At 63.3% G+C, this 440293-nt stretch carries 458 protein-coding genes, 6 tRNA genes, 1 other RNA gene and 1 pseudogene (1 of these 466 only partly in view); 247 read left to right on the plus strand and 219 right to left on the minus strand.

Going from position 1 to position 440293, the window contains the following annotated elements:
• Positions 1-130, minus strand: partial view of a carbohydrate ABC transporter permease gene (locus tag AC04PH_RS14175; RefSeq protein WP_483066469.1) — the start only. The gene continues 758 nt to the left of window position 1, outside the view; 130 of the gene's 888 nt are visible here — the first part of the coding sequence; it begins with the start codon at positions 128-130; its stop codon lies off the left edge, out of view.
• A gap of 79 nt (positions 131-209) precedes the next feature.
• Positions 210-1469 (minus strand): extracellular solute-binding protein, encoded by a 1260-nt coding sequence (locus tag AC04PH_RS14180; protein ID WP_483066470.1) that lies wholly within the window; start codon positions 1467-1469, stop codon positions 210-212.
• Positions 1470-1568: 99 nt separating this feature from the next.
• On the opposite strand from AC04PH_RS14180, the gene AC04PH_RS14185 reads away from it, so the two are divergent.
• Genes AC04PH_RS14185 through AC04PH_RS14195 form a run of 3 tightly spaced genes read left to right on the plus strand, consistent with a single transcriptional unit; the run spans position 1569 to position 5963 of the window.
• Positions 1569-2735, plus strand: coding sequence for an ROK family protein (locus tag AC04PH_RS14185; protein ID WP_483066471.1), 1167 nt, complete (start codon positions 1569-1571; stop codon positions 2733-2735).
• An 11-nt stretch (positions 2736-2746) separates the two neighbouring features.
• Positions 2747-5086, plus strand: coding sequence for a PIG-L family deacetylase (locus AC04PH_RS14190; RefSeq protein ID WP_483066472.1), 2340 nt, complete (start codon positions 2747-2749; stop codon positions 5084-5086).
• The gene (locus tag AC04PH_RS14195) at positions 5070-5963 is read left to right on the plus strand and encodes a DMT family transporter (RefSeq protein ID WP_483066473.1); all 894 of its coding nucleotides are present in this window, start codon (positions 5070-5072) and stop codon (positions 5961-5963) included. The genes AC04PH_RS14190 and AC04PH_RS14195 overlap by 17 nt, the downstream gene beginning before the upstream one ends.
• Here the strand turns inward: AC04PH_RS14195 and AC04PH_RS14200 are convergent, their stop codons facing one another.
• The gene (locus tag AC04PH_RS14200; RefSeq protein WP_483066474.1) at positions 5964-8399 is read right to left on the minus strand and encodes a GcvT family protein; all 2436 of its coding nucleotides are present in this window, start codon (positions 8397-8399) and stop codon (positions 5964-5966) included.
• A gap of 141 nt (positions 8400-8540) precedes the next feature.
• Here AC04PH_RS14200 and AC04PH_RS14205 point away from each other — a divergent pair, with 141 nt between their 5' ends.
• Complete coding sequence (locus tag AC04PH_RS14205) at positions 8541-10061, plus strand: trimethylamine methyltransferase family protein (protein WP_483066475.1); 1521 nt, start codon at positions 8541-8543, stop codon at positions 10059-10061.
• Here AC04PH_RS14205 and AC04PH_RS14210 read toward each other — a convergent pair.
• Positions 10052-10792 (minus strand): maleate cis-trans isomerase family protein, encoded by a 741-nt coding sequence (locus tag AC04PH_RS14210; protein ID WP_483066476.1) that lies wholly within the window; start codon positions 10790-10792, stop codon positions 10052-10054. The two genes, AC04PH_RS14205 and AC04PH_RS14210, sit on opposite strands and share 10 nt — an antisense overlap.
• Positions 10789-11832, minus strand: coding sequence for a pyridoxal-phosphate dependent enzyme (locus AC04PH_RS14215; protein WP_483066477.1), 1044 nt, complete (start codon positions 11830-11832; stop codon positions 10789-10791). The genes AC04PH_RS14210 and AC04PH_RS14215 overlap by 4 nt, the downstream gene beginning before the upstream one ends.
• Positions 11833-11911: 79 nt before the next feature.
• Here AC04PH_RS14215 and AC04PH_RS14220 point away from each other — a divergent pair, with 79 nt between their 5' ends.
• The gene (locus AC04PH_RS14220) at positions 11912-12655 is read left to right on the plus strand and encodes an SDR family oxidoreductase (protein ID WP_483066478.1); all 744 of its coding nucleotides are present in this window, start codon (positions 11912-11914) and stop codon (positions 12653-12655) included.
• Here AC04PH_RS14220 and AC04PH_RS14225 read toward each other — a convergent pair.
• The 4 genes from AC04PH_RS14225 to AC04PH_RS14240 all read right to left on the minus strand — a co-directional run bounded on the left by AC04PH_RS14225 (position 12652) and on the right by AC04PH_RS14240 (position 14437).
• The gene (locus AC04PH_RS14225) at positions 12652-13032 is read right to left on the minus strand and encodes a carboxymuconolactone decarboxylase family protein (RefSeq protein ID WP_483066479.1); all 381 of its coding nucleotides are present in this window, start codon (positions 13030-13032) and stop codon (positions 12652-12654) included. The genes AC04PH_RS14220 and AC04PH_RS14225 overlap by 4 nt on opposite strands.
• A gap of 181 nt (positions 13033-13213) precedes the next feature.
• A complete protein-coding gene (locus tag AC04PH_RS14230) occupies positions 13214-13627 on the minus strand; it encodes a hypothetical protein (RefSeq protein ID WP_483066480.1) in 414 nt (137 codons plus the stop codon).
• Positions 13628-13925: 298 nt separating this feature from the next.
• Positions 13926-14001 (minus strand) — tRNA-Ala (locus AC04PH_RS14235).
• A gap of 109 nt (positions 14002-14110) precedes the next feature.
• Positions 14111-14437 carry a TIGR02300 family protein gene (locus AC04PH_RS14240; protein WP_483066481.1) on the minus strand — a complete coding sequence of 109 codons (327 nt, stop codon included), beginning with the start codon at positions 14435-14437 and terminating at the stop codon, positions 14111-14113.
• Between the two features lie 123 nt (positions 14438-14560).
• Between AC04PH_RS14240 and AC04PH_RS14245 the strand changes: the two genes are divergently transcribed.
• Both AC04PH_RS14245 and AC04PH_RS14250 read left to right on the plus strand, forming a co-directional pair.
• Positions 14561-15250: a M48 family metallopeptidase gene (locus AC04PH_RS14245; RefSeq protein ID WP_483066482.1), complete on the plus strand. Its 690-nt coding sequence runs from the start codon at positions 14561-14563 to the stop codon at positions 15248-15250.
• A gap of 31 nt (positions 15251-15281) precedes the next feature.
• On the plus strand, positions 15282-15929 hold the full coding sequence (locus AC04PH_RS14250; protein ID WP_483066483.1) for a GntR family transcriptional regulator: 648 nt from the start codon (positions 15282-15284) through the stop codon (positions 15927-15929).
• On the opposite strand, the gene AC04PH_RS14255 is transcribed toward AC04PH_RS14250, so the two are convergent.
• The 19 genes from AC04PH_RS14255 to mdh all read right to left on the minus strand — a co-directional run bounded on the left by AC04PH_RS14255 (position 15926) and on the right by mdh (position 30916).
• Entirely contained in the window at positions 15926-16216 is a 291-nt protein-coding gene (locus tag AC04PH_RS14255; RefSeq protein WP_483066484.1) for a hypothetical protein, read from the minus strand. The two genes, AC04PH_RS14250 and AC04PH_RS14255, sit on opposite strands and share 4 nt — an antisense overlap.
• 7 nt (positions 16217-16223) lie before the next feature.
• Entirely contained in the window at positions 16224-17612 is a 1389-nt protein-coding gene (lpdA, locus tag AC04PH_RS14260) for a dihydrolipoyl dehydrogenase (RefSeq protein WP_483066485.1), read from the minus strand.
• Between the two features lie 71 nt (positions 17613-17683).
• On the minus strand, positions 17684-18100 hold the full coding sequence (locus AC04PH_RS14265; RefSeq protein WP_483066486.1) for an MAPEG family protein: 417 nt from the start codon (positions 18098-18100) through the stop codon (positions 17684-17686).
• On the minus strand, positions 18097-18333 hold the full coding sequence (locus AC04PH_RS14270) for a hypothetical protein (RefSeq protein WP_483066487.1): 237 nt from the start codon (positions 18331-18333) through the stop codon (positions 18097-18099). The genes AC04PH_RS14265 and AC04PH_RS14270 overlap by 4 nt, the downstream gene beginning before the upstream one ends.
• Before the next feature lies 1 nt (position 18334).
• Complete coding sequence (locus AC04PH_RS14275) at positions 18335-18721, minus strand: MAPEG family protein (protein WP_483066488.1); 387 nt, start codon at positions 18719-18721, stop codon at positions 18335-18337.
• Between the two features lie 219 nt (positions 18722-18940).
• Positions 18941-19231, minus strand: a complete 291-nt coding sequence (locus AC04PH_RS14280) for a GIY-YIG nuclease family protein (RefSeq protein WP_483066489.1) — start codon at positions 19229-19231, stop codon at positions 18941-18943.
• A gap of 75 nt (positions 19232-19306) precedes the next feature.
• On the minus strand, positions 19307-20557 hold the full coding sequence (odhB, locus tag AC04PH_RS14285; RefSeq protein WP_483066490.1) for a 2-oxoglutarate dehydrogenase complex dihydrolipoyllysine-residue succinyltransferase: 1251 nt from the start codon (positions 20555-20557) through the stop codon (positions 19307-19309).
• Positions 20554-23517, minus strand: a complete 2964-nt coding sequence (locus AC04PH_RS14290) for a 2-oxoglutarate dehydrogenase E1 component (RefSeq protein ID WP_483066491.1) — start codon at positions 23515-23517, stop codon at positions 20554-20556. The genes odhB and AC04PH_RS14290 overlap by 4 nt, the downstream gene beginning before the upstream one ends.
• 31 nt (positions 23518-23548) lie before the next feature.
• Complete coding sequence (locus AC04PH_RS14295) at positions 23549-24157, minus strand: hypothetical protein (RefSeq protein WP_483066492.1); 609 nt, start codon at positions 24155-24157, stop codon at positions 23549-23551.
• A gap of 81 nt (positions 24158-24238) precedes the next feature.
• Positions 24239-24871 carry a hypothetical protein gene (locus AC04PH_RS14300; protein WP_483066493.1) on the minus strand — a complete coding sequence of 211 codons (633 nt, stop codon included), beginning with the start codon at positions 24869-24871 and terminating at the stop codon, positions 24239-24241.
• Positions 24868-25536: a hypothetical protein gene (locus AC04PH_RS14305; RefSeq protein ID WP_483066494.1), complete on the minus strand. Its 669-nt coding sequence runs from the start codon at positions 25534-25536 to the stop codon at positions 24868-24870. Before AC04PH_RS14305 ends, AC04PH_RS14300 begins: the two co-directional genes overlap by 4 nt.
• A 59-nt stretch (positions 25537-25595) precedes the next feature.
• Positions 25596-26483, minus strand: a complete 888-nt coding sequence (sucD, locus tag AC04PH_RS14310; protein ID WP_483066495.1) for a succinate--CoA ligase subunit alpha — start codon at positions 26481-26483, stop codon at positions 25596-25598.
• Positions 26484-26495: 12 nt separating this feature from the next.
• Positions 26496-26753, minus strand: a complete 258-nt coding sequence (locus tag AC04PH_RS14315) for a hypothetical protein (protein ID WP_483066496.1) — start codon at positions 26751-26753, stop codon at positions 26496-26498.
• A 235-nt stretch (positions 26754-26988) separates the two neighbouring features.
• The gene (locus AC04PH_RS14320) at positions 26989-27192 is read right to left on the minus strand and encodes a hypothetical protein (protein WP_483066497.1); all 204 of its coding nucleotides are present in this window, start codon (positions 27190-27192) and stop codon (positions 26989-26991) included.
• Positions 27193-27337: 145 nt separating this feature from the next.
• Positions 27338-27535, minus strand: a complete 198-nt coding sequence (locus tag AC04PH_RS14325; RefSeq protein WP_483066498.1) for a hypothetical protein — start codon at positions 27533-27535, stop codon at positions 27338-27340.
• Between the two features lie 291 nt (positions 27536-27826).
• Positions 27827-28033: a hypothetical protein gene (locus AC04PH_RS14330; RefSeq protein ID WP_483066499.1), complete on the minus strand. Its 207-nt coding sequence runs from the start codon at positions 28031-28033 to the stop codon at positions 27827-27829.
• Positions 28034-28174: 141 nt separating this feature from the next.
• Positions 28175-28372: a hypothetical protein gene (locus tag AC04PH_RS14335; protein ID WP_483066500.1), complete on the minus strand. Its 198-nt coding sequence runs from the start codon at positions 28370-28372 to the stop codon at positions 28175-28177.
• A 102-nt stretch (positions 28373-28474) separates the two neighbouring features.
• Positions 28475-29668 (minus strand): ADP-forming succinate--CoA ligase subunit beta, encoded by a 1194-nt coding sequence (gene sucC, locus AC04PH_RS14340; RefSeq protein ID WP_483066501.1) that lies wholly within the window; start codon positions 29666-29668, stop codon positions 28475-28477.
• Positions 29669-29947: 279 nt separating this feature from the next.
• Positions 29948-30916 carry a malate dehydrogenase gene (gene mdh / locus AC04PH_RS14345; protein WP_483066502.1) on the minus strand — a complete coding sequence of 323 codons (969 nt, stop codon included), beginning with the start codon at positions 30914-30916 and terminating at the stop codon, positions 29948-29950.
• Between the two features lie 104 nt (positions 30917-31020).
• Here mdh and AC04PH_RS14350 point away from each other — a divergent pair, with 104 nt between their 5' ends.
• Positions 31021-31776 (plus strand): sulfite exporter TauE/SafE family protein, encoded by a 756-nt coding sequence (locus tag AC04PH_RS14350; protein ID WP_483066919.1) that lies wholly within the window; start codon positions 31021-31023, stop codon positions 31774-31776.
• Between the two features lie 4 nt (positions 31777-31780).
• Here the strand turns inward: AC04PH_RS14350 and AC04PH_RS14355 are convergent, their stop codons facing one another.
• Positions 31781-32095 (minus strand): hypothetical protein, encoded by a 315-nt coding sequence (locus AC04PH_RS14355; RefSeq protein WP_483066503.1) that lies wholly within the window; start codon positions 32093-32095, stop codon positions 31781-31783.
• Positions 32096-32298: 203 nt separating this feature from the next.
• On the opposite strand from AC04PH_RS14355, the gene AC04PH_RS14360 reads away from it, so the two are divergent.
• The 10 genes from AC04PH_RS14360 to AC04PH_RS14405 all read left to right on the plus strand — a co-directional run bounded on the left by AC04PH_RS14360 (position 32299) and on the right by AC04PH_RS14405 (position 39098).
• Positions 32299-33141 (plus strand): HpcH/HpaI aldolase/citrate lyase family protein, encoded by an 843-nt coding sequence (locus tag AC04PH_RS14360; RefSeq protein ID WP_483066504.1) that lies wholly within the window; start codon positions 32299-32301, stop codon positions 33139-33141.
• Positions 33138-33683 (plus strand): NnrU family protein, encoded by a 546-nt coding sequence (locus AC04PH_RS14365; RefSeq protein WP_483066505.1) that lies wholly within the window; start codon positions 33138-33140, stop codon positions 33681-33683. Before AC04PH_RS14360 ends, AC04PH_RS14365 begins: the two co-directional genes overlap by 4 nt.
• 3 nt (positions 33684-33686) lie before the next feature.
• Positions 33687-33890, plus strand: a complete 204-nt coding sequence (locus AC04PH_RS14370) for a DUF1737 domain-containing protein (RefSeq protein ID WP_483066506.1) — start codon at positions 33687-33689, stop codon at positions 33888-33890.
• Positions 33887-34912, plus strand: a complete 1026-nt coding sequence (locus AC04PH_RS14375) for a MaoC family dehydratase (RefSeq protein ID WP_483066507.1) — start codon at positions 33887-33889, stop codon at positions 34910-34912. Before AC04PH_RS14370 ends, AC04PH_RS14375 begins: the two co-directional genes overlap by 4 nt.
• A gap of 177 nt (positions 34913-35089) precedes the next feature.
• Entirely contained in the window at positions 35090-35473 is a 384-nt protein-coding gene (sdhC, locus tag AC04PH_RS14380) for a succinate dehydrogenase, cytochrome b556 subunit (protein WP_483066508.1), read from the plus strand.
• A 13-nt stretch (positions 35474-35486) separates the two neighbouring features.
• The gene (gene sdhD / locus AC04PH_RS14385) at positions 35487-35858 is read left to right on the plus strand and encodes a succinate dehydrogenase, hydrophobic membrane anchor protein (protein WP_483066509.1); all 372 of its coding nucleotides are present in this window, start codon (positions 35487-35489) and stop codon (positions 35856-35858) included.
• 33 nt (positions 35859-35891) lie between these two features.
• Positions 35892-37697 carry a succinate dehydrogenase flavoprotein subunit gene (gene sdhA, locus AC04PH_RS14390; RefSeq protein WP_483066510.1) on the plus strand — a complete coding sequence of 602 codons (1806 nt, stop codon included), beginning with the start codon at positions 35892-35894 and terminating at the stop codon, positions 37695-37697.
• Entirely contained in the window at positions 37697-37999 is a 303-nt protein-coding gene (locus AC04PH_RS14395) for a hypothetical protein (protein WP_483066511.1), read from the plus strand. The genes sdhA and AC04PH_RS14395 overlap by 1 nt, the downstream gene beginning before the upstream one ends.
• 17 nt (positions 38000-38016) lie before the next feature.
• A complete protein-coding gene (locus AC04PH_RS14400) occupies positions 38017-38289 on the plus strand; it encodes a hypothetical protein (RefSeq protein WP_483066920.1) in 273 nt (90 codons plus the stop codon).
• Between the two features lie 29 nt (positions 38290-38318).
• Entirely contained in the window at positions 38319-39098 is a 780-nt protein-coding gene (locus AC04PH_RS14405) for a succinate dehydrogenase iron-sulfur subunit (protein WP_483066512.1), read from the plus strand.
• Between the two features lie 100 nt (positions 39099-39198).
• On the opposite strand, the gene AC04PH_RS14410 is transcribed toward AC04PH_RS14405, so the two are convergent.
• The 3 genes from AC04PH_RS14410 to AC04PH_RS14420 form a co-directional block, all read right to left on the minus strand.
• Entirely contained in the window at positions 39199-39825 is a 627-nt protein-coding gene (locus tag AC04PH_RS14410) for a hypothetical protein (RefSeq protein ID WP_483066513.1), read from the minus strand.
• A 146-nt stretch (positions 39826-39971) separates the two neighbouring features.
• Entirely contained in the window at positions 39972-40655 is a 684-nt protein-coding gene (locus AC04PH_RS14415) for a hypothetical protein (RefSeq protein ID WP_483066514.1), read from the minus strand.
• Between the two features lie 82 nt (positions 40656-40737).
• On the minus strand, positions 40738-41370 hold the full coding sequence (locus AC04PH_RS14420; protein WP_483066515.1) for a hypothetical protein: 633 nt from the start codon (positions 41368-41370) through the stop codon (positions 40738-40740).
• 141 nt (positions 41371-41511) lie between these two features.
• On the opposite strand from AC04PH_RS14420, the gene AC04PH_RS14425 reads away from it, so the two are divergent.
• Positions 41512-42363, plus strand: coding sequence for an urea carboxylase-associated family protein (locus AC04PH_RS14425; RefSeq protein ID WP_483066516.1), 852 nt, complete (start codon positions 41512-41514; stop codon positions 42361-42363).
• Here AC04PH_RS14425 and deoD read toward each other — a convergent pair.
• From deoD to AC04PH_RS14440, 3 genes are all read right to left on the minus strand, one after another.
• Positions 42360-43064 carry a purine-nucleoside phosphorylase gene (gene deoD, locus AC04PH_RS14430; protein ID WP_483066517.1) on the minus strand — a complete coding sequence of 235 codons (705 nt, stop codon included), beginning with the start codon at positions 43062-43064 and terminating at the stop codon, positions 42360-42362. The genes AC04PH_RS14425 and deoD overlap by 4 nt on opposite strands.
• A gap of 101 nt (positions 43065-43165) precedes the next feature.
• Positions 43166-43486, minus strand: a complete 321-nt coding sequence (locus AC04PH_RS14435) for an H-NS histone family protein (RefSeq protein WP_483066518.1) — start codon at positions 43484-43486, stop codon at positions 43166-43168.
• 99 nt (positions 43487-43585) lie between these two features.
• Complete coding sequence (locus tag AC04PH_RS14440) at positions 43586-45556, minus strand: methylmalonyl-CoA mutase family protein (RefSeq protein ID WP_483066519.1); 1971 nt, start codon at positions 45554-45556, stop codon at positions 43586-43588.
• A gap of 136 nt (positions 45557-45692) precedes the next feature.
• On the opposite strand from AC04PH_RS14440, the gene AC04PH_RS14445 reads away from it, so the two are divergent.
• The 4 genes from AC04PH_RS14445 to AC04PH_RS14460 all read left to right on the plus strand — a co-directional run bounded on the left by AC04PH_RS14445 (position 45693) and on the right by AC04PH_RS14460 (position 50911).
• Positions 45693-47042, plus strand: coding sequence for a 1-acyl-sn-glycerol-3-phosphate acyltransferase (locus AC04PH_RS14445; protein WP_483066520.1), 1350 nt, complete (start codon positions 45693-45695; stop codon positions 47040-47042).
• A 263-nt stretch (positions 47043-47305) separates the two neighbouring features.
• Positions 47306-48595, plus strand: coding sequence for a crotonyl-CoA carboxylase/reductase (gene ccrA, locus AC04PH_RS14450; RefSeq protein ID WP_483066521.1), 1290 nt, complete (start codon positions 47306-47308; stop codon positions 48593-48595).
• 70 nt (positions 48596-48665) lie between these two features.
• On the plus strand, positions 48666-50198 hold the full coding sequence (locus AC04PH_RS14455) for an ATP-dependent DNA helicase (protein ID WP_483066522.1): 1533 nt from the start codon (positions 48666-48668) through the stop codon (positions 50196-50198).
• Positions 50195-50911 carry an SDR family oxidoreductase gene (locus AC04PH_RS14460; protein WP_483066523.1) on the plus strand — a complete coding sequence of 239 codons (717 nt, stop codon included), beginning with the start codon at positions 50195-50197 and terminating at the stop codon, positions 50909-50911. Before AC04PH_RS14455 ends, AC04PH_RS14460 begins: the two co-directional genes overlap by 4 nt.
• Here AC04PH_RS14460 and AC04PH_RS14465 read toward each other — a convergent pair.
• From AC04PH_RS14465 to AC04PH_RS14545, 17 genes are all read right to left on the minus strand, one after another.
• Positions 50908-51657 (minus strand): TIGR02186 family protein, encoded by a 750-nt coding sequence (locus AC04PH_RS14465; protein WP_483066524.1) that lies wholly within the window; start codon positions 51655-51657, stop codon positions 50908-50910. The genes AC04PH_RS14460 and AC04PH_RS14465 overlap by 4 nt on opposite strands.
• Positions 51657-52574, minus strand: a complete 918-nt coding sequence (locus tag AC04PH_RS14470; protein ID WP_483066525.1) for a sulfite exporter TauE/SafE family protein — start codon at positions 52572-52574, stop codon at positions 51657-51659. The genes AC04PH_RS14465 and AC04PH_RS14470 overlap by 1 nt, the downstream gene beginning before the upstream one ends.
• Before the next feature lie 126 nt (positions 52575-52700).
• Positions 52701-53510, minus strand: coding sequence for a purine-nucleoside phosphorylase (locus tag AC04PH_RS14475; protein WP_483066526.1), 810 nt, complete (start codon positions 53508-53510; stop codon positions 52701-52703).
• Positions 53494-54471 carry an ABC transporter permease gene (locus AC04PH_RS14480; RefSeq protein ID WP_483066527.1) on the minus strand — a complete coding sequence of 326 codons (978 nt, stop codon included), beginning with the start codon at positions 54469-54471 and terminating at the stop codon, positions 53494-53496. Before AC04PH_RS14480 ends, AC04PH_RS14475 begins: the two co-directional genes overlap by 17 nt.
• The gene (locus AC04PH_RS14485) at positions 54471-55586 is read right to left on the minus strand and encodes an ABC transporter permease (protein WP_483066528.1); all 1116 of its coding nucleotides are present in this window, start codon (positions 55584-55586) and stop codon (positions 54471-54473) included. The genes AC04PH_RS14480 and AC04PH_RS14485 overlap by 1 nt, the downstream gene beginning before the upstream one ends.
• Positions 55586-57136, minus strand: coding sequence for an ABC transporter ATP-binding protein (locus AC04PH_RS14490; protein WP_483066529.1), 1551 nt, complete (start codon positions 57134-57136; stop codon positions 55586-55588). Before AC04PH_RS14490 ends, AC04PH_RS14485 begins: the two co-directional genes overlap by 1 nt.
• Before the next feature lie 93 nt (positions 57137-57229).
• Positions 57230-58225 carry a BMP family lipoprotein gene (locus AC04PH_RS14495; protein ID WP_483066530.1) on the minus strand — a complete coding sequence of 332 codons (996 nt, stop codon included), beginning with the start codon at positions 58223-58225 and terminating at the stop codon, positions 57230-57232.
• Positions 58226-58416: 191 nt separating this feature from the next.
• On the minus strand, positions 58417-58839 hold the full coding sequence (locus AC04PH_RS14500; protein ID WP_483066531.1) for a GNAT family N-acetyltransferase: 423 nt from the start codon (positions 58837-58839) through the stop codon (positions 58417-58419).
• Positions 58840-58846: 7 nt separating this feature from the next.
• Positions 58847-59503: a tRNA (adenosine(37)-N6)-threonylcarbamoyltransferase complex dimerization subunit type 1 TsaB gene (gene tsaB, locus AC04PH_RS14505; protein WP_483066532.1), complete on the minus strand. Its 657-nt coding sequence runs from the start codon at positions 59501-59503 to the stop codon at positions 58847-58849.
• Positions 59500-59784, minus strand: a complete 285-nt coding sequence (locus AC04PH_RS14510) for a DUF6958 family protein (protein WP_483066533.1) — start codon at positions 59782-59784, stop codon at positions 59500-59502. The genes tsaB and AC04PH_RS14510 overlap by 4 nt, the downstream gene beginning before the upstream one ends.
• A complete protein-coding gene (locus tag AC04PH_RS14515) occupies positions 59777-60223 on the minus strand; it encodes a GFA family protein (RefSeq protein WP_483066534.1) in 447 nt (148 codons plus the stop codon). The genes AC04PH_RS14510 and AC04PH_RS14515 overlap by 8 nt, the downstream gene beginning before the upstream one ends.
• Positions 60224-60226: 3 nt before the next feature.
• Positions 60227-60790, minus strand: a complete 564-nt coding sequence (locus AC04PH_RS14520; RefSeq protein WP_483066535.1) for a NifU family protein — start codon at positions 60788-60790, stop codon at positions 60227-60229.
• 141 nt (positions 60791-60931) lie between these two features.
• Entirely contained in the window at positions 60932-61264 is a 333-nt protein-coding gene (locus AC04PH_RS14525; protein ID WP_483066536.1) for a hypothetical protein, read from the minus strand.
• A gap of 479 nt (positions 61265-61743) precedes the next feature.
• Positions 61744-62199 carry a universal stress protein gene (locus AC04PH_RS14530; protein ID WP_483066537.1) on the minus strand — a complete coding sequence of 152 codons (456 nt, stop codon included), beginning with the start codon at positions 62197-62199 and terminating at the stop codon, positions 61744-61746.
• Positions 62200-62274: 75 nt separating this feature from the next.
• Positions 62275-63861, minus strand: coding sequence for a murein biosynthesis integral membrane protein MurJ (murJ, locus tag AC04PH_RS14535; protein ID WP_483066538.1), 1587 nt, complete (start codon positions 63859-63861; stop codon positions 62275-62277).
• 51 nt (positions 63862-63912) lie between these two features.
• Complete coding sequence (locus tag AC04PH_RS14540; protein ID WP_483066921.1) at positions 63913-66708, minus strand: [protein-PII] uridylyltransferase; 2796 nt, start codon at positions 66706-66708, stop codon at positions 63913-63915.
• Complete coding sequence (locus AC04PH_RS14545) at positions 66689-67876, minus strand: penicillin-binding protein activator (RefSeq protein WP_483066539.1); 1188 nt, start codon at positions 67874-67876, stop codon at positions 66689-66691. Before AC04PH_RS14545 ends, AC04PH_RS14540 begins: the two co-directional genes overlap by 20 nt.
• 106 nt (positions 67877-67982) lie before the next feature.
• Between AC04PH_RS14545 and rsmI the strand changes: the two genes are divergently transcribed.
• The 3 genes from rsmI (at position 67983) to gshB (ending at position 70278) form a co-directional block, all read left to right on the plus strand.
• On the plus strand, positions 67983-68852 hold the full coding sequence (rsmI, locus tag AC04PH_RS14550) for a 16S rRNA (cytidine(1402)-2'-O)-methyltransferase (RefSeq protein ID WP_483066540.1): 870 nt from the start codon (positions 67983-67985) through the stop codon (positions 68850-68852).
• Between the two features lie 55 nt (positions 68853-68907).
• Positions 68908-69267: a YraN family protein gene (locus AC04PH_RS14555; RefSeq protein WP_483066541.1), complete on the plus strand. Its 360-nt coding sequence runs from the start codon at positions 68908-68910 to the stop codon at positions 69265-69267.
• A 69-nt stretch (positions 69268-69336) separates the two neighbouring features.
• Positions 69337-70278: a glutathione synthase gene (gene gshB, locus AC04PH_RS14560; protein ID WP_483066542.1), complete on the plus strand. Its 942-nt coding sequence runs from the start codon at positions 69337-69339 to the stop codon at positions 70276-70278.
• A gap of 9 nt (positions 70279-70287) precedes the next feature.
• Here the strand turns inward: gshB and AC04PH_RS14565 are convergent, their stop codons facing one another.
• The 4 genes from AC04PH_RS14565 to cobU are packed head-to-tail and all read right to left on the minus strand — an operon-like array spanning position 70288 to position 73876.
• Entirely contained in the window at positions 70288-71802 is a 1515-nt protein-coding gene (locus tag AC04PH_RS14565) for a YifB family Mg chelatase-like AAA ATPase (protein WP_483066543.1), read from the minus strand.
• A 50-nt stretch (positions 71803-71852) separates the two neighbouring features.
• Positions 71853-72722: a glutathione S-transferase gene (locus AC04PH_RS14570; protein WP_483066544.1), complete on the minus strand. Its 870-nt coding sequence runs from the start codon at positions 72720-72722 to the stop codon at positions 71853-71855.
• A gap of 58 nt (positions 72723-72780) precedes the next feature.
• The gene (locus AC04PH_RS14575) at positions 72781-73356 is read right to left on the minus strand and encodes a histidine phosphatase family protein (protein ID WP_483066545.1); all 576 of its coding nucleotides are present in this window, start codon (positions 73354-73356) and stop codon (positions 72781-72783) included.
• A 4-nt stretch (positions 73357-73360) separates the two neighbouring features.
• Positions 73361-73876, minus strand: a complete 516-nt coding sequence (gene cobU, locus AC04PH_RS14580; protein WP_483066546.1) for a bifunctional adenosylcobinamide kinase/adenosylcobinamide-phosphate guanylyltransferase — start codon at positions 73874-73876, stop codon at positions 73361-73363.
• Positions 73877-73967: 91 nt separating this feature from the next.
• Between cobU and AC04PH_RS14585 the strand changes: the two genes are divergently transcribed.
• The 8 genes from AC04PH_RS14585 to AC04PH_RS14620 all read left to right on the plus strand — a co-directional run bounded on the left by AC04PH_RS14585 (position 73968) and on the right by AC04PH_RS14620 (position 81892).
• Complete coding sequence (locus AC04PH_RS14585; protein WP_483066547.1) at positions 73968-74846, plus strand: RNA polymerase factor sigma-32; 879 nt, start codon at positions 73968-73970, stop codon at positions 74844-74846.
• Between the two features lie 81 nt (positions 74847-74927).
• Positions 74928-76133 carry a bifunctional phosphopantothenoylcysteine decarboxylase/phosphopantothenate--cysteine ligase CoaBC gene (gene coaBC / locus AC04PH_RS14590; protein ID WP_483066922.1) on the plus strand — a complete coding sequence of 402 codons (1206 nt, stop codon included), beginning with the start codon at positions 74928-74930 and terminating at the stop codon, positions 76131-76133.
• A gap of 32 nt (positions 76134-76165) precedes the next feature.
• Positions 76166-76621, plus strand: a complete 456-nt coding sequence (gene dut / locus AC04PH_RS14595) for a dUTP diphosphatase (RefSeq protein WP_483066924.1) — start codon at positions 76166-76168, stop codon at positions 76619-76621.
• On the plus strand, positions 76618-77670 hold the full coding sequence (locus tag AC04PH_RS14600) for a HesA/MoeB/ThiF family protein (RefSeq protein WP_483066548.1): 1053 nt from the start codon (positions 76618-76620) through the stop codon (positions 77668-77670). The genes dut and AC04PH_RS14600 overlap by 4 nt, the downstream gene beginning before the upstream one ends.
• A gap of 56 nt (positions 77671-77726) precedes the next feature.
• Positions 77727-78512 carry a transporter substrate-binding domain-containing protein gene (locus AC04PH_RS14605; protein WP_483066549.1) on the plus strand — a complete coding sequence of 262 codons (786 nt, stop codon included), beginning with the start codon at positions 77727-77729 and terminating at the stop codon, positions 78510-78512.
• A 29-nt stretch (positions 78513-78541) separates the two neighbouring features.
• A complete protein-coding gene (locus tag AC04PH_RS14610; RefSeq protein ID WP_483066550.1) occupies positions 78542-79351 on the plus strand; it encodes an amino acid ABC transporter permease in 810 nt (269 codons plus the stop codon).
• A gap of 80 nt (positions 79352-79431) precedes the next feature.
• Positions 79432-81459: a M3 family metallopeptidase gene (locus AC04PH_RS14615; protein WP_483066551.1), complete on the plus strand. Its 2028-nt coding sequence runs from the start codon at positions 79432-79434 to the stop codon at positions 81457-81459.
• Positions 81443-81892, plus strand: a complete 450-nt coding sequence (locus tag AC04PH_RS14620; protein WP_483066552.1) for a hypothetical protein — start codon at positions 81443-81445, stop codon at positions 81890-81892. Before AC04PH_RS14615 ends, AC04PH_RS14620 begins: the two co-directional genes overlap by 17 nt.
• Here the strand turns inward: AC04PH_RS14620 and AC04PH_RS14625 are convergent.
• A complete protein-coding gene (locus AC04PH_RS14625) occupies positions 81889-82395 on the minus strand; it encodes an SH3 domain-containing protein (protein ID WP_483066925.1) in 507 nt (168 codons plus the stop codon). The two genes, AC04PH_RS14620 and AC04PH_RS14625, sit on opposite strands and share 4 nt — an antisense overlap.
• 158 nt (positions 82396-82553) lie before the next feature.
• Between AC04PH_RS14625 and AC04PH_RS14630 the strand changes: the two genes are divergently transcribed.
• Together AC04PH_RS14630 and AC04PH_RS14635 are read left to right on the plus strand one after the other, a co-directional pair.
• Positions 82554-83540 carry a 2-hydroxyacid dehydrogenase gene (locus AC04PH_RS14630; protein WP_483066553.1) on the plus strand — a complete coding sequence of 329 codons (987 nt, stop codon included), beginning with the start codon at positions 82554-82556 and terminating at the stop codon, positions 83538-83540.
• Between the two features lie 88 nt (positions 83541-83628).
• Positions 83629-83823 carry a CsbD family protein gene (locus tag AC04PH_RS14635; protein WP_483066554.1) on the plus strand — a complete coding sequence of 65 codons (195 nt, stop codon included), beginning with the start codon at positions 83629-83631 and terminating at the stop codon, positions 83821-83823.
• Positions 83824-83889: 66 nt separating this feature from the next.
• Here the strand turns inward: AC04PH_RS14635 and AC04PH_RS14640 are convergent, their stop codons facing one another.
• The gene (locus AC04PH_RS14640; RefSeq protein ID WP_483066555.1) at positions 83890-84042 is read right to left on the minus strand and encodes a hypothetical protein; all 153 of its coding nucleotides are present in this window, start codon (positions 84040-84042) and stop codon (positions 83890-83892) included.
• Positions 84043-84284: 242 nt separating this feature from the next.
• Between AC04PH_RS14640 and AC04PH_RS14645 the strand changes: the two genes are divergently transcribed.
• A complete protein-coding gene (locus tag AC04PH_RS14645) occupies positions 84285-86789 on the plus strand; it encodes a GcvT family protein (RefSeq protein ID WP_483066556.1) in 2505 nt (834 codons plus the stop codon).
• Positions 86790-86843: 54 nt separating this feature from the next.
• Here the strand turns inward: AC04PH_RS14645 and AC04PH_RS14650 are convergent, their stop codons facing one another.
• On the minus strand, positions 86844-87305 hold the full coding sequence (locus AC04PH_RS14650) for a hypothetical protein (RefSeq protein ID WP_483066557.1): 462 nt from the start codon (positions 87303-87305) through the stop codon (positions 86844-86846).
• 170 nt (positions 87306-87475) lie between these two features.
• Here AC04PH_RS14650 and AC04PH_RS14655 point away from each other — a divergent pair, with 170 nt between their 5' ends.
• Positions 87476-88534 (plus strand): Hint domain-containing protein, encoded by a 1059-nt coding sequence (locus AC04PH_RS14655; RefSeq protein WP_483066558.1) that lies wholly within the window; start codon positions 87476-87478, stop codon positions 88532-88534.
• On the opposite strand, the gene AC04PH_RS14660 is transcribed toward AC04PH_RS14655, so the two are convergent.
• The 12 genes from AC04PH_RS14660 to AC04PH_RS14715 form a co-directional block, all read right to left on the minus strand.
• Positions 88531-89463, minus strand: a complete 933-nt coding sequence (locus AC04PH_RS14660) for an aldo/keto reductase (RefSeq protein ID WP_483066559.1) — start codon at positions 89461-89463, stop codon at positions 88531-88533. The two genes, AC04PH_RS14655 and AC04PH_RS14660, sit on opposite strands and share 4 nt — an antisense overlap.
• A gap of 156 nt (positions 89464-89619) precedes the next feature.
• Entirely contained in the window at positions 89620-90702 is a 1083-nt protein-coding gene (locus AC04PH_RS14665; RefSeq protein ID WP_483066560.1) for a BMP family ABC transporter substrate-binding protein, read from the minus strand.
• Between the two features lie 46 nt (positions 90703-90748).
• Positions 90749-91663 carry an ABC transporter permease gene (locus tag AC04PH_RS14670; protein ID WP_483066561.1) on the minus strand — a complete coding sequence of 305 codons (915 nt, stop codon included), beginning with the start codon at positions 91661-91663 and terminating at the stop codon, positions 90749-90751.
• 10 nt (positions 91664-91673) lie between these two features.
• Positions 91674-91970: a hypothetical protein gene (locus tag AC04PH_RS14675; protein ID WP_483066562.1), complete on the minus strand. Its 297-nt coding sequence runs from the start codon at positions 91968-91970 to the stop codon at positions 91674-91676.
• Positions 91967-93049, minus strand: a complete 1083-nt coding sequence (locus AC04PH_RS14680; protein WP_483066563.1) for an ABC transporter permease — start codon at positions 93047-93049, stop codon at positions 91967-91969. The genes AC04PH_RS14675 and AC04PH_RS14680 overlap by 4 nt, the downstream gene beginning before the upstream one ends.
• Before the next feature lie 6 nt (positions 93050-93055).
• Positions 93056-94591 carry an ABC transporter ATP-binding protein gene (locus tag AC04PH_RS14685; RefSeq protein ID WP_483066564.1) on the minus strand — a complete coding sequence of 512 codons (1536 nt, stop codon included), beginning with the start codon at positions 94589-94591 and terminating at the stop codon, positions 93056-93058.
• Positions 94588-95385 (minus strand): xanthine dehydrogenase accessory protein XdhC, encoded by a 798-nt coding sequence (xdhC, locus tag AC04PH_RS14690; RefSeq protein WP_483066565.1) that lies wholly within the window; start codon positions 95383-95385, stop codon positions 94588-94590. Before xdhC ends, AC04PH_RS14685 begins: the two co-directional genes overlap by 4 nt.
• Positions 95378-97756: a xanthine dehydrogenase molybdopterin binding subunit gene (gene xdhB, locus AC04PH_RS14695; RefSeq protein WP_483066566.1), complete on the minus strand. Its 2379-nt coding sequence runs from the start codon at positions 97754-97756 to the stop codon at positions 95378-95380. Before xdhB ends, xdhC begins: the two co-directional genes overlap by 8 nt.
• Positions 97753-99117, minus strand: coding sequence for a xanthine dehydrogenase small subunit (xdhA, locus tag AC04PH_RS14700; RefSeq protein WP_483066567.1), 1365 nt, complete (start codon positions 99115-99117; stop codon positions 97753-97755). The genes xdhB and xdhA overlap by 4 nt, the downstream gene beginning before the upstream one ends.
• Before the next feature lie 132 nt (positions 99118-99249).
• Positions 99250-99762, minus strand: a complete 513-nt coding sequence (locus tag AC04PH_RS14705; protein WP_483066568.1) for an SRPBCC family protein — start codon at positions 99760-99762, stop codon at positions 99250-99252.
• Entirely contained in the window at positions 99755-100213 is a 459-nt protein-coding gene (locus AC04PH_RS14710; protein ID WP_483066569.1) for an SRPBCC domain-containing protein, read from the minus strand. Before AC04PH_RS14710 ends, AC04PH_RS14705 begins: the two co-directional genes overlap by 8 nt.
• Entirely contained in the window at positions 100203-100550 is a 348-nt protein-coding gene (locus tag AC04PH_RS14715) for an ArsR/SmtB family transcription factor (protein WP_483066570.1), read from the minus strand. The genes AC04PH_RS14710 and AC04PH_RS14715 overlap by 11 nt, the downstream gene beginning before the upstream one ends.
• A 167-nt stretch (positions 100551-100717) precedes the next feature.
• On the opposite strand from AC04PH_RS14715, the gene dnaE reads away from it, so the two are divergent.
• Both dnaE and AC04PH_RS14725 read left to right on the plus strand, forming a co-directional pair.
• A complete protein-coding gene (dnaE, locus tag AC04PH_RS14720) occupies positions 100718-104344 on the plus strand; it encodes a DNA polymerase III subunit alpha (RefSeq protein WP_483066571.1) in 3627 nt (1208 codons plus the stop codon).
• Between the two features lie 101 nt (positions 104345-104445).
• Positions 104446-105189, plus strand: a complete 744-nt coding sequence (locus AC04PH_RS14725) for a hypothetical protein (protein ID WP_483066572.1) — start codon at positions 104446-104448, stop codon at positions 105187-105189.
• 4 nt (positions 105190-105193) lie between these two features.
• Here the strand turns inward: AC04PH_RS14725 and AC04PH_RS14730 are convergent, their stop codons facing one another.
• Both AC04PH_RS14730 and AC04PH_RS14735 read right to left on the minus strand, forming a co-directional pair.
• Positions 105194-105397 (minus strand): SlyX family protein, encoded by a 204-nt coding sequence (locus AC04PH_RS14730; protein ID WP_483066573.1) that lies wholly within the window; start codon positions 105395-105397, stop codon positions 105194-105196.
• 19 nt (positions 105398-105416) lie between these two features.
• Complete coding sequence (locus AC04PH_RS14735) at positions 105417-106199, minus strand: phenylalanine 4-monooxygenase (RefSeq protein WP_483066574.1); 783 nt, start codon at positions 106197-106199, stop codon at positions 105417-105419.
• 108 nt (positions 106200-106307) lie between these two features.
• On the opposite strand from AC04PH_RS14735, the gene AC04PH_RS14740 reads away from it, so the two are divergent.
• Genes AC04PH_RS14740 through hisG form a run of 4 tightly spaced genes read left to right on the plus strand, consistent with a single transcriptional unit; the run spans position 106308 to position 110141 of the window.
• Entirely contained in the window at positions 106308-106766 is a 459-nt protein-coding gene (locus AC04PH_RS14740) for an Lrp/AsnC family transcriptional regulator (protein ID WP_483066575.1), read from the plus strand.
• 47 nt (positions 106767-106813) lie between these two features.
• Positions 106814-108376: a histidine--tRNA ligase gene (hisS, locus tag AC04PH_RS14745; protein ID WP_483066576.1), complete on the plus strand. Its 1563-nt coding sequence runs from the start codon at positions 106814-106816 to the stop codon at positions 108374-108376.
• A complete protein-coding gene (locus AC04PH_RS14750; protein WP_483066577.1) occupies positions 108376-109458 on the plus strand; it encodes an ATP phosphoribosyltransferase regulatory subunit in 1083 nt (360 codons plus the stop codon). Before hisS ends, AC04PH_RS14750 begins: the two co-directional genes overlap by 1 nt.
• On the plus strand, positions 109452-110141 hold the full coding sequence (gene hisG, locus AC04PH_RS14755; protein ID WP_483066578.1) for an ATP phosphoribosyltransferase: 690 nt from the start codon (positions 109452-109454) through the stop codon (positions 110139-110141). Before AC04PH_RS14750 ends, hisG begins: the two co-directional genes overlap by 7 nt.
• Before the next feature lie 102 nt (positions 110142-110243).
• Here hisG and AC04PH_RS14760 read toward each other — a convergent pair whose 3' ends face one another.
• Positions 110244-110675: a DUF1489 family protein gene (locus tag AC04PH_RS14760; RefSeq protein WP_483066579.1), complete on the minus strand. Its 432-nt coding sequence runs from the start codon at positions 110673-110675 to the stop codon at positions 110244-110246.
• 159 nt (positions 110676-110834) lie between these two features.
• On the opposite strand from AC04PH_RS14760, the gene AC04PH_RS14765 reads away from it, so the two are divergent.
• From AC04PH_RS14765 to AC04PH_RS14780, 4 genes are all read left to right on the plus strand, one after another.
• Entirely contained in the window at positions 110835-113111 is a 2277-nt protein-coding gene (locus AC04PH_RS14765; RefSeq protein WP_483066580.1) for an adenosylcobalamin-dependent ribonucleoside-diphosphate reductase, read from the plus strand.
• Positions 113112-113185: 74 nt separating this feature from the next.
• Complete coding sequence (locus tag AC04PH_RS14770) at positions 113186-114391, plus strand: NAD(P)/FAD-dependent oxidoreductase (protein ID WP_483066581.1); 1206 nt, start codon at positions 113186-113188, stop codon at positions 114389-114391.
• A complete protein-coding gene (locus AC04PH_RS14775) occupies positions 114388-115161 on the plus strand; it encodes an HpcH/HpaI aldolase family protein (RefSeq protein WP_483066582.1) in 774 nt (257 codons plus the stop codon). Before AC04PH_RS14770 ends, AC04PH_RS14775 begins: the two co-directional genes overlap by 4 nt.
• Positions 115162-115172: 11 nt before the next feature.
• Positions 115173-116006, plus strand: coding sequence for an NAD-dependent epimerase/dehydratase family protein (locus tag AC04PH_RS14780; RefSeq protein WP_483066583.1), 834 nt, complete (start codon positions 115173-115175; stop codon positions 116004-116006).
• A 146-nt stretch (positions 116007-116152) separates the two neighbouring features.
• Here AC04PH_RS14780 and AC04PH_RS14785 read toward each other — a convergent pair whose 3' ends face one another.
• Entirely contained in the window at positions 116153-116587 is a 435-nt protein-coding gene (locus AC04PH_RS14785) for a DMT family transporter (RefSeq protein ID WP_483066584.1), read from the minus strand.
• Positions 116587-117039 carry a DMT family transporter gene (locus tag AC04PH_RS14790; protein WP_483066585.1) on the minus strand — a complete coding sequence of 151 codons (453 nt, stop codon included), beginning with the start codon at positions 117037-117039 and terminating at the stop codon, positions 116587-116589. Before AC04PH_RS14790 ends, AC04PH_RS14785 begins: the two co-directional genes overlap by 1 nt.
• 256 nt (positions 117040-117295) lie before the next feature.
• Here AC04PH_RS14790 and rpsD point away from each other — a divergent pair, with 256 nt between their 5' ends.
• The 6 genes from rpsD (at position 117296) to AC04PH_RS14820 (ending at position 123714) form a co-directional block, all read left to right on the plus strand.
• Entirely contained in the window at positions 117296-117916 is a 621-nt protein-coding gene (gene rpsD / locus AC04PH_RS14795) for a 30S ribosomal protein S4 (RefSeq protein ID WP_483066586.1), read from the plus strand.
• A 188-nt stretch (positions 117917-118104) separates the two neighbouring features.
• The gene (locus tag AC04PH_RS14800) at positions 118105-118863 is read left to right on the plus strand and encodes a hypothetical protein (protein ID WP_483066587.1); all 759 of its coding nucleotides are present in this window, start codon (positions 118105-118107) and stop codon (positions 118861-118863) included.
• A gap of 62 nt (positions 118864-118925) precedes the next feature.
• The gene (locus AC04PH_RS14805; RefSeq protein ID WP_483066588.1) at positions 118926-120347 is read left to right on the plus strand and encodes a homospermidine synthase; all 1422 of its coding nucleotides are present in this window, start codon (positions 118926-118928) and stop codon (positions 120345-120347) included.
• A gap of 78 nt (positions 120348-120425) precedes the next feature.
• Positions 120426-121511 carry a histidinol-phosphate transaminase gene (gene hisC / locus AC04PH_RS14810; RefSeq protein ID WP_483066589.1) on the plus strand — a complete coding sequence of 362 codons (1086 nt, stop codon included), beginning with the start codon at positions 120426-120428 and terminating at the stop codon, positions 121509-121511.
• Complete coding sequence (locus AC04PH_RS14815; RefSeq protein ID WP_483066590.1) at positions 121511-122428, plus strand: prephenate/arogenate dehydrogenase family protein; 918 nt, start codon at positions 121511-121513, stop codon at positions 122426-122428. Before hisC ends, AC04PH_RS14815 begins: the two co-directional genes overlap by 1 nt.
• Positions 122428-123714, plus strand: coding sequence for an extensin-like domain-containing protein (locus tag AC04PH_RS14820; RefSeq protein WP_483066591.1), 1287 nt, complete (start codon positions 122428-122430; stop codon positions 123712-123714). Before AC04PH_RS14815 ends, AC04PH_RS14820 begins: the two co-directional genes overlap by 1 nt.
• Here the strand turns inward: AC04PH_RS14820 and AC04PH_RS14825 are convergent, their stop codons facing one another.
• Positions 123715-124947, minus strand: a complete 1233-nt coding sequence (locus AC04PH_RS14825; protein ID WP_483066592.1) for an FAD-dependent oxidoreductase — start codon at positions 124945-124947, stop codon at positions 123715-123717. It abuts the gene before it with no gap.
• Between the two features lie 245 nt (positions 124948-125192).
• On the opposite strand from AC04PH_RS14825, the gene ileS reads away from it, so the two are divergent.
• From ileS to AC04PH_RS14845, 4 genes are read left to right on the plus strand one after another with little or no spacing between them, the layout of a single operon-like run.
• On the plus strand, positions 125193-128162 hold the full coding sequence (gene ileS, locus AC04PH_RS14830; protein ID WP_483066593.1) for an isoleucine--tRNA ligase: 2970 nt from the start codon (positions 125193-125195) through the stop codon (positions 128160-128162).
• Between the two features lie 5 nt (positions 128163-128167).
• Positions 128168-128614: a PaaI family thioesterase gene (locus tag AC04PH_RS14835; protein WP_483066594.1), complete on the plus strand. Its 447-nt coding sequence runs from the start codon at positions 128168-128170 to the stop codon at positions 128612-128614.
• A complete protein-coding gene (locus tag AC04PH_RS14840; protein ID WP_483066595.1) occupies positions 128611-129060 on the plus strand; it encodes a methylated-DNA--[protein]-cysteine S-methyltransferase in 450 nt (149 codons plus the stop codon). The genes AC04PH_RS14835 and AC04PH_RS14840 overlap by 4 nt, the downstream gene beginning before the upstream one ends.
• Positions 129057-129893, plus strand: coding sequence for a DMT family transporter (locus AC04PH_RS14845; RefSeq protein ID WP_483066596.1), 837 nt, complete (start codon positions 129057-129059; stop codon positions 129891-129893). The genes AC04PH_RS14840 and AC04PH_RS14845 overlap by 4 nt, the downstream gene beginning before the upstream one ends.
• Here AC04PH_RS14845 and AC04PH_RS14850 read toward each other — a convergent pair.
• From AC04PH_RS14850 to fsa, 4 genes are all read right to left on the minus strand, one after another.
• Complete coding sequence (locus AC04PH_RS14850) at positions 129890-130585, minus strand: CDP-alcohol phosphatidyltransferase family protein (RefSeq protein WP_483066597.1); 696 nt, start codon at positions 130583-130585, stop codon at positions 129890-129892. The two genes, AC04PH_RS14845 and AC04PH_RS14850, sit on opposite strands and share 4 nt — an antisense overlap.
• Before the next feature lie 54 nt (positions 130586-130639).
• Positions 130640-131554 carry a tyrosine recombinase XerC gene (locus AC04PH_RS14855; protein WP_483066598.1) on the minus strand — a complete coding sequence of 305 codons (915 nt, stop codon included), beginning with the start codon at positions 131552-131554 and terminating at the stop codon, positions 130640-130642.
• Entirely contained in the window at positions 131551-132261 is a 711-nt protein-coding gene (locus tag AC04PH_RS14860; protein WP_483066599.1) for a DUF484 family protein, read from the minus strand. The genes AC04PH_RS14855 and AC04PH_RS14860 overlap by 4 nt, the downstream gene beginning before the upstream one ends.
• Before the next feature lie 154 nt (positions 132262-132415).
• Positions 132416-133069: a fructose-6-phosphate aldolase gene (gene fsa / locus AC04PH_RS14865; protein ID WP_483066600.1), complete on the minus strand. Its 654-nt coding sequence runs from the start codon at positions 133067-133069 to the stop codon at positions 132416-132418.
• A gap of 104 nt (positions 133070-133173) precedes the next feature.
• Here fsa and AC04PH_RS14870 point away from each other — a divergent pair, with 104 nt between their 5' ends.
• Entirely contained in the window at positions 133174-135366 is a 2193-nt protein-coding gene (locus AC04PH_RS14870) for a primosomal protein N' (protein WP_483066601.1), read from the plus strand.
• Here the strand turns inward: AC04PH_RS14870 and AC04PH_RS14875 are convergent.
• Together AC04PH_RS14875 and AC04PH_RS14880 are read right to left on the minus strand one after the other, a co-directional pair.
• Positions 135360-135758 carry a type II toxin-antitoxin system death-on-curing family toxin gene (locus AC04PH_RS14875; protein ID WP_483066602.1) on the minus strand — a complete coding sequence of 133 codons (399 nt, stop codon included), beginning with the start codon at positions 135756-135758 and terminating at the stop codon, positions 135360-135362. The two genes, AC04PH_RS14870 and AC04PH_RS14875, sit on opposite strands and share 7 nt — an antisense overlap.
• Complete coding sequence (locus AC04PH_RS14880; protein WP_483066603.1) at positions 135755-135991, minus strand: type II toxin-antitoxin system prevent-host-death family antitoxin; 237 nt, start codon at positions 135989-135991, stop codon at positions 135755-135757. Before AC04PH_RS14880 ends, AC04PH_RS14875 begins: the two co-directional genes overlap by 4 nt.
• Before the next feature lie 103 nt (positions 135992-136094).
• On the opposite strand from AC04PH_RS14880, the gene AC04PH_RS14885 reads away from it, so the two are divergent.
• The 5 genes from AC04PH_RS14885 (at position 136095) to AC04PH_RS14905 (ending at position 140187) form a co-directional block, all read left to right on the plus strand.
• Positions 136095-137324 (plus strand): MFS transporter, encoded by a 1230-nt coding sequence (locus AC04PH_RS14885; protein ID WP_483066604.1) that lies wholly within the window; start codon positions 136095-136097, stop codon positions 137322-137324.
• A 69-nt stretch (positions 137325-137393) separates the two neighbouring features.
• Positions 137394-138044: a peptide-methionine (S)-S-oxide reductase MsrA gene (gene msrA / locus AC04PH_RS14890; RefSeq protein WP_483066605.1), complete on the plus strand. Its 651-nt coding sequence runs from the start codon at positions 137394-137396 to the stop codon at positions 138042-138044.
• Positions 138045-138099: 55 nt separating this feature from the next.
• Complete coding sequence (locus AC04PH_RS14895; protein ID WP_483066606.1) at positions 138100-138831, plus strand: SGNH/GDSL hydrolase family protein; 732 nt, start codon at positions 138100-138102, stop codon at positions 138829-138831.
• Between the two features lie 31 nt (positions 138832-138862).
• The gene (locus tag AC04PH_RS14900; protein WP_483066607.1) at positions 138863-139729 is read left to right on the plus strand and encodes a 50S ribosomal protein L11 methyltransferase; all 867 of its coding nucleotides are present in this window, start codon (positions 138863-138865) and stop codon (positions 139727-139729) included.
• Positions 139730-139839: 110 nt separating this feature from the next.
• Complete coding sequence (locus AC04PH_RS14905) at positions 139840-140187, plus strand: hypothetical protein (RefSeq protein WP_483066608.1); 348 nt, start codon at positions 139840-139842, stop codon at positions 140185-140187.
• A gap of 152 nt (positions 140188-140339) precedes the next feature.
• Here the strand turns inward: AC04PH_RS14905 and AC04PH_RS14910 are convergent, their stop codons facing one another.
• A complete protein-coding gene (locus AC04PH_RS14910; RefSeq protein ID WP_483066609.1) occupies positions 140340-140549 on the minus strand; it encodes a DUF1127 domain-containing protein in 210 nt (69 codons plus the stop codon).
• 323 nt (positions 140550-140872) lie between these two features.
• Here AC04PH_RS14910 and ruvC point away from each other — a divergent pair, with 323 nt between their 5' ends.
• From ruvC to AC04PH_RS15000, 18 genes are all read left to right on the plus strand, one after another.
• On the plus strand, positions 140873-141379 hold the full coding sequence (gene ruvC / locus AC04PH_RS14915) for a crossover junction endodeoxyribonuclease RuvC (protein ID WP_483066610.1): 507 nt from the start codon (positions 140873-140875) through the stop codon (positions 141377-141379).
• Complete coding sequence (gene ruvA / locus AC04PH_RS14920; protein WP_483066611.1) at positions 141376-142032, plus strand: Holliday junction branch migration protein RuvA; 657 nt, start codon at positions 141376-141378, stop codon at positions 142030-142032. The genes ruvC and ruvA overlap by 4 nt, the downstream gene beginning before the upstream one ends.
• A 9-nt stretch (positions 142033-142041) precedes the next feature.
• Entirely contained in the window at positions 142042-143061 is a 1020-nt protein-coding gene (gene ruvB, locus AC04PH_RS14925; protein WP_483066612.1) for a Holliday junction branch migration DNA helicase RuvB, read from the plus strand.
• A 40-nt stretch (positions 143062-143101) separates the two neighbouring features.
• Positions 143102-143725, plus strand: a complete 624-nt coding sequence (locus AC04PH_RS14930) for a hypothetical protein (RefSeq protein WP_483066613.1) — start codon at positions 143102-143104, stop codon at positions 143723-143725.
• Entirely contained in the window at positions 143722-144108 is a 387-nt protein-coding gene (gene ybgC / locus AC04PH_RS14935) for a tol-pal system-associated acyl-CoA thioesterase (protein WP_483066614.1), read from the plus strand. The genes AC04PH_RS14930 and ybgC overlap by 4 nt, the downstream gene beginning before the upstream one ends.
• 104 nt (positions 144109-144212) lie before the next feature.
• On the plus strand, positions 144213-144887 hold the full coding sequence (gene tolQ / locus AC04PH_RS14940) for a protein TolQ (RefSeq protein WP_483066615.1): 675 nt from the start codon (positions 144213-144215) through the stop codon (positions 144885-144887).
• 2 nt (positions 144888-144889) lie between these two features.
• On the plus strand, positions 144890-145363 hold the full coding sequence (locus AC04PH_RS14945; RefSeq protein ID WP_483066616.1) for an ExbD/TolR family protein: 474 nt from the start codon (positions 144890-144892) through the stop codon (positions 145361-145363).
• A gap of 4 nt (positions 145364-145367) precedes the next feature.
• The gene (locus tag AC04PH_RS14950; RefSeq protein WP_483066617.1) at positions 145368-146477 is read left to right on the plus strand and encodes an energy transducer TonB; all 1110 of its coding nucleotides are present in this window, start codon (positions 145368-145370) and stop codon (positions 146475-146477) included.
• Positions 146471-146848 (plus strand): hypothetical protein, encoded by a 378-nt coding sequence (locus AC04PH_RS14955; protein WP_483066618.1) that lies wholly within the window; start codon positions 146471-146473, stop codon positions 146846-146848. Before AC04PH_RS14950 ends, AC04PH_RS14955 begins: the two co-directional genes overlap by 7 nt.
• A 115-nt stretch (positions 146849-146963) precedes the next feature.
• Positions 146964-148283, plus strand: a complete 1320-nt coding sequence (gene tolB / locus AC04PH_RS14960) for a Tol-Pal system beta propeller repeat protein TolB (protein WP_483066619.1) — start codon at positions 146964-146966, stop codon at positions 148281-148283.
• Positions 148284-148361: 78 nt separating this feature from the next.
• The gene (gene pal / locus AC04PH_RS14965; RefSeq protein WP_483066620.1) at positions 148362-148883 is read left to right on the plus strand and encodes a peptidoglycan-associated lipoprotein Pal; all 522 of its coding nucleotides are present in this window, start codon (positions 148362-148364) and stop codon (positions 148881-148883) included.
• Between the two features lie 10 nt (positions 148884-148893).
• A complete protein-coding gene (ybgF, locus tag AC04PH_RS14970; RefSeq protein WP_483066621.1) occupies positions 148894-149724 on the plus strand; it encodes a tol-pal system protein YbgF in 831 nt (276 codons plus the stop codon).
• Positions 149715-150983: a tRNA lysidine(34) synthetase TilS gene (gene tilS / locus AC04PH_RS14975; protein WP_483066622.1), complete on the plus strand. Its 1269-nt coding sequence runs from the start codon at positions 149715-149717 to the stop codon at positions 150981-150983. Before ybgF ends, tilS begins: the two co-directional genes overlap by 10 nt.
• 83 nt (positions 150984-151066) lie before the next feature.
• Positions 151067-152989, plus strand: coding sequence for an ATP-dependent zinc metalloprotease FtsH (ftsH, locus tag AC04PH_RS14980; protein WP_483066623.1), 1923 nt, complete (start codon positions 151067-151069; stop codon positions 152987-152989).
• A 121-nt stretch (positions 152990-153110) separates the two neighbouring features.
• The gene (locus tag AC04PH_RS14985) at positions 153111-153698 is read left to right on the plus strand and encodes an MOSC domain-containing protein (RefSeq protein WP_483066624.1); all 588 of its coding nucleotides are present in this window, start codon (positions 153111-153113) and stop codon (positions 153696-153698) included.
• Between the two features lie 144 nt (positions 153699-153842).
• Positions 153843-155519: a formate--tetrahydrofolate ligase gene (locus AC04PH_RS14990; RefSeq protein WP_483066625.1), complete on the plus strand. Its 1677-nt coding sequence runs from the start codon at positions 153843-153845 to the stop codon at positions 155517-155519.
• 78 nt (positions 155520-155597) lie between these two features.
• The gene (folD, locus tag AC04PH_RS14995; protein ID WP_483066626.1) at positions 155598-156506 is read left to right on the plus strand and encodes a bifunctional methylenetetrahydrofolate dehydrogenase/methenyltetrahydrofolate cyclohydrolase FolD; all 909 of its coding nucleotides are present in this window, start codon (positions 155598-155600) and stop codon (positions 156504-156506) included.
• A gap of 120 nt (positions 156507-156626) precedes the next feature.
• Positions 156627-157418 carry a LytTR family DNA-binding domain-containing protein gene (locus AC04PH_RS15000; protein WP_483066627.1) on the plus strand — a complete coding sequence of 264 codons (792 nt, stop codon included), beginning with the start codon at positions 156627-156629 and terminating at the stop codon, positions 157416-157418.
• On the opposite strand, the gene pdeM is transcribed toward AC04PH_RS15000, so the two are convergent.
• The 17 genes from pdeM to AC04PH_RS15085 all read right to left on the minus strand — a co-directional run bounded on the left by pdeM (position 157369) and on the right by AC04PH_RS15085 (position 174136).
• Positions 157369-158046: a ligase-associated DNA damage response endonuclease PdeM gene (gene pdeM / locus AC04PH_RS15005; protein ID WP_483066628.1), complete on the minus strand. Its 678-nt coding sequence runs from the start codon at positions 158044-158046 to the stop codon at positions 157369-157371. The two genes, AC04PH_RS15000 and pdeM, sit on opposite strands and share 50 nt — an antisense overlap.
• 38 nt (positions 158047-158084) lie before the next feature.
• Positions 158085-160490, minus strand: a complete 2406-nt coding sequence (locus AC04PH_RS15010) for a ligase-associated DNA damage response DEXH box helicase (protein WP_483066629.1) — start codon at positions 160488-160490, stop codon at positions 158085-158087.
• Between the two features lie 88 nt (positions 160491-160578).
• Entirely contained in the window at positions 160579-161367 is a 789-nt protein-coding gene (locus tag AC04PH_RS15015) for an NAD(P)-dependent oxidoreductase (RefSeq protein ID WP_483066630.1), read from the minus strand.
• A gap of 62 nt (positions 161368-161429) precedes the next feature.
• Positions 161430-162740 carry an ATPase gene (locus AC04PH_RS15020; protein ID WP_483066631.1) on the minus strand — a complete coding sequence of 437 codons (1311 nt, stop codon included), beginning with the start codon at positions 162738-162740 and terminating at the stop codon, positions 161430-161432.
• Between the two features lie 133 nt (positions 162741-162873).
• Positions 162874-163365, minus strand: a complete 492-nt coding sequence (locus AC04PH_RS15025) for a prepilin peptidase (RefSeq protein WP_483066632.1) — start codon at positions 163363-163365, stop codon at positions 162874-162876.
• A gap of 3 nt (positions 163366-163368) precedes the next feature.
• Positions 163369-164223, minus strand: coding sequence for a tetratricopeptide repeat protein (locus tag AC04PH_RS15030; RefSeq protein ID WP_483066633.1), 855 nt, complete (start codon positions 164221-164223; stop codon positions 163369-163371).
• Between the two features lie 31 nt (positions 164224-164254).
• A complete protein-coding gene (locus tag AC04PH_RS15035) occupies positions 164255-164827 on the minus strand; it encodes a tetratricopeptide repeat protein (protein ID WP_483066634.1) in 573 nt (190 codons plus the stop codon).
• A 10-nt stretch (positions 164828-164837) separates the two neighbouring features.
• Positions 164838-165812, minus strand: a complete 975-nt coding sequence (locus AC04PH_RS15040) for a type II secretion system F family protein (protein WP_483066635.1) — start codon at positions 165810-165812, stop codon at positions 164838-164840.
• A gap of 8 nt (positions 165813-165820) precedes the next feature.
• Positions 165821-166786 (minus strand): type II secretion system F family protein, encoded by a 966-nt coding sequence (locus AC04PH_RS15045; protein WP_483066636.1) that lies wholly within the window; start codon positions 166784-166786, stop codon positions 165821-165823.
• Between the two features lie 5 nt (positions 166787-166791).
• Positions 166792-168252 (minus strand): TadA family conjugal transfer-associated ATPase, encoded by a 1461-nt coding sequence (locus AC04PH_RS15050; protein WP_483066637.1) that lies wholly within the window; start codon positions 168250-168252, stop codon positions 166792-166794.
• 11 nt (positions 168253-168263) lie between these two features.
• A complete protein-coding gene (locus tag AC04PH_RS15055; protein WP_483066638.1) occupies positions 168264-169511 on the minus strand; it encodes a CpaE/TadZ family protein in 1248 nt (415 codons plus the stop codon).
• Between the two features lie 246 nt (positions 169512-169757).
• A complete protein-coding gene (locus AC04PH_RS15060) occupies positions 169758-170417 on the minus strand; it encodes an OmpA family protein (RefSeq protein ID WP_483066639.1) in 660 nt (219 codons plus the stop codon).
• Positions 170418-170433: 16 nt separating this feature from the next.
• Positions 170434-171861 carry a type II and III secretion system protein family protein gene (locus AC04PH_RS15065; RefSeq protein ID WP_483066640.1) on the minus strand — a complete coding sequence of 476 codons (1428 nt, stop codon included), beginning with the start codon at positions 171859-171861 and terminating at the stop codon, positions 170434-170436.
• A gap of 220 nt (positions 171862-172081) precedes the next feature.
• A complete protein-coding gene (gene cpaB, locus AC04PH_RS15070; RefSeq protein ID WP_483066641.1) occupies positions 172082-172951 on the minus strand; it encodes a Flp pilus assembly protein CpaB in 870 nt (289 codons plus the stop codon).
• Positions 172952-173052: 101 nt separating this feature from the next.
• Complete coding sequence (locus tag AC04PH_RS15075; RefSeq protein WP_483066642.1) at positions 173053-173226, minus strand: hypothetical protein; 174 nt, start codon at positions 173224-173226, stop codon at positions 173053-173055.
• 178 nt (positions 173227-173404) lie between these two features.
• The gene (locus tag AC04PH_RS15080; RefSeq protein WP_483066643.1) at positions 173405-173581 is read right to left on the minus strand and encodes a Flp family type IVb pilin; all 177 of its coding nucleotides are present in this window, start codon (positions 173579-173581) and stop codon (positions 173405-173407) included.
• Between the two features lie 378 nt (positions 173582-173959).
• The gene (locus tag AC04PH_RS15085; RefSeq protein ID WP_483066644.1) at positions 173960-174136 is read right to left on the minus strand and encodes a Flp family type IVb pilin; all 177 of its coding nucleotides are present in this window, start codon (positions 174134-174136) and stop codon (positions 173960-173962) included.
• A 366-nt stretch (positions 174137-174502) separates the two neighbouring features.
• Between AC04PH_RS15085 and AC04PH_RS15090 the strand changes: the two genes are divergently transcribed.
• Both AC04PH_RS15090 and AC04PH_RS15095 read left to right on the plus strand, forming a co-directional pair.
• Positions 174503-175366 carry a lytic transglycosylase domain-containing protein gene (locus AC04PH_RS15090; RefSeq protein ID WP_483066645.1) on the plus strand — a complete coding sequence of 288 codons (864 nt, stop codon included), beginning with the start codon at positions 174503-174505 and terminating at the stop codon, positions 175364-175366.
• A 52-nt stretch (positions 175367-175418) separates the two neighbouring features.
• A complete protein-coding gene (locus tag AC04PH_RS15095) occupies positions 175419-176525 on the plus strand; it encodes a hypothetical protein (protein WP_483066646.1) in 1107 nt (368 codons plus the stop codon).
• A 10-nt stretch (positions 176526-176535) separates the two neighbouring features.
• Here the strand turns inward: AC04PH_RS15095 and AC04PH_RS15100 are convergent, their stop codons facing one another.
• The 5 genes from AC04PH_RS15100 to topA all read right to left on the minus strand — a co-directional run bounded on the left by AC04PH_RS15100 (position 176536) and on the right by topA (position 181265).
• Positions 176536-176829 (minus strand): GNAT family N-acetyltransferase, encoded by a 294-nt coding sequence (locus AC04PH_RS15100; RefSeq protein WP_483066647.1) that lies wholly within the window; start codon positions 176827-176829, stop codon positions 176536-176538.
• Complete coding sequence (locus AC04PH_RS15105; RefSeq protein ID WP_483066648.1) at positions 176819-177445, minus strand: 3-oxoacid CoA-transferase subunit B; 627 nt, start codon at positions 177443-177445, stop codon at positions 176819-176821. Before AC04PH_RS15105 ends, AC04PH_RS15100 begins: the two co-directional genes overlap by 11 nt.
• Positions 177446-177456: 11 nt before the next feature.
• Positions 177457-177861, minus strand: a complete 405-nt coding sequence (locus AC04PH_RS15110; RefSeq protein WP_483066649.1) for a VOC family protein — start codon at positions 177859-177861, stop codon at positions 177457-177459.
• Entirely contained in the window at positions 177858-178571 is a 714-nt protein-coding gene (locus tag AC04PH_RS15115) for a CoA transferase subunit A (RefSeq protein WP_483066650.1), read from the minus strand. The genes AC04PH_RS15110 and AC04PH_RS15115 overlap by 4 nt, the downstream gene beginning before the upstream one ends.
• A gap of 81 nt (positions 178572-178652) precedes the next feature.
• A complete protein-coding gene (gene topA, locus AC04PH_RS15120) occupies positions 178653-181265 on the minus strand; it encodes a type I DNA topoisomerase (protein WP_483066651.1) in 2613 nt (870 codons plus the stop codon).
• Positions 181266-181385: 120 nt separating this feature from the next.
• On the opposite strand from topA, the gene AC04PH_RS15125 reads away from it, so the two are divergent.
• On the plus strand, positions 181386-181826 hold the full coding sequence (locus tag AC04PH_RS15125; RefSeq protein ID WP_483066652.1) for a hypothetical protein: 441 nt from the start codon (positions 181386-181388) through the stop codon (positions 181824-181826).
• A 390-nt stretch (positions 181827-182216) separates the two neighbouring features.
• Here the strand turns inward: AC04PH_RS15125 and dprA are convergent, their stop codons facing one another.
• From dprA to tldD, 4 genes are all read right to left on the minus strand, one after another.
• A complete protein-coding gene (dprA, locus tag AC04PH_RS15130) occupies positions 182217-183272 on the minus strand; it encodes a DNA-processing protein DprA (protein WP_483066653.1) in 1056 nt (351 codons plus the stop codon).
• 187 nt (positions 183273-183459) lie between these two features.
• Positions 183460-183918 (minus strand): hypothetical protein, encoded by a 459-nt coding sequence (locus AC04PH_RS15135; protein WP_483066654.1) that lies wholly within the window; start codon positions 183916-183918, stop codon positions 183460-183462.
• A complete protein-coding gene (locus AC04PH_RS15140; RefSeq protein WP_483066655.1) occupies positions 183915-184352 on the minus strand; it encodes a hypothetical protein in 438 nt (145 codons plus the stop codon). Before AC04PH_RS15140 ends, AC04PH_RS15135 begins: the two co-directional genes overlap by 4 nt.
• Positions 184349-185782 (minus strand): metalloprotease TldD, encoded by a 1434-nt coding sequence (gene tldD / locus AC04PH_RS15145; RefSeq protein ID WP_483066656.1) that lies wholly within the window; start codon positions 185780-185782, stop codon positions 184349-184351. Before tldD ends, AC04PH_RS15140 begins: the two co-directional genes overlap by 4 nt.
• 187 nt (positions 185783-185969) lie before the next feature.
• On the opposite strand from tldD, the gene coxB reads away from it, so the two are divergent.
• The 10 genes from coxB (at position 185970) to AC04PH_RS15195 (ending at position 194446) form a co-directional block, all read left to right on the plus strand.
• Positions 185970-186800 carry a cytochrome c oxidase subunit II gene (gene coxB / locus AC04PH_RS15150; protein ID WP_483066657.1) on the plus strand — a complete coding sequence of 277 codons (831 nt, stop codon included), beginning with the start codon at positions 185970-185972 and terminating at the stop codon, positions 186798-186800.
• Between the two features lie 95 nt (positions 186801-186895).
• Positions 186896-187837 carry a heme o synthase gene (gene cyoE / locus AC04PH_RS15155; RefSeq protein WP_483066658.1) on the plus strand — a complete coding sequence of 314 codons (942 nt, stop codon included), beginning with the start codon at positions 186896-186898 and terminating at the stop codon, positions 187835-187837.
• Positions 187828-188034, plus strand: coding sequence for a hypothetical protein (locus AC04PH_RS15160; protein WP_483066659.1), 207 nt, complete (start codon positions 187828-187830; stop codon positions 188032-188034). Before cyoE ends, AC04PH_RS15160 begins: the two co-directional genes overlap by 10 nt.
• The gene (locus AC04PH_RS15165) at positions 188031-188648 is read left to right on the plus strand and encodes a cytochrome c oxidase assembly protein (protein ID WP_483066660.1); all 618 of its coding nucleotides are present in this window, start codon (positions 188031-188033) and stop codon (positions 188646-188648) included. Before AC04PH_RS15160 ends, AC04PH_RS15165 begins: the two co-directional genes overlap by 4 nt.
• A gap of 25 nt (positions 188649-188673) precedes the next feature.
• Complete coding sequence (locus AC04PH_RS15170; protein WP_483066661.1) at positions 188674-189483, plus strand: cytochrome c oxidase subunit 3; 810 nt, start codon at positions 188674-188676, stop codon at positions 189481-189483.
• A gap of 93 nt (positions 189484-189576) precedes the next feature.
• Positions 189577-190269: an SURF1 family protein gene (locus AC04PH_RS15175; RefSeq protein WP_483066662.1), complete on the plus strand. Its 693-nt coding sequence runs from the start codon at positions 189577-189579 to the stop codon at positions 190267-190269.
• Position 190270: 1 nt separating this feature from the next.
• Positions 190271-191656, plus strand: coding sequence for a threonine synthase (gene thrC, locus AC04PH_RS15180; protein WP_483066663.1), 1386 nt, complete (start codon positions 190271-190273; stop codon positions 191654-191656).
• A complete protein-coding gene (locus AC04PH_RS15185) occupies positions 191653-192921 on the plus strand; it encodes a M16 family metallopeptidase (RefSeq protein ID WP_483066664.1) in 1269 nt (422 codons plus the stop codon). Before thrC ends, AC04PH_RS15185 begins: the two co-directional genes overlap by 4 nt.
• Positions 192921-193505 carry a GNAT family N-acetyltransferase gene (locus tag AC04PH_RS15190; protein WP_483066665.1) on the plus strand — a complete coding sequence of 195 codons (585 nt, stop codon included), beginning with the start codon at positions 192921-192923 and terminating at the stop codon, positions 193503-193505. Before AC04PH_RS15185 ends, AC04PH_RS15190 begins: the two co-directional genes overlap by 1 nt.
• A 44-nt stretch (positions 193506-193549) precedes the next feature.
• Positions 193550-194446 carry an alpha/beta fold hydrolase gene (locus tag AC04PH_RS15195; RefSeq protein ID WP_483066666.1) on the plus strand — a complete coding sequence of 299 codons (897 nt, stop codon included), beginning with the start codon at positions 193550-193552 and terminating at the stop codon, positions 194444-194446.
• Here the strand turns inward: AC04PH_RS15195 and AC04PH_RS15200 are convergent.
• On the minus strand, positions 194439-195452 hold the full coding sequence (locus AC04PH_RS15200; protein ID WP_483066667.1) for a nuclear transport factor 2 family protein: 1014 nt from the start codon (positions 195450-195452) through the stop codon (positions 194439-194441). The two genes, AC04PH_RS15195 and AC04PH_RS15200, sit on opposite strands and share 8 nt — an antisense overlap.
• Before the next feature lie 764 nt (positions 195453-196216).
• Here AC04PH_RS15200 and AC04PH_RS15205 point away from each other — a divergent pair.
• The 11 genes from AC04PH_RS15205 (at position 196217) to AC04PH_RS15255 (ending at position 207311) form a co-directional block, all read left to right on the plus strand.
• Positions 196217-196720, plus strand: a complete 504-nt coding sequence (locus AC04PH_RS15205; RefSeq protein WP_483066668.1) for a hypothetical protein — start codon at positions 196217-196219, stop codon at positions 196718-196720.
• Positions 196721-196884: 164 nt separating this feature from the next.
• On the plus strand, positions 196885-197865 hold the full coding sequence (locus AC04PH_RS15210; RefSeq protein WP_483066669.1) for a cupin domain-containing protein: 981 nt from the start codon (positions 196885-196887) through the stop codon (positions 197863-197865).
• Positions 197853-198479 carry a class I SAM-dependent DNA methyltransferase gene (locus AC04PH_RS15215; protein WP_483066670.1) on the plus strand — a complete coding sequence of 209 codons (627 nt, stop codon included), beginning with the start codon at positions 197853-197855 and terminating at the stop codon, positions 198477-198479. The genes AC04PH_RS15210 and AC04PH_RS15215 overlap by 13 nt, the downstream gene beginning before the upstream one ends.
• A complete protein-coding gene (locus AC04PH_RS15220) occupies positions 198476-199597 on the plus strand; it encodes a cobalamin-independent methionine synthase II family protein (RefSeq protein ID WP_483066671.1) in 1122 nt (373 codons plus the stop codon). The genes AC04PH_RS15215 and AC04PH_RS15220 overlap by 4 nt, the downstream gene beginning before the upstream one ends.
• A 115-nt stretch (positions 199598-199712) precedes the next feature.
• Entirely contained in the window at positions 199713-200405 is a 693-nt protein-coding gene (locus AC04PH_RS15225) for an alpha/beta fold hydrolase (protein ID WP_483066672.1), read from the plus strand.
• The gene (locus AC04PH_RS15230) at positions 200402-201094 is read left to right on the plus strand and encodes an RraA family protein (protein WP_483066673.1); all 693 of its coding nucleotides are present in this window, start codon (positions 200402-200404) and stop codon (positions 201092-201094) included. Before AC04PH_RS15225 ends, AC04PH_RS15230 begins: the two co-directional genes overlap by 4 nt.
• A gap of 120 nt (positions 201095-201214) precedes the next feature.
• Positions 201215-202621: an FAD-binding oxidoreductase gene (locus tag AC04PH_RS15235; RefSeq protein WP_483066674.1), complete on the plus strand. Its 1407-nt coding sequence runs from the start codon at positions 201215-201217 to the stop codon at positions 202619-202621.
• Between the two features lie 94 nt (positions 202622-202715).
• Entirely contained in the window at positions 202716-203912 is a 1197-nt protein-coding gene (locus AC04PH_RS15240; protein WP_483066675.1) for a hypothetical protein, read from the plus strand.
• Positions 203912-204322, plus strand: a complete 411-nt coding sequence (locus tag AC04PH_RS15245) for a hypothetical protein (protein WP_483066676.1) — start codon at positions 203912-203914, stop codon at positions 204320-204322. Before AC04PH_RS15240 ends, AC04PH_RS15245 begins: the two co-directional genes overlap by 1 nt.
• A 111-nt stretch (positions 204323-204433) precedes the next feature.
• Positions 204434-206248 (plus strand): translation elongation factor 4, encoded by a 1815-nt coding sequence (gene lepA / locus AC04PH_RS15250; protein ID WP_483066677.1) that lies wholly within the window; start codon positions 204434-204436, stop codon positions 206246-206248.
• 217 nt (positions 206249-206465) lie between these two features.
• On the plus strand, positions 206466-207311 hold the full coding sequence (locus AC04PH_RS15255) for a hypothetical protein (RefSeq protein WP_483066678.1): 846 nt from the start codon (positions 206466-206468) through the stop codon (positions 207309-207311).
• A 107-nt stretch (positions 207312-207418) separates the two neighbouring features.
• Here the strand turns inward: AC04PH_RS15255 and AC04PH_RS15260 are convergent, their stop codons facing one another.
• Positions 207419-207832 carry a BrnA antitoxin family protein gene (locus AC04PH_RS15260; RefSeq protein WP_483066679.1) on the minus strand — a complete coding sequence of 138 codons (414 nt, stop codon included), beginning with the start codon at positions 207830-207832 and terminating at the stop codon, positions 207419-207421.
• 100 nt (positions 207833-207932) lie between these two features.
• On the minus strand, positions 207933-208673 hold the full coding sequence (locus tag AC04PH_RS15265; protein ID WP_483066680.1) for an alpha/beta fold hydrolase: 741 nt from the start codon (positions 208671-208673) through the stop codon (positions 207933-207935).
• 77 nt (positions 208674-208750) lie between these two features.
• On the opposite strand from AC04PH_RS15265, the gene AC04PH_RS15270 reads away from it, so the two are divergent.
• Positions 208751-209122 carry a hypothetical protein gene (locus tag AC04PH_RS15270; protein WP_483066681.1) on the plus strand — a complete coding sequence of 124 codons (372 nt, stop codon included), beginning with the start codon at positions 208751-208753 and terminating at the stop codon, positions 209120-209122.
• Here AC04PH_RS15270 and AC04PH_RS15275 read toward each other — a convergent pair.
• Both AC04PH_RS15275 and glyA read right to left on the minus strand, forming a co-directional pair.
• A complete protein-coding gene (locus tag AC04PH_RS15275) occupies positions 209113-209943 on the minus strand; it encodes a DUF817 domain-containing protein (protein ID WP_483066682.1) in 831 nt (276 codons plus the stop codon). The two genes, AC04PH_RS15270 and AC04PH_RS15275, sit on opposite strands and share 10 nt — an antisense overlap.
• Positions 209944-210012: 69 nt before the next feature.
• The gene (gene glyA, locus AC04PH_RS15280) at positions 210013-211308 is read right to left on the minus strand and encodes a serine hydroxymethyltransferase (protein ID WP_483066683.1); all 1296 of its coding nucleotides are present in this window, start codon (positions 211306-211308) and stop codon (positions 210013-210015) included.
• Between the two features lie 186 nt (positions 211309-211494).
• Here glyA and AC04PH_RS15285 point away from each other — a divergent pair, with 186 nt between their 5' ends.
• A complete protein-coding gene (locus AC04PH_RS15285) occupies positions 211495-212259 on the plus strand; it encodes an NAD kinase (RefSeq protein WP_483066684.1) in 765 nt (254 codons plus the stop codon).
• 108 nt (positions 212260-212367) lie between these two features.
• Positions 212368-212844, plus strand: a complete 477-nt coding sequence (locus AC04PH_RS15290) for a hypothetical protein (protein ID WP_483066685.1) — start codon at positions 212368-212370, stop codon at positions 212842-212844.
• Positions 212845-212884: 40 nt separating this feature from the next.
• Here the strand turns inward: AC04PH_RS15290 and AC04PH_RS15295 are convergent, their stop codons facing one another.
• The 3 genes from AC04PH_RS15295 to AC04PH_RS15305 form a co-directional block, all read right to left on the minus strand.
• The gene (locus AC04PH_RS15295; RefSeq protein ID WP_483066686.1) at positions 212885-214777 is read right to left on the minus strand and encodes a propionyl-CoA synthetase; all 1893 of its coding nucleotides are present in this window, start codon (positions 214775-214777) and stop codon (positions 212885-212887) included.
• 123 nt (positions 214778-214900) lie between these two features.
• Positions 214901-215686 carry a hypothetical protein gene (locus AC04PH_RS15300; protein ID WP_483066687.1) on the minus strand — a complete coding sequence of 262 codons (786 nt, stop codon included), beginning with the start codon at positions 215684-215686 and terminating at the stop codon, positions 214901-214903.
• Positions 215679-217958 carry an NADP-dependent malic enzyme gene (locus AC04PH_RS15305; protein WP_483066688.1) on the minus strand — a complete coding sequence of 760 codons (2280 nt, stop codon included), beginning with the start codon at positions 217956-217958 and terminating at the stop codon, positions 215679-215681. The genes AC04PH_RS15300 and AC04PH_RS15305 overlap by 8 nt, the downstream gene beginning before the upstream one ends.
• Positions 217959-218087: 129 nt before the next feature.
• Between AC04PH_RS15305 and AC04PH_RS15310 the strand changes: the two genes are divergently transcribed.
• Positions 218088-219182 carry a cupin domain-containing protein gene (locus AC04PH_RS15310; protein ID WP_483066689.1) on the plus strand — a complete coding sequence of 365 codons (1095 nt, stop codon included), beginning with the start codon at positions 218088-218090 and terminating at the stop codon, positions 219180-219182.
• A gap of 76 nt (positions 219183-219258) precedes the next feature.
• Here AC04PH_RS15310 and AC04PH_RS15315 read toward each other — a convergent pair whose 3' ends face one another.
• Positions 219259-219471 (minus strand): DUF3072 domain-containing protein, encoded by a 213-nt coding sequence (locus AC04PH_RS15315; protein WP_483066690.1) that lies wholly within the window; start codon positions 219469-219471, stop codon positions 219259-219261.
• Positions 219472-219602: 131 nt separating this feature from the next.
• Here AC04PH_RS15315 and AC04PH_RS15320 point away from each other — a divergent pair, with 131 nt between their 5' ends.
• The 6 genes from AC04PH_RS15320 (at position 219603) to AC04PH_RS15345 (ending at position 225943) form a co-directional block, all read left to right on the plus strand.
• Positions 219603-219995 carry a cytidine deaminase gene (locus AC04PH_RS15320; protein WP_483066926.1) on the plus strand — a complete coding sequence of 131 codons (393 nt, stop codon included), beginning with the start codon at positions 219603-219605 and terminating at the stop codon, positions 219993-219995.
• Between the two features lie 5 nt (positions 219996-220000).
• A complete protein-coding gene (locus AC04PH_RS15325; protein ID WP_483066691.1) occupies positions 220001-221302 on the plus strand; it encodes a thymidine phosphorylase in 1302 nt (433 codons plus the stop codon).
• Positions 221302-222513, plus strand: a complete 1212-nt coding sequence (locus AC04PH_RS15330; protein WP_483066692.1) for a phosphopentomutase — start codon at positions 221302-221304, stop codon at positions 222511-222513. Before AC04PH_RS15325 ends, AC04PH_RS15330 begins: the two co-directional genes overlap by 1 nt.
• The gene (locus AC04PH_RS15335) at positions 222510-223499 is read left to right on the plus strand and encodes an adenosine deaminase (protein ID WP_483066693.1); all 990 of its coding nucleotides are present in this window, start codon (positions 222510-222512) and stop codon (positions 223497-223499) included. Before AC04PH_RS15330 ends, AC04PH_RS15335 begins: the two co-directional genes overlap by 4 nt.
• Positions 223496-224131: a uracil phosphoribosyltransferase gene (upp, locus tag AC04PH_RS15340; protein ID WP_483066694.1), complete on the plus strand. Its 636-nt coding sequence runs from the start codon at positions 223496-223498 to the stop codon at positions 224129-224131. Before AC04PH_RS15335 ends, upp begins: the two co-directional genes overlap by 4 nt.
• Positions 224132-224197: 66 nt before the next feature.
• Entirely contained in the window at positions 224198-225943 is a 1746-nt protein-coding gene (locus AC04PH_RS15345) for an SPOR domain-containing protein (RefSeq protein WP_483066695.1), read from the plus strand.
• Between the two features lie 66 nt (positions 225944-226009).
• Here AC04PH_RS15345 and AC04PH_RS15350 read toward each other — a convergent pair whose 3' ends face one another.
• Together AC04PH_RS15350 and AC04PH_RS15355 are read right to left on the minus strand one after the other, a co-directional pair.
• On the minus strand, positions 226010-227029 hold the full coding sequence (locus tag AC04PH_RS15350) for a hypothetical protein (protein WP_483066696.1): 1020 nt from the start codon (positions 227027-227029) through the stop codon (positions 226010-226012).
• A gap of 60 nt (positions 227030-227089) precedes the next feature.
• Positions 227090-228715: an AMP-binding protein gene (locus AC04PH_RS15355; protein WP_483066697.1), complete on the minus strand. Its 1626-nt coding sequence runs from the start codon at positions 228713-228715 to the stop codon at positions 227090-227092.
• 89 nt (positions 228716-228804) lie between these two features.
• On the opposite strand from AC04PH_RS15355, the gene AC04PH_RS15360 reads away from it, so the two are divergent.
• From AC04PH_RS15360 to AC04PH_RS15375, 4 genes are all read left to right on the plus strand, one after another.
• On the plus strand, positions 228805-229746 hold the full coding sequence (locus AC04PH_RS15360; protein WP_483066698.1) for a DMT family transporter: 942 nt from the start codon (positions 228805-228807) through the stop codon (positions 229744-229746).
• 7 nt (positions 229747-229753) lie between these two features.
• Complete coding sequence (locus AC04PH_RS15365) at positions 229754-230410, plus strand: sulfotransferase family 2 domain-containing protein (protein WP_483066699.1); 657 nt, start codon at positions 229754-229756, stop codon at positions 230408-230410.
• Positions 230411-230610: 200 nt separating this feature from the next.
• Positions 230611-231276, plus strand: a complete 666-nt coding sequence (locus AC04PH_RS15370) for a Hint domain-containing protein (protein ID WP_483066700.1) — start codon at positions 230611-230613, stop codon at positions 231274-231276.
• Positions 231277-231367: 91 nt separating this feature from the next.
• Entirely contained in the window at positions 231368-232177 is an 810-nt protein-coding gene (locus tag AC04PH_RS15375) for a class I SAM-dependent methyltransferase (protein ID WP_483066701.1), read from the plus strand.
• A gap of 108 nt (positions 232178-232285) precedes the next feature.
• On the opposite strand, the gene AC04PH_RS15380 is transcribed toward AC04PH_RS15375, so the two are convergent.
• The 8 genes from AC04PH_RS15380 to AC04PH_RS15415 form a co-directional block, all read right to left on the minus strand.
• Positions 232286-234478, minus strand: coding sequence for a 3-hydroxyacyl-CoA dehydrogenase NAD-binding domain-containing protein (locus AC04PH_RS15380; RefSeq protein WP_483066702.1), 2193 nt, complete (start codon positions 234476-234478; stop codon positions 232286-232288).
• A 12-nt stretch (positions 234479-234490) separates the two neighbouring features.
• Positions 234491-235702 (minus strand): acetyl-CoA C-acetyltransferase, encoded by a 1212-nt coding sequence (locus AC04PH_RS15385; protein ID WP_483066703.1) that lies wholly within the window; start codon positions 235700-235702, stop codon positions 234491-234493.
• Positions 235703-235721: 19 nt separating this feature from the next.
• A complete protein-coding gene (locus AC04PH_RS15390; protein WP_483066704.1) occupies positions 235722-236357 on the minus strand; it encodes a glutathione S-transferase family protein in 636 nt (211 codons plus the stop codon).
• Complete coding sequence (locus AC04PH_RS15395; RefSeq protein WP_483066705.1) at positions 236354-237040, minus strand: hypothetical protein; 687 nt, start codon at positions 237038-237040, stop codon at positions 236354-236356. The genes AC04PH_RS15390 and AC04PH_RS15395 overlap by 4 nt, the downstream gene beginning before the upstream one ends.
• Positions 237037-237249 carry a hypothetical protein gene (locus AC04PH_RS15400; protein WP_483066706.1) on the minus strand — a complete coding sequence of 71 codons (213 nt, stop codon included), beginning with the start codon at positions 237247-237249 and terminating at the stop codon, positions 237037-237039. Before AC04PH_RS15400 ends, AC04PH_RS15395 begins: the two co-directional genes overlap by 4 nt.
• A gap of 46 nt (positions 237250-237295) precedes the next feature.
• Positions 237296-239074: an acyl-CoA dehydrogenase C-terminal domain-containing protein gene (locus AC04PH_RS15405; RefSeq protein WP_483066707.1), complete on the minus strand. Its 1779-nt coding sequence runs from the start codon at positions 239072-239074 to the stop codon at positions 237296-237298.
• 36 nt (positions 239075-239110) lie between these two features.
• A complete protein-coding gene (locus AC04PH_RS15410; RefSeq protein WP_483066708.1) occupies positions 239111-239512 on the minus strand; it encodes a MerR family transcriptional regulator in 402 nt (133 codons plus the stop codon).
• 308 nt (positions 239513-239820) lie between these two features.
• Positions 239821-240189, minus strand: a complete 369-nt coding sequence (locus AC04PH_RS15415; RefSeq protein ID WP_483066709.1) for a MerR family transcriptional regulator — start codon at positions 240187-240189, stop codon at positions 239821-239823.
• Between the two features lie 139 nt (positions 240190-240328).
• On the opposite strand from AC04PH_RS15415, the gene AC04PH_RS15420 reads away from it, so the two are divergent.
• The 3 genes from AC04PH_RS15420 to AC04PH_RS15430 are packed head-to-tail and all read left to right on the plus strand — an operon-like array spanning position 240329 to position 242563.
• Positions 240329-240763, plus strand: coding sequence for a PaaI family thioesterase (locus tag AC04PH_RS15420; RefSeq protein WP_483066710.1), 435 nt, complete (start codon positions 240329-240331; stop codon positions 240761-240763).
• Positions 240760-241245, plus strand: a complete 486-nt coding sequence (locus AC04PH_RS15425; protein WP_483066711.1) for a PaaI family thioesterase — start codon at positions 240760-240762, stop codon at positions 241243-241245. The genes AC04PH_RS15420 and AC04PH_RS15425 overlap by 4 nt, the downstream gene beginning before the upstream one ends.
• Positions 241238-242563 carry an MATE family efflux transporter gene (locus AC04PH_RS15430; protein ID WP_483066712.1) on the plus strand — a complete coding sequence of 442 codons (1326 nt, stop codon included), beginning with the start codon at positions 241238-241240 and terminating at the stop codon, positions 242561-242563. The genes AC04PH_RS15425 and AC04PH_RS15430 overlap by 8 nt, the downstream gene beginning before the upstream one ends.
• Here AC04PH_RS15430 and AC04PH_RS15435 read toward each other — a convergent pair.
• Both AC04PH_RS15435 and AC04PH_RS15440 read right to left on the minus strand, forming a co-directional pair.
• Positions 242560-243600 carry a quinone-dependent dihydroorotate dehydrogenase gene (locus AC04PH_RS15435; protein WP_483066713.1) on the minus strand — a complete coding sequence of 347 codons (1041 nt, stop codon included), beginning with the start codon at positions 243598-243600 and terminating at the stop codon, positions 242560-242562. The two genes, AC04PH_RS15430 and AC04PH_RS15435, sit on opposite strands and share 4 nt — an antisense overlap.
• Positions 243600-243929, minus strand: coding sequence for a DUF952 domain-containing protein (locus AC04PH_RS15440; protein ID WP_483066714.1), 330 nt, complete (start codon positions 243927-243929; stop codon positions 243600-243602). Before AC04PH_RS15440 ends, AC04PH_RS15435 begins: the two co-directional genes overlap by 1 nt.
• Before the next feature lie 158 nt (positions 243930-244087).
• On the opposite strand from AC04PH_RS15440, the gene AC04PH_RS15445 reads away from it, so the two are divergent.
• Positions 244088-245650, plus strand: a complete 1563-nt coding sequence (locus AC04PH_RS15445; protein WP_483066715.1) for a bifunctional metallophosphatase/5'-nucleotidase — start codon at positions 244088-244090, stop codon at positions 245648-245650.
• A 210-nt stretch (positions 245651-245860) separates the two neighbouring features.
• Here AC04PH_RS15445 and AC04PH_RS15450 read toward each other — a convergent pair whose 3' ends face one another.
• Positions 245861-246244 (minus strand): hypothetical protein, encoded by a 384-nt coding sequence (locus tag AC04PH_RS15450; RefSeq protein WP_483066716.1) that lies wholly within the window; start codon positions 246242-246244, stop codon positions 245861-245863.
• Between the two features lie 190 nt (positions 246245-246434).
• Between AC04PH_RS15450 and AC04PH_RS15455 the strand changes: the two genes are divergently transcribed.
• The 4 genes from AC04PH_RS15455 to AC04PH_RS15470 all read left to right on the plus strand — a co-directional run bounded on the left by AC04PH_RS15455 (position 246435) and on the right by AC04PH_RS15470 (position 251000).
• Positions 246435-246508: transfer RNA gene (locus tag AC04PH_RS15455), tRNA-Gly, on the plus strand.
• 101 nt (positions 246509-246609) lie between these two features.
• The gene (locus tag AC04PH_RS15460) at positions 246610-248403 is read left to right on the plus strand and encodes an ABC transporter transmembrane domain-containing protein (protein WP_483066717.1); all 1794 of its coding nucleotides are present in this window, start codon (positions 246610-246612) and stop codon (positions 248401-248403) included.
• A gap of 253 nt (positions 248404-248656) precedes the next feature.
• Positions 248657-250552 carry an acyl-CoA synthetase gene (locus AC04PH_RS15465; protein WP_483066718.1) on the plus strand — a complete coding sequence of 632 codons (1896 nt, stop codon included), beginning with the start codon at positions 248657-248659 and terminating at the stop codon, positions 250550-250552.
• 7 nt (positions 250553-250559) lie between these two features.
• Positions 250560-251000, plus strand: coding sequence for a hypothetical protein (locus tag AC04PH_RS15470; protein WP_483066719.1), 441 nt, complete (start codon positions 250560-250562; stop codon positions 250998-251000).
• Between the two features lie 136 nt (positions 251001-251136).
• Here the strand turns inward: AC04PH_RS15470 and AC04PH_RS15475 are convergent.
• Positions 251137-251211 (minus strand) — tRNA-Thr (locus AC04PH_RS15475).
• An 86-nt stretch (positions 251212-251297) separates the two neighbouring features.
• Between AC04PH_RS15475 and AC04PH_RS15480 the strand changes: the two genes are divergently transcribed.
• The 7 genes from AC04PH_RS15480 (at position 251298) to AC04PH_RS15510 (ending at position 255998) form a co-directional block, all read left to right on the plus strand.
• Entirely contained in the window at positions 251298-251450 is a 153-nt protein-coding gene (locus AC04PH_RS15480) for a hypothetical protein (protein WP_483066720.1), read from the plus strand.
• A gap of 6 nt (positions 251451-251456) precedes the next feature.
• On the plus strand, positions 251457-252728 hold the full coding sequence (gene murA / locus AC04PH_RS15485; RefSeq protein ID WP_483066721.1) for a UDP-N-acetylglucosamine 1-carboxyvinyltransferase: 1272 nt from the start codon (positions 251457-251459) through the stop codon (positions 252726-252728).
• Positions 252725-253204 carry a DUF2948 family protein gene (locus tag AC04PH_RS15490; protein WP_483066722.1) on the plus strand — a complete coding sequence of 160 codons (480 nt, stop codon included), beginning with the start codon at positions 252725-252727 and terminating at the stop codon, positions 253202-253204. The genes murA and AC04PH_RS15490 overlap by 4 nt, the downstream gene beginning before the upstream one ends.
• A gap of 70 nt (positions 253205-253274) precedes the next feature.
• A complete protein-coding gene (gene hisD / locus AC04PH_RS15495) occupies positions 253275-254588 on the plus strand; it encodes a histidinol dehydrogenase (RefSeq protein ID WP_483066723.1) in 1314 nt (437 codons plus the stop codon).
• On the plus strand, positions 254585-255064 hold the full coding sequence (locus tag AC04PH_RS15500; RefSeq protein WP_483066724.1) for a UPF0262 family protein: 480 nt from the start codon (positions 254585-254587) through the stop codon (positions 255062-255064). The genes hisD and AC04PH_RS15500 overlap by 4 nt, the downstream gene beginning before the upstream one ends.
• A 22-nt stretch (positions 255065-255086) precedes the next feature.
• Positions 255087-255542 (plus strand): arsenate-mycothiol transferase ArsC, encoded by a 456-nt coding sequence (locus AC04PH_RS15505; protein WP_483066927.1) that lies wholly within the window; start codon positions 255087-255089, stop codon positions 255540-255542.
• 12 nt (positions 255543-255554) lie between these two features.
• Positions 255555-255998: a hypothetical protein gene (locus AC04PH_RS15510; protein WP_483066725.1), complete on the plus strand. Its 444-nt coding sequence runs from the start codon at positions 255555-255557 to the stop codon at positions 255996-255998.
• Here AC04PH_RS15510 and AC04PH_RS15515 read toward each other — a convergent pair.
• A complete protein-coding gene (locus AC04PH_RS15515; protein ID WP_483066726.1) occupies positions 255988-256758 on the minus strand; it encodes a DUF5765 domain-containing protein in 771 nt (256 codons plus the stop codon). The genes AC04PH_RS15510 and AC04PH_RS15515 overlap by 11 nt on opposite strands.
• Before the next feature lie 151 nt (positions 256759-256909).
• Between AC04PH_RS15515 and infA the strand changes: the two genes are divergently transcribed.
• From infA to AC04PH_RS15540, 5 genes are all read left to right on the plus strand, one after another.
• Positions 256910-257128 carry a translation initiation factor IF-1 gene (gene infA, locus AC04PH_RS15520; RefSeq protein WP_007205486.1) on the plus strand — a complete coding sequence of 73 codons (219 nt, stop codon included), beginning with the start codon at positions 256910-256912 and terminating at the stop codon, positions 257126-257128.
• A 33-nt stretch (positions 257129-257161) separates the two neighbouring features.
• Entirely contained in the window at positions 257162-257767 is a 606-nt protein-coding gene (locus AC04PH_RS15525; protein WP_483066727.1) for a Maf family protein, read from the plus strand.
• Positions 257764-258795 (plus strand): ribonuclease E/G, encoded by a 1032-nt coding sequence (locus tag AC04PH_RS15530; protein ID WP_483066728.1) that lies wholly within the window; start codon positions 257764-257766, stop codon positions 258793-258795. Before AC04PH_RS15525 ends, AC04PH_RS15530 begins: the two co-directional genes overlap by 4 nt.
• Positions 258795-258977, plus strand: coding sequence for a DNA gyrase inhibitor YacG (locus AC04PH_RS15535; protein ID WP_483066729.1), 183 nt, complete (start codon positions 258795-258797; stop codon positions 258975-258977). Before AC04PH_RS15530 ends, AC04PH_RS15535 begins: the two co-directional genes overlap by 1 nt.
• 80 nt (positions 258978-259057) lie before the next feature.
• Positions 259058-259132 (plus strand) — tRNA-Phe (locus AC04PH_RS15540).
• Between the two features lie 31 nt (positions 259133-259163).
• On the opposite strand, the gene AC04PH_RS15545 is transcribed toward AC04PH_RS15540, so the two are convergent.
• From AC04PH_RS15545 to AC04PH_RS15555, 3 genes are read right to left on the minus strand one after another with little or no spacing between them, the layout of a single operon-like run.
• Complete coding sequence (locus tag AC04PH_RS15545) at positions 259164-260276, minus strand: tyrosine-type recombinase/integrase (protein WP_483066730.1); 1113 nt, start codon at positions 260274-260276, stop codon at positions 259164-259166.
• The gene (locus tag AC04PH_RS15550) at positions 260276-260512 is read right to left on the minus strand and encodes a hypothetical protein (protein WP_483066731.1); all 237 of its coding nucleotides are present in this window, start codon (positions 260510-260512) and stop codon (positions 260276-260278) included. Before AC04PH_RS15550 ends, AC04PH_RS15545 begins: the two co-directional genes overlap by 1 nt.
• Before the next feature lie 15 nt (positions 260513-260527).
• Positions 260528-260734, minus strand: coding sequence for a hypothetical protein (locus AC04PH_RS15555; protein ID WP_483066732.1), 207 nt, complete (start codon positions 260732-260734; stop codon positions 260528-260530).
• 142 nt (positions 260735-260876) lie between these two features.
• Here AC04PH_RS15555 and AC04PH_RS15560 point away from each other — a divergent pair, with 142 nt between their 5' ends.
• The 9 genes from AC04PH_RS15560 (at position 260877) to AC04PH_RS15600 (ending at position 269478) form a co-directional block, all read left to right on the plus strand.
• Complete coding sequence (locus tag AC04PH_RS15560; RefSeq protein ID WP_483066733.1) at positions 260877-261299, plus strand: helix-turn-helix domain-containing protein; 423 nt, start codon at positions 260877-260879, stop codon at positions 261297-261299.
• 588 nt (positions 261300-261887) lie between these two features.
• On the plus strand, positions 261888-262781 hold the full coding sequence (locus AC04PH_RS15565) for a DNA-methyltransferase (protein ID WP_483066734.1): 894 nt from the start codon (positions 261888-261890) through the stop codon (positions 262779-262781).
• A 5-nt stretch (positions 262782-262786) separates the two neighbouring features.
• Positions 262787-263251 (plus strand): BglII/BstYI family type II restriction endonuclease, encoded by a 465-nt coding sequence (locus tag AC04PH_RS15570; RefSeq protein ID WP_483066735.1) that lies wholly within the window; start codon positions 262787-262789, stop codon positions 263249-263251.
• Positions 263252-263265: 14 nt separating this feature from the next.
• Positions 263266-264597, plus strand: a complete 1332-nt coding sequence (locus AC04PH_RS15575) for a hypothetical protein (protein ID WP_483066736.1) — start codon at positions 263266-263268, stop codon at positions 264595-264597.
• A 6-nt stretch (positions 264598-264603) separates the two neighbouring features.
• Positions 264604-266514 carry an SNF2-related protein gene (locus AC04PH_RS15580; protein WP_483066737.1) on the plus strand — a complete coding sequence of 637 codons (1911 nt, stop codon included), beginning with the start codon at positions 264604-264606 and terminating at the stop codon, positions 266512-266514.
• Complete coding sequence (locus tag AC04PH_RS15585; RefSeq protein ID WP_483066738.1) at positions 266511-267344, plus strand: protein NO VEIN domain-containing protein; 834 nt, start codon at positions 266511-266513, stop codon at positions 267342-267344. The genes AC04PH_RS15580 and AC04PH_RS15585 overlap by 4 nt, the downstream gene beginning before the upstream one ends.
• A gap of 194 nt (positions 267345-267538) precedes the next feature.
• The gene (locus AC04PH_RS15590) at positions 267539-268138 is read left to right on the plus strand and encodes a DGQHR domain-containing protein (protein WP_483066739.1); all 600 of its coding nucleotides are present in this window, start codon (positions 267539-267541) and stop codon (positions 268136-268138) included.
• A gap of 57 nt (positions 268139-268195) precedes the next feature.
• The gene (locus AC04PH_RS15595) at positions 268196-268615 is read left to right on the plus strand and encodes a hypothetical protein (RefSeq protein WP_483066740.1); all 420 of its coding nucleotides are present in this window, start codon (positions 268196-268198) and stop codon (positions 268613-268615) included.
• Complete coding sequence (locus tag AC04PH_RS15600; protein WP_483066741.1) at positions 268615-269478, plus strand: hypothetical protein; 864 nt, start codon at positions 268615-268617, stop codon at positions 269476-269478. The genes AC04PH_RS15595 and AC04PH_RS15600 overlap by 1 nt, the downstream gene beginning before the upstream one ends.
• Before the next feature lie 132 nt (positions 269479-269610).
• Here AC04PH_RS15600 and AC04PH_RS15605 read toward each other — a convergent pair whose 3' ends face one another.
• The 5 genes from AC04PH_RS15605 to AC04PH_RS15625 form a co-directional block, all read right to left on the minus strand.
• Positions 269611-271095: a relaxase family protein gene (locus tag AC04PH_RS15605; protein WP_483066742.1), complete on the minus strand. Its 1485-nt coding sequence runs from the start codon at positions 271093-271095 to the stop codon at positions 269611-269613.
• On the minus strand, positions 271089-271562 hold the full coding sequence (locus tag AC04PH_RS15610) for a plasmid mobilization protein (RefSeq protein ID WP_483066743.1): 474 nt from the start codon (positions 271560-271562) through the stop codon (positions 271089-271091). Before AC04PH_RS15610 ends, AC04PH_RS15605 begins: the two co-directional genes overlap by 7 nt.
• On the minus strand, positions 271559-272344 hold the full coding sequence (locus AC04PH_RS15615; RefSeq protein ID WP_483066744.1) for a hypothetical protein: 786 nt from the start codon (positions 272342-272344) through the stop codon (positions 271559-271561). Before AC04PH_RS15615 ends, AC04PH_RS15610 begins: the two co-directional genes overlap by 4 nt.
• A 470-nt stretch (positions 272345-272814) precedes the next feature.
• Positions 272815-274098, minus strand: coding sequence for a recombinase family protein (locus AC04PH_RS15620; RefSeq protein ID WP_483066745.1), 1284 nt, complete (start codon positions 274096-274098; stop codon positions 272815-272817).
• Positions 274099-274121: 23 nt separating this feature from the next.
• A complete protein-coding gene (locus tag AC04PH_RS15625) occupies positions 274122-274457 on the minus strand; it encodes a hypothetical protein (RefSeq protein ID WP_483066746.1) in 336 nt (111 codons plus the stop codon).
• Positions 274458-274874: 417 nt separating this feature from the next.
• On the opposite strand from AC04PH_RS15625, the gene AC04PH_RS15630 reads away from it, so the two are divergent.
• Positions 274875-275879 carry a HindIII family type II restriction endonuclease gene (locus AC04PH_RS15630; RefSeq protein ID WP_483066747.1) on the plus strand — a complete coding sequence of 335 codons (1005 nt, stop codon included), beginning with the start codon at positions 274875-274877 and terminating at the stop codon, positions 275877-275879.
• On the opposite strand, the gene AC04PH_RS15635 is transcribed toward AC04PH_RS15630, so the two are convergent.
• Positions 275876-276814, minus strand: a complete 939-nt coding sequence (locus tag AC04PH_RS15635; protein WP_483066748.1) for a DNA-methyltransferase — start codon at positions 276812-276814, stop codon at positions 275876-275878. The genes AC04PH_RS15630 and AC04PH_RS15635 overlap by 4 nt on opposite strands.
• Before the next feature lie 792 nt (positions 276815-277606).
• On the opposite strand from AC04PH_RS15635, the gene AC04PH_RS15640 reads away from it, so the two are divergent.
• Entirely contained in the window at positions 277607-279052 is a 1446-nt protein-coding gene (locus AC04PH_RS15640; protein WP_483066749.1) for an aldehyde dehydrogenase family protein, read from the plus strand.
• Positions 279052-280023, plus strand: coding sequence for a membrane dipeptidase (locus AC04PH_RS15645; RefSeq protein ID WP_483066750.1), 972 nt, complete (start codon positions 279052-279054; stop codon positions 280021-280023). Before AC04PH_RS15640 ends, AC04PH_RS15645 begins: the two co-directional genes overlap by 1 nt.
• 3 nt (positions 280024-280026) lie before the next feature.
• On the opposite strand, the gene AC04PH_RS15650 is transcribed toward AC04PH_RS15645, so the two are convergent.
• Positions 280027-280395, minus strand: coding sequence for a hypothetical protein (locus tag AC04PH_RS15650; RefSeq protein WP_483066751.1), 369 nt, complete (start codon positions 280393-280395; stop codon positions 280027-280029).
• A complete protein-coding gene (locus AC04PH_RS15655; RefSeq protein ID WP_483066752.1) occupies positions 280392-280979 on the minus strand; it encodes a thymidine kinase in 588 nt (195 codons plus the stop codon). Before AC04PH_RS15655 ends, AC04PH_RS15650 begins: the two co-directional genes overlap by 4 nt.
• 335 nt (positions 280980-281314) lie before the next feature.
• Here AC04PH_RS15655 and AC04PH_RS15660 point away from each other — a divergent pair, with 335 nt between their 5' ends.
• Together AC04PH_RS15660 and arsH are read left to right on the plus strand one after the other, a co-directional pair.
• Entirely contained in the window at positions 281315-281773 is a 459-nt protein-coding gene (locus AC04PH_RS15660) for a hypothetical protein (RefSeq protein ID WP_483066753.1), read from the plus strand.
• Positions 281774-282481, plus strand: coding sequence for an arsenical resistance protein ArsH (arsH, locus tag AC04PH_RS15665; protein WP_483066754.1), 708 nt, complete (start codon positions 281774-281776; stop codon positions 282479-282481).
• A gap of 49 nt (positions 282482-282530) precedes the next feature.
• On the opposite strand, the gene AC04PH_RS15670 is transcribed toward arsH, so the two are convergent.
• The 3 genes from AC04PH_RS15670 to AC04PH_RS15680 form a co-directional block, all read right to left on the minus strand.
• Positions 282531-283649 (minus strand): beta-ketoacyl-ACP synthase III, encoded by a 1119-nt coding sequence (locus tag AC04PH_RS15670; RefSeq protein WP_483066755.1) that lies wholly within the window; start codon positions 283647-283649, stop codon positions 282531-282533.
• A 77-nt stretch (positions 283650-283726) separates the two neighbouring features.
• Positions 283727-287056, minus strand: coding sequence for a carbamoyl-phosphate synthase large subunit (gene carB, locus AC04PH_RS15675; protein WP_483066756.1), 3330 nt, complete (start codon positions 287054-287056; stop codon positions 283727-283729).
• A 72-nt stretch (positions 287057-287128) separates the two neighbouring features.
• Positions 287129-288358, minus strand: a complete 1230-nt coding sequence (locus AC04PH_RS15680) for a class I SAM-dependent methyltransferase (protein ID WP_483066757.1) — start codon at positions 288356-288358, stop codon at positions 287129-287131.
• A 160-nt stretch (positions 288359-288518) separates the two neighbouring features.
• Between AC04PH_RS15680 and aspS the strand changes: the two genes are divergently transcribed.
• Together aspS and AC04PH_RS15690 are read left to right on the plus strand one after the other, a co-directional pair.
• Positions 288519-290378 (plus strand): aspartate--tRNA ligase, encoded by a 1860-nt coding sequence (gene aspS, locus AC04PH_RS15685; RefSeq protein ID WP_483066758.1) that lies wholly within the window; start codon positions 288519-288521, stop codon positions 290376-290378.
• Positions 290378-290896: a DUF1993 family protein gene (locus AC04PH_RS15690; RefSeq protein ID WP_483066759.1), complete on the plus strand. Its 519-nt coding sequence runs from the start codon at positions 290378-290380 to the stop codon at positions 290894-290896. The genes aspS and AC04PH_RS15690 overlap by 1 nt, the downstream gene beginning before the upstream one ends.
• On the opposite strand, the gene AC04PH_RS15695 is transcribed toward AC04PH_RS15690, so the two are convergent.
• Entirely contained in the window at positions 290893-291369 is a 477-nt protein-coding gene (locus AC04PH_RS15695; protein WP_483066760.1) for a hemerythrin domain-containing protein, read from the minus strand. The genes AC04PH_RS15690 and AC04PH_RS15695 overlap by 4 nt on opposite strands.
• Positions 291370-291520: 151 nt before the next feature.
• Here AC04PH_RS15695 and AC04PH_RS15700 point away from each other — a divergent pair, with 151 nt between their 5' ends.
• From AC04PH_RS15700 to AC04PH_RS15710, 3 genes are read left to right on the plus strand one after another with little or no spacing between them, the layout of a single operon-like run.
• Positions 291521-292897 (plus strand): DUF1800 domain-containing protein, encoded by a 1377-nt coding sequence (locus tag AC04PH_RS15700; protein WP_483066761.1) that lies wholly within the window; start codon positions 291521-291523, stop codon positions 292895-292897.
• Between the two features lie 2 nt (positions 292898-292899).
• Positions 292900-294102 carry a DUF1501 domain-containing protein gene (locus AC04PH_RS15705; protein WP_483066762.1) on the plus strand — a complete coding sequence of 401 codons (1203 nt, stop codon included), beginning with the start codon at positions 292900-292902 and terminating at the stop codon, positions 294100-294102.
• A gap of 25 nt (positions 294103-294127) precedes the next feature.
• Positions 294128-294853: a GNAT family N-acetyltransferase gene (locus tag AC04PH_RS15710; protein WP_483066763.1), complete on the plus strand. Its 726-nt coding sequence runs from the start codon at positions 294128-294130 to the stop codon at positions 294851-294853.
• Here AC04PH_RS15710 and AC04PH_RS15715 read toward each other — a convergent pair.
• A complete protein-coding gene (locus tag AC04PH_RS15715; protein ID WP_483066764.1) occupies positions 294786-295556 on the minus strand; it encodes a response regulator in 771 nt (256 codons plus the stop codon). The genes AC04PH_RS15710 and AC04PH_RS15715 overlap by 68 nt on opposite strands.
• 151 nt (positions 295557-295707) lie before the next feature.
• On the opposite strand from AC04PH_RS15715, the gene mce reads away from it, so the two are divergent.
• Both mce and AC04PH_RS15725 read left to right on the plus strand, forming a co-directional pair.
• Positions 295708-296112 (plus strand): methylmalonyl-CoA epimerase, encoded by a 405-nt coding sequence (gene mce / locus AC04PH_RS15720; RefSeq protein ID WP_483066765.1) that lies wholly within the window; start codon positions 295708-295710, stop codon positions 296110-296112.
• A gap of 66 nt (positions 296113-296178) precedes the next feature.
• Positions 296179-296466, plus strand: coding sequence for a DUF1467 family protein (locus tag AC04PH_RS15725; RefSeq protein WP_483066766.1), 288 nt, complete (start codon positions 296179-296181; stop codon positions 296464-296466).
• On the opposite strand, the gene AC04PH_RS15730 is transcribed toward AC04PH_RS15725, so the two are convergent.
• From AC04PH_RS15730 to AC04PH_RS15740, 3 genes are read right to left on the minus strand one after another with little or no spacing between them, the layout of a single operon-like run.
• Positions 296453-297142, minus strand: coding sequence for an EI24 domain-containing protein (locus AC04PH_RS15730; protein WP_483066767.1), 690 nt, complete (start codon positions 297140-297142; stop codon positions 296453-296455). The two genes, AC04PH_RS15725 and AC04PH_RS15730, sit on opposite strands and share 14 nt — an antisense overlap.
• Positions 297139-297717, minus strand: coding sequence for a nitroreductase family protein (locus AC04PH_RS15735; RefSeq protein WP_483066928.1), 579 nt, complete (start codon positions 297715-297717; stop codon positions 297139-297141). Before AC04PH_RS15735 ends, AC04PH_RS15730 begins: the two co-directional genes overlap by 4 nt.
• 38 nt (positions 297718-297755) lie before the next feature.
• Complete coding sequence (locus tag AC04PH_RS15740; protein ID WP_483066768.1) at positions 297756-298856, minus strand: class II histone deacetylase; 1101 nt, start codon at positions 298854-298856, stop codon at positions 297756-297758.
• Between the two features lie 142 nt (positions 298857-298998).
• On the opposite strand from AC04PH_RS15740, the gene AC04PH_RS15745 reads away from it, so the two are divergent.
• Positions 298999-299688: a hypothetical protein gene (locus AC04PH_RS15745; RefSeq protein ID WP_483066769.1), complete on the plus strand. Its 690-nt coding sequence runs from the start codon at positions 298999-299001 to the stop codon at positions 299686-299688.
• Here AC04PH_RS15745 and AC04PH_RS15750 read toward each other — a convergent pair.
• Entirely contained in the window at positions 299685-299933 is a 249-nt protein-coding gene (locus AC04PH_RS15750; RefSeq protein WP_483066770.1) for a hypothetical protein, read from the minus strand. The two genes, AC04PH_RS15745 and AC04PH_RS15750, sit on opposite strands and share 4 nt — an antisense overlap.
• Before the next feature lie 160 nt (positions 299934-300093).
• Between AC04PH_RS15750 and AC04PH_RS15755 the strand changes: the two genes are divergently transcribed.
• On the plus strand, positions 300094-300843 hold the full coding sequence (locus AC04PH_RS15755) for a M48 family metallopeptidase (protein ID WP_483066771.1): 750 nt from the start codon (positions 300094-300096) through the stop codon (positions 300841-300843).
• A gap of 22 nt (positions 300844-300865) precedes the next feature.
• Here AC04PH_RS15755 and trhA read toward each other — a convergent pair whose 3' ends face one another.
• Positions 300866-301501: a PAQR family membrane homeostasis protein TrhA gene (gene trhA / locus AC04PH_RS15760; RefSeq protein ID WP_483066772.1), complete on the minus strand. Its 636-nt coding sequence runs from the start codon at positions 301499-301501 to the stop codon at positions 300866-300868.
• Between the two features lie 147 nt (positions 301502-301648).
• On the opposite strand from trhA, the gene AC04PH_RS15765 reads away from it, so the two are divergent.
• The 4 genes from AC04PH_RS15765 to AC04PH_RS15780 all read left to right on the plus strand — a co-directional run bounded on the left by AC04PH_RS15765 (position 301649) and on the right by AC04PH_RS15780 (position 304437).
• Positions 301649-302008 (plus strand): diacylglycerol kinase, encoded by a 360-nt coding sequence (locus tag AC04PH_RS15765; protein WP_483066773.1) that lies wholly within the window; start codon positions 301649-301651, stop codon positions 302006-302008.
• Positions 302009-302072: 64 nt separating this feature from the next.
• Positions 302073-302609, plus strand: a complete 537-nt coding sequence (locus tag AC04PH_RS15770; RefSeq protein ID WP_483066774.1) for a tetratricopeptide repeat protein — start codon at positions 302073-302075, stop codon at positions 302607-302609.
• 67 nt (positions 302610-302676) lie between these two features.
• On the plus strand, positions 302677-303024 hold the full coding sequence (locus AC04PH_RS15775) for a YigZ family protein (RefSeq protein WP_483066775.1): 348 nt from the start codon (positions 302677-302679) through the stop codon (positions 303022-303024).
• Between the two features lie 57 nt (positions 303025-303081).
• Entirely contained in the window at positions 303082-304437 is a 1356-nt protein-coding gene (locus AC04PH_RS15780) for a hypothetical protein (protein WP_483066776.1), read from the plus strand.
• Here AC04PH_RS15780 and rimO read toward each other — a convergent pair.
• The gene (gene rimO, locus AC04PH_RS15785; RefSeq protein WP_483066777.1) at positions 304423-305817 is read right to left on the minus strand and encodes a 30S ribosomal protein S12 methylthiotransferase RimO; all 1395 of its coding nucleotides are present in this window, start codon (positions 305815-305817) and stop codon (positions 304423-304425) included. The two genes, AC04PH_RS15780 and rimO, sit on opposite strands and share 15 nt — an antisense overlap.
• A gap of 236 nt (positions 305818-306053) precedes the next feature.
• Between rimO and AC04PH_RS15790 the strand changes: the two genes are divergently transcribed.
• Positions 306054-307061, plus strand: coding sequence for an SRPBCC family protein (locus AC04PH_RS15790; protein ID WP_483066778.1), 1008 nt, complete (start codon positions 306054-306056; stop codon positions 307059-307061).
• 3 nt (positions 307062-307064) lie between these two features.
• Positions 307065-307961, plus strand: coding sequence for an acyl-CoA desaturase (locus AC04PH_RS15795; RefSeq protein WP_483066779.1), 897 nt, complete (start codon positions 307065-307067; stop codon positions 307959-307961).
• A gap of 126 nt (positions 307962-308087) precedes the next feature.
• On the opposite strand, the gene AC04PH_RS15800 is transcribed toward AC04PH_RS15795, so the two are convergent.
• Both AC04PH_RS15800 and AC04PH_RS15805 read right to left on the minus strand, forming a co-directional pair.
• Entirely contained in the window at positions 308088-308861 is a 774-nt protein-coding gene (locus tag AC04PH_RS15800) for an SDR family NAD(P)-dependent oxidoreductase (protein ID WP_483066780.1), read from the minus strand.
• Between the two features lie 73 nt (positions 308862-308934).
• Positions 308935-309228: a YciI family protein gene (locus tag AC04PH_RS15805; RefSeq protein ID WP_483066781.1), complete on the minus strand. Its 294-nt coding sequence runs from the start codon at positions 309226-309228 to the stop codon at positions 308935-308937.
• 155 nt (positions 309229-309383) lie between these two features.
• On the opposite strand from AC04PH_RS15805, the gene AC04PH_RS15810 reads away from it, so the two are divergent.
• Both AC04PH_RS15810 and AC04PH_RS15815 read left to right on the plus strand, forming a co-directional pair.
• Entirely contained in the window at positions 309384-310121 is a 738-nt protein-coding gene (locus AC04PH_RS15810) for a lysozyme family protein (protein ID WP_483066782.1), read from the plus strand.
• A 227-nt stretch (positions 310122-310348) separates the two neighbouring features.
• A complete protein-coding gene (locus AC04PH_RS15815; RefSeq protein ID WP_483066783.1) occupies positions 310349-310984 on the plus strand; it encodes a hypothetical protein in 636 nt (211 codons plus the stop codon).
• A gap of 75 nt (positions 310985-311059) precedes the next feature.
• Here the strand turns inward: AC04PH_RS15815 and AC04PH_RS15820 are convergent, their stop codons facing one another.
• A complete protein-coding gene (locus AC04PH_RS15820; protein ID WP_483066784.1) occupies positions 311060-311653 on the minus strand; it encodes a GcrA family cell cycle regulator in 594 nt (197 codons plus the stop codon).
• Positions 311654-311792: 139 nt separating this feature from the next.
• Here AC04PH_RS15820 and AC04PH_RS15825 point away from each other — a divergent pair, with 139 nt between their 5' ends.
• Complete coding sequence (locus tag AC04PH_RS15825; RefSeq protein ID WP_483066785.1) at positions 311793-312596, plus strand: ABC transporter permease; 804 nt, start codon at positions 311793-311795, stop codon at positions 312594-312596.
• On the opposite strand, the gene AC04PH_RS15830 is transcribed toward AC04PH_RS15825, so the two are convergent.
• Positions 312593-313498 (minus strand): DMT family transporter, encoded by a 906-nt coding sequence (locus AC04PH_RS15830; RefSeq protein ID WP_483066786.1) that lies wholly within the window; start codon positions 313496-313498, stop codon positions 312593-312595. The genes AC04PH_RS15825 and AC04PH_RS15830 overlap by 4 nt on opposite strands.
• A gap of 262 nt (positions 313499-313760) precedes the next feature.
• Here AC04PH_RS15830 and AC04PH_RS15835 point away from each other — a divergent pair, with 262 nt between their 5' ends.
• The 4 genes from AC04PH_RS15835 to AC04PH_RS15850 are packed head-to-tail and all read left to right on the plus strand — an operon-like array spanning position 313761 to position 317327.
• Positions 313761-314939: an acetylornithine transaminase gene (locus AC04PH_RS15835; protein ID WP_483066787.1), complete on the plus strand. Its 1179-nt coding sequence runs from the start codon at positions 313761-313763 to the stop codon at positions 314937-314939.
• Positions 314932-315414 (plus strand): GNAT family N-acetyltransferase, encoded by a 483-nt coding sequence (locus AC04PH_RS15840; protein WP_483066788.1) that lies wholly within the window; start codon positions 314932-314934, stop codon positions 315412-315414. The genes AC04PH_RS15835 and AC04PH_RS15840 overlap by 8 nt, the downstream gene beginning before the upstream one ends.
• A gap of 37 nt (positions 315415-315451) precedes the next feature.
• Entirely contained in the window at positions 315452-316357 is a 906-nt protein-coding gene (argF, locus tag AC04PH_RS15845; RefSeq protein ID WP_483066789.1) for an ornithine carbamoyltransferase, read from the plus strand.
• A 4-nt stretch (positions 316358-316361) separates the two neighbouring features.
• Positions 316362-317327: a hypothetical protein gene (locus AC04PH_RS15850; RefSeq protein ID WP_483066790.1), complete on the plus strand. Its 966-nt coding sequence runs from the start codon at positions 316362-316364 to the stop codon at positions 317325-317327.
• A 193-nt stretch (positions 317328-317520) separates the two neighbouring features.
• On the opposite strand, the gene AC04PH_RS15855 is transcribed toward AC04PH_RS15850, so the two are convergent.
• The 3 genes from AC04PH_RS15855 to AC04PH_RS15865 form a co-directional block, all read right to left on the minus strand.
• Entirely contained in the window at positions 317521-317979 is a 459-nt protein-coding gene (locus tag AC04PH_RS15855) for an NUDIX hydrolase (protein WP_483066791.1), read from the minus strand.
• Positions 317980-318071: 92 nt separating this feature from the next.
• Positions 318072-320483 (minus strand): ATP-dependent helicase HrpB, encoded by a 2412-nt coding sequence (gene hrpB, locus AC04PH_RS15860; RefSeq protein WP_483066792.1) that lies wholly within the window; start codon positions 320481-320483, stop codon positions 318072-318074.
• A gap of 190 nt (positions 320484-320673) precedes the next feature.
• Positions 320674-321849 carry an acetyl-CoA C-acyltransferase family protein gene (locus AC04PH_RS15865; RefSeq protein WP_483066793.1) on the minus strand — a complete coding sequence of 392 codons (1176 nt, stop codon included), beginning with the start codon at positions 321847-321849 and terminating at the stop codon, positions 320674-320676.
• Positions 321850-321979: 130 nt separating this feature from the next.
• On the opposite strand from AC04PH_RS15865, the gene AC04PH_RS15870 reads away from it, so the two are divergent.
• From AC04PH_RS15870 to selD, 6 genes are all read left to right on the plus strand, one after another.
• Positions 321980-322336, plus strand: coding sequence for a VOC family protein (locus AC04PH_RS15870; protein ID WP_483066794.1), 357 nt, complete (start codon positions 321980-321982; stop codon positions 322334-322336).
• A gap of 91 nt (positions 322337-322427) precedes the next feature.
• The gene (locus AC04PH_RS15875; protein ID WP_483066795.1) at positions 322428-323084 is read left to right on the plus strand and encodes an ABC transporter ATP-binding protein; all 657 of its coding nucleotides are present in this window, start codon (positions 322428-322430) and stop codon (positions 323082-323084) included.
• Positions 323081-325474 carry an ABC transporter permease gene (locus AC04PH_RS15880; protein ID WP_483066796.1) on the plus strand — a complete coding sequence of 798 codons (2394 nt, stop codon included), beginning with the start codon at positions 323081-323083 and terminating at the stop codon, positions 325472-325474. The genes AC04PH_RS15875 and AC04PH_RS15880 overlap by 4 nt, the downstream gene beginning before the upstream one ends.
• The gene (locus AC04PH_RS15885) at positions 325464-326504 is read left to right on the plus strand and encodes a lipocalin-like domain-containing protein (RefSeq protein WP_483066797.1); all 1041 of its coding nucleotides are present in this window, start codon (positions 325464-325466) and stop codon (positions 326502-326504) included. The genes AC04PH_RS15880 and AC04PH_RS15885 overlap by 11 nt, the downstream gene beginning before the upstream one ends.
• Positions 326497-327054, plus strand: a complete 558-nt coding sequence (locus tag AC04PH_RS15890) for a pyridoxamine 5'-phosphate oxidase family protein (protein ID WP_483066798.1) — start codon at positions 326497-326499, stop codon at positions 327052-327054. The genes AC04PH_RS15885 and AC04PH_RS15890 overlap by 8 nt, the downstream gene beginning before the upstream one ends.
• Before the next feature lie 24 nt (positions 327055-327078).
• Complete coding sequence (selD, locus tag AC04PH_RS15895) at positions 327079-329247, plus strand: selenide, water dikinase SelD (protein ID WP_483066799.1); 2169 nt, start codon at positions 327079-327081, stop codon at positions 329245-329247.
• On the opposite strand, the gene mnmH is transcribed toward selD, so the two are convergent.
• The 5 genes from mnmH to AC04PH_RS15920 form a co-directional block, all read right to left on the minus strand.
• The gene (gene mnmH, locus AC04PH_RS15900; protein WP_483066800.1) at positions 329231-330286 is read right to left on the minus strand and encodes a tRNA 2-selenouridine(34) synthase MnmH; all 1056 of its coding nucleotides are present in this window, start codon (positions 330284-330286) and stop codon (positions 329231-329233) included. The genes selD and mnmH overlap by 17 nt on opposite strands.
• Before the next feature lie 41 nt (positions 330287-330327).
• On the minus strand, positions 330328-331110 hold the full coding sequence (locus AC04PH_RS15905) for a metallophosphoesterase (protein WP_483066801.1): 783 nt from the start codon (positions 331108-331110) through the stop codon (positions 330328-330330).
• A gap of 82 nt (positions 331111-331192) precedes the next feature.
• On the minus strand, positions 331193-332782 hold the full coding sequence (gene serA, locus AC04PH_RS15910; protein ID WP_483066802.1) for a phosphoglycerate dehydrogenase: 1590 nt from the start codon (positions 332780-332782) through the stop codon (positions 331193-331195).
• 72 nt (positions 332783-332854) lie between these two features.
• The gene (locus tag AC04PH_RS15915) at positions 332855-334021 is read right to left on the minus strand and encodes a phosphoserine transaminase (RefSeq protein WP_483066803.1); all 1167 of its coding nucleotides are present in this window, start codon (positions 334019-334021) and stop codon (positions 332855-332857) included.
• 132 nt (positions 334022-334153) lie between these two features.
• Positions 334154-334426 (minus strand): metal-sensitive transcriptional regulator, encoded by a 273-nt coding sequence (locus AC04PH_RS15920; protein ID WP_483066804.1) that lies wholly within the window; start codon positions 334424-334426, stop codon positions 334154-334156.
• A gap of 210 nt (positions 334427-334636) precedes the next feature.
• On the opposite strand from AC04PH_RS15920, the gene AC04PH_RS15925 reads away from it, so the two are divergent.
• Positions 334637-335452 carry a MauE/DoxX family redox-associated membrane protein gene (locus tag AC04PH_RS15925; RefSeq protein ID WP_483066805.1) on the plus strand — a complete coding sequence of 272 codons (816 nt, stop codon included), beginning with the start codon at positions 334637-334639 and terminating at the stop codon, positions 335450-335452.
• A gap of 98 nt (positions 335453-335550) precedes the next feature.
• On the plus strand, positions 335551-336414 hold the full coding sequence (gene serB / locus AC04PH_RS15930; RefSeq protein WP_483066806.1) for a phosphoserine phosphatase SerB: 864 nt from the start codon (positions 335551-335553) through the stop codon (positions 336412-336414).
• Positions 336415-336467: 53 nt separating this feature from the next.
• On the opposite strand, the gene AC04PH_RS15935 is transcribed toward serB, so the two are convergent.
• From AC04PH_RS15935 to AC04PH_RS15945, 3 genes are all read right to left on the minus strand, one after another.
• Positions 336468-336791 (minus strand): hypothetical protein, encoded by a 324-nt coding sequence (locus AC04PH_RS15935; protein ID WP_483066807.1) that lies wholly within the window; start codon positions 336789-336791, stop codon positions 336468-336470.
• 83 nt (positions 336792-336874) lie between these two features.
• A complete protein-coding gene (locus AC04PH_RS15940) occupies positions 336875-337258 on the minus strand; it encodes a rhodanese-like domain-containing protein (protein WP_483066808.1) in 384 nt (127 codons plus the stop codon).
• Between the two features lie 205 nt (positions 337259-337463).
• Positions 337464-338150 (minus strand): response regulator transcription factor, encoded by a 687-nt coding sequence (locus AC04PH_RS15945; protein ID WP_483066809.1) that lies wholly within the window; start codon positions 338148-338150, stop codon positions 337464-337466.
• Between the two features lie 158 nt (positions 338151-338308).
• Here AC04PH_RS15945 and ribA point away from each other — a divergent pair, with 158 nt between their 5' ends.
• The 3 genes from ribA (at position 338309) to AC04PH_RS15960 (ending at position 340529) form a co-directional block, all read left to right on the plus strand.
• Complete coding sequence (gene ribA / locus AC04PH_RS15950) at positions 338309-339394, plus strand: GTP cyclohydrolase II (RefSeq protein ID WP_483066810.1); 1086 nt, start codon at positions 338309-338311, stop codon at positions 339392-339394.
• A gap of 83 nt (positions 339395-339477) precedes the next feature.
• On the plus strand, positions 339478-339978 hold the full coding sequence (locus AC04PH_RS15955; protein WP_483066811.1) for a L,D-transpeptidase family protein: 501 nt from the start codon (positions 339478-339480) through the stop codon (positions 339976-339978).
• Positions 339979-340046: 68 nt separating this feature from the next.
• On the plus strand, positions 340047-340529 hold the full coding sequence (locus tag AC04PH_RS15960) for an RNA pyrophosphohydrolase (RefSeq protein WP_483066929.1): 483 nt from the start codon (positions 340047-340049) through the stop codon (positions 340527-340529).
• Here AC04PH_RS15960 and AC04PH_RS15965 read toward each other — a convergent pair.
• Positions 340524-342191: a saccharopine dehydrogenase family protein gene (locus AC04PH_RS15965; RefSeq protein WP_483066812.1), complete on the minus strand. Its 1668-nt coding sequence runs from the start codon at positions 342189-342191 to the stop codon at positions 340524-340526. The genes AC04PH_RS15960 and AC04PH_RS15965 overlap by 6 nt on opposite strands.
• Positions 342192-342279: 88 nt before the next feature.
• Positions 342280-343002, minus strand: a complete 723-nt coding sequence (locus AC04PH_RS15970; RefSeq protein ID WP_483066813.1) for a helix-turn-helix transcriptional regulator — start codon at positions 343000-343002, stop codon at positions 342280-342282.
• Between the two features lie 77 nt (positions 343003-343079).
• Between AC04PH_RS15970 and AC04PH_RS15975 the strand changes: the two genes are divergently transcribed.
• Both AC04PH_RS15975 and AC04PH_RS15980 read left to right on the plus strand, forming a co-directional pair.
• A complete protein-coding gene (locus AC04PH_RS15975; protein ID WP_483066814.1) occupies positions 343080-343787 on the plus strand; it encodes a glutathione S-transferase family protein in 708 nt (235 codons plus the stop codon).
• The gene (locus AC04PH_RS15980) at positions 343777-344169 is read left to right on the plus strand and encodes a DUF1801 domain-containing protein (RefSeq protein WP_483066815.1); all 393 of its coding nucleotides are present in this window, start codon (positions 343777-343779) and stop codon (positions 344167-344169) included. Before AC04PH_RS15975 ends, AC04PH_RS15980 begins: the two co-directional genes overlap by 11 nt.
• A gap of 5 nt (positions 344170-344174) precedes the next feature.
• Here AC04PH_RS15980 and AC04PH_RS15985 read toward each other — a convergent pair whose 3' ends face one another.
• The 12 genes and pseudogenes from AC04PH_RS15985 to AC04PH_RS16040 all read right to left on the minus strand — a co-directional run bounded on the left by AC04PH_RS15985 (position 344175) and on the right by AC04PH_RS16040 (position 354573).
• Positions 344175-345209, minus strand: coding sequence for a M42 family metallopeptidase (locus tag AC04PH_RS15985; RefSeq protein ID WP_483066816.1), 1035 nt, complete (start codon positions 345207-345209; stop codon positions 344175-344177).
• A 33-nt stretch (positions 345210-345242) separates the two neighbouring features.
• Positions 345243-346196: a 2-hydroxyacid dehydrogenase gene (locus tag AC04PH_RS15990; RefSeq protein ID WP_483066817.1), complete on the minus strand. Its 954-nt coding sequence runs from the start codon at positions 346194-346196 to the stop codon at positions 345243-345245.
• Positions 346193-346531: a tRNA-binding protein gene (locus tag AC04PH_RS15995; protein ID WP_483066818.1), complete on the minus strand. Its 339-nt coding sequence runs from the start codon at positions 346529-346531 to the stop codon at positions 346193-346195. The genes AC04PH_RS15990 and AC04PH_RS15995 overlap by 4 nt, the downstream gene beginning before the upstream one ends.
• Positions 346524-347339 carry a pyrroline-5-carboxylate reductase gene (proC, locus tag AC04PH_RS16000; RefSeq protein ID WP_483066819.1) on the minus strand — a complete coding sequence of 272 codons (816 nt, stop codon included), beginning with the start codon at positions 347337-347339 and terminating at the stop codon, positions 346524-346526. The genes AC04PH_RS15995 and proC overlap by 8 nt, the downstream gene beginning before the upstream one ends.
• A gap of 173 nt (positions 347340-347512) precedes the next feature.
• On the minus strand, positions 347513-348016 hold the full coding sequence (locus tag AC04PH_RS16005) for a type III secretion system chaperone family protein (protein WP_483066820.1): 504 nt from the start codon (positions 348014-348016) through the stop codon (positions 347513-347515).
• A 271-nt stretch (positions 348017-348287) separates the two neighbouring features.
• A complete protein-coding gene (gene otnC, locus AC04PH_RS16010; RefSeq protein WP_483066821.1) occupies positions 348288-348926 on the minus strand; it encodes a 3-oxo-tetronate 4-phosphate decarboxylase in 639 nt (212 codons plus the stop codon).
• Positions 348923-350143 carry a 3-oxo-tetronate kinase gene (otnK, locus tag AC04PH_RS16015; protein WP_483066822.1) on the minus strand — a complete coding sequence of 407 codons (1221 nt, stop codon included), beginning with the start codon at positions 350141-350143 and terminating at the stop codon, positions 348923-348925. Before otnK ends, otnC begins: the two co-directional genes overlap by 4 nt.
• On the minus strand, positions 350140-350922 hold the full coding sequence (locus AC04PH_RS16020; RefSeq protein ID WP_483066823.1) for an N-acyl homoserine lactonase family protein: 783 nt from the start codon (positions 350920-350922) through the stop codon (positions 350140-350142). The genes otnK and AC04PH_RS16020 overlap by 4 nt, the downstream gene beginning before the upstream one ends.
• 89 nt (positions 350923-351011) lie before the next feature.
• Positions 351012-351227 (minus strand): annotated as a pseudogene (locus AC04PH_RS16025) (putative quinol monooxygenase); the annotation flags it as partial.
• Positions 351227-352738, minus strand: coding sequence for a tripartite tricarboxylate transporter permease (locus tag AC04PH_RS16030; RefSeq protein ID WP_483066824.1), 1512 nt, complete (start codon positions 352736-352738; stop codon positions 351227-351229). The gene AC04PH_RS16030 and the pseudogene AC04PH_RS16025, both read right to left, overlap by 1 nt.
• Entirely contained in the window at positions 352738-353487 is a 750-nt protein-coding gene (locus AC04PH_RS16035) for a hypothetical protein (RefSeq protein WP_483066825.1), read from the minus strand. The genes AC04PH_RS16030 and AC04PH_RS16035 overlap by 1 nt, the downstream gene beginning before the upstream one ends.
• Positions 353488-353565: 78 nt before the next feature.
• Entirely contained in the window at positions 353566-354573 is a 1008-nt protein-coding gene (locus AC04PH_RS16040) for a Bug family tripartite tricarboxylate transporter substrate binding protein (RefSeq protein ID WP_483066826.1), read from the minus strand.
• 138 nt (positions 354574-354711) lie between these two features.
• Here AC04PH_RS16040 and AC04PH_RS16045 point away from each other — a divergent pair, with 138 nt between their 5' ends.
• The 3 genes from AC04PH_RS16045 to AC04PH_RS16055 are packed head-to-tail and all read left to right on the plus strand — an operon-like array spanning position 354712 to position 357489.
• Positions 354712-355797, plus strand: a complete 1086-nt coding sequence (locus AC04PH_RS16045) for an isocitrate/isopropylmalate dehydrogenase family protein (RefSeq protein WP_483066827.1) — start codon at positions 354712-354714, stop codon at positions 355795-355797.
• Positions 355794-356804: a Gfo/Idh/MocA family protein gene (locus AC04PH_RS16050; protein ID WP_483066828.1), complete on the plus strand. Its 1011-nt coding sequence runs from the start codon at positions 355794-355796 to the stop codon at positions 356802-356804. The genes AC04PH_RS16045 and AC04PH_RS16050 overlap by 4 nt, the downstream gene beginning before the upstream one ends.
• A gap of 4 nt (positions 356805-356808) precedes the next feature.
• Complete coding sequence (locus AC04PH_RS16055) at positions 356809-357489, plus strand: GntR family transcriptional regulator (protein WP_483066829.1); 681 nt, start codon at positions 356809-356811, stop codon at positions 357487-357489.
• 111 nt (positions 357490-357600) lie between these two features.
• On the opposite strand, the gene AC04PH_RS16060 is transcribed toward AC04PH_RS16055, so the two are convergent.
• The 8 genes from AC04PH_RS16060 to AC04PH_RS16095 form a co-directional block, all read right to left on the minus strand.
• Positions 357601-358548: an ABC transporter substrate-binding protein gene (locus AC04PH_RS16060; protein WP_483066830.1), complete on the minus strand. Its 948-nt coding sequence runs from the start codon at positions 358546-358548 to the stop codon at positions 357601-357603.
• Between the two features lie 42 nt (positions 358549-358590).
• Positions 358591-359571: an ABC transporter permease gene (locus AC04PH_RS16065; RefSeq protein WP_483066930.1), complete on the minus strand. Its 981-nt coding sequence runs from the start codon at positions 359569-359571 to the stop codon at positions 358591-358593.
• 14 nt (positions 359572-359585) lie between these two features.
• Positions 359586-361094: a sugar ABC transporter ATP-binding protein gene (locus AC04PH_RS16070; protein WP_483066831.1), complete on the minus strand. Its 1509-nt coding sequence runs from the start codon at positions 361092-361094 to the stop codon at positions 359586-359588.
• Positions 361091-362224 carry a Gfo/Idh/MocA family protein gene (locus AC04PH_RS16075; RefSeq protein ID WP_483066832.1) on the minus strand — a complete coding sequence of 378 codons (1134 nt, stop codon included), beginning with the start codon at positions 362222-362224 and terminating at the stop codon, positions 361091-361093. The genes AC04PH_RS16070 and AC04PH_RS16075 overlap by 4 nt, the downstream gene beginning before the upstream one ends.
• A complete protein-coding gene (locus AC04PH_RS16080; protein WP_483066833.1) occupies positions 362224-363279 on the minus strand; it encodes a sugar phosphate isomerase/epimerase family protein in 1056 nt (351 codons plus the stop codon). The genes AC04PH_RS16075 and AC04PH_RS16080 overlap by 1 nt, the downstream gene beginning before the upstream one ends.
• A gap of 18 nt (positions 363280-363297) precedes the next feature.
• The gene (xylA, locus tag AC04PH_RS16085) at positions 363298-364608 is read right to left on the minus strand and encodes a xylose isomerase (protein WP_483066834.1); all 1311 of its coding nucleotides are present in this window, start codon (positions 364606-364608) and stop codon (positions 363298-363300) included.
• On the minus strand, positions 364605-365612 hold the full coding sequence (locus AC04PH_RS16090; protein WP_483066835.1) for a LacI family DNA-binding transcriptional regulator: 1008 nt from the start codon (positions 365610-365612) through the stop codon (positions 364605-364607). The genes xylA and AC04PH_RS16090 overlap by 4 nt, the downstream gene beginning before the upstream one ends.
• Before the next feature lie 301 nt (positions 365613-365913).
• Positions 365914-365987: transfer RNA gene (locus AC04PH_RS16095), tRNA-Cys, on the minus strand.
• Between the two features lie 136 nt (positions 365988-366123).
• Here AC04PH_RS16095 and AC04PH_RS16100 point away from each other — a divergent pair.
• From AC04PH_RS16100 to AC04PH_RS16110, 3 genes are all read left to right on the plus strand, one after another.
• The gene (locus AC04PH_RS16100) at positions 366124-366777 is read left to right on the plus strand and encodes a protein-L-isoaspartate O-methyltransferase family protein (protein WP_483066836.1); all 654 of its coding nucleotides are present in this window, start codon (positions 366124-366126) and stop codon (positions 366775-366777) included.
• A gap of 33 nt (positions 366778-366810) precedes the next feature.
• A complete protein-coding gene (locus AC04PH_RS16105) occupies positions 366811-368178 on the plus strand; it encodes a TolC family outer membrane protein (protein ID WP_483066837.1) in 1368 nt (455 codons plus the stop codon).
• 93 nt (positions 368179-368271) lie between these two features.
• Complete coding sequence (locus tag AC04PH_RS16110) at positions 368272-369138, plus strand: hypothetical protein (RefSeq protein WP_483066838.1); 867 nt, start codon at positions 368272-368274, stop codon at positions 369136-369138.
• On the opposite strand, the gene AC04PH_RS16115 is transcribed toward AC04PH_RS16110, so the two are convergent.
• Positions 369135-370601 (minus strand): cobyric acid synthase, encoded by a 1467-nt coding sequence (locus tag AC04PH_RS16115; protein WP_483066839.1) that lies wholly within the window; start codon positions 370599-370601, stop codon positions 369135-369137. The two genes, AC04PH_RS16110 and AC04PH_RS16115, sit on opposite strands and share 4 nt — an antisense overlap.
• Before the next feature lie 53 nt (positions 370602-370654).
• On the opposite strand from AC04PH_RS16115, the gene AC04PH_RS16120 reads away from it, so the two are divergent.
• Positions 370655-371233: a cobalamin biosynthesis protein CobQ gene (locus AC04PH_RS16120; RefSeq protein ID WP_483066840.1), complete on the plus strand. Its 579-nt coding sequence runs from the start codon at positions 370655-370657 to the stop codon at positions 371231-371233.
• 79 nt (positions 371234-371312) lie between these two features.
• On the opposite strand, the gene AC04PH_RS16125 is transcribed toward AC04PH_RS16120, so the two are convergent.
• The gene (locus tag AC04PH_RS16125; RefSeq protein WP_483066841.1) at positions 371313-371636 is read right to left on the minus strand and encodes a DUF6280 family protein; all 324 of its coding nucleotides are present in this window, start codon (positions 371634-371636) and stop codon (positions 371313-371315) included.
• 227 nt (positions 371637-371863) lie between these two features.
• Here AC04PH_RS16125 and efp point away from each other — a divergent pair, with 227 nt between their 5' ends.
• Entirely contained in the window at positions 371864-372427 is a 564-nt protein-coding gene (efp, locus tag AC04PH_RS16130) for an elongation factor P (protein WP_483066842.1), read from the plus strand.
• 54 nt (positions 372428-372481) lie between these two features.
• Here the strand turns inward: efp and ygfZ are convergent, their stop codons facing one another.
• Both ygfZ and AC04PH_RS16140 read right to left on the minus strand, forming a co-directional pair.
• Positions 372482-373213, minus strand: coding sequence for a CAF17-like 4Fe-4S cluster assembly/insertion protein YgfZ (ygfZ, locus tag AC04PH_RS16135; RefSeq protein WP_483066843.1), 732 nt, complete (start codon positions 373211-373213; stop codon positions 372482-372484).
• Positions 373206-374987, minus strand: coding sequence for an ABC transporter ATP-binding protein (locus AC04PH_RS16140; protein ID WP_483066844.1), 1782 nt, complete (start codon positions 374985-374987; stop codon positions 373206-373208). Before AC04PH_RS16140 ends, ygfZ begins: the two co-directional genes overlap by 8 nt.
• Before the next feature lie 153 nt (positions 374988-375140).
• Here AC04PH_RS16140 and AC04PH_RS16145 point away from each other — a divergent pair, with 153 nt between their 5' ends.
• Positions 375141-376319 (plus strand): pyridoxal-phosphate-dependent aminotransferase family protein, encoded by a 1179-nt coding sequence (locus AC04PH_RS16145; RefSeq protein WP_483066845.1) that lies wholly within the window; start codon positions 375141-375143, stop codon positions 376317-376319.
• A gap of 10 nt (positions 376320-376329) precedes the next feature.
• Here AC04PH_RS16145 and AC04PH_RS16150 read toward each other — a convergent pair whose 3' ends face one another.
• Both AC04PH_RS16150 and AC04PH_RS16155 read right to left on the minus strand, forming a co-directional pair.
• Positions 376330-376515 carry a hypothetical protein gene (locus AC04PH_RS16150; protein WP_483066846.1) on the minus strand — a complete coding sequence of 62 codons (186 nt, stop codon included), beginning with the start codon at positions 376513-376515 and terminating at the stop codon, positions 376330-376332.
• Positions 376516-376520: 5 nt separating this feature from the next.
• A complete protein-coding gene (locus AC04PH_RS16155) occupies positions 376521-377630 on the minus strand; it encodes a pyridoxal phosphate-dependent aminotransferase (protein ID WP_483066847.1) in 1110 nt (369 codons plus the stop codon).
• A gap of 86 nt (positions 377631-377716) precedes the next feature.
• Between AC04PH_RS16155 and AC04PH_RS16160 the strand changes: the two genes are divergently transcribed.
• Positions 377717-377875 carry a Tat pathway signal protein gene (locus tag AC04PH_RS16160; RefSeq protein ID WP_483066848.1) on the plus strand — a complete coding sequence of 53 codons (159 nt, stop codon included), beginning with the start codon at positions 377717-377719 and terminating at the stop codon, positions 377873-377875.
• A 96-nt stretch (positions 377876-377971) separates the two neighbouring features.
• On the opposite strand, the gene AC04PH_RS16165 is transcribed toward AC04PH_RS16160, so the two are convergent.
• A complete protein-coding gene (locus tag AC04PH_RS16165; protein ID WP_483066849.1) occupies positions 377972-381073 on the minus strand; it encodes a valine--tRNA ligase in 3102 nt (1033 codons plus the stop codon).
• Positions 381074-381223: 150 nt separating this feature from the next.
• On the opposite strand from AC04PH_RS16165, the gene AC04PH_RS16170 reads away from it, so the two are divergent.
• Positions 381224-381907, plus strand: coding sequence for a hypothetical protein (locus tag AC04PH_RS16170; protein ID WP_483066850.1), 684 nt, complete (start codon positions 381224-381226; stop codon positions 381905-381907).
• Here the strand turns inward: AC04PH_RS16170 and AC04PH_RS16175 are convergent.
• The gene (locus AC04PH_RS16175; protein ID WP_483066851.1) at positions 381904-382356 is read right to left on the minus strand and encodes an Lrp/AsnC family transcriptional regulator; all 453 of its coding nucleotides are present in this window, start codon (positions 382354-382356) and stop codon (positions 381904-381906) included. The two genes, AC04PH_RS16170 and AC04PH_RS16175, sit on opposite strands and share 4 nt — an antisense overlap.
• 252 nt (positions 382357-382608) lie before the next feature.
• Here AC04PH_RS16175 and AC04PH_RS16180 point away from each other — a divergent pair, with 252 nt between their 5' ends.
• Together AC04PH_RS16180 and AC04PH_RS16185 are read left to right on the plus strand one after the other, a co-directional pair.
• Positions 382609-384909: a xanthine dehydrogenase family protein molybdopterin-binding subunit gene (locus tag AC04PH_RS16180; RefSeq protein ID WP_483066852.1), complete on the plus strand. Its 2301-nt coding sequence runs from the start codon at positions 382609-382611 to the stop codon at positions 384907-384909.
• Positions 384896-385963 carry a DUF2235 domain-containing protein gene (locus AC04PH_RS16185; protein WP_483066853.1) on the plus strand — a complete coding sequence of 356 codons (1068 nt, stop codon included), beginning with the start codon at positions 384896-384898 and terminating at the stop codon, positions 385961-385963. Before AC04PH_RS16180 ends, AC04PH_RS16185 begins: the two co-directional genes overlap by 14 nt.
• On the opposite strand, the gene AC04PH_RS16190 is transcribed toward AC04PH_RS16185, so the two are convergent.
• Positions 385958-386449 carry a PaaI family thioesterase gene (locus AC04PH_RS16190; protein ID WP_483066854.1) on the minus strand — a complete coding sequence of 164 codons (492 nt, stop codon included), beginning with the start codon at positions 386447-386449 and terminating at the stop codon, positions 385958-385960. The two genes, AC04PH_RS16185 and AC04PH_RS16190, sit on opposite strands and share 6 nt — an antisense overlap.
• 40 nt (positions 386450-386489) lie before the next feature.
• Positions 386490-387356, minus strand: a complete 867-nt coding sequence (gene metF / locus AC04PH_RS16195; protein ID WP_483066855.1) for a methylenetetrahydrofolate reductase [NAD(P)H] — start codon at positions 387354-387356, stop codon at positions 386490-386492.
• A gap of 94 nt (positions 387357-387450) precedes the next feature.
• Between metF and AC04PH_RS16200 the strand changes: the two genes are divergently transcribed.
• Both AC04PH_RS16200 and AC04PH_RS16205 read left to right on the plus strand, forming a co-directional pair.
• Positions 387451-388356 (plus strand): LysR family transcriptional regulator, encoded by a 906-nt coding sequence (locus AC04PH_RS16200; protein WP_483066856.1) that lies wholly within the window; start codon positions 387451-387453, stop codon positions 388354-388356.
• Between the two features lie 77 nt (positions 388357-388433).
• Complete coding sequence (locus tag AC04PH_RS16205) at positions 388434-389225, plus strand: inositol monophosphatase family protein (protein WP_483066857.1); 792 nt, start codon at positions 388434-388436, stop codon at positions 389223-389225.
• A gap of 87 nt (positions 389226-389312) precedes the next feature.
• Here the strand turns inward: AC04PH_RS16205 and AC04PH_RS16210 are convergent, their stop codons facing one another.
• Together AC04PH_RS16210 and putA are read right to left on the minus strand one after the other, a co-directional pair.
• Entirely contained in the window at positions 389313-390056 is a 744-nt protein-coding gene (locus AC04PH_RS16210; RefSeq protein ID WP_483066858.1) for a rhomboid family intramembrane serine protease, read from the minus strand.
• 55 nt (positions 390057-390111) lie between these two features.
• Positions 390112-393564, minus strand: coding sequence for a bifunctional proline dehydrogenase/L-glutamate gamma-semialdehyde dehydrogenase PutA (putA, locus tag AC04PH_RS16215; RefSeq protein WP_483066859.1), 3453 nt, complete (start codon positions 393562-393564; stop codon positions 390112-390114).
• 101 nt (positions 393565-393665) lie between these two features.
• Between putA and AC04PH_RS16220 the strand changes: the two genes are divergently transcribed.
• The 3 genes from AC04PH_RS16220 to AC04PH_RS16230 all read left to right on the plus strand — a co-directional run bounded on the left by AC04PH_RS16220 (position 393666) and on the right by AC04PH_RS16230 (position 394848).
• A complete protein-coding gene (locus AC04PH_RS16220) occupies positions 393666-394148 on the plus strand; it encodes an Lrp/AsnC family transcriptional regulator (protein ID WP_483066860.1) in 483 nt (160 codons plus the stop codon).
• A gap of 36 nt (positions 394149-394184) precedes the next feature.
• Entirely contained in the window at positions 394185-394724 is a 540-nt protein-coding gene (locus AC04PH_RS16225; protein WP_483066861.1) for a tetratricopeptide repeat protein, read from the plus strand.
• 38 nt (positions 394725-394762) lie between these two features.
• Positions 394763-394848, plus strand: a tRNA-Leu gene (locus AC04PH_RS16230).
• A gap of 5 nt (positions 394849-394853) precedes the next feature.
• Here AC04PH_RS16230 and AC04PH_RS16235 read toward each other — a convergent pair.
• From AC04PH_RS16235 to AC04PH_RS16265, 7 genes are all read right to left on the minus strand, one after another.
• Positions 394854-395786, minus strand: a complete 933-nt coding sequence (locus tag AC04PH_RS16235) for a glutaminase (RefSeq protein ID WP_483066862.1) — start codon at positions 395784-395786, stop codon at positions 394854-394856.
• A gap of 78 nt (positions 395787-395864) precedes the next feature.
• Complete coding sequence (locus AC04PH_RS16240; protein ID WP_483066863.1) at positions 395865-396665, minus strand: lytic murein transglycosylase; 801 nt, start codon at positions 396663-396665, stop codon at positions 395865-395867.
• Between the two features lie 64 nt (positions 396666-396729).
• Positions 396730-397320, minus strand: a complete 591-nt coding sequence (locus tag AC04PH_RS16245; protein WP_483066864.1) for a YdeI/OmpD-associated family protein — start codon at positions 397318-397320, stop codon at positions 396730-396732.
• Complete coding sequence (gene metG, locus AC04PH_RS16250; RefSeq protein ID WP_483066865.1) at positions 397320-399032, minus strand: methionine--tRNA ligase; 1713 nt, start codon at positions 399030-399032, stop codon at positions 397320-397322. The genes AC04PH_RS16245 and metG overlap by 1 nt, the downstream gene beginning before the upstream one ends.
• Before the next feature lie 66 nt (positions 399033-399098).
• The gene (locus AC04PH_RS16255; protein WP_483066866.1) at positions 399099-400328 is read right to left on the minus strand and encodes an MFS transporter; all 1230 of its coding nucleotides are present in this window, start codon (positions 400326-400328) and stop codon (positions 399099-399101) included.
• Positions 400329-400377: 49 nt separating this feature from the next.
• A complete protein-coding gene (locus AC04PH_RS16260) occupies positions 400378-401388 on the minus strand; it encodes a serine hydrolase domain-containing protein (protein WP_483066867.1) in 1011 nt (336 codons plus the stop codon).
• A gap of 28 nt (positions 401389-401416) precedes the next feature.
• The gene (locus tag AC04PH_RS16265) at positions 401417-402010 is read right to left on the minus strand and encodes a YceI family protein (RefSeq protein WP_483066868.1); all 594 of its coding nucleotides are present in this window, start codon (positions 402008-402010) and stop codon (positions 401417-401419) included.
• 116 nt (positions 402011-402126) lie between these two features.
• Between AC04PH_RS16265 and AC04PH_RS16270 the strand changes: the two genes are divergently transcribed.
• Positions 402127-403170 carry an aldo/keto reductase gene (locus AC04PH_RS16270; protein WP_483066869.1) on the plus strand — a complete coding sequence of 348 codons (1044 nt, stop codon included), beginning with the start codon at positions 402127-402129 and terminating at the stop codon, positions 403168-403170.
• Here the strand turns inward: AC04PH_RS16270 and AC04PH_RS16275 are convergent.
• Positions 403164-403613, minus strand: a complete 450-nt coding sequence (locus AC04PH_RS16275) for a GNAT family N-acetyltransferase (protein WP_483066870.1) — start codon at positions 403611-403613, stop codon at positions 403164-403166. The two genes, AC04PH_RS16270 and AC04PH_RS16275, sit on opposite strands and share 7 nt — an antisense overlap.
• Before the next feature lie 263 nt (positions 403614-403876).
• On the opposite strand from AC04PH_RS16275, the gene bcoG reads away from it, so the two are divergent.
• The 6 genes from bcoG to AC04PH_RS16305 all read left to right on the plus strand — a co-directional run bounded on the left by bcoG (position 403877) and on the right by AC04PH_RS16305 (position 409626).
• Positions 403877-404785, plus strand: a complete 909-nt coding sequence (gene bcoG / locus AC04PH_RS16280) for a 3-dehydrocarnitine:acetyl-CoA trimethylamine transferase BcoG (RefSeq protein ID WP_483066871.1) — start codon at positions 403877-403879, stop codon at positions 404783-404785.
• Between the two features lie 925 nt (positions 404786-405710).
• Positions 405711-406277 carry a lipocalin family protein gene (locus AC04PH_RS16285; RefSeq protein WP_483066872.1) on the plus strand — a complete coding sequence of 189 codons (567 nt, stop codon included), beginning with the start codon at positions 405711-405713 and terminating at the stop codon, positions 406275-406277.
• The gene (locus AC04PH_RS16290) at positions 406274-406462 is read left to right on the plus strand and encodes a hypothetical protein (protein ID WP_483066873.1); all 189 of its coding nucleotides are present in this window, start codon (positions 406274-406276) and stop codon (positions 406460-406462) included. Before AC04PH_RS16285 ends, AC04PH_RS16290 begins: the two co-directional genes overlap by 4 nt.
• Positions 406462-407928, plus strand: a complete 1467-nt coding sequence (locus AC04PH_RS16295; protein ID WP_483066931.1) for a carnitine 3-dehydrogenase — start codon at positions 406462-406464, stop codon at positions 407926-407928. Before AC04PH_RS16290 ends, AC04PH_RS16295 begins: the two co-directional genes overlap by 1 nt.
• On the plus strand, positions 407925-408683 hold the full coding sequence (locus tag AC04PH_RS16300) for an SDR family oxidoreductase (protein WP_483066874.1): 759 nt from the start codon (positions 407925-407927) through the stop codon (positions 408681-408683). The genes AC04PH_RS16295 and AC04PH_RS16300 overlap by 4 nt, the downstream gene beginning before the upstream one ends.
• A 40-nt stretch (positions 408684-408723) precedes the next feature.
• Entirely contained in the window at positions 408724-409626 is a 903-nt protein-coding gene (locus AC04PH_RS16305; RefSeq protein WP_483066875.1) for a DMT family transporter, read from the plus strand.
• 6 nt (positions 409627-409632) lie between these two features.
• Here the strand turns inward: AC04PH_RS16305 and AC04PH_RS16310 are convergent, their stop codons facing one another.
• Entirely contained in the window at positions 409633-410298 is a 666-nt protein-coding gene (locus AC04PH_RS16310; RefSeq protein ID WP_483066876.1) for an NUDIX hydrolase, read from the minus strand.
• 14 nt (positions 410299-410312) lie between these two features.
• Positions 410313-410708 carry a DUF983 domain-containing protein gene (locus AC04PH_RS16315; protein ID WP_483066877.1) on the minus strand — a complete coding sequence of 132 codons (396 nt, stop codon included), beginning with the start codon at positions 410706-410708 and terminating at the stop codon, positions 410313-410315.
• 197 nt (positions 410709-410905) lie between these two features.
• Between AC04PH_RS16315 and AC04PH_RS16320 the strand changes: the two genes are divergently transcribed.
• From AC04PH_RS16320 to AC04PH_RS16335, 4 genes are all read left to right on the plus strand, one after another.
• Positions 410906-411355: an EF-hand domain-containing protein gene (locus tag AC04PH_RS16320; RefSeq protein WP_483066878.1), complete on the plus strand. Its 450-nt coding sequence runs from the start codon at positions 410906-410908 to the stop codon at positions 411353-411355.
• 91 nt (positions 411356-411446) lie between these two features.
• Positions 411447-412040, plus strand: a complete 594-nt coding sequence (locus AC04PH_RS16325) for an RNA polymerase sigma factor (protein ID WP_483066879.1) — start codon at positions 411447-411449, stop codon at positions 412038-412040.
• Positions 412027-412383, plus strand: a complete 357-nt coding sequence (locus AC04PH_RS16330; RefSeq protein WP_483066880.1) for a hypothetical protein — start codon at positions 412027-412029, stop codon at positions 412381-412383. Before AC04PH_RS16325 ends, AC04PH_RS16330 begins: the two co-directional genes overlap by 14 nt.
• Positions 412376-412858, plus strand: a complete 483-nt coding sequence (locus AC04PH_RS16335; RefSeq protein ID WP_483066881.1) for a periplasmic heavy metal sensor — start codon at positions 412376-412378, stop codon at positions 412856-412858. Before AC04PH_RS16330 ends, AC04PH_RS16335 begins: the two co-directional genes overlap by 8 nt.
• A gap of 395 nt (positions 412859-413253) precedes the next feature.
• Here the strand turns inward: AC04PH_RS16335 and AC04PH_RS16340 are convergent, their stop codons facing one another.
• A complete protein-coding gene (locus AC04PH_RS16340) occupies positions 413254-414645 on the minus strand; it encodes a diguanylate cyclase (protein ID WP_483066882.1) in 1392 nt (463 codons plus the stop codon).
• Between the two features lie 95 nt (positions 414646-414740).
• On the opposite strand from AC04PH_RS16340, the gene AC04PH_RS16345 reads away from it, so the two are divergent.
• The 4 genes from AC04PH_RS16345 (at position 414741) to AC04PH_RS16360 (ending at position 418548) form a co-directional block, all read left to right on the plus strand.
• Entirely contained in the window at positions 414741-415019 is a 279-nt protein-coding gene (locus tag AC04PH_RS16345; RefSeq protein WP_483066883.1) for a DUF3572 domain-containing protein, read from the plus strand.
• The gene (locus tag AC04PH_RS16350) at positions 415010-415708 is read left to right on the plus strand and encodes an HAD family hydrolase (RefSeq protein WP_483066884.1); all 699 of its coding nucleotides are present in this window, start codon (positions 415010-415012) and stop codon (positions 415706-415708) included. Before AC04PH_RS16345 ends, AC04PH_RS16350 begins: the two co-directional genes overlap by 10 nt.
• Before the next feature lie 82 nt (positions 415709-415790).
• Positions 415791-417347, plus strand: a complete 1557-nt coding sequence (locus AC04PH_RS16355) for a trimethylamine methyltransferase family protein (protein ID WP_483066885.1) — start codon at positions 415791-415793, stop codon at positions 417345-417347.
• A 97-nt stretch (positions 417348-417444) separates the two neighbouring features.
• Complete coding sequence (locus AC04PH_RS16360; RefSeq protein ID WP_483066886.1) at positions 417445-418548, plus strand: GNAT family N-acetyltransferase; 1104 nt, start codon at positions 417445-417447, stop codon at positions 418546-418548.
• A 3-nt stretch (positions 418549-418551) separates the two neighbouring features.
• Here AC04PH_RS16360 and AC04PH_RS16365 read toward each other — a convergent pair whose 3' ends face one another.
• Positions 418552-419643, minus strand: coding sequence for a zinc ABC transporter substrate-binding protein (locus AC04PH_RS16365; protein WP_483066887.1), 1092 nt, complete (start codon positions 419641-419643; stop codon positions 418552-418554).
• Positions 419644-419714: 71 nt separating this feature from the next.
• Here AC04PH_RS16365 and AC04PH_RS16370 point away from each other — a divergent pair, with 71 nt between their 5' ends.
• From AC04PH_RS16370 to AC04PH_RS16385, 4 genes are all read left to right on the plus strand, one after another.
• The gene (locus AC04PH_RS16370) at positions 419715-420197 is read left to right on the plus strand and encodes a transcriptional repressor (RefSeq protein ID WP_483066888.1); all 483 of its coding nucleotides are present in this window, start codon (positions 419715-419717) and stop codon (positions 420195-420197) included.
• Entirely contained in the window at positions 420194-420931 is a 738-nt protein-coding gene (locus AC04PH_RS16375) for an ATP-binding cassette domain-containing protein (RefSeq protein ID WP_483066889.1), read from the plus strand. Before AC04PH_RS16370 ends, AC04PH_RS16375 begins: the two co-directional genes overlap by 4 nt.
• Positions 420931-421719: a metal ABC transporter permease gene (locus AC04PH_RS16380; RefSeq protein ID WP_483066890.1), complete on the plus strand. Its 789-nt coding sequence runs from the start codon at positions 420931-420933 to the stop codon at positions 421717-421719. The genes AC04PH_RS16375 and AC04PH_RS16380 overlap by 1 nt, the downstream gene beginning before the upstream one ends.
• A 95-nt stretch (positions 421720-421814) precedes the next feature.
• The gene (locus tag AC04PH_RS16385; RefSeq protein ID WP_483066891.1) at positions 421815-422294 is read left to right on the plus strand and encodes a CAP domain-containing protein; all 480 of its coding nucleotides are present in this window, start codon (positions 421815-421817) and stop codon (positions 422292-422294) included.
• Here AC04PH_RS16385 and AC04PH_RS16390 read toward each other — a convergent pair whose 3' ends face one another.
• Positions 422295-422741: a nucleoside deaminase gene (locus AC04PH_RS16390; protein ID WP_483066892.1), complete on the minus strand. Its 447-nt coding sequence runs from the start codon at positions 422739-422741 to the stop codon at positions 422295-422297. It lies immediately after the preceding gene.
• A 103-nt stretch (positions 422742-422844) separates the two neighbouring features.
• Here AC04PH_RS16390 and AC04PH_RS16395 point away from each other — a divergent pair, with 103 nt between their 5' ends.
• From AC04PH_RS16395 to dtd, 14 genes are all read left to right on the plus strand, one after another.
• Positions 422845-423618 (plus strand): class I SAM-dependent methyltransferase, encoded by a 774-nt coding sequence (locus AC04PH_RS16395; protein ID WP_483066893.1) that lies wholly within the window; start codon positions 422845-422847, stop codon positions 423616-423618.
• A gap of 10 nt (positions 423619-423628) precedes the next feature.
• On the plus strand, positions 423629-424465 hold the full coding sequence (locus AC04PH_RS16400) for a pseudouridine synthase (RefSeq protein WP_483066894.1): 837 nt from the start codon (positions 423629-423631) through the stop codon (positions 424463-424465).
• Between the two features lie 61 nt (positions 424466-424526).
• Positions 424527-425372 (plus strand): TerC family protein, encoded by an 846-nt coding sequence (locus AC04PH_RS16405; protein ID WP_483066895.1) that lies wholly within the window; start codon positions 424527-424529, stop codon positions 425370-425372.
• A gap of 55 nt (positions 425373-425427) precedes the next feature.
• Positions 425428-425637, plus strand: a complete 210-nt coding sequence (locus tag AC04PH_RS16410; protein ID WP_483066896.1) for a hypothetical protein — start codon at positions 425428-425430, stop codon at positions 425635-425637.
• Entirely contained in the window at positions 425637-426524 is an 888-nt protein-coding gene (locus AC04PH_RS16415; RefSeq protein ID WP_483066897.1) for a 5-bromo-4-chloroindolyl phosphate hydrolysis family protein, read from the plus strand. Before AC04PH_RS16410 ends, AC04PH_RS16415 begins: the two co-directional genes overlap by 1 nt.
• A 15-nt stretch (positions 426525-426539) precedes the next feature.
• On the plus strand, positions 426540-427730 hold the full coding sequence (locus tag AC04PH_RS16420) for a toxic anion resistance protein (RefSeq protein ID WP_483066898.1): 1191 nt from the start codon (positions 426540-426542) through the stop codon (positions 427728-427730).
• A 5-nt stretch (positions 427731-427735) separates the two neighbouring features.
• Positions 427736-428698 (plus strand): DUF2927 domain-containing protein, encoded by a 963-nt coding sequence (locus tag AC04PH_RS16425; RefSeq protein WP_483066899.1) that lies wholly within the window; start codon positions 427736-427738, stop codon positions 428696-428698.
• Positions 428698-429381, plus strand: a complete 684-nt coding sequence (locus AC04PH_RS16430; RefSeq protein WP_483066900.1) for a DUF4241 domain-containing protein — start codon at positions 428698-428700, stop codon at positions 429379-429381. Before AC04PH_RS16425 ends, AC04PH_RS16430 begins: the two co-directional genes overlap by 1 nt.
• Positions 429382-429469: 88 nt before the next feature.
• The gene (locus AC04PH_RS16435) at positions 429470-430585 is read left to right on the plus strand and encodes an SPFH domain-containing protein (RefSeq protein ID WP_483066901.1); all 1116 of its coding nucleotides are present in this window, start codon (positions 429470-429472) and stop codon (positions 430583-430585) included.
• Positions 430586-430615: 30 nt separating this feature from the next.
• Positions 430616-431047 carry a hypothetical protein gene (locus AC04PH_RS16440; protein WP_483066902.1) on the plus strand — a complete coding sequence of 144 codons (432 nt, stop codon included), beginning with the start codon at positions 430616-430618 and terminating at the stop codon, positions 431045-431047.
• 51 nt (positions 431048-431098) lie between these two features.
• On the plus strand, positions 431099-431662 hold the full coding sequence (locus AC04PH_RS16445; protein WP_483066903.1) for a cytochrome b/b6 domain-containing protein: 564 nt from the start codon (positions 431099-431101) through the stop codon (positions 431660-431662).
• Positions 431663-431763: 101 nt separating this feature from the next.
• Positions 431764-432882 carry a primosomal protein N' (replication factor Y) - superfamily II helicase gene (locus AC04PH_RS16450; protein ID WP_483066904.1) on the plus strand — a complete coding sequence of 373 codons (1119 nt, stop codon included), beginning with the start codon at positions 431764-431766 and terminating at the stop codon, positions 432880-432882.
• Positions 432883-432898: 16 nt separating this feature from the next.
• Positions 432899-433807, plus strand: coding sequence for a carbohydrate kinase family protein (locus AC04PH_RS16455; protein WP_483066905.1), 909 nt, complete (start codon positions 432899-432901; stop codon positions 433805-433807).
• Positions 433804-434241: a D-aminoacyl-tRNA deacylase gene (gene dtd, locus AC04PH_RS16460; RefSeq protein WP_483066906.1), complete on the plus strand. Its 438-nt coding sequence runs from the start codon at positions 433804-433806 to the stop codon at positions 434239-434241. The genes AC04PH_RS16455 and dtd overlap by 4 nt, the downstream gene beginning before the upstream one ends.
• Positions 434242-434248: 7 nt before the next feature.
• On the opposite strand, the gene AC04PH_RS16465 is transcribed toward dtd, so the two are convergent.
• Positions 434249-434935 carry a metal-dependent hydrolase gene (locus AC04PH_RS16465; RefSeq protein WP_483066907.1) on the minus strand — a complete coding sequence of 229 codons (687 nt, stop codon included), beginning with the start codon at positions 434933-434935 and terminating at the stop codon, positions 434249-434251.
• 168 nt (positions 434936-435103) lie between these two features.
• Between AC04PH_RS16465 and gatC the strand changes: the two genes are divergently transcribed.
• From gatC to AC04PH_RS16500, 7 genes are all read left to right on the plus strand, one after another.
• Complete coding sequence (gene gatC, locus AC04PH_RS16470) at positions 435104-435391, plus strand: Asp-tRNA(Asn)/Glu-tRNA(Gln) amidotransferase subunit GatC (protein WP_483066932.1); 288 nt, start codon at positions 435104-435106, stop codon at positions 435389-435391.
• Positions 435391-436863 (plus strand): Asp-tRNA(Asn)/Glu-tRNA(Gln) amidotransferase subunit GatA, encoded by a 1473-nt coding sequence (gatA, locus tag AC04PH_RS16475; protein ID WP_483066933.1) that lies wholly within the window; start codon positions 435391-435393, stop codon positions 436861-436863. Before gatC ends, gatA begins: the two co-directional genes overlap by 1 nt.
• 40 nt (positions 436864-436903) lie before the next feature.
• Complete coding sequence (locus AC04PH_RS16480; RefSeq protein WP_483066908.1) at positions 436904-437659, plus strand: hypothetical protein; 756 nt, start codon at positions 436904-436906, stop codon at positions 437657-437659.
• On the plus strand, positions 437620-438339 hold the full coding sequence (locus tag AC04PH_RS16485; protein ID WP_483066909.1) for an N-acetylmuramoyl-L-alanine amidase: 720 nt from the start codon (positions 437620-437622) through the stop codon (positions 438337-438339). The genes AC04PH_RS16480 and AC04PH_RS16485 overlap by 40 nt, the downstream gene beginning before the upstream one ends.
• An 11-nt stretch (positions 438340-438350) precedes the next feature.
• Positions 438351-438727, plus strand: an RNA gene (gene rnpB, locus AC04PH_RS16490) — RNase P RNA component class A.
• Positions 438728-439167: 440 nt separating this feature from the next.
• Positions 439168-439335, plus strand: coding sequence for a 50S ribosomal protein L33 (rpmG, locus tag AC04PH_RS16495; protein ID WP_483066910.1), 168 nt, complete (start codon positions 439168-439170; stop codon positions 439333-439335).
• A gap of 329 nt (positions 439336-439664) precedes the next feature.
• The gene (locus AC04PH_RS16500; protein ID WP_483066911.1) at positions 439665-439922 is read left to right on the plus strand and encodes a GNAT family N-acetyltransferase; all 258 of its coding nucleotides are present in this window, start codon (positions 439665-439667) and stop codon (positions 439920-439922) included.
• The last annotated feature ends 371 nt before the right edge of the window (positions 439923-440293 follow it).

Raw genomic sequence — 440293 nt, forward strand, 5'->3', positions numbered from 1 at the left:
TCTGGAAGCTGATCAGCACCGCGTTCCCCGTCGGGTAAAAGCGGATCACCGAATAAAATAGCACGGGGATGGCCAGAAAGGCCCAGGCCCAGACGATCTGTTTCTGGCGGATGGTCAGGTTGCGATACATGCGGATGCCTTGTTGCGGGCGGCGCGTGGCGGAAAAAAACCGCCCCGGCGGGAGAAAACCGGGGCGGGGAAGAGGACGATTATTCAGCGTAATAATCGTCGAGGATCGCCTGTTCGGCCTCTGCCGCGATGGCGAGGCTTTCTGCCGGATCCATTCCTTCAAGCTGGATACGCTCGACCATTTCCACCATCAGCTGACGCTGACCGCTTTCATTGGCGAACTTGGTGGTATTGGCATATTCCAGCCCGCGGATGAACGGCCCGAAGGTTTCGTCATTCGCGTTTTCTTCGGTCATGCCCACGGATGGCTTCGCGGGCAGCTCACCCACCGTATCAAGCCAGATCTGCATCGCCTCGTCCGAGGTGATGTATTCCATGAACTTGACGGCGGCATCGTACTTCTCGCCCTCGGCTTTTGTCGTGATCGCGTTCACCCAGTAGGACGAGTAGTTGGAGCGCGTGCCGTCCGCCGTGGCGGGCAGTTCGGTGACGCCCCATTCCAGACCACGTGTGCCGTTGAGGCTGCCGATGCGGAACGAGCCGTCGATATGCATACCTGCGCGGCCCGCTTTGAAGGCGGCCTGCGGCTCGTCCATGAACCCGATGGCGGTCACGGGATTTTCGCCCATGAACATATTGGTATAGAAATCGAGAGCGGCCATGCCGGCCTCGGTGTTGTAGTTCACCGTTTGGTAGTCATCGAGATAAGGCTCCCCGCCGAATTGCCGGATCAGCCCTTCGCGCCACCAGTGGTGGTCCTGCGCGGTCATCCCGGCGGTGATGCCGACCTGGGTCAGGTTGCCGGCCGAATCGGTTTTCGTCATGGCGGCGGCGGCGGCCATCATCTCGTCCAGGGTTTCAGGCGGGCTGTCGATGCCGGCCTCTTCCATCAGGCGCGTGTTATAGAAGAGTGCGAGCGAACGAACCGCGGTGGGCAGGGCCCAGTAGTTGTCGCCGTCCTTCATGGCCTGCACCATCGGGAAAAAATTCTCGTCGATATCGGCGGCGGCGAAGGTATCGGCGGGCAGCGGCTGGATCAGCTCTGCCTCGACGTAGTCGTTCAGCCAGCCGTAAAAGAGTTGCACGACATCAGGGCCTTCGCCCGCGGGGATCGCGGCGGCGACCTTCGTGCGGTAATCGGCATATGGAAAATGCGTCATCGTGACTGTGATGTCCGGGTTCGCGGCTTCGAAATTCTCGATCAGGATTTCCATCGCCTCGACCCGGGCGTCGAAGAAATACTGCCAGTATTCGATTTCGACCGCACTGGCCGTCGTGCCGAACAGGGCTGCAGACGATGTCAGGCCCGCAAAGACCAGACTTTTCAAACGTGATGTCATTGTGAATCTCCCATGGGTGGCTGTCCGATTTGCGGACTTATCCCTTATGGGTAGCGTAAGTCGATTGATAATTCAAATGAATTGAGTTAATCCGGTTCCATGTCGCTTTTCCCGCTTCAGCAAGGCACCAACGCAGAGCGGTCCCGGCACCGCAACAGGCAGGCCGTGCTGGATCAGGTCCACAAGGCGGGCACCATCGGACGTGCGGAAATCGCGCGCGCCATTTCGCTGACCACACAGACCGTCAGCAATATCATCGCAGAGCTTTGCGACGACGATATGCTGATCGAACAGGGCCGGGCGAGCGCGGGGCGCGGTCAGCCGGCCATTCAATATGCGCTGAACCCCAAAGGCGGATATGCACTGGGCATCGAGGTACGGCCCGATGCGGTATTCGCGGCCATGCTCGATCTGACCGGGGCGGCGGTGACGACCGAACGTGTCAGTCTTGCGCGGACGGAACCCGAAACCGTGCTGGCGCAGGTTTCCGGACTTCAGGCCCGCGCGATGGAGCGGGTGCCGGTGGCACACAATCGCGTTCTGGGCGCCGGGGTCGTCATGCCCGGTCCGTTCGGATTGACCGGTATCGCGGGCCTCGGCTCTGACCTGACCGGCTGGCAGGAAGTGGCCGCCGAAACGCTGTTTGCGGAAACGCTTGACTTGCCCGTGGTTCTCAGCAACGACGCCAACGCCGCCGCCATGGCGGAGCGGATCAACGGCGTGGCGCAGGATCTGGCGAGTTTTGCCTATCTTTATTTCGGCGCCGGTCTGGGGTTGGGCCTGATCCACGCGGGTCAACTGTTGCGCGGCGCCCACGGCAATGCAGGTGAAATCGGCCATATCCGTTTGCCCGATGCAGGGGTCAAGCTGGAGGACGCGGTCAGCCGCCTGTCCGTCCAGCGCCATATGCAGGCGGCGGGCAAACCCGTGCAGGACATCGACGCGATCGACCGTATGTTCGCGGCTGGTGATCCCGATCTGATGGCTTGGCTCGACGCGGCCGCGGTGGCGATGGGTCATGCGGTGGCGATGGTCGAAAACATATTCGACCCGCAGACCATCGTGCTTGGCGGGGCCATGCCCGATGCGATGCTGGACTATCTTGTCACGCACACACCTTTGCCGGACCTGTCGGTGTCGAACCGCCCTGACACGGCGCATCCGCGGCTGATGCGCGGTGCATCGGGCCGGCTGACCGCCACGCTGGGTGCAGCGGCCCTGATCCTGAACCGGGCGTTGAGCCCCCCCCTTTCGCACGCGCAATAAGGACCGAACCGATGCCACTTTCAGATCCGGCACGCATCGCCGCAGAGCGTGGCTCTCCGCGCATCGTGGCGCTGTGGCAAGCGCTTGTGGCGCTGAAATCCACGGTGTCGTTCATGAACACCGGCGCGCATCCCGACGACGAGATGTCGGAGATGTTGGCCGCGCTGCGGTTCCGCGATGGGATCGATATTTCCTATGCCTGTTCGACGCGGGGCGAGGGTGGCCAGAACGATATCGGAACCGAATCCGGGGCCGCGCTGGGTGTGCTTCGCACAGCCGAAATGGAGGCAGCCTGCGACCGGCTGGACTTGCGGATGTACTGGCTGTCGGACAGTCCGGCGGATACGATCTTCGACTTCGGGTTTTCGAAATCGGGGCAGGAAACGCTGGCAAAATGGGGCCGTGACCGGACGCTGGCGCGTTTTGTCCAGATCATCCGCACGGAACGCCCGGATATCATCTGCCCCACGTTCCTTGACGTGCCGGGACAGCATGGCCACCACCGCGCGATGACGGAAGCGGCGCACGAGGTCATGACACTGGCCGCAGACCCGGCGTATGGCGCTTGCGATTTGCCGGTCTGGCAGGTGAAGAAGATGTATTTGCCCGCGTGGTCAGGCGCGGGGCAGGCCTATGACGACGACCTGCCACCGCCACCCGCCACGCTCACGGTGCCCTGCAAAGGGCGCGACCCTGTGACAGGCTGGCCATGGGCCCGGATCGGCCAGCAAAGCCGCGCGATGCACGCGACCCAGGCGATGGGACGCTGGGTGTCGAAGGAGGATGAACGCGATTTTCCGTTGCATCTCACGCAATCGCACACGGACGCGCCGGACACGGGCCTTGCATCCGGTCTCGCGGCGACGTTGCGCGACCTGGATGTCGCGGGCGCGGATACCGTGCAGGACGATTGCGATACGGCGCTTGCCACTTTTCCCGACGTCACGGCGGTGCTGCATCATGCGACCGCTGCCTTGCAGGGTTTGCGCGCGCTGGACGAAACACTTGATGCGGAGCAGCGCGCGGATTTCGGCCACAAGCTGACGCGCAAGGCGCAGCAGTTGACGCAGGTGATCCATCTGGCGGCCGGTGTAGACGCGCGGGCGTGGTTGTCGGACGACATGCTGCATCCTGGTGATGCCGTAACCGTTCACCTCGAGGCCACAGCGGCCGATGGGACCGTCGCCATGGTCCTGGATTTGCCGGACGGCTGGACCAAGGACGGGGACGGCGTGTCACTGCCGTCCGACGCCGCGATCAGCGATCCGTATCCCGACACCTATCTGCCGGGAGAACCGCGCGCGCCCTGTGTCGCCGTGACCCTGACCGCCGAAGGTGTGACCAGCACGCGCGCGCAGTCGTTCGAGGTGCCGCCGGTCGTCGTGCCCGCACGCTCTGCCCGACTGTCGCCCGGTGCCGATGTCATCAATCTGTCCGTTCTGCGACGGACGGTCGTCGTTTCGGTCGATGACATCGCCCCATCAGGTGCCCGCCCGGCGTTGCGCCTGCCGGATGGCTGGACCGCGACGCGCGAGGGGGACCTGTTTCAGGTGACGTTGCCCGACGACGTTGCTGCCGGGCTTTATGAGATCGGGATGACGCTCGATGGCGCGGAGGCACGACAGGTCCGTCATATCGGACGGGCGCATACGGCGCATCGCGCCCTTGTGGAACCTGCCACGGCGCGTATCCGTGTCCTCAATGCAGCGCTGCCGGACGTGCGCGCCGCCTATATCGGCGGTGGGCATGACCGGGTGGGGCATTGGCTGTCGCAGCTTGGCCTTGACGTGACGGACCTGTCCGGCGCTGCGCTGAGCGCAGCGACCTTGGCGGCGTACGATACGCTGGTGATCGGTATCTTTGCGATGAAGTTCCGTGCTGGGCTGGCCGAGGCGATGCCGCGCATTCACGACTGGTTGCGGGCAGGGGGAACGCTGGTGACGCTATATCATCGCCCATGGGACAATTGGGACCCGGACACCGTGCCACCGCACAGGCTAGAGATCGGGCAACCTTCGTTGCGTTGGCGCGTGACAAATGAGGCGGCGGAGGTCGAGATGCATGTCCCAGACCATCCGCTGCTCAACACGCCCAACCGGATCGGCCCAGATGATTGGGAAGGGTGGCACAAGGAACGCGGGCTCTACTTCGCCATGGAATGGGATACCGCCTATGTGCCGCTTGTGTCGATGCACGACACCGGTGAGGCCCCGTTGAAGGGAGCGTTGCTGGCCGCGGATGTAGGCAAGGGACGGCATGTGCATACGTCGCTGATCCTGCATCATCAGATGGAGAAACTGACCCCCGGTGCATTCCGGATCATGGCGAACCTGCTTGCCAATCGCGGCTGAATCTTCGGACCACGGCCCGCGCAACGGGCTGGCGGCAGGTTGGCTGTTGACGGATATGGCGCTCAACATCTGGGCGCTGTCCATCGTGAAGGCGCTTGGGCTGGGATATCCCGCATTCCAGCTTGTGTTCCTGCGTGCGGGTGTCGGTCTGCTGCTGATGCTGCCGTTCATCTGGCGCTATCGGCGCGATTTCGTCGGGTTGACCGACCTGCATCTGCACGCGCTGCGGGTGGGGTTTTCGGCGATTGCGCTCACGGCGAGTTTCTTTGCCATCGCGCGCCTGCCGCTGGCGCTGTTCACGGCGATCAGTTTCACCCGCCCGATCCTGACGATGATCGCGGCTGCCTGGTTGCTGCGCGAGTTCATCACTCGCGACCGCTGGGCTGCGGCGGGTGTCGGGCTGATCGGCGTGATCATCGCGGTGGACCCGCAGGGGATCACCGGCAACTGGGGCTTGGCGGCACAGGTGCTGGTGGTATTGGCCGCGACCGGGGCGGTCATTACGACGCGGCGGCTGGTGGCGGCGCCAACGGTGGTGATGATGACGTTCTACACCGCCGGTTTGACGCTGATCACCGCGCCCTTTGCGCTGACCGGCTGGGTCGCGGTGCCGTCCGGACAATGGCCGTTGCTGCTCGCGATCGGGGTCTTCGCACAATCGGCACAGTTCTGCTTTCTGCGGGCGCACCGGCATGGGCAGGCGGGCTACCTGTCGGTGCTGTCCTACATGAGCCTCGTGTTCTCGACTGTCGTGGGCTACGCGGTGTTTGACGAGTTGCCGAAACCGGGGTTCTGGATCGGGGCGGCGCTGATCGTCGTGGCGTCGCTCTGGATCACGCTGTTGCGACGCGGGCGCGCGGGCGACCGGATCAGGTGATCAGCCGCGCACGCGGGTCATGTCGGGGTCATAGGGCGCGGGCGGAATCACGGAGGCCGCGACCATGTCACCGCACATGTCGATCATGACTTCGGTGCCGGTTGCCGCGAACTTGGGATCAACGAACGCATAGGCGAGATTCATTCCCACCCGATGCCCCCATTCACCTGAGGTGACGTTGCCGATGACCGTGTCACTGTCCATAACGGAAGCCCCACCATGTGCGGGGGCGGTATCGGTGTGGACGTGAAGTGTAACGAGGCGTTTTTCCGGGCCGCGCTTTTTGCGTGCGAGCAATGCATCGCGCCCTACAAAATCGCCCTTATCCAGTTTGACGAAGCGGTCCAGCCCCGTCTCGAACGGGTCGAATTCCGTGATGAGGTCGGCCTTCCAGTGCAGAAACCCTTTCTCCATCCGCATGGACTCGACCGCACGCGCGCCGAATAGCTGCAGCCCATGGTCGGCCCCGGCCTCGCGCAGGGCGAGATAGGCCGCATAAAGATGGGCATTCGGCACATGGATTTCGTATGCCAGTTCGCCGGAAAAGCTGACGGCCATGACCGTGGTCGGAACAAAGCCGATGTGGCATTCACGCACGGAAAGCCACGGGAAGGCCGCGGCTGACCAATCGCCGCGTGCGCAGGCCGACAGAACCGTGCGCGCCTTGGGTCCGGCCAGCACGAGGATCGTGAGGTCGTTGGTCAGGCTACGGATCTGCACGTCCTCATTCTCGCGCAGATGCGCGGTCAGCCAGTCCATGTCGTGGTATTCCGACGCGGCGGCGGAGCCATACCAGACCCGCGCCGGTCCACGATCCGACGCGGGGATGTTGGCGACCGTCGCTTCCGACTTGATGCAGCCGTGGTGGTTGAGCAGATAGCCCAGCCCCACGCGCCCGTCCTTGCGTGTCACCGCGCCGCAGATCATCCGGTCGAGGAAAGCATGGCGGTCTTCACCGGTGATCTCGAACCGGTTGAAGCCGTTGACCTCGCACAGGCCGACGTTGGTTTGTAAGTTGTCGATCTCGGCGGCGACAATCGGGAAGGTTTCGTCAAATCCAAAGCCCAAGGTCGGGTGGAAGTCCGCCGTTGGCTTGATGTAATCCACACGCTCCCATCCGTTCACGACAGTAAAGGCGGCACCCTCTGCCGCGAGCACCGGTGTCAGGGGGGTCGTCTTGGCGTTGCGCCCGGCGGGGCGGTGTTCGTGCGGGAAGTGGAAGCGAAATTCGTTCTGGTAATCCTCGATCGCTTTCAGCGCAGTCAGTTCGACCGATGCATGTCCGGTGAAGCGGCGCGGGTCGACGCACCATGTGTCATATTGCGCCTCCCCGTGCACGATCTGCTGGGCGAGCAGCCAGCCGTGGCCGCCTCCTTCACCGACACCGGCGCGCAACCCGATGATGCAAAACGCGTTGCGCTTGCCGGGGATCGGGCCGACCAGCGGCGCGCCGTCGATGGTATAGGTGATCGGGCCGTTGACGATGCGTTTGATGCCCGCCTCCATCAGCGCGGGCATCCGGGCGAAGGCACCTTCCAGCACGTCCATCACCCTATCCAGATCGTCGGGGCACAGATCGTTGGCAAAACCGGGGTCGATCCCGTCGAGGCCCCAGGTCTTGCAGTCCTGTTCGTAGAAGCCCACGAGCAGGCCGTTTTTTTCCTGACGGCAGTAATAATCGCTGATCGGGCAGCGCAGGAGTGGCATCCGGTGGCCCGCGTCCACGATGGCGGGAATGTCCTCTGTCACGAAATACTGGTGTTCCATGGATGCCACGGGATGCTGCACGCCCATCATCGCGCCGACCTCGTTCACACGGTAGCCGCAGGCGTTGACCACGATGTCGGCGTCGATGTCGCCCTTGTCGGTCTGCACGGTCCAGGTGTTATCCCTGTGCTGGGTCAGGCCGGTGACGGCGGTGTGGCGATAGACTTCCGCGCCAGCCTTGCGCGCGTGAAAGGCCAGCGCCTGACACAGTTGCGCGGGGTCGATGTCACCATCCTCGCCGTCCCAAAGTCCGCCCAGCAGGTTGTCGGTAGAGATCAGCGGATGCCGGCGGGCGCATTCGGCAGCGTCGATCACCTCGAACGTGACGCCCATGCCGCGCGCCATGGAGGCGAAATGCCGATAGCCCTGCATCTGCGCCTCGGTGTTGGCCAGCCGGATGCCGCCGTCGCCGTGGTGATAGCCGACGGGGTACTCCGGATCGTCGCGCAGTTTCTTGTACAGCGCGATGGAGTGGGATTTCAGCCCCACCATCGTCTGGTTCATGCCGAAGTTGGTGACCTGCGCCGCCGAATGCCATGTCGTGCCAGAGGTAAGCTCGTTGCGCTCGATCAGCACGACATCGCTCCAGCCCTCCTGCGTCAGGTGATAGAGCGTGGAGCACCCGGCGATGCCGCCGCCGATGACGGCCACCCTGGTCCGTGTTTTCATTGTTCCGCTCCCTTACCTGACTGGCCGGATTGAGCCTGATGCGGGCGGTGCTGGCAATGCGGTTTCTGCACATTTTGCTGTTCACTCTGACAATCGAGCCTACTGTGCCGTCTAGGGGCGCGATATCTGGAGGCAGTCGGGATGAGCCAGCGGCGGGCACGGGGCGGGCGGAAGGATCGGCTGGCGCAGCGCGCGGCGGGTCCGGCGGTGAACCCCTGTCCACCGGGGCAGACCGGTGGCGCCTACCGCCCGTTGAGCGATGATGACTTGCACCGGATTTACGACACCGCGCTGCGCCTGCTGGCCGAGATCGGCATGGGGGAGGCACCGCCACGGCTGATCGACGATCTGCGTGCAGTCGGTGCACGCGTCGACGATGCCGGACGGGTGCTTTTGCCCGCTTCGCTGGTGAAAGCAGCGGTGGCACAGGCGGCCAAGTTTTTTCCGCTGCACGGACGCGACCCGGCGCGCACGATCACCGTTGGCGGACAGGCCGTGCATTTCGGCACAGGGGGTGCGGCGGTGCAAACGCTCGACCTTGATACTGGCACCTACCGCCCTGCGACGCTGGCCGATCTGCACGCCTTTACACGGTTGCAGGACACGCTGGCCAATGTGAGCTGGTATACGCGTTGCTGCGTGGCGACAGACGTTGCGGACCCTTTCGATCTGGATGTGAACACGGCCTACGCCCTGCTGCGCAATACCACGAAACCGGTGGCCACGTCCTTTACGCTGGCCGAACACGTCGCCCCGATCGTCGAAATGCTGGATATCGCCGCCGGCGGGCCGGGAGCGTTTGCCGCACGGCCGTTCCTGAAAGCGCACGTCAGCCCGGTGATTTCGCCGATGCGTTTCGGCGCAGACGCGGTCGAGGTGGTTTACGAGTGCATCACGCATAACATCCCGCTGTCCTGCATCACCGCGGCTCAGGCCGGGGCCACGGCACCGGCGACGCTGGCAGGCTTTCTGGCGCAATCGCTGGCGGAAACGCTGGCCAGCCTCGTGATGGTCCATGCGATCCGGCCGGGCTATCCGATGGTGTTTTCCAACTGGCCGCTGGTGATCGACCTGCGCACGGGTGCGTTTTCGGGCGGTAGTGGCGAGACGGCGGTGCTGAACGCGGCATCGGCGCAGCTGTCCAACTGGCTGGGCCTGCCGTCGGGCGTGGCCTGTTCGATGACCGATGCCAAGGCGATCGACGCGCAATACGGGATGGAAAAGGGGCTGACGTCGCTGGCGGCGGCTTTGGCGGGTGGTAATCTGATCTATGAAAGCTCCGGCATGACGGCGTCGCTGCTGGGGGCGAGTTTCGAGGCTTTCGTGCTTGACGATGAAATGCATGCGCACACCTACCGCGCACTGCGGGGGATCGAGGTGACCGACGCCAATCTGGGGTATGATGCCATCGCCGATGCGGTCCGGGGCGACGGGCATTTTCTGGGCGGCGATCACACGCTGGCCGCGATGGAGCGGGATTATTTCTATCCGACGCTGGCCGACCGCGAGCAGCCGCGCACATGGGCCGAGAACGGTAGCAAGGACGCGCGCACGGTGGCCCGCGAGAAAGCGAAAGAGGTGCTGGCGACGCACCACCCGCGCTACCTGTCGGAAGAACAGCAGCGTGCGATCAAGGCGCGGTTCAACATTCTTTATGGTTGACCGACCAACCCCAGCTTGCCGGGGCAGGCGACCGCCGCGCCCGTAAGCTGCTCCATATGCCACGCCAGCACCTGATTGCTGGACAGGACGGGCTTGCCGATGGTGTCCTCGACCCCGGCGATCACGTCGAGCGTGCGCAGGTTCGTGCAGGACAGGAAAACGGCGTCGCAGTCGGCCCGTGCGCCGATCTCCGTCGCGGCGGCTGTCAGGGATTTCCGGTCGATCCGCGCGACGTTTTCTTCCAGCGGTTCCTCGAAACTCGCGAATGCAGTGATTTTGATCCCCGCCGCTTCCAGCACGGTGCGCAGCCGGTCGGACACCGACGCCACATAGGGGCTGATCAGCGCGATGCGTTGCAGGTCCAACGCGCGGCAGGCGGCGATCAGCGCCGTGACCGGATCGGTGACGTGAGGGGTGGCGATACCGTCACGGATGAGACCCGCGACGATGTCCGCCCCGAGTTCCGCCGTGGCCGAGGTGCAGCCGTAGCCGACGGCGGCCAGATGCGCGCCGCGTGGGAGGCGTGATGCAGCCTCCGTCAACACATCCGCCATTGCACGCAGGGACGCAGTGGACAGTTCTGGCGACGACGACACGCGGCTGACGAGGTATTCGGTGTCAGCCGGCAACATGCGCCGCAAGTCGGCCTCCAGCGTCTCATCGGCCTGCAGGACGACCATCCCGATCTGCAGCGGGCGTGGGTCCTGCGTGGTGTAGGGCAGGCGGGTCATTCCGGCGCTTCGCTGATGATGACGAGGACGCGGGATGCGGGGTCGAGGCCGAGCTTGGTTTCATCAGCGGTTGCGGCGAGCAGTCCGGCGACTCCAGCCGCCCCGGACGGGGTCGAAGGGAGGCCGGCGTCGGCGCAGGTCTGGCTGCCGACGGTGCCTTCGTCCTCGGTGATGAGCATGAAATGGTCGGCGTCACGCGCGAGACCCTTGAGCGCGATCAGCGACGGTTCCTTGCAGTCGAGGCGTCCCATGGCGGAACTGGGCCCCGTTGTAGATTGCGCCGATCCTGCCTGCATCGAGGCATGGAGCGCCAGTGCAACCTCGGGTTCGACCACGATGATCCGGGGCGCGTCGCCCCAGACCTTGCGGGAATAGGCCGCAGCACTGGCCGCCAATCCGCCGACACCGGCCTGCAGGAAAATGTGCGTGGGCGCTTGCGGAATCGTGCTTGCGGCCTCTTCCATCAAGACGAGATAGCCTTCCATCAGCGTGTGGGGCCGGTCGGTGTAGCCGGGCCATGAACTGTCCGACAACAACTGCCAGCCGTTCTCTGCGGCGGCGGTCTGCGCCGCGACCATGCTGTCCTCGTAGATCGCACCGGCGCGGCGCACCTCTGCCCCCAGTGCGCGGAGGCGGTCCGCGAAACCCTCTGGCACGGTTTCAGCCAGGAAGATCACGGCCTGTGCGCCGAACGCCTGCGCACCGGCGGCGACGGACAGCCCGTGATTGCCCGCACTTGCGGTGACGTAGGTCTGGCCCTTCGCCCCCCCGTCTTCGGCATCGCGCGCGATCACATAGGCCGCACCCAATGCCTTGAAACTGCCCAGCTCCATGCGGCTGCGTTCGTCCTTCACCCAGACTTCGGTCACACCCGTCGCTTGCGCCAATGCAGGCGCTTTTGTCAGCGGCGTGGGTGCGGCCCTGGGGCAGCGGGCCAGCAGCGCTGCGGGCCGCTCTGCCGCGACACTTGGCCAGGGGATGTCGGTCAGCGTGGCAAGTACGGTCTTGGCGCGGTCGGGGGTGTTGTCTAGGATTTCCATGAGACAGGTCTAGCACCGGATCGACGCAGGCCAAGCCTCATTCACGACAATCGAAGCGGTGCGGTAGCAGGAGAACGGCATGAAACGACTGGATGGCAAACGCGCGCTGGTCACGGCGGCGGGGCAGGGGATCGGTCGGGCATCGGCCATCGCGATGGCGGCGGAAGGCGCGCAGGTGTTGGCCACGGACGTGAATGCCGACGCGCTGGCGGACCTGACCGGCGACCGTCTCACGACCGCCGTGCTGGACGTGCGCGACGCGAGGGCGATCAAGGATGCCGTGGCGCAGGCGCGTCCCAACGTTTTGTTCAACTGCGCCGGTTTCGTGCACCACGGCAATGTCATGGATGCGGGTAGCGACGATTGGGACTTTGCGTTCGATCTGAACGTCAAGGCGATGTTCCGCACGATTCAGGCAGCCCTGCCCGGTATGCTGGAGGCCGGGGGCGGGTCGATCATCAATATGTCGTCGGCCTGTTCCAGCATCATGGGCGCGCCCAACCGGTTCATCTATGGCACGACCAAGGCGGCGGTGATCGGGCTGACAAAATCGGTGGCGGTGGATTACATCACGCAGTGCATTCGCTGCAATTGCATCTGCCCCGGCACGGTCGAAAGCCCAAGCTGGCACGCGCGGGTGAAGGCGCTGGGCGAGGAGTTGGGGTCGTACGAGACGGCGCTGCATCAGTTCGTGTCGCGGCAACCCATGGGCCGGGTGGCGTCGCCAGAGGAGATCGCATCGCTGGTGGTCTATCTGGCCAGCGACGAAAGCGCGTTCACGACCGGGCAGCCTCATGTGATCGACGGCGGGTGGTCGGGCTAGACCTCTTCCAGCACCTTGCGCGCGACACGGAAACATTCCAGCGCCTGCGGCACGCCGCAATAGATGCCGATGACATGGATGATCGCGCGGATTTCGTCCTGCGTGACGCCGTTGGTGAGCGCGCCGCGGCAGTGGATTTCCCATTCGGTCATCTTGCCCAATGCGCCGATCATCGACAGGTTCATCATGCTGCGGGTCTTGGCGTCGATCACGTCGTCGCCCCAGCCGAACCCCCAGCACCACGCGGTCATCGCCTCCTGAAACGGGCGGGTGAAATCATCCGCAGCGGCGAGGTTCTTTTCCACATATGCGGCACCCAGCGTCGCCTTGCGCTGTTCGAGTCCCTTGAGAAACAGGTTTTCGTCGAATGTACTCATATATGCGCTCCGTCGTGGCGGGTGGTTTGTGGCAGCATGACGAATGCGGGAGCGGCGCGCCAGTGGGGAAGGGGGAAGCGATTGCCTTCTGCGAATGACGATGGCGCATAACTCAGCTGTGCGGGGCTTTCGGACTTGATTGTCGTTCGACCGGGATCGTCAACATTTGCTCACCTTGAAGTCAGACGGTTTGGTCAACTTCGGTCGTCATGGTCATTGCAAGAAATACCAAGCTGACATTGTTGCGTGGCAGCCAGTGTGTCGAAAGCGACAGTAATAGGATAGGCAATGCGATAGTGAGCAACTGATCGTCGGATATGGCCAGCGTCCAGCAGAACGCCAAGGCTGCGACAAAACTCATTCGAACGGGCACGTTACCTCGCCATACGGCGTATATGACAGATACTGCCACCGCCCAAACGACCGACGCCAATACCCAAGTCTCGATCCAATGCACGACGGGTTCCGTTCCGTAACGCCATAGAAGAAAGAATAGCGGAGTGACCAGCGCGAAGTGCAGATTGAGCCCGCGCACGATAGCGGTTTGACGCTGACCATACAGAAAGACGATCCAAGCGAGCAGCATACCGGCCAAGGCTGCGTCCAGTCGGTCGTCACTTAGCCTCCAGATAAGCAAAAATGCTAACGTGGGTACATTTACGAAGATGGCGTTCAACATGCGCCAACACTACAGAAGTTTTTCGGCGCGCCAACTTTGTTAGGTGAAATTTTTCTCTGATCTACCGTTCGGATCGGCGAAGGAAATGCGCAACGCATTCGCAGTTGCGCGCTTCAACCCGTCATTCGCTATGTGATGCAGAGACTTTCCGTCACCGGCACAGCTATGTGCCACGTCGGTGACTAGCTTCCATATCACAATTTCCGGAAAGCGGTGGTGGAGCCTAGCGGGATCGAACCGCTGACCTCCTGCATGCCATGCAGGCGCTCTCCCAGCTGAGCTAAGGCCCCATCGGTGGCGGTGTCTGACCGCCGGGATCGCGACTTGCGCCGCGTGCTGCTGTCTATGCAGCGGGCTGGGCGAGATCAAGTGGAAAAATCCCGCCCGACACCCAAAATATCAGTCGTCGTCGCCTGTCGAAACGTCGGCGATTTCATCGAGGCTGACGGTGTCGTCATCGTCGTCATCGTCGAGCACATCGTCGGCCAGATCGACGTCGTCGTCATCGTCGTCGTCGTCGAGCACCAGATCCTCGTCGGCGTCGGCCTCTTTCATCTTCTTGGTCTGCGCGTCCTCGGCATCGGCCACCATGGTGCGGGTCTTGCCGGTTTCCACGGGCACTTCCTTGCCCGTGTAGGGGCTGATCACGGGGGACGCGTTGAGGTCATAAAAACGTTTGCCGGTCTCGGGGCAGAGGCGCTTGGTGCCCCACTCTTCCTTTGGCATTGTCGTTCCCTTCAAAACTGGTCGCGTACCGGCGGGCGGCACTTGCGGTGGATCGTCGCCAACTGCCATAAGCCACCCATGGTGTCAAAGGCTTTGGCACGGCTGAAATACGGAAAAGCGCATATGGGCGAACACGTCCTGAAAGGCAACCCCCCGATCACCGTGACACTGCGGCGGTCGGCCCGCGCACGGCGGCTTTCGCTGCGGGTGTCGCGGCTTGACGGGCGGGTGTCGCTGACCCTGCCGCAGCGCACGCCGGAGCGGGAAGCGGTTGCGTTTCTGACGGATCGCGAGGACTGGCTGCGCGGACATTTGGCACAGGTGGAACCGATGCGGCAGGTCACTGTCGGGGGAACCGTGTTGCTGCGCGGGGTCGAAACGCTGATCGTGGCCGGTGCTGGCAAACGCGCGATGGAACGGGACGGCACGCTGATCGTGCCCGCTGACGCCACGGCGGGGCCGAAGGTGCAGGCCTTTCTGAAACTGGCGGCGCGGGATGCGCTGGCTGCCGCGTCGGATCGTTATGCGGCTATGCTGGGCCGGGACTATGCTCGCCTGTCGCTGCGCGATACCCGGTCGCGCTGGGGATCGTGTTCGTCAAAGGGCGTGCTGATGTATTCCTGGCGGCTGATCATGGCCCCACCCGCCGTTCTCGAATATGTGGCGGCGCACGAGGTGGCGCATCTGGCGGAAATGAACCATTCACCTGCCTTCTGGGCTGTTGTGGAAAGGCTTTATCCCGGTCATCAGCCGCACCGGGCCTGGTTGCGCCGTCACGGCGACCGGTTGCACCGCGTCGATTTCGGGAATTGACGCAGACGCACCCTGTGATCACAAACAGCGCATGCTACCGCTTCGTCCCACCGACACCGCCGCAGCCGCGCACGAGCGTGTCTATCGTGCGCTGCGCACCCAGATCATGCACGGAGAGGTCACACCGGGAGAGGCGCTGACCCTGCGCGGGATCGGCAAGCAGTTCGGCGTGTCCATGACACCGGCCCGCGAGGCGTTGCGCCGGCTTGTGGCCGAGGGCGCGTTGTCGCTGTCCTCGTCCGGTCGGGTCAGCGCGCCTGCGCTGTCGAACGAGCGGATCGAGGAACTGGCGAGCCTGCGCGCCATGCTAGAACCGGAGTTGGCCAGCCGTGCCCTGCCGCGGGCGCATATGGCGCTGATCGAACGGCTGGAGGCGATCAACCAAGGTGTCAGCCAGATGATTTCCCGGCATGATGCGACGGGCTACATTCGGATGAACCTCGAATTTCACCGCGCACTTTATCTGCGTGCGCAGGCACCGGCGATGCTTGCGATGACGGAAACGGTCTGGCTGCAGCTGGGGCCGACGATGCGGGCGCTTTACGGGCGGCTGAACCGGACCGAGCCGCCGCACAATCATCGCCTGATCCTTGCCGCGCTGAAAGCCGGTGACGACCCGAGCCTGCGTCTGGCCGTGCGGTCGGACGCGACGCAGGGTTTGCGGATGCTCAAGGCCTAGAGCCGGATATCGTAGCGCCGTGCGAACCAAGCGAAAAACGGGATCTCCATGATCGCCATGGTGACGATCGAGAACAGCCACCAGTGGGCATCGAACAGGATCAGGTTGAACGACAACCCCTTGCCGGCGAACAGCAATCCGGCCAGCAACAGGGCCGCACCGCTGATCGCCGCGTCGCGCCACAGGATCGCGGGCAGGGACTTGTCTGTCAGGGCCGGGTAGGCGACGAGATAGGCGTAGATCAGCAGAACGCCATTGATCACGATGATCGTCAGTTCGGGTGACATGGCCCGCTCACATATGGATCGGGCCGTCGCCGCAGGCGAGCGCTGCCTCGCGCACCGCTTCGGAATAGGTCGGGTGGGCGTGGCAGGTGCGGGCGACGTCCTCGGCGGCGGCGCCGAATTCCATCGCCACGCAAATCTCGTGGATCAGATCGCCCGCCATCGGACCGATGATATGCGCGCCCAGGATACGGTCGGTTTCCTTGTCCGCCAGCAGTTTGACGAAACCGTCGGCGGCGAAATTCGCCTTGGCGCGGCCATTGCCCATGAAAGGAAACTTGCCGACCTTGTAGGCGCGGCCCGCTTCCTTGAGTTGCTGTTCGGTCTGACCGACCATCGCGACCTCAGGGTGGGTGTAGATCACGCCGGGGATCACGCCGTAGTTCACGTGCGGATGTTGCCCGGCGATGCCTTCGGCGACGGCCATGCCCTCGTCCTCGGCCTTGTGGGCGAGCATGGGGCCGTCGATCGCGTCGCCGATGGCGTAGATGCCTTTGACGTTGGTCGCATACCGATCATCGGTCTTGATTTGGCCGCGGTCGGACATTTCGACGCCGAGCGCGTCGAGCCCCAGACCGTCGGTGTAGGGTTTGCGCCCCGTGGCGACGAGGACGGTATCGGCGGTGATCGTGTCCTCGCTGTTGTCCTTGCGCATCCTGAAGCTGACCTTGGCCTTGTTGTTCTTGACTTCGACGCCTTCGACGGCAGCGCCCAGTTTGAACTTAAGCCCCTGTTTCGTCAGCAATTTCTGGAACGTCTTGGCGACCTCTGCATCCATGCCGGGGGTGATCGCATCAAGGTATTCGATCACCGTGACCTCTGCGCCCAGACGGGCGTAGACGGAACCGAGTTCCAGCCCGATTACGCCTGCGCCGATCACGACCATGGTTTTTGGCACCTTGCCCAGTTCCAGCGCGCCGGTAGAGGTGACGACGGTTTTCTCGTCCACCTCGATCCCCGGCAGGGCCGAGGGTTCGGAGCCGGTCGCGATGATGATGTGCTTGGCCTCGTGAGTGTCGTCGCCGACCTTGACCTTGCCCGCTTCCGGGATCGAACCCCAGCCCTTGAGCCAATCTATCTTGTTCTTTTTCATCAGGAATTCGACACCGGAGGTGTTCTGCCCGATGACCTTGTCCTTGTAGGCCAGCATCTGTTTCCAATCGACGGAGGGCGCTTTGCCCTTCAGCCCCATGTCGGCAAAATTGTGCTCTGCCTCGTGCAGCATTTCGGTGGCGTGCAGCAGCGCCTTGGAAGGGATGCAACCGACGTTGAGACAGGTGCCGCCCAGCGTTTCGCGGCCTTCGACGATGGCGGTTTTCAGGCCGAGTTGCGCGCAGCGGATCGCGCTGACGTACCCACCGGGGCCACTTCCGATCACGATGACATCATAGCTGGACATGGGGGTCTCCTTTGGAAAAACGGCCTGTGATTTGCGTGCACCGGGCGTGCACAGCGCGTGCACCGACTGTGTCAGAATAAGAGGGCGGAAAGCAACATTAGCATGGTCGCCAGAAAGCCCGCGAACCAGATGAACGACCGCCACGGCACCCAGCCGAAGTAATAGGCGGGGATGTAGAGGATGCGGGCGATCAGGTAGGTCCAGGCGCAGTAGCCGGAAAAGGCGGTGGCCTTGTCGCCCAGAACCACGACGACGACAGCGGTGGTGAAGAGGATCAGTGCCTCGAAATGATTGTTCATGGCGCGGGCGAGGCGGCCGGTTTTGGTGCTGAGCTGTTCCAGCATCGTCTTGCCGCCCATCCGTTCGGGATCGCGCGGAGAGGCAGTCTTGCCGGTGCCGAGTTCGATATTCGCGGGCACCGCCATCAGCACGAATTGCAACCCCTGCAAAAGACCGGCGAGGGCGAGGACCGTAAGTTCGGGGGTCATGAGCGCGTATCCTTGATGACGGTCTGGCAGGCGTTGCAGGTGATCGTGCCCTGCCATCGGTCGTATTCGTGCGTGGTGACGACCGAGAAAAGGTCGGTCGATTTCGGATCGTAGTGCTTCTTCCAGTCGTCCTTGGCACGGTCGGGGTTGAGATTGACGCCGACGATCCAATCCACGTCTTCACGAATGCCGCAGACGGGGCAGTGGTATGTGACCGGATCGCGGTAGGCCATATCAGAGTAGCGGCAAAAGCATCATCACCAGCCCGGCGATGGAGGCGAACCACGCCACGCTGCGCACCAGCGGAATGCCGGAGGCGTAGGCGGGGATATAGGCGATCCTCGCCCAGAACCAGATAGCAGCCCCGAGGGCTGTCGTGGCCGTGCCGCTTTCGGTGACGTGCAGGATCAGGGCGAGGGCGATGAATGCGGGCCAGGTTTGAAGGTAATTGTGCAACGCCCGCTCGATCCGCGCCGCGATTTCGTTCTGGTCGCGCTTTTCGTCCTGCGGGCCAAGCGCCCAGCCGATCCCTTTGCTGAGGTCCGAGAATGTCGCCTGCACGATGACGTGGACGAGCAGGAGGATGACGGAATAGGTGAGGTAGGTGAGTTCAGGGGTCATTTATTGTGCTCCTTAGTCATCGTCGGACTTGATCCGGCGATCGGTAGCCAGAGGTCGTGCCAGTCGAGGCTTTGCGTTTCGATCATGTCTGGTTTCTGTAGTTTGGTTGGTACGTTGTGCCGCGGGTATGTTGGAGCAGATTGAAAGAGGCCCTCGGGTCAAGCCCGAGGGTGACGGGATGTGGGGATACGAGGGTGACGGAATTTCTGGCCATTTCCCTTACCTTTCCGTCATTGTCGGACTTGATCCGACAATCTCTGGCCACAAGTCGCGCCAATCGGGGTTCTGCGTTTCGATCAAATCCACTTTCCACGCTCTGTTCCAACGCTTGATGGCCTTTTCGCGTTTGATGGCTTCGGTCGGTTCGGAATGCTGCTCGAACCAGACGAGCCTTTCGAGGTTATAACGATCCGTGAAGCCTTTCGTCGTGTGGGTGCGGTGTTCGTAGACACGGCGGACAAGGTCGTTGGTCACACCGGTGTAAAGCGTTCCGTTTGGCTTGTTGGTCATGATGTATACGAACAATGCGGTGCGCCCGAAGGATGGAGGCCCTCGGGCCAAGCCCGAGGGTGACTGGCATTCCGATCACAAATCCATCAACAACCGGCGCGGATCTTCAAGTGCTTCTTTCACGCGGACGAGGAACGTCACCGCCCCCTTGCCGTCGACGATCCGGTGGTCGTAGGACAATGCCAGATACATCATCGGGCGGATTACGACCTCACCATTGATCGCCATGGGGCGGTCCTGGATCTTGTGCATTCCCAAAATACCACTCTGCGGTGGGTTCAGGATGGGGGAGGACATCAAGGAACCATACACGCCGCCGTTGGAGATCGTGAAGGTGCCGCCCTGCATTTCGGCCATGCTGAGCTTGCCGTCGCGGGCCTTCGCGCCCTTTTCGGCGATCGCCTTTTCGATGGCGGCGAATGACATCTGGTCGGCGTCGTTGATCACCGGCACCACAAGGCCGGTTGGCGTGCCTGCGGCGATGCCCATGTTGACGTAGTTTTTATAGACCACCTCGTTGCCGTCGATCTCGGCGTTAACCTCGGGCACTTCGTTCAGGGCGTGCACGCAGGCCTTGGTGAAGAAGGACATGAAGCCGAGTTTCACGCCGTGCTTCTTGAGGAACAGATCCTTGTATTCGTTGCGCAACGCCATGACTTCGGTCATGTCGACCTCGTTGTAGGTGGTCAGCATCGCGGCGGTGTTCTGGCTGTCCTTCAGGCGCTTGGCGATGGTCTGGCGCAGGCGGGTCATCTTCACGCGCTCTTCGCGGGCGCTGTCGTCCTTGGCCGGGGCGCTGGACGCGGCCGGTTTCGACGTGCCTGCGGCGATGGCCTTTTGCACGTCTTCCTTCATCACCCGGCCGTCCTTGCCGGTGCCCTTGACGTCGCCGTCCTTGAGGTCGTTTTCGGCCATGAGTTTCTTGGCGGAGGGGGCATCCTCGGTGTCGCGCTTCTTGTCGTCACCGCCTTTGTCGTCGTCTTCCGCGGCGTTGATGTCGTCGACGCCCTTGCCTTTGGTCTCGGTCGTTTCGGGGACATCTTCCGCCTTGGGCGCGCGGGAGGAGCTTGCAGCCGCGCCGTCGCTGTCGCCTTCGGAGATTTGCGCCAGCAGGGCGTCGACCCCGACGGTTTCACCTTCGTCCGCGACGATCTCGGACAGGGTTCCGGCGACGGGCGAGGGGACCTCGACCGTGACCTTGTCGGTTTCAAGCTCGCACAGCATTTCGTCGACGGCGACGCTGTCGCCGGGCTTCTTGAACCAAGTGGCGACGGTCGCTTCGGTGACGCTTTCGCCAAGGGTGGGGACGCGGACTTCGGTGCTCATTTCTTTGATCCTTCGACTGTGAGGGCGTCATCGACGAGCGCCTCTTGTTGTGCTTTGTGCTGGCTGGCCAGACCTGTGGCCGGGGATGCGGCGGCGGCGCGCCCGGCGTAGATGGGCCGCGTGTTGGCAGCCTTGATCCGGGTCAGTACCCATTCGAGGTTTGGTTCCATAAAGGCCCATGCGCCCTGGTTCTTGGGTTCTTCCTGGCACCAGACCATTTCGGCGTCCTTGAAGCGTTGCAGCTCCTTGACCGCGGATTGCGCGGGGAACGGATAGTATTGTTCGAACCGCATCAGATAGACGTCGTCGATACCGCGCTTGTCGCGTTCTTCCAGCAGGTCGAAGTAGACCTTGCCGGAACACATGACCACGCGCTTGATCTTCTCGTCCGCGACCAGTTTCGTGTCCGAATTGCCGTGCTGGGCGTCGTCCCACAACACGCGGTGGAAGGACGATCCGGTCTGGAATTCCTCTGCCTTTGACACGGCCAGCTTGTGCCGCAGTAGGGATTTCGGCGTCATCAGGATCAGCGGTTTGCGGAAGTCGCGGTGGATCTGGCGACGCAGGATGTGGAAATAGTTGGCCGGCGTCGTGCAGTTGGCCACGATCCAGTTGTCGCCGCCGCACATCGTCAGGAACCGTTCGAGACGCGCGGAAGAGTGTTCCGGCCCCTGACCCTCGTATCCGTGGGGCAGCAGGCAGACGAGGCCGGACATGCGGAGCCACTTGCTTTCGCCCGACGAGATGAACTGATCGAACATGATCTGCGCGCCGTTGGCGAAATCGCCGAACTGCGCCTCCCACAGGGTCAGCGCGTTGGGTTCGGCGAGGGAGTAGCCGTATTCGAAGCCGAGCACCGCGTATTCAGACAGCATGGAGTCGATGACCTCATACTGCGATTGCCCCTCGCGGATGTTGTTGAGCGGATAGTAGCGATCCTCGTTTTCCTGATTGATCAGCGCGGAGTGGCGGTGGCTGAACGTGCCGCGCGTGGCGTCCTGACCTGACAGGCGGACGGGGTAGCCTTCGGTGAGCAACGAACCGAAAGCCAGCGCCTCGCCTGTCGCCCAGTCGAAATTCTCGCCGGTTTCGAACATTTCGGCCTTCGCCTTGAGCAGGCGTTCGACGGTACGGTGGATCGGGAAGCCGTCGGGATGGGTCGTGAGAGCCTTGCCGATTTCTTCCATCGTTTCGGGTTTGATCGCGGTTTCGCCGCGCTGGTAGTTTTCGCCATCGCGCCGGTCGATATGGCTCCACCGTCCGTCGAGCCAGTCGGCCTTGTTCGGCTTGTACTGCTTGCCGGTTTCAAATTCCTCGTTCAGGTGGCTTTGGAACGCGGCTTTCATATCCTCGATCTCGCCCTCGGGGATAAGGCCGTCCTTGACGAGGCGTTCAGTGTAGAGCGTCAGTGTCGTCTTCTGCTTTTTGATCTTCTTGTACATCACCGGGTTGGTGAACATCGGCTCGTCGCCTTCGTTGTGACCGAACCGGCGGTAGCAAATGATGTCGAGCACCACGTCCTTGTGGAACTTCTGGCGGAACTCCGTCGCCACACGGGCGGCGTGCACCACGGCCTCCGGATCGTCGCCGTTGACATGGAAAATCGGTGCCTCGACCATCAGCGCGATGTCGGTGGGGTAGGGGCTGGACCGGCTGAAATGCGGCGCCGTGGTGAAACCGATCTGGTTGTTCACCACGATGTGCATTGTCCCGCCGGTCTTGTGGCCCTTGAGGCCGGAGAGGCCGAAACCTTCGGCGACGACGCCCTGACCTGCAAAGGCTGCGTCGCCGTGCAGCAGGATACCCATGACCTTCGTGCGGTCCTCGTCTTTCTTTTGATCCTGCTTGGCGCGGACCTTGCCCAGCACGACGGGATTAACGGCTTCAAGGTGGCTTGGGTTGGCCGTCAGCGACAGGTGCACGGTGTTACCGTCGAATTCGCGGTCATGGCTTGCGCCGAGGTGGTATTTCACGTCGCCGGACCCGTCGACATCCTCGGGTTTGAAGCTGCCGCCCTGAAATTCGTTGAAGATCGCGCGGTAGGGTTTCTGCATCACGTTGGCCAGCACCGACAGGCGGCCACGGTGGGGCATCCCGATGACGATGTCCTCAAGCCCCAGCTGACCGCCGCGCTTGATGATCTGTTCCATCGCGGGGATCAGGCTTTCGCCGCCGTCCAGACCGAAGCGTTTCGTGCCCATGTATTTGACGTGCAGGAATTTCTCGAACCCTTCGGCCTGCACGAGAGAGTTGAGGATCGCCTTGCGGCCTTCCTTGGTAAACGCGATTTCCTTGCCGTAGCCCTCGATCCGCTCTTTCAGCCAGCCCGCTTCCTCGGGGTTGGAGATGTGCATGTATTGCAGTGCGAAGGTGCCGCAGTAGGTGCGGCGCACGATGGCGAGGATCTCGTTCATCGTGGCGACTTCGAGGCCCAGCACGTTGTCGATGAAGATCGGGCGATCCATGTCGGAGGCTTCAAAGCCATAGTTTGCGGGATCGAGTTCGGGGTGGTTGTTGGTGTCGCGCATTTCCAGTGGATCGAGGTCGGCAACCAGATGGCCCCGGATCCGGTAGGCGCGGATGATCATCAGCGCGCGCAGGCTATCGAGAACGGCGGCGCGCACCTGGCCTTCGTCGAGGCTGACACCCTTTTCGGCGGCCTTGCCCTTGATCTTGTCACCGGCCGCCTTCGGTTCGGTCGGCCACTGGCCATCGAGCGCGGCGGTCAGGTCATCGTTGGGGACAGGCGGCCAGTCGCCGCGTGACCAGGAGGGACCCGCCGCCTCGGCCTTGGCGTCGGCATCGCTGTCGCCCAACGCCTCGAAAAACGCGCGCCAGCTTTCGTCGACCGCATCGGGATTGTCCGCGTAGCGGGCGTAAAGTTGTTCGACATATTCGGCGTTATGCCCCTGAAGAAAGGAGCTTTGGTGAAAGGCGTCGTTCGGTGTCTGGTCGTTCATTTGATCTACCTTTTGGTCGGTGCGCCGGTCGTCACTGGTCGGGCGAACGGTCTAGTCGGGCGGCGGCGGGATGGGGGCCGGAACGGGCGGTCTCGCTCAAGCGGGCGTAGTTTTCGTGCCGCCGCCAGTCACGGTTGTCGAATTCCACGATCTGATTGCGGCCTGTGGTCTGGAATGTGATTTCGTCGCCGAGATCGGCGAAGCCGCCGACGTTTTCGACCTGATCCGCAAATGCTGCGTCGTCGGGGCCTGCCCAGAAACAAGACAGGTTCTCGCCCTGGCTGAGGACGACCGCGGTTTCACCGTCGCGCGCATAGAGCTGGCCGAACTCCGGGTCGTTGAGTGAGGCGTAGAGCGCTGTGACAACCTGATCCACTGCACCTTGCTGATCTGTCGCAGAGGCGTCCGGCATGAACGACCACATATGCGATCCGACAAGATCGCGCAGGTCCTGCCGGGCGTCCTGCCGGGACGGTGCGGCCCATCCCGCCGCTGTCATGTCTTCGCGGATCGAAGCGCCGGTCGCTGCGATCGGGTTGCAGGCGGCGATCAAGGACGCCACGCCGCCGCTGTCCTGCGCCGTCGCAGGGACGGCCAGAGCGATTGCAGCGACGGTCGCGCATTTCAGATGAATGGACACTACAAAATCTCCTGTTCAAAAACGGTTTGAAATGTCACCCGGTTTGCGGTGAGGCGGAATGATAGGCGCATGCGAACGGGATCAGTCATCGTCCGCTCCTTCAGGTGCCGGTGGCGGAATGATGGTCTGGATGTAGAGACCGTTCGCCCCGGCCAGCGGCGGGTCGGGCGGTGTGTCCGGGTCCAGCTGCAAAGCCATGATCCGGGTCGTCGAACCATCTGTATGTTCCGGGCCACGAAACGCGGCCATACGCAGTTGTGGCAGGATGGTCTGGTCCGGGGTGTCGGTAAAGACCGCATCGTTCAGCCTGTCGTCTGGCAGGACGAGCCAGCAGTCGATACGGAATTCAAGGGCGTCATTTTCGTAGCCGCCGATTACGATCAGGTGGTCGTCCTGTTCGTAGATCACGCGGTCTTCGACCAGGTCGCGCGCGTGACGCATCCCGTCGGCCGCACGGGCCACCATCATGTCGTCCCACGGCAGGCCGGAGGGACCGATAAGCGGCAAAAACGTGTCGGCGATGCGGGCGATGGCCGCTTCACGATTTGCCGTCGCGGTCCAGCCCTCGGCCTCCATCGTTTCGAAGTAGAGGTCGCGGTCGCGGTGGGTCTGCGCGCAGGCGTTGAAGGATGGTGCGAAGTCCTCGATGTTCTGTGCGGCGGCGGGTGCGGCCGTGCAAAGGCATATCGCCAAGGTGGACGTCAGGCGCATCATTGCGGCAACTCCCCCCGGTAAGCAGCGGCGGCAAGCACTGTGCGTGCCGGGGGCGCGCCGAGAAAGCTGGTCAGGTCCGGATCCAGCGAGATTTCGACGAGATCCGCGACCCAGATGCCGGGGCGGGGGCGTTGCCCTGCCGACATCAGAGCGTTGGACCAGACCCGCGAATTGCCCTGCGCCTGACCGTCAGTGATCAGTTCGCGGAAGGCATCGGTATCCACCGGCCCGGGCAGCATGACATCGCAGGCGACAGCGTTGGCAATCCCGTCGATCCATTCGATCTGGGCAAAGCTGACACCGTCGTCGCGGACATAGGCCTGCGCCTGATAGGCGGCGAGTTTTTCCGCGTTTTCGGCCATACGGCTGTCGAGCAGCGCCTTTTCGGCGTCGAAGTCGAAATCGTCCATGGAGGCGCGGCGCGCACCAACGAAGAACAATGCCGCCGAGCGGTTCAGCTCGGGGTAAAGCGCATCGGGCATCGGCGACCATCCCAAGGCGGCCATGCCGGTATCGGCTTCCGCGCTGTCGGGAATGGTTTCGCAAAGTGCGAAGACATCCATGATCGGGTCCGGCTTCTGCGCCAGGTTCACCGCGACCCACGCGCCCGCTCCGACGATCAACGCGGCGGCGATACCTGCAATGATGGATGGGCGGACGGCCACGGCTTTATGTCTCCCTATTCCTCAACGGGCGAAGCGGTCGGGCCACCTCGCCCGGTCATTCAGCCTTTGTCGATAGCCGCAAGAACCGCCTCGCCCAGGGTTGCGGGGCTGTCGGCGACGACGATGCCTGCGGATTTCATCGCCTCGATCTTGCTTTCCGCGTCGCCCTTGCCACCGGCGACGATGGCACCTGCGTGGCCCATGCGACGGCCCGGCGGTGCGGTGCGGCCCGCGATGAAACCGGCGACGGGTTTCCAGCGGCCCTTTTTCTTTTGTTCGGTCAGGAATGCGGCGGCCTCTTCCTCGGCGCTGCCGCCGATTTCGCCGATCATGATCATCGAATGTGTTTCGTCGTCATCGAGGAACATATCGAGCACGTCGATATGCTCGGTCCCCTTGATCGGATCGCCGCCGATGCCGACGGCGGTGGACTGGCCAAGACCGCTGTCGGAGGTCTGTTTCACGGCCTCATAGGTCAGCGTGCCGGAGCGGGACACGACGCCCACGGAACCGCGCTTATGGATGTGGCCGGGCATGATGCCGATCTTGCAGGCGTCGGGCGTGATGATGCCGGGGCAGTTCGGGCCGATCAGGCGACTGGCGGACCCTTCAAGCGCGCGTTTGACACGCATCATGTCGAGCACCGGAATGCCTTCGGTGATGCAGATGATCAGCGGCATTTCGGCGTCGATCGCCTCGAGGATCGAATCCGCGGCAAAAGGCGGCGGGACGTAGATGACGGAGGCATTCGCCTCTGTCTGCGCCATGGCCTCGTGCACCGAATTGTAGATCGGCAGGTCGAGGTGCGTCTGTCCGCCCTTGCCCGGTGTCACACCGCCGACCATCTTGGTACCGTAGGCGATGGCCTGTTCGGAATGGAACGTACCCTGAGAGCCGGTCAGGCCCTGACAGATGACGCGGGTGTTTTCATCGACGAGAATGGCCATGTGATGTGGTCCTTATTGCGATTTCGAGATGCGGGCGTTTGCATAGAACAGGCCGTCAGGCCCGGTGCGTCCGTCAAGCGTTACGGTCAAATCCGGATTGGGTGCCAGATCATTCAGGGTGCGGCCAAAGGCGACAAGGCCCGCCGTTTCGTCGCCGGCGAGCGCGAAGACCATCGAACAGTCATTTCCGATCAGTTTTACCGACAGGTTCATCTGATCATGGAAGTAGGTGCCAGTGGTTCCGCTTTGCGTGAAAGGATAGACCGCCAAGGCCTGCGGCGTACCCGCAAATTGCGGCAAGGTCTGGACGCAGGCAGCGTTGAAAATTTGCGCTGCCGCTCGCGGGTCCGCCGGATTGGGTCCGGGGGCCGCGGTGGGTGAAGTTGGAACCTGTGCACAGGCGGACAAGGCGAGCAGGGCCGTGCCGACAACGGCCACGCGAACGGATGACTGTGAATTTGTCGTTGCGATCATCTTGTATTTCCCCACTGACATGCCGGTCGCCCTAGCCGTCGACGACCGTGACGTCTTCGATGGGCGTTTCGATCACCACGACTTCTGTATCGGGATCGGAGGACACGACCGTCACGGGCGAAATATTCTGCGGGCCATCGCGCACCGGAAGGTCGGATAGATCTTGCGTCCCCGAACAGGCGGCGAGGGTCGCAGCTGACGCAAGAGCGAACAGCGTTTTGGCGGTTGATGTCATGTGATGTCCTTTTGGAAAGTGTGGAGCGATGGATATGGGGTCATTGCGTCGCGCGGACAGCGCGAACGCAACGAACCAGCCGCGGCAGATGCCGGGGCTGGTTTGGAGTTTGGGGTCTGGTCCGCGCCTTGGGCGCGACCGGAATTCAGCGGTAGGTGTAGGGCGAGACGTCCTGCGGGCCGCACCGCACAGGCATGCCGCTGGCACCCTGCATATAGGGGTTGTTGCCGCAGGACATCGCACCTGCTGTTTCGACCTTGTTCACGACGGACGTGTTGCCGCCGCCGCTCATGCAGGCCGAGAGGGAGACGGCACAGGTCAGCATCATCGTGTATTTCATCATCGTCATATTCCTTCGACCGACTGGGTGCCGAGCCATGAATCGACCCTGTCAGGGCCTGCATGGCACGGCGTTCGGTGAAAGGATCGCGCGGGGGTCGGGCGAAATTGCGCTGAGGATGTGACGATTTCAGGGCGAATGCCACATCGCCGCAGGAGATGTGGTCCGCTGCGATCGAAACCGCTGCGCAGATGCCAGGCAGGTGTGTATGCGCCTCCGTCCGGTCGCTTCTACGCGTTCGGGTTTTGTCATTTCCTGCCGTCCGGGCGGTGTCGGCCCGGACGGCGCCTGTCGCTATCTGTAGGTATAGGGTGACACGGTCTGCGGGCCGCAGCGCGTGGGATACCCGTGGTTGTTGTTGATGTAAGTCGCACTGATCCCCGTGAAGCCCGAACACTGGGTCGGGCCGGTATAGTTGCGGGTCACGCCGCCCCCGTCCATGCCGCCCATGCAGGCGGACAGGGAAACGATGGCGGCGGCGGAGAGTGTCAGTTTCAACATGGGGATCATCATCCTTTTCAAAAGCGGTCTGGTGCATGTCGCGACCCGGTTGGGTCACGATCCAAGGGCACCATGCGCCTGAAGTGTTGATGAGCGGTTGCACTGACAATTCCATTCAAATGCGAGTAACTAAAACCCGGCCTATCGCGTGATCGGCTGGGCCTGTGGGCCGCAGCGCACAGGGTCCGAGGCCGTCCCGACCGCCGTGGCGGAGGCCGTGGTGCAGGTTTGTACGCCGACGCGTTCGAAGCTGGTGTCGTTGCCGGTTGAGCCGACGAAACCGTCACAGGCTGCGAGCGTCACTGCGACAGGCAGAAGTGCGAGTATTTTCAAAGACATTTGTTTCCCTTTCCCAGGAGACTAACAATTGAACCGTTTGACCTGCGTTATCTGTCTGCTCTTGCGTTTGCCGTTGATCGGCAAGGTAGCGCCGCCGGCGATCTAGCCTTTCACCGCCTTCACGATTTTCTGCGCACCGTCTTTGAGGTCGTCGGCGGCGATCACGTCGACATCGCTGTCGTTGATGATCTTCTTGCCGGCCTCGACATTCGTGCCTTCAAGTCGCACGACCAGCGGCACCTTGAGGCCCACCTCCTTCACCGCGGCGACGACGCCTTCGGCGATCACGTCGCAGCGCATGATACCGCCGAAGATGTTGACGAGGATGCCTTTGACCTGCGGGTCGGAGGTGATGATCTTGAACGCCTCGGTCACCTTATCCTTGGTCGCACCGCCGCCCACGTCGAGGAAGTTGGCCGGTTCTGCACCGTAGAGTTTGATGATGTCCATGGTCGCCATGGCAAGGCCCGCGCCGTTGACCATGCAGCCGATTTCACCGTCCAGCGCGATATAGTTGAGATCGTATTTCGAGGCGGCGAGTTCCTTTGGGTCCTCTTCGGTTTCGTCGCGCAGTGCTGCGATATCGGCATGGCGATACACCGCGTTGCCGTCAAAGCTGACCTTGGCATCGAGCACTTTCAGATCGCCCTTGTCGGTCACGATCAGCGGGTTGATCTCCAGCATCTCCATGTCTTTTTCCGTGAACGCTGTGTAAAGCTGGCCCATCAGCTTCACGCATTGCTTCACCTGCTGGCCTTCGAGACCCAGCGCGAAGGCGACGCGACGGCCATGGAACGGCTGATAACCAGTGGCGGGGTCGACGGTGAAATTCAGGATTTTGTCGGGCGTGTCCGCGGCGACCTGTTCGATGTCCATGCCGCCCTCGGTCGAGCAGACAAAGCCGATCCGGCTGGTCGCGCGGTCGATCAGCAGGGCGAGATACATTTCCGTCTCGATCCCCGATCCGTCCTCGATATAGACGCGGTTGACCTGCTTGCCCGCCGGGCCGGTCTGATGCGTGACCAGCGTGCGCCCCAGCATCTTCTTGGCTTCCTGTGCCGCTTCCTCGACCGATTTGGTCAGTCGCACGCCGCCTGCATCGCCCGCGTCGGCTTCCTTGAACTTGCCCTTGCCGCGGCCCCCGGCGTGAATTTGCGCCTTCACCACCCAGAGCGGCCCATCCATTTCGCCGGCTGCGGTTTTGGCTTCCTCGGCCCGCAGGACGGCACGTCCATCGCTGACAGGAGCGCCGAAGGACGCAAGGAGTGCTTTGGCCTGATATTCGTGGATGTTCATCGGTCGGTCCCTTGGGTTGGGTCAGTTTATCCCAGCAAAACACATCGGATCGCGCAACAGAACCGGTAACACAGAGAAATTTGCGAAAACCCCACATTTGTGATCACAGGCTTTTCAGCTGTGATCACAAAATGAAAGAATGAAGGTGAAGGATGCGATTCGTCACGTGCATTGCAAATTCCGCAATGTGCGCAGGGACGGCACGCGACCGACCGGGCGACGCACCACGAAAAAGGGCGCCCCGAACGGGACGCCCTTTTTCATCATTCAGGCGGGCAATCAGGCCAGCGAGTCGTCGATACCCTTGCAGGCGCTGACCAGACCCTTCACCGCTTCGACGGATTTGTCGAACATCGCCTGCTCGTCCTTGTTCATCTTGATCTCGACCACGCGCTCCACGCCGCCCGCACCGATCACGGTCGGCACGCCGACATAGAAGCCGTCAAGCCCATAGGCTTTTTCGACATGCGCGGCGCAGGGCAACACGCGCTTTTGGTCCTTGAGGAACGCCTCTGCCATTTCGATGGCAGAGGTCGCTGGCGCGTAGAAGGCGGAGCCGGTTTTCAGCAGTCCCACGATTTCCGCGCCGCCGTCCCGGGTGCGCTGTACGATCGCGTCCAGCTTGTCCTGCGTCGTCCAGCCCATCTTGACCAGATCGGGCAAAGGGATGCCTGCGACGGTGGAATAGCGGACCAGCGGGACCATCGTGTCGCCGTGGCCGCCAAGAACGAAGGCCGTCACGTCGCGCATGGAGACGTTGAATTCCTCAGCCAGGAAGTGGCGGAACCGTGCGCTGTCCAGCACACCGGCCATGCCGCAAACCATGTTGTGCGGCAGGCCGGAGAATTCGCGAAGCGCCCAGACCATCGCGTCCAGCGGGTTGGTGATGCAGATGACGAAGGCATCGGGCGCGTTGGCGGCGATACCTTCGCCCACGGATTTCATGACCTTGAGGTTGATGCCCAGCAGATCGTCGCGCGACATGCCGGGTTTGCGGGCCACACCAGCGGTGACGATGCAAACGTCGGACCCTGCGATTTCCGCGTAGTCGTTGGTGCCTTTCAGCGCCACGTCGATGCCTGCGACCGGCCCGGCCTCTGCGATATCGAGCCCCTTGCCGCGGGCGATGTCGCCGTCTTCGGCGATGTCGAACAGGGTGACGTCGCCCAATTCCTTGATGGCTGCGAGGTGGGCAAGCGTGCCGCCGATCTGTCCGGCACCGATGAGGGCAATCTTGGGTCTGGCCATGAGAGGCTCCTTGCGAAAAAGGTTTCCGATTTGCAGCGATGCCTAGTCTTTTGCCAAGGGCGGTGCAAGTGTGCGGCGAACGGGGACGGATGGGATACGCTGTCGTGGACGGGCTAACATTCTGGGCGCTTGCGATAATCGCGGCCTTTTGCGTGGGCCTCGGCAAAGGCGGTGTCCCGGTGATCACGGCGCTGGCGGTGCCGCTGATGTCGCTGGTGATGTCGCCGATTCTGGCTGCCGGGCTGTTGCTCCCGGTTTTCATCGCGGCCGATATGGGCGGGCTGTATGCCTACAGGCGGACATTCAACGCGGCCGTTCTGCGTATTCTGATCGTGGCGATGCCGGTCGGCGTATTCATCGGCTGGGCAACAGCGGCCTATGTGCCAGAGGCGGCGGTGACCCTGCTGATCGGGTTGATCGGGGCCAGCTTTGCACTGGCGACACTGTTGCGCAGGCCTGTGGAGGGGCCACCGGTCACGCCGCGGTGGGGGCCGGGCCTGTTCTGGGGGACGATCACCGGGTTCACCAGTTTCGTCAGTCATTCGGGATCGACACCCTATCAGGTGTTCGCGCTGCCCCTGCGTATGGACAAGATCACGTTCGCGGGCACGATGACCGTGGCGTTTGCCTATATCAACCTTGTGAAATTGATCCCCTACTACGCATTGGGACAGTTGGGGACGGACAACCTCAAGACCGCCGGTATCATGATGATTCCGGCGGGACTGGGCGTGATCTCGGGGGTTTGGCTGGTGCGGGTCATGCCGGAGAAGCTGTTTTTCCGGATCATCATCTGGGCCCTGCTGGCGCTGTCGCTCAAGCTGATGTGGGACGGGGCTGTCGGCCTGCTTGAACGCTAGAGCGTCAGGCCCCGCCGTCGTCATCGGGCAAGGGATCATCGGTCAGCTGAAACGCCTCTCCCGCTGCGACGAGGCATGTCGGGCCGCCGGGGCGGGTCATGGTCACCGTCCATGTGCCGGTGCTGTCCGAGGCGAAGACCTCCATTACCATATTGCCGGTCGCCAGCCCCATGGCCTGCCGTCGTTCGCCGTACCCTTCGGCCAGGCGCGCGACCACGGTGGCATGATCGGCGCAGGTGTTCGACTGGGCAAAGGCCCGTTCCGTGGCGAGGATCAGCGCGCCGATCCCGAGTGACAGGATAATGAAATTCCGGTTCATGATGTGCCTTTCGCATATGCCGCCGTGTGCGACCGAATGAGGGAATGATCGTGTGACTGTCGTCGGCACGTGGTGTCTATCCGGTTAATTCCACGTCACGGGCCATCTAACGCGCGGTTAATGCTGCGCTGCGGCGCATTTGTGCTTGAAGTATTCTGCAAGACTGCGCCATGTTTTGCGCAACTAAGTTGCAGGGACACGTTATGACCGATCTGCCGACACGTTCTGCCCTTTACATTCCCGGGTCGTCCGCCCGTGCGCTGGACAAGGCGCGGGGCTTGCCGGTCGACGTGATCCTGTTCGATCTGGAGGACGCGGTGACGCCTGAGGCCAAACCGGCGGCGCGCACGGCCTTGGCCGACTGCCTTGCCGCGGGCGGATACGGGCCGCGCCGGCGGGTCGTGCGGATCAATGGGCTGGACACGGAATGGGGCGGGGACGATGCGGCGGCGATCAGCGACATGGACTGCGACGCGGTGCTGTTGCCCAAGGTCGACGGGCCGGAGGATGTCGATGCGCTGGCGGTTCTGGTGCCGGACAAGCCGATCTGGGCGATGATGGAGACACCGCAGGGTATCCTGAATGCCGCAGCGATCGCAGCGCATCCGCGCATCGGCGGTTTCGTCATGGGCACGAACGATCTTGCCAAGGATATCGGTTCGCAGGGCCGGGCTGCGATGGTGACGGCGCTGCAAATGTGCCTGCTTGCGGCTCGGGCGCACGGAATCGTCGCGCTCGACGGCGTTTACAATGCCTTCAAGGACGAGGAGGGGCTGCGCGTCGAATGTGCTGAAGGCCGCGCCATGGGGTTTGACGGCAAGACGCTGATCCATCCGGCACAGGTGGCCATCTGCAATGCCGCGTTCGGGCCGAGCGACGATGAGATCGCGCTGGCCGAGCGGCAGATCGCGGCGTTCGACGCGGCACAGGCCGAAGGCAAGGGCGTGGCCGTGGTGGACGGGAAAATCGTGGAAAACTTGCATGTCGCCACGGCGCGCGTCACGCTGGCGAAAGCGAAGGCAATCGCTGCACTGGAGGCATCATGACCCTGCTTATTCTTGGCTTGTTGGTTTGGGCTGGCGCGCATTTCTGGAAACGGGTCGCCCCGGCCCATCGCGCGTCGTTCGGTGACAAGGGCAAAGGCATCGTCGCCGGGCTTTCGGTGCTGGCGATCGTGCTGATGGTGATCGGTTACCGTGCGGCGGACGGCACGTTCTACTGGGGCCGCACCGGTGCGATGACCGGGATCAACAATCTGCTGATGCTCTTCGCGGTCTATCTCTTCGCCTCCAGCGGTGCGAAGACCCGTATCACACGTTATGTGAAGCACCCGCAGTTGACCGCCGTGATGGTCTGGTCGGTGGCGCACCTGCTGGTGAATGGCGATACACCCTCGTTCGTACTGTTCGGCGGGCTGTTCGTCTGGGCGTTCACAGAGGTTATCGTGCTGACCCGCGCTCAGGCGGTGTTCGAACCGGAACATGGCTGGCCCGTCAAGAAGGAGGTCACTGCGGTCGTCGCGACCGTGGTGGTGTTTGCCGTGATCACCGCCGTCCATGCCTGGCTCGGCTACAACCCGTTTGGATAACCCATGAAAATATATCGTTTGCTGACCGAAGACGACACGTCCGCCTTCTGCCACAAGGTATCCGAGGCATTGTCTAAAGGATGGGAGCTTTACGGCTCGCCTACCTACGCGTTCGACCAGGCCAACGGCGTGATGCGCTGCGGGCAGGCGGTGACGAAAGATATCGACACACCTTATTCGTCCGAGATGAAGCTGGGTGAGCAATGACAAAGACGAACGCGGGCCGGTTTTTCGAGGACTACGCCGTCGGCGACGTGATCACACACGCCGTGCCGCGTACGATCAAGATGGGGGAACGCGCGCTTTACCACGCGCTTTACCCCGCCCGCCACGCGCTGCATTCGTCGGATATGTTTGCCCAAGGCTGCGGGCTGCCGTTCTCGCCACTCGACGATCTGGTCACGTTCCACACGGTCTTCGGCAAGACGGTGCCGGATGTCTCTCTGAATGCGGTGGCGAACCTGGGCTATGCCGAGGGGCGCTGGATCACGCCGCTCTGGCCCGGAGATACGATCACCGCGACGTCCGAGGTGATCGGCGTCAAGCAGAATTCCAACGGGAAAAGCGGTGTCGTCTGGGTGCGCACCACGGGGCGGAACCAGCACGGCGAGGTGCTGCTGGAATATGTGCGCTGGGTGATGGTGCGCAGGCGCGGCGATGGTGATGCGCCCGCGACCGTGATCCCCGATCTGGCAGACAGCGTGCAGGCCGCCGATCTGGTCATTCCGCGTGGGCTGGATTTCACGGGATATGATTTTGCGCTGGCCGGAGAGCCGCACAGGCTGACGGACTATGCTGTCGGCGAAGTGATCGACCATGTCGACGGTTTCACGGTCGAGGAGGCCGAGCATATGCTGGCCACGCGCCTGTGGCAGAACACCGCGAAGGTGCACTTCGACGCCACGCACAGGCCGGACGGAAAGCGGTTGATCTATGGCGGGCACGTGATTTCGTTGGCGCGGGCATTGTCGTTCAACGGTCTGGCCAATGCACAGATGATCGTGGCGCTGAATGGTGGCGCGCACGCCAACCCCTGCTTTGCCGGCGACACGGTGCGTGCGTGGTCCGAAGTTCTGGACGTGGCCGAGACGGATGTGCCGGGTGTCGGCGCGATCCGGCTGCGGCTGGTGGCCACGAAGGGTGAGGCAGGCGCCTTGCGTGGGGAGGACGGGAAATACCTGCCCGAGGTGCTGCTCGATCTGGATTACTGGGCTTTGATGCCGGTTTGATAACGCTACGTGATCACAGGTCCATTTGCAGTGATCACAAAACGGACTGATTGCATAGGTCGCGTCGTTTTCCTGTGCTGCGATGGCTGGCCAGCGTGACTCTTTGTGCTAGATCAGGCACAACTGGGTTAACGTGCCGGAGATGCCGCCGGCCAGAACGCAAGAGGGGACCATTCCATGGCCGACGTGAACCGGGGCAATCGCCCGCTTTCACCGCATCTGACGATCTACCGCCCGCAGATGACGTCGATGACGTCGATCTTCGTGCGGATCACCGGGAACGCCCTGATCGTCGGCGCGCTGATGGTCGTGTGGTGGTTCGTCGCCGCTGCCGCCGGGCCGGAGGCGTTCGAGACCGCGAACGGCTTCGTCACAAGCTGGTTCGGCGATCTGGTGCTGTTCGGGTCAGTGGCCTGCCTGTGGTATCACACGATGGGCGGCATCCGGCACCTGATCTGGGACATGGGCTATGGCCTCGAAGTCGAGCAGGCGGAAACCATGGGGTATGCGATGATCCTGATTTCCGTATTGCTGACCATTTTCACCGTCATCGTGACCTGAGGGGGGACCGGATATGGCATTTCTGACTGACCGCAAGCGCGCGACGGGTATGGGCTCCGCGAAATCGGGGACAGAACATCACTGGCTGATGATGGTGACGTCATTTGCGCTTGTCGTGCTGATCCCGGCGTTCGTTTTTACCTTCGGCAGTATTCTGGGCAGCCCCTATGAGGAGGTCGTGGCCTACTATCAGCGTCCCGTGCCTGCCGCAGTAGCCGCACTGACCTTCATGGTGGGATTTTTCCATTTCCGTAAAGGCGTACAGACGCTGATCGAGGACTATGTGCACGGGGTCGCCCGCAAGGTGGCGATCATCGCGATGATCTGTCTGTCCTACGGTGCGGCCGCACTTGGCGTGATCGCCGTGTTGCGCCTTGCGTTCTAATCCTGCCCCCAATCTGATCGCCGGAGAGTTTTGATGGCTGCTTACGAATATGAAACCCACGTCTATGACGCAATTGTCGTCGGTGCCGGTGGTGCCGGTCTGCGCGCGACGCTGGGTCTGGCGGAACAGGGGCTGAAGACGGCCTGTATTTCCAAGGTGTTCCCGACCCGCTCGCACACGGTTGCAGCACAGGGTGGCATCGCTGCATCGCTGGGCAACATGGGCCCCGACAGCTGGCAGTGGCATATGTATGACACGGTGAAGGGGTCGGACTGGCTGGGTGACACGGATGCGATGGAATATCTGGCGCGCGAGGCACCAAAGGCGGTTTACGAGCTGGAACACTACGGTGTGCCGTTCTCGCGCACGGAAGACGGCAATATCTACCAGCGCCCCTTCGGCGGCCACACGACCGAATTCGGCGAGGGCCCTCCGGTGCAGCGCACCTGTGCCGCCGCAGACCGGACGGGCCATGCGATCCTGCACACGCTTTACGGTCAGTCGCTGAAACAGCAGGCCGAGTTTTACATCGAGTATTTCGCGCTCGACCTGATCATGTCCGAAGACGGTGTCTGTCAGGGCGTCATCGCGTGGAAGCTGGACGACGGCACCATGCATGTCTTCAACGCCAAGACGGTCGTGCTAGCCACCGGCGGCTATGGCCGTGCTTACTTCTCAGCTACTTCGGCCCACACCTGCACCGGTGACGGTGGCGGAATGGTCGCGCGGCAGGGTCTGCCGCTGCAGGATATGGAATTTGTGCAATTCCACCCGACCGGCATCTACGGTGCGGGCTGCCTGATTACCGAAGGCGCGCGGGGCGAGGGGGGGTATCTCACCAACTCCGAAGGCGAGCGGTTTATGGAACGCTATGCGCCGACCTACAAGGATCTGGCGTCGCGCGACGTGGTCAGTCGCTGTATGACGATGGAAATCCGAGAGGGGCGCGGGGTAGGGGCCGATGGCGATCACATTCACCTACATCTGAACCACCTGCCGAAGGAAACGCTCGATTTGCGCCTGCCAGGTATTTCGGAAAGCGCGCGCATTTTCGCGGGTGTGGACCTGACCAAGGAACCGATCCCCGTGCTGCCGACGGTGCATTACAACATGGGCGGTATCCCCACGAACTATTGGGGTGAAGTGTTGAACCCGACCGAAGACGATCCCGACCGGATCGTGCCCGGCCTGATGGCTGTGGGCGAGGCGGGCTGCGCGTCGGTTCACGGTGCGAACCGTCTTGGGTCTAACTCCCTGATCGACCTTGTGGTCTTTGGCCGCGCCGCCGCGATCAAGGCGGGCGAGGTCGTGGACCCAGAGGCCAAGAACGGCACGCTCAATCAAGCGTCCGTCGATCAGTGTTTCGACCGTTTCGACAAACTGCGCCACGCCGATGGTGGCACGCCGACCGCTGAATTGCGCGACGAGATGCAAAAGGCGATGCAAAAGGACGCCGCCGTCTTCCGCACCGACAAGACATTGGCCGAGGGCGTGAAGGCGATGGAAGAGATCGCCGGGAAGATGGACGACCTGAAAGTGACCGACCGGTCGCTGGTCTGGAACTCTGACCTGATGGAAACGCTGGAACTGACCAACCTGATGCCTAACGCGCTGGCCACGATTGTCGCCGCGGAGGCGCGCAAGGAAAGCCGCGGCGCTCACGCGCACGAAGACTATCCCGACCGGGACGACAAGGAGTGGCGGGTGCATTCGCTGGCGGTCGTGGACGGTGCCAAGACGACACTCTCGACGCGGCCCGTGCATCTCGATCCGTTGACCAAGCAAAAGGATGGCGGGATCGACATGAAGAAGATCGCGCCGAAGAAGCGGGTGTATTGATGCGACTGGCCGGGTCCGCGATTTCCGCTTTTGTGCTTTCGGCCTGTGCGGGTGTCGCGCAGGATGCGGAAAGTGCCGAGCGGAGCGCCGCCCGCGCAATCATCACTGCGGAAATGGCAGCCGAGGGCATCCCGCCGGAATGGCATGATGCTGCAGCAACCTGCGTGATGGCAGACTTGAGCGATGCGCAGGTGACCGCACTGGTCGCTGCAACGGACGCCGCCGAACGCGAGGCGATACTCAACAATCTGAACGATCCCGATGCTGTCGATACCTGTATCGCGGAGGTATTGAACCTGTGATCGGGCGCGTGTTGGCAGTGTTGACCGTTCTGGCCGGATGCACCGACATCCCGGTCAGCCCGCAACTGCTGGCCCGGCAATGTGCCGAACAGGCCCGCGCCGCGCTTGGCCCGACAGGGCGCGTGACAATCGGGGCCAACAGCAGCTCCGGCCCGTTCACACGCGCGCAGGTCGGGATATCGAGCGATTTTATCCGCGGGCTTGCGCCTGAAACCGTTTACGACCGGTGCTGGTTCAACCGCACCGGCGAATTGCCCACCATACCGCTGGTTTTGCCAGCGCCCAGCTAGACCGGGGCCGGACCCCAGATGGAGAGACCATGGTACAACTGACACTCCCCAAAAACTCCCGCATGGTGACGGGCAAGACCTGGCCCAAGCCGGAAGGTGCGAAAAACCTGCGCAAGGTGCAGATCTATCGCTGGAACCCCGACGACGGAAAGAACCCCTCGCTCGATACCTATTTCGTCGATATGGATACCTGCGGCCCGATGGTTCTAGATGCACTGATCAAGATCAAGAACGAGATCGACCCGACGCTGACCTTTCGTCGGTCGTGTCGTGAGGGGATTTGCGGGTCCTGCGCGATGAACATCGACGGGATCAACACGCTGGCCTGCATCTATGGCATGGACGAGGTGGACGGCGACGTGAAAATCTATCCGCTGCCGCACATGCCGGTGGTCAAGGATCTGATCCCGGACCTCACCCATTTTTATGCCCAGCACGCCAGCATCATGCCGTGGCTGGAGACCAAGACGAACACGCCGAGCAAGGAGTGGAAGCAGTCCATCGAAGACCGCGAGAAGCTGGATGGCTTGTACGAGTGCGTGATGTGCGCCTGTTGTTCAACGTCCTGTCCCTCCTACTGGTGGAACGGTGACCGGTATCTTGGGCCGGCAGCCCTTTTGCATGCCTATCGCTGGATCATCGACAGCCGGGACGAGGCGACGGGCGAGCGGTTGGACGATCTGGAAGATCCGTTCAAGCTTTATCGCTGCCACACGATCATGAACTGCGCCAAGACTTGCCCCAAAGGACTGAACCCAGCCAAGGCGATTGCCAGTATCAAATCAAAAATGGTGGAACGGGTGGTCTGAACGGACCCCTTTCAAGTTACAAATGGCCCCGCAGTGTCGCGGGGCCATTTTCGTTTCAATCCACTCGAATGCCGCCACGGAACCGTAGTCCGGATGCGGTTTAACTTCCGTTGTTGGCGATGAAACCACCGACGAAAACAGTGTCGTCGTCACCACCGTTGAATGCGCCGATCGCACCGTTCAAACCGACCACACCGTCAAGATCGCCCGACATACCCGAATACTGGACTGTTCCGTCGATTTCCCCCACCGATGGCATGGTGCCGTTCACGGTGATGAAATCGTTCGCACCGGTCAGCGTGCCCGCCGCCAAATCGACGGCGAGTGTGATCGCGCCGGTCTCCGATGACTGGTCGCCCGTGACGGTTCCGTTGACAAGTCTCAAGTTGTCCAGTTGCGCGACCCTGACCTGACCGGGAAGACTGACGTTTAGAAAGAACGGACCTCCGGCATCGGAATCAGGCGAAACACCGGAAAAGCCCGCTGCCTGAAGCCTGTCGGGATATGTGCCGATCACGAAACCATAGCTGCCGAACCGGCCGGTTTCGCCGCCGGTAAAGGTGTCGATCAGGATCGTGTCGATTGTGCCGACGGCACTTACATTTGCGTCGCCGAATTCTGGTGGCAGCATCATAGGGTCGTTGTCGCCCATGCCTCCGCCGTCGCCGCCACCGCTACATGCGGCGAGAATGATTGGGGTGACAAGAATAAGGGATGAACGTAACATTCTGAATCTCCTGCAAAGTAATTCTGGAATGAAACCAGAATTGCCTTGATCGATCCGATTGTCAAAACGTGTCTCGATCCAAAGTATCGTCGTCGTGGCGGATGATACGATGCCTATGCGAGTCGCATCGTCCGCCACCGCCTCACTCAATCGTGGACAAAGCCGCCCGAAAAGACCGTGGTGTCGTTCGAGCCATGAAACGCGCCGATCGCCTCGGCCCCGCCCACGAACCCGCGCAAAGTTCCTTCGACCCCGTTCAGCGTGACGGTGCCATTCAACAAAGTGAAATCGAATCTGCCGTCGACCGACAGGTTTGCGTCAGCGCCGGTCAACGTTCCGTTGTTGCCGAATGTCGCGGTCAGTGCGAGGTTGCCTGCCACGCTGTCTTCCGTAATCGTGATGTGGCCATCTGCGTCACGCCCCGGGTTCGTGTATCGCAGCGCGCCATAAGATACCGGTATCGTCGCCGTGCCCGAAACGGGTTCGCTCGACAAGACCAGCGGCGAAGGGGTTACCGTATCTGCGAAGGCGACGATCCCGCTGCCATCGGCCAATGCACCGACGAAATATGTGTATCCCGTGTTGCCGTTCGGCGCTCTGGTCGCGGTGGTGGACAGGCGGTAATCACCGGGGAAGTCACCGTTGACCGGGGTGACGAAAGACGTGCTCAGGGTCGGTGCGGGTCTTGGCATGTCCATATCGTCATCCATGTCCATGTCGTCGTCCATATCCATATCCATGTCCATGTCCTGCATTTGCATGGGGGTGGAGGTGCCGCCACAGGCGGCGAGGGCGACGAGACAAGCGAGGCTGATGTAGTGGTTTCTCATGTTGTATTCCTGTTTGGATGAAAACCACGGCCCGCCGTCAGACGAGCCGTGGTCGTTGATTTGCACTTTCGATCTTTTGGCTTCAGTCGATCACCGAGAAGCCACCGGCATAGGCTGTGGTGCCAAACGCGCCCTGGAAGACGCCGACCGCCTGATCCGCTCCGGCAAGTCCCGCCAGCGTTCCGGTGATGCCCGAATAACTGACCGTGCCGCTGATCCGGTTCTGATTGGTGGTGTCATAGGTTGCGTTGACGCCAAGCGCACCGCCCACGTTGGTGATGCTGTTGGCCCCGTTCGCGCCGAAGGTCACGTCAAGCGTGAGCGGCCCGCTGACCGGGGTGCGCACACCACTTGGGACACCGCCCATGACCGCAAAGTTGGTCAGTTCGACCATGTCAAAGCGGCCCGTCATCGTCGCACTTCCGTTCGTCGGCGGTGTCGCGGGAATGGGTGTGGGCAGCAGATTGGCCTGCGGGTCGGCGGCGATGCCATTGAACGGCACCTGATACGTATAGCCGCCGCCTTGCGTCAGGCTTACGGTGCCGACGGTGTTGGAATAGGACGGCAGCGCGCCGTTTGCCGTGGCCGATGTCGCTATCACCGGTGCCGGTGGTGGAGCGGGTGGGCCACCGCCGCCGCCGAGGATGGTTGTCGTCGTCCCGCCGCAAGCGGACAGCGCGGTCAGGGCCGCGCATGTGGTCATCAGTTTTCTCATCTGTCTGTCCCTTTCTGTTCTATATGCAAAGCTATGCGCGGCAGCTTACGGCTGAATGGCAAAATCTCCTAGTACGGAAAATCGGGCTTGCCGTCGTATCCGGGCTGGCGGTGGTATCGGCTTGGTGGGCATAGTGCGGACATGACTCATACGACTGCCCCCGAGGATGCCGAAGCCCGCCGCGCGATTGCGCCGGTCATCTGCTATCCGACCGACACCTTGCCGCAGCCGGATATGGCGTTCTATCAGGCTGTCGCGTCGGCCGCCTCGACCGGTGACAGGGTGCTGGTGCCGCCGCGGGATGCACGGGCGGTTCGGGTGCCCGCGGGCCATATCCTGCAGATCACCAGTATCGACGGTCCGCAGGTCGGTGACCTGAACCTGTTCAACGCCCACGATTTGTCGGAACGGTTTTATGCGGGCAAGACCCGCGCCCTGCACGGCACGCATGTCACGACGGGTGACAGGCTGTGGTCGTCGTTTCCGACGCTGCGCCCGCTCGCCACGGTCATCGCGGACACGCTGGGGTGGTACGGGCTGGATGACTTCGGCGGCGGTGTGCATGACGTGATCGGAACACGCTGTGACCCCTATACCGGGCGTCTTTTATCCGGGTCGGACTACCACCATTGCTGTCATTCCAACCTGACGCGGGCGTTGGCCGATGCGACGGGCCTGTCGCTGGCCGCGGCAGAGCCGCTCGTGCATGACGTTCTGAACGTTTTCATGTGCACCGGTTTCACCCGCGACACCGGGCAATATTTCATGAAAGCAAGCCCGGTGCGCCCCGGCGACCACATTTCGTTTTTCGCCGAGATCGACCTGCTCGCGGTGCTGAGCGCCTGCCCCGGCGGGGATTGCAGTGCCGAACATTCCAGCGACACGGCGGCCTGCTATCCGCTCGAAATGCAGCTATTGGTGCCCGCCGCGGGGGCGCTGGACGGGTGGACATCGCCAGCGGTCAACGCCTACGACGGAAGCCACGGGCGCTAGGCGAAGGCGGCCTCCAGCGCGATTTCGACCATGTCGCCAAAGGTTTTCTCGCGGTCGCTGGCCGGAAGGGCCTCGTGCGTGATGAGATGGTCGCTGACGGTCAGCACGGCAAGAGCCCGGCGACCGTAGCGGGCGGCGAGCGTATAGAGTTCCGCCGCTTCCATTTCGACGGCGAGAATGCCGTGTCGCACCATCTGCTCGTTCAGGTCCGGCCGTTCATCATAGAATACATCTGACGAATAGATCGGACCCATATGGGTGGTGCAGTCGCGTTTGCGTGCCGCTGCCAACGCTGCCTCCAACAGGTCAAAATTGGCAGTGGGCGCGAAATTCAACTCTCTGAACATCCCGCTCGACGGGGTGTTGAGCGTCGTCGCACTCATCGCGAGGATCACATCACGGATGCCCACGTGATCCTGCATCCCGCCGCACGATCCGATGCGGATCAGTGTCTTTGCGTCGTAATCCTTAATCAGCTCGTTGGCATAGATCGACAGTGACGGCATACCCATGCCGGACCCCTGGATCGTGACACGATTCCCGTTCCACTGCCCGGTGAACCCGAGCATGCCGCGCACCTCGTTCACGCAGACGGCGTCTTGCAGAAACGTCTCTGCCGCCCATCTGGCACGGTACGGATCGCCCGGCATCAAAACGATATCCGCGATCTCGCCGTCCTTTGCGCCGATATGTAAGCTCATCCCGGTATCTCCCAACTGTTTGGGGAAACATTAATGCCAGACGACGGGAATGTAGAGAGGCGATGCCGGTCCAGACGGCATCGCCTGATCGTTCTGACCGCTCAGAGCGCCAGATCGTCGGGCGACTTGCCGGCGGCGATGGCGGATTTGAACCACTCCGGCTGACGACCTCGACCTGTCCAGGTCTGCGTCGCATCGTCGGGGTTCCGATACTTGGGTGGCGATTTGACTTTGGCGGCTTTGGCGGACGTGCCGTCGCCGGTAATGTCTGCCAGGCTGAAGCCATGTGCTGCGGCGGCTTTGGCAGCGGCTTCGCGTGCCGCTTTCAATTCGCGCTGGCTGACCGATTTCAATGCCTTGTCGACATCGGCACGGAGTTTTTCAAGCTCCTTGCGTGACATATTCTTCAGATCGTTTTTCATTATTTTCTCCGAGTGTGTTTTGGCCTTCCGCCTCTAACCTCGGAAAACCATAATACGCGGAGCCTTAATCCCGTCCTGATGAATTGAAAAGAATTAATTCTATTCGGCAGCCGATGATCGGGGATCGACCAAGGTCACGATATCGGAAACGATGCGGTTCATTTCAAAATCCTTAGGGGTGTAAATGCGGGCGACGCCGGCGGCCAGAAGTGTATTTGCGTCGTCATCTGGAATAATTCCCCCAGCAATAACAGGAATATGCCCTAATCCCGCCTCGCGCAGGTGTCTCATTGTCTCTGTCACCAATGAAATGTGAGAACCTGATAGAATTGAAAGCCCGATGACGTCGGCGTTTTCCTGCCGGGCGGTTGTCACCAATTCGGCGGGCGTCATGCGAATACCGTCATAGGTGATATCCATTCCGCAGTCTCGCGCGCGGGCTGCAATTTGTTCGGCGCCATTCGAATGGCCGTCAAGACCGGGTTTGCCCATCAGGAATTTGACTCTATGGCCAAGCGCCATGCTGACGCGGTCGACCTCGGCGCGAATCTCGTCGAGCCCTTCCGTGCGGTTCGACGGATTGCGACTGACACCTGTCGGGGCGCGGTATTGGCCGAAGACAGCGCGAACCACATCTGCCCATTCGCCGGTCGTGACCCCGGCCCGGGCGCAGGCAATCGACGGCGGCATGATGTTGCTGCCATCGACCGCTGCAGCACGCAGATTGGCCAGCGCCTGCCGGACCGCGCCGCTGTCGCGCGCGGCCTTCCAGGCCGACAACCGGTTGATCTGGTCGGCTTCGGCCTCCGGATCGGACACCATGATCGCATCTTCGCCCGCCGTCAGGGGGGATGGCTCGCCTGTTTGCCATTTGTTGACACCCACGACGGTGGTTTCGCCAGCCTCGATCCGGGCGATCCGGGCGGCGTTGCTTTCGACCAGTCGTGATTTCATGTAGGCGATTGCATGTTCCGCACCGCCCATACCGTCGATCTGCTTCAATTCTGCGCGCGCACCGTCTTTCAACGCCGCAACCTTGCGGTCTATTGCGGGGTTGCCGTCGAATAGATCGTCGTATTCCAGAAGGTCGGTTTCGTAGGCAAGGATCTGTTGCATCCGCAGCGACCATTGTTGATCCCAAGGGCGCGGCAGGCCGAGCGCCTCGTTCCAGGCCGGGAGTTGAACCGCGCGGGCGCGTGCATTCTTGGACAGGGTGACCGCAAGCATTTCGATCAGAATACGATAGACGTTATTTTCGGGCTGCTGTTCCGTCAGGCCAAGCGAATTGACCTGCACGCCATAGCGAAAGCGGCGGTACTTTGGATCTGTGACACCATAGCGGTCACGGCAGATTTCATCCCACAATTCGACGAACGCCCGCATTTTGCACAACTCTGTCACGAACCGAATGCCGGCGTTTACAAAAAAGGAAATGCGCCCCACCATTTGCGGGAAATGCTCGGCGGGCACTTTGTCCCGCAGGTCGTCCAGCACAGCCGTGGCGGTGGCCAGGGCAAAGGCCAGTTCTTCCTCCGGTGTCGCGCCCGCCTCCTGCAAGTGATAGGAACACACGTTCATCGGGTTCCATTTCGGCAGGTGTTCGCGGGTATAGGCTGCTACGTCCGTGATCATGCGCAGTGACGGCGCGGGCGGGCAGATATAGGTGCCGCGCGACAGGTATTCCTTGATGATATCGTTCTGCACAGTGCCTTGCAGGTCCGAGATGTCGGCACCCTGTTCCTCGGCTGCCGCGATGTAGAGCGCCAGCAGCCAGGGGGCCGTGGCGTTGATCGTCATGGAGGTGTTCATCCGCTCAAGCGGGATGTCGGCGAAAAGCGTGCGCATATCGCCAAGGTGGCTGACCGGCACACCGACCTTGCCGACCTCGCCCTTGGCCAGCACGTGATCGCTGTCATAACCCGTCTGCGTCGGCAGATCGAAGGCGACGGACAACCCGGTCTGTCCCTTGGCCAGATTGCCACGGTAGAGTGCATTGGATGCAGCGGCGGTGGAATGTCCGGCGTAGGTGCGGAAAAGCCATGGGCGGTCTTTTTGCTGCGTCTGCGACATGATTTGCTCCCGTGGCATGCTGCGCAATATTGTTGCGCTTTGGCGCTGTTTATCTGTCTGATTATGACTTTGTCAACGTGCCGCGCTGCGGCATGACGGGATTTACCTGACCGGGGCTTCCTGTCAGTGTCCGCCCATGACGCAACCGGTCACCTTGCCCCTGTGGGTCTTTATCCTGATCCTGCTGTTTGCGGCGGTGACCTTTGCGTCGCATTTTCTGTTTCCGTCGGTGCGCTGGTTTTTCCGTAAACGGGCAGAGCGGGTCATCGCGCGTCTGAATACGCGGCTGCAGCGGCCTATCGAGCCGTTCAAGCTGGCGCGGCGCTACGACATGATCCAGCGGATCATCTACGATCCAGATGTGACGGAAGCGATCGTCGAACACGCGCGCAAGGAAAACATCCCCGAGAACGTGGCCTTTGAAAAGGCACGCCGCTATGCCCGTGAAATCGTGCCGTCATTTTCGGCCACTGCCTATTTCACCATCGGGACCCGGCTTGCCAAATGGCTGTCGCGGGCATTTTACCGTGTGCGGCTGGGTAAGTTCGACCGCGAGGCGCTGAGCAAGATCGACCCGGATGCCACGGTCGTCTTCGTCATGAACCACCGCAGCAACATGGATTACGTGCTGGTGACGTATCTCGCCAGCCGCGCCGGTGCCCTGTCCTATGCGGTGGGTGAATGGGCGCGTGTCTGGCCGCTGTCGAGCATCATCCGCGCGATGGGGGCCTATTTCATCCGGCGCAAATCGCGTGGTGTGCTGTATCGGCGCGTGCTGGCGCGCTATGTGCAAATGGCGACGGACGGCGGCGTCACGCAGGCGATGTTCCCCGAAGGCGGGCTTAGCCTGACGGGAAAGCTGGGCGAGCCTAAACTGGGTCTGCTCAACTACATCGTGTCGGACCGCAAAAGCGATAGCCGCGACGTGATCTTCGTCCCGGTCGGGTTGAACTATGACCGGATTTTCGAGGATCAGTTTCTGGTCAAGGCGCACCAGACCGGTGTGCGCCGGTTCCGGCCGCCGCTCTGGACGATCCTGAGAGCTTCCGTGTCGCACATCTGGGCGCGGATGACCGGCCGGTTTCAGGGGTTCGGTACGGCGTCCGTCGGGTTCGGGACGCCGCTGGAACTGTCCAGTCTGGCACCTGATGCGCCGGACATGACCGAGAATATCGCCAAGGAGCTGATGGCTCGGATCGCGGCGGTGGTGCCGGTCCTGGCAGCGCCACTTCTGGCGCGCGTGTTGCTGGCGCGGCAGGTGGCGACACACGACCAGTTGATCGCCGACGTGACCGATGCGCTGGACCATCTCAAGGCGCGCGAGATGCCCACGCCGCGCCGCAAGCCCGCTCCGCTCGTGACACAGACACTGGACCGGTTCGCCTGTCGTGGCTTTGTCACACGGGATGGCGACGAGGTGCGTGTCACGGCAGACGGCATGCCGATCCTGGAATACTACGCCAATACCATCGCGCATCATTTCTGAAACCGTTCCGCCGGATTGCGGCGCGGATCGCGGATGTGATGGCAAGGATGGTCGCCGACTTCGTTGGATTGCGGTTGTCGGACTGAACCGCACGTTTTGAAGATGAGATCGGATAACGCTGTCAGTGCGCCGCAACGCAGCAGACATAAAATTACAAAAAAAATGCCCTGCATGTTGCATTGTTGCGCAACCGTTTATATCACTCTGACCGAGCACTGCGATTCTGCAGTGCGGCAAACATGAGCGATTGTGTGGAGATGACCATGGCCCTCGACCTGACAACCGGCGAAGCAGCATATTCAGCTGAGAAGAAAGACCTCTACGATATTGGTGAGATGCCGCCATTGGGTCACGTCCCGGCGCAGATGCAGGCTTGGACGATCCGGCGCGAGCGGCACGGCGAGCCGGACAAGGCGTTCGAGGTCGAAGTGGTCGATTGCCCCAAGCCGGACAGCAACGAAGTTTTGGTCCTCGTGATGGCGGCGGGCGTGAACTATAACGGCGTTTGGGCCGGTCTGGGCATCCCGATCAGCCCGTTCGACGTGCACAAGGCGGACTATCACATCGCCGGGTCCGATGCGTCGGGCATCGTCTGGGCGGTGGGCGACAAGGTGAAACGCTGGAAGGTCGGCGACGAGGTTGTGATCCACTGCAACCAGGACGACGGCGACGACGAACATTGCAACGGCGGCGACCCGATGATGTCTCCTTCCCAGCGGATCTGGGGCTACGAGACGCCGGATGGGTCTTTCGCGCAGTTCACCTGCGTGCAAAGCCAGCAGCTCATGCCGCGCGCGCAGCATCTGACGTGGGAGGAAAGCGCATGTTACACGCTTACCCTGGCCACCGCCTACCGGATGCTCTTCGGGCACGAGCCGCATGACCTCAAGCCCGGACAGAACGTGTTGGTCTGGGGCGCGTCGGGCGGTTTGGGGTCCTATGCGATCCAGTTGATCAACACGGCCGGGGCCAACGCCATCGGCGTCATCAGCGATGAAAGCAAACGCGAGTTTGTCATGTCGCTGGGCGCGAAAGGCGTCATCAACCGCAATGATTTCGACTGTTGGGGGCAGATGCCCACCGTGAACACGGATGAATACAAGGCATGGTTTACCGAGGCGCGCAAGTTCGGCAAGGCGATCTGGGACATTACCGGCAAGGGCAACAACGTCGATATGGTCTTCGAACACCCCGGCGAGGCGACGTTCCCGGTGTCCACACTGGTGTGCAAACGCGGCGGCATGGTCGTGATCTGTGCGGGCACGACGGGGTATAATCTGACTTTCGACGTGCGATATATGTGGATGCATCAGAAGCGTTTGCAGGGATCGCACTTCGCCAACCTCAAGCAGGCGTCGGCAGCCAACCACCTGATGGTGGAACGGCGGCTGGATCCTTGCATGTCCGAGGTTTTCGGCTGGGACGACATTCCTGCAGCCCACACCAAGATGCGCAAGAACCAGCACAAGCCCGGTAACATGGCCGTGCTGGTGCAGTCGCCGAAGACCGGGCTGCGCACGTTCGAGGACGCGCTGGAAGCCGGGCGGAAATAACTTCGCAACCGCGTTTTCAAACCATGCTTGACCGCTGGTCCCCACGGGGCTGGCGGTTTACTGTTTTGGCATGAACGCACCGACGCCCATAACATTCTCGGAAGATCAGGCAGAGGCCTGGGACAACGTCGCCATCGCGTTGCGTCAGTCGGGTATCGACCTGGACGACAGCCTGCTGATGCCGCCGCAGTCGGAAAAGTCATCCGTGACAGCGGTGGTCGGCAAGGCAGGGTCGGGCAAGACGATGCTGCTCGCCCGGCTCTACCAAGCGCTGGAAGAAGCCGGTGTTGATGTCATCTCCGGCGACTGGGAAGGTAAGCGCCGCAAGGACCGGCGTACGCTGGCGATCCTGGCGCCCACCAACAAAGCCGCGTCCGTGTTGCGCAACCGCGGCGTCCCCGCGACGACGATCCACCGTATCCTCTACACGCCAGTCTATGATCCCGAATACGAAAAGGTCGCGGAATGGTTGGCCGGGCAGGGGGAAAGACCGGAAATCGAGGCACTGCCCGATGTGGCGCTCGACCGGGCGGCGGCCTCCTACGAAGCGAATAAATCCGTCCCTGCGGCTTTGGCAGCGGCGGGGCTGCGCGGCAGTGATTTCATCACCGGCTGGAAACGGCGCGAGGAGGGGCTTGATATCGGGTTTGTCGATGAAAGCTCCATGCTCGACAAAAAGCAGTTCGAAGACCTGAAAGAAATCTTTCCGACCCTACTCTTGTTCGGCGATCCGGCGCAGTTACCGCCGGTGCAGTCCGAAGGCGGGATGGTCTTCGAAACGCTGCCGGAAAAGCGTGTTCTGACGCTGAACCGCATCCACCGGCAGGATGCGGACAACCCGATCCTCGATCTGGCGCACGCGCTGGCCGATCCGATGGTGGATTTCTACGCCTTCGAAAAGCTGGTGGCAGAAGCCGCCGCGCGTGACGACCGTGTCGTCATGGCGCAAAGGGTCGAGGCGGACCTGATGGCACGGTCCCCCGTGCTAGTCTGGCGCAATGCAACGCGCATCCGGCTAATCCATGCCTTTCGTGGCGCTTTTGGCGCGCCGGTGGATGAGTTGCTGGAAGGTGAGCCGCTGATCTGCGACGGGATCGAACTGCCGATGAAACACCGAAAGAAGCGGCTGGATTTGGAGGCGCGCGGCCTTATCAAGGGCGCGCAGGTCATCTACCTCGGGCCGGGGCGCAAGCCGGGGTTTTCTCGACTGCACGTAATGGGGGCGGAGGATCCGCAGGTCAGCGCCGCGTCCATCGTAAAGATCGAACAGGAAGGCGACGCGGAGCCGTTCATCCCCTTCGCCGCGCGCATGGGGGCCACGTTCCTGCACGGCGCTGCCGTGACGATCCACAAGGCGCAGGGGTCGCAGTGGGATACGGTGCAGGTCTTCGCGCCCGATATCGAGATTGCGGCGCGTATGGGCCGGGTGGAGGCGGGGCAGCCGCTTTGGAAACGGCTGGCCTATGTGGCGATCACCCGTGCCGAAACGCAACTGCGTTGGGTCGTGCGTAACCGTCTGGCGCGGCCTACGTCGACGTTGACAGTCGATGATCTGGCGGCACCGGCTGTGCCGCTGGAACTGACAAGCGGAGAAGAGCCGTGAAGAGCGTGATCGTCACCGGTGCAAGCTCCGGCATCGGGCGGGCCTGTGCGGAGCGGTTTCTGGCCGACGGCTGGCGTGTCGGAATGATCGCGAGACGGGCGGATGTGTTGGAAGACATCGCGAGCGGTCACGACAACGCCATGCCGCTGCCCTGTGACGTGACTAACGAAGACGCGGTCGATGTGGCCTTCGCCGCCTTCGGGCACATCGACGTGCTGTTCAACAACGCGGGCATGTTCGGGCCGCAAACCACCATCGACGAAGTCTCTCTGGACGACTGGCAACAGGTCGTCGACGTGAACCTGACCGGCATGTTCCTGTGTGCCCGCGCAGCCTTCCGCACCATGCGCCGGCAGGATCCGCAAGGCGGGCGGATCATCAACAACGGCTCGATTTCGGCGCACAGTCCGCGCGAGGGATCGGTCTGTTACACCAGCACGAAACATGCCGTGACGGGTCTGACGAAAACGCTGTCGCTCGACGGGCGGGCATTCGATATCGCCTGCGGGCAGATCGACATCGGCAATGCACGGACCGATATGGTCGCGGCGTTGGACGCGCGCCGGGCGGCGGACGGCTTGCCGCCGCTGCCGTCCATGGATGTGGGCGATGTCGCCGACGCTGTGCTGGCAATGGCCAGCCTGCCTCTGGGCGCGAACGTACAGTTCCAGACGCTGATGGCGACGAAGATGCCGTTTATCGGGCGCGGCTAGCGTTTGAAGACGGAGAAGATCGCGGACGCGCCCCAGCCCGCGGCAATGGCGATGGCCAGTGACATGAGGCCATAGAGAAACGCGTTTTCATGCGCGAGATTGTAGAGCCAGCGTTCCAGCCCGACCTTCTTCACCGGGATCGTGGTGACATAGACATCCACGATCTTGCCGCCGCGGGTCAGGTAAATTTCCGCGCGATAGTCGCCCTCGGTCAGGTTCGCAGGCAGGGCGATTTCTGTATAGAACAGGGTTTCGTCCTCGACGCTGACCGCCTCTTCCAGCGTCTGATAGATATTCTGTTTGCCCCGGATACGGATCAGCGCATCGGCGAAATTTGTGCTGCCGGTTTCAGACGGTCCGATGGCGCGAATGGCGCGGGTTAGGCTGATCCGGGTGTTGAGGTCTTCGTCATCGGTCAGGATATCGTCGAGCGGTGCGTTTGTCGCGACGGCATAGAATGTCGGCGCAATCCCGATCTCCACGGCCTCTGTATTCACCCAGATGCCCAGCCGGCGATCCTTGCGGCGCACGACGAGGTCGTCGTCCGGGCCCGCTACCGTCACGATCACGCCAAGGTCACCCTCGCGCTGAATGCCACTGTCGCGGTTGATCGCGCCGAAAATCAGAATGTCGGAGCCGTCGAAGGTCGCGGTGATGGCGACCTCGTCCCGGCTGAGACCAAGCACGATTTCCTCGGCCTTGGCGGGCAGGGCGAGCAAGCAGAGGAGGGCGAGAAGGGACCGCATCAATGCTCTCCCTCGGTGCCGATGGAATAGAGTTCCGCCGGCTGTACCAGCAGATCGAACGCCAGTTTGCCGCAAACGGCCAGCACCATGATCGCCAGCAGGATACGCAGTTGCTCGGCCTTCATCTTGACCCCGATGCGGGTGCCGATCTGCGCGCCGATCACGCCACCGACCAACAGAAGAACGGCCAGCACGACATCGACGGTGTAGTTCGTCGTCGCGTGCAGCATGGTCGTGAAGGCGGTCACGAAAATGATCTGGAACAGCGATGTGCCGACGACCACTTTCGTCGGCATCCCCAGAAGATAGATCATCGCCGGCACCATGATGAAGCCGCCGCCGACCCCCATGATCGCGGCCAGAATGCCGACCAATACGCCGACAACCAGCGGCGGAATGACCGAGATATAAAGACCCGACACTCGGAATTTCATCTTGAACGGCAGGTTGTGGACCCAATTGTGCCGCTTGCGTTTCGGCACGCCGCCGGGGCGTTTCGTGCGGCGGATCGCGTTCAGGCTTTCCACGAACATCAGGCTGCCGATCATGCCGAGGAAGATGACGTAGCAGAGCTTTACCAGCAGATCGACCTGACCGAGCGAGCGCAGGTAGTTGAAGACGAGTATCCCGAGTGCAGAACCGATCAGTCCGCCGATCAGCAGCACCGTGCCCATTCGGAGGTCGACGGTCTTGCGTTTGAAATGCGCCAAGACGCCAGAGAAGGACGAGGCGACGATCTGGTTCGCCTCTGTCGCGACGGCCACGGCGGGTGGAATGCCGATGAAGAACAGTAGCGGCGTCATCAGGAAGCCGCCACCCACGCCGAACATGCCCGACAGAATACCCACGATGCCGCCCAGACCCAGAAGGAGAAAGGCGTTCACCGAAACCTCGGCGATGGGAAGGTAGATTTGCATGGGCATTCCGCGCGGCATTGGGCCGCTGATTTCACAAAGCCCATTTCATCGGGCGGAGTCAAACCCTCGCCGGACAATTTTGCTGCAGATGCAGCATCTTTTGTCGATTGGACCTAGCAGTGCGACCTAGCTGGACCTGTCGCGCAGCCAATGGCGCAGAACAGTCTCAATTTTCGCAGCGCCCAGCGGGGCCATTTCCTTGGTGTGATCGTGGCTGATGTTTTCATCCGACATGCCTGCGGCCATGTTGGTGATGCAGGAAATCGCGGCGGCTTTCAGCCCAAGAAACCGTGCGAGGATCACTTCAGGAACGGTGGACATGCCGACAGCGTCGGCACCCAGCATCCTGATCGCCTTGATCTCGGCCACGGTTTCGAAAGAGGGGCCGGAGTACCAGGCATAGACGCCGCTGTGCATTTCGACATCGGCCGCCTGTGCCGCGCGTCCCAGGGCCGCGCGAATATCCGGGTCATAGCAGTCTGTCATCGGGACAAAGCGACGGTCTGTCGGCTCTCCGATCAACGGGTTCAATCCAGAGAAATTGATGTGATCGGTCAGGTTCATGATCGAGCCGGTCGGCATATCCGGCCGCAACGATCCGGCGGCGTTGGTCGCCAGCATCGTATCGGCACCCAATTCGGCCAGCACCTCCAGCGGCAGGCGCATCGCGTCGGCCTGTCCGTTTTCGTAGTAGTGCGCCCGACCGCCGAAAACGGCCACGCGCTGACCTTCCAGATCTCCGACCACAAGATTCGGGTTGTGGCCAGACACGCCCGCGTGCGGAAAACCGGGCAGGTCACCGTAGGGGATGGCCACGCCGTCGACCGTGTCCGCGATATGACCGAGGCCCGATCCGAGGATCATGCCGACGTTGACCGGTGCGGCTCCGGCCTTGGCTTGAATGGCGGCGGCGAGCGACTTAGCGTTCTTTGACATAGGGTTCCCCGCCCGCGCGTGGCGGGATCGCCTTACCGACGAAACCGGCCAGGATGATGACCGTCAGGATATATGGCAGCACGTCCAGCAACTGCGCCTGCACCGAGAAACCCAGTGCGTTTTCGATCAGGTCGGGGCGCAGGGCGATAGCTTGCAGGTAGCCGAACAGCAAGGTGGCGTAGAGCGCATACCACGGCCGCCACTTCGCAAAGATCAGCGCAGCCAATGCGATATAGCCTCGCCCGGCGGTCATGTCCTTGACGAATCCGGCGGCGGGTTCGGCGGTGGCAAGCTGGGCACCGGCCAGGCCGCAAAGCACGCCGCAGATCATCACCGCGGCAAACCGTAGTCCCACGACGGACACACCGGCTGTATCCACCGCAGCGGGGTTTTCCCCCACCGCCCGCAGGCGCAGGCCGAACCGGGTGCGATACAGCACCCACCAGCTGAGCGGCACCATCAACAGCGCGACATAAACGAGGATCGTATGGCCCGAGATCAGATCGGAGTAGATCGTTCCGATAACAGGCACATCGCGTAGCGCATCGGCAAACCAGAGCGTGTTTTCCTCGAACCGTGATCCTGTACCAAGCTGCGGTGTGCGCCCGCCCTGTGCGAACCAGCTTTGCGCGATCACGACCGTCAGACCGGCGGCCAGAAAATTGATCGCCACGCCCGAAATCAGCTGGTTGCCGCGAAAAGTGATCGAGGCGACGCCATGCACGGCGGACAGCAGCAGCGACGCGCCGATGCCCGCGAGCAGGCCCAGCCAGACGCTGCCGGTGACGGCGGCGACGGCGGCGGACATGAAGGCTGCGGCCAGCATTTTGCCTTCGAGGCCGATGTCGAAAATTCCGGCCCGTTCCGAGAACAAACCCGCAAGGCAGGCCAGCAAAAGCGGGGCCGCAGACCGCAGGGCGCTGTTCAGCACTTCGATTTCAAAGAGCAGGAAGAAATCCATCAGACGACCTCCTCGCGCTTGGGCTTGCGGCCCATGGCCAGGAACATCCGCTCGACCGGGGCGCGGACCATATCGTCAAGCGCGCCTGTGAAGAGGATCACCAGTGCCTGGATCACGACGATCATTTCGCGCGGGATGCTGGTCCAGAGCGCCAGTTCCGCGCCACCCTGATAGAGGAACCCGAAGAGGATCGCGGCGAGGAACACACCGAACGGGTGGCTGCGGCCCATGAGTGCCACGGCGATGCCGATAAACCCGGCGCCTTCGACCGCATTGAGCACCAGACGCTCCGCCTCGCCCTGCACGTTGTTGATCGCCATCATGCCGGCCAAACCGCCGGAGATCAGCATGGAGATCATGATGATCTTGGTCGGGCTGATCCCTGCGTATTTGGCCGCCGTTTCGGAATGGCCGAAGGCGCGGATTTCATAGCCCAGCCGTGTGCGCCAGATCAGTGCCCAGAGTGCAAAGCAGGCGGCGACCGCGACAAAGAACGCCACGTTCGCAGGTGCGCCGCGGAACAACGTGGTTTCTCCAAAGCTGAACATATCCTGAAACGAGGGCAGGTGCGTCGCCTCGGGGAATTTCGCGGTGGCGGGTTCCATCGACCCGCGCACTTTCAGCGCGCCGATCAGCAGGAAGTTCAGCACGGCGGCTGCGATGAAATTGAACATGATCGTCGTGATCACGATGTGGCTGCCGCGTCTGGCCTGCAGGAAAGCAGGGATCGCGGCCCAGGCGGCCCCGAACAGCGCCGCTGCCGTGCTGGCCCCGATCAATGCGATGGTCCAGTGCGGCCATGGGATGTAAAGGCATGCCAGCGCCACGCCCAAGCCGCCGATCATCGCTTGCCCCTCGCCGCCGATGTTGAACATGCGCGCGTGAAACGCGATGGACACAGCCAACCCGGTAAAGATGAAATTGGTCGCATAATACAGCGTGTAGCCCCAGCCGTAGGTGGAGCCGACCGCGCCCTCGACCATCAGCTGCAGCGCGTCGACGGGGCTTTCGCCGATGGCCAGGATCACGATGGCGGAGAAGAACGCGGCGAGCAGCAGGCTGATCAACGGAATCAGCGTCACATCGGCCCATTTTGGCATCTTGCCGTCAGACATCACGCGGCCTCCCCTGCGACACCGGCCATCAACAGGCCCAGTTCCTTTTCGTCGGTCTTTTCAGGCAGCCGTTCGCCCATGATCCGCCCGTCGAACATCACGGCAATCCGGTCGGACAGGGACAGGATTTCCTCAAGCTCCACCGACACCAGCAGTATCGCCTTGCCCTGATCGCGCAGGGCGACGATTTGCTGGTGGATGAATTCAATCGCACCGATGTCGACGCCACGCGTCGGTTGGCCGATCAGCAGCAGGTCGGGATTCCGTTCGATCTCGCGCGCCAGCACGATCTTTTGCTGGTTGCCGCCGGAAAACGCCTTGGCGGGCAGTTTGGGGTTTGGCGGGCGGACGTCGAAGCGTTCCATCTTTTCCTGCGCATCGCGGCGCAGTGCCGCGTTGTCCATGAACAGGGTGTTGCGCTGGTATTTACTGTCGTGGTGATAGCCGAAGGCCACGTTCTCCCACGCCGCGTAATCCATGATCAGGCCCTCGCGCTGCCGGTCTTCGGGCACATGCGCAATGCCGCGGGCACGGCGCGATTGCGCGTCCGACACGGATCCGGTCAGGTCAAGTTCCTGCCCGTTGATCCTGATCGTGCCGGTTCCCTTTTCATAGCCGCCCAGCACTTCGAGCAGTTCGGACTGCCCGTTGCCCGCCACCCCGGCGATCCCGAGGATTTCGCCCGCACGGATATTCAGGTCGATCCCGCGCAGCCGCTCCACTCCCTGTTCGTCGACAACCTTGAGGTTCTTCACCTCAAGGATCGTATCGCCCACCTCTGCGGGCTTCTTGTCCACCCGCAGCAGCACCTTGCGGCCTACCATCAGTTCAGCCAGTTCGGCCGGAGAGGTTTCGGATGTCTTGACCGTCGCCGTCATCTCGCCGCGTCGCATCACACTGACGGTATCGGTGGTTTCCATGATCTCGCGCAGCTTGTGCGTGATCAGGATGATGGTCTTGCCCTCTTCCTTGAGCCGTTCAAGGATTCGGAAAAGCTGGTCGGCCTCGGCTGGCGTCAGCACGCCTGTGGGTTCGTCCAGGATCAGGATTTCGGCCTGACGATACAGCGCCTTGAGGATTTCGACGCGCTGCTGTTTGCCCACACCGATGTCCTGGATGACGGCATCGGGGTCCACGTTCAGCCCGTATTCGTCGGCCAGCGCCTTCAGTTCCTTGCGCGCACGGGCCAGCGACGGGCGCAGCAACCCGCTGTCCTCGGCCCCCAGCACGATATTTTCCAGCACCGTGAAATTCTCGACCAGTTTGAAATGCTGGAACACCATCCCGATGCCCGCGGCGATGGCCGCCTGGCTGTCGGGGATCGCGGTTTTCTGGCCGCCGATGAAAATCTCGCCCGCGTCGGCCTTGTAGAACCCATAGAGAATCGACATCAGCGTCGATTTGCCCGCACCGTTTTCCCCGATGATGCCGTGAATCGTGCCGGGCATGACGCGGATGTTGATGTCCTTGTTGGCCTGCACCGGACCGAAGGCCTTGGATATGCCCTTCAGCTCGATCGCCGGAGCCATGGAAATTACATTGTCTGTCATGGGGGACACCGCTGGGTTGGTTCGGGCGGGTAAGAAGGGGGCCGCGCAGTCGAAAACGGCGCGGCCCCGGTCGTTTCGGCCTGTCCGGCTGACTTAGAAGTCGAGTGCCGGGCAGGTTTCGTCAGAGTTGTAGTTGTGGACGGCGATGTCACCGGCGATGATCGCGGCTTTCGCCTCGTCCAGCGCGGCGGTCATCTCGGCCGTGATCAGGGCCTCGTTATGTTCGTCCACGGCGTAACCCACGCCTTCGTTGGACAGGTCCATGACGTTGAAGCCTGGTTCCAGATCTTCGCCCGCGGACAGTGCGTCATAGACCGCGTTGTCCACGCGCTTGAGCATCGAGGTCAGAACCTCGCCGGGGTGCAGGTAGTTCTGGTTGGCGTCCACGCCGATCGACAGGATGTCGTTGTCGGCGGCGGTCTGCAGAACGCCGACACCTGTACCACCGGCGGCTGCGTAAACCACGTCAGCGCCTTGGGAAATCTGCGCCAGCGTCAGTTCGGAGCCCTTGACCGGGTCGTTCCACGCGGCAGGCGTAGTGCCTGTCATATTGGCGATGACGGTTGCATCGGGGTTCGCTGCTTTAACACCCTGTGCGTAGCCACAGGCGAAGTTGCGGATCAGCGGGATGTCCATGCCACCGATGAAGCCCACGGTGTCGGACTCCGATGCCATCGCGGCCAGCATGCCGACCAGATACGACCCCTGCTCCTCGGCAAAGACGATGGAGCGGACGTTGGGCTGATCCACGACCATGTCGATGATCTGGAACTTGGTGTCGGGATAGTCAGCGGACACTTCCTCCAGCGCGGACGCCCAGGCAAAGCCTGCCATCACGATGGGGTTGTTGCCGTTTTCGGCGAAGCGGCGGATCGCCTGCTCGCGCTGGGCGTCGGACTGGATTTCAACCTCGGCGAAGCTGCCGCCGGTTTCTTCCGCCCACCGCTGCGCACCGTTGAAGGCGCTTTCGTTGAAGGATTTGTCGAACTTGCCGCCAAGGTCAAACAGGACTGCGGGTTCCGCGAGGGCTGCGCCGGCGGTCAGCGCCAGGGCGGCTGTCGCGCTCAGAAATTTCGTCGTCAGGGTCATTTTGTCGTCTCCCAGGTCGTTGGTGATGGGGAGGGGCGCATGGCCTTCCCCCCGAAAGCCGAGCCGATCTTTGTCGGTTCATCCACGGATAAGGCAATGCCAGCGGCGTCGGGTCAACCCGTTTTTGGACCGTGCATCATTTTATTTGACCATTTGATCAAAAATTTAGCTACACGGACCGTTGCACTCGATTATCGGACCCGCTTCAATTGCTTGCGCAGGACATTGGCGCTGATGGATTGACCATCGTCACGACGATAATAGCGCGGACGCTGGCCGATCAGACTGTAATTCTCGCCTAAATACAAAGCCTTGGCCGCTTCATTGTCGGCTGCGACTTCAAGAAACACGGTGTGTGCCCCCGACTGGATCGCCCGTGCCTCGAACGCGGCGAGGGCTTTCCGGGCGAGGCCCTGTCTGTGAAAATCCGGGTGCGTGGCGAGTGTGAGCACCTCTGCATCTTCCAGCGTGATGCGCCCGAGCAGAAATGACCGCGCGTCACCGCATAGAATCATGCCACCGGCGGCGAGAAGGGCGCTGAATTCCTGTGCACTCCAGGAACGTCTGTCGTCGAATGCGGCGCGATGTGTCGCGGCCAGTTCGTCGGGCGTCATCGCGGACTCATGCGGGCAGAATCACGGGCGCCGGATCGCGGGGCGGGGCGGCATCCGCACTGCGCAGGTACAGCGGGGCCGGACGGTCGGTCGTCGTGTCGCGTCTGGCCCGTGCCAGCCGCGCGATCGCTTCGGTGACTGGATAGCGGGCGGGTTGCTGCGGCAGGCCCGTCAGCGTTGCGACCGCCTCTGCCGAGGGGCCGATCACAACCGGCGTTGCGAATGCGGTCAGGTCCGGCATCTGGTCCGCCGTCAGATCGACAAGCTGCGGGTCACCGGGTGTCCCGCGCAGAAAGGATTGCAGGTAAATCCGACCGCGCGGTGCGGGCAGGCAGGTGACGCAATCGCCAGCATCAAGTGAAAGTGCCTCCAGTGTCGAAACACCGACAGCGGGCTTGCCCAGCCCCAGCGCAAGCCCGCGTGCCGCGGACACGGCGATCCGAATCCCGGTGAAATTGCCCGGGCCGACCCCGACACCGATCACGTCGATGTCACGCCACTCCAGCCCCTGCGTCGCTAGCATATCCTCCAGCATGGGCATCAGATGTTCGGCCTGACCCCGCGCCATGTCGTCGTGTTTTGTGACCGCGTCGTCACCGGTCAACAGCGTGGCAAGGCAGGCGGGACCGGACGTATCGAAAGCAAGAACATTGACCGATGTCATAGTTTGGAGAACGTCAACGGCTTGGTCGGGTGGCGTTGCACGACGACATTTGCTTCGAGGTCGAGCTGCACGGTTTTTGCCCACCATCCGGCGGTTTCGCCGCCCGGAAACAGGTCTTCCGGCAGATGCGGCAACGTCGCTTCCTTGATCGCTTTGGCCGTCATCGGCGTGTCGGACATCACCTTGAGCATCGCATCGCGCATGGCGTTGTATTTTGCGGCGTCTGCATTGGTGGTCTGGCCCGGGGTATGCGGGTTCTTTACGGCTACCTTGTCACTCATCGTCGACTCCTTTCCTTGGCTTGTCCGTCTGCAGAAGTGCGCGGGCCGAGCCTGCCGCGCGCGATGTCTTGTCGTCAAGCCGGACCCAAGGGTAGGCCGCATCGGTATGGCATTGCACGGTGGGCGGCATGTCGCCAGCGTTGTCGAGCAGGCCCACCGGCACGAATATCTGATCGGGAATATAGGCGAAGGTGGCCGCCAGAGGCGAGCCGCATATCGCGCAGTTCCAGCGATGCACCGTATCGCTGACCCTGCGCCCCGCGCCGATGTCGCCACGCAACGCCGCAGTCGGGAAGGCCGCGAAGGTCGGTGTCGGCGCGCCGGTCCAGCGTTTGCAGTCGCCGCAATGGCATGTGGCGACGCTTTGGGGTTGGCCTTCAAACGAAAAAGTCGCGCCCCCGCAATAGCAGCGGCCACGACTGATGGGTGCGTCGGACAAGGGTCAGGCCGCGACGGGGCGCACTTCGACCACTTCCGGGATGTAGTGACGCAACAGATTCTCGATCCCCATCTTGAGCGTCAGTGTCGACGATGGGCAACCGGCACAGGCACCCTGCATGTGCAGGTAGACGATCCCGCGATCAAAGCCGTGAAACGTGATATCGCCGCCGTCCTGCGCGACCGCGGGACGGACACGAGTATCCAGCAATTCCTTGATCTGACCGACGATTTCACCATCTTCGCCACTATGTTCGGCATGTCCGCCGGTCGGCTGATGGTCCTCGCCCATGACCGGCGCGCCGGACTGATAGTGCTCCATGATCGCACCCAGAATGGCAGGCTTGATATGGTCCCACTCGGCATCGTCCGCCTTGGTCACCGTGACGAAGTCATTGCCGAAAAAGACGCCGGCGACCTGACCGGTGGCAAAAATCCGTTTCGCCAGAGGGGAAGCCTGTGCCGCATCGGCAGCCGGGAAATCGGCGGTGCCGACCTCGAGCACGGTCTGGCCGGGCAGGAACTTGAGCGTCGCGGGGTTCGGCGTGGATTCGGTCTGAATAAACATGATGCGGCCCTTTCAGCGTTGACTTCAGATATGCGCCCGGGCCGCTGCGCTGTCAAGGATTAGAACGGTTCTAAATGACTTGCGCCACCCCAGAACCGGTGATCGGGGCGGCGCAGAGAAGTGTCGGTGGTTGACGGGCGATCAGTCCTTTTCGACAAAGAACTTCTGCGACGCGACGGCCTGTCCGTCTATTGTCAGTACGGCCAGCACATCACCAAAAGGCGAGACGCCGACGGGAACGCGGACATTGGTGTTGGCACCTGCGGTGATCGGCTCGGTACCGAGCAGACGACCCTGCGTGCCGAGACGGTAATCGTAGATCTCCAGCACGCCGGCGCCGTCAGCGGTGATCAGGCCGAGTTCAAGGACATCGCTGCTGTCGATCCGGTTATCGACGTCGAAGCGGTTGGCGGATGCGGCAGTGGCGGTGACGGCGACGGCTGCGGCGGCAAGGATAATGGATTTGATGGTCATGGTGACGATTCTTTCGGGTTTGGTTTCGGTTGTTGGTTGAGCGGCATGTCTGTGTTGCGCCGTTCGATGAAACCAAGATCGGGAGGCCATCCCGTTTTGCACAGAGGTGCCGCCGTCACGAAAAAAGGAGCGTTTTGTGATACCATGGAAGGCTTGACGGAGTGCGGTTCCGATGCGTTACGCACTTCTGTGCGTTTGTGCAAATACCCTATGGTACCGGGCGCACAGATATCCGCCCGTCAGCGGCCGTCGTGACGTTTCAGCCGATCACGCAAGGGCCGTGTTCCCAAAACTGTGAGTGCGCAGGATGTCACGCGGCTCACGGAACCGGCACCGATGTTTCTGAAAATATTGCATAATCTCACGGGATCGCGCGCTGGTCGTTCGCAATGCGACGCGATTGCAAGGCGACGGGATCATCTGGATGCGTTTTCCACTAACCGCAATTCGGACATCAAGGCATGAGTTGAGGCGCGCGCTCAGGTGATCGCTTCAAGTCGTTCCTTGGACAGATCGCCCGGCACGATCGTCACGGGCACCGACAGCGTGCCCGACTGGCGGGTCAGGGCGGTCACTAGCGGGCCGGGGCCCTTGTTGTCCGTGCCGGCCCCCAGCACCAGCACGCCGATTTCCGGGTCGTCCTGAATCTGGCTGATGATCTCGTTCAGCGGCTCACCCTCGCGGATCACCAGTTCTGGCTCGATCTTCTGGCGGTCGCGCATCCACTTGGCGAAGACCTCGAAATGCACCTCGATGCGTTCGCGCGCCTCGGCGCGCATGATTTCGCCGACCCCGATCCAATGGTTGAACTCGTCGGGGGGGATGACGGCCAGCACCTCGACCCCGCCACCGCTTTTCGCGGCGCGCATCGCAGCGAAGCGCATAGCGTTCAGGCATTCGCGGCTGTCGTCGAGCACGACAAGAAATTTACGCATCGGTGTCTCCTTCACCTTCGCGGCGATAATGGGGGAAGCGGGGCAGACTGGCAACGCCGATCCGCATATCAGGGCTTAGCGGCGGACGGCGCGACGGAATTCGGCAAGCCGGAATGCCCCGACTATCTGTCCAAAGGCGAAATAGCTGCCGATCCCGCCGAAAACCATGCCCGCCAAAGCCGCATAGCGCCACCCGGGCATGGCAAGAGCCGACCCAAGGCCCCAGACAAGCACCAGCAACAACGCGCCCATCATCAAGCTGGCCAGCACAATCCGCAGCAGACGGCGGCGGAAACGCGCGTCGAACCGGGCCGCGTCGCCCATGTCGCGCGCACCCCACCACAGTTGCGCGACCATGGCCCAGCCCGTGAGCGTCGTGCCGACGGCGGCGGCGATGAAGCCGATGAACGGCGAAAGACCGATGGCGAGGGCCGCGTTCAGGACCATCGCGACCACGGCATAGTAAAACGGCCGCCGCGTATCCTCGCGCGCGAAATACAGCGGTTGCAGCGCCTTTTGCAGCACGAAGGCGGGCAAGCCCAGGCCATAGACGGCGACGGCCAGGGCCGTGGCCCGGGTATCGCTCGCGTCGAACGCCCCGCGCTCGTAAAGCACACTGACAAGCGCCTGCGGGATCACCATGAGTGCCACGGCGGCGGGGATGGTCAGCGCCAGTGCGATCTCTGCGGCGCGGTTGAACGCATCGCGCCCGCCCGCATCGTCGCCCGCGCGCAACCGACGGGACAGATCGGGCAGCAAGACCACCCCGATGGCGATGCCCACGACGCCCAGCGGCAGTTGATAAAGGCGGTCGGCGTAGTTCAGCCATGCAACCGCACCATCGTAGAAGCTGGCGACCTGCCTGCCGACCAGCAGATTGATCTGTACCACGCCACCCGCCAGCGCTGCCGGGGCCGCGATGATGGCAAGGCGCTTGAGTTCCGGTGTCATGCGCGGCCGTTTGAATTTTAGCGGAAACCCGGCGCGGGCAGCGGCAAACCAGACCAGCGCCATCTGCGCGGCCCCGGCAACGGGCACCGACAGCGCCAGCGTATCGCCGACACGCAAACCAAGGGCCTGATCGATCCCCATTCCCAGAGCATCGGATGCGGGTCTGCCTGTGGCGGCAGCGATCACCATTGCGGCCACGAAAATGATGTTGAGCAGCACCGGTGCCGCGGCTGCGGCCATGAAACGCCCCATGGCATTGAGGACACCCGACAGCAGGGCTGCAAGAGAGATGAACAGGATATACGGAAAAGCCAGTCGCCCATATTCCACCGCCAGATCGAACCGTTCGTCGCCGCGAAAGCCGCTGGCCATCGCCGTCACCAGCAACGGCATGAACACAATGCCCAGAATGGTGAAACCGGTCAGGATCACCGTCATACCGACGAACGCATCCTGCGCGAACTTATGCGCGTCCTCGCCGCCCTCCAGTTTCTTGGAGAACATCGGCACGAAAGCCATGTTGAACGCGCCTTCGGCAAAGAAGCGGCGGAACAGGTTGGGCAGCGAAAAGGCCACCAAAAACGCCTCTGCCACCGGTCCCGTGCCCAGGTGAGCCGCGATCATGATGTCGCGTACGAAGCCCATCAGCCGCGACAGCAACGTCCAGATGCCGACGGTGAAGAAGCCTGCCATCAGACGGATCGGTTTCATTGAGTGCGGGCCTTCATCGGGGTTTTGCTTTTCATACCGCCATCGGCGCGATTACGACACCGCTCTTTGCGCACCCTGCGTGATCGCCTCGCGCAGTTTGCGTTCAAGTGTCTCGCATTTCGCCTCCGAATGGTATTTCAGCCCGACCATGTCCTTCACATAGAAAGTGTCGACGACCTGCTCACCATAGGTCGCGATCACGGCGCTGGCGATATAGACATGGTTGTTGGCGAACGTCCGGGTCAGATCGTAGAGCAGGCCGGGCCGGTCGCGGGTGTCGACCTCGATGATGGTATAGATTTCAGAGCCTTCGTTATCGAAGATGATGTTGGTCGGCACCCGGAAAGCGCGTTCGCGCTTCTTGATCTTGTCGCGATCCTTGAGCGCCTCGCGCGCGACGACTTCCCCCTTCAGCGTACGGGTGATCATCTGGCGCAGACGGGGCAGGCGCGCTTCTTCATAGGGGGCACCGTCGCTGTCCTGTATCCAGAACACCGCCGTGGCGTAGCCGTCCTTCGAAGTGTAGGTTCGTGCGTCGACTACGTTCGCGCCGACGATGGCCAGCGCGCCGGTCATCCGGCTGAACAGACCCGGGTGATCGACCATCGCGAAACAGGCACGGGTCGCGTCGCGGTCGGGGTCGAGCGTCAGGTCGATGGCGATCTGATCGTCGGCCAGATCGCGCAGAAGTTCCGCAAAGATCACATGGGTCGTGTTCGGCAGGCCCTGCCAATAGGGGCCGTAGTGGCGCGCGGCCTCGGTGCGCAGATCCTTGGCCGGCCAGTCCGACAGCGCCTCGCGCAGGGCGCGCTTGGCCTCGACCTCGCGGGTTTCGCGATTAAGGTCCTCCAGCCCGGTTTCCAGCGCGGTTTTCGTCGCCTTGTAGAGGTTTCGGATCAGCACGGCCTTCCAGTTGTTCCAGGTGCCCGGACCGACGCCCCGAATATCGCAGACCGTCAGCACCGTCAGCAGGTCCAGCCGCTCCACAGACTTCATCGCATTGGCAAATCCGCGCACCGTACGCGGTTCCGCGATATCGCGTTTCTGGGCGGTGTCCGACAGCAGCAGGTGATTGCGCACCAGCCATTCGACCGTCTCGCATTCCTTCTTGTTCAGGCCCAGCCGCGGGGCAACCTTGCGCGCGATCTTTGCGCCCAGGACGGAGTGATCCTCTGGCCGTCCCTTGCCGATGTCGTGCAGCAGCAGTGCCACATAGAGCACGCGCCGGTTCACCCCGCGGTCGAGGATTGACGACGCAACAGGCAGTTCCTCCACCAGCTTGCCACGTTCGATCCGGCTCAGGTGGCTGATGCACTGGATGGTGTGTTCGTCGACCGTGTAGTGGTGATACATATTGAATTGCATCATCGCGACGATGGGCGCGAATTCGGGGATGAAGGCGGCCAGCACGCCCAATTCGTTCATCCGGCGCAAGCCGCGTTCCGGGTTGCCGTGTTTCAGAAGGATGTCGAGGAATATCTTCTGCGCGGCGGGGTCGTTGCGCATGTCGTCGTCGATCACGTCCAGATGTGCCGCCAGCAGGCGCATCGCATCCGGATGCAGGAGCGTGCCGGTACGCAGCGCCTCTTCGACGATGCGCAAGGTGTTCAGCTTGTCATCGAAAAATGCGTCCTCGTCTGCCACAGTCAGGCGGTTTTGCTTGATCGCGTAAGGCGCGCGAGCCCGCTTACGGCGCGACAGCAGGCGCACCAGCATCGGTTCGGCCTTGGTGTGGGTCGCCTCCAGTGCCGTCAGGAAGATGCGGGTCAGGTCGCCGACGCTGGTGGCGTGGCGGAAATAGTCCTGCATAAAGTGTTCGACAGCGCGCCTGCCGTCGCCGTCCTCGTAGCCCAGTTGCGCCGCGACCTCGACCTGCAGGTCGAACGTCAGCTGATCCATGGCGCGTCCGGCGATCCGGTGCAGGTGGCAGCGCACGGCCCAAAGGAAATCTTCCGCCGTCTTGAAGGTCTCGAATTCCTCGCGGGTGAAGACGCCCAGCTTGATCAGTGCTTTGGCGTTCTTGACGCCGTGCACGTATTTCGCGATCCAGAACATGGATTGCAGATCGCGCAGCCCGCCTTTGCCTTCCTTGATGTTGGGCTCGACCATGTAGCGTTGGCCGCCCTGTTTGCGGTGGCGTGCGTCGCGTTCCTCCAGCTTGGCCTCGATGAACTCCGGCGCGGTGCTGCTGAACAATTCGTCCCACAGCCGCTGTCCCAGATCCTCGGCCAGTGCGGTATCGCCGGTCAGAAAACGGTACTCCACCAGCGACGTGCGGATCGTATAGTCCTCGCGCGCCAGACGGATGCAGTCCTTGATCGTACGGCTGGCGTGACCGACCTTCAGCTTCAGGTCCCACAGGATGTAGAGCGTGCTTTCGATCAGGCTCTCGGCCCAGGGCGTCGTCTTGTAGGGCATCAGAAACAGCAGATCGACGTCGGAATGCGGTGCCATTTCGCCCCGGCCATAGCCACCCACGGCGATCACGGAAAGGCGCTCGGCCTCGGTCGGGTTGGGCAGCGGGTGTAGGAAATTGCGCACCACATCGAGCGTGACACTCACGATCTGATCGGTCAGCCAGCTATAGGCGCGGGTCACGGGACGCGCGGCGAACGGTCTCGCGGCGTGCGCCCGCGCGATGGCGTCGACCCCGGTGCGGCGCGCGGCTTTCAGCGTATCGACGGTGATCCGGCGCACGGCCCTTGCATCCGGCGCCTGTGACAGCGCCGATTGTAGATCGGCCCAGAGACGCGGCCTGTCGAAAACGTCAGACGCCGGACAGATCAGATTGTCCGGCGTCACATGGTTGTAGGTTGGATTGGTGGGGTCAGAGACCGGCACCACCAAAGGCTCTTGGGGCAGGTTCAAGGATTACCACCTGATTGTTGCGAATGGTCGCGATGGCCAGGCCACGCTCGTTCAACCCGTTGGGACGGAAGCGGAAGACACCGTTCGTGCCCTGAAAGCCCTGTGGCGCGGTCAGCGATTCCTTGGTCAGCGCGTTTGCATCTCCGCGTGCCGCCAGCGCGCCGATAGCCGCGATTCCATCATAGGCCAGACCGGCCAGCGGATGCGGCTGTTCGCCGTAGGCGGCGGCGTAACGGCTTTCGAACAGGTTCGACAGGCCCTGGTCGGGAAGCGCAAACAGCCCGCCCTGCAGTCCGGGCAGCGCCAGCGCCTGCGGCGCGGCATCCCAGCGGGTCAGGCCGATGTAGCGCGTGCTGTTGGGGTCGATGCCGGCTTCGGGCAGGGCGGTCGCGAGGATCGGCAGTTCCGCATTGACGCCCGCGGTCAGAAAGATCGCGTCTGCCCCGTTGCTGTTGACGGAGGAGGCGATCCGGCTGGCCGAATCCTGAATACCGGCCTGCGACAGCGGATAGCTTTCAATTCCGGTGATCTGGCCGCCGACGTTGCGTACCGCACTTGCAATTGCATCACGCCCGACCTGTCCCTGCAGATCATTGCCGTGGACGATGGCGAAGCGCGTCACGCCCTGCCGGTTGGCATAGCTGACCAAACGATTGGCGGTGTTGCCGAAGGTCGGACCAAGCACAAAGACGTTGCCGCCCGCGATGGTGGGATTGTTCGAGAACGCCAGCACGTTGACGTTGGCCCCGGCAACGGCGACCCCGGCCGCGTTTGCGGCCTCGCCGTAAAGCGGTCCAAGGATGATCTTGGCCCCGTCGTTCACAGCCTGCGCCGCGACGCTGGCCGCCTGCTGCGCATTGCCGGCCGTGTTATAGACCCGCAGGTCGATATCGACGCCACTGAGGTCCGAAATCGCAAGACGTGCCGCGTTTTCGAGGTTAGACGCCAGGAAACTGTCGCTGTTCTGTCCAGACCCGCCCGGCACCAGCAAAGCGACCTGCACCGGTGCGCCCGGCACGATGGACTGCCCGGTATTGCGCCCCTGCGGAATGATCCCGCCGACATCGCAGGCCGCCAGCCAGACTAGGGACAGGAAAGCAAAAAGCCGTGAGGCTGCCTTGCGGGTGACGGTCAGACGGGCAAACATGGGGCATCTCTCCTTGGTGGCGCGACCGGTCCGCAAGCCTGCGGTCAGGGCGGTCTCTGTCACTTTCGGACATTACCATAGGCGAGCGAGGACAAGGGTTCCAGATATGAAATTTTCCGCTCAGCCGCTCTCCGCCGGGTTGTATTTTGTGGCGACGCCCATCGGGTCCGCCCGCGACATGACGCTGCGTGGCCTCGATATTCTGGCCGGTGCCGACGTGATCGCCGCCGAAGATACGCGTACCGCGCGCAAACTGATGGAAATCCACGGGGTCGCCCTCGGGCAGCGGCAACTCGTGGCCTACCACGATCACAGCGGCGAGGCGGTGACCGCGCGGCTCGTCGCCGCGGTGAGAAACGGGCAGTCCGTCGCCTATGTGTCGGAGGCCGGAACGCCGCTTGTGGCCGACCCCGGCTACGCGTTGGGGCGCGCGATGATCGCGGCAGAGCAACCGGTGACCACGGCCCCGGGGGCATCGGCGGTGATCGCCGCGCTGACGGTGTCGGGCCTGCCGACGGACAGGTTCTGCTTCGTCGGGTTCCTGCCCGCAACCAAGGCCCAGCGCGAGACCGAGATCGCGATGCTGCGCGACATGCCGATGACGCTGGTTTTCTACGAATCGCCTAAACGGGTGGCGGATATGCTGCGGGCCTTGCGCGACGTGCTGGGCGGCGACAGAGAGGCTGTCGTCTGCCGGGAACTGACGAAGCGGTTCGAGGACGTTTCTCGCGGGACGCTTGAGACGTTGACCCGGGACTTTGCCGACCGAACCGTGAAGGGCGAGATCGTCGTGCTGGTCGGACGTGCCGGTGCGACGCAGGTCGCCGAACGCGACGTACGCCATGCCCTGAACGAAGCGATGCGCACGATGCGGGTCAAGGATGCCGCCACGCTTGTGGCCGGTGCCCTGGGGTTGCCGCGCCGACAGGTGTATCAGATCGCACTGGGTCTCGATGAGGCGGCTGGCGACGATTAACCACTTGTTCAGGGAAATGGTGCAGGGTCGTGGCAAACGATCTAGGATATAAGCCATGCAAACGGCACAGACACGATATCAGGCGGGCGTCGCGGCAGAAGACTGCGTGGCACGTGACTATGAACGCCGGGGTCGTCCCGTCGCGAACCGACGATGGCGCGGAACCGGCGGCGAGGTTGATTTGATCGTGCGTGACGGGCACGGTCTGATTTTCGTCGAGGTCAAGAAAAGCAGCACCCATGCACGCGCGGCCCAAAGGATCAGCCGCCGTCAGATGGATCGTATCTATGCCGCTGCATCGGAATACCTGGCTGGCGAACCCACGGGCCAGCTGACCGACGTGCGCTTCGATCTGGCGACGGTCGATGCGCAGGGTACGGTCAAGATCACCGAAAACGCCTTCATGGCGGCGTGACGCGGGGCCATTGCGGCAAATGACAGGATGGGTCATGTAACGGCTGGAATTGCCAGCAACAGGTGCGCCATGACCCTCAAAGTCGCCATCCAGATGGACCCGATCGGTCCGATCGACATAAATGCGGATAGCACGTTCCGTATCGCCGAAGAAGCGCAGGCGCGGGGACATACGCTCTTTTACTACACGCCCGACAAGCTCGCCTATCGCGAGGGCCGGGTCCTTGCGCGGGGGTGGCCCCTGCGCGTGCAGCGCGTGGTCGGGGATCACTTCGCGCTTGGCGAAGAAGCGACGGTCGATCTGTCGGACTACGATGTGGTCTGGCTGCGCCAAGACCCGCCCTTCGATATGGGCTATATCACAACCACCCACCTGCTCGATATGTTGCCGGACTCCACACTTGTCGTGAACGACCCCTTCTGGGTCCGCAACTACCCTGAAAAACTGCTGGTTCTCGCCTTTCCCGATTTGACGCCGCCGACGATGATCGCCCGTGATCTGGACATGCTCCGCGCCTTTCGGGCCGCGCACGGCGACGTCATTCTCAAGCCGCTATACGGCAACGGCGGTGCGGGCGTCTTCAAGCTGGCACAGGACGACAGCAACCTCGCTTCCCTGCACGAGCTGTTTTCGGGCATCAATCGCGAGCCGCTGATCATGCAGAAATTCCTGCCGGACGTCAGCAAGGGCGACAAACGGATCATCCTCGTCGATGGAGAGCCTGTGGGTGCGATCAACCGGATCCCGGCAAAGGGCGAAACCCGGTCGAACATGCACGTCGGCGGCCGCCCCGAGAAGGTCGCGCTGACCGCGCGGGATCGCGAGATCTGCGCACGGATCGGGCCGTTGCTTCGGGAAAAGGGGCAAATCTTCGTGGGCATCGACGTGATCGGCGACTGGTTGACCGAAATCAACGTCACCTCCCCCACCGGCATCCAGGAACTCGAACGCTTCGACGACGTGAACATCACCGCAGGTCTCTGGGCGGCGATAGAGGCCCGTCTGGGCTGACCCGGCGGGCTACACCTCCTTGGCCATGGCCAGCCGAAAGCTGGCCGCTTCGGCGATGTGATCGTGATGCACGTCCGGGGCCTGCGCAAGATCGGCGATGGTCCGTGCCACCCGCAACACCCGGTGGTATCCGCGTGCGGACAGGCCGAAACGCCCGGCGATACGGGCCAGAAGCGCGCGCCCCTGCGCGTCCGGCGCTGCAATTGCATCGAGCACGTCGCCCTGCGCTTCGGCGTTGACCCGCGCCTCCGGCACATTCGCATACCGTTTGTCCTGCAGTTTACGTGCCGCCAGGACGCGTGCCGCGATCACGGCCGAACTGTCGCCCGAGGCCGGCAGGTCCAGATCGGTAAAGGCCACCGGCGGCACCTCGACCCGCAGGTCGAACCGGTCCATCAGCGGGCCGGAGATACGCGCCAAGTATTCATCTCCGCAGATCGGCACCCGTGCGCAGGCGCGCGCCGGATCGGCCATATACCCGCAGCGGCAGGGATTGGCCGCGGCGATCAGCATGAAGCGGCAGGGGTATTTCACATGCGCGTTGGCGCGCGCGACCACGACCTCGCCCGCCTCGATCGGCTGCCGCAGCGTTTCCAGCACGTTGCGCGGGTATTCGGGGAATTCGTCCATGAACAGCACACCGTTATGGGCCAGCGAAATCTCGCCCGGCTTGGCCGACCGTCCCCCGCCGACGATGGCGGCCATCGAGGCGGTGTGATGCGGTTCGCGAAAGGGGCGGGTGCGGCTGATGCCACCGGCATCGAGCAGACCCGAGAGCGAATGGATCATCGAGGTTTCCAGCGCCTCCTCTGCCGTCAGGGGAGGCATGATCCCCGGCAAGCGCGCGGCCAGCATGGATTTCCCGGAACCGGGCGCCCCCACGAGCAGTACGTGATGTCGCCCCGCTGCTGCAATTTCCAGGGCACGTTTCGCGCGTTCCTGGCCTTTCACTTCGGCCATGTCACGGGCGGTCGACGTGCCGGTCACTTCGCCCGGGGTCGCCGGTGACATTGGTGACTGCCCTGACAGGTGCCGGACGGCGCAGCCAAGGGTGCGCGGCGCAATCACTGTCACTGCGCCGACCCAGGCCGCCTCGGGCCCGCAATCGTGCGGGCACATCAGCGTGCGGTCGTCAGCGACAGCCGCCATCGCCGCGGGCAACGCCCCCACGACCGGCACCAGCGCACCGTCCAGCGCCAGTTCGCCCAGCGCAACGATCCGGCGGACGTCGTCGGCGGGGATCACCTCCAGTGCTGCCAGAAGGGCGAGGGCGATCGGCAGATCGAAGTGCGAGCCTTCCTTGAGGATATCGGCCGGGGACATGTTGATCGTGATCCGCTTCGACGGAAGCGCAATCGACATTGCACCCAGCGCCGCACGGACGCGTTCGCGTGCCTCCGACACCGCCTTGTCCGGCAAACCGACGATGGTAAAGGCAGGCAGCCCGGGCGACACGGCGCATTGCACCTCGACGAGCTTTGCGTCGATGCCGTCGAAAGCCACGGTGTAAGCTGCTGATACCATTCCACGATCCCCTCGCGGAAATGGTTAACGCGATTGGGGTTAGGGAATGGTTAACGTGCGACGAGGGCCATGAATTTCGGCCACGCTTCGGGGTCGGCCAGGGTTTTGTCGCGGCAGAACGCGTTGCAGAACCCGAAGATGCGCCCATCCATCTGCAGGAAATGCGTCACCGGCTCGTCGGAGTACGGGCAGGTATCGTTTTCCGGTGTGCCTTGCGCGACGGCTGTGGCGGCTCTGCGCTGCCCGGGCCAGGCGCGCGACGGCAGGTCCTGCGGATAGGGAAATGGATCGTAGGTCTTGGTCTGTCCCATGGCGCGCCACTGTCGCAACGCGCGATCCGCGAGCGTCGCGTCGACATAGGCCTGTGCCGCGTCATCGACCGGCAGGCCGTAGCCTGCAATCCGGCAGGCGACCGGCGCATAAAACACATCCGCCAGCGAATAGGCACCGAACAGCCACGGGCCGTCATCCGACCGGTTCTGTCGTGCCAGTGCCCACAGCGCCATGATCCGGTCCAGATCGGCGCGTACCGCGTCCGTGGGGCGGAAGCCCTCCCACACGTTCTGCAGGTTCATCGGGCACGCCCCGCGTAACGCGGTAAAGCCACTGTGCATTTCGGCGACCATGGACCGGGCAAGCGCACGTGCCCGTCCCTCCGCCGGATAGAGCGGCAGATCACGATGCGCCTCCACCAGGGCCTCGGCCATGGCGATGCTGTCGGTCATAATGCCGCCATCCGGTGCCTGCAGGACAGGTACTGTCCGTGCCGGCGCGACGTGGGCCAGATCGGCCTGCATGGTGCCGTCGTACAGACCGACCATGTGGGTGCGATGCGGAATGTCGAACTTGGTCAGCATCAGCCAACCGCGCAACGACCAGCTGGAGAAGGTGCGGTCACCGATATAGAGCGTATATGTCATGCCAAGAGCGTAGCGCCACGCAGCGCGGCACACCAATTGCATTTCGTGCGCGCGCCCATCACGGGCGGTGATTGATCGTCCCGATCTGCCAGCCGTCGGGTGTTTTCGTCATATCCGTCACCGAGAGCGGATCGATCACATGCGACAGCGCGTGGGCAGCGACACCATCGGTCGCGCGCTGGATTTGCGTCATGATCACGCCGATATGGGCCACTACGACCAGATCGCGCCCGCCCGCCGCTGCCGCATGGGTGTCGATGGCCGGATTGACCCGGGCCGCCACATCGTTCCAGCTTTCGCCGTCGGGCGCGCTGACGTCGCCCGGGCTTTCCCAGAATTTGCGGCTCAACTCCGGATCGGTGGCGGCCACTTGCGAGAAATGCTGCCCGTCCCATGCGCCGAAGTCGAATTCGCGCAAGGCCGGGTCATGTGGCAGGCGGGCGCGGGCGCCCTGGATTGCGTCCGCGGTCATGGCGGCGCGGCTCAGATCGGACGATATGATCAGCGCGTCGGGCGGCAGATGCGCGGCCAGTCGGCCAACGGCGGCTGTGTCGCTCAGGTCTGCCGGCACATCGCGCCATCCGACAAAGGCCTTTTCGTGGGTCGGTCCATGCCGCACAAGCCAGACACGCATGACGCTATCCTTTCAAGGTCAGGGGCAGGCCCGCCATCACGGCCAGCACCCGATCCGCCTGCGCCGCAAGGTCCCGGTTCAGCCGTCCCTGCGCATTGCGGAACCGACGCGAAAGCGCGTTGTCGGGTACGATGCCCTGTCCGACTTCGTTGCTGACGATCACGACCGGGGCGACACAGGTCGACAGCGCGCGCAATAGCGCCTGACCTGCTTCTGCCGTGTCCTGATCCGCAAGGACCACGTTGGTCAGCCAGAGGGTCGCGCAGTCTATCAGGACAACATCCTCGGACTCGCAATCCGCAAGCACCGCGGGCAGGTTCAAAGGCTCCTCGACCGTGTGCCAGCCGGTGCCGCGCATGGCGCGATGGGCCGTCACCTTGTCCGCCATTTCCGTGTCGAAGACCTGTGCCGTCGCCACATAGACACGCCTGCCGCCATGGTCGGCCAACAGCGATTCCGCATAGGCCGACTTGCCCGAAGCCGCGCCGCCTAGCACGAGTGTGAGTTTTGGCAATGTCATTTTGGCAACTAAATCTGATCCGGCGCGTTCTTCTCTTCGTAAGCAAAAATAGAAATCACGGAAACCCGTGATCAGCGTTGGGAGAACGGACATGGCTTTGGATGGGGCAGCTGACCAGAAATTCTCGCGCACTGCCATGCGGGCCGAGTTGCTTGACGCAGAGACCGAACTGGCACTGGCCTACGCTTGGCGCGATGATCGCGACGAGCAGGCGCTGCACCGTCTCATCACAGCCTACATGCGGCTTGCGATCTCGATGGCGTCGAAGTTCAAACGCTACGGCGCGCCGATGAACGACCTGATTCAGGAGGCATCTGTCGGCCTGATGAAGGCGGCGGACAAATTCGACCCCGACCGCGGCGTGCGATTTTCGACCTATGCGGTCTGGTGGATCAAGGCTTCTATTCAGGATTACGTGATGCGCAACTGGTCCATGGTGCGCACCGGGTCGACATCTTCGCAGAAATCGCTGTTCTTCAACCTGCGACGGGTGCAGGCGCGCTTGGAGCGTGAAGCCTCTGCCGAGGGTCGGGTGCTGGAAAGCCACGTGATGCACGACCTGATCGCCAAGGAGGTGGGCGTGCCTCTCGCCGATGTGGAGATGATGGTCGGGCGGCTGTCCGGGTCGGATTTTTCGCTCAACGCCACCCAATCCGCCGAGGACGAAGGCCGCGAATGGATCGACGCGCTGGAAGACGACGGTGCGCAGGCCGAGGAGAAGGTCGAAAACAGTCACGACGGCGCCACGCTGCGGCAATGGTTGCTGTCGGCGCTGTCGGATCTGAACGATCGCGAACGGTTTATCGTCTGCGAGCGCAAGCTGCGCGATGACCCCCGCACCCTTGAAAGCCTGGGCACGGAACTGGGCCTGTCGAAAGAGCGCATCCGCCAGCTGGAGGCTGCGGCCTTCACCAAGATGCGACGCACGCTCGAAGACAACAATCGCGAAGTCCTCGGCCTGCTGAACTGACGGTCACGCACCACGGGCGTTGTTGTCATCCCGATCCGTTACGGCCTAGTCTGGCCTGTGAATGAACGGGTGGTGACGCACATGCTGGCGGGCAAACATATTCTCTTGATCATTGGCGGCGGAATCGCCGCGTTCAAATCGCTCGATCTGATCCGGCGACTGCGTGAGCGCGGCTGCCGGGTCACCCCTGTGCTGACGGCCGCCGGGGCAGAATTCGTCACGCCGCTCAGCACTTCCGCGCTTGCCGGATCGAAGGTGTTTCAGGACCTCTTCGATCTGACTTCAGAGGCGGAAATGGGCCATATCGAATTGTCGCGCGCAGCCGATCTGGTGGTCGTCGCCCCGGCCACGGCGGACCTGATGGCAAAGATGGCTGGCGGGCTGGCCAACGATCTGGCGTCGACGCTGCTGCTGGCCACGGACAAGCGCGTGTTGATCGCGCCTGCGATGAACGTGCGCATGTGGGAGCATCCGGCAACCCGACGCAACCTCGCGACGTTGCGCAACGACGGGATCCTGACCGTCGGCCCCAACGAAGGCGACATGGCGTGCGGTGAACACGGGCCGGGCCGGATGGCCGAACCGCTTGAAATCGTGTCTGCAATCGAAGCGGCTCTGGCTGACGGGCCATTGCGCGACAGGCATATCATCGTCACCTCCGGCCCGACCCACGAACCGATTGATCCCGTTCGCTATATCGCCAACCGGTCGTCGGGGGCGCAGGGTACCGCCATCGCCGCGGCGCTGGCAGCACTTGGTGCTGACGTGACATTCATCACCGGACCGGCGGATGTGCCGCCCCCACCGGGCGTGCGTGTCGTGCCTGTGCAAACCGCGCGGCAGATGCTGACGGCTGTGACCGATGCGCTCCCGGCGGAGGTTGCCGTTTTTGCTGCCGCCGTGGCGGATTGGCATGTCGAAAATGCAGCCGACCAAAAGATGAAAAAGGATGCGACGGGTCTGCCGACGCTCCAATTTGCCGAAAATCCCGATATTCTGGCGACGGTGGCGCAGTCGTCCAAAGATCGCCCTGTGCTGGTGGTTGGTTTCGCGGCCGAAACCCATGACGTGATCGCCAACGCGACCGCCAAACGTCTGCGCAAAGGGTGCGACTGGATCGTCGCGAATGACGTATCTCCCGCCACCGGTATCATGGGCGGCACCGAGAACGCCGTGACCATCATCAGGGCGGAAGGGGCAGAGGCCTGGCCACGGATGGACAAAACCACGGTCGCGCGTCAACTGGCGCAGCGGATCGCTGATGCGATAACGGACAGTCCGGCGTGACGGACCCTGATGGCACGCAGCAGACGGAGCCGGTGATCACGCTGTGCCGGGCGGTCGATGCCGATCCGTCATTGCCTTTGCCGGCCTACGCGACCGCCGGTGCGGCAGGTGCCGACATCACCGCCAACTTCGGCGTCAGCGGCGGTGCACAGACACTCGCCCCCGGCGCACGGGCGCTGATACCGACCGGTTTGCGCATGGCCGTGCCCGAGGGATTCGAGGTGCAGATCAGGCCGCGCTCCGGTCTGGCGTTGAAGCACGGTATCGCGCTCGTCAACAGCCCCGGCACCATCGACAGCGACTATCGCGGGGCGATCGGGATCATCGTGATCAATCTGGGTGGTGTTCCATTCACCGTGACCCACGGCATGCGGATCGCGCAGATGGTCGTGGCACCGGTCACGCGCGCCGCCTTTACCGTCACGGACGCACTTGACGATACGGCCCGCGGTGTCGGCGGTTTCGGCAGCACCGGGCTTGCGACATGATGATGGTTGCGGCAATGGCCGCGGCGCTCTGGGGCATCGGGGCTGCGATGGGCACCCCGCCGCGCGCCCGCTGGACCATGATCGCGATCCTGCTGGTGGCGGTGATGGCGGTGCAGGTGGCCCTGCCCGACGGCCACCCGCTGCGCGAGGCGACGGGCGGCGATGTGCGCTTGTGGTTGTTGATTTTCGCCGCTGTCGGGATCGTGGCAGGTTACCGGAAGTTTCTGGGCGTCGTGCGACGCAAGGCCGATCAGGCACATACGACCGATGCAATATTCGCGCCCGGTCCGTTTTCGCAATCGGAACTGAACCGCTATGCCCGCCACATCGTTCTGCGCGAAATCGGTGGGCCGGGACAGAAGGCGCTGAAAGATGCGTCTGTCCTTGTCGTCGGCGCGGGCGGGCTTGGGTCACCGGCACTGCAATATCTGGCGGCCGCGGGCGTCGGCACCATCGGCGTGATCGACGACGATACGGTCGAGAACGCCAACCTTCAACGTCAGGTCATCCATATCGACGACCGGATCGGGCTGCCCAAGGTGCAGTCGGCGGCAGAGGCCATGCGCGCGCAAAACCCTTTTATCAGCGTGAAGGCGTACAACCGGCGGCTGGACGACAGCATCGCGCCCAAGTTGTTCGCCGAATATGACATCGTGCTGGACGGCAGCGACAATTTCGACACCCGCTATCTGGTCAACGCTACCTGCGTCGCCGGAAAAATCCCGCTCGTCGCCGCGGCGCTGACCCAATGGGAAGGCCAGATCAGCGTTTATGACCCGGCCCGTGGTGCGCCCTGCTACGCCTGCATTTTCCCCGACCGTCCCGACCCGGCGCTTGTCCCGACCTGTGCAGAGGCCGGTGTGATCGGTCCCTTGCCCGGTGTCGTCGGGGCCATGATGGCGGTCGAAGCGATCAAGCTGATCACCGGCGCGGGGGACACGTTGCGCGGTCGTCTGATGATTTACGACGCACTCTACGCCGATACCCGCACGATCAGTGCCAACCGCCGCCCCGATTGCCCGGTTTGTGGCGCCGGGGCCTTGCCATAAGGCGAAGGTCGGTCATAGTCGGCGCGAAAGCTGCTTAACCACTCCGGGAGACTACCATGAAACTGATCGCTTCTCTTGCCGCGGCATCCCTGCTGGCCGCACCCGCCCTTGCCGATGGCCATCTGCCCGATCTGGGTGGGCAGGAAATCGTCGTCGTCACCGAAAACGCCTATCCGCCGCTGCAATTCATTGACGGCGCGGGCAACGCCGTGGGTTGGGAGTACGACGCGATGGCCGAAATCGCCAAGCGGATCAACGCGACCGTGACCTACGAGAACATCAGCTGGGATGCGATGATCCCCGCCGTGTCCGAAGGCCAGTTCGACATGGGCATGACCGGTATCACGATCCGCGAGGACCGGGCCGAGATCGTCGATTTCTCCGACACTTACATGACATCCGAAATGGTGATGATGGTGCGCGGCGACGAGGACCGCTTTACCGATGCCGCGTCCTTTGCCGCGAATGACGATCTGCTGATGGCCGCCCAGCCCGGCACCACACCGTTCTACGTCGGCGTCTATGACGTGCTCGACGGGGACGAGGCGAACCCCCGCATCAAGCTGATGGAAACATTCGGAGCCACCGTGCAGGCCCTGCGCACCGGCGACGTCGACCTTGTCCTGACCGACGGCACCGCCGGCAACGGCTATGTGGAGGCGTCGGACGGCGGGCTCAAGATCATCGGCGAAAAGCTGGGGACCGAGGATTTTGGCTTTATCTTCCCGCAAGGCTCTGAATTTGTGGAGCCGATCAATGCCGCCATTGCCGACATGCAGGCCGACGGCACGATCGAGGCGCTGAACACCAAATGGTTCCTCGACTACAAGCTGGGTGAATAAGGCAGGCACGGCGACCTGAACGTCGCGCCATGATCCAGACTTCGCCCGACGACAAGGATTTCCCCTGGTGGCTGCTCATCGTGGTGGCCGTCGGGGCCTATCTGTTCTGGCAGGTCTTTACCGTCGAAATATATTCCCGCGTGCTCGACACCCTGTCCCGGGGGATTTGGATCACCGTCTATGTGACGTTGATCGCCTATTTCGGGGCCTGCGTGCTGGGGCTGGCACTGGCTGTGGCGGCCACGTCGCGGTATCTGATCCTGCGACAGGCGGCGCGGCTATATGTCGAGGTCGTGCGCGGCATTCCGATCATCGTACTCCTGCTCTATGTGGCTTTCGTGCTGGCCCCGGCAATGGTGTCGGGCTGGAACTGGATCGCCGAAAGCATCGGCCTCGACCCGATCCGCACCCGCGATTTCTCGCTCCTGTGGCGCGCGGTGATCGCGCTCACCATCGCCTATTCGTCTTTTCTGGCAGAGGTGTTTCGCGCCGGTCTGCAATCGGTGGACCCCGGCCAGATCGAGGCGGCAGAGGCGCTGGGCCTCAACCGCTGGCAGCGTTTCCGTCACATCGTCTTTCCGCAGGCGTTCCGCACGATCCTGCCACCGCTGGGCAACGATTTCGTGGCGATGGTGAAGGACTCCTCGCTGGTGTCCGTGCTGGGCGTCACCGATGTCACGCAACTGGGCAAGGTGCTGGCAGCGGGCAATTTCCGGTATTTCGAAACCTACAACGTGGTTGCGCTGGTTTACCTGACGATGACGATCACACTATCGCTGGCCCTGCGCCGTTTCGAAAAATACCTGCGGTCGCGCCCCGACGTGCCATCGGATTTTTGAGTATTCTGGGCAAGATAATACGCGGGATACTGGCAACTTCTTCGGGCGGTGCCTAGCTTGAGGCCAAAGGAGACCGCGCCATGACCAACCCCTTGCTTGCCGACTGGGACACGCCGTTCGGACTGCCGCCGTTCGATGCGATATCCGACGACGATTTTGCGCCAGCGGTTGACGCTGCTCTGGATGACGCGCGCTGCCGCATCGCAAAGATCGCCGAAAACGAAGAGGCACCGACCTTCGACAACACCATCCTCGCGCTGGAACTGGCCGAAGTGCCGCTGGGCCGCGTGCTCGGCGTGTTCTACGGCGTCGCCGGTGCCGACAGCAACGACAGGCGCGAGGCCCTGCAACGCGAATTCGGCCCCAAGCTGAGCGCCTTCGGGTCCGAGATCGCAGAGAACCGCGCCCTGTTTGCCCGGATCGAGGAGCTGTGGACCCGACGCGATGAACTGGACCTCACCGACGAACAGGCCCGCGTTCTGATGCTGACGCGGCGCGGGTTTGTCCGGCAGGGTGCCCTGCTCGAAGGCGATGCCGCCAAGCGGCTGCGCGAGGTCAAGTCGCGCCTTTCGGTGCTTGGCACGCAGTTTTCGCAAAACCTGCTGGCCGATGAACGCAACTGGACGATGCCCCTGACCGAGGCGGAACTGGAAGGTCTGCCCGATTTTGTCGTCGCCACCGCGCGCGCCGCGGCCGAGGAAAAGGGCGTTGATCGCCCCGTGATCACGCTGTCGCGTTCGCTGATCGTGCCGTTCCTGCAATTCTCGCCGCTGCGCGACCTGCGCCAGAAGGCCTATGAGGCGTGGACGGCGCGCGGGGCCAACGGGGGCGACACCGACAACCGGGCAATCGCCGCCGAAACGCTTGCCCTGCGCGAGGAGCGGGCCAAACTGCTGGGATATGACAGTTTCGCCGACTACAAGCTGGAAACCGAAATGGCAGGGACGCCCGACGCGGTGCGCAACCTTCTGATGGAGGTCTGGACCCCGGCCAAGGCCGCCGCCGAAGCGGATGCCGACAAGCTGACCCGCATGTTGCATGCCGATGGTTTCGACGGCCCGCTGGAACCCTGGGACTGGCGATACTATTCCGAAAAGCGCCGCCAGGCCGAACACGATCTCGACGAGGCGACGCTGAAACCCTACCTGCAACTGGATCGCATGATCGACGCGGCCTTCGCCTGCGCCAACCGCCTGTTCGGGCTGGAATTCGCGCCGCTGGACGGGCCCGTCTATCATCCCGACGTGCGCCTGTGGGAGGTGACCCGCAAGGGCGAACACGTGGCGGTCTTCATCGGCGACTATTTCGCGCGCGGGTCGAAACGGTCCGGCGCGTGGTGCATGGCGATGCAGTCGCAGCACCGACTGGACGGAGATGTCCGCCCGCATGTCGTCAACGTCTGCAACTTCGCCAAACCGCAGAGCGGCGAACCGGCGCTGCTGTCCTATGACGACGCGCGCACGTTGTTCCATGAATTCGGCCACGCGCTGCACCAGATGCTATCCGACGTGACCTACGAAAGCGTCAGCGGCACCTCTGTCGCGCGCGATTTCGTCGAATTGCCCAGCCAGCTTTACGAACACTGGCTCGAAGTGCCCGAGGTCCTGGGCGAATTCGCGACCCATGCCGAAACCGGCGAACCGATGCCACAGGACATGCTGCAGCGTATGCTGGATGCCGCCACTTACGACATGGGTTTCCAGACTGTCGAATATGTCGCCTCGGCTCTGGTCGATCTGGCGTTTCACGATGGTGCCGCCCCGGCGGGTCCGATGCAGAAACAGGCGGAGGTGCTTGAAAACCTAGGCATGCCGCACGCGATCCGGATGCGCCACGCCACCCCGCATTTCGCCCACGTCTTTGCCGGTGACGGCTATTCCAGCGGCTACTACAGCTACATGTGGTCCGAAGTGATGGATGCCGATGCCTTCGCCGCATTCGAGGAAACGGGCGATCCGTTCAATCCGGAACTTGCGGCACGGCTGGAGGACACCGTGCTGTCGTCCGGCGGGTCTGTCGATGCGGCGGAGCTTTACGAGGCGTTCCGTGGCCGGATGCCGGGGGTCGAGGCGCTCTTGAAAGGGCGCGGGCTTGGGCAAGCGGCGTAGCCCCGGCGAAAAGCGCCTGCGCGGGTTGCTGTCAGGCGATCCGGACCGCGTGGCGCGCACCCTGCGTCGCACGGTCTGGACTAACGATCCGGAAATCTATGCCACCATCGCGAAAAGCAAGGACGCGGTGATCGCGGCGATCGGGGATATGTCGCTGGGCGACGACGATGCGATCAACCGCCGGAAACGTCTGTTCGACCGTTTCGCGGGCACACGCGCCACCGCCGTCGATCCACACGAATGCGCCTGCTCCACACATGGCGCGCGTGGCAATCCCAGATCGGTGCGGGGCTTGAAAGTGACGGCGCAAACCCAATTTGCAGGCCATACCGAAATGAGCGTGATCTGTAACGGCTGCGACAGGCGGTATGAGGTGACCGAGGATGCGGGCTATCACATGCCGCAGTACCACTGGCGCAGCCTGGGGTTCTAGTCGCGGACCTCGTCGGCCTCCACACCCCAGAGTGCCGTTTTCGGCGCCCAGCCGCGATAGCCGCCCGCCTCCAGCCTGCACCATGTCGGCGTGCATTCGTCCAGTGCGGCGATCACACCGGCCTCCAGCACGACGGTCTCGGGCGATTGCGGGTCGGCGCGACTGCGCAGCGACAGCATATCCTGATCGTTGATCACCGTGCGATGGCCCGAAAGTAGCCGGAAATGGATCCAGCCGCCTTGCCCGTCGCGGTCCACAACACGCCGCCAGTGGCCGTATTCGGCCACCACCTGCACCGGCATACCACGGCGCTGAAACACCCAGTCGATCCGATGGGTCAGTGACGGGCCACGACGCACATTCGTCTCGTCGCGTTTGAGCGACACATAACGCGGCAGCGGCAGGTTGGATTCCGGTCCGACTGTGGGCGCCGTGGCCGCGACGAGCGTCGGCTGCACGGCCTCCTGTGCTGCGACGGGTCCGCCGGCCAGTCCGACAAACATCAGCGCCACGCATAACGCGGTCGTCCATCTGAGAGGGATGTTCACTACCAACCTGCTTTCTTCACGGCCTTTTTCGGGCGCGGGTTCTTGTGCCGCGCGTCCCTTTCCCGCAGTTTGGGGCCAAGCGTGATTTGATTTCAAGCGATGGAGCGCCGGACATGCCAGGGAAACGGTTGAGTGTTGTCGTTACGCGACGGTTGCCCGAGGTGGTCGAGACCCGGATGTCAGAGCTTTTCGACGTGACCCTGCGGACCGACGATACGCCCATGGACCGCGCCGCACTTGTCGCGGCGATGCAAGACGCCGACGTGCTGGTGCCCACGATCACCGACACGATCGACGCGCGTCTGCTCGGGCAGGCGGGCGAGCGGCTCAAACTGATCGCGAACTACGGGGCGGGGGTCGACAATATCGATGTCGAAACCGCCCGACAGCGCGGCATCCTTGTCTCCAACACACCGGGGGTCATGACCGACGACACCGCCGACATGACGCTGGCGCTGATCCTTTCGGTGACCCGTCGCATTCCCGAAGGGCTGCGCAAGATGCAGGGCGGCGAGTGGGAGGGCTGGTCGCCGACCGCGATGATGGGGGGCCGCATCGCCGGGCGACGGCTGGGTATCCTTGGTATGGGGCGGATCGGGCAGGCTGTGGCGCGGCGCGCGCGGGCCTTCGGCATGCAGGTGCATTATCACAACCGCAAACGGCTACACCCCGATACCGAACAGGCGCTGGACGCGACCTATTGGGAAAGCCTCGATCAGATGGTCGCCCGGATGGACGTGCTGTCGATCAACTGCCCGCACACGCCATCGACATTTCACCTGATCAACGCGCGGCGTCTGAAGCTGATGAAACCCGACGCGGTGATCGTGAATACCTCGCGCGGAGAGGTGATCGACGAAAATGCGCTGACGCGCATGTTGCGGTCCGGTGATATCGCGGGTGCGGGCCTCGATGTGTTCGAACGTGGGGCAGAGATCAATCCGCGCCTGCGCGAGTTGTCGAACGTCGTGCTTTTGCCGCACATGGGCTCGGCCACGGTCGAGGGGCGGATCGAGATGGGCGAGAAAGTCATCATCAACATCAAGACCTTCGCGGACGGCCACCGCCCGCCCGATCTTGTCGTGCCGGGAATGTTGTAAAAGACAGGAACTTCTGGTCCTGGCGCGTGTTGTTTCCACATACAGAAAGCGTCGCGAAAGCGGCGGCAACTTTGAAAGGAGAACAGCGATGAACTGGGACCAGATCGAAGGCAATTGGAAAGAATTCAAAGGCAAGGCCCAAGCGAAATGGGGCGAGCTGACGGACGACGAGCTTGACGAAGTGCAAGGTAACCGTGAGGCGCTGGAAGGCAAAATCCAGCAGAAGTACGGGAAGTCCAAGGAAGAGGCGAAAGAGGAAGTCGATCGCTGGCTCGCAGCCTGATACTTCGACAATGACATGTATATCGGGTCAGACGCGCTGCGTCTGGCCCTTTTTCATGTAGGCCGGTCAGTGCGGTCCGTGCGCCGGATCGATATAATTCGATGACGAAAACCGCAGCATGTCGTTCTCGGCCCTTTCAGCGATAAAGCTGCCGGGATTTGCGCTGCATGCAGTCAGTAAAACGAATGCGACCATAGCCGCCGAAAGCGTGCGGGTCATGCGAAACTCTCCTCAAGGTGCGCCTCTTGTGGGCGCTGGGCGTTAAAGTAACATAAATCGGCGGGTTCGGTTCAAATTTCTTACTTATGCCTTGGCGTCGTTGCAAAAATGCCGTTTGCAACCGGGGGCTGTGACGTCCTGTCGGTTTTTTGCCAAACTTGGTCGGCTGGTTCTGTCGCCGCATTCCGATTTCGGACAATGTGCAGCGAAATCGCGCAATGGAATCGTCCGGGGGACCCGCCATGAAAACGAACGTCAAAGCTCTCGTCGTCGGCGGCGGTGCCGTGGGAACCTCCATCGCCTATCATCTGGCCAAGGCCGGGTGGGACGACGTGATGCTGCTGGAACGGGACGAACTGACCTCCGGGTCCACATGGCACGCTGCGGGCCTTTTGCCGCTCTTCAACATGTCCTTCGCGACGACCCACATTCACAAATATTCCGTCGATTTCTACAAATCACTGGAGGCCGAAACCGGGCTGAACGCCGGTTTCGCCGTCGTCGGCAACCTCCGCATGGCGCAGACAGACGAGCGCATGGACGAATACATGCTCTATTCCTCCACCGCCGAAACCTGTGACGTGCCCTACCAGTGGATGACGCCCGAGCAGATCAAGGAAAAATGGCCCCTGATCCGCACCGAAGACCTCAAGGGCGCGCTTTATCATCACACCGACGGCTACATTAACCCCGCCGACGTCACCATGGCGATGGCCAAAGGCGCGCGCCAACGTGGCGTCATGATCGAACGCAAGTGGCAGGCCGACGCTTTCCACTGGACCGGCACGCATTGGGAAGTGACCTGCACCAAGATGGTCGAACGGGGCGGCAACCTCGTCCCCTCCGACGAACAGATCGTCATTACGGCCGAACACGTCGTCACCGCGTCGGGCAACCATGCTCAGACCACAGCGAAAAAGCTCGGCATCAAGATCCCCGCGATCCCCGTCGAACACCAGTTCATCGTCATGGACCAGGACCCCGCACTGGTCGAATACCGCAAGAACGGTGGCCCTGAACACCCCGTCGTCCGCGACGCCGACGCGCAATCCTACGTGCGCGAGGAACGCGGCGGCTGGATTCTCGGCGTCTACGAAAAGAACGCGCCTGCCGTGTTCGAACACGGTGTGCCCGACAGTTTCCGCGCCGATCTGTTCCCGCTCGATCTGGAGCGGATCGAAGAGCAGTATATGGCGATGATCCACCGCGTGCCGTCGTGCGAGGACTCCGGCCTGAAAGACGATTTCAATGGCCCGATCTGCTATACCCCCGACGGCAATCCGCTTGTCGGTCCCGCACCCGGCCTACGCAATATGTGGCTGGCCGAAGGGTTCTCCTTCGGCATCACTGCCGCCGGTGGCACCGGATACTACCTCGCGCAGATGATGGTCGACGGTGAGGCCGAGATCGACATGGCCTCGCTCGACCCGAAACGCTACGGCGACTGGATGACGACCGAATTTGCCGCCCGCAAGAACGAGGAATGCTACGACCACGTCTATATCCTGCACCACCCCGACGAGGAACGTCCCGCCTGCCGCCCGCTGCGCACCGCCCCGGCCTATGACCGGCAAAAGGCGCGGGGCGCGCAGTTCGGCTTCGTCAACGGCTGGGAACGGCCCAACTACTATGGCCCCTTGGATGCGCCCGAGAATTTCGACCACGATGCCCGATCCTTCCGCCGTGGCGGCTGGTGGCAGCACGCGGTGGACGAGGCCAAGGCGATCCGCGAAGGCGTGGGCCTGATCGACGCCACGGCCTTCACCAAGCATATCGTCAAAGGCCCCGGCGCAACCGCGTTCCTCGACTGGTTCACCACCAACAAGCTGCCCCGCGTGGGCCGGATCAACCTGACCTACGCGCTGACGTCGCACGGCACGACGCGCACGGAATACACCATCGTGCGTTTGAAGGACGACGAATATTACCTCGTCTCCGCCGGTGCCTGGACGGACTACGACGCCGATTTCCTGCGTAAGGCGGTCGAGGACAAGGAAGCCGAATTCGGCCGGATCGACGTGCAGAACGTCACGACCCAGTGGGGCGTTTTTGCCATCGCCGGTCCCAAGGCCCGCGATGTCCTGCTCGAAGTCATCAACGATGCCGACCCCGCAACAGCACTGTCCAACAAACGCTTCCCATGGCTGTCGGCCAAGAAGATCGAACTCGGCATGTGCCCCGTCAATGCGATCCGCGTGGCCTATACGGGTGAGTTGGGTTGGGAACTGCATCATCCGATGGAGATGCAGAACTACCTGTTCGACTTGCTGGAAAAAGCAGGTGAAAAACACGGCATGAAGCTGGTCGGCGCGCGGGCGCAGAACTGGCTGCGGCAGGAAAAATCCTACCGCGCCTTCGGTAACGAGTTGGGCCGCGACGCGACACCGGCAGAAGCCGATCTGCCGCGCTTCATTGATCTGGACAAGGACTTCCACGGCAAGGACGCGATGGTCGCCAAGGGTATCCGTTCCAAATGCGTCACCCTGCTGATCGACGGCCCGGACGACGCCGATCCGTGGGGTCGCGAGGCGCTTTATGACATGGACGGCACCCGCATCGGGCGTCTGACATCGGGCGGCTACTCCGTGGCTTTCGGCAAATCCATCGGCATGGGCTACGTCAAACCGGCCTTGGCAGAGGTCGGCACCAAGGTGCAGGTCAAGATGCTTGACAGGCTCTGGCCCGCCGAAATCGTCGAGGACAGCCCTTACGACCCGAAGAACACCACCATCCGCGTCGATGGCTGAAACGTAAATGGGCAGGCGCGAGGGCTTGCCCTTTTCGATTCCCGCCGGCGGTCTCTACTGAGCCATGATCGCGGCCATCACCGCCGGGTTCGACAGTTGCGCCACAAGACCGCTGCGCTGCATCTGTGCCTGACCGATCTTGTCGGTGCCGCAGGAGGTCCCGATCTGCACCGTTTGCGGGTCCGCCATGCTGGCCGGTGTCGCCGCCGACATCGCGGCGATACTGGTGATGGGCTGCTGCGCGAACGCCTCCAGATCGGCAACGTAGGTGGCGACACCCGCATCACCCTTCGTCGCGCGCAGGTTCTCGATCATGCAGGCCCCGGCCTGCCGATCCGCCGCCGACCAGTTGGCATCCGGGCGCACGGCAGCCAGCCCCGGCACGCGGCTTTCGAAAAAGTCAAAGGTTCTGGCCTGCAGCTGCTCTGACGCGGCCTCGTAGCGGTCCAGCGCTGATTGCGCTGCGGCGGCCATCGGCAGGGTTGCAATTGCGGCGGCGAGAAATGTCAGTCGCATGGCGGTATCCTTCTGGGTCAATCGCAGGTCGCGCCAGTTATCCCACCCGGCCGGTATCGGTGCAACTGCCCAATTCTTTCCACAGGGCGGACATTTGCCTGCCCGATCCGCCGATTAGCCATGATCGCACGGGTTTCCGCATCGAAATTCAGGCGAAAGAGTGGCGGCACATGGCGTTTATCTCTGAAATTCACTATCGCAACACCGTGGCTTCCGGCACCGGTGTCAGCGAATATGTCGAGGTCTCGGTCCATCCCGACGACCTCGCCCGACTGTCGGATTTCACAGTCGCGACCTATCAGGCCAACGGTACCGTCGCCGCCATCTTCAACCTTGGTGGCATGACCGGCAGGCTCGATCCCGCAACCGGATGGTATGTCTTTCAGTTCGCCACACCTGTCACCGCGCCAGATCACATCGCAAACGGTGGCGAGGCCGAGGCCGTCGCCTTCATCGACGCCGCGGCCATGCCCCCGGTCCAGAGTTTCGTCGATATCGGCGGCGGGACGACTGCGATCACCGCGACGAACGGCCCGGCCACCGGTGCCACCTCCACAAATATTCCCCCGGCCTCGGGTCAGTCGATCCAGTTCGACGTCTATGGCAACCGGGTGGACGGCGATCTGACGCAAGGCACCTCGGTGATCTGCCTGACACATGACACGCTGATCGACACGCCCGAAGGGCCGCGCCCGATCCAGTCCCTGACTCCGGGCGACATGGTCGATACACGCGACCACGGCCCGCAGCCGATCCGCATGATCCACCAGCGGCACCTGTCGGGCGCGCACTACAGGCAGTCGCGCGCGCTCTGGCCGGTTTGCCTGCAGGCCGGGTCGCTTGGCTTTGGACTGCCGCGTCGTGCGTTACGCGTGTCCCCCCAGCACCGGATGCTGATCAGCCATATCCGCATCGGCCTGCTGTTCGGCGAGGACGCGGTCTTTGCGCGGGCCAAGTCGCTCGCCGCCAGTTACGAAGAGGTCTATGTCGACAGCAGCCTGAGCGAAGTGTCCTACTACCATCTCGTCTTCGACCGGCACGAGGTGATCTTTGCCGAAGGTGCCGCGACCGAAAGTTTCCACCCCGGCCCCGAGGGCATCGCCAATCTTGACGCCGCCGCACGCGCAGAACTGTTCACGCTGTTCCCGGAACTGCGGTTCGGACTGCATGGTTTCGCGGCCGACTACCCGACCCTGCGCTCGTGGGAGCTGCGCGCCGCCGTGGCCTAGGTTTCTTCGAGCCGGTCCGTCGCCGGTGCCGGTGTCTGGCTCAACGCCGTGATCGCGGCATAATCGGCCCCGCTCAGCACAACGTCCATGGCCGCCAGCGACGTCGCGAGTTGTTCCACCGATCGCGCCGAGATGATCGGATGCACCCCCGCGGGATGCGCCGCGACCCATGCCACGGCCAGCGTGGCCGGATGCAGGCGGACCCCTTCGGCAAAAGTTGCAAGATCGGCGGCGCAACGGCGCATCCAGTCGACATCGTAACGGGCGGCATAGCGGTCGTCCTCCGTCAGCCGTCCGGCGGCACCGGTGGCGTATTTGCCGGTCAGCAGACCACCGCCCAGCGGGGAATAGGGGAACACCGCGATCCGCTGATCGGCCGCCATCGGGATCAGTTCGACTTCGGCCTGCCGCTTCACCAGATTGTACATCGGCTGGATCGCGTCGATCCGGCTGCCAAGCGTCGCCGCCACGCCCTGCGCTTTCATCACCTGCCAAGCGGCGAAATTCGACACGCCGATATGCCGGATCACGCCGTCTTGCTGCCAGCCCGCCAGAACATCGAATGTCTCTTCCAGCGGTGTCGCATCGTCGAAGCGGTGCAGATACATCAGATCGACCGTATCCGCCTGTAACTGGCGGCGCGACCGGTCCAGATGCGCCAGCAGGTTGGCCCGTCCGGCACCGCCCTCATACGCCACCTTGGTGGCCACGAACACGTCCTCGCGGCAGTCGCGGATGAACCGCCCAAGCAGCGTTTCCGACGCGCCGCCGGTGTAACCGACGGCCGTGTCGAAATGGTTGACGCCCGCCGCCAGCGCGGCATCGAACATCGCGCGGCTTTCGCTCTCATCCGCCTTGCCGCCGAACTGCATCGTGCCGAAGGCCAGCCGTGACAACGGCGCACCGTTCAGTGTCTTCAACTGTGTCATGCCACGGTGCTCCTGCCTGCCTGCATTATCTTGCTGCAAATACCTCTGGAGGGTCCGGGGGGCAACGCCCACCGGGGGTCGGTGCGGCGCGCATGCGACGGGCCGAAACGAAAAAGGCCCGCCGCACGGCAGGCCCCCTCCGGTCACGCGCAAGGCTTACGACGGAATGTCGCCGGTCAGCCCCTCGACATAGAAGTTCATCCCGGCCAGCGTGCCGTCATCGGCGACCTCGCCCTCTTCCAGCCAGACGGAGCCGTCCTGCTTGTTGATCGGTCCGGTGAACGGGTGATACTCGCCCGCGCCAATCGCGTCGCGCATCGCCTCGGCTTCGGCTTTCACATCCGCAGGCACGGCATCCGTGATCTCGCCGATGCCGACCATACCCGGCCCGATGCCGTCCCATGTGTCGGTGCTTTCCCATGTGCCATCCATGACCGCTTGCGTGCGGGCGATGTAGTAGGGGGCCCAGTCGTCGATGATCGACGACACGCGCGGGAAAGGCGCGAACTCGGACATATCCGACGCCTGACCGAAGGTGACCACGTTGCCGGCGGCCTGTGCCGCCGCCTGCGGTGCGGTGGAATCGGTGTGCTGCAGCACGACGTCACAGCCCTGTTCGATCAACACGGTCGCGGCCTCGGCCTCTTTCGCGGGGTCGAACCAGGTGTAGGCCCAGACGATCTTGAACTCCACGTCAGGGTTCACCTTGCGCGCGTGTATGAAAGCGGAGTTGATGCCGCGGATCACTTCGGGAATCGGGAAGGACGCGATGTAACCCACAAGGTTGGATTTCGTCATGTTCCCGGCGATGTGGCCCTGAATGGCGCGGCCCTCGTAGAAACGTGCCGAATAGGTGGACACGTTGTCGGCACGTTTGTAGCCCGTCGCGTGCTCGAATTTCACGTCTGGGAACTTGGCTGCCACGTTGATCGTGGGGTCCATGTAACCGAAGGACGTGGTGAAGATCAGGTCGGCACCATTGAGCGCCATATCCGTCATCACACGTTCGGCGTCGGCCCCTTCCGGCACGTTTTCGACATAGATGGTTTCGACCGCATCGCCGAATTCCTCTTCGACCGCCAGACGGCCCTTGTCGTGTTCATAGGTCCAGCCACCGTCGCCGATAGGGCCGACGTAGACGAAACCGACTTTGGTGACGTCCTGCGCACGGGCAGGGACGCCGATCGCGGCAGCCGTGGCAGCGGCAGCGCCGGAAGCGAGCAGAGTTCTTCTTTTCAAGGTTTTTCTCCCGTTGGTGCCGGAACAGCCCGGCAAAGTGGTGCCCCTAGCGCGAGGCGTGGAAAATGCGGCCCAGTGATCCGGGCGCGCGTCCTGACGACATAATAACCAGAACGACGATGGTGGCCAGATAGGGCGACATCGAAAGGTATTCGACCGGAATCGCGAGCCCCGCCGCCTGCAGGTTCAGCTGCAAAACGGTCACCCCGCCGAAAAGATATGCACCCAGCAAAAGCCGCCCCGGCCGCCAGCTGGCAAAGACGACGATGGCCAGCGCGATCCAGCCCGCGCCTGCGGTCATGCCCTCGGTCCATTGCGGCACGCGGACGAGGCTGAGATACGCACCACCAAGGCCCGCGCAGGCCCCGCCGAACATGATCGCGAGCATCCGCACCCGGTGCACCTTGTAGCCCAGTGCATGCGCCGCGTCGTGGTTTTCGCCCACTGCGCGCAGGATCAATCCGGCGCGGGTATATTTCAGGAATATCCAGACGCAAAGCACGATGAACAGCCCGACATAGACCATCGGATCGTGCTGGAACACGATTGGCCCGATCACCGGAATGTCGCCCAGCAGCGGGATGTGCCAGTCGGGAAAGTCCGGTGCCTTGATCCCGATATAGCCTTGCCCCAGCAGCGCGCTCAGCCCCAGCCCGAACAGCGTCAGCGCCAGACCCGTCGCCACCTGGTTGGACAGCAGATACTGCGTCAGCACGCCGAACAGCAGCGCCAGCACGGCCCCACCCGCAGCAGCTCCGGCAAAGCCGAGCCACGGGTTGTTCGTGCCCACAGCGACGATGAAGCCGCAGACAGCCCCGGTGATCATCATGCCCTCGACGCCCAGGTTCAGCACGCCCGCACGTTCGACGACAAGCTCCCCGATGGCCGCCAGAATGATCGGCGTCGCCGCGACCATGAGCGAGGCGAGCAAGAGGATCGGGTTGATCGAAGACAGGTCCATCAGTGCATTCCTATCCGGCAATCGCCGTGAGAATTCCAAACGACCAGAAGCATCCAAGAAAGGCTTTCTTCTTGCGAGAATTCGCCCCCTTTCTCAGCCTTGCTCGTGCCGAAAAAGCTCTGGTCATCCGACGCCAAAGGGCTTCCACAGTGTAGGTAAATACCAGAAACAGGACGATGGTCTGAAGATATGCAATGCCCTGAACGACCGCGAAATGACCTCCCAGCAAAACGCCGAGCAAGCTGAGCTTCGGCAAGAAGACAAGCCAACCAAGCATGGCACCGCTGACTGGCGCGAAATAAATCATGCTACCACCCCCTTGCCGAACCGGAACCGGTAATTCGTCATCACATCTACCGCCAGCAGGAAAAACAGCAGCATTCCCTGCAACAACTGGATCGCGGCGCCGGGCAGGCCAAGCTGGCTTTGCGCGATTTCGCCGCCGATATAGGTCAGCGCCATCAGCCCGCCCGCCAGCAGGATACCGACCGGGTGCAACCGGCCCAGAAACGCCACGATGATCGCGGTGAAGCCGTAGCCCACGTTGAAATCAATGCTGATCTGCCCGGCCGGCCCCGTCACCTCGAACAGCCCGGCCAGCCCGGCCAGCGCGCCGGAAAGGCCCATGCAGATCAGGACCAGCCGCCCCGGATTTACCCCCGCAAACGCGGCCGCCCGCGGGCTTTGTCCCGACAGGCGCACGTGAAAACCGAACAGATGCCGCGACAGCGTGACATAGGCGAAAATCACCGCGATCAGCGCCGCGACGACACCCCAGTGCACACCGGACCCGGCCCATATCTCCAGATTGGCCGACGACGACCATTGCGCCAGATTGCGCGATCCGGGAAAGCCCATGCCTTCGGGGTTGCGCAGCGCGCCCAGCGCCATGGAAGCCAGCAACTGCTCGGCCACATAGACCAGCATCAGCGACACCAGAATTTCGTTCGTCCCGAATTTCACTCGCAGCACGCCCGGTATCATCGCCCAGGCCCAGCCGCCCAGCGCGCCCGCCAGCACCATCAGCGGGAAAATCCACCGCGTCTCGGCCGGGTAAAGTGCCAAACCCACAGCCGCGCCGCAGATCGCACCCATGATGTATTGCCCTTCGGCCCCGATGTTCCACACACCGGCGCGAAACCCGAACGACAGCCCGATCGCGATCAGCACCAGCGGTGCCCCTTTGATCAGCAGTTGCGGGCGATAGAACCACGCGAACTCCGAAAACAGCGGATCGACGAAAATCGTGCGGATCGTGACGACAGGGTCCTTGCCAAGTGCTGCGAACAACAGCCCGCCCACCAGCATCGTCAGCACCACCGCCATCAGCGGCGCCAGAAACACCCAGGCCCGTGACGGCTGCGGTCGTTTCTCCAGCCGTATCATCGCATGCTACCCGTCCACATGGGCGACCTCCATATCGTGGGTCCCGCCCAGCATCAGGCCGATCTGTTCCACCGTCAGTCCCTTGGCGTCGCGCGGTGCCGACAGACGGCCCTCGTTCAGCGCGGCGAAGCGGTCGGAAATTTCCATCAGCTCGTCAAGGTCCTGACTAATGACCACGACAGCCGCCCCCTTGTCCGCCAGATTAAGCAGCGCCTGCCGGATATCGGCGGCGGCGGAGGCATCGACACCCCATGTGGGCTGGTTCACCACCAGCACATCGGGGGCCTGCATGATCTCACGCCCGATGACGAATTTCTGCAGGTTCCCGCCCGACAGCGACCGCGCCGCATTCTCCGGCCCCGGCGTGCGCACGTCGAATTTGGCGATCACCTCTTCGGCGAAGCCGCGCGCCTTGGACCAGTTCACGAACCCGCGCCGCGTCATGCGCTTGCGCACCGTTCCCGTCAGCGCCGCGTTTTCGGTCAGCGTCATGTCCGGGGCGGCGGCATGGCCGTTGCGCTCTTCGGGGGCGGCACAGAGTCCGCGCGCGCGGCGTGCGTTCGGCCCCAGCCTACCGATGGGTTCGTCGCGCAGCAGCAACATGCGCGCTCCGGTCTTCATCTCGCCCGAAATCGCCGCGATCAGCTCGTCCTGCCCGTTGCCCGCGACCCCGCCGATGCCCAGCACCTCTCCGTTGCGGAAATCGCAGGTGATGTCCTTCAACGCGGTGCCGAACTGGTGCGGGGCCTTGGCCGACAGGCTGCGCAGTGCCAGCGCCGTGCCGCCCCGGGCGCGGTCGACCTTCGTCGGCACATGCAGCTTGCTGCCCACCATCAGCTCCGCCATGTCCCGCGCAGAGGTCGCGCGGGGATCGCAGGTCGCCACGACTTCGCCCAGCCGCAGAATCGTCGCCGCCTCGCACAGGCTGCGGATTTCCTCCAGCTTGTGCGAGATATAAAGGATCGCCGTGCCTTCGCCCGCCAGCTTGCGCAACGTCTCGAACAGGATGCCGACCTCTTGCGGGGTCAGCACGCTGGTCGGCTCGTCCATGATCAGCAACTTGGGGTCTTGTAACAGACAGCGGATGATTTCGACCCGCTGGCGTTCACCCGCCGACAGGTCCCCCACCGTGCGGTAGGGATCGAGCGGCAGCCCGTATTTTTCCGAGACTTCGCGCACCTGCGCCGCGATCTGCCGCTGCTTGGGCGGGTTCTCCATGCCGAGCGCGATATTCTCCGCGACGTTGAGCGCATCGAAGAGCGAGAAATGCTGGAACACCATCGCCACGCCCGCTTCGCGCGCCGCACGCGGGTCAGGTGGCGCGAAACCGCGCCCCTCAAGCACCATGTCGCCGCTGTCGGGTTTCACCAGCCCATAGATCGTTTTCACCAAGGTCGACTTGCCCGCGCCGTTCTCGCCCAGCAGCGCGTGGATTTCCCCCGGCGCGATCTCGAAAGACACATCCTTGTTGGCGACGACACCGGGATAGGCCTTGGTCAGCCCGTTCAGCCGCAGCAGCGGGTCCGCTTTGCCCGTGATCATGCCCGTCGTCTCCCCCGTGCGGGGCGCGATGCAGCCCCGACGGTATCGAGATACGCGGCAATCACCCCTCTGGCAATATCGTCGGGGTGTTTGCCAAGGGTCGGATCGCCGATCGGACAGGTGATGCGCGCAATTTCAGCACTGCCATGGCCCAGCTGAGCCAAACGAGTCTGAAACCGTCGCCATTTCGTCGCCGACCCGATCAGCCCGATAGAGGCGACGGGCCTGCGCAAAAGCGCATCGCACAGCGCAAGGTCGATGTCGTGGCTGTAGGTAAAGATCAGGTGGTGTGTCTGTTTCGGGGCCTTGGCGGCAAGCAGGGGCATGTCGGCGGCGGGCACGACGGTTGCCTCACGCGTCGCGTTGGCCGGGAACCGGGCAGGGGCATCGTCCACCCAAGTCAATTTGAACGCCCGGGGATTAGCGTGGCGCACAACCGCCTGCCCCACATGCCCTGCACCCCAAAGCCACAGGTGAATCGGATGATGCGGTTGAGCCTCAAGGCGGTGAATGACAAAAGGCGGGGAATCGACCACCCGCGCCTGCGTCCCGAACCGCAGCGTCACCGCCCCGCCACAGCACTGGCCAAGGTTCGGGCCAAGTGGCCATGTCACCTCGGCCAAGGTATCACCCGCAGCAATCATCTCGCGCGCCTTCGCGATGGCCTGATATTCCAGCGCCCCGCCGCCGATGGTGCCTTCGGTGGCCTCTGCCGTGACCATCATCGCCGTGCCCGCATCACGCGGGGCCGACCCGCGCGTGGCGATCACCTCGACCCAGATCGCCTCAGCCACGGGCGCGCCCCACGGCCCGCAGCACCTCCTCCGCCGTCGCCGGGGCCTGCAGGTCGGGGTAGGTGTCGCCGCAGGCCGCGCAGGCATCCGACAGCGCCAGAAACGCCGAAATCCCCAGCATGAAAGGCGGCTCGCCCACCGCTTTGGAGCGATAGATCGTCTGCGCCGGGTTCGGCTGATCCCAAAGCGCCACGTTGAACTGATCGGGCCGGTCTGAACAGGCGGGGATCTTGTAGGTCGCGGGCGCATGGGTGCGCAGCCGCCCCTTGTCGTCCCACACCAGCTCCTCGGTCGTCAGCCAGCCCGCACCCTGCACATAGCCGCCCTCGATCTGGCCGATGTCGATGGCAGGGTTCAGCGACGCGCCCGCGTCATGCAGAATATCCGTGCGCAAAATCCGGTTTTCTCCGGTCAATGTGTCGATCACAACCTCGGTAATCGCCGCCCCATGCGCGAAGTAGAAAAACGGCCGCCCTTCACCCTTGATCCGGTCCCACTTGAGGTCCGGCGTCTTGTAGAACCCCGTGGCCGACAGGCTCACCCGGTTCACATAAGCCTCCGTCACCGCCTCGGCGAAACTCATGTCCTTGCCTGCCACATGCACCCGGCCACCTTCAAAGCGCACGTCGCCCGCAGCGCCGCCATGCGCCCCAGCCAGATGCGCCGCGATCCGGTCGCGGATCGTGTCGCAGGCGGCCATCACCGCCATCCCGTTCAGGTCCGTCCCGGATGATGCTGCGGTAGCGGAAGTATTGGGCACCTTGTCGGTATCGGTCGCCGTGATCTTCACCGCGCCGATATCCACACCGAACCGCGCCGCCGCGACCTGCGCCACCTTCTGGAACAACCCCTGCCCCATCTCGGTGCCGCCATGGTTCATCCGGATCGACCCGTCCTGATAGACATGCACCAGCGCGCCCGCTTGATTGAGGTGGGTGAGCGTGAACGAAATCCCGAATTTCACCGGCGAAAACGCGATCCCGCGTTTCAAGATCGGCTGGGCGGTGTTCCACGCGGCAATCTCGTCTCGCCGCTGCGTGTAATCGCTCGACGTCAGCAGCGCCTCCGTCATCTCGTGCAGGATGAAATCCGTGACCTCCATCCCGTAGGGCGTGGTCTGTGCGGCTGGCTTCGGCGAATGCGCCCCGCCGAACCGGGTGCCGCGCCCTTGTATCATTTTGCCGGAAATACTCGCGGGGGGGCTGGGGGCGGCAGGCCCCCCATGCGCCGCAGGCGCATAATAATTCACCTGCCGCACCGCCACCGGGTCCAGTCCCAGGTCCGCCGCGATATGGTCGATCACCCGCTCGATCCCCAGCACGCCTTGCGGCCCGCCGAAGCCGCGATAGGCGGTGGCACTCTGCGTATTTGTCTTCAGCCGGTGCGAGGTGATCCGCGCCGCGTCCAGCAGATACGCGTTGTCGGCATGCAGCATCGCCCGATCCGCCACCGGCAGGGACAGATCCATGCCCCAGCCGCAGCGGGTATATTGCGTGAAATCTACCCCCGCGATCCGGCCCTGCGCATCGAAACCCACGTCATAGTCGATGCGGAAATCGTGCCGCTTGCCGGTGATGATCATGTCGTCGTCGCGGTCATAGCGCATCTTGCAGGGCTTGCCCGTTGCACGCGCGGCAACCGCACAGGCCACCGCCAGCGCGTTGCCTTGGCTTTCCTTGCCGCCGAACCCGCCGCCCATCCGCCGCACCTCGCAGCGCACGGCATGCATCGGCACGCCCAGCGCCTCGGCCACTTTGTGCTGGATTTCCGTCGGGTGCTGGGTTGAGGAATGCACGACCATGTCGCCGCCTTCCTGCGGCAGGGCAAGGGCGGCTTGCCCTTCCAGATAGAAATGCTCCTGTCCGCCCATCTCGATCCGGCCCTGTAACCGGTGCTGGGCGGACGACAGGGCGGCATCCACATCGCCCTTGGTCCAGACCCGCGGCCCGTCCTCGAACCGGCTGTCGGCGGCCAAGGCCTGCTCGATCGTCAGGATCGGCGTTTCCTCTGCGATCTCGATCTTTCCCAGCCGCGCCGCCTTGCGCGCGGCCAGATGGCTTTCCGCCACCACCAGAAACACCGGTTGCCCGACGTGATGCACCTCACCCTTGGCCAGCAAGGGCTCATCATGGTTCGACGGCGAAACATCGTTCACGAACGGCAGGTCCTCTGCCGTCAGCACCGCCACGACGCCCGGTGCCGCGCGCACGGCGGCAAGGTCCATTGCCGTGATCGACCCGCGCGCGACCTCCGACAGGCCAAAGGCCAGATGCAGTGTGCCGGCAGGCACCGGCAGATCGTCGATATAGCGGGCGCGCCCGGTGACATGCAGTTTCGCCGCATCGTGGGGCAGGGGTTTGGTCACGCTCATGCCCGCACCTCCAGCACATTGACCGCTTCGCCTTGCGTCTCCGCAAAATACCGCCGCAGCATGTTGCGCGCCGTCGTCAGGCGATACGCCGCACTGGCGCGCATGTCGTCCATCGGCGCGTAGTCCTCTGCAAAGGCAGCGCAGGCGGTGTCCACCGTTCCTTGCGTCCACGGCTGACCCGCCAACGCGGCCTCCACCGCTTTGGCCCGCGCAGGCGTTCCGGCCATGCCGCCGAAGGCGATCCGCGCATCGGTCACCTTGCCATCGTTCACCTTGATGTTGAACGCCCCGCAGACGGCGGAAATGTCCTGATCGAACCGCTTGCTCAGCTTATAGACCCGCAGGGCAGGGGCCGCTTTCGGGATGGTCACGCCGGTGACCAGCTCCCCCTTCGCACGGTCCTGCTTGCCGTAGGCGATGAAGAAATCCTCCAGCGGCAGATCGCGCGTCTTATCCCCGTGCCGCAGATGCAGCACGGCCCCCAGTGCGATCAGCGCGGGCGGATTGTCTCCGATCGGCGACCCGTTGGCGATGTTGCCGCCGATCGTCGCCGCCGCGCGCACCTGTTCGGAGCCATAGCGCCGCACCATCTCGGCATAGGACGGATGATGGTCCTTCAGCACGGCGTGCACATCGGTCATGGTGACGGCGGCACCAAAGGTGATCGTCTCGTCGCCGATGTCGATCCGCTGCAAATCGCGGCAGCGGTTCACGAACACGACCTCGTCCAATTCCCGCAATTGCTTGGTCACCCATAGCCCAACATCCGTGGCACCCGCGATCACCGTCGCCTCGGGGTGGGCGGCGTACCAAGTGGCCAGTTCGTCCAGCGTCTCGGGCGCGTAGGGTGCCGTCGCTACGTCAGGTGCCGCGTCCTGCATCCAACCCGGCACCGGCGCGCTTTCCGCCGCCTCAGCCGCGCGGACGATGGGGGCATAGCCCGTACATCGGCACAGGTTGCCCGCCAGCACATCGTCGTGATCCCTGCGGCCCGCCATATGCCCCGCCGCCATCGCCGCGATGAACCCCGGCGTGCAGAAGCCGCATTGCGATCCGTGATGCGCGACCATCGCCTCCTGCACCGGATGCAGGGTGCCGTCCGGCCCGCTGATGCCCTCCACCGTGCGCACGATCTTGCCGTGCAGTTGCGGCATGAACAGGATGCAGGCGTTCAGTGCGCAGGCACCTTTTCCACCCTCCGGGTCCGTCACGATCACCGTGCACGCCCCGCAGTCGCCCTCGTTGCAGCCTTCTTTCGTGCCGCACAGCCCGCGATCCTCGCGCAGCCAGTCCAGCAGCGTGCGCGTCGCGTCCACGTCGACACGCTGGGCTTCCCCGTTCAGAAGAAACGCAACTTCCATGAAAATTAACCTGCCGCGTTACCAAGTCTCGCAGGGCCGGTCGCAGTGTCGATGCGGCGTAGACACGAATGGTTGCGCGGCCCTTTGCCCCATGAAAACGCCACCACGTCCAAATGGCAAGGGCTTTGCGCCTCAGAGCGTCTTGGCGAGTTCCTCAAGCTGATCGGCGCAGGTGCCCCAGCCGGTATAGAACCCCATCTCCTCATGCGCCTTGCGGTGCCCAGTGGTGTCGTGCAGCGCCCGCACGATGTAGCGCGTGCCGCCATCCTGCGGCAGGAACCGGATATCGGCGGTCATGTAGAAATCACCGGCGTTGTCGTGCGGCGGGTTCGGGCGGAACCCGGGGCCAAGCGCCGCCGTCCAGACGAACCGCTCGCCGGGGTCTGCGAGCAGCACGCAGCCCGAAGGCCCGTCCATCGGATCATGCCCCGGCATTTGCATCACAAGGCGGAAGATGCCGCCCGGCGTGGCGTCGATCTCTGCCTCGACCACCTCCACCGGCTTGGGCGCGAACCATTGCCGGGCCAGCGTGGCCTCGGTCCAGCAACGATAGAGCGTGTCGGGCGGGGCGGCGATCGTGCGGTCCAGCACCATCGTCAGATCGTCTTCGGCGGTCAGTGCGGCGATGGTTGCGGCGTCAGTCATGCATCTCTCCAACATGGCGCTCCAAGTTGTCCAGCCCACCGGTCCAGCCCTGCTTGACGTCATCGAGGGCATCGGCCCCGCCAAAGGACGATACCGCGACGGTGACGTCCAGTGTGGTGCGGTCACCATCGCCGGTCAGCCGGTAGGTCACAAGACTTGTAAAGGCGGCCTCTCCGCCGAAAATCAGCGTTTCGGTAAACACGGCGCGTTCGGGTTGCGCCAGATCGTACCACCGCGTGTCGACGATGAAATCCGGGGCATCTTCCGGCCCGCAGCGATGCCTGTCCTGTCCGCCCACACGCACATCGGCGGTCTCGACGACCAGCACCATATCGGCATCGGGCGCGCCCCATTTCTCGCGATGCGCCGGATCGGTCAGCACCTCCCACAGCCGCTCCGGCGGCAGCGGCAGGCTGCGTTGCATGTCGAAACTCGAAGTGTCAGTCGCCATTTTCGTTCTCCCTGTCATCCTGTGCCAGCTTCAGCGCCAGCGCATCCAGTCTGTCCATGCGTCCTTCCCAGACCTGCCGCTGCCACGCCAGCCAGCCCTGCGCCTCGATCAGCGGGGCGGCCTCGATATGACAGGTGCGCACGCGGCCTTTCTTGATCGACCGGACGATGCCGGTGTCCTCCAGTACGCGCAGGTGCCGCATGAAGGTCGGCAAGGCCATGTCGTGCGGCGCATGTAGCGCGGACACACTTGCGGGCCCGGCGGCCAGTCGTTCGATCACCGCCCTGCGGGTCGGGTCGGACATGGCACCGAAAAAGGAATCAAGATTGTTAGTCATGTCGCTAAGCATGCTCCGTAAGCTTTCCGCGGTCAAGTCACTTAGTAAAGTGGCTAACCAAATTTCTTCCAAGAAATTTGCCCGGAATTTTCGAAAATTCCGATCCCGCCCCACACGGCTCACGATTTCCGGTTCAGGCCGCGCGCCTGTCACCGTAGGATGACCCCATGACTAATGCTCCCCGATTCATCCACCTGCGCACCCATACCGAATATTCGCTCCTCGAAGGCGCGATCCCGGTCAAGAAACTGCCTGACATGGCCGCCGCCATGGACATGCCCGCCGTCGCCGTCACCGACACCAACAATATGTTCTGCGCACTGGAGTTTTCCGAAGGTGCCGCCAAGGCCGGGGTGCAGCCCATCGTGGGGTGCCAACTTGATCTGGCCTATACCACGCCCGAACCCGGCAAGCGCCCCGACGCGCCAGCACCCATCGTCCTGCTCGCCCAGACCGAGGCGGGCTATATGAACCTGATGAAGCTGAACTCCTGCGCCTACCTCGATCAGGGCGGGGACCTGCCGCAGATCACGCTGGATGAACTCGAACAGCACAACGCCGATCTGATCTGCCTCACCGGCGGCCCCGACGGCCCGGTCGGGCGGCTGTTGCGCTATGGGCAACGACCCAAGGCCGACGCACTGATGGACCGGCTGGCGGGCATGTTCGGCGACAGGCTCTACGTCGAATTGCAACGCCACCCCGGCGACAACGGCCTGCCCGAGGCGGAAAAGCTGTCCGAACGCGGATTGGTCGAAATGGCCTATGCCAAGACCCTGCCTCTGGTCGCTACCAACGACGCCTATTTTCCGAAAGCCGAGCTTTACGAAGCCCACGACGCGCTGATCTGCATCGCCGACGGGGCCTACGTCGACCAGCAGGAGGCACGGCGCAAACTCACGCCCCAGCACTATTTCAAATCGCCGCAGGAAATGGCGACACTCTTCGCCGACCTGCCCGAAGCGATCGAGAACACCGTCGAAATCGCGCGCCGCTGCGCCTTCAAGACCTACAAGCGCGACCCGATCCTGCCGAAATTCGCCGATGACGAGGTCGCCGAACTACGCCGTCAGGCCGAACAGGGCCTGAAAGAGCGTCTTGCCATCATCCCCCACGCCGCCCCGGTGGAGGACTACGAAAAGCGCCTCGATTTCGAACTCGGCATCATCGAGGGCATGGGCTTCCCCGGCTATTTCCTGATCGTGGCCGATTTCATCAAATGGGCCAAGGATCACGATATCCCCGTCGGCCCCGGCCGCGGCTCCGGCGCCGGGTCGCTGGTCGCCTACGCGTTGCTCATCACCGACCTTGATCCCCTGCGCTACAACCTGCTGTTCGAACGCTTCCTGAACCCCGAACGGGTGTCGATGCCCGACTTCGACATCGACTTCTGCATGGATAGGCGGGAGGAGGTGATCCGCTACGTGCAGGACAAATATGGCCGCGACAAGGTGGGCCAGATCATCACCTTCGGCGCAATGCTGTCCAAGGCCGCCGTGCGCGACATGGGCCGCGTGTTGCAGATGCCCTACATGCAGGTCGACCGCCTGTCGAAAATGATCCCGGTCGAGGGCGTCAAACCCGTCAGCATCGAAAAAGCCTTGGCCGATGAACCTCGCCTGCGCGAGGAGGCCAAGAACGAAGAGGTCGTCGACCGCCTCCTGACTTACGCCCAGCAGGTCGAGGGCCTGCTGCGCAACGCCTCCACCCACGCCGCCGGTGTGGTGATCGGCGACCGCCCGCTGGATGAACTCGTCCCACTGTATCAGGACCCCCGGTCCGACATGCCCGCCACCCAATTCAACATGAAATGGGTGGAACAGGCGGGGCTGGTGAAATTCGACTTTCTTGGCCTGAAAACGCTCACCGTCATTCAGAACGCCGTCGACCTGATCGTCAAATCCGGCCGCCACCTGCATATCGCGCCGGATGGCACCGAACTCTATCAGCCGCCTGACGGTGCCGTGGACGACATCGCGCTGATCCCGCTGGACGACGACAAATCCTACGCGCTCTATTCCTCCGCCAAGACCATTGCCGTGTTCCAGGTGGAATCCAGCGGCATGATGGACGCGCTCAAGCGGATGAAGCCGACCTGTATCGAGGACATCGTGGCCCTCGTCGCCCTCTACCGCCCCGGCCCGATGGAAAACATCCCGACCTATTGCGAGGTGAAGAACGGCCAGAAGGAACTGGAGTCCATCCACCCGTCCATCGACTACATCCTCGAGGAAACCCAGGGCATCATCGTCTATCAGGAACAGGTGATGCAGATCGCGCAGGTCATGGCGGGCTATTCGCTTGGCGGCGCGGACCTTTTGCGCCGCGCGATGGGCAAGAAAATTGCAGAGGAGATGGCCAAGGAACGCCCCAAGTTCGAGGCCGGCGCAGTCGAAAATGGTGTCGACAAGAACAAAGCCCGCGAGGTCTTCGACCTGCTGGAAAAATTCGCCAACTACGGCTTCAACAAATCCCACGCCGCGGCCTACGCCGTCGTCAGCTACCAGACGGCGTGGCTCAAGGCGAACCACCCGGTCGAATTCATGGCCGGGGTGATGAACTGCGATATCCACCTGACGGACAAGCTGGGCGTCTATTTCCAGGAAGTGAAAAAGGGGCTGGGCATCGCCTATATCCCGCCCTGCGTGAACCGGTCTCAGGCGATGTTCGACGTGCAGGACCAGAAACTCGTTTACGGGCTGGGCGCTTTGAAAAATGTGGGCGTCGAGGCGATGAAACTGATCGTCGCAGGGCGCGACGGAGCGAGCGTAAACGGAGGGCAGCCCCCGACCGCGGGTGGGGGTGAAGCCCCCGCCCTGGGGGGCGGTCGGGGGCTGCCCGGCGGTGCCGCCGGGCGAGACGCCAAACCTTTCGTCAACCTTTTCGATTTCGCCCGCCGCGTCGACCTCAAGAAAATCGGCAAGCGCCCGCTGGAAATGCTCGCCCGCGCCGGGGCCTTCGACGTGCTCGACCCCAACCGCCGCCGGGTGATGATGTCCCTCGACGCGCTCACCGGATACTCCGCCGCGATTCACGACCAGAAGACCTCCAACCAGGTCTCGCTTTTCGGAGAGGCGGGCGACGACCTGCCCGAACCGCGCCTTGCGGGCGGTGACGACTGGCTGCCCGCCGAACGGCTGGCCGAGGAATTCAAGGCCATCGGCTTCTACCTCTCCGGCCACCCGCTCGACGATTACATGACCCCTCTCAGGCGTAAGTGGGGCGGTGACAAAGCAGTGCCTTTTTTGACGTTGGATGAGTTGATTTTGGAAACGTCCCGACGTGGCGCGATGAATGCAAAAATCGCAGGTGTCATAACTGGCCGACAGGAGCGCAAATCGGCCCGCGGCAACCGCTTCGCCTTTGTCCAGATGTCCGACCCCACCGGGCAGTACGAGGTCACGATGTTTTCGGACACGCTGGAGGCGTCACGCGATTTTCTCGAAACCGGCGCGCAGGTCGTTATCCAGGCGGAGGCGACGATGGAAGCCGATCAGCTGAAACTGCTGGGCCGCTCCGTCTCTCCCATCGACACTGTCGTGGCCGACGCGACCGGCGGCGGGTTGCGCGTGTTCCTCGACGGGCCTGATGCCATTCCCTCCGTCGCTACCGTCCTGTCCAACGCCGCGCGGGACAAGGTCAAGGGCGGGCGCGGGCCGATCTATTTCTGCCTGCTCAACGCCGACCTGCCGGGCGAGGTGGAATTGGACCTCGGCGACGATTTCCCCGTCAATCCGCAGATCAAGGGGGCGCTGCGCTCGCTCGGCGGTGTGATCGAGGTCGAGGACATCTGAGCGGCGCGCAGGCGCTTTTCCGCAAGGGAACCGTGCGCACCGATAGACTCCGCGCCGCGCAATCGGATAAGCAGGGCCGTGGCGTTGCGATGGAACAAGGCATGACGATGCGCGGACAACAGTTTCTGGTACTGGCCCTGTTGCTCGGGGGGTGTTCCGGCCTGCAAGGTGTCATGTCCAGCGATGTCCCCGACAGCAATCCGCTCGATGACGTCGACCGACTGAGCGACGTCGCGGTCGCCGACGACACACCCGCCGCCGCCATCGCGGCCCCCGCCGAAGGCGAAGGGTTGCTCTCCGGTCTCCTGTCTGCAATTGCCACCCCTGCCGCTGCAGGTGCGACCGCCGCCGTGCCCAGCGACGGGCCGGACCGGCAGGTCATCCCCTTCGGCACGCAAATCCCCTTCGGCCAGATCGCCACGGTCTGCGACGCGCCGTCGAGCCGTCTCGGCACCCGCATCGCCGCCGCGTCGGGGTACGAGGTGTTCGACTCGATCCCCAACTCCACCGCCCCGCGTCCGCATTACATCACCGGCTTTCCCGACGGCTGTGTGCGCCAGTTCACAGCGGCACTCACGCTGATGGGCGATGTCGGCACGCACGAGGTCGTCCGCTACAACCCGTCCAACGCGGGTCGCGGCTATACCGCGACTGACAATGCCTATGAGGCGATCAAGGCGTCCTTCTGCCGGGTGGCGCACGGCACACCTTGCGGCAGCAGATTGGATGCGTTGGCGGGCAACACCACTTTCATCTCTGCCTACGAACGCTTCGGCACCAACGGCAACTGGTTCGAAATCCTGCTGCATGGCGGTGCCGTCGCCGCGATCTCGGTCGAGGGCTGACCGCCTACCAGTGCGGCGGTTTCTGGTCAGCCAGCGGCACGGTGCCGCCCGCGTCGACCTCGCGCGTGGCCTCACGCTCCATCAGCATCGCGATCCGCCGCGTGGCCAGCGCCAGCGCCGTTTCCTGCCGCGCCACGATATCGGACAGGTCATCGACCGTGCGCGTCAGATGCGCGATCTGCTCTTCAAGTGATGTGCTATCGGTCATGGCGCAGCCCTAGCACGCCTCATGCAGGATCGAAAAGGGCAGGCCGATCCCCCAGCGCCTTCGCCTCGTCGATCAGCGGCGCGAAATCCTGTTCCAGACAGCCCGCGAGCTGGTCGAAACTGTCGATCACGAAATACTGCGGCTGCACGATGTCGATGCGGTAGGGCGTGCGGAACACCTCCAGCAGGTCGAAATCGACCATTCGCGCATCACCGCTCAGCGCATGGGCCGCCTCGGCCGGGGATGACACGATCCCCGCCCCGTAGGCGCGCAAACCGTCATCCGTGCGGATCATCCCGAATTCCACCGTGAACCAGAACAGCCGAAACATATGCCAGCGATAGGATTTCTCCATCGCCACGGCTTTCTTGCCGAACCCTTCGATAAAATCGGCATAGGCGGCGTTGGTCAGCATCGGGCAATGGCCAAAGACCTCGTGAAACAGGTCCGGCTCCTCGATATAATCCATGTCCTCGCGCCGCCGCAGGAAGGTGGCGACCGGGAATTTCCGCTGGCTCAGCAGATCATAGAACTGCGACGGCGGGATGATCGCGGGCACGCCCTCCGCCCCGGCACCGGTGAATTCATGCAACCTCGTGTCGATATCCTTGACCTGCGGCGTCTTTTTCGCGTTCAGCCCCAGCTTCGCGACGCCCTCTAGATACTCCGGCGCCACCTTCCCCGGCAGGAAATCCATCTGACGGGTGAACAATTCGCCCCAGACGGCGTCGTCCTCGGGCGTGTAATGATAAATCCCCTCCGCATCGGGGTGCAGGGATGTGTAAGTGCTGTCCTTAGGCATGGTGGAGTCCTCCTTGCGGAAATCATGCGCCAACATCAGCGGAAATTCATGGCGCAGATGTCGGATTTTGAGTATTTTTGGCAAAATGATACGAAGGACGCCGATATTATGAAATTTTCCGATCAGGAGCGGGCGTTGCTGCGTGTGCTGCAGTCCGACGCCGCGAAATCGCTCGCCGACATCGCGGAGGCCGCGGGGATGAGCACCTCGACGGTCTGGCGCAAGGTGCAGGAGTTCGAAAGCGCAGGCTTGCTGCAATCCCGCGTCGCCCTGCTCGATCCGGCGAAGGCCGGCGCGAAGCTCTGCATCTTCGCCACCGTGCGCCTGTCGGATCACAGCCAGAGCGCCATCGACGCTTTCGCCCGGATCGTCCGCGCCACCCCCCAGATCATGGAGGCGCATGCCATCTCCGGCACCACCGACTACATGCTGAAAATCCGCTGTGCCGATGTCGAAGCCTACGAACACTTCATGACCCACACGCTCTTGCGCAGCGGGCATATCAAATCGGTCGTGTCGTCCTTCAGCCTCAAACAGCTCAAATACACAACCGCGTTGCCCCTGTGAGCGCGCCGCGCTAAACGGCACGCGACACGCAGAACCGGCAGGACCCCATGGCCAAAGTCAAGAAACAGCCCCGCCCCAAGGCGCAGACGCCCAAGGGCTTCCGCGACTATTTCGGCGCGGAGGTGACTAAGCGGACGCAGATGCTGCAAAAGATCGCCGCGGTCTATCACCGCTATGGGTTCGACGCTTTGGAGACATCGGCCGTCGAAACGGTCGAGGCGCTGGGCAAGTTCCTGCCCGACGTGGACCGCCCGAACGAGGGCGTTTTCGCGTGGGAGGAAGACGCCGACTGGCTCGCCCTGCGCTACGACATGACCGCCCCCCTGGCCCGCGTCTACGCCCAGCACCGCAACGACCTGCCCACCCCCTACCGCCGCTACGCAATGGGGCCGGTCTGGCGCAACGAGAAGCCGGGACCGGGGCGGTTTCGCCAGTTCTATCAGTGCGATGCGGATACCGTCGGGGCCGCGTCGGTGGCGGCGGATGCCGAGATCTGCGCTATGCTGGCCGATACGCTTGAGGCGGTGGGGATCGCCCGCGGCGACTACGTCGTGCGCGTGAACAACCGCAAGGTGCTGAACGGCGTGATGGAAGTGGCCGGGCTGGCCGGCGACGACAAGGAGGCGGAACGCGGGATCGTTTTGCGCGCGATCGACAAGCTGGACCGGCTGGGCGTCGAGGGCGTGCGGGCGCTGCTGGGTGAAGGGCGCAAGGACGAGAGCGGGGACTTTACGAAGGGTGCTGGGCTAAGTGATGCGCAAGCCGACGTTGTAATGGGGTTTGTTTGTGGAGCAACTATCTTACAAGCAACATCCGATCTAATAGAAATTCGCGAAAGCATTGGTTCCGATACAAAAGAGTCAAATGCCAAACTGAATGATAATTCGGTGAAACTCCTTGCCGAACTCGTGTCAGAGTCAGGAATTGGATTGGAAGGTGTAAATGAGTTGGACCAAATGGTTAAACTCTTAGGAACTCAGGGATATGGACCTGACCGAATTCGTATTGATACTACCGTCGTGCGCGGCCTCGGCTACTACACCGGTCCCGTTTACGAGGCCGAACTCACCTTCGAGGTTACCGACGAAAAGGGCCGTCCGCGCAACTTCGGCTCTGTCGCGGGGGGCGGGCGATATGACGATCTGGTCAAGCGGTTCACCGGGCAGACGGTGCCCGCTACGGGCGTCTCCATCGGGGTCGACCGGCTGCTGGCGGCACTCGATGCCAAGGGGCAACTCAAGGGCGCGGGCGTCGGGCCTGTCGTCGTCACCGTCATGGATCGCGACCGGATGGCGGATTATCAGGCGATGGTCGCGGAACTGCGCAACGCGGATATCCGCGCCGAAGTCTATCTCGGCAACCCGAAGAACTTCGGCAACCAACTCAAATACGCCGACCAGCGCAATTCCCCCGTCGCCGTTATCGCGGGGGGCGATGAATTCGACAAGGGCGTCGTGCAGATCAAGGACCTGATCCTTGGCGCCGAAATCGCCAAGAACGCGACGCTGGAGGAATGGCAGGACCGCACGAACCAGTATGAGGTCGTGCGCGGTGACCTTGTGGCCGAAGTGCGCCGCATCCTCGCCACCTACGCCGCCGCAGCCACCTGATGCCCGCAAGCCCAGAAACCCTTGCCGAGGCCAAGCGCTTGCGCGCCCACTTCGCGGCTCTCGGCGCGCAGGTTGTCAAGGCCGACATCCTGCAGCCCGCCGACACGCTGCTCGACCTTTACGGCGAGGATATCCGCAACCGCGCCTATGTCACATCCGACCCGCTTCAGGGCGAGATGATGCTGCGCCCCGATTTCACCGTGCCGGTCGTGCAGATGCACATGGAAAGCCGCGCCGACCCCGCGCGCTACACCTATTCCGGCAAGGTGTTCCGCAAGCAGGAATACGCGACCGACCGCCCCAGCGAATACGTGCAGGTCGGGTTCGAGGTGTTCGATGGCAGCGACCCCGCCCGTGCGGATGCAGAGGTTTTCGCCGCCATCGCCGCCGCCCTTGTCGATGCGCCGGTCAAGCCCGTCACCGGCGACATCGGGTTCCTCACCGCCGCCGTGCAGGGTCTGGCGACGACGGATGCACGCAAATCGGCGCTGCTGCGCCACCTCTGGCGGCCGCGCCGGTTCCGCGCGCTGCTCGACCGTTTCGGCGGCCGCACGCCGGTGCCCGCCAGCCGCACAGCACTGCTGTCGGCCGTCAATCCGCTCGCCGGGGCCGGGCCGGACATCGGGTTGCGCAGCCGGGCAGAGGTGCAGGCCCGCATCGACGCGCTGCGCGCCGACGCCGCCGAACCCGCGATATCGGGCGAGGAAATCGCCCTGATCGACGCGATTCTGTCCCTGCGCGAAACGGCACCTCACGTGTTGGGTGCTTTGCGCGACATCGCCGTCGACATGCCCGCCATCGCCCCCGCGCTGGCGCGGATGGAGGCGCGGCTGGATGCGATGGGCGATCTGGGCGTCGACGTGGACGCCCTCGGGTTCGAGGGCAATTACGGCCGCACCTCGCTGGAATACTACGACGGTTTCGTCTTCGGCTTCGCCGCTACCGACCGCCCCGATCTGCCCGCCGTGGCCACCGGCGGGCGCTACGACGCGCTGACCCGTCAACTGGGGCAGGGCCGCGCGGCCCCTGCCGTGGGTGGTGTGATCCGCCCCGACCTGTTGCTGGAGGTGCGCGGATGCTGAAACTCGGCGTGCCGTCCAAGGGGCGGCTGATGGACAAGACGTTTCAGTGGTTCGGCAAGCGCGGGGTCACCCTGCGCAAATCCGGGTCCGACCGCGAATATGCCGGCGCCGTCGACGGGATTGTCGGCGTGGAACTCGTCCTGCTGTCGGCGGGCGAAATCCCGCGCGAACTGGCCACGGGCAACATTCACCTCGGCGTCACGGGGTCCGATCTGGTGCGCGAAAAACTGCCCGCGTGGGATACCGTCGTGGCCGAGATCGCACCCATGGGCTTCGGCGGTGCGGACCTTGTGATCGCCGTCCCGCAGGCCTGGGTCGATGTCGACACGCTCGACGATCTGGATGCGGCGGCAGCGGCCTTTCGCGCGCGCCACGGGATGCGGTTGCGGATCGCCACGAAGTATCATCGGCTGGTCCGGGATTTCCTGCGCGATCACGGCGTCGCCGATTTCCGCCTGATCGACAGTCAGGGCGCGACTGAAGGCACGGTGAAGAACGAAACAGCAGAGGCCATCGCCGACATCACCTCGACCGGCGAGACGCTGCGCGCCAACGGGCTGAAGATCCTCGACGACGGGTTGATTCACGCGTCGCAGGCGACGCTGTTCCGGGGTCGCAGGCGCGACTGGACGGATGCCCAGCGCGCGACGCTGAAAAAGCTCACGGCTCTGCTCGGCGTCTGACCGCGAGGTTTTGCGCCCGCCGTGCGGTCGCGCGGGGAAGCGCCGGCGGCGGCGCTGCGCTGCGCGCTTGAGTATTTGGGGCAAGATAATACGGGACGACGGTCAACGAATCCCGATATCGGCCAGCGCCTTCGACAGTTCCGGCGGCAGGGGGTCCTCGCTCTGCCGGCCGTCCGGCAGGTCCGACGGAGCATCGGCCACCGGCAGATAGCGCCAGCCCTGAAACGCGCGTTTGGGTGTCGCGGCGACGCGGACCAGATCGGGGTCGCTGACGATGGCGCAACGGCGGATCCCGTCTTCGCCGATCCGCTCGTCCAGCCGGATGATGCGCTGGCGGCACAGGATCACGCCCTTGATAACCCAATAGATGCTGCCGCCGTTCAGGATTTCGGCCTCCCGCTTGGGCCACATCCGGGTGACGTGGCGCGGATAACCGTCCGCGGTCTGCGCGCGCTTGGTCGCCTGCCAGGCGGCCAGGCCCGCGACGTCCTCGGTGCCGACGGAAAGTTTGAGCATGTGCACTGTTGATTTCATGACTGATAACTCGCAGTTTGTGTCGCGGTGCGCAAGTGCGACACTTTGGAATGATCGCATATGTGGGTGTTGATCGGCGCGTTGCCACCATATATTGTGTAGTTCCTGCCCAAGACCACGAATCTCTTGTCCCAGCCTCAAGACCGGAAAGCCACGCCCATGTCCCGATTTGCCGCCCCCATCGCCGAACAGATCTGGGACATGAAGTATCGCTTCAAGGACGCGGACGGCACACCCATCGACGGCACGGTGGAGGACACATGGGCGCGAATCGCCAAGGCGCTGGCCAGCGTCGAGAAGGATCCAGCCAAGTGGGAGCCGAAGTTCCATGCCGCGCTGGAGGATTTCAAATACCTGCCCGCCGGCCGCATCACCGCAGGGGCGGGGACCGCACGTCAGGTCACGCTCTTCAACTGTTTCGTCATGGGCACCGTGCCCGACAACATGGGCGGCATTTTCGACATGCTGAAAGAGGCGGCCCTGACCATGCAGCAGGGCGGCGGCATCGGCTATGATTTCAGCACGATCCGGCCCAAGGGGGCGGCGGTGAAGGGTGTCGCCGCCGACGCCTCCGGCCCACTGTCGTTCATGGACGTCTGGGACGCGATGTGCCGCACGATCATGTCCGCAGGCTCGCGCCGGGGGGCGATGATGGCCACCATGCGCTGCGACCACCCGGATGTGGAACAGTTCATCACCGCCAAATCCGACGCCGCCCGCCTGCGCATGTTCAACATGTCGGTGCTGATCACCGACCCGTTCATGGAGGCCGTGAAGGGCGACAAGGCCTGGGACCTGGTGTTCGATGGCACCGTTTACCAGACTGTGCAGGCTCGCGCGCTCTGGGACGCGATCATGCAGTCGACATATGATTACGCCGAACCCGGTGTGATCTTCATCGACCGGATCAATGCCGCCAACAACCTGAATTACTGCGAAACCATCGCGGCGACGAATCCCTGCGGCGAACAGCCGCTGCCGCCCTACGGCGCTTGCCTGCTGGGGTCGGTGAACCTCGCGCGGCTGGTCACGGACCCGTTCAGCGATGCTGCGAAGCTCGACCCCGCAGCCCTGCGCGACCTGGTCGCCACGGCCGTGCGGATGATGGACAACGTGGTCGACGCGTCGAAATTTCCGCTCCCCGAACAGGAGCGGGAAGCGCAGGCCAAACGCCGCATCGGTCTGGGCGTCACAGGCCTCGCCGATGCGCTGCTGATGGTCGGGTTGCGCTATGGATCCGAGGAAGCGGCGGCGCAGACCGAGAAGTGGATGCAGGCCATCGCGCGGGCGGCTTACCTCGCATCCGTCGATCTGGCGAAAGAAAAAGGCGCGTTCCCGCTGTTCGACGCCGAGAAATTCCTCGCCTCCGGCACCATGCAGCAGATGGACGCCGACGTGTGCGACAAAATCCGTCAGCACGGCATTCGCAACGCGCTGCTCACCTCCATCGCGCCCACAGGCACTATCTCGCTTTACGCGGGCAACGTGTCGTCGGGGATCGAGCCGGTCTTTGCCTATGCCTACACCCGGAAGGTGCTGCAAAAAGACGGGTCGCGCACCGAGGAAGAGGTCGTCGACTACGCCGTCCAGATGTGGCGCGACCTGAAGGGGGAAGCACCCTTGCCCGACTATTTCGTCAACGCGCAGACGCTCGCCCCGCTTGACCACGTGCGGATGCAGGCGGCGGCGCAGAAATGGATCGACAGCAGCATTTCCAAGACAATCAACTGCCCTGAGGATATCGGCTTTGATGCCTTCAAAGAGGTCTATATGGCCGCGTGGGATCAGGGCTGCAAAGGCTGCACGACCTACCGGCCCAACGATGTGACAGGGTCCGTCCTGTCCGTGTCCGAGGAAAAGCAGGACGCCCCCGTGCAGGTCTCCACCGACGGCGCAGAATCGGAGGTGGTGTATCTCGCCGAACCGCTCGACCGCCCGCAGGAGCTGGATGGTGCCACCTACAAGCTCAAGTGGCCCGACAGCGAACATGCGATCTACATCACCGTCAACGATCTGATCATCGCGGGCCATCGCCGCCCGTTCGAGGTGTTCATCAACTCCAAGAACATGGAACACTTCGCCTGGACGGTCGCGCTGACCCGGATGATCTCCGCCGTGTTCCGGCGCGGCGGCGACGTGTCGTTTGTGGTCGAGGAGTTGAAAGCCGTCTTCGACCCGCGCGGCGGTGCCTGGATGCAGGGCAAATACGTGCCATCCATCCTTGCCGCGATCGGCGGCGTGATCGAAAAACACATGATCAACACAGGCTTCCTCGCTGGCGAGGGCCTTGGCCTGAAAAGTGACCCGCAGGCGGCGGTCGTCCCGCTGAACCAGAAACCGAAAGGTAAGGCCTGCTCCTCCTGCGGCTCCTATGAACTGCGCATGGTCGAAGGCTGCATGACCTGCGCCTCCTGCGGGTATTCGAAGTGCGGGTGATCTCCACCTAATTCCTGCCTTGCGTCACCGCCCGTTTCCTCCAATGGTGTCGCGCGGACAAGTGGGAGGCACGGATGGCGCAGGCACCGGAACACAACCATTACGACGTCGTCATCATCGGCGGGGCGATGCTGGGGTCGTCGGTGGCGTGGTTCACCATGAGCAACCCCGATTTCGACGGGCGGCTGCTGGTCGTGGAGATGGACCCGAGTTACGAGAACTCGTCCACCGCGCATACCAATTCCTGCATGCGGCAGCAGTTTTCCAACCCGGTGAACGTGAAGATTTCGCAATTCGCCGCGGAATTCGTGAAGAACTTCCGTGACTTCTTCGACGGTGACCTGCGGGTGCCGCATATTCCACTGCAAAGTTATGGGTATATGTATCTGGCCGACACGCCGGAATTTGCCGGTGCGCTGAAAGAGGCGCAGCTGATCCAAGCCAGCCTTGGCGCAGGGACGAAGCACATGACGCGCGACCAGATCGCGGCGGATTACCCGTTCTACATGCTCGACGATATCATCGCCGCCAACCACAACCTGATCGACGAGGGCTATTTCGACGGCGGCACGGTGTTCGACTGGTGGAAACGGTCCGCGCGCGAGAAGGGTGCGGAGTATATCGACAACGAGGTCACGGCACTGACCAAGAACGCGGCGGGCGACCGGATCGAAAGCGTGACGCTGAAATCGGGCGAGGTGGTGGCCTGCGGGCAGGTCGTGAACGCCTCGGGTCCGCGCGGCGCGCTGACGGCGGCGATGGCGGGGATCGACATTCCGGTGGAGCCGCGCAAGCGCTACACCTATATTTTCGAGGCGGAAAAGCCGCTCGACCGCGATCTGCCGCTGACCATCGACCCCAGCGGCGTGCACATGCGCACGGATGGGCAGTACTATCTGGCCGGCTGTCCGCCCGACGACGATCCGGCGGTGGCCCCGGGCGATTTCGTGATGGATCACAGCCTATGGGAGGACAAGGTCTGGCCGGTGCTCGCCACGCGCATCCCGCAGTTCGAGGCGATCAAGCTGCGCAATTCATGGGTCGGGCATTATGATTTCAACACCTTCGACCAGAACGCGATCATCGGGCCGCACCCGGAGGTCGGCAACTTCATCTTCGTGAACGGTTTTTCCGGTCACGGGTTCCAGCAGTCGCCCGCGATGGGGCGCGGCGTGTCGGAATGGCTGACCTACGGCGAATTCCGGTCGCTCGACCTGTCGGCATTCGGCTATGACCGCATCGCGAAGGGCGAGAAATTCCCCGAGAAGGCCGTGATATGAAACTTGCAAGCAATCCATTCACCGCGGCACTGAAGGCGCGCGACAATCAGATCGGCCTCTGGGTTAGTCTGGCGAGCAACTACGCGGCGGAGGTCGTGGGATCGGCCGGTTACGACTGGGTCGTCGTGGACATGGAACATTCACCCGGCGACGTGATGTCGGTGCTGGGCCAGTTGCAGGCCATCGCGGCACACGGCACCACGGCGCTGGTACGCCCGCCGTGGAACGACAGCGTGATGGTCAAACGCCTGCTGGACGCGGGCGCGCCGGGTTTGCTTTTCCCGATGGTGCAGACGGTGGAAGAAGCGGAATACGCCGTCGCCGCGACGCGCTATCCGCCGCGCGGTGTGCGCGGTGTCGCGGGCGGGATGCGCGGCAGCCAGTTCGGGCGGATCACCGATTACTATGCCCGGATCGAGGAGGAAACGACCGTCCTGATCCAGTTGGAAAGCCGACAGGCGGTGGAGAACGCGGTCAAGATCGGGACGGTCGACGGCGTGTCGGGCGTGTTCTTCGGCCCCGCCGATATCGCGGCAGACATGGGATTGCTGGGCCAGCCGCTGCACAAGGATGTGTGGGACTTGATCCGCCCCGCCGCGCGGGCGCTCGTCGATGCAGGCGTGCCGGTAGGGACGCTGGTGACCGATGCGGATTTCGCGGCGGAACTGCTGAACGCGGAGTTCACCTTTGTCGCCTGCGGCACCGACGTGGGCTTGCTGGCGCGGCGCGCGGATGATCTGCTGGCGACGATGCGAGACGCGGTAAAGTAAGGGAACTTCATATGAAAAAGATCGTTTTGACCGGCGCGCGCGGCCGCCTTGGGTCCTACCTGCGCGAGCCGCTGACGAAGCTGGCCGACGCGCTGGTGTCGACCGATATTCTGGATGCGCCGGAGACGCTTTATGACGGCGAAAGCTATGTGAAGGCCGATCTGTCGGACCTCGCGGCGATGGAGGACCTGCTGAAAGGTGCCGACATGGTCGTCCACTTCGGTGCCATCGGGGACGAGGCGCCGTGGGACGACATCCTGCAATCAAATATCATCGGTGCCTACAACGTCTGGGAGGCGGCCTATCGCAACGGGGTGAAACGAGTTGTCTATGCCAGTTCGGTGCATGCGGTCGGAATGCACAAGAGCACCGACGTGATCGGGGTGGATGCGCCGCACAGGCCCGACACCTATTACGGGCTGGCCAAGTGTTTCTGCGAAGACCTCGCGAGCCTCTATTGGGACAAGCGCGGTGTGGAATCGGTTTGCATGCGCATCTTTTCCGCCGCGTCGGTCAGCAATGCGCGCAGCCTTGGGACGTGGCTGTCCTATGACGATCTGATCCATCTGGTCGAACAGTCGGTCACGACCCCGGTGGTGGGCTTCACCAAGGTTTACGGCATTTCCAACAACGACCGGATGGTCGTGGACAACAGCGGCGCGGCGCATCTGGGCTACAAGCCCAAGGACAATGCCGAGCAGTTCGCCAAGGAGATTCTGGCCAAGACGCCGCATCTGGACAACACCGATCTGTCGGTGATCTGCATCGGCGGCCCGTTCGCGACGGTGGAACTGGGCAATTCCGGTGTCGCCGCGCTGGGGATCAAGGACAAGCCCAAAGACTAGGGTTTCGCAGACGAAACAAGTTATGTGCAGCGCACTCTAACGCCGCGTTTACCACGAAATTCCCGTGCCGCGCTGGACTTTGCACCGCTTTTGCACCTGTTGCGCGGGGCGGGGCGGCGCAACGCGCGCGGCGTTAACCTGTCTGATCAGCGGCGCGCGGCGGCGGGTGTGCGTGCGACCCACATGCCGGCAAGGATCAGTGCAACGCCGATGATGCGGACCGATGGGTTGCCCGCCGTGCCCATCACGATGTCGAGGATCACGCCGGAAATCATCTGCCCTGCGATAATCAGCATCGCGGTCTGCGCGGCTCCGATCCGGGGAATCAGCCAGCTGCCGGCGGCGATGAAGACGACGCCGACGATGCCGCCCAGAAAGGCCCACCACGGGGCGGCGGTGGGGTCGCCCGCGAACAGTTGCCCGGCGAGCAGGCCGACGATGGTGATGAAGACTAGCCCGACGATATGGTTCCACCACGACGAATGAAGGGCTGAGGTCGAGAGTGCCAGCCGCCCGTTGATCTGGCGCGACAGGCTGACAAGGACGCCGGCCAGCAGGGCGAGGATGACCATGACCGCCATCAGCCGCGTCCGTAGAAAATGAGGATGAGCGAGCCTGCGACGATCAGGCCGATGGCGGCGAAATCACGCGCCACGGGGTCGCGCTGCGGCATCCCCATCAGGCCCCATTTATCCGCGATCAGGCTGAAGATCACCTGCCCCGCCAGCCCCAGTGCGATGGTGCCCGACAGTGCCAAGGCAGAGTTGAGCGTTGCGGAGGTCAGCATGACCGTCACCGCGCCCGATATGCCGCCCAGATAGGACCAGAGCGGCGGGCGCGTTGTGCTGGCCTTGGCCGGGCGCAGGACCAGCAGCAGGGCGACGGCGGCGACGGAGCCTGTCAGATGTGGCACGAAGCTCGCAAAATAAAGCGAGCCATATTGCGCCAGCGTGCCGTTGAACAGGATCATCAGCGACAGCAGGCCACCGGAGGCGAAGGCGGCGAGGAAATGGAGCGGAGAGGTCGATTGCATGGATCATGTGTGTCGCGCTAGACAGCCGCGCGCAAGGACCGACGGCCAAATCCTTCGAAGGATTTGGGCAAGCGTTTTCGAAAACGCTTGGGCGCACGGTATCATCTGTTGACTCCGTACCAGCACCCGCCTAATGACGCCGCTCATTGGTGTTGGTGGTCCGCGCAAGCGGGACCCTGTCGGCCGCAAGGCAAAGGACAACGCCCTTCATAGTCTCCGGTTCACGGGGATGCCATATAACGAAGGAGATCAGCGTATGACAAAGCGTACCGCTGCCAAGTACAAAATCGACCGCCGGATGGGCGAGAATATCTGGGGCCGCCCGAAATCCCCCGTCAACCGCCGCGAATACGGCCCCGGCCAGCACGGACAGCGCCGCAAGGGCAAGCTGTCGGATTTCGGTCTGCAGCTGCGCGCCAAGCAGAAGCTGAAGGGCTACTACGGCGACCTGACCGAAAAGCAGTTCCGTCGCATCTATGCCGAGGCCGAGCGCGTCAAGGGCGACACCGGTGAAAACCTGATCGGCCTGCTGGAGCGTCGTCTCGACGCCGTCGTGTATCGCGCGAAATTCGTGCCGACCGTGTTCGCCGCCCGCCAGTTCGTGAACCACGGCCACGTCACCGTGAACGGCAAGAAGGTGAACATCCCGTCCTATCGCGTGAAGGAAGGCGATGTCGTCGAAGTGCGCCAGAAGTCCAAGCAGCTCGAGCTGGTGCTGGTGGCATCCCAGCTGCCGGAGCGTGACGTGCCTGACTACATGGACGTCGACCACAACAAGATGACGGCGACCTTTACCCGTCAGCCCGGCCTGGGCGACGTGCCGTATCCGGTCACGATGGAACCGAACCTGGTCGTGGAATTCTACGCCAAGAACTGATCCTGCCGGATCGTTCGCAAGGATTGGGCCGTCCCTGTTTGGGGCGGCCTTTTTCGTCGTCTTCACGCCCGATCGAATTTGCATCGAATTGTCACAATCCGCGCACCTTGCCGCCCCAGTTGCACGTCAAAAGTGTATTGCGACCCGCGGCCACCCTTCGGTGAGTCGCCTGTGGCAAGGAGCGAACGATGTTCAATCGGCTGATGACACTTACGGCGATCCTGACGGGGCTGTTTTTAGCGACGCCCGCGACGGCGGCCGTCGTAGCCTATACGGATTTTTCATCGTGGCAGGCGGCGGTGGCCGGCAACGGCCCCATCGTGAACCAGAATTTCAATGGCGCGCAAAGCAGTTTCGCCGCCAATTCCACCGGCAACGTCATCGGATCGCAGACGACGGTCGATCTGGACGGGGGCCTGATCGACGCCGGGCCGACCGGGCTGAACGGCTCCGGGTCGTTTCGTGGCGAAGTCGACAGTTCGTCCAAGACGCTGAGCGATGGTCTGGGTCTGAATTTCAATTTCGCCAGCGGTGTGTCCGGTTTCGCGCTGCGCAACTTCCGCACCGGTGAGTCGCCTTTCGACATCAGCCTGTCCCTGAACGAGATCGGCCTGGTCGTCGACGGGACGTCGTATCTGCTGTCCGACCTGCTTGGGTTGAGCAATTCCAGCGACGGAAATTTCGTGAACCAGATCACCACGAACAGCGGCGTCTTCATCGGTTTCGTCTCCGATACCAACCTGTCGGGCTTCAGCCTGATCCATGGTGATTTCGTGGCACCGGGCTTTGTCTCCGGCAACAACGAGGATTTCTTGATCGGGTCGTTGCGGCTTGCGGGGCCTGCGCCCAGCACGGTGCCGCTGCCCGCGGGATTGTCATTGTTGCTGGCGGGGCTCGGGGCGTTCGGCGCACTGGGCTGGCGGCGTCGCTGGATGATGGCCGGCTGACCCCCTTTCCATTCCCGCGTCACGAATTATGGTGACCTTTCTGACTGTTGAAAGGACACGCCATGACCCAATCCCATCCCAACTACGGCCGCATCGACGGGCCTGTCGTGATGATCGGCTTCGGGTCGATCGGCAAGGGCACGCTGCCGCTGATCCAGCGGCATTTCGACTATGACGCGGAGAAGATGGTCGTGATCGACCCCAATCCGGCCAGTGCGGATTTTCTGGCCGAGCAGGGCATCCGGCACATTCAGGTGGCGATCACGCGCGACAATTACCGCGAGGTGCTGGGTGAGTTGTTCAGCGAGGGACAGGGGTTCTGCGTGAATCTGTCGGTGGATACGTCCAGCCTCGACCTGATGAAACTGTGCCGCGAGATGGGCGTGCTGTACATCGACACGGTCGTGGAGCCGTGGGAGGGATTTTACTTCGAGACGCCGGAAAACGCCGACCGGACGAACTACGCGCTGCGCCAGAAGGTGCGCGACGAAAAGGCCGCCAACCCCGGAGGCACCACGGCGGTGTCCTGCTGCGGCGCGAACCCCGGCATGGTCAGCTGGTTCGTGAAAGAGGCGCTGCTGACGCTGGCGAATGACACCGGCAGTCCTGTAGCCCCGCCGGAAGATCGCGAAGGGTGGGCGAAGCTGATGCAGTCGCTGGGCGTCAAGGGCGTGCATATCGCGGAGCGGGACACGCAGGTGCGCCACAAGCCACGCGAACGTGGGACGTTCGTGAATACATGGTCGGTGGAAGGCTTCATCGCGGAAGGGTTCCAGCCCGCCGAACTGGGCTGGGGCACGCACGAGACATGGATGCCGGAAACGGCGCATACCTACGACACCGGCTGCCAGTCCGCGATCTGGTTCGAACGCCCGGGTGCGATCACGCGCGTGCATACGTGGTGCCCGACACCCGGCCCGCAGTTCGGGTTTCTGGTGACCCACAACGAGGCGGTGTCGATTTCGGATTACTATACCGTCGGTGAACCCGGATCGCCGGAGTATCGCCCGACCTGCCACTATGCCTATCACCCGTCAGACGATGCCGTGCTGTCCCTGCACGAAATGTTCGGCGCGGGCGTGCAGCAGAAGACCCACGAGATTCTGGACGTGGACGAAATCGTCGACGGCATCGACGAGCTGGGCGTGCTGCTTTATGGCCACGCGAAAAACGCGCTGTGGTATGGCTCGCGACTGTCGAACGAAGAAACCAAGAGCCTTGCCCCCTACCAGAACGCGACCGGTCTGCAGGTGACGTCCGCCGTGCTGGCGGGCATGGTCTGGGCGCTGGAAAACCCGCAAGCGGGGATCGTGGAAACCGACGAGATGGACCACGCCCGCTGTCTGGAAGTGCAGCGCCCCTACCTTGGCCCGGTGGAGGCGCATTACACCGACTGGACCCCGCTGAAGGACCGGTGGGAGCATTTCCCCGAAGACATCGACGAGTCCGACCCGTGGCAGTTCCGCAATGTTCTGGCGACCTGACGCGCCCGCGGCATCCTTGGCACTGGTCAGGGGGGGCGCGCGCCGCTAGAACGGCGCGAACCTTGGGGGGTGACGCGAATGGCGACGAAGATCAGGCCGCAGCCGGGCATCATGGACATCACGCTTTACAAGGGTGGTGCATCGACGGTTGCGGGGCATAGCAACGTGCTCAAGCTGTCGTCGAACGAAAACCCCTATGGCCCGTCCGACAAGGCCAAAGAAGCCTTCGCCCGCGCGGCCCATGATCTGCACCGCTATCCGTCGACCGATCATGCGTCATTGCGCGCCGCGCTGGCGGATGTCTATGGGCTGGACGCCGACCGGATCGTCTGCGGCAACGGATCGGGTGAAATCCTGCAACTGCTGGCGCAGGCCTATGCCGGGCGCACGGACGAGGTGATTTATACCGAGCATGGCTTTGCGATGTATCGCATCTATGCGCTGACGGCCTCGGCCAAGCCCGTGGTGGTGCCGGAGCGGGACCGCACGGTGGATGTCGATGCGATCCTTGCTGCCTGCACCAAAAAGACGAAGCTGGTCTATATCGCCAACCCCGGCAACCCGACCGGCACGATGATCGCGTCGTCCGAGATTGCGCGGCTGGCCGACGGGCTGCCGCCGCAGGCGATGCTGGTGCTGGACGGGGCCTATGCGGAGTTCGTCGAGGGCTATGACGCGGGGGCCGCACTGGTGGAGGCGCGCGACAACGTGTTCATGACGCGCACCCTGTCGAAAATCTATGGCCTGGGCGGGCTGCGCATCGGCTGGGGCTATGGCCCACAACCCGTGATCGACGTGCTGAACCGGATACGCGGACCGTTCAACCTCTCCGCCGCCGCACTGGCCGGGGCAGAGGCGGCGGTGCGCGATACGGCCTATTTCGAGAAGTGCCGCAGCGAGAATGCCCGCTGGCGCGAATGGCTGGCGCAGGGATTGGCCGAACTGGGTGTGCCGTCGGATACGTCGAAGGCGAATTTCATTCTGGCCCGGTTCGCGTCCGAGGAGGAGGCCGTGGCCTGCAACGATTACCTGCAAAGCCAGGGGATCATCGTGCGGCTTTCCGCCAGCTACGGCTTTCCCGATTGCCTGCGGATCACAGTCGGTGACGAAAGCGCCTGCCGCCGGGTCGTGCATGCCGTCGCGCAGTTCAAGGGCGTGCGGTGATGGCGCGGATCTACGATCGCGTCGCGCTGATCGGGCTGGGGCTGATCGCGGGGTCGATGGCGCTGGCGATGCGCCGCGGCGGGCTGGCGGGCGAGGTCGTCGGCTATGCTCGCTCTGCCGAGACGCGCGATGTCGCGCGCGAGATCGGGCTGTGCGACCGGATCGTGGACAGCGTGCAGGACTGCGTGGCGGATGCCGACCTTGTCGTGCTGTGCGTGCCGGTCGGTGCGATGGCACAGGTGGCCGGCGATATCGCGCCGCATCTGAAACCGGGCTGCACCGTCAGCGACGTGGGGTCTGTGAAACAGGCGGTGATCGACGCCGTCGGCCCGCATGTGCCGGACACCGTGCATTTCATTCCCGCGCACCCTTTGGCGGGGACGGAACATTCCGGCCCACGGTCGGGGTTCGCGGGACTGTTCGACAACCGCTGGTGTATCCTCGTCCCCGGTGAGGACGCGGACCGCGCGGCGGTGCAGCGGCTGCACGACCTGTGGCGCGGCATGGGGTCTTTCACCGACGAGATGGACGCCGCTCATCACGACCTGGTGCTGGCGGTCACCAGCCACACGCCGCACCTGATCGCCTATACGATGGTCGGCGTGGCCGACGATCTGAGCCGGGTGACCGACAGCGAGGTGATCAAGTTTTCCGCCGCCGGTTTCCGGGATTTCACCCGGATCGCGGCGTCGGATCCGACGATGTGGCGTGACGTGTTCCTGACGAACAAGGAGGCGACGCTGGAAATCCTCGGTCGCTTCACCGAGGAACTGTTCGCGTTGCAGCGGGCGATCCGGCAGGGCGACGGCGATCATCTGCACGATTATTTCACCCGCACCCGTGCGATCCGGCGCGGGATCATCGAGGCGGGGCAGGACACGGACGCGCCGGACTTTGGCCGCGGCGGCACCCGCTGATGCGCCGTTTGGCCTGCGTTCTGGTTTGCGCTCTTACCTGTCTGCCGGGGCTTTCGTGGGCGCAGGCCCCGACAGAGACCGCGCGCCCGCAGGCCCGCCCTGTGGTGCTGCCCGACTACGCCGATGTGCGACCGCTGGCGCGGCCCGGGGCCGATGCCGTTGCGACAGAAATCGGCGTGACCGATCCGGAGCAGGAAGCCAATGCAGAGCCGGAGGTGGTAGATGATGCAGGAGTCACAACGCAGGACATCGTTGCATCCGACGTATCTGTCCCGGAACAGGCGCAGCCTTCGGATATCGCCACGGCGACCGAAACGGAACCGGAGGCGCAGTCGCTCGTGGGGGTCGTGCGCCCGCTGACTTCCGTCGCCGCAGACCTCGAGGCGCCCGCACCGGAACTTGCTGATCCGCAACCCGTCGATGGTCCGGTGGCCGCGATGGATATTACGGCACCTGAAGTGCCGGACGCTGTGACATTTGCGCTGATCGCGCCCGGTGGTCCGGACGATGCCGGGTTCCGGCCCGCATTGCGACCGGATGAGCTTGTCCCGCCGCCGCCCGCAGAGCCGACGGCGGCGATGCGCCCCGTAGTCCGCCCCTACACCCGGCCGGAACTGGCGCGCGGTGCGGCGACGCGGGCGGAGTTGCGGGCGGAGCAGGGGCTTTTTGCGTTCAGCCCTTTTGCGCTGGCGGAATCGCTGCGCCCGCAACTGCGCCCTGCCGCCTTTGTGCGGCGGGCGGAGGAACAGCGGCAGGCGATCGTGCGCGGCCAGCTGTGTGGCGATCCGGCAATCCAGGGCGATGCGGTGGGCCGGGTGCCGGGGCCGGGTGCCTGCGGGGTCGAGAATGCGGTGCGGGTGCGGTCCGTCGCAGGTGTCACGCTGACCAGCCGCGCGGTGATGGATTGCCGCACCGCGCAGGCGCTGAAACGCTGGGTGGTGAACGGCGCGCAGCCGGCGGTGGGCAGCACGGGTGGCGGGCTGCGATCGATCCGGGTGATCGGGACATATTCGTGCCGTAACCGCAACGGGGCGGCGACGGGGCGGCTGTCGGAGCATGCCAACGGGCGGGCCATCGACATTGCAGGTTTCGGGTTGCGCGACGGGCGCGAGTTGACGGTACTGACGGACTGGAATCGGCAGGGGGCGGGCGCGATCCTGCGGCAGATGTGGCGTTCGGCCTGCGGGCCGTTCGGGACCGTGCTGGGGCCGAACGCGAACCGGGCGCATCGGGATCACTTCCATTTCGATACGGCGCGGTATCGGTCGGGGTCTTACTGTCGGTAGTCAGGTGCTGCCCGGCGATTCCGGACCCAGAGTCGGACAGAATGTTTCGCCTTTCACATGCAGCGACCCCAGCGGGGGCAGCATGGTGCCGCAGACGATGGCCGTCAGCGCGTGCGGGATCGGCCAGACCTGCGAGGTGGGGAACAGGACGCGGTCGCGTAAGGCAGGCAGAAAGCGGCTGTCGGACTGGTATTGCGGCGTGAAGGCCGCACTCATCGCCTGATAGACCCAGGTATGCCAGCGCCGCGCCTGCGCATAGACCGGGGCCGCGCGGTCCAGCCCGTGACCGTCAAGCGCGCGGGCCAGCGCCAGCGCATCCAGCAGCGCCATGTTCGCCCCTTGCCCCAGCTGCGGGCTGGCGCGGTGGGCGGCGTCGCCGATATGCACGATGCCGTCGGACCAGGGTTTCAACAGCGTGCCGTGGCTGTAGCGGGCCATGGTCATCTGGTCCGCGTCGGTGATCTGGTCGGCGAAGGGCGCGAAGGCGGGCCAGAGGGTCGTCGCCTCGGCCTTCCATGCCGCCAGCCCGTTTTTCAGCCAATCGGCGTGGCTGTCCTGCGGCAGAGACCAGAAGATCGCGGCCTTTGGCGTGGTGTCGCCGGGCAGGGTGCCGATGGGCAGCGCGCCGATCATCCGGTCGGCACGGCGGTAGCATTGCGACAGTCGGTGCAACGGCAGGTCAGTGTCTGGCCAGTCCACGGTGGCCCAGATCGCGCCGTAGGGCAGGGCGCGGGACTTGATCGGCGAAAGAGGCGAGCCCGCGCCGCAGCTGTCGATGATCAGGTCGAACGCCTCGCTGCGAGAGCCATCGGCAAAGGTCAGATGCTGGCCGTCGCGGCCCGTGACCTCGGCGCTTTGCGTCAGGGTGACGTCGCGGGCCCGTGCGGCCTGCAGAATCGCGTCGAACAGGGCCGCGCGGTGGATCGCCAGGCCGAAGCGCGTGGGCGTGTCGGCGCGGTCGTACCTCACGTCGAGCACGCGGCGTCCGTTGTCGGCCTCGTGCCCCAGCATATGCGTGACGCGGTTGCCCATCGATAGGCTTGCGTCCAGCGCGCCGATCTCGGCCAGCACGGCTTGACCCACGGGCTGGATCACGAGGCCGGAGCCGACGGGTTTGGGGGCGGCGAAGCGGTCGAACACGGTGACGCGGTGACCCCTGTCGGCCATCAGCGCCGCCGCTGTCAGCCCGCCGATGCCCGCACCCGCGATGCCGATGTTGAGTGTCTGCGCCATACGCCCTCCGTCGTGATCGGGCGGAGGCTATAGCGGCGAGCGATCCCGCGAAAGGGGGCCTCTTTACCCGCTTGGCGGACGCGCCTATAAGCCGCAGCACAATGACACGCTTCATCCAGATCATACGAATTATTCACCCGGCTGGCTGACCGCGAACGGTCACGTCACAGCCGGGCCTTCAGGTGTCTGCGTGTGCGCACCGCCCTATCCATTTTTGATGAACCCGATGCCGAAGGACGCCCCCGATGTGCGCCGAACAGACCGACTATAAACACACCCTGAACCTGCCCAAGACCGATTTCCCGATGCGGGCGGGCCTGCCGAAACGCGAACCCGATTGGCTAGACCGCTGGAACCGCATCGGCGTGTACGACCGCCTGCGCGACAAGGCCGCGGCGGTGAAGGGCACGGACGATGCGCGCCCGCCCTTCACGCTGCACGATGGCCCGCCTTACGCCAACGGGCATTTGCATATCGGGCACGCGCTGAACAAGATACTCAAGGATTTTGTGGTGCGGTCCCAGCAGATGATGGGGCGCGACGCGCGCTATATCCCCGGCTGGGATTGCCACGGCCTGCCGATCGAATGGAAGATCGAAGAGAAGTATCGCCAGAAGGGCCGCGACAAGGATGCCGTGCCCGTGGTGGAGTTCCGGCAGGAATGCCGCGATTTCGCCGCAGGCTGGGTCGATATCCAGCGCGAGGAGTTCAAGCGGCTGGGTGTGACCGGCAAATGGGAAAACCCGTATCTCACGATGGATTTCCACGCCGAGCGGGTGATCGCGGAGGAGTTCCAGAAGTTCCTTATGAACGGCACGTTGTATCAGGGATCAAAGCCCGTGATGTGGTCGCCGGTGGAGAAGACCGCACTGGCCGAGGCGGAAGTGGAATACCACGACCGGCAGGTGGATGCGATCTGGGTGAAGTTTCCTGCGGTGAAAGCGCTGGAGGTCGATCCGAGCGACATGATCTCGTCCGCCGTGGCAGGCCATGCCGCTCAGGAGCTTGAGGCGGCCAGCGTCGTGATCTGGACCACCACGCCTTGGACGATCCCGCAGAACCGGGCGATCTGCTTTGGCCCCGGCATCAGCTATGGCCTTTACAAGGTCACGGCGACACCGGGCGAAAGCTGGGTCTCCGAGGGTGACAGTTTCCTTTTGGCCGACAATCTGGCCGCCGGCACATTAAGCGCCGCGCGTCTGGAGGACGGCATGTGGGAGCGTGTGCGTGACGTGGACGTGCGCGAGTTGGAGGGGATGCGCTGCGCCCACCCCCTGCGCGGGGCCGAGGGTGCAGAGGGCGAATGGGACTTCGACGTGCCGTTGCTGTCGGGCGATCATGTGACCGACGATGCAGGCACGGGGTTCGTGCATACGGCACCGTCCCACGGCGACGACGACTATGCCATCGGGGTCAAACACGGGTTGCCGATGACCTACAACATCCTTGACGACAGTTCCTACCGCGCGGACCTGCCGTTTTTCGCAGGCGAGGCGATCCTGAAGCCCAACGGCAAACCCGGCGGGGCGAACAAGGCGGTGATCGCGAAGCTGGTCGAGGTCGGCGCGCTTCTCGCGCGCGCGCGCCTGACGATCTCTGACGCGCATAGCTGGCGGTCGAAGGCCCCTGTGATCCGCCTGAACCGGCCGCAGTGGTTCGCCGCCATCGACAAACCGGTGGGCGACGGCAACGACACCTATGGCACCACGATCCGCGAACGGGCGCTGACCTCTATCGACGAATTGGTCACATGGACCCCGCAGAAAGGTCGCAACCGCCTGCACGCGATGATCGAGGCGCGGCCCGACTGGGTGCTGTCGCGGCAGCGCGCCTGGGGTGTGCCGTTGACATGCTTTACCAAGAAGGGTGCCGCTTATGACGACCCGGATTACCTGCTGCGTGACGCGGCGGTAAATAAGCGGATCGTGGACGCGTTCGAGGCCGAGGGCGCGGATGCCTGGTATGCCGATGGCGCGAAGGCGCGGTTCATCGGCGATGCGGCGAACCCGGACGATTACGATCAGGTGATGGATATCCTTGATGTGTGGTTCGATAGCGGTTCGACCCACGCCTTTACCCTGCGCGACCGCGAGGACGGGTCCGACGACGGGCTGGCGGACCTGTATCTGGAAGGCACCGACCAGCACCGCGGGTGGTTCCATTCGTCGCTGTTGCAGGGCTGCGGCACCATCGGACGCGCGCCCTATCGCGGGGTGATGACCTGCGGGTTCACGCTGGACGCCAAGGGCATGAAGATGTCGAAATCGCTGGGCAACATCATCGCGCCCAAGACGATTGCGGACCAATACGGCGCGGATATCCTGCGGCTGTGGGTGGCGCAGGTGGATTATACCAACGACCAGCGGATCGGGGACGAGATCCTGAAAGGGGTCGCCGACAGCTATCGCCGGTTGCGCAACACCATGCGGTTCCTGCTGGGTGCGCTGGGCGACTATAGCGAGGCCGACCGCACCGACCCGGCGGAGATGCCGGAACTGGAGCGCTGGGTGCTGCACCGGCTGGCGGAATTGGACAAAACTGTCCGTGATGGCTACGCCGCCTACGATTTCCAGGGGGTTTTTCAGGCGGTTTTCACTTTTGCGACCGTGGAGCTGTCGGCGTTCTATTTCGACGTGCGCAAGGACGCGCTCTATTGCGACGGCGACACGCTGCGCCGCCGCGCCGCGCGCACGGTGCTGGACATCGTGTTCCACCGGTTGACCACATGGCTGGCCCCGATCCTCGTATTCACGATGGAAGAGGTCTGGCTTGAGCGGTTCCCCGGCGACGACAGTTCGGTGCATCTGGTCGATATGCCGGACACGCCCGACGCGTGGCGCGATGCGGCGCTGGCCGAGAAGTGGGCCGTGGTGCGGCGCGTGCGCCGTGTGGTGACCGGTGCCCTTGAGGTGCAGCGCACGAACAAGGTGATCGGCGCGTCGCTCGAAGCGGCCCCTTTCGTGCATGTGACGCCGGAAGTGGCAGCGGTGCTGGAGACCGTCAGCTTTGACGATCTGTGCATCACGTCGGGCATCACGGTCAGTAGCGATCCGGCACCGGCGGATGCCTTCCGGTCCGAGGACGTGGCGGATGTGGCCGTCGTCTTTGCCAAGGCGGATGGCGACAAATGCCAGCGCTGCTGGAAGATCCTGCCCGATGTCGGCACCCACGCGCATCCGGGTGTCTGTGCCCGCTGCGACGAAGCATTGGGCTGACGCGGGTGGAGCCGCGCAATCCCGATTGGGCCGCGCGTTGCCGGGCGAGTTTCGGCGATCAGGCGGTGATGGGCACGCTGGGCGTGTCCGTCGCCAGCCTTGCCCCCGGCAAGGTCACGCTGGAGATGCCGTTTCGCGCGGACCTGACGCAGCAGCACGGGTTCCTGCACGCGGGCGTCGTCACGACCGTGCTGGACAGTGCCTGCGGCTACGCTGCGTTTACCCTTATGGCGGCAGATGCCGAGGTGCTGACGGTCGAATTCAAATCAAACTTTCTGGCGCCGGCGCGAGGCGACGCGTTTCGCTTTGTCGGCGAGGTCGTGAAGGCCGGGCGCACGCTGATGGTGACGCGCGGCGATGCTTACGGCGTCGTGGACGGCCGCGAGGCGCTGGTCTCCACCATGCAGGCGACGATGATGGCCGTCACAGGCCACGCGGACGTGGCGCGGTGATCCTGACCGACAGCCCGGTCGGCCCGTTGGGCGCGGATGCCAGCGACGGGGCGATCACGCGGTTGATCTGGTGGCGGGGCGGCACGCTGACCGACGGGCCGCTGTTCGACCGGGCGCGGGCAGAGTTGCGAGCCTACTTCGACGGCGATTTGCAGCGGTTTACGCTGCCGCTGGCCCCGCAGGTATCGCAATTTCAGCGACAGTTCGGCGCGGCGCTTTGTGACATCCCTTACGGCGAAACGCGGACCTACGGTGATCTGGCAAAGTTGCTGGACCGTCCGGCACAGGCCATCGGGCAGGCCTGCGGGGCGAACCCGATCGCGATCCTGATTCCTTGCCACCGGGTGCTGAGCGCGAGCGGGCTTGGCGGCTATTCCGGCGCGGGCGGGGTGGAGGCAAAGGTGACGCTGCTGAAGCTGGAAGGGGCGGCGGGTTTGCTGATATGACGCTGACGGTGTTCCTTGCGGTGCTGGCGGCGGCGCTGCTGCATGCGGCGTGGAACGCAGGCGTCAAGACCGGCCTGAACAAGCAGGCGGCGATGCTGATTCTGACGGTCTGGCAGGGCGTGTTCGGGCTGCTGGTCGTGGTCTGGCGACCCTGGCCCGAAGCGGAGGTCTGGCCTTGGCTGATCGCCTCGGGTGTGGTGCATATGCTCTATCAGCTTTTCCTCGCCTACGCCTATGAGCAAGGCGACTTGAGCCGGGTCTATCCGCTGGCGCGCGGGTCCGCGCCGCTGATCGTGCTGATCGTGGGGCTGATGGTGCTGCCTGATCAGGTGCAACCGCTGGAATACCTGGGCGTCGCGGTGCTGGGGGCGGGGATCGTGCTGATGGCGCGGGGGGCGCTCATGTCGGGCGAAAGCCGCCGGTTGATCCCCTATGCGCTGGGGGCGGCCTGTGCCACGGCGGGCTATACGCTGATCGACGGGATCGGGGCGCGGATCAGCGGCGACCCGGTCACCTATGTGGGCTGGCTGTTGTTGATGGCGGCGTTCTTCTACCTGCCCGCCGTGGTGGCCCTGCGCGGCTGGATCACGGTGCGCGCGCGCCGGCGCGATTGGCTGCGCGGCGCGTGGATCGGGGCGGCATCGCTGATGGCATACGGGATCGTGGTCTGGGCGATGACGCAGGCGCCGATCGCGCTGGTGGCCGCGCTGCGCGAAACGTCGATCCTGTTCGCGGTGTTGCTGGGCTGGCTGTTCTTCGGCGACCGGATCGACCGGACCAAGATGGTCGCGGCCGGGCTGATCGTCTGTGGCGTGGTGCTGACGCGGCTCTAGAGCCTGTCGCCGTAGATCACCTGCTGTGCAGCGCCCGCGCCCAGCAGGTAGATCGAGGTCAACATCAGCCCGTAATGCGCCCAGCTTGCCGGGTCGAAATCGACCCAGGCCGCCCAGCCGGCAAAGAACGTCCAGGCCAGCGCGCAGGGCAGGGTCACGTTGCGCCAGCGTTCGGTGCGCACCGGATGCACGAACTTGATCGGCAAGAACATCGCGGCGGCCAGGATCGCGACGAGGATCAGCGAGACCCAGAAATCGGGCGCCAGCGCGAAAAGCACCAGCACCAGCATGTTCCAACAGCCCGGAAAGCCCCAAAACGAGTTGTCGGAGGTCTTCATCCGGCTGTCGGCGAAGTAGAGCGCGGAGGTGAAGGTGATGATGATGATCGCGACCCAGCCGGTCCAGCCGGGCAGAAGGCCCGATTTGAACAGCGCATAGGCAGGCACGAAAACATAGGTCAGGTAGTCGATGATCAGGTCGAGCAGCACCCCGTCGATCACCGGCGCGTTCGTCTTGACATCGTATTTGCGCGCCAGCGGCCCGTCGATCCCGTCGACGAAGAAGGCGACGACCAGCCACAGGAACATCAGCGACCATTTCTCGTCGACGGCGGCCAGCATGGCCAGCATGGCGAAGACGGCACCGGTTGCGGTGAACAGGTGAACGAGCAAGGCTTTTTGCGAAATGGTCATTGTGACTACATACCGGATTGAACCGGTGGGGCAATGCGTTGATTGCGCCGCTGGTTATGCCTTGGGGTGCGCCCGGTCATAAACTTCCATCAGGTGGGCGGTGTCGACGGCGGTATAGGCCTGCGTGGTGGACAGGCTGGCATGGCCCAGCAGTTCCTGGATCGCGCGCAGGTCTCCGCCTGCCGTCAGCAGGTGCGTGGCGAAGGAATGGCGCATCGCATGCGGAGTGGCTGTGGCGGGAAGGCCCAGTTGCAGGCGCGCCTTTTCCATCACCTTCTGCACGACACGCGGGTTCAACCGCCCGCCGCGCGCGCCGCGAAACAGCGGGGCATCCGGTTCGACGGGGTGCGGACACAGCCGCAGGTAGGTCGCCACCGCATCGCGGGCGGCGGGGATCACGGGGACCATGCGATCCTTGCCGCCCTTGCCGGTGATGACCAGCGTTTGCGGCAGCGGCACGGACGCGCCGGTGAGACCAAGTGCTTCGGATATGCGCAGCCCGCAACCGTAGAGCATAGTTACGACAGCGGCATCGCGGGCGGCGATCCATGGATCACGCGCCTGCATCTCGACCGTGTCGATCATGGCGCTTGCCGCGTCTTGGGCCAGCGGGCGGGGGAGTTTCTTTTGAAATTTCGGGCTGCGGGTGGACAGCACCGCGGTCGGCTCGAACCCTTCGCGGTCCGACAGCCAGCGGTAGAAGGATTTGACCGCCGACAGCTGCCGGGCCAGCGTGCGCGCGCCGACGCCACCGGCGCGGGCGTGGGCCATCCAGGCCCGCATGTCGCTGACTGTGATGCGGGACAGCGGGGCCAGCCCCTGCTGGCCACCGTGATGGTTGCCCATGAAGGCCAGAAAGCCCAGCACATCGGCCTGATAGGCCTTGAGCGTGTTGTCGGCGGCGTCGTTCAGCGCCGCCTGATGGTCCAACCAGGCGGCCAGCGCATTGGTCAGCGCAGGCGCGATCATGCGGTCAGCCAGCGCCGCATCGCCCGCTCGAACACGCCCGCAAAGAAGGTCAGCAGGTCGGTGCCCTGTTGCGGCGTGAACTGGTGCGGGTCTTCCGACCCCATGACCAGCATGCCGGGCAGGCGGCCCGCGCCGAAATCGAGTTTCAGGCAAGCCTCCGAGCGGATGTAATCGGCCTTGTCGCCGTAGATCGTGGCGTCTTCCGTCCGGGTCTGGCGCAGGGTGACCTGCCGCGTCGCCATGTTGCGCCCGCGGGTGATGTAGTCGTCGGCAAAGCCTACGGGCGCGATCATCAGCACGTCACCCATCTGGCCCACGGCGGGATCGTCGGCGGCGGCCTCGGATTCCAGCACAAGGCGCATGACGTCGACGCGCAGCGTGTCGGCGACGTCTCCGGCGAGGTCAGATAGGAAAAGTTCAAATTTAGTCGCGTCCATCATGCGCAGAACGGCGCGATGGACCTGATTTGTACCAGCGAGGTTTTCGTAGGCCGCGGCGATGACGGAGCGGTGGGTGTCTTCCAGCCGGTCCAGACGCGCCTCCAGCCGTTCCATCGCGATGCCGCGCAGATCGACGATGTTGGAACCCATCGACTGTTCGTTCGCGGCGACGAGCGCGCGCATAATATCCTGATCTTCCAACAGACTTTCGGGGTCGGAAATGATCTTTTCGCGGACGGAATCGTCCATCAAGGGTTTGCTGCTCATGTCTATCCTGTGCCTGCTCAAGCGATTTGTTTTGCGGGTTTGTAGCAGAGCGGGGCCGCAAACGCCGCCGGAAAATTGCGGTCCGGGCACAAAAAAACCTTTGACTGTGTCGTTTTACAGCCAAAGGTTCATGTATCGCGCGAATTGGCGCAGGCTAGAGGATTGTGATGCCGGCCTTTTTCACATCGGCCATGAAGCCGTCCAGCCCCTTGTCGGTCAGCACGTGGTTCGCCATCGCCTTGATGACGTTCGGCGGGGCGGTCGCGACGTCGGCACCGATCTTGGCGCATTCGGACATATGGTTGGCCGAGCGGATCGAGGCGGCGAGGATCTTGGTGTCGAACCCGTAGTTGTCGTAGATCGTGCGGATATCCTCGATCAGTTCCAGGCCGTCGGTGTTGATGTCGTCCAGACGCCCGATGAAGGGGCTGATGAAGGTGGCCCCGGCCTTGGCGGCGAGCAACGCCTGATTGGCGGAGAAGCACAGCGTCACGTTGACCATGGTGCCTTCCTCGGACAGTTTTTTGCAGGTTTGCAGACCGGCCCATGTCAGCGGCACCTTCACGGCGATATTGTCGGCGATCTTGGCCAGCTTGCGGCCCTCGGCCAGCATCGTGTCGGCGTCGAGTGCTACGACCTCTGCCGAGACCGGACCTTCGACCAGATCGCAGATTTCCTTTGTCACTTCGAGGATGTCGCGGCCGGATTTGGCGATCAGCGAGGGGTTCGTCGTCACACCGTCGACCATGCCAAGGGCATGCAGTTCCTTGATGGCGTCGATGTCGGCTGTATCTACAAAAAACTTCATGTGCGGTCTCCGGGTTGAATGGGATGTGCCGGGGTTGGCGTTTGTCGCACCAGCGTTTACCTCAAAGGGCGCGGGGCGGAAACCCGCATTGGGCCCGGGACGACATGACAGCAGGATTTTTCCATGAAAGCGATCTGGTCAGCGTTCTGACGACGCAACCGCTCGACCGTTTTCTGGACTACAAAGCGCCCGAGGGCGGCTGCCACCTAGGGGCTTTCGTGGAGGTGCCGTTGGGGCCGCGCAAAGTGATCGGTGTGGTCTGGGGGCCGGGGTCGGGCGATTTTGATTATGCCAAGGTGCGGTCGGTCATGCGTGTGCTGGACGTGGCGCCCATGCGGGACGAGATGCGCACGTTCCTGACCCGCGCCGCCGATTACACGCTGACGCCGCTGTCGGCGATGCTGCGGCTGGGCACACGCGCGCCGGGGCTGGGCGACAGCGTGGCGATGCGCAAGGTTTACAGGCTGGGTGAGGCAGAGCCGGACCGCGTGACGGCTGCCCGCACCAAGGTGCTGGAGGTGCTTAGGGATTATGGCGGGCTGTCCTTTACGCTGAAAGAACTGGCGGAGATGGCGGGCGTCGGCACATCTGTCGTCAAGGGATTGGCCAAGATGGGCTGCGTGCGCGAAGAGGATGCGCCGCGCGATACGCCTTATCCGACGCTCGATCCCGACTATGGCGGCAAGGCATTGAGCGACGATCAGGCGGCGGGGGCAGCGGCACTGCGCGCGGCGCTGCGGTCGGATGTTTATGGCACGACACTGCTGAAGGGCGTCACCGGATCGGGCAAGACGGAAGTCTATCTGGAGGCGGTGGCCGAATGCCTGCGCATGGGTCGTCAGGCGCTGGTGCTGTTGCCGGAGATCGCGCTGTCGGGAGAGTTCATCGACCGGGTGGAGGCGCGGTTCGGGATGAAACCCGCCGAGTGGCATTCTGGTGTCACCATGACAGAACGCCGCCGCTGCTGGCGCATGGTCGGGCAAGGGGATGCCCAACTGATCGTGGGGGCACGATCCGCACTGTTTCTGCCTTACCAGAACCTTGGCCTGATCGTCGTGGATGAGGAACATGACACGTCCTACAAGCAGGAGGACGGCGTGCTGTATAACGCCCGCGATATGGCGGTGCTGCGGGCGGCGATCAATGGGGCGCAGGTGGTACTGGCGTCGGCGACGCCAAGCCTCGAAAGCTGGGCGAATGTGGAAAGCGGCAAGTACAAGCGGTTGGAACTGACCTCGCGCTTTGGCGAGGCGGTGATGCCGAAAATGGCCGCCATCGACATGCGGGTCGAGGATGTGCCGGGGGGCAAATGGGTGTCGCCCGCATTGAAACGCGCGATTGCCGACCGGTTGGAGAAAGGCGAGCAATCGCTGATTTTCCTGAACCGCCGCGGCTATGCGCCGATCACGCTGTGCCGCGCCTGCGGGCATCAGATCGGCTGCGACCACTGCGACGCGCGGATGGTGGAACATCGGTTCCTGAAACGCCTGATGTGCCACCAGTGCGGCGAGACGAAGCCAATGCCGACGGCTTGTCCGTCGTGTGAGGCGGAGGACCGGCTGAGCGCCGTCGGGCCGGGCGTGGAGCGGATGGGTGAGGAGATTACGGCCCTGTTTCCCGATGCGCGGGTCGCGGTGCTGTCGTCGGACCTTTACGGTTCTGCCCGCGCGATGAAGGCGCATATCGCGGAGATCGCCGAGGGTGGCACAGACATCATCATCGGCACGCAACTGGTGGCGAAGGGGCATAATTTTCCGCTGCTGACGCTCGTGGGTGTTATCGACGCGGACCTGGGGCTACAGGGGTCCGACCTGCGCGCGGCGGAACGCACGTTTCAGCTGATGCGGCAGGTGGCGGGGCGTGCGGGGCGGGCCGAGACGCCGGGTGAGGCATTATTGCAGACCTACCAGCCGGAACATGGCGTGATCCGCGCAATCCTTGCAGGCGACGAGGAGGCGTTCTGGGCGGCGGAGGCAGCGGAACGCAAGGCGGCGGGCGTGCCCCCTTACGGGCGCATGGCAGGGATCATCCTGAGTTCGACGGACGTACAAGAGGTGTTCGACCTTGGCACGCAGATGGCCCGCCGCGACGCGCCCTTGCGCCGGATCGGGGCGCAGGTGTTCGGCCCGGCCCCCGCGCCGATTGCCCGCGTGCGCGGGCGGCATCGGGTGCGGTTACTGGTGAAGGCCGACAAGGCCGCGCCCTTGCAACAGGCGCTGGCGGAGTGGGCGGGACAGTTTCGCCTGAAGGGTGAGTTGCGGATGGCGATAGATATCGACCCGCAGAGTTTCTACTGATCCGCCATCAGGCGTGCATGCGCGCGGAAATGTGCGGCGGCGTCTTCGCGGCTGATTTTGCCCTGACCGAGATTTTCCATCATCGAAGCATGGCTTTCATCCGCAACGCTGTGAAGTGCAAAGCCGTTGTCAGTCAGAAACAGATCGGCGATCAGAAAGGCCGTCCGCTTGTTTCCGTCGACGAAAGGATGATTCCGCGAAACTGCCTCGGCATAACCGGCGGCCAGCATGAACAAATCTGTTTCGCCGTAAGCGAACAGATTGCGTGGTCTGGCCAAGGCGGATTCAAGTAGAGAAACATCACGCACGCCCCTCGCCCCGCCCGCAATGTCGATTGCGACGTCATGCAGGGCGAGGGCGTCCGCGATGGTAGACCAGCGTGGCTCCGTCACCGGTCGGCCAGTGCGATCAGCGTATCACGGTGGACCTCTGCCCGTTCACGGATCAGGCGCAGACGGTCGGCATCGACCTCCGTCTCATCCCCCACGAGCCGCTTGTAGTCCTCGGCGGACAGCAGCACGAGGCGGTCGCGGTTGTGGCTGGTGACGATCACCGGTTCGGTCATGGCGACGTCGCTGAACTTGCCGATGTTGTTCTTGAATTCGGTGGCCGAAATGCGTGCCATGCGAAGCTCCTTTGTGCTTTTGCTCCATTTGGCACAAAATGGCCATTTTGTCCATATGCATTCACTCTCGCACAGTCGTATCAATCGTCGTATGGCTGGAATTATGAAAATTGTTCGCCTTGCCGATGCCCGCCAGCTGCCGTTCTGGCAGCGGCCTGTCACCCTACTGTTCCTCATGGCCGTGGGGATGCCGATTGCGTTCAACACGTGGTCAGCGCTTCTGAATAACTTCGTGATCGAGGTGGCGGATTTCGATGGGTCGGACATCGGCTGGCTGCATACCGTGCGTGAGATTCCGGGGTTTCTGGCGATCGGTGTGATCGCGATCATCATCTTCATCCGCGAACAGATCGTGGGGCTGGTGTCGCTATTGATGCTGGGGGTGGCAACGGCATTGACCGCGCATTTCCCGACGATGGGCGGTATCCTGACACTGACGATGCTGTCGTCCATCGGATTTCACTACTACGAGACGGTGAATCAGAGCCTGCAATTGCAGTGGATCAACATCAAACGCGCGCCGCAGATGCTTGGCTGGCTGATGGCAGCGGGGTCGCTGGCGACGCTGGTGGCCTATGTGGTGATCGTGCTGACCTGGCGGACGTTCGATCTGAGCTACAACTTCGTCTACATGACTTCCGGCGGGATCACGGCCTGCATCGCGATCTTCGCGTTTCTGGCCTATCCTCAGTTCGAATCCCCCAATCCGCAGAACAAGACCATGGTGCTGCGCAAACGCTACTGGCTGTATTACGCGCTGCAATTCATGTCGGGCGCGCGGCGGCAGATTTTCGTGGTCTTCGCGGGCTTCATGATGGTCGAGAAATTCGGCTTCAAGGTGCATGAGATCACGGCGCTTTACATGATCAACCTGATCGCCAACATGATCTTCGCGCCGCTCATGGGGCGGCTGGTCACGCTGTTCGGGGAACGGCGTGCGCTCTTGTTCGAATATACCGGGCTGGTGATCGTGTTCCTGTGCTACGGCGGGCTTTACTACTTCGGCTGGGGCGTGCTGCTGGCGGCGGTACTTTACGTGATCGACCACATCTTTTTCGCGCTGGCACTGGCGCTGAAGACCTATTTTCAGAAGATCGCGGACCCGGCCGATATCGCGCCTACCGCCGCTGTCGCCTTTACGATCAACCATATCGCGGCGGTGTTCCTGCCTGCCGCCCTAGGCTATCTCTGGCTGGTGTCGCCGGCGGGTGTGTTCCTGCTGGCGGCGGGGATGGCTGCTGTGTCGTTCCTGCTGGCGCTGCTGATCCCGCGCCATCCGGGGCCAGGGCATGAAACGGTGTTTCAGTCGCGGCTGCTGGCACCCGCTGCCTGACGGGAACCCGATTGAACGGCGCGCGTTCGCACCTATATGCTGGCGGAACCCCAGCGACAGGAGCCGCATATGTTTTTCATGAACCGCGCGAAGTCAGAAATGGTGACACCGGACGCCGCCCTGCCGGGCCGCGACACTGCTATCCCAACCGAAGACACGCATTTCGTGCTGGGCACGCCGCTGAGTGCCGACGTGCCGTTCGGCATGAAAGAGGCGATGTTCGGGATGGGATGTTTCTGGGGCGTGGAGCGGATGTTCTGGAAGCTGGACGGCGTCTATTCCACGATGGTGGGTTACGCCGGAGGCTATACCCCCAACGCGACCTATGAAGAGGTATGCAGCGGCAAAACCGGCCATAACGAGGTTGTCCGGGTGATCTACGATCCCTCCGAGATCAGTTATGACAAGCTGTTGCAGACATTCTGGGAAGGGCATGACCCGACGCAGGGGATGCGGCAGGGCAACGACATGGGCACGCAATACCGGTCGGGCATCTACACCTATTCCGACGGCCAGAAGAAGGCGGCCGAAGCCTCGCGCGAGGCCTTCGCGCCGCGTCTGGCCGAGGCGGGTTATGGCCCGATCACGACCGAGATCGTGGACGCGCCGGAATTCTATTTTGCCGAAGGCTATCACCAGCAGTATCTTGCCAAGAACCCGGCGGGGTATTGCGGCATCGGCGGGACGGGGGTGACCTGTCCCATCGGGGTCGGTGTCTAGCCCGCGCGTATCCGACTATCACCGGCCCATTCTGCCACGAGTGGGCTGGTGGGTCGTGACCATCCTGCTGTTTCCGCTGCTGGCCTGTCAGATCGCCTGGACGCTCTTGCGCACGCCGTCGATGCCGGAGCCGCCCGGTGCCCGCGAGGGGATTACCGGCTATACCGATGCGCCGCTCGTGCGGGTGCTGGTGCTGGGCGATTCATCCGCCGCCGGTGTCGGCGTCGACCATCAGCAGGAGGCGCTGTCAGGGCAGCTTGTCCGGCGGCTGGTGAACAATGGATGGCTGGTGAAATGGCGGATGGTCGCCAAGATCGGCGCGCGCACCCGCGACACCATCGACCGGCTGCGCGCCGCCGAAGTGGGTGAGGTCGACGTCGTGGTGATCGGGCTGGGTGTCAACGATGCGACGCACCTTGTGCCCGAACGGCGCTGGCTGAACGAGACGGATGCGCTGCTCGATCTGATCGCAAGGGAACTGGGCGACCCGATCGTTTTGCTTGCCGGATTCCCGCCGGTGGAGAAATTTCCCGCGATGGGCCGCCCGCTGCGCGACATCATGGGCTGGCGCGCGAAACTGATGGACAAGTCCCGGCAGGGGGCCTGTGCCGAACGGCTGCGCGTCGTGCATCTGCCATTCGATATGCCACTGACGCCTGCGCATATGGCGATGGACGGCTTTCACCCCGGTCCCGAAGTCTATGAGCGCTGGGCCGAGGTCGCGGTGCAGGCCTGGCACAACGCGCAGGGGCGGCGCGGCATTGACCTGATGGAATTCACGGCCTAACGCAGCGGTGCACTACGCGAAGGGCCGCGCCATGACATCCTATTCCGCACTCACCACAATGAAGAGCGAAGAAATCGCGCTGACTCTGGCCGACGCGCTGGAAGCGCTGGAGCCGGAACCCACGGGCGTCGGTGTGTTCGAGGTGGAGGACGGATCGGGCCTTTGGGAGGTCGGCGCCTATTTCGACGAAAGGCCCGACATTGCGGCACTGGAGGTGCTGACGGCGGTGCATGGCGTCAAATCCTTCGTCGTATCCGAGGTGCCGGATATCGACTGGGTCGCGCATGTCCGACGCGAACTGGCACCTGTGCACGCGGGGCGGTTCTTCGTCTACGGATCGCATGACGCGGACAAGGTGCCCGACGGCTGCACGCCGCTGCTGATCGAGGCCGCGATGGCATTCGGCACCGGACATCATGGCACGACCCTTGGGTGCCTGCGCGCGTTCGACCGGCTGGTGAATGCGGGGTTTGCGGATGGCAAGGTGATCGACGTGGGCTGCGGCACGGCAGTGCTTGCGATGGCGGCGGCGCAGGTGGTGCCCAGCGTGGTACTGGCCAGCGATATCGACCCCGTGGCCGTGGACGTTGCAGCGGCAAACGTCGCGGCCAACGGGCTCAATGGCCGTGTGCAATGCGTGGTGGCCGCCGGGTTCGATGCGCCTGCGCTGAATGACGCCGGCCCCTATGATCTGGTCTTCGCCAACATCCTGAAAGGACCCCTGATCGGGCTAGCACCGGATATGTCTGCGGCCACGGCACCGGGCGGCCATGTGATTCTATCCGGTATCCTGAACACGCAGGCCGACGAGGTGATCGGCGTTTATCGCGAAAACGGATACAGTCTGTTGCACCGCGACGAAATTGTTGAGTGGACGACGCTGACGCTAGTGAAATGAGGCCGTATTCTCTTTATTTTTAGGTGGTTTTGAGGCGTCTGCCCAACTTTCGCCACATTTCGGAGAGAATTTGGACACCGTGAAGTGGGGGCTTCATTCGAGGTGCTGCCATGGCGATTTCTGCCAACGTCCCATTCAACAAGCGCCTGCGCCGGATTGTGCGTCGTCACAACCGCATGGTGCATGGTGTGTCCCACAAGCTGAACCGTGATGGCCTGATCACGGCGCATCCCCGCATCTACAACCCGCGTTTTCCGCTCCGCGGCCTGCTTATGGTGCTGTGTGCGATGTTCGTCTTCAAGGGGTATGTCTATGCCGACCTGGGCGCGCAAAGCTATAACGAGCGCGTCGCCGCACTGGCCGACGGATCGTTCATCGAACAGGCGGGTGCCTGGCTGATGGCCGCCGATCCGGCGACGGTGATCGTGGGCGATCTGATCCGCGAAATCATCCGCTGACCGCGCATTCGGGCTGTGTCGCGCCGGTCTGCTCCGGCGCGCATGGCGCGAGGCATTTTCCGGCAGCAAAAAAGGCCACGCCGCGTGTTTGCGGCGTGGCCTTTTGCGCGGTGCGGACGGGTGGGAGAAGCCCGTCGCCCCGGGCGTGGTGCTCAGCGCAGGGCGCGGGTCGCGACGGCTTCGATGTCGGCGTGGCACAGGCCGATGTCTTCCAGTTCGCGCGCGGACAGCGCGGAGAGGGATTTGCGCGTCACACGCGCGTCATTCCAGGCGGCCAGCGCACCGAAGGCGTTGGAAATGAAAGCTGCAAAGCCGGTGCCGGATGCGGCGGCGAGTGGGCGGGTGGTGTCAAAAGCGGCCATGGGGGCGTTCCTTGAGGTGTATGCTGCGGCGCAGCGTGTCATTGATACACGGCAGATAGTCGGGCCATTCACGGTGGACTAGGGGGATTTTCGGCATATGAGATATGCGTTCATAACATGCCTCATTTTTCGGCAGTTCTTCTGAAAATCATATAAATTTCAATTTATTGACCGATAGGGTGTTTGTCCGGTCGTGCTGCGTCAGCCGCCGACGTGGCGTCACGTCCGTCAGCCGCACCGAACCAAAGCGCTTTGCGTTTGTTCGCCTTTTGTGCTAACGCGGGTAAAACCGCCCGAAAGTGGCGTTGCAAAGAGGGCGGCAGATGCGTGTTTTGGGAATCGATCCCGGCCTGCGGAACATGGGCTGGGGTATCATTGATGTCGACGGCGCGCGGTTGCGCCATGTCGGCAACGGGGTCTGTCAGTCGCAGAGCGGTGACCTCGCCCCGCGTCTTCTGTCGCTCTATGAACAGCTTTCGGACGTCATGCACCGGTTTCAGCCGAACACGGCGGCCGTCGAGCAGACCTTCGTGAACAAGGATGCGGTCGGCACCTTGAAACTGGGACAGGCGCGGGGGATCGCCCTGCTGGTGCCGGCGCAGGCCGGGATCGCGATCGGCGAATACGCCCCCAACGCGGTGAAAAAGACGGTGGTGGGTGTGGGCCACGCGGCCAAGGCGCAGATCGACCACATGGTGAAGATCCAGTTGCCGGGCGTGGTGATCGCCGGGCCGGATGCCGCCGACGCGCTTGCCATCGCGATCTGTCACGCGCACCACATGCAATCCGCCGGTCATCTGAGCCGCGCCATCGCGCGGGCCGCGTCATGATCGGCAAGATTGCCGGTGTGCTGGACTACCGCGCGGCGGACCACGTGCTGATCGACGTGCGCGGCGTGGGTTACGTCGTGTATGTGTCCGACCGGGTGATGGCCGGATTGCCGGGGCCGGGCGAGGCGGTGGCACTTTATACCGATCTGCTGGTGCGCGAGGACAACTTGCAGCTGTTCGGTTTCACCACGCTGGTGGAAAAGGAATGGCATCGTCTGCTGATGTCGGTGCAGGGGATCGGGGCGAAGGCGTCGATGGCGATTCTGGGCACGCTGGGTGACGACGGGGTCAGCCGCGCGATTGCGCTGGGCGATTGGAGTGCTGTGGCCAAGGCCAAAGGTGTGGGACCGAAGACCGCGCAGCGCGTGATCATCGAATTGAAAGACAAGGCCCCTGGCGTGATGGCGATGGGCGGCACATTGGCCGAAGCGACCGGCGACTCGGTGATCGAGGATGCCACGCCTGCCCGCAAACGCCCGGCGGCCGTCCGGGCCAACCCCGCACAGTCAGAGGCGCTGTCTGCGCTTGGCAACCTCGGCTACGCCCCCGGCGATGCGGCGGGTGCCGTGGCAGAGGCGCTGGGTAACGATCCGGCGCTGGACACGTCGGGCCTGATCCGCGCAGCCTTGAAGCTGCTGGCCCCGAAGGGGTAGAGATGGCCTGTGCAAGAACCTGACCCCACCCTGCGGCCCGACCGCCAGCCGGAAGATGCGGACCGCGCGCTCAGGCCACAGACGCTGGATGAGTTCATCGGGCAGCGGCAGGCGCGGGCGAACCTCAAGGTATTCATAGAAAGTGCACGCAGGCGTGGCGAGGCGATGGACCACGCGCTGTTTCACGGGCCCCCCGGATTGGGGAAGACAACGCTGGCGCAGATCATGGCGCGGGAGTTGGGCGTAAATTTCCGCATGACATCCGGGCCGGTGCTGGCCAAGGCGGGCGATCTTGCCGCGATCCTGACCAATCTGGAAGCCCGCGACGTGCTGTTCATCGACGAGATTCACCGGCTGAATCCGGCGGTGGAAGAGGTGCTTTACCCGGCGCTGGAGGATTTCGAGCTTGATCTGGTGATTGGTGAAGGCCCCGCCGCGCGCACCGTGCGGATCGAATTGCAGCCGTTCACGCTGGTGGGCGCCACGACGCGGATGGGCTTGCTGACGACCCCGCTGCGCGATCGCTTCGGGATTCCCACCCGGCTGGAGTTCTATACCGAGGACGAGTTGCACGAGATCGTCACCCGCGGCGCGCGGCTGATGGGAGCACCCGCCGCCGATCTGGGTGCGCGCGAGATTGCGAAACGCGCACGCGGCACGCCGCGCATCGCAGGGCGGCTGTTGCGGCGGGTCGTGGATTTCGCCGTGGTCGAGGGTGATGGTACGGTCACGCAGGCGATTGCCGACATGGCGCTGACGCGGCTGGGCGTGGATCATCTGGGGCTGGACAATGCCGACCGGCGCTATCTGCGCCTGATCGCGGAAAGCTATGGTGGCGGGCCGGTCGGGATCGAGACGATGTCGGCGGCGCTGTCCGAAAGCCGCGACAGCTTGGAGGACGTGATCGAGCCGTATCTGCTGCAGAAGGGGCTGATCCAGCGCACCCCGCGCGGGCGGATGCTGGCGCAGGCGGCGTGGCGGCACCTGGGGATCGACCCGCCCAAAGGGCAGGACGATCTGTTTGCTTGAAACGGAGGATGCCTCCGGCGGGAGTATTTGGGGCAAGATAATGACGAGTGACGAGATAGCCGGTTTCTTTACGCGCGCAGACGGGCGGTATCTGTGCGCGCGCTGGGGGCGACCCATCGTGCCGGTCGTGTTCGGCGTGGACGAGAAAACCCTGTCCGTCTTCAAGGGCGCGTTCGAGGCGGTCGTGACGCTGGCCCGGCACAGGATGGCCGAGACGGATGCCGAACTGGGTGCCAACCTGATGGTGTTCTTCTGTCAGGATTGGGACGAGTTGCCGGAGGTGCCGCATCTGGAAAAGCTGGTGCCGGACCTTGGCCCGCTTGTCGGGCGGCTGAAACGGGCCGACGCCAACCAGTACCGGATATTCCGGTTCGACGACCGGCGGGCGATCCGCGCGGCTTTCGTGTTCATTCGTATGGACGAGAACCTGCAAGCGGTCGGCGCGGATACGCTGGCGCTGTCACAGGCGGTGCAGACGATCTTGCTGTGGTCCGACACGGCGTTCGACGACAAACCGCCCCTGGCGCTCGTGAACGGCAACACGGTACTGCGCCCGGACGTGGCGGCGGTGATCCGTGCGGCCTATGACCCGGTGATGCCGGCAGTCGCGGATGACGCGAGCCACGCGCTGCGGCTGGCGGCCCGGATGGAGCGGGTGCAATGACCCATCGCCTGCCTGTGCGCGTCTATTACGAAGACACCGACATGGCGGGGATCGTCTATTACGCCAACTATCTGAAGTATATCGAGCGGGGCCGGTCGGAACTCGTGCGTGAACTGGGGATGGACCAGCGCGCGATGCGGGACGCGGGGATCGTTTTCGTCGTCACCCGGGTGGAGGCGGACTATCTGGCACCGGCCCGGATCGACGATGCGCTGGAGGTGGTGACGACGCATCGCGCCGCATCACCCGTGCGCTGGGTTTTCACGCAGGAGGTGCGCCGGGGTGATACCGTGCTGTTTCGCGCCATCGTGACCGCCGTTTGCATGACGGTGGATGGCAGGCCGACGCGGCTGCCGGCGGAACTTCGCCGAAAACCGGGCTAGGTTTTCGCCGCCCTCACGCGGGATTGGTTGGATTTCCCCAAGCGGTTGGGCTAGGCTCCTGCGCAATCAGAGCCCACAATCGGGCCGGATCAAAGAGCAGGCATATGGAAGCAGCACACGAATTCACAATGTGGGCCTTGTTCGCCCGCGCCACTATCACCGTGAAACTGGTGATCATCATGCTGATCGCCGCATCCGTGTGGTGCTGGGCCGTGATCATCGACAAGATCATCCAGTATCGCCGCGCCCGGCGCGAGGCGGCCCGTTTCGACGCGGCCTTCTGGTCGGGCGAGCCGCTGGACGGGCTGTTCGACCAGATCGGCACATCGCCCAAGGGGCAAAGTCAGAAGATTTTTGCCGCAGGCATGCTGGAATGGCGTCGGTCGCACCGGCAGGACGGCGGGTTGATCGCGGGCGCGCAGGCGCGGATCGACCGATCCATGGACGTGGCCATCGCGAAGGAGGCCGCGCGCCTGCAGCGTGGGTTGCCGGTGCTGGCGACGGTTGGATCGACGGCCCCGTTTGTCGGACTGTTCGGCACGGTCTGGGGCATCATGAACGCTTTTATCGAGATTGCGGAGGCGCAGAACACCAACCTGGCCGTCGTGGCACCGGGCATCGCCGAGGCGCTGCTGGCCACCGGGCTTGGCCTTCTGGCCGCTATCCCCGCCGTCATTTTCTACAACAAGCTGTCGGCGGACAGTGACCGCATCGTCGCGGGCTACGAAGCCTTTGCCGATGAATTCGCGACCATCCTGTCGCGTCAGCTGGACAGCTAGCCATGGGTGCGGGTGTCATGAAATCGAGCGATGGTGGCGGGCGCAGGCAGCGCCGCCGCGCGCGCCGCTCGCAGCCGATGTCGGAGATCAACGTCACGCCCTTCGTCGACGTGATGCTGGTGCTGCTGATCATCTTCATGGTCGCGGCCCCGCTATTGACGGTCGGCGTGCCGGTAGAACTGCCCAAGACCGCCGCAAACGCCCTGCCGACGGATGAGGAGGAGCCGTTGACGGTGACGATCACCGCTGGCGGCGAAATCCAGATCCAGAACACCGTCACTGCACCTGACGAGCTGATCGGCAAGTTGCAGGCGATTGCCGCCGAACGCAGCAGCGACCGGATATTCCTGCGCGCGGACGGGGCCAACGACTGGAACACCGTGGCCGAGATCATGGGCGCGCTGAACGCCGGTGGCTTTTCCAATATCGGGCTTGTGACGGACATCGCCTTGCCGGGCGAGGCGTTGGGCAACTGACGCGATGCAGACGCCCGGCACCTATATCTCGGCGGTGGGCCATGTCGGCCTGATCGGCTGGCTGCTGTTGGGCTGGGGGCTTGACGCAGAGCCGCTGCCGTTCGAGATCAGCGAAGTGTCGGTCGTTTCGGGCGAGGAATACGCGGCATTGGTCGCCGCCACGACGCCCGACCCGTCCACCGACGGGCCGGATACGCCGGTGCCGCCCGCCGAAGACGTGGCCCCATCACCTACCGAGGTCGAGACCTCGCCGGTCCCGCAACCGCGCCCCGACCCGGTGACCGCACCGGCAGAGGAGGCACCACCGCCCGAGCAACCCGCACTGCCTGACGATCCGGCGGATGTGGCGGTGGATGTGACCGCCCCGGTCGCCCCGCCGGTGGGGGAGCCTGATCTGCCGCCGTCGGATACCCCGCAGGAGGCACCGTCGGACCGGGTGACGGCAACCCCAACAGCACCGCCGCCACCGGATGCCGACACTGCCGCCACCGTGCAGGAGGAGACCGCGCCGCTCGCCGCAGAGGATGCGCCCGTGGTGGAGGAACCGGCAGAGGCTGCCGCACCCGAGGACAGCGCGACAGCCATCGTGCCGGAGGATGTGGCACCGTCAGGTGCGGTCGAGACGTCGCTGCGCCCTGCCGCGCGCCCGAACCGCCCGACACCGGCCCCTGCGACGGAAGAACCACCGGCGGAGGAAACGGAAACTGCCGCCAGCGACGACGCGACCGACCCCGCCGTCGCCGCTGCACTGGAGGCCGCGACGAGCGCCGCCAGCAGCGCCAACGTGCCGCAGGGCCCGCCGATGACCGGATCGGAGAAGGACGGCTTTCGCGTCGCCGTAAACAATTGCTGGAACGTCGATCCCGGCTCCATGGCGGCGCGGGTCCGGGTGGAAGTGGCGTTCAGCCTCGATCAGGGCGGCAAGGTTACGGGCGATGTCAGGCTGGTGTCGGCAGAGGGCGAGACGGCAGCGACGGACGTTGCCTTCCAGGCTGCGCGGCGTGCGATTTTGAGGTGTCAGGGGGCATCGGGTTATGACCTGCCGCCCGAGAAATACGGGCAATGGAAAGACGTGATCATCACCTTCGATCCATCGGGGATGAGGACATGGTAGGTTTGCGTGCAGGGCTTCGTCTTGCCCTCGTCATCGGCTGCGTCGGATGGACGATCCCGGTCGCGGCACATGAAGATGTTTTCGGGCGCACCGTGCATGCCGCGATCCTGCCCTGCTGGAACCTTGCCGAGAGCACCGGTGCCGCGGTGATCGTGGGCTTCGATCTGGATCGGAAGGGCAAGGTGATCGGCGATACGCGCCTGATCACCGCGCATGGCGAAACAACGGCCGCGATCGACGCCGCCTACCAATCGGCAAGGCGTGCGATCCTGCGTTGCGGCCAGGACGGTTTCGATTTGCCGATTGCGGACTATGTGGTTTGGCGCACGATACATTTGGTATTCGATCCTGCAGAGCCTGCAGGGCATTGATATTCGGCAATCAGTCGCTTGGGGCGCGAAATTCCCCTTTGCGGATTGCCAGACAGAGGTAAAAGCCGGATGAATCCGGGTAAACAGGATGGTGAACACGACGATGAGGCTGACAATGATACGCGCACTGACCCTATTGCTCACGCTTCTCTTTTTGTCGCCGGTGGCGGCACAGGCGCAATCGGGGCCGTTGCGGCTGACCATCACCGACGGTGTGATCGAGCCGCTGCCTTTCGCAGCCCCCGTGTTCGAGGCCGAGAACGAGGCCGCGACACAGGTCGCTGCCGACATCACCCGGCTGGTGTCGCAGGATCTGACCGGCACCGGCCTGTTCCGCGAAATCCCGCCGTCCGCCTTTATCAGCGGCGTGGATAGTTTCACCCAGACCGTCGCCTATGCCGACTGGCGCGCGATCAACGCGCAGGCGCTGGTGACCGGTGCCGTCACGGTGAACGGCGATCAGCTTGTGGTGAAATTCCGGCTTTATGATGTATTCTCCGGCGCGGAACTGGGCGACGGGCAACAGCTTGTCGGCACGGTATCGGGCTGGCGGCGCATGGCGCATAAAGTCGCCGATGTGGTTTACAGCCGGATCACGGGCGAGGGCGGTTATTTCGACAGCCGTGTCGTCTTCGTCGGCGAAACCGGCCCCAAGGACAACCGACAGAAGCGACTGGCCGTGATGGATTACGACGGCGCCAATGTGCAGTACCTGACCGACAGCGCGTCGCTCGTGCTGGCACCGCGCTTCAGCCCCACAGGCGACCGCGTGCTTTACACCAGTTACGAGAGCGGCTTTCCGCGGATCAACGTGCTGGATGTCGCGTCGGTCGGACGGCGGCAGCTTGAAACGGCACCGGGCGAAATGGCCTTCAGCCCCCGGTTTTCGCGCGATGGCAGTCAGGTGATCTACAGCCTGTCGAACGGCGGCAACACCGATATCTGGCGCACCGATCTGGCGAGCGGCCAGCACACCCGCCTGACAGAGGCACCCAGCATTGAAACCGCGCCCAGCTTCAGCCCTGACGGCGGCCAGATCGTGTTCGAAAGCGACCGGTCCGGCACCCAGCAGCTCTACATCATGCCCGCAGGCGGTGGCGAGGCGCGGCGGATTTCCTTCGGCGAAGGGCGTTACGGCACGCCGGTCTGGTCGCCGCGTGGCGATCTGGTCGCCTTTACAAAGCAGAACGCGGGCCGGTTTCATATCGGCGTCATGCGCACCGACGGCAGCGAGGAACGCCTGCTGACGGCCAGTCAATTGGACGAAAGCCCGACGTGGTCGCCAAATGGCCGGGTCATCATGTTCATGCGCGAAACGCTTGGGGCGACGGGCACGTCGTCGCTTTATTCGGTCGATATTTCCGGTCGCAATCTCAAGCCCGTGTCCGTCGACGGTGGTGCGTCCGACCCGTCCTGGGGACCGTTGCAACCGTAACGCAAGGTGAATTCCCCTGTTCCGCGCACCATGCTAGGGTGCGCGGGACAGAGCACAAGAAGAACAGGAAACTGACACATGAACCTTATTCGGAAATTTGGCCTCGTCCTGCTTTTGATGGCCACGGCGGCCTGCACAAACCCCGATCGTTTTGGTGGGCAGGGCACCGGGGCCGACCCCAATGCGAACACCCAGGTGACGCCGCCACCGCTGACCGGGGCCAATGACCCCACCAGCCCGCAGTATTTCAGCCAGACCATCGGCGACCGCGTGTTGTTCGAGGTCGACAGCTCCACGCTCACCGCAGCCGGGCAGGCGACGCTGGACGGGCAGGCGCGCTGGTTGCAGACCAACGCCGATTATCGCGCCATCGTCGAAGGACATGCGGACGAACAGGGCACACGCGAATACAACCTGGCGCTTGGTGCGCGCCGGGCCAACGCCGTGCGCGAATATCTTATTTCCAAGGGTGTGCCATCGGGCCGGCTGCAAACCGTGAGCTACGGCAAGGAACGCCCGATCGAGGTTTGCGCCGAGGAAAGCTGTTACCGGCAGAACCGCCGCGCCGTGACGATCATCTCGGTCGGCGCGCTCAGCTAGGGTATTTGTGATGTTGCGACGTTATCTGCAAATCGCGGCGATGGGGGTGGCATTGGCTGCCCCCGTGGCCGTTCCAGCGCAATCCGCCGAGACGCTGGCCGACATCCGCCAGCAACTGTCGATCCTTTATGTGGATATCCAGCGCCTGCGCACCGAACTGTCGACCACCGGTGGCCTGACGACCGGCACCGTCGGCAATACCCCGCTGGAACGCCTGAACGCGATCGAGGCGGAGTTGCAGCGCCTGACATCCAAGACCGAGGAACTGGAGTTTCGCGTGAACCGGATCACCGTGGACGGCACCAACCGGATCGGCGATCTGGAATTCCGCCTGTGCGAGTTGGAAGAGGGTTGCGACATCGGCCTCTTGGGCGATACCCCCAGTTTGGGCGGTGTCGACAACGGCGCGGATGTGCCTGCGGCGGAACCGGCCCCTTCAACAGATGGCCCGGCTTTGGCCGTCGGCGAGCAAAGCGATTTCACGCGGGCGCAGGAGGCGCTCGCATCCGGTGACTTTCGCGGCGCCGCTGACCTCCTTGCGGCCTTTGGCACGACCTACCCCGGATCGCCGCTAGCGCAGGAGGCTGCGTTCATGCGCGGCGAGGCGCTGGAAGGGCTGGGCGAGACGACGAACGCCGCGCGCGCCTATCTGGAAGCGTTTTCGAGCAACCCGCAGGGCGAAAAAGCGCCCGAGGCGCTCTATAAGCTGGGCTTTTCGCTGGGGCAGATCGGGCAGGCGGCGGATGCCTGCGTGACATTGGCGGAGGTCGGTATCCGTTTTCCCGGTCACCCGGCAGAGGCGCAGGCGCGCAGCGCGATGGCCAATCTGGGATGCCAGTAAAGGCGGCGCTGACCGCCCGTTTCGCCGCCCGTCTTGCTGCCCTAATCCGTGAGAGCGACCCACAGCACATCGGCGTCGCCGTGTCCGGCGGCGGCGACAGTATGGCGCTGCTCCATCTGGCGCAGGAATGGGCCAAGGCGCGGGGCGTCATGGTCAGCGCCATCACGGTCGATCACGGATTGCGCGACACTTCGGACGAGGTTGCGATGGTCGCGGCCTACTGTCAGGCGCGGCACGTGCCGCATCATGTGCTGGCATGGGACGGGTGGGACGGCACCGGTAACCTGCAGGATGCTGCGCGACAGGCCCGGCACCGGCTGATCGCGGAATGGGCCGCCGCACAGAAAGTCGGCCAAGTTCTTTACGGGCACACTGCCGACGATCAGGCGGAGACGATCCTGATGCGGCTCGCGCGCGGGTCGGGTGTGGACGGGCTGGCGGGCATGGATGAGATCGGGCAGGACGGCCTGGCCCTGCGGCCTTTGATCCAAGAGACACGTGCGGACTTGCGCGACTTTCTGCGGTTGGAAAGGATCACGTGGGCCGAAGATCCGTCGAACGACGATCCGCGCTTTGACCGCGTAAAGATACGGCAGATGATGGACAAACTGGCGCAGCTTGGCCTCACGTCCGACAGGCTGATCGCTACGGGCGATCACATGGCGCGCGCCCGATACAGCCTTTGGGCAGCGGCGCGCACGTTTGCGGCGCGGCACGTGACCGAAATGGTGGGCGATCTGATCCTCGACGCATCGGCGTTGCGCCTTAGCGGCTCAGATACGCCCGGCCGGGTGCTGGCCGCGGCTTTGCAGTGGATCGGCGGAACCGTCTATCGCCCTCGCTTTCAGGCATTGACGGACGCGGCGGACGCGGTGTTGCGCGGCGAACAGCGGACGTTGAACGGAGTTGTCCTGATCCCGGAAAACGGTGGTGCGCGGCTGATCCGCGAGGTGGGTGCGGTTGTCGATACGCATATCACCGACGGCGACGAGGCCGGAATTATCTGGGATAGGCGATGGCAGATCACACCCGTCGATGCGGGGCGGGCTATTCCGCCCGGTCTGACCCTCCGCGCTTTGGGCGAAAACATCCAACGCGTTCCTGCATGGCGCGCGACCGGCTTGCCCCGCCTATCCCTTCTGGCCAGTCCCGCGGTTTTCGACGGCGATACGCTTATCGCCGCCCCCGTCGCTGGATACAAAAACGGCTGGTCGGCGCGGATTGTCGCGGATTTCCACACTTCCGCGCTTTCGCATTGAAGATCGGGGGCGAGCCTCTATTTTAAACGCAACGCACAGTGCGCCGTAGCCGCGCTGTTTTCCTGTTTCAAAGGAGTTCCCCCTTGGGCAACGCACGCAATATCGTTTTCTGGGTCGTCCTGTTCCTGCTGGTCCTTGCGCTGTTCGAACTGTTCAGCGGTGACGGCGGGGCCGCCGGTTCGAACACGAAAAGCTATTCCGAGTTTGTGGCCGCTGTGGACAATGACGCTGTCCGCCAGGTCGTGCTCGATGGTGAACAGGTTCGCTATCTTGGGACCGACGGGCGCGAATACGTCGCCGTGATCCCGCAGGATGCCGCCGTGACCGACATGCTCATCGCAAACGAAATCCCGGTCGAGGCGCGAAGCCAGGAAACATCGTTGTTCCAGTCGTTTCTTGTGTCCTTGCTGCCCTTCCTGTTGCTGATCGGTGTCTGGATTTATTTCATGAACCGGATGCAGGGCGGCGGCAAAGGCGGGGCGATGGGTTTTGGCAAGTCCAAGGCCAAGTTGCTGACCGAAAAGCATGGCCGCGTGACCTTTGACGACGTGGCCGGCATCGACGAGGCCAAGGAAGAACTGGAAGAGATCGTCGAATTCCTGCGCAATCCGCAGAAATTCTCGCGGCTGGGCGGCAAGATCCCCAAGGGCGCGCTGCTCGAAGGCCCTCCGGGGACGGGTAAGACGTTGCTTGCGCGCGCGATTGCGGGTGAGGCGGGTGTGCCCTTCTTTACTATCTCCGGTTCCGATTTCGTGGAAATGTTCGTGGGTGTGGGTGCGAGCCGCGTGCGTGATATGTTCGAGCAGGCGAAAAAGAACGCGCCCTGCATCGTCTTTATCGACGAGATCGACGCCGTGGGCCGTGCGCGTGGCGTCGGCATGGGCGGCGGCAACGATGAGCGCGAGCAGACGCTGAACCAGTTGCTGGTCGAAATGGACGGCTTTGAGTCGAACGAAGGCGTGATCATCATCGCCGCGACCAACCGCAAGGACGTGCTGGACCCCGCATTGCTGCGCCCCGGTCGCTTCGACCGGCAGGTTTCGGTGGGCAACCCCGACATCAAGGGCCGCGAGAAGATCCTTGGCGTACACGCCCGCAAAACCCCGCTCGGCCCCGATGTCGACCTGCGGATCATCGCGCGCGGCACGCCCGGCTTTTCCGGTGCGGACCTTGCCAACCTCGTGAACGAGGCGGCGCTGACGGCGGCGCGTGTCGGACGGCGTTTCGTGGCGATGCTCGATTTCGAGCAGGCCAAGGACAAGATCCTGATGGGTGCCGAACGCCGGTCGATGGTCCTGACGCAGGAGCAGAAGGAAAAGACCGCCTATCACGAGGCAGGTCATGCCATCGTGGGTATCAACCTGCCCAAGTGCGACCCGGTTTATAAGGCCACGATCATTCCGCGCGGCGGAGCGTTGGGCATGGTGATGAGCCTGCCGGAAATGGACAAGCTGCAGATGTTCAAGGACGAGGCCGAACAGCGTATCGCCATGACCATGGCGGGCAAGGCGGCGGAAATCCTGAAATACGGCCCCGACGAGGTGTCCTCCGGCCCCGTCGGCGACATCATGCAGGCCAGCCAGTTGGCGCGCGCGATGGTCATGCGTTACGGCATGTCCGACAAGGTCGGCAACATCGACTATCAGGAGGCGGCGGCCGGCTATCAGGCCAACGGCGGTGCGGGCGGTTTCTCTGTCTCCGCGGCGACGAAAGAGCTGATCGAGGCGGAAGTAAAGCGCATCATCGACGAGGGCTATGAGACCGCGGCGAAGATCCTCAAGGAAAAGAACGAGGAGTTCGAGCGTCTGGCGCAGGGTCTGCTGGAATACGAGACCTTGACGGGTGCCGAGATCAACCGTGTGATCCGGGGTGAGCCGCCTTTCGTGGATGAGGATGACGAGGACGAATCCGGCACCGGAAACGCGCCGAACGTCACCGCGATCCCCAAGACCAAGACGAAAAAGCCCAAGCCGTCGGATGGTGGTATGGAGCCTGATCCGGCGTAAGTGCGGATTGACGCGATACGAGGAGCCCCGGCAGAGCCGGGGCTCTTTGCGTTCCGGCACCATTGCAACCGGCGTGCGACCTGACCAAAATGCGACCGAAACCGCAGCCGAGGATCGCGCCATGCCCGCATTGAAACCGACCGATATCTACGGGGAAATTACGTGGGTCGGCGTGGTGTCGCCCGATACCGGGCTGCAATCGCAGGCGGCGGACGAACTGGTGCTGACCTATGCCGGCGCTGTGGGAGAGGCGCACAGCGGGTTGACCCGCCCTTCCTGTGTGCGTGTGACATCGCAATGGCCCGAGGGGACCGAGATCCGCAATGTGCGGCAACTGTCCGTGCTGTCACAGGAAGAAATCGACGTGATCGCCGCCGACTGCGGGCTGGACACGCTTGACCCGGGGCTGCTGGGGGCGACGCTGGTGGTGCGCGGCATCCCGGACTTTACCCATCTGCCGCCATCGGCGCGGCTGCAGGCGGCGGACGGGTCCACCATCGTGATCGACATGGAAAACCGCCCGTGCAACCTGCCGGGTCGCGAAATCGAGGGGCCGCACCCCGGCCATGGCAAGGCCTTCAAGGCCGCGGCCAAGGGGCGGCGCGGCGTGACCGCCTGGGTCGAGCGGGAAGGCCGGATGCGTGTCGGCGAGCGGCTGCGGCTGCATGTGCCGGATCAGCGGGCGTGGCTGGCGGACAGCGACACCTGACGGTCGATTTTCCGTCACCGACGATTCCCGTGGGCAATATGTCGCAATCGCCGTGCCGCGCCGCGGGATGCGGCGGTAGATACAGGGCCAGATCAACAGGGGCGGGTCTGCCTTTTGCAGGGCTGCAGATAAGGAACCATCGTCATGAGCTACAAATCCGACATCGAAATCGCACGCGAAGCCCAGAAACGCCCGATCCAGGAAATCGGCGAAAAGCTGGGCATCGGCAGCGACGATCTGCTGCCCTATGGCCATGACAAGGCCAAGCTGAGCCAACGCTTCATCGATTCCGTGCAGGATCGTCCCAACGGCAAGCTGGTGCTGGTCACCGCGATCAACCCCACCCCCGCCGGTGAAGGCAAGACGACGACGACGGTGGGTCTGGGCGACGGGCTGAACCGGATCGGCAAGAAGGCCGCCGTCTGCATTCGCGAGGCGTCGCTCGGGCCGAACTTCGGGATGAAGGGCGGGGCCGCGGGCGGCGGTATGGCGCAGGTTGTCCCAATGGAAGACATGAACCTGCACTTTACGGGCGACTTTCACGCGATCACATCGGCCCACAACCTGCTGTCCGCGATGATCGACAACCACATCTACTGGGGCAACGCGCTGGAAATCGACATCCGCCGCGTGGCCTGGCGCCGTGTGCTGGACATGAACGACCGTGCCCTGCGTCAGATCAACGTGTCGCTGGGGGGTGTCGCCAACGGCTTCCCGCGCGAGGCGGGTTTCGACATCACCGTGGCATCCGAGGTCATGGCGATCCTGTGTCTGGCCAAGAACCTCAAGGACCTGCAGGAGCGTCTGGGCCGGATGATCGTGGCCTACCGCCGCGACCGCAGCCCCGTATTCTGCCGTGACATCAAGGCCGATGGCGCGATGACCGTGCTGCTCAAGGACGCGATGCAGCCCAACCTTGTGCAGACGCTGGAGAACAACCCTGCCTTCGTGCACGGTGGTCCGTTCGCGAACATCGCGCATGGCTGCAACTCCGTCACCGCGACGACGACCGCGCTGAAGATCGCAGATTATGTCGTGACCGAGGCCGGGTTCGGTGCCGATCTGGGTGCCGAGAAGTTCCTCAACATCAAGTGTCGCAAGGCGGGTCTTGCACCCGATTGCGTCGTGCTGGTCGCCACCGTGCGCGCGATGAAGATGAACGGCGGCGTGGCCAAGGCCGATCTGGGCGCGGAAAACGTGGATGCCGTGAACAACGGCTGTGCCAACCTTGGGCGTCACATCGGCAACCTCAAACAGTTCGGTGTGCCGGTCGTCGTGGCGATCAACCACTTCGTGACCGATACCGATGCCGAGGTGCAGGCGGTCAAGGACTACGTGAAGGAACAGGGGTCCGAGGCTGTGCTGTCGCAGCACTGGGAGTTCGGCTCCAAAGGGTCCGAGGAACTGGCGAAGAAAGTGGCCGAGGTCGCGGAAAGCGGCGTCAGCGATTACGCCCCGCTTTATCCCGACGAAATGAGCCTTTTCGAGAAGATCGAGACCATCGCCACCAAGATCTACCACGCCGACGAGGTGCTGGCGGACCAGAAAATCCGCAACCAGCTCAAGGACTGGGAAGAGCAGGGCTACGGCGATCTGCCGATCTGCATGGCCAAGACGCAGTATTCCTTTACCACCGACCCCGACCGTCGCGGCGCGCCCACGGGCCATTCGGTGCCGGTGCGCGAGGTGCGCCTGTCGGCCGGTGCAGGTTTTGTCGTGGTGATCTGCGGTGAGATCATGACGATGCCGGGCCTACCCCGCGTGCCGTCTGCCGAGAACATCCACCTGAACGCCGACGGCCAGATCGAAGGCCTGTTCTAGGCCGCTTCGGCGGGGCGTCGCGCGATGCCCCGCCTGCGGTCCCGCACGACAATTCCAGACTCAGCAGAGAAGACAGCCATGACAGCCACAGTGATTGACGGCAAAGCCTTTGCAGCAACAGTCCGCGACAAGGTCCGCACCCATGTCGCCCGTCTAAAAGCCGATCACGGTATCACCCCCGGTCTCGCCGTGGTCCTTGTGGGCGAAGACCCCGCCAGTCAGGTCTACGTCCGCTCCAAGGGCAAAATGACCATCGAAGTGGGCATGAATTCCTTTGAACACAAACTGGATGCCGACACCTCGGAAGAAGCGCTGCTGAAGGTCGTGGCCGATCTGAACGCCGACCCGACCGTGCATGGCATTCTTGTTCAATTGCCGCTGCCCGATCATCTGGACAGCGATCTGGTGATCAACAGCATCGACCCGGCGAAGGACGTGGACGGGTTCCATATCTCCAATGTCGGGCTGCTGGGCACCGGACAGAAATCCATGGTGCCCTGCACGCCGCTGGGGTGCCTGATGATGCTGCGTGACCATCACGGCAGCCTGTCAGGCATGAACGCCGTTGTTGTTGGCCGCTCCAACATCGTGGGCAAGCCGATGGCACAACTGCTGCTGAACGACAGCTGCACCGTAACGATCGCCCACAGCCGCACCAAGGATCTGGCCGATGTGGTGCGCGGCGCGGATATCGTTGTGGCCGCCGTGGGCCGCCCCGAAATGGTGCCCGGCGACTGGATCAAATCGGGGGCTACCGTGATCGACGTGGGCATCAACCGTATTGACGCTGGCACGAAAGAGGACGGCTCTCCCAAAACCCGCCTTGTGGGCGACGCACATTACGAAAGCTGTGCCGCCGTCGCCGGTGCGATCACGCCGGTGCCCGGCGGTGTCGGCCCGATGACCATCGCCTGCCTGCTCGCCAATACGGTGACCGCCTGTTGCCGCGCGAACGATCTGGCCGAACCCGAGGGGCTGACGGCCTGATCCGTCACCTCAAAGGCGCAATCGCGTAAAAGGGGCAAAACCGCCACCACTTCCCCTTATCAGTGCGACGTAATATTTTAGACTGATCATCTCATTCAGGTTGCGTGTCGGGTTTGGCGGTTGAAACATATTAAAAGTCTCGTGATCCGGTTCGGACAGTCGCCGGATCACATACGTGAAGGTGCCACTGTCCTCGTTCTCTATCTGATCATCGTCATGACCGGGCCGTTCGGGACGTTCGCGGCGCTGGACCTGCCGACGCGCGCGCTCTACTGGGGATGCCTGACAGTGCTTGCGATTGCCGTGCTGGCGGGGCTGCGCCGCACGGTCTATCGCTGGCTGAACGATGTGGACCCGTCCAAGCAACAGGGGCTGATCGCGTTGTTTTTCGCGCTTCTTTTCGCGCCGCTGCTTTATGGGATCAACGTCGCGTGGCAGCTCGACGACCGCCCGATGTCGATCGGTTTCCTGCAGACGGTTTTGATGGTCGGCGGCGTGACGGGGCTTGTCTATGCGCTTTCACATCTGATTGCCGTTCAGGGTGCGCAACACGCCTCTGCGACAGCCGCGCGCCCGCGTCTCTACGCCCGGCTGGGCGACGTCGGGTCTGCGCGTATCGGACGGCTGACCGTCAACGATCACTACGTCGATGTACATCTGACCGATGGACGGGTAGAGCGGTTGCTGATGCGGTTTTCCGACGCGGTCGCCGAAATGGACGGTGCGGCGGGGCTGCTGACGCATCGGTCGCACTGGGTCGCGCAAAGCCAGATGACCCAGATGATGCGCGATGGTCAGCGTGACATGGTCGTGCTGAAATGCGGCACGCACATCCCCGTCAGCCGGCGCCAGAAGCCGGAAGTTATCTCGGCCTTGGCGCAGGCGCGGTCACCGGCACAGGCACCGCAATAGCGCGCGCACCTGTCAGCACCGCGATCGCCTTTGCCGCGAACAGATCACGCACTGCCGGGTGCCGTGCATCCAGCCCGCCTGTGTAGGCCCCGTAGGCCGGCATGATCAGTCGGTCGCTGTCGTACAGGAAACAGGCGCGTTGCCGGCCCGTCCCGGGCAAGCCGTATTTCGGGTGGTAATGTCCCGATATCTCTGCGGTGTCCTTGGTCGCGATATGGCGGAACATCAGCGGCCCAAGTTGATGGCTCGCCAGATGTGTGCCACCCAGGTCCACCGGCCCGGGGTCGTGGTTGCCCTCGATCCAGATCCAGCGACGCCCGGCCTGAAGTCGGATCAGCGCATCGCGCACCGTGTCGGGCAGCGCCATCGCGGCATCGAGATCGTCAAAGCTGTCGCCCAGACAGATGACCGTCTGCGGCTGACGCGCGGCAATATCGTCGGACAGTTTGTCGAGCGTCGCCACGTTTTCATAGGGCGGGATCAGTGTGCCTGACCGGCGGGCGATCCGGTCGGATTTTCCCAGATGCAGGTCCGAAACACAAAGCGCGCCATGCGCGGGGATATGAAGCGCCCCCGACGGCAGGGCGTGCAACGTTTCTCCGGCGAGGCTGACAACATGCGCGTTCATTCTTTGTTCACTGATCCTAAATCCGTAAAAAGGCAAGTCTAGGTCCCGGACAATCCGGCGTTTTCCATCAGTTCCGCCGCCGCCTCGGCCAGCAGGCGGTCCTGTGCTGCACCGGTTACGGGAATGCGACCGACCTCCAGGAACAAGGGTGCCGCGAGTGGCGTGACGCGATCCAGCTTCAGATGATCGACGCGCCCGGCGGTGCGCGCCAGCATCTCTTCGATCCGCCCAAAATCGACCAGCCCGCGCATCGCCTCTTCCCGCGTGATCTGTAGCATCAGGTGGTCGGGGTCGTATTTCGACAGGGTGTCGTAGAGGATGTCGCTGGAAAATGTCGCCTGCCGTCCGGATTTGCGGGCCTGCGGCAGATTGCGTTCGATCAGCCCGGCGATGGTGGCGGAAGCGCGGAACGTGCGCTTCATAACCGCGTTCCCGGCCAGCCAGACCTCCAGCCCGTCGCGCAGGCCAGCGGGGTCGAGCAGCACTGCCGGGTCATCCACCGGATCCAGCCCCCAGATCATCGTGGCGTAGTCGGTGGCAACGAAGCCCATCGGATGCAGCCCGCGTTCCTCCATACGCTGGGTCAGCAACAGGCCGAGGGTTTGCTGCGCGTTGCGCCCGGCAAAGCTGTAGAAGACCGTGTATTCGCGACTTTCATAGGCGAAGGACTCGACGAGGATGCGATCCGCTTCCGGCAGTTTGGAGACCTCCCGCTGCAGCGCCAGCCATTCGGCGGTGTGCCCCGGAAGCTCCGGCCAGCTGTCCTGCTGGAACATCCGCAGAATGCGCTGGCTGAGCTGCGTCGACGTGGCGAAGCGGGTGCCGTAGAACGTGGCGATTTTCGGTGTCTTTGACGCGTCACGCGTCACCTCCACCGTCATCTCGCGCAGGCGGTCGTAGCGCACGATCTGGCCGCCGATCAGGAAGGTGTCGCCCTGGGTGAGCGTAGCGGCAAAGGCCTCCTCGACCTCGCCCAAGGCCTTGAAACTGCCCTTCCATTTGACCTTGAGCGTATCGACATCCTGAATGGTACCGATATTCATGCGGATCCGCAGGGCCGCGCGCGGATCGCGCAACTGCCAAGTGCCATCGGAGTTTTGCAGCAGGCGTTTCCATTTATCGTAGGCGCGCAGGGCGTAGCCGCCGGTCGCGCAGAAATCGAGACAGGCGTCGAAATCCGGGCGCGACAACCCGCTGTAGGCCCCGACGCTGGTGACCTCGGCATAGAGCGCATCCGCGTCGAACGGCCCGGCGCAGGCGGTGATCAGGATATGCTGGCAGAGCACATCGCGGGGGCCGGGGCCCTTGGGGTCACCGTCCAGATCGTTTTCTCGCGCGGCCTCGAGTGCGGCGACACATTCCACCACTTCGAACCGGTTGGCGGGCACCAACAGCGCCTTGGACGGTGCGTTGTAGCGGTGGTTCGCGCGCCCGATCCGCTGCACCAGCCGTTTGACGTTCTTGGGCGCGCCGACCTGGACGACAAGATCGACATCGCCCCAGTCGATGCCAAGATCGAGGCTGCCGGTACAGACGATGGCCCGCAGGTGTCCCGCGACCATCGCCGCCTCCACCTTTTCTCGTTGGCTGCGATCAAGGCTGCCGTGGTGGATGCCGATGGGCAGATCGTCGGTATTGGCGAGCCAGAGGTTGTGAAAGAAAATTTCGGCCTGCGCACGGGTATTGTGGAAGATCAGCGTCGTCCGGTGCTGTCGCACCTGCTCCAGCACCGCCGGAATCGCGTACTTGCCGCCGCCACCGGACCACGGGGGTTTTTCCTCGGTGACCAGCATCCGGATGTCCGGGTCGGGGCCGGGATCGGCCTGAATGATCGGGCAGGGGTCAGGATGGCAGGCAAGCTCATGGGCGATGGCCGCCGGGTCTTCTACCGTGGCGGACAGCCCGACCCGGCGCAGACCGGGGGCCAGCCGTTGCAGCCGTCCCAGGGCCAGCATCAGCTGATCGCCACGCTTGCTTTCGGCCAGCGCGTGGATTTCATCGACGATCACCCGCTGCAACCCGGTGAACATGCGCGGCGCGTCCTCGTAGCTGACCAGCAGGGCGAGGCTCTCCGGTGTCGTCAGCAGGATATGCGGCGGGTCGGCACGCTGGCGGCGCTTTTGCGTGTAGGAGGTATCGCCGGTGCGATCCTCGATCCGGATTGGCAGGTCCATTTCATCGACCGGCGTGCGCAGGTTGCGCTTGATATCCGCGGCCAGCGCCTTGAGCGGCGAGACGTAGAGCGTGTGCAGCCCGGTATGGGCGTTATCTGCCAGTTCCACCAGCGTGGGCAGGAAACCGGCCAGCGTCTTGCCGCCGCCGGTCGGCGCGATCAGCAATTGGGCGGGCGCATCCTTACGGTCCAGCATCTCTTGTTGATGTGGATGGATGTGCCAGCCGCGTGTGGCGAACCAGGTGGCAAAATGTGCGGGGAGCGTGGTCATGCCGCTAAAGTGCGACGGGTGCGCCAAGGTTCAAGGGTGAAGCGGGGGCCAGCCCCCGCACCCCCGAGGTATTTTGGACCAAAAGAAGTCACCGCCGCGGGGTCAGCGTCCGCAATGCGGCCTGAATGTCCTGCGGCAGCGTCACGTCCGCATCCGGCGGTGCCATGTCGAGCCCGGCGGCCACGTCCTTGACCAGTATCCCGATGGAGTTGTCGGGGGCGTAGCCGTCACGGGCAAATTCGATGGTATCGAAGCCGGAGGCGAGCCAGTTCTGACCCGAGGAGGTGTGGATCAGCGCAAGCAACCTTGCCTCGTCGATCCCCGCCGCATCGCCCCAATCCAGCACCAGCCGGGTCATCGCCGTATGCGACGCGGCGAGCAGGTTGTTGAGCACCTTGGCCGCCATGCCCGCACCAAATTCGCCCATGACGTGAATATCCTGACCCATCGCGCGAAAGAGCGGCATGTAGGCCTCCAGCGCGGATTTCGGTCCGCCGAGCATGAAGGAGAGCGTGCCGGATTGTGCCCTGACCTGCGCGCCCGACATCGGCGCGTCGATCAGGGTGATGTGATCCGGCACGCGCGCCAGCAGGTCGCGGGTATAGACGGGTGAGAGGGTCGAGGAGACGATGATCGTGCGCAGCTCCGGTGCATGTGCGAGGGCCTGCGTGTCGAACAGCAGCGCGTCGGTTTCAGCCGCGTCGCGCACCACGGAAATCAGCGTGGTCAGTCCCTTCGCAAAATCGGCCAGCGGCGCATCGTCACCGCGCCCCTGCACGATGTCGAAACCGCGCGCGGCGATACCGGCGCGGCGCAGGGCCGCCAGCATCGGTGCGCCCATCCGGCCGCAGCCGGCGATTCCAGTGATGTCAGACATGGCGATGCCCCGCGCGGTTCAGCCTGAACCTTGGCCGTAAAGCCCGCGGGCGGCAACCGGGCTTAGCGCACGATCTCTTCTTCCTTGACGAACATATTGGCCCAGGCTCGTTCGATCAGCTCCGGGGTCATCTGATAGGGTATGCCTTCGAATTCGCAGATCGCGATCATCTGGTCGATCAGGAACACCGGCTGATAGTTGGCGTAGGTGTTGTCGATTGTCGGGTAGAGGTGGTTGAGCAGATGCACCAGCGTCGCCTCGTCCAGCGGCATTTTCTTCTTGCGGGCGACCATAGCGAATATCTTGAGGAATCCGGCCTGATCCGGCCCGTCGATCTTGATCTTGTAGAAAATCCGGCGCAGTGCCGCCTTGTCGAAGATCGCGTTGGGGTGGAAGTTGGTCGAAAAGATCACGAGCGTGTCGAAGGGCACCTCGAACTTTTCGCCCGATTGCAGGGCGAGGATGTCTTTGCTTTCCTCAAGCGGCACGATCCAGCGGTTCACCAGCGTTTGCGGCGGTTCCGCCTGGCGGCCAAGGTCGTCGACGATGAAAATGCCGCCGGTGGATTTCAGCTGTAACGGGGCCTGATAGGTCCGCGCGACAGGGTTATAGACCAGATCGAGCATCGACACCGTCAGTTCGCCGCCGGTGATCACGGTGGGGCGCTCGCAGCGCACGTAGCGGGTGTCGAACCGACCCGAAGTGCGGCGCAGTGAATTGGGATCGTCCACATCGTCCTCTGCCGCGCTGTGCACGATGGGGTCATAGACGGTGATCACCTGACCGGAATATTCGATGGCGCGCGGCACGTAGATCTTGTCACCCAGCGCGTCCCGGATGCCGTTGGAGATCGAGGATTTGCCGTTGCCCGGTGGCCCATACATCAGGATCGAGCGGCCCGCACCAACGGCGGGGCCGAGGTTGCCCAGCAGATCCGGCGGCAGGATCAGATGGCCCATCGCCGTGGTCAACTGGTCGCGGGTGACGTGGATGTTGCGGATCGACTGACGTTTGACCTGCTCCTGATAGACCGCCAGCGGCACCGGCATCGCGCCAAAATATTCCGACTGCGCCAGCGCATCGAGCGCGCGGGCCTTTCCCGCGTCGGTCAGCTGATAGCCCATTTCGTTGCCGGAATTGGCGTTGAGCGTGCCCATCGCCTCGACCAGGCGTTGTCCGCGCGCGAGGTCGATCAGTTCCTGCGTCACCGGGATCGGCAGGCAGATCATCTTGGCCAGGGCGCTGACCATGTCGATATTCATGCGGAACATCGTTTTGATCAGGATGTCGCGCATCATCGACATCGGCAGTTGCATACCGGCCAGCCCCTTGGGCGGCGGCGGTGCCATGACGGAATTGGTCTGCATGTTCATTGGTTCGGCCCACCTGCTGAAAGCTGTGCACGGCCCCGGTTGTGGGACCTTTGCCTGCTGGATCGCAAGACTTTGTGGCGAAAGCGTGAACAAAACGGCGTATCACGGGGGCATTGACGCCGCGGGCGGATCGTCAGCGGACCGCGAGGACCATCGCCAGATAGGCCACAAGTGTCAGCCCGAGGGGAAAGCCCATCGGAAACCGCTTGCCGCTGGTCCAGCTGTCCCAATGCGGGACGCGCGCACGGATCGGGCTGGCGCGCGCGATGCGGTGGGTCACGAAGCCGCCGATCAGCGCCGCCGCAAGAATCATCGCGACAAGCACCAGATCGGCGAGGGCGATCATCGGTGCGGCGGCTGCGATGAACTTTGCGTCGCCGGCCCCCATGACACCCGCGGCATTCAGGGCGATCCCCGCGATCAGGGCGACGGCGACATGCGCGTATCCCCACAGGTAAAGATCGAAGGGCAGGGCGATCAGGCCCAGAACCGCATAGGATAGCAGCAAAGCGCCGACCGCGACATTGGGGATCTTCATCCGGGCCAGATCGGAGTAGGCCACGAAGAAACAGATCGGCACGGCCGGGATCAGGAACCAGCCCGCCGCCCATGCGCTCAGACCCATCTCCTAGTTCGTCACATTGTCTTCGAGCGCGCGCAGGGCGCGGACGGCGGCATCGAAATGCTGTGGATGCGTGTCGATCGCCTCGCGCAGCAGACCTTTGCCGATGGTGATGTCGTTCTGTTTGATGGCCGTCAGCGCCATGGTGTGCAGCAGTTGCGCGCGTTCCACCTGCGTCATGGAAAAGACCGGCAGGTCATAGCGCCGTTGCGCGCCACGGGCCAGAACGAGGTTGTTCTTGGCGGTGAAAAGCTGCGGATCGTGGCGCAGCGCATCGGAAAAGAGCCGCTCTGCCCCGGTGTAGTCGCCGCGCGTCAGCTTGGAGTAGCCCCAGTTGTTGAACACGTTGGCGGGTGTCGTGGTCAGACCGGCGGCGGTCTGGTAGAAACTGTCGGCCTTTTCCCAGTTTTCCTGACTGTCCGCGATCATCGCCTCCAGCCGGTAGCGCTTGTAGGTCTCGTGCGTCGGCGGAATGGCGTTGAGCGTTTCGGTCGCAAGGTCCCACTGGTTGGACCGGATATAGGCATCGGCCAGTTCGACGCGGTCGTCGTTCGTGGCCTCCGCGTGGTCGGTGACCGCTTTCCAGGCCACGACGGCATCGCTCGCGCGTCCGGCGCGGATCAGCGATTTTGCCAGCCCGCGCATCAGGTCGATCCGCCCGGGATCGTTTGCCAGCGCGCCGCTGAAGTAGTTCACGGCCTCATCGGGGTCGCCCACGGTCAGGAACACATCGTTGAGGTTGGTTTCGTCGACGACGTTGAGATCCTGCAAGGCCCGGTCGACCTGTGCATCGTCCCCGCTGCATGCCGTCAGCGCGACGACGGTCGCGAGACCCATCGGAATCGAGAGAAAATGGCGCATATTCCTGCGTCCTTTATGCCTGCTCTTGCCTTCAAGGTGCTGTCAGGATGACGAAATCGCCCGTTCCCCGGCGCACCAGTTCGAATTGTTGTTCTTCTTGGGGTTCATCATTACCGGTGTTTTCCAGTTTGGCGAGTGCCAAGCGCAGGTTCTCGCGAATCTGGTCGGAATTGCCGTTATCCGTGGCAAATGCGCGACGGAAAACCTCGCTCGCTTCGGCGACATCACCTTTTTCCATCAGGATCACGCCCAGATTGTTCCACGCTGCGGGAAAATCAGGGGCCTGTTCGGTGGCGCGGCGCAGCAGGCGTTCGGCCTGACCCAGCCGCCCGAGCCGCAGGTTGGCGGACCCCAGTGCCGACAGCGTGTCGACGTTGAGGCCCTGCTGCGCGGCGGCGCGGGTATACGCGCGCAGGGCCAGCTCGAACTCGCCCGCAGCCATTAGGCGGTGCCCCACAAGCAGACCGTCCAGATCGGACTCGCCTGCGATGCCCGGCGCGAAAACCCTGTCGTCCGACGCACCAAAGCCGGCTGCATCGCAGCCGGCCAGGGCGGTGACCAGCGTCACAAGGGCCAGTGATCGTGCGGCCCGATGTGCGGTCATTGACGTGTCCTTAGTTGCCCAGGCTTTGGGAGATATTGAAGATCGACGGCCCGATGAGAATGAGCAAAAGCGGCGGCACCGTCAACATCATCGTCGCCAGCGTCATCTTGGTCGGCAGTTTGTTCGCGGCCTCCTCGGCACGCATCACCCGCTTGTCGCGCATTTCAGAGGCATAGACCCGCAGCGCATCGGCAATCGATGTGCCGAACTGCTGCGACTGCACCAGCACGGTGACGAAACTGGTGATGTCCTGCACGCCTGCGCGTTCCGACATATCCTTGAGCACGGTGGTCTTGTCTTTACCGGCCTTCATTTCCTGGCTGACGATCTCGTATTCGCTGGCCAGTTCGGGAAAGCCCGACTTCAGCTCACCCGACACCCGAAGGATCGACTGGTCGAGCGACTGGCCCGCCTCGACGCAGACAAGCATCATGTCGAGGCTGTCGGGAAAGCCGTTCTCGATCGCCTTTTGCCGTTCCGCCTGCCGCCGGGTGACCCAGTATTTCGGCAGCATATACCCGGCACCGCCGGGCAGCAGGATCCACATCGCCATGTCCTTGGTCGTGACCGGACCCTGGGAGGACTGGTAAAGCGCATAGATCGCGCCCGCGCCAAGCAGCAGCAGACCAAGCGAAAACTGCAGGAAGTGATACATCCGCACAGCGTTCTTGCTGCGGTATCCGGCCTGCATCAGCTTCAGTTTGACGGCAGAAAAATCCTCGGCGTTCTGCGGTTCGAGGAAGTTTGAGTATTTCTCCAGCTTGTCCTTGCCGCTTGGCGCACGCAGTTTTTCGGCCTTGCCCGGCATTTTCTGCGGCTGGCGATTGGTCGGCTTGAGCTTGTCGAGCGGATCCTCGGTTTTCTTGAGCAGGACCGGCAGCGTGATCAGGATCATCATGAACCCAAGCACGCCGACCAGCATCAGTGGACCGAAAGGGCCGAGGAGGTCGACGATCATCGTCTCGATGGTTGTGATAAATTCCATGATCGACCTCAGACCTTGATGTTCACGAGCGCACGCATCACGAACAGGTTCGCGATCAGAAACGTGGCGACGACCAGACAGGCGGGGATGAAGATCGGTTCTTCCATCACCTCGTCGAAATAGTCGGGCTTGATCAGATTGATGCCGATCAGACAGAGGATCGGGAAACCGGACAGCAATTTGCCCGACCACTTCGCCTCGCCGGTGATCGCCTTGACCCGGCGGAACAGGCGGAACCGCGCGCGGATCACCTTGGCCAGACCGGCCAGAATTTCCGCGAGGTTACCACCCGATTGCTGTTGGATCGTCACCGCCACGGCAAGGAAGCGCAGATCCTGCATGTCCAGCCGTTCGGCCATCGCCTTGAGCGTTTCACCCATGTCACGACCATAGGCCGCCTCGTCCGAGATCATGCCCATTTCGGTGCCCAGCGGGTCGGGGATTTCCGACGCCACGATGCTGATCGCGGAAGAGAACGGGTGACCCACCCGTAAGGACCGCACCATCAGTTCCACGGCTTCGGGCAGTTGTTCTTCCATCAGCGCCATGCGCTTGTTGGCCTTGCTGTTGATCCACATGAACACGCCGCCGATGCCCATCGCGACCGCCACGAACGACCGCACCAGCGGATCGACGTCGGTGGCCATCGTGAGGCCGATGAAGGACACAAAGCTCACCACCCCCATCAGTACGAAAATCTGCGGTGGCGAGAAGGCGATATTCGCCTTTTGCGCCTTTGATGCCAAGATCGAATACAGCGGGATGCGCTGCGATTTCATGTGCTGCGTCATCTCCTTGCGGAGCTGTTCGAGCACCTGTTCGCGCCCGCCGCCCTTTTCCAGCAGGGCCAGGCGGCGGTTCACCTTGCTGTTCAGGCTGATCGACTTGCCGAAGATGACAAGATACGCCCCTTCCACAAGCGCCAGTACGGACAGGAAAATGACGACATAGATGACGGGTTCGGCTGAAATCATGGGGTTTACTCCGCGACCATGGGTTCGAAGATGGCAGGTGGCAGGTCATACCCCCACAGCTTGAAGCGGTCGGAATAGGCAGAGCGTACGCCGGTCGCGGTGAAGTGGCCGATAATCTTGTTGTCCGGTGTCAACCCGACACGCTGATAGCGAAAGACCTCCTGCATGGAGATCACGTCGCCCTCCATCCCGGTGATTTCGGTGATCGACGTCATGCGGCGTGATCCGTCCTGCAAGCGGCTGGCCTGCACGATCAGGTTCACGGCCGATGAAATCTGGCTGCGCACCGCCTTGATCGGCATTTCGATACCGGCCATCGCGATCATGTTTTCCAGTCGGCTGACACCGTCGCGGGCCGAGTTGGCGTGGATCGTGGTCATGGAGCCATCGTGACCGGTGTTCATGGCCTGCAGCATGTCGATGACTTCCTCGCCGCGGGTTTCACCCACGATGATCCGGTCGGGGCGCATCCGCAGGGCGTTCTTCAGACAGTCGCGCTGCGACACCGCACCCTTGCCCTCGACGTTGGCGGGGCGGCTTTCCATCCGGCCGACGTGGGTCTGTTGCAGCTGAAGTTCCGCTGTATCCTCGATCGTCAGGATACGTTCGGCATCGTCGATGAAGGACGACAGCGCGTTCAGCGTCGTCGTTTTACCCGAACCTGTACCGCCGGACACGATGACATTCAGGCGCGTGGCGACGGCGGCTTGCAGATATGCGGCCATTTCTTCGGTAAAGGCACCGAATTTCACCAGATCCTCGATCCCCAGCTTGTCCTTTTTGAATTTACGGATGGATACGAGGCTGCCGTCGACCGCGACAGGCGGCACCATCGCGTTGAAACGCGATCCATCGGCCAGGCGGGCGTCGACATAAGGGTTGCTTTCGTCGACGCGGCGGCCGACGGCCGACACGATCTTGTCGATGATCCGCAGCAGGTGCTTTTCGTCCTTGAAGGTGATGTCGGACAGTTCCAGCTTGCCGGCGCGTTCCACGAACACCTGTTGCGGGCCGTTCACCAAAATATCGTTGACGGTTTCGTCCTGCAAAAGCGTCTCTAGCGGTCCGAGTCCGGTAACCTCGAAATAGAGGTCCTGGCTCAGTTTGGTGCGTTCGTCCCGGTTCAGAACGATCCCCATCTCTTCCAGCGACTCGGCGGCGATGGCATTGATTTCGGCGCGCAGATCGTTCTCGCTCGCCGTTTCCAGCGCGGCAAGGTTGAGATTGTCCAGCAGGGACTTGTGCAGTTCCAGCTTGATTTCCATCAAGCGTTCCTTGCGCTTTTTCTCCTTGTCCTGCGGCGAGACCTCTGCGGCGCGGGCGGGCATGGCCTTCATCAGGCTCTTGCGGGGTTCTTCCGCAGGTGCCGGTACGGCGGCAAGTGCGGGTTTCGCGCTGGCCGCGGTGGGGCTGTTGGCTGCCGGTTTGATGCTCCCGCTGCCGGCCTTTTTGTATTTCGAGAACATGGCGTTACCTCTTACCCGTGGGCTTCTGACGCTTCGGCCTGATTGACCGCGTGAACCGACTTGGCCAGCTTCAGGATTTCCTTGCGCAATGCGTTCTTGGCGATGCCTGACGCCATCGGCACACCGTGATCGGCGCTTTGCGCGACCTGCTTTCCGCCGTCGGGCAATTGCACCTCGATCGAAATGCCAAGGCTTTCCGCCAGACGCTTGACCCGGCTCTTGCCGCTCAGATCGGTGAAGCCGGGCGCGCGGTTCAGCACAAAGCGCAGCTTGTCGAACGGCAGGTCCTCGGATTGCAGCGCGCGCTTCAATCGCAGGGTGTTCTGTGCTGAGCGCATGTCGAGTTCCATCGTCGCGAAATAGACGTGGGCGGCCTCCAGCACGGTCTGCGACCATTCCACCATGGTCGAGGGCATGTCGATGATGACATAGTCGAAATTGGTGCGGGCCATCTCGATCAGGCGCGCGATGTCCTCGGGTCCGACAAGATCGAGCGGGATCATATCCGTGGGGGAGGTCAGCACGTGCAGCTTCTGTTCGTAGGACAGCAGTGCCTGCATGAACAGTTCGCTGTCCATCGCCTCTGTGTCGGACAGCATTTCAAGAACGGTTTCGCGGCGCGGCAGATCGAGAAAGGTCGACGTCGTGCCGAACTGGAAATCAAGATCGAGCAGGCAGACGCGCGGCCCGTCTTCCTTTTCGATGTTCGCAAGCTCCCACGCCAGGTTGACGGCAAGCGTCGTAGCACCCGTGCCACCGGCCATGCCGTGCACGGGGATCACGACACCGCTGCGATCACCGGTGGCCTTGAGCTTGTTTTCAAGCTCCGGCGCGACCTGCGCGACCTCTGGCGGGGTCAGAACACGGTCGATGGCGCGCGACAATTCGTTTTCGGGCAGCGGGTAGGGGATGAATTCGTCACCACCCTCGCGCAACAGCGTGTGCAGCGCGGCGGAACCCACATCCTCGGTGATCAGGATCACCTTGATATCCTTGGCTTTCGCCGCGGCGATCACGGTGGTGATCAGTGGCAGGTTGTCCTCATCCTCGTGATCCATGGCGATGGTCACGAATTGCAGGCTGTCCGCCTCGTCCTGGGTCAGGAAAGATGCGGCATCCCCGAACGACAGATCGCCCCATGATTCGCCCATGGCGGTTTCCATGTCCTCGATCAGAAGGTCGAAAATCTGCACATCGCGGCTGATCGTGCAGGCGACAATCGGCTGCATCTGCTGGTGTGCTGCTGCGTTACTACTCATGGCCTTACGTCCTTATCCATTCGGGCGCAGCGGCAGGGTAGGAGCAAATGATTAGCAAATTGCACAATAACCCTGACACGGCACGCACGACAAAGCGTGCGGTTGTCCCATTGAGGGTTAATGTCGGGGGTAAACGTGTCCACAATGGGACAAAAAGATCGTAATTGTGCGGTATCTTGCGACGATCCCGGGCAACCGATCAGGTTGATGCGGCGCGCCGGGGCTCACCCGGCGCACGGCAGGGTGTTACTGGTCCGGACCAGCCGTCTGTGCGCTTTCGCCCGCCGAAGAGATCGACTGCGGGATCGCGCTGGCGACATATTCGCGGAAAATCACTTCGGCATATTTTCCGTTCAGCACGCCGGGATGCCCCGCGACGAAACCCGACACCTCGGTGACCGTGCGACGGTTCTGCGCGTTGCGGTTCGGTGTCTGCACCAGCGGACGGGTTTCCCCGAACGACACCAGCGCCTCCAGCCGTGACCGGCTAATGCCTTGGGTGGACAGGAAATGCACCACCGCGTTCGCGCGACGCAGACCAAGCGCCTGATTGTAGCTTTGCGAGCCGACCAGGTCGGTGTGGCCGAAGACCTTGAAGCGGACCTCCGGGAACTGACGGATCCAGTCGGCTTGCACACGCAGCACAGCCTTGGCTTCTTCGCTCAAGGTCGCGGAATTGAACGCAAAATTGACCGTGCTGTTGACTTCTGTCGCAAACCTGCGCGCCAGATTGATGGTCGCCTGACCGGTCTGCGCCAGATGGTTGTTCATCGTGGCGTTGCCGAAATCGGCGTTGCTGTCCACACGCACACCGGCCTCGCGGTCGAAGTAGTCCAGACCGCCGACTTCTTCGGCACAGGCACCAAGCGTCAGAACCGCGGCCGTCGCTGCAATATAAGTTTTCATCGTCCCGCGCTCCTTATCAATCGTCCAGGACATAGCCGTAGGACCCGCTGAAGTCCTGTCGCGCCACTTCGCCGGCGCCGCCTGTCGATGGTGCGTTCTCTGCGGCGACACGGCCAAAGAGAAACAGGTCACGCTCTGTCGGTGGCTGCACGCGGTCGGTCGGCAGGGCCAGCGCCTCGCCCCGGGTCGGTGTGACCAGATGCGGCGTCACGATGATGACCAGTTCGGTCTGGCGGCGCGAATATTCCGCGCTGCGAAACAGCGATCCCAGCACCGGCACATCGCCCAGCCATGGCACCTGGCCGTTCAGATCGGCGAAGTCATCGGACAAAAGACCTGCAATCGCAAAGCTTTCGCCGTCCCGCATCTCGACCGTGGTCGATGTCTCGCGACGCCGGAAGGCGTTGACGCTGATACCGTTTGCGATGATGCCGTTCGTGGTGTCGATCGACGATACCGCGGCATTCAGCTCAAGATTGATGATATCGGCATCGACGACGCGGGGGATGAAGTTCAGTTCCACCCCGAACGGCTTGTATTCGATGGTGATCGACCCGCCTTCCTGGGCGACGGGGATCGGGAATTCGCCACCGGCCAGGAATTTCGCCTCTTGTCCGCTCAGCGCGGTCAGGTTCGGTTCGGCGAGCGTGCGCACGACGCCGCGGCTTTCCAGGGCTTCCAGCAGGATGCCGACCTCGACACCCCCGGCGTTGAAACCAAAGAGAAACGCGCCGGTATTCTCGGTCGATGCCGGCAGATTGCCGTTCAGCGTGCTGCCCGTCGTGCTGCCGGGGGCCAGGGTGTTCGTGCCGCCCGCCAGACCAAGGTTGCCGTCGAAACCGGCCCCCTGCAAGGCAAGCGAGGAGGACAGCGACTTGCTGACCGACCGCTGCATTTCTGCAAAGCGTACCTTCAGCATCACCTGTTGCGTACCGCCGACCGTCATCAGGTTGGAAACCCGTTCCGGCGCGTAGCGTTGTGCCAGTTCCAATGCGCGATCGAGGCGGGAAATGCTGCTGACCGTGCCGGACAGGACGATCCCGTCGTTGGCGGTGCGCACTTCGATGTTCTCTCCGGGCAGGATCTGTTCCAGCCGCTCCTTGAATTCCGCGATGTCGGGGGTGACGTGCACCTCGACGTTGGTGATCAGCCGTCCGTCCGCGCCCAGCAGGGTCAGCGTCGTGCGGCCCGGTTCCTTGCCCAGCACATAGATCGTGCGGTCCGACAGCGACGAAATATCCGCGATGCCGGGGTTGGCGATGGAAAGTTCGGTAAACGGTGCGTCACTCTCGACGACCACCGCGCGATTCATCGGTACGTTCAGTGCGCTCGACGGCGCACCGCGCATCACGCGCAGCGTTTCAGCCGGTGTCACGGTCGGCGTGGCTGTAATAGCCAAAGTCAGGCCCGTCAACGCGGCCTTGATAAACTTGTCGTATGTCATGGTGACCTGCCTCTCCGATCACGCCTCATTGCGGGTCTTTTCGCCCTTGTATCCCCGGACACTGCCCCGGATGGTCATTTATTGCAAGAATCAATGCGTTGCGCCGCGTTGCTTATGTGGATAACCGGCAACAGATCGACAAAACTGCAAATGAAATGACGCACTTCGCGTGGGGCGAAGTGCGTCATGGATCAACCCGATGGTTGGATTTGTGACAGGATCAGTTGGTGCAGGGGATCGGAATCTCGACCACATCGGCACCGCGGCGGGTCTTGATCGTGCAGACGCGGGCCGGGGCGGGGGCGGGTGCGACCTCCACCGGGGCTTCTTCCACGATCCCCAGAAGCGACCGCTGGTCGACCTGAATGTTGGCCGCGACCGCCGTCTCGTCGCCCGAGCCGACCAGTGACAGCGACAGGCTGCCGGAGGCCTGGGCCTGGGCCAGTGCTGCCACGTCTTGTGGCGACACCTGCACGGTGACCGTGCGCGCGATTTCTGCGCCGTTGCGGTTTCCGTCTGCGGTCTGGTCGACCGCGATCAGTTCGACGTTGGATTTGATCAGCTGCGTCGTGCTGTGGCTGACGGTGCCCGCACCACGGTTCACGACACCGGTCCAGTAGACATCCACCCGGTCGCCGGGCCGCAGGAAGCCGGACACGCCGGTCTGCACATCGACCTTGATGGTAAAGGCGCGGGTGCCGGGGTCGAGCAGCGACGTGATGCTGACGATCTCGCCAGGCTCCGACACTTTCACGGCCAGAACGGGCTCGTTCACCTCCATCGGGCGCAGCACGGTGCGCAGCGAGTCCTCGCCGTTCGGGAACAGCGTCTCTTCGGTGTCGAATGTGCCTTCGGGCAGATGCGGCTCCGCATAGCGGATCAGCTCGACATCTTCCATGGTGAGCTGTTCGCCGTAAGCGATGGCCCGGTTGACGGCATAGACCTCGACGGTGTCGATGGCCTTGGCCGCGCGTTCACGTTCCGCCACCAGGGCTGTCTGTGTCTGGCTGACATAGCCCTTGACCATATAGACCGCAAAGCCAGCGAGGCCCATGCCAAGGATCAGAACTAGTCCAAATACTGCACGCATCTTGATTTCCTCATCTTCCTACAGTCCGGGCCTTTGGACGTTTTGCGCCAAGGGTCTCGGGTCACGGCGGGAAGGTCCCGCCGCCAATAAGGCACCTTGTTCTAAAGTGCCGCGTCGACGCTGGCGAACATATTGATAACGCCGTTCACTGCGCCGGTCTGAATAATGGCGATAATCGCAAGCCCCAGGGCCACGACCGATGCCGCAAGAACAACCCAGTCGACGGTAACCGCGCCAGACTCATCGTTTTTCAACTTACAAAAAATACGCTTCACAACCGTCTCCTACGGGTACTGGGTCTTGCTTCGGTCATCTGTCTGACGCGCCAATGTGGCGCGAACATGACCGCTTGTGGCTGATTTGGTGGAGCGGCAGGCGCGCGCGACCGTCCCGAGAAAAAGGCGCGGCACAGTGCTGTGCCACGCCCTGATTTGCCGTCAGGCAAAGCCCGACTTAGTCGTCGACGGCTTCGATGTCGGTCGCAACGGTGCCGGCCAGGTTTTGTGCACCTGTGCTCACGGCACCGCCCACGGCGATGCCCAGCGCCACGATGGCGGCTGTCAGCACAACCCAGTCAACCGTGACTGCGCCGTCTTCGTCGTTGCGGAAGTTCTTGATAAAGTTAAGCATTGTCGTCCCTCCTCAGGGTGTCGCTAGTTGTCGTATGTACCGCCTCGGATCGTCTCGCGCCGGCCTCTTGTTGGCGTGATCCCCGTCTTGGATGGGAGCGGTTGTGACGCCCGAATTTGGCGGCATTGGGGCATGTGCCGTTCAATTTTTAGGGGATTCCGGTCCCTTGATCGGGGCCTGGCGATAGTGCCGCGCGACGGCTCGTATTGTCGTTTTGCCGGAAACAAATGACCGCCAGATGCAATCCGCCGTGGGGTGCGGGGAATCAGGCCTACGTTACGCTGTCCGGGCACCGATGGCGGGATCGGGTCCGGACACGAAAAAGGGCGCGGCACAGTGATGTGCCACGCCCTGATTTGCCGTCAGGCAAAGCCGTTCTTAGTCGTCGACAGCTTCGATGTCGGTCGCAACGGTGCCGGCCAGGTTTTCTGCACCGGTGCCGACTGCGCCGCCAACGGCCAGGCCCAGAGCCACGATAGCGGCTGTCAGCACAACCCAGTCAACCGTGACTGCGCCGTCTTCGTCGTTGCGGAAGTTTTTGATAAAGTTAAGCATTGTGTTCCCTCCTCAGGGTATCGCTAGTTTTCACGTTTAACCTCGTCGGATCATCTCGCGCCGGCCTCTTGTTGGCGTGATCCCCGTCTTGGATGAGGAGGTTTTGACGGTCGAATGGGGCGGGAGTTTGACCGGGGTGGTGCGATTTTGGGCGCACTCGCATAATCGCGAATTCGCTGCTTAACACATTGTTAAGAATGAAAACTTATTTTTGTGTTCGATTACCCTCGGCTCCGCGCCGTTGCGCGAGGGTGACCAATTTCTGCAAATCCGGCGCATTGTTCGCGTTTTGCTGGTTTCAACGCTGCAAAGCTGCGAGTCTGGCGGCAATAAAAACGCCAAGAATGACGTTGAGCAGGACATGACATGCGATATCTGACTTCCGCGCTGGTGGCGCTGGGCCTTTTGGCCGCGCCGTCGGTACTGATGGTTCCGAACACGGCGCAGGCAGAGTTGAATCGGCTGCAGCCCGACTTCACCTTTCGCCGGGTGACCGTGCCTTCGGGCACGAACACGCGGCGCATCACTGTGCAGATCGACCCTAGCGTTCCGCGCGGCCCGCAGGCCCCCGCCCCCGCGGGAACGGCCCCGGCAGCAGTCGTTCCGGCCGCGGCGGGAACGACCGTACCGCGTGCCTCGGGTTTCGAATGGTTCTGGGCCGGAGTATCGCCCGCCCGTGCCGACAGCGCGCCGGGCCGCTTGGCCGAGGCGCTGCGCGTGATCGCGAACGCTCCGGCTGACAAGACGGTGCCATTGCCACGGCTGCAATCGCTCCAGACCATCGCCAACCTGCACGGGCTCGACATCCTGCGCGCGACCGTGGGCACCGATGTGTCGCCCGCGCTGGTGCTGGCGCTGATCTCGATCGAGAGCGCGGGGCAGGCGCAGGCGGAAAGCCATGCGGGCGCCGTCGGTCTGATGCAGCTGATGCCCGCCACTGCCGAACGCTTCGGCGTCACCGACCGCACCGATCCGACGCAGAACATCAAGGGCGGCGTCGCCTATCTGGCCTGGCTGATGCAGCATTTCGACAACGACCCGGTGCTGGTACTGGCAGGTTACAACGCGGGCGAGGGGGCCGTGCGCGACAACGGCGGTGTGCCGCCCTATGCCGAAACCCGCGCCTATGTCCCCAAGGTGCTGGCCGCCTGGACCGTGGCGCGTGGGCTGTGCCAGACGCCACCGGAACTGGTGACGGACGGCTGCGTGTTCCACAACAACGGTATCTAGCAAAGCTCGCCGCGATCCGTCAGACTGCGCATGACCAAGCGTGGAGGGCGCGATGAAGACGTGGCTTGTCGGATGCGGTGCGGTGGTGCTGGCGGGGGTCGGTCTCTATGTCATAGATGCCGCCGTTTTGGGGCATCCGCAATCGCGGGTCCTGGCGGGCGATCTGCCCGCGGCCATCGCGCAGACCGGCGTGACGCTCGACTCACTGGAAGATACGGACGGCGATCTGACCGCGCGCTATCGCGTTCCGGGTGATGTGATGACCTTTGCCGATGTGCCGCTTTACCGGGATGGGTGCCGCGACGCGCCAAGCTGTGCCGCCGTGCTCGAACAGGCGGTGACGGCGCAGCGCCTGCAGGCGCAGGTGGCTGCCGCGACGCAGGCGCAACTGGCGTCCTGCGGACTGCCGCCGCTGGCGCTGGACCGCCCCCGTGTCACCGAACCGGGCCTGGAACACTGGCAAAGCCTGTCGCTCACCGATATCGCCGCCTTTGAGCGGGACTGGGCATTACAGATTCCGGTCTACCTCGACAGGACGCTTCTCGCCGACAGCCGAAGACAATTCCTGACGCGCATCAAAAACTGCGCAGCCGGGTTCAGGACGTCAGATCACGGTCTTTGGCAGCCGCCTACGGCGGTCACGCTGGACGTCACGCTGCTGCCGGTCGATCCGGGCGTGTCACGGTCCGATCCGCCGTCGTTCGATGGCTGGCGGTCCTACGTGCAGGCATTGCGCCGCGGGGAAAACCGGCTCGACACCACGACGGAGGTAACGGTCATGGCCGACGCGGAGGGCAGCCGCAGTTCGCCGGTGACCGGGACCATCTGGATCGACGACCGCGAAAGCGCCGACCCGCCGATGGCGCGTGTGGTGGCGCAGGTGCGGGACTGGCTGCGCGAGAGCGGCGACCCGACGCCGGGCGACCTGAGCGACTTTATCCACGTAACCCCCGCCGTCAGGGCGGTTGGCGACGACCCGCAGGTCTGGCGTGTCCTGCTGCGCATCACACGCGAGGACAGCACGCCCGCCGACCTTGCCGTGACATATGACGAGGCAACCGCGACGGTAACCGACATCAACATGGTTCACCCGTTCGACGATCCGCGCACGGCGGAGGGGTTGGAGTGGCCGGAGGGGCCGGGGCTTTACCTGCCCTAGGCTTCTGACCCTAGACCTGAAACAGGTCCGCCCATTCCGGGTGCCTGCGCCGCTGCGCATTGACGAAGGGACACAGCGGCACGATGCGAAACCCGTCCTTGCGCGCGTCCTCCAGCAGGGCTTCCAGTAGCCGCAACCCCACGCCTTCACCTTCATGCCCCTCGGCCACGCCGGTATGGTCGGCGATCACCGTCTTCGGAGAGAGGATCGAATAGGTCAGTTCACTCTCGCCGCCATCCGCGTGGCGGATGACATAGCGGCCTTTGCTGTCATCGACCTCATGGGCGACGGGATCATCCGACAATGGTGGCCTCCGTCGCGGCGCGCAACTCGTCCTCGGTGACGCCTTCAGCCATCTCCACGATCTTCAAACCGCCCTCGACCACATCGAGCACGCCGAGGTTGGTAATGATCCGGTCGACGACCGCCTTGCCGGTCAGCGGCAGGGTGCATTCCTTGAGTAACTTGCTGTCGCCATGCTTGCTGGTGTGGTCCATCACCACGATCACACGGCCGACGCCGGCGACAAGATCCATCGCACCGCCCATGCCCTTGACCAGCTTTCCGGGGATCATCCAGTTCGCCAGATCGCCGTTTTCGGCCACTTCCATCGCGCCCAGGATCGCCGCCGCGATCTTGCCGCCACGGATCATCCCGAAGGACTGCGCGCTGTCGAAATAGGCGGTGCGCCGCAACTCGGTGATGGTCTGCTTGCCCGCGTTGATCAGGTCAGGGTCTTCCTCGCCCTCGATCGGGAAGGGCCCCATGCCGAGCATCCCGTTTTCCGATTGCAGGGTGATGTCCTTGTCACCGACATAGTTGGCCACCAGCGTCGGAATGCCGATCCCGAGGTTCACATACCAGCCGTCTTCAAGCTCTTCCGCCGCACGCGCGGCCATCTGATTTCTGTCCCAAGGCATCGGAGGCTCCTTCAATCGCCTAAATTGGTGTCGTCGGCTTCCGCGAAAAGCATCAGAAAGCCGTCAGGGTCTTTGACGTGAAACTCGTGCACGCCATAGGGTTGGAGAAACGGCGGTCGCACACGCTCTCGCGGCAGGTCGGCCAGACGCGGCCCCAACTCGGCCCAAAGCGCGTCAAGATCGCGTACCCAAACCTGTGTTGCCAGCATCTCGCCCGTTGTTTTGACCGCCGCGGCGTCCATATCGCCCTGCAGGCCAAGGGTCAGCCCCTCGCGGCGGACCGTCACGAATGTGTAGTCGTCGTTGCGGACCACTTCTTTGCAGCCCATCACATCGCAATAGAACGCGACGCTGGCAGCGATGTCGCTGACCGGCACCAGTTGCGCTGCCGCGATGATCCGGGCGTGTCGTGTCATGCGGCCCGCGTCGTGCGTTGCTCGATCCGCTTTTCGTGCTCGCCCTGAATGATGCGGTGCACGTAGATGCCGGGCAGGTGGATGTTGTCGGGGTCGAGGCTGCCGGTCGGCACGATCTCTTCCACCTCCACCACGCAAGTCTTGCCGCACATCGCGGCAGGCGGGTTGAAGTTGCGGGCGGTCTTGCGGAAAATCAGGTTGCCGGTCTCGTCGGCCTTCCACGCCTTCACGATGGACAGGTCCGCGAACATGCCGCGCTCCATGATATAGGTCTCGTCCGCGCCATCGGGGCCGGTGGGGAAATCCTTGTGGTCCTTGCCCTCGGCGATCACGGTGCCGACGCCGGTCTTGGTATAGAAACCGGGGATGCCGCAGCCACCTGCACGCATCCGCTCGGCCAGCGTGCCTTGTGGGTTGAATTCCAGCTCCAACTCGCCCGACAGATACTGCCGCATGAATTCCGCGTTCTCGCCCACGTAGGAGGAAATCATCTTTTTCACCTGCCGCGTCTGCAACAGTATGCCGATGCCGAAATCGTCCACGCCTGCGTTGTTGGATGCGAAGGTCAGATCCCTGGTGCCCGCGTCCTTGATCGCCGCCAGCAACAATTCGGGGATACCGCAGAGGCCAAAGCCACCGGCGGCGATGAACATACCGTCATGCAGCAGGCCGTCGAGGGCCGCCGCCGCGTCGGGATAGATTTTCTTCATGATGCCCCCTGAAAAGATAATGCCCGCAAACTCTCACAAGAGGTGCGGGCATTGTCAATCAGGATGCTGCAACGCAGCGGATCAGCTTTTCTTGACTGCCGCTTTCTTCTTCGCCGCCGGTTTCTTCTTAGCCGCAGGCTTTTTCTTCGGCGCGGCCTTTTTCTTGGCGACCTTCTTGCCGGATTTCGCCGCGCGTTCGTCGATCAGATCGACAGCCTGCGCCATGGTCAGCTCATCCGGCTGGATCGTGTCGGGGATCGTTGCGTTGATCTTTTCCCACTTCACGTAAGGCCCATATTTGCCGTCGAAGATATTGACCGGGCCACCGGCCACGGGGTGTTCGCCCAATTCGCGGATCGGCACCGCCGCCTTGCCACGCCCGCCACGGCTGGCGACCTTGGCAGCCAGCAATTCGACAGCGTGGTTCATCCCCACGGTCCAGACATCCTCGACCGTTTCAAGGTTGGCATTGGTGCCGCCCTTGAAAGACGTGGTTTCCGCATGCTTGAGATAGGGTCCGTACCGTCCAAGGTTGGCCCAGACGTTCACACCGTCCTCCGGATGTGGCCCGATCAGGCGCGGCAATTCCAGCAGCTTCAGCGCGTCCTCCAGCGTGATCCCTTCCGGGTCCCAGTCGGCAGGCACGCTTTGGCGCGGCGGCTTCTTGTTGTCCTCGGTGACCTCGCCGTGTTGCACATAAGGCCCAAACCGGCCCTTGAACACGCGGATCTCGTCGCCCGCATCCGTGCCCAGCAGCTTGCCGTCGGGCGGGATGGCAGAGGCCTCCGCTTCCGGGTTCGGCGGGCCAAAGGGGCGGGTGTATTTGCACTCGGGATAATTCGAGCAGCCGATAAATGCGCCACCGGCCCGCGCCGTGCGCATCGACAGCCGCCCGGCACCGCAGTTCGGACAGGCGCGCGGGTCGCTGCCGTCCTCGGTCGGGGGGAACAGATGCGGTTCCAGCACCTCGTTGATCTTGTCGAGCACTTCGCCGATCCGGAGATCGGCGGTTTCGGCGATGGCGGCGGAAAAATCGCGCCAGAACCGCTCCAGCACCTTTTTGTAGTCCGCATCGCCCGCGCTGACCTGATCGAGCTGGTCTTCCAGGTCGGCGGTAAAGTCGTATTCCAGATAGCGGTTGAAATAGTGCATCAGGAACACGGTCACCAAACGGCCCTTGTCCTGCGGGATCAGCCGGTTCTTGTCTTTCTCGACATAGCCGCGGTCCTGAATGGTCGTGACGATCGACGCATAGGTCGACGGTCGCCCGATGCCCAGTTCCTCCATCTTTTTGACCAGCGTGGCCTCGGTATAGCGGGGTGGGGGCTGGGTGAAATGCTGTTCGGGGTCGACCTTTTGCTTGTCGGCCTTTTCGCCCTGCGCAATCTGCGGCAGGCGCTTGTCGTCGTCGTCCACTACGCTGTCGTCGCGGCCTTCTTCGTAAATCGCGATGAAACCGTCGAACAGCATCACCTGCCCGTTGGCCCGCAGCACGACCTGCCCGTCGGCCGAGGCGATATCCACGGCGGTGCGCTCGAACCGCGCGGCCTCCATCTGTGACGCCATCGTGCGCTTGTAGATGAGGTCATAGAGCTTGCGCTGATCCGCATCGCTGATCTTCGCCGCCGCCGTGTCCACCATCATGTCGGTGGGCCGGATACATTCGTGCGCTTCCTGCGCGTTCTTGGCCTTGTTCTTGTAGACCCGCGCCTCTTTCGGTACGTACTTGTCGCCGAACTTGGCCTTGATCGCATCGCGAGCACCCGCCACGGCCTCGGGCGCCATGTCGATCCCGTCGGTCCGCATGTAGGTGATCAGACCCGCCTCATACAGCCGCTGGGCACAGCCCATCGCCTGCTTGGCACCCATGCCGAACTTGCGGCTGGCCTCCTGCTGCAGGGTCGATGTCATGAAGGGCGGCGACGGATTGCGCGTGCCGGGCTTGGCTTCGACCGCCGTGACGGTCAGGTCGCGGCTGTTGATCGCCTGTACCGCCATTTCGGCCTGCGTTTCATTGGCGATGCTGAACTTGTCCAGCTTTTCGCCCGCCAGCGTCGTCAGTCGCGCCTCATAGGTCTGGCCGCGAGGCGTTTGCAACAGCGCCTTGACGGTCCAGTATTCCTGCGGGCGGAATTTCTCGATCTCCATCTCGCGCTCGACGATCAGGCGCAAGCAGACCGATTGCACGCGCCCCGCCGATTTCGCACCGGGCAGCTTGCGCCACAGCACCGGCGACAGGTTGAAGCCCACAAGATAGTCCAGCGCGCGCCGTGCCAGATATGCCTCGACCAGCGGGGCATCCACCTCGCGGGGGTTCTTCATCGCCTCTGTCACCGCCGATTTGGTGATTGCGTTGAAGACCACCCGGCTGACCGGCGTGTCCTTTTTGATCGCTTTGCGGGCGGTCAGCGCCTCCTGCAGGTGCCAGGAAATCGCCTCGCCCTCGCGATCAGGGTCGGTCGCGAGGATCAGTGCGTTGTCGTTTTTCAGCGCATCGACGATAGCCTTGATATGCTTCTTGCTGTCGCTGGCGACTTCCCATTTCATGTCGAAGTCTTCGTCGGGCAGCACCGATCCGTTTTTTGGCGGCAGGTCCCGGACGTGCCCGTAGGAGGCCAGAACGGTGTAGTCGTTGCCCAGATACTTGTTGATTGTCTTGGCTTTGGCAGGGGATTCGACGACGACGACTGGCATGGGAATCCTTCACAAACATTCACGACGGTATGGGCGCGGAACATGTGGTGCCGCGCCGGGAATTGTCAATGCGGCATGTGATGGGCATGGTGACGGGGCTTTACCCAAGGACTGTCGCCCATGAAACTGATCGCATTCGTCACACCTTTCGCGCTACTTGCCGCCACCGCCATGGCGGAGCCATACGAGCCGCCGCGCGGCACGCCCGAACGGCGCGCGATCATGGATGCGATCCGGCCTGTGGCCGAACACGGGTTGGGCGCCCCGGTCGAATTCGTCGTCGACAGCCTGCTAGTCGACGGTGATCGCGGCTTTGCTATGCTGACGGCCCAGCGCCCCGGCGGCGCACCCATCGACATCGCGCAAACGCCGCTTGTCCTGCGCGACGGTGAGCCTGAGTGGTCCATCGACGGCCCGACGGTCACCGCCTTCGTGCTGCGGGGCATTGACGGGGCGTGGCGGGTCGACGCTTCCGCCATCGGCGCGACGGATGTCTGGTGGGCAGGCGATCCGTATTGCGCCGACTATGCGACCCTCTTGCCCGCGCAGGCCTGCCCCTGATACTGCCGCATGGCGCAGACGACAGACTGCGGTGCAGCCTCTCGGTGTCTCCTGCGACCGTCCGATTGATCCGTCGAGCGCCGTGGCAACTGACTGTCAGTAGGAGCCGGATGCGGGCCTGGCTGCGAGCTTGAGACAGCTTTTTCGCTGACCGACATTTCGATCTGTCCCTACTTCGGTCTATCCGGCCGAGCGCCTCTTTTTGTTCCTTTTCCGCCCGACACGATTGTCCAAAAAGAGATTTGTCGGTCGATCTGCGGAAACACCAAAGTGCTGACCCGTCGATATTCCAATCTGATCGACTGTCTTTGACGCGCAGGTCAGGGCCTGCGGTTGCTTTCCCGGCCAGTTCGACCGTCAGATCGCAGACGCTGGCATATGCCCATCACTCTAGTTTACTCGCGCCAGCAGCCCGCCGGGCTGGCGCATGATCTTGCCATCGAGTTCGAGATCGACCAGAACCGGGGCGATCCGCGTCGCCGGGGCGGCCAGATCGCGGATCAGCTGATCTTCGGCGACCGGTGACGGCCCAAGGCGCGACAGGATCTCCGCGTGAAGTTTCGCCGTGTCCGTGAGAGTGCGGGCCGCAGGCGGCGCTGGGTCAGCTGTTTCCAAAGGCAATTCCGGCGGATCGGCGCGGGTTTCGACGGAGGCGATCACCCCCACGGCCTCGATCACATCGGCGGCGTTGCGCACGAGTATCGCGCCGTCGCGGATCAGCATATTGCAGCCGGCGGCGCGCGCATCGAACGGATGGCCGGGCACGGCCAGCACCTCGCGCGCCTGATCGAGCGCGTTGCGCGCCGTGATCAGGCTGCCAGATTTCGCCGCGGCCTCCAACACCACGACGGCCTGCGCCAGCCCTGCGATGATCCGGTTGCGTGCCGGAAAATGACGCGCCTGTGGCTGCATCCCCATCGGCATTTCCGACAGGCGCAGGCCCTTGGCGGCGATATCCTGCGCCAGCTTGCCGTTTTCCGCGGGGTAGATCGTATCGACCCCGCCCGCCTGCACGGCGACGGTGCCGGTCGCCAGGCTGGCGAGATGCGCGGCGGTATCGACCCCGCGCGCCAGGCCCGAGACGACGACGAACCCTGCCTCTCCCAAATCGCGGGCCAGCGCCTTTGTCATGCGGGTGCCGAGCGAGGAGGCGTTGCGCGCGCCCACCAACGCCACCATCGGGCGCTGCAGCAGATCGGCCTGTCCGATCGTCCACAAGAGCGGCGGCGCATCTGGGATCGTCGCCAGATGGGTGGGGTAGGAGGGGTCGCCATGCGCGATTAGCCGTGCACCGGCGGTGCGCCCGGCCTTCATCTCCGCCGCCGCCACCACCTCGGGGCAAATGCTGTAGTCACTGACACCTGCCGCGCGTGCGATATCGGGCAGGGCGGCCAATGCGGCCCGCGCGCTGCCATGTTCCGCCAGCAGCCGGTGAAACGTGGTCACCCCGACCCTGCGAGAGCGCAACAGGCGAAGCCGGTCGAACAGATCGTCTTCCGCGCTGGGTCGGCGATTTGGGGGGGATTTGGAAGTCGTCAAAGGCACTGTCGTCCCGTCTCCGCCATGTTGCGGTGCCACAGTATCGCCGCAGGCGTTAATGAGTGATGAACGCGGGCCAGGATTGTGCGCGCCCTCACGCATCAGGTGGCGGCCGTCCGATCTGCAGCACGGCCCATCCCGTCAGCCCCTGCATCGCCAGCGCCACCAGAATATGCGGCAGGACGCCCTGGTTTTCGGTCGTCACGTCCCCATTCAGTGCAAAATGCACAATCGGCAACCCGATCCCGCAAGCCAGCAGCACCGCACTGCCAGGTCCGGCCCAGCCGCGCCTGAGCGCGAGGCGCAGCACCGGCACCGCCAGCGGTACGGCGAGCCACGCGATCAACGGTGCCGCGGCGAGGGCGGCGGCGATCAGCACCATGTGGTTTTCGAAACTCCGCGCCCCACCGTCCTTGGGTGGCCCGGCTACCGGTGTATCGCTCAGGTATAGAAAAACGATTCCGAGCAGCGCGGGCAACAGCAGCCCGGCGAACACGGCGGCGATGGGACGTCTCCACCCGGCGGTAGGCTGTGGTCGACTGCGCCAGATCACGTTGCCGCCGTCTGTTGCTTCAATCCCCAGCGATGAAAGGCGCGCAAGGCACAATGAAAGGTTGCGGCATAGATCGCGCCGAGAAGAAGCACCGCCGGAACGTCACCGCTCCCCATCACGCCGAAAAGGAAACAGAATATCAATGCCGATGCCACACCGTAGAGGAGTGCATGGATCAGCTGTGGCGGGCCGTCGCGGCCCAACCACTTGACCAGCGGCATCGCAAGCCCCAGCGGAATCCATGTCAACAGGAACGAGAACGTGCTGAACAGGAGCGCACCGTAGACCCATCCGAACAGTGCGGTGACGGGACCACCGAAAACGGCCGACATCAGCGCAGCGAGGCTCGCCCCGCCTGCAGGAACGCAAACATAGACCGCGACCGCCGCCGCGACGATCGGGCCCCAGCCGACCGGTTGCGTCTCCGGTGTCACGCGGCAGCACCGCCCACGGTCAGCCCGCCGATCAGCAGGCTGGGCTGGCCCACGCCCACCGGCACCCACTGCCCAGCCTTGCCGCAGTTGCCGATACCGGGATCGAGCGCCATATCGTTGCCGATCCCCCGAATCTTCTGCAAGGCCGTCGCCCCGTCGCCGATCAGCGTCGCCCCCTTCACGGGTGCCCCGACGACGCCGTTCTTCACGCGGTAGGCCTCGGTGCAGGAAAACACGAACTTGCCGTTGGTGATGTCGACCTGACCGCCGCCGAAGCCCACCGCATAAATCCCGTCTTTCAGGTCCGCTACCATGGCCGCCGGGTCGTCGGGACCCGACAACATATAGGTGTTGGTCATGCGCGGCATCGGCGCGTGGGCGAAACTTTCGCGGCGTCCGTTGCCTGTGGGGGCGACCCCCATCAGCCGCGCGTTCTGCCGGTCCTGCATGTAACCGACCAGCACGCCGTCCTCGATCAGCGTGTTCTTTGCGCTCGGCGTGCCCTCGTCATCCACGGTGATCGACCCGCGCCTATCGGGGATCGTGCCATCGTCCAGTACCGTCACACCCTTCGCGGCGATCTGCTGGCCCATCAGCCCGGCAAAGGCGCTGCTGCCTTTGCGGTTGAAATCGCCCTCAAGCCCGTGGCCGATGGCCTCGTGCAGCAGGATACCGGGCCAGCCGGGGCCGAGCACGACGTCCATCACACCGGCAGGCGCTGCCTCCGCGTCGAGGTTCACCAGCGCGATCCGCAATGCCTCGCGCGCCGCCGCTTCCCAGTTGTCGCGCGCGATCAGGCCGATCAGCCCGGCGCGTCCGCCGCCGCCCGCCATGCCGCTCTCGCGACGGCCGCTCTGTTCCACGATCACGCTGACGTTGAGCCGCGACATCGGCCGGGTGTCGGTCACCAACTGCCCGTCGGGCCGCAAGATCACGACTTCCTGATGCGAGGCGGCAAGTGCGGCACTCACCTGCACCACACGTTTGTCCAGCCCGCGCGCGAAGGCGTCGATCTCGCGCAGCACGTCGATCTTGGCCGGAAACGTCGCTTGCAGCATCGGGTCCGCATCGGAATAGAGCTTCTTGTTCGTCCCGGCAGGCCCCGCCGCCATCGTTCCACCACCATCGCCCACGGCCAGCCGCGCGGTGCTGACGGCGCGGCGCAGGGCGTGTTCATCGACCGTGGTGGAATGGGCATAACCCGCGGTCTCGCCCTTCACCGCGCGCAGTCCGAATCCTTCGGAGGCATCGAAACTCGCGTCCTTCACCCGCCCGTCGTCGAACGACAGTACCTCCGACCGCCGCCGCTCCAGAAACAACTCGCCGTCGTCGGCACCTGCAGTGGCCTCTTGCAGCAGGGACAGGGCGGTGTCGCGATCCAGGTCGGTTTCGAACGGCTGGAACGGGTCGTGGGCTTGGGGGGCTTGCATCGGGAATACCTCTGGTTCTGCCACAAACTTCGCCACAAGCGTCCGTTTGCCGCAACTGCGGTTCTTGAGTTGTCCAGCAAGATATGGGACTAGGGGGACAGGATACAACGGGATTCCATGCCGCGAGGCGGGTGCGCCCGGCAGGCACGCGCGCCGCAGGGTGCGCCACCAAAGACAAGGTAACGTTATGCGACTGACAACATTCGCTTCTTCAATCCGGGCCGCTGCGGGCCTGACACTGGCCGGTACCGCCGCCGTGGCGCAGGACGTCGCCCAAGAGCTTGAGGTCGTGGGCGTGCCCGTCGACGGTGCCACGGGGTTTCAGCCCGCCGCCACCGAACTCGCCCGCGATCTACAGTGGCTGGACGGAATGCTGCTGGTGCTGATCACGCTGATTTCGCTGTTCGTGGTAGGTCTGATGGCTTGGGTCGTGCTGAAATTCAATCGCAAGGCCAACCCGACCCCGTCGACCTTCACCCACAATTCCCCGCTTGAGGTCGCCTGGACGGTCGTGCCGATCGTGATCCTCGTCTTCATCGGCGCCTTTTCGTTGCCCGTTCTGTTCAAGCAGCAGGAAATCCCCGAAGGCGATATCAACATCAAGGTGACGGGCTACCAGTGGTACTGGGGGTACGAGTATGTGGACGATGGCGTCTATTTCGACAGCTTCATGCTTGCCGAGGACGAGTTGGAAGACTTCGGCTATGACGAAAGCCTGTATCTGCTGGCCACCGACACCGCCGTCGTCGTGCCTGTCGGTGCCACGGTCGTGATGACGGTCACCGGTGCCGACGTGATCCACTCCTGGACGATCCCCGCTTTCGGCGTGAAGCAGGACGCGGTGCCGGGCCGTCTGGCGCAGCTTTGGTTCGCGGCAGAGCGCGAGGGCGTCTACTTCGGCCAGTGTTCCGAGCTCTGCGGCAAGGACCACGCCTATATGCCGATCACCGTCAAAGTGGTGAGCCAGGACACCTACGACACCTGGCTGGCCGAGGCGCAGGAACAGAACCCCGCCTGATCCATTTTGTCGCGGGGCCTGTGCCCCCGGCGGACCGGACCTAGTTGACGACAATGACAGGTGGGCCGTTGGCCCGCCTTTGCCATGGAACCCGCATGACCGAGATGAGCCTGCAAGACACACCCTACGAGGCCGGGATGCGCGACTATTTCGCGCTGCTCAAGCCGCGTGTGATGTCGCTCGTCGTGTTCACGGCACTGGTCGGCCTGCTGGTCGCCCCCATGCCGGTGCATCCGTTCATCGGTTTCGTGGCGATCCTGTGCATCGCGGTGGGTGCCGGGGCCTCCGGCGCGCTCAATATGTGGTGGGACGCCGATATCGACGCGAAGATGAAGCGCACCGCCGCCCGCCCGATCCCGTCGGGCCGCACCACCCCGGGCGAGGCGCTGGGCATCGGGCTCGCGCTGTCGGGATTTGCCGTCGTGCTGCTCTTGCTGACCAGCAACCTGCTGGCGGCCGGTCTGCTGGCATTCACGATCTTCTTCTACGCCGTCGTCTATTCCATGTGGCTGAAACGCGCGACGCCGCACAACATCGTCATCGGTGGTGCCGCCGGCGCGTTTCCTCCGATGATCGGTTGGGCCGTGGCCACCGGTGGCGTCAGCATCGAATCGGTGCTGATGTTCGCGCTGATCTTCATGTGGACCCCGCCGCATTTCTGGGCGTTGGCCCTGTTCGTGAAGTCCGACTACGGGGATGCCGGTGTGCCGATGCTGACGGAAACCCACGGCCGCGACACCACCCGCAAGCACGTGCTGGCCTACACCGTGCTGCTGGTCCCCGTGGCGCTTGGCCTTGGCCTGACGTCCATCGGCGGGCCGGTCTACATGACCGTCGCTGTGCTGATGAACGCATGGTTCCTGAAAGGGGCCTACGACATCTGGAAACGCGACGACGCGGATGCCGACAGCGACAACTACGCCGTGGAAAAGCAGGTCTTCAAGGTCTCGCTCTACTACCTCTTTGCCCACTTCGTGGCTTTGCTGGCAGAGGCCGCCCTGCGCTTGAATGGCGACGGAGGCTGGTCATGGCTTTGAAGGTCGAGCACGAGATGCATCAGCGGCGCAAAGGCCGCAACATCGGCGTCGGCCTGATCCTCGCCGGACTCATCGCCATCGTCTTCGGTCTGACCGTCGTGAAGGTTCTGCAACTCGGCGATGCCAGGAAATTCGAGAACTTCGACCACGTCGCGCGCCCGCAGATCGTCCCCGATGAAACCGAGGCTTCCGAATGAAGCGCCTGTTCCCCAACATCACCGGCACGCGCCGCACCGCGCTGCAAACCGGTGCCGTCGTGCTGACGATGGCGTCGCTCAGCTTTGCCTCCGTGCCGTTCTACGACTGGTTCTGCCGGGTCACCGGCTTCGGCGGGGCGACCGATGTGGCCTATGCCGACAGCGACACGGTGCTGGACCAGACCATCACGATCCGCTTCGACGCATCGCTGGAACGCGGCATGCCATGGACCTTCACGCCGGAAGTCCGCGAAATGGAGATCCGGATCGGCGAAACCGGACTGGCCTTCTACGAGGCGCACAACCCGCTCGACATACCCATTGCCGGACAGGCGGCGTATAACGTCACCCCCTACGAGGCGGGCGGTTTCTTCGACAAGATCGAATGCTTCTGTTTCACCGAACAGGTGCTGCAGCCCGGCGAGACCGTGATGATGCCGGTCAGCTTTTTCGTGGACCCGGCCATCGTGGACGACCGCGAGGGCAAGTACGTGCATACCATCACGCTCAGCTACACCTTCTACGAGATCGACCTGCCCGAAGAAGAAACGCAGGCGGCCCTGACCACACCCGCTTTGACAACACCGGCGCAAGACGCCATAGATTTGAACTAAGACGAACCCCAAAGGGACGACCCAAATGGCGCATGAAAAGAATCACGACTACCACATCCTGAACCCCTCGCTCTGGCCGTTCCTCGGCGGGCTGGGTGGTTTCATCATGCTGTTCGGTGCGGTCCTGTGGATGCCTAAGCAAGGCGGCGGCCCGTGGATGTTCCTCATCGGCTTGGCGCTGACGCTCTACGTCATGTATGCTTGGTGGGCCGAGGTCGTGGCCGAAGGCGAAGGCGGTGTCGACCATACACCGGTCGTGCGCATGGGGCTGCGCTACGGCTTCATCATGTTCATCATGTCGGAAGTCATGTTCTTCGCCGCATGGTTCTGGTCGTTCTTCAAGCACGCGATGTATCCCATGGGTCCTGAAAGCCCCGCCGTCGATGGCGTCTGGCCGCCCGCGGGCATCGAAACCTTCGATCCCTGGCACCTGCCGCTGATCAACACGCTGATCCTGCTGTGCTCGGGGATGGCCGCGACCTGGGCGCACCACGCGCTGGTGCACGAAAACAACCGGCAGGACATGAAGTGGGGCCTGATCCTCGCCGTGCTGCTGGGTGTGCTGTTCACCGGGTTCCAGATATACGAATACAGCCACGCCGCCTTCGGCTTCTCCGGCAACATTTACGGGGCCAACTTCTTCATGGCGACGGGCTTTCACGGCTTCCACGTGCTGATCGGCACGATCTTCCTGCTGGTCTGCCTGATCCGCCTGCAACAGGGCCATTTCACGCCTGAAAAGCATGTGGGGTTCGAGGCCGCGGCCTGGTACTGGCACTTCGTCGATGTGGTCTGGCTGTTCCTCTTCGCCGCCGTCTACATCTGGGGCGGCTGATCGCGGGGCAGGGGTTCCACCCTGCCAGCGAAACCGATACGAGAGGCGCGCGGGATCATCCCCGCGCGTTTCGCTTTTTCCGGGGTCTGCTCCTTGCGCAAGATCGTCTTTCCAGTCCTGCTTGGCGTCGTCGGCTGTGCCGTGCTGACAGCACTTGGCGTCTGGCAGTTGCAGCGGCTGGAGTGGAAGACCGCGATCCTCGACCGGATCGACAGCCGCATCGCCGCCACACCTGTGGACATCCCGGAAAACCCCGATCCCGAAGCCGATGAATATCTGCCCGTCACCGTCTCCGGCCAACTCGCAGGCGATCCGATCTTCGTGCTGATCTCCGCCGAAGACCTCGGTGCGGGCTACCGCTACATTCAGGCGCTCGACACCGGTGATAGGTCGATCCTCGTCGATATGGGCTGGGTGCCGCTCGACACGCTGGGCGAACAACCGACGCATGTGGAATACCTCGACATCACCGGCAACCTGCTCTGGCCGGAGGAGGTCGATGGCTGGACCCCGGAACCGGACCCCACCGGCATCTGGTTCGCCCGCGATGCGGATACCATGGCGCAGGCGCTCGGCACCGACCCCATCATGGTCATCGCCCGCGACTACGAGGTCATGCGCCTCGTCTCGCCCTTGCAGAACCGCCCCTTTCGCCCGCTGCCCATCGACAGCAGTGCGATCCCCAACAACCACCTGTCCTACGTGATCACATGGTTCTCGCTGGCCCTCGTCTGGGCCGCGATGACCCTGTTCCTGATCCACCGCATCCGTCAAAAGGACGCCTGACATGCGCTATATCTCTACCCGTGGCACCGCCCCCGTCCTGACGTTCGAACAGGCCATGCTGACCGGCCTCGCCCGCGACGGCGGGCTATATCTGCCCGAAACGATCCCGACGTTGACCGCCGACCATATCGCCTCAATGGCCGGGCAGTCCTACGAGGATATCGCCTTCACCGTCATGCGCCCCTTCATCGGCGATACCTTCACCGACGATGAATTCCGCAAACTGATCGCGCAGGCCTATGCTGGTTTCGGCCACGCCGCCCGCGCCCCGCTGGTGCAACTCGACGCCAATCACTTTTTGCTGGAGCTGTTCCACGGCCCCACGCTGGCGTTCAAGGATTTCGCCATGCAACTAATCGGCCAGATGTTTCAGGCCGCACTCAGCCGATCCGGCGACCGCGTGACGATCGTGGGGGCCACGTCCGGCGATACCGGATCGGCGGCGATCGAGGCATTCCGCGGCCTCGACAACGTCGATGTCTTCATCCTGTTCCCGCATGGCCGCGTGTCCGAGGTGCAGCGTCGCCAGATGACCACGCCGTCCGAATCCAACGTGCACGCGCTCGCCGTCGACGGCGATTTCGATGACTGTCAGGCGGCGGTAAAGGATATGTTCAACGACTTTGCCTTCCGCGACGACGTGAAACTGGCGGGTGTGAACTCCATCAACTGGGGTCGGGTGCTGGCGCAGGTGGTCTATTACTTCACCTCAGCCGTCAGCCTTGGCGCGCCGCACCGCGAGGTGTCGTTCACCGTGCCCACCGGCAACTTCGGCGACATCTTCGCGGGCTACATCGCACAGCGCATGGGGCTGCCGATCAGGGACCTCGTCGTCGCCACCAACCGCAACGACATCCTGCACCGCACGCTGGAAACCGGCGCCTACACCAAGGAGGGCGTCACACCCACCATCAGCCCCTCGATGGACATTCAGGTCTCCTCCAACTTCGAACGCGCCTTGTTCTACGCCTACGATCAGGACGGCGCGACAGTCGCCTCCCAGATGGAAGACCTGAAGGGCGGTGGTTTCCAGATCAGCCAGGGCGCGTATCAGATGCTCAAGGACACTTTCAAATCGGGCCGTGCATCCGAGGAAGAGACCTCCGCAGCGATCAAAACCTACCTTGCCGACCACGGCGAACTGTTGTGCCCACACACCGCCGTCGGCACCCACGTCGCCGAGGCGCATCTGGGCAGCACGCCGATGATCACGCTGGCCACCGCACACCCGGCCAAATTCCCCGACGCCGTAAAAGCGGCCAGCGGGCTCAAAGCACCACTTCCCCCGCGCATGGCGGACCTGTATGACCGCCCGGAGCGTGTCACGCGGGTCGCCAACGACCTCGCCGCGCTGCAAAAGACCATCAAGGAACGGATCGCCCAGTGACCATCGAACTGCACACCCTGTCCAACGGTTTCCGCATCGTGACGGAACACATGCCGGGGCTAAAATCGGCTTCCATCGGGATCTGGGTGCAGGCCGGTGGCCGCCACGAACGGGTCGAACAGAACGGCATCGCGCATTTTCTGGAACACATGGCGTTCAAGGGCACCAAGACCCGCAGCGCGTTGCAGATCGCCGAAAGCATCGAGGACGTGGGCGGCTACATCAACGCCTATACCAGCCGCGAGATGACGGCCTTCTATGCCCGCGTATTGGAGGACGACGTGGCGCTCGGCCTCGACGTGATCTCCGACATCCTGCTCAACCCGGTTTTCGACCCCGCTGAGATCGAGGTCGAACGCGGCGTGATCCTGCAGGAGATCGGGCAGGCCAACGACACCCCCGACGACATCATCTTCGACTGGCTGCAAGAGGTGGCCTATCCTGATCAGCCGCTGGGCCGCACGATACTCGGCGGCACCGACCGCGTGGCGTCTTTCAGCCGCGACGACCTGCAGGGCTTCGTGGGCGAACATTATGGTCCGAACCAGATGATCCTGTCGGCCGCCGGTGCCGTCGACCATGCCGCTATCGTCAAACAGGCAGAGGCGCTGTTCGGCCATCTGCCCGCCGTCGAACGTCCGTCCTCGGTCATTCAGCCCGCTGCCTTTCGCGGCGGCGAACGGCGTGAGATCAAGACGCTGGAACAGGTGCATTTCGCGCTGGCGCTCGAAGGGCCCGATTACCGCGACCCGGCGATCTACACCGCGCAGATCTACGCCTCCGCGATGGGCGGCGGCATGTCGTCCCGCCTGTTTCAGGAGGCGCGGGAAAGGCACGGGCTGTGCTACACCATCTTCGCGCAGGCCGGCGCCTACGAGGATACCGGTCTGACGACGATTTACGCCGGCACCGCCGCCGACCAGATCGGCAAATTGGCCAACCTGACGGTGGATGAAATGAAGCGCGCCGCCGACGACATGACCGCAGCCGAGGTCGCCCGCGCCCGTGCCCAGATGAAGGCGGGTCTTCTCATGGGCCTCGAAAGCCCGTCGAACCGTGCCGAACGCCTCGCCCGGCTGCTGTCGATCTGGGATCGCATCCCCAGTCTAGAGGAAACCATCGAACGGATCGACGCGGTCACCACCGGTGACGTTAAGAGCTTCGCCGCCGAAACGGCCACGACCGCAGGCACCGCGCTGGCGCTCTATGGCCCGGCAGAGGCGGCCCCCACGCTCGACGATCTCAAGGCGCGGTTGGTGGCCTGATGCTCGGGTCGCGGCGCAAGGTCCGGCTGGAAACAGAGCGGCTGACCCTGCGCCCGCCAATCCACTCCGATTTCCGCGCCTGGTCCGCCCTGCGCCGCGACAGCGCCGGTTTCCTCAAACCGTGGGAGCCGACCTGGGCCAGCGATCACCTGACGCGCAAGGCCTTCACCAACCGCGTCTACTGGGCGCAGCGCGCCATCGGCGGCGGCACCGCGCTGCCGCTCTTTCTGATCCGGCGCGAGGATCAGGCGCTGCTGGGGGCGATCACGCTCGACCACATTCGCCGCGGCCCTGCACAGGCAGGGACGACGGGCTACTGGATCGGCGAACCCTTCGCGCGGTCAGGCTACATGCGCGAGGCGATCAAGGCCGTCGTGCACCACGCCTTCGATACGCTCGACCTCAGCCGGATCGAGGCCGGGTGCCTGCCGGAAAACACCGCCTCCCGCAGGTTGCTGGAACAATGTGGCTACAAATACGAAGGCGTCGCGCAATCCTACCTGCAAATCAACGGGCGCTGGCGCAATCACGTCCTTTACGCCAACCTGCGCCATGACCGGCGGGGAAAGACCGATGTGGGCTGACACCGCTTGACCCCGCAAACCGCCGACGTAGCGTGGTGCCGATGATGCGTTTCCTATTGATCTTCTGCGTGGTTGTTCTGTCGGGTTGTTTCGGTGTGCCCTACACCGACCAAAGCCCAGAAGACCCGCTGCGCTATGACGCTGCCGACCTTGCACGCCGCGACAAACTCGTCGTGTTCATCCCCGGCGTGCTGTCCTCGGTCAACATCTTCGACGACACCGAATTTTTCGAGGATGCAGGCTATGCCCGTGTTTTCTACCGCTACCCCGGTCTCGACAACTTGCCGCTCGACCACCGCCTCACGCCGGAGGCCGCCGCGGCCCGTGTCGCCGCCTTCGCGAACCGCTTTCCCGACAAACAAGTCGCTCTCGTCGGTTATTCCACCGGCGGGCCGGTCGCACTGCTGGCCTCGCAGCAGATCGACAACCCCGAACGCCTGCATATCGCTGCCATGTCCACGGCGGTGGAATACGGCGGCGGATTTCCCACTGCCCTGCGCGGCATTCAAGACATTGCCCGCGCTGTGATCGCCACCGGCTCGCTGACCCGTGGCAAGGTGTGGGAGCGGTTCTGGGCCGGGCTGCTCTACGGCCCGCAAGCGTTCGACGACCCAGCCTTCGCCGAAAGGCTGGAACGCGATATAGAGGAGGGTGGGCGCATCTACGTGAAACTCGACCCGGCGCTGGCGCTGGCACATACGCTGGCCCTGCCGAACTGGGAACTGCCGCCTGACCTCGATGTCGCCGATATCCCCGTGGCGTTCTTCGTCGGCCTCAACGACCGCGTGTTCTCCACCGCGCAAACACTGGCCTTCGCCGACGAGTTGGGCGACGTGCCGGTCTATGGCTACCCGGAACAGGGCCACCTGCTTTTTTTCACCCGCCCCGACGTGTTCCGCGATATCCTGCGGTTCATCGAGGGCGGGCGGGTCGTCAACTGAGCTTCATCCGTTCCAGCACATCCAGCCCCTGTTGCTTGAGGAAATACAGCACGTCGATGAACACCCAGTTTTCGGCCAGCTTGTCACCGTCACGGCGATAGATGTCGACAACCCGCATCTCTGCGCGCGGCCCCTTCGGCAGCCCCAGATAGCCGCCTGTCGGCGTGATCGACAGGTTCGCCCAGCCGAAGAACCCGCCGTAATGCCCTTCCGCGACACGCGCGATATGCCCGTGAAAGACGCGGTCCTCGTTCTGCATCCGGAACGGGCGCTGATGCTGTTCGACATAGCGGTCGATGGTATAGGTCGCGCCGATACCGTCCGGCCCCCACCACAGCATGTCGTCGTGCCAGCTGCGCTGTAGTTCCGCCTGCGGTGACGGGTCGCGCGGGGCGGCATTCTCGGCGCTGTTGGAATTGGCCCGGATGTCGCCGATCATGCGTTCGATCAACGCCAGCGTCTTTTCACCTTCTGCCGGGTCCTGTGGTTCGGTCAGCTGGCCGTCGTGGGTCAGCGGACCGGGCTGCACAAGATGCTGCGCCGTCTGCGGGGGCAGGGGCCGCAGCCCCGCCTGATGCATCATGTGGATCAGGTCGAAAAACATCGCGGTTTCCACGATCCGGCCGTCCACGACGCGGTGAAACTCCGCATAGCGCAGCATGGTGATCTTGCGCGTCGCGGGGATACACAGAAACGGCGCATCCAGCAGCCCCATCAAATGCCCCATCGACACGACCCAGACGCCCGCTGCATGGCCGGGGCCGTTTTCGCCCGCAAAAAAGATATCCTCGCGCCGCTGCACACGGGCCATCGCCGTCAGAAAATGCCGCCAGAAGCTGTCGGCGACGGCCTGCGCGCCGCGTTGTTCGTAGAAAGGGTGCATCCCGCGCCAGTGCCAGTCCTCGGATGTGTGTTGCGCAAGTGCGGCCGCCACCGTGTCGGGCGTGGCCCCGGCCAATGCGGCATGATGCGCGCGCACGACCGCTTTTTCGTCCTGGAGTGTCATTTTGTCTTTCTGGATTTGCAAATTGCGCCGCCAAAGGGGCGGCACGACGCACAGCATCGTCTCGATTGTGCAGAACGGCAACACGCGAATGCAGGATTTACGAATACGTGTGCGCCGCGTGTGCCTGTCCAGCACCTTCATTTCGTGTATTCATCGGCATCCTTGCTGATTTCGAGTATCTCCGGACAGCATTCGACGCCGCGTGGCAATCAGACGTGTGCATCACAATGCGCGTGATTGCTAAAAACTATAGTATATCAACGGTTTGAAACGAGAGTGCCCACCTGCGAAACAACATCCAGACCACATTTCTCTTGATCAGATCATGGCAGAGAGCATGCTGAAACGCTTCGGAGCCAGTATCCATACCGTGGAAAATTTCGCAGCACTCCGCTTTCCTCACTTGTCATTCGCCACAAATTTCCGCAATGCTTGCAAACGAATGCAAATGAGTGCGAGAGCGTGACCACATCCAACCTGCGATACCAGACGAATCGGATCGTCCCGCCTGACGGCGCGGATGCCACTTTGTCTGCCTCAGGAATGAACGCAGCACGTTCGCCCGTCACCTGCGCCGTGACGCTGCACCGTGACCACCTGGCCCGCACATACCGGACAAGCTATTCCGCAGTTACCCCGCAACGGCGGTTCAAGACGGGGCGTGACCTTCCCGGCCGCGCCGCGCTAGGGTGCCGTACCGAAACGCCTCACGCCCGCCGCGCCACGACGCCAAGCGCCGTGACGTCCCAGCAAAGGACCGTTCCATGCGCATCCTCCCGATTCTGACCACCCTGCTCCTCCCGGTCTCCGCTGTGGCGGAGGGCGCGCAACTGCGTGACCTGACCGACCTCCAGGTACCCGATAGCCTGTTCGAGGGACGCGCCTGGGCCTACACCGATACCGGTCTGTTCCCGCTGGAACTGGTCTGCACGGAGTGCGATGGCCTGCTGGGCATCAATGCCGATCTGATGACCCGCGAGGACGCCCCGGCAGGCGCGTTCGACATGCAGACGATGACGCCCGAAGAGGGACAGGCGATCTGCGAAGGGCGCGCGGGTCTGTGCCGTGTGCAGGCGATCAGCGTCGGCACGGCCACCGGCTTTACATTCGACGTCGGCGGCGACGGGCAATTCTCGTCGTCGTTCGTGCTTTACTCCGGTGACGACAGGGTGTCGCTGCGGGCCGCTGGCGTGGACGCCGATGTCGCACGCAACACCCGGGACCGCGCCCTTGCGGCATTCGGCCCGCAGCTTTTTGGCGGATCGTGATGCTGCGCAGCTCTCCCGCCTCCCGTGCACTGCATGGGTTCTTCGCCAGCCGCAGGGCGCGCCGGTTGAACAACCGACCGCCCGGCGCGACGCCGGCTGCCATCTGAACCACGCTCTTTCATGCGCCGCGCGTCACCTGACCCGGCCAATCCAGGAAAATTCCAATGACCCAAGACATGACCGCCCGCATCGTGCGCTACGGCGAACTGCAACCCTGCAAGACCGCCTTCATCGACGCCCACACACCGGGCAGCAACCAGAAGGAAAACTTCACCATCATCGGCGGCGGCGTTTCTGAATCCCCCGACCAGCACGTCCACATCGGCCTGCCCCACGGCTTCAACATCGGGGCCGCCGGTCAGCCGCCGCGCGTGCGCAATTCGCTGCACGACCACCACACCGCCGAGGTGTTCTTCGTCCTCAAGGGCAAGTGGCGCTTCTTCTGGGGCCGCTGGGGCACGGCGGGTGAGGTGACGCTGGAAGAGGGCGACATCTTCAACATCCCCACCGGCATCTTCCGTGGGTTCGAAAATATCGGCACCGACTACGGGATGATCATGGCGATCCTGGGCGGCGACGACGCGGGCGGCGGTGTCATGTGGGCACCGCAGGTGATCGAGGATGCCGCCGACCACGGCCTTGTCCTTGGCAAAAACGGCAAACTCTACGACACCAAGAAGGGGCAAAACCTGCCCGACGGCGTGACACCCATGCCGCTGATGTCGGACGAGGAACTGGCCAAACGCCCCGAACCGACGACCGCCGACGTGTTGCCCAACCACGTCGCCCGCTACTGGGACATGATGGCGCTGGCGGACAAAAAGCCGCTCAAGGTGATCGGCGAGGATGGCCTGCTGCGCGACAAGCCCGGTTTCGAGGTCGGCTTCCTGACCCGCGGCTCCGCCTCCGAGGATATGCACAGCCACGACCGTCCCTCCGTCCTGATGCCGATGCGCGGTCACTGGCGCGTGCAATGGGAAGGCAACGGCGATCATGCGGCAGGCGAGACGATCCTCGCCCCCGGCGACACGATGTCGGTCCCTGAAAACCTGATGCACAACGCCGTGCCGTCCATGTCGGGCGAGGCATCGCTGTATCACGTCGTCGGCACCGACGATCCGGCCGGGCACACATGGCGGGGATAACCGCCCGCCCGGAAGATACGCAGGGCATCTACGACCGGCAGGCAGAGGCTTACGACGCCTCCCGGTCACGCTCCCTGTTCGAGGCGCGTTGGCTGGCGCGCTTTGCCGCTCAGGTGAAACCGCCGGCCCATATCCTCGATCTGGGATGCGGCGCTGGTGAACCCATCGCGCGCTGGCTCAAGGCCGAGGGCTTTACCGTCACAGGCATCGACTTTTCGCAAAAGATGCTGGATCTGGCCCGCGCCCGCTGGCCCGACGGCGACTGGCGCGTGGGTGACATGCGCCACTTGGACGAACCGGATCGTTTCGACGGCATCATCAGCTGGGACAGCTTCTTCCACCTCACCGCCGATGAACAGCGCGCGACGATCCCGCGCCTCGCCGCCCATCTGGCGGATGGTGGCTCGCTCCTGCTCACCGTCGGCCCCCGCCGGGGCGAGGCGACGGGCCAGGTCGGCAGCGAACCCGTCTATCACGCCTCGCTTTCGCCTGCTGAATACGCGGTGGCACTGGAACAGGCGGGCTTGCGCCTGACCGGCTTTCTGGCCGACGATACCGATACAGACAGACACAGCGTCCTGATGGCGCGCAAGGAAATGGACCATTCGCAATGACGATCAAAACCACCCACGTCGGCTCTTTGCCGCGCACACAGACCGTCGTCGATTTCATCTTCGCCCGCGAGAACGGCAAACCTTACGATCAGGCCGCGTTCGACGCGGCGATGACACAGGCGGTCGATGATACCGTGGCCAAACAGGTCGCCGCAGGTGTCGACATCGTGTCCGACGGCGAGACGTCCAAGATCAGCTACGCCACCTACGTCAAGGACCGCTACACCGGCTTCGACGGCGACAGCCCGCGCAACGCCCCCGCCGACCTCAAGCAGTTTCCCGGCTTCCTCAAGCGGCTGGCAGACGACGGCGGCACCCCGCAATATGCCCGCCCGATGTGCGTGGGCGAGGTCAAGTCAAAGGGGCAGGGCGAGTTGGAGAAGGACATCGCCAACCTCAAAGGCGCGATGGACAAGCACGGCGTGGACCGCGGCTTCATGAACGCGGCTTCCCCCGGCGTGATCTCGCTGTTCCTTCAGAACGACCACTACAAATCGCGCGAGGCCTATCTCGCCGCGCTGGCCGACGCGATGAAGGCGGAATACGAAACCATCGTCGCCTCGGGCCTCGACCTGCAACTGGATTGCCCCGATCTGGCGCTGTCCAAGCACATGCTGTTCAACGATATGTCGGATGCGGAGTTCCTGAAGATCGCAGCCAGCCACGTGGACGCACTCAATCACGCGCTGTCCGACATCCCCGCCGCCAAGGCCCGCATCCACATCTGCTGGGGCAACTACGAAGGCCCGCACGTCTGCGACATTCCCATGGCCACGATGTTCGACACGCTTATGTCCGCCAAGGCCGACTACGTGCTGTTCGAAACCTCCAACCCGCGCCACGGCCACGAATGGACGACCTTCCGCGACCGGGCGGACGACATCCCCGACAGCAAGATCCTCGTGCCCGGCGTCGTGGATACCACCACGAATTTCGTCGAGCATCCGGAACTTGTCGCGCAGCGGCTGGAACGGTTTGCCGCGATCGTCGGCAACGACCGCGTGATCGCAGGCTCCGACTGCGGCTTCGGCACATTCGCGGGCTTCGGCTCCGTCGATCCCGATATCGCCTACGCCAAACTGCGCGCCCTGTCCGACGGCGCGGCGCTGGTGAAGTGACGCGCCTCACAAAATACGGCCCGCCCGGCAGCGCCGGGCAGCCCCCGACCCTCCCCACGGGAGGGGGCTTCACCCCCACCCAGGGTCGGGGGCTGCCCTCTGTCAGTGCCACTCCATGACCCCGCTCGTCCTCCTCCCCGGCATGATGTGCGACGCACGGCTGTTCACACCGCAGATCAACGCCTTCTCCGCAACACGCCCCGTGCAGACCGCCCCCGTCACCGGCGACGACGTGACCGAAATCGCGGCGCAGGTCCTCGCCCATGCCCCGCCCCGTTTCGCCCTCGCGGGCCTCTCCATGGGCGGTATCGTCGCGATGGAGGTGCTGCGCCAGGCCCCCGACCGCATCGACCGCATCGCGTTGCTCGACACCAACCCCAAGGCCGAAACCGACGCGGTCAAGCAGATGCGCGAACCCCAGATCGCGAAGGTGCAGGCGGGCCACCTGCAATCCGTCATGCGCGACGAGATGAAGCCGAACTACCTGTCCGACACGCCCTGGCGCGCGCAGATCCTCGACCTCTGCATGGACATGGCGAATGCGCTGGGGCCGGAGGCTTTCGTCGCGCAATCCCGCGCCCTGCAAACCCGGCCCGACCAGCAAGGCACCCTGCGCGACAGCCACATCCCGACGCTGATCCTCTGCGGTCGCGACGACGCACTCTGCCCGATCCATCGGCACGAATTGATGAAAGACCTGATGCCGCACGCGACGCTCGAAATCATCGAAAACGCGGGCCATCTGCCCACGCTGGAACAACCGCAACCGACGAACGCGGCCCTGCGCCGCTGGCTGGAGGCCGCATGAAAGATACGCTCCTGAACCTGCTCAAATCCGTCGACACCCCCACCGTCTGCAACGCGATCGAGGTGGCACAGGGCAAGCGCGGCTTCGACGCCTTCACCCGCGGCACGGTGCTGGCCAGTGACCCCACCGGCGTTATGGTCGGCTACGCCGTCACCGCAAAGATCCGCGCGCTTTCCCCACCCGAGGAAGCCCCCGACGTGATCCGCGCCCGCCGGATGCAGTATTACAGGAACATGGCCGAGGCCCCGCAGCCATCCGTCTGCGTGATCGAGGACGAGGATGTGCCGGGTGCCATCGGGGCCTTCTGGGGCGAGGTGAACACCACGATTCATAAGGGCTTTGGCCTCTCCGGCACGCTGACCAACGGTGTGATGCGCGATCTGGGCGACATGGCCCCGGATTACCCGGTCGTCGCCGGGTCCATCGGCCCCAGCCACGGGTTCGTGCATGTGACCGAGCTGGACAACCCCGTCACCGTCTTCGGCCTGACCGTGACCCCCGGCGACCTGATCCACGCCGACCGTCACGGCGCCGTCGTGATCCCGCCAGAGGTCATCGACCAGTTGGAAGACGCGATCCGCAAGATGCAGGACACCGAACACCTCGTCCTTGGCCCCGCCCGCGAACCCGGCTTCGATTTCGCGAAGTTCGAGGCCGCATGGGCCGCGTTCGAGAGGGCGCGGACCTAAATTGCAATGCTGCCCGGCGCGACCGCCTGCGCCGGAGTTGCACAGCCCGGCCAAAGCGGCGTGGCGAGAACCGCAGCACCCGCACTTGATCCTCCCCTCCCACGGCGCACATAAAGCGTCATGCTGAACCCCGTCACACCCGCTTTCATCGCCGACTTGAACCTGCCTCCCGCCGCCATGCCCGAGGCATCGGACGCCTACCTGACCGAGCCGCGCGGGCGCTGGACAGGGCAGGGCACCGTTCTGGCCCCGGGCAGCACCGAAGAGGTCGCGCGGATCGTCGCCGCATGCCACGCCGCGCGCATCGGCATTGTGCCCTACGGCGGCGGCACCGGGCTGGTTGGCGGCCAGATCATGCCCGACGGCCCCGCCCCGGTGATCCTGTCGCTCGCCCGCATGAACAAGATCCGCGACATTTTTCCATCTGAAAACGTGTTGGTGGCAGAGGCGGGCTGCATCCTCGCCGACATTCAGACCGCAGCCGCCGACGCGGGCCGCCTGTTCCCGCTGTCACTCGCGTCCGAAGGCTCTGCCCGCATCGGCGGCCTGCTGGCCACGAACGCGGGCGGCGTCAATGTCCTGCGCTACGGCAACGCCCGTGCGCTCTGTCTGGGGCTGGAGGTCGTGCGCCCGGACGGCACGATCTGGCACGGCCTCACGCGGCTGCGCAAAGACAACACCGGCTACGACCTGCGCAACCTGATGATCGGGTCCGAAGGCACGTTGGGCATCATCACCGCCGCCGCGCTGAAACTGGTCCCGCAGCCCGCAGGGCAGGGGGCCGCGATCATGGCCGTGCGCTCGCCACAGGCCGCACTCGACCTTCTGGCGCTGGCGGGCGAACATATCGGCGACGGGTTGTCCGCCTTCGAGATCATCCACCGCCAAGGCCTCGATTTCCTGGCAGAGGTCGGCCCGGAGGTGAAACCGCCTTTCGCCGACACGCCCGACTGGATGGTTCTGATCGACGTGGGCCTGCCGCGCGGTCTGGCACCCGATGCCGCACTCATGGCGCTGTTTGAGGCCGCGGCAGAGGCCGACCTCGTCACCGACGGCGTCATCGCGCAATCACAGGCCCAGCGGCAGGCGTTCTGGCACCTGCGCGAAAGCATCCCCGAAGCGAACCGCCGCATCGGCTCCGTCTCATCTCACGACATCTCCGTCCCCCTCTCCGCGATCCCCGATTTCATCGCGCGCGCGGCACCCGCACTGGCCGAAATTGGCGACTTCCGCATCAACTGCTTCGGCCATCTGGGCGACGGCAACCTGCACTACAACGTCTTCCCTGCCCCCGGCAAAACCCGCGCCGATCACGATGCCGATCGCGACGCCGTGAAAACCTGCGTCCACGACCTCTGCGCGTCGCTGGGCGGCTCTGTCAGCGCCGAACATGGCATCGGACGGTTAAAAATCGGTGACCTCGAGAAATACGCCGACCCCGCGAAGCTGGCGATGATGCGTGCCGTAAAGGACGCGCTTGATCCAAGGAGAGTTATGAACCCGGGGGCGATGTTGACACAATCCTAAACTATACGGAAACGCATTAAAATCTCTGATTCCTATAGACACTTGATTATACGGCCGGATTAGGCGACGATCTAATTTTCAGATTCGGTGAACCATGCTGTTCTTGAAGCGATTTGTGTTGATAGTTCTTTGGACTAATATTGCTTATGCAGAGCCCTTGCGAGAGCTTCGGGTGTTCGTCAACGTATCTAGTGTTGGATCAAATCTGGATGATATCTTGGTTCAGGTATTTGGAAATTTCGGGGCTGAACTACTTCCGGAAGATCGACTACCAGAACCGCTGTCATTTGAGTTCGTTCCAAGCAATGACAGAAGCGTCAGTACCATAAGATCCGCAGCGGAAATTATTGAGATTCCTGGTACGGCGAGATCGGCGATATTTTTTGGTCGCATCGTCTCGAAGGATGATCCTCAAAACGTGTTGAGGATTATTCCAGTAACGTTAGTTGAATTGGGGGTGGACGGAGTAATTGAAATCCGATTGAGTGCAACAAAAGACTTCAGAACCGCATTTCAATCGAGCTATCCATTTTCACAACTAAGCGACGATGACTTTATTAACGACAGCAACGTCCGGCAAGTACTGTTGGCCATGAAGACCATCGTCGAGTTTCACTCAATGGAAGGAGATGAATTACTACCTAGAGAATGGCGCAGATTTCAATCATTCTTCCAAGTGAATAGCGGATACCTATTTGAAGGAAATGCTTTAGCAGTCCAGGAAATCCTTGGATATCTTGCTACCTTCTCTGCTTCAACGGACAATATTAGCTTTAGATTATTTTATGCGGAGTTTTTGAACGACTTGCTGTCAAATTCGGTTGATAGATCCTTAAACGGGCAATCGATCCGGGATATCTCAACGATTCGTCTAAAGCGTCTCTACGCATTGAACTTCAACGAGACCTTTGAAGCCATAGATCAAACTATCTCAGCGTTAGTTGATTTAAGTAAGGCCGAGGAGTGTCTGCAACTGGCAACCTCATCTCTCAACTCTATGACTGCAGTTTTCTTGTCGAGATATGGACGGCGAAGCAATGTATCTTCAATTTTAATTCAATCGACTCGCTGTGGGCAGCAAAATTACGCAATAAAGCAACAAGGCGATTTGAATGAGGTGCATCAAGCCGCATTGTATTTGGCAGACACTCCCCAGGGAAGAGAGTTTATGAGCGAGTTTATCCGGGTGATGAGGTTCTTAGACGACGAGGGAATGCTCAATCCCACTGCTAATGCGAGAGGAGCCGAATTATTTAAATACTTCGTTAGTTATAGAGGGGCATTGAACTAATGGAATATCGAAAGAACGCTGTTTCGGCAGTTGCTGGATGTATCGTTTTGTCCTTGCATGTATCCCTTACACTATATCTCTTCACCGGGTTTGCATCTAGAGCAACGTCGGATGTCGCAATTGCTCAAATTTCTGTACCGATTACACTTGCATATGCTGTTACCATCGTGAAGTGGCTAATCGACACTCAGGGTAAGATTGACACCCATCCAACTGTTGGACTCCCGTATGTGATGTCATTATGGATTGTCATCGTTGGCTTTTTTGTAGCAATTTTTATCGGCATTCGTGCATATGAGAATGGTGCTGGAGCGCCGTTCTTGAATAACTTTTTTGCCGCCGTCGACGGTGCAATTGGAGCGTTGCTCGTTTTGTTCTTTGGGGATTTGTTCGGACGAAAGGAGGAGTGAAATTAGGACTTTTCCGACTAGTGGTTAACGTCGATATCACCATCCCCCCTTGCAAATCCGCCCCCGTCGCGCCATTGAAAACCACAGTTTTCCAACAGGCCGCCGCACCCCATGACCGACCTTGCCCATATCCGCAATTTCTCCATCGTCGCCCACATCGACCACGGAAAATCCACGCTGGCGGACCGTCTGATTCAGGAGACCAACACCGTCTCCCTGCGCGAGATGAAGGCGCAGATGCTCGACAGCATGGATATCGAGCGCGAGCGCGGCATCACGATCAAGGCCAACACGGTGCGGATCGAATACACCGCGAAAAACGGCGAGGCCTACACGCTCAACCTGATCGACACCCCCGGCCACGTCGATTTCGCGTACGAGGTCAGTCGCTCCATGCGCGCCGTCGAAGGGTCGCTTCTGGTCGTGGACAGCACCCAAGGGGTCGAGGCGCAGACGCTCGCTAACGTCTATCACGCGCTCGATGCCGACCACGAGATCGTGCCGGTCCTCAACAAGATCGACCTTCCGGCCTCCGAATGCGATCAGGTCGCCACACAGATCGAGGATGTGATCGGGCTTGACGCTTCCGACGCGATCCGCGTGTCCGCCAAAACCGGCCAGGGCATCGTCGAAACGCTGGAGGCGATCGTCCACCGTCTCCCCGCGCCAAAGGGGGATGAGGCAGCACCCCTCAAGGCCATGCTCGTCGACAGCTGGTATGACAGCTACCTCGGCGTGATCGTCCTCGTCCGCGTGATCGACGGGCAGATGCGCAAGAACGACCGCGTGAAATTCATGTCCAACGGCACCGTGCACCAGATCGACAAGATCGGCGTGTTCCGCCCCGCCATGCAGGATGTGAAGGTCCTCGGCCCCGGCGAGATCGGTTTCATTACCGCGTCGATCAAGCAGGTCCGCGACACCCGCGTCGGCGACACGATCACAACCGAGAAGAAAGGCACCGACAAGGCCCTCCCCGGCTTCAAGCCCGCGCAGCCGGTGGTGTTCTGTGGCCTGTTCCCAGTCGATTCCTCCGAATTCGAGGATCTGCGCGACGCCATCGACAAGCTCGCGCTGAACGACGCCTCCTTCTCCTACGAAATGGAAACCTCTGCCGCACTCGGCTTCGGCTTCCGCTGCGGTTTCCTCGGCCTCCTGCATCTGGAGGTGATCCGCGACCGGATCGAGCGCGAATACGATATCGAACTCATTACCACCGCACCCAGCGTGATCTACCACGTCTATATGCGCGGCAAGGACAACGAGCCGGGCGAGAAGATTGACCTGCACAACCCCGCCGACATGCCCGACCTGACCCATGTGGACCATGTGGAGGAGCCGCGGATCAAGGCGACGATCCTCGTCCCCGATGAATTCCTGGGCGACGTGCTCAAGCTCTGCCAGGACCGCCGCGGCATCCAGCAGGATCTGACCTATGCCGGCTCACGCGCGATGGTCGTCTATGACCTCCCCCTCAACGAAGTGGTGTTCGATTTCTACGATCGCCTGAAATCGGTAACAAAAGGTTACGCGTCCTTCGATTACGTGCTGACCGGCTATCAGCAGGACAATCTGGTCAAGATGTCGGTGCTGGTGAACGACGAACCGGTCGACGCGCTGTCGATGATGGTGCACCGCGACCGGGCCGAAATGCGCGGCCGCGCGATGGTGGAGAAACTGAAGGACCTGATCCCCCGCCATATGTTCAAGATCCCGATCCAAGCGGCCATCGGCGGCAAGGTCATCGCCCGCGAAACGCTCAGCGCCCTCCGCAAGGACGTGACCGCCAAGTGTTATGGGGGGGACGCGACGCGAAAGCGCAAGCTGCTGGACAAGCAGAAGGCGGGCAAGAAGAAGATGCGCCAGTTCGGGAAGGTGGACATCCCGCAGGAGGCGTTTATTTCGGCTTTGAAGATGGATTCTTGATCCACTTTAAGTGCGCGTGCGCGGTAGGTTCTATTCTGTAAGGAAAGAAGTCGAGCGCGGCAGTGCGGTGCTACTGAACTTAACTTAACTTTCAGAATCTGGCAGGCCTCTGGCGTAGGTCGGTGTAAAATTCTCGCTTGAAAGTAAACAAAAACTTCACCTTTTTGCGAAAGGAACATAAAGAGAACAAATATGGATTTTAATTTCTGGTTGAACAATGAGACCAAGCACTTACAAAGAAGCGATGGAAAACAGTCCTGTAGTTCTGACACTAAAGATAGATAATTCTCAACCCATTGCTTTATCGGCTTTCGTGGGCACCTTCACCTCCCTCGCGGCAGAATATGAACAAACCCTACGCAACAACGATGACTTTGAAATAAGCGAATCTGAAATTTTCGTTAAGGAGATACGCTCAGGGTCAATAATTGCTGATCTTGTTCCTTTTGCTGCAGCAACACTCCCATTAGTTGTTTCAGAGGCTGACAAAGTCTTCGTCGCTGTCGAATTCGTGAAGAAATGGGAGGCTCGGTTTAAATCTCTCGCAAGAGGAATTATTCCGGAAGGAAGTTCAAAGAGTGACTTGAAGAGGTGGTCTAAATCAGTCGAAGCAATTGCGAGAGATCCAGAGGCTTCTTCTACGCTTGAAGCGGCAACCTTTGAAGACGGGAAAAGGCAAGTAAGAGCAGCATTCAAATTCACGACCAAAGAAGCCAAACAAGTGGATCGTGTTATCGATGCAGAGTTTCAGCGTTTAGATGAACAAGGGCTTGCGGATTTTGAACGGGTACTGATGTATTTCACAAGATCGGATGTCGGCGACGCGCCTGTTGGCCGCCGTTCGGGTGAGCGGGTCGTCATAGAGGAAATTTCAGATAAACCGTTAGCGATTACATATGGCTCAGAACTTGCCGAGCAGCGGCTCAAACATGAAATTAGGGAAAGCGACGACAATATTTATAAGAAGGGCTTTAATGTGGATGTGAAAGTTCAGTCTCGAGGTTCAAGACCCGTTGCCTATTCTATAGTTCATGTACACGGAGTGGTCGATTTGCCGGAGTAGTGCCAAATCTCCGATTTGGCAGCGCCCGAACCGCCCCCACGGGGCGGGCGCTTCGCTTCCTGCCCCTCGGTCCGGGCGCGGCCTCTCATGGACGTCGGCACTTCGCCTCAAATATTCTTCCACCCCATCCGCTGCCGCACCATCGCCTCCAGATGCCGCCGCAGCCGGGCCTCGTGGATCAGGTCGATCTCCTGGCCCGCGTCGGGTTCGCGCATCTCGAGAGGCGGGTCCACCTCGCCAAAAACCTCCGTCAGCCGCGCCAGCATGAACGTCCGCAGCACGTCGTTCATCACCCCCTGATAGCCACTCCCCAGTTTGCGAAAGAACTTCGCCACATCCGCATCGACACGCAGGGTGATGCGGGTCTTGGCGGGCACCTGCGTCAGCGGCACGTGCCGCCATTCCCCCGGCAGATAGCTTTCCGCGATATGCGGATAGCGGAACGCCCGCAGCGTCTCGACCGTCTTGTCGGCCAGTTCGGTGTATTTGACCATGCGGTCACGGGTCTGTCTGGGGGTCATGCTGGCACCTCTTTGCGAAAGGCCAGTCTGCGCGGTATGGGTTAACACGAAGAAAGTGCCGCGCGCGGTGCACGCGCGGTGCACGCCCTGTGCACGCAAATCACATCGCCAGAAAAGCCCGCACCGCCGCCGCGAACTCGCGCGGTTTCTCCGCGTGCAGCCAGTGGCCCGCGCCGGGGATCTTGGCGAACTTGGCGTTCGGGAACAACCCGCGGATCTTGTCGCGGTAGATCGGTTTGACATAGTCGGACTGCGCCCCGGACAGGAACAGCGTCTCGCCGTCAAACCTCTGGTCCAGCGCCGGAAAGCCGATGATCCTGTCCATCTCGGCGGCCAGCACATCAAGGTTGAACTTCCAGCGTTTCCCTTTCAGATCAAGTGATTGCAGCAGGAATTCCGGCACCCCCGGCTCCAGCCCCTCAAGCTGCGCAAGCGCGTCGGCGCGGGCCTCCACCAGGGCCATATCCACCCCGCGCATCGCCTCGATCGGCCCCATCTGGCTGTGGGCATAGCCGATGGGCGCGATATCCGCGACGATCAGCTTGCCGACCTTTTCGGGGTGCTCGCAGGCCAGCACCATCGCGGCCTTGCCGCCCATGGAATGGCCCAGAACGTCATATTGCCCGTCGATCACCTGCGCCAGATCGCCTGCCAGATCGTGATAGGAATGCGTGTCATACCAAGGGCTTGCGCCGTGGTTGCGCATGTCGGCGGTCACCACCGGGCGGCTGTCCGCCAGCCGTTTCGCGATCACGCTCCAGTTGCGGGCAGAGCCGAACAATCCGTGCGCGATCAGCAGCGGCCGCGCGTCGGGGGCGTCGTATCTGACCGTGTTCAACATGCCGCAACCTTTCGTTCACCCATCTGCGGTAATCTATAGCCATTGAGGCCGGGCCCTGCCACCGCTAGAGCAGGCGCATGGACGCGGATCGCCTGAAAACCTATTCCGACGAGGTGAGTAACCTTTTGTTAACCCGGATGCGCGTCCGTGGGGCAACGCTCGACCATCAGCTGCGCAAAGCCGGGCGGTCGTTGCCGAATGTCATCCGCCGCGACGCGCATTACCTCGCACAGGCGGCGCTGCTGGCGCAGAACCCGCGGCTCGTGCGGATGGTCGATATGGCCAAGGCGGACAAGGCCCATGCGAACGTTGTCGCCCATCTGAAAACCGTCGATCCCGTCGACCGGCTCAAGGGTCGCGTGCTGGGCATCCTCGGCTCGATCTCCGCGGCGCTGATCGTGCTTTTCATCGTCGTCGTCTACGTGCTGGTGCAGCGCGGCTACGTCTGACGCGCGCGCCGCCAGACCGGCACCACCAGCGTGACCGTCGCGAAGGCCACGTAAAGCAGCAGATACCACGATCCCATCTTGGCAAAGCTGACGGCGTCCAGCGGGTTCTGCCCCGCATATAGCCATGTGCCCGTCAGCGTCCCGATATTTTCGGCCAACCACAGGAAAAAGCTGGAGAAAAACGCGGCCAGTGGAAGCGGCATCCAGTAGCGCGCCTGCCAGATACGGAAATAAATCCGGGTGCGGCCGTATAGCACGACAGTCGCGGCAAAGAGCAAGTAGCGGAGGTCGACGATGAAGTGATGCGCAAAGAAATTCACGTAGATCAGCACGGCGAGGCCAAAGTGCAGCACGGGAGGGGGAAACGGCGTGAACCGCATGTCGAACAGACGGATCACCCGCGCCATGAAGCTGCCGACAGCCGCATACATGAAACCGGAAAACAGCGGCACGTCCATGATCTTGAACAGCCCCGGTTCGGGATAGGCCCATGACCCGGCCTGAACCTTGAAGATTTCCATCGCTGTGCCGGTCAGGTGAAAGAGCGCGATCACCCGCACCTCCGTCCAGGTTTCCAGCTTCAGCCAAACGAAGCTGGCCTGCAACCCGATGGCGATGAACAACAGCGCGTCATACCGCGCCAGCGCCCAGTCGTCCTGCCAGATCAGCCGTGTGACGATCATCGCCGCCAACAGCGACGCGCCGAACAGGCAGGCCCAGGCCTGCTTGAGCGTAAAGACCGTCAGCGCAGCCAGCGGGGCGGGCACGTGCGTGCGCAGACCGTCCCTGAAATATGTTTTGAAATCATCCACCTGTGTCATGCTCCGCACATAACAAGGCCGCCGTGCAGGGCTGCACGGCGGCCTTGTGCAGATCATGTGCAGGGCGGGTCAGAGGTTCGGATAGAGCGGGAACCGGTCGCAAAGCGCCTCGACCTCGCCGCGCACCTTCTCCTCGACCGCACCATTGCCGTCGGAGCCGTTGGCCGCCAGCCCGTCCGTCACCTCGACGATCCAGTCGGCGATCTGGCGGAACTCATCTTCACCGAACCCGCGTGTGGTGCCCGCAGGCGTGCCGAGGCGGATGCCGGAGGTCACGGTCGGTTTTTCGGGGTCGAACGGGATACCGTTCTTGTTGCAGGTGATATGCGCGCGTTCGAGCGCGGCTTCGGTGATGTTGCCGGTCACCTTCTTTGGCCGCAGATCGACCAGCATCAGGTGGCTGTCGGTGCCGCCCGATACGATGTCGAGCCCGCCTTTCATCAACTGATCGGCCAGCGCCTGCGCGTTCCTGACGACCTTTTCCTGATAGCTCTTGAATTCGGGCCGCAGCGCCTCGCCGAAAGCCACGGCCTTGCCCGCGATCACGTGCATCAGCGGGCCGCCTTGGATGCCGGGGAAGATCGCGGAATTGACTTTCTTTGCAATGGCTTCGTCGTTGGTGACGATCATGCCGCCGCGCGGGCCGCGCAGTGTCTTGTGCGTCGTCGTCGTCGCCACATGCGCGTGCGGGAAGGGCGAGGGGTAGATGCCCGCCGCCACCAGACCCGCGAAATGCGCCATGTCGACCAGCAGGTAGGCCCCGACAGAATCCGCAATCTCGCGCATCTTTGCAAAGTCGATGATGCGCGGAAGGGCGGACCCGCCCGCGATGATCATTTTGGGCTGATGTTCTGTCGCCAGTTCCTGTACCTGATCGTAGTCCAGCAGGCTGTCCTGCTTGCGCACGCCGTATTGCACCGCGTTGAACCATTTGCCCGACTGGTTCGGCTTTGCCCCGTGGGTCAGGTGGCCACCTGCGTCGAGCGACATGCCAAGGATCGTATCGCCGGGCTGCAACAATGCCTGAAACACACCTTGGTTGGCCTGGCTGCCGGAGTTGGGCTGCACGTTGGCGAACTCACATCCGAACAACTGCTTGGCGCGGTCGATGGCGAGGTTTTCGGCCACGTCCACATGCTGACATCCGCCGTAGTAGCGGCGACCGGGATAACCTTCGGCGTATTTGTTCGTCATCACGCCGCCCTGCGCCTCCATCACGGCGGCGGACACGATGTTCTCGCTGGCGATCAACTCGATCTCGTTGCGCTGGCGGCCGAGTTCCGCCTGCATCGCGGCGTGCAGGTCGGGGTCGCGCATGGCGAGCGTTTCGGTGAAAAAGCCTGCGTCGCGGACGGTGGCGGTCATGATGGGTGCCCTTTCGTGGAAATCGGCATGTCTGGTCTGCGCGTCACATAACGCAACGTCTGCCGGGTCAAAAGCATCAAAACGACCAAGATGTTCACGCGTGCGGCAGCGATCCGGCCGCCGGGCGACTTGCCTTCACACGCCGATCCGTGGACTAATCGGATCAGCAATAGGACAGCCCCACCCATGCCGCACCGACAGATCGCCTTTCTCGCCAGCCCGGTGCCCATTGCACAGGCGGCCCTGGCCGATCTGGCACAGATGCATGGCAACGCACCGATCGATCAGGCCGATGTGATCGTGGCGCTGGGTGGTGACGGTTTCATGTTGAAAACCCTGCACGATACCCAGCATCTCGACGCGCCGGTCTATGGCATGAACCGTGGTACTGTGGGCTTTCTGATGAACGAATTTCACGGCGACGATCTGCGCGACCGCCTCGATCAGGCTGAAGAGGAAATCATCAATCCGCTCGCCATGCAGGCCATCTGTGTGGACGGCACCGAACATGCAGCACTTGCGATCAACGAAGTGTCACTGCTGCGCGCGGGTCCGCAGGCCGCGCAACTGCGGATTTCCGTCGATGGCCGCGTGCGGATGCCGGAGCTTGTCTGCGATGGCGCGCTTGTGGCGACACCTGCCGGGTCCACCGCCTACAACTACTCCGCGCACGGCCCGATCCTGCCGATCGGGTCGGACGTGCTGGCGCTCACGGCGATGGCCGCGTTCCGCCCCCGGCGCTGGCGCGGCGCGCTGCTGCCGAAACGGGCCGTGGTGCGGTTCGACGTGATCGACCCTGACAAGCGCCCGGTCATGGCCGATGCCGACGGAAGTTCCGTGCGCGATGTCGCCTGGGTCGAGATCCGGTCGGAACCCAGCGTCGCGCACCGCATCCTGTTCGACCCCGGCCACGGGCTGGAGGAACGTCTGATCCGGGAGCAGTTTGCCTGAAACGGCCATCGGTCGGGTATTCCAGACTGTGCCACACCATGCTTCTTGCTATCCTGAGTTGTGCCTCATTTAGGCGCCACACCCAAAAGTCATTAGGAGAACAGGATTATGGCAAGCTACGAGAAGGTAATTGAGCTTCAGAAAAAGGTTGGCGATCATCAATTTCACCACGTGGAATGTGACGCCTTTCTTGAAATCAAGATTTCGCTCAGCGACAGGGGCCAGAAGCATCTGGACCTGTTCCGCATGGTGGCCGTGTCGTCCGAGATGTCGATCGCCGAGGGGCTCAAGGCCTGCCGCGAGTCGCCGTTCAAGACGGTTTTCGTCGTGCGCGAAAAGTCGGGCGAAGTTCTTTTTGCGCTATCGCAGAACAATGAGTACGTCGTCGCCGCGCGCAAGAAAAAGAAGAAACCGAAACCACCCGAGCCGCCGCAGGAACCGCAACCGACCGATTGCTGCCGGCTCTGCTCCTACATGGGCGGCGGCGGTTGCGACGATCTTGGCGACGGCAGCTGCATCTGTTTTGGCGCGGACCGCGACATTCGTGGCGGCATGGACGACCCGCTGGAGATTTTGGCTGGTTGACCGACTTTGGCCCGCCTGGAATGGCGGGCCGATCCACGGCCTAACTCTGCGCATAACCCAGCGGCTGCAGCGCCCCCTTGATCTCATCCAGAATGGCCGGGTCGTCGATGGTCGCGGGCATCTTGAAGTCCGCGCCGTCCGCGATCTTTACCATCGTCGCCCGCAATATCTTGCCCGACCGGGTCTTTGGTAGCCGGTCGACCACGGCGACCAGCTTGAACGCCGCAACCGGGCCGATGGTGTCGCGCACCCGCTTGATGCAATCCGCGGCGATCTGCTCCGGCGTCGCTTCGCATCCTTTATTGAGGCAGACGAACCCCATCGGCAGTTGCCCTTTCAGATCGTCGCTGACGCCGATCACCGCGCATTCGCCGACGTCGGGATGACCGGCCAAAATCTCTTCCATCGCACCGGTCGACAACCGGTGCCCCGCCACGTTGATCACGTCGTCGGTGCGCGCCATGATGTAAAGGTATCCGTCCTCGTCGATCATGCCGGCATCGCCGGTCTCGTAGTAGCCGGGAAAGGTGGTGAGATAGCTTTTCACGAAACGCTCTTCCGCGTTCCAGAGCGTCGGCAGGGTGCCGGGGGGCAGGGGCAGTTTGATCGCGATGGCACCCAGTTCGCCCGGCGGCATCTGTTGCCCCGCATCGTCCAGTATCTGCACGTCATAACCCGGCATCGGCACCGTGGGTGATCCGATCTTGACCGGAAGCGCCTCCAGCCCCGCCGGATTGCCGACGATGGTGTAGCCGGTTTCGGTCTGCCACCAGTGGTCATAGACCGGTACGCCCATCACCTTCTGCGCCCATTCGATCGTGTCGGGGTCGGCCCGTTCACCGGCCAGATAAAGCGCGCGCAGGCATGAAATGTCGTAATCCCTGATCATCTCGCCCTTGGGGTCCTCGCGCTTGATCGCGCGGAATGCTGTCGGTGCGGTAAAGAAGCTGCGCACGTTATGCTCGGATATCACGCGCCAGAACGTGCCCGCATCCGGTGTGCCGATGGGTTTGCCCTCGAACACCACAGTCGTGTTGCCGTGGATCAGCGGCGCATAGCAGATGTAGGAATGTCCCACGACCCAGCCCACGTCGGAGGCCGCCCAGAACACATCGCCGGGGTCGACGTTATAGATGTTCTTCATCGTCCAGTGCAGCGCCACCAGATGACCGGCGGTCGGGCGCACCACACCCTTGGGCGCGCCGGTGGTGCCGCTGGTATAAAGGATATAGGCCGGATGATCGCCCGCGACCGGTACGCACTCCGCCGGCTCCACGCCGGCCTGAACGTCATGCCAGTCGTGGTCGCGGCCCTCGGTCAAATCACATGGTCCTTCCTCGCGCTGCAGGATCACGGTGAAATCGACCTTGTGCTTCGCTTGTGCAATCGCGCCGTCCAGCAGCGGCTTATAGGCGACGGTGCGCCCCGGCTCCACCCCGCAAGAGGCGGCGATGATCGCCTTGGGCGTGGCATCGTCGATCCGCACGGCAAGCTCGCTCGCCGCAAAACCGCCAAAGACGACCGAATGCACGGCCCCCAGGCGCGCGCAGGCCAGCATCGCCACCAGCGCCTCGGGCACCATCGGCATGTAGATGACGACCCGGTCGCCCTCGGCGATGCCCTTGTCGCGCAGCGCACCGGCCAGAGACGCGACCTGTGTCTGCAATTCGGCAAAGGTCGTCTTCGACGATTTGCCGGTGATCGGACTGTCGTAGATGATCGCCACCTGATCGCCGCGCCCGGCCTCGACATGGCGGTCGACGGCGTTGTGGCAGGTGTTCACCTGTGCATCGGCGAACCAGCGATAAAGCGGGGCGTTGCCGTCGTCCAGCGCGCGGGTGGGCGGGGTGACCCAGTCGATGGCTTTGGCCTGCTCCATCCAGAATTTCTCCGGATCGGCCTGTGCGGCGGCGTAGATGTCTTTGTAGCCCATTGGTGTCACTCCTCCCCGGATGTGCGGCAAAGTGTTAGGCACGCCGCCGATCTGCCGCAAGAGGCTGTGCCGTCGCGCCGCCCCGGCTTGTGAAGTTCTTGACAGATGCACGGGTGGCCGCGGCTACCCGTATCGCACCCAGTAGTCCTTGATCCAGCGCACCGGGAAATAGCCGAACTTTTCCCTCGACCCCCATCGTCTGAACGGCCTCTGCGCCATGTCTTCGGGGTTCGGCACGCCGTGAAAGATCACCACGTATCCGTCCGGCTTGCGGATCGGACGCACCAGATTGACCGGAAAATGATAGGCGAGGCTTTTCTTGAAGCTGAGCATCCAGCCTGCAGGCCAGTGCCGCCGGTCCTTGGCGTGTTCGTGGATATAGGTCTGATCGTTGCGAAAGGGGGCCAATTCCGCAAAACTCTTGTCAGCCGCACCGTGATAGATTTGGGTCTGCTCCCCCGCGATAAAGCCCACGATCGACGAATTCGACCCCAGCGGCCTGCCGAACAGCGCCGGGAACAGGCGTGGCAGCGTGTCAGGGATTTCCTGCATGGTCAGCACACCACCGGTCTTGCGCAGATGGTCGAACAACGGTGTCAGATCGCGCAGCACCACGACATCGACATCCAGCATGATCACCGGCGTACCGTCCGCCACGATGCCCGGCGCAAAGGCGCAAAGTTTCGGCCACATCCCCTTTTGCCAATCTGGCCTGTCCATCGCGAAATCCGGCAGCGGCTGCGTTTCGATCCCGTGGTCGAGGCCCTCGGCGTCATCGGTCAGGCAGATGAACCGGAACGGTGACTGCATCAGATCGCTCAGCGCGCGGAACAGGATGTTGGTGTAGTGGCAGGGATAGCCGACACCCCATTTGAAGCACAGAAAAACCGGCGTCGCGGCCTTACCCATAGTGCGCGACGGGTGTGCCCGCCAGCGCGGACATATTCAGCAACCCGCGCGACGTGATCGAGGGCGTCACGATATGCGCCTGATTCCCCATGCCCATAAGGATCGGCCCGACTTCCAGCGCGCCGGCCTTCGTTTTCAGGATGTTTCGCACGCCCGACGCGGCATCGGTATTGGCGAAGACCAGGACGTTCGCCGCCCCTTCCAGCTTGGAGCCGGGGTAAATCCGGTCGCGCAGGTCCGCGTCCAGCGCGGTATCGACGGGCATTTCGCCCTCGTAGCAGAAATCGCGCGGCGCGGAATCGAGGATTTCAAGCGCGGCCCGCATCCTGCGGCCACTGTCGTTGTCCAGATTGCCGAACTGGCTGTGTGAACAAAGCGCGATCTTCGGCGTCAGGCCAAAGCGGCGTATGTGCCGTGCCGCGCCGATCACGGTTTCGGCCACCTGCTGCGGCGTGGGGATCGCGTGCACCTGCGTGTCGGCCACGAAAAGCGGCCCGTCTTCGAGGATCAGCATCGACAGGGCGGCGACGGGGTGCAGCTTGTCGGTGCCAAGGATTTGCGTGACGTAATTCAGGTGCCACAGGAACTGCCCGAAGGTGCCGCAGATCATACTGTCGGCCTCGCCGCGCTGCACCATGACCGCGCCGATGGCTGTTGTATTGGTGCGCATCACGGCCTTGGCCAGATCGGGGGTCACGCCCCGGCGCGCCATGATGTCGTGATATGTGCCCCAGTAATCGCGGTAGCGCGGATCGTTTTCGGGGTTCACGATCTGGAAATCGACACCCGGCTTCACGGTCAGCCCCGCGCGTTCGGCACGGGCAGCGATCACGTCGGGACGGCCGATCAGGATCGGGCTGTCGGTCGTGTCCTCCAGAATGGCCTGGCTGGCGCGCAGCACCCGCTCGTCCTCGCCCTCGGCAAAGACGATGCTGCGTTTTGCGGTGCGGGCAGCGTCGAACACGGGCCGCATGATCAAGGCGGATTTGAAAACAGAGCCGTCGAGCTTTTGCTTGTAGGCCTGCAGGTCGTCGACCGGGCGCAGCGCAACTCCGGTGTCCATCGCGGCCTTGGCGACGGCGCTGGCGACGACGCCCATCAGGCGCGGGTCGAATGGCTTGGGGATCAGGTAGTCGCGCCCGAACGTCAGGGTTTCGCCGGAATAGGCCGCCGCCGCCTCGGCAGAGGTGGTCTTGCGGGCCAGTTCGGCGATGCCTTCGACGCAGGCGATCTTCATCTCGTCGTTGATGTCTGTGGCACCCACATCCAGCGCGCCGCGAAAGATGAAGGGAAAGCACAGCACGTTGTTGACCTGATTGGGAAAATCGCTGCGTCCCGTGGCGATGATCGCACCCGGGGCCACGGCGCGTGCGGCGTCGGGGTCGATTTCCGGGTTGGGGTTGGCCAGCGCAAAGATGATCGGGTCGGTGGCCATTTTCGCCACCATCTCGGGCTTCAGCACGCCGGGGCCGGACAGGCCGAGGAACAGGTCCGCGCCGTCGATCACGTCACCCAGGGCAAGCGGCAAGTCGCCTTGGGCAAAGGCCGCCTTTTGCGGCGACATATCCTTTTCGCGCCCGTGATAGACCAGCCCCTCGATATCGCAGAGCCAGACATTCTCGCGCTTCACGCCAAGTTTCACCAGCATGTTCAGGCAGGCGATACCGGCGGCCCCGCCACCGGTGCTGACGATCTTGATGTCCTCGAATTTCTTTCCTGCGATGCGCAGCGCGTTCAACGCGGCGGCGCCCACGACGATGGCGGTGCCGTGCTGGTCGTCGTGGAAGACGGGGATGTTCATCCGCTCGCGGCACAGCTTTTCGACGATGAAACAGTCTGGGGCCTTGATGTCTTCGAGGTTGATGGCGCCGAAGGTCGGTTCCAGCGCGCAAACGATATCGGCGAGTTTGTGGGGGTCGGGTTCGTTTAACTCGATATCGAAGCAGTCGATGTTGGCGAATTTCTTGAACAGGACGGCCTTGCCCTCCATCACCGGCTTGGACGCCAGCCCGCCGATGTTGCCCAGCCCCAGCACGGCGGTGCCGTTGCTGACCACGCCGACGAGATTGCCGCGGGTGGTGTAGTCGCGCGCTGTATCGGGGTCGGCCTTGATTTCAAGGCAGGCTTCGGCCACGCCGGGGGAGTATGCCCGCGCCAGATCGCGACCCGTCGCAAGGGGTTTCGTCGCGCGGATTTCGAGCTTTCCGGGCTTGGGAAGACGGTGATAATCCAGCGCCGCCTGGCGCGCGCTTTCAGTCGGGGTGTCGGCCATGCTCGTTGCTCCAGTGGATATAGTTTAATATTAAACTATCTGCGCGTCCGGGCGTAAGACGCCTTCATGAATAAGCACACTTCGGATTATCTTGCAAATTCCACGCGCCCGCGACAGGCTGCGCGCACGATGACTGATGATACCGATTTGCGCGCCGAAGTGCGCCTGCCCACCACCGATCTGCGCGGCGATCTCGGCTTTTTCGCCAAGATGCTCGGCATGCGGATGGATTCGATCTTTCCCGCCGACGCCCCCAAGGTCGCCGTGTTTTCCGGGCACGGGATCACCGTCCGGCTGGATCAGACGATGATTTCCGCCGCGGGCGTGGTGCGGATCCTGACGGACGATACCGATTTCGCGGGCGGCGCCCGCGGGCTGACTTCGCCCGGCGGCACCATCGTCGAAATCGCGCGGCTGAACCCCGATCTGGTGATGCCGGAGACGAAACACGCTTTCGTCGTACGACGGCTGGCGGACAAGGCACCATGGGTGATCGGGCGCGCCGGTATGCACTACCGGGACCTGATCCCGGATCGGCTGGGCGGGTCGATCATCGCCAGCCACATCCGTATCCCCGACGGTGGCCCGGTGCCGGATGTGGTGCATTACCACAAGGTCGGGTTCCAGCTGATCTTTTGCTACAAGGGCTGGGTCGATGTGGTTTACGAAGATCAGGGCGAGCCGATCCGTCTGACCGCCGGGGATTGTTTCATCCAGCCACCGGAAATCCGCCACCGCGTGCTTGCCGCCTCCGACGGGATCGAGGTGATCGAGATCGGCGTGCCTGCCGAGCATGTGACCGAGATCGACCACGAGATGACGTTGCCCAACCTGCGCATCAATCGCAAGCGCGAGTGGCAGGGCCAGCGGTTCGTGCACAACGTGGCCAAGGGTGCGAAATGGGGACCGTCGCGGCTGAAGGGATTCACCGCGCGCGATACAACCATCGCGGCCAATACAAAGGCGGTCGCGGGTGTTCAGGTCCTGCGCCGCGGGGAAGGTGAGCCTGTCTGGACGACGCATGACGCGGACATACATTTCACTTTCGTAATGTCCGGCACCATGACGCTGGAGGGCGAGGGGCGAGAGCCGCATGACCTGCAGCCGGGCGATGCCTTCGTCATCCCGCCGGGGATGGCGACGCGCTACGCTGAACCGAGTGACGGGCTGGAATTGCTGGAAGTATCGCTGCCCGGTCTGTTTGCGACGATGCGAGCCGAGTGACGACAAGAACCTTCCCCGCGGGGAAGGTTTCTTTTTATTAACAAACTGTTAAGGACATACGCCGAAGCGTGATCGGTCAGAGATTCTGGTCGGTGTTGAGGTGGTCCCGCAACTCCTTGATACGCTCATGCGCTTCGATCTGGGTCAGGCCCTCGTTGAACGGTTCGCCTGCCTCCTCGCACAGTGCGCGAAGCAGATCGGCCTGATCGCCGGTCATCGATGCGTCCGGCTCGCCCGGGGTGATGGCCATGTCGGCCACGCTATAGCTGCTGCCTGCTGGATTGGTCATGGTGGTGATCCTCCGTCAAAATCCGCGTTCAGGGATAAAACGCTGCACCAGCCGCTTTTGTTCCCCACGTCGGGTCTTGCATCCACGGGCGCGATCACGGACCCTGCCGCTTTATGACGGAGCCAGAGACCATGCACCTGATCGACGCCGCCCGCGCCGTGCGCGAAAATGCTCATGCGCCCTATTCCCGGTTCAAGGTCGGTGCGGCGCTGCAATCGGACAGCGGTGCGGTGCATGTGGGCTGCAACGTGGAAAACGTGGCATACCCGGAAGGCACCTGTGCGGAGGCTGGCGCGATCGCCGCGATGGTGGCGGCGGGTGACAAGCGGATTGCGGCCATCGCGGTGATCGCCGACAGCCCGCAACCGGTCAGCCCCTGCGGCGGCTGCCGCCAGAAGATCGCGGAGTTTGCCGACGGCGATGTGGTGGTGACGATGGCCACGACGGACGGGGTCACCCGGAAAACGACTGTGGCCGCCCTGCTGCCCGGCAGCTTCGACGCCGACTACATGAGCAAGGTCTGACCGCGATGGATGCCCGCGCCATCATTGCCAAGGTCCGCCGTGGCGACACACCCGACAGCGATGAATTGCAGTGGTTCACCGCCGGGCTGGCGACGGGCGCTGTCAGCGACGCGCAGGCCGGGGCCTTCGCCATGGCGGTCTGCCTGAACGGGCTGGGCGATGCGGGGCGCGTGGCGCTGACCACCGGCATGCGCGACAGCGGCGACGTGCTGAATTGGGATCTGGACGGGCCGGTGCTGGACAAACATTCCACCGGCGGGGTCGGCGACTGCGTGTCGCTGATTCTGGCCCCCGCGCTGGCTGCCTGCGGTGTTTACGTGCCGATGATCTCGGGCCGCGGGCTGGGCCACACCGGCGGCACGCTGGACAAGCTGGAGGCGATACCGGGTGTCTCGACCGACGTGACGGAGGCGCAGCTGCGCCGGATCTTGCGCGATAACGGCTGCGCCATCGTGGGTGCCACAGGGCGGATCGCTCCTGCCGACAGGGTGCTTTACGCGGTGCGCGACGTGACGGCAACGGTGGACAGCGTCGACCTGATCACCGCCTCGATCCTGTCCAAGAAGCTGGCAGCGGGGCTGGACGGGCTGATCCTTGACGTCAAGCTGGGCACCGGCGCGTTCATGAAAACCGCTGAAGATGCACGCGCGCTGGCGCGGTCACTGGTAGATACGGCGAACGGAGCGGGCTGCCCGACAGCGGCCCTGATCACCGATATGAACACGCCGCTGGCTCCGGCGCTTGGCAATGCGGTGGAGGTCGCGATCTGCATGGAGGTGCTGTCGGGCAACCGGCATGTGGCACCGCGTCTGCATGACCTGACCGTGGCGCTGGGCGCGCAGGTGCTGGCGCTGCACGGCGACGACCCCGGCGAGACGGCGGAGCGGGTGGCAGAGGCCATCGCGTCGGGGCGCGCGCTGACGCATTTTGCGGGCATGATCGAAGCCCTCGGCGGGCCGCCCGATATGGCCGAGGACTGGCGCACGCATCTGCCCAAGGCCGCTGTGGTGGGTGATGTGACGGCACCGCAGGACGGCTATGTCACCCATATCGACGGCGAGGCGCTGGGCATGGCGGTCGTCGGTCTGGGCGGCGGCCGCAAGGTGGAAACGGACCGGCTGGATTACGCGGTAGGAGTGACAGAGGTGGCCGGGCTGGGCGCACGGGTGTCGCGCGGTCAACCGCTATGCGTCGTGCATGCGCGCACCGAGGACGAGGCCGAACGCGCCGCGGCGGCCGTGCAATCGGCCATGATCATCGGCGACAATCCAGACGTCGGCCCGCTGGTGATAGAGGAGGTCCGCTGATGCCCCGGGCGTTTCTGGTCGTGATGGACAGCGTCGGTATCGGCGGTGCGACCGATGCAGATGAGTTCTTCAATGGTGACGTGCCCGATACCGGGTCCAACACGCTGGGTCATATCGCGCGGGCCTGTGCGGAGGGTCGAGCAGAGGATGGCCGCAGCGGGCCGCTGGAGATTCCCAACCTGCGCGCGCTGGGCGCGGGGCAGGCACTTGCGTTGGCGTCCGGCATGACGCTGCCGGGCGAGGCTGTTGCGGTCACGGGCGCATGGGGTGCGGCCAATGAAATCTCGCGCGGCAAGGACACGCCGTCGGGCCATTGGGAACTGGCGGGTGTGCCGGTGCCCTGGGACTGGCACAGCTTTCCCAAGACCGAACCGGCGTTTCCCGACGACGTGATCGTCGCCATCTGCGAGGCGGCGGGGACGGGCGGCACGCTGGCCAATCGCCACGCGTCGGGCACGGAGGTGATCGAAGCCGAGGGCGCGCGGCACGTGAAGACCGGCTGGCCGATCTGCTATACATCCGTCGACAGCGTCCTGCAGATTGCGGCGCATGAGGATGTGTTCGGGCTGGATCGCCTTCTTCAGCTTTGCGCCGACGTGGCCCCGATGCTGCACGCGATGAAGGTGGGGCGGGTGATCGCGCGGCCATTTGTCGGAGATGCCGAAAATGGGTTCACCCGCACCGCCAACCGCCGCGATTTCGCCATAGCACCCCCGTCGCCGACGCTCTGCGACTATGTTCAAAGGGCGGGGCATCCGGTTCATGCGGTCGGCAAGATCGGCGACATATTCTCGATGCGCGGGATCGACGACGTGCGCAAGGGACGCGACCGGGACCTGATGGTGCATCTGGGCGATCTGGTGGACAGCGCCGCCGACGGCGCTTTCGTCTTCGCCAATTTCGTGGAGTTCGACAGCGAATACGGCCATCGCCGCGATGTCAGCGGCTATGCCCGGCATCTGGAATGGTTCGATGCGGCGCTGGGCGATCTGCTGCCGCGCCTGCGCGGGGGCGATCTGTTGATCGTCACCGCCGACCATGGCAATGACCCCACGTGGCACGGCACCGACCATACCCGCGAACGGGTGCCGGTGTTGGTGCATGGGATCGGTGAAAGGTCGCTGGTGCAGCTGGCCTTCGCCGACGTCGGCGCGAGCGTCGCAGACTGGCTGGGCGTGGCCTATGACGGACAAGGGAAGAGTTTTCTATGAGCGACAGATCAGCGCCGAAGATCGAGCTGCACCTGCATCTGGAAGGGGCCGCACCGCCTGTCTTCATCCGCGGGCAGGCGCGCGAAAAGAAGATCGACATCGGTGGGATATTCGATGCGCAGGGCAACTATTCCTATCGCGATTTCGACGAATTCCTGAAGGTTTACGAGGCCGCCTGCACGCCGCTGCAAACACCCGACGACTTCCGCCGCCTGACGCTGGCCGTGCTGGAGGAATGCGCCAAGCACGGTGTCATCTACGTGGAATCCTTCATCTCTCCCGATTTCTGCGGTGGCGGCGATCTGGCGGCCTGGCGCGACTATCTGGCGGCGATCCGCGATGCGTCGGACGTGGCGGAACGCACGCTGGGCATCACGCACAGGGGGATCGTGACCTGCATCCGGCACTTCGGCCCCGATCAGGCGAAATCGACCGCCCGCTGCGCGGCGGAAACCGCAGGCGATTTCATCGTGGGCTTCGGTATGGGCGGGGCCGAGATGATGAACCGTCCGGGCGATTACGCCTACAGTTTCGACATGGCGCGCGAGGCGGGGCTGGGGATCACCTGCCACGCGGGCGAATGGGGCGGGCCGGACATGGTGCGCGACACCATCCGCGACCTGCACGCGACCCGCATCGGCCACGGGATCAACGCGATCCACGACGACGCGCTGATCGCGGAAATCATCGACCGCGATGTCGTGCTGGAGGTCTGCCCGGGGTCAAACGTGTTCCTGAAAGCCGTCCCGTCGTGGGAGGCGCACCCGATCGAAAAACTCCGCGCGCGCGGTGTGAAGGTGACCGTGTCGACCGATGATCCGCCTTTTTTCCTGACGGACATGACACAGGAATACGAAAACCTACGGCGGGTGTTCGGCTGGGATGATGCGATTTTCGCCGAGATTCAATATACTGCGTTGCAGGCCGCCTTCTGCGACGACGCCACCCGCGCCACACTTGCCAAACGACTGGAACCTGCCACATGACCGAACCGCATCTGACCCACGTCCAGCATCCGCTGGTGCAGCACAAGCTGACGCTGATGCGACGCACCGACACATCGACCGCCGTGTTCCGCCAGCTTCTGCGCGAGATCAGCCAGCTTCTGGCCTATGAAGTCACGCGCAACCTGCCGATGACGACACAGCGCATCGACACCCCGCTGGAGCCGATGGACGCGCCCGTTCTGGACGGCAAGAAACTGGCGCTGGTGTCGATCCTGCGGGCGGGCAACGGGTTGCTCGACGGTATTCTGGAACTGATCCCGTCGGCGCGTGTCGGTTTCGTGGGGCTGTACCGTGACGAGGAAACGCTGAAGCCCGTGCAATACTACTTCAAGGTGCCGACCGAGATGGAGGACCGGCTGGTCATCGCCGTCGACCCGATGTTGGCGACCGGCAATTCATCCGTCGCAGCGATCGATCTGCTGAAGAAAGCGGGTGCGAAGAATATTCGTTTTCTGTGCCTGCTCGCCGCCCCCGAAGGGATCGCGCGGATGAAAGAGGCGCATCCCGACGTGCCTATCGTGACCGCTGCCGTCGATAGTCACCTGAATGAAAACGGTTATATCGTGCCCGGACTAGGGGATGCGGGCGACCGCATGTTCGGCACAAAATAGAGGGATAATCCCTTTACAAAATAGGCATTGTCCTGCATCTTTCCACAATATCTTGTGGGGGCAGCAATGAAAAAGACGGGTTTTGCGGGGGCCGCCGTGGCCGCGCTAATGGTCGCCGGGCAGATGGCGCAGGCACAGGCGGTGCCGGCCGAGTTTCCACCGGCATCCTTCACGGGCAACCAGTATGTCGACAGCCGGGGCTGCGCATTCGTGCGCGCCGGTCTGAGCGGCACCGTGAACTGGGTGCCCCGCGTGACCCGCAACCGCGAACAGCTTTGCAATTTCCAACCCACGTTCGCCCAGCAGGTCGCACCCACGACGGCACCTTCCGCACCGAACCCGCTGGCCGGTCTGCCCGATGCCACCATCGAGAATTCGAGCCCCATCGACGCCCCTGTCGTGACGGCGACGCCGGCACCGGCACCGGCCCCCGCGCCACGCATCGCGCCCGCACCGGCCCCAACCGGCAACGTCGGCGCACCGATCGAGACGGTCGCATCACTGACGACCCAGCCGCGGCTGATCCAGCCCGCAGCCACCGCGACGCCGCTGACCCCGCGCGTCATCGCAACCCCGGCGCCCGCGCCGGAGCCTGCACAGCAGCGCATTTCACTGACCGAGGCCTGCGACGGACGGTTCGGCGTGCAGCCACGCTTTGTCAGCGCGCAGACCGGAGAGCCGATCAATTGCGGCCCGGCCCCTGCGGCAGCGCCCGCACCCGTCGTGGCCCCTGTGCCGGTCGCCGTACCTGCACCGGCCCCGGTGCAGGAACGCATCACCCTGGCCGAGGCTTGTGACGGACGTTTCGGCATCCAGGCCCGTTTCGTGAGCGCCCAGACCGGGCAGCCGATCAACTGCGGCCCGGCCCCTGTGGCGGCGGTGCCTGTGCCTGCCGTCGTCCGTGTGCCGGCCCCGGCGGTGGAACCTGCTGGCCCGCGCCGCCTGACGCTGGCGCAGGCCTGCGCCGAAATCGCCCGCACGGGCCGCCCGCTGACCAACGCCGCGACCGGCCTGCCGGTGCGCTGCGCGCCGCAGGATCAGCCAGCGGCACGGCCACAGGTCTTTGCCGGTCTGCCCGGCCCCGCAGTGCCATCCGGCCCAGCCGTCGCACCGGCCCCTGCCGCCCCCACGATCACCGCCCCCGTCGGGGCGGCCCCGGCACCGACCACGACGGTCTGTGATCGCCCCGGTGCGCGCTATCTGATGGGCGGCACCGGTCTGCCGGTGCGTTGTGGTCCGCAGGCGCAATCACCCTATTCCATCGTCTCCAATACCGGCACGACCGTGGCCGCCGCCGCGCCGCAGGTCACACGTCGTGCGACATCCCCTGCCACGGGGTCGTTTCTGGGCATCCAGCTTGGCGAAACGCCTGTTCCCGCGTCCAACCCGCAGGTGTACCGAGCCGAGCCGATCCGCCCGCCGTCGGGATACGAACGGGTCTGGGGTGACGGTCGCCTGAACACACAGCGCGGATTGCCGTCGATGCAGACCCCGAACGTCTATCACCTGAATGCCCGTGTCGTGCCCGCAGGCACCACGGTCGTCCGCCAGACTGCGCCGCGTGCGCCTGCGGTGGTGCCGTCATCGGTCTCCAACGGGCACCGCTACGTGCAGGTCGGCAGTTTCGGCGACGCGGGCAATGCGCAGCGCACGATCCAGCGGTTGCAGGGCATGGGCCTGCCGGTCGCCGCCGGGCGCAGCGGCGGAATGCAGGTCGTGGCTATCGGCCCCTACGCCAATGGCACGGACCTGCAGCGCGCGTTGCAGATGGCCCGCGGCGCGGGCTTTACCGACGCCTATACGCGTCGCTGATTTTCCAGTTCTCCCGGGAAAAGGCCCTGCATCTCGACGCGGGGTCTTTTCTTGCCTGAGGTGCAGTCAGAGCGTGCAGATGCCCTGCAGCCTGATCCAGTCCTGATCAGGCAGGATCTCCGGCACATCGCGCCCCGTCATCGGGTCGCTGTCGATCAGCCGGGCCGGTGCATCGCCCGTGCGCGCGTCCCGTGCTGTGGCGTATGGGGTCGCGGGCAGGTTCGCCGCATCGAAGGCCGCCAGAAGATCGGACGCATCGACCTCGATCGCGCCCTCGGCAATCGCCTGCGCGTAGCTTTGCAGCACCCCGCCGGGCAGATCGCCGGTTGTGTATAGGGTCAGCGTGTCGCGCGGCCCCGCGTGGTCGAGAATCGCGGCAAGCGGGTCGTGGCGCACGCGGTCGCTGTGCGCGGCGACCAGATATCCTGCCGCGACCGCCACGTCGTCGTGCTGTTCGATGATCGCGCGGTCGATCATGGTGATCCCGCCGGGAAGGGTTATGGCGCCTTGCGGCAGGACCTGCACGACGACGAACTGACCGTCGGCGGCGGGGCCAAGCAGTCGGTTGCGCAGGGCGGTCAGCGCCTGCGTCCCGGCAGCACCGCGACAGGTCGCGCCGGTCAATCGCTGGTAGTGCCCCAACACGGTCGCGCCGATTTCACTGCGCTTTGACGGCGGCACCGCAGAAAGCGTCTGCTGGACCAGGGCGCGCGGCGCCCAGAGCACGGCAATTGCCACAACGGCGGCAATGACCGCCAGCGTCGACAGATGCCGCAGCTTGCCCGGATGCGGCTGGCTGCGTTCCACCGCGCGGCGCACCTTTTCGACGGCGTCGATCATCAGCGGATCGTCAAGGCTCAGGGTTTCCGTCGCGGCCGGGTCCGGGGCGAACAGGGCCGGGCGGACACCGGGGTTCAGGCGGTGGATCGCGGGAAGCGACCAGTGCGTGATCGCGGTGCCGGATGTATCGGAAATGACCAGCGTGGCATGCCCGAAGGAGACGGCAACCTCTTGCGGCGCAGCATCGTTCGCTTCCTGCCACAGCCCACCGCTTTCAAGCCGGTCAAATTCCCTGAGTGCTGTCATGCGCCTGCTTTGCTTTTGTCACACGTTAGCGCGGCAGGCGGCAAAATTGAAGCCTTGGTGTCAGAGCGTCCGGGCCTGCTTGCGCAGTTCGAATTTTTGGATTTTCCCGGTCGAGGTCTTGGGCAATTCCTGAAAGACAACCTGCTTGGGCGTCTTGAAGCCCGCCAGACGGGTGCGGACGAAGGCGATGATTTCGGCCTCATCTGCCGTTGCACCGTCCTTGAGTTCGACGAAGGCGCAGGGCACCTCGCCCCATTTGTCGTCAGGCTTGGCCACCACGGCGCACAGGTTCACCGCCGGGTGGTGCATCAGCGCGCCCTCGACCTCTACCGAGGAGATATTCTCGCCGCCCGAGATGATGATGTCCTTGGCGCGGTCCGCGATCTGCATGTAGCCGTCGGGATGCTGGATCGCGAGATCCTCGGAATGGAAATAGCCGCCCTTGAATGCCTTTTGCGTGGCTTCCGGGTTCTTGTAATACCCTTTCATCACCGCGTTGCCGCGCATCACGATCTCGCCCTGCGTGGCGCCGTCCATCGGGACCTGCGCCATCGCGTCGTCCATCACGGTCACGTCCTCCATCATCGGAAACGCCACGCCCTGCCGGGCCTTGATCGCGGCCTGTTCGTCATCGGGCTGGGTGTCCCAATCGGGGTTCCAGATACATTCGGTCACGTGACCATAGGTTTCGGTCAGCCCGTAGACCTGTGTGACGTTGAACCCCAGCTTGCCGATGGCGGCGAGGGTGGCGGCTGCGGGCGGGGCACCCGCGGTAAAGACCTCGACCTTGTGGTCGAACGCGCGGCGTTCGGTGTCCTTGGCGTTCACGATCAGGTTCAGCACGATGGGCGCACCGCCGAAATGCGTGACGCCGTTGTCGGCGATGGCGTCATAGATTGCCTTGGCCGTGATGTCGCGGCAGCACACGACCGTGCCGCCGAGTGCGGGCATCATCCAGGTGTGGTTCCAGCCGTTGCAGTGAAACAGCGGCACAATCTGCAGGTAGGTCATGAAGAGCGGCAACTGCCACGAGATCGGCGTGCCCATCGTCATCAGATACGCGCCGCGATGGTGATAGACGACCCCCTTGGGCCTGCCGGTCGTGCCGGAGGTGTAGTTGAGTGCAAGGCTTTCCCATTCGTCCTGCGGCATGATCCATGCGAAATCGGCATCGCCGCTGGCAAGGAAGTCTTCGTAATCGGTTTGTTCACCGATGCCTTTCACACCCGCCACCGGGTCCGGCACCTCGATCACCAGCGGCGGGGTGCCTGGCATCAGGGCCAGCGCCTCCATGCACATTGGCAGGAACTGGCTGTCGCACAGCACCACGGCCGCGCCGCCGTGATCGAGGATATAGGCGACGGTATCGACATCCAGCCGGGTGTTGATCGTGTTCAGCACTGCACCACAGGCGGGCACGGCAAAGGCGGCTTCGGACTGGGCGGGGATATTCGGCAGGATCGTCGCGACCACATCGCCGGGTTTTACGCCCACCTTGGCAAGGGCGGAGGCCAGCCGGGTGACGCGGGCATGGTAGTCGGCATAGGTCAGGCGTGTGTCGCCGTAGATCAGCGCGGGCTTGTCGGTGAAAACCCTTGCCGCCCGCGCAAGATGCGACAGCGGCGTCAGCGGCACGTAGTTGGCGGCACATTTGTCCAGCCCGGTTTCATCCGCCATCCAGCCCATCGGTATCCCCCGCCATATCGACCCATTGTCAGCAGAGCCTAGGATATGTCAGACATTTCTGGCAACGCCAATTCATCAGGGGGACAAAGGTGGATACGACGGTGAACCGGCCCGGACTTGCCGCCCTTTGTGCGCTGTCGGCGATGGCGCTGTTCGGGCTGATCGACAATTTCATGCGGTTGGCGGCAGAGACCGGCGGGTTGTGGCAGTTCCACATGCTGCGCTCCGTGATCGCTGTAGTCTTGTTGATGATCGTCGCGCGCATCGTCGGTGCGTCCCTGCGGCCCAACCGTCCCTTGCGCGTGCTGGGTCGCAGCCTGCTGAACGGCGTGGCGATGGTGATCTATTTCGGCTGCCTTGGCCTGATGCCGATTGCGCAGGTCGTAGCAGGGTTGTTCACAGCACCGATTTTCGTGATCATCTTCTCTGTCCTGTTCTTCGGCGAAACGGTCGGCGCGCGGCGGATCTTCGCGGTGATCCTCGGCTTTGCGGGGATCGTCCTTGTCTTGCGGCCCGACACCGCGGCCTTCAGCGCGCTGACGCTTCTGCCGGTGCTGGCCGGTGCGATCTATGCGCTGGGCAACATCGCGACACGGCGCTGGTGCGCGGGCGAAGGGACATTGACGCTGCTGGGCGCTTTTTTCGGCATGATGATGTGTTTCGGCGCGTTGGGATTGTTGGTTCTGACAGCCTTTCCCCTGCCGGTGCCTGCGGGGGCGGACGGCTTCGTCATCCGCGGCTGGGTCGCGCCGGAGGGTGTGTTCCTGACCATGATCGTGGTGCAGGGCGTGGGGTCGCTGATCGGCGTCGGGCTGTCGATCAAGGCCTATCAACTGGCAGAGGCAAGTTTTGTCGCGGTGTTCGAGAACATGCTGCTGGTCTTCGCGACCCTCTGGGCCGTGATCCTGTGGCGCGAGGTGCCGGATACGCTGGCGCTGATCGGGCTGGCCTGCATCGCAGGGGCGGGTGTGATCATCGCCGTGCGGTCGGACAGACCGCAGACCGTGCGCGCCGTCACGTTGCCGGAGTGAGGCGGCAATGATCATTTCCCCGGGGCGCAGGTTTATCTTCGTACACATCCCCAAGACCGGCGGCACCGCGCTGGCGCTGGCGCTGGAGGCCCGCGCGATGAAGGACGACATCCTGATCGGCGACACGCCCAAGGCGAAACGCAGGCGCGGACGGCTGAAACACCTGACCCCGGCGGGACGGTTGTGGAAACACAGCACGCTTGCGGATATCGAGGGGGTCGTCGCGCGCGATGATTTCCCCGACCACTTTATCTTCACGCTGGTGCGCAACCCGTGGGACCGGCTGGTCAGCTACTATCACTGGCTGCGGGACCAGTCGTTCGATCATCCGGCGGTCGCGCTGGCGCAGGGGGCTGATTTCAGCGGTTTCCTGAACGCGCCGCAGACGCAGGCCAGTATCGCGGCCAATCCCTACGACAGTTACATGCGTGACGGGGCGGGGCGGGAGCACGCGCAGCTTTACGCGCGGCTGGAGCATCTGGACGATGATCTGGTGCCGCTCTGGGATCACCTTGGCTTTACGCTCGATATCCCCGTCGCCAACGCGTCCGCCCGCAGGCGCGATTGGCGCGGATACTACAGCGATGCGGATGCAGCGCTCGTCGGAAGAATCGCGGCAGAGGATATCGCCCGGTTTGGCTATGTGTTCGACCCCTCCGGTTGACCCGCGAAAGGATTGTTTCGCAATCACGATCCAATCCGCTGCGGCGCATGCTTACTGTGTGTTAACCACGATGCAGTGCCGCAAACCTGCCCTATTTTGACCCAAGGTCCGGCACGGGAATCACGCCTCCTTTAACTCAAGCGACCCCGGACATGCTCCTGCCAGAGCCACCGCGGCGCGATACAAGAGGGGATAAGATCATGTTTTCATTCGGCACCGGAACCGGCCACCAAGACACACCAAAAGCCGTCATCGGCCTGCACGCGGACAAGACACTGGCCGAGGTCGCTTCCGGTCTGGTCGCGGGCACCAAGGTCGCCTCGCATATGGGCTGGCGCCCGGTCGAGGCCGTCGCCGCGGGTGATCAGGTGCTGACCTTCGACGGTGGCCTGCAGGTCGTGGCGCGCGTCGACCGTGAGGTCGTCTGGACCGGCGGCCGCCTGAGCGACCCCGACACGTGGCCGCTGCATGTGCCCGCCGGTGCGCTGGGCAACCGCGAGGACATGACGCTGATGCCGCAGCAGGCCGTGCTGGTGGAAAGCGACACCGCCGAGGCGGTCTTCGGCGATCCCTTCGCGATGATCCCCGCCACAGCGCTTGACGGGTTCCGTGGCATCTGCCGCACCCCGCCCGCGGACCGAATCGAGATCGTGACGCTGACCTTTGCCCGCGACGAGGTGGTTTTCGCCAATATCGGCGCGCTGTTCTTCTGCCCCGCCTCTACCGATCTGCTGGATGCGCCGTCGGAGGACTACAGGATGCTGTCGCTGGAACAGGCCGACCTGCTGGTCGGTTTCCTGGAGATCGAGGATCAGGGCCACGTGCCGGTCCGCCGTGCCGCGATGGCGTTCCGCGTAGCGGCATAAGTCGCGTTCGCCTTGAGGCTAACCGCGCAAGGTGAAGCGCCCGAAGATTCGTGCTAGTCTGTCGGTATTTGATGATCGGAGATTGGCAGACATGGATTACACCGCATTCCGCGACAGTGAGCGTAACGGCTGGAACGCCCGCGCGAGCGACTATCAAAACGCGACGGCCCGTGCGACGCTGCAATCGCTGCCCGCGCTTTTGTCACATGCCCGGCTGTTCCCCGCAGCGCGGGTTCTCGACGCCGGATGCGGTCCGGGATACGGCGCGGCATGTGCCAGCCTGTTTGGCGCGCGTGCACAGGGCATCGACTTTGCCGACCGGATGGTCGGACAGGTGCGGCAGAATTTCTCGGACATCCCGTTCCAGACCGCTGATGTCGAAGATTTACCTTTTGAGGACGGCACGTTCGACGCGGTGATCAGCAACATCGTGCTGTTCCATGTCACCGATCCCGTGAAAGCGATGGCAGAGGCGGCCCGTGTCCTGCGTCCGGGTGGGCGGTTTGCCTTCAGCCAATGGCTGGGGCCGGACCGGTCCGCCTGTTACCGGATGCTGTTCGACGTGCTGGGCGCCCATGCGGATATGGGCCTGGCCGATCCCGCGCCGAACGCCTATGCGCTGTCGGACGATGCCGAGGTGACGAAGATGATGACCGCCGCCGGGTTCGATGACGTTAGATGCGAAGAGGTGCCCAACGTGCTGCACGCGCCGGGACCGGGGTTCCATGATTTCTTCATGCAGTTCGGGGTGCGCGTGCCGCTTATCCTGGAACGCCAGCCAGAGGAGATGCGAGGCCGCATCCGCGCGGAGATCGACACCCGCGCGGCGGCCTATCTGGACGGCGACACATACAAGATCCCGATGCCGAGCCTGATCGTGTCCGGACGCAAGACCGGGTAATGGTCTAACTGCAGACGGCGCATCGATGACTGGATGCGCCGCCTGAAGGTTTTGGCGAACCGGGGGCGCTGCCCCCGATCGGCGCGATATTTGCGACCAGTCGAAGCGTTATGCCGCTTTTCTGTCCTGCGCGAACCGCTTGTAGAACTGCTGGTTCTTGTCGGCCATGTCGCGCAGCAGATCGGGCGTCTTGAACCGCTCGCCGAACTGTTCCGTCAACTGATCGCACCGCTCGGCGGCATAAGGCGCGCCGATGATGTCGAGCCAGCTGAACGGGCCACCGGACCAAGGGGCGAAGCCCCAGCCGAGGATTGCGCCGACATCGCCCTCGCGGATGTCTTCCAACACGCCCTCTTCCAATGCGCGGACGGCTTCGAGCACTTGCGCAAACAGCAGACGGTGCTGCACGTCGATCAGATCGGGCTGGTCATCGGCCACGGCGTATTTGTCGCCCAGACCGTCCCACAAGCCCTGCCGCTTGCCTTTGTCGTCGTAGGCATAGAAGCCGGAGTTTGACTTGCGGCCCAGGCGCCCCTCGTCGAACATCCAAAACAGGACCTCGTCCACTTCGTCGTTCGGGTAGTCATCGCCCATCGCGGCCTTCGTGGCCTTGGCGATTTTCACGCCAAGGTCGATGGAGGTCTCATCCGTCAGTTGCAGCGGACCCAGAGGCATCCCCACCAGTTTGGCTGCGTTTTCGATCAGCGCGGGGGCCACGCCCTCGCGGACCATGCGGATGCCTTCGTTGATGTAGGGGATGATGCAGCGGTTGGCGTAGAAGAACCGTTCATCATTCACCACGATCGGCGTCTTGCGGATCTGCCGCACGAAGTCGAGCGATTTGGCGACGGCCACGTCGCCGGTCTCCGCGCCCTTGATGATCTCGACCAACATCATCTTGTCCACGGGGCTGAAGAAGTGGATACCGATGAATTTGGCCGGGTCGTTGGACGCTTTCGCCAGTTCGGTGATCGGCAGGGTCGAGGTATTGGTGGCAAAGATCGCGTCGGGGCAGGCGTCCTGCACCTGCTTGGTGACGTCTGCCTTGACGCCTACGTCCTCGAACACCGCCTCGACGATCAGGTCGCAGTCTTTCAACGCATCATAGTCCGTGGTGGCATTGATCAGACCCAGCACGGCATCCTTCTTCTCGGGCGTCGCCTTCTTGCGGGAGATTCCCTTGTCCATGTAGTCGGCGGTGTAGGATTTGCCTTTGTCGGCCGCGTCCTGCTTGGCGTCGATCAGCACAACCTTGATGCCAGCCAGTGCGGACACCAGCGCGATGCCCGCGCCCATCATGCCCGCACCGATCACGCCGACCTGTTTCACTTTCTGGTCGGCCACGTCTGGGCGGTTGGCCCCTTTTTCCAGCGCCTCTTTGTTGATGAACAGGCTGCGGATCATGGCGGAGGATGACGGATTCATCAGCACTTGCGTGAAATAGCGCGCCTCGATCTTCAGCGCCGTATCGAAGGGCACCAGCGCGCCCTCATAGACCGCCGACAGCAGCGCCTTCGCGGCGGGATATGCGCCCTGCGTCTTGCCGTTCACCATCGCGGATGCCCCCACGAAGGTCATAAACCCGGCGGGGTGGTAGGGTGCGCCGCCGGGCATCTTGTAGCCCTTTTCGTCCCATGGCTTCACGATCTTGGGGTCGGACAGGACCCACTCTTTTGCCTTGGCCAGCAACTCATCGGCGGGCACCACCTCGTCCACCACACCGGCGGCGAGCGCCTTTTTCGGATCGTTCAGCTTGCCCTCCAGCAGCAGTGGCGATGCCGCCATCGCCCCCAGCTTGCGCACAAGACGGGTCGTACCGCCTGCACCGGGGAAGATGCCGACCATGATTTCCGGCAGGCCGATCTTGGCCTTGGGATTGTCGGCGGCAAAGATGCGGTGACAGGCCAGTGGCACTTCCAGACCGATCCCAAGCGCCGTGCCGGGCAGGGCGGCGGCGACAGGCTTGCCGCCCTTGTTGGTCTTGGCGTCCATGCCCGCGCGTTCGATCTTGCGCAGGGCGTGGTGGCCGTTCATCGTGAACTCGAACAGGCCCTTGGCCGGGTCGTCGGCGTATTCCTCGCGGATCGCGGCCAGCACGTTCAGGTCCATCCCACCGGCGAAGCTGTCCTTGCCCGATGTGATGACGATGCCCTTGACTCTATCGTCGTTGAGCGCCTGATCGAACAGATCGTTGAGCACCGCCATGCTGTCGCGGCTCATCACGTTCATGGATTTGTCTTTCACGTCCCATGTGATGACACCCACACCGTCTGCGTCGATTTCAAGTGTAAAATCAGCCATTTTTCGTGTTCCTTATACGCGTTCGATGATCGTGGCCGCACCCATGCCGGATGCGATGCAAAGCGTGGCAAGGCCGGTGCCTTTGCCCGTCCGCTCCAGCTCGTCCAGCAGCGTGCCGATTATGATGGCACCGGTGGCACCCAGCGGGTGGCCCATCGCGATGGAGCCGCCGTTGACGTTGACCAGTCCCGGGTCCACGTCGAACCGTTGCATGAAGCGCAGGACGACTGACGCAAACGCCTCGTTCACCTCGAACAGGTCGATATCGGAGATGCTCATGCCGCTGTCCGCCATGATCTTTTCGGTGACGGGCACGGGGCCTGTCAGCATGATCGTGGGGTCGGTGCCGATCTTCGCGGTGGCGCGGATGCGCGCACGGGGTTTCAGGCCATTCGCCTCACCCCATTCCTTCGATCCCAGCAGCAATCCGGCGGAACCGTCCACGATACCCGACGAGTTGCCCGCGTGGTGGATGTGGTTGATCTTTTCCAGATGCGGATATTTCATCAGCGCGACCTTGTCGAAGCCGGGCATCACTTCGCCCATCGCCTGAAACGCGGGGTTCAGCGATCCCAGCGCCTGCATGTCGGTGCCGGGGCGCATGTATTCGTCGTGATCGAGGATGGTCAGGCCGTTCTGGTCCTTCACGACGACGATGGATTTGTCGAAGCGCTTGTCATCCCAGGCGGCGGCGGCGCGTTTCTGGGATTCCATGGCAAGCTGGTCGGCCTCGTCACGAGTGAACCCGTATTCGGTGGCGATGATGTCGGCGGAAATGCCCTGCGGTACGAAGTATGTCTCCATCGCAATCGACGGATCGACGGCGATTGCGGCACCGTCGCTGCCCATGGCCACGCGGCCCATCATTTCCACGCCACCGGCGATATAGGCCCCGCCCGCACCGCCCTTGATCTGGTTGGCGGCAAGGTTCACGGCCTCCATGCCGGACGCGCAAAAGCGGTTGATCGCCAGACCGGGGATCGACTGGTCGAGGTCGGAGGCCAGCACAGCCGTCCGCGCAAGGCAGCCGCCCTGTTCGCCGACCTGCGTCACATTGCCCCAGATCACGTCCTCGACGGCGTGGCCTTCCAGATTATTGCGCTCTTTCAGCGCGTTCAGCACACCGGCCGACAGGCGGGCGGATGTCACTTCGTGCAGGGCGCCGTCCTTGCGGCCCTTACCGCGCGGCGTGCGGACGGCGTCGTAGATATAGGCTTCGGTCATTCTTTCCTCCGGGGGGTATTCAGGCACGGTCGGCAGGCGAGCCGGGCATCAGGTCATAGGGGTGTTTCCAGCCGGGCTGATCCGCGATCGCGGTCAGCCAGCGGTCGATATGCGGATAATCGGCGCGGTCGAAGGTGAAGGGCTCGTCGTAGAACAGATATCCCGCGACCGCGATGTCGGCGATGGTGATGTCGTCGGCGGCGAGCCACGCACGATCGGCCAGTTGCGCCTCCACGATCTTCAGCGCCGAGCCAAGCCGCATCGCCATGAAGGCGTTGACGTCGGCGTTTTGCTTGTCGGCGGGCAGAAAGTTCATGTTGAACCGCAGCGGCCCGGCGACGCCAGAGACCTTGTGGTTGTCGAAGAACATCCAGCGCAGGACCTCGCGCCGCTCGGCGGCGGATTTGCCGCCCAGCTTGCCGGTCTTGGAGCTGATGTAATCCTGAATGACCCCCGACTGTGTCAGGACGGTATCGCCATCCTCCAGCACCGGCACCTCGCCCATGATCGACAGGGTGCGGAACTCCGGCGTGCGCGTGGCCCCGCCGAAGAAATCGACGAAAACCGGCTCCCAACTTTCACCGGCGAGGGTCAGGGTCAGCGCCGCCTTGTAGGCGTTCCCGCTTTCGCCGAAGCAATGCAGTTTCATGGTCATGGCCGTGTTCCTTCGATTGCGGTGATGTTGAGTATCGTATCGAGCGCGAGCCAGCCGCGCGTCATGTCGTAGTTGACCGTCATCGGGCACCACCGGTCACGGCAGGGGCGATCCCATTCCGAGAAGCCGCGCAGCAGCGGCTCTCCCAGCGTTTCGGGGCGCCCGGCCTGCACCAATGCAAATTCGAACGGCAGCCAGCGCGCCAGATAGGCAGACATCGCCCCCTGCGACAGGTCCGGCACATCGCCACGAATATTCCATTCCAGACGGCAGTCGGTGCCGCTTGGCTTGGGGCTCAACCGGATGGTGGGGTGGCCGTCGGTTTCATCCGCGTCGATATCGCCTGTCGGGGACAGGATGATGGGACCGTCGAGCGATCCGGTATCGGTGCCCATCAGATAGTCCGCGTCGGGGTAGGCGGCAAACCCGTCGGGCAGGGCGGCATCCAGCGTCGCACCCGCCTCCAGTGTCAGACAGGTGTTGCGGAACATGCGCGAGACCAGAAGCACTCCCAGTTCATCGGGGGCCGGGTCTTTCGATGTGCCGACCCTGGCCGGGTCCAGATCGTCGTATGTGCCGGCGGCGGCGAACATCTCCAGCGCGCGGGGCGCATCGGCGATCCCCTGCGCCTGCGCGGACAGCGGCATCGAAAGAAGCGACAGGAGGAGCGGTAAGCGGATCATTTCTTGCGGTCCTCCAGTTCGGCGTTGAAGATGCGCAGCCGGTGGCCGAACGTGTCTTCGTCCAGGATGCTGTCGAAGTTCTCGAACAGGAACGACAGCGCCTCGCCTTCGTCCAGCCCGGCCTCGCGTGAAAACCGTTTCAGGCGGCGATACCCGTCTTCCGTCATGGCGACGGGAAAACGGCGGGTCAGGCGAAGGCGTTTGGGCATTGTGTCACTTTCCGGCGAAGGGTGGGGCTTGCACCCCACCTTGCCCTTAGAAGCTGGATGCTTCCAGTGCCATCACCGTATCGGCACCGGTGTTGATCCGCGCCAGATGCATCGCCGTCGCGGGCAGTTGCCGCGCCATGTAGTAGCGCCCGGTCGCGATCTTCGTCTCATAGAAGTCACGGTCCGACGCGCCACCCTCCAGCGCCTCTATGGATGCCTTGGCCATGCGCGACCACATCAGGCCCATGCAGACATGGCCCATCATGTGCATGAAGTCATAGGACCCCGCGAGTGCGTTGTTGGGGTTCTTCATGCCGTTCTGCATGAAATACATCCCCGCCGCCTGCAGGTCTTTCGACGCCGCCTTCAGCGGATCAAGGAAACTGGCCTTCAGATCGGCGTCGCCGTCGTTCTCCTTGATGAACGTCTTGATCATTTCGAAGAACGCCATGACATGCTTGCCGCCGTCCTGTCCCAGCTTGCGACCGACGAGATCGAGCGCCTGGATACCGTTGGCCCCTTCGTAGATCATGGCGATGCGCGCGTCGCGGGCGAACTGGGACATGCCCCATTCCTCGATATAGCCGTGGCCGCCATAGACCTGCTGCGCGGCAGTGGCGAATTCAAAACCCTTGTCGGTCTGGAAACCCTTGATCACCGGTGTGAGCAGCGAGATCAGCCCGTCGGCATCGTCGTCGCCGTTCTTGTGTGCTCGGTCGATCAGATAGGCTCCCCAGAGCGTCAGCGCGCGCGCGCCTTCGACGAAGGATTTCTGGTCCATCAGATTGCGGCGAATATCGGGGTGCACGATCAGCGGATCGGCGGGTTTGTCGGGGTGCTCTGCCCCGGTAACCGCACGGCCCTGCAGACGATCATTGGCGTATGCCACGGCGTTCTGGTAGGCAGCCTCGGCCTGCGCATAGCCTTGCAGCCCCACGCCCAGACGCGCCTCGTTCATCATGGTGAACATGGCGCGCATGCCCTTGTGCTCTGTCCCGACAAGGTAGCCGGTCGCCTCGTCGTAGTTCATCACGCAGGTCGAATTGCCGTGGATGCCCATTTTCTCCTCGACCTTGCCGCAGGACACGCCGTTGCGCGCGCCGAGCGACCCATCGTCGTTGACCATGAACTTGGGCACGATGAACAGCGACACACCCTTGATCCCTTCCGGGCCACCGGGAATCTTCGCCAGAACGAGGTGGATGATGTTGTCGGCCATGTCGTGTTCACCGGCAGAGATGAAAATCTTCTGCCCGGAGATTTTATAGCTGCCGTCGTCCTGTGGCTCCGCCTTGGTGCGCATCAGCCCCAGATCGGTGCCGCAATGCGGCTCGGTCAGGTTCATGGTGCCGGTCCATTCGCAACTCACCATCTTGGGCAGATACTTTTCCTTCTGCGCCTCGGACCCGTGGGCGTAGATCGCGGAATAGGCCCCGTGCGTCAGGCCCTGATACATATTGAACGCCATGTTGGCCGATACCATCGGTTCCTGCGCCGCGGTGTGCATGACGTAGGGAAGACCCTGACCGCCATAGGCCTCGTCACAGTCCATGCCTGTCCAGCCACCTTCGCGCACGGCCTCGAACGCCGCCTTGAAGCCGGTGGGTGTGCGCACGACGCCGTTTTCCAGAATGCAGCCCTCGGTGTCGCCCACCTGGTTGAGCGGCGCCAGCACCTCGGAGGCGACCTTGCCGGCCTCTTCCAGCACCGCACCGGTGAAATCGCGGTCAAGGTCCGCGAACCCGGGGATATCCTGCTCGCTGACTTTCAGCAGATCGTGCAGGACGAATTGAAGGTCCTTTGTCGGGGCGATGAAACTTGGCATTCGGGTCTCCGTCTAAAGTGGCGTTGGCGCGGTGGCTCAGGCTGCCGCGTCTGTTTGTTTGGCCAGCTCCTTGAGGCGTGCAGCACCCCAGGCCATCTGGTCTTTCAGTTCCGCAATCGCCTCTTCCAACTCGGCCTTCTGGGCCTCCATGTCGGCAAGGTGGCTTTTTGCGAGTTCATAGCTTTGCGACAACTGGGTCTGCTGGCTGTCGTCCATGTGATAGAGGTCAAGCAGCTGGCGGATCTCCTCTAGCGAGAAGCCGAACCGCTTGCCGCGCAGGATCAGCTTCAGCCGCGCACGGTCACGCTTGGTGAAAAGGCGCTTCTGTCCCTCACGGATCGGGAACAGCAGTTCCTTGGCCTCGTAGAACCGCAGGGTGCGGGGCGTCACGTCGAACGCGGCGCACATCTCACGGATGGTCATGGTGTCGGTCGTCATCTCGTTCTCCTCAGATGCAGGTGTGGCGTGACCTGCACGTGCAAAGACTGCGCCCTTCTTACAAGCATAGGTGACGTTAACGTAAACGGAACGTGGCGTCATTTTTGGCTTGACGAAAGGTCAGCAAAGGTGACGTGGCGGCAGGCGCAATTTTCTAAGAGGGAAGACGCGCGGGGTTTTCCCCGTCACCGTAGGAATCATGGGGTTTGCGACGGCGGTCAGCGTTGGCGGGTTGCTTCCGGGATGTCGCAAATTTTATCCAAACTGTCGCAAAGGTCACCCGTGGGTTACCTCTCGCATCACGTGGCTTATCCGAGTGTCGCGCTTGTTTCGTCGCGCAGGCGCTTGAGTTCCGCCATCGTCTCGTCAAGCTGGCGGCGCTGTTCTTCCAGTTCGACCATCTGCCGGTCGGCGAGTTCGATCCATTGCTTCATCTGCGCCTGCGTGCCCTCGCGCTCGTAGATCAGCAGCCACTGGCGAATATCCTCCAGAGCGAATCCGAACCGCCGCCCGCGCAGGATCAGCGTCATCCGCGCCAGTTCGCGCGGACCATAGAACCGCGACCGGCCCTCGCGCTCCGGCGACAGCAGTTCGATGTATTCGTAATAGCGCAGCGTGCGCGGCGTCACATCGAATCTGGCGCACATTTCCTTGAATGTCAGGCGCTCTTCGGCCATCGGCAGTCTCCCTTGCGATCAGCCTAGCGCGAAGTCGAAAACGGGGCAACGGGCGCTGTCGCGTGGCATCGTTGTGGCACATTCCGGTTGCATCGCCTTGCCAGTCCGGCAAACCTGCCCGTAACAATCAGGAGTCCCGATGTCCGAAGACCAGACCGCCCGCAACGCGCGCCAGTTCATCGAAGCGATCCCTCATTGCAAGGCGCTGGGCATGGTTCTTGAAAGCGTGGGCGACGGCAAAGCCGAGATCGCCATGCCCTACGACATCCGTTTCGTTGGCGACCCGGAAACCGGTGTGATCCACGGCGGCGCGGTGTCGGCACTGATGGATACCTGTGGCGGTGCGGCGGTGATGAGCCATCCGGGCGCGGGGCTGTCTACGGCGACGCTCGATCTGCGGATCGACTACATGCGACCGGCCAAGCCCGGCGACAGGATCACCGCGCAGGCACATTGTTATCACGTCACGCGGTCCGTGGCGTTCGTGCGGGCCGTGGCGCTCGACAGCGATACGGATCGCCCGGTCGCCGCTGCGACCGGCGCGTTTACCATCAGCGGAAGGCGCGGCGCATGAAAAAGCCCGAACCTGTGCAGGTGATCAAGCAACGCCGCGATCAGGCGCTGGAGCAGCTCGTCGCCGGTGTCCCCTACATCCAGTTTCTGGGCGTGCGGTTCGACCGGCGCGGGGACGAGTTGACGGCGGTGCTGCCCTATCAGGACATGCTGATCGGCAACCCGATGCTGCCCGCGCTGCACGGCGGGGTGACGGCGGCGTTTATGGAAACGGCGGCGATCATCGAACTCAGCTGGGCGATGCTTTGGGACCGGATGGAGCAGGGTGATGCGCCGACAGGCAAACCGCTGTTTCCCAAGACGATAGATTTCACCGTCGATTACCTCCGCTCCGGCCTGCCGCGCGATGCCTATGCGCGGGCGCGGGTGAACCGGTCCGGGCGGCGCTATGCATCGGTTCATGTGGAGGCGTGGCAGGACAACCGCGACCGGTTGTTCGCGCAGGCCACTGGCCATTTCCTGATGCCGCAGCGCGATGGCTGACACCGGCCTGAAGGCGGCGCTGACCCACCGGCGCGTACTGCATATTTCGGTGCCGATCGTCCTGTCGAACGCGACCGTGCCGATCCTCGGCGTAGTGGATACCGGCGTGGTCGGCCAGTTGGGCGAGGCGGCCCCGATCGGCGCGGTCGGCATCGGCGCGATCATCCTGACGGCGTTCTACTGGATTTTCGGGTTCCTGCGCATGGGCACCGCCGGGCTGACGGCACAGGCCGAAGGCGCGGGAGACGCGGGCGAGGTCGCGGCGATGCTGTCGCGCGCGCTGCTGATCGGATTCGCCGCCGGGGCCTGCATGATCGCGGGACAGGTCGCGCTGTTCTGGGGCGCGTTTCAGGTCTCGCCCGCCAGCGCGGAGGTCGAGGCGCTCGCCCGCGATTACATGCAGATCCGCATCTGGTCCGCGCCCGCCACCATCGGGCTTTATGGCATCACCGGTTGGCTGATCGCATTGGAACGCACCCGCGCGGTGCTGGCGATCCAGGTGTTGATGAACGGCGTGAACATCGTGCTCGATCTGGTGTTCGTGCTGCAATTCGACATGGGCGTCGCGGGCGTGGGTTTTGCGACGTTCTTGGCCGAGTGGGGCGGTCTGGCGCTGGGGCTGTGGCTGTGCCGCGATGCGTTCGGCGGCACGGCATGGCACGACTGGCCGCGGGTGTTCGACCGGATCAGGCTGAAGCGGATGGCGATCGTGAACACCGATATAATGATCCGTTCGGTGCTGTTGCAGGCGATTTTCGTCAGCTTCCTGTTCTGGGGTGCGGACTTCGGCGATGTGAACCTCGCCGCCAATCAGATCCTGATGCAGTTCCTGTTCGTCACGTCCTACGCGATGGACGGTTTCGCCTTTGCGGCAGAGGCGCTGGTGGGGCAGGCGCTTGGGGCGCGCAACGCCGGTGCGTTGCGCCGCGCGGCGGTCATGACAGGCATGTGGGGGTTCGGCATCTGTGCCTTTCTGGCGCTGGTCTTTGCGCTGACCGGCGGTACGGTGATCGACATCATGACGACCGCGCCGGAGGTGCGCGTCGCGACACGCGATTTTCTGCCCTACATGGTCGCGGCCCCGATCGTGGGCTGTGCGGCATGGATGTTCGATGGCATCTACATCGGGGCCACGCGCACGCCCGACATGCGCAACATGATGATCGTGTCGGCGGTGATCTATTTCGCCAGCGTGCTGCCGTTGATGGCACTGTTCGGCAACCATGGGCTTTGGCTGGGCCTGTTGGTCAGTTTTATCGTGCGTGGGATCACACTTGGCTGGAAGTATCCGGGGCTGGAGGCCGAAGCGCGACGCTAGGTCCAGTGCGCGCGGCCTGTGCCGACCGCATCGGCGACGGTGGCAAACCCGTCGCGGGCCAGTAATTTGTCGAGGCCCTGCGCGATGTCCGACGCCAGCGAGATTCCGCCATAGACGAGCGCAGTGTAAAGCTGCACAGCAGAGGCCCCGGCGCGGATTTTCTGATAGGCCTGTTCGGCACTGCCCACGCCACCCACGCCGATGATCGGCAGATCGGTGAGTGTGGAGAGATGTGCCAGCACCCGCGTCGATTTTTCGAACAGCGGCTGCCCGGACAGGCCACCTGCCTCTCCCTTATACAGGCTGGTCAGCCCGTCACGTGAAAGCGTGGTGTTGGTCGCGATGATGCCCGCGATCCCGGCGGTATCCGCCACCTCGGCCACGTCGGCGATTTCACCCTCGTTCAGGTCCGGCGCGATTTTCAGAAAGATCGGGATGCCTGAATCATTCGCCGCCATGACTCCGGCCAGCAGCGCCGACAGCGCCGCCTTGCCCTGCAGATCGCGCAGTTTTTCGGTGTTGGGGGACGACACGTTGACCGTCGCGAAGTCCAGATGCGCGCCGCAACGGCGCAGCACGGTTGCGAAATCGCCCGCGCGGTCGGCGCTGTCCTTGTTGGCCCCCAGATTGAGGCCGATCACGCCGCCGGGGCGCTGTGCCAGCCGCTTTGCTGCCGCCTCCATCCCGTCGTTGTTGAAGCCGAAACGATTGATCGCGGCGCGATCCTCGGTCAGGCGGAACAGGCGCGGTTTCGGGTTGCCGGGTTGGGCGCGCGGGGTGATAGCACCGACCTCCAGAAAGCCGAAGCCGGTGCGCGACAACGGATGCAGCGCGGTGGCGTTCTTGTCGAAACCTGCGGCGAGGCCCACGGGATTGGGCATATCGAGGCCCGCGATTGTGGTTTTCAAACGTGGCGAGGTGACAGGCGCGCCACGTGGACCGAGACCCGCTTGTAAGGCTTTCAGGGCAAGACCATGTGCGGTTTCGGGATCAATCCGCCGCAGCGCAGCCAGTCCCAACGATTCTAACGCGCGCATCAGAGCGCGGGAAACTGGTGCACGCCGTCCACGATTGGCAGCGGTTTGTGCCAGACGGCATCGTCCAGCGTCAGTTCGCGGAACAGATGGGGGAATGCGGCACCGCCGCGCGATACCTCCCATTTCAAGCCCTCCAGACCGTCCGCCTCGACCGCGACGAGGACCAGGCCGTCGGCATCGGCGAAATAGAGTTCCGCCGTTTTCGCGACGGTATCGGCCCCGGAAAAGTGTATGAACCCGTCGGCCACGTCGATGGGCGCGCCGGTCGTGGTGCCGTCGGCCTGCAGTTGCGCCCATTCGGACGCGCGGAATATTTTGTAGATCAACATGGATTGCGTGTGCCGCGTGTCGCCCGTTGGGTCAAGCGCCGGACCTGTCGTAATTTCGATACGTGCGGACGTTACGGAAACCCGCGCAGGGAGCGTTTGACTCTGTGACGCGGCGTTGCCACTCTGACGCGATAATCCAACTTTGGGGGACTACAAAAATGATTTCACGTATTCTGACCTCGACCTGCGCGCTTGCGCTGACGGCGGGAACGGCGGCAGCCGACTATACGCTGCATGTGATCCACATCAACGACCTGCACAGCCGCGTGGAACCGATCAGCCGCTTCGATTCGACCTGCGGCGCCGAAGACAACGCAGCCGGCGAATGCTTTGGCGGGTATGCGCGTGTCGTCACCAAGATCAACGAACTTCGGGACGAGCTGGCCGGTGAGAACGTCGTGCTGCTGGACGCGGGCGACCAGTATCAGGGCAGCCTGATGTACACGACCTACAAAGGTGAAGTCGAAGCCGAGTTCATGGAAGCCATCGGCTTTGACGCGATGGCCGTGGGCAACCACGAATTCGACGACGGCGATCAGGGCCTGCGCGATTTGACGGACCGCGTGTCGTTCCCCGTCATTTCGGGCAACATCGACGTATCGCAGTCCAACATTCTGGCCGGGCAGGTGGATAACCACACCGTGCTCGAGGTCGGCGGCAAGAAAATCGGCATCATCTCGGCACTGGCCGTGGATACGGTCGAGACCTCCAGCCCGTCGGACGCCGTGATTTTCACCGACGAGGTCGAAAGCCTGCAGGCCGATGTCGATGCGCTGACGGCGGAAGGTGTCGACATCATCATCGCGCTGACCCATGTCGGTGTGAACAGGGACATGGAAATCGCCGAAGCGGTTGACGGTGTGGATGCCGTGGTCGGTGGGCACTCCCACACGCTATTCTCCAACACCGAAGAGGGGGCGATGGCCTACCCGACGATGGTGGGTGATGTGCCGGTGGTGTCGGCCTATGCCTATTCCAAGTACGTGGGTCACCTTGAGCTGACCTTTGACGACGAAGGCAATGTGACTGCAGCCACGGGCGACACGATTCTGCTGGATGCAAGCGTTGCCGAGGACGAGGCGACGGTCGCCCGTATCGCGGAACTTGCCGGGCCGATCGAAGAGATGAAGACCCGGGTGATCGGCTCTGCCGCCGAGGCGATCGAGGGCAACCGCGATGTCTGCCGCGCGATGGAATGTTCGGGTGGCAACCTTGTGGCCGACGCCATGCTGGCCCGCGTGGCCGACCAGGGCATCGACCTGGCCATCGCCAATGCGGGGGGCATCCGTGCCTCCATCGACGCGGGCGAGGTCACGATGGGCGAAGTGCTGACCGTGCTGCCGTTCCAGAACACGCTGTCCACCTTCGAGGTGACGGGTGCCGACATTATGGCTGCGCTTGAAAACGGCGTGAGCCAGATCGAGGATGGCGCGGGCCGGTTCCCGCAGGTGGCGGGTATGACCTTTACGGTCGATCCCGCGGCCGAGCCCGGTTCACGGGTCAGCGATGTGATGGTCGCGGGTCAGCCGCTGGACATGGAGGCGACCTATGGTGCGGTCTCCAACAACTACGTCCGCAACGGTGGCGACGGCTATTCCATGTTCGAGGATGCGGCGAACGCCTATGACTTCGGTCCCGATCTGGCCGACGTCGTGGCAGAGTATCTGGCCGAAAACGCAGACTACCAGCCCTATACCGACGGTCGTATCATGATGAAGTAAACCTCGCGCGGGTTTGCCGAAGAGGCGCGTCGCGGGCACCCTGCGGCGCGTCTTGCATTGAGCGGGATGTGATTTTCAAAGCGACAGGTGCCGGGGGGGGGAGGACGCAGCATGTGTGGACGCATGGCGTTTACGTTGCCGCACGATGCGATGGTGCAGTTGTTCCGGGCCAGCGGTGCGGGTCTGATCGCACCGGTCACCGATTGAACTCTATTGCAGCGGCGGTGTGCCGTAGACCGCGTAGCCCAGGTTGCCACTGCTGCGCGTAGTGGGGTTGCCGCCGTTGTAGAACTGGGGTTTGCCGATGGTGCGGGCGATCCCGGACGAGAATGTCACACCGTCGAGTTCTCCCGTCGCGACCCAACCCGTGAAATAGAGATACCCGTGGGGCGGAATGTTGATCGGGATTCTGATCGATTCATCGGTCATGTTGACAAAGTTCACGACATCCCCGGCCGCGAGGTGGATCGTGGTGGGGAAATAACCGTCGTCATACACGTACATATTGTGAATTTCGGCAACCGCAGGTGTCGCTGCCGCGGTGAGCAGACCGGCGACGCAGGCGGATTTGACGGCAGGGGTCAGACGGAACATGGGCAGTCTCACTTTCAAACAATCGGTCCTGGCCCGCGTTTCCGATTCGCGCAAACGAAACGGATTCGGACCTTCGAGCGGGGTGATACATGGTGAATCGGGCAAAGATGTGACGCCCGCACAGGGACGCAAGCCCGTGCAGTTTGCTTGACGGCCCTGCGCGCTTGGCCTAGGACCACATCTGCTGCTGGCGGGCGTTGTGTAATGGTAAGACCTCAGCCTTCCAAGCTGATGATACGGGTTCGATTCCCGTCGCCCGCTCCAGCCGCGATTTCCTGTCAGTGAGATTGACTGCGACCTGCGGTCCGCTTGTGCCGGGTCCGCCGCCGTCTTACATGGGCCGGAACTGACAGGACGTTGAACCGATGGCGCAGCCCCATTCCGAATCTCCCGACGACAGGGCCGCATCGAAACGTATCGGGGCGCTGGCCGCACTCTGGCCGTTTCTGGCCCCCTACAAGAGGTTGATGGCCGGGGCCGGGTTGGCGCTGGTGATCACGGCGATGCTGTCGCTGATCCTGCCGCTGGCGGTGCGACGGGTGGTGGACAACTTTACCCTGACGGACACCGGCATTCTGGATCAGTATTTCGGCGCGGCTTTCGTTGTGGCCGGGCTTTTGGCGGTGGGCACGGCGCTTCGGTATTACCTTGTGACCCGGCTGGGCGAACGGGTGATCGCGGATATCCGCGTCGCGGTCTTCGACCGGATGATCGGAATGAGTCCCGCGTTTTTCGAGCGGATCATGACCGGCGAGGTGTTGAGCCGGATCACCACGGACACCACGCTGATCCTGTCGGTGATCGGGTCGTCGGTGTCGGTGGCCCTGCGCAATATGCTGATCCTTGTAGGAGGCATCGCGCTGATGCTGTGGACCAGCGTGAAAATGACGGCACTGGTGCTGTGGCCGATTCCGGTGGTGCTGATCCCGGTCGTACTGTTGGGTCGCCGGGTGCGGGTGCTGAGCCGTGAAAACCAGGACCTGATCGCTGAAAGCTCCGGCAGCGCGTCCGAGCAGTTGTTGGCCGCGCAGACGGTGCAGGCTTTCACGCACGAAGGGATTTCGCGTCGCAGGTTTGCGGATGTGACCGAAGCGTCGTTCCGCGCGGCCATGCGGCGGATCATGACCCGCGCGCTGATGACGGCGATCGTAATCTTCATCGCCTTCGCCAGCGTCGTGGGTTTCCTTTGGATGGGGGCATCGGACGTACAGGCCGGCGCGATCAGCGTGGGCGAGCTGGTGCAATTCATGATCTACACGATCATGGTTGCCGGTGCGTTGGGCGCGCTGACGGAAGTCTGGGGCGAATTGCAGCGCGCGGCGGGGGCCACCGAACGGCTGGTGGAACTGCTGAACGCAGAGGATGCGGTGCAGGACCCTGTGTCGGCCAAGCCCGTGCCGGATGCGAAGGGCAGCGAGATCGTTTTTGACGGCGTGACCTTTCGCTACCCGGGGCGGCCGCTGGTCGCGGCACTCGACGATGTGTCGTTGACGGTGCAGCCGGGGGAGACGGTGGCGCTGGTCGGGCCGTCGGGGGCGGGCAAATCGACGGTGATGCAGTTGTTGCAACGGTTCTATGACCCCGGCGAGGGTCACATCATGCTCGATAGGGTGGACCTGCGCGACATGGCGCGCGGCGATTTCCGCAAGCACATGGCGCTGGTGCCGCAGGACCCGGTGATTTTTGGCGATACCGCGCGCGAGAACATTCGTTTCGGCAGGCCCGATGCCAGCGATGCAGAGGTGGAGGTGGCGGCGCAGGCGGCGGCGGCGCATGATTTCCTGATGGCCCTGCCGGAGGGTTATGACAGCTATGTCGGTGAACGCGGTGTGATGCTGTCGGGCGGGCAGAAGCAGCGCATCGCCATCGCCCGCGCGATCCTGCGCGATGCGCCGATCCTGCTGCTGGACGAGGCGACCAGCGCGCTGGACGCCGAAAGCGAGCAGGCGGTGCAGCGCGCGGTCGAGGCGCTGGCGCGCGACCGCACGACGCTGATCGTGGCGCACCGGCTGGCGACGGTGAAGAAGGCCGACCGGATCGTCGTGTTCGATCACGGGCGGATCGTGGCGCAGGGCACCCATGCGGCGCTGGTGGCCGAGGGCGGGCTTTACGCGCGGCTGGCGCGGTTGCAGTTTACCGACGGCGTCGCAGCGGAGTGACGGGCCGGGCTTGACCTGGTGGAGCGGCTGTGCCGCAAGACATTTTTTGTGATTTGGCCCGTCGGGCCAAGCGGGGGTTTTGCACCCCCGCACCCCCGCAAGGTATTTCTGACCAAAAGAAGCGGCGACGGCGGCGTCGGGCGCGAAATACGCGGCGTCAGGCTTGCTTAATTGTCGCGGTTTACCCATCCTGCCGTGCAGGGAGCGCGCGCCGGGAACAGGCTGCGCGGACAAACAGGGAGGGACGCCGACAATGACCTATGCGTCAGTTGCGGATCGTGATGCAATTCAGAACGAAATGGCGTGGGACGCGCGGGATGTGCCCGCCACCACATTTGCGCAGCTGACAAAGACGGCGACGGCGTTTCCCGACCGCAAGGCGGTCAGCTTTCAACTGCTGTCCGGTCCGACCGACCCCTGCGAAACGCTGAGCTGGAACGAGTTGCTGACGCAGTCCACGCAGGCGGCCAATATGTTCCGCAGCATGGGGGTGGGCGAGGGCGATGTGGTGGCCTATCTGCTACCCAACGCGACCGAGACGATCCTGACCTATCTGGGCGGGCAGATCGCGGGCATCGTGAACCCGATCAACCCGCTGCTGGAGGCCGACCAGATCGCCGCGATCTTGCGTGAGACGGGGGCCAAGGTGCTTGTGACGCTGCGCGCGTTCCCGAAGACAGATGTTGCGCAGAAGGCAGCCGAGGCCGTGGCCATGGCACCCAACGTCAAGACCGTAGTGGAGGTCGATCTGCACCGCTATCTGACGGGCCTGAAGAAGTGGATCGTGCCGCTGATCCGGCCCAAGAACCCTGTGACTCACAACGCGAAAGTGGTGCAGTTTCAGGCGGAACTGGCCAAGCAGCCCAAGACGCTGAGTTTCGCCGACAGCGAGGGCGACCGGGTCGCCGCCTATTTCCACACCGGCGGCACCACGGGGATGCCGAAGGTCGTGCAGCACCGTTACTCCGGGATCATCTACAACGCCTGGCTTGGCGCGAAGCTGCTGTTCACCGAGAAGGACGTGCAGATTTGCCCGCTGCCGTTGTTCCACGTTTTCGCGACCATCGTGTCGCTGGGCGCATCGCTGGGGTCGGGCGCGCACGTCGTGTTTCCCACGCCGCAGGGGTATCGCGGCGAGGGCGTGTTCGACAATTTCTGGAAGCTGATCGAGCGGCACCGGGTTACGTTCATGATTACCGTGCCCACCGCCATGTCGGCGCTGATGCAGCGCAAGGTTGACGCCGATATATCTAGCCTGCGGCTGGCGTTCTGTGGGTCCGCGCCGCTGCCGCTGGAACTTTACAAGAAGTTCGAGAAGGCCGCCGGTGTGACCATCTGCGAGGGTTACGGTCTGACGGAGGCGACTTGTCTGGTGTCGATCAACCCGCCTGACGGGGAAAAGCGCGTGGGCTCCATCGGGCTGGCCTTTCCCTATTGCGACGTGCGGATCATCGACACGGCGACGGGCATGGACTGCAAGACCGACGAGATCGGCGAGATCTGCGTGCATAACCCCGGCGTCTATGGCGGCAAGACCTATACCGAGGCCGACAAGAACAAGGATCTGTTCTATCCCGGTGACGGCACCGAGGACCAGTATCTGCGCACCGGCGATCTGGGCCGGATCGACGCGGACGGCTATCTGTGGATCACGGGCCGTGCCAAGGACCTGATCATCCGCGGCGGCCACAACATCGACCCCGCCGAGATCGAGGACGCGCTGGCCGGGCACGACCTTGTGGCCTTTGCCGGGGCCATCGGCCAGCCCGATGCCCATGCAGGAGAAGTGCCCTGCGCCTTCGTCGAGCTGACGGACGGGGCCAGCATCAGCACCGAAGAATTGCTGAAATACGCCAACGAACGTATCCACGAACGTGCGGCCTACCCCAAGCATATCGAGATCATGGACGAATTGCCGAAAACCGCTGTGGGCAAGATATTCAAGCCCGCCCTGCGCAAGCGTGCGATCACGCGGGTGTTCAACGAGGCGCTGGACAAGGCCGGGGCCAACGCCAGCGTGGCGGAAGTGGTCGAGGACAAGAAGCGTGGACTTGTCGCCAAGATCAAGCGCGGTGACGGGGTGGACGAGGCCAAGGTCAAGACGGTGCTGGGCGATTACGCCAATGCCTGGGACTGGGCCGAAGGCTGAAACGTAGATGCGCATTGTCATGCTTTGCGCGATTTTTTCCGGCTTTCCGGCCGGGTGCGGCGGGGCCGGTGACGGCCCCGCCGCATATACGTCACCGCATGTGATCGAGAACAATCGCGGCGGGTTCATCAACGATGCGATTGCCGAACGGGAAAGTCTGGCAGCTTGGGGCGGGCGTGTGGAAATCCGCGGTGTGTGCAATTCGGCCTGCGTGATCTTCACGACGTTGCCGAACGCCTGCCTCGCGCCTGATCTGCAGCTCGGGTTTCATCGCTCCAGCAGCCCCATCGGCGCATTCGTCGGCAACGCGCAGCTGTCGCGCTATTTCCGCGGCGGTGTCGCGCGCATGTTTGAGGAGGTCTGGGGGCAGTTGCCGGAGGGGCAGAGCGCCACGATTTCAGCCCAGGAATACGTGCGGCTCGATCCGCAGGCGCGGATTTGCGGGTGATCGGAGAAACTTGAGGTTGGATGATGCTGTGAGAGAGGATTGACCTCTCGCACTCTGACATGCGCGCAGCGCAGTCGTCAGTCGAGAGCCTGCGAATTGTCGCACGCGCGGACCGTTCTGAAGATCGGAAGGGGGATGGTGCTGTGAGAGAGGATTGAACTCTCGACCTCACCCTTACCAAGGGTGTGCTCTGCCACTGAGCTACCACAGCATCCGTAGGCGCGGGAATTAGACGTATTCGGCAAATGGTGCAAGCCCTGACTGGACGGTTTTTACCGTTGCCTGTAACAGGAAGCGATGGAGCAGTCCCAAGGCAAATCGCGCAAGCCGGCGCAGACCCGCGAAGACCGGTTGAAGGCCGCGCTGAAGGCCAATATGGCCAAGCGCAAGGCACAGAAGCGGGCGCGGGCCGATGACCGGACGCCGCTGGACAAAGATAAGAAAGAGTAGGCAGGCATGGATTCAATCGTCGTCACCGGGGGCCGTGAACTGCATGGCCAGATCCATATCGCAGGGGCCAAGAACGCGGCGCTGACGCTGATGCCCGCCACGCTGTTGTCCGAAGAGCCGCTGACTCTGACCAACGCGCCGCGCCTGTCGGATATCAAGACCATGACGCAGCTTTTACAGTCTCTGGGGGCCGAGGTCACGGCGATGCAGGACGGCAAGGTGCAGGTCATGTCGACCCATGGCACGATCAACACGACCGCCGATTACGACATCGTGCGCAAGATGCGCGCGTCGAACCTTGTGCTGGGGCCGCTTTTGGCGCGCGAGGGCCATGCGGTCGTATCGCTGCCGGGGGGGTGCGCTATCGGTGCGCGACCGATGGATATTCATACCGACGGGCTGGAGAAGATGGGCGCGTCCATTGACCTCAAGGACGGCTATCTCCACGCCAAGGCGGCTGGCGGGAAGCTGAAGGGTGCTGTGATCGACTTCCCCTTCGCCTCTGTCGGGGCCACGGAAAACATCATGATGGCCGCGACGCTGGCCAAGGGCACCACGGTCATCAACAACGCGGCGCGCGAGCCCGAGATCGTCGACCTTGCAACCTGTCTGCGGGCGATGGGCGCGCAGATCGACGGGGACGGCACGTCGACGATCACGATCCAGGGCGTGGATCGTCTGGGCGGAGCCACGCATCAGGTGGTGACCGACAGGATCGAACTAGGCACTTACATGCTGGCACCGGTGTTTTGTGGCGGTGAAGTGGAGTGCCTTGGCGGGAAGCTGTCGCTGGTGGGGTCTTTTGCCGAGAAACTGGATGCGGCAGGTGTCGAGGTGACGGAGACGAACAAGGGCCTGAAAGTGAAGCGGCGTGGCGACCGCCCGAAGGCTGTCAATGTCACGACGGAACCCTTCCCCGGCTTCCCGACCGACCTGCAGGCGCAGATGATGGCGATGCTCTGTCTGGCGGACGGAACATCGGTGCTGGAGGAGAAGATTTTCGAGAACCGCTTCATGCACGCGCCGGAACTGGTGCGCATGGGTGCGGAGATCGAGGTGCACGGCGGCACGGCGACCGTGACGGGTGTGGACCGGATGAAAGGTGCGCCGGTGATGGCGACGGATTTGCGGGCCTCGGTGTCCCTGATCCTGGCCGGGCTGGCCGCCGAGGGCGAGACGATGGTGAACCGGGTGTATCACCTTGATCGCGGGTACGAGCATGTCGAGGACAAGCTGGGTGCCGTGGGCGCGCAGATCGAGCGGGTGCAGGGCTCATGAGCGATGACGCGCGGTTCGAGGATGGGGGCGAGGCCCCGCTGCGGCTGAAGGCGCTGGACGGCGAGGACCTCACGGTGATTGCCGCGCTGGTGCAGGACGCGGTGTTCCCGGCCTCTGAGATGACCTTCGATCGCAAGGCCCGTCGCTTTGCGATCCTGCTGAACCGGTTTCGCTGGGAGGATGCCCCGAAAGCGGAGCGTCGCAAGCGTGATTTCGAGCGGGTGCAGGCGGTGCTGCTGGTCGAGGACGTGATGTCGATCAAGACGCAGGGCGTGACCAAGGACGACCCCGAGATGATCTATTCGCTGCTGTCGCTGGCGTTCGAGCCGGGCGAGGACGGCACGGGGTGTGTCCTGCTGACGCTGGCCGGTGACGGCGCGGTCGCGCTGGAGGTCGAGACGCTGGAGGTCGTGTTGCGCGATGTAACGCGGCCCTATGTGGCACCGTCACGCAAGGCTCCGCGCCACGACGTCTAGTCTGCGCGCCCTTGCGGAACGCATTGTCCGTCCGGAGCCGCTGCGCTAGTCAACGGGCAAGGAGCACCCCATGCCACAGTTTCTGTCGACGACCGATCCCGATTTCGAAGGCCGCTTTGCCGCGCTGCTGTCCGCCAAGCGCGAGGACAGCCCGGATGTGGACGATATCGTAGCGGGGATCATCGCGGACGTGTGCGCGCGCGGTGACGCCGCCGTGCTGGAGCTGACGGCGAAGTTCGACCGGCTTGAGCTGACGGCGGCCAACATGCGGTTCAGCGCGGACGAGATCGCGGCGGAATGCGCGATGGTGTCGGATGCGGATCGCGCGGCGCTGGAATTGGCGGCGGAGCGTATCCGGGCCTATCACGCGCGCCAGATGCCGGACGACGCCATATGGACGGACCCGGACGGCGCGACGCTAGGCTGGCGCTGGACGCCTGTTGCGGCGGCGGGGCTGTACGTACCGGGGGGGCTGGCCTCTTACCCGTCGTCAGTGCTGATGAACGCGGTCCCGGCAAAGGTTGCGGGGGTCGAGCGGCTGGCGATCTGCGTGCCAACGCCGGACGGCGTGGTGAACCCGCTGGTGCTGCTGGCCGCGCGCATTGCAGGGGTGGACGAAATCTACCGCATCGGCGGGGCGCAGGCGATTGCAGCGCTGGCCTATGGCACCGAGACCATCGCGCCGGTGGACAAGATCACCGGGCCGGGCAATGCATATGTCGCCGCAGCCAAGCGGCGCGTGTTCGGCAAGGTCGGGATCGACATGATCGCGGGGCCGTCGGAGATTCTGGTGATTGCCGACAAGGACAACGACCCGGACTGGATCGCGCTCGATCTGCTGTCACAGGCGGAGCATGACGAAAGTGCACAATCGCTGTTGATCACGGATGACGTGGGCTTCGGGCGGGCGGTGGCTGATGCAGTCGAAAAACGGCTGGAAACGCTGGACCGCCGTGCGATTGCGGGCGCAAGCTGGCGCGATTTCGGTGCGGTGATCACGGTGCAGGACATGGGCGAGGCGGTGGCGCTGTCAGACCGCATCGCGCCAGAGCATCTGGAACTTTGCACCGGTGATGCCGAAAGTCTGGCAGAACGGGTCAGACATGCCGGTGCGATTTTCATCGGGGGTTGGACGCCGGAGGCGATTGGTGATTACATCGGTGGGCCGAACCATGTGCTGCCGACAGCCCGCTCGGCCCGGTTTTCAAGTGGATTGTCCGTCATGGATTTCATCAAGCGCACGACATTGGCACGCATGACGCCACAGGCGCTGAAGGCCATCGGCCCGGCGGCGGCGCGTCTGGCAGCCTCGGAAAGTCTGGAGGCGCACGGGCTGTCGGTGCTTGCGCGGCTGGATCGGCTGAACGGGGGCGATGACGCATGAGCCGGATCAGCCATATCGCCATCGACGACAGCGGCTTGCCCGCGCCCACACCCGAGATCGAGCAGGAGCGCAAGGTCGCCATGTTCGATTTGCTGGAGGACAACAGTTTTGTCCTGCCCGCACGCGATGGGCGCGATGTGCCGCAAGGGCCTTACCGGCTACAACTGTCGATCCGTGACCGGCGGCTGGTTTTTGACCTGGCACAGCCGGACGAAAGCCCCGCGCGCGAATTTCAGCTGTCCCTCGGGCCGTTCCGGCAGGTCGTGAAGGACTACTTCCAGATCTGCGAAAGCTACTTCGAGGCGGTCAAGACGATGCCACCCAGCCAGATCGAAACCATCGACATGGCCCGCCGCGGCATCCACAACGAAGGCGCGCGGGTGCTTCAGGAACGGCTGGAGGGCAAAGCGGAGGTCGATATCGACACCGCGCGACGCCTGTTCACCCTGATCTGCGTCCTGCATTTCGGAGGCTGAGGTGGCGGCGGAGGACGGGACAATTCAACCTCTGCCGCAGTCGGTCCTGTTTTGTTGTGACCATAACGCTGTCCGGTCGCCCATGGCCGAAGGGATCATGAAAAAACTGTACGGCACGCAGACCTACGTGCAGTCCGTCGGCGTGAAGAACGACCTTGAAATCGACGGTTTCGCGATCACCGTCTGTGCCGAAATCGGTGTGGAGCTGTCGCGTCACCGCTCGCGCAGCTTTGACGAGATGGAGGATTGGGGTGACGATCTTTCGTCGTTCGATCTGGTTCTCGCCCTTTCGCCGGCCAGCCAGCGGCGCGCGCTGGACCTGACCCATGTGTTTCACCTGGATGTCGAATACTGGCCGGTCATGGACCCGACCGGGTTGGGCGATGATCGGGACGCGCGGCTTGTGCGCTACCGCGAGGCACGCGATCAGATCATGGCGCGGCTGATCGCGCGCTGGGGACCGGCGCAGGATGACTGAAGACGTGATGTCATGCTGAAGCCGATGATGTTCATCGGTGGACTTGGGCTGGCAATCGTCATCCTGTCGTCGTCGTTGCTCGCCATCTACGGGAAGATCGAGGATGCAGCGCCCGGCAGTTTTTTCTATCGCACCGGTATTCCGTTTCATGTCAAGGCGATGCCGGTGCTGTCGCCCTGCGATACGCCGCTTTACAGTTTCGAAAGCCAGGAAGGCGAACGTGTCGCCTTCGGCAAGGTGCGGTACCGCTCCGGGCTGTCCGTGGCGCAGTTGAAGTTTGGCGTGCGCGATGCGCTGACGCCGATGGGCTGCGTCCAGAGCCGAAGCGACCTGAACAGCCTCAGCTTTGCCTGCGGCGCGTATCTGGACGTCAATACCGTGTTCACCGAACATCCGAATTGCAACGCAGTGGACATCTATCTGACCGGCAGCGGCCCGATGCCTGTCATGCCCTAGCGTGCCGGGGCGGATTGCGCGTCCAGCGCATCCACGGCAGCGTCCGGTCCTCGCGCAGGTAACGGCGCAACGGTGTCTTGATGATCGCGAAGGACACCGCGATCGCCATCAGGCACCAGATCGCGGGCTGTTCGTGGATGTTGTCGGTCAGCAGTTTCGCCAGGAGTGGGCCGGTCAGCAGCAGGTAAAGCGCAAACTTCCACGATCCGTAAAGCGCGGGCAGCAGGAAACCCACGATGGCATAGCCCGGCATCCCGTGCGGAAATGGCCTGACGCCCCAGACTTCGAACGCCGCCAGCGGGTTCCCGAAGCCGTTGAGCGGCAGCAGCCAGGCCAGATGCCAGTTGCCCGCCACAGTGCACATCTGCGGCCCGCATAGGGCACGGCGTGGGTCGCAGGTGCCCGCGAATTCAAACGGAAAGACGTTCAGGATGAGTGAAACGGTCACGATGCCGCAGGCCAGCATCACGGGCAGGATAATTCGTGCGCGCACTGCGGCCGGAATGAAATGCATCGCCATCAGGTTGATGAAAAACGGCTGGAACGCGATATGCAGATAGCCCAGCAACGTCAGGAACTGGTTGCGGGGCAGATCGCACCGGTTCAGCACCGGATAGCTGAACGCCTGTATGATCTCCATCAGGCTGAAGTATCCGATGGTCATCCACATCACCGGCGGTTCCTTTTTGTACCACAGATAGGCACTGGCCGACACGCCCAGCGTGGCCCAGACGACAGAGGCTTCGGTGCTCCAGCACATCGCGCGAAATTCCCTTGGGTTCAATGGTGTCAAACTGACGGCAAAACACTTGGCGATCAAAGGTAAATCGACGTTTAGGCTTGATATTTCGCCGGTCCGGGCGCATGTAACCCCGGCGCGGGCTGTCCGCGCGCAATATTCAGGAGAGACCATGGCCAAGGAAGAACTGCTCGAATTTCCCGGCGTCGTAAAGGAACTCCTGCCAAATGCGACGTTTCGGGTCGAGCTGGAAAACGGCCATGAGATCATCGCGCATACGGCAGGCAAGATGCGCAAGAACCGCATCCGGGTTCTGGCAGGCGACAAGGTGCAGGTGGAAATGACCCCCTACGATCTGACCAAGGGCCGGATCAACTATCGCTTCAAGTAAGGCCCTTCGCGGCCCCTGTCGGGAAGTGACGACATGACGACGCTGTCCCCCGATCCCGCACTGAAACTCGTGCTCGGCTCCGGCTCGCCGCGGCGGCTGGAGATATTGGCGCTGGCCGGGATCGCGCCGGTGGCCGTGCGTGCCCCCGACATCGACGAGGACCCGCTGAAGGCCGAACTGCCGCGCGATTACGTCAACCGCATCGCCCACGCCAAGGCAGAGGCGAGCGTGATCGCCGGGGACGAGGTGGTGCTTTGCGCCGATACGACCGTCGCGCTGGGCCGCCGGATCATGGGCAAGCCCGCCGATACGGCGGAGGCACGTGCGTTTCTGACGGCCATGTCGGGACGGCGGCACAAGGTCATCACGTCCGTCGCGGTGAAGCGCGGCGCGCGGATTTGGCAAAAGGACGTGCAGACGACCGTGGCGCTGAAACGTTTGTCTGCGGCGGAACTGGAGTGGTATCTGGCGACGGGTGACTGGCGTGGCAAGGCGGGTGGCTACGGCATCCAGGGACCCGCCAGCGCGTTTGTGACCTGGCTGAACGGGTCCTATCACGCGGTCATGGGCCTGCCCTTGCCTGAGGCGCTGGGTTTGCTGACCGCCGCCGGTTACCCGCTTTTCGGAGAGACGCCATGAAGGGCCGCACCATCGTTCTCGATCATATCCACGGACGTGAAGCGGCGGCGCTGCTGGTCGATGGCCAGCTTGACGATCTGCTGATTGACGATGCGGATGCACCCCGCCCGGGTGCGATCTTTCGCGCGATCTGTGATCGGCCGCTGAAAGGGCAGGGCGGGATGATGTTGCGCCTGCCGGACGGGGAGACTGCCTTTCTGCGGCAGGGCTGGGGCCTGCGCCCCGGCCAGCCTCTGCTGGTGCAGGTGACGGGTTATGCCGAGGACGGTAAGGCGGTGCCGGTGACCGACCGGGTGCTGTTCAAAAGCCGCTATGCTATCGTCACTCCGGGCAAACCCGGGCTCAACATCTCGCGCCAGATCACTGACGACGACGAACGCGACAGGCTGCATGGCATCGCCCACGCGGCGCATGAGGGCGCGCATGGGTTGATCCTGCGCTCCGCCTGTATGGGGGCCGATGAGGCGGAGATCGCCGAGGACATCACCGCGATGATCGACCTCGCCGATGCCGTCATGGGTGATGCGGACGGAGGAGCCGAGGCGCTGACCGAAGGCGATGGCCCGCACGTGCTGGCCTGGCGCGACTGGACGGCGAAGGCCGAGGTCGTGACCGACGCAGGCGCCTTTGACACGCTGGGCGTGCTGGATCAGATCGACGCGTTATCGGATCCGATGATGCCGCTGGGCTTGGGCACGATGTATGTGGAACCCACCCGCGCGCTTGTGGCCGTCGACGTGAACACCGGTGGCGATACCTCGCCCGCTGCGGCGCTCAAGGCGAACCTTGCCGCCTGCCGCGCCCTGCCGCGTGCGCTGCGCCTGCGGGGCCTGGGCGGCCAGATCAGCGTGGATTTCGCGCCGATGTCAAAAGCGCACCGCAAACAGGTGGAACAGTCGCTGCGCGCGGCCTTCCGCGCCGACCCGATCGAGACCTCGCTGGTCGGCTGGACTCCCATGGGCCTGTTCGAATTGCAGCGAAAACGCGAGCGGCTGGCCTTGGCGCGCACCTTGGGCGACGGCGTCTGATGGCCTGCCCGATCTGCAGCCGCAAGACGGATGCGAAGTTTCGGCCGTTCTGCTCCCGCCGCTGCGCCGACGTCGATCTGGCGAAGTGGCTGACCGGGTCCTACGCGATCCCTTCGGACGATTTTGAGGACGTCGACGCGCGGACCGAAGGTATTGATCGCGGCCCCGACAAACCGCACTGAATTTGGCGCATTTAGGCTCTGGACACCCCCCGGTGGACCGCCTAAAACGCCGCTACCCGATGGACCGCGTCCATCCCGGTGCCCGGGTAGCTCAGGGGTAGAGCAGTGGATTGAAAATCCTCGTGTCGGTGGTTCGATTCCGCCCCCGGGCACCATTTAACAAGCTGATATAGTTATATTTTCTGCTCATGGCTGATCCTCGTTTCTGTCAGGTTTGACGCTTTTCTGCAAAGGTTTGACACTTTCGGCCCGCCTTCGGTTCTCTTCTTCCAATGTCGCCATGGTCTCGCGGTTCTTGTCTGCAAGGTTCGCCGACCTCGAATAGTGCCGCGCCATAGAGGGTGTTTTCTGGCCCAGAAGGTCCGCGATGCGGCGTTCATCCAGCCCTGCCTCGCGCAACGTCGTAGCGACCGTGTGCCGCAAGCCCTTGAGGGTCAGGCCTTTTTCGATAAGGCCTTCATTCTCAAGGGCGGTTTTGAAGCGGTGCCAAACGGTTGAAAAGCCGTTGTAGGTCCATGCCTCGCCGCGCGAACTGGAAAGCACCGTCTCCGCTTCGTGGTCGGGCATGCGGTCAAGCGCCGCTTGAAGCGTCGGGCTGACCGGAATCGCGACTTCTTCGCCGGTCTTGCCGCGCACGCCCCAGATTGTGCCGTCATCGACCTGATCCTTCCGCAAGCGCAGGGCATCCGACGGATCGAGGCCCGTGTTCATCATCAAGCCGAGCGCCACGCGCACGTGAGACTTGGCCTTGCCCAAGACGATGTCTCGCTCCTCGATAGTCCAGGGACGGTTGGCATATGCACGGTCGCGAGGGCGGCGCTTGGGAATGACGTCTTTGGCGAAGTTCGCTGAGATCAGGCCCTTCGGGATGTTGTAGCGAAAGACTTCACTTAGAAGCGTGCGGACCATGTTCGCCCGACGCCAGCCAATCTTCTTTGCTGCCTTGTCGTGGATGCCTGCGATCAACGGCGTGTCGATCACATGGATTGGTGTGTCGCGGATCGGTTCAAGGAAATCGGCGCACTTGCGGTAGTCGCGCCGGGTGGCTTCGGCCAGGTTCTGAAAGTGCTCAGTCTCAAAGTACGTTTGGATCAACCCGCCAAGCGTCCCGGCCTTTGGGGCTTTGGCTCGCTGTGCCTCAGCTATGGCGCGGATCGTCTCACATTCTGCGAAGAACTCGGCGGAACCAATAGGAGCATTGGTTAGGTCAACCTTGTGGCCGGTCTCGCGGTGATAGCATCGCTGCTTGCCGTGCCGGTCCTTGAAAATCTTGAACCCCTTGACCCGCACCTGTGTCATCAAAGGCGGTCCAGAATGGTTTCGCGGGTGTCGGTCACGGAACCCGATTTCACATCATCAATCCAGAGATCGAGATCATGGCGATCCCAACGAAGTGCGCCTTGCATCAACTCCACAGGGCGCACCGGACACGCAGCTTTGAAATGCTTCACCGGCAACCCTGCATAGCTGGCGGCTTCGGACTGCTTCAGCATTCGCTTATCGATCACGCTGATATTGAGATTTGTCGTCGCCATGGCCTGACACCCCCATCAATTCGCTGCCGAACCCTCGGCCCCTTTGACCTTGGTCGCGTTCTTCTGAAACCGCTCCCAGCCGCTCATCGTCAGCATCTTGGTCTTCGATGAAATCTCGACGAACTCCAGCCGCCCGTCGTTCATTAACGCGCGAACTTGCGCGGCACTTAATCCGACGAGATCACCCAGTTCTTTCGGTGAAAGTAGTTTTTCCTGTGCCAAAACCCTTTCCTTTTCGTAAGGTAGCGCGAATCGGGTTGAACGCACTCATGCGCTGTGGTCCAGTAACGAAACACAACGAATTACGTTCATTTGTGCGTATAGCAATCGTTTGGACGCAACTGCAAGAGGAAAACGGCCAAAAATGGTGGACCGCCCGTATGACTACCTGAGCGCACTCGGCGCGCGCATCGCCATTGCGCGCAATGAGTTGGGGATGTCGCAGGCGAAACTGGCTGATGCGCTCGGAATTTCGTTGCGCGCCTACCAGAGCTATGAGCTCGGCAAGCGCTCGATCCCGGTCGAAGCGCTGGTCGAGATGCACCGGAAATTCGAAGTGGACCTGAATTGGATTTTGTTGGGAGTTGAAGCTGTGCGTATGAAACATGACATTGCCGCCTTGGAGGAGTTCGAGGTTGCGCTGGACAGGTACCTGTCCGACAGCGGCACAAAGCTGAAGAGCGAAAAACGCGGTGCGATTGCCGCGCGCTGGTACCGGTCCTTTCTGGAAGGGAAAGAGATCGCCATGGACGACGTCCATACCTGGATCGAACTGCTGAGAGAATGAGAATGGACCTGAGGCAACCCGAGACGTGGCAGCGCCACCAACTAGCGACAACCGAACGTATGCAAGCCGATATCAGTCGCTTCACGCGTCCTGTCATAAGCATAATGGGCATCAGCTCGTTGGTCTATCTAATGTCTTGGGGGCCGCTCGTTGCCTACTGGGGCGTTGGCAACATGCCTTGGCTTCCGCTCCTCGCATCGGCCTTGTCTGCCTGCATCATAACATTGACCGCCCCAGCCTTCGCGCTGGCAGTTGGTGTCGAGAGCTATTTCAAACGTCGTTTGCGCGTTCTACAAGCGGTAGTTCTATAGGAGAGTTGCAAGAGCTCTGTTCTTGGCGATGCAAGATGCTGAAATCAGTTTCTAGGAATTGAAGTGATAGCGTACTCACTTTCGACGAGTGTTATTTCGTTAACCATCTTGGTTTACCCCTTTGTAGCATCGGTGAGGTTCTTGCGAGAAGGCACGTCACTTCTTACACGACATACGGGGTTGCCCCGCCCAGCATCTACCAGATATCGTCGAATAAGCCCCGATTTCAACAAAGCGCCACATCCATCGAACGGCCCATCATCTAGAGATTGAACCAATGGCTCCAAAACAAGCATTTGCATTTCGCAACCTGGGAGAACAAGAGGGCGCTGACATCCGTCGTCTTGAGCGAGATTCAAAGGCCGAGATCGCCTGCGAGCACAATCTTAGATTCATGCGCCGTCTACCCGACGAGTCCATGAGCCTGATTGTGACCTCGCCGCCCTATAACATCGGAAAGTCCTACGAAAAACGTACCTCTCAGGAGAAGTATGTCGAGAATCAGGCGGCCTGCATCGCTGAAGCCGTGCGTCTGCTTGCGCCAAACGGCTCTATCTGCTGGCAGGTTGGCAACCACGTTGACTCAGGCGAGATATTCCCGCTAGACATCCTGCTCTACCCGCTCTTCAAGCACCACGGCCTGCAACTTCGCAATCGGATTGTCTGGACGTTCGGTCATGGGCTGCATTGCCAGAAGCGCTTTTCGGGTAGGCACGAAACGATTCTATGGTTCACCAAATCTGAGGACTACACGTTCAATCTAGATCCCGTCCGCATCCCCTCGAAGTATCCGAATAAAAAGCACTTCAAAGGTCCGAACAAGGGCGAGCTTTCCAGTAATCCTCTTGGCAAGAACCCTTCTGATGTTTGGGATATTCCCAACGTCAAATCTAACCACGTTGAAAAGACTGATCATCCCTGCCAGTTCCCCATCGGACTGGTGGAGAGATTGGTGTTGGCTTTGACAAACGAAGGCGAGAGCGTCCTCGATCCTTATCTGGGCGTTGGCTCGTCCGCGATTGCAGCGTTGAAGCACGGAAGGCATGCCTACGGCTGCGATCTCGATAAAGCCTATGTCGATATTGCATGGGATCGCATTCACCAACTCCGCGCCGGTACACTCCGCACCCGCCCCATGAACAAACCCATCTATGACCCCAATTCCTATTAGTAGCCATGAAGCTTGCATATACCTACGAAGATCATCACAGCGCGGGTACCGAATGGGATCGGCGTCAGCTCAAAGAGTGGCTCACTGACGTTTTTGAAGCACCTGCAGTCAAGATTGCGCCGCGCTGTACACCCGATATTAGAAAACATGTCGAAACCGAATTCCTGAAAGAGGGTTGGGCGCTAAACGTCAACCTAGACCAAGCGCACGGCCTTAGCGTCTTCGCGATGCAAGACGATCTGGCGTTTCAGCTTCAAACTGGCAACATGAGCCGTGCGCCATACGATCTGCTGAAGCTTCAGTACCTTTTTCAAAGCCAGAAGATCGAAGCTGCGGGCATCGCCCTGCCGACCAGAAGCGCGGCAAAGATTATTGGGGACAACATTGCAAACGCCGAGCGCGTCATCAAAGAGCTTGAGCTCTTCGACCGAGTCATAACTGTGCCTATCCTCGTGGTCGCGTTCGAGTAACAAGAGGGACACCTGTGACGTACAAAATCATTTTGACGCCTCGAGCCGAACGCGAGGCCATGATCGCGAAACGAAGAGAGTCCTCTGAAGAATTTGGCGAGATCATATACGATTTTCGCAGCGAGAAGTTCACGCCCAAGGTTGTTTCCTTGCCGATAGATGTCCCTGTCTATCGCATGGAAAACTGCCGCACGTTCAGCGCCCAGCAGACGGAGATAGCCCGTGAAGGCCTGCCCAAGGACTTTTTCGAGAAGGGTCAGGAACTGACTACCGCTCAGCAGGCGCAGCACGAAATCCTGGCGCGGCTCGCCAAGCAGGGCACCGACTCTGTAACCCCAATCATCTCAGTTCTGGAAAAGGACGGTCAGCGCGAGACGATCCTCATCACCAGCACGGGTGTTGTCGTCAACGGCAACCGACGACTTGCTGCTATGCGCGAGCTCATGACGCGCAGGGATGGATCAGTCGATGATCGCTTCACCAACATCAAGTGTGCCGTTCTGCCACCAGACGTTACGCGAGACGAAATCGATGATATCGAAGCCGATCTTCAAGCGCGGCCACAAACGAAGCTCGACTATGACTGGATCGGCGATGCAAGGCTGATCCGCCGCCAGGTCGGGAAGAACAGATCCACGAAGGAGGTCGCTGACCGCCTTCGCCGCAGCAAGACCGACATCGAAAACGTCCTGCAAGCACTCGATGAAGCAGACTTGTACCTCAGCGAGTGGGTCAAGAAGCCTGGCGAGTACGACCTGCTCCAGGACGGACAGCAGATATTTGGGGATCTCCCCAAGGCTATCGCCAAGAAGGACGCGAACCTTCAGAATGCCAGCCGCGCGATTGCGTGGTCTCTCTACGAGAACCGCGACAGGATCAGCGGGCGTGTCTACCGCTTTAATGCGGCGTTCGGCAAGCTGGCACCCCAAGTGCTGGAAATTCTGGAAGATCAGCTTGAGCTGCCCGCCGACGATGATGACGATCAGATCGATGATGATGACTTCGCCATCGATATCGACAACGACGGCGATAGCAAAGACTACACATCCATTATCGAGATTTTGCGGGACGAAGACACTAGGGACGAGGCGATCACCACTTTGATCGAAGCCTGCGAGACCGCCATTGAGCTGGACAAAGGTCAGAAGAACGAAGAAGCCTCGCTAAAGGCACTGGCGCAGGTCAACTCCAAGATCACGGGCATCGACATCAGTTCCGCAGGAACGCCGACTTTGCCAGCCATCCTCAAGCAGATTGGATCGATCCGCAAAGGTCTCGACAAGATCGAGGCCGCGATCCAAGCACGCCAAGACGGTGTTGCTGCCGATGATGACGGGGAGGAGTAAGCCTGCGTGAGCGATACCCCGACAGCCGTAACCGTTCGATATAATCCCGATCACACAGGTACTTTCACAGTGCCTGACGAAGCGCTGGAAACCCCCATCTGGTCGCGCCTGAAGCTGGCGATCCGTACGAAAAAGCTCGACCACACCGTTGCGGGCGGCGTGATCAACCTGTCTTGGCCAGACACTCTTGGAGTAGTGCGAGAGCTTGGCAGCAAGGCCAACCAGATAAGCCTAAATTTCCGCTTTAGACCCGAGGGTGAGGCTGAAGGCAAATTGCGCGCGTTCGCTACCCAGATACGCAAGACACGCGAGCTGCGCAGTCAGATCACCGAAGTCCTATCCACGGATGAGATCGAAGCGCGGCTCAAGGACATGGGATTTACCAAGCGGGAGCTCCGCGACTTCCAGCTTCGAGATATTTCTCATCTTCTCGCACTCAGCAACGGTGCAAATTTTTCCGTTCCTGGAGCTGGAAAGACCACGGTCACATTCGCATTGCATATGCTGACGCGGCAACCTGGACATCACTTCATAGTCGTCGCGCCGAAGGCGGCCTTCCAGGCCTGGATGGACATTGTTGACGAGTGCATGATTGAGGATGCCCCAGACGGCGGCTCTGAACCTTTCACACTCTTGGTCGGTTCTGAGGAAGCAACCCGAAAAGCGCTTAGGTCAGGGGCGACGCGGTTTATCATCTCCTATGACCTGGTAATCCGTCAGCAGGGTTTGCTGGCTTCGCACTTCGCCACCACCCCGACCCACCTGGTACTTGATGAAGCCCACCGCATGAAGGCAGGCTGGCAGTCTCAGCGTGGCGCGTTCTTTCTCCGAACGGCAGATGACCCCATACGGCGTGATATCCTTACAGGGACGCCAATGCCGCAGGCGGCATCCGATATGGAGTCGCAGCTCGATTTTCTCTGGCCTGGACACGGCTACGGACTCGAAATCTCGCACGGGAAATCTCCGCGTGAGGTTCTCGGAAATCTCTATGTCCGCACGACCAAGACCGAACTAGGCCTTCCACCCGCCGAGCGGCACTTCATAGATATCAGCATGGATTCGGGGCAACTCGCCCTTTACTCTATCGTGCGCAACGAATTCCTGCGCAATTATTCGAAGCAAATATCGCGCGGCATGGGTGACGCACAGTTTCTGAAAGCACGGCGGTCGGTCATGCGCCTGCTTCAGCTCTCCGTCAATCCAACCCTGGCTCTCAGTGCCATGGCCAATGATGACGTTAAGGTGGACTCCGCCATTGTCGATCAGGTGCTGGATGAAGGCCACTCCGCGAAGATGCGGGCAGTCATGGATCATGCCTATGCACTGGCGAGGGATGGCAAGAAGTGCGTGATCTGGACGATCTTCACTGACACGATCTACAGCTTCGTCTCGGCGCTTGCCGACCTGAACCCCGTCTACATCCATGGCGGAGTTCCGTCAGGCCTGCCTAGTGACCCTGAAACCAGAGAGGGACGCATTCGGCGCTTTCATGAAGACCCCGGATGCTTCGTCCTCGTGGCAAATCCTGCCGCAGCGGGTGAGGGCATAAGCCTCCACACCGTTTGCCACAATGCCATCTACGCGGACCGCAGCTACGTCTCGACCCATTATCTTCAGTCCATCGACCGCATTCATCGACTCGGCTTGGCCCCTGACGAAGAAACCCACATCCATATCTACCGCTCTAAGGCACCACCCGTCATCGGCAGCATCGACATGTCGGTCAGTCGCCGCCTTGTTGAGAAGATTCGCAACATGCAGCAGCTCCTGAACGATCCTGATCTCCATGAAATCGCTTTTGACGAAGAAGAGGCCTCAGATCCGCTCGACTATGATGTCGAACTCAAGGACATCATCGATCTCATCGCAGAGATGGAGGGTACAGCACCGGACGTTCCGCCGGAGGTTGAATGACCGTCGCAATCTCTACCGAACGTGTCTTCTCGCTGCCGTGCTTTGAAGGACTTCGCCTTTTCCGCAAGTATCGGACAAGTCATCCAGACCTGCCCGTCACTGATCTGCTTACGCTGATCGAAAGCGTCGAAGCGGACGCACACAGCCTTGATATGGAGGCATCGGTCTATCTGTCCGAGCTCGTCGAGAAGGACTGCCCTCTCGACGGACATGTGTTCTATCAGACCTGCATAAAGAGCGTCTTGCTCAAGCACCAGCCGATCTGGGCAAAACTCATGCGCCAGGGTCGCCAGCGGTTTGTTAAGAAGCTCGACCACAACGATCAAGATATCTTCGCCGCCGCTGGCCTGATGGAAAACCCGACCCCGCTCCATGTCGTGACGTGGTGGGATTCAGTCTCAGGCTATGCGCGCCTGCTCACTGATCATGAAAAGATGGAGCAGGGACGCGCTGCGGAAATCCTTACGCTGGAACACGAGCGCAAGCGCCTGAAAGACCTTGGCATCGATCTTGAGCCTGAGTGGCCTGGATTCGATGATAACTTCGCAGGCTACGATGTCCTTTCCTACGATCACGGCGCAGGCGGAATTGCGAATAGGCTGATCGAAGTCAAGTCCACAACGATTTCACCAATGCGCTTTATTGTGACGCGCAATGAGTGGAACAAGGCCGTTCAGGCCGCCGACGCTTACCTGTTTCACATTTGGGACATGAATGCATCCAAGCCGGTTCTGCACACGCGTTCGGTTGCTGACGTCGCTCCGCATATACCTGGAGACAACGGAAAGGGAACTTGGATGAACGCCCAAATTCCTATTGCTAAACAGTAACCAGCGATCACCCTTGGTCAGTATGGAGATTTTTCAGGTTACGCGTCAGAATCGCTCTAACCAGCTGAAGAAAAGGAAACTTAAGATGCGAACGCGAAGCCATGTACACTCTCCGTACTATCACACTATGATGCGCCGACGGCCTAGTGCCAACCACTGTAGAACAAGCGGTTCAACCTAAGCGAGGTATTCATATGGCTAAGAAGCCTTCGAGACAAACGGGCAAAAAGACAGGCCAGTTAGTCGACGAAATCAAGATTCCCGCGATGAAATTGAGTCAAGGCGATCGAGACCTCTATGTATTCAAGCTAAAAGCTTCTGAGCTATGGGGCATGGTTTCAATCAACCGCCGAAATCCAGATAAAGACGAAGGTTATCAAAGGGTCTTGCCAAATAGCCGCGTCAAATCGCTTTCTGGTTATATCCAAGAAGGGCATCCAATCCCGAACTCGGTCGTACTTAGCTTCGACGCTGCAACATTCGATGGGGCTTCAAGCGAGTTAAAGATTCCTGCTGGGAAAGATGTCGGCTGGGTCATTGACGGACAACACCGGTTGGCAGGTGCGCATGAAGCGTTCAAGGAAGCGGGCATCGACTATGAACTGCCCGTCGTGGCATTTACGGGTCTCTCTGAAGAAGCTCAGGTCGAACAGTTCATAACCATTAACCGCGAAGCGAAAGGTGTGCCGAGTTCGCTTGTCCTAGATCTATTGAATATGATTCCGAAAAAGAAGCCGTCGGATCTAGCGAATGAACGTGCTGCCGACATAGCGAAGGAGTTGCGGGATGACTAAGACAGCCCACTCTTCAATCGAATTGTCATAGACGCCCCATCTAAGGGTCAGATATCATTGACTAACTTCGTTCGCAAAGTCACGCCATTGGTACACCAGGAGAACGGCGTCCTAAAATCCTTCACCTTCGAGGAACAATCAAAGATTCTGAAGAACTATTTCGCTGCCATAAAGTCTGTGTTTCACGAAGAATGGACTCAGACCAACAGCATTTTCCTCAGAACGATTGGATTTGGAGCGCTGTTGAACATCTTTCAGCGGGTCTTCGATGAAACCAGCCGTCGTTATTCGTCGTTCCAGCAACAGGACGTCGTGCGCACATTGAAACTAGTTGAGGGCTTTGATTTCGGACAGTGGTCAAGCCACGGATCAGGAACAAAGGCTGAAAGTGACGCGGCAAAAGATCTGTTGATCGACTTTGATCGAGCAATTCAGTCCAAAGAAGAGGACGGTAAGTTCAAGAAAATGAAACTCTAATGTCTTGGACGGGGGCCACCGAAAAGAATATTTTTGGGCGCAAGCACGCAGATGTTATGGCGCGTTGGGATGTAATTTACTCGGAGGCCGCGGCGGAAGAAGTATCACTTCAAGACTATCTCGCCGAAATCTGGGAGCCCAACGCAATTGATCCGTCCTTACCTGGACAATACTTGAATGCGCCTGGTGTTGAAAGCAACGCCCTAAGCGATCTCATACAACTCAAGCTAAAGGCAGACATGGCCTGGGAGAGCACAGGCGTGTTATTTGACTCTGGGCGAATAAGTTGGAGCACTGTAGACGCCCACCATGCTTCTGTCTTGTACGCGAAATATGTTGCTGGCATCTGCGGCGTTTTCGTTGTTCGCCATGGTGAAACCTGGCATTTTATTGATGTATTTCCAGACCTAAAGTCAGGGAACCGAAAACGTGAAAGCGGGTTTCGCCAAAACACGCGCGACATGCAGAAACCCGTGACGGTTGTTTCAAATAATAAGTACAAGGTTGATCAGCAACATGTGTGGGATCTTTTTCAGCGCATGATACGAATACTGAACACAGATCGACTGGATCAAAGGGAGCAGACTTGGATACAAAACTTCAAATTTAAGGGGTATCAATCTGTAAGAAATCAGATTTTTTACACTAGCCACTATTGGCCAGAGCGAAATGACTTGACCGCAGCTATCGCTCCAACCTGCCCGATGGAAAGCTCGTCGGATGTAGAGGATTTTCACGAAAATATTTGGGTAAACTCGGAGGCACGAGATCACATCCTCTTGTCTATCATGCGCAAGATCAGCGAAAAGATGTCCCCAGAATATTTGAAGCGACCAGCAATACAGAAAAATCTTGCAGCCTAGCATTCACCGCCCTTTCATCTGGCAATGAAAACATTTTTGCCAACGGACTGCTTTGCATCAAACTCAATGTGTCAGCCCCCGGTCCATATCCCTTTCCCGCGCCTCTAGCTCTGTCTCAGCCTCTCTTCGGCGTCACTCGCTAAACTCAAGCTCTCGTTCAACTTCGCGTCCAGCGCGTTGTACGTGGCCTCTTCGCTCAGCAAGCCACGCAACGCCTGCATTGACGCGATCTGCGAGCGTATGAGCAACGTCGCGCAGGCCGCGATACCATCCAACTGGACTTGCAGCCTCTTCGTCGAGCGTGCTTCCAATCCGCTCAATTCCGCGGCTGAGGTTTCGCAGGCCGTCACCAACCGCTCGACGCAGGCGAGCAAGTCGCGTTCCAAGGCTGTCAGTTGGGTCATCTAATCCTCCTCGATCCGTATGCAGGTGACGTGTCTCTCGCCCATCGTGCAGGTCCTGAGCCGTGTCTTCGAGGGGTCCAGGATCAGCCAGGTCCCCTCGGGCCGCTCGATCCGCGTCAGGCCCAGTTCCGTCAGCTCCGAGCGGTTCAGATGCACCGTCCAGAAAAAGCTCGCGGCCATCATCGAGGCGATCCCCGTCAGCACCATCGCCGCGATCAGCCAGGGCGAGATCGTCAGCCAGAGGCGGATCGCCCTCAGCCGCGTCTCGAACAAGCTCGCCGTCTCGGTCTGAAAGCGGCGCGTATCGCTCGCGATGGTATGCTGCGCGGCGCCCACAATGTTCTTCAAATCGATCCTGAAGCTCTTGAGCTGGGACGAGATCGAGGCGACGTGTTCCGCCCTGATCGTGTCCAGCTCCGCGTTCAGCTTCTCGCTCAGCCGGGTCGGCTTGCCAGTCTTCATGGAAAATCGCTCCTTTCAGCCGCCAGCGTTCGCCTGTCTCTGGGTCGCGGGCCGTGATGTAGGCCTTGCCAGTACGCGGCAGGTCGAAGCCTGCGTCGGTGAGCGCGTCGATCATGGTCGCGCGGTCGGTGATCAGGCCCATATCGATTTGGTCCTGTATCCAGGTGTGCAGCTCGTCCCGGCCCTGGGCGCGGGTCGGAGTCTCGACGGTGTCTCGGACATCCTGAGCGCGCTCAACATCCATTGGGTCGGCCCAGCCGTGGCGCTGGTTCATGACATCCCGCAGACTGTCATATGCGTCCTGATAGCCGGGTGGGGCGATGTTGAGGCTCTTTCCCGTCGTCAGCTCCAGGCGCGGCGTGCAGAAGTGAAGCTCGACCCGGCCTTCGTGGAGATGGCGGACCCAGAGCACCTCATATTGCTCGGGGTCCAGCCCCGCGAAGGCCAGCCGTTCGAACCCGTCCATGACTTCGGTCTGCTGGTCCTCGCTCGGGTCGTCACTATCCGCAAAGCTGATCACCCCCGCACGGTAGGTCCACTGGTGGCGGATGGCGTCAATCAGGGCTTCGGTGCGGTCGGGATTGCCGCGCAGGATCTCGGGCAAGGGTTCTCGCGTGACGGTCATAGGCTGGCCGTCCGCATCGCGGATCAGGTCGCGGTTGTCGTCGTAGGCCAGCACCTTGTCCGCGACGAGGTACCCGACCGGCCCCGCGCCCGCGCCTTTGCCGTTGGGGAAGAACTTGATCAGCACCGCCGCGCCTCATCGAGGAGCGCGGCAAGCTGGCGTTCAATCACGACGAGGCGGTGCGCGACAGTCAGCGTGTCGAGGTCGGTGCGCCCGGTCTTCATGGCGTGGTTCAGCCAGCGGGCGATCTGGTTGAGGTTGCCGCCGATGCGCCCGACGGCCAGCACCAGCGCCGGATCGACGCGGGGGATGGGCTTGCGGCGGCGCGCTTCTGTGAGGCCAAGGGCCTCGCGCAGTAGCGTCGAGGCAGGTAGGCCAGCCGCCTCGGCCTTGGCGCGCAGCTGGGCCTTCTCGGAAGCGTTGCAGCGGAAGACGAAGGTCTCGGTCAGCGGCTCTTTGGCGGGGGCTTTGCCCACGTCGGTGGGGTTCGAAGGGGAGGCTTGCCGCCCCTCGCAAGGTCCCGTGTCATCGGCGCAGCCGTATGACATGGGTCGCCTTGCTGTTTGCGCTTCGGTGGGATCGGTGGAGCTCATGATCTGAGGCCCGCCGCCTGGATTTGCGATTGTGTGACCAGCTCTGCGGCCAGGAGCGCATCGATCTGACCGGGTGTGATGTGGCGGCAAAGTGGATGCTTGTCCGTGACCCAATTCGCTAAGCCCGCCAGGATCTCGGCTTCCCTTGCCTTCGTCTTTTCTCGGCCTTTGGCAATGTCCTCGACATAGGCCCGCCATCGCCCGGACTTAAACCAGTTGTCCGAGAAACAGACCTTCGAACGAGTGAAGCCCGCGCTCTCGGTCCCGTAGGCCTTCACGGCTTCGGTCAGGTCTTTGGCGCTGGCACCTTCGTTCAGCGCCGCCCTGATCCGCCCAAGACACTGAGCGTTCCCGCGCACACGGTCGGGCGGATAGGCGGCTAGAATCTTCTCAGCTTCTTCATCCTCCGCTGCCACGCGCTCGCGCGTAGGAGGTTTATGGATGGTTTTAGGATGGTTTGGGGGCCGTGGTGGCCCCGGTACCCCGGCCACTGAGGCCCCCGTTCCGGGGCCAGTCTGGACGGGGTCCACTGTGGCCCCCATCTCGATATCGGGCTCTGCGGTCAGTTCCAGCGCCTCGATCCGAGTGAGATCGATCCGGTAAACGACGGTGAAACCGTTCTTGCACCCCCGCGCACCCGTCTCGACCAGGATGCCTTCCTTCAGGAAGTCACGGATCGTCCGCTTGACCGTCGTCTCGCCCAGCTCGGTATGTCGCTGGATCGTCCCCTTCGAACACCAGATGCCCGAACCGTCGTCGCTCGCCTTGTCTGCAAGGAACATGATGATCTGCTTGCGTGTGGCAGTTCCAAATTTCCGCTCGGCACACGCGTTCGCCACCCGCCAACTCATTGGAAGACCTCAGGGGCAAGGTTTGACAATTCGCCGCTAAGTGTTTGATGCGTCGTGGTAGGTTTGACAGATTTGTCGTGACTAACCTGTTGAGCCTTCTCAATAAGCTTCGGTTTGAAAATCCTCGTGTCGGTGGTTCGATTCCGCCCCCGGGCACCAAACTTCCAGACCATCCCTAAAGCCCTTGTAAGAGCTTGAAAGGAAAAGTGGTTTTTGGGGTTCGAACACCCTCTCCATAGTCGAACGTCAAAGGCTGCGAGAGCACAAGCCGCAGGACCGTCCTCTTCATGGTCAGCCCTCCATTTGTCCATATTTCATAAGGTTTGCGAGAAATCGCATTGAGAGTTCGAATATTTCGTCAAAACTAGCCAGTGTTTCGCGACTCCGTTCGATCAGTTCCTCTAGTCGAGCGTGTTCTGAGGCCAATTCTTTGACCTTTTCTCGTAAGACTTGACCATGAGTTCACCTTCGGCAGCAAACAGCCTGTCCAACATCCTCTTTGAAGCTCGCTCGTTAGCCCGAAGCTGATCCTGAAGTTCTTTCCGGTCGGCATCGCTGGATTGCAAGCGTCGGTCCCATGCTTTCGTGAACAAACTCTTGCTGAGTTCTATCAGTCGCTGGCTTGGGACGATCTGTTGAAGATAGCCTTCAAACTGGTGTTCGATCTTGTCCCGTTGAACTGACTTCCGCGAGTTTGTGCACTCCTTGTGATGGCACATATAATATGGATAGCGAGTTCCAGTGTGACTTCTTGACCAGCAGGCTGTCATCGGGTGCCCGCAACTACCGCAGGTTAGTATGCCGCGGAGCGGAAAGTCTTCGTTTATGTCTTTCCTGTTTGGTGTTCGTGCGCGCTCTCTGAGGCGTTCTTGATTGATGAGGTAAGTCTCGTAGGAAATCAGCGGATCGTGCTGAGCTTTGGTCAGGGGGATATTCCACGGCTCATACTCAATGTATCCCGCAAAAAGAACATTCTTTAGAATTGCAATCACACGATCAATCTTGACCGATTTTCCATCCGGTCCTTTTGGAAAAACGGGCTTACTTTCCAGAAAACGTTGCACATCCGCTTGCGTCTGAAAGTGCTCAGCCGCAAAACCTTCCAAAGCCTCAGTTACAACACTCGCTATCGGGAAGTCTGGCACCAACTTTCGACCGCCCCCCGAGGCTTTGGTATATTTGTATCCGGGAGGCGCTCTTAGGACGAAGAAGCCGTTTTTCATTCGTGCCACCGAGCGCGTGTGTGATTGCTCTGCATTCTTCCGTCTATCGTGCTCCGCGACCGCTGCGAGGACGGTCTCTGTGAACACTGACCCGGCATCGTCTCCGAACTTGAATTTTGGACTTGCAAGCCGTGCATTGTGGCTTTCGAGCGTTTTCCTCAGTTCGGTATGCGTTCCGACGTCTCGTGCGAACCTCGTCAAATCGTCAATGACGACAACCGTCGGTTGCTTCCCATTCACTTTAAGGTCTCGCAGTAGCGCTTGCATTCCGGGACGATCTCGTTCTTTCCCCGAGATCACGTCCCGAAAAACTTCGGCAACTTCCAAACCTTGCTTTTGCGCATACTCGCGGCAGGCCTGCTCTTGGTTGGCAAGGCCATCACCATCCGTCGTCTGCTTCGCTGACGAGACTCTACAATAGATGAGACAGCGTTGCGGAGTTGGAGTTTCTAAACTGGTCATGAGGCTTTCCTTTGTTTTTCTGGTTAAGCTGCGGCCTTGAGAAGGCGATCCGCCATAGTCGCTAGCTCTTGCCGAACTTCGTCTTCGGAGATGACACGCTGAGTTGGTAGGCCTCCGAAGCCACATTCGACGAAGGTAGCAACGACTTCCCAAAGCAAGTCGATGAACGCCCATGCCTCGTCATCTGTGAGATGCGGTGCATCTACCCCGATTTCGAACTCAGTGAAGTCGATCTCCGCTTTGAGTTTTGTGAGCGGCGGCGTGTTATCGTTAGCCGCCTTCCTTGCGGGAAATGTTGCATTGACGTCTGTGTTCATGTTCGAACCCTCCATGGTTTTTGTGTCCTGCGGCAGGATCATCTTCGCCGCTTAGCCATGAGATCGAACTCTCTAACCCATTGCAAAAGAATAATTTTTTGTCACAAGTACGAACATTTTGGAAAAAGCAAATTGTCACAGTTATTGTTTCAACCGAGCAATTCGTTCAGGATTTTTGAAGACTTAATCTTGGTCGATTGGAAATTGTCACAGTGATCGAGCCGTAACATTTGAGAAATGTCACAAATACGGATACTGAAATTGGTCGAATCTAGCGCCTGAAATCGCTTGGAACCGCCGACATGATTCGAACTTTTGGTTTGCTATGGGAGCGTTCGCGGGAGCTATTCCTGACGTTTCAGTTGCGGATTGAAGCCTGAGTGATTGGGATCTGCCCGCCATTGCTCCCTAATCCACGATGAGTGTCTCTAGGGCCAACCCTATGATACTGAGTTAGTTGTGGACGAACGGACGCATTGTCGCCAAGTTGCGTTGAAACAGGCATCACCGACTTCAAGCAAAGGGCTTGAATGGGAGGGTTCAAACTTGAACGAACAAATAATAGACCAGAATGCGATTTCGCGCAGGCATTACTGGATAGATGAAATAGTAAAGCTGAGTGGGCACTTCGGGTCGGATTCAAGCCGGGTAGAAGCAGAGCTGAACGAGGAAATCGAACAAAATGGACTGTCAGCTCTTCTGGATCACTTGAGACTTTGCTCGGCTATACCTGAATCCTACGGGCACGATAGCAGTGAAGAGAAGCTATATTCGAAATATACTGATGCTCTAATCTCTGCGGCGTATACCCAAATGGGATTTAGGAGTCGGGTGTTAACAGAACGGGCAGACGCAGCAGATGTTGAGGTAGTCGGTGCCGACTTCAGTTTTGTCGCGGATGCAAAAGTCTTCCGTTTGAGCAGAACAGCAAAGAACCAAAAGGACTTTAAGGTTCAGGCGATGGACGGCTGGAAACATGGCAAGCCATACGCCATGGTTGTTTGCCCACTCTACCAATTGCCGTCCCGAAACAGCCAAATATACCAGCAAGCTGGCGCTCGGAATGTATGTATTTTTTCGTATCCACACTTGGCGGTGCTCGTAAGGCTTGCTGAAACAGAGGGTTCAGTTGCAGTCATTGAGCTTGTTCATAGAGTGTTCAAGACCGTGCAGGCAATGAATCCTACGAAACACGCAAATCCTTACTGGCAAGCAGTGAACCGGACGATGTTAGACTACGGAGAGATCGTCGCGGACCTATGGCGCATTGAGAAGATGGCTACTTTGGAAAGCATTAACATTTCCAAAGAGATAGGGCTTGCGCACTATGCGGCAGAACGTGAGAAGATTATGCGGTTAACTCACGATGAAGCATTGGAGAAGCTGATTAACATGCACAAAATTGACAGCAAGATCGAGACAATTAATCGGGTCTCCGACAATCTTCTTATGGGTATTTCTTAATCCGACAACAGATCAGGCTCAAGCCTACACCGTGCGGTCGTCACATATTCTGGCACAGCTTCGAAGCCAATATACCGACGTTTGAGATTTTTCGCCGCCACCAAAGTAGAGCCGCTTCCTGCAAAGGGGTCGAGCACTACTTGGCCTTCTTTGGTTGTTAATTCGATCAGAGCCTGCATGAGTTTAACAGATTTTTGTGTTGGATGTAGCCCCGACTCACCAACACCTAAAGGGCCCTTAAGAACATTCTCCGGCTGATCTGCATACCGTAAAAAGGCCTTTTCGTTGTAAGCTCCCACGCCGTGTTCAAGAGCATTGTCTGCAAGAGTCGTCCCAATTTTGTAGGGCTTCGTAAACCAAAGGATCGGTTCAAAAATTGGTCTGAGATTTCCGAGTTTCCAGCCTTCCCATTGTTCTGAGGAATGGGTGTCTCCTCGCCTGTTGTAAACAACGCTTAAGCGTTGGGCTCGGTGCGGCGCACGGGACTTTAACCAAGCAATATTATCCTTAAGGCTAAATCCTGCGTCCTCCATCGCGCAGGCACAACGGTGTGCAAGGCGACGACCGGCAAAAATGAAAACATTTGCACCTGGCTTGAGAGAGCGGAACCACTCTCCCGCCCAAAGAGCGCACCACTCCTGATATTCTTTCGGAATTGCGCGGTCAGCTTCGGACCAACCATTGATAGGCTTTCCACGTTTCTTGAAGATTGCGCCAGCCGATCTTTGGGCTGGGCTCGATCCTAGGTATGCAGAGTTTGTATTACCATGAAGCACGTCCCAGTCTTCGGCGCCAATTCCATATGGAATGTCACTCAAGATCAGGTGGACTGATTCTGTCTCGACTCTCTTGATTAGGTCAAGCGAATTGCCCTGATAAACTTCATTCGGATGAAGCCAATGTTCAGAACTCAGGTGTGGGTCTGCATGATACATGATAGGCTCTTTCTCTTCACTGGAGTAGTCCAATTTCCGAGCGATGGCAAAGTGTCAATCTGGGCCCGCTCAACACCTACATCCACTCACCTCTCTGAAGGTTTCCAGTTCCTGCGTAGTCACTACTTTCACGTTAGAGACAGTCAGCAGACTTGATAGGCTGCACTTGGTGTCTCATTCCACTGATTTCGTTGCGCTTCGTCAAAAACGGCAATCATCAGAGCAAAGTCGTAAGACTGATGCCTCAGGTCGTGGTTTGATTCTGTGCGACGACGCAGCTCAGCTGCGCTTCAACCCCGGTAGCAGACTCAACTAATTGGGGCTGAAGCAAGATACGTCTAGCATCAGCGTTGTTTTGACACCAAGTATTGATACTCGACCTGAATTTGTAGCCAACCCAATACCTTTCCCTTTCGTGACTTCGCACGATGCGGCGTGTTTTGAAGTGGAATAGTCCTTAGATACGGGTAAAAACCATTTGGTTTCAGAATTTTAGCCAAGGCGTTTTCGACATAAGCATGTTTTCCCAACGCTCGAACTCATCGAAGAGTAGGTTCGAACTTGTTCCGTTTAGGTGCACCATTTATTGCCATAACCAAGACTGCCGCTGTCGTTGCGCGAACGCCGCTCCGTATTTCGCAAATCCAGCCGAGCCTTGCACGACGCGCAAGGAGATTGACCGTGTTCGGCCGATCCAGGTCGTATTCGGGCCTGTTCACCGTTAGGTGAATGGATAGGGTGCTCGCAAAGCCAAAGATGCGCCCGCGCACCTGATATCGATAGGACACAAGAATGCTGCACAAGAACCTGATTAGCGGGGAATGGACCGCCGGAACGACCGAGATCGAGAACCGCAATCCGTCCGATCTGACCGATTTGATTGGTGTCTATGCGCAGGCCAGCGCCGATCAGCTAGACGCGACGCTGGATCAGGCCCGTGTCGCGCAGGTGGAGTGGGCCGGCTATGGGATGGAGCGCAAACAGGCCGTGCTGATGGCCATCGGCACGGAGCTGATGGCCCGTGCCGAGGAGTTGGGCCGGTTGCTGAGCCGTGAGGAGGGTAAGCCGCTGGCCGAAGGCAAGGGCGAGGTTTACCGTGCGGGGCAGTTCTTTACCTACTACGCGGCGGAATGTCTGCGGCAGTTGGGAGAGAATGCGGATTCGGTACGCCCGGGTGTCGAGATCGACGTGCGGCGCGAGCCGGTCGGTACCGTCGCCGTCATCTCGCCCTGGAACTTCCCGACGGCAACAGCGTCGTGGAAAATCGCGCCGGCGCTGTGTTACGGCAATGCCGTCGTCTGGAAGCCTGCCAATATCACGCCCGCGTCTGCGGTGGCGTTGACCGAGATCATCGCGCGGCAGGACATCCCGAAGGGGCTGTTCAGCCTCGTCATGGGGTCGGGTCGTGACATCGGGCAGCGGCTGGTCGAAAGCCCGATGATCGACGCGATTTCCTTTACCGGGTCGGTGCCGGTGGGCAAGGGCATCGCCGCAGCCGCGATCCAGAACCTCACAAAGGTGCAGATGGAGATGGGGTCGAAGAATGCGCTGGCGGTGATGGACGATGCCGATCTCGATCTGGCGGTCACGCTGGCGCTGGGCGGTGCATTCGGCGGGACGGGGCAGAAATGTACGGCGTCCTCGCGGCTGGTCGTGCATGCGGGCGTTCATGATGCTTTCGTCGAAAAGCTAGTGGCCGGCGCGCGGGCGATGAAGGTCGGCCACGCGCTTGAAGACGGCACGCAGATCGGCCCCGTCGTCAGCCAGCAGCAGTTGGACGAGAACCTGCGCTACGTCGATCTGGGCAAGTCCGAAGGGGCGGAACTGGCCTGCGGCGGTGCGCGGGTGGAGATGCCGCATGACGGCTACTACATGGCACCGGGAGTGTTCGTGAATACGACCAACGACATGCAGATCAACCGCGAGGAAATGTTCGCGCCGCTGACGTCGGTGATCAAAGTCGACAGCTATGCCGAGGCACTGGCAGTGGTGAACGACACCAGCTTTGGCCTGACGTCGGGGATCGTGACGCAGAACCTCGCCCGCGCAACCCATTTCCGGCGCAATGCCCGGACCGGGGTGGTTACCGTCAACCTGCCGACCGCCGGCACGGATTACCATGTGCCGTTCGGCGGGCGCGGTGACAGCTCCTACGGGCCGCGCGAACAGGGGAAGGCGGCGGCGGAATTCTATACTACGGTCAAGACCGCCTATATCAGTGCCGGGGTGCCGGACTGATGCGGATCGACAACCTGCAATATGCCAACTGGTCGGAGAAGATATTCCGCGAGATGCGCGTGGGTGGTGTGGATGCGGTGCATGTCACCATCGCCTATCATGAGAACTTTCGCGAGACGGTGCTGAATTTCGAAAAGTGGAACCGCTGGTTCGAACAGTATCCCGATCTGATCATGAAGGGACTGTGGGCGTCGGATGTGGATCACGCGCGCAAGACGGGACGCACGGCGATCTTTTTCGGTTTCCAGAACCCAAGTCCGATCGAGGACGATATCGGGCTGGTCGAGATCGTGCACAGCCTTGGCGCGCGGTTCATGCAGCTGACCTACAACAACCAATCCTTGCTGGCGACGGGTTGTTATGAGGATGAGGACACCGGCATCACCCGCATGGGTCAGCAGGTCATCCGCGAAATGAACCGCGTGGGGCTGGTCATCGACATGAGCCATTCCGCCGACCGATCCACCATCGAAGCCGCCGATCTGTCGGAGCGCCCCATCGCGATCACCCACGCGAATCCGCACGCATGGCAGCCCGCGCTGCGCAACAAGAACGACGACGTCATCCGCGCGGTCACGCAGAACGGGGGGATGTTCGGCTTTTCGCTTTATCCCCATCATCTGAAAGACAAATCGGACTGCACGCTGGAGAGTTTCTGCGAGATGATCGCGCGCACTGCGGAAAGGTTCGGTGCAGAGCATCTGGGGCTTGGCTCTGACCTCTGCCAGGATCAGCCGGACAGCGTCGTCGAGTGGATGCGCGTCGGCCGGTGGAGCAAGGACATCGACTATGGCGAGGGATCTGCCGCCGCCCCCGGTTTTCCGCCAATGCCGTCGTGGTTCCGGGACAACCGCGATTTCGGCAACATCGAGGACGGGCTGCGCGCCGTGGGCTTCGACGCGGATGAGGTCGCGGGGATCATGGGCCGCAACTGGTATAACTTCTATGCCGAAAACTTTGTCCCCAGGTGATCGTCAGTCGCAGGACGTATATATCCACGGGACGCTGCACCCGCGCGCATCGAAGCCGAAATACAAGCGGTTCTCGTCATCCGTGGACATCATCAACGCCGGCTGAAACTCGACCCAATACCAGTTGGTCAGTGCGTCCGGCGCGATGCAATAGGGAAAGTTATCGCGCGCGCCATGCTGCCAGCCGACGTCTTCTGCGGCGGCGACGATGTCGCTGCGTCTGACACAGGACTGCTCCGTGAAGCGATTATAGAAATCGCTAATGTTCATCGCGCGCTGTTCGTCGGTGCTCAATCGGTCGTCCGACAGCGCCCAGGTCACCATTGCCGCAATAGCGGCCGCGACGGTGCCGAAAGTGAACCAGAGTTTCATACAGGCGCATCCTCCATCGCCGCGCGCCAGTGCTTGCGGCAAAGCGACACATAGCGTTCGTTGCCGCCGATGGATACTTGATCGCCCGCCGTCAACACGCGGCCCTGATCGTCCTTGCGCACCACCATCGTCGCCTTCTTGCCGCAATGGCAGATCGTGCGGACCTCACGCATTTCGTCACAGAGCGCCAGCAAGGCGGCGGAGCCGGGAAAGAGATTGCCCTGGAAGTCGACACGCAGACCGAAACACATGATCGGCACGCCAAGATCGTCGACCGCCCGGGCCAGTTGCCAGACCTGATCCGGCTCCAGAAACTGCGCCTCATCGATGAAAACGCAGGCGCAGGGGCCAGCGGACAGCCGCGCGTCGATCTTGGCGAAAAGGTCCTCGCCGGGGCCGAACGTATCCGCCGCCTCGCCGATCCCGATGCGGCTGGCGATCCGACCTGCGCCCGCGCGATTGTCGAATTGCGCGGTCATCAGATAGGTCTGCATCCCACGCTCGATATAGTTGTGCGAGGCCTGCAGCAGGACGGTCGATTTGCCCGCGTTCATCGTGGAGTAATTGAAATAGAGCTTGGCCATAAAAGTCTGTTAGCGTTGCCGGACGACCAAAAGCAAGCATCCCAACCTCTTTTGGTCGTCCGGCAAAGACCGCACTGTGCGTCCGGGCCCGTGAGTGGCCGGCTCTGTCCTGAACCGTCGGCATTTCCTGCGCGAGAGAAACCGGGGAGGGTTCCGTCATCGCCTGAAATGTCCGCTGCAACCCGATCGCGTTCTTGCGGTCATTCGCCCCCGCTTGGGGCTGGCTCTTGGGTGCCAAACGGGACTATTGTTTCGAATGGGAATGAGTTTGTGGTTTTCCCCGGTGAATATTTCGCGAATTCACCTCACAAAGGGGCAGTCAGTAGGGAAATGAGATGAGTGGATTCAACAGCTATCTGAAAAAGCACACCGAGGCCTTGGTCAAGGACGTCGGGATCGAGAACGCCTGTGTGCTTACCGGCAAATCGAAAGCGACGCTCGGACGCTACTATTCCGACGCGGACGAGCATGCGGACCGCTTCATGCCGGTTGACGCTGTCGCGGCGCTCGAAGCGGCGGCGTCCTACCCTCATGTGACCTCTGCGCTGGCGGAAATGAAAGGGATTACATTGTCTTACGACAATGCGCCCGAAAACCAGCAGGGCGGGATCAACACCGACGTCATCAAACTGAGCCAGCGTTTTGCCATGCTCATGGGAGAATACAACCTGTCGATCGAGGACGGGGTGATCACCACGAACGAGGCCAAGCGTTTGCTGCGCGAAACCACCGCACTGCAGAAAGTGCTGCTGGATATGAAGCTGCATCTGGAAGACCCGAACACCGGAAGCTGAATGGATCTGCGCGACCTTCCCAACATCGACGCCGACCAACTGCAAGATATTGACGTTGCGTCACTGATCGGCGGCGATGACGACGGCCACCCGCCGCGTATCCTGATGCTTTACGGATCGTTGCGTGCCGACAGCTATTCGCGCTTTGCAGCGGAAGAGGGCGCGCGCCTGTTACGCGTGTTCGGATGCGAGGTGCGGGTCTTCAATCCATCGGGTCTGCCGCTGCCCGACGATGCAGGCCCCGACCACCCAAAGGTTGCGGAATTGCGCGAACTGGCGCTGTGGTCCGAAGGCATGGTCTGGTCCAGCCCGGAACGGCACGGCAGCATCACCGGCATCATGAAGGCGCAGATCGACTGGCTGCCGTTGGCCCCCATCGGCGGCATCCGCCCGACGCAGGGCAAGACGCTGGCGCTGATGCAGGTCTGCGGCGGGTCGCAATCGTTCAACACCGTGAACCAGATGCGTATCCTGGGCCGCTGGATGCGCATGGTGACGATCCCCAACCAATCGTCGGTGCCGATGGCGTGGAAGGAATTCGAAAAGGGCCGGATGAAGCCCTCGCCGCTTTACAACCGTATCGTCGATGTGATGGAGGAACTGGTCCGCTTCACCTATATGGTCCGCGGGCGGCAATTCCTGACGGACCGGTATTCTGAGCGGGTGGAAAGCGCGGAGAATGTGCACAAGCGGGTCAGCAAGACTTGACCGGCCGCAAAATCCTTCGAAGGATTTTGCTAAATTTCCTGGAGGAAATTTACGCCCGCTGCACGATTACCGATCCGACTGAATACCCCGCGCCGAACGAGCAGATCAGGCCCATGTCACCCGCAGCCAAATCATCCGAATATTTCGAAAACGCGATGATCGACCCGGCGGAGGATGTGTTGGCGTAGTCCTGCAGGATGTTGGGCTGTTCGCCGTCCTCCGGCACCCGGCCCAGCACCTTTTTTCCGATGTAATCGTTCATCGTCTTGTTGGCCTGATGCAGCCAGAGGCGTTTGAGGTCGTCGGCGGCGACGCCCGTGTCTTCCATATGATCGGCGATGTGATGGCTGACCAGCGGCAGCACCTCCTTGAACACCTTGCGACCGTTCTGCATGAACTGCATGTCGCGGCGGTCTTCCATGTGGTCGCGCGTGCTGCGCAGGAAGCCGTTGTTGTTGCGGATGTTGTTGGAAAACTGCGTGGCGCAACGGGTGGATTTTACCTTGAAGTGCGGGACGGTCAGGTCCTCGTCGCGTTCGATCACCGTAGCTGTCGCCACGTCGCCGAAGATGAAATGGCAATCCCGGTCGCGCCATTCCAGGTGGGCAGAGCAAATCTCTGGGTTCACGACCAGTGCGCGGCGGATGGAGTCTGCGCGGATCATGTCCACCGCTGTCTGAATCCCGAAGGTGGCCGAGGAACAGGCAACGTTCATATCGAAGGCAAAGCCGTTCGTGCCCAGAAGGTCCTGAATTTCCACGGCAATCGCCGGGTAGGCGCGTTCGTGATTTGATGCGGCACAGATAACAAGATCAATGTCGCTGGGGGCCAGCCCGGCTTCCGCCAGCGCCTTGTCCGCCGCATCGCGTCCGATTTCGGCCATGACGGACGGCGCATCGTCGGGCCTGGCGTCCAGTTTGGGATACATTCGGTCAGGGTCCAGTACACCGGCCTTGTCGAGCACGAACCGCCGCTCGATCCCCGAGGCGGCGAGGATGAAGTCCGCCGACGAATGGGTCTTGGCCTCGACCTCCCCAGCTTCAATTGCATCCGCGTTTTCGGCGTTGAACCGGTCGGCATATGCGTTGAAGGCCACCACCAGTTCGTCGTTGGTGATGGTCTGATCGGGCGTGAACACCCCGGTTCCGGTGATGGCTGCGGTATGCATGGGCGACCCCTGTTTTGCGGTCCGCAAACTGTAGCGCGCCACGCAGCGGAGTCCATGCGGACGCCGCGTCGGGCGTGCTACCCCTGCAACGCCCGCACCTCGATTGCACCCGCCTCGCGTTCGCGCATCGCCAGGGCCGCGGCGTGGGAGGCGGCGGCGGTCGTGAAATACGGGATATTGTCATAAAGCGCCACGGCGCGGATGTCGCGGCTGTCCTCGATCGCCTGCGCGCCCTCGGTGGTGTTCATCACCAGTGCGATATGCCCGTCCTTGAGGCGGTCGACGATGGTCAGCCCGCCTTCGTAAACCTTGTTGACCGTTTCGCAGGCGATGCCCTGTTCGGTCAGCCACTTGGCCGTGCCGCGCGTCGCGGTGATCGTCAGGTCCAGATCGGTCAGGATCCGCGCGGCCTCTGCCATGTCGGCGGTCTTGTCCATGTCCTTGATGGAGATGAAGGCGGTGCCCTGCGTCGGCAGGTCGGCCCCGGCGCCCATCTGCGCCTTGAGGAACGCGCGGGCAAAGTTGCGGTCCCAGCCCATAACCTCACCGGTAGAGCGCATTTCGGGTCCCAGGATCGTATCGACACCGGGGAAACGGGCGAAGGGCAGCACCGCCTCTTTCACGGAGAACCACGGTGTTTTCGGATCGGCCAGCGTAAAGGCATCGCCCAGCGGCAGCACGTCCATCGGGTTGTCGGTTTCGGGATAGGGGGCGCGGTGCGGGAAGTTGGAAAGTGGCTCCCCGGCCATCAGCCGCGCGGCGATGGAGGCGATGGCAGAATCCGTGGCTTTGGCCACGAAGGGCACGGTGCGGGATGCGCGGGGGTTCACCTCGATGAGGTAGACCTCGTCATCCTTGATCGCGAACTGGATGTTCATCAGGCCCACGACGTTGAGCGCCTTGGCCAGCGCCTCTGTCTGCTTGCGGATTTCTGCGATGATCGCGTCCGACAATGTATGCGGCGGCAGGGAACAGGCGCTGTCGCCCGAATGCACGCCCGCTTCTTCGATGTGCTGCATGATGCCTGCGACATGGGTGTCTTTGCCGTCCGACAGGCAATCCACATCCACCTCCACCGCACCGGACAGATAACTGTCGAGCAGGACGGGCGATTTACCGGAGACCACGACCGCCTCGGAGATATAACGGCGCAACTGGTCTATATCGCGCACGATTTCCATCGCACGACCACCCAGCACGAAGGAGGGGCGGATCACGAGGGGAAAGCCGATATCCCCGGCAATCGCCAGCGCTTCCTCGTCGGTCGCGGCAATGCCGTTCACAGGCTGTTTCAGCCCCAGTTTCTGCACAAGCTGCTGAAAACGCTCGCGGTCTTCAGCCAGATCAATCGCATCTGGCGTGGTGCCAAGGATCGGGATGCCAGCATCGTGCAGCGCATTGGCCAGTTTCAGCGGGGTCTGCCCGCCGAACTGCACGATCACGCCGTGAAGGGTGCCGTTGTCCTGTTCGACCCGTAGGATTTCCATGACGTGTTCGAACGTCAGCGGTTCGAAATAGAGCCGGTCGGAAGTGTCGTAGTCCGTCGATACGGTCTCCGGGTTGCAGTTGATCATGATCGTTTCGTAGCCCTGATCGGTCAAAGCGAAACAGGCGTGACAACAGCAATAGTCGAATTCGATGCCTTGACCGATCCGGTTTGGACCGCCACCAAGGATCACCACTTTTTTGCGGTCCGAGGGCCGCGCCTCGCATTCCGCTTCGCCCATGACGGGGCTTTCATAGGTGGAATACATGTAAGGGGTCTGCGCCTCGAACTCTGCCGCGCAGGTGTCGATCCGCTTGAACACCGCGTTCACGCCACGGCCGATGCGTGCCTTGCGCACGTCTTCCTCGGATTTGCCGGTCAGGGTGGCCAGACGCGCGTCGGTGAAGCCCATCATCTTGATTTGCCGCAGGCTGTCAGCATCCGACGGCAAGCCGTTCACGCCGATTTCGGCCTCTGCATGGATGATCTCGCGGATACGGGCAAGGAACCAAGGGTCGAATTTGGTAACTGCGTGAATGTCGTCATCCGACAGCCCGTGCCGCATCGCCTGCGCGATGACGCGGATGCGGTCCGGCGTCTGTTTTGCCAGTGCCTTGGTCACGGCAGCGGCGTCGGGGGCACCGGGGATGGAGATTTCGTCGAACCCGGTCAGGCCGGTTTCCATGCTTGCCAGCGCCTTTTGCATGCTTTCGTGGAACGTGCGGCCAATCGCCATCGCCTCGCCCACGGATTTCATCGCGGTGGTGAGGTTGGGTTCGGAGCCCGCGAATTTCTCGAACGCGAAGCGCGGGATTTTCGTGACGACATAGTCGATTGTGGGTTCGAAGCTGGCGGGAGTGACGCCTGTGATGTCGTTGTCCAGCTCGTCGAGCGTGAAGCCCACGGCCAGTTTTGCAGCGATCTTGGCAATCGGGAAACCCGTGGCCTTGGACGCCAGAGCGGAGGAGCGCGACACCCGCGGGTTCATCTCGATCACGACCATGCGGCCGTCAGCGGGGTTCACGGCCCATTGCACGTTCGATCCACCGGTTTCCACGCCGATTTCGCGCAGCACGTTGATGCTGTGCGTGCGCATGATCTGGTATTCCTTGTCGGTCAGCGTCAGGGCAGGGGCCACGGTGATGCTGTCGCCGGTATGCACGCCCATCGGGTCGACGTTTTCGATGGCGCAGACGATGATCGCGTTGTCGGCCTTGTCGCGCACGACCTCCATCTCGAACTCTTTCCAGCCCAGCAACGATTCATCGACGAGGATTTGCCCGACCGGCGATGCTTCCATCCCCGTGCGGCAATAGTATTCGTAATCTTCGCGGTTGTAGGCCACGCCGCCGCCGGTGCCGCCGAGCGTGAAGGCCGGGCGGATGATCGCCGGCAGGCCCACGTATTCAATGGCGTCGATGGCCAGTTGCAACCCGGTCTTGATGTCGCGCTTGCCGTTGACTTCCGGTGCGGTGATGATCGTGGCCTTGGGGTTCTCGATGCCCAGCCGGTCCATCGCCTCGCGGAACAGCTTGCGGTCTTCGGCCATTTCGATGGCGGCACGCTTGGCACCGATCATCTCGACATTGAATTTCTCGAGTACGCCCATATCGGCCAGCGCCAGCGATGTGTTCAGGCCCGTCTGCCCGCCCATGGTGGGCAACAGGGCGTCGGGGCGTTCCTTTTCGATGATCTTGGCGACCACTTCGGGGGTGATCGGCTCGATATAGGTGGCATCCGCCAGCCCCGGATCGGTCATGATTGTCGCGGGGTTGGAGTTGACGAGGATGACGCGGTAGCCTTCCTCGCGCAGGGCCTTGCAGGCCTGTGCGCCGGAATAGTCGAACTCGCAGGCCTGTCCGATGATGATGGGACCCGCGCCGATAATCATGATCGACTTGATATCATCGCGTTTTGGCATGACAGGCCCCCGAGCATAAGCAAATTATCCGCGTTATAGGCACGGGGCGGTCGGGTGCAAGGATGGAATCGGTCAATACGGCGGGATGATCGTGCGCGTGCCGTCGGGATCGTGCAAATAGTCGCGGGTGACAGGCACCTGAAACATGCCATGGCCCATCTGAAGCTGGAAGTTGCACTGATGACCGTAGTAGAACACCGCCTCGGTGCCGGTCAGATAATACAGCCACATCCGCAGGAACCGCGCATCATACATCTGTGTGATCCGGTCGGCATTGGCGAGAGTCCGCAGCCGCCATTCACGGATCGTCTTGGCGTAGTGGCCGCGCCATATTTCGATGTCGGTCATTTTCAGGTCTGCCTTTTCGACCTCCGGAACCACTTCCGACAGTGCGGGGGCATAGCCACCGGGGAAGATGTATTTCAGTAGCCAGCCTGACGGCAGGCTGGGGGGTGTGTTGCGCATCACGCAGTGCAGCAGCGCCGTGCCTTCGGGATGGAGCAGGCGTTTGATCTGGCGGAAATAGGTGCCGTAGTGCGTGACCCCGACGTGTTCCAACATGCCGACACAGACGATCCTGTCGAAGGTCTGGTTCATTTTGCGGTAATCCAGCAAGTGATATTCCGCTCTGTCCGCCAACCCTTCGTCGGCCGCTCGCTGGTTGGCATAGGCGGTCTGGTTTTTGGACAGTGTGATCCCCGTCACCCTGGCCCCGTAATCGCGGGCCAGGGTCCGGCCCATCCCACCCCAGCCACAGCCGATGTCCAGCACTCGCATCCCCGGTTCGATCATCAGTTTCTTGGCGATATGGTGCCGCTTGGCGATCTGCGCCTGTTCCAGCGTCATCCCCGGTGCGCTGAAGTATCCGCAGGTATATTGCCGATCTTCGTCCAGAAACAACGCAAACAGCTCATCCGTCAGATCATAGGAGTGCGCCGCGTTTTTCTGGCTGCTGAACGGCGTGTTGAACTGGATTGCCCGTTTCAGCAACATCTGCATTCGAAACATGCCCCGCGCCCATACCGGCAGTTTGGCCATGTCGTAATTGATGAACATCAGACACAGCAGGGCGAACAGGTCATCGGTCTCTATCTGGGCATTCATGTATCCTTCACCCAATGCCATTTCAGGCTTCAGGCAAAGTGCGCGGACGATCTCCGCGTCACGCAGCACCATATTCGCGGTGACGCGGTTGCCGTTGCCGTAGGTTGACTGCCCGCCGTCAGGCCATGTCACATGCAAATCACCATCGACAATCAGGCGCGACAAAGTCGTATCAAGCGTACGCTGCCAAAAATCCATTTCTAAAATCCATCACAGACAACACGAACATTCTATCCACGATGCGATTGCGGGGAAAGTGCGCGCTTGTCGCCAATGTGGGGGACACCCCCGCCGATGCTTGACTTTACAGGGACAAACAGGTGTATCGGGCCGACCCGACCTTTGTAAGGATAAGACAATGCACGCCTATCGCACCCATACCTGCGCCGACCTGACCGCCGCCAACGTCGGTGATACCGTGCGCCTGTCGGGCTGGGTCAATCGGGTGCGCGATCACGGCGGCATTTTGTTCATCGACCTGCGCGATCACTACGGGATCACTCAAGTGTTGTGCGATCCGGATTCCGCGGCGTTTTCGGATGTCGAGAAGGTCCGCGCCGAATGGTGCATCCGCATCGACGGAGAGGTGAAGGCCCGCGACCCCGAGCTGGTCAACCCCAAGCTGCCCACCGGCGAGGTCGAGGTGTTCATCCGCGAAATCGAAGTGCTCGGCGCGGCAAAAGAGCTGCCGCTGCAGGTCTTCGGTGATCAGGAATATCCCGAAGAAACGCGCCTGAAGTATCGCTTTCTCGACCTGCGCCGCGAGGCCATGCAGGAGAACATGAAGCTGCGCTCCGATGTCGTGGCCGCCATGCGCCGCCGGATGTGGGATTCTGGGTTCCGTGAATTTCAGACGCCGATCATCACGTCGTCGTCGCCCGAGGGCGCGCGCGACTTTCTCATCCCGTCGCGGCTGCATCCGGGCAAGTTCTACGCGCTGCCGCAGGCCCCCCAGCAGTTCAAGCAGCTGTTGATGGTGTCGGGTTTCGACAAGTATTTCCAGATCGCGCCCTGTTTCCGCGACGAAGACCCGCGCGCCGACCGTTCGCCGACCGACTTCTACCAGTTGGACATGGAGATGTCCTTCGTCGAACAGCAGGACGTGTTCGACACCATCGCCCCTGTTATCGCCGGGATTTTCGAGGAATTCGGCGGCGACAAGACCGTCGACGCGCCCGAAAGCTGGGAACAGATCAGCTACCGCGACGCCGCACTTTGGTACGGCAGCGACAAGCCCGACCTGCGCAACCCGATCAAGATGCAGGTGGTATCGGAACATTTCACAGGCTCCGGCTTCGCCATCTTCGCCAAGCTGCTGGAGCAGGAGGGCACAGAGGTCCGTGCCATTCCCGCGCCGACCGGCGGGTCGCGCAAGTTTTGTGACCGTATGAACGCCTTTGCTCAGAAAGAAGGCCTGCCCGGCATGGGTTATATCTTCTGGCGCGAAAAGACGGCGGATGCCGTGGCGCAGGAACTGGGCATCTCGGTCAAGGACGCACAGGCCAAGCTGAAATCCGGCGAGGTCGCGGGCGGCATGGAAGCGGCAGGCCCGCTGGCCAAGAACATCGGCCCCGAACGCACCGAAGCGATCCGCCAGCAACTGGGTCTCGGTCTGGGCGATGCGGCGTTCTTCCTCGGCGGCAAGCCCAAGGCATTCGAAGGCGTCGCCGGAAAGGCGCGCACCGTGATCGGCGACGAATTGGGCCTGACCGACACCAACCGCTTTGCCTTCGCCTGGATCGTGGATTTCCCGATCTACGAACAGGACGCCGAGACCGGCAGGATCGACTTCGAACACAACCCGTTCTCCATGCCGCAGGGCGGGATGGCGGCGCTGGAGGGCGACCCGCTCAGGGTGCTCGGCTATCAATACGACCTTGCCTGCAACGGCTATGAACTGGTGTCGGGCGCGATCCGGAACCACAAGCCCGAGATCATGTTCAAGGCCTTCGAGATCGCGGGCTATGGCAAGGACGAGGTCGAAAAACGCTTCGGCGGCATGGTCAACGCCTTCCAGTATGGCGCACCGCCCCACGGCGGCTGTGCGGCCGGGATCGACCGCATCGTGATGCTGCTGGCGGACGAGGCGAACATCCGCGAAGTGATCCTGTTCCCGATGAACCAGCGCGCCGAGGACCTGATGATGGGTGCCCCCAACGAACCGCAGAACGAACAGCTGCGCGAATTGCGCCTGCGGGTCCTGCCGCCGGAAAGCTGATGGACGATGCGGGCATCTTTACGCTCGCGACCGGGTCGGCGCTGCACGCGCTGACCCGCAATCTGCATCTGACCGATACAATCGCGGTGCGGGATAACGCGTCGGATATCCTGACGAAACGACTGACCCCCGGCCAGTTCGACTGCGCGGAGCAAAGCGCGATCGTCACCGGCTTTGCGCTGCGGGCGACCATGCCCCTGATCGAGCGCGAAGTGAACACGCCGGAACGGACAATGGCGCTCGATCAGATCAAGGAGAATATCGCGCAGGCGCAGCGGGAAATTGCTGCGCTGACCCTGGTTGATTTTACTGGCGCTGCGGAACGCACGATCACGCATAGGGCCGGCGATGCGACGCTGCATCAACCGGCCCCGGACTATTTGATCGCCTTCGCCCTGCCGAACCTCTGGTTCCACCTGACAACGTTCTACAGCATCCTGCGGGTCTCGGGTGTGCCGGTGGGCAAGGCCGATTTCGACGGTCTGCACGCCTACCAGCCTGGATTCAGCTTCGTCTAGTCTTCCAGACTGTCCGCGCGCTTTTCGTCGATCAGCTTGCGCTCCTCGGCCTTGCGGTCTTCGAACCGTTCACCATAGCCCTTGATCTCGCTTTCGGGGATGACCTCCTTGGCGCGGGTGAAGACCTCGTTTTCTTCCTCGTCCATATGATGCTCGTAATCGTGCTTGAGCGTCTTGAACTTCGTCAGCCAGCCGGGCGAGGACATATCGCCGTCGTTCAACTCCTCCATCAGATCGTCGAGTTGCTGGTGCTCGTGCACCGAATGACGCGCCGCATCCTGGCCCCAGGTTTTCGAAATCAGCTTGGAATAGAACGTCTCCTCTTCTGCCGCTGCGTGGCTCTTGACGTCGTGATAGAACGTCTCCCACGCCGACCGCCGGTCTTCGCTGTCGCCGGAGGTTTCGGCGATCCGGTCCAGCAGTTTGCGATGTGCGTCGTGGTCGGCTTTGATGGCGGCATAGATGTCGGTCATGATCGGGTCCTCATGTCTGATGTGGGTGACGTCGGTGCGTTCGGCGGACTAACCCGCAAACCGGCGCCCGGTTGCCTGCGCGGCAAAAAGAAGCGCGCGTTTTCGGCCTGGCGACCGTATAACCTGCACGAACCCTGCCGGAGCCTGGTCCATGCTTTTCGATCCGACACTTGCCGCCTTCCGGTTCGGGACAGGTCTGTCACCGCACCGGCCCGCGCCTGAACGCCTGTCTGCCGTGCAGGATGAATTGCGCGGGCACGATGCCATGGCCGCGGCCCATCCGGTGCCGCGCTTCGCCGAGGCCGCCCCCAGCCTGCTGGCCCTGCACGAGGCGGGGCGGGCACGGAATGCCGCGCGCGGCACCGATGGCTATGATGCCGCGCAAGCCGCCGAACAGCGGCTGAAGGATCTGGGGCGCGAACGCCTCGCCCGCAATCTGGCCGCGGAGATCGCGCGCATGGTCGATGCGCCCGTGGGGCTGCGCGAACGGCTGGTGCACTTCTGGGCCGACCACTTCACGGTCAAGGCACGCAACGGCGCGATGCGCCATCTGATCACGCCGTTCATCGAAGAGGTGATCCGTCCGCATGTCACCGGCCGTTTCGCCGATATGCTGCGCGCTGTCACGCTGCATCCGATGATGCTGATCTACCTGCAGCAGATCCATTCCGTCGGGCCGAACAGCGTGATCGGACAGCGGCAGGGCAAGGGGCTGAACGAGAACCTGGCCCGTGAACTGCTGGAACTGCACACGCTGGGCGCGGACGGTCCATACGGGCAGGACGACGTGACGCAGATGGCGGAAATGCTCGCAGGGCTGACATACCACTGGATCGACGGGGTCGTCTTCAACGCGCGGCGGGCGGAACCGGGCGGCGAAACCGTGCTCGGCGTGACCTACAGCGATGCCGCAGCGCAGGCGACCATCGAAACCGCGCTGGACGATCTGGCCGTGCATCCCGCCACCGCCGCCCACGTCGCGCGCAAGCTTGCGGTGCACTTCGTGGCCGACGATCCCGACCCGGCGTTGGTGGATGACCTGACGGATGTGTTCCTGTCCACGGCTGGCGATCTGCAGGCTGTGCATCTGGCGCTGACCGAACATCCGGCGGCTTGGGATCCCGCGCGCCGCAAGGTGCGCAGCCCGCAGGAATTTGTCGCTGCCGCCCTGCGCGCGCTGGGTGTCACCGGCGGCGAGATCATGGCGCTCTCCGCCCCCGATATTCGTGGCCTGCTCGACGGCCCGCTGCGCGCCATGGGTCAGCCGTGGCAACGGCCCATCGGCCCCGACGGCTGGCCCGAGGCACCGGGGGACTGGATCATCCCGCAGACCATGGCCGCCCGCATCTCATGGGCGATGCGCCGCCCGACCCAGCTGGGCGTGCCGCTGCCCGACCCGCGTGATTTCGTGCAAACCGCACTTGGGCCAAACCCCGACCTGCAAGTGGTATTTGCTGCCCGCGCCGCGGAAACAGTGTCAGACGGGATCGGCGTGATCCTGTCTTCCGCCGCCTTTCAAAGGAGATGACGATGGACCGCAGACGTTTCCTTGCCGCCGGTGCAATGCTCGGCTGTTCCGCTGCCGCCAGCCCGCTGATGACGCCGGTGGCCTTTGCTGCCGGGCCGTGGGACACGCGGCTGGTGGTGATCATCTTGCGTGGCGCGATGGACGGGCTGGATGCGATACGGCCGGTCGGCGATCGCGACTATTCCGCCCTGCGGGGCGGGCTGGATACGGGCGATGGGCGCGACCTGACGGGATTTTATGCGCTGCATCCCGGCCTCGCGCCGCTTTTGCCACTGTGGGAGCAAGGCGAATTCGGCGCGCTGCACGCGGTTTCCACCCCCTACCGCGACAAGCGCAGCCATTTCGACGGGCAGGATATCCTTGAAGCAGGGCTGCCCGATCTGCCGTCGGGCGCACGCGACGGCTGGCTGAACCGGCTGTTGCAGACCGTGCCGGGCGTGCAGGCGCAGACCTCCTACGCCATCGGGCCGGAACAGATGCTGGTGCTGTCCGGCGATGCGCCTTCCGCCCGCTGGACACCCAACACCCGACTGCGGATCACACCTCAGGCGCGGCGTTTGCTGGACCTCGTCACCCACGACGACCCGCTATTTCGGGATGCCACGGCGCAGGCGGTCGCGATCACCGATCAGTTGCGGGTGGACGCCGATGCCGATGCCGCGGCCAGTGCGATGATGGAGATGGACCCGATGATGGCCGACGTGGGCGGCGGCCAGCACGTGCAACTGGCCGATTTCGCCGCTGCCCGCCTGCGCAGTGCGACCCGGATCGCCAGCTTTTCCATCGGCGGCTGGGACACGCATCAGGCGCAGGCGGCCACGATGACGCGCAATCTCGGCCGGTTGAGCGATACGATCCTTACGCTGCGCGCCGGGCTGGGCGATGTCTGGCAGCAGACGGCTGTACTGTGCATGACGGAATTCGGCCGCACCGCGCGGGCAAACGGGACGCAGGGCACCGACCATGGGACCGGCGGGGTCATGCTCTACGCCGGTGGGGCGCTTCGGGGCGGGCAGGTGCTGGGGCAATGGCCGGGGTTGGGCGAAGGCGCACTTTATGCCGGGCGCGACCTGATGCCGACGGCAGACGTCAGGGCCGCCGCCGGCTGGGTCATGGCCGGGCTGATGGGGCTGGACCGAACGACGCTGGAGACCGCGATCTTTCCGGGGTTGGATATGGGACACGATCCCGGCATTGTCGCCTGACACCTGGAACGGAGTGCAGGACGTCATGGATCGCCCCCTTGGACCGATTGTCGACAACTGGCAGGTGCCGCCGCGCCCGACCGGGCTGCGTCTCGATGGGCGGTGGGCCAGCCTGATGCCGCTCGACCCGGAGCGGGATGCGCCCGGCCTTTGGGAGCAGTTCGCCGGGGCCGACTGGGTCTGGGACTATCTGTTCGAACATCCCCCTGCTGATCTGGATGCATTTACCGAATTGATGCGTGTCGGTGCCGCGCGGGAACACCAACCGTGTTACGTGATCCGCGCCGCGCGCAACCCCGCGCCCATGGGCTACGCCTGTTTCTGGACCGTGGTGCCGGAGGCGGGTTCAATCGAGATCGGCAACGTCAACCTGTCACCGGCTTTGCAGCGCACGCCTGCCGCGACCGAGGCGTTTTTTCTGATGACGGATTGGGCATTTTCGAACGGATATCGCCGGATGGAGTGGAAATGCAACGCGCTCAACCGCCCGTCGGGCAGGGCAGCAGAGCGGCTGGGCTTCAGTTTCGAAGGCGTCTTTCGCCAACATTCCATCGTGAAAGGGCGTAACCGGGACACCGCCTGGTTTGCCGCCACCGATGGCGACTGGCCGGCCCTGCGCGCGGCCTATGAAACATGGCTGGCACCTGAAAACTTCGATGCGCACGGTCGTCAGCGCCAAAGCCTCAGCGCGCTGACCGCACCGCTGCTGGCTGCACGCGATCCGTCGCTGGCTGTGTCGCGAACGGAGTGACCTGCGCCTGCCGGGCGGCAATCGTGCTTTCAAGCTGGTCAAGGGCGGCGGTGGGATCGCTCTGTCGCATCCGTGCCGTCGCCAAGGTCTGCACAGCGATGGAGAGTTCCGGGTCGGCGGCGGCCCGGGCGATACCGCCCAGAAACTGGACGACATAGTCGATCACCGCATCGGTGGGTCGGTCGGCGATGACCTCTGCCACATGGGTCAGATCGTCGTTCAGCGCGATCAGATCGGGGCAGATCACCTCGTCATTCACAAGGCGCGGGCCGGGCGGTTGCCGGTCGCCGGGCAAATGCGTCAGCACGGCATTCTGAAAACTGCCCAGCGTCGCAATCGGCTTTTCAAGGAACCCGTCGGCGCCGGCGTCAAGAACCGGCTGCGCCATTTCGGGGTCGCCACTGATGCCCAGGATCACATCCATGCGCGGGTTGGCATCGCTGACCGTGCCGATCAGATCGGTGCCGCATCCGTCGGGCAACCCAACATCGACGATCAGCACGCAGGGGCGATAGACCTTCAGGTGCTGACGCGCGGCATAAAGGCTGTCGGCCCGTCTGATCCGCGCGCCGGACCGCAGACACATCAGGCGCATCGCCTCGCAGGCGAAGCGGCTGTCCTCGACCATCAGGACGGTCAGGCCGAGCAGCGGGCGCAACGCGGTCGCGGGGCGTGTCTGGAAGAAGTCTTCTGTCTTGTCCATGTGAATATCCGATGCTGCGAGGATGCCGGGGCGGGCGGGATACCGACAGTTGACCCGATTGATATGAACGGAACGTTAAGACCGCGGCAAAGTCTTGCGGCACGGAGCGACCCGGCGCATAACCGGCCACGACAAAGCCGGAGAAACCCAGATGATCGGTCGCCTGAACCATGTCGCCATCGCCGTGCCGGACCTCGACGCCGCGCGCGCGCAATATGCCACGATGCTGGGGGCCGATGTCGGCGCGCCGCAGGACGAGCCGGACCACGGCGTCACGGTCGTGTTCATCACCCTGCCCAATACCAAGATCGAACTGCTTTACCCGTTGGGCGACGCATCGCCGATTCAGGGGTTTCTCGATAAGAACCCGTCCGGCGGCATTCACCACATCTGCTACGAGGTCGACGACATCCTCGCCGCGCGCGATCATCTCTTGGCCGAAGGCGCGCGGGTTCTGGGCGGGGGAGAGCCGAAGATCGGCGCGCACGGTAAACCTGTGCTGTTTCTGCACCCCAAGGATTTCAACGGCTGCCTGATCGAACTGGAGCAGGTCTAGCCCTTGCCACCGGCCCCATCGGCCATACCTTTGGCACACCGCCGCTGACCCGAAAAGGATCGCCCCATGGGGATCACGTCCGCCATCGTCCTGTTCGCCGTGATCTGGTTCATGGTTTTCTTTGTCGTGCTGCCGCTGCGCATGGTGTCGCAGGGCGATGCGGGGGCCGTGGTGCCGGGCACGCATGCCTCGGCCCCGGCCGATCCGCAGATGCGCCGCAAGGTGCGGATCACCACCCTCTGGGCCATCGGGCTGTGGGTGGTGATCGCCGGTACGATCCTGTCCGGCGTGATCACCGTGCGCGATCTGGACTGGTTCGACCGGATGGCCACGCCGGAGGTCAGCGCGGATTGAGCCTGTGGAACATATGGGTGAAGGTCGCGGCCCCCAGGATCGGCACGATCAGGTTCACCACCGGGATCGTGAGCGGCACCACCATCAGGCAGCCTGCCACACCGATCTGAAACCGGTGTCGCGCGCGCAGCGCCTTCGCCCCCTCGCGCCCCAGCCTGCGCATCGCTGTGATCTGGAAATACTCCCGCCCCAGCAGATAGCCGTTCAGCGCGAAATGCGCGGGGATCGCGAAAAGCAGCAGGAACGGGTAGAGCAGGAACATCAACAGGTTGAGCGCGACAAGAACGCCCAGAAAATTCACCGTGTCGCGCAGCGCGTCGAAAAACCCGACGCGCGGGGCGGGCGGAAGGAGCGGGTAATGCGCGTCCTCCACCGCCTCGGCGACGTCGTCCAGAAACAGCGACGTGATGAAGGACGCGACCGGGATCATCAGGATAATCGACAGCACGATCATGAAGATCGTCGACCCGATGCTGAGCAGATCGCCGATCCACGTCACTTCGCCCACGAGTGGCAGTGTGATCGGACCGGCGGTGAAATACTGCACGATCCACAATAGCAGCGCATAGGCCCCCACCAGCAACGCGAAGGTCAGCGCGACGCCCAGAATGACGACCCGGCGAAAGCGCGGGTCGGGCAATTGATTGAGCGCCTTGAAGAAGTCACTGAAGATCATGTGGAAACCCAGGTCGTCTTGGCTGCGATGTCGGGGCGCGGGCGTTCCGGCGGCGCGCTGGTTTCGGTGCCGATATGGATGAAGCCCGCGATGCTTTCATGTGATGCAAGGCCAAGCCCGCTTTCCACGAACGCGCGGTCGTGGCTGGGCCAGCCCGACAGCCAATTGGCACCCCAGCCCGACGCAAGACAGGCGTTCAGTAGCGACAGGCAGACCGCACCGGCGGAGTAGGTCTGTTCGATAAGCGGAATTTTTGGGGACTCCACGGGGCTCGCAACCACGGCGACGACAAGTTCGGCGTTTGCGAAACTGTCGCGGTTTTTCTGGATCTGATCGGCGTCCAGTTCCAGCACCGCGCCGCGCGTCACGACCAACTCAGCAAGCCGCGCCAGCGCGCCGCCTTCCAACACGATAAAACGCCAGGGTTCCAGCTTGCCATGATCCGGGGTGCGGGCGGCGGCGGTCAGCAAGGTGTCGAGCGTGGTGCGATCCGGCACCGGCCCGGTCAGCGTCTTGGCCGGGCGCGACCGGCGGGTCAGCAAAAAAGCGAGTGCGGCGTCGTTCGGGGCGAGCATGGCGGTCTCCGGCATCGGGTCTTTGTCCCTACATAGGGTCAGCGTAGCGCCTGCGCCATATCCGACAGGTGCCGGTCGAGATAGGCGTCGAACGCCGCGTCGGGCTGCCGCTGCGCAAAGACATCGCCGAACGGATCGGGCGCGTCGATCCGGCTTCTCGCCATTTCCGCCAGCACCGCATGGCCGCAGAACGGCACGTAAACTTCAGAGTAGCCGCCCTCATGCACCATGACGAGCTTGCCACCGCAGACATCCGCCGCCAGATCCATCACCTGCCGCGTCATCGCGCGGAAGGTCTCCTGATGCGCCAGCATCCGCCCCAGCGGATCGTTGGCGGCGGCGTCGAACCCGCTGGCGACGATCAGGACGTCGGGCGCGAAATCCCGGATCGCGGGTAGGGCAAGCTGCTCCATCGCGGCCAGATAGCCTGTATGGCCGGTGCCCGCGGGCAGGGGAATGTTCAGGTTGTACCCCGCGCCGTCGCCAGTTCCACGATCTGCGAACGCGCCGGTGTCCATCGGGTAGTTGCGGTCCTGATGCAGCGACACGGTCAGCACATCGGACCGGTCATAGAAGATCGCCTCCGTCCCGTTACCGTGATGCACGTCCCAGTCCAGCACCGCGAACCGATTGGCCAGCCCATCGGCGCGTGCGGCTTCGATCGCGATGGCGATATTGGCCAGCAGGCAGAACCCGTTGGGCCAGTCGGGCAGGCAATGATGGCCGGGCGGGCGCGACAGGCTGTAGGCGTTGTCCAGATCGCCGCGCAGCACCGCCGAAAGTGCGGCCTGCGCCAGCCCCGCCGATTGCGCCGCGATCGCGAACCCGCCGGGACCGAAGGGCGTGCGACGGCCCAACTCGCCCCCGCCCGCGTCCGACAGCGCCTTGAACTCATCGAGGTAGGACGCCGGATGCACCCGCAGCAGGTCTTCGCGTGTGGCGGCGGGCGCACCCTGCATCGCCAAATCACCTGCCAGCCCGGTCACCGTGATCAGGTTCAGCAGCCGCCTTTTGCTTTCCGGGCTTTCGGGCAGACCACCATCAAGTGGTTGCACCAGCCCGCCGACCGGCACCATGCCGGCATAGTTGCCGCCGCCATGCCAAAAACATCTCTCGTCCCAGAAAAAACCCGTGGTCATGGCGCTCCCCGATTGTGATTGCCGCATCATCGGTGCCAGTCGGAAGAATGACAAGCACGCGGCCGCGTCACCCATCTGGGTGTTGCGGGAGCGGGGCTCGCTTTCATACTCTCCGAACCATTCATTGAACGGAGGAGAAATGATGCCACACTTCCTTTTCAGTCTGCGCAAGATCGTGCTGTCGGTCAGCGCCGTCGCCCTTGCGGCATGCAGCGGATCGTCCAATTCGACCCAGCAACCCCCGATGATGCCGCCGGGCGGGGACGATCTTGTCGGCGCTGCCGCGGTGTCTCCGGCAGGGGCGTTCAGCGTCGTGCTGAACGGCGAAACCTTCGCCCCCGGTACGCCGACCACGACACAGCAGGGCTTTACCGTCTGGGGCACGGGACAGCGCGAAGGGGCGGTGGCCTATGACAGCCCTTCTGTGGTCGCGATGGCGGGTCACACCAACGGGTCGAATTATGCCGGACTGACCGGCACGACTATGGTGCCACCTACGATCGAGGCGGAATTCATCGGGTCATGGGTGCTGTACCACCCCGAATTTGGCCGCAACAACGGCAGCACCATCTTCGTCTATGACGATGCGACGCAGCAGATTACCGACCAGAGCGACAACATCGACGTCGTGGCGACCACCGATGCGCAGGGCAATATCACCGGTACCTTTGTCCACAATCCGGATTTCCCGGATGTGCGCAGCACGGCACCGTTTGTCGGTGGGTTCTACCGGAGCGACAACGGCAACCGCAATCTTGTCGGCGTATTCAACAGTGACACCATCGTCGGCGCGATCAACGGCAGTCAGAACGATTTCGGCAATCCCTTCTAGCGGTCGGCATCCGCTTCGGGGCGCAGCCGGTAGATCCCTTCCGGCAGATCAAGTGCGGCGGCCAGATCGCGCACCTGTGCAAGCGAAAGTGTGACGGTGACCGCCGCGTCGCGCTGCGAGTCGAACTGGGTCAGCGTGACGCAGTCGTCAAAGGCCGCGACGGTCACATCCTCGGTCAGCGGCGCCGGTGGCTCGTCGACCAGGGTGATGACCGTGGCATCGAATTCATGTTCGATCGTAAACATTCTGTCAGCCTATCGCCCCTATGGGCAGTTGCAACCCATTGAAAGCCTTGGGCGTTACCACGCCCATGCGCTGACCATGACGTGATTTGCACTGGCAGCCGCACCCGGCGCATCCTAGATTGTGCAGAACGGGGCCGCGGCCCCCACGCCGGAGAGCCCGATGCACAAGACGCCTATCCTGTCCCTTTTGGCCCTGATCGGCCTCGTGTCCTGCGCGCCATTGCCGGTCGACGAGGCGACGAAACAGGGCGGGCAGCCGCCGGTGACACGACAGCCGACCGCCGCGCAATCGGCGGCCAATCGGATCACCGCGCGCAACGCGGTGCGCAATTTTGTGCAGGTCGTCCAGACCGTCGAACCCGTGGCAGAGGCTGTTTGCCGCGAACGTGCGCCGCGGCTGAATTGCGATTTCCGGATCGTCGTCGATGACCGCCCGGGTGCGCCGCCCAACGCCTTCCAGACCGTCGACGACGCCGGTCGCCCGATCATCGCCTTCACGATCCCGCTGATCGCGCAAAGCCGCAATCAGGACGAACTGGCCTTTATCATGGCGCACGAGGCCGCACACCACATCCGCGGCCATCTGGCCCGGCAGCGGCAGAACGCCACCGTGGGCGCCGTGGTATTCGGCGAGCTGGCCGGTGTAATCGGGGCAGGCAATCAGGAGACCATACAGGCCGCGCAGGAATTCGGGGCCGCACTGGGCGCGCGCACCTATTCCAAGGATTTCGAACTGGAGGCCGATGCGCTGGGCACGCTGATCGCCCATCGCGCGGGGTATGATCCGCTTTTGGGTGCGGAATTCTTCTTCCGCATTCCCGATCCGGGCAACCGCTTTCTTGGTACGCACCCCGCCAATGCGGACCGTGTGCGCGTGGTGCAGGAAACCGCGGCGGCCTTGCGCAATTGAGGCAGTGTGAGGCCGGACCCGCTCAGGCGGTCGCGCTCGCGCCGATCGCGATAGCGGCAAAGAAGCAGGCAGAGGCGGCGACGACGAACCCATGCCAGATCGCAGTCGCGTATTTCATCCGCGCTGCATAGAAGATCACGCCGATGGTGTAGGTCAGCCCGCCGACCATGATCAGCGACAGGGTGCTGCCCGGCACCGCCGACCACAGCGACCAGATCAGAATGATGCTAAGCCACCCCATGAACAGGTAGAGCGCGGGGCCGAACCGGCCCGGGATGCGCCAGAAAAACAGTTTCAGCACCATGCCGAGGATCGCCAGCCCCCAGACCACCGCAAGGATGACATAGGCCAGCACACCGCCGACCATCACCACAAGCGGCGTGTAGGTTCCTGCGATCTTGAGGTAGATCGCCGCGTGGTCGAACCGGCGCAGGGTCGGGCGCATCCCGGGCCACGGTGTCATGTGATAGAAGGCCGAGGCGGCGAAGGTCGCCACCAGCGCCACGCCATAGACAGCCAGCGCGCTAAACTGCCCGACGGTGGCGAAGCCCGCCGACCAGATCGTCAGCACGACGGCCCCGATCACGGCCCCCGTCAGCCCGATGGCATGCATCGTGCCGTCGGCGATCCGTTCGGATCGGGCATAGGTGGGGTACATGGCCAGCGTCCTTGTTGCTCCGTGTCGACCCTAATCCTGCCCCGACGCCCGTCAACGCTTCCTTAAGGTCACAAACGCAGCCGTGATTGTTCTTGGCACCGGCCCCGACCTGCGCGACCATGCACGTCGCAAGACGGAGGAACACGCATGTGGCAGCAACTGGCCCGGATCAGGCAGCGGGCGATCTGGTCGTGGGACGGTTTCGCGCACGTCTGGCGCACGGAAGGGTCGCTCAAGCAGTGGATCGTGGCCAACATCGCCTTCGCAGTGCTGGCCTTCGTGCTGCCGCTAACTGCGGGGGAACGCGGTCTCGTGCTGGCAGGTGGTATCCTCGTGCTGGCGATGGAATGCCTGAACACCGCCATCGAGCGCATCGTCGACGATATCAGCCTCGACAAGCGCGACCGCGCCCGACAGGCCAAGGACGCGGGCTCCGCCGCCGTGGCCGTGACGGCGATTGCCGTCGGGGTCGGCTGGATATGTATTCTGGCCGGACTATTCTTCTAGGTGAAACTCTTTGAGGCTTGCCACCGTGGCTTCGCCAACATCAACCAGAATACAGGGAAACCCAATGTCTTTGATCCGTTCCACCCTCCTCGCCGCCGTCCTGCCCGTCGCCGCTTTCGCCGCCGGCAGCAGCGATTCCGACGCGCCCAAGCCCTCCGAGACCACACAGGTCTGCGCAGAGGGCCTTGTCTGGGATCTGGCGACACAATCCTGCATGACGCCCGAGGAAAGCACCAACGACGACAGCGCCATGATGGATGCGGTGCGCGAACTGGCGCACGACGGCCGCTATGCCGATGCGCTGACCGTGCTGGAAACGCTGGAGGATCAGCAATCCGACCTCGCGCTGACCTACTACGGGTTCGTCAGCCGCAAGGCGGGCGACATGGACCTTGGCATGGCCTTCTACGATCAGGCCATCGCGCAGAACCCCGACAACATCCTCGCGCGCTCCTATATGGGTCAGGCGCTGGTGGAACAGGGTGCCTATGACCTCGCCGCAGCGCAGCTGATCGAGATCCGCCTGCGTGGCGGACGCGGCACCTGGGCCGAGGCCTCGCTTGATAACGCCATCGCCACGGGCCAGACCTACACGTTCTGAACCGCCTCCTCCTCAAGGCGACACGGCCCGCTGGACATTTCCTCCGGCGGGCCGTTTGTGTTTTGCCATGAGGATCATCGAAAACGCGTTGAGCGACCGTGGCTCGAAATACGCCGTCTCCGGCGGGCCGGTCGGGTCCGTGGAAGAGGCGAAGGCGTTCGTAAAGACGCTCTGTCGCCGCAAAGCCTTCGCCAAGGCGACCCACAACACCTGGGGCCTGATCCTGCCCGACGGCACCCCGGTGAAGAACGACGACGGCGAGAGCGGTGCGGGCATGGTGATCGTGCGGATGCTCGAACGCGAGGGCCGACTGGGCGAGATCGTCGTGGTGACGCGCTGGTACGGCGGCAGGAAGCTGGGCGGCGACCGTTTTCGCAGGGTGCAGGACGCGGTGCGGGTGTGGTTCGGGACGTGACTTTAGGTTGAAAAGTTCGAAATTCGCGTCATGCTCTTTCAAACGGAGGAATACGCGATGAGTTTGCCGAGTTATTTGAAGCAGGGGGAAATCGCACGATTATTTCCTGTGTTGGCCACAACTTCCAAAGAGGGGCGCACAACGGCAATATTCCTGTCTTGCCTTTCCCGTATTGAAGAATTTGGGACGGCGCTCTTGCAAGGCGTTGGACATAAGGTCGGCAAGCGGACGAAGATCAATTGTTTCACCGAAGTCGTTTTTACTTCTGAGAAGAAACCGACATCAGACAGACCTGACGGTTTGATTGTCTGTCGTAACGGATCGAGAGAGTGGCGCGCCTTGGTCGAAGCCAAGGTAGGCAATGCCCAGCTATTAGCTGATCAAGTGGAACGCTATCAGCAAATCGCCAAGGATGCTGGCGTAGATTGCGTGATCACTATTTCCAATCAGTTTACTTCTTCTCCGCAGGTTCATCCTCTTGCGGAAATAAGGAAAAGTAGATCGACTGTTCCAGTCTATCACTGGTCATGGATGTCAGTGCTGACCTCGACTGATTTGCTTCTGAATAATCGCGAAGTCAAAGACGAAGATCAGCATTTCCTCTTGAACGAACTGCGCAGATTTCTTTCACATGAGAGTGCTGGGGTAAAAGGTTTCGAACGTATGCCTTCGGAATGGGCAGAATTGAACAGGCTGGTTTCGGCAGGTGGCCGAGTGCCATTGAAATCACCCGAGGCGCAGGTGGTAGTCGATGCTTGGCATCAAGAGACGAGAGACCTTGCACTTATATTGTCTCGTCAAACCGAGATATCGGTAAGTGAAGTTATGCCGAAGAAGGAACAGAGCGATGGTGCGTTGCGAGCCAGATCTGCCATCGAACGGCTTTCTCACGAAAACTGCTTGTCTGTGACACTTTCCATTCCCAACGCCGCTGCCCCGTTGGAAGTCACCGCAGATATTTTGCGTCGAACGATAGACGTCGGCATGGAGCTTAAGGCGCCGGAGGACAAGAAATCCACAACGGCGAGAGTGAACTGGCTCCTGCGGCAGATCAAAACCGAAAAAACGTCCGACTTGTATATTCGGCTTATGTGGTTGGGAAGAAGTGAGGACACACAATTTTTATACGAACAACTGAGAGACGATCCTTCGATTTCCGAAATAGGAAAGGAAGGTAAGCAGGTCAGCCGTTTTCACGTTTTCTATGCACGCCGATTAGGTCCGCGTTTCGCCCAACAAGCCAATTTCATTGTAGATATTGAACAGGCCGTTCCAGAATTTTATAGGGAAATTGGCCAAAACTTGACGCTTTGGCGAAAGCCAGCGCCAAAAATCAAAGATGACCGAGAGCAAGCATCCGATGTAAGCGTCGAGGCGATCGAAGATGATGCACAAGACTTAGTGAGCGACTGACCCCCACAAATCATACTCCCCAGCCTCTTCGACCTCCACCTTCACAACATCCCCGACACTCAGCCCCTCGGCACATTCGTCGATAAACAGGTTCCCGTCGATTTCCGGTGCATCCGCCCATGTGCGGCACGTCGCAATCCCGTCTTCGTCGATATCGTCGACGATCACCTCAAGCACCTTTCCGACCTTCGCCTCCAGTTTCGCCGCTGAAATCGCCTGTGCTTTTGCCATAAACCGATCCCAGCGGTCTTGTTTGACCTCCGGGGCCACGTGATCGGGCAGGGCGTTGGACCGTGCACCGGCGACGTTTTCATACTGAAAGCATCCGACGCGGTCGAGTTGCGCCTCGTCCAGCCAGTCGAGCAGGTGCTGGAATTCGGCCTCGGTCTCGCCGGGGTAGCCGACGATGAAGGTGGACCGCAGCGTGATGTCGGGGCAGGCGGCGCGCCAGGCGGCGATCTCGTCGAGCGTCCGGGCGGACGCGGCGGGGCGGGCCATGCGTTTGAGGACATCCGGGTGGCTGTGCTGGAACGGGATATCCAGATACGGCAGCACGCCGTTGTCGGGGTCGGCCATCAGCGGAATGAGATCGCGCACGTGGGGGTAGGGATAGACGTAGTGCAGGCGCACCCATGCCCCCAGCCGCCCCAACTCGCGCGCCAGATCGGTGATGTGGCTGCGCACCTCGCCGTCTTTCCATGGGTTGACGTCGTAGCGCCGGTCGAGGCCGTAGGCCGAGGTGTCCTGCGAAATCACCAGCAGTTCCTTCACCCCGTTCTGCACCAGCTTTTCCGCCTCGCGCAGCACCGCATGGGCCGGGCGGGAGGCCAGCTTGCCGCGCATGTCGGGGATGATGCAGAATTTGCAGCGATGGTTGCAACCCTCTGATATCTTGAGGTAACTGTAGTGGCGCGGGGTCAGCGAAACGCCCGACGTAGGCAGCAGGTCGACGAAGGGATCGGGGCTGGGGGGGACGGTTTTATGGACGGCGTCGAGGACCTGTTCGTACTGGTGGGGGCCGGTCACGGCGAGGATCTGCGGGTGATGCGCGCGGATGTAGTCGGGTTCCGCTCCCAGACAGCCGGTCACGATCACCTTGCCGTTTTCCTTCAGCGCCTCGCCGATGGCGTCGAGGCTCTCGACCTTGGCACTGTCCAGAAACCCGCAGGTGTTCACGATCACCGCTTCCGCGCCCGCGTAATCCCCTGAAATCGCGTAACCTTCCGCCCGCAGCCGGGTCAGGATGCGCTCCGAGTCCACCAGCGCCTTAGGGCAGCCGAGCGAGACCATGCCGATGGTCGGCTGGCCGCTGCGCGGGGCATCGGAGACGCGCATCTTCGGCGCGAGATCGGGGCGGAGGTTGGGCGGGTTCTGGGACATGAGTTGCGTTTAGCGGATGTCGGAGACGAGGGAAATGGGCGACAAAAACGACGTATGATTCGCGTGCACCGGGCGTGCACAGCGCGTGCACCGGAAAATCACCGGTTGAGCGGGCGGGGCGAGCAACATTGTGACCGATCGCGCCGGTACCCGAACCAGAGCCACGTTGTTGCCAAATGGCCGCAGGGTGTGCGTGGGCGATTGCGCGGCGGGGCGGGGACTGGCAGGGTTCGGGGATGACGAGGGATTTCGACAAAGTGATCCGTCTTGCGCCGCATGTCCTTTCTGGGGCGGCGGCGCTGTGCTATGCGTGGTGGATCTCGCGGACAGGGTTGCGGACGACGGGCGTGCAGTTCGTCTCGCCCTTGATCGTGATCATCGCGGTGCATTTGTTGTGGCTTGCGGCGGCGCGCGGGTTGCAGGCAGGCTTTGTCCAGCGGCTCTTGTCGCGGGCGCTGGGCACCGTGACGCTGCTGGTGGCCATGGTCGTCGGGGGCACGGTGTTCGCCCCCCAACCGGCGCAGGCGGATGTCGGCGGTGTCATCGGCAGCATATTGATGACCGTTTTTTGCGCCGCGATCTTGCTGGGTGTGCTTTGGGTCATCGCGCTTGTCTTCAAGCTGATTTTTGCCGGTCTGGGTGGGCTATTCGGTGGCGACGGGGATGACGACGGCCCGAAAAACCGGTTGTTCGACGCAGCTAGTGTAATCTTGTGTTTCGGCGCGCTTGTCGTCGCCAGCACGGAGGGTTTGCAGCGCGGCTATGCGTTCGCCCCAGAGGGCCAGGCGACCGCGCGTCAGGTGACGGCGGCACCGCCCGCAGCGGTCTGGGCGGCGATGCAGACGGCCACCTCGCCCGCGTTTCCGCTGCCCGCGCTACTGGATGCCTTTCCGCAGCCGGTGGAGGTGGCTGTGGACGAAGGCGTGGAGCTTGATGCCAATCGTATCGTGCGGTTTCAGGGGCGCGAGGGTGCGGGCCGTCTGCACCTGCGCGTGACGGAGCGGACGGAGACTACGGTCATTTTCGAGGTGCTGTCGGACAGCACGCCCTATGCGGGGTGGATCGGATACGAGCGCCTGACCTACCGGATCACGCCGCGAGGTACAGGCACGGAAATCGCGGTGTCGCTGGATTTCGAGCGCAGGCTGGCCCCCGCCTGGTTCTTCGGCCCCGCGATGCGGGCGGCATCCTATTTGGCGGTCGACGTTCTGGCTCGCGATGTGGCCGCGCGGGCGGAAGGCTAGGCGATGCTGGCCGCGACCGAGCGGGTGCTGCCGCGGGCCGACACATCGAACACGGATGGCGTGATCCGACTGGTGCCGGGCAAGGCGCTTTGGTTCGCAGGCCACGCGGTTCTGGGGCTGGCGGGTGTCGTGCTCTATCCGCAATGGGGTGCGGCGCTGGTCTTCGTGCTGCTGACGGGGATCACGATTTGCGCGGGACATTCCGTCGGAATGCACCGGTTGCTGATACATCGCAGTTTCCGTACGCCGCGGTGGCTGGCCTATCTGCTGGTCTGGCTGGGCACGCTGGTGGGCATGGCGGGGCCGATGGGAATGATCCGCGCCCACGACATACGCGACTGGCACCAGCGGCAGATGGTCTGCCCACCGCATCCGGCCCATGGCGCAGGGTTCTGGCGCGATGCGTGGTGGCAGCTGATGTGCGAGTTTCGCCTATCGTCGCCACCTGACTTCGTGATCGAAAGCGACGTCGCGCAGGACCCGGTGTATCGCTGGATGGAGCGGACGTGGATGCTGCAGCAGGTCCCGGTGGCGCTGTTGCTTTTCGCAGCCGGTGGCTGGGCCTATGTCCTGTGGGGCATCAGCCTGCGGATCTGCGTTTCGCTGACGGGACACTGGATGGTCGGCCATTACGCGCATCGGTCAGGGCAGGAAAGCTGGCGGATCGATGGCCTGCCGGTGCAGGGCTACAACCTGCCCGGACTTGGATTGATCACATTCGGCGAGAACTGGCACGGCAACCACCACGCCTTTCCCCATTCCGCGCGGCTTGGCGTGGAGCCGGGACAGTCAGACCCCGGCTATCTTTTGATCCGGGTGCTGGGGGCGTTGGGATTGGCTCGCGATATTCAAGAGCCTGCGTCGCAACCCGCGCGCGAAGGACTGGTGCGCGTGGGGTGATTTGCCACAGGGATGGCTGGACGACAGCCGCCCGTTGACTGACATACTCGGGCGGTTTCAGGTGGATGGTGCGGGAGCCTCCGGCGGGAGTATTTTCCGCAAAGTAATGCAGCAAGGCCCGCCGTATCAGCCGTTTTTTTCCTGCATCTTCCTAATCTGCGTCAGCTTCATCCGGTTCGGCATCCAGGGGAACAGCCAGTTCAGGGCAAAGCGCAGTTTGCCGTCGTTGATCGCGCGCAGATCGCCGCGCAGCATCGCGTCGTAGCCGTATTTGGCGACCTCCGCCGGGGTGGCACCCGATTTGGTGAGCGGTGTGTCGTCCAGATCGGCGCGGGCGGCGAATTCGGTTTCGACGTAGCCCGGTTCCAGCGCCGTGACGGTGACGCCGCTGGCGCGCAGTTCTTCCGCCAGCGCCATCGACAGGCTGGAGACGTAGGCCTTGGTCGCGAAATACGTGGCCTGCAACGGCCCCGGCATATAGGCGGCGGTGGAGGAGACGTTGAGGATTTTACCCGATCCACGCTGCGCCATATCGCCGCCGATCCTGTGGCAGAGCGTAGTGAGCGCTTTGACGTTGAGGTCGATCATCGCGAGGTCATCTGCCAGATCGCGCTCGATGAACAGCCCGCGCCCGCCAAAGCCCGCGTTGTTGATCAGCACGTCGATCTGCCGGTTCTTGACCGCGTCATAGAGTTCATCCGCGCCGCCTGCGGCCCCGAGGTCGAGCGGGATGCAGGTGACGGAGATGCTGTGGGCCGCTTCCAGTTCCGCTTTCAACTTATCCAGCGCATCGGCGCGACGGGCGGTGATGATCAGGTCACCGCCTTTTTTGGCGTGGTAACGGGCGAATTCCTGACCGATCCCGGCGGAGGCACCGGTGACGAGGGCTGTGTTGGGCATGGGGTTGCTCCTGCTGCAATGGCTTGGCCCCGATGTAGGTGGCCGGGTCACGGATGTCATCCCGCACGCGGCGTCAGCGCGTGGCGATCAGCTCGCTCACCTGCATGGCGCTGTCGTCCATGTCGAGGAACGGGCAGGCTTTGGCGGCGGTCATGGCCGCCTCCATATCGGCGGCGTTGATGATCGTGTAGCCCATCATCGGGGTGATCTGCGCGTCACCCAGCACCTGCGTGCCCTTGAGCGGCTGCTGCGGCGTGACGGAATCCAGTCCGGCGATCCAGTCTTGGTAGCGGTCCATGTGGGCCTTGCCCTCTTCCGGCGATTTCGGCTGGCTGCCGCCGTGGTAGGTGAGGATGAACTGGGGCATTGGCGGTCCTTTGGCTGATTGTATCGCTTGGTATTAGCAGGGCTGCGCCGGGTTGAGGAAAAAATCTGCACGGATTGTGGCGGTGGCAACCATTCCTCAACCTGGCCGGGGTAGGCCGGGGGCAGAGTTGTCTTGCCGGGGTCCGCTGTCCGCCCATGTCGCGCCTGAATACCATCCTGTTGATGATCGGCCTTGTGTGGGGCGCGGGCGTCGCCGGGGCGGAGGGCATGTCGCTGCTGTCGCGCGGCGGGCTGTTCCCGGCCGCACAGGCGGTGCTGCCGCAAACGGGTGGCGCGGATGTGCCGCGCGCCGGTGGCAGCCTGTTCGCCGGGCAGCAAAGCGGGAGCCTTTTCGCGCCCTATCCGGTGCGTCTGCCGCCTGCGGCCCTTGCGGCGGTGGTGCCGCAGGGTGGCACGCCGGTCGCGCGGTTGCGCGATCTCATCAGCCGGGCGGAATCGCGCAGGCACGGTTATGACGCGGTGCAGCACGGGGCGGCGATCCGACCGCCGCTGCCGCCGACGCAGATGACGCTGGCGCAGATTTTCCAGTGGATCGAGGACACGCCGGGCCAGCCGCACGCCATCGGGCGGTATCAGTTCATCCCGCCGACGCTGCGCCGGGTCGTGGCCGAAGTCGGTTTGCCGCCGGACACGCGGTTCACGCCCGCAGTGCAGGATAGGCTGGCGGATGTGCTGCTGGCCGATGCGGGGTGGCCGCAGTATCGGGCGGGTGCGCTGGACCGGGTGAGTTTCATGAACAACCTTGCGAAAATCTGGGCCGGGCTGCCGAACGAAAGCGGGCAGTCGCATTACCACGGCGTCGCCGGAAACCGCGCCGCGATCAGCTGGGCGGATTACGAGGCGGCGATGGCCGGTCTTTTCATCGGATCGTGACGCGATGACCGGTGCTGCATGGAGGGCGGGGCGGTCGACGGAAGGTGATCGTGCCACCGCAGGCAGGCGGTGCGCCGGGACCTGTCACCGTCGTCGCGACATACACACGATCTGCAATCGCCGCGCCCGACCGGGAAACGGACGTCGGGTATGCAAAACCGGTATTGGGACAGAGCCGGGATCCGCCTATCGTCGTTTTATATTGAATGACATTGCGGAGGTTTAAGATGAGAAAATTGAAGACATTGGTGTGTGCTGGCGCTGCGGTCGCAGGGCTCGCGGCCTGCGGCGGCACGACAGAGGCCGAGTTCGGTAACGCAGTCGGTTTCGGCCTTGCGACAGAGGTGCTGCGGCAAAGCCCTGCGGTGCGCCAGCAGTTCGACGGCACCGCCCCGACGGCGAACTTCGCCGAAGTGCGCAACACCGGTCTGGTCACCTACACCGGGCAGGTGGCGCTTTATGACGATCACACCGCGCTGGACGACCCGGCGTTGGTCGCCCTGCCGACGCCGGATATCATCGGACGGATGGACCTGCGCAGCAACATCGGCAGCACCAACGGCGGGTTCGACGGCGAGGGCACCAATTTTGTGCGCGCCAATGGCGAGGCGTTGACCGGGATGCTCGATCTGAACGCGGGCATCGTGCGGAGCGTCAGCATCGCAGGACGTGGTGAATTCGCGGTTATCGACGCGGACCTGTCGGGAACGTTGACTGACGAAGCAGGCACCTTGCCTTACAACGTTTCGCTGGATGGCGGGTTCTCGAACGACGGGCAGGGGGTGATCCTGCGCGGGGCGACGGACGGCACCACCAATGCGGGCAACAGTTTCGCCACGGTGATCGGGGGGCTGCGCGACTGAGCGGCGCAGATATCCGGAAAAGAAACAGGGGCAGCGTCATTCGGCACCGCCCCTGTTCTTTAGACAAATGCGGGTTCAGCGGCGGCGGTCGCGGCGCGCGCTCATCGGTTGGAAGGCGACGCCGACATGGGCCTCGCAATAGGGTTTGCCGGCCTGCACGGGCAGACCGCAGAACCAGAAATCCGGCGTCGCGGGGTCGCCCACGGGCCATTTGCAGGTCTTTTCGGTCAGTTCCATCAGGCTGATCCGCTTGGCGGATTTTTCGACCTCGTTGACCTTGGCCAGTGCTTCGGGACTGATCTCGTTCGCCGAAGGCTGCGGCGGCAGCGGCTGGCCTGCCGGGATGATCGCGCGGCGGGCGGCGGAAATCGGGATGCCGTTTTCGTCAAGCTCCTGCTCTTCCTTGACGGCGGGCACGGAGGCTGCGGGCGTCTTCGGTTTCACCGCGGCCTTGGTTTCCATCTTCACCGGTGCGGGCTTTTCCTTGGCAGCCGGTTTCGCGGCAGCCGCCGTGCCTGAACCCGCGCGATTGGACAGGCCCAGGCGGTGCACCTTGCCGATCACCGCGTTGCGGGTCACGCCGCCTAGTTCCTTTGCGATCTGGCTGGCCGACTGGCCCTCGCCCCACATCTTTTTGAGCGTCTCGACGCGCTCGTCAGTCCAGGACATATGAATTCCTTCAGTCTGTCAGGCGGGATGCGTTGGGCATCGGGCCTTGTCTTATCCGTCGATCCCCTATTCTAAGCATCCGGGTGAGGGAAGTGAAGGACCGGCGATGCAATTCGCCGAATGAAAAAGGAAGCGGCAGATGAGCGATCAGATCAGTATGGGTGTGCGTCGGTTCGGCCGGGTCAACTGGCTGGGTACATGGACGCTGGCCGTGCGCGAGGTGCGCCGGTTCATGAACGTCTGGTCGCAGACCGTCATGGCCCCATTGATCAATGCGGGGCTGCTGTTGATGATTTTCACCATCGCCATCGGGCCGCAGCGCGGCGACGTGATGGGCGTGCCATTCATGACCTTCCTGGCCCCCGGTATCCTGACGATGACGGTGATCCAGAACGCCTTTGCCAACACATCGTCGTCGATGGCGTCGGCCAAGGTGCAGGGCAATATCGTGGATACGCTGATGCCGCCCCTGTCGGCGGCGGAGATGCTGACCGGCTACATGGGCGGTGCGGTGGCGCGCGGGGCGCTAGTGGGGCTGGTGATTGCCGCCGGGTCCTGGGTGTTTCTGGGCGTGGGCATGGTGCAGCCGCTCTGGGTGATCTGCTTTGTGGTGCTGGGGTCCGTGTTCATGGGCGGTCTGGGGCTGATCGCGGGGATTTTCGCGCAGAAGTTCGACCAGCTGTCCGCGATTTCCAACTTCATCGTCACGCCCTTGGCATTCCTGTCCGGCACTTTCTATTCGATCGAGGCTTTGCCGCAGCTGATGCAGACGCTGTGCCACATCAACCCGTTTTTCTACATCATCGACGGCGTGCGGTTCGGCATGATCGGGGTCAGCGACAGCAGCCCGTGGATCGGGCTTGCGGTCGTGGCGGTATTCACTGTGGCCGTGCTGGCGGTGTGCTGGCGCTGGCTGGACCGGGGCTACCGGCTGAAAGCCTAGACTTTGGCACCGGCGGGTTGCGGGCGCTTGCCGTGCAGCGCCTCGCGCCAGGCCAAAAGCGCGGCGCCCGCGACGATCACCCCAGCCCCCAGCCAGCTGACCGCATCGGGCAGGACGCCGAAGATCGCGGCATCGTAGAGGGCGGCGAAGACCAGCGTGACATAGCTGAACGGTGTGACGAAACTGGCGTCGGCGCGGGCCATGGCGTTGACGAAACAGGTTTGCGCCGTGGCCATCAGCGCGCCGAGGCCCGCAAGTGCCGCCCACTGCGCGGGCGTCGGCATCCCCCAGACCGGCAGCACCGCGACGCTGGCGATGATCAGGCCGATGGCGTTGTTGGTGAGCAGGATCTGGAAGGGCGGTTCGCTGTCGGCCAGCCGCTTGATGAAGATCAGCTCGCACCCCATCAGGACGGCAGCACCCAGCGCCAGCAGCCCCGCCAGTTGAAACGCGTCCGTGCCGGGGCGCAGCAGGATCAGCGCGCCACCCAGCGCCATCGCGGCGGCGAGCCAGCGCCAGGGGCCGACCCGCTCGCCCAGAAGCGGGATCGCCAGCAACATGCAGAACACCGGGTTGAGGAAACTGATCGCGGTGGCGTCCGACAGCGGCATGAAGGCCACGGCGGCGAACATGCAGGTCACGCCGCCCCAGCCGAAAGCGGTGCGCCCGATATGGATGCGCAGATTGGGCCGCCCGAGTTTCGGGCGCAGCACCAGCGCCAGACTGCTCAGTGTCAGGAAGGCGAAGACGAAACGCCCGTGGCTGATCTGCAGCGGGTGCAGCGCGGGGCCGAGCCTGTCGGTGCCCAGCATCTTGGCCAGCAGGGTGGTGCCCGCGATGAACATCGTGGCACAAAGCATGAAGGCCACGGCAAGCGGCAGGTTGGGGGCGCGTTTAATCATGCGCGGGTGCTACGCCCGCGCAGGCCCGCTGGCAATCGGCGAAAACCGCTTTTCATCGGTGGCGGGCCGGTCTAACGTCTGCCCCATGATGCACCGGACAATCACCCGACGCCGACGCTGAGAATGCGTTCCCCGCCTGCCACGGCAGGCCGTCGTCCCTGTGCTGCCCATTCCCAATTTCGTTGACTTGCCCGGCGTCCTCCGTCACCACAAACTGGTTTTCGCCACCCAAGGGCATCCATTCCAGAAAAGGCCGATCCCGATGATCCCGTCCGTCTTGCCGACCTACAACCGTGCGCCGCTGACATTCGTGAAGGGCGAAGGCTCCTGGCTGGTCGACGCGGACGGGCGACGGTTTCTGGACCTTGGTGCCGGGATCGCTGTGAACGCGCTGGGGCATGCGCATCCGGCACTGGTCAAGGCACTGACGGATCAGGCGGGGGCGCTGTGGCATACGTCGAACCTCTACCACATTCCAGCCCAGCAAAAGCTGGCGGACATGCTGGTCGAACATACCTTTGCCGACACCTGCTTTTTCACCAATTCGGGCACTGAGGCCTGCGAACTGGCGGTGAAGATGGCGCGCAAATATTTCTACGACAAGGGCCAGCCGGACCGGACCGAGATCATCACCTTCTCCGGGTCGTTCCATGGCCGGTCGTCGGCGGGCATCTCCGCCGCCGGGTCGGAAAAGATGACCAAGGGCTTCGGGCCGCTGCTGCCGGGGTTCACGCATCTGGACTTCGGCGATCATGACGCGCTGACGGCAGCGGCCTCCGACAAGATCGCCGCGATCATGGTGGAGCCGGTGCAGGGCGAGGGTGGTATCCGCCCGCTGCCCGATGCCTGCCTGAAAGGCCTGCGCGATCTGTGCGACCAGCACGGCATCCTGATGATCCTGGACGAGGTGCAGTGCGGTGTGGGCCGCACCGGCAGGCTTTTCGCTCATGAGTGGGCAGGCATCGCGCCCGACATCATGATGGTCGCCAAGGGGATCGGCGGGGGCTTTCCACTGGGGGCCGTACTGGCGACGGAAGATGCCGCATCCGGCATGACGGCCGGCACGCACGGGTCGACCTATGGCGGCAACCCGCTGGGCTGTGCGGTAGGCTGCGCCGTGCTGGAAGAGATCGCCGACGATGGATTTCTGGCCGAGGTGAACCGCAAGGCGGGATTGTTGCGGCAAAAGCTGGAGGGGCTGGTTGCGGCGCACCCGGAGGTCTTCGAAGAGGTGCGCGGGGCGGGCCTGATGCTGGGGCTGAAATGCAAGGCTGCGAATACGGACGTGGTGCAGGCGGGCTATGCGCAAGGTGTCATCACCGTGCCCGCCGCCGACAACGTGATCCGCCTGCTGCCTGCGCTGAATATTACCGACGACGACATCGCCAAGGCCGTCGATCTGCTGGATGCGACGGCGACACAGGTGGCGGGCGATGGCTGACTACGGCTTTCGCCCGATGACGCTGGACGACCTGCCGATGTTCAAACGCTGGCTGGACCAGCCGCATATGGCCGGGTGGTGGGGCGACAGCGGGACAGAGGCGCGGCTGGTCGAGGAGGATATGGGGCGCGGCGTGGTCGACATGCGGATCGTCACCCATGACGGCACACCGTTCGCCTATATCCAGGACTACAACGCCCATGCCTTCGGTGCGCCGCAATACGCCGACCAGCCCGCCGATGCCCGCGCGATCGACACGTTTCTGGGCGATCCGGCCTACCTGGGGCAGGGCCACGGCAGCGGCTTTCTGGCCGCACGGATATGCGAATTGCGACGGACCTACCCTTGCGTCGTGACCGACCCGGACCCGGCCAATACGCGTGCCATCGCGGCCTATGCCCGCGCGGGGTTCCGCCCGCTGGCGGTGCGCCCCTGCGAAGACGGCGATCCGGTGCAGGTCATGGTTTTCCACTGACCGGCCACATGAATTTCAAGAACAGAAGCGACATCGCATGACCCATTTCCTCGATATCCACACCACGGACCCGGCCGACCTGCGGGCGATCATCACCGACGCGCGCCGGATGAAGGACGCGCGCGACGGGTTGCCCAAGGGTACGCCGGACGCGGAACAACCACTGGCGAACCACATGGTCGCGCTGATCTTCGAAAAACCGTCGACCCGGACGCGCGTGTCCTTCGACGTGGGCGTGCGGCAGATGGGCGGGCAGACGATGGTACTGTCGGGCGCGGACATGCAACTGGGACATGGCGAGACCATCGCCGATACCGCCCGCGTGCTGTCTCGTTACGTCGATCTGATCATGATCCGCACGTTCGAGGAACAGACGCTGCTCGACATGGCCGAACACGCCACTGTGCCGGTCATCAACGGGCTGACCAACCGTACGCATCCCTGCCAGATCATGGCGGATGTGATGACGTTCGAGGAACACAACGGCCCGATCAAGGGTAAGAAGGTGGTCTGGTCGGGCGACGGGAACAACGTCTTCGCCAGCTTCGCCCACGCCGCCAAACAATTCGAGTTCGATCTGGTCTTCACCGGCCCGCCGCCGCTCGACCCGGAACCGGCACTGGATGGCCTCTATACCACCGTGCGTGACCCTCATGAGGCTGTGCAGGGGGCCGATCTGGTGGTCACGGACACCTGGGTGTCGATGCACGATCCGCAATCGGCGCGCGAACGCCGCCACAACCAGCTGCGCGGCTATCAGGTGAACGACGCGCTGATGGCCCGCGCCAAGGATGATGCGCTGTTCATGCACTGCCTGCCTGCCCACCGTGACGACGAGGCGACGAGTTCGGTGATGGACGGGAAACACTCGGTGATCTTCGACGAGGCCGAAAACCGTCTGCACGCGCAGAAGGCGATCATGCGGCACTGTCTGGGGGTGTAGGGGCGTGGCGTCCGGGCGAAGCAGCGCGCAACCGACAGGGACGGTCACCCCGTTCAGCAAGGATGTGTTGTGGCGGTTTCTTGACGATGCGGGTGTTCCGTTTCGCACCCCCTTGTCCGAACTGATCGCCACCCACGGCACGCAGCCAAGCGGCTGGGCCGATACGGTATCCTATTGTGAAATGCGCGGCGGGGACCGGATCGTGCCGCATCTGGCGCATGGGCTTTGCGTCGCGGTGCAGGATCGGATGGACAGGACGCGCCCGCCGTCGATGCTGATCGGCTATATCAGGCGACATCGCAGTGCGGAGGCCAATCTTGCCATCGCGGTCGCGCGGTTCGCCGCGTTGTGGGGCCTGGGCGAGGACCGGTCGGTGTCGAACACGATTTCACGGCGATGGGGCGATGCATTCTGCCATGTGACCGCCACGGCATTCCCGTCCGCGCTGAACACGCATTTCGGCCACAACGACCGCCATAGCACTGTCCCCGGCAGTGCGACGGAGTGTTCCGTGACGATCCAGCCCGACTATGCGGCGCCCCTGACCCGGCAAGAGCGGGACTGGCTGGCGCAGTGGCGTCCGGACACGATGTTCGCGCGGCATATGCCGACCTATTCCCACTTTCACGATCTCGCACCGTTGCCGCCCGATTTATCGGACCTGCCCTCCGGGATCGGATTTGCGGGCGACGATGCCGCGCTGATCATCGTGAGTGCGGAAAAGCGCGCAGCGATCCTGCCGCGTGACCGGATGACGGGTGTCGGCTATCATGTTCTGACACCGGCGAGGGGGCGTGGCAGGGCCGAAGTGGAGCTTGCGTTCCGCCGGACCGATGACCGGCATGCGGACGTGCGGCACATCACCCTCGCCCGTGGCCCATACGATACGCCTGCGCTCGCGCCGCTGGCCACCGCACTGGCCCGCCGTCTTGACCTGCCGCTGTCGCACTCGTCAGAGCCTGACTGCTGACCTCTCAGGCGACGAAAATTGCCCGCGGCATCTGGAAATCAGGCCGGACATGAGTGGGCCGCTTGCAAAAGTTACAGAAAGTGGCCGACGGGTCGTTGTTCCCGATCTGGGGTGGTCGCACCGCACCATGCAATTGTCACCGTCGCCGATAGGTGCCAACGTGTATCCTTCACACCGGCGAACCGTTCGGGGTTCAAAGCCGTGCGAACATCGACTTCAGCGCGCCTTCGTCGACCATTTCGGCGGCGCGGTCGGGAGAGACCCAGATCCGCTTGCGGCGGTCGGCCTCGGGGTAGTCGTCGGACATTTTCTTGACCGCGACGGAAAAGACTTTCATCTCGCAGGGCATGACACGGCCGTCATCGAACCGCTTTTCGGTGAGGAAGCTACCGACGGCATCTTTGCCGACGTGGCATTTCTTTACCCCCGCTTCTTCCCAGGCTTCCTGCTGGGCGGCTTCGGCGGCGGTCTTGCCGTCGATGGGCCAGCCCTTGGGCAGGATCCAGCGGCCCCGGGAAGAGGAGATCAAAAGCACCTCCTTGCCGTTCTTGCCGTCGCGGTGGCACAGGGCTGCCAGTTGCAGACCCTTCGGGCGGCGAAACAAGCGCAGAATATGGTCGCGCCAAAGGGCGCGAAACGTAAACAAGGACATCATAACCTGCCAAATAGGTTGTGTTTATTAAATTAAGCATAACACCCCTGTGGATAACTTGCAAATGCCGCGCTGCCGCATCGGCGTTCCTGTCAGGTACCGCGCGGTTTTGCACGCAGGGTGGGTACGGCCTGCGTCGGGTCTTCGGGCCAGGGGTGACGCGGATAGCGCCCGCGCATGTCGCGGCGCACGTCGGCGTAGGACGTGGCCCAGAAGCCCGGAATATCGGTGGTGACCTGCACCGGTTTCTGCCCCGGTGACAGCAGAACCACCTTCAACGGCGTGCCGCCCACGGTGGGGTGGGTGGTGACGCCGAAAAGTTCCTGCAGACGGATCGTGATTTCGGGTGGTGTCGCGTCATAGTCGATCGGCACCTTGCGGCCCAGCGGTGTGGTGAAATGCGGTGGTGCGGCCCGGTCGACCTGTTGGGTCTGGTCCCAGTCGAGCATGGCACGGAGCGCGGTCAGAGCATCAAAGCGCTTCCAGTCGGCGGCAGTCCGCACGCCGGACAGGTGGGGCAGCAGCCAGTCTTCAAGGGTCGCCATCAGTGCCTCATCCGACATATCCGGCAGCGTGGGGTCGGTATCGCGGGTCAGCATCACGCGGGCGCGGAACCGGGTAGCGGCGGGCGTCAACCGCAAGCCCAACTGCGCCACGCCGTCGATCATAGCGCGGGCGACCGCATCCGCCGGGGCATCCGGCCACGTGCGGTCATCCAGCACCAGCGCGCCAAGGCGTTCCTGCCTGCGGGTCAACACCGCATTGTCGCGGCGAGACCATGCGCAAACATCGTCCCAGGCGATCCGGTCGGCGAAGAGATCGCGCAGTTCGCTCTCGGTTATGGTTGTCGCCTGCCTGATCCGCGCCTCGCGGGTGTCGCCGTCCAGATCGGTGGCGACGATCAGGCGCTGGCCTGCCAGCGGGTCGGCGGCGTCGAGCACGGCCCCCTTGCCGCCAGACAGCACATAACGCGGCGCGTCGCCCTTGCGGCGCAGCCCAATGCGGTCGGGGTAGGCCAGTGCGGCCATCGCACCCAGCGACAGCGGGTCTTTGTCGGGCAGGCCGCGCGCGAGGCGCCTTGCCTCGTCACGCATCTGCGCCACGGCACCGGCGTTGATCTGCCCCGGCCCGTCATAGCGCGGGCGCAGGGCAGCGATGCGAAGGGCCAGATCGACGGGCGCGCCGCGTAGAGGGTCGCGGCCTGCGAGAACGGCCGCCAAGGGTGCCGCCTGTCGCCCAGCACTCACCAGCATATGCGCCAGACGCGGGTGCAGCGGCTGATCGACCAGCGCGCGCCCGTGCGGGGTAATCGCGCCAGTTGTGTCCAGCGCGCCCAGCGACGTGAGCAGGGCTGTGGCCTCTGCCATCGGGCCGGGCGGCGGCGGGGTCAGGAACGGCAGGTCGCGGCTGCCCCATTGCGCCAGATCGAGGGCCAGGCCGGTCAGATCCTCCACCTCGATCCCCGCCGGGGCGAAGGCGGGCAGCGCGCCTTCCTCGCCCTTCGTCCAAAGCACATAGGCGTCACCGGGAGCCACGCGACCCGCCCGGCCCGCGCGCTGCGTCGCCTCCGCTCGGCTGACCCGTTCGGTGACCAGCCGCGACATGCCGGAGTTGGGATCGAAACGCGCGCGGCGGGCGCGGCCCGCATCCACCACCACGCGGATATCGGCGATGGTAAGCGATGTTTCGGCGATGGCGGTCGACAGCACCACCTTGCGGCCGCTCTGCACCGGCGCGATGGCGGCGCGCTGGTCTTTGAACGGCATCGCGCCGTAAAGCGGGCGGATGACGCAGTCGGCGGGCAGGTCCAGCAGCGCCTGCGTGCGCCTGATCTCGCCCTCGCCGGGCAGAAAGACCAGCACGCCGCCGGTGGTTTCAGCCACGGCCTGCGTCACAAGATCGGCAGTGGCCTGTTCCAGCCGGGTGCCCAGTGGCACGGCGCGGGGCAGGTGGTGGGTGGTCACCGGATAGGCGCGGCCCTCTGCGGTGATGATCGGCGCGTCATCCAGCAGGGCGGCGACAGGCGCCGCATCAAGCGTGGCGGACATGACCAGCAGGTGCAGGTCAGGGCGCAGGGCCTGCGCGATCTCCCATGTGAGCGCAAGGCCCAGATCGGCATTGAGGCTGCGTTCGTGGAATTCATCGAAGATCACCGCACCGATGCCGGTGAGTTCAGGGTCGCTCTGGATCATCCGGGTCAGGATGCCCTCCGTCACGACCTCGATGCGCGTGCCCGGCACGCTGTCGCCGCGCATCCGGTAGCCGACGGTTTTGCCCGGTGCCTCGCCCCGCTGATCGGCGAGCCTGTCGGCGGTGGCGCGGGCCGCAAGGCGGCGTGGCTCCAGCATCACGATCTTGCCGGGTGTGAGGTTTGCGTCCAGCATCGCAAGCGGCACGCGGGTGGATTTGCCCGCCCCCGGCGGAGCCTGCAGCACGGCGCGCCGGTGGCTCCGCAGGGCGGCGATGAGGTCCGGCAGGACACTGTCGATGGGCAGGGCGGTCATGTGCCTTGGGTCGCCGCTAAACCCCGTCGCGTCAAGTGTGTGGGGCAGGGCCGGTCAGAGGGATTGCGCCGCCACTTGCGTGGCGTCGCCGGGGCGGGGGCTTCGCCCCCGTCTGCCTGCGGCAGACTCCCCCAAGGTATTTTCGACCAGAAGAAGAAGGGAAGGGCCAGTGCGCTGCGAGGGCGGGTTATCAGAGCCGCTCGATGGCCAGCGCGATGCCTTGGCCGCCGCCGATGCACATGGTGATCAGCGCGCGCCTGCCGCCGATGCGCTGCAGTTCGTACATCGCCTTGACGGTGATGATCGCTCCCGTCGCCCCCACCGGATGCCCCAGCGCGATGGCCCCGCCGTTCGGGTTCACGCGGGCGGGATCGAAGTTCAGGTCCTTGCTGACGGCGAGCGCCTGTGCGGCAAAAGCCTCGTTGCTTTCGACCACATCGAAATCCGCCGCCGTCAGGCCGGTGCGGGCCAGCAGGTTCTGCACGGCGGGCACCGGGCCGATGCCCATGACTTCGGGCCGGACACCGGCATGGCCATAGCCCAGCACGCGGAAGGCGGGCGAGAGCCCCGCTTTTTCCGCCGCGTCGGCCCGCGCCAGCACGACGGCCGCCGCCCCGTCGTTGAGGCCGGAGGCATTGCCCGCCGTCACCGTCCCGTCCTTCTGGAAGGCGGGGCGCAGACCGGCCAGCGTGTCTTCTGTCGTTTCTTTCGGGTGGGCATCGGTGTCGAAATCCACCATGTCGCGCTTCACGCGGACCTGCACCGGCGTGATCTGCTCCCTGAAATAGCCCGCTTCGATCGCGGCTAGTGCGCGGCGCTGGCTTTCGGCGGCGAAGGCATCCTGTTCGGCACGGCTGATACCATTTTCGGCGGCGACGTTTTCCGCCGTTACCCCCATGTGGCCGGTGCCGAAGGGGCAGTGCAGCGCGCCCAGCATCATGTCCTGCGTGCGGACGTTGCCCATCTTTGCGCCCCAGCGCTGGTCGGAGATGATGTAGGGCGCGCGGCTCATGCTTTCGGCACCGCCCGCCAGCGCGAAATCCGCATCCCCAAGCTGTAACGCCTGCACCATGGAAACCACCGCCTGCACGCCGGAACCGCAGAGGCGGTTCACGTTCATCGCGGGCACGCTGTCCGGCACGCCAGCCTGCATCGCGCCCACACGCGAGAGATACATATCGCGCGGTTCGGTGTTGATGACATGGCCAAAGGCGACGGAGCCGATTTGAGCTGGCTCCACGCCGCTGCGTTCCATGGCGGCCGTGTTGACGGCGGCGGCGAGGTCGATCGGGGGCGTGCCGGCCAGCGCGCCGCCGAAGGTGCCGATGGCCGTGCGGGCGCCGCCCAGAATGACGATTTCGGTCATGGTGTCTCCCTTTCAGGTGCGTTTGCGGTAGCCTACCTCAGGATCGCGCCCGTGACAGCCCGACGTTGGGTCATTGCGACGGCGCGCGCGGGCAGGCATGGTCGGCCCGAGTCCACAATGGAGCGGTGCGATGATCCTGTCCCTCGACCATATCCAGCTTGCCCTGCCCGCGGGGGCAGAGGCGGCGATGCGCGATTTCTACTGCGGCATTCTGGGATGTGCGCTTGTTGAAAAGCCCGCGGCTTTGGCCGGGCGCGGCGGGTTCTGGGCCACGGCGGGTGAATTGCAGCTGCACTTCGGCGTCGACCCCGCCTTCGCGCCTGCGACCAAGGCGCATCCCGCCTTTGTCGTGGCAGATCTGGACGATCTGACGGCACGGCTGTCGCAGGCGGGACATGACGTGCTGTGGGACGACAAGCTGCCGGAGGTGCGGCGCGCCTTCACCGCCGATCCCGTCGGCAACCGGATCGAATTGATCGCGGGGTGAGGGGGCGTGATTTGCGCGGGAGCGGATTTTCCCGCTGTGATCCCTTTTCGCCCGCCTGTCCTGTGTTAGGTCAGGGCCGAAAGGGGCCCCAATGCTGCTGACCGTCACCGACCTGCGCAAGACATTCACTACCGGAGAGGCCGCTTTCGAGGTGCTGCGCGGCGTGTCGCTGACGCTGGATGCAGGCGAGACGCTGGCGCTGACGGGTGAATCGGGATCGGGCAAAAGCACGCTGCTGCACCTGATCGGCGGGCTGGACACGCCGGACGACGGCGAAATCCTGATCGACGGCACGGATATCGGCGGGCTGGGCGACGCCGGGCGCGCGGCACTGCGGCGCGGGACGGTGGGCGTGGTGTTCCAGCAGTTCAACCTGATCCCCAGCCTGCGCGTGGCCGACAACATCGCGTTTCAGGCCCGTCTGGCCGGGACCCACGATGCGGATTGGGCGGCAGAGCTGGCGGAGCGGCTGGGGCTGACGGCGCATCTGCGCAAATACCCCGAGCAACTTTCCGGCGGGCAACAGCAGCGGGTGGCCATTGCACGGACGCTTGCGCCGCACCCCCGGCTGGTGCTGGCGGACGAACCCACCGGCAACCTCGATGAAGGATCGGCGGGCGACGTGATGGACCTGCTGTTGCAACTGGTCGCCGATACCGGTGCCGCGCTGCTGCTGGTGACCCACTCCGACAGGCTGGCCGCGCGGATGGAACGACGGTTGCATCTGGCGGCGGGGCAGGTGGCATGATCGCCGCAGGTCTTGGCGCGCTGCTGTCGCACTGGTGGCGCAATCCCCTGCAACTGCTGACATTGTTCGGCGGCCTCGCGCTCGCCACGGCGCTGTGGTCGGGTGTGCAGGCCGTCAATGCAGAGGCCCGCGCGAGCTATGACGCCGCCGCGCAAACGCTTGGCGAAGGTAATTTTGATCGTATCCTGCGCCGCGACGGCGCGTCGATGACACTGGAAACATTCGTGACCTTGCGTCGCGCGGGGTGGTTGGTCAGCCCGGTGATCGAGGGGCGTGTCGGTTCCGTGCGTCTTGTCGGGGTCGAGCCGCTCACCGCGCCACGCGGTATCGGCCCGGTCGCGGTTGCGGACGGTGGCGACATCGCGCGGTTCATTTCGGAGGCCGGGCAGGTTTATGCGAATAGTGCAACGCTCGACAGCCTCGGTGACCTTCGTGAGATCGAGAAAGTGCAAGTGGCTGACTTTGCGCCAGATGTGGCCTACGCCGATATCGGTGTCGCGCAGCGGATTCTGGGGCGGCCGGGCGAGGTTGATTTCCTGATTGTGACGGAGGATCAGCCGCTTGGACGCCCGGCGCTGGACGGGATCGCGCCCGACCTGGTGCAGCGCGCGGCGGAGAGTCCGAGCGACGTGGCCAAGCTGACCGACAGCTTTCACCTGAACCTGACCGCATTCGGTTTCCTGTCGTTCGCTGTGGGCATCTTTATCGTGAACGGGGCCATCGGGCTCGCGTTCGAGCAGCGGCGGCCCGTGGTGCGGACCCTGCGCGCGCTGGGCATGCCGTTGCGGACGATCATGGCCCTGACCGCCTTTGAACTGCTTGTGCTCGCCGTCCTTGCCGGGGGCGTCGGGGTGGCCATCGGATACGGTGTCGCGGCCGTACTTTTGCCGGATGTGGCCGCGACGCTGCAGGGGCTTTACGGGGCCGAAGTCGCCGGGACCCTGCAGTTGCGCGCGTCATGGTGGCTGTCGGGACTTGCCATCGCCGTCGGTGGAACGGCCATCGCGGCGAGCGCCGCGCTGTGGCAACTGGCGCGCCTGCCGCTGCTTGCCGCAGGACACCCCCGCGCGATGGCCATGGCGGCCGGTCGCCGGGCAGCCGTGCAGGGTGTTCTGGCGCTTTGCCTGCTTGCCGTGGCTGCCGTTCTCGCTGTGGTCGCCGACGGGCTGCTGGCCGGATTCGCTTTGCTGGCGGCACTGCTGATCGGGACGGCGCTGGCGTTGCCGCTGGTCCTCGACCGGGTGCTGGCCGCTGCCGAAGCGCGAGCGATGTCGGTGAAACGGCAATGGTTCTGGGCAGATACGCGCCAGCAACTGCCGGGACTGTCGCTCGCGCTGATGGCGCTGCTGCTGGCGATGGCGGCGAATGTCGGCGTGTCCACCATGGTATCGAGCTTTCGGCTGACCTTCGTCGGATTTCTGGACCAGCGCCTTGCGTCAGAGCTGTATGTCTATGCCGATGACGATGCCACGGCACAGCGGATCGTGGACTTCGTGACACCGCGGGTCGATGCCGTGCTGCCGATCCAGTCGGCGCAGGTCGACGTGAGGGGGGGGCCCACGGATGTGTTCGGCGGGCGCGATCATGCCACCTATCGTGACAACTGGACCTTCCTGCAAAGCATGCCCGACGCCTGGGATGCTGTGGCATCCGGCACCGCCATCGTGATCAACGAACAACTGGCGCGGCGGGCGGGGATCGCCGTCGGCGCGCGGCTAGACATCGCGGGCGACTTGTTCGACGTCGCGGGGATCTATGGTGACTACGGCAACCCGATCGGGCAGGCCCTGATCGACGAGGCGCCCTTTGCGCGTCTGTTCCCCGAAGTGACGCCGCAGCGGTTTGGCCTGCGGATGGCGGCGGATGTGGTTGCGCCGCTGCGCCGCGATCTGGAGCAGACGTTGGCGCTGCCCGAGACGAACGTGATCGACCAGGCCGGGATCAAGGCCTTTTCACTGGCCGTTTTCGACCGAACCTTCACCGTCACGACCGCGCTCAATGTGCTTACCCTTGCGGTGGCGGGGTTTGCGATACTGATGAGCCTGCTGACACTGGCGACGATGCGCTTGCCGCAGTTGGCACCGGCCTGGGCCGTCGGCATGACACGGGCCGAACTGGGGCGGCTAGAGTTGGTCCGCGCCGTCATGCTGGCGGCCCTCACGGCGGTCGTCGCCCTGCCACTGGGGCTGGCGCTGGCCTGGGCCCTGCTGTCGATCGTCAACGTCGCGGCCTTCGGGTGGAAGCTGCCGCTCTATTTCTTCCCGTTCGACTATGCGCGGCTGGGTGTCTTTGCGGTTATCGCGGCGGCGCTGGCAGCACTCTGGCCCGCCCGCCGGTTGGCGCGCACGCCGCCCGCGACACTGCTCAAGGTGTTCTCCAATGCGCGCTAGGGTCTTTATCTTCCTGCTGACGCTCTGGCCGTTCTGCGCAAGTGCACAGGGTTTCGCGGGTCTGGGCACCACGGCAGAGGGGTTCACCGTGCCGGAACGTGGCATCGTGTTGCAGTTCCCGCGCGACCACGGCCCGCATTACGACTTCCGGATCGAGTGGTGGTATCTGACCGCCAACCTGCAGGGGGCCGACGGCACACCCTACGGATTGCAATGGACCCTGTTTCGCAGCGCCCTCGCGCCGGAAGCCGGGGCAGGGTGGTCGGCGCCGCAGGTCTGGATGGGCCACGCCGCGGTCACGACCCCCGATTTGCATTTTGTGGCCGAACGTCTGGCCCGCGGCGGGATCGGGCAGGCCGGTGTCACGGCAGAGCCTTTCGCAGCATGGATCGACGACTGGGAGATGGCAGGACCCTTCGACGCCCTGTCGCTGCGCGCCAGCGGGCCGGAATTTGCCTACGATATGGCACTGACCGCCGGAGGCCCGCTTGTGCTGCATGGCGACGCGGGGTTTTCGGTGAAATCCGCCGGGGGGCAGGCGTCCTATTACTATTCCCAGCCCTACTACAGCATCGACGGCACCCTGCGCCTGCCCGAGGGCGACATCGCCGTGACCGGACAGGCGTGGCTGGACCGCGAATGGTCTTCGCAGCCGCTGGGAGAGAACCAGACCGGTTGGGACTGGTTCTCGCTGTCCTTCGATACCGGCGACAAGCTGATGGGCTTCGTGCTGCGGCAATCGGACGGTCCCGATTTCACCTCCGGTACGTGGATCGCGGTGGACGGGACGGCGCAGGCCCTCGCCCCTGGTCAGTTCGCCGCAACGCCGCTGGACACACACGCGACTGCGGGACACGACGTGCCGGTCACGTGGCAGGTGACATTGCCGGAAAAGGGCGTTGACATCACCGTGCAGGCCATCAATCCAGACGCTTGGATGGCAACCTCGGTTCCTTATTGGGAGGGACCGGTAACGGTGCAGGGCAGCCACGCCGGGATCGGGTATCTGGAGATGACAGGATATGAATAACTGGCTGAAATCGCTTGACGATCTGATCGACAAGGCCTGGGACCTGCTTGAGGCGGGCGCAGCGGAGCGGTCGGTGATCGGCATGGCGACGATCAGCCCCGATGGCTGGCCGGAGTCGCGCAGCGTGGTTTTGCGCGCCGCCGACCGGACGCAGGGTATGGTCGAGGTCTATACCGACGCCGCATCCGGTAAGGTGACGAGCCTTGAGGCGGTGCCGCGCACGTCGCTGCTGTTCTGGGACGCGGCCCTGCGGTTGCAGATCAGATTGCAGGCCGAGGTGACGATCCTGACCGGTGCAGAGGTCGCGGACCGCTGGGCCGCGGTTCCCGATACGTCGCGGGTCAGCTACGGCGTCGCGCCTGCACCGGGGAGCGTGATCGCCGGGCCGGTCGACTACCGCAAGCTGTCCAACGCGGATCAGTTCGCCGTGCTGCGCTGTGCCGTGGTGTCCATCGACGTGGTGTCGCTGCATACGCCGCATCAGCGCGCTCTGGCGCGGCGCGATCCGTCACAGGGTGGTGATTGGGTCACGAACTGGCTGGCCCCCTGACGGCGGCACCGCTAGACCGGACCCATGCAAACGACGCTCCCCAAGACCCGCGATCTTGTCCTCATCGGTGGCGGGCATACACATGCGCTGGTGCTGCGGGCCTGGGCGATGAACCCCTTGCCCGGGGTGCGCGTCACTCTCATCAACCCCGGCCCGACGGCCCCCTATTCGGGGATGCTGCCGGGATTCGTGGCCGGTCATTATGACCGCGACGAACTGGATATCGATCTGGTGCAACTGGCGCGTTTCGCAAATGCGCGGATCGTCACCGGGGCGGCGACCGGGATCGACCGCGCGGCGCGCCTGATCACCGTGCTAGGGCGTCCGCCGGTGGCCTATGACGTTGCATCGCTCGATATCGGGATCACAAGTACGATGCCGGATCTCGCCGGTTTCGCGGGTCACGCCGTACCGGCCAAGCCGTTGGGGGACTTCGCCAGCCGCTGGGCGTCGTACCGCGCGGTTGTCACGGACCCGCGCGTCGCGATCATCGGTGGCGGTGTCGCGGGGGCGGAACTGGCGATGGCGATGGCCCACGTGCTGCGGCAGGACGGACACGACACGCCATCGGTGCAACTGATCGACCGGGGGCCCGTGCTGTCGGCGTTGGGAGAGGCCGCACGGACCAAAATGCTGACGGCATTGGACGAGATGGGCGTGCGCATCGTCGCGGACGCGGATGTGACGAAGGTGACCGCGAAGGGGGCCGTTCTGGCCGATGGCACCCTGATCGCGGCGGATTTCGTGACCGGGGCGGCGGGGGCGAAGCCTTATGGCTGGTTGGAAGACACCGGGCTGGACCTGCACGACGGTTTCGTCACGGTCCGCCCGACCCTGCGATCGAGCGATCCGGCGGTGTTTGCCGTCGGTGACTGCGCGCATCTGGCCTATGACCCGCGACCCAAGGCGGGTGTCTATGCCGTGCGGCAGGCACCTGTGCTGTTGGACAACTTGCGCGCCGTGCTGTCGGGGGGCGATCTGCGACGCTATTATCCGCAAAAGGATTATCTGAAGCTGATCTCGCTCGGGGGCAAATCGGCACTGGCGGAACGGTTCGGGCGGGCCTGGTCCGGGGCGCTGATGTGGCGGTGGAAGGATCATATCGACCGCAAGTTCATGAACAGGTTTGTTGACTTGCCCGCGATGGCCGTGCCTGACGTGCCACTGACGGTGGCGAACGGCGTGGCGGAGGCGCTGGGCGATGGGCCGCTTTGCGGTGGTTGCGGGGCTAAGGTCGGCCGTGCGGCGTTGGGGGCTGTCTTGGCCGATCTGCCGCCGACGGATCGGGGCGATGTTACGCATCTGCCGGGCGACGACGCGGCCCTGTTGCAGATAGGTGGTGCGCGGCAGGTGATCAGCACCGACCATCTGCGTGCGCTGACCCATGATCCTGTGGTCATGGCGCGAATCGCCGCCGTACATGCGCTGGGCGATATCTGGGCGATGGGGGCGGTACCGCAAGCGGTGACCGTGAATCTGATCCTGCCGCGTCTGTCGGACGAACTCCAACGCCGCACGCTGCGCGAGGTGATGGCGGCGGTCGGCGGCGTCGTGCGCGCGGCCGGGGCCGCGATCGTCGGCGGGCATACCTCCGTCGGGGATGAGTTGACGATCGGGCTGACGGTGACGGGGCTGGCGGACAGCACACCGATCACGTTGGCGGGCGGGTGTCCTGGTGACGTGCTGATCCTGACCAAGCCGCTTGGCTCTGGCGTGATCATGGCGGCGGAGATGCAGATGCAGGCGGCGGGGGCCGATGTCGCCGCCTGTCTGGCGCTGATGCAGCAACCGCAGGGCAAGGCGGCAGAGATTTTGCAGGGCGCCCACGCCATGACCGACGTGACCGGTTTCGGTCTTGCGGGACATCTGGCTGGGATTTGCGACGCCTCCGGCACCGGTGCGGAGATCGTCCTGGAACAAGTGCCGCTGATGCAGGGCGCGCTGAAACTGGCCGAGGCGGGCGTAAGGTCCAGCCTTTATCCCGCCAACCGCGCGGGTGTCGATATGGTTAATGTCGCGGAAAGTCCGCTGGTCGATCTGATGTTTGATCCGCAGACCGCGGGCGGGCTTTTGGCTGCGGTGCCAGAGGCTTCGGCGGAGAAGCTGATGCAGAACTTGGAGAACGCCGGGTATCGATCTGCGATTATTGGAGAATTGACGAACGATGCGGGCGTTATCATTCTGCGCGACTGATGATTTCCGCAATCGCGTCCGCCGTTCTTTCCTGCCCGGTATCGTCCAGCGTTTCGGCGTGGATTTCGGCGAGTGTCTCGTGTCTATTCGTGCGGCGGGACTTGGCGTAGGACGGATCGTAGTGATCGGCCATGAGTGCGCGGGCGAGTCCGGTAAAATCGTCCGCGTCTTGCAGCGCCTGCCAGCGGTCGACGGTGGCATGGCCGCGGATGCGGTGCAGCGGGGCGAGGCGTTTGCGCACGGTATCGGGGTCGCGCAGAATGTCGGCATAGTCCTGCGCGATATAGGCGACGCGGGCATCCAGCGTCGCGGTCAGGTCAATACGCGGGGCCGCGATCATCGCCGACCAGAGCGCGGGTGGCAGGTTGAGCCGTCCGATCTTGCTGCTTTCGGCCTCCACCACCGTGGGACGCGCGGGATCGAGCGACACCAGCGCCTGTGCCAGTGCCGATTCGAACCCGCGCTGGCTGGGCTGACCGCCGGGCATGGTGCCCAGCAGAGAGCCGCGATGGCGGGCGAGCCCTTCGAGATCGAGGGTCTGCACGCCGCGCACGGCGAGGCGTGGCAGCAGGGCTGTCTTGGCGGTGCCGGTATAGCCGTCGAGCAGGATCAGGCGTTGCGGCAGCGTTTGTTCATAAAGATAGTCCTGCACCAGCCGCCGGTAGCTTTGATAGCCGCCCTTCACCGTATCGGCGCGCCAGCCGATTTCGGTCAGGATCGTGGTGAACACGCCGGACCGTTGGCCGCCCCGCCAGCAGTAGACCAGCGGTTGCCACGCACCGTCCCGGTCTTTCAGCGGCCCCGCGATATGATCGGCCACGTTGCGCAGCACCAGCGAGGCGCCCAGCTTGCGGGCGAGGAACGGCGAGACCTGTTTGTACATCGTGCCGACCTCGGCCCGTTCGGCGTTCGACAGCGCGGGCAGGTTGACGGCACCCGGAACGTGATCCTCGGCGTATTCGGCGGGGGAGCGGACGTCGATGACGCTGTCGGCCCCGTGGGCGTAGAGGTCTGCGAGGGTGGCGAACTGGCGCGGCATTGCGCGGGTGTAGCCTGTTGCGCGGTCGGGGGAAAGCGCCGTCAGGGTGTCAGTGGCTGGCGGCCGTGATCCGTGAGCAACCAGCAGTTCCGCCCCTCGAACACGGCGGGGACAAGCGGGCGGCCAAAGCCCGCACCGCCATCCAGATTGACCCGGTTGCCGTGATGCTGCGGCGCGTCGAGCGCGGTGTGACCATGCACGATCAGACGCCCGAAATCGTGATCGCTGTCGAGAAAGCCATCGCGAATCCACAAAAGGTCTTCCGGGTCCTGCAGGGCCAGATCGATGCCGGGGCGCAGGCCCGCGTGCACGAAGAGCAGATCGTCGGTGAGATGGGTCAGCGGCAGGCTGTCGAGAAAATCAAGATGGGTATCGGGCACGCAGTCCTGCGCCATTTCGCGAAACTGGTCCGGCATCAGCCGCCCGTCTGGGGTATCGCAATAGAGAAACTGTTGCAGGTCGCCACGGGTGTGCGGCGCGAAGGTGAATTTTCCGGTCAAGCCGTAGGACGCGAGCGTCGTGTCGCCGCCCAGACGCGGGTTCAGCCAATGGATGCCGGAGGCCACGCGCGGATCGTGGCCGCGCCCGGCGCGCACGTAGCCGGAAAAGAAACGGTCGTGATTACCCTTGACGAAATGCCAGTTGCGGCCTGCGTCACGCCCGGCGATGAGCCGGTCGATTACCGCGCGGCTGTCGGGACCACGGTCGGTGTAGTCGCCCAGAAACACGATTTCGGCGTCCGGGCCGCCGTCGGTTTCGATGAGCGAAAGGGCGTGGGCCAACATATCGTTCTGGCCGTGGATGTCGCCGATGGCATAGATCATGTCAGTTGCTTTCCGGCCTGCGCCGCTGTTGCCCTTCCGGGCAATGCGCCCCGCCCGCCATCCCGGCAGTCGGGGCGGTTCGTCAGACGTCGAAGGACAAAGGTTTGATCTGGTTGAACAAGCCCGTCTCCCGCAGTGCGGCAATGGCGACATCCGGCACCGGTTCATCGACGTAGAGCAGGGCGATGGCCTCGCCTTTGGCCGCTGAGCGGCCCAGCGTGAAGTTCGCGATATTCACGCCGTTGCTGCCCATCGTGTTGCCCAATGCGCCGATGATGCCCGGCACGTCCTCGTTTGTGGTGTAGAGCATATGCGCGCCGACCTCGGCGTCGATGTTGATGCCCTTGATCTGGATGAAGCGCGGCTTGCCGTCGGAAAACACGGTGCCCGCGACCGAGCGTTCGCGTTTGCCGGTCACGACGGTCACCTTGATATAGCCGTCGAACATGCCGGATTTGTCCTGCCGGGTGGTCGAAACGTTGATCCCGCGTTCCTTGGCGATGATCGGGGCGCTGACCAGATTGGTATCGGGATTCGCCTTTTTCAGGATGCCGGCGATGGTGGCGGCGGTCAGCGCGCCAAGGTTCATGTCGGACACCGCGCCATCGTACAGGATGTTGATCGCCTTGATCGGCTCGTCCGTCATCTGGCCGATGAAATTGCCCAGATGACCCGAGAGTTTGATCCACGGCCCCATGACCTTTGCCTCTTCGGCGGTGACGGAAGGCATGTTGAGCGCATTGGAGACCGCACCGGTGAGCAGATAATCCGACATCTGTTCGGCCACCTGCAGGGCGACGTTTTCCTGTGCCTCCGTCGTGGCGGCGCCCAGATGCGGGGTGACGACGACGTTGGGCAGGTTGAAGAGCGGCGAGTCCGTCGCCGGTTCCTTGGCGAAGACGTCGAAGGCGGCCCCGGCGACATGGCCGGATTTCAGGGCTTCGGCCAGCGCGTCCTCGTCCACCAGACCGCCGCGGGCGCAGTTGACGATGCGCACGCCTTTTTTGGTCTTGGCGATGTTTTCGGCAGAGAGGATATTGGCGGTCTGGTCAGTGTAAGGGACGTGCAGGGTGATGAAATCGGCATGGGCCAGCAGTTCGTCGAGTTCGACCTTTTTCACGCCCATCTTTTCGGCCTTTTCCTCCCCCAGGTAGGGGTCGTAGGCCATGACCTTCATCTTGAGCGCGCGGGCGCGGTCGCAGACGATGCCGCCGATATTGCCCGCGCCGATGACACCCAGCGTCTTGCCGGTAAGCTCCACGCCCATGAATTTCGACTTTTCCCATTTGCCGGCGTGGGTAGAGGCGCTGGCCTCGGGGATCTGGCGCGCCACCGCGAACATCATGGCGATGGCGTGTTCTGCGGTCGTGATCATGTTGCCGAACGGCGTGTTCATCACGATGATCCCGGCCTTGGAGGCGGCATCCTTGTCGATGTTGTCGGTGCCGATCCCGGCGCGGCCGATCACCTTGAGGTTTTTCGCGGCCTTGATGATCTTTTCCGTGGCCTTGGTGGCGGAGCGGATGGCGAGGCCGTCGTAATGCGGGATGGCGGCAAGGAGCAGGTCCTTGTCCTTGCCCAGATCGGGCTGGAAATCGACGTCGATCCCGCGATCGCGGAAGATTTGCACAGCGGCGTCGGAAAGTTTGTCGGAGATGAGAACTTTAGGCATTTTGTCGTGTCCTTTGGGAGGCCGATTATTCGGCGAATAATCGGAAGCGCCGAATTTTTGGCGAAAGTTCGATTACAGGTCGGCGATTTCGGCGTGGAACGCCCATGACAGCCAGGGCAGCAGCGCCTGAATGTCGGCGGTTTCCACCGTGGCCCCGCACCAGATGCGCAGACCTGCGGGTGCGTCGCGGTAAGCGCCTACGTCGAAAGCCACGCCTTCGGTTTCCAGCCGCTTGGCGACAGCCTTGGCGAAAGTGGCACCATCCTTGATCCGGTCGTCTGTGAATTTCAGGCAGACGGAGGTGTTGGAACGGGTGGCGGGGTCTTCGGCCAGGTTGGCGATCCAGTCGTTGGCATCGCAGAAGTCGAAGATCGCCTGCGCGTTGGCGTCGGCACGGGCCTTGAGTGCAGGCAGGCCGCCGATGGACTGGCCCCATTTCAGAGCCTGCAGGTAGTCTTCGACCGCAAGCATGGAGGGGGTGTTGATCGTCTCGCCGCGAAAGATACCTTCGATCAGTTTGCCGCCCTTGGTGAGGCGGAAGATCTTGGGCAGGGGCCAGGCGGGGGTGTAGGATTCGAGCCGTTCGACGGCGCGGGGGCTCAGGATCAGCATGCCGTGCGCCGCCTCTCCGCCCATGACCTTCTGCCAAGAAAAGGTGGTGACATCGAGCTTGCCCCACGGCAGGCCCTGCGCGAAGGCGGCGGAGGTGGCATCGCAGAGCGTCAACCCATCGCGGTCCGCCGGGATCATACGCCCGTGCGGCATGCGCACGCCGGAGGTCGTGCCGTTCCAGGTGAAACAGACGTCGTGGTCGTAGTTCAGCGCGGCCATGTCGACGATCTGGCCGTAGTCGGCAGTATGCACCTGTGCGTCGATCTTCAACTGCTTGACCACATCCGTGACCCAGCCCGCGCCGAAACTTTCCCAGGCGACCATCTCGGCCGGGCGTTCGCCCAGCAGCGACCACATCGCCATCTCGAACGCGCCGGTGTCGGAGGCGGGGACGATCCCTATGCGGTAATCGTCCGGCACGCCCAGGATGTCGCGGGTGAGATCGATCGCCTCGGCCAGCTTTGCCTTGCCGACGGCGGCACGGTGCGAGCGGCCGAGCGGTGCGTCGGAGAGCGTTTCCAGGCTGAATGTCGGGGGTTTGGCACAGGGGCCGGAAGAGAAGCGCGGGTTTGCCGGCCGCACGTCGGGTTTGGACACGCCTGTGCGTGCCGTGGTCGTCGTTACCATTCTGGTATCCTCACAGATATGCGCCCTTCGTTGGGGAAGGGTGTCCCGCCGCCAGACATATGCCGGTGCCTTGAGGACAGCAACTGATAAATGCAGGGTCGCCGGTCAGCTTGGCGACTGCGAGGCGGCCGCCTATTTCGAAGCCTTTTGCAAAAGCCCGATCAATTCATCGAACTTTGCGCGCTGCTCCTCCGGGTCGCCGCTTTGAATGGCCGTCTCGACGCAATGGTCGGCGTGATTTTCAAGAACCAGCTTTTCGACGCCGAGGAGTGCTGACCTGATTGCAGCCGTCTGCGCGAGGATGTCCATGCAGTAGCGGTCTTCCTCGACCATCCGCGCGACGCCGCGCACCTGCCCTTCGAGCCGCGACAGACGGTTCAGTGTCTTTTCCCTGTTGGCTTTCATGCGCGGGCATCCTTGCTGATCTGACCCCTTGGCATATACCCCGTAGGGGTATATGTGTCGAGCGGGTGCGGGCTATCCCGGAATCATACAATGATTGTGAGACAGGCGCATCATGAAAGCCGCGGCGACCTTTGCGCGTGGCGATGGCAGGTATTTCGGTGCGATGTCGCCCGCGTGGGCGGCCCCGCACTCTTATGAACGGAGATTGGCATGACGGCATCTGATATTATCGACGGCCCCGAGGCGGCGCGTCGGAAAAGCACAGGGGCGGCAAAGGCGGCCTCTCTTTACCGCATGGCGATGCCGGGGCACCTTTGCCCGTTCGGGCTCAAGGCGAAATCCATGCTGGAGCGGAAGGGCTATGCCGTCGACGACAACCTGCTGCAAAGCCGTGCCGAGATCGAAGCCTTCAAGGCGGCACATGACGTCAAGACGACGCCGCAGGCCTTTGTCGATGGCGAGCGGATCGGGGGCTATACCGATCTGAAAAAGTATTTTGGCTACAGGGTGCTGGAGAAGGATGACACGACCTATGCCCCGGTCATCGCCATTTTCGCCTGTACTGCGCTGATGGCGCTGGCCATCGTCCTGAACTTTTACGACGGATTCCCGATCATCACATGGCTAAAGTGGTTCTTCGCCACGTCGATGGTGGTTCTTGCGGTTCAGAAACTGCAGGATATCGAAGGTTTCGTGAACGGTTTTCTGGGTTACGACCTGCTGGCCCGGAGCTACGTGCCCTATGGCTATGCCTATCCCTTTGCCGAACTTTATGCCGGTGTCGGCATGATGACACTGATCGGGACGGGCAGCGCGTTGATCTGGCTGGTCGCACCGGTCGGAATATTCATCGGCACGATCGGCGCGGTCAGCGTGATCAAGGCCGTCTATATCGACAAACGCGAACTGACCTGCGCCTGTGTCGGCGGTGGATCGAACGTGCCGCTCGGCTTTATCTCACTGACGGAGAATCTCGTCATGCTGGGGATGGGTGTCTGGATGCTGTCGCTGCAGATCGCCGGCTGACGGCCCCCGCGCGGGGTTTCACAGTCGTCGCATTGGCGCTAGACCACCGCTGCCGCGCTTTTGCGGGGCTTTGACGTGGCGATGCGGGGGAAGCGGCCTTGTTTACGGTGACACTGATCGGGGGCGGCCTGTCGGGCGCGCTGGTGGAGGCCCTGCGCAACGCCTGGGGCGGCGGCGATGCGGTCTGGCTCGGTGTCGACGCGGCGGCGGCGTTCTCCGTCCCACAGGTGCCTGCCAATCGCTGGGATGTCTGGGCCGATCTGCAGGCGCAGGGTGTCGATCTGGTGGTGCAGCCAAGCGCGAACCGCCGCAAGCGCGTATTGCTGGCCGACATGGACAGCACGATGATCCAACAGGAATGTATCGACGAGCTTGCTGCCGAAGCGGGCGTCGGCGGGCGCGTGGCAGAAATCACGGCGCGGGCGATGAACGGTGAGTTGGATTTCGAGGCGGCGCTGGACGAACGGGTCGGCCTGCTTGCCGGGCTGAACGAGGCGGTGATCGGCAAGGTGCTTGCGGAGCGGATCACGTTGATGCCGGGCGGGCGCACATTGGTGCAGACGATGAAGGCCAATGGGGCCTATTGCGCGCTGGTGTCGGGCGGGTTCACCGCGTTCACGGCGCGCATCGCGGCCGATCTGGGTTTCGACGAACACCGGGCGAATACCCTGCTGGTCGCCGACGGCAAACTGACCGGGCAGGCGGCGCGACCCATTCTGGGCAAGGCGGCAAAGGTGCAGGCGTTGGAAGAGATTACGCAGGCGCGCGGGCTGACCCCCTCCGACGTGCTGGCCGTGGGCGATGGTGCGAACGATCTGGGGATGCTGTCGCTTGCGGGCACCGGCGTGGCGCTGCACGCCAAACCCGCGGTGCAGGCGGAGTGCGACGTGCGGATCAACCACGGTGACCTGACGGCGCTGCTGTATCTGCAAGGGTTTGCGCGCGACGATTTCGTCGCGTGAAACGCGAGACGGGCGCGGTTGCCCGCGCCCGTCCCGACTTGTTTTCACGCCGATCAGTTGATCGTGTAGGACGCCATCTGGCACATATTGACCCGGTCGGTCATCACGGTGCCGTCGACGAAAACGAAGCGCAGGTCGAAGTTGCACAGCGCCTGGCCGTTGGGAACGAGCACCGTCGCGCTGGATCCGCTGGGCAGGACATTGGCACCCAAGCCGTCGGGACCCCAGTAGGGATTCGACGTGGGCGAGGTATAGAATTCATACAGTGTCACGCCGGAGCGGTTGTTGAGCCGCCATGCCATGTCCTGCGCCATGGCCTGCGACGCAAATGCGGATGCGGCGACCAGACCGGCCAGCAGTGTTTTGAGAAGTTTCATAAATGTGTCTCCAAAAAAAAAGGTTATGCGGTAAATATAACCGCATAATCTCTTGATCTGGCAAGTCAGGATTACCGGATGTCTCAGCCGTCTTCGGTCGGGCCGCCGGCCTCTTTCCAGCCGGGGAAACCGCCGATATTGGTGACGTTGGTGAAACCCATGTCCTGCATCGTTTTGCCGGTCAGGGCGGCCTGCCCACCGGCGCCGCAGATCAGGTAGTAGGGCGCATCCTTGTCCTTCAGCGCCGGATCGAAGAGTTGCTCCATCGCCGGGTCGGCGCGGAATTCGATCATGCCGCGTGTGATGCGGTGCGCGCCCTTGATGGTGCCGGATTTGGCGATTTCGCCACTGTCGCGCACGTCGATGAAGGTGCCGTTGCCGGCTTTGTGGATTTCGATCGCCTCTTCCGCCGACATTTTGGGGACGGTTTCATTGGCGGCATCGAGATAGTCTTTGGCGGTTTTCATGGTGAAAATCCCTGTGTTCGTTGCAGTTATCGCTCAACGCCTGCCGGGGCGGAACGTTCCTGTGCGACGTCTTGGAAAAAAAGTCCGGGCACGGAGGCCCGGACAAGTCCAACAGGGAGGATGGTGGCTTTGATATCCCGCCACCGGAGGATTCAGTGTCGTAACGTCACGGTCACACGGATGGTTCCCGCGGAAATTACGAATCTCATGCCACCAGACGATAGCCGCCGGATTCGGTCACAAGAAGGCGGGCATTTGACGGATCCGGTTCGATTTTCTGGCGCAAGCGGTAAATGTGCGTCTCAAGGGTGTGTGTGGTGACCCCCGCGTTATAGCCCCAGACCTCGTGAAGCAGCACGTCGCGGGCGACGACGCCTTCGGTCGCGCGGTAGAGGAACTTGAGGATATTGGTTTCCTTTTCCGTCAGGCGGATTTTCTTGTCGTCCTCGGTGATCAGCATCTTCTGGGCGGGCTTGAACGTATATGGCCCAAGCTGGAACACCGCGTCCTCTGACTGTTCGTGTGTGCGCAATTGGCTGCGGATGCGGGCGAGCAGCACGGGGAACTTGAAGGGCTTGGAGACATAGTCGTTCGCGCCGGCGTCAAGGCCGTAGATCGTGTCCGCGTCGCTGTCCTGCGCGGTGAGCATGACGATGGGCGATTTGACACCCTGCTTGCGCATCAGGCGACAGAGTTCGCGCCCGTCGGTATCGGGCAGACCCACGTCGAGGATGACCAGATCGTAGAGCGCCTCTTTCGCCTTGGCCATGGCGCTGGCCCCGTCGTCGGCCTCGAACACGTCGAAGTCCTCGGTCATGATCAGTTGTTCGCCCAACGCCTCGCGCAGGTCGTCGTCGTCGTCGACGAGAAGAATTTTCTTCAGTTGTGCCATCGTGAAAGCCCTTTGCTGTTGGTCTAAATTTGTGTCCAAGACACGGTCGGGACAAGCGACGGCGCGGGAAATTCACACGGACGTGTGATATCGCCGGGTTATGTTTCACTTTCGGGCATCAGCGGCTAGAAGATGAAACAAATGAAAGGCGATGGTGCATGAGTTTCGGCCCCGACATGACGGAAAAACTGGCGCGGGCGCGGGCCGATCTGCGGATGGGCGTGCCGGTGGTGGTGGATGACGGGGCGGGCGGGCAGGCGCTCGTCTGCGCCGCCGAGACACTTGACGCGGTGCGGTTGGCCGATCTGCGCGGATTGGGCGGCGCGCCCGTGATCGCGGTGACACGCTGGCGGGCGGAGACGTTGCGCGCGCGCGCCTACGACGGTGATCTGGCGCGGATCGTTTTGCCGCCCGATGTGACGCTGGCCTGGGTGAGGGCGCTGGCCGACCCGGCGGACGATCTGCGGCATCCGATGAAGGGGCCGCTGCAATCGGAGCGCAGCGGCGGGGCTGATCTGCACCGCGCCGCGATCGCGCTGTGCAAGGCGGCGCGGCTGCTGCCTGCAGCTGTGGTGCTGCCGGTGACGGACGCCGGATTCGCGCTGGCTCACGACCTGACCGTGGTGCCTGTCTCTGCCGCGCTGGATACCGGGCTGTCGCCGCTCAGCCCAATCATATCCGCCCGCCTGCCGCTGGAAGTGTCGGAGGCCGGGCGGCTGCATATCTTCCGCCCCGACGATGGCGCAGAAGAGCATTACGCCATCGAGATTGGCCGACCGGCACGGGACAGAGCTGTGCTGTCGCGGCTGCATTCGGCCTGTTTCACCGGCGATCTTCTGGGGTCGCTGAAATGCGATTGCGGGCCACAGCTGCGCGCGGCGCTGCAACAGATGGGCGACGCAGGCGAGGGCGTGCTGCTTTACCTCAATCAGGAGGGGCGGGGCATCGGCCTGGCCAACAAGATGCGCGCCTATTCGCTGCAGGATCAGGGGTTCGATACCGTCGACGCCAACCACCGGCTGGGGTTCGAGGATGACGAGCGCGATTTCCGGATCGGAGCAGAGATATTGCGGCGGATGGGGTTCGGCGCGGTGCGGCTGCTGACCAACAACCCGGCCAAGGTCACCAAGCTGCAATCCTGCGGGATCACGGTGGCCGAAAGGGTGCCGCTGCGGGTCGGTGCGAACCCGCACAATCACGGCTATCTGGCGACGAAGGCCGCAAAATCGGGGCATGATCTGTGAAGCGGGCGCAATTTCCGGAACAGGCATTGGATGCAGGTCCTTTGCCGGCATCTGGGCACAGACTTACACGGAAAGCCTGTCCGGTGCGCCCGGACGATCTGGTGGTAATGCCGACCCATGTCCGGTTTCTGGGACGCCGGTTTCCGCATGCCGTCGGGCGCTGCGGGCTGGTCGATCCGGATACGAAAGCCGAGGGAGACGGAGCCACGCCGCGCGGAGTGCACCGGATCGTCGGGATGCTCTACCGGCCCGACCGCATGGCACGGCCCGCGCGGTGGGCCAGACCGATCCGGCCCGGTGACCTGTGGTCGGACGCGCCGGACGATCCGCAATACAACCGTCAGGTCAGCGCGCCCTATGCCGCCAGCCACGAGGCGCTGCGGCGGGCCGACCCGATGTACGACCTGATCCTGCTGACCGACTGGAACTGGCCGGATGCGGTGCCGGGGCGCGGGTCGGCGATTTTTCTGCACCAATGGCGCAGGCCCGGCTATCCCACCGCGGGCTGTGTCGCGTTCCGCCGCGATCATCTGCGCTGGATCGCGCAGCGCCTGACCCCGGGTAGCCTCATTGTTATCGCATAACTGCTGGACCTCGCCCTAGGTTTTGTCCAAATGGAAAGGCAGGACAGATGACACACCAAGGCAGCTTTATGACCCCTGACGAAATCGCGCAGCTTCCCTACCGGCCCTGTGTCGGCGTCATGCTGGCCAACACGCGCGGCCATGTGTTCGTGGGCCAGCGGCGCGACCGTGATCAGGAAGCCTGGCAGATGCCGCAGGGTGGTGTCGACCCCGGCGAGACGACGCGCGACGCCGCCCTGCGCGAGTTGTGGGAGGAAACCGGGGTCACCGAAAAGCTGGTCACGATCGAGGCGGAAAGCGCGGGGCTGATCGCCTATGACCTGCCTGTCGATCTGGTGCCGCGAATCTGGAAAGGGCGCTATCGCGGGCAGGAGCAGAAGTGGTTCCTATTCCGTTACCACGGCAGCGACGAGGATATCGACATCGCCACCGAACATCCCGAATTTTCGGCGTGGAAATGGATGCCCAAGGAGGACCTGGTGGCCAATATCGTGCCGTTCAAGCGCGCGGTCTATGTGCGGGTGCTGGAAGAGTTCGGCCCGCGCCTATGAGGGCGGATCGGGCCGGAGGTGGCCGCGATAAGCGGTGATGGTGCCGATGAGCGGTGCGCTGATCGTCACGTCGAAATGGAACGTGTCGTCGCTGGCATATTCAAAGCTCTGGTCGCCGGGCAGCAGCGTTTTGGGCAGTGGCAGCCCCAGAAACGACCAGTGCCGCGGGATCAGTTGCAGGCGTCCGTCCGCCACGCGCAGTGCGAGGGCGACGGCGACGGGGCCGAACTTCTCTGTCAGCAGATGTGCCAAGCGCCCGGTGCCGCGATCCTGAAGAGAGGAGAACGTCTGGTTGCCAAATCTGCGTGTCCAGAGCTCTGCGCCGCCTTTGGGTGTGAACGTGACCGAGACCGGCACGTTCTGCGCGGTGGGCGGAAAACCGAACAGCCGGGCCAGCGTGCGGGCGATCAGGCCGTTGCCACGCTTGACTTGCGCGCTGCCTGACCAGCGGCGTGGTTGCGCGCTGTCGTGGAGCGCGCGCACGACCGGCGGCAGATCGTCGAACGCCGTTCCCAGAACGCGGCGGTAAAGCGGTTGGTCCGGGTCGTCGCCATCGCGCCAGCCGGTGAAGATCGTCCGCCGCGCGAACAGACGGTCGTAATCCGCCAGTTCGAGCGCCCGCGTCGCGGGCCGCGCGCCGGGGGCAGGGCGATCGCCGTCCAGCATCTTGCGCACCAGTGCCTCTACCGCCATCGACGGGATGAAGGGGCCGTCGTCGCCTTCAGCCAGCAGGTGCCACGACCGGGTGACTGGCTGGCATTCGCGGGTGCCTTCGGCCTGCACGAACATGCCGCCACGATGCGCGCCGAACCGCATCAGGTTCAGCACCCGGTAGAAGAACGGTGCCAGCGGTGTGAGGGGCGGCAGGCGCAGCCGCGCGCGGGCGCGGGCCAGCAGGTTGAGCATCCGGTGCAGGATTTCCGGCACCGGGCCCGCGCCCATCCAGATGTCGCGCAAAGTCGGGTGTTCGGGCGGCAGGACCTGCAGATCCGGCACGTCGACCAGCGAGAAGCGGATGTTGCGCAGCGGCAAATGGCCGGGCACCGCGATCGTGTAGCGCCTGCTTTCGGCCAGCCCGGGTGCCGTGGCGGGCTTGCCGTCGCGCATCAGTTTGACCGGGCTGCCGGCGTAGCTGACGACCGCGCGCATCACGTTCAGCCCGATGCCCGCGTGAGGCGAGGGCGCGATCCCGCCGGTGACGCGGGTGATGTCCATGGTTTTCGCGATCTCGCGCAGGACGGCGGCGGTCAGCACCGGAAAGCTGCTGACGCCCGACAGCGCGAAGATGCCCGCCGCGCGTGCCGCAGCATCGAAGCGGCTGACGCCGAAGACGAAATCCGCGCCATCCGCGAAATCGAGGTAAGGGACGCGGTGGCGGATGCAGGCTTCGAGCACGCGGTAGGGCGCATCGCCGTAGGCCTGAAACGGGCCGGAGGCGTCGACCAGCAGGTCGGGCGCGATCTGCGGCAGGTGCCTGTCGATCTCTTCCCGGTCGAGCGCCAGCGGCGTGGCGGTCGCGCGACCTGCGAAGCCGTCGCAGAATGCCTGCGCCCTGGCCGCGCTGCGCCCGCAGATCAGGATGTCGAGGTCCGGGATGTCGGCCAGCAATGTGGCGAGCCGCCCGCCGAACACGCCGTAGCCGCCGAGGATGAGGATTTTCAAGTCAGTCGTCACCAAGATTTAGCGGCCCCGTGCTGCGGACCTGCTTCGCTGGAATATCAGGTGGGTCGCGTCGGGGAAATGCGGCAAATCAGTCGTCCTGATCCGGCACCTTGTCCATCGCCGCCGCATATCCTGCCCTGATCTGCACCAGCGCATCCCGCAGCATCGGGACACGTCTGGGGCGGAAGCTCTGATCGGTGACGGTGAGGGCGCGCATCCGGTCGATGCGAAAGATGCGGGTGTCGGCGCGAAGATGGCAGTGGGCGACGAGGCTCAGGCGGTCCTGCACATAGACGATACCTAATGGATCGACGACGCGGTCGGTGTCGGCCCCTTTCGCATCGGTATAGAGCAGATGGACGGTGCGCTCCTCCCACGCGGCAGTGCGCAGGGCCGCCACGTCAACCTGCGGCGGCGGCGGGCGGTGCAGCCGGTTGACCGAAAGCACGGCGTGTTTCAGGCGGTGCGCCTGCGCACTCGGCAGGCGGGCGTGCAGTTTTGTGAGCGCGCTGCCCGCCGCGTCGGCCAGCGCCGGGTCGGCAATGGCCTGTACGTCGCGCAGACCGAGCACCAGCGCCTCGATCTCCTCGTCGGTGAACATCATCGGCGGCAGGGCCGGGTCCTCTGTCAGGGCATAGCCATAGCCTGCGGTGCCGTCTATCACTGCGCCCAAGCCCCTGAGCGCGTCGATGTCGCGATAAAGCGTGCGCAGCGATACGCCGGTATCGGCGGCCAGCGTGGCGGCGGTGACGGGCGGATGATGGCTGCGCAGCGCCTGCATCAGCTGAAAGAGACGGTTGGTGCGGGTCATGGTGCATCATAACATATCTGCTGCCATAATATGTCAGCAAGCCGCGATATCCCGGCATCGTTCAACAGGAGATGCATATGTACACCCTCATCACCTTTCCCCCGGCCTTCGGCGTGGCCAGTCCCAGCAGCTTTTGCGTCAAGGCGATGTGGCTGCTCGACTATGCCGGGGTCGACTGGACCCGCGAGGATACCAACGATCCGCGCAAGATGCCCTACAGCAAGCTGCCGGTGCTGCGCGACGGCGCGACGCTGATCCCGGAAAGCGGGCGGATCGCGGATTTTCTGACTGACAAAGGCGCGGATTTCTGGGGCGATGCCACGCCGCGGCAGAAGGCTCAGGGCCATGCGCTGATCCGCATGGCCGAGGCGCATATGTATTTCCTCGGCACGCTCGACCGGTGGGGCAACGATGCCGCTTGGCCCGTGCTGCGCGACACGTTCTTCGGCGACATCCCCGGCGTTTTGCGAGGTCTGATCACCGGGCGCATCCGCAAGGGTGTCCTGCGCGGGATGCACGCGCAGGGGCTGGGCAGGATGTCTGAAGAGGACAGGCTGGCGTTGCTGGAACAGGACCTGCAGGCCATCACCGCACTGCTCGACGGTCAGGATTTCCTGCTGGGTGACAGGATCACGCTGCCCGATTTCAGCGTGGGTGCCGTGTTGCAGGCGCTTGCCGCCGCACCGGTCGAGACCGAACAATCCCGCCGGGTGTCGGGCGATGATGCGCTGATGGCCTATGTGCAGCGGGTGCAGGATGCGGTCGGTGCGGCGCATGATCACTGATTTCGCCACACCCGCCGTCGCTGCCGCCTATGCCGCGTTTCCGCCCGACAGCCGCGCCATGGCGATGCGCCTGCGCGATCTGGTGTATGAGACGGCGAGGGACATGCCGCAGGTCGGGCCGGTCACCGAAACGCTGAAGTGGGGGCAGCCCTCCTATCTGGTCAAGACCGGCACGACGCTGCGGATCGCAGTGCCCAAGGGTGGCGGCTGCGGCCTCTATGCGCATTGCCAATCCGGGGTGATCGGGGCCTATGCGGCGCAGTTTCCTGATGACGATGTGATCGACGGCAACCGGGGCGTGATCTTTGCCACAAATGATGACATCGTGCCGGACCGGCTGCGGTTGCTGATCCGGCACGCGCTGACCTACAAGACACGCTGAGCGCGTCAGTCGAAGGTCGCCAGATAGGCGACGAGGATATCGAGCGCGGCTTGCAGGTCATCCTTGTGGATCATCTCTGTCACGGTGTGGATGTAGCGCGTCCCCACCACGATCCCCACCGCCCGCGCCCCGGCGGCGGCCTGCTGTGCGGCGGCCCCGTCCTGCCCGCCTGCGGCCAGCATGGTGCGCTGGTAGGGGATGTCGTTTGCCTTGGCCACCGCCTCGATCTCTTTCACCAGGTCGCGGTCGGCGATGAAGGACGAATCGCGCACATGCAGGCCGAAACCGTCGCCCTGCGTTGTCGTCGCGTCCTTGTCGGGGATGCCGGGGGTATCGCAGGCCAGCGTCGTGTCGATACCGATGCCGATGTCGGGCAGGACCTTGAAGGCGGCGGTGCGGGCACCGCGCAGGCCGACCTCTTCCTGCGTGGTGAAGGCCACGTGGATTTCCGCCCCGCGCCCCTTGTCGCCCAGCTTGCGGACAGCCTCGATCCCGAGCCAGCAGGCGATGCGGTTGTCCAGCGCCTTGGACACGAACTTGTCGCCCACTTCGATGAACGGTTCGTCCATGACCACGAAATCGCCGACCTTGACGTGGTCATGCGCCTTCTTGCCCATCCCGAGATCGACGAAGAATTCGCCCACTTCGGGAATTTTCTTGCGGTCGTCGGCGGAGGAGATGTGGATCGGTTTGCCACCGGGGTTCATCACGCCCTTGAAATCGCCGTCGTCGGTGCAGACCAGCACCCGGCGCGAGAAGAGATTGCGCGGATCGAACCCGCCCACTGGTTGCAGGTAGAGATACCCCTTCTTGTCGATGTGGCTGACCAGAAAGCCGATCTCGTCCATGTGACAGAGGAGCATGACCTTCGGCGCATCCTTGGTCGTGGCGTCCCGGCGGCAGATCAGGGTGCCCATGGCGTCGGTCTGCACGTCGTCGAACAGGTCCGCGATCTCGCTTTCGATCAGCGCGCGGACGCGGTGTTCATGCCCCGGCACGCCCGGCATTTCGCAGAGTTTCTTCAGCAGATCGGTGTTCATATGCGTTTCCAATTCAGATTGTTCGGGTGGCGTTCACGTCAGCCCGTTGGGCAGCGGCGTTCCCGCGTCCCATGCGATGATGTTATCCAGCGCCATCTGCCCCATTGCCTCGCGCACTTCCAGCGCAGCGGTGCCCAAATGCGGCAGCAGCACGACGTTGTCGAGTGCGCGCAGGGCAGGGGGTACGTATGGTTCGGCGGCATAGACGTCCAGCCCTGCGCCGAAGATGCGCCGTTCCTGCAAGGCCGCGATCAGCGCGTCCTCGTCCACCACATCGCCGCGCGCGACGTTGATCAGCACGCCATGCGGCTGCATCGCGGCGATGGCGTCGGCATCGACCAGCTTGGCGGTTTCGGCCCCGCCCGGCACGGTGACCACGACGATATCGGCCTGGCCCATCAGCGCATCGAGCGTGTCGACCTGCCGCGCGGGCACCTCGACCTCCTTGCGGGAGCGGTTGTAGTAGATCACCGGCATGTCGAACCCGTAGTGGCAGCGTCGGGCGACGGCCTGACCGATCCGGCCCATGCCGATGATGCCGACCCGCTTTCCGGTGACGTGCTGCCCCAGAAACTGCGTCGGACCCCAGCCGCCCCACGCGCCAGCGCGCACCACACGCTCGCCTTCGCCAGCGCGGCGACAGGTCGCGAGGATCAGCGTCATGGCGATGTCGGCGGTGGCATCGGTCACGACGTCGGGGGTGTTGGAAACGGCGACACCGGCGGCGCGTGCGGCGGTCACGTCGATATGGTTATAGCCGACGCCGAAATTCGCCACGATGCCGCAGCGCAGGTTGTCGGTGGTGAATACCCTTGCCGTGAACTGATCGCCCAAGGTGGCCAGCACAGCGTCATGGTCGCGCAACGCGGCGGCGGCTTCATCCTCGGTCAGTCCATCGGCCGTTTTGCGCAGCGTCACATCGAACCGCTCTTTCGCGGCGGCGACCGTGGCCTCCGGCATCTCCCGCGTGATCAGCAGCTTTTTCAATGCAATCGCCCCCCGACCGGCACGTCGCTGTCCGGGCCGACCAGCACCACCTCGCCGTCCGCATCAGGCATCCCCAGCACCAGCACTTCGGACATGAACTTGCCGATCTGGCGCGGTGGGAAGTTCACCACCGCCAGCACCTGCTTGCCGATGAGTTTTTCCGGCGTGTAATGCGCGGTAATCTGGGCGGAGGTCTTTTTCTCCCCGATGTCGTCGCCGAAGTCGATCCAGAGCTTGATCGCGGGCTTGCGTGCCTCCGGATAGGGTTCGGCCCGCAGCACCCGGCCCACACGCACATCGACGCGCAGGAAATCATCGAAACTGATCTCAGCCATCGGCCAGTTCCCGCGAACGGTTAGTGGCGGCGGCGACGGCGCGGTCGAGCAGCGCAGGAAAGCCGTCATCCTCGTCCATCAGAACCTCGAGCGCCGCCTGCGTCGTGCCGTTGGGCGATGTCACGTTGACACGCAACTGGCCGGGGTCTTCCTCTGCCGCTTCGGCCAGCGCACCAGCCCCGGCGACCGTGGCCTTGGCCAGCCGCATCGCCATGTCCTCGGGTAGGCCCTGCGCGACGCCGGCGGCAGCGAGGGTTTCGATCAGGTGGAACACATAGGCGGGACCGGAGCCGGACACGCCTGTCACCGCATCCATCTGGCTTTCGTCGTCCAGCCTCACGGTCTGGCCCACCGCGTTCAGCAGGGTCTCGGCGGTATCGAGATGGGCAGGGGTTGCGGCGTTGTTGCCGATCATCGCGGTGATGCCACGCCTGACGGCGGCAGGCGTGTTTGGCATGGCGCGCACGATGGGCGTGCCGCCGCCCAGCACCGCCTCGAACCGCACCAGCGTCGTCCCCGCCGCGACAGAGATGAAGAGCGTGTCGCCGTTGCCAAGCGCCACGATCGCGGGCAACGCGTCGCCCATCATCTGCGGCTTGACCGCGACCACGACGACGGCGGGATTGTCCGGCAGCGGCAGGTTCACGTGGGCGGCCAGCCCGTTGACCCATGCCGACGGGTGAGGGTCGACGATCCAGACCGATGATGCAGGTAACCCCTCATCGAGCCAGCCCGCAAGCATAGCCGATCCCATCTTGCCGCAGCCCAGCAGGACAAGCCCGCGATCTGCGATGTCTTTCATGGTCATGTGGCACCCTCCGCAATCGTCCTTGCCCGCAGGCTAGGCAAATGCGCAGGGGGCTACAACCACCTCGGGCTGGATGTGCCCGTTCTTCTTTTGGTCAAAAATACCTCGGGGGGTGCGGGGGGCTGCCCCCCCCCGACGCCTGCCACTTGCGCAAGGTGACAATAGGTGCAGCGTCAGGCGCGCCCGTAGGCCTCTGCGATGGCGACCTGCACCGCGTCCGCCGGGCTGCGTTCGGCCCAAGTCACCAGTTGGATCGCGGGGTAATATCGCTCGCAGGAGGCGACGGCGGCGTTGATCATCGTGTCGATCTGGTCTGGCCCCGCCATCTGGTCGCCGGCCAGCACCAGGCCGTAGCGATAGACCATCATCTTCTGCTCGCCCCACCAGGTAAACGCGCCAGCCCAGCACTGGTCGTTGATGCTGTTGAGCGCCTCGTAAAGCGCGGGCAGGCGGTGCTCGGGCGGCTCCATCTCAAATGTACAGATCAGACGCAGGGTTTCGTCATAGGCCGACCAGGCCAGCGTGATCGAATAGGTCCGCCACTGCCCCTCGACCGCCATAGCGATCTGGTCGTCGTGGATCCGGTCGAATTCCCAATCGTGGTGTTCCGCGATGTGTTCCACCAGGTCGATCGGGTGAAGTTCATCCGCGTCGAGATATTGCTCTGTCAATGCCATGGGCTGGCCCTCACTGCCTGTGCGAAGCGTCTCTTGCCGTCCCGCTATCGCTATGCGCCTACTCAAGGGAAAGTATGGTTCTTGTTCTGTCCCTACAATATCGTGCGACATGGGGCAAAGCCTGTAAAGCCATTTCTTGGGGATAAGTGGGGTGGGTGTGGCGGCAACGGTCTGTGCAATGTCGCGCGACCGCTGCAGGAAACGGGGCGTCGCGGGCCCGGGGCAATTGAAGGCAGCGAGTGCTTTTTTGTGCGGTGCCGGCGATCTCGGCTTAGTTCGGGAATTTCAGCCGCAGTTCCGCGATTTGTTCGGCCGATAGCCCGATCCGGTCCATGCCGCGGGTCATCATGGCGAGTTTTGCGCCTTCCTCCAGCTCTTCCATGGCGTAGACGGCCGCCTCCAGCGCGCGGCCCGCGACCACGGGGCCGTGGTTCGCCAGCAGCACGGCGGTCCGTTTTCCGGCAAGGCCGCGCACGGCGGTGCCCATCCCGGGATCGCCGGGCAGAAAGAACGGCAGCAGTTTCACCCGGCCAAGGCGCATGATCGGATAGGGCGTCAGGGCTGGGATCGCATCGTCGGGGTCGGTATCTGGCATCATTGAAAGCGCCACGGAATGGCAGGAATGAAGATGCACGACGGCACCGGTTTCCGCGCGGGTGTCGTAGAAGGCCGTATGCAGCGGTATTTCCTTTGTGGGCGCATCCCCCGACACAAGCGTCATGTCCGCGCTCAGATGGCTGATGCGGGCGGGGTCGAGAAAGCCAAGCGAACTGCCGGTCGGCGTCATCAGGACCGATCCGTCCGACAGACGCACCGAGATGTTGCCGGTCGACCCCGAAGTCAGGCCACGATCGTAGATTGATTTGGCGAACAGCGCGATCCGGTCGCGCATCCTTGTCACTTCGGTCATTGCGCGGTCTCCATCAGGGACAGGCTTTCGGCAAAGAAATCCGGCCCGCCGAAGTTTCCGGATTTCAGCGCCAGAGCGATACCGCGCCCCTCTATCAGCATTGCGGGGACGCCGGGGGCCAGTTTGGGGCCGATCCGCAGGGCGGTCGCATCGAGCCCCGCAACGGCGGCACCCGAGGTCTCACCACCGGCCACGACCATGCGCTGCACGCCGAGGTCCGCCAGCCGCCGCGTCAGCTCGGTAAACAGGGCGTCGATCTTGCGGGCCACCTGATCACGCCCGAAACTGGCCTGTGCCGCACGCACGACTTCGGGATCGGCGGATGTGTAAATCAGCGGTGCGCCGTCGGTGTCCATGACCCAGCTTGCCAGCAGGTCGGCGTTCACACGGTCCTCCATCACCTCGGCAGCGGTAACCTCGCGTTTCGGGCCGGGGTAGGCGGACACTTGGGCGCGGGTCGCGCGACTGCATGACCCCGACAGGATCACCGCCTTGCCCTTTTGTCCCGTCCAGGGCGGCGCGGCGTCGGAATGACCGAAGTTCGCGGGCAGGCCGATGGCGATCCCCGATCCGCCGACCAGCAGTTTCCGCGTGCGGGCGGCCTTTGCGATTTCGATCAGATCGGTATCGCGCAGGGCGTCGACGACGACCATGGCGGGCTGGTCCGGCAGCGCCGCCTCGATGGCCGCGGCCCCTTTGTCGACGCATCGGAAGTCAACGTGGTGAACCGGCCAGTCGGTCTGCGCGGCCAGCACACGGCGCAGGTCGGGGTCGGTCATCGGGGTCAGCGGATGATCCTGCATCCCGCTTTCGCTCAGCAGGGTGTCGGCAACGAAAAGGTGGCCCTGATAGACGCTGCGTCCGTTTTCGGGAAAGGCCGGGCAGACGATGACATGGGTTTCCTGCAGGCGCTGGGCGAGTGCGGCTGCGACGGGGCCGATATTGCCGTCCGCCGTGCTGTCGAAGGTGGAACAGACCTTGAAGATTATTTGCCTCGCACCCTGAGCCAGCAGCCAGTCGCAGGCGGCGAGGGATTGGGAGACGGCATCCCGCGCCGTGATAGTGCGCGACTTGAGCGCCACGACCCCTGCATCGACGGACGTCGCCGGGCCAGAGGGGATGCCGACATACTGCACCGTCGCCATGCCTCCCATGGCCAGCGTCAGCGCGATGTCCGACGCGCCGGTGAAATCATCCGCGATAACCCCGATCTTCATTGCGGGATCGCTTTGGTCGGGCCCGGGTCAAGCCGGGTGATGTGGGGGGCGGCACCTGCCGGAAAGACGGCGCGCACCAGCGGGTCATGCCCGGGAACGACAAGACCGGGTGCAGAGGCAAGCCGTTGCAGCGTCGCGAACCCATCGAGCATGTTCTGCAGATCGACGACGATGGGGAACGGCTTTTCCTTCATGAAATTCTCGTAGTAGTGGGCGGCGTCCGATGCCAGAACCATCCAGCCCGCCTGCGTGCGGACGCGGACACACTGCAGGCCGCGCGAATGGCCGCCGATGCAGTGCACGGTGACCCCCTCCACGATCTGCGCGTCGCCGTCATGAATGACGACCTTTCCGGCATAAAGCCTTCGGATCGCCTCGCAGACATGGTCTGCGCTGAAGGGCATGCGCAGGGTGTCGTGGCACATGCAGGGACCGGTCGCATAGGCCATTTCCGCCGCCTGCAGGTGCAGCCTGGCATGGGGAAAAAGATGCAGCCCACCGGCATGGTCGTAGTGCAGATGGGTGACGATGACGGTCGTGACATCTTCAGGCCTGATGCCAAGGGGTGACAGGGCCTCGCGGGGGTCGAGACGGATCGGGCGGCCACGCCGTTCTGCCTCTGCCATGTCGTAACCAGTATCCACGACGATGGTTTCGCCATCACGCCGCAGAACCCAGATGTAGTAATCCATGGCATGCGGGGCGTCGTGGTCGTCGTCGAAAATAAAGCTGTCGGCCCGCGTGCGCGCATTGCGGTCGGCGTATTTGACGGCATGCACCTCCCAATCGGTCCTTGGATCACCGTTCGGTAGGTCAGGACCGATTTCGACGCGATCATCTTGGCCACTGCCTGATCGAATGTCTTGAAATGGGCAGACGCCAGATGCGCGTCAAAGGCGACCCGGTCGTCGTAAAGCTCGTACAGGAACACCTCGTCGGGGCGCTCGGGGTCAGTCGCCACGTCGAACTGACGGCAACCGGGCTCGGCTGTCATGCTGGTACGGGCGTTGGCGCGCATCAGCGGCATGAAATCCGCCATGTGTCCGGGCGCAATCGTGAAGGTGACGACGACGGCATAGGGCATTATGCAACCTTTCTGCGCAGACGCGCGAACATGCGGCGGATCGCGGGAACCTGGGACAGGACAAGCGCCACATTGAGTGTGAGCAGAATGGCAGCACCGGGGCGACTGATAAAGACACCAAGATCACCTTCGGAGATCAGCAGCGCGCGGCGGAACGTCTCGTCGAACAGGCCGCCGAGGATCACGCCGATCACCAGTGGTGCGATGGGATACCGCAGCAGGTTCATGAAGAACGCGACGAATCCGACGCCCAGCATGAGATACAGGTCGTTGATACCGCCGCCCACGCTGAACGATCCGATGGTGGTGAGCACCATCACGATAGGCAGGAAAACCGTCTGCGGGATCCGCAAAATCCTGATGAAGACGCGCGCCGTGAACAGCCCCATCAGGAACATCGTGAACGAGGCCATGACCATGATCGCGACGACGCGCAGAATGATGTCGGGATCGATCGTCGGCCCGGGAATGATGTTGTTGATCTTGAACGCGCCCATCAGGGCCGCCGCGGGCGGAGAGCCGGGGATGCCAAGAACCAGCAGGGGGATCAGTGCGCCGCCGATGCAGGCGTTGTTCGCGGTTTCCGACGACAGCAAGCCCTCGATAGAGCCCTTCCCGAAGTTCTTGCCGTCCGGGCTGACGGACTTGCCGACGCCGTAGCTGACCCAGCCCGCGACATCCTCGCCCACGCCGGGCAGTGCGCCGACGCCGGTGCCGATCACGCCGGAGCGTGTGATGGTGGGCAGGTGCTGGCGTACGCGTTTCATGTTGGGCAGGATGCGACCTTTCAACTGGACCATCCTGCCAAGCTCGACCGCGCGCAGCCCTTCGATGATCTGCGGGACCGCGAAGGCCCCCATCAGGACGGGCACGACCTGAAACCCCGACAGCAGATACGACCAGCCGAAGGTATAGCGCGGTTCCGAAAGCAGCGGGTCGAGCCCGACCATGGCCATCGCAAGGCCGATCAGCCCCGATATCCAGCCTTTGATCACCAGATCCTCCGACATCAGCGTGCCCGACAGCAGGATGCCGAACAACGCGAGCAATGCCTTTTCTGGGCTGGCGATGTTCTTGGAGACCAGGAGCAGCACCCAGACGAAAATCAGCAATGCGATCGTGCCGATCAGGGTGCCGATGAAGCTGGCGGTGGTCGTCAGGCCCAACGCTTCGCCGCCGCGTCCTGCCCTGGCAAGGGGGTAGCCATCCATCGCGGTCGCCGCCGAGGCCGCGGTGCCGGGAATGTTGAGAAGGATCGTCGGATAGGACCCACCATAGATCGCACCGACATAGGCACCCAGAAGCGCGATCATGGAATAGTCCAGCGGGATTTTGTTGCCGAAGAACCCTGTCAGGATCGTGACCGCGAGCGTTGCCGTCAACCCGGGCAGGGCACCGAAGACGATGCCCAGAAATACGGAGCTGACCAGATAGACATAGGTGACCGGGTCGGAGACCAGAGCGTAGAACGCACCGCCGAAACCGGACAGCTGGGCTGCGACAAACTCCATCAGTTTCTCCAGAGCGGGCGTAGATTGACGTAATATTGGTATTCGATCTGACTGAAGATCAGCCCGCCCCGGTTCGGGACGTTCTGACGAAACCCGAACGCCATGGCGCAGACCAGGATGACAGGGGCAGTGACGGCGATGACAGGAATGGCGCGGGTGACGCTGTCGCGCGGGCCGCGCCAGGCGATCGCGCTCAACACGCCCCAGACGGCAAGGGTCAGCCAGTCGTCGTCATGCGGTGTGGACCATTCCGATTGCGGGAAATGCATCGCGGCGGCATAGGCGGCGGGGATAAACACGGCGCAGGCCGCGATCATCATCCGCTGTGGTCGACCGGTATGATAGCCGTAGATCAGTGCGGTGATCAGAAGCCCGCTGCACAGGATGAAATCGACCCGTGGCACAAGCCCGATGATGTAAGAGCCGACGATGAGCGCGATCGTCGTGAAACGAACCGCCTCCTTGCGATCCCAACCGATACCGACGCCGGTCAGGGCCGTTTTCGCGCCACCGGCGCGGACCGCGATGACGAGCAAGATGATGGAAAGCACAAGCATCGCGCCGAAAATGCCCAGCGGCACGACGGCGGCGGAGTTATACCAGCTTGCACCGCTGACACCGGCCCGGTTCCCGCCGAAAAGCGGGATCAGGCTGGTGCGCCACAGGAAAAAGACGGATACCGCGATCAGCACCAATGCAGCCCAGAAATCGCGGGCACGCAGAATGGCGGTGTCGTTGTCGTCTTGCACAGGCGCGGTTCCCTGAAAATCGGTGCTGTGAAAAGGCGGGGCGCGTGTGACACGCCCCGCCCAAGATACGCGCGGGCGTTACTCGCAGGCGATGTCCAGTGTCGCCGGATCGACGGTCGCGGCACCCAGTTCCTGCAGCGTGCAGGCGAATGTCTCTTCGAGATTGGTGAAGAGGGCCGTTGCCTCTGCGCCCGACTGGCCGCCGATGTCGTAGTTGTTGGCGGCGGCCCATTCGGCGACAGTGTCGCTTGCCATGGCCTGATCGAACGCGGCGACGAGCGTGTTTTTCACGTCGTCAGAGGCAGAGTTGTGAACCGCAAAGCCGATGGCCTGCTTGAGCGGCAGATATTCATCCAGACCCTCGTAGAGATCGAAAGCGGACGGGACCGTGATGTCACCGATGGTCGCCTCCTCCGGCGTCAGCATGGCAAGGGGGCGAAGCAGACCACCCTCGATCAGGGCCGCCTGTTCAGCCAGCGACGTGACCACGACCGCCACTTCGCCCGCCAGCGCGGCCTCTTGTCCCGGGGCGGACCCGCCATAGGGGATGAAGTTGAACGTGGCACCGGTGCCGTTCTGGATGGCGAGAAGGTTGAGATGGTGGATGGATCCCGCGCCCGATGCTGCCGCCGGGATCGACCCCGGCGCGGCTTCGGCTGCCGCAATCAGATCTTCCATCGTTTCGTAGGGGCTGTCGGCAGGCACCGAAATCAGATCGGGCGAACCGCCGACGATGAATGGAAACCAGTAGTCGAACCGCTGATCCCAGCCGCCTTGGACCGCCGCCGTCACGTTCGATTCGGACAGGCCGACCAGGGTGTAGCCGTCATCCGGCTGGTTCTGGACGTAGACCATCCCGTTCGAGCCGGCGACGCCGCCGGTCTGGTTGATCACGTTGATACTGACGGGGAGATGTTTTTCCATCTCTGCCATGATCATGCGATTGATGCTGTCGGTTCCGCCGCCCGCACCCCAGACCACGGCCGTCGTGATGTCGCGGAACGGATAATCCTGTGCCAGCGACGCGGTTCCCATTCCGGTGACGAGTGCCGCCACAGCGGCGATCCTACCCAAAAACGGTTTCATGTTGCTTCCTCCCTGAAGTCGGCTTTGTATGCATTTCTTATTGCATTTATTTATGTATGCATTAAATATCGTGCTGTCAACCGGCGTTGTAATGCGGCCATATTGGTCTCAAAGCGGCAGACAGGAGTGAGGGATCAAATGAAGACACGTTTCGATATTGCTGTGTTTCACGGTGACGGCATCGGGCCCGAGATCATGCGACCGGCAGTCGATATCCTGACCTCTCTCGCTGCCACTCGATCATACGATTTTTTGTTCACGGACTGCCCGGCAGGCGCGGCCCACTATGCACAAACCGGAGAGTCTCTGCCGCAAACGTCGATGGATATCGCCCGCCGGTCTGACGGCATATTGTTGTCGGCGATGGGCCTGCCGTCGGTGCGCTATGACGACGGCACGGAAATTTCCCCGCAGATCGAAATCCGCAAGGCGCTGTCGCTTTTTGCCGGTGTACGCCCGGTGCGGATATTCCCGGGCCAGCGCACGCCGCTTCGATTGCCGCCGGGCCGTGAGGTCGATTTTATCCTGATCCGAGAAAGCACCGAGGGGCTGTTTTTCAGCCAGGGCAACGGCGAGGTCACGGAAAACGAGGCGCGCGAAACCCTTTTGATCACGCGCGACATTTCGGAGAAACTGTTCCGCTTTGCCTTCAGGCTGGCCCGGGACCGAAAATCAAAGGGTAGTGGCCCCGGCCGCGTGACCTGTGTGGACAAGGCGAACGTGTTTCGCGCCTTCGCGTTTTTCCGCGAGATTTTTGACGGGATCGCAAAGGACTTTCCCGATCTGACCGCCGATCACGCCTATGTCGATGCCACCGCACTCTGGATGGTGCAGAAGCCGTGGGACTTCGACGTGCTTGTCACCGAGAATATGTTCGGGGATATCCTGTCGGACCTTGGCGCAGGGCTGATGGGGGGCCTTGGTGTCGCACCGTCCGCCGATATCGGGCTCGACAACGCGGTATTCCAGCCGTGCCACGGGTCCGCCCCCGACATCGCGGGCAAGGGACTTGCCAACCCGATGGCGATGATCCTGTCTGCGGCGATGATGCTCGACTGGCTGGGTACGAAGCATGGCAATGCACAACTGGCCGACGATGGCGCACGGTTGCAGGACGCGGTGGAACAGGTGATCGCGGAGGGGGCTAACCTGACGCCGGACCTTGGCGGCACCGGCACGACGGAAACAGTGGGCAGGGCCATCGCGGCACGGCTGATGGCATGACGGTCCGCGTCGCTTGTGTGGGGGCGGGGTATTTCAGCCGGTTCCACTATGGCAGCTGGGCACGGATGGACAGGGTCACACCGGTCGGTGCCTGTGACCGCGACATCGAAAAGGCGCGCGCGACCGGTTTGCCCGCCTTCGACGATCTGGACCGGATGCTGGCCGACACACGGCCCGATCTGCTCGACATCATCCTGCCGCCAGTGTCGCAGGCCCACGCTATCCGCGTGGCGCTGTCCGCAGGGATCAAGACGCTGATCTGTCAAAAGCCGTTCTGCAACGATCTGGCCGAGGCGGAGGCCATCACGGATTTGGCCGCCGCGGCTGGCGCCCACCTGATCATTCACGAGAATTTCAGGTTTCAGCCGTGGTTCCGCGCGATCAAGATCGCGATGGACGACGGCAGAATCGGGGACGTGCAGCAGGTGACCTTCCGGCTGCGGCCCGGCGACGGGCAGGGGCCGCGCGCCTATCTCGACCGGCAGCCATATTTTCAGCAGATGAAAAAACTGCTAATCCATGAAACGGGTGTGCACTACATCGACACCTTTCGTTTCCTGCTGGGGGAACCGCTGGCGGTCTATGCCGACTTGCGCAGGCTGAACCCGGTTATCGCGGGGGAAGACGCGGGATATGTGCTGTTCGACCACGCGAACGATGCGCGGGCCCTGCTGGACGGCAACCGCCATCTTGATCACCGCGCCGACAACCTGCGCCGCACGATGGGCGAGGGGCTGATCGAAGGCACCGCCGGAACGCTGTCGCTGACGGGCGACGGGGCGGTGCACCTGCGCCGGCATTCCACAACCGCGTCACATGAGATTCTTGCGCCGGATACCTGGGACGGTTTCGGGGGGGATTGCGTCCACCACTTGCAATCGCACGTCATTTCGGGACTCTTGGACGGGTCGGGATTTGAAAACGAGGCCGCGGACTATCTGAAGGTCATTCGGATAGAGAACGCGATCTATGCGTCATCGGAAAGCGGGCGCAAACTGGAGGTGTGACAGGATGATGGACGGTGGCTCTGCGAAATCGCGGCCCAACAGCCAGCGTGCGATCGACGAGTTGCGCGATCTCATCTTCAGCGGCGAACTTGCGGCCGGTTCGGATCACCTTGAAACGGAATTGGCGGAGCGACTGAAAATGTCGCGCACCCCGGTTCGCGAAGCCCTGCTGGCGCTGGAGGGGCAGGGGCTGCTGGAGATGCGGCCGCGAAAGGGGGCTCGCATCCTGTCGCTGTCGCCGCACGACATGGGCGAGATCTACGAAATCCTGACCGCGCTTGAAAGCGTGGCCGCCCGCAATGCGGCGACAGCGGGATATTCGGACAGCGACCTGTCGGGTCTTGTGCGCGCCATCGACGACATGGATACGGCACTCGCCGCCGACGACCGGCGGGCCTGGGCGGATGCGGACGACCAGTTCCATTCCGAGCTGGTGCGTCTGGGCGGCAACAGCCGGATCAGGGGTGTCGTGTCGATGATGGTCGATCAGGTGCGGCGCGCGCGGGCGATCACGTTGTTCATGCGTGAAACGCCGCATCAGTCGAACCATGACCACCGCCGCGTCATGGAAGCGATCCGCGACGGCGATCCGGAGGCCGCCTATCGCATCCACCATGCCCACCGCACGCAGGCCCGCGAAACACTGCTGGACCTTTTGGACAAGCACCAGTTGCGCAGCATTTGAGAATGTTTGTGGGGTGGTCGACTGGTCAACATACCGAGGCGTTATGACCGACCCAAGGACCAATGTAGTGGCGCGCAGCGAAGACACCTGGCCCCCGCTGCGCCTGTCGGCTTAGAACGGGCTGTCGGGGTAGTAGAAGTCGGCGGCGTTCTCTTGCGTGATCAGCACCGATCCGATCACGAACGTGCCGGAGACCGGTGCCGTCGATGTCAGACCCACCGCCGTCAGTTCGATAGCCGTCGCGATCATGGCGGGTGGATAGGTCACGTTGGCGGGGATCATCGGGTCGCCGTCGCGGGTCCGGGCGATCATTTCCTTCATGCCGGCACCGCCCAGAACGAACTGGATGTCATCGCGCCCCGCCGCCTCGATTGCGGCCAGAACGCCGATGGCCATATCGTCGTCAGAGGCCCAGACCGCGTCGATCTGGCCGTGCTTGGACAGGAAATCCTCCATGACCACAAAGCTGTCGTCGCGGTTCCAGTTGCCGTGTTCCATGTCGATGATCTCGATGCCGGACCCTTCGATCGCGGCCTCGAAGCCTGCCACACGCTCGTTGTCGATGGTCGTGGGAATACCGCGAAGTGCGACGATCTTGCCGCCGTCCGGCATGGCCGACACCATGTATTCACCCGAGACCGTGCCGAAGCCGCTGTTGTCGCCGGCGACGTAGAGGTCCTCGATCCCCTCGACCGACAGACCGCGATCGACGACGGTGACCCATGCACCGCTGTCAGCGACGGCCTGAACCGGGCTGGTCAAAGGCTCCGATTCAAACGGCAGTACGACGAGCGCGTCGATATTGCGGGTCGCCATCATATCCTCGATGTCGTTGACCTGTTTGGCGGGGTCCGATGCCGTCGCCAGTACGAAGTCGAGCTGCGGATAGACTTCTTCGAGCCGATTGACCGCTTCCTGCGCGTGGAAGTTCATGCCGCCGGCCCAGCCATGGGTCGCTGCCGGGATCGACACGCCGATCACCTTGGTTTCCTGTGCCATCGCGGGCATGGACAGCGTTGTGGCGACCGCGAATGCACCTGCAAATTTTTGAACTGTCATGGTTTTATCCTCCTATGGACCATTCAGTAGGGACGGCGGGCGCTAGCCCTCCGCTTTCTTCTCGCGCTGCAAGATCACAGCGAGAATGATGATGACGCCTTGAACCGCACCGTTCAGATAGGGTGAGACACCGTCGGTCAGGTTCAGAATATTGCCGATCAGCGACAGGATGAGCACACCGATCACCGTGCCCCAGACCCGGCCGAAGCCGCCCTTGAGCATCGTGCCGCCGATAATCACCGCGGCGATGGCTTCCAGCTCCCACAGCACGCCGGTGCTGGACGAGGCGGAGCCCAGTCGCGGGACATACATGATCGTGGCGACGCCGACCAGGACGCCCAAGGCGACATAGGTCAGCATCCGCACGCGGTTGACGTTGACGGATGAATAGCGCGCCACCTGATCGTTCGATCCGACAGCCGCCGCGTGACGGCCGAAGGCACCGCGCCGCATGACGATTTCGCCCAGAATCGCGACGAGCGCGAAGACGATGATTGGCCAGCTGATCCCGAGGATGCCGTCGAAATAGATCGGGCGGATGATCGCGCGCATCCCGAAGTCGAGCGAAAGCGTGCCGCCATCGGCCAGCCATGTCACGAGGCTGCGGTAAATCCCCATCGTGCCGAGCGTGACGATGAACGCCTCGATCCGCATATTGGTGATCAGGAAGCCGTTGATGAAACCGGCCGCGGTGCCTGCGACGATCGCCGTGGTCAGCCCCACGAACACCAGCGGCCAGCCCGGCCCCATGGTGGGCAAAAGCCCGTTCATCACAAGGATCATCAGGCCTGCGATAAAGGCTGCCATCGACCCGACGGACAAATCCAGACCACCGGCGGTGATCACGAACGTCATGCCGACGGCGATGATGCCGATGAAGGCGGATCGCGACAGGACGTTGGTGATGTTTCCGGCGCTCAGAAAGTTGCCGTTCATCAGGGCACCGATGATCACCAGCGCGACCAGCGCCAGGATCGGCCCAAGGACGCGCAGATCGAGGAACGGGTTTGGTCTTGGGTTCATGTCGGTCGTAGCCACTATGCCGCCTCTTCGTTCTGTGCGCCAAGGCCCATGGCAAGCCGCACGATTGTGTCTTCGTTCATGTCATCGCCGGAGACTTCACCTGCCACCCGGCCCAGCCGCATCACGATGACACGGTCTGCCAGGCCGATGACCTCCTGCATTTCGGAACTGATGACGATGATGGATTTGCCTTGTCCGGCGAGAGCATGGATGAACTCGTAAATCTGTTGTTTGGTGCCGATGTCGATCCCGCGTGTCGGTTCGTCGATGATCACGATATCCGGGTTGGCCAGCATCACCTTGGCGATCAGCAGTTTTTGCTGGTTGCCGCCCGACAGGTTGCCGACCGCGACGCTGCGCGACGGCGCGCGGATGTCGAAATCCGCAATGGCCTTGGTCAGGGCCGTCTCTTCGGCGCTTTTGTCGATCAGATAGTTGGTGAAAGCGGGCAGGCATTGCAGGGTCAGATTTTCCCGCATTCCCTTGTCGAGGATCAGCCCGCGGCTTTTGCGGTCTTCCGTCAGATAGCAGATACCCGCGGTCTGCGCCTGCAGCGGGGTCTTAAGTTGCACCGGTTCGCCGTTCAGCAAAACCTCGCCCTTGGCAGAACGCAGGCCGACCAGCCCCTCCATCGTTTCGGTCCTGCCGGAACCGATCAGACCTGAAATGCCCAGGATTTCGCCCTTTCTCAGGGCGAAGGACACGTCCTGCGCAAAGCCCGGAACCGAAAAACTTTTGACCTCCAGGACGGTTTCGGCGCCGACCGGTGTCGTGCGGTGCGGATAGAGTGACGAGACATCGCGCCCGACCATCGCCTCTGCCATCTGATCCTCGGTGTAGTCGGCGGTGAGGCCTTGGGACACGACATGTCCGTCGCGCAGAATTGTAATCCGGTCGGAAATCCGCTTCACCTCGTCCAGTTTGTGCGACGTGAAAAGAATCGCCACGCCCTGCGCCTTCAGTCCCTCGATCTGATCGAAAAGCACGTCCGCCTCGCGTTCGGTCAAAACGGCGGTGGGTTCGTCCATGATCAGAACCCTGGCGTTGCGCGACAGGGCCTTGGCGATTTCCACCATCTGCTTATCCGCATTGGCGATGTCGCTGACGCGCGCCGACGGATCGACCTTGCAGTTCAACCTGTCGAGAAGGGCTCGGGCCTCGGCCTGCATCGCCGCCTTGTCCAGCAGAAAACCCCGTTTCTTTTCGTGCCCGAGGAAGATGTTCTGCTCCACCGTGAGCAATTCGGCCAGATTGAATTCCTGGTGGATCAGGACCACGCCCTGCGCCTCGGCGGCCTGTGAGGTGCCGAACGACACCGGCACGCCGTCGCGCGCGACCGTGCCGGAGGTCGGAGCGAGATAGCCCGACATGATTTTCATCGTCGTCGACTTGCCCGCTCCGTTTTCGCCGATCAGCGCATGTACCTCACCCGCTGCAAGCGTGATGTCCACGGCGTGCAGGACCTGCACAGGGCCAAAGCTGCGGCAGATACCGGACAGCGACAGGGCGGGCGTTTCGGTCATACCTTGACCCAGGCCGCATTGCGCGAAGACGACCGCACGCAGGCGTCGATGAACGTCATCCCGGCAAAGCCGTCGTGCACGGTCGGCAGCAGATGGTCGGGCGTCGCACCGTCGCGTGCCGCGACGATCAGGTCGGCCGCCTCGTTATAGATATTGGCAAAGCCTTCGAGATACCCCTCGGGATGGCCCGGCGGGATGCGCGAGGCATTCTGGTTGGCCGGATCGGCACCCGCCCCGTTGCGGGTCAGTAGGCGCTTGGGCTCTCCATGCGGCGTGAACCACAGATAATTTGGGTCTTCCTGCGACCATTCCAGACCGCCCTTCGGGCCGTAGACCCGCAGCTTGAGCGCGTTTTCGTTGCCCGGTGCCACTTGCGACGACCACAGCATGCCCTTCGCACCGCCCTGATAGCGCAGCATGACGTGCACGTTGTCGTCAAGCCTGCGCCCTTCGACAAAGCTGGTCAGATCGGCGGCAAGGCTGTCGAGGGTCAGCCCCGTCACAAAGCCCGCGAGGTTGTAGGCATGGGTGCCGATGTCACCGACACAGCCGCCGGCACCGGAACGGGCAGGGTCGGTGCGCCATTCGGCCTGCTTCAGGCCTTCTCCCTCCAACGGCGTGGTCAGCCAGTCCTGCGGATATTCGACCTGCACGACGCGAATGTCGCCCAGCAGCCCCTCGGCCACCATGGCGCGCGCCTGTCGCACCATCGGATAGCCGGTGTAGTTATGGGTAAGGATGAAATGCGCGTCCGATTTCTCGGCGGCGGTCACGAGCTTTTTCGCATCCGCAAGCGTCGATGTCAGCGGCTTGTCGCAAATGACGTGGATCCCGCGCTTGAGGAACTCCTTGGCGGCGGGGTAGTGCACGTGGTTCGGGGTCACGATCGACACCGCCTCCACGCCGTTTTTCAGGCGCGCCTCGCGCTTGGCCATTTCGGTGAAATCGCCATAGCAGCGGTCGGCATCCAGCCCGAGGGCGGCCCCCGACGCCTTTGACTTTTCCGCCGTCGAGGACAGCGCGCCCGCAACCAGTTGAAAGCGTCCGTCGATGCGTGCGGCGATGCGATGCACACCGCCGATAAAGGCGTCGTTACCGCCGCCGACCATACCGAGCCGAATAGGTGCCATTATGCGATCCCCATCATCTTGGCGTTCAGGGCGGTGTCGGCACCCCCGTCCGCGAAATCGTCAAACGCCCGTTCCGTCACACGAATGATGTGGTCCTTGACGAATTGTGCGCCTTCGCGCGCGCCGTCTTCTGGATGTTTGATCGCGCATTCCCATTCGACCACGGCCCAGCCGTCAAAGTCATTTGCGGCCATCTTGGAAAAGACGGCACCGAAGTCGACCTGACCGTCGCCAAGCGAGCGGAACCGGCCCGCCCGGTCGACCCAGGACTGATAGCCGCCGTAGACCCCCTGACGGCCCGTCGGATTGAACTCCGCATCCTTGACGTGGAACATCCGGATGCGGTCCTTGTAGATGTCGATATTGTCGAGGTAGTCCATGCATTGCAGCACGTAATGCGACGGATCGTAAAGCATGTTGGCCCGTGCATGATTGCCGGTTCTTTCCAGGAACATCTCGTAGGTGATGCCGTCGTGCAGGTCTTCGCCCGGATGGATTTCGTAGCAGACGTCGACACCGCAATCCTCTGCGTGGTCAAGAATCGGCATCCAGCGTTTCGCCAGTTCGTCGAACGCCTGTTCGACCAGCCCGGCGGGGCGTTGCGGCCATGGATAGACATAGGGCCAGGCCAATGCGCCGGAAAACGTCGCATGTTCCCCGATGCCGAGGTTCTTTGACGCCGACAGCGCTTTTTTGACCTGATCGACGGCCCATTCCTGCCGTGCCTTGGGATTGCCGCGCACTTCAGGTGCCGCGAAGCCGTCAAATGCGTCGTCATAGGCAGGATGCACGGCGACGAGTTGCCCCTGCAGATGCGTCGAAAGTTCCGTCACCTCGACACCGTTGGCGCTGGCCTGCCCGGCCCAGTCGTCGCAATAGGTCTTAGAGGTCGCAGCCTTGTCGAGATCGATCAGCCGCGCGTCCCAGCTCGGCACCTGCACACCCTTGTAGCCGCAGTCGGCCGCCCATTTGGTGATGGAATCCCAGGAGTTGAACGGTGCCTCGTCTCCGGCGAACTGCGCCAGAAACAGTGCTGGCCCCTTGATCGTTTTCATCGGTTTTCCTCCCTCTCGTCACACGTAGCGATTGACGATGTTTTCCAGTTTTTCCTGTTGTCCCGAAACCGGCTGCGGGTTCAGGTCACGTGCCTCGGCCTCGGCCGCAATCCAGTCCAGCGTGGCATCGTCGGCCAGCATGGCCTTGGCCGTGTCGGCGTCCCACCCGGCGTAACGGGCGCGGCGTGGTCCCTCCAGCGCGTCGTCGGCCAGCATCGCATGGGCCGATTTCAGACCGCGTGCGCAGACGTCCATGCCGCCCACATGCGCCGCGATCAGATCGCTTGCATCCAGCGACTGCCGCCGCAGCTTGGCGTCGAAGTTGGTGCCGCCTGTGGTGAAACCACCAGCCTTGAGGACCTCGTAATAGGCGAGCGCCGCTTCCGGTACGTTGTTGGGAAACTGGTCGGTATCCCACCCGGACTGGTAGTCGTTGCGGTTCATGTCGATGGAGCCGAAGATGCCCAGCGCGCGCGCCATCGCCAACTCGTGCTCGAACGAATGACCGGCCAGAATGGCGTGCCCCTGTTCGATGTTGACCTTGACCTCGTCTTCCAGCCCGAAGCGTTTGAGAAAGCCGTAGACCGTGGCGACATCGTAGTCGTACTGATGCTTGGTCGGCTCTTGCGGCTTCGGCTCGATCAGGATCGCGCCCTCGAAACCGATCTTGTGCTTGTAGTCGACGACCATGCTCAGGAACCGGCCCATCTGCTCCAACTCGCGGTCAAGGTCGGTGTTGAGCAGGGTCTCGTAACCTTCGCGCCCGCCCCACAGCACGTAGTTTTCGCCGTTCAGGCGGTGGGTGACGTCCATGCAGGTCTTCACGGTCGAGGCGCAATAGGCAAACACATCCGGGTCCGGGTTGGTGCTTGCCCCGGACATATAGCGCCGGTTCGAGAACATATTGGCCGTACCCCACAACAGTTTCGGGCCGCCGTCGGCCATCTTCTCTGCAAAGTAATCGGCCATCTCGTTCAGGCGCTTGTGGCTTTCCTGCAGGCTGTCGCCTTCGGGCCTGACGTCGTGGTCGTGAAAACAGAAGTAGGGCACGCCGAGGATGCGGAACATATCGAAGGCGTCGTCGGCTTTTTGCCGGGCCAGTGCCATCGTGTCTGCCGGGAACCACGGCCGTTCGAAGGTCTGGCCGCCGAAGGGGTCGTTCCCCTCCCAGACAAAGTTATGCCAGTAGCAGACCGCAAAGCGCAGATGCTCTGCCATCGTCCTGTCGCCCAGCGTTTCAGCCGGGTCGTAGTGGCGGAACGCGAGGCTGTCCAGTCCGGCGTCCGGATCGAAGGCCACGGGTTCGATGTCTGCGAAGTATCCTGTCATGCGATGTTTTCCCGGCTGAAGATATTGAGTCGAATTTTCCCGGTATCGGGGGCCATGTCGCGGCCTTCCGTCAGGTCGCGCATGATCCGCACCGCGGCCCCGACGGCGGCGGGCGTATCCTGATCCAGCACCAGATCGATCACGCCGTCGCGCAGCCCTTGGCGCGATGTCGGCGTCAGTTCGTGCACGATCGTCACCGGTTTGGCGGCGATTCCCTGTACGGCGCGCACCAATCCCTTGTTACCCGCCCCGATGGCGTAGATCCCGGCAAGCGGGCGCAGGTCGGCCTCCTGCCTGACCAGGCCCTCGACGGTCAGAGCGTCGTCGTTTCCCTCGACCGCGGGCAACAGGTTCAGGTGGCGATACCGCTCCTGCATGACACGGCGAAAGCCCATCATCCGTTCGTTGTGATCGCGCGACGACAGTGACCCGGCGATCATCAGAATCGAACCGGCGTCGCCCAGAAAGCGGCCCATGAATTCGGCGGCGGTGCGTCCGGCGGCCACGTTGTCGAGGCCGACATAGGCCTCGCGCTCCGAATGCGGTAGATCGGCGACCAGGGTGACGACGCGCATGCCGGATGCTTTCAGCCGACGGACCTCGTCCTGCACCTCCGGCGCCTCGCTCGCCATGATCGCGACTGCGTCGCAATCAAGTCCGCGCAGGGCGGCGACCTGTCCGGCCACATCGAAAGCATGGGTCGGAATGATCTGGATCAGGATCTGTTCTTCCAGCAATCTGCGCCGCTCGACCTCGAGCGCCGCAAGCAGCAACGCCACGAATCCGGTATCGCCCGACGGTACCACGAAACAGAATCGATAGATGCGGCGGCGCGACAGGTTTGCGGCGGCCAGATTGCGGACGTATCCGGTCTGGGCGACGGCTGCCTTTACCTTGGCCTCGGCCTTTTTGGAGACGCCGCCACGGTTGTTGAGAACACGATCGACCGTCGCGAGGCTGACCTCCGCCACTTTCGCGACATCATGTACCGTCGGCCCGTGCATTCTGGACGCTCCCCCCTGAGTTCGAAGCTATGGTGAGAAATGATGAACGTCAATCATTTTTCTGATTGGTTCATGTCATTTCGCCCGATCGAAGCATGATCATTTTTGCATGACCAACCGGTAACCTGCGCGAAAGAGCACGTGTTCGAACGACGAATTCAGGCGAGATGTCGTTTGATCGTGGATACTTATACTAGTGGGTGCATGACAGAGACATCGCAAATCGCGAGCGCATTCAAAGCCTGCCGACAGGCCAGCCCGACACCCCGGTGTAGTACCGGTAAATTCTTGCAGTGGATATTGGAGGCGAGTACCGGAATCGAACCGGTGTACACGGATTTGCAATCCGCTGCGTCACCACTCCGCCAACTCGCCTGCCGTGGTGTGAGCGGAGCGATATACCAAGCGTCGGAGGGGCGCAAGATGCCGCAGGCGGCGGGATGAGCCGTTGCCGCGCGGACGCAGGTATGGCATCACCATCTACAGGATTCCGAACGAAAGAGCTGAGCGCGTGACCGATTACCAAAACCGCCGCACGATGATGGTCGATACGCAGGTCCGGCCGTCCGACGTGACCAAATTCCCGATCATCGACGCGATGCTCGACACGCCGCGCGAAGTCTATGTGCCCGACGCGCTGCGCGAGGCCGCCTATGTCGGCGAGAATCTCGATATCGGACGGGGGCGGACCTTGTTGGAGCCACGGACGCTGGCCAAGATGCTCGATGCGCTGGAGACGCGGAAGGACCAGGTCGCGCTCGATCTGGGGTGTGGGCTGGGGTATTCGACGGCCATTCTGGCGTCGCTGGTCGAGTTCGTCGTCGGGGTCGAGGATGACGCGGATCGCGCCGCCGAGGCGCAGGGCCTGCTGTCGGCGCAGGGCGTCGACAACGCGGCCGTGATCGCGGGCGCGTTGGCCGAAGGTGCTGCAAAATCTGGTCCCTACGATATCATCATGGTGCAGGGCGCGGCCGAAACGGTGCCAGACAGGCTGCTCGCGCAGTTGAAGGAAGGCGGGCGCATCGCCTGCCTCTTTGCGGAAGGTGCGCTGGGTGTGGTGCGGATCGGTCACAAGATCGACGGTGTGGTCAGCTGGCGCTATGCGTTCAATGCAAGTGCGCCGATCCTGCCGGGGTTCGAAAAGGAAGAGGCCTTTGCGCTGTGACGCGGTGCATGGCCGGGGCAGGGGATTGCTGATATGATTTCGCCTATTCGCAACATGATCGGAGGCGCGGCTGTCGGTCTGGCGCTTGCCCTGACCACCGTGGCCGCCAAGGCCGAGACGCTGGCGGATGCGCTCGTACACGCCTACGAACATTCCGGGCTGCTCGATCAGAACCGCGCCCTGCTGCGCGCCGCCGACGAGGATGTGGCGCAGGCCGTGGCGGCCACATTGCCGGTGATCAACTGGTCGTCCAGCATCACAGCCACGTCGCCGCAGGCACCGGGCTCCGATCTCATCGCGGCCAATGCGCGCATTTCCGGAGAGTTGGTGATCTTCGACGCCGGTGCCAACCAGATCGCCATCGACGCGCAGAAAGAACTGGTGCTGAGCACGCGCCAGGCGCTGCGCAACGTCGAACAGCAGGTGCTGTTGCGCGCGATCGAAGCCTATATGAACGTCCGCCGCGACAGCGAGTTCGTCGCCCTGCGCCAGAACAACGTGCGCCTGATCACGCAGGAATTCCGCGCCGCTCAGGACAGGTTCGACGTGGGCGAGGTGACCCGCACCGACGTGGCACTGGCCGAGGCGCGGCTGGCCTCCGCCCGCAGCCTGCTGGCCTCTGCCGAAGGCGCCCTCGTGCGCTCCATCGAAGAATTCCGCGTGGCCGTCGGCCGCAGCCCGAGTTCGCCGCAGCCGGTATCGCCCGCGCCCGTGTCGCGCGGCATTGCCGACGCCAAGGCCTTTGCCGTGCGCAATCACCCCAACATCCTCGAAGTGCAGCATTCGGTCGCCGCGGCAGAGCTGAACATCCGCCGGGCCGAGGCCGCGATGAGTCCGACAGCACGGCTGACCGGCAGCATCGGTATCGACCAGGATCTGAACGCCGGTCGTCAGATCGGCATCACCGTGGGCGGGCCGATCTATCAGGGCGGTCGCCTGTCCAGCCAGGTGCGTCAGTTCATGGCGCGGCGCGATGCCGCGCGGGCGGGTCTGCATATCACACGCCACAACATCGAACAGCAGGTCGGCAACGCCTTTGCGTTTCTGGAAGTGGCGCGCGCCTCGCGGCAGGCGTCCGACCAGCAGTCCCGCGCGGCGACCGTGGCATTCCGGGGTGTCCGCGAAGAGGCCACGCTGGGCGCGCGCACCACGCTGGACGTGCTGAACGCCGAGCAGGAATTGCTGGACGCCCGCGCCAATCAGATTTCCGCGCAATCGGACGAGGTGATCGCCTCCTACACACTCCTCGCGGCGATGGGTCTGCTGACGGCCCAGCACCTGCAACTGCCAGTCCAGCAATACGATCCATCGGCCTACTACAATCTGGTCAAGGATGCACCCACGATCACCTCGGAACAGGGGGCCGCGCTCGACCGGGTTCTGCGGGCCATCGGCGACTGATCCTGCCAAGGCCGCGTGTTTGGCGGCGCGCCGTCAGTTGTTTGATAACGGTCTTTGGGTTACAGTTGCGCGAGGCCAAAGCAGGATCACAGAATGTCCGACCCGATGACCAATCTTCAGATCGAGGATGTGCTGTCCTCTATCCGCCGCCTTGTCGCAGAGGGGGACAAGTCCCGATCCACCGGCAAAGCCGCGTCCGACGGACAAAAAGTACCGGATGCAAAGCCCGCATCACCGGCGGAGCGGCTGGTCCTCACACCCGCATTGCGCATTCCTGAAGACACCCGCACTGCCACGGATGCGGATGCCGGGTCTGATCAGACTGCCGCCAACTCCGACGAGGATCCTACACCCGAAGACCGCGTGCGTGGTGACGAGGCAATCGCGGCGGCGCTGGCGACATCGCCTGACGACGTGACAGCGGCTGCCGCAGACAGCGCGTCTCCGATCCACCCGGTCGAGATTGTCTTCGATGATGGCGACGACACCCCGGACGCGGGCGAGGCACCGGAGGACGTGAAACCCGACACGTTCGTGGACGCAGAAACAGACGATGCTGGTAAGGCCAGTGACGCCCCGTTTATCCTCAAGGAACCGGAGTTCCGCCATTTCGACCGCGACGCGCTCAGCCGGGCCGACATTCCGCTACAGTCGATGGCAGCGGGCAAGATGGCCGAAGCCGGTTCCACCCCTCCCGACGACGCGCAGGAAGATCACGGCGATGACCTGGCTGCCGATACAGCGCCAGATCCGCAGATCGACGAACGTCTGAACGCCTTTCTCTCCGATGACGCGATGCTCGCCGATGCCGGTCTGGACGAGGCGACGCTGCGCGCCCTGATCGTGGATGTCATCCGCGATGAACTGCAGGGCGTCATGGGAGAACGGATCACCCGGAACGTGCGCAAACTGGTGCGGCGCGAAATCCACCGGGTGCTGGCCGCGCAAGACATGGACTAGGGTTTCCGGCGCTTCGGCTCTGCCGCGATTTCCAGAATTCTATCGACATCCAGATGCGCCTCGACATGCGCGGCGAGCGCGTCCAGCGTCGCCTCGACACCCGCGGCATACCGCGACCCGCCGGGGACCGCACCCAGGCTGGCCAGAAAACCCTCGCGGAAGGCATCGGCGCTGAACAGCCCGTGCAGATAGCAGCCCATGATGCGCCCGTCCGGGCTGGCGGCACCGGCGATCTGCCCGTCGATCTCCAGCCAACCCCGGGCGCAGTCCGGGCCTTCGGTAAACCCGAGGTGGATTTCATAGCCCTCCACCACATCGCTCGTCGGCAGATAAGTGGCGCTGGTGCGCGACAGCCGCTTTTCAGGCTTCATTACGGTCGTGATGTCCAGATGGCCAAGGCCCGGCACCCGGCTGGGCGGTCCTTCCAGACCGTCGGCGTCGACAATCTCGCGCCCCAGCATCTGGTAGCCCCCACAGACGCCAAGCACGCGGCCGCCGCGCCGGATATGGGCATGCAGGTCGATGTCCCAGCCCTGCGCGCGGAAATGCGCCAGATCGGAGATGGTGGATTTCGATCCAGGGATCAGCACCAGATCGGCGTCGCCGGGCAGGGGGCGGCCCACCGGCACGATGTCGACCGACACCTGTGGACTGGACGACAGCGGGTCGAGGTCGTCGAAATTCGCGATGCGGTTCAGGCGCGGCACGACGACCTTGATCTGGCCGCCGGGGCGGCTGGCAATGTCCATCACGTCCTCGGCCGGCAGCTTCCACGCATCCGCGAACCACGGCAGCACGCCGCAGTTCTGCCAGCCTGTCGCATGCGCGATCACGGTTAGACCATCATCGAACAATGACGGATCGCCGCGAAATTTGTTGATGCCGAACCCGCGGATCAAGGCGCGGTCATCGGTGGGAAGCACGGCATGGGTGCCGACCAGCTGCGCGATCACGCCGCCCCGGTCAATATCGCCGAACAGCACCACCGGCACACCTGCGGCCTGCGCGAACCCCATATTGGCGATGTCGCCAGCACGCAGGTTCACCTCTGCCGGGCTGCCCGCACCTTCGACGATGATCAGGTCATGCGCTTCGGCCAGCCTGTAAAAGCTCTCCAGCACGGCGGGCATCAGCGTGGCTTTCATCCGGCCATAATCGCGCGCCTTCAACGTGGTCATGCGCTTGCCCTGCACGATCACCTGCGCGCCTGTCTCGGTTTCGGGCTTCAGCAGCACCGGATTCATGTCCACCACAGGGTCGCGTCCGCAGGCCAGCGCCTGCAGCGCCTGCGCACGTCCGATTTCACCACCGTCGACGGTCACGGCGGCGTTGTTGGACATATTCTGCGGCTTGAACGGCGCGACCGAAAGCCCCCGGCGCAGGGCCGCCCGTGCCAGTCCCGCGACCAGCATCGACTTGCCGACGTTGGACCCGGCCCCCTGGATCATGATGGCTTTGGTCATTGCGTCCCCCTTGCCGCGCCTGTCTAAAGAGGCTGAACCTGCGGGGGAAGGCCATGAACACACCGGCGCATCTGATTTTCGGCCTCACCGCCTTTGGTCGTGCAGACCACCGCGCGGTAACGGCGGCGGCGCTGGCAGGCTCGCTGATCCCCGATCTGTCGCTCTACCTGCTGGCCGGGTGGGAGTTGCAGGTCATGGGCACCCCGCCGCGCGTGGTATTCGGCGAGATGTATTTTTCCGACGCATGGCAAAGCATCTTCCGCATCGACAATTCCATTATCCTCTGGGGTATCGCGCTGGCTGTCGCGGCCATGCTACGCAGCCCTGTGGGCATCGCGCTTTGCGGCGCGGCGTTGCTGCATCTGTTCCTCGACTTTCCGCTGCATCACGACGATGGGCGCGCGCATTTCTGGCCGGTGACCGACTGGATTTTCCAAAGCCCGGTCAGCTACTGGGACCGCACGCACTACGGCGGTATCGTCAGCGTGATCGAGGTCGCGGCGGTCATCGCTTGCTGCGTCGTACTCTGGCGCCGGTTCACCGGCTGGTGGATGCGGGGATTTGTTCTGACGATCGGCGCGCTGCAGGCCGCCCCTGCCATCATCTTTGGCATCATGTTCGCGGGCGGCTGAAACGTGAAACGCCGCCCCGAGCAGAAGGCGGCGTTTCGAATAGTCGGCCTGGCAGGGCCAACGTAACTGTGATTGCGGATCAGGCGGCGCGGGCTTCCTGCTCTGCCGCGTGACGCCGCTCGCTTTCTTCGCGGGACAGGGCGACAGAGGTGCGTACGCCCTTGCCGACGAATTCCATCAGCCCGGCCACGACACGCTCGTTCGGGTCGATCCCGGCGCAGGACAGCACCTCGCGGCCATCGCGCGACCGCGCCCAGCGTGCGATCTGCTCCGGCCCGTTGCCATATTTCTTGTCGTCCGAAATTGCATCGTCCAGCGCGGCGAGAACGACTGCAGCGAATAGCTTGCGCGAGCGGTTACCCTGCTCGTTGTTGAAAGCTGTGCCGTCGACAAAATCTCTCATGGTGGATCCTTGTATTCTTTTGCTCTTGCGGTTCTCGGTTCCGAGCAGTTATGCCCGATCCAGGTCGATTCGGGGCACCTGTTTTGGAATGGCAGCCATGCAATTTGTGCATGGCTCACGATGTCGACACGGCGTATCTAGTCGTCTTGTCAGGTACTCCATCCCCAGATATAGGGTGCGTCAACTTCCGATCAACCTTTCGCCACATTTTTGACACAAAGTGACCCATGCCTAAAATCAACGGTAACGAAATTCGCCCCGGTAACGTGCTGGAACACGACAATGGTCTGTGGGCCGCGGTCAAGGTGGACCATGTGAAACCGGGCAAGGGCGGTGCTTTCGCGCAGGTGGAATTGAAGAACCTGCGCGACGGGCGCAAGCTGAACGAACGCTTCCGCTCCGCCGACAAGGTCGAGCGTGTGCGCCTCGACCAGAAGGACCAGCAGTTCCTGTTCGAGGCCGACGACATGCTGACCTTCATGGACACCACGACCTTCGACCAGATCGCGCTGCCCGCCGATATTCTGGGGGAACGCCGCCCGTTCCTGCAGGACGGCATGACCGTGCACATCGAATACTACGGTGAAGAGGCGCTGAACGTGACCCTGCCGCTGAAGGTCACCTGCAAGGTGGTCGAGACGGAGCCTGTGGTGAAGGGACAGACGGCCGCCAACAGCTTCAAGCCCGCGACGCTGGACAACGGCGTGCGCGTGATGATCCCGCCGTTCGTCGGCGTGGACGAGGATATCGTCGTGAACACCGAATTGGGCGAATACGTCGAACGGGCGTGAGCGAAGCGACCACCGGAGCCACCGGCTGGAGTATTCTGGAAAAAGCGAATGGGGTCAGTCTGTGAGGTGCAGGCTGGCCCCTTCGGTTTTCATGTCATCCATACGATCGAAACGCAGATAGGCGATGGCGTGATTGCCCGACACCGTGTGCAGCGTTCCGGCCGGGCGGTCGCCCGACGTGATCGTATCGCCCGGCTGCGCGTCACCGTCGATCCGCACCCGGCGCAGGCCCTTCTTCAACTCCGTCTTGTGCTTCATGCGGGCGGCGATCTCCTGCCCGACATAGCAGCCCTTCTTGAAGTCGATGCCGTTCAGCCGTTCGAACCCGGCTTCGAGGATATAGGTGTCTGGCGTCAGCTCGATACCGGTTTCCGGGATCACGTGCCGCACCCGGACCGCATCCCAATCGGTGCCGTCATCGCCCGTGGCCCCGCCATAAAGCCGCCAGCCAAGATCGGGATGCCGCGGATCGGGCAGGGCACCGTCCGGCGCAGCGCCGGTCCCGCGCGCAACCCGCACATCCGACATGTCGATCTGCACGTCCGCGCGCAGGCGATACATCGACAGCCGCTGCGCCAGTTGTGGCGCGTGGCTGGTGGCGACGTCGATCAAGAGGCGATCCTGCTCCGGCACGACGAAGAAATCCGCGATGAACTTGCCCTGCGGGGTCAGCAAAGCGGCATAGACGATGCCATTTGTCGCCCGTGTCACATCGTTAGTGACCAGTCCTTGCAGAAAATCGACCCGCTCGTTGCCGGTCAGGCTCAGGATGCTGCGGTCAGTCATGGGCGGCCTCCTTCTGGCTGAATTGTAGACGGTGCAGGTCGGCATAAAGCCCGCCGCGCGCCAGCAGATCGTCATGCGTCCCCTGATCCACGACCCGCCCCTGATCCATCACGACGATGGAATGGGCGTTGCGTATGGTCGACAGGCGGTGCGCGATCACCAGCGTGGTGCGCCCGGTCGACAACTCGTCAAGCGCGCCCTGAACTGCGGTTTCCGCCTTGGTGTCCAGCGCGCTCGTCGCCTCGTCCAGCAGCAGGATCGGCGTGTCGCGCAAGAGCGCGCGGGCGATGGCCACGCGCTGGCGCTGCCCGCCCGACAGGTTCGATCCGCGCGGACCGGCGGGGCTGTCCAGCCCGTCGGACAGCTGCGGCAGGAAATCCGCGACGCTGGAGGCGCGCAGCACATGCTGCAATTGCGCCTCGTCGATATCGGTGCGGCCCAGCAGGATATTTTCGCGCAGGCTTTCGTCGAACAGCGCCGCATCTTGCGACACGACCGAAAACAGCCCGCGCAGATCGGCGAGCGACAGCGTGTCGATGCGTGTATCTCCGATCAGCACGGTACCGTCCGCCGGTTCGATCAGCCGGGTCAGGACATTGAAGGCGGTGGATTTGCCCGCACCTGAGGGGCCAACCAGGGCCGTCGTCCTGCCCGCCGCGGCGGTAAAGCTGGCACCGCGCAACACGGACAGGTCGCCGTATTGCAATGTCACATTGTCGAAGCGGATCACCGGCGCGCCGTTGGGTGCAGTCGCCGGTGTGGCGGGTGACAGCAGGGTCGGGCGCGATTGCAGCACCTCGCGGATCCGGTCGATTGAGGCGGCGGCGGTCTGCCATTGACCGCTGACGGCCCCCAACCGACGCAGCGGCTCGAACGCCAGCGACATGGCGGTGAAGAACGACATGAACTCGCCGACGGTCTTTTCGCCGGAAATGATCTCCGCCCCGCCGAATATCAGCACACCGAAGAACCCCAGCCCGGTCATGATGTCGATCAGCGCCGGAACGGCGGCTTGCCCCTTGGCGGCCTTGACCTCCGCCGTCACACGTTCAGCCGACAGCGCGTCGTAGCGGGTGGATTGATAGTGCTCCAGCGCGTTCAGCTTGATCGGGTTGATGCCGTGAAAGACCTCGTCCAGCCGGGTTGCCATCCGCCCTGCCAGTGCCCGCGCCAGACCGGAGCGTCTGCGCACATAGCGTTGCGCCATCAGCGAGGGCAGCACCAGAAACGGTACGCCGATCAGGGCGACCGACGTCCATTTCCAGTCCACGCTGATCGCCACGCTGAACAGGGCCACCACGGCGATCAGGTCGCGCCCCACGCTGGTCAGGATATTGGCCCAGACCCCGTTGATCGCCGCCACGTCGCCCTGCACCCGCTCGATCAGCGATCCGGGCGGGTTGACCTGGTGATAGCTGGTGTCGAGCGTCATCAGATGCCGCAACAGGTGGCTGCGCATGTCGGCGGCAGCCGACTGGCCGACCTGCGCCATGAATATCTTTTGCCCCGATGCGCTCGCGGCGCGCACAAGGAAGATGCCAAGGATCGCGAAACCGACCCACCAGAGCGCGCTTTCGTTCCCTGCCACGAAAACTTCGTCGAACATCGGCTGGATCATCCAGGACAGCAGCCCCAGCATCGACCCTTCGACCGCCATCAGTGCGACACCGGCGGCCAGCGGCCATTTATGCGCACGCAGATAGTCGCGCCACAGCCAGCGAAACAGGCGGATCGCCGATTGCGGGGCGTGCGGATCGGGGGGGGCTGCGGCCATGGGTGTCTTTCTGCGGGCGGGTGTTTCCACAGATAGGCGGGGCGCGCGGCGATGCCAAGGCCCGGGTGTTGACGCCGCGCAGGCGGTGGATAGTGTCACCGCCGGATACCCCGCCCATTCCGGCGGGCACCGTATATCGTGAAAGACCCCGTCATGACGCTTGCCAACGGTCGCCGCTACCTTGCCATTCCGGGACCGTCCGTGATCCCCGATGCGGTGCTCCAGGCGATGCACCGCGCTTCGCCGAATATCTACGAAGGCGAACTGCACGATCTCACGCACAGCCTGATCCCCGACCTCAAGGCCGTGGCCCGCACCGACGGCCATGCCGTCATCTACGTCGGCAACGGCCACGCCGCGTGGGAGGCCGCTTTGGCCAATGTGCTGTCCAAAGGCGACACGGTGCTGGTGCTGGCCACGGGCCGGTTCTGCATCGGCTGGGGCGAGATGGCGCAGGGGCTGGGCGTGCAGGTGCAGACCATCGACTACGGTGCGGAATCCCCGGTCGACCCCGCACAGGTCGAAGAGGTGCTGCGGGCCGACACGTCAGGCGCGATCAAGGCGGTCTTGGTCTGCCACGTCGACACCTCCACCAGTGTCAAGAACGACATCGCCGCCGTGCGCGCCGCTATGGATGCGGCGGGGCACAATGCGCTGCTGATGGCCGATTGCATCGCGTCGCTGGGCTGCGACCGGTTCGAGATGGACGCCTGGGGCGTCGATGTCACGGTCGCCGCCTGCCAGAAGGGGCTGATGACGCCCGCCGGGCTGGGCCTCGTCTGGTATAACGACAAGGCCCGCGCGCAGAGAGGCGATCAGGTCACGCATTACTGGGACTGGCACCGCCGGACCGACCCGACCGAGTTCTACCAGTATTTCGACGGCACCGCCCCGACGCATCATCTGTTCGGCCTGCGCGCCGCGCTCGACATGATCAAGGCCGAAGGGCTGGAGGCTGTCTGGCAACGCCACGCGACGCTGGCACAGGCGATCTGGGCCGCCTTCGACGCCTGGTCACCGGATGGCCCGCTGCACCTGAACATCGCCGATCCTGCCGCGCGCTCCCACGCCGTCACCTCCTGCGTGATCGGGTCGCCCGATGGTGACAGGCTGCGCCGGTGGTGCGAGGACAAGGCGGGGCTGACGCTGGGCATCGGGCTGGGCCGCACGCCCTCCGACGCCTACTTCCGGCTCGGCCACATGGGCCACGTCAACGCGCATATGATCATGGGGCTGCTCGGCACGATAGAGGCCGGTTTGCAGGCGCTCGACATCCCGCACGGGCGCGGCGCGCTGGAAGCGGCGGCCGGCGTCATTGCGCGCGGGGCCTAGGGTCAGGACCCTAGCGCAACCGGCTGAAGATCGCCCGACCGACCCGATCTATGGCGACGGCCGCGACGCACATCCAGACGAAACCGGCCCATGCCGCGATCGCGCAGAGCATAGCGAACAGCAGCACACCGAAGGTCACGAAGAACGCGGTGGTGTAGTTGACGACCCTTTGCGCTGGCGGGCGGCGATAGGACATGGCACCTAACCCATCGCTTTCAGCAAGGCCCCCGGCAGTGCCTTGGCAAAGACCTCGAGTTGCGCCGCCGTCCCACAACTGACCCGGATGCAGCGGTCCTGTGGGGCCACGAACGGCATCCGCACGAACACGCCGGCGTCGATCAGATGCCCCAGCACGCGCCGCGCGAAATCACCGCCTCGCCCGCAATCGACGGCGACGAAATTGGTGGCGGAGGGCAGGGGCGTCAGCGCGTTGTCATAGGCGATGGCGGCGATCCGGTCGCGGGCCGTGGCCACCTCTGTCTGCACATGCGCCAGCCAGTCCTGAGCGGCCAATGCCGCCAGCGCGCCGATCTGCGACAGGCGGTTCATGCCGAAATGATTGCGCACCTTGTTGAAGGCCGTGATCAGGTCAGCCTGCCCGATGGCATAACCCACCCGCGCGCCCGCCATGCCGTAAGCCTTGGAAAACGTTCGCATCCGGATGACCCGGGGGTCCTCCGGGTTCAGCGGTGGGGCGGTGCCCTCGGGGGCCAGTTCCACATAGGCCTCGTCCAGCACCAGCAGGCAGCCGTCGGGCACGGCTGCGATCATGCGCTGCACGGTCGCCGCGTCGTGCCAGCTGCCCATCGGGTTGTCGGGGTTGGCGAAATAGATCAGCTTCGCCCCCACCTCGCGCGCCTTGGCGATCAGGCGGTCCGGGTCTTCGAAATCGCCCGCGTAAGGCACGCTGTGCAGCACGCCACCGAACCCCGCGACGTGGTAGTTGAAGGTCGGATAGGCCCCGGCGGAGGTCACCACCGCGTCGCCCTGCGCCACCATCAGCCGCACCAGCACACCCAGCAGCGTGTCGATGCCTTCGCCAACCATGATGTTTTCGGGCGCAACCCCGTGATGCGCGGCAAGCGCGCGGCGCAGATCGTGGCTTTCGGGATCGGGATACATCCACAGATCGCCCGCCGCCGCCTGCATCGCGGCAATGGCCTTGGGCGAGGGGCCGAATGCGCTTTCGTTGGCACCCAACCGCGCGGCAAACGGCTTGCCGCGCGCCCGTTCCTGCGCCTCCGGCCCGACGAAGGGAACCGACGCAGGCAGGGTGGCGGCAAGGGGTGTCAGGCGCGGATCATCTGTCATTGCGCCAGATTGACCCGCACGCGCGCCGCTTGCAATCGTCGAAATCGACCTTAGTTAAGAACTGTTCGCAACTGGAGGGATGCGCGATGAAACTCAGCAGACGTGGCTTTCTGGCGACCGGTGCCGCCGCCGCAAGCGTGCGGGTGATCCCGCAAGCCGCGAAACCCGGCGGGCGACGCATCCTGACGCTGGTTTACGATAAGGCACTGGGCATGATGCGCGCGGTCGAACGGGTCGTGCCGTAGCGGGCCTTGCGCTTGACCGCACGACCGGAATTTTGAGTATTTGGAGCAAAGTGATGCGGGACGTCCGACCCGGACCGGCGGGCCGGACGCGCTTTGTCAGCCCAGTTCCTTCAGTCGCGCGATGGCCGCGTTCAACTGTGCCTCTTCATCTTCGCGGAGCGCCAGATTCGCCTTGGCTTCGGCCACGACCTCATCCGGGGCGGAGGCCACGAATTTCGGGTTGTTCAGCCGCCCACGCAGGCCGCCCAACTCCTTGCCCAGCTTGCCGAGCGTCTTTTCCAGCCGCGCGATTTCCGCGTCCACGTCGATCAACCCTTCGAGTGGGATGCCGAAGGTGCCGCCTTCCATCGGGATGGTGACGCAGCCCTTGGGGAAGCCTTCGACACTCTCCAGGCTTTCGATCCGCCCAAGCCGCTGGATCAGGGCGGCGTTATTGTCCCAGGCCGCTTGCCCCTTCGCATCCAGCCCCTGCACCAGCAACGGGACCTTGGCGCCCGCCGGCACATGCACCTGCGCGCGGGCGGAGCGGACGTTTTCAATGAGCGCGATGACCCAGTTCATCTCGCGGTCGGCCTCCGCGTCGATCAGGTCCGCCCCGTAGGTCGGCCAGTCGGCGTGCACCAGCATCTTGGCGCGGCTGTCCGCCAGCCCCCAGAGTTCTTCGGTGATGAACGGCATGATCGGGTGCAGCAGGATCAGGCACTGGTCCAGCACCCAGCGCAGGGTTGCCTGCGTTTCGGCCTTGGCGGCTGCATCCTCGCCCTGCAGGATCGGCTTGGAAAACTCCAGATACCAGTCGCAGACCTTTCCCCACGTGAAGGCATAAAGCGCGTTGGCCGCGTCGTTGAAACGGTAGGCTTCGAGTGCCGCGTCCACCTCACCGCGCACCTTTGCCGTCTCACCGATGATCCACTTGTTCAGCGTCTCTTGCGCGTCGGGGCGGGCGTTGTCGCCGGTGTTGGGAATTTCGTAGTGTTCGGCAAAGGAAAATGCGTTCCACAGCTTCGTGCCGAAGTTGCGGTAGCCCTTGATCCGGTCCTGCGACAGCTTCAGCACCCCGCCGATCGCCGCCATCTGCGCCATGGTAAAGCGCAGTGCGTCCGCGCCGAATTCATCCACGACCGTCAGTGGATCGACCACATTGCCCTTGGTTTTCGACATCTTCTCGCCCTTCTCGTCGCGGACAAGCTGGTGCAGATAGACGGTGTGGAACGGGTTCTTATGCTCCACCGCCTGCGCCATCATCATCATCCGCGCGACCCAGAAGAACAGGATGTCGGAGCCGGTGATGAGGACGTCACCGGGGAAGTATTTTTGCAGTTCCGGCGTGTCTTCCGGCCAGCCGAGTGTGCCGAAAGGCCAGAGGCCTGAGGAGAACCACGTGTCGAGGACGTCGGGGTCGCGCCAAATGGAAAATATGGCTGCGCCTTCGCTGTCCCCAAATGAAGGCTCCTTCATTACGTATGCGCCCGGATCGGGCTGGTAATCGTATACTCGGACTTTTACCGGCTCACTGGTTCTTGTTGAGTAGTAACGTTCTGCTGCTAAAGTTGCTTCCCTAAGCGTCGGATGGCAAAACGGGACAAGCTCACCCGTTTGAAAGCCATCATCGCCAATCCCGATGCCATACCAAACCGGAATCTGGTGCCCCCACCACAACTGGCGCGAGATGCACCAAGGCTCGATATTCTCCAGCCAGTGATAGAACACCTTTTCCCCGCTTTCGGGCATGATCGTCACGTCGCCGTTCTTCACCGCATCGAGCGCGGGGCCGACGATTTTGTCTGTGTCCACGAACCACTGATCGGTCAGCGCGGGTTCGATCACGACCTTTGAGCGGTCACCGAACGGCTGCATGATCTTTTTGGCCTCGACCAGCGGCACAAGCTGCTCTTCTTCAGTCCGCGCCTCGCCGCCTTCCTCGGGGGCGACAGGTGCCTTCATCGCTGCCGCGCCCAGGCGTGGGTCAGTGGCGACCGTCATCACGGCCAGCCCTTCAGCAGTGATGTCGCGCACCACGGCTTCGCGCGCCTCGAACCGGTCCATCCCGCGATAGGCGTCGGGCACGAGGTTCATCGCCGCGATCTTCGCCTCGTCGAAATCCTCCTCTCCGTTCGCGATCCGCTGTGCAATCGCCGCCTCCTCAGCGTAGGTGCGTCCGTCCGACCGCATCGCGCCCTTGGTATCCATCAGCGCATACATCGGGATGCCGCCGCGCTTGGCGACCTGATAGTCATTGAAGTCATGCGCGCCGGTGATCTTCACCGCACCGGACCCGAAATCCTTGTCTGGATACTCGTCCGTGATGATCGGAATGAGCCGCCGCTGCTCTTTCGGGCCAACGGGGATTTCACAGAGTTTTCCAACGATTGGGACGTAACGTTCATCCGATGGATGAACCGCCACCGCGCCGTCGCCCAGCATCGTTTCGGGGCGGGTTGTGGCGATGGAGATATAATCACGCTCTTCCTCGAACAGCACGTTCCCGTCCTCGTCGCGTTCGACATACGTATATTTCTCGCGCTCCCCGGTTTCGGGGTTTACAGCGAGCGGGTATTTGAAATGCCACATATGGCCGTCGACCTCGATGTTCTCGACCTCCAGATCGGAAATCGCGGTCTCGAAATGCGGGTCCCAGTTGACCAGTCGTTTGCCGCGATAGATCAGCCCGTCCTCGTACATCTTCACGAAGACCTTGATGACGGCGTCGTGGAAATTGCCTTCTTCACCATCGGGCGCATTCGGCGCGCCGGACATGGTGAAGGCGTTGCGCGACCAGTCGCAGGACGCACCCAGTCGTTTGAGCTGTTCGATGATCGTGCCGCCGGATTGCGCTTTCCACTCCCACACCTTTTCCAGAAACGCCTCGCGCCCCATGTCAACGCGCTTGGGCTGCTGGGTTTCGGCCAGATGCTTTTCCACCATCAGTTGCGTGGCGATGCCCGCGTGGTCCTGCCCCGGCTGCCACAGCACGTCGTAGCCCTGCATTCGCTTCCAGCGGGTCAGGATATCCTGCAAGGTGTTGTTGAACGCATGGCCGATGTGGAGCACGCCCGTCACGTTCGGCGGTGGGATCATGATGCAGAAGGTCTCGTCCCGCGACTTGTTCGCCCCGGCCCTGAACGCGCCCGCCTGTTCCCATGCGGCGTAGATCCGCGGCTCGGCTGAGTGTGCATCGAATGTCTTGTCCATGGCCATGCTGTCGCGTCCCTTGTGTGGTCAGGGCGTCTTACCCAATGGCGGCAGAGCCGAAAAGGGGCAAAGCCGGATTCGGCGCGGGCGGCTTGGTGAAACCGGCATGGCGGGTTAAGGCTTTCCCGTGCTGTATCGACAAGGAGAGAGCGCCGTTTGGCACGCAGATCACAGGTTTTTGCAAAGACCGGCGGCGCGTCGGGCATCGTGCTGCTGCTGGCCGGGCTGGCGCTGGCCGGCTTGGTCTTTACGCTGATCCTGTCGGAGGCACGGTTCAGGTCCGACATGGTCGCGGTCCCGGCGACATTGCTGGACAAATCGGATGTACTGGACGTGGATGTGCCACAATGGGCGCGCTGGGACGTCCGGCCGCCGGATACCGCCGCCTTCGTGCACGAGACGACAGGCCGCGAATTCCGCCCGGTCGGGACAGAGACGACCCTGTATCTGGTGCCGGGAGCGCGCGACGACATCCGTATGCGTCCGCCCGATACGTCGCGCAAATGGCCGCTTTACGCACTGGCAGGCGCTTTGGTGCTGGCGGGGCTGATCCTGATCGCGCGTGCGCGCCGGGTGACGCAAGAGGCGCGCGATGCCGCCCTGCATGCCAAACCGATCCGCGCCCGTGTGACGGGCAGCAGCACATTCTGGATTCCGCTGGTCACCCATCCCGCGACCCGGCTGCGCTGGCGCGACGAGACCGGGCGCGAGGGGCAAAGCCTGCCGCTGTCGCACCGCAAGGGTGTGCAATACCGCGAGGGCCAGATCATCGCGGTCGTGCCGGGGCGGACGCGGGTCTGGCTGCAGGACGATATCGCGGGCCTTGTGCCGCGGCTCTAGCCGGCGCGGTCGATGCGCGTACTCAGGTGGATCAGGCTTTCCATGCCCTGCACACCGTCGATGCCGCCGATCCGGTCCAGCGTCCGGTCGAGTTCCAGCGTCGAGGCGACCCGCAGCTGGCAGGCCAGATCAAACCGGCCAGATGTGGTATGCGCCTTTTCGACCGCCGCGATCTCCTCCAGCGCGGTCATGATCGCACGCACGGCGGCGGGGCTGATCTGCAGCAGGACGGTCGCCGCGATCCGCCCGCGCTGGGCATGATCCGACAGGCGCAGCGTATACCCCGTGATCACACCCGACCGTTCCAGCCGGTCAAGCCGGGCCTGCACCGTCGTCCGCGCGATCCCCAGCTCCTGCGAGAGCCGCGTGACCGGGGTCCGTGCGTCGCGTATCAGCAGGGCGATGAGCGCATTGTCGATGCTGTCAGGCTCGTGGGTCGGCTCTGTCATGGGATGTCCGTCGGTGGTGAGGGGTTGCGGCAACGTGCCATCCGCCCGCAACCGACGCAACCGTTCCGATACCTGTCAGCCGGGCAGGGTGCGGGCGATCAGGTCTGGCGCAGCCACGGGTTCCAAGTTACGACTTTCTTTCAGATATTCACGTAAAGGCTCGCGCAGGGCCACGTCACCGTGATGGCGCCCGCCAAGGCTGGACAGGGCGACGCCGCGCGGTAAGGCTGCAGACAGGAAAAGGACACCACCATGGAAAAGTTCGGGCGCAGCCAATCGGTCACCCGGGTCGAGGATCAGCGGTTTCTGACCGGGCACGGGCGGTATGTCGACGATATCGCGCCTGCCGGTGCGCTGGTGGCCTATTTCCTGCGCACGCCGGTGGCGCACGGCACGTTCGACGCGCCCGATCTGACGGAGGCCCGCGCGATGCCCGGCGTTCATCTGGTGCTTGGCGCGAACGATCTGGAGGCTGCGGGTGTCACGCTGCCGATGAAGGGTCTCCGGGTGAAGAACCGCGACGGCAGCCTGGGTGCGGAAACCGCGCGCCCGATGCTGGCGCAGGGCCGGGTGCGCCATGTGGGCGAACCTGTCGTGGTGATCGTCGCCGACACGCTGCTGGTCGCCAAGGACGCCGCCGAGACCATCATGCTGGAGATCGACGATCTGCCCGCCCACATGGCTCTGGCGACCGGGGGGGAGGCGCTGCACGACACAGCACCCGGCAACATGGCCTTCGACTGGGGGCTGGGCGACGCTGACGCCACGGAGGCCGCGATCAAGGCGGCGGCGCATGTCGTGACCGTCGACGTGCCCGACAACCGCATCATCGTCAACGCGATGGAGCCGCGCGGCTGCTATGCCGAGATCGAGGGCGGGCGGCTGCATGTGGCGCTGAACAGCCAGGGCGTCTGGGGGCCGAAGGCCGATCTGGCCTATCACCTGAACATGGAGGCCGCCGACATCAGGGTGACGACGCCCGACGTCGGCGGTGGTTTCGGCATGAAAGGCATGGCGCATCCCGAAACCTTTGTCGTGGCCCAGGCCGCGCGGATGCTGGAGCGTCCGGTGCGCTGGATGTCCGACCGGGCCGAGGCGATGGTGTCGGACACCGCGGGGCGGGACTTGAAGACCACCGCGACTATCGCCTTTGATGACGACATGAAGATCACCGCCTACCGGATTGATACCATTGCAAATATGGGGGCCTACAATTCGCAGTTCGCGCAGGCGATCCAGACCGACCTCTTCGCCAAGGTGCTGATGGGTACCTATGACGTGCAGACCGCCCATATGCGGACGCGGGGTGTGTTTACCAATACCACGCCGGTCGATGCCTATCGCGGGGCCGGGCGGCCGGAGGCGATCTTCATCCTTGAACGCACGATGGACGAGGCCGCGCGGCAATTGGGCGTCGATGCCTGGGATCTGCGCCGCCGCAACTTCATCCGGCCCGACCAGTTCCCCTATACCACCGTCTCCGGCGTGACCTACGACGTGGGCGAGTTCGACAAGGTGCTGAGCCGGGTCGAGGAAACGGCGGATCGTGCCGGCTTCGCTAATCGGCGCGAAGATGCAGCGGGGAGGGGAAAGCTGCGTGGCTTGGGGTTGTGCTACTACATCGAAAGCATCCTCGGCGCGCCGACAGAGACGACGACGGTGGAATTCACCGGCGACGGCGCGCTGATCTTCGTCGGCACGCAATCGAACGGGCAGGGGCACGAAACCGTCTATGCCCAGTTCCTGGCGGACCAGACGGGAATTCCGGCGGACCGGATCACCGTCGTTCAGGGCGACAGCGACCGGATCGCCACCGGCGGCGGCACCGGCGGGTCCCGCTCTGTCACCGTGCAGAATACCGCGACGCTGGCCGCTGTCGAAAAAATCACCGAAGTCTTTGCCGCGTTCCTGTCAGAGGCAGAGGGCGTGCCGCAGGCGCGGATCAGCTTTGACGACGAACGTTTCCGCATCCCGGGGTCGAACCTGACGCCGACGATGCTGGACGTCGCCGATATGATCCGCGAAGCGGGGCAAGGCAGCCTCCTGCGCCAATCGGCGACGATCACGCTCGACAACCGCAGTTTTCCCAACGGCGCGCATGTGGCGGAGGTGGAGATCGACCCCGATACCGGTGTCGTCACGGTGGTCCGCTATACCGTGGTCGACGACTTCGGCAACCTGATCAACCCGATGCTGGCCGAAGGACAGGTGCACGGCGGTGTCGCGCAGGGCATCGGGCAGGCGATCACCGAACGCACTGTGTTCGACGAGAACGGCCAGCTTTTGACCGGCAGTTTCATGGATTACGGGCTGCCGCGCGCCGACGACCTGCCGATGATCGGGTTCACCAGCGAGGGCACGCCGTCGCTCTACAATCCGATGGGCATGAAAGGCTGCGGCGAGGCGGGCACTGTGGGTGCGCTGGCGGCGGTCACCAACGCCGTGCTCGATGCGCTTTGGGATCAGGGGGTGGCGCACGTCGAAATGCCGTTCACGCCGCACCGCGTGTGGCAATGGCTGCAAGAGGCGAGGGAGAAGCGTGCCGCTGCGTGACTGGCTCCTCTCCCTCTTCGACCGCGAGGCGCGGACCGAAGAGGGACAGCCCCGCGCCCGCGGGGCCGCGACCCACGTCATCATCCTCGACGGCACCATGTCCACGCTGGAGGAGGGCCGCGAGACCAACGCAGGCCTGACGTTCAAGCTGCTCCGCGAGGCGGGGCGCAAGTCCAACCTGACCGTGCATTACGAGGCCGGCATCCAGTGGCGCGACTGGCGCGGCACGCTGGACGTGATGGCGGGCAAGGGGATCAACCGGCAGATCAAGCGGGCCTACGGTGTGCTGGCCTCGCGCTATCGCCCCGGCGACGAGATCATCCTGATCGGCTATTCGCGCGGGGCATACGCGGTGCGGTCTCTGGCGGGTGTGATCGACACCATCGGGCTGGTCACCGCGCATCACGCGACCGAGCGGGGCATCACGCAGGCCTATCGCCACTATCGCACGGGCGGGCGGTCCAAGACGGCGGCGAAATTCCGCGAGCTGCACTGCCACCCGGACGTGCAGATCGAGGCGGTGGCGGTCTGGGACACGGTCAAGGCGCTGGGCCTGCGACTGCCGATTCTGTGGCGCTGGGCCGAGGATACGCATCAGTTCCACAACCACAGCCTGGGCGATCACGTGCGCAACGGGTTTCACGCGCTGGCACTCGACGAAACCCGCGAGGTCTACGCCCCCGTCATGTGGGAATGTCCGCGCGACTGGCCCGGCCATATGGAGCAGGTCTGGTTCCGCGGATCGCATGGCGATGTCGGCGGTCAGCTTGGCGGGTATTTCGCCTGTCGTCCGCTGGCCAATATCCCGCTGGTCTGGATGCTGGAGCGGCTGGAGATGTGCGACCTGCCGCTGCCCGACGGCTGGAAGGACCGGTTCGAGCAGGACATCACCGCGCCGTCTGTCGGGACATGGCGCGGGTGGAGCAAGATATTCTGGTCGCGCCGTCGCCGCATCGTCGGCCACTGCCGATCAGAGGCGTTGCACGAGACCGTGCAGCCTGACCGTTATCGCAAGTCTTTCGTCACCGGGTTTTCGCCGACGCCCGCGTCATGAGCCGGGCGGCGGCATCGCCATGATCAGGCAGGTCGTCGACCCGGTGGCGTAGAGCTTTCCGTCCGCCACACCGCGAATTTCGCCATGCGCCACGCCCGTGCTGCGGCCCGCGTGGTCGGTCGTGCCGGTGGCGGTGATCTCTGTCCCCAGCGGGATGCTGCGGATGATATTCACCTTGTATTCCAGCGTGGTGTAGATTGACCCTCGCGGCACCTTCGTCATCACGGCGCAGGCCATGCAGCTGTCCAGCAGGGTGCCGTACCAGCCGCCATGCACCGTGCCCATGGGGTTGGTATGGGCAAAACCCGGCGTGCCGCGAAACACGACGCGGCCATCTTCGACGCTGTCCAGCGTGTAGTTCAGCACGGCGGAAATCGGCGGGCGCGCGACCTTGCCCGCAACAACGCCCTGCATGAATTCCAGCCCCGACATCGACAGGGTGTCGGCCAATGTCGGCAGGTCGTCCGGGGTCTGGGCGGTGAACATCGGCAAAGGCTCCGGCAGTTGGCTGCCGGAACCTTGCAACTCAGGCCACGTTTTGCAACCGGGTCTGCGGCTTGATGCCCAGCGCCGCGCACACATCGCGGGTCAACTCGGGTCGATTGAGCGTGTAGAAATGCAGGTGATCCACGCCGCCCGACACCAGATCGTCGCAGAGTTCGGCCGCCAGCGCAGTGGCCAGCAGATCGGTTGTGCCGTCGCGCGTCGCGTTGTCGAAGGCGTTCTGCACAACGGCTGGGATCGTCGTGCCGCAGGCCTGCGCGAACCGCTGCACCCCTGCCCAGTTTTCGACCGGCAGGATGCCCGGAATGATCGGCGCGTCGATGCCGGCCTTCACGCAGGCATCGCGGAAGCGGAAGAAGGTGTCCGCCTCGAAGAAAAACTGCGTGATCGCGGCAGAGGCACCGGCGTCGATCTTGCGCTTGAGATAAGCGATGTCGGCGGCTTGATCGCGCGCCTCGGGGTGTTTTTCAGGATAGGCACCGACGCGGATGGTGAACTTGCCCGTATCGGAGAGTGCCGCGATCAGCTCTTCGGACGAAGCAAAGCCTTCGGGATGCGCGCGGAACCCGTCGCTGCCTTTGGGTGCGTCACCGCGCAGGGCGACGATGTCACGCACCCCGGCCTTGGCATAGCTGTCGGCGATGGCGAGCGTTTCGGCCTTCGTTGCATCTACGCAGGTGAGGTGCGCCGCGACGGTCAGGCCGGTTTCGTTGTGCAGCGCGGTCACGGCCTCGTGGGTGATCTGCCGCGTGGTCCCGCCCGCTCCATAAGTCACCGATACGAACGACGGATCGAGCGGGGCGAGCGTCTGCACGCAGTCCCACAGGCGGAAGGATGCGGCGACGGATTTCGGCGGGAAGAATTCGAAGGAAACGGATGGGCGGGTCATGGGACAAACTTTCAGTTGGGTTACCCTACTTGTGTCGCAGTGCCGCATGTGAGACAAATTCATAAAATTCACCAAGGTTATGAAATCCGCTCACATGCATATTGAGTTTCGTCATCTCCGCACGATCAAGGCCATCCACGATACCGGCGGTCTGGCCCGTGCGGCAGCCCAGTTGAACATCACGCAATCGGCGCTGTCCCACCAGATCAAGGGGATCGAGGATCAGGCGGGAGTGGAACTCTTCGTGCGCCGGTCCAAGCCGCTGAAACTGTCGGCGGCGGGGATGAAGATGCTGGCGGCGGCGGAAACGATCCTGCCGCAGGTGGCCGCACTGGAGGCAGAGTTTGACGGGCTGATCGCTGGCAAGGCGGGGCGGCTGCACATCGCCATCGAATGCCACGCCTGTTTCGAGTGGCTGTTCCCGGTGCTGGAGGCCTTCCGCAAGGCCTGGCCCGAGGTCGATGTTGATATCCGCCCGGGCCTTGCCTTTGACGCGATGCCCGCGCTGCGCAAGGAGGAGGTCGACCTTGTCGTTTCCTCCGATCCGGAGGCGCTGGACGGCACCGATTTCACACCGCTTTTCGATTATGACGCCGTTTTCGTGGCCTCGGCCAGTCATCTGCTTGCGGACAAACCGGTCATTGAAGCGGAGGATTTCCGCGGCGAAACCCTGATCACCTACCCGGTGGACCGCGCCCGGCTGGATGTCTTCAGTCAGTTGCTGACCCCGGCCAAGGTCGAACCCGCGGCGATCCGCCAGGTGGAACTGACGGCGGTGATCCTGCTGCTGGTCGCGTCCAATCGCGGTGTCGCGGTGCTGCCCGATTGGGTGGTGCGGCAGGTGCGCTACAATTCCGATTACGTGACCCGCCCGCTGACCGACAAAGGCATTACCCGCAGGCTTTATGCCGCGACCCGCAGCGAGGATACCGCGCTGCCGTTCATGGCGCATCTGATCCGGCTGGCGCGGCAGGAAGCGGTGAAACTGCAGCGCGGCTGAGTGCCCGATGATCGGGCCTTGTTCGCGGGCGCGGGCGGGCCTATACGCCACCCCTGACCCCGCAAAGGAGGCCCGGAATGGCTGGCAGCGCAAACCTGAACGTGATGATGAAGACCGCCCGCAAGGCAGGCCGCGCGTTGCTCAAGGATTTCGGCGAGGTGGAACAGTTGCAGGTCTCGACCAAGGGTCCGGGTGACTTCGTCAGCCGTGCCGACCGGCAAGCCGAACAGACCATTCGCGAAGACCTGATGGCCGCGCGCCCGTCCTATGGTTTTCTGGGTGAGGAGGGCAAAGAGATCGCGGGCGAAGACCCGACCCGCCGGTGGATCGTCGATCCGCTGGACGGCACCACGAACTTTCTGCACGGGCTGCCCCATTGGGCCGTGTCCATCGCGCTGGAACACAAGGGCCAGATCGTCGCCGGGGTGATCTACGACCCGGTGAAGGACGAGATGTTCTATGCCGAAAAGGGGCAGGGCGCCTGGCTGAACGAAAGCCGCCTGCGGGTGTCGGGGCGCGCACGGATGATCGAAAGCATCTTTGCCACGGGGCTGCCGTTTGCCGGGCGCGCCGATCTGCCGGAATCACTGCAGGATCTTGCGCGCATCCTGCCGGCCTGTGCCGGGGTCCGCCGCTTTGGCGCGGCTGCGCTCGACCTCGCTTATGTGGCGGCCGGGCGGTATGACGGGTTCTGGGAACGCCGCTTGCACGCATGGGACATCGCCGCAGGCATCGTCATCGTGCGCGAGGCGGGGGGCATCGTGCAACCGCTGAACTCTGCGGGCGACATCCTGAAAGACGGCGCGTTGATCTGCGCCAACGAGCCGGTGTTCGAGAATTTCGCCAGGATCATCCGCAAGGCGGGCTGATTGCGGGCGGCGCCTGCTTCTTCTGGTCGGAAATACCTCACGGAGTTTGAGGTGTGAAACCTCAATTCGGCCAAGGGCCGAAAACGCCTAACGTCGCCGCACCACCGGCACGTTTGATTCGCCGAACGGATACTTGGCCGCCGGATGATCCGGATGACCATCGGTGCGCTGCCAGAACCTGCCAGCCCCCAGCCGCAGCCACAGCGGCACCGTCAGCACCAGCCCGATGATGAACCCGCCCGCGTGCGCCCAATAGGCCACGCCGCCGCCGCTCATGTCGGTGATCAGCCCGTTGCCCAGTTGCAGCGCAAACCACAGCCCCAGCATGATCCAGGCGGGCACCGGGATAATGCGGAAGATGATGATGAAAAAGATGAAGATATCGACCTTGGCTTTGGGAAACAGCAACAGGTAGCCACCCATCACACCGGCGATGGCCCCCGATGCGCCGACGGTCGGCACCGGCGAGTAGATGTCGGTGAAATACTGCGCGAGGTCCGCACCCACGCCGCAGGTCAGATAGAACACCAGAAACGGCACATGGCCCATCTTGTCTTCGAGGTTGTCGCCGAAGATCCACAAAAACAGCATGTTACCGGCCAGATGCATGAAGCCCGCGTGCAGGAAGATCGAGGTGACGAGCGAGGGATAATTTTCGCCCGCCGTGATCCTTGCGGGGATCATCGCGTAGTCGTAATAGAGGTAGCCGATCTGGCTGTCGGTCGTAATGAACGCCAGCCCCCAGAGATAGATCGCGACATTCATAGCGATCAGCGCATAGGTCACATAGGCGGTGCGTTCGGATGGATTATGGTCTCGGATCGGTAGCATGGCGCAGACCGTCTGCGGTTTCCGGCAAACGGTCAAGCGCAAGTTGTTCGCAGGTCTATGCCTCGCTGACGGCGGCCAGCAGGGCTGCGTTGCCCCCCGCGGCGGTGGTGTCGATGCAGACGTGGCGTTCATGCTGGGCGTGGGCCGCGTCGGGCATATCGGTGATCAGCGCCACGATCGGCCCGTCGCGCTGCGCCAATGTTTGCGCATAATGCTGCCCGGTGCCCGCATCGCCCCACCAGACCGCACCCTCGATACCGGCCAGATCAGCCAGCGTTTCCGGCAGGACATGGCCGTTCGGCACCACGGCGACGCCGCCGAGCGCCCGGATCGCATCGGCCTGCGCCTTTGCGGTGTCCGTCCCCGGCCCCAGACACAGGATCGGCCCGCGCGCGCGGGTGCCGTGGCGGTTCGATTCGCCGGTCGGGCCGGGCAGGTTGGTAGGCTCAGGTGCGGGCGGTGTCGATGCCGCCTTTATCGCCCGGCGCAGGGCGGTGCCATCCGCCTGACCGTCCCAGCTTTCGTCGCTTTCGGGCGCTTCGCTGCGTGTGAACCGCGGCAGATAGTGCGGCCCACCCGCCTTTGGCCCGGTGCCTGAAAGCCCCTCGCCGCCGAACGGCTGGCTACCCACGACCGCGCCGATCTGGTCGCGGTTGACGTAGATATTGCCGCAATGCACCTGCTCCACGATGGTCTGTACCCGGTCGTCGATCCGGGTGTGCAGGCCGAAGGTCAGCCCGTAACCGGTGGCGTTGATCGCATCGATCACATCGTCGAGTTCCGACGCCTTGAAGGTCGCCACATGCAGCACGGGGCCGAAGATCTCGCGCGTCATCTGCGCGATGCCGTCGACGCGGATGATCGTGGGCGCGATGAAATGCCCGCCTTCGGGTCGGGTCAGCGCATGGATCACGCGGCCGTCGGCCTGTGCCACGGCGATGTAATCCGCGATGGACGACTGCGCCGCCGCGTCGATCACCGGCCCCACATCGGTTGACAGATGCCAGGGATCGCCCAGCCGCAACTCCTTCATTGCGCCGATCAGCATTTTCAGCAGCTTCTCCGCGATATCCTCCTGCACGTAAAGGCAGCGCAGGGCCGAACACCGTTGCCCGGCGGACCGGAACGCACCGTTGATGATGTCGCGCACGGCATGTTCGGGCAGGGCGGTGCTGTCGACGATCATCGCGTTCAGCCCGCCGGTTTCCGCAATGAGCGGCGTGCCGGGGGTGCAATGCGCGGCCATTGAGGTGAGGATTTTCATCGCCGTCGCGGTGGAGCCGGTGAATGCCACGCCGTTGATACGGTCATCGTGGGTGAGTGCCGCACCCACATCGCCGCCGCCGGGCAGCAGTTGCAGGGCGGTTTCCGGCACGCCTACCGCGTGCATGATCTGCACCGCCCGGTGGGCGATGATCGGGGTCTGTTCCGCCGGTTTGGCCAAAACGCCGTTACCCGCCGCCAGCGCCGCCGCGATCTGCCCGGTAAAGATCGCCAGTGGGAAGTTCCAGGGGCTGATGCAGGTCCAGATGCCGCGCGAAGGGGCTTCGGTCTTGCTGGCCTGCACTGCGTAGTAACGCAGGAAGTCCACCGCTTCGCGCAACTCGGCCACGGCATCGGGCAAACCCTTGCCCGCCTCGCGCGCCAGAATGGCGAACAGCGCACTCGCATTCGCCTCGTATGCATCGGCGATGGCGTTCAGCACACGCGCCCGCTCGGCCACCGGCGCATTCCATGTCTGCGCCGCGTCCAGTGCGGTGGCGACATCTTCTTCTGTGGCCTCCACGACCTCGCCGATGGCCTCTGCCGTGCGCGCGGGGTTCATGATCGGGCGCGGTGCCTTGCTGGCAATATCGCCCGCGATCAGCGGTGCGGCGGTCAGCTTCGCCATCTTGTGCTCACCCCGCGATCGTTCGATTTGGTCAAGCGTCGGGCGATGGGTCAGGTCCCAGCCTCTAGAATTTTCACGCTCGGGTTGAAAAATGTCAGGTCCGGCGGGCAGGTTCAACCCCTTGCCGATCCCGTCGAACGGGTCGGCGGCGACTGTTTCGGGGGCGACATCCTCGTCCACGATCTGGTTGACGAAGCTGGAGTTCGCCCCGTTTTCCAGCAGCCGCCGCACCAGATAGGCCAGCAGGTCCTCATGCGCGCCGACAGGCGCGTAGATCCGGCAACGGGTGCCCTGCGCATCCAGCACGATCTTGTGCAGCGTCTCGCCCATGCCGTGCAGGCGCTGGAATTCATAGTCTGCGGGTGTGCGCCCTTCCTGCCGGGCCAGTTCCAGCACGGCGGCGACGGTATGGGCGTTGTGTGTGGCGAATTGCGGATAGATGCGGTCGGTCAGCTGCAGCAGCTTGCGGGCGTTGGCAATGTAGCTGACATCGGTGTGCGCCTTGGTGGTGAACACAGGAAAGCCATCCAAGCCCTGCACCTGCGCGCGCTTGATCTCTGCATCCCAATAGGCGCCCTTGACCAGCCGCACCATGATCTTGCGGTCCAGGCGGGTCGCGATGTCGTGCAGCGCGTCGATCACCAGACCCGCGCGCTGACCATAGGCCTGCACGACGACGCCAAAACCGTCCCACCCGGCCAATGCCGGTTCCGACAGCACCGCCTCGATCACGTCGAGCGACAGCGACAGGCGGTCGGCCTCTTCCGCGTCGATGTTCAGCCCCATGCCCGCCGATTTCGCCAGCATCGCAAGCGACCGGGCGCGCGGCACCAGTTCTTCCATCACACGCTCGCGCTGGGCTTCCTCGTAGCGGGGGTGCAGCGCCGACAGCTTGACCGATATTCCAGGGTTCTCGGCCACGGAATCATGGGTGCAATGCTGCGCGATCGCACTGATCGCACGGGAGTAGGACAGGTGATAGGCGCGCGCGTCCGCATCGGTGCGCGCGGCCTCGCCCAGCATGTCATAGCTGTAGGTGAAGCCCTTGGCCTGCATCCCCTCGGCGCGTTTCATCGCCTTGTCGATGGTCTCGCCCAGCACGAACTGGCGGCCCATCTCGCGCATGGCCCGGCCGACTGCGGTGCGGATCACCGGTTCGCCCAGCCGCTTGATCGCGCCGCGCAGGTGGCGCGTCAGCCCGCGGCCCTCGTCATCCAGCACACGGCCCGTCAGCATCAGCGCCCAGGTCGAGGCGTTCACCAGTGATGATGCGGAATGCCCCAGATGCTTGCCCCAGTCCGACGGCGCGATCTTGTCCTCGATCAGCGCGTCCATGGTTTCGCCGTCCGGCACGCGCAAGAGCGCCTCTGCCAGACACATCAGCGCGATGCCCTCGTCGGTGGACAACCCGTATTCGGCTAGAAACACCTCCATCAGTCCGGGGTCGGAACTGTCGCGGATCGCGCGGACCAGATCGGCCCCCTTGGCGGCGATGATCTCGCGGTCCTTGGCGTCGAGACCGGCCTGTTTCACCAGACGGTCGACCACCTCCATTTCCGGGGCGTAGATCGCGGCGTCGATATCGGTGCGGATGGGAAACTGAAAATCGCGTGGCATGGTCGCTCCTGTGTGATGCATCATCATAGCAGATTGCCAGAAGCCGGTTTGACCGCTATTTCACGATTCTTGATCCGTTTGAATTGAAAGCATGCCCCGGAATGGTCGATAAGGTAAGCGATCTTGATCGTTTCGATCAAAAGATACTTGAGGTCCTCGCGGTGGAAGGGCGCGTGTCCGTCACCGAACTCGCCCGCCGCATCGGTCTGTCGAAATCGCCCACGCAGGCGCGGCTGCGGCGGCTGGAGGACAACGGCATGATCCGTGGCTATCGCGCGCTGTTCGACCCGATTCTACTGGGTCGTGACCACGTGGCGTTCGTCGAAGTGAAACTGTCGGACACCCGGGAAACCGCGCTGGCCGCTTTCAACACCGCCGTCATGCGGGTGTCGGAGGTGGAGCAATGCCATCTGATCGCAGGTGCGTTCGACTACCTCCTGAAAGTGCGCACATCGGGCATGACCGGGTATCGCGCTGTTCTGGCAGAGAAAATTTCGACGCTGCCGCATGTCGCCAGCACCTCGACCTATGTGGCGATGCAGGCGGTGAAAGAGGAAGGGCTTTCGCCGGTCGCGCCGGTGTGACTTGACCTGAGGTGAATGCGGGACAAGTGTTTTGTCATGCGTATCCTGATCACACTCCTCTGTCTCGCCGGCCCCGTCGCGGCAGAGACCTGCCCGCCGGCAAAGGCCGTTTCCGACCGGCTCGATGAAATCTATGCAGAACTGAACGGCCCGGACGGTGAACTCCGCCACCGCGCCCTGACGCAGGAGTTGTGGTATCATTGGACCGACGCACCCGACGCCAAGGCGCAGGCGCTGCTGGACGAGGGGATGCGCCAGCGCGAGGAGTTCAATTTTCTGGGCGCGCGCGACACGCTGGATGAGTTGGTAGAATACTGCCCCGACTACGCCGAAGGCTACAACCAGCGCGCCTTCGCCAGCTTCCTGCGCCGCGACTACGAGGCCGCCCTGCACGACCTGGACAAAACGCTGGAGATCATGCCCAATCATGTCGCGGCATTGTCGGGCAGGGCGCTGACGCTGATCGGGCTCGGCCGCAACGCAGAGGCGCAGGAGGCCCTACGCGCCGCCCTCGCGCTAAACCCCTGGCTGTCGGAGCGCAGCCTGCTGACGGACCCGCCCGGCGAAGAAATCTGATTGCTCCCGGCAGCACCGCCGCTTACCAAGTCACCCGTGCCCCCGTGGTGGAATGGTAGACATCGGAGACTTAAAATCTCTTGGGCGTAGGCCCGTGCCGGTTCGAGTCCGGCCGGGGGCACCACCCGTTCAGGACGCAAACACCGACCATCCCGTGAGGTCCGTCAGCCGCTTGGCGGCATAGGTTCCCGCCTTGGAGTTGCCGTAGCGGTTCAGCCCCGGCGACCATACTGCTATGGACGCCTTCCCGGGGGCGATCAGCAGGATGCCGCCGCCTACGCCGCTTTTGCCCGGCAGGCCGACCTCGAAGGCGAAATCGCCCGACCCGTCATAGTGACCGCAAGTCATCATCAGTGCGTTGATCCGGCGGGCGCGGCGGGCGGGCAGGCGCAGCGGGGCATGTTCGAAATCGGCGAAGGCGCGTCCGGCCTGTGCAAGCTGATCGGTGCTCATCGCGATGGCGCATTGGTGGAAATAGGTGCCGAGCGTCAGGTCCGGGTCGTTGCGCAGGTTGTCGAAGGAGCGCAGGAAATGCGCCGTCGCCGACTGCCGAAACCCATGCGCGCGTTCCGATGCGGCCACCGCCTTGTCGATGTAGATCGCATCGTCGCCCGATGCCGTGCGCACGAACTGTATCAACTCCGACAGCGCGTCCTTGGGCATCCGCCCTTCGAGCAGGGCATCGGTGGTGACGATGGCGCCTGCGTTGATGAACGGGTTGCGCGGGCGGCCGTCCTCGCGTTCGAGCAACACGATGGAGTTGAACGACGTTCCCGACGGCTCGCGGCCCACGCGGGTCCAGATCTGATCGCCCAGCCGTCCCAGCACGCAGGCCAGCGTAAAAACCTTGGAGACGCTCTGGATCGAAAACGGCTTTTTGTGATCGCCCGCGCTGGCGCGGGTGCCGTCGGCAAGAATGACGGAAATCGCGAACTGGTCGGGGGCCACCGCCGCCAATTCCGGGATGTAGCCTGCAGGCGTGCCCCAGTCCGCCATCTCGCGCACTTCGGCGGCGATGTCGTCGAGGTAGCCTTGCAATGTCGCTTGGTCGATAACGGTCATAGCCCCGGTCTATGCCAAGGCAGGGGCCATGAGTAGGGGCGATTTCGGGCCACCCTGCGCGCAGGGTGACCGCAGGGTTCAGCCGTCGATGCGCACCGCCGACAGGGCAATCGCCTGCTGATAGACGGTCGCGGCGTTCCATTCGTTCAGCACGCGGAAATTCGCGGTGCCTTCCTGATAGGGTTGTCCGGGCTGCCAGCCCTTCTGCCGCAGGAAATTCGCGGTGGAGGCGAGCGAATCCGTCACCGAATAGAGGTCCACACGTCCGTTCCGGTCTGCGTCCACGCCATAGCGCAGAGCGTTGCCGGGCAGGAACTGCGTATGGCCCATCTCGCCATGCGCCGCACCGCGCTGGTTCGGGGCCAGCCCGCCCTGATCGACCAGTTTCAGCGCTGCGATGGCGTGCGGGGTGAAGAAATCGGCGCGGCGGCAGTCATAGGCCACGGTCGTGATCGAATCGACCACCGGCGTGTTGCCAAGGTTGCGACCGAACCCGGTTTCCATCCCGTGGATCGCCAGCAAAATTCCCGCAGGCACACCGTAGGCCTGTTCGAGCGACTGATAGAACGTGGGATTTTGCGATTTGACGCGGCGCGCCTGCGCGGCGAAGTTGTCGAGCGAGCCGAGCCGGATGCGGATGAAATCGTTCAGGGCATAGCGCACCCCGCGCTGGTTGCGGTCGGCATTGATGGTGGACTGTGAATAGCTGGCGTTGGCGAGCGCCTGCAGCCCGCGCTGGCCGACACCGGCGGCGGCGGCCTCGGCGGCGAAAGCCTGCTTCCAGGCGTTGAAGCCGCTCGCGTCATTGCCGCATTGCGCGGCGTGGGATGCGGTGGCCAGCGACAGGGCGGCGAGGGTGGCGGAAATGGTTTTCAGCATGGGAATTCTCTTTCATTGAACGTCGTCTGAAATAATAGCACGACCGCCCGGTTATCCAATAACCTTACGACTTTCGCCACTGAAACGGGCGCTTGTCCGCGGCACTGTCGGCGACGATGGTGGCGATTTTGGCGGCCCGGGTCTCTGCCCGCCTGGCGTTCAGCAGGATTTCGAGCGCCCCGCGTTTCACCGACCGGGGGAAGGCGTGCCAGTTATCCTCCGCCCCCGGTGCCGCGTCGAACGCCATTTGCAGGTCAGGCGGAATCACGAGGTCTTCCACGTCATCCAGCGCGGTCCAGGTCCCGTCCGCCTTGGCCCGGTCGATCACCGCGCGGCCTGCGTCCGTCATCTGGCCATCTGCTTCCAGCCTCGAGACCTTGTCCTTGTTCACGCGGCTCCAGTTCGATCCGGGCTTGCGCGGGCAGATATAGAGCATCGTGCGCGCGTCGTCCTTGCCACGCGTCAGGCTGTCGACCCAGCCGAAACACAGGCACTGGTCGACGATGTCGCCGGTGGCGACATAGCGGTCGGGGTCGGATTTCTTGTAGGTGACGCACCAGATGCCATCGGCCTGCGTGTGGTTCGCGGCCAGCCAGTCGCGCAGGGCAGGGACGCTGTCGAACGTCACCTGTTCCGCGTCGTCCAGCTTGCCCATCAGTCGCGGGTGCCGGCAAAGCGCGCGGCCCAATCCTCGCGCTCTTCATCCGTCAGCTTGCGGAACAGGTTGTCGGGCACGGTGAAGGCGTGGCCGGGTTTCAGCGTGTCGAGGGCGGCGGCCACATCGTCGGGCCAGCCGGCATCATCGGTTTGCATCGCGTCCAGCATCGTCTTGGACGCATTCGGGATGAAGGCCGCCGACAGCACGCCGTAGAACCGGATCAGGTTCAGCCCCATGCGCACCTGCATCGCGGCACGGTCGGGGTCTGTCTTGAACACGGTCCAGGGGGCCTGTTCCTGCAGGTATTCGTTGCCAAGCACCCAGATCGCGCGCAACTCGGCCGCCGATTTGCGCACTTCCATCGCGTCCATGTGCCGCTCGTAGGCGCGGATTCGGGTCGTCAGGTCGGCGATCAGCTTCTCCTCCGCCTCGCCGTATTCGGCTCCTTCCGGTACCGCCTCGCCGAATTTCGACCGGCAGAACTTCGTGATCCGGCTGACGAAGTTGCCCAGCACATCGGCCAGGTCCTTGTTCACGTCGGTCTGGAACGCCTCCCACGTAAACTCCGCATCCGACGATTCCGGGGCGTGGCTCAGCAGCCACCAGCGCCAGTAGTCTGCGGGCAGGATCTCCAGCGCCTGATCCATGAACACACCGCGCCCGCGCGAGGTGCTGAATTGGCCGCCGTCATAGTTGAGGTAGTTGAACGCCTTGATGTAATCGACCAGCTTCCACGGCTCCTGCGTGCCCTTGATGGTCGCGGGGAAGCTAAGGGTATGGAAGGGCACGTTATCCTTGCCCATGAACTGGGTGTAGGTCACGTCGTCCGCGCCCTTGTCGGTGCGCCACCAGCGTTCCCAATCGGTGCCCTTGCCCGCGTCCACCCATTCCTGCGCGGAGGCGATATATTCGATGGGGGCATCGAACCAGACGTAGAACACCTTGCCCTCCATCCCCGGCCAGTCTTCGGTGCCCTTCCTGACCGGAATACCCCAGTCCAGATCGCGGGTGATGCCGCGGTCCTGCAAGCCGTCGCCGTCGTTGAGCCATTTCTTGGCGATGGACGTGACGAGCACGGGCCAGTCGGTCTTGCTGGCAATCCACGCGGCCAGATCGTGTTTCAACTCGGACTGCCGCAGGTAGAGGTGTTTTGTGGTGCGGACCTCAAGGTCGGTCGACCCCGAGATGGTCGAGCGCGGGTCGATCAGATCGGTCGGGTCCAGCTGCTTGGTGCAGTTGTCGCACTGGTCGCCGCGCGCATCCGCGAACCCGCAGTTGGGGCAGGTGCCCTCGATATAGCGGTCGGGCAGGAAGCGACCATCGGCGTTGGAATAGACCATGTCCTCGGTCACTTCGCGGATCAGTCCCATCTCGGCCAGCTGCCCGGCAAAGGCCTGCGTCAGCGCGTGGTTCTGCGGGCTGGACGATCGCCCGAAGTGATCGAAAGACAGCCCGAAGCCAGCCGCAATATCGGCCTGCACCCGATGCATTGCGGCGCAGTATTCCGCCACTGGCTGGCCCGCCTTGGCCGCAGCCAGTTCGGCGGGTGTGCCGTGTTCATCCGTGGCGCAGAGAAATAACACCTCATGCCCGCGCTGCCGCAGATAGCGGGCATAAAGATCGGCGGGCAGCTGGCTGCCCACCAGATTACCCAGATGCTTGATCCCGTTGATATAGGGGATGGCGGATGTGATCAGGTGGCGGGCCATGGGCGTGTCTTTCCAAGATGTAGCGCCGTTCTAGCGTCGGCCCGTCCCGGATGCCAGTGGCAAGCGTCAGTCGCGGCGCTGCCGGCTGCGGCGGGTCAGGCGCCCGATCAGGAAAGATGTGCGCGGTGCGTCGACATAGGCTGTGCGGTCCGCCGGGGCTTCGCGCACGCGCATCCGGCTCAACCCGAAAGCTACCAGCACCACGTGCGCGATGGAGATGAAATAGAACAGCGCCGCGGGACCGAAGAATTCGATCAGGCTCGACGTGACGTAGGGTGCTGCGATGGCGCCCACCGCGTAAAAGAACATCAGCGCCGCCGAAAGCTCGACCCGCTGGTCGTCGCTGGCGAAGTCATGGGCGTGGGAGGTGGCCACCGAGTATATCGGAAATGTCGTCAGCCCGAACAGCCCCGCCGCGATCATGATGCCCGTCGGCCCGGCGAAGGCCGCGGCGACGGTCACGCTCGATGCGACTATGGCGGCGACCGACAGGCCGATCATCACGTGGCGGCGGTCGTATTTATCCGCGAGCCACCCCATCGGATACTGTCCCAGAAACCCGCCCGCGACGAAGGCCGCCAGAAATCCGCCGATCTGGTCCGGGCGCAGCCCGACCTCCTGACCGTAGATCGGGCCGACCATGCGGAACGACGCCGACGATATCGCCGCCACGATCACCGCCGCCACGGCCAGCGGCGAACAGCGCCAGGCCAAGGAGGGATGCAGGCTCGTCGCCTCGGGCGTTTCGGGCTGTTTGGTGCGGGTCAGCGCCAGCGGCAGCAGCGACGCGCAGCACAGGATCGTCAGCAGGTTGTAGGCGATATAGGTTTCCATCGACGCCAGCGCGCCGATCATGAACTGCGCCACGAAGGACGCGCCGGTGTCGGCGATCCGGTAGCTGGCCATGGCCCGGCCGCGGGTTTCGTTGGTGACCTTGGCCTGCAGCCACGCCTCGACCACCGTATAGCACCCCGCCACGCAGATACCCGACCCGATCCGGCAGATCGCCCACCAGACAGGGTCCTGTGTGATCACGTGGGCCGCCAGCCCGATGGCCCCCATCGCGGTAAAGGTGGCAAAGGCGCGGCTGTGGCCGACGCTGCCCATCAGGCGCGGAGCCCACCAGCAGCCGATGAAAAAGCCGAAGAAGTGCGCCGATCCCAGAAAACCGACCTGCGCCGGGCTGAACCCGCCCGCAAGACCCGTCAGCGCATCCAGCGGCCCGACGCCGCCGGACGACAGCTGCAACAGGGCCACCGACAGGAACAGAGCGGCAAAGGAAATCAGCATCCGCATGATGCGACCATGCGCAGCCCGCGCGCGAAATTACCAGATCAAAACGCAGCTATTGGCGCGCGGCGGTACCAAGCGTGTAGTCAAGTTCACTCGACGCGGCCTCGCTCAGGCAGGAGGTATAGTTGACCGCCACCGCATATCCGTTGGCGTAATAAGCGAAGTAGCTGCCCGACGATCCGCGCCACAATACGCAAAGCGTCCCGAAATGCCAGAACACGTTGCGGTCGCCCCGTGGCCGCATGAAAACACCCAGACCATAGGACGCGCCGCCCTGCAGACGGTGATATGGTATGTCCAGCGCCCGCGCCGCGACGGGCCCGTCCGGGCCGAAAGTAGTCATCACGAACCGCAGATAGTCCGTGGCCGACATCTCCCAGCCACCGAAAGCGGCTAGCGCGATCCAGTCGGTCGCATAGCCGCCGGTGGTGACCTGCGCCGGTGTCAGGACCAGCGGCGTGCAAATCTCTATATCGTCGCCACCGCCGCCCAAGGCTGCGATGACCGTGCCCAGAACCGCATAGCTGCCATTGTTGTAAAAGAACACGTCCGGTGTGCCCTGTCGCCCCCGAAGCGCCAGCGCCTCGGCGGCAAAGCCTGTGTTGCGCGGCGCGGTCCAGGTCAGATACTGCAGAAACCGGCCCTGAGTCCGGTCCGGCAACAACCCCGCGGACATGGTGGTCAGCTGTCCCAGCGTCAGGGATTTCGCCGGTGTCGGGATCGGCAGGCCTGCGGCCAGCATCTCGTTGCTCAGATCGCCCAGCGTGGTATCGAAATCCAGCTCGCGCGCCTCCAGCAGTTGCATCAGACAGGTCGCGGTGATCGCCTTGGACAGGGACGCGATGGGGTAGGGGGCATCCGGGTCGCGGCCCAGGTCGCGGCTGGCCAGCACCGTGCCGTCATGGCCGACGGCGATACTCGCCTCCGCGATCTCATTCTCGACGGTCCATGCCGCGAAGGCCGCGATGATGTCTTCGGCCACCTCCGCGTGGTCTGCGTCCTGCGCCTGTATCGCCATGGGTGCGGCCAGCAGAAGGGCGGACAGGCAGAGGCGTCTGATCATTCCGGCGACAACCATATCTACGCGTGCCTCACACCGCCCGCCTGATCCGCGCGATGATCTGGATATCGACGCGCGGCCCGACCAGATCGCGGTATCCCGACGCGCCAAAGGCATGACGGTCGACGTGGCCCTGCAACGACAGGCTCAACTCGGGATTGGCGTCGTTCAGCGTGGCCGCCTCCTGCGACAGTTGTGCTTGCAGGGTGACGGGGTGGGTGACGCCCCGCACGGTGACCTCGCCCGTCACGACCGCCCGCGACCGGTCTGCGCCGGGGGCGATGGCCGTGCTGCGAAAGACGATCTGCGGATGGGCGGCGGTGTGCAGCACGCTTGCGCCTTTCAGCGCCTCGGTCGCGAAGGGCACGTTCATCTGCGCCCCCGCCGCCTGCAGCGCGACCGTGACCCGGCTTTGCGATACCCGCGCAAGGTCCAGCACCATGTCGGCCCGTGCCACCGGCATCGTCCCGCGATAGCTGTCGCCCGCCGCCGTCACAGCGAACCCCACCTGTGACCTCGCGGCATCCAGCACGTATCGCACCGGTGCCGCCAGCGCCGCAGCAGGGCAAAGCGCAGCCGCCCCCAGCAGGGCGAGGCCGTGGCGGCGGGTGATCGTTCGGGGCATGGCGATCTCCTTGAAACGTGCGCCCAGACTACCGCCGCCGCCGCGCGTTGGCGAGCGCCTTGCCCACACGCCTGCACACGTTAGGTTGAGCGCACAGCAGACAAAAGGCCCGCCCCATGCAGAAACTCCCCCTCGGCCGCACCGGTATCGACATTACGCGCTGGTGCCTGGGCACGATGACCTACGGCAACCAGACGCCTGAAAGCGACGCGCACCGTCAGATCGACATGGCGCTGGACGCAGGCATCAACATCCTCGACACCGCCGAAATGTATCCCGTCAACCCGGTCGCGAAGGAAACCGTGGGCCGCTCCGAAGAGATCGTCGGCACATGGCGCGCGAAATCCCCGCGAAAGCACGACATGATGATCGCCACCAAGGTGTCCGGCTCCAATGGCGGCTTCGTGCGTGACGGCAAGGGCTATGACGGCGCGGTGATCCGGCAGGCGGTCGACCAGTCCCTGAAACGCATGCGGGCCGACACCATCGACATCTATCAGCTGCACTGGCCCGAGCGCGGCTCCTACATGTTTCGCCAGAACTGGACCTACGATCCCTCCGGCCAGAACCGTCAGCAGACCATGGATCACATGATGGATGTGCTGCAAGCGATGGACGACGTGGTCAAGGCCGGCAAGGTCCGCGTCTTCGGCCTGTCCAACGAAAGCGCCTGGGGCACCACCCAATGGGCCCGCCTGGCCAAGGATCACGGCCTGCCGCGCGTGGCCTCCGTCCAGAACGAATATTCGCTGCTTTGCCGGCTCTACGACACCGACATGGCGGAAATGGCGGTGAACGAGGATATCGTGCTGCTGTCCTTCTCGCCGCTGGCATGCGGTGTGCTGACCGGCAAGTATCAGGACGGGGTGATCCCGCCGGGCAGCCGCCGGTCCATCGGGCCTGAACTGGGCGGGCGCATGTCGCCCCGCATCCTGCCGACGGCACAGGTCTACCTCGATCTGGCCGCCAGACACGGGCTGGACCCGGTGCATATGGCAATGGCCTGGCAAGGCACGCGGCCATTCCCGGTCTCGGCGATCTTCGGTGCCACGACCGCAGACCAGCTTGCGCATCTCCTGGCTGGTAAGGACGTGACCCTGTCCGACGACCTGATTGCCGAAATCGACGCGGCCCATCGCGCCAACCCGATGCCCTACTGATCCAGCGGGATCCAGAACCGGGGTCCGGCTCCGATGATTTCCTCCAGCCCCATCGCGCGATAGGCCGCCTGCGCGGTCACGTTGCCCGGATCGGTCCCGATAGTCAGCCCCCGCGCCCCCGCCGCGCGACCGACCTCGCGCGCCTTCGCGATCAGCGCCTTGCCGATGCCGCGCCCGCGATGCGTCTCGCCCACATAAAGGTGATGGATGTCGATCCGCGCCACCCCGGTATGCAGGGCAAGCGTATGGTTCAGCCCCGCATAGCCCAAAAGCGCGGCCCCGTCGCGCACCACCAGCGCGGTCGATTGCCGCGTGGTTCCGAAGAACGCATCCTGCAGCTGCTCCAGCGTCACGGTCGCGGTGTCGCCGTGGAACGCGGACAGGGCGCGGATCATGCGCAGAATGGCGGGAATATCGCTGGGGCGGGCCAGGTCGGCTTGCATGTCATAGGTCCTTTGATGTGACCGCCGCCGGAACGGAAACGCAAAAAGCCGCCCCGGACGGCGGCTTTCGGTTGTGATGGGATGCACAGGAACGCCGCTATGGAAGCGGGCGATAAAACGACTGATGTGACGAGACGCTGTCCATGGCGTCTTTGTGCCGCTCCGCACCGCGCCTTGTCAACCGTGCGGTGCCTCACAGCGGGCTTGTCCTGCGGGCGGGAATCGCGGACGGTCGGTCAAAGCCGGAAACACAGGATGCCGCCATGCCCCTTCAGATGAACACCGACGTTTTCATCACCTGCGCCGTCACCGGCTCCGGGTCGACGCAGGACCGCAGCCCGCATGTACCACGCTCGCCCGAACAGATCGCCGACAGCGCCATCGCCGCGGCAAAGGCAGGGGCGGCGGTGGTGCATTGCCACGTGCGCGATCCCGATACCGGCGCGCCGTCCCGCGATCTGAAACTCTACCGCGAAGTGACCGACCGCATCCGCGCCGCCGATATCGACGTGGTCCTGAACCTGACCGCCGGCATGGGCGGCGACATCGTGTTCGGCGGCGTCGAAAACCCGCTGCCCACGGATGACGGCACCGACATGGTGGGGGCCACCGAACGTGTCGCCCATATCGCCGAATGCCGCCCCGAAATCTGCACCCTCGACTGCGGCACGATGAACTTCGCCGAGGCCGATTACGTCATGACCAACACACCCGGCATGTTGACCGCGATGGGCCGGATGATGACCGACTTGGGCGTGAAGCCCGAGATCGAGGCCTTCGACACCGGCCATCTGTGGTATGCCAAACAGCTCGTCGCCGACGGCGTGCTCGACGCGCCCGCGCTGGTCCAGCTTTGCATGGGCGTGCCCTGGGGTGCGCCGGACGACCTCAACACCTTCATGGCGATGGTCAACAACGTGCCGCCCGACTGGACGTTTTCCGCCTTCGGGCTGGGCCGCAACCAGATGGCCTATGTCGCGGCCAGCGTGCTGGCGGGTGGCAACGTGCGCGTCGGGCTGGAGGATAACCTCTGGCTCGCCAAGGGCGAACTGGCCACCAACGCGCAGCTTGTAGCCCGCGCGAAGGACATCATCGAAGGCATGGGCGCACGCGTCATCGGCCCGGATGCCGTTCGCGAAAAGCTGGGGTTGACCAAACGGTTGCCGCAATGAGACGGGCGAAAGCCCCTCCCGCGCATGTGAGGTCAGGTGTGCGACGGTCGCCGGTAGCACCTGCGACTGTCGCTGCGGCGACGATGGGCCATTGGCACGTGCGCCCACCTTATCGGTCAAGATGCCGTGTGCGAAAAACCCGGCCTGATCAAATGGTCGCCTCCAAAAAACGGGTGAATGCCTCCCGCGCATTCGTGAATTCGGATGCGCGCCGGGTGCCTGTTGCGCTTGCGACCGCTGATGTGGCCGCCCCGGACCGTTGGCACCGGTGCCCGCGTAATCGAACCGAGCGCCATGCGCAAAAAGCCGGGCCTGACCGAACGCTTGTTTCCTCAATGCGGGCGGATGCCTCCCGCGGATGTGTGACTTGGGATGTGCACCGGTTGCCTGTCGCGGTTGCAGCCGCTGATGGGACCTCAGCGGACCGTTGGGACGGGTGTCCGCGCAATCGGACCGAACGTCATGCGCAAAAAACGTCGCCTGATCAAATGGTTGCCCCCATACAACGGATGGATGTCCCCCGCGCACGCGGGACTTCGGATGCGTACCGGGGGCCTGTTGCACTTGCGACTACTGATGTGGCCGCCCCGAACCGTTGGCACGGGTGCCCGCGTAATCGGACCGAACGCCGTGCGCAAAAAACTTTGCCTGATCAAATGGTTACCCACATACAACGGGTGGATGCCCCCCGCGCATGTGTGACTCCGGATGCGAATCGGTTGCCCCTCGTGCTTGCAACCGCTGATGTGGCGGCACCGCGTCTTTTTTCACGCATTGCCACGCCTGCAATGCCGTTCGGGTCCATCGGGTTGCGCAAATCCCGCGACGAACCGCTTGCGGCTGTCCAAGCATCGTGCGGTCGGAAATCTTCTAGTGCCCGTTGGCCAATATCGTTGTCTGCATCGCTTACTACGCAGGTGCCACGATGAGGGTTCTCGGCCGCCTGATGGGTTGGGTCACGCCGGCTTTTCTGTTGTTTGCCTGCAGCATGCCGGTGTCCGATGCAGATGACGGCTCTCTGTTCGAAGTCTATCGCGACCTGTCCGCGCCGATTTCCTCGGCGGCGCTGTTCGATCCGGCCCGCTACACCGGGCTCTGGTACGAGGTCGCCCGTTACCCTGTTCCGTTCGAGCGCGGGTGTTTCGGAGTGACTGCCGAATATCAACCGATTTCGGCGAACATGCTCTCCGTTCTCAACATCTGTCGCGATGCGGCGGGCACGATCACCGACCAGATCGAAGGCACGGCAGAGATCGTCGGCCCCGGCCAGCTAAAGGTCACTTTCCCCTCCGTGCCGTTCGGCGCGGCGGATTACTGGGTGTTGTGGGTCGACGAGGGCTATCGCACGGCCGTCGTCGGCGCGCCGGATGGAAGGTCGGGCTACATCCTCAACCGTGATCCGGCAATCCCCGCCGACCGGCTTGAGGCGGCTCGTCGTGTGCTGGCCTTCAACGGGTACGATCTGACGCGGCTGATGATGGTGCCGCAATGACATGGCGGATTCCTGTAATATCATGCCTCCTTCTTCTTGGCGGTGGTGCGGCCTACGGCGCGGGTTTCGTGATCGGTGCTGCGGTTCTGACGGTTGCCGGGGTGATCCTCCTTTCGGCGTGGGGCACGGCGAAGCTGATCGTGGTGATGACGCCTGAACAATCAACGAGAAGTCTGAAAAAATGATGAAGAACAGGACAGCGGCGATAATCGGCGGTGGCGTGATTGGTGGCGGCTGGGCTGCGCGGTTTCTGCTCATGGGGTGGAATGTGCGGGTATTCGATCCCGATCCCGATGCCACGCGCAAAATCGGAGAGGTGCTGGACAACGCGCGCCGTTCCTTGCCGGGGCTTTCGGATGTCGCGCTGCCGGATGAAGGGACCCTGACGTTTCACGACAATATGGCCGATGCGGTTGCCGGGGCGGTCTGGATTCAGGAAAGCGTGCCGGAGCGACTTGATCTCAAACACAAAATCTATGCGGCGATTCAATCCACCTGCGCCGACGACGCGGTGATCGGGTCCTCCACCAGCGGTTTCAAACCGTCGCAACTGCAGGATGGCGCGCTGCGTCCATTTCAGATCGTCGTCGCGCACCCGTTCAACCCGGTATATCTGCTGCCGCTGGTCGAACTGGTGCCAAGCGTGAAGAACGATGCGCAGCTTGTTGAAACCGCATCGGAAATTTTGTCCGAAATCGGAATGTATCCGCTTCATGTCCGGGCCGAAATCGACGCCCATATCGCCGACCGTTTTCTGGAGGCGGTCTGGCGCGAGGCCCTTTGGCTGATCAAGGACGGGATCGCCACGACCGAAGAGATCGACAACGCGATTCGCTATGGGTTTGGCCTGCGCTGGGCGCAGATGGGCTTGTTCGAAACCTACAGGATCGCCGGTGGCGAGGCGGGTATGCGTCACTTTATTGAACAATTCGGACCTTGTCTGTCCTGGCCCTGGACGAAACTTATGGATGTTCCGGAGCTGACCGAAACGCTGATCGACCAGATCGCGGATCAGTCCGACGCGCAGTCCGGGCAGCACAGCATTCGTGCGCTGGAGCGTGCGCGCGACGATAATCTTGTGACGATCCTGCGCGGGCTGAAGGCGCGCGACTGGGGGGCGGGTGCGTTGCTGAATGCTAGCGATGCAAAGATGAAAAGTGTCCCGGATCATATTGATCAAATTGAGAATTTAGGTGACCCGATCCGCACCGTCGCCCGTGCGGTCCCGCTCGACTGGACAGACTACAACGGCCACATGAACGAGGCGCGTTATCTGCAGGTGTTCGGCGACGCCACAGATCAGCTGATGAAAATGATCGGGTGTGACGCCGATTACATCGCCAGTGGCGGCAGCTATTTCACGGCGGAAACCCATATCCGGCATCTGGACGAGGTGCATGCGGGTGCGCGGGTTAATGTCGATACGCAAGTTATTCTGGGAGAAGGAAAAAAGCTCCATCTCTTCCATCGCCTTCTAGCCGGTGACCGCCTCTTGGCGACCGGCGAACATATGTTGATCCATGTTAGCCTCCAGACGCGGAAAGCGTCGGAGCCGGGGCCGGAGGTTGCCGGGCCGCTGGCGCGAGTGGCGAAGGCACATGCGGAGTTGCCCGTGCCGGACGGTGCCGGTGCGGCGGTCGGAAAACGATGAACCGCGTCCTGATCACGGCAGGCGCTTCGGGCATCGGCAGGGCGATGGCGGAGGCGTTCGCGGCGGCGGGTGATCAGGTCTGGATCACGGATGTCGACACCGCCGCGCTGGAAGCCGCGCCGAGCACGTGGCGGTGCAGCCCTGTCGACGCGGCTGACGAAAAAGCCGTGGCCGCGACATTTGCAGAGATCGACGAAGCCTGGGGCGGGATCGATGTTTTGTGCGCCAATGCCGGGATCGCCGGGCCGACGGCGCCGATCGCGCAGGTCGCACTGGACGATTGGCGGCGGTGCGTGGCGGTCAACCTTGAAGGCGCGTTCCTTGCTGCGAAATACGCGGCACCGCTGATGTCGCGGCAAGGGGCGGGGGCGATGATCTTTACCACCTCCACCGCCGGTCTGTTCGGCTATCCCAATCGCGCGCCCTATGCGGCGGCGAAATGGGGAATCATCGGGCTGATGAAAACCATAGCCATGGAGTTGGGGCCACAGGGCATCCGCGCGAACGCCATCGCACCCGGGGCCGTCGAAGGGCCGCGTATGGAGGGTGTGCTGGCACGCGAGGCGGCGGCCAAAGGCATGACCCGCGATCAGGTCGCGGCGGGCTATGCCGCAGGCACATCGTTGCGGACGTTCGTGACGGCGCAGGATATCGCGGCGATGGCGGTTTTTCTGGGGTCTGCGGCCGCCGCGCGGATTTCCGGCCAGGTGATCGCGGTGGACGGGCACACGGAAAACCCCGACCCCAAGCCCTAGTGGCTGGTCATTTGCGCCACGATCACCCAGAAGGCGGATCATGGAACCCTGGATCATCATCACCTTCGGTGCGGCGCTGGCGCAATCGTTACGGTTCATGCTGCAAAAGCAGCTGAAGACGGCTGGCTTGTCGACGGCGGGTACCACATTCGCGCGGTTTATCTTTGCCGCGCCCGCCGTGCTGATCATCGCCGTGGTCTATGCGATCCTGTCGGAGCAGGGCCTGCCGGACATTCCTGCGCGGTTTTGGCTTTTCGGGATCATGGGCGGGTTGTCGCAGATACTGGCGACGATGTGCGTCGTCGCCCTGTTTTCGCACCGCAATTTCGCCGTCGGGATCACTTTCAAGAAGACGGAAGTTTTGCTGAGCGTGCTAATCGGTTTCGTCATTCTGGGCGATGCGGTCACCCCACTGGCGCTGGTGGCGATCCTGATCGGTCTGGCGGGCGTGCTTTTGCTGTCCGACCCGCCGGATGCGGTCGGCCGCTGGCACCGGCGGATATTGAACCGGGCGGTGGCGCTGGGCCTGACATCCGGGCTGTTCTTCGGATTTTCCGGGGTCAGCTATCGCGGCGCGTCTTTGTCGTTGGGGGCGGGCGATACGTTCTACCGTGCGATGGTCGCGCTGACCTTCGTGATTTTCTTTCAGGTGATCGCGATGGCGCTTTGGCTGATGTGGCGCGAGCGCGGCGAAATCACCAAGGTCGTGGCGGCCTGGAAAACGGTCAGTCTGGTCGGGCTGACCAGCATGATCGGCACGATGTGCTGGTTTTCGGCCTTCACGCTGCAATCGGCGGGCTATGTGAACGCGGTCGGGCAGGTGGAATTGCTGTTCTCGATCATCATCGGCGCACTGGTGTTCGGGGAACGTGTGACGGCGCGCGAAATGCAAGGTTTGCTGCTGCTGACCGGCAGTATCGTGATGCTGGTCCTCGTCACCTGATCCAGGTCAGAGCACCGGAGCACCGCCCAGTCGTGTGACCAGATGCGCCTCGTCATCGTTGCGGAAAAACGGGACGGGCCCCGGATCACCGCCCTTCGCCAGATGGACCATCAGTTCCGCCAGAACCACCTGCGTGATGAACGGCAGGTCGAAATCGCGGGCGCGGGCGAGGTCGATCCACTGCAGATGCGAAAGTTCGTCCTCGGCCTTGCCGAAATCGTCGGGATCGGTGCACAGCATGTCGGCCCGGGCCAGAAGGAACCGCGCGTCAAAGCGGCGCGGGCGACCCTGCGGAGTGACGGCGCGGAAGAAATACCGCAGTTTGGCCCCGGCGGGCCGGTGCCCCGTCGCCGCGAAACCGCGCCAGCCCTGCGGCGGATCGGGCCAGACGGCAGGCGTGCCGATGATCTGTCCGGTTTCCTCCCAAAGCTCGCGGATGGCGGCGGCGATCAGGCTTGCGGGACTGCGATTGCTTTCTTCCGTCAGCCGCGTTTCGGTCGCGGGATCGAGCCGGCCGACGTCGACCAGCGCATCGTTGTCGTCGACGGCACCCCCCGGGAACACGAACTTACCCGGCATGAAGGCCGCCGTGGCACCGCGCTGCCCCATCAGGACCTGTGTGCCGCGGGTCACGATGATCGTCGCGGCGTCCCTGATCTGTGACTTGTCCATCAGGCCCTTTTCATTCAGGCCGCCGCCGTGCCGAAGCCATGCATGCGTCGCGCCCATTGAATGCCGACCACCATGCCTTTCATGCGCGGCAACAGATACAGCGACAGCGCGACGCAGGCGATCGAGAAGAGCGTCGCCATGACGAGTGGATCGGGCCGGAAATGGGTCCAGACGATGTGGATCAGCGGGGCCAGCAGGTGCCCGACGATCAGGATGACCAGATAGGCCGGGCCGTCGTCGGCGCGGTGCCAGTGCAGTTCTTCGGTGCAGACCGGGCAGCGGTCGACGACCTTGAGGTATCCGTCGAAGAGGCCGCCCTCGCCGCAGGATGGGCACTTGCGACGAAATCCGCGCCACATGGCGGGTTTGGTCGGGCGTTCGCGTTGCGCCGGGTCTGTGATGTTGGTCATCGGGTGGCTCCTTATCTTCGCCGCCAAAGTGCGCCTTTAGGGTGCGAAAGAAAAGGGGTGCGCCGGGTTTGCGGCATCAGGACGCAGGTTGCGCGAATTTTTTTGCGTGCGGTGCGACGGAGATCGTCCGCCGCCCCGTTGGAAGGGGGTCATGGCCTGAAACGGGGCCGGGGCACACACTGGAAAGGACACGCAAGATGAAAACCAAACTTTTGATGGCAGCGATGATCACCGGGCTGATGTTGCCCGCACTGGATGCGGCGGCGCAGGGGCCGGGACAACGGCCAGATTTCGCGACGCTCGATGCGGATGGCGACGGCGCGCTGACGCTGGCCGAGCTGCAGGCACAGGGGGCCGCACGCTTCGCGGCGGCAGATACCGACGGCGACGGGCTGCTGTCGATGGCCGAACTGACGGCACAGGGCGAGGCGCGCGCGGCAGCGGCGGCGGAGCGGATGCTGTCCCGGCTCGACGCCGACGGTGACGGCATGATCGGTCAGGATGAGTTGCCGGAGCGCGGCGACCGGCTGGAGCGGATGTTCGAGCGGGCGGATCGCGACGATGACGGGCAGTTGAGCGCGGAGGAATTCGAGCGCGCTGCATCCCGTGGCGGCGACCGCCGCAACGGGCCACGCGGTCGCGGCTAGGCCATGGCTGCGGGGTCGGGTGCCGGCCCCGCAGCTTGCGCCTGCGCCACGATATTGGCAGGATTTTCGGATGTGGTTACGACACTGAGCGATGACAGCCCCGCAGACCTCTGGTCCGGCCGTGCCGGACGATGCGCTGTTGCTGGCCTATGCCAACGGCGATCCTGCGGCGGCGTCGGAGCTGACGGCGCGGCTATTGCCGCGCGTGCTGGGGCAGGCCTTTCGCATGCTCGGCGACCGGGCCGCGGCAGAGGACGTGGCGCAGGACGCGATGATGCGGCTCTGGAAGATCGCGCCCGACTGGCGGCAGGGCGAGGCGCAGGTGTCGACGTGGCTTTACCGGGTCGTCGCGAACCTGTGCGTCGACCAGCTGCGCCGCCGCAAGGGCCGCATCGGGCTGGACCAGATCGCGGAGCCGCCGGATCCGGCCCCTTCGGTCGCCGCGCGGATGCAGCAGGCGGCGCGGCACACGGCGCTGTCGGATGCGCTGGCGCAATTGCCGGAGCGGCAGGCCGAGGCGGTGGCGCTGCGGCATCTGGAGGGGCGGTCCAACCCGGAGATCGCCGCCATCATGGACATCAGCGTGCGCTCGGTCGAAAGTCTGACGGCACGTGGGAAACGTGCGCTTGCAGCACTCTTGCAGGGGCACAGGGATGCGTTGGGATTTGATGATGACGAAACGTGACATGACCGAAGTCGACGATCTGCTGGCGCAGGTGGCCGGGGATGCGCCGCCCGCACCCTCCGACGATCTGATGGCGCGGGTTCTGGCGGATGCGGCGGCGCTGCAGCCGAAGGCGCGCGAATTGCCGCGCGCGGCGAACCCGTCACTGTTCGCGCGTCTGCTGGAGGTGATCGGCGGGTGGCCTGCGGCGGGCGGGTTGGTGACCGCCGGGTTGACCGGGCTCTGGATCGGGATCGCGCCGCCTGCGGCGGTCGAAACGCTGGCCGCGAATTTCTTCGGGTCGGTCGAGACGGTGAACCTGACGGGCAGCGGTGACGGGTGGGAGGGTCTGATCGATGGCTGATGACGGGATCGAACGGCAGCGGTCCGGGCGTGCGCTGCGGGTCGCCTTGCTAATTTCGCTGGCGCTCAACATTGCGGTGGCGGGTGTGATTGTCGGTGGCGCGTTTTCGGGGCGGTTTGCCAAGGGCCAGCGGGGGTTCGAGATCGGGGCCGGTCCGATCGCGGCGGCCCTGCTGCCGGAAGACCGGGCCGCAATCCGCGCGCAACTGGGGCGCGGCGGGCTGAGACCCGATGCCGGTGCGCGTGCCGAGATGCGCGCGCGGGCCGATGATCTGGTCGCGGCATTGCGTGCTGAGACGTTCGACCCCGCCGCGATGGAGGCTTTTCTGACGGGGCTGCGCACACGCGCGAACCAGCTGCAGGCCGCGGCACAGGAGGCGTTGATCGGCCGTGTTGCGGCCATGACACCCGAGGACCGCCACCTGTTCGCCGACCGGCTGGAAGAGCAACTGCGCCGCCCGCCGCGCCGCCCGTGATGCGGGGCGGCGCCGGGCACAAGGCATTTACAGGATGACGCACGCCGGTAACAGGTCTGCACAAAGCGGAACAGCACATGCTGCTCGTCTGTCGAGATGGATACACAGGGTTCTTTCGCGTCGATCGGGATTGACCGCCTCCGCAGAGGGTGTGCAAACGACCGCCCTCGTTCGCAACAGCCTGAACGGTATGAGTGGCTTGCGAGGACTGTCGCTCTTTTTCGCGCGCTGCGCTCCCAGGAGATTACAAAGTCGTGCCAGTTGCACGGATCGAGCCGAGGTCTCTTCTGTCGACTGGCAGACTGCATGATTTCGAAAGGGTTCATCGGCGTCCTACGCGGCGCCCCATGCGATGACGACACAAGCCACCCTTTTCTGGACCGCCCCGGCGCGGCTCAGGCAGCGGTCTGGCTGAACGATACCTGATCCCGCCCGGCTGTCTTGGCCGCGTAGAGCGCGGCGTCGGCGCGGGCGCACATATCCTTGCTGCTGAGGGTCTGAGAGTCTGCAGTGCCACCCACGGCGACGCCGATGGACAGCGTAACCTGCAGACGCAGCTTGCCGTCGTCGAGATGGAAGGGCGTGGCGTTGATGACGCGGCGCAGCCGGTTCGCCGCCGCGTCGGCCTGTTCGGCATCGGTGTTGGGCATCGCGACGAGGAACTCCTCTCCGCCGATGCGGGCGATCATGTCGACGGCGCGCAGGTTGCACCGGAACCGCTCGGCGATTTCCTTGAGGACAAGGTCACCGGCAGCGTGGCCATGCTGATCGTTGATCGCTTTGAAATGGTCGATGTCCAGCATCATCACCGTATAGCTTTGCGACATCTTGCGCGCCTGCTCGGCCAGTCGCAGCAGATGCGGTTCGGCGTAGCGGCGGTTGTAGAGTCCGGTCAGCGGATCGGTGACGGCGGCGTGCAGGCCGCTGCGGACGGTGTCGCGCAGTTTGTCCTGCAGGTCCTTGCGGCGCAGCAGTATCCGGGCGCGCAGGGCGATTTCACCCGCGGCGACATGGTCGAAAATCACGTCGTCCGCGCCCAGATCGAGCGCCATCGCCGCCAGTTCGGTCTTTCCGCGCGGGACGACGACCATCTGCATTGCAAGCCGGGACTGCGTGCGGGAGCGCAAGTCGGAGACGAGACGGAAGACAGCGCGCCCTTCATCGTCGGGCCGCGTGCCGTCGATGATGAAAAGGTCCGGTACCGGGTCGAGTTTCTGATCGGACAGCACGCTGTTGGTTCCGATGATCCGCAGCCCGTGGCGGAATGCGGTGCGAACCTTGGATACGATACGCGGTCGCTGCGTGAGACTGTCGGTCAGAACGACGATCTTTGCGGCGGGCAGGAATGCTTCCTTGCCGTCCTCGAATCCCAGGGCCCGGCTGGTGCCGTCGCGCAGCCACAGCTCTGCATTGGCGTTGCGCAGGCGCAGGAGGCTGCGAATCCGGGCGAGCAACAGTGTTTCATCGGTCGGGCGCGGCATCACCTCGTCCACACCGGCATCGAGCGCGGCAAAGCGGGCACGACAGGTATCGGCGATCCCGAGGCCGACGATGGAAATATCGGCTGTTTCGGGATCGTCCTTGATATCGCGACAGAAACCGTGGCGATCCTCTACCGGGTCGGACAGGTTGATCAGGATGAGGTCGGGCCGCGACCCTGCGATCAGTGCTTCCGCCTCTGCCCGGGTGGCGCAGGTGTCGACCTGATACTGCGCCGCGTGCATCTTGACCTTGAGCACGATCCGATTGGTTGCGACCGTATCAATGATGAGTATCCTACCGGACATCCCAGTTTCCTAACTGTGGTTTCACCACCCAACTGTTGCGACAGGTATGGGCAGGAATAGTTAAGAAACCGTTTCAACCCGTGGAGAACGGCAAGATGTCCCCAGAGCGCGCAGAAACGATTGCATTACAGGCCCTTGCCTGGCTGGTGGGAGACGATGACCTGCGGTCCGTCTTTCTCGGAGCCACGGGCAGTACGCCTGAAAGTTTACGATCGGAGGCGACGGACCCGGCCTTTCAGGCCTCGGTGCTGGAGTTCCTGACGCAGGACGATCGCTGGGTGACGGCCTTTTGCGATGCCACGGGTCTTGGCTACGATCAGCCATTGGCCGCGCGTTATGCGCTGCCGGGTGCGGAGGCCGTACATTGGACCTGAAGGGATTGATCTTCGACAAGGACGGCACGCTTTACGATTTCAACGCGACCTGGGGGGTCTGGGCGCATGACATGCTGCTGTCGGAGGCCGGGGGCGACCGGGCCGTCTTCGACGCCTTGGCGGAGGTGCTGGGGTATGATCCGGACGCCAAACGGTTTCACCCCGGCAGCATCGTGATCGCGGAAACGGTGTCGGTGGTAGCTGACCATATCATGCCGGTCATCGGCGAATCCGACAAGCCGGCGTTGCTGGCGCGGATGAACGCGGCGGCAGCACAGGTGCCGCAGCAGGAGGCGACGGACCTTGTCGCCCTTTGCAGCAAGTTGCGGGCGCGGGGATTGGTGCTGGGCATCGCCACGAATGATACCGAAGGTCCCGCGCGGAACCATCTGGGGCGGTCCGGCATCACCGATGCCTTTGCCTTCATCGCCGGGTCAGACAGCGGATACGGCGGAAAACCGGCACCGGGCCAGTTACTTGCGTTCTGCGCACAGACCGGGTTGCCGCAACAGGCCTGCGCCATGATCGGTGACAGCTTGCACGACCTGCACGCGGGGCGCGCGGCGGGGATGACGACCATCGGCGTGCTGACCGGACCGGCCCCGCGCGCGGAACTGGCGGCGGTCGCCGATCTCGTGCTGGACTCGGTCGCCGATCTGCCGGACGCACTGGATCGGATGAAGAGCTGAAAACGACACGATATGTCGTGAATTCGGCCCCCGCGCCCGCGCCGTCCTGTCACTCTGTCAGAAAGGGCTGATGGAGGTGCAGATGGCGGATCGGGCAAGGCGACAACGCGGCGGCGGTCGCGCGGGCAATGCGGCGCGGCGTGGCGGCGCGGTTCTGGACCAGATGCCCTGGCGCATCCCGGTGAACACCGACCGCCCGACAGAGCCCTTGCGGCCCGAAGGCGTGCAGGCGATCCATGACGGCGCGATGCGGATCCTCGAAGACATCGGGATCGAGTTCCTGAACGAGGAGGCGCTGACGCTGTTCCGGCAGGCCGGGTGCACGGTCGACGGCACCAACGTGCGGATGGGACGCGACTGGGTAATGGAGATGATCGGCAAGGCGCCGTCGCAGTTCACCATCACCCCGCGCAACCCGGACCGCAGGATCACCATCGGCGGCAAACATATCCTGTTCGGCAACGTGTCGTCGCCGCCGAATTATTTCGATCTGGAGATCGGCAAGAAGGTCTCCGGCACCCGCGCGCAGTGCGCCGACCTGCTGCGACTGACGCAATATTTCAACTGCATCCATTTCGCGGGCGGCTATCCGGTGGAGCCGGTGGATATCCACGCCTCTGTCCGGCATCTGGACGTGGTGCATGACAAGATGCTGCTGACCGACAAGGTCGCGCACGCCTATTCGCTGGGCCGCGAGCGGGTAGAGGATGTGATGGAGATGATCCGCATCGCCTGCGGTCTGACCGAAGAGGAATTCGCGGCCAGGCCACATATGTATACCAACATCAACTCCACCTCGCCGCTCAAGCACGATGTTCCGATGATCGACGGCTGCCTGCGCTGCGTGCGACGCGGGCAGGCGGTGGTGGTGACACCGTTCACGCTGGCGGGTGCCATGGCACCGGTGACCATGTCGGGTGCCGTGACCTTGTCCATCGCCGAGGCGCTGAGCGCGATCGCGCTGTTTCAGTATGTGGCACCTGGTGCGGCCTGCGTGATCGGTACATTCACCAGTAACGTCGACATGAAATCGGGCGCGCCCGCCTTCGGCACCCCGGAATACATGCGCGCGACCCAAATGACCGGGCAGATGGCGCGGTTCTACGGGTTGCCGATGCGGGCGTCGGGCGTCTGTGCGGCCAACGTGCCGGACGGGCAGGCGATGTGGGAAACGTCCAATTCGCTCTGGTCTGCGGTGCAGTCCGGCACCAACGTCGTCTACCACGCGGCTGGCTGGCTGGAAGGCGGGCTTGTCGCCAGCCCGGAAAAGTTCGTGATGGATTGCGAGGTTCTGCAGATGATCCAGCGATATATGGAGCCGGAAATCACCGCCACCGGTCCCGACGATATCGCGTTCGATGCGATCCGAGAGGTTGGGCCGAACGGCCACTTCTTTGGCATTCAGCATACGCAGGAAAGATATGAAGAGGCGTTCTATCAGCCGATGGTGTCGGACTGGCGCAACTTCGAAGCCTGGGAGCAGGCCGGCGCGGAATGGACGGCCCAGCGCGCGCACCGAATATTCAAGGAGATCATCGGCAGTTTCGAAGCGCCGCCGATCGACGACGGTATCCGCGACGAACTGGCCGATTTCGTCGCCCGTCGCAAAGCCGAGGGCGGTGCGCCGACCGATTTCTAGACTCTATCGCGGGCGCGTCGTAAGGCAGAACAGCCCTTGCTTATGCACGGCGGGCTTTTCGTTGGCGCAGGCCGTGGGCCCGTGACATCATGCGGTCATGAGCGTCACCCTGAAAACCGGCGATTTCGATGCATTTTTCGCGGCACCCTTTGCCGCATACGGCACGGACAGTCATTACGTGTCACCACTGAAATCCGATCTGCGCCGCTTTCTCGATCCGGCGCAGAACCCGCTGTTTTGCGGCGAGAGTGAACTGACCTATTTCACCGCCCATCGCGGTAGCCGGATCGTGGGGCGGATCACCGCACATATCCACGCCGAATCGCTGGCCCTGCACGATCCCGCGCTGGGCTACTTCGGCTATTTCGACTGTGCCGACGATGCAGAGGCGGCGCGCGCGCTGCTGGACGCCGCAGCGGACTGGCTGCGGGCGCGCGGGATGCAGCGCATGGCGGGCAACTTCAATCTGACGGCAATGCAGCAGATCGGTGTCATGACGGACGGATTCTCGGAACGTCCTTTTCTGGACCAGATCTGGTCCCCGCCGCATATCGCCCGGCTGCTGGCCGAAAACGGGTTTGCGCCGACGTTCCCGATGGCGACCTTCGCGCTCGACCTCACACGCGCGAACCCGCCCGCCGGGCCGGAGCAGAAGAGGCTGCGCGACGATCCGGACTTCAGCTTTGCCCCGGTCACGCGCCGCACCATCCCGCAGCGGATGGAGGACGCGCGGCAGATTCTGAATGCATCGTTTGCCGAAAATCCCATGTTCGTGCCGGTAACGCGCGCGGAATTTCACTTTCAGGCCAAGGACATGAAATGGATCATGGACCCGCGGCTTTCCGTCGTTCTGCATCATCGCGGGCAACCGGCCGCCTGCGTGATCTGCGTGCCGGACCTGAATCCGCTGTTGCGGCGGATCGGGTCCCGTATCGGGCTGACGACGCCCTGGCACTATCTGCGGCACCGGATGACCAATGACCGGGTGTCGCTGATCTTTTTGGGAGTCATTCCGGCCCTGCAGGGGCGCGGGATCAACCCGTACCTGATGGCGAAGGTGATGCAGGCGGCCCGGTCTGCCGGATATGCGACCATCGGCAACACCTGGATCGCCGATGAAAACGGAGCGAGCCTGCGGCAGGCGGTGAAGGCGGGGGCCGATCCGCTTCACCGTCTGCATCTTTTTACGAAGGACCTCTGACGCCTACCCGTCGATACAGGTCGCCAGCGTGGTGGCCATGTCACGGATCAGGTCGCCATAGGCCGCGGGGCCGGGGGTGAATTTCGCGCCGGTCGCGTCGATCTGTGCCGTACGTGCCCCGGTGCCCTCGATCAGCACGTCCGCCCAGTCCGTCGACATTTCAAGGTCGGTCAGCACGCAGGTGATGTTTTCTGCCGCCATCATCTCGCGCAGGGCAGCGATGCGTGCCGGGCCGGGCGATTGTGCATCTGTCGCGGCGATGGCACCGGCTGCGGGTGTGTCGTAGCGTACCTCGAAATACTGGTATCCGTCGTGGGGCAGCACGAACGCGCCCTCGATCTGCGCCATGATGTCGGACACATCCGCGTCGAGCGCGGTCAGATCGGCAACCGCCCTTTCGGCATTCGCGCGGTAGGTATCGGCATTGTCCGGGTCGGCAGCGGCAAGCTGTTCCGCGATATGGGTCGTCCAGACCGCCGCGATGGTCGGGTCGAGCCATGCGTGCGGGTCGTCGGGACCATGATCGTGGTCCGCATGGTCGTCATGGCCCGCGTGATCGTCATGGTCCTTGTGTTCATCGTGTGCATGTTCGTCGTGTTTGTCATGGTCTGCATGTTCGCCATCGGTATGCTCGTCGTGATCCGAGTGGTCATCATGTTCGTCGTGATCCGTATGATCGTCATGATCGTGCTCATCGTGCGCGTCCGGGTCGTCATGCCCATGATCGTCACGATCATCCGCGCCAAACCCCGTGTCGGCACGCGTCGGGAGCAGCGTCCAGCCATCTGTCTCCAGCAGCGTAAGCCGCGCGGCATCCGGGGCGAGCGTGGCGATCGGGTCCGACAGCCATGGTGTCAGCGCGGGCCCGACCCAGATGATCAGGTCGGCATTCGCAACGCCTGCGGCATCACCCGGCGACATTTCGAAGTGGTGTGGCGTCGCCCCCGGTGGCAACAGGAGTGCCGGTTCGCCGACACCGTCCATGACCTGCGCGACAAGGCTGTGGACCGGAAGGATGTCGGTCAGCACCTGCGGCACCTCGGCAAGTGCGGGGGCGGCGGTAAGCGTGAGGGCGATGGAGGCTGTGCGAATCATGGTGGCTCTCTTGTCAGTGCTGTTCGAGGAGTGTATAACTTGATATGTTATAACATAACAATGGTGCGTCGATGAAATCCCCGCCGACCGGGTTCGAAACCCACAATCATGCAGCCTGTGTGCGCACCGCGCTTGCGATGGCGCGCGATGTCTGTGCCGCGCGCAAGCTGCAACTGACGCCGGTGCGCCGCCGCACGCTGGAGATTTTGCTGGAGGCGCACAAGGCGCTGGGGGCCTATGACGTGCTGGCGCGGCTGAAGGCGGACGGGTTCGGCGCACAGCCACCGCAGGCCTATCGCGCGTTGGGCTTTCTGGTAGATCAGGGGTTCGCGCATAGGGTCGAGCGGCTCAATGCCTTTGTCGCCTGCGCCCGCCCGGGCACCGTACATGACCCCGCGTTCATGATCTGCCGGGGGTGCGGCACGGTGGCGGAGGCAGAGGCGGATGCGCAGCGGTTCGTCGCCCGCGCCGGTTTTCAGGTCGAGCAGACGGTGATCGAGGCGGAAGGGCTGTGCCCGGGGTGCCAGCACCAAGATCGGCCGGCCACCTCATGAGCCTGATCCGCGCCGAAGGTGTGTCGGTCCGGTTCGGCGGGCGGGCGGTGCTGCAGCGGGTCGATCTGACCCTGGCCGCCGGAGAGATCGTCACCATCGTCGGGCCGAACGGGTCGGGCAAGTCGACGTTGCTGAGGGCGTTGATCGGTGCGGTGGCACCGCAAGACGGTGCCGTGCGCCGCGCGCCCGGTCTGCGCGTCGGATACGTCCCGCAGAAGCTGTCGATCGACCCCACGATGCCGCTGACCGTGCGCCGGTTTCTGGACCTGCCGCGACGGGTGGACCGCGTGACAGCGCAGACGGCGCTTGAGACCGCCGGACTGCCTGATCTGGGACACCAGCAGATGACGGACCTGTCGGGCGGGCAGTTCCAGCGCGTCCTGCTGGCCCGTGCTTTGCTGAACGATCCGCAGGTGCTGATGCTGGACGAGGCGACACAGGGGCTGGACCAGCCCGGATCGGCGAGTTTCTACCGGCAGATCGCCGCGGTGCGCGACAGGCTGGGCTGTGCGGTGCTGATGGTCAGCCATGAACTGCATGTGGTGATGAGCGCCTCTGACCGGGTGGTCTGCCTGAACGGGCATGTCTGCTGTGAAGGCACCCCCGAGGTCGTGCAGGCGGCCCCGGCCTATCGTGAGTTGTTCGGCACCGGGACGGGCGGGGCGCTGGCGCTTTATCGCCACGACCACGATCACCACCATCACGACCATCATCACGACGAGGGGGCCGCCTGATGCTGGATGACTTTTTGGTGCGCGCCGCCCTGGCCGGGGTCGGCACGGCGATGGCCGCGGGCCTGCTTGGCTGCTTCGTGGTGTGGCGGCGAATGGCTTATTTCGGCGATGCGATGGCCCATGCGGCGATCCTTGGTGTGGCGCTGTCGCTGGCTTTTGCCATGTCGGTCTTTATCGGCGTGACGATCACGGCGCTGGTGATGGCGTTCCTGTTTCTGGGTCTGACCGGGCGGGGGCAGTCTGCGGATGCGGCGCTGGGCGTGCTGGCGCATGGCGGCCTGGCGCTTGGTCTGGTCGCGGTCACCTTGATCCCTGGCCAGCGGATCAGCCTCGATGCCTATCTGTTTGGCAATGTGTTGACGGTGTCGCGCGGCGATCTGCTGGTGATCTGGGGCGGTGCGGCGATCGTGTTTGCGGTGGTCTGGCGGCACTGGTCCGCCTTGCTGACGGCGACGCTGTCACCCGATCTGGCCCATGCGGCCGGTATCGACCCACGGCACGAGGAACGGGTGCTGACCCTGCTGCTGGCAATCGTCGTGGCCGTCGCGATCAAGGTGGTGGGCGCGCTGCTGATCACGGCCCTGCTGATCATTCCGGCCGCGACCGCACGGACGTTCGCCCGGACACCCGAGGCGATGGCAATCGTGTCCATCGGGATCGGAATATTGACGGCGCTGGGCGGTCTGCGTCTGGCGCTGCTTTGGGACACGCCGGTCGGCCCGACCATGGTCTGTGTCGCCGTCGGTTCCTTTGCAATCGCGACGATAAGCAAACAATTGCGTATTTAACCCGCGCAAACGGTCGATTTCCGCCGAGGTTTCGCCATGTGCTTGCCTGCATTCTCCGTGACCTTAGATGAACAGTCGGAACGGAGACGAATGCCATGCTACGATATCTTGCACTGACGACAGTTGCTGTCCTTTTGCTGGGCGCAGAGCAGGCTTCGGCTGCGGCCGGTTGCGCCACGCCACAAAACGTCAACGCCCTCGCGGCGCAGGTGGCTGAGGGTGTGAACGCCAACAGGCGCGCGCAGGGGCTGTCTCCACTCGCCTTTAACGCCGATCTGGGACAGGCCGCGATGCGCCATGCCTGCGATATGTCGGTGAACGGGTTTTTCGGGCACAGCGGGTCCGATGGGTCGGACGTGCAGACCCGTATCCGGTCTGCCGGGTATCGCACCTGCCTGTCGGCAGAGAACCTTGCCTGGGGCTATCCGAACGCGGGGCAGATCGTGCGGGGCTGGATGAACTCGTCCGGACACCGCAGCAACATGCTGCATCCGCGTGCACAGGAATTCGGCATCGGCATCACGCAGGGCGCGCGTGGGCCGAACTGGGTGCTGGTGCTTGCCAAACGCTGCTGACTATCTGCGGTCACTGAAAAATTCACGTAGCAAAGTCGCGCTTTCCGTAGCGGCGATCCCGTCGTAGATGTCCGGCGCGTGGTGGCACTGGGCGTGCGAAAATACCTTCGCCCCATGGGCCACACCGCCTGATTTGGTATCGGCCGCGCCATAGTAGAGGCGGGCAATCCGCGCGTTGCCGATCGCGGCGGCGCACATCGGGCAGGGTTCGAGCGTGACATAGAGATCGGCACCGGTCAGACGTTCACGCCCCAGCAGCGCACAGGCCGCGCGGATCGCTACGATTTCCGCATGGGCCGTCGGATCTTTGTCGGTGCGGGTCATGTTGCCGGCCTGTGCGACGACATCTCCGTCCAGCACGATCACCGCGCCGACCGGTACCTCCCCGCGTGCAGCGGCGGCACGGGCCTCCGACAGGGCGATATCCATGTAGCTGCGAAAACTCATGGCACCGGTGTTGCCGGGTTTTTGCCCGCGCGGCAAGCGCCGCGTTCCACGCACCTGAAACCGCGCGATTGCGCGGCGCGCGTCCCGTCGCTAGCGTATTGAAATGACGCAAGACATCTACGATCCCGCCTATGTCGCGGACCTGTTCGACCGGTGTTCGCCGCGATACCGGCGGTGGTCGGCGGTCAGTTCCTTCGGGTTCGTTTGGCTGTGGCGCAGGCAGTGCGTGACCCGCCTGCGCGGACAATGGGGTATCGCCCATATCGCGGGGGCTGCGCGGTCGGACATGGCACCGCGGATCGTCGACCTCATGGCAGGCACTGGCGAAATCTGGCCGCATCTGCTGGCCTGGCTGCCGCAGGCCCGGATCACGGCGATCGACATCTCCAAACGGATGCATGACGAGGCGGTGGAGAAGCTGCACGGCAAGACCGCAGGGCAGATCACGCATCTGGCCGCCAACGCGCTGGAAACCGATCTGCCCGACGCGATGGCGGATATGGTCGTGTCGAGTTTCGGGCTCAAGACCTTCAACGCCGACCAGCATCGCCGTCTTGCACAGCAGATCGCGCGGGTGCTGAAACCCGGCGGCAGCTTCGCCCTGATCGAGGCGTCGGACCCCAAGGGCTGGATGTTGCGCCCGCTCTACCGGTTCTATCTGGACGGGGTGCTGCCGCAGATCGAGCGTCTGTTCCTGCGCGGCGCGCAGGATTTCAGCATGATCGGCACCTACACGCAGCGTTTTGGTGACTGCCGCGGTATGGAACAGGCATTGCGCGATGTCGGTCTGACCGTGACCTACAAGCGGCATATGTTTGGCTGTGCCACGTCCGTCGCCGGATACAAGCCGATTGCGCCGGAGCCACCAAGCGCCTAAAGCCTGCCCCATGTCGGACAAAGCATCTCCACCGGGCGACCGCATCGCCAAGACCCTGTCCCGCGCGGGCATCGCCAGCCGTCGCGAGGCCGAGCGCATGATTGAGGACGGGCGCGTGAGCGTGAACGGCAAAGTGATCACTTCCCCCGCGCTGAACGTGACCGACGCCGACCGGATCGTCGTGGACGGCAAGCCGCTGCGCGCCCCCGAACCGCCGCGCATGTGGTTGTATCACAAGCCTGCGGGGCTGGTGACCTCCGAACGGGACGAGCGCGACCGGCCCACGGTCTTTGCCGCCTTGCCCGAGGACATGCCGCGGGTGATGTCCGTCGGGCGGCTCGACATCAATTCCGAAGGGCTGTTGCTGTTGACCAACGACGGCGGTGTGAAACGCCGGCTGGAACTGCCCAGCACCGGCTGGCTGCGCCGCTACCGCGTGCGGATCAACGGATCGGTGTCCGAGGCCAAGCTGGACCAGCTGCGCGCGGGTATCACGGTGGACGGCGTAAATTACCAGCCGATGGTCGTGACCTTCGACCGCCAGCAGGGGGCCAATGCCTGGCTGACGGTCAGCATCCGCGAAGGCAAGAACCGCGAGATCCGCCGCACGATGGAGGCGATCGGCGTCACGGTGAACCGTTTGATCCGGGTGTCTTACGGGCCGTTTCAGCTGGGCAACCTTGCCGCCGGCGCGGTCGAGGAGATCAAGCAGAAGGTCGTGCGCGATCAACTGGGACTTGAGAAGCCCGCCGATGCGCCGCGCCGCCGCGCGGTCAACCGCCCCGCGCGCCCCGGCGCGAAACCGGCAGGCAAGGGCCGTCCTGCGGGGAAAAAGCCTGCACGGTGAACCCTTGCCGCGCTTGCGCGGTTGTGCATGTTAAGACGAAACCGACCCGAGGGACACGCGGATGACCGATCTTCTGACACTTGAAAACGCCACGAACCTGATCATGCTGTGCTTTCTGCAAGCGGTGCTGGGGTTCGACAACCTGCTTTACATCTCCATCGAAAGCCAGCGCGCGCCGGTCGCCAGCCAGCGCAAGGTGCGCATGTGGGGCATCGGGATCGCGGTCGCCCTGCGGATCATTCTGCTGTTCGTGATGGTGCGGCTGATCGGGGCGCTGTCGGAGCCGTTCTATATCTTCGACTGGGAGGGTGTGATCACCGGCGGTGTGAACTTCGCGACCTGCGTCTTCGTCTTCGGTGGTGCGTTCATCATCTACACAGCGGTGAAGGAAATCCGGCACATGCTGTCGATCGACCACATCGGGCATGACGTCGAAGGCAAGTCGGGCAAATCGGCCACGCAGGTCGTGCTGCTGATCGTCTTCATGAACCTGATCTTCTCGTTCGATTCCGTGCTGTCGGCCATCGCCATCACCGATGTCTTCCCGATCCTCGCCACGGCGATCCTGTTGTCGGGCCTCGCGATGATCCTGCTGGCAGACGGGGTGACCGTGTTCTTGCAGAAAAACCGGATGTACGAAGTCCTTGGCCTGTTCATCCTGCTGATCGTGGGTGTCGTTCTGCTGGGAGAGGCGGGGCAGGCCGCGGTGCATGGCGTCGAAAGCATGGGCGTTCCGCATGAGGAAGCGAAGGACCTGGCGCTGAAGGTCTTTGGCCGCGAAATCGTGCCGATGTCGAAATCGACCTTCTATTTCTCTGTCGTCGTGCTCTTCGCCGTGGAAATCCTGCAGTCGGGCTACAGCCGCAAGCTGAACGCGGAACGCGCGGCGTTGCAGAAGCACTCGTAAACGGGCTGGCCATCGCCTAGATTGAAACCGGTATCAGCCGCAGGAGGCCGCAAGGATGTTTCGCTTTTTTCTCGTCGCTGTCTTCCTCGTTGCTGTGGCGCTGGCCGCCTTGTCGATCCTCGGTGCGCTGCGCGCGCTCGCCGGATCCGCGCAAACGACCGAGAAGACAGAGGACACCATGCCGCAAACCTTTCGCAAGATCGCCTATGTCCTGCTGCTGATCCTGATGTTCGGCATCACCGCCGGCTGGCTGGGGGCAAGCTGATGGCCAAGAAGTTCGGCGGCAGATTCAGCCCGGACGGCAGCACGCAGGGTGGCGACGCGATCCGCGAGGCCGCCGTCGACGACCGTATCGTCGATGCGGCAGGGGCCAAAGCCAACATCCTGTTCGTGCCGGGGCTGGTGCTTGCCGTCACGTCGCTTGGTGACGGGCCCGTCATGCTGGCTGTGGGGCTGGCCGGGGCGGGCGTCCTGACACTCGCGGCCTGGTTGCTGCGCGAAGGGCTGCGGGCCGAGGCCGCCTATGACGCGCGCAAGGTCGCACGCCGCCCGGCGATCCCGCGCAAGATGATGGCGACGGCGCTGACCGGTCTGGGAATCGCGCTGGCCGCCTATACCGGTGACAGCGGCGTCGTGGGGTCGGTGATATACGGCGTGATCGCCGCCGCCCTGCATACTGCCGCCTTCGGCATCGACCCGCTGCGCGACAAGCGGATGGAGGGTGTGGATACCTTCCAGCAGGACCGCGTCGCCCGCGTCGTCGATCAGGCAGAGGCGCATCTGAGCGTGATGAAACAGCAGATCGAGGCGCTGGACGACCGCCCGCTGGAACTGCGGGTCAAGGGTTTTCAGTCGATGGCTCGCAAGATGATCCGCACGGTCGAGGAAGACCCGCTCGACCTGACCAGTGCCCGCAAATTCCTGTCGGTCTATCTGGAGGGGGCCAGGGACGCGACGGTCAAATATGTCGATCTGGCCCGCCGCAAACCGGACCGCCAAGCGCGCGAAAGCTACGAGGCGCTGCTGACCGATCTGGAAAACAACTTCGCGGCGCGGACGGAAAAACTGCTGTCGGACGACCGCACGGATATGGACATCGAAATCAAGGTGCTGCGCGATCGTTTGCAGCGCGAAGGCGTGAAGCCGGAATAAACAAGGGGGACAGTCATGTCTGAGAATACACGCCAGAAGGCGCAGGCCACATTGGCCGAGGTCGAAAAAGTCACCGCGGTCGTGCTGCCGGAACCGAAAAACGAACTGGTGACGCTGGCCGCGGCCGACAAGCCGACGAGCGCCGAGATCACCAGGCGCATGGCCGAAATCGACATGAGCGATACGCAATCCATCGTGTCCTTCGGCTCTGCCGCGCAGGCCGAATTGCAGACGATCTCTCAATCCATGCTGCAGGGCGTGCGCAACAAGGATGTCGGCCCCGCGGGCGACAGCCTGCGCAATATCGTGAGTACCATTCGCGGCTTTTCTGTGAGCGAGTTGGACGTGCGCCGCAAGCAATCCTGGTGGGAAAAGCTGCTGGGCCGTGCAGCACCCATGGCGAAATTTGTGGCCCGCTTCGAAGACGTTCAGGGCCAGATCGACAAGATCAGCGACGATCTGCTGCGCCACGAGACGGTGTTGCTCAAGGACATCGAAAGCCTCGATGTGCTGTATGACAAGACCCTCGCCTTCTACGACGAGCTTGCCCTTTATATCGCTGCGGGCGAGGCGAAGCTGGAAGACATCGACAAGAACGTGATCCCCGCGAAAGAGGCCGAGGTCGAGGCCGCGCCGGAGGATCAGGGCGTGATGAAGGCGCAGGAGTTGCGCGACATCCGCGCCGCCCGCGACGATCTGGAACGCCGGGTGCATGACCTGAAACTGACCCGTCAGGTGACGATGCAGTCGTTGCCGTCGATCCGGCTGGTGCAGGAAAACGACAAGTCGCTGGTGACGAAAATCAACTCCACCCTCGTGAACACCGTCCCGCTGTGGGAAACGCAACTGGCACAGGCGGTCACGATCCAGCGCAGCGCCGAAGCGGCAGAGGCCGTCCGCGATGCCAACGATCTGACCAACGATCTGCTGACCGCCAACGCCAAGAACCTGCGCGACGCCAACAAGACGATCCGGCAGGAAATGGAGCGCGGCGTGTTCGACATCGAGGCGGTGAAAGAGGCCAACGCCAACCTGATCGCCACGATCAACGAAAGCCTGGAGATCGCCGACGAGGGCAAGCGCAAGCGCGCCGAGGCCGAACAGGACCTGCAGAAGATGGAAGCCGAGCTGAAAGAGACGCTGGCCGCCGCCAAGGCCCGCAAGACCGGCACCGGTGCGAACGTCGGCACCGCGACGGGTCAGTAGGGGCTATGGGGGCGGGCCATATTGCAAGGCTGGGCGGGTGTCTCGCCCTCGGCCTTGCCGTGGCCTGCACCGAACCGGTGGTCGAGGATCTGCCCGCACCGCCGGTGCCAGACATCCCCGCACCGCCACCCCGGCCGGAGCCTGTGATTGCAGAGCCGTCTGAGGCGAGCAAGGCGCTGTCGGTCTACTACCGGCGTTTGCAAAATGACCTGCTGACGCAGGGGCTACTGCGCGGCGATGGCGGCGGGCCGGACACGCCGTTCACAGACACCATGCTGGCGCGAAATTTCGTGCGCATCGCATTGTTCGACGAATACGTCACCGATGGCGACGTCCTGCGCCCGCAGGCCACGCTGTCACGTCTGCGCCGTTGGGAGCAGCCGATCCGCATGGGGGTCGAATTCGGCGCGACCATTCCCGAGGATCAGCGGCTTGAAGACCGCAACACCGTCGGCAGCTATGCGCGGCGCCTGTCGCGGATCACCGGTGTGCCCATATCCATCACGGACGCCGATCCCAATTTTCACGTGCTGGTTTTGAACGAGGACGACCGACTCGGCTTTCAGGACAGGCTGCAGGAGATCGTGCCCGGCATCGGCTCCAGCAGCCTGCGTGCGATCATGGACCTGCCGCGCGAACAGCTTTGCATCGTCGTGGCGTTCTCCGAAGGCGGCAGCGCCACCTATTCCAAGGCCGTGGCGCTGATCCGGGGGGAACACCCGGATCTGCTGCGCACATCGTGCTTTCACGAGGAACTGGCGCAGGGGCTGGGCCTGGCCAACGACAGCCCGCAGGCGCGCCCGTCGATCTTCAACGACGACGAGGAATTCGGCCTGTTGACGACGCATGATGAACTGCTGCTGAAAATGCTCTACGATCCCCGCTTCCGCCCCGGCATGACCCCGGCCGAGGCCGCACCCATCGCGCGGGTGATCGCAGCGGAATTGCTGGACGGCGGGCCGAGTTGATGCGGGGTGCTGCGTTTGCGTCGTTGTTTTTGGGCGCTGCGGTTCAGGCCGAACCCGCGGCGATCGACTGGTTGCTGGCGGAAACCTCTTTCGCGGAGCGCGTCGAATATGCGGGCGAGTGGACACCGCGAAGCCCTGAAATCATCGCCGTTGACAGCCTGACCTACAGCACGTCCTACGACTGGCCGTTTTTCGCGGTGCCCGCCGGCCCCGCACAGGTCTATGCCGTTCTGGACGCGGAATACGGCCGCACGTCGAAGGTGGTACTGGTGTTCGGCGCAGGTACCCCAGTTTGCGGCGAAGACCTGGCCACCGTTGGCGTCGATACAGGAACGGCGGCATTCCTCGACCGGGCCTCGGCCATCGCGCTCACGAAACTGGCGGACTCCCTCTGGGATAGGAACCAGAACCTCTACGATGACTGGATGGCCGACATTATCGGCGACGCGCATATCTTCATCCAGATGATGCCTTTGCCCGGTGGTTTGTCATATCCTGCGTTTTCAACCGGATGGGGGGATGGCGGATATCCCGTCGCGTCACTGATCGACGAGGACGGAGAGATCGTCGCGATCTACGCGGATTTCATGGGCCGCGACGAAGACGGTACATGGCTGTTGCCGCCGCCCTGCGCGCTGACCACCAGCGGAGCAGTGCTGTCTGTCGCGCGCGATCACGGCTGAGCGACCGCAAGGTCGGGTTTGCTTGACCTTGCGCAATTTCCCTGCGGTCAATAGCTTTGGCGCAATTACATAGACCAAGGGGGCCAGCATGGGCATTCTCGACTTTCTCTCAGGCCAGTTCATCGACGTCATTCACTGGACAGACGACACGCAGGACACGATGGTCTGGCGGTTCGAGCGGCATGGCCACGAGATCAAATACGGGGCCAAGCTCACGGTGCGCGAGGGGCAGGCGGCGGTTTTCGTGCATGAAGGGCAGCTGGCGGATGTGTTCACGCCGGGCCTTTACATGCTTGAAACCAACAACATGCCGATCATGACGACGCTGCAGCACTGGGACCACGGTTTCAAAAGCCCGTTCAAATCGGAAATATACTTCGTCAACACCACGCGGTTCAGTGACCTCAAATGGGGCACCAAGAACCCGATCATGCTGCGCGATCCCGAATTTGGCCCGACCCGGATCCGCGCCTATGGCACCTACACGATGAAGGTCACCGACCCGGCGGTCTTCCTGCGCGAAATCGTCGGCACCGACGGCGAGTTCACGTCGGACGAGATCAGCTATCAGCTGCGCAACATCATCGTGCAGGAATTCTCCCGCGCGATTGCCGCCAGCGGTATTCCCGTGCTCGACATGGCGGCGAATACCGGCGAGGTCGGCAAGCTGATAGCGCAAGCCATCAGCGGCACGGTCAAGCAATACGGTATCACCCTGCCGGAGCTTTACATCGAGAACATCAGCCTGCCGCCCGCCGTCGAACAGGCGCTCGATACCCGCACAAGCCGCGGCATCACCGGCAATCTGGATGAGCACCTGAAATACAAGGCCGCCGAGGCGATGGCCACCGATGGGTCCGCCATGGGCCAAGCGATGGGCATGGGCATGGGGGCCGGTCTGGGGATGCAGATGGGCGGCATGGTCCAGCAGGGGCCATGGGGCGTGGCCCCGCAGGGTGCGGCACCCGCAGCCATGTCCCCGCCGCCACCGCCCCCGGCCGAGCATGTCTGGCATATCGCCGAGGGCGGCGAGGTTTCAGGCCCGTTCTCCAAGGCCGCGATGGGGCGCAAGGTAACAGACGGCAGCGTCACCCGCGACACCATGGTCTGGACCCAAGGGCAGGACGGCTGGAAGCGGGCCGAGGATGCCGCCGATCTGGCGCAGATCTTTACCGTCGCCCCGCCGCCACCTCCAGGCGCCTGAGCGATGACGAGACGGATGCGAAATCGCGCCTTGATAACACTTTTCGGCGCTGCGGCCCTTGCGGGCTGCGGCACCCTGTCGGCCCTGACGGGAAGCGTTTTTTCACCCCGCCCCGAAGGCGCGGAACCGGTCGACGTGATCGCTCTGCGCGCGGCGCTGGTCGAACGGTATCCGACAGCCGAGACCTTCGGCGCGCTCGACACCGATGGCCGTGGCGTCGTGATCGGGATCGACGGCACGGCCACGTTCCTGTCGCCGCTGGGCAGCCCGCGCGCACGGGTGGAAACGACGATTTCCGGGTTCGAGGACAACACGATGTGTCTGGCCGAAGCGGGCGCATGGTCCGGCCTGTGCATTGCGTTGTTCCAGACACCGGATGGCGGATATTTCTGCGAAGGCACCTATGGCGATGGGCGTGCGCTGGACTATCCCTGCACAGTGCGCCCCTATACGGGTGACTAGGCCGGCGGGAGGTCGCGAAACTCTGCACGCCGTTGGTGCGTGTCTTTATCCATGACGGGATGGCGACAGAAGATTGCGGCGCGGATGCCGCAGCGGCGCACGGTGCTCAAATGGCTGCATTGGACCACGTTGCCGCTGCTGGTCTGGTTCGTCTTTGTCACCCCGTCGGACGTGAATAAGATCGGACCATGGGCATTCCGTCTGCATTCCGTGCTGGGGCTGGTCTTCGTCAGTCTGGCGCTGGCCTGGTTCGCGCTTTACCTGCGGCGCGGCCTGATCGGGCGCGCAGGGCCGAAACTGTCGCCGCGCCTGCAAAAGTTTCACCGAATCATGCACAAGACCCTTGTCTGGGGCCTTTTCGGTGTCGCCGTCACGGGGTTCGGGCTTGGGCTTACCTCTACGGTGCAGCTCTGGGCGGGGGGGATCGTGCCGATTGCCATGCCACTGGGTCTGCCGGAATGGAACGACATCGTCGGTACCGTTCATATCATTGAGTTCTATCTGCTTGCCGCCATCGTCATCGGTCATGCCGGGTTTCATATCTGGCGGCACCTGCGGCTGCGCGACAACGCGCTGCGGATCATGGTGCCGCGTCCGCTGCACCGGTTTCTTTGATCCATCCGCCGCCTTGCCGATCCGGGGCGAGGCTGGCATGTTTCGGACACGTGCAAATGCCTTTGTGCCCGCGTCGCCAACAGGGATGTAACCGAAGATTCATGACTGACACTTTCGATCCCGACACGCCTGTCGTTCCCGTGGATGAACACCGGTTTCCCTGTGACAACTGCGGATCGGACCTGCGCTTCGATCCCGGCAGCCATCGCCTGATCTGCGACCACTGCGGCAACACAGAGGATATCGGCGAAACGACCGCTGCAGGCGGCATCCGAGAACTTGATTTTCGCGATGCGGTCGCGAATCGGCTCTCGGAAGCGGAGATCGAGGAAACCCGCGTCATCACGTGCCCCAATTGCGGTGCGCGCACAGAGTTCGACATCGACACCCACGCTGCCGAATGCCCGTTCTGCGCCACCCCAGTGGTGACGGACACCGGCACGCATCGGCATATCAAACCGCGCGGCCTGCTGCCCTTCGCGCAGGACGAGGCACAGGCCCGCGATGCGCTGATCGACTGGCTGGGCAGCCTGTGGTTCGCGCCGAACGGGTTGAACGAATACGCCCGCAAGGGGCGGCGGATGAACGGTATCTACGTGCCGTACTGGACGTTCGACGCCGATACCAAGAGCAGCTATTCCGGCGCGCGCGGCACACATTACTATGAAACCCGCACCGTCACGCGCAACGGCAAGAAACAGACGGTGCGCGTGCGCAAGACCCGCTGGCGCAGCGTGTCGGGCCGGGTCGCGCGGTTCTTCGACGATGTGCTGGTGCTGGCCTCGCGCAGCCTGCCCAAGAAATACACTGACGGGCTGGAACCCTGGGACTTGTCCGCGCTGGAACCCTACAAACCGGAGTATCTGGCCGGATTCCGCGCCGAAGGGTATCAGGTGGAACTGACAGACGGCTTTACAGAGGCGCGCGCCTACATGGATCGGATGATCCGGCGTGACGTGAAATACGACATCGGCGGCGACGACCAGCGCATCAACAGCGTGGAAACGCAGATCAGCCAGGTGACGTTCAAGCATATCCTGCTGCCGGTCTGGGTTGCGGCCTACAAATACCGGGGCCGCACGTTCCGGTTTGTCGTGAACGGACGCACCGGCCGGGTGCAGGGTGAACGGCCGTATTCGAAGTGGAAAATTTCGATAGCGGTCATTATTGGGCTGATCATTGCCGCAGGTGTCGGCTATGTTATCGCTACCAGTCAATAAACGCGGACCCTGAACCATGATCCTTTGCGCGGGCGAGGCCCTGATCGACATGCTGCCACGCGAAACCGTCGCGGGAGAAGATGCCTTTGCCCCCCATGCAGGTGGCGCGGTGTTCAACACCGCCATCGCGCTGGGGCGGCTGGACGCGCCGGTGCAATTCTTTTCCGGCATCTCGACGGACCTTTTCGGTGAGGTCCTGATGGACGCACTGGCCAAATCCAACGTCGATGCCAGCCCTGCGATGCGCTCCGACAGGCCGACGACACTGGCTTTCGTCAAACTGGTGGACGGGCAGGCGACCTATGCCTTCTATGACGAGAACACGGCAGGCCGTATGCTGAACGACGCGCCCGATGTGCAGGCCGACGCGTATTTCTTCGGTGGCATTTCCCTGGCGGTGGACCCTTGTGGCGACACCTATGCCCGCTTGCAGGAAAGCGTGGCGGACACCGCCGTCACCATGATCGACCCCAATATCCGCCCATCCTTCATCAAGGACGAGGCCGCCTATCGCAAGCGGGTCGGCGGGATGATCGGACGCGCCGACATCGTCAAGATGTCGGACGAGGACATGAACTGGATGCTGGGCAGCGACGATATGCCTGCCAAGGCCGCCGACCTGATCGCCGAAGGGGTGAAGCTGGTCTGCGTGACGGAAGGGGCGAAAGGCGTGACCGGTTACACGCGCGACCACACGGTCTTCGTCGCCGCCGAGAAAGCCACCGTGATCGATACGGTCGGTGCGGGTGACACGTTCAATGCGGGGCTGCTGGCCGGGCTGCACCGTGCCGGGGTGCTGACCAAGGATGCGCTTGCGGCGCTGGATGAAGGGACAGTGCGCGACGCGCTGTCACTCGGCGCGCGCGCGGCGGCGATTACCGTCAGCCGCGCCGGGGCCAACCCGCCCTGGTCGGCGGAGGTATGAGGGCGCTCGTCCAGCGGGTGACGGAAGCGCGCGTTGCGGTCGATGGCGCGGTGATCGGCGAGATCGGCGCGGGGCTGTTGATCCTCGTCTGCGCAATGCGCGGGGATGAAGCACCGGCCCCGGCCCAACTGGCCGCCAAGATCAGCAAGCTGCGGATTTTCAAGGACGCCGAGGGCAAGATGAACCGCTCGCTGGTCGATACCGGTGGGGGCGCGCTGATCGTCAGCCAGTTCACGCTGGCCGGTGACACGTCGCGCGGCAACCGCCCCGGATTTTCCGCCGCCGCCCCACCGGACGAAGGCGAAGCACTCTACGAACGGTTCATCGCCGACATGCGCGCGCTGGGGGTGTTCTGCGAAACCGGGCAGTTCGGCGCGGATATGGCCGTCAGTCTGACCAACGACGGCCCGGTCACGCTTTGGGTCGAGGTCTAGAACTCGCTTAGAGCGTCACCGTTTCCATCACTTCCGGCGTGCACACATCAACGTCGGGCAATGCGTCGACCAGTTCCTTCGCCGACTGTGCCAGCAGGCCGAACGTTTTGTAGTGACACGGGATCACCGTTTTGAAATCGAAATAGCGCTTGGCCGCATAGGCGGCCCCCTTCATGTCCATCGTATAGTGCCCGCCTGCACACAGGATGCCGATGTCGGGTTTGTAGTAGTCCCCCATCCAGTCCATGTCGGCCATGATGTCCGTGTCGCCACTGACATAGATGGTGCGCCCCTCGCCGCGGATCATGAAACCGGCCTCGCCGCCTGCGTATTGCACACTGTCGCCATCGAGCGACGAGGAATGCACCGCGTTGACCATGCTGACGGCGACGTCGCCCAGCATCTGGGTTCCGCCCTTGCCCATGGCCTGACAGGTCAGGCCCTGCGCGCCCCAGATTTCACCCAACTCGTGAATGCAGATGATCGGGATACCCAGATCACGCGACAGCCGTGGCGTGTCGCCCGTGTGGTCGCCGTGGCCGTGGGTGATCAGGATTGCCGTCGCGCCTTTGGTGGCGGCCTCTTCCTGCCCGTCGGGAAAGGACGGGTTGCCGGTGAACCACGGGTCGATCAGCAGAACCTGATCGCCGATCGCGATGCGAAAACTTGCGTGTCCAAGCCATGTGATGTCCATGTCGCGTTCCTTGTGTCGCCGATGTCCTTCGGATGATGGCATTTCGTGCCACATGGCGCAATTCGCGGGCAGGGAAGCAGCAGGTGTGAAGGGCCGCGCCCTTGTCCTTGCAGGCGGACGGGCAGGGCGCTAAACGCAATCCAGCAACGAATGCCGGAGACACTTTTCATGTCCATCGACACCGAAACTGCCCGCCGCGTGGCCAAACTGGCGCGCATCAAGGTCGAAGATGATGCGCTGCCCGCGCTTGCGTCGGAATTCAGCGCGATCCTGGGCTTTATCGAACAGTTGAACGAGGTCGACGTGGAGGGCGTGGAACCGATGACCTCGGTGACACCGCAGCGGCTGAAACGACGCGAAGACGTGGTCACCGATGGCGACCAGCAGGCCGCGGTGTTGAAGAACGCCCCCGATGCCCGCGAAGGGTTCTTTGCCGTGCCGAAGGTGGTTGAATGATGTCCGATCTGTCGAAAATGACCATCGCCACCGCCCGCGACGCCATGCGCATGGGCGAGGTGTCGAGCGCCGAACTCACGCAAAGCTATCTGACGGCGATCGAAGGGGCCGGGGCGCTCAACGCCTTCGTGCACCATACGCCGGACATTGCGATGGATCAGGCCCGCGCCGCCGATACGCGTATCGCGGCGGGCGATGCACCGGCTATGTGCGGCATCCCGCTGGGGATCAAGGACCTGTTCTGTACCAAGGGTGTGCCGTCGCAGGCAGCCTCCGGCATTCTCGACGGGTTCAAACCGGAATACGAATCGACCGTGACGACGCAACTGTTCGACGCCGGTGCCGTGATGCTGGGCAAGCTGAACATGGACGAATTCGCGATGGGCTCGTCCAACGAAACCTCCGTTTACGGCAATGTCGTGAACCCGTGGAAGATTGATACTGACCTGACGCCCGGTGGGTCTTCCGGCGGGTCTGCCGCCGCCGTCGCGGCCGACCTGTGCCTTGGGGCTACCGGCACCGATACCGGCGGCTCCATCCGCCAGCCCGCTGCCTTTACCGGCATCACCGGGATCAAGCCGACCTATGGCCGCGTCAGCCGTTGGGGTATCGTGGCGTTTGCCTCGTCGCTCGACCAGGCGGGACCGATGACGAAAGACGTGCGCGACAGCGCCATCATGCTCGGTGCGATGTGCGGCCATGACATGAAGGACAGCACCAGCGCCGACCTGCCGGTCCCTGATTTCGAGGCCGCGCTGACCGGTGATATCAAAGGCAAGGTCATCGGTATCCCGCGCGAATACACCATCGACGGGATGCCTGCCGAGATTGAAAAGCTCTGGACTGATGGCAAGGATATGCTGCGCGACGCAGGTGCCGAAATCCGCGACATCACCCTGCCGCACACAAAATACGCGCTGCCCGCCTATTACGTGATTGCCCCGGCGGAGGCGTCTTCGAACCTTGCCCGCTATGATGGCGTGCGCTTCGGGCATCGCGCCAAACTGGAAGCGGGCGACGGCATCACAGAAATGTACGAAAAAACCCGCGCCGAAGGTTTCGGTGCCGAGGTGCAGCGCCGCGTGATGGTCGGTACCTACGTCCTGTCCGCCGGGTTCTACGACGCCTATTACAACCGCGCCCGCAAGGTCCGCGCGCTGATCAAGCGCGACTTCGAGATGGTTTTTGCAGATGGGGTCGATGCGATCCTGACTCCGGCCACGCCCTCCGCCGCGTTCGAACTGGGTGCGAACCTCGACCCGATCCAGATGTATCTCAACGACGTGTTCACCGTGACGGTGAACCTCGCAGGGCTGCCGGGGATCGCCGTGCCCGCCGGTCTTGACGCGAATGGGCTGCCGCTGGGCCTGCAACTGATCGGGCGTCCCTGGGAAGAGGGCGATTTGCTGAACGTCGCCTACACACTCGAACGTGCGGCGGGATTTGTAGCCAAACCGCAAAAGTGGTGGTAAACGCAGCAAACCCGATAGATGCGTGACAGGATTTGATGCGTTGAAAAAGTTTGTTGTCCTCACGACTGCACTGGTCGCGATTTCGGCCTGCGCCCCGCAGGTACCCGACAGCGGGGCAGGTGTCGGATTTACCGACTACGCCGAATATGAACTCGATCGCGCCCGCCGCGAGGCGCAGCTGAACGGCACGGGGAGCACGACGTTCGGCGCGCCCGCACCCGTCAGCAGCGGCCCGATCAACAGCAACGCGGCGATCCCGTCGAGTGAACTGGCGCAGGCGGGTATCGGCACCCAGCGCCCCCTGAGCGGCGCACCGCTGAGCGCGTTGAACCCGCAGGCGAGCACGGCGACACCTGCGCCCCAGACGGCGACCGCGGCAGCCGACGCCAATCTCGCAAACAACCCGGAAATCTCTGACGAACAGAACTTTGACGCCGTCGCAGGTCGTGAAACCATCGAAAGCGATGCTGAACGTCGTGCCGCACAGGCCGCCGAATTGATCGTGGTCGATCCCGTGCCGCTACCGGCGCAACGGGCAAACACGGGCGTCAATATCGTGCAATACGCGCTGAACGCACCCAACGTGCGCGGGCAGGAATGGTATTCGCGCTCGATCCTGTCGGGCGATTCGCGGTTCCAGCGCAACTGTGCCACCTACAACAACCCCGACGAGGCGCAGCGCGACTTCCTGTCGCGTGGCGGCCCTGATCGCGATCCGCGCGGGATCGACCCCGACGGTGACGGCTTTGCCTGCGGTTGGGACCCGGCCCCGTTCAAGCTGGCAGCCGGCAACTGAAACCGATCGACCGACCGTCGCCCAACTTTGGCCCGCGCCGCGATGGCGCGGTGCCCGATCTGGTGGTCATCCACTACACCGCGATGCAGACCGCCGCCGCGGCTTGCGACACATTGTGCAATCCGGATGCCGAAGTATCGGCGCATTACCTGATCGCCGAGGATGGCACCGTGATGCAGCTGGTCGATGAGGCCGACCGTGCATGGCACGCCGGGGCGGGGCGATGGGGGGACGTGACCGATGTCAACAGCCGCTCCATCGGTATCGAACTTGCAAATCCCGGCCACGCCCCGTTCGCGGCACCCCTGATGGATACGCTGGAGGCACTGCTGACCGGTGTCATGGACAGATGGACGATCCCCGCGTGCCGCGTCATCGGTCATTCCGACATGGCACCGGGCCGCAAGATCGACCCAGGATGTCGTTTTGACTGGAAAAGGCTGGCCCGCCAAGGTCTGGCGGTCTGGCCGCAACCGGCCAAGGCCGCGCCAGAGGCCAAGTTTCGGACACTGATGCGCCGGGCGGGCTACACGGCGGAGGTCGACGACGAAACCTTGCTTCGGGTTCTGCGGCTGCGGTTCCGCCCATGGGCCACTGGTCCGTTGGACCAGACCGATATGGCGATCGTCACCGACATCGCCGACCGATTCCCCGTTGACGCAAAGCCCGCCACGGCCTAGGCGACGGGTGCGCGGATGGCCGGACGGCCGCGGGGTGGCGACACCGCGAGGAAAGTCCGGACTCCACAAAGCACGGTGCCGGGTAACGCCCGGCGGGGGCAACCCCAGGGAAAGCGCCACAGAGAACAGACGACCCCCGCTTGCGGGGGACAAGGTGAAACGGTGGGGTAAGAGCCCACCGCGCGCTTGGCAACAAGGGCGGCACGGCAAGCCCCACCGGGAGCAATGCCAAATAGGGATCGCGCGTCGCAAGACAGGGTTGCTTGAACCCGAGCAGATCCGGGTTGGCAGCTGGAGGCGCGTCGGCGACGGCGTGTCCAGATGAATGGCCGTCTCGGGCAGGGTAACCTGCCTATGACAGAATCCGGCTTACAGGCCATCCGCGCGTTAACCGCTTGTTCATGTTGATTTGGTTGGCTTCGGTCATGACCTTTACGCATCGCCCGCACGCAACCGAAGACTGGATCGACCAGATTTATGGTGCGAAGGCCGCCGCCACAGGCGGTGTGGTGCGGCGCAAAATTTCCTAGATCGAACGCGAAATCGGACGTGCGCGTTTCGAACAGGAGGCGCGGCGCCGCGGATTCCATTGTATAGAGGCCGGTCAGCAGTTGATCGTGATCTGCGCGCAAGCGCCCATTCGCATCCTGTTCTGATCCGAATTTTCGCGAAAATTCGCGGAATCCGATTATTCGCGAATAATCGGGCGGCGCACGCGGTCAGGTTTTGCGATTGCGGTTGACAGTGCACCCTATCGCAGTAAAAGGCGGCTTCACGTTTAACTCGCGAAGCGCCGCAAGCGGCCCGCACCAGCTGGAGAGATGAGACATGGCGAAGCCCACCACCATCAAAATCCGCCTGAACTCCACTGCGGGGACCGGGCACTTCTACGTCACCAAGAAGAACGCACGTACGATGACCGAAAAGATGACGGTCAACAAATACGACCCCGTCGCGCGCAAGCACGTGCAGTACAAGGAAGGCAAGATCAAGTAAGCTGGTCGCCTTGCCTGTGTTATGAAAGCCGCGCTGGACAGTGCGGCTTTTTCTTTTTGTGGGTAGAAATCCGATACAGATTCGCGTGGCGACGATGGTCGATGCACCCGCCATCGACGATATGGTGAATGTGTCCTGGCCGGTCCTGCTCGCTGCGGACGATGACACCGACCTGCTGGCCCGGGCGCTGCCTTTAGTGGCGTGATCCAAACCGTCGCTCTTTGCTGATCGCAGCTATTTCGTCGCCGAACGCGGCGGGCGGCTGCGCGGTGCCTGTGGCTGGTCACACCAGATCGAGGGCCGGGCGCCTACGTCCGCCGGGCAGGGTCATGTCCGGCGGCTGGTGGTCGATCACAGATTGCAACGCGGGGATCGCCAGCGCCTTGCTGCACCATACCCACAGGCACGCGCTTCTCGGCGGGCTGCAGGGGTTGCGTGTCCTTTCGACCCTGACCGCGGTCCCGTTCTACCGCGCGCTTGGATACGAAACAGTCGGTTCATGCGATGTGCCGTTGGGCGAGACTGGCATCCTGTTTCCCACGGTCGAAATGCGGCGACAGCTCGCGCCGCGTCGTTCGTCGGTTTGAGCCAGCATCCGGACGAGTCGATTCAGGCGATGGACGGTCAAATACCGGAAATTCTGGGGATAACTGCCAGGCGCCGGCTTGCGATGCCCTTGCGAGGAGTCCGGAAAACAGTGTTCATCCACATCAAAATGATACAAAAACAATGTGTTACGTCAATATTTGATTTTCTGGACAAGAATGGTGAAAAACCACTTGCGGCCCCCGGCGCTTGGTCTTAGAACCCCCTTCACCGGCGGCGCAGTGATGCAACGGCGGGGCGGTTCACGGGGCGCTGCAAACGCAAACCTCCGGGACTGACGAAAAGTTTAGGATTTGAGCAGGGCTGATCGCGCCGCATACCTAGGGCGCTTTGGGTTCTGTTTTTGGGTCCA

The sequence above is a fragment of the Yoonia sp. KMU-150 genome (genome assembly GCF_056858355.1).

Bases quoted from the DNA above. Each gene is read 5' to 3' on its own strand.
- AC04PH_RS14955 (WP_483066618.1), top strand. From the start codon at position 146,471: ATGGTAGGTTTGCGTGCAGGGCTTCGTCTTGCCCTCGTCATCGGCTGC.
- AC04PH_RS15615 (WP_483066744.1), bottom strand. From the start codon at position 272,344: ATGTTCCTTGCAGACAAGGCGAGCGACGACGGTTCGGGCATCTGGTGT.
- AC04PH_RS15680 (WP_483066757.1), bottom strand. From the start codon at position 288,358: ATGGATTTTTGGCAGCGTACGCTTGATACGACTTTGTCGCGCCTGATT.
- AC04PH_RS15625 (WP_483066746.1), bottom strand. From the start codon at position 274,457: ATGATCCTGCCGCAGGACACAAAAACCATGGAGGGTTCGAACATGAAC.
- AC04PH_RS15230 (WP_483066673.1), top strand. From the start codon at position 200,402: ATGAAAGATACGCTCCTGAACCTGCTCAAATCCGTCGACACCCCCACC.
- AC04PH_RS14375 (WP_483066507.1), top strand. From the start codon at position 33,887: ATGACAAAGACGAACGCGGGCCGGTTTTTCGAGGACTACGCCGTCGGC.
- AC04PH_RS15805 (WP_483066781.1), bottom strand. From the start codon at position 309,228: ATGCCCCAGTTCATCCTCACCTACCACGGCGGCAGCCAGCCGAAATCG.
- ccrA (WP_483066521.1), top strand. From the start codon at position 47,306: ATGGCCCTCGACCTGACAACCGGCGAAGCAGCATATTCAGCTGAGAAG.
- AC04PH_RS15310 (WP_483066689.1), top strand. From the start codon at position 218,088: ATGACTGATGATACCGATTTGCGCGCCGAAGTGCGCCTGCCCACCACC.
- AC04PH_RS16300 (WP_483066874.1), top strand. From the start codon at position 407,925: ATGAACCGCGTCCTGATCACGGCAGGCGCTTCGGGCATCGGCAGGGCG.
- AC04PH_RS15790 (WP_483066778.1), top strand. From the start codon at position 306,054: ATGACGAGGGATTTCGACAAAGTGATCCGTCTTGCGCCGCATGTCCTT.
- AC04PH_RS14625 (WP_483066925.1), bottom strand. From the start codon at position 82,395: ATGTTTGTCGGACTGGCCGGCGGACCCGTCGCAGCACAGGAGGCCGTG.
- AC04PH_RS14680 (WP_483066563.1), bottom strand. From the start codon at position 93,049: ATGATACGGCTGGAGAAACGACCGCAGCCGTCACGGGCCTGGGTGTTT.
- AC04PH_RS16225 (WP_483066861.1), top strand. From the start codon at position 394,185: ATGCGTATCCTGATCACACTCCTCTGTCTCGCCGGCCCCGTCGCGGCA.
- infA (WP_007205486.1), top strand. From the start codon at position 256,910: ATGGCCAAGGAAGAACTGCTCGAATTTCCCGGCGTCGTAAAGGAACTC.
- AC04PH_RS15365 (WP_483066699.1), top strand. From the start codon at position 229,754: ATGATCATTTCCCCGGGGCGCAGGTTTATCTTCGTACACATCCCCAAG.
- AC04PH_RS15715 (WP_483066764.1), bottom strand. From the start codon at position 295,556: ATGGACAAGACAGAAGACTTCTTCCAGACACGCCCCGCGACCGCGTTG.
- AC04PH_RS14570 (WP_483066544.1), bottom strand. From the start codon at position 72,722: ATGACATATACGCTCTATATCGGTGACCGCACCTTCTCCAGCTGGTCG.
- AC04PH_RS15015 (WP_483066630.1), bottom strand. From the start codon at position 161,367: ATGTCTGACATCACTGGAATCGCCGGCTGCGGCCGGATGGGCGCACCG.
- AC04PH_RS15430 (WP_483066712.1), top strand. From the start codon at position 241,238: ATGGCTGACACCGGCCTGAAGGCGGCGCTGACCCACCGGCGCGTACTG.
- AC04PH_RS14355 (WP_483066503.1), bottom strand. From the start codon at position 32,095: ATGAACCGGAATTTCATTATCCTGTCACTCGGGATCGGCGCGCTGATC.
- AC04PH_RS16370 (WP_483066888.1), top strand. From the start codon at position 419,715: ATGAAATCCCCGCCGACCGGGTTCGAAACCCACAATCATGCAGCCTGT.
- AC04PH_RS14770 (WP_483066581.1), top strand. From the start codon at position 113,186: ATGGCGCAGGCACCGGAACACAACCATTACGACGTCGTCATCATCGGC.
- AC04PH_RS15985 (WP_483066816.1), bottom strand. From the start codon at position 345,209: ATGAACACCGATCTGCTGAAGAAACTCTGCGAAATGCCGGGCGTGCCG.
- AC04PH_RS14485 (WP_483066528.1), bottom strand. From the start codon at position 55,586: ATGTCTGACGGCAAGATGCCAAAATGGGCCGATGTGACGCTGATTCCG.
- AC04PH_RS15490 (WP_483066722.1), top strand. From the start codon at position 252,725: ATGAGCGATGACGCGCGGTTCGAGGATGGGGGCGAGGCCCCGCTGCGG.
- AC04PH_RS15445 (WP_483066715.1), top strand. From the start codon at position 244,088: ATGATTTCACGTATTCTGACCTCGACCTGCGCGCTTGCGCTGACGGCG.
- AC04PH_RS15170 (WP_483066661.1), top strand. From the start codon at position 188,674: ATGGCGCATGAAAAGAATCACGACTACCACATCCTGAACCCCTCGCTC.
- serA (WP_483066802.1), bottom strand. From the start codon at position 332,782: ATGCCTAAAGTTCTCATCTCCGACAAACTTTCCGACGCCGCTGTGCAA.
- ybgC (WP_483066614.1), top strand. From the start codon at position 143,722: ATGACCCATCGCCTGCCTGTGCGCGTCTATTACGAAGACACCGACATG.
- upp (WP_483066694.1), top strand. From the start codon at position 223,496: ATGACCGAACCGCATCTGACCCACGTCCAGCATCCGCTGGTGCAGCAC.
- AC04PH_RS14670 (WP_483066561.1), bottom strand. From the start codon at position 91,663: ATGGACCTGTCTTCGATCAACCCGATCCTCTTGCTCGCCTCGCTCATG.
- AC04PH_RS14490 (WP_483066529.1), bottom strand. From the start codon at position 57,136: ATGACAGACAATGTAATTTCCATGGCTCCGGCGATCGAGCTGAAGGGC.
- AC04PH_RS14645 (WP_483066556.1), top strand. From the start codon at position 84,285: ATGAAAACGAACGTCAAAGCTCTCGTCGTCGGCGGCGGTGCCGTGGGA.
- AC04PH_RS15090 (WP_483066645.1), top strand. From the start codon at position 174,503: ATGCGATATCTGACTTCCGCGCTGGTGGCGCTGGGCCTTTTGGCCGCG.
- AC04PH_RS15470 (WP_483066719.1), top strand. From the start codon at position 250,560: ATGCGCATTGTCATGCTTTGCGCGATTTTTTCCGGCTTTCCGGCCGGG.
- AC04PH_RS16310 (WP_483066876.1), bottom strand. From the start codon at position 410,298: ATGGACAAGTCACAGATCAGGGACGCCGCGACGATCATCGTGACCCGC.
- AC04PH_RS16150 (WP_483066846.1), bottom strand. From the start codon at position 376,515: ATGTCCTATCGCCGCCCGCCAGCGCAAAGGGTCGTCAACTACACCACC.
- AC04PH_RS15725 (WP_483066766.1), top strand. From the start codon at position 296,179: ATGGGGATCACGTCCGCCATCGTCCTGTTCGCCGTGATCTGGTTCATG.
- ribA (WP_483066810.1), top strand. From the start codon at position 338,309: ATGAGTTTCGGCCCCGACATGACGGAAAAACTGGCGCGGGCGCGGGCC.
- ruvA (WP_483066611.1), top strand. From the start codon at position 141,376: ATGATCGGCAAGATTGCCGGTGTGCTGGACTACCGCGCGGCGGACCAC.
- AC04PH_RS16390 (WP_483066892.1), bottom strand. From the start codon at position 422,741: ATGAGTTTTCGCAGCTACATGGATATCGCCCTGTCGGAGGCCCGTGCC.
- AC04PH_RS15585 (WP_483066738.1), top strand. From the start codon at position 266,511: ATGACCGTCGCAATCTCTACCGAACGTGTCTTCTCGCTGCCGTGCTTT.
- AC04PH_RS16205 (WP_483066857.1), top strand. From the start codon at position 388,434: ATGGCTGGCAGCGCAAACCTGAACGTGATGATGAAGACCGCCCGCAAG.
- AC04PH_RS16060 (WP_483066830.1), bottom strand. From the start codon at position 358,548: ATGACAGTTCAAAAATTTGCAGGTGCATTCGCGGTCGCCACAACGCTG.
- AC04PH_RS16055 (WP_483066829.1), top strand. From the start codon at position 356,809: ATGATGGACGGTGGCTCTGCGAAATCGCGGCCCAACAGCCAGCGTGCG.
- AC04PH_RS14530 (WP_483066537.1), bottom strand. From the start codon at position 62,199: ATGCGTAAATTTCTTGTCGTGCTCGACGACAGCCGCGAATGCCTGAAC.
- coaBC (WP_483066922.1), top strand. From the start codon at position 74,928: ATGCTGGCGGGCAAACATATTCTCTTGATCATTGGCGGCGGAATCGCC.
- AC04PH_RS15970 (WP_483066813.1), bottom strand. From the start codon at position 343,002: ATGACCCGCACCAACCGTCTCTTTCAGCTGATGCAGGCGCTGCGCAGC.
- AC04PH_RS14710 (WP_483066569.1), bottom strand. From the start codon at position 100,213: ATGGCGACTGACACTTCGAGTTTCGACATGCAACGCAGCCTGCCGCTG.
- AC04PH_RS14950 (WP_483066617.1), top strand. From the start codon at position 145,368: ATGCAGACGCCCGGCACCTATATCTCGGCGGTGGGCCATGTCGGCCTG.
- AC04PH_RS16090 (WP_483066835.1), bottom strand. From the start codon at position 365,612: ATGCACGGGCCGACGGTACATGATGTCGCGAAAGTGGCGGAGGTCAGC.
- AC04PH_RS16415 (WP_483066897.1), top strand. From the start codon at position 425,637: ATGGCCAAGAAGTTCGGCGGCAGATTCAGCCCGGACGGCAGCACGCAG.
- AC04PH_RS15530 (WP_483066728.1), top strand. From the start codon at position 257,764: ATGAAGGGCCGCACCATCGTTCTCGATCATATCCACGGACGTGAAGCG.
- AC04PH_RS15730 (WP_483066767.1), bottom strand. From the start codon at position 297,142: ATGATCTTCAGTGACTTCTTCAAGGCGCTCAATCAATTGCCCGACCCG.
- AC04PH_RS14750 (WP_483066577.1), top strand. From the start codon at position 108,376: ATGCCCGCAAGCCCAGAAACCCTTGCCGAGGCCAAGCGCTTGCGCGCC.
- AC04PH_RS14820 (WP_483066591.1), top strand. From the start codon at position 122,428: ATGCGCCGTTTGGCCTGCGTTCTGGTTTGCGCTCTTACCTGTCTGCCG.
- AC04PH_RS16105 (WP_483066837.1), top strand. From the start codon at position 366,811: ATGATTTCGCCTATTCGCAACATGATCGGAGGCGCGGCTGTCGGTCTG.
- AC04PH_RS14220 (WP_483066478.1), top strand. From the start codon at position 11,912: ATGAAACGACTGGATGGCAAACGCGCGCTGGTCACGGCGGCGGGGCAG.
- AC04PH_RS16140 (WP_483066844.1), bottom strand. From the start codon at position 374,987: ATGGCCGCAGCCCCCCCCGATCCGCACGCCCCGCAATCGGCGATCCGC.
- AC04PH_RS16045 (WP_483066827.1), top strand. From the start codon at position 354,712: ATGAAGACACGTTTCGATATTGCTGTGTTTCACGGTGACGGCATCGGG.
- AC04PH_RS14290 (WP_483066491.1), bottom strand. From the start codon at position 23,517: ATGAACGACCAGACACCGAACGACGCCTTTCACCAAAGCTCCTTTCTT.
- folD (WP_483066626.1), top strand. From the start codon at position 155,598: ATGACAGCCACAGTGATTGACGGCAAAGCCTTTGCAGCAACAGTCCGC.
- AC04PH_RS14255 (WP_483066484.1), bottom strand. From the start codon at position 16,216: ATGTCACCCGAACTGACGATCATCGTGATCAATGGCGTTCTGCTGATC.
- efp (WP_483066842.1), top strand. From the start codon at position 371,864: ATGCCTAAAATCAACGGTAACGAAATTCGCCCCGGTAACGTGCTGGAA.
- AC04PH_RS14800 (WP_483066587.1), top strand. From the start codon at position 118,105: ATGTTCAATCGGCTGATGACACTTACGGCGATCCTGACGGGGCTGTTT.
- rpmG (WP_483066910.1), top strand. From the start codon at position 439,168: ATGGCGAAGCCCACCACCATCAAAATCCGCCTGAACTCCACTGCGGGG.
- AC04PH_RS15920 (WP_483066804.1), bottom strand. From the start codon at position 334,426: ATGAAAGCCAACAGGGAAAAGACACTGAACCGTCTGTCGCGGCTCGAA.
- hrpB (WP_483066792.1), bottom strand. From the start codon at position 320,483: ATGACCGCCCTGCCCATCGACAGTGTCCTGCCGGACCTCATCGCCGCC.
- AC04PH_RS16355 (WP_483066885.1), top strand. From the start codon at position 415,791: ATGGCGGATCGGGCAAGGCGACAACGCGGCGGCGGTCGCGCGGGCAAT.
- AC04PH_RS15110 (WP_483066649.1), bottom strand. From the start codon at position 177,861: ATGACACGACACGCCCGGATCATCGCGGCAGCGCAACTGGTGCCGGTC.
- AC04PH_RS15245 (WP_483066676.1), top strand. From the start codon at position 203,912: ATGGAATATCGAAAGAACGCTGTTTCGGCAGTTGCTGGATGTATCGTT.
- AC04PH_RS14210 (WP_483066476.1), bottom strand. From the start codon at position 10,792: ATGACCCGCCTGCCCTACACCACGCAGGACCCACGCCCGCTGCAGATC.
- AC04PH_RS16065 (WP_483066930.1), bottom strand. From the start codon at position 359,571: ATGAACCCAAGACCAAACCCGTTCCTCGATCTGCGCGTCCTTGGGCCG.
- AC04PH_RS14740 (WP_483066575.1), top strand. From the start codon at position 106,308: ATGAAATTTTCCGATCAGGAGCGGGCGTTGCTGCGTGTGCTGCAGTCC.
- AC04PH_RS14180 (WP_483066470.1), bottom strand. From the start codon at position 1,469: ATGACATCACGTTTGAAAAGTCTGGTCTTTGCGGGCCTGACATCGTCT.
- AC04PH_RS15265 (WP_483066680.1), bottom strand. From the start codon at position 208,673: ATGTTGAACACGGTCAGATACGACGCCCCCGACGCGCGGCCGCTGCTG.
- tsaB (WP_483066532.1), bottom strand. From the start codon at position 59,503: ATGACATCGGTCAATGTTCTTGCTTTCGATACGTCCGGTCCCGCCTGC.
- carB (WP_483066756.1), bottom strand. From the start codon at position 287,056: ATGCCAAAACGCGATGATATCAAGTCGATCATGATTATCGGCGCGGGT.
- AC04PH_RS14760 (WP_483066579.1), bottom strand. From the start codon at position 110,675: ATGAAATCAACAGTGCACATGCTCAAACTTTCCGTCGGCACCGAGGAC.
- AC04PH_RS15890 (WP_483066798.1), top strand. From the start codon at position 326,497: ATGAATAACTGGCTGAAATCGCTTGACGATCTGATCGACAAGGCCTGG.
- gatA (WP_483066933.1), top strand. From the start codon at position 435,391: ATGTCCGATCTGTCGAAAATGACCATCGCCACCGCCCGCGACGCCATG.
- AC04PH_RS14480 (WP_483066527.1), bottom strand. From the start codon at position 54,471: ATGGATTTCTTCCTGCTCTTTGAAATCGAAGTGCTGAACAGCGCCCTG.
- AC04PH_RS15055 (WP_483066638.1), bottom strand. From the start codon at position 169,511: ATGAGTAGTAACGCAGCAGCACACCAGCAGATGCAGCCGATTGTCGCC.
- hisS (WP_483066576.1), top strand. From the start codon at position 106,814: ATGGCCAAAGTCAAGAAACAGCCCCGCCCCAAGGCGCAGACGCCCAAG.
- AC04PH_RS16315 (WP_483066877.1), bottom strand. From the start codon at position 410,708: ATGACCAACATCACAGACCCGGCGCAACGCGAACGCCCGACCAAACCC.
- AC04PH_RS16305 (WP_483066875.1), top strand. From the start codon at position 408,724: ATGGAACCCTGGATCATCATCACCTTCGGTGCGGCGCTGGCGCAATCG.
- AC04PH_RS15945 (WP_483066809.1), bottom strand. From the start codon at position 338,150: ATGGCACAACTGAAGAAAATTCTTCTCGTCGACGACGACGACGACCTG.
- AC04PH_RS15060 (WP_483066639.1), bottom strand. From the start codon at position 170,417: ATGAAAACTTATATTGCAGCGACGGCCGCGGTTCTGACGCTTGGTGCC.
- AC04PH_RS15700 (WP_483066761.1), top strand. From the start codon at position 291,521: ATGCTTTTCGATCCGACACTTGCCGCCTTCCGGTTCGGGACAGGTCTG.
- AC04PH_RS16360 (WP_483066886.1), top strand. From the start codon at position 417,445: ATGAGCGTCACCCTGAAAACCGGCGATTTCGATGCATTTTTCGCGGCA.
- AC04PH_RS14455 (WP_483066522.1), top strand. From the start codon at position 48,666: ATGAACGCACCGACGCCCATAACATTCTCGGAAGATCAGGCAGAGGCC.
- AC04PH_RS16080 (WP_483066833.1), bottom strand. From the start codon at position 363,279: ATGAAAACGATCAAGGGGCCAGCACTGTTTCTGGCGCAGTTCGCCGGA.
- metG (WP_483066865.1), bottom strand. From the start codon at position 399,032: ATGGCCCGCCACCTGATCACATCCGCCATCCCCTATATCAACGGGATC.
- AC04PH_RS15010 (WP_483066629.1), bottom strand. From the start codon at position 160,490: ATGACCACGCTCCCCGCACATTTTGCCACCTGGTTCGCCACACGCGGC.
- gatC (WP_483066932.1), top strand. From the start codon at position 435,104: ATGTCCATCGACACCGAAACTGCCCGCCGCGTGGCCAAACTGGCGCGC.
- AC04PH_RS15765 (WP_483066773.1), top strand. From the start codon at position 301,649: ATGTGGCAGCAACTGGCCCGGATCAGGCAGCGGGCGATCTGGTCGTGG.
- AC04PH_RS16050 (WP_483066828.1), top strand. From the start codon at position 355,794: ATGACGGTCCGCGTCGCTTGTGTGGGGGCGGGGTATTTCAGCCGGTTC.
- AC04PH_RS16275 (WP_483066870.1), bottom strand. From the start codon at position 403,613: ATGCAAGCCGACCTGGCCCGCCCCAGCGATATTCCCGCCATTCTGCGC.
- AC04PH_RS16165 (WP_483066849.1), bottom strand. From the start codon at position 381,073: ATGGCCATGGACAAGACATTCGATGCACACTCAGCCGAGCCGCGGATC.
- metF (WP_483066855.1), bottom strand. From the start codon at position 387,356: ATGACCCGCCCATCCGTTTCCTTCGAATTCTTCCCGCCGAAATCCGTC.
- AC04PH_RS15525 (WP_483066727.1), top strand. From the start codon at position 257,162: ATGACGACGCTGTCCCCCGATCCCGCACTGAAACTCGTGCTCGGCTCC.
- AC04PH_RS16365 (WP_483066887.1), bottom strand. From the start codon at position 419,643: ATGATTCGCACAGCCTCCATCGCCCTCACGCTTACCGCCGCCCCCGCA.
- AC04PH_RS15465 (WP_483066718.1), top strand. From the start codon at position 248,657: ATGACCTATGCGTCAGTTGCGGATCGTGATGCAATTCAGAACGAAATG.
- AC04PH_RS15755 (WP_483066771.1), top strand. From the start codon at position 300,094: ATGCACAAGACGCCTATCCTGTCCCTTTTGGCCCTGATCGGCCTCGTG.
- AC04PH_RS15125 (WP_483066652.1), top strand. From the start codon at position 181,386: ATGAAACTGATCGCATTCGTCACACCTTTCGCGCTACTTGCCGCCACC.
- AC04PH_RS14785 (WP_483066584.1), bottom strand. From the start codon at position 116,587: ATGGCGGTCATGGTCATCCTCGCCCTGCTGGCCGGCGTCCTTGTCAGC.
- cpaB (WP_483066641.1), bottom strand. From the start codon at position 172,951: ATGCGTGCAGTATTTGGACTAGTTCTGATCCTTGGCATGGGCCTCGCT.
- AC04PH_RS16200 (WP_483066856.1), top strand. From the start codon at position 387,451: ATGCATATTGAGTTTCGTCATCTCCGCACGATCAAGGCCATCCACGAT.
- AC04PH_RS15975 (WP_483066814.1), top strand. From the start codon at position 343,080: ATGTACACCCTCATCACCTTTCCCCCGGCCTTCGGCGTGGCCAGTCCC.
- AC04PH_RS15350 (WP_483066696.1), bottom strand. From the start codon at position 227,029: ATGACAGCACTCAGGGAATTTGACCGGCTTGAAAGCGGTGGGCTGTGG.
- AC04PH_RS14250 (WP_483066483.1), top strand. From the start codon at position 15,282: ATGCTACCGCTTCGTCCCACCGACACCGCCGCAGCCGCGCACGAGCGT.
- AC04PH_RS15660 (WP_483066753.1), top strand. From the start codon at position 281,315: ATGAGTGGATTCAACAGCTATCTGAAAAAGCACACCGAGGCCTTGGTC.
- AC04PH_RS14365 (WP_483066505.1), top strand. From the start codon at position 33,138: ATGACCCTGCTTATTCTTGGCTTGTTGGTTTGGGCTGGCGCGCATTTC.
- AC04PH_RS15560 (WP_483066733.1), top strand. From the start codon at position 260,877: ATGGTGGACCGCCCGTATGACTACCTGAGCGCACTCGGCGCGCGCATC.
- AC04PH_RS14415 (WP_483066514.1), bottom strand. From the start codon at position 40,655: ATGAGAAACCACTACATCAGCCTCGCTTGTCTCGTCGCCCTCGCCGCC.
- AC04PH_RS16380 (WP_483066890.1), top strand. From the start codon at position 420,931: ATGCTGGATGACTTTTTGGTGCGCGCCGCCCTGGCCGGGGTCGGCACG.
- AC04PH_RS16290 (WP_483066873.1), top strand. From the start codon at position 406,274: ATGACATGGCGGATTCCTGTAATATCATGCCTCCTTCTTCTTGGCGGT.
- AC04PH_RS15190 (WP_483066665.1), top strand. From the start codon at position 192,921: ATGCTCGGGTCGCGGCGCAAGGTCCGGCTGGAAACAGAGCGGCTGACC.
- AC04PH_RS16270 (WP_483066869.1), top strand. From the start codon at position 402,127: ATGCAGAAACTCCCCCTCGGCCGCACCGGTATCGACATTACGCGCTGG.
- glyA (WP_483066683.1), bottom strand. From the start codon at position 211,308: ATGACCGCCACCGTCCGCGACGCAGGCTTTTTCACCGAAACGCTCGCC.
- AC04PH_RS15440 (WP_483066714.1), bottom strand. From the start codon at position 243,929: ATGTTGATCTACAAAATATTCCGCGCGTCCGAATGGGCGCAACTGCAG.
- otnC (WP_483066821.1), bottom strand. From the start codon at position 348,926: ATGACCGAAGTGACAAGGATGCGCGACCGGATCGCGCTGTTCGCCAAA.
- AC04PH_RS14885 (WP_483066604.1), top strand. From the start codon at position 136,095: ATGAAAATTGTTCGCCTTGCCGATGCCCGCCAGCTGCCGTTCTGGCAG.
- AC04PH_RS15740 (WP_483066768.1), bottom strand. From the start codon at position 298,856: ATGACCACGGGTTTTTTCTGGGACGAGAGATGTTTTTGGCATGGCGGC.
- AC04PH_RS15160 (WP_483066659.1), top strand. From the start codon at position 187,828: ATGGCTTTGAAGGTCGAGCACGAGATGCATCAGCGGCGCAAAGGCCGC.
- AC04PH_RS14790 (WP_483066585.1), bottom strand. From the start codon at position 117,039: ATGCAATCGACCTCTCCGCTCCATTTCCTCGCCGCCTTCGCCTCCGGT.
- AC04PH_RS15880 (WP_483066796.1), top strand. From the start codon at position 323,081: ATGATCGCCGCAGGTCTTGGCGCGCTGCTGTCGCACTGGTGGCGCAAT.
- AC04PH_RS15915 (WP_483066803.1), bottom strand. From the start codon at position 334,021: ATGGTAACGACGACCACGGCACGCACAGGCGTGTCCAAACCCGACGTG.
- AC04PH_RS15885 (WP_483066797.1), top strand. From the start codon at position 325,464: ATGCGCGCTAGGGTCTTTATCTTCCTGCTGACGCTCTGGCCGTTCTGC.
- AC04PH_RS15800 (WP_483066780.1), bottom strand. From the start codon at position 308,861: ATGCCCAACACAGCCCTCGTCACCGGTGCCTCCGCCGGGATCGGTCAG.
- tolQ (WP_483066615.1), top strand. From the start codon at position 144,213: ATGGAAGCAGCACACGAATTCACAATGTGGGCCTTGTTCGCCCGCGCC.
- AC04PH_RS16115 (WP_483066839.1), bottom strand. From the start codon at position 370,601: ATGACCAAAGCCATCATGATCCAGGGGGCCGGGTCCAACGTCGGCAAG.
- xdhA (WP_483066567.1), bottom strand. From the start codon at position 99,117: ATGGAAGTTGCGTTTCTTCTGAACGGGGAAGCCCAGCGTGTCGACGTG.
- AC04PH_RS14280 (WP_483066489.1), bottom strand. From the start codon at position 19,231: ATGACCAACAAGCCAAACGGAACGCTTTACACCGGTGTGACCAACGAC.
- AC04PH_RS16450 (WP_483066904.1), top strand. From the start codon at position 431,764: ATGACTGACACTTTCGATCCCGACACGCCTGTCGTTCCCGTGGATGAA.
- AC04PH_RS15370 (WP_483066700.1), top strand. From the start codon at position 230,611: ATGTTTTCATTCGGCACCGGAACCGGCCACCAAGACACACCAAAAGCC.
- AC04PH_RS15820 (WP_483066784.1), bottom strand. From the start codon at position 311,653: ATGTCCTGGACTGACGAGCGCGTCGAGACGCTCAAAAAGATGTGGGGC.
- AC04PH_RS15590 (WP_483066739.1), top strand. From the start codon at position 267,539: ATGGCTAAGAAGCCTTCGAGACAAACGGGCAAAAAGACAGGCCAGTTA.
- pal (WP_483066620.1), top strand. From the start codon at position 148,362: ATGAACCTTATTCGGAAATTTGGCCTCGTCCTGCTTTTGATGGCCACG.
- AC04PH_RS14325 (WP_483066498.1), bottom strand. From the start codon at position 27,535: ATGATGAAATACACGATGATGCTGACCTGTGCCGTCTCCCTCTCGGCC.
- putA (WP_483066859.1), bottom strand. From the start codon at position 393,564: ATGCCACGCGATTTTCAGTTTCCCATCCGCACCGATATCGACGCCGCG.
- AC04PH_RS15835 (WP_483066787.1), top strand. From the start codon at position 313,761: ATGATCCCGTCCGTCTTGCCGACCTACAACCGTGCGCCGCTGACATTC.
- AC04PH_RS15745 (WP_483066769.1), top strand. From the start codon at position 298,999: ATGCCACACTTCCTTTTCAGTCTGCGCAAGATCGTGCTGTCGGTCAGC.
- AC04PH_RS16245 (WP_483066864.1), bottom strand. From the start codon at position 397,320: ATGGGCAAGCTGGACGACGCGGAACAGGTGACGTTCGACAGCGTCCCT.
- hisC (WP_483066589.1), top strand. From the start codon at position 120,426: ATGGCGACGAAGATCAGGCCGCAGCCGGGCATCATGGACATCACGCTT.
- AC04PH_RS14545 (WP_483066539.1), bottom strand. From the start codon at position 67,876: ATGTTTGCCCGTCTGACCGTCACCCGCAAGGCAGCCTCACGGCTTTTT.
- AC04PH_RS16295 (WP_483066931.1), top strand. From the start codon at position 406,462: ATGAAGAACAGGACAGCGGCGATAATCGGCGGTGGCGTGATTGGTGGC.
- AC04PH_RS15025 (WP_483066632.1), bottom strand. From the start codon at position 163,365: ATGGGTCTGAGCGCATGGGCGGCGGGCTGGTTCCTGATCCCGGCCGTG.
- AC04PH_RS14520 (WP_483066535.1), bottom strand. From the start codon at position 60,790: ATGTTTATTCAGACCGAATCCACGCCGAACCCCGCGACGCTCAAGTTC.
- xdhB (WP_483066566.1), bottom strand. From the start codon at position 97,756: ATGAGCGTGACCAAACCCCTGCCCCACGATGCGGCGAAACTGCATGTC.
- coxB (WP_483066657.1), top strand. From the start codon at position 185,970: ATGCGACTGACAACATTCGCTTCTTCAATCCGGGCCGCTGCGGGCCTG.
- AC04PH_RS15400 (WP_483066706.1), bottom strand. From the start codon at position 237,249: ATGCCCAAACGCCTTCGCCTGACCCGCCGTTTTCCCGTCGCCATGACG.
- AC04PH_RS16260 (WP_483066867.1), bottom strand. From the start codon at position 401,388: ATGATCAGACGCCTCTGCCTGTCCGCCCTTCTGCTGGCCGCACCCATG.
- pdeM (WP_483066628.1), bottom strand. From the start codon at position 158,046: ATGAACGCGCATGTTGTCAGCCTCGCCGGAGAAACGTTGCACGCCCTG.
- AC04PH_RS15610 (WP_483066743.1), bottom strand. From the start codon at position 271,562: ATGAGCTCCACCGATCCCACCGAAGCGCAAACAGCAAGGCGACCCATG.
- AC04PH_RS15115 (WP_483066650.1), bottom strand. From the start codon at position 178,571: ATGAAGAAAATCTATCCCGACGCGGCGGCGGCCCTCGACGGCCTGCTG.
- AC04PH_RS16160 (WP_483066848.1), top strand. From the start codon at position 377,717: ATGAAACTCAGCAGACGTGGCTTTCTGGCGACCGGTGCCGCCGCCGCA.
- AC04PH_RS15450 (WP_483066716.1), bottom strand. From the start codon at position 246,244: ATGTTCCGTCTGACCCCTGCCGTCAAATCCGCCTGCGTCGCCGGTCTG.
- AC04PH_RS14630 (WP_483066553.1), top strand. From the start codon at position 82,554: ATGCCAGGGAAACGGTTGAGTGTTGTCGTTACGCGACGGTTGCCCGAG.
- AC04PH_RS15375 (WP_483066701.1), top strand. From the start codon at position 231,368: ATGGATTACACCGCATTCCGCGACAGTGAGCGTAACGGCTGGAACGCC.
- dnaE (WP_483066571.1), top strand. From the start codon at position 100,718: ATGACTAATGCTCCCCGATTCATCCACCTGCGCACCCATACCGAATAT.
- AC04PH_RS16325 (WP_483066879.1), top strand. From the start codon at position 411,447: ATGACAGCCCCGCAGACCTCTGGTCCGGCCGTGCCGGACGATGCGCTG.
- AC04PH_RS14600 (WP_483066548.1), top strand. From the start codon at position 76,618: ATGATGATGGTTGCGGCAATGGCCGCGGCGCTCTGGGGCATCGGGGCT.
- AC04PH_RS14930 (WP_483066613.1), top strand. From the start codon at position 143,102: ATGACGAGTGACGAGATAGCCGGTTTCTTTACGCGCGCAGACGGGCGG.
- AC04PH_RS15500 (WP_483066724.1), top strand. From the start codon at position 254,585: ATGAGCCGGATCAGCCATATCGCCATCGACGACAGCGGCTTGCCCGCG.
- AC04PH_RS14990 (WP_483066625.1), top strand. From the start codon at position 153,843: ATGAGCTACAAATCCGACATCGAAATCGCACGCGAAGCCCAGAAACGC.
- mdh (WP_483066502.1), bottom strand. From the start codon at position 30,916: ATGGCCAGACCCAAGATTGCCCTCATCGGTGCCGGACAGATCGGCGGC.
- AC04PH_RS14445 (WP_483066520.1), top strand. From the start codon at position 45,693: ATGACGCAACCGGTCACCTTGCCCCTGTGGGTCTTTATCCTGATCCTG.
- deoD (WP_483066517.1), bottom strand. From the start codon at position 43,064: ATGAGCTTACATATCGGCGCAAAGGACGGCGAGATCGCGGATATCGTT.
- AC04PH_RS14265 (WP_483066486.1), bottom strand. From the start codon at position 18,100: ATGACCCCCGAACTTACGGTCCTCGCCCTCGCCGGTCTTTTGCAGGGG.
- AC04PH_RS15410 (WP_483066708.1), bottom strand. From the start codon at position 239,512: ATGACGACCGACACCATGACCATCCGTGAGATGTGCGCCGCGTTCGAC.
- AC04PH_RS15420 (WP_483066710.1), top strand. From the start codon at position 240,329: ATGTCCGAAGACCAGACCGCCCGCAACGCGCGCCAGTTCATCGAAGCG.
- AC04PH_RS16465 (WP_483066907.1), bottom strand. From the start codon at position 434,935: ATGGACATCACATGGCTTGGACACGCAAGTTTTCGCATCGCGATCGGC.
- AC04PH_RS15330 (WP_483066692.1), top strand. From the start codon at position 221,302: ATGCCCCGGGCGTTTCTGGTCGTGATGGACAGCGTCGGTATCGGCGGT.
- arsH (WP_483066754.1), top strand. From the start codon at position 281,774: ATGGATCTGCGCGACCTTCCCAACATCGACGCCGACCAACTGCAAGAT.
- AC04PH_RS15635 (WP_483066748.1), bottom strand. From the start codon at position 276,814: ATGTATCATGCAGACCCACACCTGAGTTCTGAACATTGGCTTCATCCG.
- AC04PH_RS14360 (WP_483066504.1), top strand. From the start codon at position 32,299: ATGACCGATCTGCCGACACGTTCTGCCCTTTACATTCCCGGGTCGTCC.
- AC04PH_RS16255 (WP_483066866.1), bottom strand. From the start codon at position 400,328: ATGCGGATGCTGATTTCCTTTGCCGCTCTGTTCCTGTCGGTGGCCCTG.
- AC04PH_RS14440 (WP_483066519.1), bottom strand. From the start codon at position 45,556: ATGTCGCAGACGCAGCAAAAAGACCGCCCATGGCTTTTCCGCACCTAC.
- AC04PH_RS16075 (WP_483066832.1), bottom strand. From the start codon at position 362,224: ATGGCACCTATTCGGCTCGGTATGGTCGGCGGCGGTAACGACGCCTTT.
- AC04PH_RS14245 (WP_483066482.1), top strand. From the start codon at position 14,561: ATGGGCGAACACGTCCTGAAAGGCAACCCCCCGATCACCGTGACACTG.
- AC04PH_RS14805 (WP_483066588.1), top strand. From the start codon at position 118,926: ATGACCCAATCCCATCCCAACTACGGCCGCATCGACGGGCCTGTCGTG.
- AC04PH_RS16030 (WP_483066824.1), bottom strand. From the start codon at position 352,738: ATGGAGTTTGTCGCAGCCCAGCTGTCCGGTTTCGGCGGTGCGTTCTAC.
- AC04PH_RS14850 (WP_483066597.1), bottom strand. From the start codon at position 130,585: ATGACCATTTCGCAAAAAGCCTTGCTCGTTCACCTGTTCACCGCAACC.
- AC04PH_RS16285 (WP_483066872.1), top strand. From the start codon at position 405,711: ATGAGGGTTCTCGGCCGCCTGATGGGTTGGGTCACGCCGGCTTTTCTG.
- AC04PH_RS15750 (WP_483066770.1), bottom strand. From the start codon at position 299,933: ATGTTTACGATCGAACATGAATTCGATGCCACGGTCATCACCCTGGTC.
- gshB (WP_483066542.1), top strand. From the start codon at position 69,337: ATGACCCTCAAAGTCGCCATCCAGATGGACCCGATCGGTCCGATCGAC.
- AC04PH_RS15240 (WP_483066675.1), top strand. From the start codon at position 202,716: ATGCTGTTCTTGAAGCGATTTGTGTTGATAGTTCTTTGGACTAATATT.
- AC04PH_RS14615 (WP_483066551.1), top strand. From the start codon at position 79,432: ATGACCAACCCCTTGCTTGCCGACTGGGACACGCCGTTCGGACTGCCG.
- AC04PH_RS15875 (WP_483066795.1), top strand. From the start codon at position 322,428: ATGCTGCTGACCGTCACCGACCTGCGCAAGACATTCACTACCGGAGAG.
- AC04PH_RS16190 (WP_483066854.1), bottom strand. From the start codon at position 386,449: ATGTTCACCGCCCAGACCCCGGACGACCTGCCGACATTGGCCGACACC.
- AC04PH_RS15345 (WP_483066695.1), top strand. From the start codon at position 224,198: ATGAAAAAGACGGGTTTTGCGGGGGCCGCCGTGGCCGCGCTAATGGTC.
- murJ (WP_483066538.1), bottom strand. From the start codon at position 63,861: ATGAAACCGATCCGTCTGATGGCAGGCTTCTTCACCGTCGGCATCTGG.
- AC04PH_RS14275 (WP_483066488.1), bottom strand. From the start codon at position 18,721: ATGACCCCTGAACTCACCTACCTCACCTATTCCGTCATCCTCCTGCTC.
- AC04PH_RS14675 (WP_483066562.1), bottom strand. From the start codon at position 91,970: ATGATTTATTTCGCGCCAGTCAGCGGTGCCATGCTTGGTTGGCTTGTC.
- odhB (WP_483066490.1), bottom strand. From the start codon at position 20,557: ATGAGCACCGAAGTCCGCGTCCCCACCCTTGGCGAAAGCGTCACCGAA.
- ruvC (WP_483066610.1), top strand. From the start codon at position 140,873: ATGCGTGTTTTGGGAATCGATCCCGGCCTGCGGAACATGGGCTGGGGT.
- AC04PH_RS16405 (WP_483066895.1), top strand. From the start codon at position 424,527: ATGACCGATCTTCTGACACTTGAAAACGCCACGAACCTGATCATGCTG.
- AC04PH_RS14405 (WP_483066512.1), top strand. From the start codon at position 38,319: ATGGTACAACTGACACTCCCCAAAAACTCCCGCATGGTGACGGGCAAG.
- AC04PH_RS14565 (WP_483066543.1), bottom strand. From the start codon at position 71,802: ATGGTATCAGCAGCTTACACCGTGGCTTTCGACGGCATCGACGCAAAG.
- AC04PH_RS14495 (WP_483066530.1), bottom strand. From the start codon at position 58,225: ATGACCCTGACGACGAAATTTCTGAGCGCGACAGCCGCCCTGGCGCTG.
- AC04PH_RS14510 (WP_483066533.1), bottom strand. From the start codon at position 59,784: ATGAGTGACAAGGTAGCCGTAAAGAACCCGCATACCCCGGGCCAGACC.
- AC04PH_RS15405 (WP_483066707.1), bottom strand. From the start codon at position 239,074: ATGCCAAGTTTCATCGCCCCGACAAAGGACCTTCAATTCGTCCTGCAC.
- AC04PH_RS14730 (WP_483066573.1), bottom strand. From the start codon at position 105,397: ATGACCGATAGCACATCACTTGAAGAGCAGATCGCGCATCTGACGCGC.
- AC04PH_RS15940 (WP_483066808.1), bottom strand. From the start codon at position 337,258: ATGAAAACCGCCAAAGACTATCTCGATGCCGCCAATGAAACCGTCCCC.
- AC04PH_RS15480 (WP_483066720.1), top strand. From the start codon at position 251,298: ATGGAGCAGTCCCAAGGCAAATCGCGCAAGCCGGCGCAGACCCGCGAA.
- AC04PH_RS15220 (WP_483066671.1), top strand. From the start codon at position 198,476: ATGACGATCAAAACCACCCACGTCGGCTCTTTGCCGCGCACACAGACC.
- AC04PH_RS14945 (WP_483066616.1), top strand. From the start codon at position 144,890: ATGGGTGCGGGTGTCATGAAATCGAGCGATGGTGGCGGGCGCAGGCAG.
- rpsD (WP_483066586.1), top strand. From the start codon at position 117,296: ATGACAAAGCGTACCGCTGCCAAGTACAAAATCGACCGCCGGATGGGC.
- AC04PH_RS15545 (WP_483066730.1), bottom strand. From the start codon at position 260,276: ATGACACAGGTGCGGGTCAAGGGGTTCAAGATTTTCAAGGACCGGCAC.
- AC04PH_RS15830 (WP_483066786.1), bottom strand. From the start codon at position 313,498: ATGATTAAACGCGCCCCCAACCTGCCGCTTGCCGTGGCCTTCATGCTT.
- fsa (WP_483066600.1), bottom strand. From the start codon at position 133,069: ATGAAGTTTTTTGTAGATACAGCCGACATCGACGCCATCAAGGAACTG.
- AC04PH_RS14905 (WP_483066608.1), top strand. From the start codon at position 139,840: ATGGCGATTTCTGCCAACGTCCCATTCAACAAGCGCCTGCGCCGGATT.
- AC04PH_RS14585 (WP_483066547.1), top strand. From the start codon at position 73,968: ATGGCTTTGGATGGGGCAGCTGACCAGAAATTCTCGCGCACTGCCATG.
- AC04PH_RS14735 (WP_483066574.1), bottom strand. From the start codon at position 106,199: ATGCCTAAGGACAGCACTTACACATCCCTGCACCCCGATGCGGAGGGG.
- AC04PH_RS16330 (WP_483066880.1), top strand. From the start codon at position 412,027: ATGACGAAACGTGACATGACCGAAGTCGACGATCTGCTGGCGCAGGTG.
- AC04PH_RS16110 (WP_483066838.1), top strand. From the start codon at position 368,272: ATGTCCGACCCGATGACCAATCTTCAGATCGAGGATGTGCTGTCCTCT.
- AC04PH_RS16430 (WP_483066900.1), top strand. From the start codon at position 428,698: ATGCGGGGTGCTGCGTTTGCGTCGTTGTTTTTGGGCGCTGCGGTTCAG.
- AC04PH_RS14860 (WP_483066599.1), bottom strand. From the start codon at position 132,261: ATGAGCAGCAAACCCTTGATGGACGATTCCGTCCGCGAAAAGATCATT.
- AC04PH_RS15855 (WP_483066791.1), bottom strand. From the start codon at position 317,979: ATGTCCTTGTTTACGTTTCGCGCCCTTTGGCGCGACCATATTCTGCGC.
- AC04PH_RS15200 (WP_483066667.1), bottom strand. From the start codon at position 195,452: ATGACACTCCAGGACGAAAAAGCGGTCGTGCGCGCGCATCATGCCGCA.
- AC04PH_RS15825 (WP_483066785.1), top strand. From the start codon at position 311,793: ATGAGCGATCAGATCAGTATGGGTGTGCGTCGGTTCGGCCGGGTCAAC.
- AC04PH_RS15305 (WP_483066688.1), bottom strand. From the start codon at position 217,958: ATGGCCGACACCCCGACTGAAAGCGCGCGCCAGGCGGCGCTGGATTAT.
- proC (WP_483066819.1), bottom strand. From the start codon at position 347,339: ATGACCATGAAAGACATCGCAGATCGCGGGCTTGTCCTGCTGGGCTGC.
- AC04PH_RS14610 (WP_483066550.1), top strand. From the start codon at position 78,542: ATGATCCAGACTTCGCCCGACGACAAGGATTTCCCCTGGTGGCTGCTC.
- AC04PH_RS14335 (WP_483066500.1), bottom strand. From the start codon at position 28,372: ATGTCTTTGAAAATACTCGCACTTCTGCCTGTCGCAGTGACGCTCGCA.
- AC04PH_RS16400 (WP_483066894.1), top strand. From the start codon at position 423,629: ATGTCGGACAAAGCATCTCCACCGGGCGACCGCATCGCCAAGACCCTG.
- sucC (WP_483066501.1), bottom strand. From the start codon at position 29,668: ATGAACATCCACGAATATCAGGCCAAAGCACTCCTTGCGTCCTTCGGC.
- AC04PH_RS14225 (WP_483066479.1), bottom strand. From the start codon at position 13,032: ATGAGTACATTCGACGAAAACCTGTTTCTCAAGGGACTCGAACAGCGC.
- AC04PH_RS14410 (WP_483066513.1), bottom strand. From the start codon at position 39,825: ATGTTACGTTCATCCCTTATTCTTGTCACCCCAATCATTCTCGCCGCA.
- AC04PH_RS15710 (WP_483066763.1), top strand. From the start codon at position 294,128: ATGGATCGCCCCCTTGGACCGATTGTCGACAACTGGCAGGTGCCGCCG.
- sucD (WP_483066495.1), bottom strand. From the start codon at position 26,483: ATGGCCATTCTCGTCGATGAAAACACCCGCGTCATCTGTCAGGGCCTG.
- AC04PH_RS15565 (WP_483066734.1), top strand. From the start codon at position 261,888: ATGGCTCCAAAACAAGCATTTGCATTTCGCAACCTGGGAGAACAAGAG.
- AC04PH_RS16445 (WP_483066903.1), top strand. From the start codon at position 431,099: ATGACGGGATGGCGACAGAAGATTGCGGCGCGGATGCCGCAGCGGCGC.
- AC04PH_RS14465 (WP_483066524.1), bottom strand. From the start codon at position 51,657: ATGCGGTCCCTTCTCGCCCTCCTCTGCTTGCTCGCCCTGCCCGCCAAG.
- selD (WP_483066799.1), top strand. From the start codon at position 327,079: ATGCAAACGACGCTCCCCAAGACCCGCGATCTTGTCCTCATCGGTGGC.
- hisG (WP_483066578.1), top strand. From the start codon at position 109,452: ATGCTGAAACTCGGCGTGCCGTCCAAGGGGCGGCTGATGGACAAGACG.
- ybgF (WP_483066621.1), top strand. From the start codon at position 148,894: ATGTTGCGACGTTATCTGCAAATCGCGGCGATGGGGGTGGCATTGGCT.
- AC04PH_RS16155 (WP_483066847.1), bottom strand. From the start codon at position 377,630: ATGACAGATGATCCGCGCCTGACACCCCTTGCCGCCACCCTGCCTGCG.
- AC04PH_RS14640 (WP_483066555.1), bottom strand. From the start codon at position 84,042: ATGACCCGCACGCTTTCGGCGGCTATGGTCGCATTCGTTTTACTGACT.
- AC04PH_RS16335 (WP_483066881.1), top strand. From the start codon at position 412,376: ATGGCTGATGACGGGATCGAACGGCAGCGGTCCGGGCGTGCGCTGCGG.
- AC04PH_RS15205 (WP_483066668.1), top strand. From the start codon at position 196,217: ATGCGCATCCTCCCGATTCTGACCACCCTGCTCCTCCCGGTCTCCGCT.
- AC04PH_RS15705 (WP_483066762.1), top strand. From the start codon at position 292,900: ATGGACCGCAGACGTTTCCTTGCCGCCGGTGCAATGCTCGGCTGTTCC.
- AC04PH_RS15425 (WP_483066711.1), top strand. From the start codon at position 240,760: ATGAAAAAGCCCGAACCTGTGCAGGTGATCAAGCAACGCCGCGATCAG.
- AC04PH_RS15780 (WP_483066776.1), top strand. From the start codon at position 303,082: ATGAGTTTGCCGAGTTATTTGAAGCAGGGGGAAATCGCACGATTATTT.
- AC04PH_RS14575 (WP_483066545.1), bottom strand. From the start codon at position 73,356: ATGCGTGTCTGGCTTGTGCGGCATGGACCGACCCACGAAAAGGCCTTT.
- AC04PH_RS15385 (WP_483066703.1), bottom strand. From the start codon at position 235,702: ATGACCGAAGCCTATATCTACGACGCCGTCCGCACGCCGCGCGGTAAG.
- AC04PH_RS16240 (WP_483066863.1), bottom strand. From the start codon at position 396,665: ATGCTGAAAACCATTTCCGCCACCCTCGCCGCCCTGTCGCTGGCCACC.
- lpdA (WP_483066485.1), bottom strand. From the start codon at position 17,612: ATGTCCAGCTATGATGTCATCGTGATCGGAAGTGGCCCCGGTGGGTAC.
- AC04PH_RS16320 (WP_483066878.1), top strand. From the start codon at position 410,906: ATGAAAACCAAACTTTTGATGGCAGCGATGATCACCGGGCTGATGTTG.
- AC04PH_RS14705 (WP_483066568.1), bottom strand. From the start codon at position 99,762: ATGACTGACGCCGCAACCATCGCCGCACTGACCGCCGAAGACGATCTG.
- AC04PH_RS15195 (WP_483066666.1), top strand. From the start codon at position 193,550: ATGCGTTTCCTATTGATCTTCTGCGTGGTTGTTCTGTCGGGTTGTTTC.
- AC04PH_RS16340 (WP_483066882.1), bottom strand. From the start codon at position 414,645: ATGTCCGGTAGGATACTCATCATTGATACGGTCGCAACCAATCGGATC.
- AC04PH_RS14825 (WP_483066592.1), bottom strand. From the start codon at position 124,947: ATGGCGCAGACACTCAACATCGGCATCGCGGGTGCGGGCATCGGCGGG.
- AC04PH_RS15935 (WP_483066807.1), bottom strand. From the start codon at position 336,791: ATGAAACTTCTCAAAACACTGCTGGCCGGTCTGGTCGCCGCATCCGCA.
- AC04PH_RS14500 (WP_483066531.1), bottom strand. From the start codon at position 58,839: ATGACGCCCGACGAACTGGCCGCGACACATCGCGCCGCATTCGACGAC.
- AC04PH_RS15960 (WP_483066929.1), top strand. From the start codon at position 340,047: ATGACCCCTGACGAAATCGCGCAGCTTCCCTACCGGCCCTGTGTCGGC.
- AC04PH_RS15225 (WP_483066672.1), top strand. From the start codon at position 199,713: ATGACCCCGCTCGTCCTCCTCCCCGGCATGATGTGCGACGCACGGCTG.
- AC04PH_RS14525 (WP_483066536.1), bottom strand. From the start codon at position 61,264: ATGACCATCAAATCCATTATCCTTGCCGCCGCAGCCGTCGCCGTCACC.
- AC04PH_RS15870 (WP_483066794.1), top strand. From the start codon at position 321,980: ATGATCCTGTCCCTCGACCATATCCAGCTTGCCCTGCCCGCGGGGGCA.
- AC04PH_RS15770 (WP_483066774.1), top strand. From the start codon at position 302,073: ATGTCTTTGATCCGTTCCACCCTCCTCGCCGCCGTCCTGCCCGTCGCC.
- AC04PH_RS14330 (WP_483066499.1), bottom strand. From the start codon at position 28,033: ATGTTGAAACTGACACTCTCCGCCGCCGCCATCGTTTCCCTGTCCGCC.
- AC04PH_RS15690 (WP_483066759.1), top strand. From the start codon at position 290,378: ATGGACGATGCGGGCATCTTTACGCTCGCGACCGGGTCGGCGCTGCAC.
- sdhA (WP_483066510.1), top strand. From the start codon at position 35,892: ATGGCTGCTTACGAATATGAAACCCACGTCTATGACGCAATTGTCGTC.
- AC04PH_RS15105 (WP_483066648.1), bottom strand. From the start codon at position 177,445: ATGCCTTGGGACAGAAATCAGATGGCCGCGCGTGCGGCGGAAGAGCTT.
- AC04PH_RS15840 (WP_483066788.1), top strand. From the start codon at position 314,932: ATGGCTGACTACGGCTTTCGCCCGATGACGCTGGACGACCTGCCGATG.
- AC04PH_RS15380 (WP_483066702.1), bottom strand. From the start codon at position 234,478: ATGGCTGATTTTACACTTGAAATCGACGCAGACGGTGTGGGTGTCATC.
- ileS (WP_483066593.1), top strand. From the start codon at position 125,193: ATGTGCGCCGAACAGACCGACTATAAACACACCCTGAACCTGCCCAAG.
- msrA (WP_483066605.1), top strand. From the start codon at position 137,394: ATGTTTTTCATGAACCGCGCGAAGTCAGAAATGGTGACACCGGACGCC.
- AC04PH_RS15260 (WP_483066679.1), bottom strand. From the start codon at position 207,832: ATGACCCCCAGACAGACCCGTGACCGCATGGTCAAATACACCGAACTG.
- argF (WP_483066789.1), top strand. From the start codon at position 315,452: ATGACCCATTTCCTCGATATCCACACCACGGACCCGGCCGACCTGCGG.
- AC04PH_RS14190 (WP_483066472.1), top strand. From the start codon at position 2,747: ATGCCACTTTCAGATCCGGCACGCATCGCCGCAGAGCGTGGCTCTCCG.
- AC04PH_RS15215 (WP_483066670.1), top strand. From the start codon at position 197,853: ATGGCGGGGATAACCGCCCGCCCGGAAGATACGCAGGGCATCTACGAC.
- AC04PH_RS16210 (WP_483066858.1), bottom strand. From the start codon at position 390,056: ATGCTACCGATCCGAGACCATAATCCATCCGAACGCACCGCCTATGTG.
- AC04PH_RS16120 (WP_483066840.1), top strand. From the start codon at position 370,655: ATGAACACACCGGCGCATCTGATTTTCGGCCTCACCGCCTTTGGTCGT.
- AC04PH_RS14205 (WP_483066475.1), top strand. From the start codon at position 8,541: ATGAGCCAGCGGCGGGCACGGGGCGGGCGGAAGGATCGGCTGGCGCAG.
- AC04PH_RS15905 (WP_483066801.1), bottom strand. From the start codon at position 331,110: ATGATCTATGCCATCGGCGACATCCACGGCCAGAACGATATGTTGGCC.
- AC04PH_RS15320 (WP_483066926.1), top strand. From the start codon at position 219,603: ATGCACCTGATCGACGCCGCCCGCGCCGTGCGCGAAAATGCTCATGCG.
- AC04PH_RS14240 (WP_483066481.1), bottom strand. From the start codon at position 14,437: ATGCCAAAGGAAGAGTGGGGCACCAAGCGCCTCTGCCCCGAGACCGGC.
- AC04PH_RS14655 (WP_483066558.1), top strand. From the start codon at position 87,476: ATGGCGTTTATCTCTGAAATTCACTATCGCAACACCGTGGCTTCCGGC.
- otnK (WP_483066822.1), bottom strand. From the start codon at position 350,143: ATGAAGATCGGGGTTATCGCGGATGATTTCACCGGCGCGTCGGACATC.
- AC04PH_RS15670 (WP_483066755.1), bottom strand. From the start codon at position 283,649: ATGCATACCGCAGCCATCACCGGAACCGGGGTGTTCACGCCCGATCAG.
- AC04PH_RS14780 (WP_483066583.1), top strand. From the start codon at position 115,173: ATGAAAAAGATCGTTTTGACCGGCGCGCGCGGCCGCCTTGGGTCCTAC.
- AC04PH_RS15695 (WP_483066760.1), bottom strand. From the start codon at position 291,369: ATGACCGACATCTATGCCGCCATCAAAGCCGACCACGACGCACATCGC.
- AC04PH_RS15325 (WP_483066691.1), top strand. From the start codon at position 220,001: ATGGATGCCCGCGCCATCATTGCCAAGGTCCGCCGTGGCGACACACCC.
- AC04PH_RS15335 (WP_483066693.1), top strand. From the start codon at position 222,510: ATGAGCGACAGATCAGCGCCGAAGATCGAGCTGCACCTGCATCTGGAA.
- AC04PH_RS15570 (WP_483066735.1), top strand. From the start codon at position 262,787: ATGAAGCTTGCATATACCTACGAAGATCATCACAGCGCGGGTACCGAA.
- AC04PH_RS14200 (WP_483066474.1), bottom strand. From the start codon at position 8,399: ATGAAAACACGGACCAGGGTGGCCGTCATCGGCGGCGGCATCGCCGGG.
- AC04PH_RS14855 (WP_483066598.1), bottom strand. From the start codon at position 131,554: ATGATCGCGCCTGCGCTGACCAATGCGCTGGCCGCCTGGTTGGACCAT.
- AC04PH_RS16435 (WP_483066901.1), top strand. From the start codon at position 429,470: ATGGGCATTCTCGACTTTCTCTCAGGCCAGTTCATCGACGTCATTCAC.
- AC04PH_RS14725 (WP_483066572.1), top strand. From the start codon at position 104,446: ATGACGATGCGCGGACAACAGTTTCTGGTACTGGCCCTGTTGCTCGGG.
- thrC (WP_483066663.1), top strand. From the start codon at position 190,271: ATGCGCTATATCTCTACCCGTGGCACCGCCCCCGTCCTGACGTTCGAA.
- AC04PH_RS14435 (WP_483066518.1), bottom strand. From the start codon at position 43,486: ATGAAAAACGATCTGAAGAATATGTCACGCAAGGAGCTTGAAAAACTC.
- AC04PH_RS14910 (WP_483066609.1), bottom strand. From the start codon at position 140,549: ATGGCCGCTTTTGACACCACCCGCCCACTCGCCGCCGCATCCGGCACC.
- AC04PH_RS14270 (WP_483066487.1), bottom strand. From the start codon at position 18,333: ATGGCCTACCGCGATCCGGTCACATACCACTGCCCCGTCTGCGGCATT.
- AC04PH_RS15050 (WP_483066637.1), bottom strand. From the start codon at position 168,252: ATGTTCTCGAAATACAAAAAGGCCGGCAGCGGGAGCATCAAACCGGCA.
- dtd (WP_483066906.1), top strand. From the start codon at position 433,804: ATGAGGGCGCTCGTCCAGCGGGTGACGGAAGCGCGCGTTGCGGTCGAT.
- AC04PH_RS14395 (WP_483066511.1), top strand. From the start codon at position 37,697: ATGCGACTGGCCGGGTCCGCGATTTCCGCTTTTGTGCTTTCGGCCTGT.
- AC04PH_RS15535 (WP_483066729.1), top strand. From the start codon at position 258,795: ATGGCCTGCCCGATCTGCAGCCGCAAGACGGATGCGAAGTTTCGGCCG.
- AC04PH_RS15255 (WP_483066678.1), top strand. From the start codon at position 206,466: ATGAGACCAAGCACTTACAAAGAAGCGATGGAAAACAGTCCTGTAGTT.
- AC04PH_RS14300 (WP_483066493.1), bottom strand. From the start codon at position 24,871: ATGATGCGCCTGACGTCCACCTTGGCGATATGCCTTTGCACGGCCGCA.
- AC04PH_RS14425 (WP_483066516.1), top strand. From the start codon at position 41,512: ATGACTCATACGACTGCCCCCGAGGATGCCGAAGCCCGCCGCGCGATT.
- AC04PH_RS14475 (WP_483066526.1), bottom strand. From the start codon at position 53,510: ATGTCAAAGAACGCTAAGTCGCTCGCCGCCGCCATTCAAGCCAAGGCC.
- bcoG (WP_483066871.1), top strand. From the start codon at position 403,877: ATGCCCCTTCAGATGAACACCGACGTTTTCATCACCTGCGCCGTCACC.
- AC04PH_RS15080 (WP_483066643.1), bottom strand. From the start codon at position 173,581: ATGCTTAACTTTATCAAGAACTTCCGCAACGACGAAGACGGCGCAGTC.
- AC04PH_RS14880 (WP_483066603.1), bottom strand. From the start codon at position 135,991: ATGGCACGCATTTCGGCCACCGAATTCAAGAACAACATCGGCAAGTTC.
- AC04PH_RS15165 (WP_483066660.1), top strand. From the start codon at position 188,031: ATGAAGCGCCTGTTCCCCAACATCACCGGCACGCGCCGCACCGCGCTG.
- tolB (WP_483066619.1), top strand. From the start codon at position 146,964: ATGATACGCGCACTGACCCTATTGCTCACGCTTCTCTTTTTGTCGCCG.
- AC04PH_RS14320 (WP_483066497.1), bottom strand. From the start codon at position 27,192: ATGACATCAACCGCCAAAACGCTGTTCGCTCTTGCGTCAGCTGCGACC.
- AC04PH_RS16345 (WP_483066883.1), top strand. From the start codon at position 414,741: ATGTCCCCAGAGCGCGCAGAAACGATTGCATTACAGGCCCTTGCCTGG.
- AC04PH_RS15040 (WP_483066635.1), bottom strand. From the start codon at position 165,812: ATGGAATTTATCACAACCATCGAGACGATGATCGTCGACCTCCTCGGC.
- AC04PH_RS16235 (WP_483066862.1), bottom strand. From the start codon at position 395,786: ATGACCGTTATCGACCAAGCGACATTGCAAGGCTACCTCGACGACATC.
- AC04PH_RS14555 (WP_483066541.1), top strand. From the start codon at position 68,908: ATGCAAACGGCACAGACACGATATCAGGCGGGCGTCGCGGCAGAAGAC.
- AC04PH_RS15810 (WP_483066782.1), top strand. From the start codon at position 309,384: ATGTCGCGCCTGAATACCATCCTGTTGATGATCGGCCTTGTGTGGGGC.
- cyoE (WP_483066658.1), top strand. From the start codon at position 186,896: ATGACCGAGATGAGCCTGCAAGACACACCCTACGAGGCCGGGATGCGC.
- tilS (WP_483066622.1), top strand. From the start codon at position 149,715: ATGCCAGTAAAGGCGGCGCTGACCGCCCGTTTCGCCGCCCGTCTTGCT.
- AC04PH_RS15065 (WP_483066640.1), bottom strand. From the start codon at position 171,861: ATGACATACGACAAGTTTATCAAGGCCGCGTTGACGGGCCTGACTTTG.
- AC04PH_RS16375 (WP_483066889.1), top strand. From the start codon at position 420,194: ATGAGCCTGATCCGCGCCGAAGGTGTGTCGGTCCGGTTCGGCGGGCGG.
- AC04PH_RS16040 (WP_483066826.1), bottom strand. From the start codon at position 354,573: ATGAAACCGTTTTTGGGTAGGATCGCCGCTGTGGCGGCACTCGTCACC.
- AC04PH_RS14985 (WP_483066624.1), top strand. From the start codon at position 153,111: ATGCCCGCATTGAAACCGACCGATATCTACGGGGAAATTACGTGGGTC.
- AC04PH_RS14815 (WP_483066590.1), top strand. From the start codon at position 121,511: ATGGCGCGGATCTACGATCGCGTCGCGCTGATCGGGCTGGGGCTGATC.
- AC04PH_RS14870 (WP_483066601.1), top strand. From the start codon at position 133,174: ATGACAGCAGGATTTTTCCATGAAAGCGATCTGGTCAGCGTTCTGACG.
- AC04PH_RS15995 (WP_483066818.1), bottom strand. From the start codon at position 346,531: ATGGCTGAGATCAGTTTCGATGATTTCCTGCGCGTCGATGTGCGTGTG.
- mce (WP_483066765.1), top strand. From the start codon at position 295,708: ATGATCGGTCGCCTGAACCATGTCGCCATCGCCGTGCCGGACCTCGAC.
- AC04PH_RS14185 (WP_483066471.1), top strand. From the start codon at position 1,569: ATGTCGCTTTTCCCGCTTCAGCAAGGCACCAACGCAGAGCGGTCCCGG.
- AC04PH_RS14775 (WP_483066582.1), top strand. From the start codon at position 114,388: ATGAAACTTGCAAGCAATCCATTCACCGCGGCACTGAAGGCGCGCGAC.
- AC04PH_RS15600 (WP_483066741.1), top strand. From the start codon at position 268,615: ATGTCTTGGACGGGGGCCACCGAAAAGAATATTTTTGGGCGCAAGCAC.
- topA (WP_483066651.1), bottom strand. From the start codon at position 181,265: ATGCCAGTCGTCGTCGTCGAATCCCCTGCCAAAGCCAAGACAATCAAC.
- AC04PH_RS16395 (WP_483066893.1), top strand. From the start codon at position 422,845: ATGACGCAAGACATCTACGATCCCGCCTATGTCGCGGACCTGTTCGAC.
- AC04PH_RS16455 (WP_483066905.1), top strand. From the start codon at position 432,899: ATGATCCTTTGCGCGGGCGAGGCCCTGATCGACATGCTGCCACGCGAA.
- AC04PH_RS15275 (WP_483066682.1), bottom strand. From the start codon at position 209,943: ATGACACAGGTGGATGATTTCAAAACATATTTCAGGGACGGTCTGCGC.
- AC04PH_RS15395 (WP_483066705.1), bottom strand. From the start codon at position 237,040: ATGATCCGCTTACCGCTCCTCCTGTCGCTTCTTTCGATGCCGCTGTCC.
- AC04PH_RS15210 (WP_483066669.1), top strand. From the start codon at position 196,885: ATGACCCAAGACATGACCGCCCGCATCGTGCGCTACGGCGAACTGCAA.
- AC04PH_RS15650 (WP_483066751.1), bottom strand. From the start codon at position 280,395: ATGAAACTCTGGTTCACTTTCGGCACCGTCGCGGCCGCTATTGCGGCA.
- AC04PH_RS15640 (WP_483066749.1), top strand. From the start codon at position 277,607: ATGCTGCACAAGAACCTGATTAGCGGGGAATGGACCGCCGGAACGACC.
- rimO (WP_483066777.1), bottom strand. From the start codon at position 305,817: ATGTCCCAGAACCCGCCCAACCTCCGCCCCGATCTCGCGCCGAAGATG.
- rsmI (WP_483066540.1), top strand. From the start codon at position 67,983: ATGAAATTTTCCGCTCAGCCGCTCTCCGCCGGGTTGTATTTTGTGGCG.
- AC04PH_RS15550 (WP_483066731.1), bottom strand. From the start codon at position 260,512: ATGGCGACGACAAATCTCAATATCAGCGTGATCGATAAGCGAATGCTG.
- AC04PH_RS15300 (WP_483066687.1), bottom strand. From the start codon at position 215,686: ATGGGTAAGGCCGCGACGCCGGTTTTTCTGTGCTTCAAATGGGGTGTC.
- AC04PH_RS15045 (WP_483066636.1), bottom strand. From the start codon at position 166,786: ATGATTTCAGCCGAACCCGTCATCTATGTCGTCATTTTCCTGTCCGTA.
- AC04PH_RS15355 (WP_483066697.1), bottom strand. From the start codon at position 228,715: ATGGGCTGGATGGCGGATGAAACCGGGCTGGACAAATGTGCCGCCAAC.
- AC04PH_RS15925 (WP_483066805.1), top strand. From the start codon at position 334,637: ATGACGGCATCTGATATTATCGACGGCCCCGAGGCGGCGCGTCGGAAA.
- AC04PH_RS15290 (WP_483066685.1), top strand. From the start codon at position 212,368: ATGGCAAGCTACGAGAAGGTAATTGAGCTTCAGAAAAAGGTTGGCGAT.
- AC04PH_RS16070 (WP_483066831.1), bottom strand. From the start codon at position 361,094: ATGACCGAAACGCCCGCCCTGTCGCTGTCCGGTATCTGCCGCAGCTTT.
- AC04PH_RS14765 (WP_483066580.1), top strand. From the start codon at position 110,835: ATGTCCCGATTTGCCGCCCCCATCGCCGAACAGATCTGGGACATGAAG.
- cobU (WP_483066546.1), bottom strand. From the start codon at position 73,876: ATGACATTGCCAAAACTCACACTCGTGCTAGGCGGCGCGGCTTCGGGC.
- AC04PH_RS15435 (WP_483066713.1), bottom strand. From the start codon at position 243,600: ATGCGCGCGTTAGAATCGTTGGGACTGGCTGCGCTGCGGCGGATTGAT.
- AC04PH_RS15515 (WP_483066726.1), bottom strand. From the start codon at position 256,758: ATGTGCTGGAGCACCGAAGCCTCTGTCGTCTGGGCCACGCTGGGCGTG.
- AC04PH_RS15085 (WP_483066644.1), bottom strand. From the start codon at position 174,136: ATGCTTAACTTTATCAAAAACTTCCGCAACGACGAAGACGGCGCAGTC.
- AC04PH_RS15030 (WP_483066633.1), bottom strand. From the start codon at position 164,223: ATGCGCCATTTTCTCTCGATTCCGATGGGTCTCGCGACCGTCGTCGCG.
- aspS (WP_483066758.1), top strand. From the start codon at position 288,519: ATGCACGCCTATCGCACCCATACCTGCGCCGACCTGACCGCCGCCAAC.
- AC04PH_RS15620 (WP_483066745.1), bottom strand. From the start codon at position 274,098: ATGACCAGTTTAGAAACTCCAACTCCGCAACGCTGTCTCATCTATTGT.
- AC04PH_RS15035 (WP_483066634.1), bottom strand. From the start codon at position 164,827: ATGACCGCACATCGGGCCGCACGATCACTGGCCCTTGTGACGCTGGTC.
- AC04PH_RS15775 (WP_483066775.1), top strand. From the start codon at position 302,677: ATGAGGATCATCGAAAACGCGTTGAGCGACCGTGGCTCGAAATACGCC.
- AC04PH_RS16425 (WP_483066899.1), top strand. From the start codon at position 427,736: ATGGGGGCGGGCCATATTGCAAGGCTGGGCGGGTGTCTCGCCCTCGGC.
- AC04PH_RS14470 (WP_483066525.1), bottom strand. From the start codon at position 52,574: ATGCAAATCTACCTTCCCATCGCCGAGGTTTCGGTGAACGCCTTTCTC.
- AC04PH_RS14370 (WP_483066506.1), top strand. From the start codon at position 33,687: ATGAAAATATATCGTTTGCTGACCGAAGACGACACGTCCGCCTTCTGC.
- mnmH (WP_483066800.1), bottom strand. From the start codon at position 330,286: ATGCCGCGCCAGTTCGCCACCCTCGCAGACCTCTACGCCCACGGGGCC.
- lepA (WP_483066677.1), top strand. From the start codon at position 204,434: ATGACCGACCTTGCCCATATCCGCAATTTCTCCATCGTCGCCCACATC.
- AC04PH_RS16410 (WP_483066896.1), top strand. From the start codon at position 425,428: ATGTTTCGCTTTTTTCTCGTCGCTGTCTTCCTCGTTGCTGTGGCGCTG.
- trhA (WP_483066772.1), bottom strand. From the start codon at position 301,501: ATGTACCCCACCTATGCCCGATCCGAACGGATCGCCGACGGCACGATG.
- AC04PH_RS15645 (WP_483066750.1), top strand. From the start codon at position 279,052: ATGCGGATCGACAACCTGCAATATGCCAACTGGTCGGAGAAGATATTC.
- AC04PH_RS14650 (WP_483066557.1), bottom strand. From the start codon at position 87,305: ATGCGACTGACATTTCTCGCCGCCGCAATTGCAACCCTGCCGATGGCC.
- AC04PH_RS15295 (WP_483066686.1), bottom strand. From the start codon at position 214,777: ATGGGCTACAAAGACATCTACGCCGCCGCACAGGCCGATCCGGAGAAA.
- AC04PH_RS15390 (WP_483066704.1), bottom strand. From the start codon at position 236,357: ATGACCATGAAACTGCATTGCTTCGGCGAAAGCGGGAACGCCTACAAG.
- sdhD (WP_483066509.1), top strand. From the start codon at position 35,487: ATGGCATTTCTGACTGACCGCAAGCGCGCGACGGGTATGGGCTCCGCG.
- AC04PH_RS16180 (WP_483066852.1), top strand. From the start codon at position 382,609: ATGGAAAAGTTCGGGCGCAGCCAATCGGTCACCCGGGTCGAGGATCAG.
- AC04PH_RS14635 (WP_483066554.1), top strand. From the start codon at position 83,629: ATGAACTGGGACCAGATCGAAGGCAATTGGAAAGAATTCAAAGGCAAG.
- AC04PH_RS14605 (WP_483066549.1), top strand. From the start codon at position 77,727: ATGAAACTGATCGCTTCTCTTGCCGCGGCATCCCTGCTGGCCGCACCC.
- AC04PH_RS15315 (WP_483066690.1), bottom strand. From the start codon at position 219,471: ATGACCAATCCAGCAGGCAGCAGCTATAGCGTGGCCGACATGGCCATC.
- xylA (WP_483066834.1), bottom strand. From the start codon at position 364,608: ATGACAGGATACTTCGCAGACATCGAACCCGTGGCCTTCGATCCGGAC.
- AC04PH_RS14715 (WP_483066570.1), bottom strand. From the start codon at position 100,550: ATGACTAACAATCTTGATTCCTTTTTCGGTGCCATGTCCGACCCGACC.
- sdhC (WP_483066508.1), top strand. From the start codon at position 35,090: ATGGCCGACGTGAACCGGGGCAATCGCCCGCTTTCACCGCATCTGACG.
- AC04PH_RS16265 (WP_483066868.1), bottom strand. From the start codon at position 402,010: ATGCCCCGAACGATCACCCGCCGCCACGGCCTCGCCCTGCTGGGGGCG.
- AC04PH_RS16385 (WP_483066891.1), top strand. From the start codon at position 421,815: ATGCTACGATATCTTGCACTGACGACAGTTGCTGTCCTTTTGCTGGGC.
- AC04PH_RS16145 (WP_483066845.1), top strand. From the start codon at position 375,141: ATGACGCTTGCCAACGGTCGCCGCTACCTTGCCATTCCGGGACCGTCC.
- AC04PH_RS15460 (WP_483066717.1), top strand. From the start codon at position 246,610: ATGGCGCAGCCCCATTCCGAATCTCCCGACGACAGGGCCGCATCGAAA.
- AC04PH_RS16005 (WP_483066820.1), bottom strand. From the start codon at position 348,016: ATGGCATTGACAGAGCAATATCTCGACGCGGATGAACTTCACCCGATC.
- AC04PH_RS14215 (WP_483066477.1), bottom strand. From the start codon at position 11,832: ATGGAAATCCTAGACAACACCCCCGACCGCGCCAAGACCGTACTTGCC.
- AC04PH_RS15655 (WP_483066752.1), bottom strand. From the start codon at position 280,979: ATGGCCAAGCTCTATTTCAATTACTCCACGATGAACGCGGGCAAATCG.
- AC04PH_RS15865 (WP_483066793.1), bottom strand. From the start codon at position 321,849: ATGACCGAAATCGTCATTCTGGGCGGCGCCCGCACGGCCATCGGCACC.
- AC04PH_RS15415 (WP_483066709.1), bottom strand. From the start codon at position 240,189: ATGGCCGAAGAGCGCCTGACATTCAAGGAAATGTGCGCCAGATTCGAT.
- AC04PH_RS15235 (WP_483066674.1), top strand. From the start codon at position 201,215: ATGCTGAACCCCGTCACACCCGCTTTCATCGCCGACTTGAACCTGCCT.
- AC04PH_RS16500 (WP_483066911.1), top strand. From the start codon at position 439,665: ATGTCCGGCGGCTGGTGGTCGATCACAGATTGCAACGCGGGGATCGCC.
- hisD (WP_483066723.1), top strand. From the start codon at position 253,275: ATGCCACAGTTTCTGTCGACGACCGATCCCGATTTCGAAGGCCGCTTT.
- AC04PH_RS16125 (WP_483066841.1), bottom strand. From the start codon at position 371,636: ATGAGAGATTTTGTCGACGGCACAGCTTTCAACAACGAGCAGGGTAAC.
- murA (WP_483066721.1), top strand. From the start codon at position 251,457: ATGGATTCAATCGTCGTCACCGGGGGCCGTGAACTGCATGGCCAGATC.
- AC04PH_RS16420 (WP_483066898.1), top strand. From the start codon at position 426,540: ATGTCTGAGAATACACGCCAGAAGGCGCAGGCCACATTGGCCGAGGTC.
- AC04PH_RS15815 (WP_483066783.1), top strand. From the start codon at position 310,349: ATGAGAAAATTGAAGACATTGGTGTGTGCTGGCGCTGCGGTCGCAGGG.
- AC04PH_RS14845 (WP_483066596.1), top strand. From the start codon at position 129,057: ATGACGCTGACGGTGTTCCTTGCGGTGCTGGCGGCGGCGCTGCTGCAT.
- AC04PH_RS14900 (WP_483066607.1), top strand. From the start codon at position 138,863: ATGACATCCTATTCCGCACTCACCACAATGAAGAGCGAAGAAATCGCG.
- ygfZ (WP_483066843.1), bottom strand. From the start codon at position 373,213: ATGACTGACCGCAGCATCCTGAGCCTGACCGGCAACGAGCGGGTCGAT.
- tldD (WP_483066656.1), bottom strand. From the start codon at position 185,782: ATGCAAGCCCCCCAAGCCCACGACCCGTTCCAGCCGTTCGAAACCGAC.
- AC04PH_RS15020 (WP_483066631.1), bottom strand. From the start codon at position 162,740: ATGAACATGCAGACCAATTCCGTCATGGCACCGCCGCCGCCCAAGGGG.
- AC04PH_RS15795 (WP_483066779.1), top strand. From the start codon at position 307,065: ATGCTGGCCGCGACCGAGCGGGTGCTGCCGCGGGCCGACACATCGAAC.
- AC04PH_RS15735 (WP_483066928.1), bottom strand. From the start codon at position 297,717: ATGCTCGCCCCGAACGACGCCGCACTCGCTTTTTTGCTGACCCGCCGG.
- AC04PH_RS15285 (WP_483066684.1), top strand. From the start codon at position 211,495: ATGCCGCACCGACAGATCGCCTTTCTCGCCAGCCCGGTGCCCATTGCA.
- AC04PH_RS14420 (WP_483066515.1), bottom strand. From the start codon at position 41,370: ATGAGAAAACTGATGACCACATGCGCGGCCCTGACCGCGCTGTCCGCT.
- AC04PH_RS15980 (WP_483066815.1), top strand. From the start codon at position 343,777: ATGATCACTGATTTCGCCACACCCGCCGTCGCTGCCGCCTATGCCGCG.
- AC04PH_RS15510 (WP_483066725.1), top strand. From the start codon at position 255,555: ATGCTGAAGCCGATGATGTTCATCGGTGGACTTGGGCTGGCAATCGTC.
- AC04PH_RS15270 (WP_483066681.1), top strand. From the start codon at position 208,751: ATGGACGCGGATCGCCTGAAAACCTATTCCGACGAGGTGAGTAACCTT.
- AC04PH_RS16175 (WP_483066851.1), bottom strand. From the start codon at position 382,356: ATGACAGAGCCGACCCACGAGCCTGACAGCATCGACAATGCGCTCATC.
- AC04PH_RS15095 (WP_483066646.1), top strand. From the start codon at position 175,419: ATGAAGACGTGGCTTGTCGGATGCGGTGCGGTGGTGCTGGCGGGGGTC.
- AC04PH_RS14685 (WP_483066564.1), bottom strand. From the start codon at position 94,591: ATGATCACGGGCAAAGCGGACCCGCTGCTGCGGCTGAACGGGCTGACC.
- AC04PH_RS16220 (WP_483066860.1), top strand. From the start codon at position 393,666: ATGGTCGATAAGGTAAGCGATCTTGATCGTTTCGATCAAAAGATACTT.
- AC04PH_RS14660 (WP_483066559.1), bottom strand. From the start codon at position 89,463: ATGACACAGTTGAAGACACTGAACGGTGCGCCGTTGTCACGGCTGGCC.